Below are 461,373 nucleotides of genomic sequence, written 5' to 3'. Positions count from 1 at the left end.
GAATCCGGAGATGAAGGCGAACACCAGGAAGAAGAACTCGTTCTTGGTGTCACCCGCCCACAGCACACCGAACTGGGAGAGCCCGAGCACGAGGATCACGAAGATCAGCGCGTTCTTGCGGCCCCAGATGTCGGAGAGCCAGCCGACCACTCCGCGCCCGATGCCGTTGACGACGGACAGCACACCGGCCGACGAGGCGGCGACGAGCGGTCCGAAGCCCACTTCCTTGGCGAACGGCACCTGGAAGGAGATACCGAAGATGGAGACTCCGGCGGTGATCACCAGCAGCACCCAGATGAGCGGGAGCATGCCGGTCCTGAGGGCTTCCACCGGCCGGTACTGCTTCGTGGCCGGCGGGTTCTTGAGCAGACTCTGAGCGGTCTTGCTGCCCGCGGCGATCTTCAGCGGATCGATCTCGGCCGGCCACCAGTTCTGCGGCGGGTCCTTGAAGAACCAGGCGCAGGCGGCCACCACGATCAGGACGTAGATCCCGATCAGGTCGAGCACCGTGTGAAAGTTGCTCGTGTCGAAGGCGAAGTTGAAGATGAAGATGAACGGGACCGCGCCGTAGGCGAATCCGCCGTTGACGAAGCCCGTCTTCCCGCCGCGTCGTTCCGGATACCACTTGCCCACCATGTTGATGCAGGTGGAGTACACGAGGCCGGAGCCGACACCTCCGAGCACACCGAATCCCAGGATGGCGCCGAGGACGCTGTCGAAGTGGGAGATGGACAGGAAGCCCAGCAGCGCGAGCCCGGAGCCGATGAACATGGCCTGGCGCGCCTTGAGGATTCCCTTCTCCCTCATCCACCCGGTCGGGAAGGAGACTCCGGCCTGGAAGAACGTCCAGACACTGAGAATCCAGAAGGTGTTGCTCTGACTCCATCCGTGGGCCGACGAGAGAGTGTCCTCCGCCGAGCCGTAGGCGTACTCAAAGACGCTGATGGCCATCATCGCCGCCCATGGCAGGTACACCATGAACTTGCGGGAGTGACCGAGAATCTCGCGGTCCGTCTCACCGATGCGGTAGACGCGGCCCTTGGCGTCAGTGACGTTGCGGTATCCCGGACCGCCCGCGCCGGCCTTGGTGGCCGACGCGGACGTTCCAGAGAGTGGTTCCTCTGTCATTTCAGGCTATCTCCCGGCCAATGGGGGGTGTCTTGTCGAGTGGTGCGGTGTCCGACCGTCCCGGCGCCTTGAGGAAGGTGGCGAGTACGGCCGAGGCCAGGCCAATGCTTCCGGCGATGATGAAGGCGCCCTCGTAGTCCCAGGCGGCCACCACCACTGCTCCCATGCCCGAGCCGACGAGGCCCGAGATGAGCTTGGAGCTGTAGACCATGCCGTAGTTGGAAGCGTTGTTGTTCTCCCCGAAGTAGTCCGCCGTCATCGCCGCGAAGAGCGGGAAGATCGCGCCGCCTCCGAAGCCGGAGACCATCGAGCAGAACAGGAAGAAGGGCATGCTGCCCATGGTTCCGGAGACCAGCACGCCGAACTGGGCGCTGCCGAGAACCAGACACACGATGATCAGGGTGTTACGGCGTCCGTACTTGTCGGAGATCCAGCCGATCACACCGCGACCCGTGCCGTTGACTATCGCCTTGAGCGACATCGCGGTGGCCACGATCCCGCCCGCGAACCCCATGTCCTTCCCGAAGGGCACCTGGAACGCGATTCCGAAGATGTTGATCCCAGCGGTGCAGAGCAGGCAGAACCACATCATCCACAGCACAGGAACGCGTGCGGCTTCACGCGGTGTGTACTGCTTGACGGCCGGCGGGTTCTTCTCCATGGCGCGGCGGACCCGGGGGTCCTCCGACGTCTTGAGCGGGTCCGCGCCCTTCGGCCACCAGAACTTGGGCGGGTCCTTGAAGAACCAGCCGGCGATGGCGACGACGGAGCAGCAGATCAGACCGACGATGACGAGGACCGTCTTGTAGTTCGTCAGGTCCATGTACGAGGTGAAGAGGAAGACGAACGGCACGGAGCCGTACGCGAAACCGCCGTTGACGAGGCCGGTCTTGCCGCCCTTCCGCTCCGGGTACCACTTGCCGACCATGTTCACGCAGGTCGCGTACACAAGACCGGCACCGATACCGCTGAACATCCCGAAGCCGATGTACGCCACGATCACGTGCGGCGCGTAGGCCAGGGAGAGGTAGCCCAGCAGGGTACCGAGGGCGCCGAGCATCATCGCGTACCTGGCGGGCAGCTTGCCGCTCTCACGGAGCTGTCCGGCCGGGAAGGCCACGGCCGCCTGGAAGAAGATCCAGACACCCATGAGCCAGAAGATGTGCCCGCTGTTCCAGAGGTGTGCCTCGTGGAGGGTGTCCTCCGCCGAGGTGAACGCGTACTCCGACGAACTGATGCCGAGCATGCCCATCCAGGGGAAGAGCACCATCGTCCATCGTGGACGGCCCATGATGTCGCGGTCGGTCTCACCGATCCGGTACACCCGGCCGTTGTGATCCGTCACCTCCTTGAAGGGTACGGCTGTTGTGATCTGAGTGGTTGTCATGTGTCTTGCTTCCCCTTGCGTCGAAAGAGCTGGCCAGCGCCCCCTGTCCAAAAACTTTCGTTGCTCGCTCGGGCTGATCAGGTCATGAATCGGCCTCCCCACGTTTCCGGTCGCCGGCGCATCAGAGCAGTCCCGCCGCTCGCGCCCACTTGTATTTCGCCCCGAGTGCCTCGACCGGCTTCTCGGTGGTATAGGGGTAGGCGACAACGCCGTGCTCGAAGAGGTACCGACTCGCCTCTTCGACTTCGACATCGCCTGCCAGAGAAGCCACGACGGGCTTCTCGACGCCCTTCGCCCGGAACTCCGCGACCACGCGCGCGGTGAGTTCGGCGAAGACCATCGGTGGAGTGACGATCGTGTGCCAGTAGCCGAGGACCAGCGCGTGGATCCGCGGGTCCTCCAGGCCGAGCCGGATCGTCGACTCGTACGTGGACGGCGGCTCGCCCCCGGTGATGTCCACCGGGTTGCCCGCCGAGCCGAAGGGCGGGATGAACGCGCGGAACGCGGCGTCCAGGTCCTCCGGGATCGTCATGAGCGACAGACCGTTGTCCTCCACGGCGTCGGAGAGCAGCACACCGGAGCCGCCCGCGCCCGTGATGATGACGACGTTGTCGCCCCGGGGAGTGGGGAGCACCGGCAGCGCCCGCGCGAACTCCAGCATCTCGTTCAGGCCGCGCGCCCGGATGACACCGGCCTGCTTCAGGATGTCGTCGTAGACCGCGTCGTCACCGGCGAGAGCGCCGGTGTGCGAGCCGGCCGCGGCCGCGCCCGACGCCGTACGCCCCGCCTTGAGGACCACGACCGGCTTCCTCGGCACGGTCGCGCGGGCCGCCTCGACGAAGGCCCGCCCGTCCTTGAGGTCCTCCAGGTGCATCGCGACGCAGTCGGTGCGGTGGTCCTCGCCGAACCAGGTCAGCAGGTCGTCCTCGTCGAGGTCCGCCTTGTTGCCCAGGCCGACGATGGCCGACACACCGGTCCCGGTGCTCCTGGCGAAGCCGAGGATCGCCATGCCGATGCCGCCGGACTGCGAGGTCAGTGCCACGCCGCCCTTGACGTCGTACGGAGTGCAGAACGTGGCGCACAGGTCCTGCCAGGTGGAGTAGTAGCCGTAGATGTTCGGGCCGAGGACCCGCACCCCGTACCGCTCTCCTAGGGACACGACTTCGGCCTGGAGGCCGTGCTCACCGGACTCGGCGAAGCCGGACGGGATCAGCACCGCGTTCGGTATCCCCGTGCGGCCGACTTCTTCCAGCGCGGCGGCGACGGATTTCGCGGGGATCGCGAAGATCGCCACATCCGGCTCACCCGGAACATCCATGACGCTCTTGTACGCCTTGTGGCCGAGAATGTCATCGGTCCTGGGATTCACCGGATGGATCTCGCCGGGGAATCCGCCGTCGACGAGATTCCGCATGACCGAGTTGCCGATCTTGCCGGATTCGCCGGACGCCCCGATCACCACCACGGAGGACGGCCGCATGAGACGCCGCATCGAGGTGAGGATCGCCTCGCGGCCGTACGTCCTGCGGGGGACGGGGACCTCTCCGTCGAGGAGGACGCGTACGTCGGCCGCCACCACGCCGTTCGCCGAGGCGAAGACGGGGTTGAGGTCGATCTCCCGGATCTCCGGGAAGTCGGCCGCGAGCCGTGACACCTTCACCACGAGCCCCGCGAGGGCCTCCCGGTCGACGCCGGCGGCGCCGCGTACCCCGCGCAGGATCTCCGCGGCGCGGATGCCGTCGAGCATCGACAGCGCCTCGTCGTGGGTGACCGGCGCCAGCCGGAAGGTGACGTCCTTGAGGACCTCCACCAGCACCCCGCCGAGACCGAAGGCGACGATCTTGCCGAAGGCCGGGTCGGTGACGGTGCCGATGAGCACCTCGGTGCCGGCCGGCACCATCTGCTGCACCTGCACCCCGAGGATCCGGGCCGCCGGGTCGTACGCCCTGGCGTTGGAGACGATCGAGGTGAACGCCTCCCGTACCCCGGCCGCCGATGTCACCCCGATCCGCACCCCCCCTGCGTCCGTCTTGTGCGGGATCTCGGGGGAGACGATCTTCATGGCGACGGGGAAACCGAGCCGGTCGGCGATCCTGACCGCGTCCGAGGCGTCCTCGGCGAGTGCCTCGCCGGGGGTGGGGATGCCATAGGCGTCCGTGAGGGCTTTGCCCTCCGGTGCGGTCAGTGCCGTACGTCCCTCGGCGAGGGCGGCGTCCAGGAGGGCACGTACGACCCCCTGGTTCGGTTCTGTCGTACCCATCGCTATATGACCCCGTTCGACTTGAGCAGGCGCAGTTCCTCGGCGTCCAGGCCCAGCTCGCCGGCGTACACCTCTTCGTTGTGCTCGCCGAGCAGCGGGGAGGTGACCATGTCGACGGGGGAGTCCGACAGCTTCAGCGGGCTCCCGACCGTGGTGAACGAGCCGCGCTCGGGGTGCGGGACCTCGACGACCATGTCGTTGGCCGCCAGGGAGGCGTCCTCGATGATCTCCTTGGTGGAGAGGATCGGGCCGCACGGGATGTTGTGGGCGTTGAGCTTCTCCAGCACCTCCCACTTGGGGATGGTGGAGGTCCACTCCTCGATGAGCTGGAACATCTTGCTCAGCTTGGGCAGCCGGGACTCGGGGGTCGCCCACTCGGGGTCGTCCGCCAGCTCGGGCCTGCCGATCATCGCGGTGAGGGGCTTCCAGCCGACCGGCTGCACGATGACGTACACCCAGTCGTTCGGACCGCCGGGCGCGGTCCTGACGGCCCAGCCGGGCTGTCCGCCACCGCTCGCGTTGCCGCTGCGGGGGACGTCGTCGGCGAAGTCCTCGTTCGGGTATTCGGCCAGCGGGCCGCTCGCGAGCCGCTGCTGGTCGCGGAGCTTCACCCGGCACAGGTTGAGCACGGCGTGCTGCATCGCGACGTTGACCCGCTGGCCGCGGCCGGTGGCCTCACGCTGGTAGAGCGCGGCCAGGATGCCGGCGACAGCGTGGATGCCGGTGCCCGAGTCGCCGATCTGCGCCCCGGTCGCCAGCGGCGGGCCGTCCTCGAACCCGGTGGTCGACATGGAGCCGCCCATGGCCTGGGCGACCACTTCGTACGCCTTGAAGTTGGTGTACGGGCCTTCGCCGAAGCCCTTGATGGAGGCGTAGATGATCCGCGGGTTGATCTCCTGGATCTTCTCCCAGGTGAAGCCCATGCGGTCGATCGCGCCGGGGCCGAAGTTCTCGACCATGATGTCGGAGCGGCGGATGAGTTCCGTAAGGATCTCCTTGCCGCGCGGTGTCTTGGTGTTGAGGGTGACGCTGCGCTTGTTGCAGTTGAGCATGGTGAAGTACAGCGAGTCGACGTCCGGGATGTCGCGCAGCTGCTTGCGGGTGATGTCGCCCGTGGGCGCCTCCACCTTCACCACGTCCGCGCCGAGCCAGCCGAGCAGCTGGGTGGCGGAGGGGCCGGACTGGACGTGGGTCATGTCCAGAACTCGGATGCCTGACAGGGCTTTCGTTCCTGGCGGTGTCTCAAGAGCCTGGGTCATCGGGGGGCTCCTCTGCTTGCCATCGTCTGGGTCGTGGTCCGGGGGGTGTTCGCCCTCGCCCCGGTCACGGGCGATTCGTAGAGCCGTACGGGAGGAGCGGTGTCCGGCGCGCACTCGTAGCACTGCCGGAATGCCGTCGACACGGTGGCGGCGCGGGCCGCGTCCTGCCTGGTCGCGGCGGAACGGCTGCCGGGTCCCGCGAAGACCACCGTGCCGGTGGGCAGCGGGGCCTCGGTCGGCAAAGGACCACCGGAGTTGCGTGCCTGGCGTGTGTCGGCCACGGGCAGTCCAGTCCCTTCATAGGGGGGAGCCACTGCGCTCCCGGTACATTGCATACAGTCTACGAATACTGTATGAAGCTTGTTATCTCGCATTCGGTGGGTCATGTCCAGAGGGCGAACAGCACTTTCGCCAAAAATGGGAGCCGACATGGATCTGTATGAGCACGAGGCAAGAGAGTTGTTCGCGGACCACGGGATCGCCGTGCCGGAGGCCGAGGTGGTCGCGGCGGCGAAGGAGGCGGGCCCCGCCGCCGAACGCCTCGGGGGCCGCGTCGTCGTCAAGGCGCAAGTGAAGACCGGGGGCCGGGGCAAGGCGGGCGGCGTGAAGTTCGCGGCGGACCCCGCGGCGGCGCAGTTGACCGCCCGTCAGATCCTCGGCATGGACATCAAGGGCCATACGGTTCGCAAGGTCATGCTGGCCCGGCCGGTCGACATCGAGGCCGAGTACTACGTGTCGTTCGTCCTCGACCGGGCGGCCGGAGCCTTCCTCGCGATCGCCTCGGCGGAGGGCGGGATGGAGATCGAAGAGATCGCCGCGACCCGCCCCGAGGCGGTCGCCCGGATCCATGTCGACCCCGCCGAAGGGGTCACGCCGGCCAAGGCCGCAGAGATCGCGGAGGCCGCCCGGCTGCCCGCCGAGACCGCCCCGGTGATCCAGGCTCTTTACCAGGTTTTGGTGCGCGAGGACGCTGTTCTGGTCGAAGTAAACCCATTGGTACGTACATCAGATGGGCTGATTATCGCCCTCGACGGCAAGATCACTCTTGACGACAACGCGCGCTTCAGGCAGGTGCGGTGGGGCGACACCGAGAGCGACCCGGGCGACGACCCGCTGGAGGTGGCCGCCGCCGCCAAGGGCCTCAACTACGTCAAGCTCGACGGCGGGGTCGGTGTCATCGGCAACGGGGCGGGCCTGGTCATGTCCACCCTGGACGTGGTCGCGGGCTGCGGCGCCGAGCCCGCGAACTTCCTCGACATCGGGGGAGGGGCGTCCGCCCAGGTGATGGCGGACGGCCTGTCCGTCATCCTCTCCGACCCGGACGTGAAATCCGTGTTCGTCAACGTCTTCGGCGGCATCACCGCGTGCGACGCCGTCGCCGAGGGCATCGTCCAGGCCCTGGAGTCCGTACAGCTGACCAAGCCGCTCGTCGTCCGGCTCGACGGGAACAGCGCCGCGAAGGGGCGCGAGATCCTGGAGGACCGCGCGCATCCGCTCGTACAGCAGGTCACCACCATGGACGGGGCGGCCCGACAGGCCGCCGTACTGGCGAACGCCGGATAAGGAGAGACACCATGGCGATCTTCCTGACCAAGGAGAGCAAGGTCCTCGTCCAGGGCATGACCGGCGGTGAGGGCATGAAGCACACCCGCCGCATGCTCGCCGCCGGTACCGGCATCGTCGGGGGCGTCAACCCGCGCAAGGCCGGCCGGACGGTCGACTTCGAGGTCCCGCGGGATGGCGAAGGCGTGGGCGGTACGGGCCTGGGCAGCGCCCCCTTCTCCGTCCCCGTCTTCGGATCCGTCCGCGAGGGCATCGAGGCCACGGGCGCGAACGTCACCGTCGTCTTCGTCCCGCCGCCCTTCGCCAAGACCGCCGTCGTCGAGGCGGTCGACGCCGGCATCGAGCTGGCGGTGGTCATCACCGAAGGCATCCCCGTGCACGACGCGGTCGCCTTCCACGCGTACGCCAAGCGGCACGGCACCCGGGTCATCGGCCCCAACTGCCCCGGCCTGATCAGCCCCGGGCAGTCCAACGCCGGCATCATCCCCGCGGACATCGCGGCCAAGCCCGGCCGCATCGGGCTCGTCTCCAAGTCCGGCACCCTGACCTACCAGTTGATGTACGAACTGCGCGAGATCGGCTTCTCCTCGGCCGTCGGCATCGGCGGCGACCCCGTCGTCGGCACCACCCACATCGACTGTCTCGCCGCCTTCGAGGCCGATCCCGACACCGAGATCATCGTGCTCATCGGTGAGATCGGCGGCGACGCCGAGGAACGGGCGGCGGCGTACATCGCCGACCACGTCACCAAGCCGGTCATCGGCTACATCGCCGGCTTCACCGCGCCCGAAGGCAAGACCATGGGTCACGCCGGGGCGATCGTCTCCGGTTCCGCGGGCACCGCGGAAGCGAAGAAGAAGGCGCTGGAAGCGGTGGGGGTACGGGTCGGCTCGACCCCGTCGGAGACGGCGAGGCTGGTCCTGGACCGGCTGGCCGTGCTCCACTGACGGAACGTGTGCGCGCCGTCACCGGCGTACCACCGCACACCACCAACGCACCACAGGAGCATCACCGCGCCACCGCGCCATCACCGCACCACAGGACCATCACCGCACCACCGCGCCATCACCGCACCACCCCAGGCCCGGCGGCCCACCACATCCCACCGGTCCGGTACCACCGCCCGACACCGTCGGGCCACCCGATGACCCCGCGGTACCCATACCCGTACACGTCACTCGTGCCCGTACCCGTATACCCGCGGCATTCGTGCCGAGCCATGCACATCCCGCCTCCCTCGAGCGGAGACTCACAATGGCACCTACCCCTACCCCTACCTCCAACCTCCAACTCAAGCCCGGAACGGCCTGGTCGGACGCGTGGCGGCGCAGTCTCGCCGTCGCCCCCGAGGCCTTCCGCGACGACCGCGTGCTCAACCTGTGGGCGTCGGCCTGGCAGACCGAAGGACGGGCCCTGCCCGCCACCAGTCCCGTCGACGGCAGCCCCATCGCGGGCCCGCCGCGCCTGGACGCCGCCACCGCCCAGCAGGCCGTGCGGGCCTCGCTGGACGAACACCGCGCCTGGCGGCACGTGCCGCTGCCGGAGCGCAAGGCGCGCGTCACCGCCACACTCGACGCGCTCACCGAACACCGTGAACTGCTCGCCCTTCTCCTGGTGTGGGAGATAGGCAAGCCCTGGCGGCTCGCCCAGGCCGACGTCGACCGTGCGATCGACGGAGTGCGCTGGTACGTCGAGAACGTCGACCGGATGCTGGAGGGCAGGACCCCGCTGTCGGGCCCCGTCTCCAACATCGCGAGCTGGAACTACCCGATGTCGGTCCTCGTGCACGCCATGCTCACGCAGGCGCTGGCCGGCAACGCGGTGATCGCCAAGGCGCCGACCGACGGCGGGGTCGCCTGCCTGACCCTGGCCAGTGCGCTGGCCGTACGGGAGGGCATCCCCGTCACCCTGGTCAGCGGCGGCGGCCGCGACCTCTCCGAGGCGCTCGTCCGCTCGCCGGAGATCGGTTGTGTCTCCTTCGTCGGGGGCCGGGACACCGGCGCCGACATCGCGACGCACGTCGCCGACCTGGGCAAGCGGCACGTCCTCGAACAGGAGGGTCTCAACACCTGGGGCGTCTGGAACTACAGCGACTGGGACGCGCTCGGCGCCGTCATCCCCAAGCTGTTCGACTACGGGAAGCAGCGCTGCACGGCCTACCCCCGGTTTGTCGTCCAGCGCTCGCAGTTCGCGGACTTCCTCGGGGCGTACCTCCCCGCCGTCCGCTCGATCAAGGTGGGCCACCCGCTGGCCGTCGAGCACCCGGACGACCCGCTGCCCGAGCTGGACTTCGGCCCGCTCATCAACGCGGCCAAGGCCAAGGAGCTGGGCGACCTGGTCTCCGTGGCGATCGACCGCGGGGCCGTCCCGCTGCACCAGGGCTCCCTCGACGGAGGGCGCTTCCTGCCCGGCCAGGACACCAGCGCGTACCTCGCGCCCGTCACCCTGCTGGGGCCGCCCCCGTCGTCCCCGCTGCACCACGCGGAACCGTTCGGCCCGGTCGACACCATCGTCCTGGTCGACACGGAGGCGGAGCTGCTGGCCGCGATGAACGCCTCGAACGGCGCGCTCGTCGCCACGCTCTCCACCGACGACCCGGCGACGTACGCCCGGCTCTCCCCGCAGATCCGCGCCTTCAAGGTCGGCCACGGGAAGCCCCGCTCACGCGGCGACCGGGACGAACTGTTCGGCGGCTTCGGCCACTCCTGGCGCGGAGCGTTCGTCGGCGGAGAACTGCTGGTCAAGTCGGTCACGAACGGCCCCGAGGGCGAACGCTCACCGGGCAACTTCCCCGACTATCACCTGATGCCCTGACCCCTCCCCGCCCATGATCCCCTGCCGTACGGGCCGGAAACAGACGCCCGCCCGGCAGGCCCCGGCGCCGGGTGCTCCACGGCCACCCCGAGGAGCACCCGGCGCCGCTCCCACACGCCCGCGCGCCGTCTCACGAGCCGACGCGCCCTTTTACGATCCCCCGCGCCGTCTCCCGGAGCACCGCACGCCGTCTCCCGGAGCACCGCACGCTCTCTCCCGAAGCACCGGGCGCCGGATCCCTGACCACCGGATATACGGGTGAGGACCACCCTGATCCCCTGGTATCGTTGACCCCGTCGCCGCGAGCACAACCCGCGGTTCGACCACTCGTCCGGGTGGCGGAATGGCAGACGCGCTAGCTTGAGGTGCTAGTGCCCTTTATCGGGCGTGGGGGTTCAAGTCCCCCCTCGGACACACAGCGTGATCAAGGAACTCCCAGTACGGATTCGTCCGGGCTGGGAGTTTTCCGTACGTTCCCGATCCTGCTCTCAGCGGATACCGTTCTTGGCCAGCTGGCCCAGCAGAGCCTCCACCAGCGGGGGGTTCAGGCCCAGAGCCAGGAACGCCAGGGGCTTGAGGCCGTGCCGTGTGATCTCGACCCGGTGGAAGGTCATGAAGACCGACGCGCCGCTGAGCCGGTTCAGCCCGGTCACCTCGCTCCATGCCACCGCGTCCCACTCGCCGCCGAACAGATCGGTGACGACCAGGCCGTCCGTGTAGAGATGGCACTGCCTGAGGCCGAACCTGGCGGACGTACGACGCCAGGCCAGTACGAGACCGGACAGGACGAGCACCACCGCTGTCATGACGGCGCCCTTGGCGAACGCCGCCGGGGGCGCGATGGCCACCAGGCAGACGACGAGGACGACATACAACGCCACGCCGACCCGCCGCGCCATCTGCGCCACGCCGCCTGCCACCCCCGCGACCGGATAACTACCGAGCTTCCGGCCGAGGCCGGGCCCGTCCACGCCTCGTCGCACGATGAATCATCTCCCCTGGAACAATGTCGTGATCTCCCCATCGATCCCCGCCGGCCGTCAGCCGTCGAGGTCAGGCTGACGGGGCGCCAGGTGCCGCGTCCGCATGAGGAGTTGGGCGAGCAGACGGGTGCGGGGGACCATCCGCCCGACCTCGACGTACTCGGTGTCCGCGTGAGCGCCACCGCCCACGCCGCCCAGGCCGTCCAGCGTCGGACAGCCCGCCGCCGCGGTGTAGTTGCCGTCCGAGGCGCCGCCGACGGCGATCCCCCGCAGCGGCTCCTGGCCCAGTTCCGCGGCGAGTCGGGAGGCGAGGGCGAAGAGTTCGGCGGAGGACTCCGGTTCCATGGGCGGCCGCCGGCCGCCGCCCCGCACCTCCAGCCGGGCCCCGGGCGTCCATGGCGTGAGCCCCCGCAGGAGCGCGTCGATCCGGTCCTGCGCCGCCGGGGTCGGCACGCGTACGTCCACCGACACCCGCGCCAGCGCGGGCACCGTGTTGCGCGCACTGCCGGCCGACAGCAGGGTGGGCGTGACGGTCGCGGGGCCCAGGACGGAGTCGGCGCCGACGGCGCCCATCGCGGCCCCGAGACCGGCGATGGACAGCACCTGGTGAGCGGCCTCGATCGCGGCGTTGACTCCCTTGTGCGGTTCCTGACCCGCGTGCGCGGCCCTGCCGTGCACGACGATGTCGTACCGCGCGGTGCCCTTGCGGGCGATCTTGAGCGCGCCCTCGTCATCCGCGGACGCCTCCAGGACAAAAGCGGCCGCGCACCCTCGCGCGGATTCCTCGATCAGCTGCCGGGAGGTCGCCGAGCCGACCTCCTCGTCCCCGTTGACCAGGACGCACACCCCGTCCGGGGACGGCAGCGAGGCCAGGGCGTGGAACATCTGCACCAGGCCCGCCTTCATGTCCAGGACCCCGGGCCCACGGGCGATCCCGTCGGCCACCGACCAGGGGTGGCTCCTGATCGAGCCCATGGGCCACACCGTGTCGTGGTGTCCCACCAGCAGGACCCGCGGTGTGCCGAACGTCCACCGCAGATGGGTCACACCGTCGATCACCATCGTCTCCGGCCCGGCCCCCAGCAGTCTCCTCCCGAGAGCGCCCACCACCTCGGCGCTTCGCGCCACCGCCGCGTGGTCGGCCGAGAAGGACTCGCAGCGCACGAGTTCCTCCAGATCGGCCAGCATCGCCGGCAGCACGGGAGCGGCCCCCCGGGTCATCGGTCCCACCCTCTGCCGACGCCCCGTCGTGCTCTCCGTCGTGACGACACATTTCCCCCTCGGATTTTCGTGGACCGTGGTGCGGCGGGGCCCTTCCCCCTGCGGAGCCCCGCCGCGTGAACGACGTTAGGGCGGGCGAAGGCATTCCACCAGCGACTGGATCGCATAGAATCCATGCGTACAGAGAATGGGTCGTGGGAAGTCGGGCGAGGACGGGGCCCGGAGGATCGTGAAGGGGGAGGGGAGAGTCGTGTTCGAGGTCGACGCGCTCCGGCTGCTCGTGGCCGTGGCCGAGACCGGATCGTTCACCAAGGCGGCGGTCCGGCTCAACTACACACAGTCCGCGGTGTCCCGGCGGATCGCCACGCTGGAACAGCAGGCGGGCGGACCGCTGTTCGAACGGCTCCCCCGGGGAGTACGGCTCAATCCCGCCGGCCGTACGCTGCACCGGCACGCCCTGGAGGTAATGGACCGGCTGTCGCGGGCGGCGCGGGAGCTGGCCGTGCTGAACGCGGGACACGGCGGGCTGCTGCACATCGGAGCGTTCGCCACCGCCAACATCTCGCTCGTGCCCACCGCCCTGCGGGCCCTCCAGCACACCAGGCCGGAGGTCGAGGTCATCGCGGTCGAGGGCTGGACCGACACGCTGATGGAGCGCCTCGCGGACGGGGCGCTGGACCTCGCCGTCGTCAGCGACTACCCGTCCGGTCTGCCGTCGGCCGACGGTGTCACGACGACCGTGCTGTGCGAGGACGAACTGTTCGTGGCTCTCCCGCGTACGCACCGACTGGCCGGAGCCCGGACGGTCGACCTGCGGGAACTGCGCGACGAGGCATGGCTCCACAGCGCGTACGGCGACCGCCCCACGATGCTCGCCGACGCCTGCGCACGGGCGGGCTTCACCCCCAGGAAGATCATCCGGATCGCGGAATGGACCGCGAAGTTCGGCTACGCCGCCGCCGGACTGGGCGTGGCGCTGGTCCCCTCGCTGGCCGCCCGGGCGGTCCCCGGCGAACTCGTGCTGTGCCGCCTCACCGACCCGGAGCTGCGCCGGACCGTCCAGGTGGCACTGCCCACGACCCCACTGCCGGCGGCACTGACCCTGCGGGACCTGCTGCACGACGCCGTTGACCGGACCGGTTGACCGAACCAACGGCTCACGTCCGCGCGCGGCGGTCCGTCACCTGTTCCCGGGCGCGACGGTGTTACGCCAAGAGGGACACGAGTCTGTCGTGGATGCCTTCCTTGCCGTCCGCCGGAGGGCCGGGCACCAACTTGGCCTGGTCCGAGGGGTCCTGGGAGAGCGCGTGCAGGCGGCCCTTGTGGCGGGCGAGGACCAGGCTCGTGCTGTCGCCCGCGATCTCCGCCGAGCCCTGCGCGGTGTAGTGGGTGACCGTGAGCAGCGCGGAACGCTCGGAATCGGCCAGTACGGCGTCGGTGTCCAACGCCGGATCGGGGTCCGCCGACGGACCCCTGGGCAGCCAATCGGTGAGGGTACGGAGCGCCTCGTCGAGCTTGTAGAGGCCGATCTGGTGGACGCCGAGCGCGTCGATGCGGACCATCAGGCAGATCGGCTCGGGCTGGGGGAGCAGCAGGATCCGCCACGGTTCGCCGGGCGTTGTCCCCGTCGTACGGGCGTCGAGCACCTTGCGGGCCCTCTGCTGGAACGCCACGGCGATGCCCAGGTCGCCGCGTACCTGCACCTGTTCGCCGCCGGAGCCCGCCAGAAGCAGTTGGCGGGCGGCCAACGAGCGGACGGCCTCGGTGAGTTCGTCGTCCGACGGCCGGGCTTCGAGGAAGTCCACGATGGCGTCCACGGCCGTGAGTTCGGCGATGGTGTACGCGCCGAGCAGGACGGGGCCGGTGTACACCAGGTCCACCACGGCCGTGACCAGCCCCGGGGGGACGGACGCCTCGCCCGGACTCGGCGCCGACGGGTCCGGAGCGATGTCGTGCCGGTCGTCGTCACTCATGACGTACCTCCTGCCTTCCAGCTGCTCGCCGCGGGCGGCTCACGCCCCTCGCGCAGCACGTCGGCGGCGACCGGCGACGGTGTCTGGGTCACCCACACCTCGGAGTTGCCGAACAGCCCCCGCCCCGCCGTGCCGGACAGTGCCTGGCCCAGCTCACCGGCCAGGTCGGGCCGGTCCGGGGGCGGGAACCGGGCCGCCAGCTGCGGGGCGGCGGCGGTGACGTCGTCGTTCGCCTCGATCCTGCGCAGCGCCTCGGTCAGGGACCGTGCGACCGGAGGAGTGAGGGAGGTGGGCATGGCCAGGACCGGTGACAGGTACATCGGATGCCGCTCGGTCATCCGTGACAGCCCCCAGGGACCGACGTTGCTGCCGGTGAACCGGTACACCACGTAGTCCATGAGGTGCCGGAGGTCGTCCAGGCTGGGCAGCTTGCTCCCGCCGAACGCGGCCGGGGTCTTCTCCAGCTGCACCCAGGTGCCCTGCGCCGTACGCCCGTGCAGCTTCTCCCGCACCACGTGGCCGCGCATGCCGATGTCGGGGTAGAGCTTCTTGTCGATGTCACGGTGGTGGCTGGAGATCCGGGGATGACTGCCCTTGCCGGCCCGCCAGGCCTCGTACAGCCGCGGATCGTCCACCAGCACATGGCCGCCGCGGAGAACGTCACGCAGTTGCGGCACCTGGAGTCCGTGCCGCTCCAGGTCGGAGAGGATCGCCGCTTCCTCCGGGCTGAGGCGCTCGGCCGCCCGTAGCAGACCTCTGCGGTATTCCCCCGCCCGCGCGGTGATCCCGATCATGAGACGGACCCTGTCGCGCACGGTCGCGGTCCGCTGGGCGCTGACGGGGCTCGCAGCCGCCCCGCCGGTCCGCCCGGCGTGTTTCACGAGCGCTGGTATGGGCTTGCGCTTCATCTGGCCAGTACAGCACGAGAGGGGGGAACCCGCAGAGGAAGAAGTCGTGGGGCCAGAGGACAGGGCCTCCCGCCGCCCAGGCCGGCTGACGCCGCCCGGCCGGCAAGAGGCCCTGTTCTCGTACGGTGGTCCGGGGCGCCCTCAGGCGCCCGCGATCACTTGACCTCGACGGCGGCGCCCGCGGCCTTGAGGGACTCGGCGGCCTTGTCGGCGACCTCCTTGGCGACCTTCTCCAGGACGGGCTTGGGGGCACCGTCCACGAGGTCCTTGGCTTCCTTGAGGCCCAGCGAGGTCAGCTCCCGCACCACCTTGATGACCTGGATCTTCTTCTCGCCCGCGCCCGTGAGGACAACGTCGAACTCGTCCTGCTCGTCGGCCGCCTCGACCGGGGCACCCGGGCCCGCGGGGCCGGCGGCGGCGACCGCCGCGGCGGCGGTGACGTCGAACTTCTCCTCGAACGCCTTGACGAACCCGGACAGTTCGAGCAGGGTCATGTCCTCGAACTGCGCGAGCAGGTCGTCCTGCGACAGCTTCGCCATGATGGCGGTCCTTCCACTATTCCGGCCGATGCCGGGTGTACGTGTCGGCGGGCGCGCGGCCCGCGGCGGCCCTCACCGGACGGTGACGGCCGTGACGCCGGGTTACGCGGCGGCGTCCCGCTCTTCCTTCTTGACGCGAAGCGCTTCCGCGGTGCGGACGAACTTCGAGGGAAGCGCCTGGAAGAGGGAGGCAGCCTGGGACTGCTTGCCCTTCATGGCACCCGCCAGCTTGGAGAGCAGAACCTCGCGGGACTCGAGGTCCGCAAGCTTCTTGAACTCATCGGCGGACAGCGCCTTACCGTCAAGGACACCGCCCTTGATGATGAGATTCGGGTTGTCCTTGGCGAAGTCACGAAGACCCTTCGCCGACTCCACCGGGTCACCGGTGACGAAGGCAACCGCCGTCGGACCCGCGAACAGGTCGTCCAGCGTGTTGATCCCGGCCTCGTTGGCCGCGATCTTGGTCAGCGTGTTCTTCACCACGGAGTACTGGGCGTTCGCACCGAGGGAACGGCGCAGCTCCTTGAGCTGCGCCACGGTGAGACCCCGGTACTCGGTCAGCACAGCGGCGTTCGAACTGCGGAACTTGTCCGTCAGCTCGGCCACCGCGGCAGCCTTGTCGGGCCTTGCCATGAGCATCGGCCTCCTTCCGGGTGATGAGGACCGCTCTCGGAAGGGGCTGAACGAACGAAACGCCCCGGCACAGGCGCACGGGGCGCGGCCCGGCCGCACGGCAAACCCTGCCGTCGTGCCGAAGCTCTCCCACATGACCTGCGCAGGCCGTCCGCAGCTAGCGGATCCTTCGGCCGCCGGGCTCTGTGACGAGCGCACGACGACAACCAGCGGTCTTTGGCTTCGGCACGACAGTAGGCAAACGGGTTGTAACCGGCAAATCCGCTTCGGTGGGGAGTTTCGGCAGCCTTCGTATGCCACAACAGGCCCTCGTGCGGCCTGGGTTGGTGGACGCCACCGCGTCGGCGAGCGGCCCCGTTCGCAAGCCCGGCACCCGTCACGATCACCCGATCGAGACTCCTGTTCGACAGGCGACCGACGAACCGGGCTGTTGGCCATGAGACGGTTGAATCCCGTGGAATCCCGTCCGGCGGCGGAGGTTCGCGGCTACCCTCGACACCTGACCAGCGCACTGTTCGAAGAGGGGAGCGTGGATGGTGCCCGGGGCCGAGCGGCCGGTCGTTCTTCCTTTGCTCGAACGTGAATCGGAGCTGGCTTCGGCGACGCGGGCCGTGGACGCGTTGTGCGGGACCGCTCCCGCCGGTGGGCTGCTCGTCTACCGGGGCGCCGCCGGGCTCGGCAAGACCGCGTTGCTCAACGAGGTACGGCGGTTCGCGGCGGGGCGCTGTGCCGTGTGGTCCGCGCGGGGCGGCGAGACGGTCACGTCCGTTCCCTTCCACGGTGTACGGCAGCTCCTGCAACCCGCCCTCATGGCCGGTGAGTCCGGGGGCGCGACGGCGGGGGAGGCCCTCGACGCGCGTGAACTGCTCGGTGACCGGTACGAGATCGTCGGCCCCGCCCTCGGGATAACCCCGCCCGGCACCCAGCACGCCGACCCGCAGGGTGTCAGGGACGGACTCGACGTCCTGGTCGACCGGCTCGCCGAGGTGTACGGACCGCTCCTGCTCGTCATCGACGACGCGCACTGGGCCGACCTGGAGACCCTCACCTGGCTCGCGTCCTTCGCCGGGCGGCCGCCCGGCGGACCGCCCGTCCTCGTCGTGGTCGCGTACCGCACCGAAGAGGCCGTCGGCGAGACCGCGCGGCACCTCCAGACGCTCGGGACCGCCGCCAGACTGCGCGTCTCCCTGCGCGCGCTCACCCCTGAAGCCACCGCCGAGCTGACCCGCGCCACCCTGGGCGAGGACGCGGACGACCCGTTCTGCCGTGAGGTGTGGGCCGTCACCGGCGGCAACGCGTACGAAACGGTCGAACTGCTCGCCAAGGTCCAGGACAGCGGACTGCCCGCAGTCGAGGACTCGGCGAGCGCCCTGCGCGCCCTCGGCGCCTCCGCCCGCGGCAAGGGCCTTGTCGCCCGGCTGGAGGAACTGGGCACGAACATCACCAAGTTCGCCTGGGCGGCGGCCGTCCTCGGCACGGACATCTCCCTCGACCTGGCCATCTCCCTGTCGGGTCTCGGGTGGGACGATGCCGCCGAATGCGCCGAACGGCTGCGCGCGGCCCGGATCCTGGAGGGCACCGACCCGCTGGAGTTCGTCCACCCGCTCATCGCCGGGGCCGTGTACCGCGCCATCCCGCCGGCCATGAGGACCGCGTTGCACGGCCGCGCCGCCTGGGCCGTCTCCCGCAGCGGACGGGGAGCCGCCGCCGCGGCGCCGCACCTCCTCGAAGTCCACCCGGACAACGACGCGGAACTAGTGGGCCAGTTACGCGAAGCAGCCGCCGAGAACCTCGCCGTCGGCGCACCCGACGCCGCGCGGCGCTGCCTCGAACGCGCCCTGGACGAACCGCCGTTGCCCGCCGTCCGGGCGCGGGTGCTGTACGAACTGGGCTGCGCCACCCTGCTCACCTCACCGGCCACCACCGTCGGCCACCTGCGCGCCGCGCTCGACAGCCCCGACCTCGACCCCGCACTCCGGGTCGACGTGGTGTTCCGGCTGGCGCAGGCCCTCACGCACAACAACCAGACCGGCGAGGCCGCGCAGGTCGTCGCCGAGGAGGTGGCCCGCGCCGAACCGGGCCGGGACCGGCTGCGGTTGCAGGCCGCGCACTTCCTCTGGGAGGGCGTACGGGCCGTGGAGGACAACGGCCCGGCCCGCTCCGGGCGGCTGCGCGAGGTGGCCCGTACGCTCACCGGCCGCGACAACACCGAACGTGTCCTGCTGATGCTGCGCGCCTTCGACGGTACGGTTCGGGGCGAGAGCGCCGAAGAGATCGTCCAGATCGGTGAACGGGCCCTGCTGGACGGGCGGTTGGCGCCCGGTGTCGGCTGGGCCGACGCCGCGTGGGGCTTCGAGGCCCCGGCCCTGCTCGGCCTGTCGTACGCGTTCGCCGACCGGCTCGACCGGGCCGAGAGCCTGTTCACCGAAGCGCTGCGGGCCTTCGAGATCTCCGGCTGGAGCGGCGGCCATCTCGCCTTCGCCCACGCGCTCGTCGGGTACACGCACCGCAGGCGCGGCCGGCTCGACGAGGCCGAGATGTACCTGCGCGAGAGCCTGCGGCTCGCCGACCGCGTCGGCGACGGCCTGCCGATGCACTGGGACGCGGCCTGCATGCTCATCGACACCCTGCTCGCCCGGGGCCACGTCGAAGCGGCCCGGGAAGCGGCCGAGCGCCACGCCTTCGCACCCCCGTACTCGTCCTCGATCGTCATCCCCGACGCCCAGTCCGTCCGGGGCCGGCTGCTCCTCGCCCAGGGGCGGCACGACGAGGCGGTCGCCGAACTCGAAGCGGCGGGGCGGGCGTTGACGGCCCGGGGCCGGCACAACATCGTCATGGCGCCGTGGGCGTGCGACCTCGCGCGGGCGCTCGCGCACACGGACCCGGTCCGCGCGGCGGAGCTGGCCCGGTACGCCCGCGACCGCGCGGAACGCTTCGGTACGGACACCGCCATCGGTGTCGCCCTGAGCTGCGAGGCCTCGTTGAAGGAGGGACCGGCGGCGGTCGGCCTCCTCGCGCACGCCGTCGACCATCTCGACGCCTCACCCTGCGCGTACGAACGTGCCGTCGCCCGCGTCGAGTACGGCATCGCCGCCCACCTCCCCGTCGAACTCACCCGTGGTCTGGAACTCGCGAGGCGCTGCGGCGCCGACGGACTGGTGGCACGGGCGGAACAGGCCATGGCGGGCATCCGCTGATCCCACGGGCCGACCTCACGGGCCGACGTCACGGGCCGACCTCACGGGCTGACCTCACGTGGGCCGATCCAGGCCGGGGCGGGCGCGCCCCGGGAGGTAGGCTCGGTGCCGACCGTGGAAGTACAGAGCAGGAGATCAGCGACGTTGTCCGAGAAGCCGGGCCCCACCGAACCCGCCCCCCTGCGGGCCGACTGCGGCAACTGCTTCGGGCTGTGCTGCGTCGCCCTGACCTTCTCGGTCTCCGCGGACTTCCCCGTCGAGAAGAAGGCCGGGGACCCCTGCCACCACCTCCGTGACGACTCCCGCTGCGGTATCCACGACCGCCTGCGGACCCAGGGCTACCAGGGCTGCACGGTGTACGACTGTTTCGGCGCCGGACAGCGGGTCTCCCAGGTCACCTTCGCGGGCCGCGACTGGCGGGAGGCACCCGGGACCGCCGGGCAGATGTTCGCCGCGCTGCCCGTGATGCGCCAGCTCCACGAACTCCTCTGGTACTTGACCGAAGCCCTCACGCTCGCACCCGCCAGGACCGTGCACGCCGAGATCCGCCCCGTCCTGGCCGCGACCGAGCGCCTGGCCCGGAGCGACCCCGACGCCCTGCTGGAGATCGACGTCGCGGCGCACCGGGCGCGGGTCAATCCCTTGCTGCTGCGGACGAGTGAGCTGGTACGGGCCCAGGTCCGCGGCAAGAGGAAGAACCGCAGGGGAGCCGACCTGTTCGGGGCGAAACTCAAGGGCGCCGACCTGCGCGGCGCGGACCTGCGGGGCGCGTATCTGATCGCCGCCGACCTGCGCCGCGCCGACCTGCGGCTGGCGGATCTGATCGGCGCGGACCTGCGGGACACCGATCTGCGCGGCGCCGATCTGACCGGCAGCATCTTCCTCACCCAGAGCCAGGTGAACGCCGCGAAGGGCGACTCCGGCACCGCGATCCCGCCGACGCTGGTGCGCCCCGCGCACTGGTAGCGCGCCGGCGACGCTCGCCGGCAGCGCGCTTCAGCGGCGGCGCGGCCGGCGCCGTACCGCGCGGACGGTGAAGAGGGCGAGCGCCGCGAGAACCGCCGCGCCGATGACCACCGTCGGCATGAGGTACGAGGACCCGCCGGACCCGCCCGACCCCGCGGCGGTGTCGGACTCCCGGCCTCCGGGGCCCGACGCCCCCGCGCCGGCCCGCACTTCGGGCCCGTGCGCCCCGCCGACCGCTCCGGTCATCGGCTCGCCCACCACTCCGGGCGCGGTCTCGCCTCCTCCGGCCTGCCCGGTGCGCTTCATCTGCTCGGTCCGCTCCGTCCGCTCCCTCCGCAGGATGCGCTCGGTCTCCTCCGAGTCACTCCGCGCCCCGCCCCGTACCGCCTTCCCGGCCTGGCGGCTGGGCGGAGTCACCGGATCGGCCGGCGCGGGACGCAGCGAGCCCACCGGGGTGACCTGGCCCTCGGCGGCGAAGCCCCAGTCCAGCAGCGACCTGGCCTCCTCGTACACCGCCTGCGACGCGCCCGACTGCGGGTTCATCACCGTCACCAGCAGCGTCCGGTCGCCGCGCCGGGCGGCGGCGACGAGCGTGTTGCCCGCCCGCGAGGTGTAGCCGTTCTTGACGCCGATCAGCCCCGGGTAGCGCTCCACCCCGCCCGCCCCGCTGAGCAGCCGGTTGGTGTTCTGGATGCCGTACGTGCCCTTGTCGCCGGGGAACTGCGCCTCGGCGGTCGAGCTGTACCGTACGAACTCCGGTGAGGCCAGGCCCGTACGGCCGAACACGGCCAGGTCGTACGCCGAGGACACCTGGCCCGGCTCGTCGTAGCCGTCCGGGGACACGACATGGGTGTCGAGCGCGCCCAGCATCCGCGCCTTCTCCCGCATCTGGGTCACCGTCGAGTCCCAGCCGCCGTTCATCGCGGCGAGGACCCGCACCGCGTCGTTGCCGGAGCTGAGGAACACACCGCGCCACAGGTCGGCCACCTTGTAGGACTGCCCGGGGATCACCCCGACCAGGCTGCTCCCCTCGCCGATCCCCGCCAGGTCGTCCTCGGTGACCGTGTGCCGGGCGTGTTCGGACAGGTGCGGCAGGGCGGTGACGGCGAAGAGGGTCTTGAGGGTGCTCGCGGGCGGCAGCCGGCGGTGGGCGTTGTGGGCGGCGAGGACATCACCCGTCGCGGCGTCGGCGACCAGCCAGGACAGGGCGGAGACCTCGCTCGGGGGCGAGGGCGCGCCCGGGGCGGGGCGTACCCGCGTCCCCGGTTCGTACAGCAGCGCGCGATCGGCGGTGCCGGAGGAACCGGCGGCCGGCGGGAGGGGTTCGGTCCTTGTGTGGGCGGCGGCCGGTGAGGGCGCGGGCAGGAGGACCAGCAGGCCGGTGGCTAGGGCCACCGTCCCGGAGAGCGCGGAGCGCGTCGCGGATCTGATGATCATTCAGCCACGGTAGGAACGGTGGGCGCTCCCCGCACCGCCACCTGCGCCGTCCGGACGTACGGGCGTCCGCCGCCCGTACATCCGTACACCCTGAGTGAGGGAGGCGACCGCGCACCCGATCGGGTGACGACCGCGGGTCAGCGGTCGGGTCCGGCGGTCAGTGGTCGGCGGGATCGGGGGTCGAGGCGGTGGCCGGTGCGGGGGAGGTCACCGGCGCCGACAGGGTCGGATCCGGGACCAGGGACGGGTCGGCCTCCGCCATCCGCTCGGGCCCGATGACGTCCAGCAGCTTGAGCCGGTCGGCCTCCGGCGTACCGGGCGCGGCCGAGCAGGTGACGATCCGCAGGTCGTTGCCGGGCGCGACGAGCGTGTCGCAGTCGACGTCCACCGGTCCGACATCCGGGTGATGGACGGTCCTGGTGTCGCTCTCGTGGAACCCGTTGATACGGGAGTTCCACAGCTGCCCGAACCGGCCGCTGACGCGGCGCAGGTCGCCGATGAGGAACCGCAGCTTCTCGTCGGTGGGGTAGCGGACGGTCGCGGCCCGCAGGTCGGCGACGACGGCGGCCTCGAAGCGCGCCTCCTGCTCCAGCGTGTGGCTGATCCGGCTGGGCAGTCCGGCGAAGTGCTGCCAGGCGGCGTTGCGGCCGCGGCCCTGCTGCGTCGACGGGTCCCCGAGGAGGGCGGCCCACAGCGGGTTCCAGGTGATCAGGTTCCAGGCGGCGTCGTACACCCCGCACGGCGTGCCGGTCAGCTGGTCGAGCAGGCGCCGCACGCTCGGCGGGACGTGGTCCGAGACATGTCCGGTGGCGGGCGGGGACTGCCCGGCGAGGAGGAACAGGTGCCGGTGCTCACCGTCGGACAGCCGCAGAGCGCGGGCCAGGGTGGTGAGGACCTGGACGGACGGCGAGGTCGCCCGGCCCTGTTCCAGCCGGACGATGTACTCCACGGACAGCCCGGTCAGGTCGGCCAGCTCCTCCCGGCGCAGGCCGGGCGGTCGGCGGGACTGGTCGGCGGGCAGCCCGGCCTCGGCCGGGGTGATCCGGTCACGCCAGCGGTGCAGGGCCGTGCCCAGCTCTCCGTGTCGGCTCATGCGTCCAGTATCGGGTGGTATGGGCAACCCTGCCCGGCGCCGGGGGCCGGGCGCGCCGGGGCACGCACGGACCTGGAGCGGTAATCGCTCACCTGTTCGATGATCGTATCGTCGTGGTCACTCTTCGTGCTGTCGCGGACGCGCAGCGTGCGAAGGCGCGAGTCTATGCCCGCCGGACCGGGTCGTGCAGGAGGTTGAACGATTATGCCGATGCGGTGATTCGGCCGGGCTAGGCTCTCGCGGAGCGCGCCGAGTTGAGATGAAATCAGGCATTTGTTCGCACCTGTCTGAATCATTCGAATGATCCGACTGTTGATCCGACTGAATCGACCGCCAGAGGGCTTACATGGTTCGTGTTGAAGCACCCCCGACTGATCAAGCGCCCCCCGTCGCCCGCACCCTGGCGCTCCCCGCCGCCCTGATGGTCGCGGCGACGACAGCCACCGTGGCCGTCGTCGCCGACGCCGCCCGGATACCGATCGTGCTGTACGGCGCCGTCGCGACCGTCGTGGTCACCTGGTACGCGGCCGAACTGGCCCGGCGCGGCAGGGCGGTCCGTACGCTCCACGAGCGGTACGCCCACCGCGTCGCGCTGTTGGAGCGGTATCTCGCCGAGCACGACGAGGAGACCGTACGGCTCGGCAAGGAGCTGATGCCCGCCGCGATCCACCGGCTGCGCCAGGGCGAATCACCCCTGGAGGTGATCCGCGTGGTGGTGGACGGCGACGAGAACTACCGCGAACTCCCCCCGGCACAGCGCGCCTTGCTGCGCTCGGTGCTGGACATCGTCGACAACGAAGAGGCCATGCGTGAGTCCGCGCAGCGCTCCTTCGTGAACATCGCCCGCCGCGTGCAGGCCATCGTGCACCAACAGGCCAGCGAACTGCGGGAGATGGAGGAGCACCACGGCCGCAACCCCGAGGTCTTCGACGACCTGCTGCGGATCGACCACGGCACCGCGCTGATCGGCCGGCTCGCCGACAGCATCGCGGTGCTCGGCAAGGCCCGCCCCGGCCGCCAATGGCCCAAGCCCGTACCGCTGTTCAGCGTGTTGCGCGGCGCGATGTCCCGGATCCTGGAGTACCAGCGGGTCGACCTGCACTCGATCGCCAAGGTCGCGATCATCGGCACCGCCGTCGAACCGCTCATCCACGCCTGCGCCGAACTCCTCGACAACGCCACCCGCTACTCGCCGCCGCAGACCCGCGTCCACGTCACGGCGGTCGAGGTGCAGACCGGCATCGCGATCGAGATCGAGGACGGCGGCGTCAGCCTCAGCGAGGAGGCCAGGACCAGGGCCGAGCGCATGCTCGCGCAGGCCCAGGCCGGTATCGACCTCAACGACCTCGGCGAGACACCCCGCCTCGGCATGGCCGTCGTCGGCCGGCTCTGTCAGATGTACAACCTCCAGGTGTCGCTGCGGCAGTCCGCGTACGGCGGGGTCCGCGCCGTCCTCGTCGTACCGCGCGATGTCATCACCACCGGTCCCGCGCCCGGTATCGCGCACGGCATCGGCGCCTCGGCGCTGCCCCGGGGCAGCGGTGCGGAGCTGCCGACGGCCGACGCGCTGCGGCCCGGTAACCGGGTGCGCCCCGGGGAGCACGTACGTCCCGGGGAGCAGGCGCGTCCCGGGGCGCAGGTGCCCCGGCCGGTCACAGGACCGCAGCGGCCCGCCCCGGTCGCCGCCGCCCTGGAGGACGACGCGCCCGTCGTCACGGAGTGGACCGAGAACGGGCTGCCGCAACGGCGCAGCCGGGGCCGTGCCCCCCTCGGCTCGCACAACCTCGGCCGCCGCGCCACGGTGGGGGCGCAGGCACCCGAGCACCGGGGCGGCCCTGGCGGCGCGCCGGGCAACGGCGGCCGGAGCAATGGCATCGGTCATGGCAACGGCAACGGCAACGGCAACGGCAACGGCAACGGCAATGGCAACGGTCACAGCACCGCAGCCGGCTCAGGCTCCAGCTCCGGCACCGCGGCCGACAGCGGCCCCGGCGGCGCGCCCGCGCAGAAGCCGGGGCCCGGCATCTGGCTCGAAGCGTTCACCAAGGCGGTCAACGGCACCGCGCAGGAGCCGCCCGCCGACGCGGGGGAGGCGCCGGGCCGGCCCGGCGACCGGGACGAATCAGACGACGCGTGGGGCAAGGGAGACGTGAAGTGATCCAGCAGAGGGCGAACATGGACTGGATGCTCAAGGAACTGGCCGACGGCGTACCGCAGATCCAGCAGATCGTGGTCCTCTCCGCGGACGGTCTCCGCATCGCCCGGCACGGCGGCGACCCCGACGTCGCCGACCGCCTCGCGGCGGCCTGCGCCGGACTCCAGAGCCTGGCCGCCGCCGTCGCGTCGGAGATCCCCCTCAGCGACGGCCGGATGAGACTTGTCGTCATCGAGGTCGGGGGCGGCTTCTTCTACCTGATGGAGGCCGGGACCGGCGCGTACCTCGCCGTCCTCGCCGACGAGACGGTCGACGCCGGCCTGGTCGGCGCCCGGATGCGGGACATGGTCGTCCGTATCGGCGCCCACCTCACCAGCCCGCCGCGCCACGACGGGCTGGCCGGATGACCCCTCCCCAACGAGAACGCCGTCGTCCCGAGGCGGACGTGGGGGATCCGGAACGGCTGTACGTGATCACCGGCGGGCCCGACGGCGCCGAGCGCGCCGAACTCGACCTGGTGACCATGATCGTGGCACGTGACGAACCGTCACCGACGGTTCAGCCGGAGCAGGCGGCCATCCTCCGGCTGTGCCGGGCGCCCCTGTCCGTCGCGGAGTTGTCCGCCTACCTGACTCTCCCGTTCAGCGTGGTGACCGCCCTGCTGACCGAACTCCTCGCGACCCACATGGTCGAGTCGCGGGCGCCCGTCGTCCGCGCGGCACTTCCCGACCGGTCCCTCCTCGAAGCGGTGATGCATGGACTCCAGAAGCTCTGACGCGGTCGCGGGCACGCGCGCGGGCGGCGTCGCGGGGCCGCGTACCGAAGACGTTCTGCCCACCACGGCCACCTCCGCGGTGAAGGTCGTGATCGTGGGCGGATTCGGCGTCGGCAAGACGACGATGGTGGGTTCGGTCAGCGAGATCAGACCCCTCACCACCGAAGAGACCATGACCCAGGCCGGGGTGGGCGTCGACGACAACAAGGGGGTGGAGAGCAAGACCGCCACCACCGTCGCCATGGACTTCGGCCGCATCAGCATCACGGAACACCTGGTGCTGTACCTCTTCGGCACGCCAGGTCAGGAGCGTTTCTGGTTCCTGTGGAACGGCCTCTTCGAAGGGGCCCTCGGGGCGGTCGTCCTCGTCGACACCCGGCGCCTCGAAGTCAGCTTCGACGTGATCGGACGGCTGGAGGAGCGCGGCGTGCCGTTCGTCGTCGCGGTCAACACCTTCCCCGACGCGCCGCACCACCCCGTCGAGGTGCTGCGGACCGCCCTCGACCTGCCCGACGAGGTGCCCATGGTCGACTGCGACGCGCGGCTGCGGGCGTCGAGCCGCGACGTGCTGCTGACGCTGATGCGCTATCTGCACGCGCTGGCGCTCCCGCCCGGCTGACCGGCGCCTTCCTCTTCCCCGTTTCCCCGTTTCCCCGTTTCCCCGTTTCCACATCGCCCCGCACCCCCTTGACCTTCCGGACCTTCCGGCCCGATTCCTGGAGTGACCGTGACCACCCCCTTTTCCGACCGACCCGGGACGGACGACCACGGGGCGCCGCCCCCCGGCTGCCCCGCCCACGGCCTGACCTTCACCCCGGACAGCCTCACCCCCAACGGACTGCGCCGGCTGTACGGCCCCGAGGCCGAGAACGACCCCATGGGCCTGTACGAGAAGCTGCGCGCCGAACACGGCACCGTGGCACCCGTGTTGCTCCAGGGCGACGTGCCCGCCTGGCTGGTCCTCGGCCACAGCGAGAACCTCCACATGACCCGTACCCCCTCGCAGTTCTCCCGGGACGCCCGCCGCTGGCGCGCCCTGCACGACGGTTCCGTGGCCCCCGACCACCCGCTCGCCCCGGTCTTCACCTGGCAGCCCATCTGCGTCTTCGCCGACGGCGCCGACCACGAACGGCTGCGCGGCGCGGTCACCGACTCCCTCGCCCGGATCGACCACCGGGGGGTCAGGCGCTACATCAACCGGTACAGCAACCGCCTGGTGAACGACTTCTGCCAGGAGGGCAGGGCCGACCTCGTCAGCCGGTTCGCCGAGCACCTGCCGATGATGGTGATGGCACAGATCATCGGCATGCCGGAGGAGTACAACGACCGGCTGGTCGAGGCCGCCCGCGACATGATCAAGGGCACCGAGACCGCGATCGAGTCCAACGCGTACGTCATGGCCGCCCTGAACAGGCTGGTGGCACGCCGCCGGATCGCGCCCGAGGAGGACTTCGCGACCTGGCTCACCGAGCACCCGGCGGGCCTCACCGACGACGAGGTCGGCCAGCACCTGCGGCTGGTGCTGATCGCGGCGTACGAGACCACCGCGAACCTCATCGCCAACGTCCTGCGCATGGTGCTCACCGACCCCCGGTTCCGAGCCCAGTTGAGCGGTGGGCACATGACACTGCCCGAGGCGGTCGAGCAGACGCTGTGGGACGAACCGCCGTTCACCACGATCTTCGGCCGCTGGGCCGTCGGTGACACCGAGCTGGGCGGCCAGCGCATCAAGGCGGGCGACGCGCTGGTGGTCGGGATCGCCGCGGCCAACGTCGATCCGGTGGTACGGCCCGACCTCAACGCGTCCATGCAGGGCAACCGTTCGCATCTCGCGTTCAGTGGCGGCCCCCACGAGTGCCCGGGACAGGACATCGGCCGGGCCATCGCCGACACGGGCATCGACGCGCTGCTGCTGCGGCTCCCGGACATTCAACTGGCCGTGGAGGAGCACGAGTTGCGATGGACAGGTGCACTGATGTCCCGTCAGTTGCAGGAGCTGCCGGTGACGTTCGCGCCCCGGCCGCCGCAGGACGTCACCGGGCCGCCGAGCGCGTCGCCGCACGTGACACGCCCGCAGTGGCAGGTGGAGTCGCCGAGGCCGGCCGCCGTACCACGCCAGGTGTCGCCGCCCTTCCCGGCCGGGCGTCCAGAGGCGCCGGTGGGGGCCGCGGCGGCGGCCCCGGCGCACGAGCCGGTCCCGGACGTGGGCGCGGGCGCCGGACCCGCACCGCTGGCGGGGATGATCCCCGCGCAGCGCGAGGGGTCGGCGCCACGGCGGGCATGGCGGGCGGTGGCCCGGTGGTGGCGCGGTTACTGAGCGCTGAGCGCTGACCGTTGAGCACTGAGCACTGAGACCTGAGTACGGCCCGGGCCCGGCGGCCTGTGCCGGTGTCGGTGGGGCGCGTCCGGGCACGGCGCCGGTGTCGGTGGGACCGGGCCCGGGCGTCGCGCCGGTGTGTCAGTGGGACGGCTCCAACTGGTCCCACCACCAGGCGATGGTGGGGAGGGGGAGCGGCTCCGGGCTGTCGTCGGCGGGATGCTGCTTCCACCACCCGCCGGGGGTCGCCCCGGGCCCCGACGGCACCCGGTAGCGCGGGCACGCGGACGCCCAGTCGAGGTGACCGCGCACGAACTGGGCGAGCCCTTCCACGTACCGGCGCAGCGCGGTGTGCGCCTCCTTGGCCACCTGCTCCGACAGCCGTTCGAAGAGCACCATGACGCGGTCCCGCATCGCCACGGCCCGCACCAGCGCACGAGAGGGATCGCAGTCGTGTTCCCGGCACAGGACGTCGATCAGGTTGAGGTTGTCGTCGGCCCGCTGGAGTTCCTTGTTGCGGGAGTACAGGTCGTTGTCCCAGCTCACGAGCGTCCAGGTGATCTCCGTCAGGGCGCGGACGCGCGGATCCTCCATGTCCCGGTCCGGTACGGAGAAGCCGCCGACGATCTCGATCATCGCGGTGGACGGCGCCATGCCGATGGACCGCATCCAGAGCGTGATGTAGTCGTCCAGCGTGGGCAGTCCGGGGCTCCTGCGCCAGGAGGCCTCCCACACCACGCCCGAGGTGTACACCCGCATCGCGTCCGTCCAGCGCCGTAACTGCTTGGGCGACGCGAGGAGTTCCAGATCCGTGCGCAGCGCGCGCAGGGCGGAGGTGTGCGGCGAGTCGCCGGGAGAGTGGGCGGCGGGGGCCTCAAGGGCGCGCATGATGCGCGAGGTCTCCTGGGCGAGCAGATCGGCGGTGGCACCGGACTCGTCGCACACACTGTCGTCGAGTGAGAACAGCACCGCGTGGAACTTGGACATGAGCGTCAGTGGTTCCAGCTGCCCGTACGGCATCGTCGACGCGGTGAGGCCGCCGAAGTCGCAGACGGCCAGCCGTTCGATCTGGTGCTCGTCGGTGTCGAGCCGCTGCTGGAGCATCCACTCCACGGTCACCTGGTTGAAGGTGTCGACAGCCGGGTGCCTGACGGGCGGGAAGGGACAGTAGAACGGCACAGCGGGCAGCTGTTGGGCCGAGGTCTGTTCCGAGACACGGGTCATGATCGGCCTCCTGTATACGACGAGAGGAGCGGTATGTGCCGGTTGTGTGCCGAGGGCGTGCCGGTGGTGCGCCGGAGCGCTGCTCTGCTGTGGGGGTGACTGATGGAGCGTATATGCCCGGGTCGGATCGTCAACTACATATCAATTGGCCACTGCCTGGCTGAAATTGACTGATCGTGAGCCCGTGGGGATCGCTGCGGAAGGCGTGTCGGCCCGGCTTCGGCGGCTTCTCCCGTCCGCCGACCGCCACGTGTGCGAGGGAAGGCGATCGCTTCCGGAGTGTTCATGGCTGACCTGTATCGGTCGGGACAACGTCCGGATCACTATGGAATACGTCTTTGACCGGTCGCGCGGAGAGACGGACGCACGCGGTCCGCCTACCTCTCCGGACGGGCGCGCCGGTAAGTGTCGATGGGGAAGAACCGCAGGCCAACCCGCCTGGCATATGCCACGCTGCCGTCCTTCGTGAGGCCGTTCAAGGGGGTACTCGTGGGCCGTCGTGGGGCCCCTGGTGCGCGTGCTGGTGTGTTCGCGGTGTGTGTTCGGTGTGCGCTCGTGCTCGCCGTGTGTTCGGCCCCGCACGCCGGTGGCCCCTCCCGGGGGAGGGGCCACCGGCCCGAGGCGCGCCGCCCCCGTCCCCACGGTGCGGCGCGGGTGGACCGTTGTCATCCGCTCTTGGACGACGGTCCACCGGTCATGAGGGCCGGGTGACTCCGGCGAGAACGCCCGCGCGGGCAAGTGTCGTGGCGCCGTCGCGGGCGTTTGTCGTCGCGCTCTCGCGGACGGGCGGTGTGACGCTCTCCCGGGCGGCCTTCACGGCGCAGGGCCCCGCCCTCAGTCCGAGCGCCGGGAAGATCGCGGCCTCCAGGAAGCGCGTGAGGTACGTCTCGTCCGCGTGCCGACCCTCCAGCATCGGCCGGGCCCGTACGACACCGATGAGCTGGGCCGCCACGAACTCCGCCGCCGGATTGTCGGCGGCGATCTCGCCGCGCGCCACGGCGCGTCGGATCATCGCGTCGATCGCCGCGATCTCCGGCTCGATCAGCGCCTCACGCAACGCCCGCAGCAGCTCGGGGTTCTGGAGGGCGGCGTGGCTGAGCGCGTGCATCAGCGTCGTGTCACGCCCCGAACCCGCCCCCGCCGTACAGGCCGCCGCGAGCAGGTCGCCCTTCAGGGTGCCGGTGTCGACACTCGCCAGCGCGAGACAGCGGGTGCCGCGCAGCGCGGCTGCCACGAGCTGCGGCTTCGTACGCCACTGGCGGTAGAGCGTGGACTTCCCGCAGCGCGTGCGCGCGGCGACGCCCTCCATGGTCAGCGCGTCGTACCCGCCTTCTCTGAGCAGGTCGAGAGCGGCCTCGTAGAACTCCAGCTCCCGTTCCGGCGTGATCTTGGAGCGGCGCTGCTGCGGCGTCATCGTCTCTCCTTCTGGATGCCGGATCAGGTATCGATCCGGGCGTCGATACGGCAGTGTACCGATACGCCACTGTACCGATACGGATCCGTATCGGTACAGTGGCGTATCGATAGGGCGTGGCACGACCGCGTCACCGCTTCAACGCGCCGTGAGCACCACGCCGTGTCGTCCACGCAAAGGGGTCGGGTGAATGAACGCCCGAATTGGGCCCGCCGAACGGAAGCAGGTACCTTCCGCCCGACCGCCCCTCGTCCGCGAGCTGTTGCTCGTCGTCGGACTCTTCCTCGTCTACAAGCTCGGCAGGCAGGTCGCCGACGGCCGTACGGGGGAAGCGTTCAGCAACGCCCACGATGTCTGGAACTTCGAGCGGGCCGTCCATCTGCCGAGTGAGAGCGCCGTGCAGGGCGCCCTGCTGCACAGCGACACGCTCGTCCATGTCGTGAACACGTACTACGCGACGGTGCACTTCCCGGCCACGGTGCTCTTTCTGGCCTGGCTGTACTGGCGTCGGCCCGTCCACTACGTCTGGTCCCGGCGGGTTCTCACCGCGCTGACGGGAGCCGCGCTCGTCCTGCACCTGCTGGTGCCGCTGGCACCGCCGCGGATGCTGGCCTCGACGGGCCTCATCGACACCGGGCAGGTGTTCGGCCCGACGGTGTACGGGGCGAGCCCGGCGAGCGACCAGCTGTCGAACCAGTTCGCCGCGATGCCGTCGCTGCACGTCGGGTGGGCGCTGATGGTGGCGGTCGGCCTCATCGCGGCGACGCGTTCGCGGTGGCGCTGGCTGTGGCTGCTGCATCCGCTGATGACGCTGTTCGTGGTCGTGTCCACGGCCAACCACTACTGGCTCGACGCGATCGTGGCGGTGGCGCTGCTGGGGGTGGCGCTGGCGTTCATCCGGCTGCCGAGGCGGGGTTCGCTGATCGTGCGGTCGTCCAAGGACGGGGCCGCCGAGCCGGCGGGAACGTCGGCCTCGCCCCCGGAGGGGCAGCGAGCCTCCGATGTACCTGGCACATCCGCCGTACCCGACACCGTTCCACTCGTCTCATCAGGGGGCTCACGATGAATGGCGGAACGCTCGTCGCCGTGGCGCTGTCACTTGTCTCCGCCGTCGCGTACGCCTCCGCGGCCGTGGCCCAGGAGCGGTTGGCCGCGCGTACGGACCCGGGCACCGGACTGCTGACCCTGCTGCGGCGCAGCACGTGGTGGTCGTCGGTCGGACTGAACGCCACCGGCGCGCTGTTGCACGTCGCGGCCCTGACGTACGGGTCGCTCACCGTGGTCCAGCCGCTGGGCGCGCTCACCCTGGTCGCGGCGGTGCCGCTCGGCGCGCGACGCGCGGGCCGGCAGGTCAGCAGGGGCGAGTGGCGCGGTACGGCGTTCACGCTGGTCGGCCTCGCGATCATCCTGACGACGGCGGCGGGGACCACGCCGGACGAGACGCTGACCCTGCCGCAGGCGCTGGCCGTCGCGGCGGTCGCGATGGCGCTGGTGGCGCTGCTGACCAGGCCGGCGGGCGCGCAGCCCGGCCTGCGGAACGCGGCGGCGTCGGGGATCACGTCGGGCGTCGCCTCGGCCCTGACCCAGACGGTGACGGTGGCCGCGGCGGCCCGCAGCTCGGACGCGCTGCCGTTGTGGCAGGTGGCGGGGGTGGCCTTGCTGGTCGCGGCGTTCGCCTCCGGCGGTCTGCTCCTGTCCCAGAAGGCCTACCGGGGCGGCCTGGGCGCCCCCCTCGCGGTCCTCACCCTGGCGAACCCGGTAGCGGCGGCCGCCATAGGCCTGACCCTCCTGGGCGAACGCCTCCAGGGCGGCGCGCTGGGCGTGGTGGCGGCAGCGGTGGGCGCGGTGGTGGCGGCGAGGGGCGTTGTCCTGCTGACCCGCACGGCACCGGGGGCGCCGGTGCCGGCGATTTCCGGTGGGCCGGGCGCGCGGCCGGTCCCGGGCGGGAGTGTCGTCCCGGAGGAGCCGGAGCTTTTGGCCACCCCGGACGCCGTGAGGGGCACCGTGGGCCGCGAGGCCGGGGTGCCCGGTACGCGGGTGGCCCCGGTCGCCGGGGTGCTCCGGGAGACTACGGGCGTTGTGGATGCCTCGGACGGGGTCGGGGTTCCGTTGGTGGGCGGGATGTCCCGCGTGCCGGATGAGCCGGTGGCGCCGGGGGCGCCGGTGGGGCGCGAGGTTCGTGTGCCGGACGCGCGGGTGGCGGCGGATGCGGGTACGGGCGCGGGAGCCCGTGCGATCTTGGAGCCCGCGCGCGCTGCGGATGCCCCGGAAGGGGTCGGGGTGCCGTCGGCGATGGGGATGTCCTACGTGCCGGATGTGCCGGTGGCGCCGGGCCCGCGCGTCGGCTCGGAGATGCTGGAGCCTGGGGGCACCCCGGAGGCCGCGGGGGCGCCGGTGGGGCGCGAGGTTCGTGTGCCGGACGCGCGGGCGGCGGCGGAGACGCGTGCGGTTCGGGAGACTGCGGGCGTTGTGGACACCGGCCCGGACGTGCGGGCGGCCTACGTGCCGGACGCGCGGGCAGGCTCGGAGGACCATGCGGGCTCGGCGACTTCGGGTGTCGCGAATGCCCCGGAGAGGGTCGGAATGTCCCGCGTGCCGGTGGCGCCGGGTGCACCTGGCGTCCCGGAGGCGCCGGAGTCTGTGCGTACCCCGGACTCCCTGGAGGCGCCTGCCGGTCAGGAGAGCCGAGTACCGGATCTGTTCCTGCCCGGCGTACCCGCGCCTGCCGCGCGGAGGGACAGTACGCCGTCCGCCGCGCGAACCACCGGGACGGCGTCGTCGCCGGCGCCCCGGCTCCCGGTCCGAACCACCGTGCGTCGGCCGTCCGCCCCGACGGCCGACGCACGGATGGCCGTACGGCCCGAGACGGCTTCCGAGCCGCCCGGTTCCGCGCCCGCGCCTTCGTCCACGGGGCGGATGTCGGTGGTGCCGTTGAGGCTCCTGCACGCGGGGATCCGGGACGTACCGGCGGCGGCCGGGCGGCGCGCGACGGCGGACACCGGAAGCCGGTCCGCTCCGTCCCCTTCGCCCGTCGCCGCCCCTGCGGGACGGACGTTGTCCGGGCCGTCGCGGAACGCCTCCGACGCGTCGGACCGTACGACCGCCGCGCGGTCCACGGCCACGTCGGGCCAAGCCGGTACGACCCCGCCCGCCAGGTCCGCGCGGATGTCGGTGGTGCCGCTGCGGCGACTCCACGTGGTCGCTCCGGACGGCCCACAGGCGCAGCCTGCGGGGCGGGCATCGCTCGTACCTCTGCGGAGCGTGCGGCCCGCCGACCGCGCAAAGGCGGTGGCGTCGGCTTCCGGCGACCGTGTGTCGGACGCACCGCCGGCTGGGCGGCCGCGCCCTGGGGTATCGGATCCCGCCGCGTCGGGTGTCGTTCCGGTCCGGGCGGGCGAGGCAGTGCCGGCTCCCGCCGACCCGGTGTCCGATGCACCCGGCCCGCAGCCTCGCCCGGTGATTCCGGGGACGGAGGGAGTGTCGGCTCCCGTCGGCGGGGCGTCCGACGCACCGGTCCGGTGCTCGGGCCCTGTGGCGTCGGAGTCCGCCGCGTCGGGCGTCGTTGCGATCCCGGAGACCGAGGGCGTATCGGATCTCGCCGATCGGGCCTCCGACGCAGCGGCCGGACGGCCCCACGCAGGGGCTCCGGACTCCCGTGCGTCGGGGGCCGCGGTTGTCCCGGGGACCGGGGCAGGTTCGGCTCCGGCCGGCGGGGTGTCGGACGTACCGGCCGGATGGTCGCACCCCGTGGCGGCGGATTCCGACGCGTCGGGTGATGTTGCTGCCCGGGAGGCTGAGGCAGCGTCCGCCCCCGGCGGTGGCGCGTCGGGCGCGTCCGGCCGGGAGTCTCGGCCCCTGGTGGTGGATTCCGGCCTCGACGGCGTGCAGAACAGTCCGGTTGTCGAACCGGGCGTGGGCGACCGTCCGCAGGACGGGGCGGCGGCTCGTACCCAAGGCGCCGAGGCGGTCGATCGGGCGGGCGTGGGTGGTCGGCCCCGGGGGCGGAAAGGGGCCTCGGCTCGGCGGAGTGCGGGGAGGCGCGTTGCCCGGTTCGCCGTTGCCGGGCTTGCCGTGTGGGCCGTGCCCATGCCCGTCCCGCTGATGCCCGGTGAGTTCGGTTCCGTCGAGTGGCCCGCGCAGGGGCACACCACCGCCCCAGGCGAAGGCGCGCCAGGGCGGAAGCGGTGTCGCGCCGGGGCGTGAAGGTGCGCTGTTGGGCCGGTTAAGAAATCCTCGATGGACTGGACGACCCGCGCTCGGCAGATTGGGGGCGTGAACGCCGACCAGCGATCACGGATCACCGATCAGCTCAGCACCACCCTCACCCCGGGAGCCACCCCCATGAAGGCACTTGTGAAACAGAAGGCCGAGCCGGGGCTGTGGCTCATGGATGTGCCGGAGCCGGTCACCGGCCCCGGAGACGTACTGATCAAGGTGCTCCGTACCGGCATCTGCGGTACCGACCTGCACATCCGCTCCTGGGACGGCTGGGCCCAGCACGCCGTCACCACCCCCCGCGTCCTCGGCCACGAGTTCGTCGGCGAGGTGGCCGCCGTCGGGGCCGACGTCCAGGACGTCGCGGTCGGCGACCTCGTCAGCGGCGAGGGCCACCTCGTCTGCGGCCGGTGCCGCAACTGTCTCGCCGGCCGCCGCCACCTCTGCCGCAGCACCGTCGGCCTGGGCGTCGGCCGCGACGGCGCGTTCGCCGAGTACGTCGCCCTGCCCGCCTCCAACGTCTGGGTGCACCGCGCCCCCGTGGACCTCGACGTCGCCGCGATCTTCGACCCCTTCGGCAACGCCGTCCACACCGCGCTCTCCTTCCCGCTCGTCGGCGAGGACGTCCTGATCACCGGCGCCGGCCCCATCGGGATCATGGCCGCCGCCGTCGCCCGGCACGCCGGCGCGCGCAACGTCGTGATCACCGACGTCAGCCCGGCCCGCCTCGAACTCGCCCGCAAGGTCGGCGCCACCCTCGCCCTGGACGTCACGCACCACGGCATCGCCGAGGCACAGCGCCAACTCGGCCTCAAGGAGGGCTTCGACATCGGCCTGGAGATGTCGGGCCGCCCCGAGGCCGTGCGGGACATGGTCGACAACATGACCCACGGCGGCCGGATCGCGATGCTCGGCCTGCCCGCCGACGAGTTCGCCGTCGACTGGTCGAAGATCGTCACGTCCATGATCACGATCAAGGGCATCTACGGCCGTGAGATGTACGAGACGTGGTACGCGATGACCGTCCTCCTCGAAGGCGGCCTGGACCTGAGCCCCGTCATCACCGGCAGCTACGGCTACCAGGACTTCGACGCGGCCTTCGACGAGGCCGCGACCGCCCGCAGCGGCAAGATCATTCTCGACTGGACCGTCTGAGACGTCCCCCTTCCGCCGGTCCGCCCCGCCTCCTTGGAGTCAGTTATGTTCACGTCCGTACGGGACGACCTCCGCACCACCCTCGACGAGATCCGCGACGCGGGTCTCTTCAAGCCCGAGCGGGTGATCTCCACCCCGCAGAACGCCTCCGTCGCCGTCACGGCCGGCGGCGCCCCCGCCGGCGGGGACGTCCTCAACTTCTGCGCCAACAACTACCTCGGCCTCGCCGACCACCCCGAGGTCGTCGCCGCCGCCAAGGACGCGCTCGACCGGTGGGGCTACGGGATGGCGTCCGTACGCTTCATCTGCGGCACCCAGGAGATCCACAAGGAGCTGGAACAGCGCCTCTCCGCCTTCCTGGGCCAGGAGGACACGATCCTCTACTCCTCCTGCTTCGACGCCAACGGCGGAGTCTTCGAGACCCTCCTCGGCGCCGAGGACGCGGTCATCTCCGACGCGCTCAACCACGCCAGCATCATCGACGGCATCCGGCTCTCCAAGGCGCGCCGCCTGCGCTACGCCAACCGCGACCTCGCCGAGCTGGAGACCCGGCTCAAGGAGTCGCAGGACGCGCGGCGGCGGCTGATCGTCACGGACGGCGTGTTCTCCATGGACGGGTACGTCGCCCCGCTCGCCGAGATCTGCGACCTGGCCGACCGCTACGACGCGATGGTCATGGTGGACGACTCGCACGCGGTCGGCTTCGTCGGCCCCAACGGGCGCGGCACCCCCGAACTGCACGGCGTGATGGACCGCGTCGACATCCTGACCGGCACGCTGGGCAAGGCGCTCGGCGGTGCGTCCGGCGGGTACGTGGCGGCGCGCGCGGAGATCGTCGCGCTGCTGCGCCAGCGGTCCCGCCCGTACCTCTTCTCCAACTCGCTCGCGCCGGTCATCGCGGCGGCGTCCATCAAGGTCCTCGACCTGCTGGAGAGCGCGGGTGAGCTGCGGGACCGGCTCAACGCGAACACCGCGCTCTTCCGTTCCCGGATGACCGAGGAGGGCTTCGACGTGCTGCCCGGCGACCACGCGATCGCGCCGGTCATGATCGGGGACGCGGCGGAGGCGGGGCGGATGGCGGAGCTGCTGCTGGAGCGGGGGGTGTACGTGATCGGGTTCTCGTACCCGGTGGTGCCGATGGGGGCGGCGCGGATTCGGGTGCAGTTGTCCGCGGCGCATTCGGAGGGAGACGTGCTGGAGGCGGTCTCGGCGTTCGTCGCGGCGAGGGCGTCGCTTTAGCCCGCGACGGGGTCGCGCTTCTTGTCCTCAATCGCCGGACGGGCTTGGTTGTGCCCGCTGCGGGCCGGTTGCGTATGCGCGGGTTGTTGCCGGGGGCCGGGCAGGGGTCGTGTCCTGCACTGCATGTTTTACGTCGCGTTCGGGGACTTGTTCAGTTCACCGGTAGCCACGCGACACAAAACACGCTCTACGTTCCGGACACGACCCCTGCCCGTCCCCCTTCCACGCCCGCGTCCAAGACAACCCCCGGCCCGTCCGGCCTTGGAGACCACCGGGGCCACTTCCAGCCCGTCCGGCGTTTGAGGACATCGGTAAGCCGCGCTTGCGTACCGGGCAGGGGCATACTCCAGCCCGTCCGGCGTTTGAGGACGTTGGTAAGCGGCACTGTCCACCGGGCGGAGGCGGGGCTCCCCGGGCGGGCGGGGTCGTTGAGCTCACCCTCGGCGTGAGGGGGGTGGGGTCGGAGGAGGTGCGTGTGTCCGGACGTAAAGCGTGTTTTGTGGCGCATGGCGAACGTGAATGTTCGGGGTTCCTGAGGCGCCGTAAAACATGCAGTCCGGACATACGTACCTCCGCAGGCCCCGCCCCCCGTCACCACGGCAAACCCAGCCCGTCCGGCGATTGAGGACAATCAGTGACCCGCGCCCACCACCACGCGGCCGTAACCTAGGACCCGTGATCGACCCCCGGCGCCTACGGATACTGCGGGCCGTGGCGGACCACCGCACGGTGACCGCCGCGGGCGCCGCGCTGTACCTCACCCCCTCCGCCGTCTCGCAGCAGCTCGCCGCCCTGGAGCAGGAGACCGGGCACACGCTCCTGACCCGCAGCGGTCGGGGCGTGCGGCTGACCGCTGCCGGGGAGATCCTGCTCGCGCACGCGCACGCCGTCCTCGCCCAGCTGGAGCGCGCCGAGGCCGAGCTCGCGGCGTACGCGGGTGGGGCCGCCGGGGAGGTGACCGTCGCCGCGTTCGCGACCGGGATCGCCGAGGTGCTGGCGCCGGCGCTCCGGGAGCTGGCCGGGCTGCACCCGGACATACGGGTACGGGTACGGGACGCCGAGGGCGACGAGAGCCTGCCGATGGTGCTGGACGGCCAGGCGGATCTCGCGGTCGCCGTCGAGTACCGGGGCGCCCCCCGCGAGGACGACCTGCGGCTGTTCCGCGTGCCGCTGTACGCGGAGCCGTTCGACGCGGTCCTGCCCGCCGCGCATCCGCTCGGCCTGAGCGCGCGCGTGGTCCTCGCCGAGCTGGCCGACAGCGACTGGATCGGCCCGTACCCGGGCAATCCCTGTCACGACGTGATGCAGCTGGCCTGCGAGCTGGCCGGGTTCCAGCCGCGCCTCGTGCACTCCTCGGACGACTTCCACGCCGTCGTCGCGCTGGCGGGCGCGGGCGCCGGGGTCGCGCTGGTGCCGCGGTCCGCGCTGCGCGGCATGGACCTGAAGGGCACGGTCGTCCGCCCGGTGGCGGGTCCCGCCGCCACGCGCCGGGTCTTCGCCGCGGTCCGGCGCGGGGCCGAGGACCATCCCCTGATCCGTCCCGTACTGGATTCCCTGGTCCGGGCGGCCTCCGGTCTCACCACCGGTTGATATGCTTGTGGTGTGAATGTGACTTATGTCACTCGTTAAATGTGACCTATCGGGCGTGTACTCCACGTTTACCTCTATATGGCCAAACCAGTCGTGAGCGACGAGATCCACGGACCGGCGATCTTCGGCCTGCGACCCGCCGATGAGCTGGTACGGAAGTACCGGGCGGACGGCGTCTGGCGTGACGTCGGCCCGCTGGACGACCTGCGCCGCTGGCGGGAGCTGATTCCCGACGCGCCCGCGATGATCGCCTACCGCTCGGGCGTGGGGATGCGCAGGCTCACGTACAGCGAGTACGCGCGGTACGTGGAGCGCTTCGCCGGCGCCCTGCACGAGCTGGGGGTGCGGCCGGGCCACGTGGTCGCGATCCAGCTGCCCAACTGGTGGCAGCTGAGCGCGCTGATGCTGGCCTGCGTCCGGGTGGGCGCGGTGGTGGCGCCGGTCATGCCGACCATCGGCGCGCGCGAGCTGGAGCGGACCCTCGCCCGGGTGGGCGCGAGCGTCTGTGTGACGGCCGACCGCTGGGCGGGGACCGAGCACGCGGAGGCGCTGTCGAAGATGGCCGCCCGCCTGCCGGGCCTGCGGCACCGCGTGGTGCTGGGCGACAGCGCCCCGGGGAGCGAGGTGGACTTCGTCCGCCATTTCGAGGAGACACCGTGGGAGCGCCGCCACCCGATGGTGGTGAGCGAGTCGAACGAGGACCCCGACCGGGGCGCCGTCGTCCTCTTCACCTCTGGCAACTCAGGTGAGCCCAAAGGGGTGCTGCACAGCTTCAACACCCTCCACGCGGGCGCGTTCCCCGTGGTCGAGGCGGAGGGGCTCGACACACACGACCGGATCTTCACCCCACAGGCGCAGCCGCACGTCTTCGGGATGATGTACGGAGTGCTCATCCCGCTGTTGGCGGGCGGCACCGCTGTCGTGTCCGACGTATGGAGGCCGCACGACATCCCGGAGATGCTCGTCGACAGCGAGGCCACGGTCTTCGCCGGTGCGCCCTCCTATCTGGCGGCCCTGGTCACCGCGACCGGGAACGCGCGCGAGAAGGCGCCGCTGCGGCTCGTGTTCAGCGGCGCGACCAGCGTTCCGGGCCAGCTGGTGTCGGCGGTGCCGCGGATCTGGGGCGTGCCGCTGCGGACGCTGTGGGGGATGACGGAAGTACCGGGCCACACCTGGACACGCGGGGACGACCCGCCGCTCTGGGGCGCGCACAGCGACGGCAGCCCGGGGCCGGGCCTCGAAATGGACTTCAGACGGAACGATCCCGAGGAGGGGTCCGGGGCGTCCGGGGGCGCGCATGCGTCGGACGGACCGTGGAGTGCCGAGCAGCCCGCTCGGCTGTTCGTACGGGGCGGTGGGGTCGCGCTCGCCACGCTGGGCCGGGACAGCGGACGGCTCCGGGTCGTGGCCGAGCACGACGACGGCTGGTACGACACCGGGGACCTGGCCATCCCCGACGGGCGGGGCGGGCTGCGCGTCATCAGCCGTGAGGTGGACCGTATCGGCGGTACGTTCATGATTCCGGTGAACGACGTCGAGACCGAGCTGCTGGACCACCCCGAGGTCGCCGAAGTGGCCCTGATCGGCTACCCGGACGGCGAGGGCGGCGAGCTGGCCTGCGCGGTGGTGGTCCCGAAGTCACCGACGCTGACCCTGGGGGAGCTGCGGGAATTCCTCACGGACCGGGGCATGACCGAGTGGTACCAGCCGAGCCGCCTGGAACTCATCAAGGCCCTGCCGCGCAACTCCATCGGCAAGGTGCTCAAGGCCCCGCTGCGCGGCTGGCTGCACAGCGAAGGGCGCGGCGGAGGCCGGCACCCGGAGGCTCCCGGCGCTCAAGAGTGACCGGAGGCCCGCTCAATCCGGCCGTCACCCGCGAAACTGATCTAACCATTCCGCAACGAAGCTCTGCGTGACTGATGCTCCGTCAAGTCGGTGCGCGGGAAGGCTCGTAGGCATTCCGGGAACCGTCGGCAGCCACGCCCCAAAGCGCCGCTGTACTGGGCGGGCATGATCTCGGGCGGGCGGCTCCAGTCATTCCGATTAGCCCCCGGGACCGCCGCCATCCGGGTCTCGGCGACCGGTTTTCGCCGTGCGCGCCACGGGTAGGACACACGTTTTTCGGTCGCGCACGCGTTCGTTGCCACGGGCTACGGCCTAGGATCATGCCGCGCCGCTGGCCCCCTCCGCCTCATCCGTAACGATGGGCCAGCGTCCTCACCGACCCCCCCGCCACCATCCGTTAAACAGGTATCTGCATGTTATTGATACTCAGCACCGGTTCCGGCGACGGAGCCGTCCAGTGAAAATCAACCGTCGTCTCGCCCTGCTCGTCACCGCGCCTCTCACCGTGGCCGTCGCCTTCTCGGGACTGGCCCTCGCGCCCGCCGCCAACCAGGCGCTCCAGGCCGACCGGTTGACCGAGATGGTCGAAGTCGCGGCCGACGCGGGGGACTTGACCCACCAGTTGCAGCGTGAGCGGGCGGCAGCCACCGCTCTGGTCTCCGCACAGGGAGACGCGGAAGCGTTCCAGAAGAGTTCCCAGGCGACCGACAGAAGTGTCGCCGCGTTCCGCGAGCAGACCGACCGCCTGTCCGAGGTGCCGGGCAGCGCACAGGCCGCGCTGGACCGGATCACGCGCTTCGTCGACGACCTTCCCTCGCTGCGCGCCCAGGTGCGCTCCGGCGGCAGCACCATCTCCGCCCTCGCCTTCGGGTACCGGACCGTGATCGCCGACCTCAACAGCTACCGCGACGGCATCGCGCAGGCGGACGGGGTCGACGCCGACATCGCGGACCGGATCCGCGCCGCCGCCGCCCTCTCCGAGGCGGCCGAGTACTCGGCCCAGCGGCAGGTCACGGTGATGAGGGCGCAGGCGGCGGGCGGCTTCACCACCGCCTCGCAGCGGACCTTCGAGGCCGGCGGGCTCGGCTACACCGAGTCGATCGGCGTGCTCTTCGACCTCGGCCCCGGCCAGTGGCGGACCTGGCTGGAGCGCACCCTCTCCGGCGCCAAGGCGTTCGAAGCCCGGCGTCTTGAGGACGAGATCGGCCGTACGGGAACCAGCAAGGCCATCACGGTCACTCCGGCCGAGTGGCAGAAGGCCTCCAACGACCGTCTGACACTGCTGCGTTCGGTGGAGAAGCGGATCGACGGGTCCGTCCTCGCCACGGTCTCCGACGCGCGCACCACGCTCGTCAGGACCGCCGGGGCCGAGATCGCCCTGGTGCTGCTGACCCTGGTCGGAGCCGTCTTCCTGGCCGTCCGCCTGGGCCGCGTCATGATCCGGCGGCTGAGCGATCTGCGGAACGCCGCGCACGAGGTCGCCCACACCGGGCTGCCCGCCGTCATGGCCGAACTGTCCCGGCCCGGCGCGCTGAGCGGCGCGACCCCCGAGGAGGTCGCCCTGCGGAGCGGCAACCCGGTGCGGACCACGGGCGCGGACGAGATCGGCGAGGTCGGTGAGGCGTTCAACGCCGTGCACCACGAAGCCGTCCGGCTGGCGGCCCAACAGGCTCACATCCACGAGCAGTTCGCCGAGACGCTGGTCGGTGTCGCGCGGAGGGGCGCGCAGTTGACCACCGTCATGGTGTCCGAGCTGGACACGGTGCAGCGCGACGAGGCCGATCCCGAGCGGATGAAGGTCCTCTTCGCCCTCGACCACCTCGCCATCCGCATGGAACGCAACACCAACAGCCTTCTGGTGCTGGGTGGTTACGGACATGCCCGGGTGCGCTCGCAGGACATCGACTGCTCCAGTGTCATCATGGCCGCGGCCCAGCAGATCGAGCGCTTCGACCGGGTGTCGCTCGGAGTGGTGGACGCGGAGATCGGCATCGCCGCCCGCGCCGTGCACGACGTGGCGCACATCCTGGCCGAACTCCTCGACAACGCGACCCGGTTCTCGCCGCCCGACAAGCCGGTCGGGGTCGCCGTATGGCGGCTGTGGGACCGGGCCGTCGTCCAGATCGTGGACGAGGGCGTGGGTATCACCGCGGAGCGCCGCGCGCGCTACAACGCCGCGCTGCGCGAGCCGCGGACGGGCATCGGAGACGTACGGTCCATGGGTCTGCACGTGGTGGCACGGCTCGCCGCGCGCCACGGCATCGTCGTGGAGCTGTGCGACTCGTCCGGTCCCGGCACCATCGCCGAGGTCGCCCTCCCCGTCACCGTACTGGCCCCGGCCCCTCGGAAGACCGTCCCGCAGCCGGGGAGCACGCCCGGCGGGGACCGTACCGACGGCAGCCGTACCGACAGCCGTACCAACGGTGTGCGGCACGAGGCGCCCCCGCCGGTCGCCCGGCCCGCGGCCGGAGGCAACGGGGGCCGCGGTGGCCCACCAGGTGTCGGCGTCCGCGAGCCCGTCACCGCACCGCCCCGGTTCTCGGTACGCGACGAGCCGGTGTCGCGCATCGCCGGGGTCAGCCCCTCGGGGCTGCCCCTGCGGCAGCGCAACACCCCGCAGCAGTGGCCCACTCTGGGCAAACGGGACGGCACGGAACAGCGTCCCGGTGCCACGACTTCCCGGCCCGCGCCCCGCCGCCGCGACTCCCGGCAGGTCTCCGACGTGCTGGCGGCCTACGCCCAGGGGATCAACAGGAGCACCAACCAGCGCGGGCGTTCCACCGCCGACGACACCACCGAACGGAGCAAGAAATGACCTCACCGGCCGATCTGAGCTGGATCCTCAGCAGTTTCGCCGGACGGATCCCGGAGGTCACCCAGGTGATAGCCGTGTCCGTGGACGGACTGGCACTGGCCTACACCGGTGTGGACCGGGACGACGCCGACCGGCTGGCCGCCATCGCCTCCGGAGTGGTCAACCTGCTGTCCGCGGCGGCCGAGTTGACGAACACCTATCCCGTCGAGCACAGCCTGACGGCGATGGAGGGCGGCTACATGTTCTCGATGGCCGTCTCCAGCGGCGCCTCGCTGCTGGTCACCACGACCAGGGACGCGGACATCGGCGAGGTCAGCTACATGATGTCCGAGCTGATCAACCAGGTCGGTGACTCGCTGTCCCCCCAGGTCCGCGACGCGAACCCGGAGCTTTCGCGCTGACCGCCGGGCCGTTCCGTCCTTACCGATCCTCCTGACCGTCCTGATCCTCCCAACCCTCCAGATCCTCCTGACCGTCCTGCCCGTTCTAATGAGTGAGAGTCCTTATGTTCTTCGACCTGTCCCCCTCGCGCCGCCGCAGACTCCGGCCGGCGGGTGCCGCCGCCCTCGCCCTCGGCCTGGCGGCCGTCACCGGGTGCAGCAGCGACAGCGGCGCCGGTGACACCACCGTGAAGGTCGGCCTGGTGGCCTCGCTGTCCGGTACGTACAAGGCGGTCGGCACCGACCTGCGGGCCGGCTTCGAGCTGTACCTGAACACCCACGACGGCAAGCTGGGGGGACGGAAGGTCGAGCTCATCGTGGCGGACGAGGGCGACGGCCCGCCGACCGCTGTTCCCGCGGCCACCAAGCTGGTCAAGAAGGACAAGGTCGACGCGCTCACGGGCCTCGTCAGCGGTGGCTCGGTCAACGCGGTGCTGCCGCTGATCGACCAGGCCAAGATCCCGTTCCTCGGGTCGAACGGCCGGCCGCCCGTCAAGGACCTCGAGTACGTGTGGACGACGAGCTTCCTCTCCGACGAGCCGGGCAAGGCCATCGCGCCGTACGTCAAGGAGAAGGTCGACGGCCCGGTCTACGCGATCGGCCCCGACTACCAGGGCGGTTACGACGAACTCCGCGGCTTCACCGAGGAGTTCAAGCGCGTCAAGGGCGTACTCGCCAACCCCGACGGCAAGACGGCCTGGACGCCGTTCCCGAAGACCACCAACTTCATGCCGTACTTCGCGGAGATCGCCAAGACGGACGCCAAGGCGGTCTACTGCTTCTACGCCGGCAAGGCCGCGATCGACTTCGCCAAGCAGTACGCGCAGTCCGACATCGCCGACCTCCCGCTGTACACGGCCTTCGTCACCGAGGGCAGTGTGCTCCAGGCCCAGGGCGACGCGGCGAAGGACATCTACTCCGTCCTGAACTACGCGCCCGACCTCGACAACGCGGCCAACCGGAAGTTCGCCGCCGACTGGACGGCCGAGCACGACACGCAGCCCACCACGTACGCGATGGCGTCCTACGACGCGGCCGCCGTGCTGGACAAGGCGATCGCCGACGCCGCGAAGGCCGGTGACGTGACGCCGGGGACCATCAACAAGGCCATCGCGGACCTGGGCCAGATCGACAGCCCGCGCGGGGCCTGGGAGTTCAGCGACAAGGCGCACGCGCCGGTGCAGACCTGGTACCTGCGCCAGGTACGGCCGGACGGCAACCAGCTGGCGAACGTCATGGTCCAGGACCTGGCCACGCTCGGCGGCTGACATGGAACTGCTCGATGCCCACCTCATACCGGCGGTGGACGGCGTGGCCTACGGGCTGCTGCTGTTCGTGGTCGCCGCCGGCCTGAGCCTCGCCTTCGGCACCGCGGGCGTGCTGAACCTGTCCCACGGCACGCTGTACGCGATCGGCGCCTACACGGGGGCCGAGTTGAGCGACGGGACCTGGAGCGGTCTCGCCCTCGGTCTCGCGGCCGGCACCGCGGCGGCGTCCGCCGCCGGGGCCGGGCTGTCGGCCGCGACGGCCCCGCTCGCCCGGCGTGGGCATCTCGCACAGGCACTGCTGACGTTCGGGCTCGCCCTGATCGGCGGTGATCTGCTCATCCAGCTCTTCGGGGCGGACGAACTCCCGGTACGGGTCCCCGAGGCGCTCGACTCCTCGGTGACCCTGCTGGGCCACCGGTACCCCGCGTACCGGCTCTGCTTCATCGCGATGGCAGTCCTCCTCGCCGCTCTCGGTACGTGGGTGCTGACCCGGACCCGGGTGGGCGCGGCGGTACGGGCCGCCGCCGACGATCCGCAGATGCTCGCGGCCACCGGCCACAACCCCCGGGCGGTGCACACCGGCGTCCTCGCGGCGGCGGGTGCGCTGGCCGGGGCGGCGGGTGTGCTCGGGGCGCCGATCATCGGCCCGGGGCCCGGCACGTCCGAGAACGTGCTGATGCTGTCCCTGGTGGTGGTCGTGCTCGGGGGGCTGCGCTCGCTGTGGGCGACGTTCTTCGCCGCGATCGCGGTGGGGGAGGTGCAGACGCTGGGTGTCTCGGTGGCGCCGGACCTGGCGCCGTACCTGCTCTTCGCCGCGATGGCGGCGGTCCTGGTGCTCCGCTCCCGCTCCCGCTTCACGGAGCCTGCGACCGCGCACGGCCCGCAGGGCCCGTCGGCGGACCCGGTGGCCCGGCTCCGCCGTCACCTCGCCGCGCGGCTGCGCCCGCGCGGGGGGTCGCCGACGGGGGCGGTCGCGGCCCCTGTGGCGGCCGCTCCGGTGGCCCCGCCCGACAGCGGCGGCGGTACGTTCACGGCGATCGGACGGCTCACGCGCGGGCCCGCGTGGCGGCGGGCCGTCCCGCCGCTCGTCCTGCTCGGGGTGCTGTTCGCGCTGCCGGGGATCCTGGACCCGTACAGCATCTCGCTGGCCGGTTCCGCGCTGGCGCTGGGTCTGCTCGCCGTCAGTGTCACCGTCCTCACCGGCTACGCCGGTCTGCCCACCCTTGGGCAGACCGCGCCCTTCGCGGTGGGCGCGTACACCACCGCCAACCTCGCGCTCGCCGGATGGACCGTGGGGCCGGTGCAGATCGTCCTCTCGGCGCTCGCGGCGGCGGTCTTCTCCGCGCTGACGGGGCCCGCCGTGATCCGGGCCCGTGGCACCACCGTGCTGATGATCACGCTGGCCATCGGCGAACTGACCGGCGCGGTCATCAACCAGTTCAAGTCCGTCACCGGCGGCGCCGACGGGCTGGTCGGCTTCCCGGCCACCCAGGCGCTCTGGGGCGGCGAGGGGATGACCGGCGAGAGCGACGTCTACCGCTACGCGCTGGTCGTCGCCGCCGTCGCGGTCGCCGTCACCCTGCTCGTGCTGCGCTCCCCGGCCGGGAAGCTGCTGACCGGCACCCGGGGCGCCGAGGCACGGGTGCGCGCCTCCGGGCACCCGGTGGGGCGCTACCTGCTGGTGGCGTACATCTGCGCCGGGGCACTGGCCGGTGTCGGCGGCTCGCTGATGGTCACCGTGCAGCAGTACCTCTCGCCCGCCGACGCGGGCTTCGAGATCGCCGCGTTCGCCCTGCTGGCGGCCGTCATCGGCGGTGGTACGTCGGTGATCGGCGCTCTGGCGGGCGCCGGGCTCATCGTCCTCACCCGTGACCTGGTGGCCGGTTCGTGGCCCGGGCACGGGCCGCTGCTGCTCGGTGTCCTGTTCGTCGCCGCCGTGTACCTGCTGCCGCGCGGTCTGGCCGGCCTGTTCGGCGGACCCGGTGGCACCTGGCGGAGGCCCGCCGGGCCGGGACCCGACGAGGGGTCGCCTTCCACCGCCACGCCCGCCCCACCCCTCGCCGGGAAGGCCGCCCCATGACGCCCACACCGACCGCCGCACCGGCATCCCCGGTGCTGGACCTCACCGGTCTCACCCGCAGGTACGGCAGCCTCACCGCCGTCGACGACGTCAGCCTGCGGCTGCCCGCCGGCGCCCGGCACGCCGTCATCGGCCCCAACGGCGCGGGCAAGACCACCCTGCTCAACCTCATCGCGGGGACGGACCGGCCGGACCGGGGCACCATCGTCCTGGAAGGGGCGGACATCACCCGTACCGCAACTGCCAGGCGCAGCCGTCTCGGTGTCGCCCGCAGCTTTCAACAGCCCTCGGTGATGGCCGAGTTGACGGTCCTGGACAACGTCGTACTGGCGGGCTGGCCCCACCACCCCGCGCGACGGGGCGCCTGGCGCAGCCCGTCCCGGTACCGGCGGCACACCGAGTCGGCGGGCCGCCATCTGGAGGCCGTGGGGCTCGCGGACCTCGCCCACCGGCCGGCCTCCGTCCTCTCCCACGGACAGCGCCGCATGCTCGACCTCGCGGCCGCGCTGGCGGGTGACCCGCGCCTGCTGCTCCTGGACGAGCCGGCGGCCGGGCTGACGGACGGTGACATCGGGCGGCTGCTCGGCGTCCTCGGGGGACTGCCGGAGAGCGTCGCGATCATCCTGGTCGAGCACCATGTCGAGGTCGTCGCCCAACTCGCCACGACCGTCACCGTCCTGGCGGCCGGGCGGGTGCTCGTCACCGGTCCGGTCCAGGAGGCGCTCGCCCACCCCGAGGTCCGCGAGGCGTACCACAGCACCGGCGCGAAAGGATGACCGACCTCCGATGCTCGAACTCACCGGCCTGACGGCCGGCTACCACGGCGGCACCGTCCTGCACGGTCTCGACCTGTCGGTGCCCGCCGGCACGGTCCACGCCGTCGTCGGCCACAACGGAGCGGGCAAGACGACCCTCGTGCACACCGTCGCCGGACTGATGCGGCCCAGTGCCGGAACCGTACGGCTCGGCGGCCGGGACATGACGGGGCAGCCCGCGCACCGCATGGCCCGCGCCGGGATCGGTCTCGTACCGCAGGGCCGCAGGGTGTTCGCCGGGCTCACCGTCGCCGAGCACCTGCGGCTCTCCTACCGGCCGCCGCGCCGCGGCGACACCACCCGCCCCAGTGTGTGGACGCCCGCGCGTGTCCTGGAACTCCTGCCCCGGCTCGGCGAGCGCCGGGGCAACCGGGGGGCGGACCTGTCCGGCGGCGAGCAGCAGATGCTGGCCCTGGCCCGCGCCCTGCTCGGCTCGCCCGGCGTGCTGCTGCTCGACGAGCCGACGGAGGGGCTCGCGCCCCAACTCGTCGGGCAGGTGCACTCGTTGATCGCCACACTCGCGGACGAGGGCCTCGCCGTCCTGCTGGTGTCCCCCAGCCCGGCGCAGGCGGCCGAGTGCGCCCGTACGCTCACGGTCCTCACCTCGGGACGGACGACGCTGCGGCTGGACGGCGCGGATGCCCGCGCCGACGCCACCGCGCTGCACGCGGCACTCGAACTCGCGCCGACAGCGCGCTGAGCCGCCGGGGGCGGGGGCACCCGCCCCCGGCGCGCTCCGGGCCTGCCCGGCCCCTGCCCTACCGGGGCTTGATGCTGTGGCCGCCGAAGCCACTGCGCCGGTCGGATCCCCTGTTCTGGTCCTGCCACCACGCGTCGAACTCAGTCTGTCCCATGGCGGACCAGTCCGGTGTGTTCTCGACCTGCGCGCCGCCCATCCCGCGGGCGAGGGCGACCATGGCCGACCCGACCGGGCCGCGCTCGGCGTCGTACCTCTCCAGGACCTCTTTCCAACTGCTCCCGGCCGCCCAGGCGGCCTCCAGCGCGTTGGCGTCCTGGAGCGCCTTCACACTGCCGGCGCCGATGTGCGGCCGGGTGACGCTGGCGGCGTCCCCGACGAGCGCCATCCGCCCGGAGGTGTAGTGCGGCACCTCCACGTCGTAGATGGGCTGGATGAAGGTGGACTCGGCGGGGGTACGGAGCAGCTTGTCCGCCCAGTACGGCGGGAAGTGCTCGGTCACCAGGGCGCGCAGGTGCGCGGTGAGTTCCGGGCTCAGGCCGCCCGGCGGTACGGAGCCGGGGGCGTCGCGGTCCGCGGTGCGCGGGTCCGGGGTGAGGCCGTCGGCCGGCGGCGGCGTCGTGTAGAGGATCCAGTTGAGCCGGTGGCCGCCCGCGCCGTCCGGGATGCGGTAGGCCATGCAGTGGCCGCCGGGAAAGACGATGTTGTGCGCGCTGCGCCCGTCCGAGGGGAGACCGGCCACGTCCGGAGACGTACCGCGCCAGCCGATGTAGCCGGCGTACGCCGCGCCGACGCCGGGGAACATGGCCTCGCGGATCACCGAGCGGTACCCGTCGGCCCCGATCACCACGTCGAAGTGCTCCTCGTACCCGTCCGCGAGCCGTAACGTCACCCCGTCCGCGTCCGGCTCGACTCCGGTGACCGTCGCGCCGGTCCGGTAGGACACCTCGGCGGGGACCCGGCGGCGCAACTCGCTCCACAGGGAACCCCAGTTGTACGCGCGGAAGGGGAACGGCTGCTCCCCGACCACCCGGCCGTGGTCCGCCGCGCCGTCGCGTGTGCTCCACACCCGCTTGGTCAGTGGTGCCCAGGGAATCTCGGGGGACAGATAACCGGCGCTGCGCAGTTCCTCGTACCGGTCGTCGTGCAGCCCGATTCCCACGCCCCTGTCGCGGAGCCGGTCGTCGGCCCGCTCGAAGACGGTGATCCTCCCGGCCCCGCCGCGCGACGCGGCCAAGGCCGCGGCACACCCCGCTATGCTGCCGCCGACCACGGCGACGCTGCCTCCACGCATGACTGGCCTTTCCTCACTCGCTCACTCGATCACTCGATGTTCCGGTCACCGTTCCGCGCGCTGCCGCGCCGGTGTGACCGTACGCAACTCCGCCCAGGACAAGGCATGTTGACCGGCCGAACCGCGGCCAGGTCCCGGGCGGAATCCTATCGAGGAGCGACGGAGCGGGGGCGGCGTGATCGACAAGACACCCCCTGGGACAGCAACCCTGGGCTAGGACAGCAGCCCCGGTGCCGCCCGGTCCAGGACCGAGCCCACGCGCTCCCACGTCTCCACGTCCCGCTCCACCGCCTCCAGCTCCGGCCCCGCGCCCGTGCCCCACGACGAGGCGATCGCCACCGGGTCCTGGCCGGTCGCGGCGCTCGCCGCCAGGGCCGCCGCCCCCAGGGCGACCAGTTCGCCGGTCTCGGGGACGATCAGGGCGCGGCCCGACAGGCGCCGTACGGTCTCCACCCAGGTCCGCCCCTGCGCGCCGCCCCCGATCAGCCGCAGCGGGCGCGCGGCCACCTCGGGATCGGCCGGGTCCAGGCCGCCCGCCCGCAGCACCTCGTCCAGCGCCCGCAGCACCGTGACCGCCGCGCCCTCGTAGGCGGCGCCCAGCAGCTGCTGCGGTGTGGTGTCGTGGCGCAGGCCGGTCAGCAGGCCCGAGGCGGCGGGCAGGTCCGGGGTCCGCTCCCCGTCGAGGTACGGCAGGAGGACGGCCTCGCCGCCCGGCGCCGCGTCCTCGCGGTCGAGCCGGAGCAGGTCCGCCACCTTGTCCACGGCGAGCGTGCAGTTGAGCGTGCAGGCGAGCGGGAGGTACGTACCGTCGGCCGCCGCGAACCCGGCGAGCGCGGCGGAGGCCGGACGGGTGCGGGTCGCGGCGAAGACCGTGCCCGAAGTGCCGAGGCTGAGCACCGGGTGGTCGAGGAGCCCGGCGCCGCCGAAGCCCAGGCCCACGGCCGCGCTCATGTTGTCGCCGGTGCCCGCCGCGACGGCGATGCCGGCCGGCAGGCCCAGTTCCGCCGCCGACCCGGCGGTGAGCGAGCCGATCCGGGTGGCCCCGGTCTCGGCGACGGGCGGCAGCAGCGACTCGTCCAGGCCGAGGAGCGCGAGCAGCTCGGGGTCGTACGCGCCGGTGGCGGTCGAGTACCAGCACGTGCCCGACGCGTCCCCCGGATCCGTGGCCGCCGTGCCCGCGAGGCGCTCGGTGAGGAAGTCGTGGGGGAGCCTGATCGCGGCCGTGGCGTCCGCCAGGGCGGGGTCGTTCTCGCGCAGCCACCGCCACTTCGTCGCGGTCATCGACGCCACCGGCACGGACCCGGTGCGCGCGGTCCACGCGGCGGGGCCGCCCAGCTCCTCGGTCAGCGCGACGGCCTGCGGCGCGGACCGCGTGTCGTTCCACAGCAGCGCCGGGCGCAGCGGCCGGCCTCTGCTGTCCAGGACCACCAGCCCGTGCTGCTGGCCCGCGACCGCGATGCCGACGACCGCGGAGGGCTCGACGCCGGACTCCTTGAGGCCCGCGGCGACGGCGTCCCGCAGCGCGTTCCACCACACCTCGGGGTCGCTCTCGCGGGCGCCGCCCTCACCGGTCACCCGGTGCGGGGCGCGGCCCACGGCGAGCAGCCGTCCGGTGGTGGCGTCCGTGAAAGCCGCCTTCGTGGACTGGGTGGAGCTGTCCACGCCGATGACGACCGGGCTCTGCGGCATGCGCGTACCTCTTCCCTGGACCGGTCGGTGCGGCCGTCCGGCGCGGTTTTGAACGTCGGAGGAACAAATTACGCGATCGCGCGGCCCACGGGAACGGCCGGTGGGATCATCCTCTTCGGCACCGCGCGCTCGTGCGTCTTCGAAGCCACGGAAGAAGGCCGACACGGATGAGCGGAGCCAGGGGCTTTTGCGCACCGGCAGCGGCGTGCTTTATTAGTCATGTCAGGAAACAAAAAGGTCGGCACGTGCCGGACCTGAGGTATCGAAGGCGGCCAGAGAATGACGGAACGCTACACGCCCACCCCCGAGGACAAGTTCAGCTTCGGTCTGTGGACGGTGGGCTGGCAGGGCAGGGATCCGTTCGGTGACGCGACCCGCCGGGCCCTGGACCCCGCCGAGTCCGTACAGCGCCTCGCGGAACTGGGCGCGTACGCCGTGACGTTCCACGACGACGACCTCATCCCCTTCGGCTCGTCCGACGCGGAGCGCGAGTCGCACATCAAGCGGTTCCGGCAGGCGCTGGACACCACCGGGCTCGTGGTCGAGATGGCCACCACCAACCTCTTCACCCACCCCGTCTTCAAGGACGGCGGCTTCACCGCGAACGACCGCGACATCCGCCGTTACGCGCTCCGCAAGACGATCCGCAACATCGACCTCGCGGCCGAGCTGGGCGCCAAGGTCTACGTGGCGTGGGGCGGCCGAGAGGGCGCCGAGTCGGGCGCGGCGAAGGACGTGCGGCTCGCGCTGGACCGGATGAAGGAAGCCTTCGACCTGCTCGGCGACTACGTCACCGAGAAGGGCTACGACCTCAAGTTCGCCATCGAGCCCAAGCCGAACGAGCCGCGCGGCGACATCCTGCTGCCCACCGTCGGCCACGCCCTCGCGTTCATCGAGCGCCTGGACCGGCCCGAGCTGTTCGGTGTCAACCCGGAGGTCGGCCACGAGCAGATGGCCGGGCTGAACTTCCCGCACGCCATCGCCCAGGCCCTCTGGTCAGGCAAGCTGTTCCACATCGACCTCAACGGCCAGAACGGCATCAAGTACGACCAGGACCTGCGCTTCGGCGCCGGCGACCTGCGCGCCGCCTTCTGGCTCGTCGACCTGCTGGAGACCGCGGGCTGGGACGGCGCGCGGCACTTCGACTTCAAGCCGCCGCGCACCGAGGACTTCCACGGGGTGTGGGCCTCCGCCGCCGGCTGCATGCGCAACTACCTGATCCTCAAGGAGCGCGCCGCCGCGTTCCGCGCGGACCCGCAGGTCCAGGAGGCGCTGCGGGCCGCGCGCCTGGACGAGCTGGCTCTCCCGACGGCCGCCGACGGCCTGGCCGGGCTGCTCGGTGACGCCGGTGCGTACGAGGAGTTCGACGTCGAGGCGGCCGCCGCGCGCGGCATGGCGTTCGAGCACCTCGACCAGCTGGCCATGGACCACCTCCTCGGCGCCCGCTGACAGCGGGACGCCGAGCCGACCACCCGGGAACCCCGTACGGAGGGACGCCGTACGGAACGCGCGCGGGGCGGGCTGTTGTCAGCCCGCCCCGCGCTGTACGTCCGCCACCTGTCAGTGCGTCGTGTCCATGCGTTGTGTCCTGTACGTATGCCACCCGTCAGTGCGTTGTGCCCTGTACGTATGCCACCCGTCAGTGCCTCGTCCGCTGTACGTACGCCACCGGGTCGGCCAGCACCGCCCGTACCACCAGGGCCGCCGCGCCGCGCGCCGCGTCCCCCGCCGACGAGGACCCCCGCAGCCGTCCGCTGTCCCTCGGCCACAGGCCCGATACGACCCGGGCGGTCAGCTCGCGGTCGGCGGACGGGGACAGCCAGGGCATCAGCTCCCGGTAGATCCCGCCCAGCACCACCGCGTCCGGGTCGAAGAGGTTCACCGCGCCCGACAGCACCCGGCCCAGCATCACCCCGGCCTGCTCGACGGCGGCCACCGCCCGCGCGTCACCGCCGCGCGCCCGGCGCTCCAGCTCCGCGACCCCCGGCACGCCCGCGTTCTCGTCGATCCCGGCCGACCGCAGCAGCGCGGACTGCCCCGCGTACTGCTCCAGGCAGCCCCGGGATCCGCACCGGCACAGCGGACCCTCCGCGTCGACCACCACATGGCCGATCTCGCCGGCGAACCCGTGTGCCCCGCGCAGCAGTTCGCCGTCCAGCACCAGCGCGCCGCCCACCCCGATCTCACCGGTCAGGTAGAGGAACGTACGCAGCGGGCCCAGGCCGCCGAACCACAGCTCGGCCAGCGCCGCGAGGTTGGCCTCGTTCTCCGAACTCACCGGCAGCGCGGGCAGATCGGGTTGCAGCTCGGCCAGGGCCTTGGCGAACAGGTCCTCGGCGGGGACCCGGTTCCAGCCCAGGTTCGGTGCCTGGCGGACCGTACCGCCCGACACCAGTCCCGGCAGGGCGAGTTGCACGCCGACCGGCAGCAGATCCTGCTCGGCCGCCGACTCCAGGGTGCGGGCGGCGATCCGGGCGCCCCGCGCCAGCACCTCGGCGGGCAGCGCGCCCCGGTTGTCGATGTGTTCGGTGAGCCGGACGCGGTCGGTGCCCGACAGGTCCACGACGCACACCGACACGTAGTCGATGTTGATCTCGACACCGATGCCGGCGGGACCCGAACGGGTCACCTTGAGGACCGTGCCGGGGCGTCCGGCCTGTCCGCTGAAGGTCTTGCCGGACTCGGAGAGGAAGCCGCTGTCCAGCAACTGTTCGACCAGCGAGGACACGGCCGCCCGGGTCAGGCCGACCCGCGCCGCCACTCCGGCCCTGGTCGCTTCCCCCTCGTCCCGCACCGCGCGCAGCACCAGGCTCAGGTTGTGCCGGCGCACCGTCTCCTTGTCGGCCTTGGGGCCGAGGGAAGTGTGATTGCTGTTCATCTCGCGGACGAGCCTATGTGATCGGCGGCCTCCCGCCGCTCGCCGACTTGTTTAAGTTAATTAGTAATAAACGTTGACAGCGTTCGGGCGCGCGGCCACAGTCTTCGTCGTGGCGCCGCCGCCGCGATCCCGGGGGAACTCTCCGGTGGGCGGGGCGCCGACGATTCCCCAACTCTCGGGAGACACAGTGACTTCGCATCGTGCAGGGATGGTGCGTGCCCGGCGGGCCGCGGCGGCCCTGGGGGCCGCCACGCTGGTAGGGGTGTCCGTGCCGGGGGCGCGGGCCGCCGACCCGGCCGCGCCCGGCACCACCGACCAGGGCGCGCCGCGCTACTACAACAGCGGTCTGGCCCCGACGCCCTACATGGGCTGGAACACGTACTACGGCCTGGGCGCCCCGACGGAGAGCGCGGTCAAGTCCGTCGCCGACCACCTGGTCAGCAGCGGCCTCAGGGACAGCGGCTACAACATCGTCTGGCTGGACGGCGGCTGGCAGGCCGACAATCCGCGCGACAGCCAGGGACGGCTGACCGCCAACGCCACCCGCTTCCCGTCCGGGCTGCCGTCGCTGGTGACGTACCTCCACCAGCGCGGGCTCAAGGCCGGGATCTACACCGACGCGGGCACCTACGACGGCGGCAAGAGCTGTGGGCTCGGCAGCCGTGGGTACTACGAGCAGGACGCCAAGCAGTTCGCACGGTGGAAGTTCGACGCGGTGAAGATCGACTTCCTCTGCGGGATCTCCGCGAAGCTCGATCCGGGCCCCGCCTTCAAGGAGTTCAGCGACGCCCTCGCCAAGGCGGGGCGGCCCATGCTGCTGAACCTCTGCAACCCGCTCACCGACGACTGGGGCCTGCCGCACACCCCGGCCCAGGACGCCCACAACGCGTACACGTACGGTCCGACGACCGGCGACTCCTGGCGTACGGGCACGGACCTCGCGTTCGGGACGCCGTACCCGGGGAACTGGCCCAACATCCTGCGCAGCGCGGACGCCAACGCGGCGCACCCCGAGGCCCAGGGCCCGGGCCACTACAACGACCCGGACTACCTGCTGCCCATGCGGAAGACCGCGGACGGCTCGTACGAGCTGAACGAGGAGGAGTCGACCTCGCAGCTGGTCCTCTGGTCGGTCATGGGCGCCCCGCTGGTCATCGGCTCCGACCCGCGCACCCTGCCCCAGTCGATGATCGACACCCTGCGCAACCCCGAGATCCTCGCCGTGGACCAGGACCCGCTGGCCATCCAAGGGGTACGGGTCGCCTCCGACGCCACCGGTGATGTCTACAGCAAGGTGCTCCAGGGCACGGGCAAGCGCGCGGTCGCGCTGCTCAACCGCTCGGACCAGCCGGCGCAGCGCACGGTGACCTTCGCCGACGCGGGGCTGACCGGGAACGTCACGGTCCGCGACCTGCGGGCGCGCCAGGACCGGGGGACACACACCGGTTCGTACACCGTCACCGTTCCCGCGCACGGCACGGCCTTCTTCAAGCTGTCGGGCACGGACGCCGCTCCGGGCGCCTCTCTCGGTACGAAGTCCTCGGCCGGCCCCGCGCTGGTGGCGGACGGCGACAAACTGACAGCTTTCACGCGCGCCACCGACGGCGCGCTGGTCCAGCAGACCGGCCGTGACGGGGCGTGGACCGGGCACTCCGTCCGCCTGGGCGGTCCCACCCACGGCCGGATCCTCGGCCAGCCGGCCGCGTACGGCTCGGCGGGGGGCAGGATCGACGTGTTCGTACGGGGCACGGACGACGCCACGTACCGCAGGACCTTCAGCGGCGGCGCCCACGGCACGTGGGGCGCCTGGCGGAGTCTCGGCGGCCGGATCACGGACGCGCCGGGAGTCGCCTTCCGGGGGCCGGACGACTGGACGCTCTTCGCGCGCGGCGCCGACGGCCTCCTCACCTCGCGCGGCCCGTCCGGCGGATGGACCTCGGTGGGCGCGCCGGGTGACGCGCCGACGTACGGGCGGCCCTCGGCCGTCACCGACTCGGCGGGCCGTACCCACGTCGCCGTACGGACGGCCGACGACTCGGTCTGGGAGCGCGTGCGCGCGGCCTCCGGGGCCTGGTCGGAGTGGACCTCACTCGGCGGTACGGTCAGCGGCAGCCCGACGCTGGTGGCCGCGGGCAGCAGTGTCTACCTCTTCGCACGCGCCAGTGACTACACACTCTGGCAGCGGAATTACTCCGCCGGCGGGGAGGGCGGGGACGGCGCCTGGGGCGGCTGGTTCCCCCGGCCGCCGTTCGTGAGCGGCGTCTTCGACGGGTCGCTCGGCGGGGTCGCGGCAGCCGACAACACCGTGCTGATCGCCTATCGCGGGGTGGCCGGAGCCGTTCACCAGAGCCGGCTCTGACCTTGCGGGGCGCGGGCCGGCCGGTCCCTCAGGGGCCTCCTGGGGGATCTGCCGGCCCATCAGGAATAAATTAGTAATTAATCTTGACGCCGGCATCCGCGCCACGTCAATCTGTACCCGCCGAACGAGGGCCCGGCCGTCAGGGGGCCCGGCCCCGTTCCGCGGGCTTAGCCAGGGAGTTCCTCCATGATCAACTCAGTACCCAGCCGCAGGCGGTTCCTCGCGGGCACCGGCGCCGTCGGCGCCGCCGCGCTGATGAGCGGATGCGTCACCTCGGGCCCGAGCACCAAGACCTCCTCCGGCGGCGGGCCCGTCACCCTCCAGTCGAACCTCTCCTCGCCGCAGGCGAAGAAGGCGATGGAAGACCTCGTCGCCGGCTTCAACAAGCGGGGCGGCGCCAAGGCCACGCTCAACACCGTCGCCTCCGAGACGTTCCGCACCCAGCTGCCGACGTACCTGACCTCCGCCCAGCCGCCGGACCTGCTCACCTGGTATCCGGGCTCGGTCGCCGACTCGTACGCGAAGAAGGGCCTCCTGCTCGACGTCAGCGACATCTGGACGAAGCCCGAACTCTCCGGCTACAGCGAGGCGTTGAAGAAGCTCTGCACCTCGTCCGACGGCAAGAAGGTGTTCGTCCCCGCCACCTACTACTGGTGGGGCTGCTTCTACCGGAAGTCGAACTTCGCCAAGTGGGGCGTCCAGGAGCCCACGACCTGGGACGAGTTCCTCGACCTGTGCGACAAGCTCAAGAAGAAGGGAGTCGCCCCCATCGGGATAGGCGCCGGCGGCAACACCGCCTGGGTGGCGTCCTCCTGGTTCGACTACCTCAACATCCGGATCAACGGCGCCCAGTACCACCGCGACCTCCTCGCCGGGAAGCACCGCTTCGACGACCCCGAGGTCCACAAGGTCTTCGACCGGTGGAGCGAGGCCCTGCCGTACTTCGACCCCAACGGCACCGCCCTGGCCTTCCAGGACGCCACCACCTCCCTGCTCCAGGGCCGTACGGGAATGATGCTGATCGGCACCTTCTTCGCCGACTCCGCCCCCAAGGACATGCTCGACGACATCGACTTCTTCCGCTTCCCGGTCATCGACCCGAAGGTCCCGCTCGCCGAAGAGGGCCCCACGGACGGCTACTTCGCCAGCGCCCACACCGGCCGCAAGGACGAGGTCAAGGAACTGATGACCTACATGGCCACCGTCGAGGCCCAGGAGATCTACCTCAAGGGCTCCTCCGGCACCGCGCTGCCCACCAACCCCAAGGCCAAGGACACCGGGACCCCGCTGGTGAAGAAGGGCCGCGCGCTGATCGAAGGCGCGGCGGACGTCACCCAGTTCTTCAACCGCGACTCCAGCGACGCCCTCCAGCCGTCGGCGGACACCGCGCTCACCCGCTTCCTCGCCAAGCCCAAGGAGATCAACTCCATCCTCACCACCTGGCAGCGGGACGCCCAGAAGATCTGGGGCCAGTGACATGGCGGTCCTGACCGCGGCGCGGCGGCGAAGGCGGGGAGCGACGCGGGTCCCGCCCGTGGTCCTCGCCTTCGTCCTCGTCCCACTCCTGGCCGAGGCCTTCTGGGTGTTCTGGCCCGCCGTCCAGGGTTTCTACCTCTCCCTCACGAACTGGGACGGCGTCTCGGCGCCGAAGTTCGTCGGACTGGGCAACTACCGCGAGATGTTCGGCGACAGCGTCTTCCGCACCGCGCTGCTCGACACCGTCCTGTGGCTGCTGCTCTTCGGGGGGCTCTCCGCGCTCCTCGGCCTCGGCGCCGCCCTGCTTCTCCAGCAGGAGCGCCGCGGCGTCGGCTTCTACCGGGCCGCGCTCTTCCTGCCCGTGGTCTTCTCGCTGACCGCCACCGCCCTGGTGTGGCAGGCGATGTACCAGCCCGACGGCCTCATCAACAACACACTGGAGTTCTTCGGGCTCGGCCGCCTCCAGCACGCCTGGCTCGCCGACCAGGACACCGCCCTGTACGCCGTGATCGTGCCCGCGCTGTGGCGCCAGATCGGCTACGTGATGGTGCTCTACCTCGCCGGGCTCAAGGGCATCGACCCGGTGCTGTACGAAGCCGCGAAGGTCGACGGCGCCACCAAGTGGCAGCAGTTCCGGCACATCACGATCCCCCAGCTGCGCAGTGTGAACGCGGTGGTCCTGTCGGTCATCGTCATCGACTCCCTGCGCTCGTTCGACGTCGTCTGGGCGCTCACCCGCGGCGGCCCGTACCACTCCTCCGAACTGCTCTCCACGTACATGTACTCCACCGCCTTCCAGTCCCTGCGGCTGGGATACGGCTCCGCCCTCGCGGTCGTGATCTTCGTGCTGGCCTTCGGGGTCATCGTGTCCTATCTCGTCCGCGCCTTCCGGGAGGCCGACTGATGACCGCCATGAACCGGCAGGCCAGGCGCCGCGCGTGGGCCACCGCCAGCTTCCACGCGGGAGCCGGCGCGCTGTCCCTCCTGTGGCTGGTGCCGATCGCGCTCGTCCTGGTCACCAGCGTCCGCTCCTTCGACGACATCGCCGCCAACGGCCTGGGCAGCCTCCCGCACTCCTTCACCCTCAGTGGTTTCCGCCAGGCCTGGGTGGACGGCGGACAGGGCCGCGCCCTCCTCAACAGCCTGCTGGTGTCGATCCCGACCGTGCTGCTGTCCCTCGCGCTGGCCTCCCTGGCCGCCTTCGGACTGGCCCGCTACGACCTGCCGTTCCGGCGCACCCTGCTCCTGCTGATGCTCGGCGGCAACCTCCTGCCACCGCAGATCCTGCTCATCCCCGTCTCCAAGATCAGCGAGGCGCTGGGCCTGTACGACTCGCTGTACGCGCTCATCGGCGTCCAGGTCGGCTTCGGTGTCGGCTTCTACGTCTTCGTGCTGCACGGCTTCATGCGGTCCATCCCGCCCGAGATCCAGCAGGCCGCCGTCATCGACGGCGCGGGGCCCTGGCAGATCTACCGGCGCATCATCATGCCGCTGACCACCCCCGCCCTCGCCGCGCTCGGCGCGCTCTCCTTCACCTGGATCTTCAACGACCTGCTGTGGGCGATCACCGTGCTGCGGACCGACACCAAGATGCCCATCACCGCGTCCCTCATCGGCCTCCAGGGCCAGTTCGTGTCCATGTGGAACGTCATCGCGGCCGGCTCGGTCATCGCCGCCGCCCCGACCGTCGTCGTATTCCTGCGGTTCCAGCGCCACTTCGTGGCCGGACTCAATCTGGGAGCAGTCAAGTGACCCCGCACGACACAACTCCGGTGGGTACGGGGCTGCCGGACGACCGGTGGCTGCTGCGCACCGAGAACACCACCTACGCGGTCGCCCTCGCCGGTGACGGCCGGTGGGCCGAGCTGACCGCGTGGGGACCGCACGGCGTGGAGACAGGACCCTCGGCGCTGGACTGGTCGCGCCGTACCCACTTCATCACCCCCGCCGACGCGTCCCCCGCCGAGTACATCCCGTACGGGCTGCGGCCGTTCACCGGCGCGGACCTGGTCGCCCAGCGGCCCGGCGAGGAACGCGGGGTGTGGTGGCGGTTCACCGAGGCCGCCCAGGACGGCGACCGTACGCTGCGGCTGGTCTTCGCCGACGACACCCTCGGCCTGACGGCGGCCCTCCACTACGAGGCCGTCCCCGGCACCGATGTGATCCTCCGCTGGGCCGAACTGACCTGCACCGGTGACACCGAACTGCGCCTGGAGCGCTTCGACTCCGCCGCCGTGAACATCCCCGTCGCGGGCGGCGCCCGGCTCACGTACCTCACCGGCCAGTGGTCGCAGGAGTTCCAGCGCACCCAACTCGACCTCACGCGGGGCCGCTTCGAGCTGGCCTCCACCCAAGGGGTGCCCGGGCACGCGTACGCGCCGTGGCTCGCCGTCCAGGACCTCGCGTCGCCCGCGGAAGGAGCCACCCCCACCTACGGGGTGGCCCTGGAGTGGTCCGGCAACTGGCACCTCACCACCGACGCCGAGCCGGGCGGCGCCGTCCGCGTCCGCGCCGGACGTGTGCCCCACGAGGGCGCCGTACGGCTCGCGCCCGGCGCCACCCTCACCACCCCCCGGCTCGCCTGCGCGTTCAGCCCCGAAGGGCTCGACGGCCTCGCCCGGGTCTGGCACCGCTACGAACGGCACCTGACGGGTGCCCGGATGGACCGCCCCCGCCAGGTCCTCTACAACTCCTGGGAGGCGACCGGCTTCGACGTGGACGCCGACACCCAGCTCGAACTGGCCCGGGTCGCGGCCGAGATGGGCGCCGAACTGTTCGTCGTCGACGACGGATGGTTCCCCGGCCGGGACGACGACACCGGCGGCCTCGGCGACTGGACCCCGGAACCGGCCTCGTTCCCCGACGGGTTCGACCACTTCGTCGGCGAAGTCCGCGCCCTGGGGATGGACTTCGGGCTCTGGGCCGAACCGGAGGCCATCAGCCCCAGGTCCGCGCTGTACGCGGCCCACCCCGAGTGGGTCTACCGGATCGACGGCCGCCCCGCCACCCTCGTACGCAACCAACTCCTCCTCGACCTCGGCCGCGAGGACGTCCAGGACTTCGTCCTCGCCACCTTCGACCGGCTCCTCGGCGACCACGACATCAGCTACCTCAAGTGGGACATGAACCGCCCGCCGACCGAACGCGGCAGGCCGGGCGGCGGCCCCGTCGAGGAACAGGACCTCGACGCCGCGCACGTCGCCGGCTACCTCCGGGTCCTCGACCACCTCCGTGACCGCCACCCGCACGTCACCGTCGAAGGCTGCGCGGGCGGCGGCGCCCGGATCGAGCACGCCACGCTCGCCCGTACCGACGTCGTGTGGCCCAGCGACAACACCGCGCCGCTCGACCGGCTCTCCATCCAGTACGGCTACCTCCACGCCCACGCGCCGCACACCATGAGCTCCTGGGTCACCGACTCACCCGGCGTCTTCGACCCGCGCCCGCGCTCGCTCGGCTTCCGCTTCGTCAACTCCATGGCGGGCGTCCTCGGCATCGGCGCCGACATCCGCACGTGGTCGGCGGAGCGGCGCGCCGAGGCGGCGGGGTGGATCGCCCGTTACAAAGAGGTGCGTGACGTCGTCCATCACGGAGAGGTCCGTCTGCTGAACACCCCGGCCGACGCGACCTGCGGAATCCAGTACGAGGAGCCGGGCGGCGGACGGGTTGTGGTCACCGCGTGGAACACCGGCCGCCTCGACGGCGCGCCGCTGGTCCCGGGGCGCCCGGCCCGGCTGCGGCTGCGCGGCCTCGAACCGACGGCCCGCTACGTCGACACGGCGTCAGGTATCACGTACAGCGGCGCCCATCTGGTCCATTCCGGCGTGCCGTTCGCGTGGACGGAGCGGTACGACGCGGAGCTGGTCGTTCTCACCCGGGAGTGACCGAGTTCGAGTGACCGGTTCCGGGCCCGGCCGGTCACTAAAGTCTTCACATCGCCCCCAGGCCCCCGTAGCTCCGTACAGCCGTACAGCCGTCCCACCGCAGAAGCGCCCCCCCGCACCCCAAGGAGTCGACCCGCCCCATGAACGGAACCGCCCGCTTCACCGACCGCGTCGCCGTGGTCACCGGAGCCGCCTCAGGCATCGGCGCCGCCACCGCGGAACGGCTCGCCGCCGAAGGCGCGGCCGTCGTCCTCGCCGACGTCGCCACCGAGCGCGGCGAGGCCGTCGCGGCCGGCGTCCGTACGGCCGGCGGACGCGCCGCGTTCGTGACGGCCGACGTCTCCGACCAGGGCGACTGGGACCGGATCGTGGCCGCCGCGCACACCTTCGGCCCGGTCGGCGTGCTCGTGAGCAACGCCTACACCGTCGATGTCGCACCCGCCCACACGATGACCCTCGCCTCCTGGGAACGACAGCTCGCCGTCAACCTCACCGGCGGGTTCCTCGGCTTCCGGGCCGTCCTGCCCGACCTGCGCGAGCGGCGCGGCGCGGTGGTCCTGACGTCGTCCGTCCACGCCCACAAGGGCATCCCGGGCCACCCCGCGTACGCCGCCTCCAAGGGCGCGCTGCTCTCGCTGTGCGGACAGCTCGCCGTGGAGTACGGCCCCGAGGTGCGGGTCAACGCGGTCCTCCCGGGACCGATCCTCACCGCCGCCTGGGACCGGGTGCCGGCGGAGGACCGGGAGCGCAGCGTCGCCGAGACCGCCGCCCGCCGCTTCGGCAGACCGGAGGAGGTCGCCGCCGCGATCGCCTTCCTGGCCGCCGACGAAGCCTCGTACATCACCGGATCGAGCCTGCTCGTGGACGGCGGCTGGAGTGTGGTGAAGGCGTCGGCCTGACCGCCGGCGCCCGCCAGCACCACCCCACCGCCGGACCCGACCGACCAGCAGAAAGGCATAACGACATGACGCCATACGCGCGCCGCGGAGTGCACGGCCAGACCGTGGAGACTCTTGCGCGCCGGGTGCTCAGCGGGGAGATTCCCGAGGGGGCGACACTCGATCTCGTGGCGTTGCAGAGCGAGTTGGACGTCAGTCTGACCGCGCTGCGCGAATCGCTGAAGGTGCTCGCCGCCAAGGGGATGGTCGACGCGCGCCAGAAACGGGGGACGTTCGTCCGGGCACGCGCCGACTGGAACCTGCTCGACGCGGACGTGCTGCGCTGGCAGTTCGCGGGCGGCACCAGCTCGGACGCCGACCTCGGCCTGCTGCGCAACCTCGGCGAGGTGCGCGGGATCGTCGAGCCGGCCGCCGTACGGCTGGCGGCCCGGCGCCGTACCGACGCCGACCTCGCGGAGCTGGAGGCGGCGCTGGCCGCGATGGGCGACGGCGGGGGCGAGGCCGCCCACGCGGTCGAGGCCGACCTCGCCTTCCACCGCGCACTGCTCGCCGCCACCCACAACGAGCTGCTCGAACGCATGGAGATGGTCATCGAGTCCGGGCTGGCCCACCGCGACCAGATCGTGCACAGCTCCCCGCACGGCGAGGACCCCGTGCCCAGCCACCGCGCCGTTCTCGACGCCGTACGGGCGGGGGACCAGGACGCGGCGGAGGCAGCCATGCGGGCCCTGCTCGACCAGGCGGTACGCGACCTGGACAAGGTCCATGGGACGCCGGGGGACAGCGGCGCGGGGGACACCGGGGCCCGGGGCGACGACGCGCGGGGCACCACCACCGACACGAAAGGCGCCGAGGCGAAGTGAAGATCGTTCGCGTCGAGACGTTCCTCGTCCCGCCCCGCTGGCTGTTCTGCCGCATCGAGACCGACGAGGGTGTGGTCGGCTGGGGCGAGCCGGTGGTCGAGGGCCGCGCCGAGGTCGTACGGGCCGCCGTCGACGTCCTCGCCGAATACCTGGTCGGCCAGGACCCGTTGCGGATCGAGGACCACTGGCAGGTGCTGAGCAAGGCCGGCTTCTACCGGGGCGGCCCGGTGCTCTCCAGCGCGGTCGCCGGCATCGACCAGGCGCTGTGGGACATCGCGGGCAAGACCTACGGCGCCCCCGTGCACGCCCTGCTCGGCGGTCCGGTACGGGACTCCGTCCGGGTGTACGCGTGGGTCGGCGGCGACGAACCCGCCCGGCTCACCGAGGAGATAACCGCGCAGGTCGAGGCCGGCTTCACCGCCGTGAAGATGAACGCGTCCGGCCGCACCTCCCCTCTCACCACCCCGGCCGAGACCGCGGCGGTGGTGGACCGGGTGGCCGCCGCCCGCGCCGTCCTCGGCCCGCACCGCGATGTGGCCGTGGACTTCCACGGCCGGTTCAGCCCGGCGAGCGCCCGGCGTGTCCTGCGTGAAATAGGCCCGCTGCACCCGCTGTTCGCCGAGGAGCCGCTGCTGCCCGAGCACGGTCATCTGCTGCCCGCGCTGGTGGCCGCGAGCGACGTGCCGATCGCCACCGGTGAACGGCTCTACGGGCGGGCGGAGTTCCTGCCCGCGCTCGCCGCCGGTATCGCCGTGGCCCAGCCGGATCTCTCGCACGCGGGCGGCATCTCGGAGGTGCACCGGATCGCCTCCCTCGCGGACGCGTACGGGGCGCAGCTCGCCCCGCACTGCCCGCTGGGGCCGATCGCGCTCGCCGCCAGCCTCCAAATAGCCTTCTGCACACCGAACTTCCTCATCCAGGAGCAGAGCAGGGGCATCCACTACAACAAGGACGCCGACCTGCTGTCGTACGTGGTCGACCCGGAGCCTTTCCGTTTTGTCGGCGGCCAGGCGCGGCGCACGGAGCTGCCCGGGCTCGGCATCACGGTGGACGAGGCGGCGGTACGGGCCGCCGACCGGACGGGACACGCCTGGCGCAACCCGGTGTGGCGGCACGCGGACGGCTCGTTCGCGGAATGGTGAGCGCCGTGCCTGTGCCCGTACCCGAACCTGGCGATCTGCTCGCGCCCGGTATCGTCACCGACCTTGCCCACGGCGGCCGTTGGACGTCGCTCGCCGCCGGTGGCCGGGAGTGGCTCTGGCATCGCGACGAGCCCCGCAGGGCCGGTGTCGGGCCGGGGGACGCCTTCGCCGACGCCGGGGGCCTGGAGGAGTGTGTCCCCACGGTCCGCGGGACCCCCGACCACGGGGACGCCTGGTCGCGGCCCTGGCGGCGCGACAGGTACGACGAGTCCGAGTCCGTCGACTGCCCCGACTTCCGCTTCACCCGGCGCGTCTCCGCCGGGACGGGCAGGACCGTTGTCGACTACCGGCTGGCCGCCGCGCCCGGCTACCGCTTCCTCTGGGCCGCGCACGCGCTGCTGGAGGTCTCCGGGCAGGCGCGCGCCGTGATGACCGGCGGCGCGGCGGTCCGGCTCTACCCCGACGGGGGCGCCGGGTGGATCCCGGGCAGTTGGCCGGAGACGGCAGGAGTACGGCTCGACCGCCTCGGCCCGGACGACGGCACGGCGCTCGGCGCGGTGGTCGACACGCGCGAGGTGTCCGTACGGGACGGCGACGACGCGCTGCACTTCGCCTTGGAGGCCGGGGACCAACCCGTCTCTGTAGCCCTCTGGCGCAACCTGGGCGGCTTCCCCGAGGACACGCCGTACCGCTCCATCGGTGTCGAGCCGATGCTCGGCCGGGTCTTCGACCTGGCGGAGGCCGGTGAGGCGGACGCGGCCCGGGTCGGGCCGTCCGGCGAGGTCCATTGGCGGCTGACCGTGACGGCGACCCGCCACCGCTGACGGGCACGCGGTCACGGTGATCGCCCACCCACTCCCCACCCGAACGAGAAGAGGAACCACCCCGTGGATCTGCTGAGCGCGCTGCGCGCCCACCGCCTGGTCGCCATCGTGCGCGGCCAGGACCCCGAGGCCGCGCTGCGGACCGTACTGACCCTGGTCGCGGAGGGCGTGCAGCTGGTCGAGGTCTCCCTCTCCGGCCGGGACGCCCTCCACGTCATCGCGGGCGCCCGGGCGGCGCTGGGCCCCGACGCGCCGCTCGGCGCGGGCACGGTTCTCACCCCCGAGGACGCGTGGGCCGCGCACGAGGCGGGAGCGGACTTCGTCGTCACGCCGGCGCTCGGCGACGGCGTCACCGCCGCCAAGGAACTGGGCCTGCCGGTCCTCGCCGGGGTGATGACCCCGACGGACGTCGTGGCCGCCCTGCGCCTCGGCGCGGACGCGCTCAAGATCTTCCCGGCCGCGCAGGCGGGCGGCCCCGACTACGTGAAGGCCCTGCGCGGTCCCTTCCCCCACCTCCCTTTCGTGCCGGTCGGGGGCGTGGACGCGGCGGCGGCCCGCGCCTACCTGGCGCACGGCGCGACGGCGGTGGGTGTCGGCTCACCGCTGATCGGGGACGCGGCGGACGGCGGGAGCCAGGACGCGCTGCGCGAGCGGGCGCGCGGGTTCCTCGCGGTGGTACGGGACGCGGGGGAGGGCCCCCGATGAGCGCGGGCGCGAGCAGCACTCCGGCGTACGCCCCCGTCCCCTGCTGGTCCGACCGCCTCGAACTGGGCGAGGGGATCCGCTGGGTCGACGGGCGGATCGTCCTGACCGACATCCTGACCGGCCGGCTGCTGGCCGCCCCGCCCGGCGACCCCGACCGCACGGGCCCGCTGGACGTCCTGGCCCACCTGCCGGTACCGCTCGGCGCGGTCGCCCCCGTCGAGGGCCGCCCCGGCGGCTGGATCGCGGCGGCCGGCACCGGCGTGTGCCTGCTCGAAGCGGACGGGACGACCCGGTGGCAAGGCAGGCCGGAGGACGGCGTGTCCCCGGCGGCCCGGATGAACGACGGGGTCGCCGATCCGCACGGCCGGTTCTGGGCGGGCAGCATGGCGTACGACGCCGTGGACGGCGCGGGCTCGCTGTACCGCCTCGACCGCGACGGCACGCTCACCCGGGTCCTGACGGGCATCACCGTCCCGAACGGCCCCGCGTTCTCCGCCGACGGGACGCTCCTCTTCCTCGCGGACAGCGCGCGCGGCGTCATCAGCACGTACCCCGTCGACCCGGCCACCGGCGACCTGGGCGAGCCGTCCGTCTTCACGACACTGGACGCGGGCAGCCCCGACGGCCTGGCGGTCGACCGGGAGGGCGGCCTGTGGACCGCGGTCTGGGGCCGGGGCGCGATCCACCACTACCTCCCCGACGGCAGGCTCGACCACGTGGTCCCCGTGCCCGCCGCCCAACCCGCCGGGGTCTGCCTGGGCGGCAACGACGGCCGCACGCTGTACATCACCAGCGCCCGAACGGGCCTCGCCCACCCGGGCCCCCTGGACGGCGCGGTGTTCGCCGCACGGGTCGAAGTCCCGGGACTGCCGACGGCGTACTACCGCCCGGCGAGCGCCTGATGAGCGCGTACCCGGTCAACCCGAGCACTCCCGCCGCCACCCGCCTACCGACTCCCCGCCACCGCACGCCCGTTCCCGGGCCAAGCGGCCCCGTCGCCGACCACGCGCCCGCTTCCGGCGACCCCACGTCGGCTCTCGACCCGAGCGCTTCCGCCCGGGACCACCCGCCCGCTCCCCACGACCACACACCGGCTCCCCGCGACCGCACCCCCGTCCCCCGCGAACGCGCGTCGGCTCCCAGCGGCCGTACGCCGACTCTTGACCCGAGCGTTTCAGTCGCCGACCACGCGCCTGCTTCCGCCGACGCACCGTCAGCTCTCGCCCGGAGCGCTCCGGTCGGCGACGACACACCGGCTTCCGCCGGCCGAACGCCGGCTTGTGGCGGCGGTACGCCCGGCCTCGGGCCGAGCGCTCCCGCCCGTGACCGCGCGCCCGCTTCGGCCAACCCCACACAAGCTTCCCGCGACCGGACATCGACCCTCGCCCCGAGCGCTTCCGGCGGCCACGCGCCCGCCCCCGGCGACCGCACGCCGACTCGCAGCGGCCGTACGTCCGCTCTCGACCCGAGCGCTCCCGCCCGGGACCGCCCACCAGCTCCCCGCGACCGCACCCCCGTCCCCCGCGAACACACGCCCCCTCCCCGCCCGTTCGGGCCGGGCCCGGTCGTGTGTGTCGGGGAGACCATGGCCGCCCTGGCGCCCGAGCCGGTCGCTCGGCTCGACGGTGCCGACCTTCTGCGTCTCGACATCGCGGGTGCCGAGTCGAACGTGGCCATCTACCTGGCCGACCACGGCGTGCCCGCCCGCTGGGTGTCGGCCGTCGGTGACGATCCCTTCGGGCGGCGCGTACGGCGGCGGGTCGCGGCCTTCGGGGTGGACGTCTCCGGGGTGCGGACCGACCCGGTGCGTCCGACGGGTCTTCTGGTCAAGGACCCCGGAGCGGACGGGACCCGCGTCCACTACTACCGGCGCGGCTCCGCCGCCTCCGCGCTCGGCCCCGAGGTGCTGCGTTCAACGGCCCTCCGAGGAGCGGGACTTGTCCATCTCAGCGGCATCACCCCCGCCCTGTCCGCCAGTTGCCTCGCCCTGGTGGACGCGGCGCTCGCGCCGGACCGGCCGTACCCCGTCAGCTTCGACGTCAACCACCGCCCCGCGCTCTGGAACGACCGGTCCGCGCCGGAGACCCTGCTCGCGCTCGCCGACCGCGCCGACCTCGTCCTCGTCGGTCTGGACGAGGCGCAGGCACTGTGGGGTCCCGGCATCACGGACGCGGCGGCCGTACGCGCGCTGCTGCCGGGCCCGTACACCCTGGTGGTCAAGGACGGTTCCCGCGAGGCCACGGCCTTCCTCGGCCCCGTGCCGTACACCGTGCCGGCCCTGAAGGTCGAGGTCGTCGAACCGGTCGGCGCCGGAGACGCCTTCGCGGCGGGCTTCCTGGCGGGGCTGCGGCACTCGGGCGATCCGGTACGGGCCCTGCGCCTGGGCCACCTCACCGCGGCGTCCGCGCTCCAGGTCTCCTCGGACCACGGGCCCCTGCCGTCCGCGGCCCGGACGCGCCACCTGCTGGGGGCGGACGACGGGGTGTGGGCGACGGCGACGCCGTAGACGGGACAGGGCCGCGCGTTCCTACTGCGCCGCCACCGTCCCCGTGTCCTGCGCCCGCGCCTCGCGCCCCCACGCGGGAGTCGTGCCCGCCAGCTGGCACACCATCAGATAGAACGGGATCGGCGGGGTGTACGGCGACGGGGAGTCCGGCCAGTGGATCAGCCGGGGATGCTCCGCCGGTACGTTCGTCCCCACCACGTACCGCGCCGGAGCGGGCCACTTCAGATCGAGGTCGGAGCCGGACGGCACGATCCACCACCACCAGTCGGTGTCGGCGAAGACGCAGCCCGTCCTGGGCAGCCGGGCCAGCAGCCGGAAGCCGTGGCGCGCCGGGACGCCCACCGCGTCACAGCCCAGCGAGGCGGGCAGGGCGGCGGGCAGGGCCAGTTCCACCCGGCCGCCGGTGTGGTCGGGAAGGTCGCCGCGCAGCCCACGGGAGAGCCGGTGCAGCGCCGTCCTCAGCACATCGGCTCCGACGCGCGGCCGGGCCAGGCCGGCCGTACCCGCCGTACAGCTCCGTGCGGGACATCGGAGCGCGACTGGTCGGAGTGCGACAGCTCGGCGGGACGCAGCTCGGCGGAACGCAGGTCCGAAGGCCGCAGCTCCGAAGACCGCAGCTCCGCGGGTCGCAGGTCGGCAGGCGCGGCCCGCACGTCGGTACGTGGCAACGCGTGCGGCGGCGGCGACGCCGAATGCGGCAGCTCCGCCCAGACCACGCGCCCAGGACCGTATCCCGACGTGTCGTGGGCCCCCCAGCCCGTACACAGGGAATCGATCAGGAAGAGTCCGCGGCCGCCCTCGTCGTCCGAGTGCGGGTGCATCTGGGGCCCGGTCGGGCCGTACCCCTGGTCCTCCACCGCTATCCGCAGGTGACCCTCGCCCTCCCGTATCTCACAGACGACGTGGTCCCCGGCCGCGTGCACGACCGCGTTGGTCACCAGCTCGGACACGACGAGGATCGCGGTCTGGCAGGTGTCGTCGTCCATCCCCCAACGGTCGAGCCGCTCCGCGGTCAGTTTCCTGGCCCGGCCGACCGACTCCGCGCGGGCCGGCAATTCGAATCCGTAACGCCGGACAACGTTGCCAGGCCGCTGGGTGATGAGCTGGGGGGTGGGCGCGTTACCAGGTGCCACGACCGATTCCTAACGGTGGGGAGCCGGCAGACGCGCTCAAGACCTCTCCCGTGGCAAGGCGCGGCGACCGTGTGAACTGGTTCACCCCACCACTGTCCACCCGTCGGAGACACTTGGCAAGTAGCACTCTGAATTTTCCAGAGTGCCGTGTTCTTCGTGCTCCGGGCATGGCACACTGCTGGCATCCGTGCATGGGGAGGTCCCAAAAGTGAGTGAACCGCGGTCAGCCCCGACCGTGGGTCAGGTCGTCCTCGGCAGACGTCTCCAGGACCTGCGCGAGCGTTCCGGGCTCAAACGCGAGGAAGCCGCCAAGCTTCTGCGCGTCGCCCCGGCGACGATTCGCAGGATGGAGACCGCCGAGGTCACTCTCAAGATTCCCTACGTACAGGTACTGCTCAAGGCTTACGGAATCAACGACGCGGAGGCCGAGGCCTTCGTCGAGCTCACGGAGGAGGCGAACAAGCCCGGCTGGTGGCAGCGGTTCCACGACATCCTGCCGGACTGGTTCAGCATGTACGTCAGCCTGGAGGGCGCCGCTGCCCTCCTGAGGACGTACGAGCCGCATTTTGTCCCCGGACTGCTCCAGACCGAGGACTACGCACGATCCGTCATGCGGGCCGGCGCCGTGGGGCAGGCCAGGCCCGAGGACATCGAGCGCCACGTCGCGCTCCGTATGGAACGCCAGTCGCTGCTCACCCGTCCCGACGCGCCCAGATTCTGGGTCATCATGGACGAGACGGTGCTGCGGCGCCCGGTGGGCGACAGTCCGGAGATCATGCGGGAGCAGATCGACCGGCTGCTCGACACGTCCGCCCTGCCCAACGTGACCCTCCAGATCGCGGAGTTCTCGAGCGGACACCATCCCGGTACGTACGGGCCGTTCGTGATCTTCCGCTTCGCCGTACCGGAGCTGCCCGACATGGTCTACAGCGAGTACCTGACCGGCGCCGTCTACCTCGACGCGCGACCCGAGGTGGCCACTCACCTGGAGGTCATGGACCGGATGGCGGCCCAGGCCGCCACTGCACCACGCACGAAGGAGATCCTCCGGGATGTCCGCAAGGAGCTGTGAATGGATCCCATATACAACGGCATGCCGGCCGCCGACCTCGGCGCCGAAGGCTGGCACAAGCCGTGGAGCGGCGGCAACGGCGGCAACTGCATCGAGGCCATGAAGCTGGCCGACGGCAGGGTCGCGGTGCGCCAGTCCGCCGACCCTGACGGCCCCGCACTGATCTACACCACCGGAGAGATCGCCGCTTTCATCCAGGGCGCCAAGTCGGGCCAGGCGGACTTCCTGCTCACCTGAACCGCGTCCGTTCACCGTTCCCGCCCGGCCCGCACGTCCCGACCGAAGTCCAGACTCACCGTCCGAAGTCCCCGCTCACAGACCGCAGTTCCCGCTCACAGACCCTGAGACTCATGGAGCGCACATGACCGGGCACGACGCCATCGACACCACCAGGCCCCACCCGGCCCGGGTGTACGACTGGCTTCTCGGCGGCAAGGACAACTATCCGGTCGACGAGCAGATGGCGCAGCAACTGCTCGCCCTGGACGCCAGAGCGCCGGAGATGGCCCGCGTCAACCGGGCCTTCATGCACCGCGCCACACGCTGGCTCGGCATGACGGGCGGGGTGCGGCAGTATCTCGACATCGGTACGGGCATCCCGACCGCGCCCAATCTCCACCAGATCGCCCAGGAGGTCGCCCCCGACTCCCGGATCGTCTACACGGACAACGACCCGATCGTCCTCCGGCACGCGGAAGCCCTGCTCCGCAGCACCCCGGAGGGCGTGACGGAGTATGTCCAGGCCGACGCGCGGGAGCCCAGTGCCATCATCGAGGCGGCCGGCAAGAGCCTTGACCTGAGCAGGCCGGTGGCGCTCTCGCTGATCGCACTGCTCCACTTCATCTCGGACGAGGACGGGGCGCACGATCTGGTGCGCGCCCTCCTCGCCCCTCTCGCACCCGGCAGTTACCTGGTCCTGTCCCATGTCACCGGCGACTTCGCGCCGGAGACGTCGGACCGGGCGCGCGAGCTGTACAAGGAGCGGGGCCTCACGCTGGTCCCGCGCACGCGTGACGAGTTCGCGGCCTTCTTCGACGGGCTCGAACTGGTCGGGCCGGGTGTTTCCCTTGCCACGGACTGGCGTCCCGAGCTGGGTGAGGTCGTCCCTCTCTCCGGCGACGGGCCCATCCCCGGATACGCGGGCGTGGCACGCAAACCGTAAGTGGGTGGGGTACGGGCGGGTGGCGCCGCAGCACTTTTCAGGTGCGCTGCGGCGCCTCGCGCGTCTCCTCCCGTCCGCAGGGGACTGGCGCCGGTCTTGGGGGACCGGCGCCAGTCCCGTCAGTTCTTCTTCCGGTCCCGTTCTCCCGGCCCCGTCAGCCCCGCAGGTACGCCAGCCCGGGATGGACGTCCGTGTAGGCGTCGAGCAGCCGCCGGGCCACGGCGACCGAGTCGACCAGCGGATGCAGCGCGAACGCGCGTACCGCGTCCTCGCGTGATCCGCTCTCCGCCGCCGCCAGCACCGCCCGTTCCACCGCCTTGACCGACGTCACCAGACCCACCGCGTGGTACGGCAGCGGATCGACCGACACCGGATGCGCGCCGTTCGCGTCGACCAGGCAGGGCACTTCGATGACGGCGTCCGCGTCCAGCACCGACAGAGTGGTGCGGTTGCGGACGTTGAGGATCAGGGTCGCGCTCTCGTTCCGCGCCACGGCCCGCATCAGGGCGAGCGCGACCTGTTCGTACCCGCCCGACCCCAGGTCCTCGTCGTCCCGTTCACCGACCCCGGCGGCGTCACGGTTGGCCGCCATGTACGTCGCCTCACGGTCGGCGAGGGTACGGTGCCACGCGCCGAGTGCCGACCCGTCACCGCCGACAGCGCCGCCGGTGCCGCCGTGGTCCGCCAACTCCGCGTAGAACCCGGCCTGCTGGTCCCGCAGATACGCGCCGCGTGTCCGCTCGGCGCCCTGATAGGCGCGTACGGCCTCGCGGTTGAAGTAGTAGTAGTGCAGATACTCGTTCGGGATCGCACCGATCGACCGCAGCCAGTCGGGACCGAAGAGCTTGCCCTCCTCGAAGGAGCCCAGCAGCTCCGGATCGGCGAGCAGCCGGGGCAGGTGGTCGCGGCCCCCCGCCCACAGCCCGCGCAGCCAGCCCAGATGGTTCAGCCCCACGTAGTCGAACCACGCCCGGTCCGGGTCCACCCCGAGCACCCGGGCGACCCGCCGGCCCAGGCCGACGGGGGAGTCGCAGATACCGATGACCCGGTCACCGAGCACCCGGGACATCGCCTCCGTCACCAGCCCGGCCGGATTGGTGAAGTTGATGACCCAGGCGTCCGGGGCCAGCGCCGCCACCCGCCGCGCGATGTCCACCGCGACCGGAACGGTCCGCAGCCCGTACGCGATCCCGCCCGCCCCGACCGTCTCCTGCCCGAGCACCCCCTCCGCCAGCGCCACCCGCTCGTCGGCCGCGCGCCCCTCCAGACCGCCCACCCGGATCGCGGAGAACACGAAGTCCGTGCCGCGCAGGGCGTCGTCCAGGTCGGTGGTGACGGTGACCTCCGGCGCGTCCGCCACCCCGTCGGCCTGCTCGGCCAGCACCCGCGCGACGGCCCCGAGCCGGGCCGCGTCCACGTCGTACAGCGTGACGCGGTCGACCCGGCCCTCCGCGCGGTCGCGGAGCAGCGCCCCGTACACCAGCGGCACCCGGAAACCGCCCCCGCCCAGAATCGTCAGCCTCATACCCGGTCCGCCTCCACCTCGGTCGCCTGCATGGACCGATCATCCACGAAACGGCCCACGCGGTACGCGACCCTCACCCCGCGTAGGGCTCCGGCACCGCCCCCTCCCGGGACAGGAAGTCGAAGTCGCAGCCCGTGTCGGCCTGCGTGATGTGCTCGGTGTAGAGCGCCCCGTACCCCCGGCCGTATCGCGGCGGTGGTGCGACCCACTCCGCGCGCCGCCGCGCCAGCTCCTCGTCGGACACCTCCAGCCGCAGTGAGCGGGCCGCCACGTCGAGTGTGATCAGGTCGCCGGTACGGACGAGGGCGAGCGGGCCCCCGACGTACGACTCGGGCGCGATGTGCAGCACACACGCGCCGTAACTCGTGCCGCTCATGCGGGCGTCGGAGATCCATACCATGTCCCGCACCCCCTGCTTGAGGAGATGGTCCGGGATCGGCAGCATGCCGTACTCGGGCATCCCGGGGCCGCCCTTGGGGCCCGCGCCGCGCAGCACGAGCACATGCCCGGCCGTGATGCCGAGCGCGGGATCGTCGATGGTGCGCTGCATCGTGCGGTAGTCGTCGAAGACCACGGCCGGACCGGTGTGGCGGAGCAGCGCCGGATCGGCGGCGATGTGCTTGATCACCGCACCGTCGGGGCAGAGGTTGCCGCGCAGGACCGCCACCCCGCCCTCGTCCGCGAGGGGACGGTCGCGCGGGCGGATCACCTCCGGGTTGTGGACCACCGCGCCCGCCAACTGGGCCCGCAGGGTGGGGTGTGCCACCGTCGGCCGGTCCAGATGCAGCAGATCCGTCACCTGCCCCAGGAAGGCGGGGAGTCCGCCCGCGAAGTGGAAGTCCTCCATCAAGTACCGCCCGCCGGGCCGCAGATCGGCCAGCACGGGGACCGTACGGGCGATCCGGTCGAAGTCGTCCAGCGTGAGCCGTACCCCGCTGCGCCCCGCCATGGCGATCAGATGGATGACGGCGTTGGTCGAACCACCCAGCGCCAGCACGGTGGTGACGGCATCCTCGTACGCCTCCCGCGTCAGCACCCGCGACAGCGTGAGGTCCCGCCCCACGAGGTCCACGATCAGCCGGCCCGACGCGGCGGCCATCCGCTCGTGGCCGGAGTCCACGGCCGGTACGGACGACGCGCCGGGCACGGTCACGCCCAGCGCCTCGGCCGCCGCCGTCAGGGTGGAGGCGGTGCCCATCGTCATGCAGTGGCCGGGGGAGCGCGCCAAGCCGCTTTCCAGCTCGTCCAGTTCACGGTCCCCGATCAGACCGGCCCGCCGGTCGTCCCAGTACTTCCACATGTCCGTCCCGGAGCCCAGCACCTGGTCGCGCCAGTGGCCCGGCAGCATCGGCCCGGCGGGCACGAACACGGCCGGCAGATCCACACTGGCCGCGCCCATCAGCAGGGCGGGTGTGGTCTTGTCGCAGCCGCCCATCAGGACCGCGCCGTCCACGGGGTACGAGCGCAGCAACTCCTCGGTCTCCAGGGCGAGAAGGTTGCGATAGAGCATGGGGGTCGGCTTCTGGAACGTCTCCGACAGGGTGGAGACGGGGAACTCCAGCGGGAAGCCACCCGCCTGCCACACCCCCCGCTTCACCGCCTGCGCGCGCTCGCGAAGGTGGACATGGCAGGGGTTGATGTCGCTCCAGGTGTTGAGGATCGCGACGACCGGCTTGCCGAGGTGCTCCTCGGGAAGGTAGCCGAGCTGGCGGGTGCGGGCGCGGTGGCTGAACGACCGCAGCCCGTCCGTCCCGTACCACTGATGGCTGCGCAGTTCGTGCGGGGCCTTCACACGCCCCACGCCCTCACGAGCGCCGCGACCTCCGCGCGGGTCCCGGCGGGCAGGGAACTGCTCGGTGGCCGTACGTCACGGCGGCAGAGACCGAGCACGGCGAGGGCCTCCTTGACGACGGACACGTTGTCGGCGGAGTGCCGGGCGGCGCGCAGCTCCTCGAACGGGCGGATCCGCTCGCAGACCTCCCGCGCGGCCCCGGCGTCACCGGCGCGCAGGGCGGCGAGCAGGGCGAGGGACAGGTCCGGCGCCACGTTGACCAGACCGGAGGTGAAGCCGGTGGCGCCGCCGGCCCAGTAGGCGGGGGCGTACAGCTCGGCGAGCCCGGCGACCCATACGAAGCGGTCGGGGCCGGTGCCGCCGGTCCCGCCGGTGGCGTCCCGGCCGGCGTCCTGGGCGAAGGAGGAGAAGCGGGTCGCGTCGGGGACCGCGTACTTCACCCCCACGACGTTGGGACACAGCGCCCCGAGCCGGGCCAGCGCCCCGGCCGTGATCCGCGGATCGCGGATGTACGGGACAACCCCGAGCCCGGGGACGGCATCGGCGACGGTCCGCTGGTACGCGACCCATCCGTCCTGCGAGACGTACGGATGAACGGGCTGATGGACCATGACCATCGACGCCCCGGCGTCCCCGGCGTGCCGGGCGGCGGCCACCGCCGAGGCCAGGTCGAGGCCCACCCCGACGACCACCTCGGCACGGTCACCGACCTCCGCCACGGTCAACTCCACCACCAGCAGGCGCTCTTCGGGGGAGAGGGCGTAGAACTCGCCGGTGTTCCCGTTCGGCGTGACGGTCCGTACCCCCGCGTCCAGCAGCCGGCGCAGCAGCGCGTGGTACGCGCCGGTGTCGAGGCGTCCGTCGGCGGCGAAGGGGGTCACGGGGATGGCCACGACGTCGGCGAGCGCGGCCCGGACGCGGGAGAAGTCCACGGTGGTCACGCTTCCCCCTCCGACCACGAGGCCACATCCCCCGCCCCGGCCGGGAAGGCTCCCCGGACGAAGCGGTCGATGTGGCCGTGGAGCGCCCGCGCCGCGCCGTCCGCGTCGCCCGCGCGCGCCAGGCGCAGGATGTCGCGGTGCTCGGCCGCCTCGCGCTCCCACGTGGCGTCGGCGGACCAGGCGACCGTGGCCACCAGCGCGGCCTGGTCGCTGACCTCGTCCAGCATCCGTACCAGCAGCGGATTGCCGCACGAGACGTGCAGCGCGCGGTGGAAGTCCCGGTTGGCGAGGGACCGTTCGGCCGCGTCGGCGGCGGCCCCCGCCCGTACCAGCGCGTCCGCCGCCGCGTCGAACGGAGCCGCCGCGACGACGGAGCGCCGCAGCGCCTCCGGCTCCAGCAGCAGCCGTACGTCGTACACCTCACGCGCCATCGCCGCGTCGACCGTACGGACAGTGACGCCCTTGTACTGGCTCATCACCACCAGGCCGCTGCCCGCGAGCGTCTTCAGCGCCTCGCGGACGGGGGTCTTGGAGACGCCGAACCGCGCGGCCAGGTCCGCCTCCACGAGCGGCTGCCCCGGTGGCAGCCCGCCGGTCAGGATGTGGTGTCTGACGGCCTCCAGCACAAACTGCGTACGGGAGGGGATCGGGACCGGCGTGAAGACCATGGGCGCTCCTCGCTCAACTCACGGATCGTGACTCATATATGACGTATGAAGTACGACGGAGAGGGAGGCTAGGCCGAGGACGCGACGCCGTCAATGGCGCGCGGGTCGCACGGGTCGCACGGGTCGCACAGGGCGCACGGGGCGTCAGAGGGCGTGCCCCACCGTCACGTCCACCTGGTCCGGGACCTCCTCGTGCTGATCGCCCACCGACAGCGTGCCGGTCGGCTCGAACAGCAGGATCGACGCGCCCCGCTCCGAGGACGGCTTGTGCCAGGTGCCGCGCGGGACGACGAACACCGATCCACGGGCGAGGGCGACGGTCCGCTCGGCGCCGTCCTCGCGCAGGGCGATGAGCAGCTCACCGTCGAGGACCTGGAAGAACTCGTCGGTGTTCTCGTGGACGTGCCACACGTGCTCGCCCGCGACCTTCGCGACACGCACGTCGTAGTCGTTGACGCGCGTGACGATGCGGGGGCTCCAGAGGGCGTCGAAGGAGTCGAGGGCGGTGCTCAGTGCGAGCGGTTCGGTAGTCATGCGTCCATCGTCGTTCTGGTGCCGGAGGAGCGAAAGTGCTAGGAATCGCACATGGCGCAAGATTTCTCGCATCGGGTGGTCATGATCGTCGCGGAGGGCTCGAACCCCTTCGAGATGGGCGTGGCGACGGAGCTGTTCGGCCTGGCCCGGCCGGAGCTGGACACGTCCTGGTACGACTTCGAGCTGTGCGCGGAGAGCCCGTCGGTCACGATGCACTCGGGGTTCTTCCAGCTGTCCGGGGTGTCCGGGCTCGAAGCGGTCGACCGGGCGGACACCGTGATCGTCCCGAACCGCCCGGATCCCGGGAACGACCCCTCGCCTGCGGTCCTGGACGCGGTACGCCGGGCCGCGGCGCGCGGCGCCCGCCTGGCGAGCTTCTGCACGGGCTCTTTCGTCCTGGCGGCGGCGGGGGTGCTGGACGGGCGGCGGGCGACGACCCACTGGCGCTGGGCGGACCTGTTCGCGGAGCGGTTCCCCGCCGTACGGCTCGATCCGGACGTCCTCTTCGTCGACGAGGGGGACGTCGTCACGGCGGCGGGCAGCGCGGCCGCGCTCGACGCGTGCCTCCAGTTGATCAGGAACGACCACGGGGCGCGGACGGCCGTCGCGGTGAGCCGCCGGCTGGTCTTCGCGCTGCACCGCGACGGGGGCCAGCAGCAGTTCGTGGAACAGCCACTCCCCGAGGTCCCCGACACCTCCCTCTCCCCCCTGCTGACCTGGGCGGCGACCCGCCTGGCGGCCCCGCTCACCACGGCGGACCTGGCAGCCCGCGCGACGATCAGCCAGGCCACCCTGCACCGCCGCTTCCGCACCCAGCTGGGCACGACCCCGCTCGCCTGGCTCACCACCCAGCGGGTGGCGCTGGCCTGCCGCCTGATGGAGGAGGGAGAGGTGCGCCTGGACCGGGTGGCCCGCCTGAGCGGCCTGGGCACGGCGGCGAACCTGAGATCCCAACTGAAGCGCCGTACGGGCCTGCCCCCTACGGCGTACCGCCACCGCTTCGCGCCCACGTGAGACGGGACCCGGCGCGCGCGTCCTGGGCGTGCACGTCCTGGGCGTGCACGTCCGCGAGGCAGAATGGGGACATGGCCCGACGCCCCCACCGCCAGGCGCGCCCCGCGCGCACCACGCCCGCCCCCTCCCCGGTCTCGCCCTCGACCGCCTCGCCCTGTCCCTGCGGCCGGCCCGCGTCGTACGGAGAGTGCTGTGGCCGCTACCACGTCGGTCCCGCCACCGCACCAACGGCCGAGGCGCTGATGCGGTCCCGCTACAGCGCGTTTGTCGTGCTGGACGCGTCGTACCTGCTCAGGACCTGGGATCCGGCCACCCGCCCCGACGGCCTCGAACTGGACCCCACCACCCGCTGGACCGGACTGGACATCCTGGAGACCACGGACGGCACCCCGTTCCACACCACGGGCACGGTCACCTTCCGCGCCTCGTACACCCAGCAGGGCCATCCGGGCGCCCTGCACGAACGCAGCCGCTTCACCCGCCACGACGGCGCCTGGGTGTACGCGGACGGCGCGTACCTGGACTAGAGGTCGTTTCCCCCCGGATACTGGCGTATGGAATTCCTTGTCTTCATGACCTTGCCCGGCCTGGTCATCCTGCTGACGGTGACGGCCTTCGCCGACCAACTGCTGCTTCGCGTAGGGCGAGCCGGTCTGCTGCCGTGGCGGAACAGCGTCAGGCAGGGGCAGATATCAGCGACCGGTTTCGAGCAGCTTCACGCGAGCTTCTCGCCGGGTAAGCAGAGCGAGTTGAAGGAGCGTCGGTCGGCGCTCATCCTGCGGGACGACGAGGAGGACGGGGCGCCGCCGAACCGGACCACGGTGGATCTGGACGGACGGACAGCGGTCATCCGCATGCCTCGGACCGGGCGGTAGGTTCTCCGTACGGCCTTGTCCCTGAGACTTCTTGACGCAGCGCCACAAACCGCCGCCCCTCCGCAGTCCACTGCTCGGCCGGGACCCAGCCGGTGGTACGGGCCCGGCGCACCAAGGCCCGCGCCCCGAGCCGGGACCAGTAGAACGCCTCTCCTGGCGCGCCGCTGCCGTTGTCCACCCGCACCCGCACCCGCTCGTCGAGATCCGGGTCGACCCCGGTGGGCGCGGTCTCCACGATCAGCGAGCCGCCCGGTTTCACGATCCCCGCGAGCCGCCGCAGCAGCGCCGACGGATCGCCGTCGATGCCGATGTTGCCGTCGATCAGCAGCGCCGTGTCCCAACCGCCCTCGCGGGGCAGCGGATCGAAGACCGACCTGAGCAGCGCGCTGCCGCCCCCGCGCACGGTGTGCGCCACGGCCGCCGGGCTGATGTCGATGCCGAGCGCGGTACGGCCCCGCGCGGCGAGCGCCGCGACCAGCCGGCCGGGGCCGCAGCCGATGTCGAGGACGGTGCCCCGGCAGCGCTCCAGCACGGTCAGATCGGCGCTGTCGGGTCCGCCGCACCACCGTTCCACCTCCAGCGGCAGCAGCCAGCCGTCGGAGCGGCGCAGGAAGAGCGGACCGCGCCCGGCGCGCAGCGCGTCCGTGTACGGGTCGGCGTGCCAGGGCGTGTCGGGGGTACGGCGCGGGCGGAGCGGAACGGCCGAACGGGGGACCGCGGCGGCGGACGGCGTACGGATCTCGGCAAGGCCCATGGTCAGCGCACCCCGGCCCGGGATGCCGGGGTGCCCGCCCCGGCGTCGGTGGCGGTTCGGGCATCGCCGCGCGCCCCCGTGACCCGCCCCAGCGCCGCCGCGAACCGGCTGGTCGGCGCCTCGGCCGCGACCAGCTCCGCGTCCTGCGCGGTGTCGACGTCCCGCAGGACCGGCAGGTTCCGTACCGCGAGCCCCGCCCCGGTCAGGCGGGCCCGCTGCACCGCCCCCGTCTCCGGTACGGACATCGGTACGCCCAGCAGCAGCGACGGATCCGGTACGGCGAGCCCGAGCGCCCAGAACCCCCCGTCGACCGCCGGTCCGAACCACGCGTCGCACCCCAGCCAGGCGTCCGGAGTGAGTGCCGGTTCCAACAGCTCGGGGGTGACCTGGGGGGTGTCCATCCCGATGAGCACGGCGGGCCCGCTACACCCGGCGAACGCGGCGGCGAGCCGCTCGTCCAGCCCGCCGGCCACCTGCGCGACCACGTCGACCCCGTCCGGCAGCCACGCGCCCGGCGCCCCGTCGAGGACCAGCACCCGGCGCCGCACGGGCGCGGCCAGGACGGCGGCCAGCGTGTCGCACAGCGCGGCCTCGGCCAGCGCGGCGGCCTCCTCGGCCAGGAAGGGCGGAGTGAGCCGCGTCTTGACACGCCCGGGTACGGGGGCCTTGGCCATCACCAGGATCGTGGTCACCGCGCACCCGCCCGCTCGTCACGCACGTCCTCCGAGACAACGGCCACCGCCGCTCCCGCAGCGGCCACCGCCCCCGGCTCCTGCGCCAGCACCGCGCGCATGTCGTGCACCGCCTGCCACGTCCCGCGCCACGTGCCCGTCACCTTCGACCTGCCCGTACGCGGCAGATACGGCACGTCCCGCTCCGTCACCCGCCAGCCCGCGTCCGCCGCGCGGACGACCATCTGGAGCGGATAGCCACTGCGCCGGTCCGTCAGCGACAGGTCCAGCAGCGCCTCCCGGCGCGCCGCCCGCATCGGGCCCAGGTCACGCAGCCGCAGGCCTGTTCTGCGGCGCAGCATCCCGGACAGCGCCATGTTCCCCGCCCTGGCGTGCGCCGGCCACGCCCCGCGGGTCTGCGGCCTGCGGCGCCCCAGCACCAGATCCGCCCGGCCGGCCGCCACCTCCGCCACAAACGCGGGCAGCAGGCCGGGATCGAGCGACGCGTCGCAGTCGCAGAAGCACACGAACTCCGCCTCGGCGGCGAGCAGTCCGGCGTGGCACGCGGCACCGAAGCCGCGCCGGGGTTCGTGCACGACGGTCGCGCCGAGCCCGGCGGCGATCTCCGCCGAGCCGTCGGCCGAGCCGTTGTCCACGACGATCGCCCGCCAGCCCGCGGGCAGCCGGTCCAGCACCCAGGGCAGGGCCCGGGCCTCGTCGAGACAGGGGAGTACGACGTCAACCGTCGTGGGGATCGAGTACGTCACGTCCATCACCGTATGAATTCAGAAACCGACAACTGGGACACGCGGTCTTACGAAACACGGACAGCGCCGAGGGTGCGAGCCGCTCCGCCCGTTCGGCCCAAAAACGGGAAGAAGTGCCACGGAGCGGACTCCTGAGCGAACTCCGGAGCGGACCCCGTCGAAGCGGTGCGAGCCCCCGCTCAAGGCACCGCCACCCCCTCCGCTCAAAGCACCGCCACCCCCCGCTGCCCCGACCGCGCGAACTCCGCCATGCCCGCCGCGAACCCGACCTCCGGCCGCCACCCCAGCTCCGCCCGCAGCCGCTCCGACGACGCGGTGATGTGCCGTACGTCGCCCAGCCGGTACTCCCCGGTGACCACCGGATCAGGACCCCCGTGCGCCGCCGCCAGCGCCCCCGCCATCTCGCCCACGGTGTGCGGTTCGCCGCTGCCGGTGTTGTACGCGCCCAGCGTGCCGGGCTCCCTCGTCCGTACGAACGCCAGCGCCAGGGCGTTCGCCGTCGCCACGTCCCGTACGTGCACGAAGTCCCGCCGCTGCCCGCCGTCCTCGAAGACCTGTGGCGCCTCGCCCCTGGTCAGCGAGGAGCGGAAGAACGACGCGACCCCCGCGTACGGGGTGTCGCGGGGCATCCCAGGGCCGTACACGTTGTGGTAGCGCAACGAGAGCGCCCGGCCGCCCGTGGCCCGCGCCCAGGACGCCGCGAGATGTTCCTGGGCCAGCTTGGTCACCGCGTACACGTTGCGCGGGTCGGTGCGCGCGTCCTCGCCGATCAGACCCGGCGTCAACTCCGCCCCGCACACCGGGCATCCGGGTTCGAAGCGGCCCGCCACCAGATCCGCCTCCGCGCGGGGTCCCGGCGCGACGCGGCCGTGCGCGGGGCAGTCGTACCGGCCCTCCCCGTACACGACCATCGACCCGGCCAGCGTCAGGTCCCGTACCCCCGCACCCGCCATGGCGGCCAGCAGCGTGGCGGTCCCCAGGTCGTTGCAGCTCACGTAGTCCGGCGCGTCCGCGAAGTCCTTGCCGAGGCCGACCATCGCCGCCTGGTGGCAGACCGCCTCCACCCCGCGCAGCGCACGGTCGACCGCCGCCCGGTCCCGTACGTCGGCGTGGATCCACTCCACCTCCGGCGGGCGCGCGGGCGGCACGGGGTGGGCCGACGGCAGCAGGGCGTCCAGGACGACGGCCTCGTGGCCCAGCGCCGTGAGGGCCGTGACGATGTGTGAGCCGATGAAGCCGGCTCCTCCGGTGACAAGTACACGCATGTTGGTGACGCTATGCGCCGGACGGCCCCACCGGGCCGACGCACGCCGGTGCGTCACCGGTCCGTAAGATCGCGGCCCGCGGCATCGGGGGCGTACCGGGCCGGCGCTCGGCACCGGCTACGCGAGCCCGCTCAGCACCGCCGCCAGGTCGTACCCCACCGGCTCCTCCAGCTGCGCGTACGTACAGCTCTCCGGCGTCCTGTCCGGACGCCACCTCCGGAACTGCGCCGTGTGGCGGAAGCGGTCGCCCTCCATGTGGTCGTACGCCACCTCACACACCAGCTCGGGCCGCAGCGCGATCCACGACAGGTCTTTCGTCCCCGACCAGCGGCTCGGACCGCCCGGCAGCCGCGCCCCCTCGTGCGCCGCCTCCTCGGCCCACGCGCCCCACGGATGGCCCTCCGCCGTCTCCATCCGCAGCGGCGCCAGCTCCTCGACCAGCTCCGCCCTGCGCCGCATCGAGAACGCCGCGCACACCCCCACGTGCTGGAGCACGCCCCGCGCGTCGTGCAGGCCGAGCAGCAGCGAGCCCACCACGGGACCGCTCTTGTGCAGGCGGTACCCGGCGACCACCGCGTCCGCCGTCCGCTCGTGCTTGATCTTGTACATCGCCCGGAAGTCCGGCCTGTACGGCAGGTCCAGCGGCTTGGCGATCACCCCGTCGAGCCCGGCGCCCTCGTACTGCTCGAACCACTCGTGCGCCCGCTCGATGTCCGTGGTGGCGGGCGCGAGGTACACCGGCGGCTCTACGCCGATCAGGGCCGCCTCCAGCGCCTCCCTGCGCTGCGCCTGCTCGATGTCGATCAGCGTGCCGTCCCCGAGGGCCAGCAGGTCGAAGGCGACAAAACTCGCCGGGGTGCGCCCGGCCAGCATGTCCACGCGCGACTTCGCGGGGTGGATGCGCTCCGTGAGCTTGTCGAAGTCCAGCCGGCCCTCGTGGACGATCACGATCTCCCCGTCGAACACGCACCGCTCCGGGAGCCGGTCCCGTACCGCCGTCACCAGCTCGGGAAAGTAGCGGGTCAGCGGCTTGCCGGTCCTGCTGCCGATCACCACCTCGTCGCCGTCGCGATGGATGATCGCCCGGAAGCCGTCCCACTTGGCCTCGTACTGCATCCCGGGCGGGATCGCGGCCACGGACTTGGCGAGCATGGGTTTCACGGGAGGCATCACCGGCAGATCCATGTCCCCGATTGTGCGCGGGAACGGTCCGCTCCGCCCGATATGCGCTCCCGGCCCGCCCGGCCTACGGTGGCGCTCATGGGTGCAGCGGGTGCGGCGGTGGAGCTGGAGGCGGGCGGCCGGGCGGTACGGCTGTCCAGCCCGGCCAAGATCTATTTTCCGGAGCGCGGCTTCACGAAGCTCGACGTCGCGCGCTACTACCTGGCCGTGGGCCCGGGAATCCTCCGGGCCCTGCGGGACCGGCCGACGACGCTGGAGCGGTACCCGGAGGGCGTCGAGGGGGAATTCTTCTACCAGAAGCGGGCCCCGAAGAACCTGCCCGACTGGATCCCCACCGCCCGGATCGAGTTCCCCAGCGGGCGTTCGGCCGACGAGATCTGCCCGACCGAGGTGGCGGCGGTCCTCTGGGCGGCGAACCTCGGCGCCCTCACCTTCCACCCGTGGCCGGTACGGCGCGGGCGCACCGATCACCCCGACGAGCTGCGGATCGACCTCGATCCCCAGCCCGGCACGGACTTCAAGGACGCCGTCAGGACCGCGCACGAGCTGCGCAGCTTCCTCGACGAGCTGGGGATGCGCGGCTGGCCCAAGACGTCGGGGGGACGCGGCCTCCACGTGTTCGTCCCGATCGAGCCGCGCTGGACGTTCACCGAGGTACGGCGGGCCGCCATCACCATCGGCCGCCATCTGGAGCGCCGGAACCCGGGCCGGGTGACCACCGCGTGGTGGAAGGAGGAGCGCGGTGAGAAGATCTTCGTCGACTACAACCAGACCGCCCGGGACCGCACGATCGCCTGCGCCTACTCCGTACGGCCCCGTCCGCACGCCCCGGTCTCGGCGCCGCTGCGCTGGGAGGAGCTGGACGACGTGGCCCCGCGGGACTTCGACATCGCGACCATGCCGGTGCGCTACGCCGAACTGGGCGATGTGCACGCGGACATGGAGGAGCACGCGTACAGCCTGGAGGGGCTGCTGGAGCTGGCGGACCGGCACGAGCGGGACCAGGGCCTCGGCGACCTCCCGTACCCGCCGGACTACCCGAAGATGCCGGGGGAGCCGAAGCGGGTCCAGCCGAGCCGGGCGCGGCCGGAGGACGAGGCCGGCTGACCGGGATGCCGGGATGCCGGGACGGCGGCGCGGCGGCGCGGCGAAGGCCCTCACCGCCGGGTGCGGTGAGGGCCTCGGTGTGACACGCCGTGCGGTGTGTCCCGTCGTACAGTGTGTTCGGAGCCGTCGTGTGTCTACAGCTCCTTGATACGGATGTTGCGGTACGAGATCACGTCCGTCGTGCTGTGCACCTGGAGGCCGACGTAACCGGTGGCGTACCGCCGGCCGTCCGTCCCCGGGTCCCCGGCGCGCGGCGGTGTGAAGGCCTGTCCGCCGACGTTGTCGAACTCGTTGATCACCACACCGTTGCGCAGGATCGTGAAGTGCTGGCCCTCCGCGCGGATCTCGTAGTCGTTCCAGCTGCCCTTCGGGGTGACCCCCGCGCCGCCCAGGCCCACCCGGTCGAAGCCGTACACCGAGCCGGTCTTGTACATGTCGCCGACGGGGTTGTCGAGGATCTGCATCTCGTGCCCGTAGTTGATGGCGACCCACTCGGGCCGGGACTCCTCGGGGTGGTTGTGGACGTTCGGGAACCGCACGAACACACCGCCGTTGGCGTTGCCCGTGCCCGGGGCGTCGTCGCGGAACTGGAGCTTGAGCGAGAAGTCGCCGTACTTGCGCTCCGGGAACCACAGCATGCCCATGCCGTTCACCGTCGTGCTGCTGGTGATGGCACCTTCGCCGGACAGCGCGAACTTACCGCCGCCGACCTGCTCCCACTGCGCCAGGGACTCCGCCGTACCGTCGAAGAGGTCGCGGTAGCCCTCGGTCTGGCCGGGCTTGCCGATCTTCGACTGCTTGGCCGCCTTGGTGATCTTGTTGAACTCGCGCTGGTCGATGACGTTGTCGGCCAGCAGCTTGTCGAGCACGCCGTCCACGTGCTTGAGGAACAGCGCCGCCGAGGACCAGTCCTTCTCGTCCTCGATCAGCTCGTTGATCGTGCACCGGCTCCGGGTGAGCCGGTTCGGCACACCGGTGTCGACCGCGCCCACGATGACCGTCAACCGCTCATCGAACTCAGGGCAGTTGGGCGCCGGGACGCCACCGCCCTGCGCGATGGTGAAGGACACCTGCTTGGCCGCCGACGTGTTGCCGGCCTTGTCCGTCGCCCGGTGCGCGAGCGTGTGGTAACCGAGCGCGTCGACGATGACGGGGGTGGTGTACGCGAGGTACGGACCGCCGTCCAGCGAGTACTCGGTCCTGTCCACCCCGGACCCGCCGGCGTCGGTCGCCGACAGGGTGACCTTGGCGCTGGTGACGTAGGCACCGCCGGAGTTCAGGGTGCCGCTGACGGCCGCCGTGGTCACCGGCGCCGTCGTGTCCTGCGCGGGCGGCGCCACGACGGTGAAGGCGACGGACTTCTCGGCCGTCACGTTCCCCGCCTTGTCGGTCGCCCTGTAGCGGACGGTGTGCGCGCCGACCTGATGGACCATCACCGGCCCGGTGTACGGCTGCCACGCCGCGCCCGCCCCGAGGGCGTACTCGATGGTGTTGACGCCCGAACCGGTGTCCGAGGCGGTGACGGTGACCGTGGCCATCGTCAGGTAGTTGCCCGCCGGGTCCTTGTCGCCGCTCACCGTCGCCGAGGTCTCCGGCGCGGTGGAGTCACCGCCGGGCCGCGCCACCACCCAGAAGGACACGCCCGCCTCCGGCGACACGTTTCCCGCCTGGTCGGTGGCGCGGTAGGCGACATCGTGCTGGCCGACCTGGTCGAACACCAGCGGAACGGTGTACGGCTGCCAGGTGCCGCCGACTCCGGTCCGGTACTCGATCGACGCCACGCCGGATCCCTCGTCGGTGGCCGACAGACCCACCACGGCCGAACCCACGTACTCGCCCTGGTCGTTGCCCTCCCCGTCCACGGTGGCCTTGACGACGGGCGGAGTGGTGTCGTCGCCGCCGCCCGCCTCGGTCACGGTCAGGATGCCCTGCATCTGGCCGTGGCCCGGGATGGTGCAGAAGAAGCGGTAGCGGCCCGGGGTGAGATTGACCTCGACGGAGTACTTGCCGCCGTTGTCGTCACTCGGATTGGCCAGGATGTTGAGCGGTACGTCGTTGTTGTACTCGGGGTCCGACACGTCGAAGGTCAGCGTGTGCGGCATCCCGATGTCGTTGCCGGTGGCCACACTGTTCTCGAAGACGATGGTCGTCGCCCCCGCCACCGCGGTGGTCGGGAAGGTGACGTACCGGTCGGTGCGGCCGCTCGTCGTCCAGTTGAGAACCTGGGCGGCCGCCGTGCTGTCGGCCGTACGGTCGCCGGTCCGCCCGTAGGCGGCCGTCGACGTCAGCCCCAGCACCATCAGCAACGCGCCCAGGAGGGCCGTCCACAGGCGTAGAGGTCGGTGTCTCACTGATCGGGGTCTCACTGAGTCGCCTTCCTGGCCAGATCCGCGGCGGCGGGCGTCGCCTCGCCGCCCTTGTACGTCACACGCCACAGCGCGGACTGGGAGTCGGAGGTGAAGAAGCCGCGCCCGTAGTCCAGGACGTAGAGCGAGCCGTCCGGCGCGAACTTCCAGTCCATGAGGTTGCGGATGCCGCCGTTGCCGACCGGGATGATCTTCTTCAACGACTCGGCGGTGACGGGCAGTCCGCCCTTGCCGACCGTCTTGGGATCGGTCAGCACCGCGTGGCGCGGGTTGTCGGCGTCGTAGAAGTCACCGACGAACCACTTGCCGTCCCAGTACTCCGGCCACGCGTCGGCCGTCGCGGTCGCCGCGTTGTAGCGGTACACCGGGCCGTCCATGGTGGCCTGGCCGCCGCCCTTGAGCCACGGCAGCAGGAAGGTGCCTTCCTCGGCCTTGTAGCTGGGTACGCCGTTGGCGTCCCGGGGGAAGTCGGGGCCGCCGCCCTGCGGGGAGTACCAGATGGTGTTGCCCGTGACGGGAGGCAGGTTCACCAGGCCGTCGTTGTTGGGGGACTCGTTCTTCGGGGCGTCGCAGTTGTACCAGCCCAGCGGCTTCGTCGGGTCGGGGAGGTTGCGGTCCCGGTACGGCTGCTTGTTGCCCATGCAGAACGGCCAGCCGTGGTTGCCCGCCTTGGTGATCGCCGCGAACGTGTCGTACTTCGCCGGACCCCAGGTCGTGCTCGGGGCGCCCGCGTCGGGGCCGACCCAGCCCGCGTACAGGATGTCGGTCTTCTGGTCGACCGAGATGCGCGCCGGGTTGCGCACGCCCATCACATAGATCTCGCCGCGGGTCTTGTCGCCGCCCTCGTCCTGCTCCTCACCCGTGAAGAGGTTCCCGGCCGGCAGGGTGTACGTGCCGTCGGGCCGCGGGTGGATGCGCAGGATCTTGCCGTTGAGGTTGTTCGTGTTGCCCGCGGTCCTGCGGGCGTCCGCGAAGGACAGGCCCTTGTAGTTGGGCTGCGGGTTGTTGCCCGAGTAACCGTCGCTGAAACCGGACGAGTTGTTGTCGCCGGTCGCGATGTAGAGGTTGCCCTTCGAGTCCCAGGCCATCCCGCCACCGGCGTGGCAGCAGCTGTTGACCTGTACGGGCCACTTGAGCAGGACCTTCTCGGATGCCAGGTCCAGCTTGTTCGTCACCGGGTCCAGCGTGAAGCGCGAGACGCGCCGTTCGGCGATCCGCTTGTCACGGTCGAGCCCGGAGTGCGGGGTGTAGTGCAGGTACACCCAGCCGTTGGCCGCGAAGGCGGGGTCCAGCTCGATGCCGAGCAACCCCTCCTCGACCTTGGTGAGTTCGTCGCCGCCGCCCTTGTTGCCGAAGACGGTCAGGGCGCCCGCGAGCGTGACCTTCTTGGTCACGGGGTCGTAGATGTGGACCTGGCCGAGGCCCTTGCCCATCTCCGGGTTGTTCCAGTCGGTGACGACGGGAGCACCGTTCGCCCCGCCGCCGCGGCCGATGTACAGCACCCGTCCGTCGGGTGCCACGACCAGGCCGTGCGGCTCGCCGATCTGGTCCTGCTGGCCCGCCTGGTTGGGCTGGGTCACCTTCGCCGCCGTGTAGTTGGCGTCGATGGTCGCCTTGCAGTCGGCGCGCGAGAGGCGCGTGGTCCACTGGAGGGCGCCCCGCAGGTGCTCGCGGAAGTCGGTCTCGGCGTACGACTCCGCCGTACCGCCCATCCCGGTGTAGAAGGACCGGCCGCCGTCGTAGTCACGGCACCAGGAGACCGGGTGGTCGACGCCGTTGGCGCCCGCCCCCGGCCGGTAGCTGCTCTCCCTGACCTTGGCGACGGTGTGCACCTTGCCGGTCGGGTTGGCCGCCCAGTTGATCCACTTGTCGGGCCGCTTCCACTCCACGGGGAGGTTCTTCGTGGCCGGATTCACCCGGTCGGCGACCTCGACGGTCGCGCGCTGGACGGTGGCCGGGCTGGTGGCCGCGGGCCGCGCGCCGATCAGACCGGTGAACCAGTCGGAGTACGGTTCCGTACGGGCCGCGTCATGGATGCCGAGGAAGCCGCCGCCGGCCTCCACGTACGACTCCAGCCCGGCCTCCTGCTCCGGATCGAGCACGTCGCCGCCGCCGGTGAGGAAGACGACGGCGTTGTACTTGCCGAGCTTCTTCTCGTTGGTGAAGACCGAACCGTCGTCCGTGGCCTCGGTCTTGAAGCGCCCGGCCGCCGGTCCCGCGAGGCCGATCGCCTCGATGGCCTCGATCCCGGCGTTGACGAGCGGTGACTCCTCGGTGGCCGAGGCGTGGAACACGAGGACCTTGACGTTCTGGCCGCCCGGCGGCGACGGAAGGGCCAAGGCGGTCGGTGGCGGCTCAGGGAACGGTCTCGCCGTGGCGGCGGTGCCGCCCAGCAGGGATGCCGCCATGGTGCCGGCGACCAGGAACGCGGCCGCCCCGCGCCTGGATCTTGACCGGTGATGTGGTGCGCGCTGCATTGTTCACCCACCCAACTTTGGTCACAGCAACAGCGCTTGAAGCTAGACGTCTTTCGGCGGTCAGCCAATAGCTATGGACGGAATCCCACCAACTTTGTCCTGAGTGTGGATAAACGAAGATCACTGCTCTACCGTGTGGCCGTCCCCGGGGACTCCTGCGCCCCGTCCATCTCCTTACGGCACAGGGGAGTTCGATATGGCCATGGACAGAAGGAGCTTCAGCCGGCGCCTGTTGGCGGGCGGTGCGGTCGCCGCCACCGGAGCGGCCTCGTTGTCGGTGGCGTCCGCGCCCGCCGCGAGTTCGGCGGAGGCTCCACCCCCCACCGCGCCCGCCGGGGGCCAGGTGCGCCATCTCAAGCTGTACGCCGAGAAGCTGGCGGACGGTCAGCTGGGCTACGGTTTCGAGAAGGGCGCGGCGACCGTCCCGGGTCCGCTGATCGAGCTGACCGAGGGCGACACCCTTCACATCGAGTTCGAGAACACGACGGACGTGGCGGCCAGCCTCCATGTGCACGGCGTGGACTACGACATCGCCAGCGACGGCACCCGGATGAACCGGAGCCACGTGGAGCCCGGCGCGACCCGCACGTACACCTGGCGCACCCACGCACCGGGCAAGCGCGCCGACGGCACCTGGCGGCCGGGCAGCGCGGGCTACTGGCACTACCACGACCACGTGGTGGGCACGGACCACGGCACCGGCGGGATCCGCAAGGGGCTCTACGGCCCCGTCGTCGTGCGCCGGAAGGGTGACATCCTGCCCGACAAGCAGTTCACCATCGTCTTCAACGACATGACGATCAACAACAAGACCGGCGCCGCCACGCCCGACTTCGAGGCCACGGTGGGGGACCGGGTCGAGGTCATCATGATCACGCACGGCGAGTACTACCACACGTTCCACATCCACGGTCACCGCTGGGCGGACAACAGGACGGGCCTGCTCACCGGCCCCGACGACCCCAGCCGTGTGATCGACAACAAGATCACAGGGCCGGCGGACTCGTTCGGCTTCCAGATCATCGCGGGCGAACACGTCGGCGCGGGCGCGTGGATGTACCACTGCCACGTCCAGAGCCACTCGGACATGGGCATGGCCGGACTGTTCCTGGTGGCGAAACCGGACGGCACCGTCCCGGGCTACGAGCCCCACCACCCCGGAACCCCGGCGGACGGGGATCACACGGGCCACTGAGGGGCGGGAACCACGGGGGGCCGGCGCGGACCGCGCCGGCCCGGCAGGCCGGCGCGTGTCAGCGGATCCCGGGTTCGGGGCGGGCCCTCTCCGGCGGACGTCCTTCCCCGGCCTCCCCGTCCTCCCCGGCGGTCCCGGCCGCGGGGGCCCGGACGGTCCCAGCCGCCCGGCCGGGCACGGTCGGGTCGGTCGTGACGACCACCACGTGGTCCCCGGTACTCCACTCACGCCGTTCCCCCTTGGGCGGGTTCAGCCGGACCCCGTAGTCGGGCGCCGACATCCGCCGGTCGTGACGGCGGTAGCCGATGGCGCATTCGCCGCGGTCGCGGGCGGCGGCCACGACCGTGGCGAAGGTCGCCTCGCACCCCGCGCGGACGTACGTCCCGGCCGCACGCAGACAGAGCCGGCTGCCCTCCGCGGAGAACAACTCGTCGAACACCGGGGCCAGATGATGGTTCTGCGCGATCTGCGCCATGAGCAGTCCGGTCAGTTCGCCGCTGACGATGACGTCGGAGCCGGGGTTGACGGGTGCGAGGGGGCGGTTGCGGTCGTCGGTGAGCTCGCTGACGACCCGTAACTCCCGGCCTCCGGCGCGTTCCTCCAGCAGCCGCAGCGCCAGCAGGGCGACCAGCGTCCAGTCGTCGGGCCGGTCCGGCCCGTCGCCGGGATCGGGGCCGAGGACCACCAGACCGTCGTACGGGGCGAGGTCGAGCCCGAGCAGGGTCTCGGGCCGCGACAGGGTGGCGGTCCGGGACCGAACGGCCAGCCGGTCCACGTCCTGCGCTGCCTCCGCCTCCGCAGCCGTCGCCGCGACCGCCTCCGGCTCCCGTGGCCCAGGCAGGGACCGGTCCGTCACGATGTCCAGGACGGAACCGGGCCGGGCCGTGCGCCGGAGCTGTTCCACGACCAGGGGAGCCCGGCGGTTCCAGCCGAGCATCAGCAGGTGCGCGGGATGCTCCGGTGGTGGCCGGTCCCCGGCGATCACCGACGTGTCGACGAGGTGCCGGCAGTCCTCCGGGCGTGTGCCGGCCTCGTCGCGGGCCAGGACGATCAGCCGGGTCCCCGGTGTGACCGTGGTGTCGGCGGGCGGGTTCAGCAGGGTCCGGCCCTGCGGGGTCAACAGCCCGATCACGCAGGAGTCGGCATGGCCCAGCAGGGCCGTACCGAAAGGAGCGCCGGAGAACGCGGTGGCGTCGGTGAGGTGGAACTCGTCACCGGCGAAGTCGAGGAGGTCGCGCAGGACGAGGGAGAGGCCGGGGCGGCCGACACACTGCGCGACGAGCCGGGCCGTGACCGCGTCCGTCTCCAGGATCGTGGCACGTGGCCCGGCGGCCAGCCGGGCCGACGCGCGGTAGCGGTCGTCCCGTACCGCCGCCAGCACCGGTGGGCCGCCCGGCCCCTCGCCGGCGACCGCACGCAGCGCGAGCAGGACCCGCAGCACCTCGGGGTCGGACGCCGGCCCGCCCGGGGGCAGCACCAGCACGGTGCTCGCCGTCCGCGGGCTGACCAGCGCCAGTACGGCGGGGTCGCTCGGCGGACCGCTGCGGCAGATGAGCCGGGCGCCGCCGGCCCGGGCGGCCAGTGCCTGCTCCATCCCGGTCTTGTCCCGGTCGGCGAGCAGGACGATGGCCCGGGACCGGCGCGGGGCCTGCGCCGAGACCAACTCCCCTACCACCGTGGTCACCTGGTCGGACCAGCCGAGCACCAGCACATGGCCGTGCTCCAGAACCGTCGACCGCCCGCGGCTCAACTCCGCCATCCGTTCGGCCAGGCTGTTGGTGATCACTCCGATCAGGGTCGACACGCACAGCAGGGCGACCAGTCCGAGCAGCGCCGACAGGACCATGCGCAGCGGCGTTCCGGAGATCGCGCCCAGCCGCAGCGTCTCCGCGCTGGTCCGCCACGCCGCCGTCAGGCGGCCCGACAACGAGTGCGGCGAATCGGGGTCCGTCCACACCAGCAGGACGCTCACCGGCACGACGACGGCCAGGCAGGTGAGTATCAGCCAGCCCATCAGTGTGCCGGTGCTGCGGGCCAGCGTGCGGTCGAACCGGTAGCGCGCCCGGTCCCGCAGCGAGACCGGGAGCCGCCCCTTGGTGTGTGCCACTCCCACCCCTTCCCCTGTGCCGGTGCGGCGGGTGCGGAGCTGGTCGCCCGCCCCTGCACAGTGCTGCCTCCGGCAGCCGAACATGGGGTGTCCGGGGAACGATTCACTCTTTCGTGCGGGGGCGCCGCCCACGTACCGGTCTCGGCACCGGCCGGGTCACGCCGTCTCCGGCACCCTGATCTCGCCGGGCCCCTCCGGCAGTGCCCCGGGGTCGGTCGCCACCGCGCGCAGCCGGTCCAGGATGCCCTTGCCCGCGCGCTCGTATGCGATCGCCTCGCGGAGCAGCACTGACCGCGCGTTGGACGCCTCCATCAACGCCCTGATCTCGAAGCCGAGTTGGGGCACGTCGGTGCCCGCCGCGAGACCGCCCGCCCGCCGCGCGCCGTCCAGGGTGCGTTCGACGTAACTCACCCAGTCCGCACTGGCCTTGGCGATCGCGTCGTGCACCGCGCCGTCGCGCGCGTCGAACTCCGCCGAGACGCCGTAGAAGAAGCAGCCGCCGCGGAAGACGCGGTTCGCGGAGTACATCAGCCAGTTCCGGCACAGTGCCCAGACCCGCTCCGCCCCCGGCGCCACCTCACGCGTGGGCCGTACGACGTGCGCGATGTAGACGTCCACGGCCGCCCGTACCGTCGCCAGCTGGAGCTCCTCCTTGGAGCCGAAGAGGGCGAAGACCCCGCTCTTGCTCAGCGTCAGCTCGCTCGCGATACGGCCCAGGGAGAGGCCTTCGAGACCTTCCACCGACGCCACGTCCATCGTGCGGTCGAGCACCAGCCGCCGTGTCTGGTTCCCGCGCTTGACGCGCCGGTCCGTGGGCCCGGCCCGACCGGGGCGGCTCCCGGCCGCCGCGCTGCCCGTACGTGTGCCGCTCATCCGCCCAGTCTACTGAACGCACGGTCGTGCATTCATCGGGCGCGGTGCGATTGCCCGGCATCGGGAGGAGACTCGGAAGACAGGCCCAGGGGCCGGAGAACAGACCCCAGGAGCCCGAGGGACCCCACGAAGGAGCGCACACCATGCTCACCACCCCGTTTGTCACAGGCTCTCCCAACTGGACCGATCTCGCCACACCCGATCGGGAGGGGGCGGTCGACTTCTACCGGGGCGTTTTCGGCTGGGAGTACGTGTCGGCGGGCCCCGACACCGGCGGCTACGGCATGTTCCAGCTGGGCGGCGGGACCGTCGCCGGGGTGATGCCGATTCCGGAGGGGCAGGCGCCGCCGGCCTGGTCGCTGTACTTCCAGACACCCGACGCCGAGGCCACGGCGAGGGCCGTCGAGGCGGGCGGCGGGTCCGTCGTGTACGGGCCGATGGATGTCATGGACCTCGGCAGGATGGCGGTCTTCGCCGACCGGGCGGGCGCGGGCTTCGCGGTCTGGCAGCCCGGCGGTAACAAGGGCCTCGACCTCGTCAACGTGCCGGGCGCCCTCACGTGGGGCGAGCTGTACACCCCGGACGAGGACGCCGCGTTCAGCTTCTACAGCGCGGTCTTCGGCTGGGAGGCGATCAGCACGCCGATCCCGGGCGGCAACGGGACGTACCGGATGGTCAATCCCGCGGGCCAGGGCTCGGACGCCATGTTCGGGGGCTTCGTACCGCTCGGCTCCGACCCGACCGAGGCGGACAGTGATCCGCACTGGCTGCTTTACTTCGCGGTCACGGACTGCGACGCTACAGTCACGAGGGCTCGGACCCTCGGCGGTACGGTCCGGACGCCACCGGTCGATCTGGAGGGAGTGGGCCGGTTCGCGAAGCTCACGGACCCGTACGGGGCGTCCTTCGCGATCATGCAGGGCGTCACGCCGGCGATCTGACCGAAGCGGCGAAGGCGGCCGTCCCGGTCGTCCTGCCTGCTCGGCGATCTTTCGTCCATCAGATGTTTATCGCCGTACGGCAGCCTGTGGCCCATGTCGATCAACACCACGGGGACCAGTACCACCACGAGCGGCGTCATCAGCCTGGAACGTGAACTCTCCTGGCAGGAGAGCGCGTTGTGCGCCCAGACCGGAGCGGACTTCTTCTTTCCCGCCCCCGGCTCCTCCACCCGGGAGGCCAAACAGCTCTGCGGCGCGTGCGAGGGCCGCGAGGCGTGCCTGTCGTACGCGCTCGACAACGACGAGCGGTTCGGGGTGTGGGGCGGACTCTCCGAGAAGGAGCGCCAGCGCCTGCGCAGGAACCGCGCATGACACCGGACCCGGCCCCCGCCGCCTCACACGGCGCCTTACCCCGCGACCACCCCGTCGGCCGGGCGTGACAGCACGCCCGGCCGGCAGTGGTGACAGGTGAACGGCCCGGATCAGCCGGCGGCGCGCGCCGCCATCCGCGCCTTGCGGGCGGCCAGCTTCTCGTCGAACTTGCGCGCCTCGCTGTCCAGCCCGCCCATGTACAGCCCCAGCTCCTCCTGCGCCTTGAGACCCTCGGCGCCGAGCCCGTCGATGTCCAGGACCTTGAGGTAGCGGAGCACCGGCTGGAGCACGTCGTCGTGGTGGATCCGCATGTTGTAGATCTCACCTATGGCCATCTGCGCGGCCGCGCGCTCGAAACCGGGCATGCCGTGTCCCGGCATGCGGAAGTCCACGACCACGTCACGCACGGCCTGCATGGTCATGTCGGGGGCGATCTCGAAGGCCGCGCCCAGCAGGTTCCGGTAGAACACCATGTGCAGGTTCTCGTCCGTGGCGATGCGGGCCAGCATCCGGTCGCAGACCGGATCGCCCGACTGGTGGCCGGTGTTGCGGTGCGAGACGCGGGTCGCCAGCTCCTGGAACGCCACGTACGCCACCGAGTGCAGCATCGAGTGGCGGTTGTCGGACGTGAAGCCCTCCGACATGTGTGTCATCCGGAACTGCTCCAGCTTGTCCGGGTCGACGGCCCGGGACGTGAGCAGGTAGTCGCGCATCACGATGCCGTGCCGGCCCTCCTCCGCGGTCCAGCGGTGCACCCAGGTGCCCCACGCTCCGTCGCGGCCGAAGAGGGAGGCGATCTCGTGGTGGTAACTGGGGAGGTTGTCCTCGGTGAGGAGGTTCACCACGAGAGCGATCTTGCCGATGTCGGTGACCTTGGACTGAGCGGGGTCCCAGGCCTCACCGTCCTCGAAGATCCCGGTGAAGTTGCGGCCGTCCGAGAAGGGGACGTACTCGTGCGGCATCCAGTCTTTTGCCACCTTGAGATGACGGTTGAGTTCCTTCTCCACGACCTCTTCCAGCGCGTACAGCAGTCGCGCGTCGGTCCACGCGTCCGAACTGCCGAGGTGGGGAGAGGTGATCGTCACGGGTGCTCCTGGGGACGGGAGATATTACCTACGGATTCGTAGGTTACGAGACCGTAGGTTAAAGCCACGGTAAGCCGCAGGCCAAGCCTCGGGAACCACGGACCGTCCCGGAGGTGCTGACCTGCGGGGATGAACTGGCGAACAAATACGGATCTACCGGGTGAAGGTGCCCCTGTTCCGCCGTTCCGGGCCTGTCCGCCGCTCTCAGGGAGTGACCGACGCCGCTTGGGGTGCGGACGCCGATTCAGGTGTCTTCAGGTGTTATCAGGCGCAGAGGTCCCCCAGCTGTCTTCAGGTGTAGAGGTCCCGCAGCCGCACCGAGAGACAGGTCACGCACCCTTCCAGCTTCTCGAACTCGCTGATGTCCACCGGCACCGGCTCGTACCCGAGATCGGTGAACAGCTCCGCCGTCTTGGGCGCGCTCGCCGCCAGCAGCAGCCTCCCGCCGCCGAGCAGCACCACGTGCGCGCCGGCCTCCTCGGGGACGGGCAGGAAGCGCGGATAGACGGAGTGCACGTCCACCAGCGGCTCGTACCCGATGACCGTGGAGTCGGGCAGCGCCGTCACCGCGGACTTGAGGTGCAGCACCTTGCTCACCGGTACGGCCACCACGCGCGCGCCCAGCGGCTCGAACACCGCCCGCAGCTGCTGCACACCGGCCGCGTTCGTCCGGCCGCCCTGCCCCACGTAGATCGTGTCGCCGATCTTGAGGACGTCGCCGCCCTCCAGCGTGCCCGGCTCCCACACCCAGTTCACCGAGCAGCCGAGCCGCCCCAGCTCCTCCTCCACCGCGCTGGTCTCGGGCCTGCGGGAGGCGGCGCCCGGCCGGGTTATCAGCGCCACGTTCCGGAACATCACCACGGTGTCCTCGACGAACACCGCGTCCGGGCAGTCGTCGGCCGGTGCCACCTCGACCGTCTCCCAGTCGTGCTCGCGCAGTGTCCCGACGTACCGTTCCCACTGCCGCAGGGCCAGTTCGGTGTCGACGGGGACGCGTTCGAGATGCGTGACCAGGCCCTCGGTGAGGCGCGGTCCTGGACGGCGGATCAAGGCTTTCCTGCTGGGCACGGGCGATTCTCCAGGTCCGTGAAGGGTCCGGTTCGTGAAGGGCCCGATGCGTGACGGGGCCGGTCGCGCCCATCATGACCCGCCGTACCACCGCGATGGAATGCCCCACGGTGCTACGGATGTGCCAGATCCTGCCGGAGGTGTGCGGCGGTGAACGAGGTGGGATGGCCGAGCAGCCCCTCCGGCGTGCCCGTGAAGACGACCTCGCCGCCGTGTTTGCCGCCGTCCGGGCCCAGGTCGACCACCCAGTCCGCGCGCTTGAGGACCTCCATGTTGTGCTCGACGCAGATCACCGTGTTCCCCGCGTCGACCATCCGCTCCAGCAGTGCCACCAGCGTCTCCACATCGGCCAGGTGCAGTCCCGTGGTGGGTTCGTCCAGGACGTACACACCGCCTGTACGGTGCAGATGGGTGGCGAGCTTGATGCGCTGGCGCTCACCGCCGGAGAGCGTGCTGAGCGCCCGGCCCAGCGGCAGATAGCTCAGGCCCACGTCGTTGAGCGCCCGCAGCGGCCGCCGCAGCCGCTTCTCCTCGAAGAACTCCAGCGCCTCCGCCGCCGTCATCCCCAGCACGTCGACGACAGACCGCCCCCGCAGGCGGTGTTTCCGTACGCCGTCGTGGAAGCGCCGGCCCTCGCAGGCCGGGCAGAGCGTGGTGACCGGATCCATGAAGGCCAGATCGGTGGTGAGGGTCCCGCGCCCCGCGCACTCCGGGCACGCGCCGGTGGAGTTGAAGCTGAACAGCCCAGGGTCCACCCCGTTCTCCTGGGCGAAGAGCGCGCGGATGGTGTCCATGACGCCGAGGTACGAGGCCGGCGTCGACCGGGACGAGGCGGTGATCGGGCCCTGGTCGATGACGATCGCCTCCGGATACGCCGCCGTGAACACCTCGGAGACGAGCGTCGACTTCCCGGACCCCGCGACGCCGGTGACCACCGTGAGCACGCCGGCCGGGAACCGTACGTCGATCCCCTTCAGGTTGTGCAGAGCGGCCCCGGTCACCGGACACCAGCCGGCGGGGGAGCGGAACGACTCCTTCACGGTCGTACGGCGGCGCAGGAAGCGGCCGGTGAGCGTATCGGCCTCCCGCAGCAGCTCCACGGGCCCCTCGAACACCACCCGGCCGCCGTCCGCGCCCGCGCCCGGGCCCATGTCCACGACATGGTCGGCGATGGCCAGCACGTCCGGGTCGTGCTCCACCACCAGCACGGTGTTGCCCTTGTCGCGCAGCCTCACCAGCAGATCGTTGAGCCGGCCGACATCGCGGGGATGCAGGCCCACGCTCGGCTCGTCGAAGATGTACGTGAGTCCTGTCAGCGAACTCCCCAGGTGCCGCACCAGCTTGAGGCGCTGCCCCTCACCGCCGGACAGAGTGGTCGTCCCGCGGTCCAGGCTGAGGTGGCCGAGCCCGATGCCGGTCAGCCGTTCCAGCCGCTCCCGCGCGGCCGCCGCGACCGGGGCCGCCACCGGATCGTCCAGCGCCGCCAGCACCCCGGCCAGATCGGCGACCTCCATCCGTGTGTGGTCGGTGATCGTGAGTCCGCCGATCCGGGTGGCACGCGCGGCCTCGTTGAGCCGGGACCCGTCGCACTCCTCGCACCGCCGCTCGACGGTGAAACGCGCCGCCGCCTCCTTGCGCCTCTCGGAAAGAGTGGCGGTGTCCCGGTTGAGGAAGAGCCGCGTGAAACGGGTGACGAGCCCCTCGAACCGGGTGTCCGCCGAACCGCTCGACAGGTCGACCCGGACCTTGAAGCCGCCCCCGTACAGCAGCAGTTCCCGCTCGGCCTCGCTGAACCCGCCCAGGGGTTTCGCCGGGTCGAGGCGGCCCGAGCGCGCGTACAGCTGCCACTCCCAGCCGCCCACGGAGAGCCCCGGTAGCAGCAGCGCCCCCTCGTCGAGGGACTTGGACCAGTCGATCGCCCGGTCGAGGTCGAGCCGCACCACCCGGCCCACGCCGTCGCAGGCCGTGCACATCCCCGACGGATCGTTGAAGGAGTACGCGCTCGCCGCGCCGGCGCTCGGGGTGCCGTGGCGGGAGAACAGCACCCGGAGGATCGCGTAGATGTCCGTCATCGTGCCGACGGTCGAGCGGACATTGCCGCCCACCGGCTTCTGGTCGACCACGATCGCCACCGAGAGATGGTCGACGGCGTCGGCCCGGGGCCGCTCGTACCGGGGCAGCCGGTTCCTGATGAACGAGGGGAAGGTCTCGTTCAACTGACGCTGCGACTCCACGGCGACGGTACCGAAGACGAGCGACGACTTACCGGATCCCGAGACGCCGGTGAAGACCGTGATCCGGTTCTTGGGGAGGGCGAGGGAGACGTCACGGAGATTGTTCTCACGGGCACCCGTGATGACGATGTGCTGAGGCATGCGGCCGACGCTAGCCAGGCATCCGGACACCTTCTGTCGGGATTCACCGGACTATGACCGGTAGGCGGTCTCACGATGCCGCCGCGCGCTACGGCGCCTCAGCAGGCGTCGCGCAGCAGCACCTTGAGGTCGTGGTCCAGGTCCAGATAGAGGTGTTCGCGGCCGACGGGCACCAGCCCCTGCGTGCGTTCGAGGAAGCGGCGCAGCTCCGACGTCCGCAGGTGGACCATCGCGGTCCCCTCCGGGGCGTGGAACTCCACCACCGTCCTCCCGTACCCGAAGGGGCGTACGCGGACGTCCCCCACCCCGCACGGTTCTGTCATCCCGAGCGCCAGCAGCTCACGGGAGAACTCCCAGGTGACGTCGGTGCCCTCCAGCGTCGCCGGGGGTGGGAACGCCATCCGCACCGCGAAGGGGTCCCCCTGGTCGTAGTGCAGCGTCGCGGGGACGGTCTCCATGCGGGGCACGGACGCGACCAGCCGGGCCTGCACGGCCTGTTCGATGACGGGTGACACGGCGTGCTCCCCTTCGACGGATCTGACATCGACCGCGAACGGTCGCCTGCTACTTGGAAGACGGCCGGGAGACCCGATCCGTGCTCGAAATCGAGAGTGACCTGCGTCACCTCTTCGGCGGCGCGGCTCCCCGGGGCGGGGCCGGCCCGCTCTGGACGGCGCCCGGCGGGTGGGCTAGCTTCCAGCGCCATGAGACCCATGGGGAAGTTGCGGCGAACGGTGCTGGCGGGACTGGCAGTCGGGGTGAGCGGTACGGCACTCGCGGCGGCGCTCGCCGTACCGGCCCAGGCGGACGGGGCGGCACGGCCGGACGGTGCGTCACGCGCGGACCGCGCCGACCGCGCGGGCGGGGTGCCGGAGGGCACGGACCGGACCGGCGGCGGGGCGCTCGACTGGCGGCTGACCGACACCGGCACCGACGCGCGGTTCCGCGGCCTGGCGGCCGTCAGCCGTACGAGCGCCTGGGTCGCCGGCTCGAAGGGCACCGTGCTGCGCACCTCCGACGGAGGCCGTACCTGGCGTGACGTGTCGCCCGCGGGCGCGGCGGAGGCGGAGCTGGAGTTCCGGGACATCGAGGCGTTCGACGGGCGGCGCGCGGTGGCGCTGGCGATCGGGGAGGGCGAGGCGTCCCGCATCTTCCGTACGGAGGACGGCGGCACGAGCTGGACCGAGTCCTTCCGGAACACCGACGCCCGCGCCTTCTACGACTGCGTCACGTTCTTCGACAGCCGGCACGGGCTCGCCATGAGCGACCCGGTCGACGGCAAGTTCCGCATCCTGTCCACCCGGGACGGCGGCGCGTCCTGGAAGGTCCTGCCGGACGCGGGCATGCCGGCCGCCCTGCCGGGCGAGGCCGGGTTCGCGGCGAGCGGGCAGTGCCTGGTCGCGTCGGGGCCGAAGGACGTCTGGCTGGCCACCGGCGGCGCCGCGACGGCGCGTGTGCTGCACTCCGCCGACCGGGGTCTGCACTGGACCGTCACCGACTCCACGATCCCGGCCGGCGATCCGGCGCGGGGTGTGTTCGGCCTCGCCTTCCGTGACCGGAAGCACGGTCTGGCGGTCGGCGGCGACTACCGCGCCGACCAGGCGTCACCGCGCGCCGCGTCGGTCACCGGGGACGGCGGCCGCACCTGGCGGCAGGCCACGACCCCGCCGCCCGCCTACCGTTCGGGCGTGGCGTGGCTCCCGTACAGCCGTTCCGCGGCCCTGGCCGTCGGCCCGACGGGGACGGACCTGACGACGGACGGCGGCCGCACCTGGCGCACGGTCGACACCGGTTCGTACGACACCGTCGACTGCACGGCGGACCTGGGCTGCTGGGCGGCGGGGGAGAAGGGCCGGGTGGCCCGGCTCACGTCCGCGAAGCGCTGAGGGGCCACGCCCGGAAAAGAACCGGGGCCGGTCCGGCGGGGGCGATACGGCCCCCGCCGCACTACCCGGGCAGCTCCTCGCGGTACGGGGCGAGCGCGGGGGCGGTCTTCGTCGCGGCGAACTCCGTGATCCGGTAGGCGCACACCCCGCCGGTCACGAACGGGTCCGTCGCGGCGAGCCGTTCGATCTCCTCGCGGTCGCCGCCCACCGCGAGGATCACGCCGCCGTCGCGGGGGTTCTTGCGGCCGGAGGCGAGGAAGACCCCGGAGTCGTACAACGCGTCGAGCCACGACACATGGGCGGTCAGCAGCGCGTCCACCCGCTCGACGGGCGCCGTGTAGGTCAATTCCAGTACGAACATGATCACCAGACTAACCAACCGCCTCCAGTCCACGCCCTGAAAGGACAATTCCCTAAACTGACGGATCATGACACCGTTCGAGACGCCCGCCGACGAGACGGCGGCCCGCGCCGTCCAGGACGAACTGCGCGGGCTGGTCGTCCTGGACGAGCCGGGACCGGAGCCCGGCACCGGCCTGGTGACCGGCGTCGACGTGGCGTACGACGACGAACGGGACGTCGTCGCGGCGGCGGCCGTGGTGCTGGACGCCGCGACCCTGGCGGTGGTGGACGAGGCCACCGCGGTGGGCCGCGTCACCTTCCCCTACGTGCCAGGGCTGTTGGCGTTCCGCGAGATCCCGACCGTCCTGGCCGCCCTCGCGGCGCTCTCCTCGCCCCCCGGCCTGATCGTCTGCGACGGCTACGGCCGCGCCCACCCCCGCCGCTTCGGCCTCGCCAGTCACCTCGGCGTGGTCACCGGCCTGCCGGTGATCGGCGTAGCGAAGAACCCATTCCTGTTCACGTACGAGGACCCGGGCCCGGAGCGAGGCGACTCCACCCCACTCCTGGCGGACGACGCCGAGGAGGTAGGCCGAGCGCTACGCACCCAGCGGAACGTCAAACCGGTCTTCGTCTCCGTGGGCCACCGAGTCACTCTCTCCACGGCTTGCGCCCACACCCTCCGGCTGTCCCCTGACTACCGCCTCCCGGAAACCACCCGCCGAGCCGACACCCTCTGCCGCCGAGCGCTCCGCGAGGCAACAGCCTGAACACCCGCGCGACGCACGCCGGTTCCGCGTACCTGAGTATCTGTACGGATATCGCACCGCGCCGCCGCTCGGCAGCCTGGGGACATGACTGACGAGCAGATCTGCGCCGGATCGGTGGAACCCAGCAAGGCAGAGCGCGCTCTCACCGTCGTGACGGTCGTCGCGGGCGTCCTGATGCTGGTGGGCACCATTGCGGCGATATCCGTCGTGGCCCTCCTGTCGTACGGCCTGGACTAGCACGGGTCCGGCGGCTCCGCCGACCAGGCTCGATCGAGCAGACGTGTCACGACCCCCGAACCGGCGGCTCGTCCGAGGTGCCGGAAAGCGAAGGACTGGCCGTCCTCCAGGGCAACGGGCCGTTCGAGTCTGATCGTCACGTCGGCCGCGTGGAGCGGACGCAGGACGTCCAGGTCCCGGGCGAGCGTCACCTCACCCGTCACCGCGGCGGTCCGGATGTGGAAGTGGAGTCGCTCGCCAGTACGTACTCCGGCACCGCCGTGCTCCTCGGAGAGCAGGCTGACGGCCGCCGCGAAGCTGGTGTGTGCGCTCATGGACCCCGGTGCCGCGAGCACCTGCCCCCGCTCGACCGCGCCGCCCGCCATCCCACGTATCGACACGCCCACGTTCATGCCTGCCCTCGCCTCGCCGACGTACCGACGGCACGCCTCGATGTCCCCGACGGTGGCGACCGCGTTGCCCCCGACGGTGGCGACCGCGTTGCCGCCGAGGCCGACGATCTCCACCTCGTCGCCCCTGCGAACCCGCCCACGCTCGATCCGGCCGGTCAGGACGACCACCCCGCCCTGGTTCCGGCGGAAGACATCCTCGACATGCATCAGGAACGGCTCGCCCGGTGCGTCCATGAGGGCTCCTCTCTCTTCCCCCCGACCAGCCATCATCGGACGGCCGAGGCGAACAACGATCAGCGGCCGCGGGAGGCCGGACCTCCAGGACGACCGCTGTTCCGGCCACGGTCGGGTTCTTGTGCATCGTGATCACCTGGCCAGGTCGAAGGTGCCGCCGCTGTGGGGGATGGAGAGGCGCGAGCCGGACCGTCCTCCAGCAGGCCGAGGGCCACGTCCCCTTGGTCCTGGGTGAGGTGGTCCCGGACGTCGTCCACCGTCATGTCATTCGCGGTGGCGGTCTTCCCAGGGACCAACAGGGAAGCGGCTTCCCGCAGTTCGGGGACGCCCATCCCCTGATTCTGGCCCACGCCGTCCTGCCGGAGCAGCCGGCGGGCCGGCTGTCGAGCCGCAGGACGACGGTTCCGCACACCCCCGGCCGGCCGGACCGGGTGCGGCTGCCCGAATCCACCGAGCGGCCGGATCTGTGGCGGCACGCGGGGGACATCATCCGAAACCAGCCGCGCCCCGGCGATCCGAGGCGGCTTCCGAGCCGCGGACCACCGCCGAATCCAGGCCGACCCGGGAGCCGGGGACCGGATCGGCGGCGTATCCCTCGTACTATCGGGAATCAGGGCTGAGCGCTTGCTCTGGCCGGAAGGCTGGTGCGGCGTGGTGTCCGTTCCTGCCCTCACGGCTGTTCCACCGGCTGTGCCCCAGTGTTGAGGAGAGCCCCATGGCCCACGCGGCAGCGACGGGAACCGGTCCGCTGGCGGGTGTACGGGTGGTCGAGCTGGCCGGCATCGGGCCCGGACCCTTCGCCGCCATGACGCTCGCCGACCTCGGCGCCGATGTCGTACGGGTGGACCGCCCCGGCGGCACCGGCCTCGGGATCGACCCCGCGGCCGACCTCACCAACCGCAACAAGCGGTCCGTACTGATCGACCTCAAGTCGCCCGACGGCGCCGCCCGCGTCCTCGACCTGGTCGAGCGGGCGGACCTGCTGATCGAGGGGAACAGGCCCGGTGTCGCCGAACGGCTCGGCATCGGACCCGAGGAGTGTCTCGCCCGCAACCCCCGCCTGGTGTACGGCCGCATGACCGGCTGGGGCCAGGACGGCCCGCTCGCCCAGAGTGCCGGGCACGACATCGGCTACATCGCCCTCTCCGGCGCTCTCTCCATGATCGGCAAGGCCGACGAGCCGCCGGCCCTGCCCGCCAACGTCCTCGGCGACTACGCGGGCGGCGCGCTCTACCTCGTCATCGGACTGCTCGCCGCCCTCCAGCACGCCAGGACCCCGGACGGCACGGGACAGGTGGTCGACGCGGCCGTCGTGGACGGCACCGCCCACCTCACCACCATGATCCACGCCATGATGTCCGCCGGCGGCTGGCAGGACCGGCGCGGCGGCAACCTGCTGGACGGCGGCGCCCCCTTCTACGGCTCGTACGAGACCGCCGACGGCGCGTACATGGCGGTCGGCGCGCTGGAGACCCGGTTCTACGACCAGTTCATCGAGCTGCTCGGCATCAAGGACGACGTCCCGGCCCGCAAGGACTTCGGGCGCTGGGACGAGCTGCGCGCCGCCGTCGCCGCCCGCTTCAAGGAAAGGACCCGCGCCGAGTGGACGGCGGTCTTCGAGGGGACGGACGCCTGTGTCACCCCCGTACTGACCCTGCGTGAGGCCCCCGCGCACCCGCATCTCGCCACCCGCGCCACCTTCACCGAGCACGGGGGCGTCACCCAGCCCGCGCCCGCGCCGCGCTTCTCCGCCACGCCGGGATCCGTACGCAGAGCGCCCGCGCTGCCCGGCGCCGACACCGCCGAGGTGGCACGGGACTGGGACCTGCCCGCCCGCTGAAACGCCCGCTGAACCACCCGCCGGACCGTCTGCCGGACCGTCTGCCCCCGCCCCTGTGACCGTCTCCGGAAAGGCAGTTGCCGTGAGTACCGAAGCGTATGTGTACGACGCGATCCGCACCCCGCGCGGCCGCGGCAAGGCCAACGGCGCCCTGCACGGGACCAAACCGATCGACCTCGTCGTGGGCCTCATCCACGAGATGCGCGCCCGCTTCCCCGGCCTCGACCCGGCCGCCATCGACGACATCGTGCTCGGCGTCGTGAGCCCGCTCGGCGACCAGGGCTCCGACATCGCCCGGATCGCCGCCGTCGCCGCCGGGCTCCCCGACACCGTGGCGGGGGTGCAGGAGAACCGCTTCTGTGCCTCCGGGCTCGAAGCCGTCAACCTCGCCGCCGCGAAGGTCCGTTCGGGCTGGGAGGACCTGATCCTCGCCGGTGGCGTCGAGTCGATGTCCCGCGTCCCGATGGGCTCCGACGGCGGCGCGTGGGCGATGGACCCGATGACCAACCTCGCCACCGGCTTCGCCCCCCAGGGCATCGGCGCCGACCTGATCGCCACTCTCGGCGGCTTCACGCGCCGCGACGTGGACGAGTTCGCCGCGCTGTCCCAGGAACGGGCCGCCACCGCCTGGAAGGAGGGGCGCTTCCAGCGCTCCGTCGTACCGGTCCTCGACCGCAACGGACTCACCGTCCTCGACCACGACGAGCACCTCCGCCCCGGCACCACCGCCGACACCCTGGCCGCGCTCAAGCCGTCGTTCGCCGGGATCGGCGAGGCGGGCGGGTTCGATGCCGTCGTCCTCCAGAAGTACCACTGGGTCGAGGCGATCGACCACGTCCACCACGCGGGCAACTCCTCCGGCATCGTGGACGGCGCCGCCCTGGTCGCCGTCGGCTCCCGGGAGATCGGTGAGCGGTACGGGCTCACGCCCCGCGCCCGGATCGTCTCCGCCGCCGTCTCCGGGTCCGAGCCCACCATCATGCTCACCGGCCCCGCACCCGCCAGCCGCAAGGCCCTCGCCAAGGCCGGGCTGACCATCGACGACATCGACCTGGTGGAGATCAACGAGGCCTTCGCGGCAGTGGTCCTGCGCTTCGTCGGCGAGATGGGGATCTCCCTCGACAAGGTCAACGTCAACGGCGGCGCCATCGCCCTCGGCCACCCCCTCGGCGCGACCGGCGCGATGCTCGTCGGCACGCTCGTGGACGAACTGGAACGCCAGGACAAGCGGTACGGCCTCGCCACCCTCTGCGTCGGCGGCGGCATGGGAGTGGCCACCGTGGTGGAACGCCTCTGACCGGCGGGTCCGCGTGCCACATCCCCGTACGTATGTACCCCGCCCCCACCCCCTACTTTCCGTCCGGCCCGTCCAGACCCCTACGGAGCAACGGAGCAGCAGCATGAACGAGTCCGCGTCCCCCACCATCCGCTGGGAGCAGGACAACACCGGTGTGGTGACCCTCGTCCTGGACGACCCGAGCCAGTCCACCAACACGATGAACGAGGCGTTCCGCCGCTCCCTTCTCGCGACCGCCGACCGCGCCGAGGCCGAGAAGGACAGCATCCGCGGCTTCGTCGTCACCTCCGCCAAGAAGACCTTCTTCGCCGGCGGCGACCTCAAGGACATGATCAAGGCGGGCCCCGGGGACGCCCGGCGGATCTTCGAGGGCGGCCTGGCCATGAAGGGCGCCCTGCGGCGCCTGGAGACCCTCGGCAAGCCCGTCGTCGCCGCCCTCAACGGCGCGGCCCTGGGTGGCGGTTACGAGATCGCCCTCGCCTGCCACCACCGCATCGCCCTCGACGCGCCGGGCTCCCGGATCGGCCTGCCCGAGGTCACGCTCGGGCTGCTGCCGGGAGGCGGTGGGGTCACCCGTACGGTACGGCTCCTGGGCATCGCGGACGCCCTGCTCAAGGTGCTCCTCCAGGGCACGCAGTACTCCCCGCGCCGCGCCCTCGACAACGGTCTCGTCCACGAGGTCGCCGCCACCCGCGAGGAGATGCTCGACCGGGCCCGCGCGTTCATCGACGCCCACCCCGAGTCCCGGCAGCCGTGGGACGAGAAGAGCTACCGCATCCCGGGCGGCACCCCGTCCAGCCCGCGCTTCGCCGCCAACCTCCCCGCGTTCCCCGCCAGTCTGAGCAAGCAGCTCGCCGGGGCCCCCTTCCCGGCCCCGCGCAACATCCTCGCGGCGGCCGTCGAGGGCTCGCAGGTCGACTTCGAGACGGCGCAGACCGTGGAGTCCCGCTACTTCACCGAGCTGGTCACGGGACAGACCGCGAAAAACATGATCCAGGCGTTCTTCTTCGACCTGCGGGCCGTCAACTCCGGCGGCAGCCGCCCGCTCGGGGTCCCGCCGCGCGAGGTCCGCAAGGTCGCGGTCCTGGGCGCCGGGACGATGGGCGCGGGCATCGCGTACGCGTGCGCCCGCGCAGGGCTCGACGTCCTGCTGAAGGACGTCACCCGGGACGCGGCGGAGCGGGGCAAGGCGCACGCGGCGAAGGTCCTCGCGAAGGCGGTCTCGCGGGGCCGTACGACCGAGGCCGAGCGGGACCGGGTGCTCGCCCGCATCACCCCGACCGCCGACCCCGCCGACCTGGCGGACTGCGACACGGTGATCGAGGCGGTCTTTGAGGACCCGGCGCTCAAGCACAAGGTGTTCCAGGAGGTCCAGGAGATCGTCGCGCCCGACGCGCTGCTCTGTTCCAACACCTCCACGCTGCCGATCACGGCGCTCGCCGAAGGGGTGGCGCGCCCGGCCGACTTCATCGGTCTGCACTTCTTCTCGCCCGTCGACAAGATGCCCCTGGTCGAGATCATCAGGGGCGAACGGACCGGCGACGAGGCCCTGGCGCGCGCGTTCGACCTGGTCCGCCGGATCAAGAAGACCCCGATCGTCGTCAACGACGCGCGGGGCTTCTTCACTTCGCGGGTGATCGGGCAGTTCATCAACGAGGGTGTCGCGATGGTCGGTGAGGGCATCGCGCCCGCGTCGGTCGAACAGGCCGCCGCGCAGGCGGGCTACCCGGCCAAGGTGCTCGCCCTGATGGACGAACTGACCCTGACCCTGGCGCGCAAGATCCGCGGGGAGTCGCGGCGAGCGGTCGAGGAGGCCGGCGGTACGTGGACCGGGCACCCCGCGGACGCCGTGATCGACCGGATGGCCGACGAGTTCGGCCGCCCGGGGCGCGGTGGCGGGGCGGGCTTCTACGAGTACGCGGAGGACGGCACCCGTACCCGCCTCTGGCCGGGCCTGCGCGAGCACTTCGCCCCGGCGGCGCCCGCCGACGTGCCCTTCCGGGACCTCCAGGAGCGGATGCTGTTCTCCGAGGCCCTGGACGCCGTCCGCTGCCTGGAGGAGAACGTCCTGACGTCCGTGGCCGACGCCAACATCGGCTCGATCATGGGCATCGGCTTCCCGGCGTGGACGGGCGGGGTGCTCCAGTACATCAACGGTTACGAGGGCGGCCCGGCCGGATTCGCTACCCGGGCCCGGCAGTTGGCGGAGCGCTACGGCGAACGCTTCGCCCCGCCCGCCCTGCTGGTCGACAAGGCGACAAAGGGCGAGAGGTTCACGGACGCGTAGGGGTGCCGGAGGGAGGCCGTCGGGGACGGGATCGGGAGTGGATCGGTCATGACCCACAACTTCCTTGTGTGTCAGCTGTATTGACACTTCCATTTCAAGAGTTTTACGTTCCTTGTACCTGAGAGAGCGCTCTCCGACGACCCTTCCCCCCATGTCTCCGAGGTGCCGTCCATGTCCTTCTCCCGTGCCCGGCCCCTGTCCGCGGCGGTTCTTGTCACCGCGCTCGCCGCCGTCGGCCTGGTCCCCACCGCCACGCCCGCCGCGGCGGCCACCGTGCCGGTGGGCTCCGGCAGTTACACCGACACGCGTCCGGCGGGGACCTCCGGGCCCACCACCGGGACCGGGACCCCGGTCACCCCCAAGGTGACCCCGGCCGCGCGGGCCAAGCCGCTGCCCACCAACGACTGGTGGTCCTCGCTGGCCTTCCAGCGGTACGCCGACAACCCCTGGTCCACCCCGATGTACGGTCATCCGCTCACGTACCAGGCGGTGGCCGGCGGTCTGGAGGTCGGGTATCCGACGGCGCCGACCGTCAGCGGGGACGGCCGGCAGTACGAGTACGCGCACAAGCGCGACCTCACCCTCGGGCTGACCGGGCTCAACTCCGCCGACACCAAGGCCGACGCGTGGTCCGACTGGACCGTCACGCCCTACTGGTCCGACGGCGCCCGCACCCTGCGCGCCACCATCGGCCACGGCCTGCCTTTTGTATACGCCAAGGGCACCGGCGGCGACGCCCGGATCACCACCGCCGCCGCTCCCGCCGTCTTCGCCGACCAGGGCAACGTCCTCGGCATCACCGTCGCGGGCCACCACTACGCGCTGTTCGCGCCGACCGGTGCCGACTGGACGGTCTCCGGCTCCACCGTCACGGCCGGGCTCGGGGCCAAGGACTACTTCTCGGTCGCCGTCCTGCCCTCCACGGACGCCCTGGCCACGTACCGGAAGTACGCGTACAGCTTCGTGACCGGTTCCAAGGTGACCTGGAGCAACACGGGCGGCACGGTCAGGGCCACCTACAGCCTCACCACCGCGCCCCAGGAGGGCACCGAGACGGGCACGCTCCAGGCCCTCTACCGCCACCAATGGCTGTACACCACCGACGCGTTGACGCCGTACACCTACGTCTCGCCGCGCGGCACGATGAAGGTCAGGGAAGCCGCCTCGTTCACCACGAGCCAGCAGGGCTCCGGGGTGCTGCCCACGCTGCCCGCCTCGACCGGCGTCGACCGGGCCCGCCTCAGGGGCTACCTGAACGAGGTGGCGAACGCGGCCGACCCGTTCTCCGGCGCGCGGGACACGTACTGGACGGGCAAGGCCCTCGGCAAGCTCGCCCAACTCGTGCCCATGGCCGACCAGATCGGCGAGACCGCCACCCGCGACAAGCTCCTCGGGCTGCTCAAGGGCAGGCTCCAGGAGTGGTTCACGGCGGGCGGCGCGAGTGAGTTCTCGTACGACCGGACGTGGAAGACGCTGATCGGCTACCCGGCCTCGTACGGCAGCGACACCGAGCTGAACGACCATCACTTCCACTACAGCTACTACGTGTACGCGGCGGCGATCGTCGCGCAGTACGACCAGGCGTGGGCCGCCGACCCGGCCTGGGGCGGCATGGTCAAGACGCTGATACGGGACGCGGCCAACCCGAGCCGTACCGACGCCGACTTCCCGTTCCTGCGCGGCTTCGACGTCTACGCGGGCCACAGCTGGGCCTCCGGGCACCAGGGCTTCGCCGCGGGCAACAACCAGGAGTCGTCGTCGGAGTCCACCAACCTCAGCGCCGCGCTGGTGCTGTGGGGCTCGGCCACCGGCAACAACGAGCTGCGGGACCTGGGCAGTTATCTGCTGACGACGGAGTCCGAGGCGATCGCCCAGTACTGGTTCGACGCCGACCAGCAGGTCTTCCCGGCCTCCTTCGGGCATGACACGGTCGGCATGGTGTGGGGCAGCGGTGGCGCGTACTCCACCTGGTGGACCGCCAACCCGGAGGAGATCCACGGCATCAACGTCCTCCCGGTGACGGGCGGTTCGCTCCACCTCGCCCGCAGGAAGGACGCGATCAACCGCAACCTGGCCGAACTGCAACGGGAGAACGGCGGACCGGCCGTCGAATGGCGGGACATCCTCTGGGAGTTCGAGGCGCTCTCCACCCCCGCCACCGCGAAGACCAAGTGGGACGCGGGCAACGCCGGTTACGGCCCCGAGGCCGGCGAGTCCAAGGCGCACACGTACCACTGGATCAGCACCCTGGCCGCGGTGGGCGCCCCGGACGCCACGGTCACCGGATCGATCCCGACGTCCGCCGTCTTCTCGAAGGGCGGGGTACGGACCTACGCGGCGCACAACTTCGAGTCGGTGGCGAGGACCGTCACTTTCTCGGACGGGGCGACGCTGACGGTCCCGGCCCGCTCGACGGCGAGCAGGTAGCGAGCGGGTAGCGCACCCAGCGGCGGGTCCCGGCCGGGCACAACGCCCAAGGGCGTGTCCGCGAAGTGGCGTCTGGCCCGCGACGCCTTGCACGCGCGCTCGCCGCGTTGTCGGACCCACCCCGTACATCCAGTACGGGGTGGGTCCTCCGCCTTGCGATCGCACGCACCGGACGCCGCGAGTCACGCCCTCCGGGCGAACGACCCCACTTCGCGGACACGCCCTAGGCCGAGGCCCGCCGTACCAGCGTCGTCGGAGTGATCACCGGATCCGGGGCCGGGGCGCCCGCCCGCTCCTGGTCCAGGCCCCGCAGCAGCAGCCGGGCCATCAGCCGGCCCTGGCCCTCGATGTCCTGCTGGACGGTCGTCAGGGGCGGGTCCGTGCCCTCCGCGATCGAGTCCATGTCGTCGAAGCCCACCAGCGCCACCTCCCCGGGCACCGCCCGCCCGCGCTCCTTGAGCACCCGCAGGGCGCCCGACGCCATCAGGTCGTTGGCCGCGAACACCGCGTCCAGGTCGGGGCACCGCTCCAGCAGCTCCGCCATCGCCCGCTCCCCGCTCGCCGCCGTGAACTCCCCCTCGGCGATCAGCGCCGGGTCCCCGGCCGGCAGCACGTCCCGGTAGCCGTCGAGGCGGTCGGTGGCCGACGTCTGGTCCAGCGGCCCCCCGATGTGCGCGATCCGCCGCCGCCCCAGGTCCCACAGATACCGTACGGCGGCCCGCGCGCCCCCGCGGTTGTCCGCGTCGACGTACGGCACGGTCTGGTGCTCGGAGGGCACGCTCCACGCGGGCCGGCCCCCGTACACCGTCGGGATCCCGGCGCGCCGGGTGATCGCGGGGATCGGGTCGTCGGTGTGCAGCGAGAAGGCGAGCGCGCCGTCCACGTGGCCGCCCGCCAGATAGCGCGCGATCCGGTCGTAGTCGCCGGGCCCTTCGAGCAGCAGCAGCACCAACTGCGTGTCGTGCGCGGTCAGTTCCTTGCTGATGCCGCGGATCTGCTGGGAGAAGAACGGGTCGGAGAAGATCCGGATCTCCGGCTCGGCGATGATCACCGCGACCGCGCCGGTCCGCCGGGTGACCAGCGTGCGCGCCGCGTGGTTCGGTACGTACCCCAGCTCCTCGACGGCCCTGGTCACCTTCTCGACCAGCGGTTGCCGCACCCCCGCGCCCCCGTTGACCACCCGCGAGGCCGTGGCTCGCGAGACACCGGCCCGGGCGGCGACGGCTTCCAGGGTGGGCCGGGCCCCTGCGAGCGGCTCGGGCAAGGCGTGCTCCTCGTCGGCGGACATGGCGGATACGACCCACCACAGTACGACGACAGGGTATCCGGCATGCCCGTTCGGGAGAGCGCTTTCTCCCCGCCCCTCCCCCCACTCCCGCAGGTCGCGGGAGCGGGGGCAGGGGGCAGGGGGAAGGGGCAGGGCGGGGGCGGGGAGGAACGCAGGCGTCAGCTGCCGTGGACCGAGTGGGTCGCGGCGATCTGCTTCCAGGACTTGGGCGGGACCGGGACCGCGGCGGTCCCGGCACCCCGCGCGGAGGCGGAGGCCGCAGCGGAAATCGACGACGCCGACCCCGACGCCGGCTTCGACGGCTGGAACAGCCACGTGTCGAACAGGGCGTCGAGCTGCTCGCCGGAGACCCGCTCCGCGTACGCCACGAAGTCGCCCACCGACGCGTTCCCGTACGCGCGCTCCGCCGGCCACCCCTTGAGGATCGCGAAGAAGTCCTCGTCACCGATCCTGTTGCGCAGCGCCTGGAGCGCCAGCGCGCCCCGGTCGTACACCGCGCCCGCGAACTGGTTCTCCGGCCCCGGGTCGGCCGGCTTGACCGTCCAGAACGGGTCGCCGGCCGGGTACAACGCGTAGACGTAGTCGGCCAGTTCCTGAGCCGTGCCCTCGCCCTCCTTCTCCGACCAGAGCCACTGGCTGTAGCTGGCGAAGCCCTCGTTGAGCCAGATGTCCTTCCAGCCCTTCACCGACACGCTGTCGCCGTACCACTGGTGCGCCAGCTCGTGCACGACGACCGAGACGTTCGAGCCGCGCGCGAACTGCCGGGGGCTGTAGAAGACCCGGGTCTGCGTCTCCAGCGCGAACCCGCTCGGCACGTTGGGCACGTACCCGCCCACCGCGTTGAAGGGGTACGGGCCGAAGACACCGCTCAGCCAGTCCACGACCTCGCCGGTGCGCTCCACACTCGCCCGCGCCGCGCCCGCGTTGTCGCCCAGGTCCTTGCTGTACGCGTTGACGATCGGCAGCCCGTTCGCCGTCGTGTCCGTCGTGATGTCGAACCTGCCGACCGCGAGGGTGGTCAGATACGTCGCCTGCGGCTTGTTGGAGCGCCAGCTGTAGCGGGTCCAGCCCAGCTTCGACGTCTGCGACTGGAGCACCCCGTTGCTGATCGCCTGGGTGCCGTCGGGCACCGAGACCGACACGTCGTACGTCGCCTTGTCCAGCGGGTGGTCGTTGGACGGGAACCACCACGCGGCGGAGTCCGGCTCCTGGGCCGCGACCCCGCCGTCCGGGGTGCGCTGCCACGCCGTGTAGCCGTCGACCGAGAACGTGGAGGGCTTGCCCGCGTACCGTACGACCACCGTGGCCGACTGACCCTGCTTCAGCGGGGCCGCCGGGGTGATCTCCAGCTCCTGCTTCCCGCTCTTCGCGAAGGCCGCCTTCTTCCCGTTCACCAGCACCTCGTCGACCGTGAGGCCGAAGTCGAGGTTGAACCGCGAGAGGTTCTGCGTCGCGGTGGTGAGCAGGGTCGCCGTGCCCTGGAGCAGGTCCGTGGTGGGCTGGTAGGTGAGCCGGAGGTCGTAGTGGGACACGTCGTACCCGCCGTTGCCGCTGGCCGGGTAGTAGGGGTCGCCGATGCCCGGTGCGCCCGGCGTGAAGCCCGCGGCCGACGCCGGAACCGCCAGCAGGAGGGAGGCCGAGCCAGGACGCCAGGGACGATGAGTCTGCGGTGCACGAAGAACTCCAAGGTGTGGGGGTCGAAGATCCCTTCGACTGTATGCAGCGCCCCGTGTGTGGTCATGCTCATGGCTCCCTCCGTCACATGATTGCCATCCGGTCGACACGGCCCCTCAATTCACCAGGACGCGACCCCCCGCTTCACGGCGGCCCCGGACGGGAAGATCACTCCGTGCGCCCCCGACTGCCCCCTGTTGCACGGGAGTTGACCGGGGTACCTTTCCGCCCCATGGAGATCCGTACGCGGGGAGCCCGCCGGCCGTACAGAACACTGATCGCGGCTGCCTGCGCCGCGCTGCTGGGGGTCCTGCTCACCCCGGCGGGAGCACAGGGCGCATCACAGGCGCCTCACGGCGCGGTGAAGGTCAGTCAGCCCGTCCACTCGTACACCGACGCCGTCCGCGAGTCCGTCTGGGTCGACACCGGGCTCGACGGTGACGCCGACGGCGTGTCCGACCGTGTGGCGGTCGACATCGTACGGCCGGCCGAACCGGCGCGGCAGGGCCGGAAGATCCCCGTGATCATGGACGCCAGCCCGTACTACTCCTGCTGCGGGCGCGGCAACGAGAGCCAGCGGAAGACGTACGACGCCGACGGCAACCCCCTCTCCTTCCCGCTCCACTACGACAACTACTTCGTCCCGCGCGGGTACGCCTTCGTCGCCGTCGACCTCGCCGGCACCAACCGCTCCGACGGCTGCGCCGACGTCGGCGGGCGCTCCGACGTGCGGTCGGCCAAGGCGGTGGTGGACTGGCTGAACGGCCGCGCCCGCGCGTACGCCACCCCCACCGGCACCACCCGCGTCCGGGCCGGCTGGACCAACGGCAGGACCGGCATGATCGGGAAGAGTTACGACGGCACGATCGCCAACGGGGTCGCCGCCACCGGCGTCCGCGGCCTGGAGACCATCGTCCCGATCAGCGCCATCAGCTCGTGGTACGACTACTACTTCCAGCAGGGCGCGCCCCTCCAGGGCTCAGGACCCGACTGGCTCTCCAACTACGTGGAGAGCCCGGCCGCCCGCGCCCGCTGCCAGGCCGTCCAGCAGCGCCTGGTCGACGAGGCTCCCCGTACGGGCGACGTCACCGCGCTGTGGGACGCGCGCGACTACGTCAAGAACGCCGGCCGCGTCACCGCCAGCGTCTTCGCCGTCCACGGTACCCAGGACCTCAACGTCCGTACGAAACACCTCGGCCAGTGGTGGGACGCGCTCGCCGACGCGGGCGTCGAGCGCAAGATCTGGCTCTCGCAGACCGGCCACGTCGACCCGTTCGACTTCCGCCGCGCCGAGTGGGTCGACACGCTCCACCGGTGGTTCGACCACTACCTGCTCGGCTACGACAACGGCATCGAGCGCGCGCCCATGGCGGACATCGAGCGCGCCCCCGGCCAGTGGAGCACCGACCGGGTGTGGCCGCCGCGCGGCACGGACACCACCACCCTGCGCCCCGCCCAGGGACCGGTCGCCGGGGTCGGCACCCTCGGCCGCACCGCCGCGAGGCCCGGCACGACCGCGACGTTCACCGACAACCCCCGCTTGGACGAGGACGACTGGGCCGAGGCCGCCGACCTGGACACCCCCGACAAGTCCGGCTTCGTGACCCGCGCCCTCAGCCACGACCTGCGGCTCTCCGGCTCGTCCACCGTCACGGTCACCGCCACACCGTCCACCGCGACCGCCCACCTCTCGGCGGTCCTCGTGGACCTCGGCCCCGACACGATCCGCGACTACAACGCGCCGGGCGAAGGCATCACCACGCTCACCGAACGCACCTGCTGGGGCCCGAGCACCGCCACCGACAGCTCCTGCTACCGCGAGACCGCGCCCCGCACCGCCGACGTCACCCACACCGTCCTCAGCCGTGGCTGGGCCGACCTCGGCACCTACGCGTCCGCGTCCCACGGCCGGCCCCTCACCCCCGGCAAGCGCTACACGCTCACCATCGATCTCGCCGCGACCGACCACGTCGTCCCGGCCGGCCACCGGCTCGCCCTGATCGTCGCCGGTACGGACCGGGGCCTCATCGAACCCCCGTCCACCACGCCCACCCTCACCCTCGACCTGGCCCGCACCTCCGCGCACCTCCCGCTCGTCGGCGGCGCGCGGGCCTTCACCCGGGCCACGACCGGCGCCGCCCCCACGGACCCCGCCCCCGGCCGGTCCCGACCCGACGGCGTGGCCGAGCTGCGCCGTACACCCCCGATCCCCGGAAAGAGCGGCTGATGGTCCCCGGCTTCCGCACCCTCGTCCTCGCGGCCACCGCCGCGGCCCTGGTCATGCCCCTGACCGTGACCATCCCGGCCCAGGCCGCCCACACCCCGCCGCGCACCGCGTTCGAGACCGGCGGCGGGGCCCACTGGACCGGCCAGGCCCAGGAGCAGGAGTTCCTCACCGCCGTCGACCGGGGGAGCGCCCGCACCACGCTCACCACGATCGGCACCACCGCACAGGGCCGCCCGCTCCAGCTCGTCCGGGTGGGCGCAGAACGCGCGCCCACCACCGTGCTGTTGGTGTGCAGCCAGCACGGCGACGAACCGTCGGGCCGCGAGGCGTGCCTCACCGAGATCCGCGACCTCGCCTACGCCGAGGACCGGGACACCCGGCGCTTCCTCGACCGTACGACCGTGCTCGTCGTCCCCACCGCCAACCCCGACGGCCGGGCCGCCGACACCCGGGGCAACTCCGCCGGGACCGACATCAACCGCGACCACATCGCGCTCAGGACCGCCGAGGCCCGCGCGCTGGCCGCCGTCGTCCGCGACCGCCGCCCCGACGTGATCTACGACCTGCACGAGTACGGCGCCACCCCGCCGTACTACGACAAGGACCTCTTCGACCTCTGGCCGCGCAACCTCAACACCGACCCCCGCGTCCACGACGAGTCGAAGACCCTCTCGGAGACGTACGTCCGCCCCGCCGCGCGCGCCGGGGGCTTCTCCATCGGTACGTACGGCATCTGGACCGACCCCGTCACCGACGAGCCGATCCGGCAGACGGCGGGCGACGGCCAGGAGCGCATCCTGCGCAACGCGGCCGGCATCAAGCACGCCGTCGGACTGCTCATCGAGAGCCGCACCGACCCGGTCACCGACGCCGAGAAGGCGGACCCCGCGCTGAACAACCGGCGCCGGGTGCGGAGCCAACTCGACGCCCTGACCGGCCTGTTCGAGTTCACCGACCGGCGGCGGGCCCGCGTCGTGGCCGCCACGGCGACGGCCAGGGCCGCCGGCCTCGCCGACCGGGGGCCCGTGTACCTCGGCGGCGCGGACAACGAGCCCGCCGCCCCCGAGGCGATCCTCCAGGACCCGCCCTGCGGCTACCGGCTGGACGCGGCGCAGTACGGCGACGTCAAGGACGAACTGGCCCTGCACGGCGTCCGGGTGGTGCCGGACCGCACGGGGGCGTTCGTCCCGCTGCGCCAGTCCCAGCGCGACTTGGTCCCGCTGCTGCTGGACGGCAGGGCGACGTACCACCTCACGGCGGCGCGACCGGTGGAGGACTGCTGACGGACAGGCCCTGACCGACCGCGAGCCGCGCCGCGTCCTCCGCGCACCCCCACGCCACCGTGACGCCCGCGCCCCCGTGCCCGTAGTTGTGCACCAGCCGTCCGCCGCCCGGCAGCGGGACCGCCTCCAGGCGGACCCGCGGCCGGGCCGGGCGCAGTCCCACCCGGTGCTCCAGCACCCGCGCCCCCGCCAGGGCGGGCCTGATCCGCGCGCAGCGCGCGACGACGGCCGCCGCGTCGGCCGGATCGGGGGCCAGGTCCCAGTCGTTCTCCGTCGACGTACCGCCGAGGAGCACCCCGTACGGCTGCGGCATGATGTACGTCATGTCCGGGGAGCCGGCCACGGCCGACACGAACCACTCGTCGACGCCCGGGTTCTCCACCACCACCAACTGGCCGCGCACCGGCCGCACGGACGCGTCCGCCGCCAGCTCCCGCGCGCCGAGACCGGAGCAGTTGACCACCACCGGTGCCTCGGCGGCCGGTTCGCCGAGCCCCGCCGTCGTCCGCAGTTCGACCACGCCGCCCGCCGCCCTCAACCGCCCCTTCAGATACCGCAGATGGGCCGGCATGTCGATCAGCGGGACAGCGGCCCGCAACCCCTGCCGGAAGCCCTGGGGCAGCTCGTCAGGACGGGCCTCGCGCAGCTCCCCCAGCCGTGCCGTCCAGGCGCCGAGGCCGTCCGGCGAGGTGTCCGTCATCAGCCCCGCGACCACCCGGACCCCCGTCTCGTCCGGCCGCCGCGCCATCTCCTCGTACCGGGTCAGCGAGCGCTCCAGCCACCCGTCCACCAGCTCGGCGGGCTCTATCCGGTACGGCCAGAACAGCGCGCCCGCCACCGCCGACGTGGTCCGCGCGACCGGATCACGGGTCCACAGCCTGACCCGGTGGCCGCTCTCCGCGAGCACCAGCGCGGTGGTCAGTCCGATGACCCCGCCCCCGACCACGATCACATCGCCGCTCATGCCCGGACCGTAGCCGAATTCCGGCCGGGGGTCGCACTCGGCGGCCGTTGTGGACGCCCTCCCGTACCGCCCCGTTAGGATCGACGGTCTGATGACTGCCACGCTCGTAGCCAAGGAACTCGCCGCCGGACACGGCGACCGCTCGCTCTTCTCCGGACTCGACCTCGTGGTCGCCCCCGGAGACGTGATCGGGCTCGTCGGTGCCAACGGCGCCGGGAAGTCGACCCTGCTCCGGCTGCTCGCCGGACTCGACACCCCCGAGGAGGGAGAGCTGCGGCTCTCCCCGCCGACCGCCGCCGTCGGCCACCTCCCGCAGGAGCCGGAACGGCGCGCGGGGGAGACGGTACGGGCCTTCCTGGGCCGCCGCACCGGTGTCGCCGCCGCGCAGACCGCGCTGGACGAAGCCACTCAGGCACTGGTGGACGGCGCCCCCGGCGCGGACGACGCGTACGCCGACGGACTGGACCGCTGGCTCGGCCTGGGCGGCGCCGACCTGGACGAACGCGCGGAGGAAATCGCCGCCTCCCTCGGTCTCACCGTCGATCTCGACCAGCCCATGGCCACCCTGTCCGGCGGCCAGGCGGCCCGGGCCGGCCTCGCGTCCCTGCTGCTCTCCCGCTACGACGTCTTCCTCCTGGACGAGCCCACCAACGACCTAGACCTCGACGGGCTCGAACGCCTCGAATCCTTCGTCTCCGGGCTGCGCGCCGGTGTCGTGGTGGTCAGCCACGACCGAGAGTTCCTCGTCCGTACGGTCACCAAGGTGCTCGAACTCGACCTCGTCCAGCAGAAGATCACCCTCTTCGGCGGCGGGTACGAGGCGTATCTGGAGGAGCGGGAGACCGCGCGGCGCCACGCCCGCGAGGAGTTCGAGGAGTACGCGGACAAGAAGTCGTCCCTGGAGTCGCGCGCCCACACCCAGCGGTCCTGGATGGAGAAGGGCGTCAAGAACGCCCGGCGCAAGGCCACGGACAACGACAAGATCGGCCGTAACCTCCGGACCGAGTCCACCGAGAAGCAGGCCGCGAAAGCCCGCCAGACCCAGCGCATGATCGAGCGTCTCGACGTGGTCGAGGAGCCCCGCAAGGAGTGGGAACTCCGGATGGAGATCGCCTCGGCGGACCGCTCGGGCGCGGTCGTGGCGACCCTCAACGCGGCGGAGGTCGCGCGCGGCGACTTCCGCTTCGGCCCCGTCACGCTCCAGGTCGACCGGGGCGACCGGGTCGCCATCACCGGCGTCAACGGCTCCGGCAAGTCCACGCTCCTGGCCGCGCTGCTGGGCCGGCTGCCCCTGGACGCCGGTCATGCGACGCTCGGCTCCGGGGTGGTGGTCGGCGAGGTCGACCAGGCCCGCGCGCTGTTCCACGGCCCGGACACCCTGCTGGACGCGTTCCGGGCGGCCGTCCCCGACACGGAACCGGCCGAGATCCGCACCCTCCTCGCGAAGTTCGGTCTCAAGTCGCACCACCTGACGCGGCCGGCGACGACGCTCTCGCCGGGTGAGCGGACCCGCTCGGCGCTCGCCCTGCTCCAGGGCAGGGGAGTGAACCTCCTCGTCCTGGACGAACCGACGAACCACCTCGATCTGCCGGCGATCGAACAGCTGGAGTCCGCGATGGACTCCTACGACGGCACGCTCCTCCTCGTCACCCACGACCGCCGCATGCTGAACGCGGTCCGCACGACGCGCCGCCTGAACGTGGCGGCGGGCCGGGTAACAGAATCCTGACCCCCTAACGGAAACAGCCCGAATACGGGCCGAAATGCGGTCCTGACACCCAGCGGATAAGATCATCGGAATGGCATGACACCCGCCACAGCCCTGCCCGGTCGCCGGTTTCCCCCGGCGGCCGGATCGCTGAGGGAGGTCCGATGCTCAGAGCGAGTGTGGTCGTTCCGGTGTACAACGCGGGAGAACACCTTGACCGGTGTGCCGCGTCCCTGACCACCCAGAGCCTGTCCCCCGACACCTACGAAATCCTTTTCGTGAATGACGGGTCGACCGACGATTCGGCGGACCGGCTGCACAGGATCGCCTCGATGCACGCGCATGTACGGGTGCACCACCAGGAGAATTCCGGCTGGCCCGGCAAGCCCCGCAACGTGGGCGTGGAGCTGGCCAGGGGTACGTACGTGCAGTTTGTCGACCAGGACGACGAACTCGCCCCGGAATCCCTCGAACGCCTTCTCGCGCTCGCCGAGCGCAATGAGTCGGACATCGTGCTGGGCAAGGTGTTCGGCACCATGGCGGGACCGAGCAATGTGTTCAAGCGGACAGTGGAACGCTGCACCGTCAAGGACGCCCCGCTGATGGAAAGCCTCACCCCGCACAAAATGTTCCGGCGATCCTTTCTGCTGGAACACGGCATCAAATTCCCCGAAGGCCGTGTGCGGCTGGAGGACCAGTTGTTCATGGCGCGTGCTTATGTACGGGCCAGGACGGTGTCCATTCTCGGGGATTACCCGGCCTACCAATGGGTGCGCCGGGAGGACGGCGGGAACAACAGCGGCGGCGCCACGACCGCCACGGACTACTACGGCCACCTGCGCGGTGTCGTGGAGGCGATCCACGAGGGCACGGAGCCGGGTGAGCTGCGCGATCACCTGCTGCGGCGCTCGTACCGGGTGGAGCTGCTGCGGCCGGTGACCGAGCCGCGCGTCCTCCAGCGCAAGGGCAAGCAGCTGGCGGAGTACTTCGACGTCGTCCGCCGCATGGCCCTGGAGTGCTACCCCCCGGGCGTCAGGAACGGCCTGCCGGCCGTCACCGGCCTGCGCGCGGCGCTGCTGGAGGAGGGCCGCCTCGACTCACTGGTCGAGCTGGCCACCAGGACGCGCCGGATCAAGCCCCGGGTCGCGGTCGACCCGCCGGTCTGGCGGGACGGCAAGCTGGCGGTACGGGTCGTCGTCCACCATGTGCGCGGCGACGGCGAACCCCTGTGCCTCGTGCGCCGCGACGGCGACTGGTACCTGGACCCGGAGCTGCTGCGCGGGATCGCGGGCGCGGAGGACTGGAAGGTCGAGGACCCCTTCGCGTACGCGGCCGGTGAACTGCTCCTCCAGGACACCGGGACCGGCCACTGGTGGTTCCCGGACGCCGAACTCACCCCGGAGCTGCGGGGGTTGGGCGACGGGCGGTACCAGGTGGTGATGGCGGGGGAGACGCTGATCGACCCGGCGGTGGTGTCGGGCGGCGAGGCGCTTACGCGTGGCGTGCATGAGGTGTGGCTGAACTCCCAGATGCTCGGCGTGGGCCGCCGGGCCCGGGTGGCGTCTCCCTCGCGCCCCCACGTTTCTCCGGGGGCGGTGGGCCGGCAGGTGATCGCGCCCAGGTGGGCGGGCCCGCACGCGCAACTCCGCCTGGTGGCCGGAGGCCACGGGGGCCGTCCGGTGGCGCGGCTGCGGCGCGTGCTGGTGGCGGCGACGTCGCATCCGGGGGGGCGTCGGTGGGCGCGGCGCTTGCCGCGGGGGGTGCGCCGGAGGGCCCGTTCTGTGGCCGCGCGTACGCATCGCTGGGGCCTGTCGTGACCTTGCGGTCACTGCTTTGTCCTCAATCGCCGGACGGGCTTGGTTGTGCCCGCTGCGGGCCGGGGCTTTGTCCGCGGGTTGTTGCCGGGGGCCGGGCAGGGGTCGTGTCCTGCACTGCATGTTTTACGTCGCGTTCGGCGGGTCGTTTGGTTCACCGGGGCCTTGCGACACAAAACACGCTTTACGTTCCGGACACGACCCCTGCCCGTCCCCCTTCCACGCCCGCGCCAAGGCAAATCAAGCCCGTCCGGCGTTTGAGGACGCGGTAACCGCACCCGTCACCGGGCAGAGGCCAAAATCAAGCCTGTCCGGCGTTTGAGGACATCGGTAAGCCGCACCCGCGCACCGCGGAGGGGCACACTCCAGCCCGTCCGGCGATTGAGGACATCAGTAAGCCGCGCTCGCCCACCGGGCGCCAGGCGCTCCCCGCGGCGGGGGGTCGTTCGGCTCACCCTCGGCGTGAGGGGGGTGGGGTCGGAGGAGGTGCGTGTGTCCGGACGTAAAGCGTGTTTTGTGGCGCATGACTACCGGTGAACTATGCGAGCCCCTGAGGCGCCGTAAAACATGCAGTCCGGACATACGTACCTCCGCAGGCCCCACCCCCCGCCACCACGACAAACCCAGCCCGTCCGGCGATTGAGGACAAGCAGTAAGCGCAACGGACACCGGGCAGACGCTACCCCTCGCCAAGCCCCGCCCTCCGAAGCGCATCGGCCATCGCGCTGTTCGCCGGCCCCGCCGACCGCGCCGGCCCCGCCACCCGCGCCGCAGGCGGAGGCGGAGGCGTGCTGGACCGGCCACCCCGCTGCCGAGGCGCAGACGTCCGCTCCGGCTTCGTCGCCGTAGACGCATCGTCAAGCCGCAACGTCAGAGAGATCCGCTTACGCGGCAGGTCCACCTCCTGGACCTTCACCCGCACCACGTCCCCCGGCTTCACCACGTCCCGCGGGTCCTTCACGAAGGTCCGGGACATCGCGGACACATGCACCAGGCCGTCCTGATGCACCCCCACATCCACAAACGCCCCGAACGCCGCGACGTTCGTCACGACACCCTCCAGGATCATGCCCGGCTCCAGGTCGGCGAGCTTCTCGACGCCGTCCTTGAACGTCGCCGTCTTGAAGGCCGGACGCGGGTCCCGCCCCGGCTTCTCCAGCTCGCGCAGGATGTCCGTCACGGTCGGCAGCCCGAAGGAGTCGTTCACGAAGTCCGCCGGTTTCAGCGACCGCAGCACCGGCGTGTTGCCGATGAGGGACGCGACCTCGCTGCCCGCCGACTTCACCATCGCGCGGACGACCGGGTACGCCTCCGGGTGGACCGACGACGCGTCGAGCGGATCGTCGCCGTCGCGGATCCGCAGGAAGCCCGCGCACTGCTCGTACGCCTTGGGGCCGAGCCTGGCCACGTCCTTGAGGGCCCGCCGGGACCGGAAGGGCCCGTGCGCGTCGCGGTGGGCCACGATGTTCTCCGCGAGGCCCGCGCTGATGCCGGAGACCCGGGCGAGCAGCGGCGTGGACGCGGTGTTGACGTCGACGCCCACCCCGTTCACGCAGTCCTCGACCACGGTGTCCAGCGAGCGGGACAGCTTCACCTCGGACAGGTCGTGCTGGTACTGGCCGACGCCGATGGACTTGGGGTCGATCTTCACCAGCTCGGCGAGCGGGTCCTGGAGCCGCCGCGCGATCGAGACGGCGCCCCGGATCGACACGTCCAGGTCGGGCAGCTCCTGCGAGGCGAACGCCGACGCGGAGTACACGGAGGCGCCCGCCTCCGAGACCATCACCTTCGTGAGCTTCAGCTCCGGATGCGCCGCGCACAGCTCGGCCGCGAGCTTGTCGGTCTCGCGGGACGCCGTGCCGTTGCCGATGGCGATCAGGTCGACCGCGTGGTCCTTCGCGAGCCGCGCGAGCTTCGCCAGGGACTCGTCCCACTTGTTCGCCGGCACGTGCGGGTAGATCGTGTCGATGGCGACGACCTTGCCCGTCGCGTCCACGACGGCGACCTTCACACCCGTACGGAACCCGGGGTCCAGGCCGAGCGTCGCGCGTGTCCCCGCCGGCGCCGCGAGGAGCAGGTCGCGCAGGTTCGACGCAAAGACCCGGACCGCCTCGTCCTCGGCGGCCGTCCGCAGCCGGAGCCGCAGGTCGATCCCGAGGTGCACGAGGATCCGGGTGCGCCAGGCCCACCGCACGGTGTCCGCCAGCCACTTGTCACCGGGGCGGCCCCGGTCGGCGACACCGAAGCGGCGCGCGATCATGTTCTCGTACGTCGTCGGGCCCGGCAGGTCCGAGGGCTCCTCGGGCTCCAGGGACAGGTCGAGGACGTCCTCCTTCTCGCCCCGGAGCATCGCCAGCACGCGGTGCGAGGGCAGCGCGGTGAACGGCTCGGCGAAGTCGAAGTAGTCGGCGAACTTCGCGCCGGCCTCCTCCTTGCCCGCCCGCACCTTCGCGGTCAGCCGCCCCTTGGCCCACATCCGCTCGCGCGCCTCGCCGATCAGGTCGGCGTCCTCGGAGAACCGCTCGGTGAGGATCGAGCGCGCGCCCTCCAGCGCGGCGGCCGGGTCGGCGACGCCCTTGTCCGCGTCCACGAACGCCGCTGCCGCCGCCAGGGGGTCGACCGAAGGGTCCGTCAGCAGCCCCTCGGCGAGCGGTCCGAGACCGGCCTCCCGGGCGATCTGCGCCTTCGTGCGCCGCTTGGGCTTGAACGGCAGGTAGATGTCCTCCAGGCGCGCCTTGGTGTCGGCGCCCCGGATCTGCGCCTCCAGGGCCGCGTCGAGCTTCCCCTGGTCCCGTACGGACTCCAGGATCGCCGTCCGCCGCTCCTCCAGCTCGCGCAGATAGCGCAGCCGCTCCTCCAGGGTGCGCAGCTGCGTGTCGTCGAGCATCTCGGTCGCTTCCTTGCGGTAGCGAGCGATGAACGGCACGGTCGACCCGCCGTCGAGCAGCTCGACGGCCGCCCTCACCTGTCGCTCCCGTACGCCGATTTCCTCGGCGATCCTGCCTTCGATGGACGTCGTCACGATCACGCTCCGCTGTTCTGTGGTCCGCCGTCTGCATTGTGGCAGGTGGCTGTGACAGCGAGGGGCGCGACCGGCGGTCCTGACAGCCGCCGGCCCGGTCCCGAGAGCGGATCGGGACCGGGCCGGCGAGTCCGGGGGCGGGTCAGGCGTGCCCGCGGGAGGCGCCGCCGAAGAGCCGCGCGAGCGCGCGGAAGGGCAGGGTCACCACGGAGGCGATCGTCGATCCGATCGCGCGGAGCACGTCGGCGATGGCACGGAACACGGGGGCCTCCTGCTGTCGGTCGTCGGGCCGCCGACCACGGGGTCTGAGCTGGACGCGGTCGGTCACTGTCTACTCCAGTGTCCTCCTTCGCGCCTCGTAAACGGCCGCTCAGCCGGTCAGTGCTTGCCGATGAGGTCCGCCGGGAACGCGCCGGCCGCGAGGGCGGTGCCGCTGAAGCCGCCGGCCAGCTCGGTCAGGCGGGCCACCCCCGCCGCGCCCAGCCGTTCGTAGGGCGCCACGTCCAAGCGGTTCGTCTCGTCCTCCAGGGCCTTGCGCAGGTCCGCGCCGGCCTCCGTCAGTTCCCCGTCGGCCGCCAGCAGACCGCGCTCGCGCAGCCGCCCCCGGGCCGCCTCCCACTCCCCGGCGGTCCAGCCCCGGCTGGAGATGGCCCACTTCGGCGACATGCCCCGGCCGCTCGCGGTGTGGCTGGCCAGCGCCTCCACGGGGTCCAGGCCCGAGGACAGCAGCGCCGCCAGGTGGCCGTCGCCGCGGTACTCCCGCAGCAGGGTGGTGGCGTGCCAGTACGCCAGGTGCGGTGCTTCCGGTACGGGCAGGTCGGCGTTGGCCGCGTACAGCGGGCGGGCGTGGCGGGTGCACCCCTCGGCGGCCCGCAGTGCCAGTTCCGCCGCCTCGGCCATCTCCTTGGACGCGACGGTCTCCTCGCCGAGGAGCCGGCGCAGCAGCGAGTCGACGGCCCGCAGCCGGGCGTCGAGGGCGGCCCGCGGGGAGAGGGTGTCCCAGACGGCGGGCACATGCCGGGCGATCAGCTCGTGGTTGAAGTTGTAAAAGGTCGCGGCGACCACACCCGCGCCGACCCGGCCGAGGGGCGCCGCGCGGGCGGCGAAGTAGACGGCGTCGGCGTCCCGGACGCCCTCCTGGGTGAACTCGCGCCCGAGGTCGGGAGAGAAGTACAGGGTCGAGTGGATCGGGTTCATGGCGGCGTAACAGCGTCGGGCGGCCCGCTCGGGCAGAGTGGTCATGTCCATATATTACTGACCGGTCGGTACGGAGTGGCGCGTACGGCCAGGATGGCAGGAAAGGAGGGGCGCTCGTCATTGCGGCCATCCTCCGCCCGGCGGAAGGATGACAGCCATGACAGAGCGATCCGTGCTGGTCGTCCTCTTCGACGAGGTGCAGAGCCTCGATGTGACGGGTCCGGTGGAGGTGTTCGCCGGCGCCGCGCGCTTCACCGGTGACCCGGACGCGTACCGCATCCGTACGGCCTCGCTCGACGGCGGTCCGGTCCGCACGTCCAGCGGGCTGACGATGGTCCCCGACACCGCGCTCGACGCGGCCGCCGCGCCGCACACCCTGCTCGTGCCGGGCGGCTCCGGCACCCGCGCGCCCGATCCGCGACTGATCGCGTGGTTACGGGAGAACGCGCCGCACGCCCGGCGGCTGGTGTCCGTCTGCACCGGCGCCCTGCTCCTCGCGGAGGCGGGGCTGCTCGACGGGCGCCGGGCGACCACCCACTGGGTGGCGACCGACCTGCTCTCCCGGAAGTATCCGGCCGTGGACGTGGACCCGGACCCGATCTTCGTACGGGACGGGCGGGTCTCCACCTCCGCAGGAGTGACGTCCGGCATCGATCTGGCCCTGGCCCTGGTCGAGGAGGATCTCGGCCGCGACGCCGCGCTGACCGTCGCCCGTCATCTGGTGGTGTTCCTGCGACGGCCGGGCAATCAGGCCCAGTTCAGCGCCCGGCTCGCGGCCCAGACGGCCCAGCGCGGCCCGCTGCGTGACGTGCAGGCGTGGATCGGGGAGCACCCCGGCGGCGATCTGTCCGTCGAGTCGCTGGCCGGGCGCGCGCGGCTCTCGCCCCGCCACTTCGCCCGCGCCTTCCGCGCGGAGACGGGCACCACGCCGGGCCGGTACGTGGACCGCGTCCGGCTCGAACACGCGCGGATGCTGCTGGAGGACAGCACCGACGGAATCGAGGAGATCTCCCGGGCGAGCGGCTACGGCACCCCGGAGGCGATGCGCCGGGCCTTCGTGAAGTCCCTGGGTACGTCCCCGGCGGAGTACCGCCGCCGCTTCCGGCCGCACCCGGCCCCGGCGCCCGCTGAACCCGGCGCCGACCTGACCCCGCCCCGCACCTGACATCCCTCACCGACGCCCACCACGGCCCACCACCGAAAGGCCCCCATGCAGATCGCGATCCTGCTCTTCGACCGGTTCACCGCCCTCGACGCCGTCGGACCCTACGAGATCCTCGGCCGGACCCCCGGCGCCAGGACCGTGTTCGTCGCCGAGCGCACCGGACCGGTGGCCAACGACCAGGGCAGCCTTTCGCTCGTCGCCGGGCGGACACTCGCCGAGGTGCCCCGCCCCGACGTCGTCGTGGTGCCCGGCGGACCCGGCCAGGGCGCGCAGATGGAGAACGAGGCCGTCCTCGGCTGGCTGCGGGCCGTGGACGCCACGACCACCTGGACCACCTCCGTCTGCACCGGCTCCCTCCTGCTCGCCGCCGCAGGGCTGCTCGCGGGACGGCGCGCCACCACGCACTGGCTCTCGCTCGACCGGCTCGCGGGCCTGGGGGCCGTACCGACCGGTGAGCGCGTTGTCTTCGACGGCAAGTACGTCACCGCCGCCGGCGTCTCGTCCGGCATCGACATGGGCCTCGGCCTGCTCGGGCGGATCGCGGGCGACCGCGTCGCCCAGTCCGTACAACTGATGACGGAGTACGACCCACAGCCGCCGTATGACGCGGGATCGCCCGAGAAGGCGCCCGCCGACCTCGTCGCGGAGTTCCGGGCGAAGTGGCGGCCTCCCGTCACGACGCCGTCCAGCTGAACCGCGGCTCACGGCGCTCCAGGAAGGCGGCGACCCCCTCCGCGGTGTCGCCGCTGCCGCGCGCCTGCTCCGTCCAGTACGTGTCACGTTCCTCCCCGTACGTCTCACGCTCGTCCGGGCCGGCGGCGAACTCCTTCGCCGCCGCCTGGGTCAGCTGCGAGCGCGAGACCAGCACCCGGGCGAACCGCGCCACCCGCGCGTCCAGTTCGCCCGCCGGCAGCACCTCGTCCACGAGGCCGGTGCGCAGCGCCCGTTCCGTGTCGATCAACTCGGCCGAGAACAGCAGGTACTTGGCCGTCGCCGGACCCACCAGGGACGCCAACCGCCGCGTGGAGGAGGCCGCGTACACGATCCCGAGCCGCGCCGGCGTCACCCCGAACCGTGCCCCCTCCTCCGCGAACCGCAGATCGCACGCGGCGGCCAGCTGGCAGCCCCCGCCCACGCACGACCCGCGTACGGCGGCCAGGGTCGGCTTGGGGAAGGCCGCCAGCGCGTCCTCCGCCGCCACCGCGAGCGACCGCGTGTCCTCACCGGGCTCCCCGAGCGTGGAGATGTCCGCGCCCGCGCAGAAGTGCGCGCCCTCGCCGGTCAGCACCAGCGCCCGTACGGCGGGGTCCGGGGCGAGCCTCCCGAGCAGCGGCGGCAGGTCCCGCCACATCCGGGCCGTCATCGCGTTGCGCTTGGCCGGATGGTGGATGACGACGGTCGCGATGCCGTCCGCGACGCCGTGCAGCAGCTGGGGCTCCATGCGCCGGATCGTATCCGGGGCGCGGGACCGGCCTCACGGACAGGTCTCACCGGCTCCGGAGACAGGCTCCACCGACAGCCCTCACCGAACGGACGAAAGACGGCACCGGACGATCGGAGCCGGTCGCATGTCCGACGTGTGCGTAACAAGGTGATCGGACACCATCAATACCGGCTGACTTCTGTTCAGTAGCCCGGGCGGGACCTGCCCGTTCCCAAGACTCGGTGTCCGATGGACGTCGCCGGTGGAAACAGCCGGTCAAGCCGAGGGTGGGTGCCACAGGATGGTGGAGAGCCGCGGGAGCGTTCCGGCCCGGCCGCTGTCGTACGAAGGAGTGTGGCGGTTCACCGCTCCCACCGTCGACGTCTCCGTACCGCAGGCCCGGCATGCCGTACGCGATCTGCTGAAGCGCCAGGGGGTGCCGGTCAGGGACGACGTCGTCCAGGGGGTGCTGCTGATCGTCTCCGAGCTGGTCACCAACGCCGTACGGCACGCGGCCCTGCTCTCGCCCGAGCTGGCCGTCGAGGTGGCGATCGAGGCCGAGTGGATCCGGGTGTCGGTGGAGGACAACCACCCGTACCGCCCCAAGGCGCTGGAGACCGACTACGCGCAGACCGGCGGGCGCGGGCTGCTCCTCGTACGGGAGATCGTCCGGGAGGCGGGCGGCGGCTTCGACATGGAACAGACCGCCGGTGGCGGGAAGATCATCTGGGCGGCGCTTCCCCTCAGGTCACCGCTCGACGATCCCCCGCTCCGGGAAGGTGTCACCAGCCCCCGGCCGGCCCTGTGAGCTCTCTGATCGCCGGGCGGGCCGCGTCCAGCACGCTCATGAACCACGCGGAGAAGCGCGCCTCGTCGTGACGTTTCGTCAGCTCCGCGGGGGTGACGAACACCGTCTCGCCGACCTCTTCCGGGTCGGGCAGCGGCGGCGCCTGCGCCATGCCGACGAAGAGGTGGTTGAACTCCTGCTCCACCAGCCCGGAGTCCGGGTCGGGGTGGTTGTAGCGGACCGTGCCGGCCTCGGCGAGCAGCGACGGCGAGATGCCCAGCTCCTCGTACGTCCGCCGGGCGGCGGCGGCGAACGGCGCCTCGCCCGGGTACGGATGCCCGCAGCAGGTGTTCGACCAGACGCCGGGGGAGTGGTACTTGCCGAGCGCGCGGCGCTGGATGAGCAGCCGGCCCTGCTCGTCGAAGAGGAAGACGGAGAACGCCCGGTGCAGCTTCCCGGGCGGCTGGTGGGCGGAGAGCTTCTCGGCGGTGCCGATGGTGTGGCCGAGTTCGTCGACCAGTTCCAGCAGGATTGGTTCTGGTACCCCGTTCGACGAGTCCGGTACCCCGTTCGGCGAGCTGCTCGCCTCAGTGACTGGTGTGGTCGGCATAACCATCCTTCGCTTCGGGCCTCGAGCCCCAAGTCTGCCGTACAAAAGCCCCGTGTCCGCACTTCGAACGTGTGGGCATGTCTGTTCGGCCGGCCGGTCGGCCGAGCGCCTCAGTGGCAGAGTTTGGCCTCGTGCTCGGCGTGTCCCCGGGGCTCCAGCTGGAACGTGCAGTGCTCCACGTCGAAGTGGGTCCCGAGGCATCCCTGGAGGTCGTGCAGCATCTTCTCGTGCCCCACCGAGTCCAGCGCGTCCTGGTTCACCACCACGTGGGCGGAGAGCACCGGCATGCCCGAGGTGATCGTCCAGACGTGCAGGTCGTGGACGTCGGCCACCCCGGGCAGCGCGAGCATGTGGGCCCGTACCTCCGCCATGTCGACATCCTTGGGCGCCGCCTCCAGCAGCACGTTGAGCGTCTCTCTGAGGAGCTTCACCGTACGCGGGACGATCATCAGACCGATCAGCAGGCCCGCGATCGGGTCGGCCGTCTGCCACCCCGTGGTCAGGATGATCACGGACGACACGAGCACGGTGAACGAGCCGAGCGTGTCGGCGAGCACCTCCAGATAGGCCCCGCGCACGTTGAGGCTCTCCTTCTGCCCGCGCATCAGCAGGAAGAGGGACACCATGTTGGCGGCCATGCCGATCAGCGCGAAGACGATGGCCAGCCCGCCCCGCGTGTCCGGCGGCACGATGAACCGCTCGATCGCCTCGTACAGCAGATAGCCGCCGACCCCCAGCAGCAGGAGGCAGTTGGCCAGCGCGGCGAGGATCTCGGCCCGCGCGTAGCCGAAGGTACGGCTGGTGTCGGCGGGCCGGGCCGCGAAGTGGATCGCCAGCAGCGCCAGGCCGAGGCCGACCGCGTCCGTCGCCATGTGCGCGGCGTCGGCGACCAGGGCGAGCGAGTCGGCCGCGATGCCACCGATGATCTCCACGACCATCACGGACAGCGTGATGCCGAGGGCGATCCGCAGCCTTCCCTGGTACGCGGCCGCGGCCGTCCCGGTCGGCGGTGGCCCTCCGTGTGTGTGGCCGTGGTCGTGCCCTGCCCCCATGGGGACGCCTCCCGGTCGTCTCGGTGAAGTGCCGACCACGTCAGTGAACTACGGACGGGGGGTATCCGACAACACGGGACTGAACACCGTTGTCATATGCTCTGACCTGCGAAAACGGCCTAAGGGGCGGTCCGCCGGGGTGATCCCCTGGAAGGACGGGAAGCCCGCAGGTCAGAGCGCTGGCAACATCATCCGACCGGCGCGGGGCGGCGCTGCGCCTGCCAGCCCTCCCACGCCGACGCGACCATGTCCCGTACGTCACGGGTGGCCGTCCAGCCCAGCTCGCGCGCGATCAGCTCCACCGAGGCCACGGCCTTCGCCGCGTCCCCCGGGCGCCGGGCCTCGACCACCGGCGGCGTCCGGTGACCGGTGACCTCCGCGACCAGGTCGGCGAGTTCCCGGACCGAGACGCCCACCCCGCGTCCGATGTTCAGGGTCAGATCACCCGCGCCCGGCCGCTCCGCCAGGCGCCGGGCCGCCGCGAGATGCGCGTCGGCGAGATCCGCCACATGGATGTAGTCCCGGACGCCGGTGCCGTCCGGCGTCGGGTAGTCGTCGCCGAAGATACGGGGCGCCTCCCCCCGGCTGACCCGGTCGAAGAACATCGGGATGATGTTGAACACCCCGGTGTCCGCCAGCTCGGGCCGCGCGGCGCCCGCCACGTTGAAGTAGCGCAGACAGCCGGTGGCGATCGCGTGCGCCTTCCCGGTCGCCCGCACCAGCCACTCGCCCGCGAGCTTCGTCTCGCCGTACGGATTGATCGGGACGGCCGGCGTCCCCTCCGTGATCAACTCCACATCCGGTACGCCGTACACGGCGGCGGACGAGGAGAAGAGGAAGCGCCCCACCCCGGCCGCGACCACCGCGTCCAGCAGGACGGTCAGCCCGTGCAGGTTCTCCCGGTAGTAGCGCAGCGGCTGCTCGACGGACTCACCGACCTGCTTCTTCGCCGCCAGATGCACCACACCGGTGACCTCGTGCTCCGCCAGGACCCGGTCCACCGCGTCCCGGTCCAGCAGCGAGCCCCGTACCAGCGGGATCTCCGCGGGCAGCCGCCCGGCGACGCCCGTCGACAGATCGTCGAGCACCACCACCCGCTCGCCCGCCCCGCTCATGGCCCGTGCCACGTGCGCCCCGATATAGCCCGCCCCACCTGTGATCAGCCACGTCATGCCGCCACCCTAAGGGCTGCCGCCCGGCCGCCGGGGTCCGTACGGCGGAGGCGGCCGGGGTCCGCACGGCGGCGGTCCCGGCCCGGCGGCGGTTTGTGGGCGGCGCGGTGATCGACAATGATGATCTCCGCCCGGGACCCCGTTCAGACCATGGCGTCCTGTGCGTAAACGCCCGGTGAACTCAGGCTTCCGTTCATCCGATAGCCTCTGCCGACGTGTCGCCGCCCGGAATCCCGGGGCACGGGCCTGTCGCAGGACAGGCCCTGGTCGCCGCGCACCCAACCCTGATCAGTGCCAAGGAGTGAGTTCGTCTGTCGACCGCCATCCTCACCGGTCTCCCGGTACCCGGATCGTCGCTCGCGCACGATCTGCGGTCACTGGGATTCGACGTACGCACCGCCACCAGCACGGCGGAGACGGTCAGCCTGATCGCCGAGGTCCCGCCGGCCGAGCGTGTCGCCCTCGTCGACCCCCGCTTCGTCGGCCATCTCCACGCCTTGCGCCTCGCGCTGACCGACCCCCGCTTCCCGCTCGCCGCCGTGACCGGCGCGCTCACCGCCCAGCCCGAGGCCCGTACCGCGCTGGTACGCGCCGCGGGCGCCGTCGAGCGGAGCGCCGCGCTGTCCCCGGCAGCCGCCGACCACACGGCCGGGACCGCCGGGACCGCCCAGCTCTCCTCCGCCGTCCTGGCGGACGGCGCCTCCCTCGCCGACCGGGTCGCGGAGGCGCTCGACGCCGAGGGCACCCCCGTGCAGCGCCCCGAACTGGGCTCGCTGGTCGCCGCCGTCCCGCTCGACACCGCCTCCCACCGGGAGGCCGCCGCAGCCACCGCGGCCGTCGACGACGAAGCCGTACGCCTGCGCTCCGCCGTGAAGGCCCGCGACGGCTTCTTCACGACGTACTGCGTCAGCCCCTACTCCCGCTACCTCGCCCGCTGGTGCGCCCGCCGGGGCCTGACGCCCAACCAGGTCACCACCGCGTCGCTGGTCACCGCGCTGATCGCGGCGGCCTGCGCGGCCACCGGCACCCGGGGCGGCTACGTCGCCGCCGGAGTGCTGCTGCTCTTCTCCTTCGTGCTGGACTGCACCGACGGGCAGCTCGCCCGCTACTCGCTCCAGTACTCCACGATGGGCGCCTGGCTGGACGCCACCTTCGACCGCGCCAAGGAGTACGCCTACTACGCGGGCCTCGCCCTCGGCGCCGCCAGGAACGGCGACGACGTATGGGCCCTCGCGCTCGGCGCGATGATCCTCCAGACCTGCCGCCACGTGGTGGACTTCTCCTTCAACGAGGCGAATGTCGACGCGACGGCCGCCACCTCCACCGGCAAGGCCGTCGTCGGGACCCCCACCGCCGCGCTCTCCAGCAAGCTCGACAGCGTCGGCTGGACCGTCTGGGTCCGCCGGATGATCGTGCTCCCGATCGGCGAGCGCTGGGCGATGATCGCCGTCCTGACCGCCCTGACCACCCCGCGTGTCGTCTTCTACGCGCTCCTCATCGGCTGCGGATTCGCCGCCTGCTACACCAGCGCCGGCCGCGTACTGCGCTCGGTGACCCGCAAGGCCGTCCGCACCGAACGCGCCGCGCGGGCCCTCGCCGACCTCGCCGACTCCGGCCCGGTGGCCGAGACCGTCTCCCGGCTGCTGGCCCGCCTCAAGGCCTACCCGCCGTTCGGCCTGCGCCCGTTCGTGGCCTTCGCCGGCGGCGCCCTGCTGGTGGCCGCCGCCTGCTTCGAACCGTTCGGCAGCTCCTGGGTGGTCCTGGCCGCCGCGCTGTACGCCGTACTCGCCGGCGCCGCCGTCACCCAGCCCCTCACCGGCGCGCTCGACTGGCTCGTCCCGCCGGTGCTCCGGGCCGCCGAGTACTCCACCGTCCTCGTCCTCGCCGCGCGTTCCGAGGTGAACGGAGCGTTGCCCGCGGCTTTCGGGCTGGTGGCGGCCGTCGCCTACCATCACTACGACACGGTGTACCGCATCCGCGGCGGCACCGGCGCCCCGCCCCGCTGGCTGGTCAGGACCATAGGCGGACACGAGGGCCGCACGCTGGTGGTCACCGCCCTCGCCGCCGTCCTCGGGACGCGCGGCACGGACTTCCCCGTGGCCCTGACGGTGCTCGCGACCGTTGTGGCGCTGGTCGTGCTCCTGGAGTCCATCCGCTTCTGGGTGTCCGCGGGAGCCCCCGCCGTACATGACGAAGGAGAACCCGCATGATCGGCCTCGTACTGGCCGCCGGTGCCGGACGGCGTCTGCGCCCCTACACCGACACGCTCCCGAAGGCCCTCGTGCCCGTGGACCCGGAAGGGGAGGGGACCCTCACGGTCCTCGACCTGACCCTCGCCAACTTCGCCGAGGTCGGCCTGACCGAGGCGGCCGTCGTCGTCGGCTACCGCAAGGAGGCCGTGTACGCCCGCAAGGCCGCCCTGGAGGAGACGTACGGCATCCGGCTCACCCTCATCGACAACGACAAGGCCGAGGAGTGGAACAACGCCTACTCGCTCTGGTGCGCCCGTGACGTCCTGGGGAAGGGCGTGATCCTCGCCAACGGCGACACCGTCCACCCCGTCTCCGTCGAGAAGACCCTGCTCGCCGCGCGCGGCGAGGGCCGGCGGATCATCCTCGCCCTCGACACGGTCAAGCACCTCGCCGACGAGGAGATGAAGGTCATCACGGAGGGCACCAAGGGGGTGCGCCGCATCACCAAGCTGATGGACCCGGCCACCGCCACCGGTGAGTACATCGGCGTCACGCTGATCGAGGCCGACGCCGCGGCCGACCTCGCGGACGCCCTGCGGACCACCTTCGAGCGCGACCCCGACCTCTACTACGAGGACGGCTACCAGGAACTGGTCGACCGCGGCTTCACGCTCGACGTGGCCCCCATCGGCGACGTCCCCTGGGTCGAGATCGACAATCACGCCGACCTCGCGAAGGGCCGTGAGATCGCGTGCCAGTACTGACCCGGCTGATCCCCTCCCCGGTCTCCGTCGACATCCGCCGCGGCGCGATGGACGACCTGGCCGGGCTCCTCGCCGACCAGCGCATCTCCAGCTCGGGACGGCTCGCGTTCGCCATCAGCGGCGGGTCGGGGGCGGCGCTGCGCGACAAGCTGGCGCCGGTCCTGCCCGACGCCGACTGGTTCGCCGTCGCCGACGGCACCATCGACTCCGCCGTCCGGCTCGCCGACGGGATCAAGGGCAAGCGGTACGACGCCGTCGTCGGCCTCGGCGGCGGCAAGATCATCGACGTGACGAAGTACGCGGCGGCCCGCCTCGGCCTGCCGATGGTGGCGGTCGCCACCAACCTGGCGCACGACGGCATCTGTTCACCCGTCGCCACCCTCGACAACGACAACGGCCGCGGCTCCTACGGCGTGCCGACCCCGATCGCCGTGGTCATCGACCTCGACGTCATCCGGGACGCGCCCGTACGCTTCGTCCGCTCCGGCATCGGCGACGCCGTCTCCAACATCTCGGCCATCGCCGACTGGGAGCTGTCGCACCGGACCAACGGCGAACCCGTCGACGGCCTGGCCGCCGCCATGGCGCGCACGGCGGGCGAGGCGGTGCTGCGCCATCCCGGCGGCGTCGGCGACGACGAGTTCCTGACGGTCCTCGCCGAGGCGCTGGTCCTCACCGGCATCGCCATGTCGATCAGCGGGGACACCCGCCCCTCGTCCGGCGCCTGCCACGAGATCAGCCACGCCTTCGACCTGCTCCACCCCAAGCGCTCCGCGCTCCACGGCGAACAGGTCGGCCTCGGCGCCGCGTTCGCCATGCACCTGCGCGGTGCCCACGAGGAGTCGCGGCTGCTCGTCGAGGTCCTGCACCGGCACGGACTGCCCGTCCTGCCCGAGCAGATCGGCTTCACCGTCGACGAGTTCGTACGGGCCGTGGCCTACGCGCCGCAGACCCGCCCCGGCCGCTTCACGATCCTCGAACACCTCGACCTGTCCACCGATCAGATCAGGGACGCGTACGCCGACTATGCCAAGACCATCAGTAGCTGAACTCCGTCCCGTCGTCCACCCCGACGGAGTGAAGGACCGGCGCAGCGGGGAACACTGGGCCGGGCGCATGTACATGCGGGAGATCTCGCTGCACATCGACCCGTACCTGGTGAACACCCGTGTGTCGCCCAACCAGCTCACGTACCTCATGGTGGTCGTGGGTGTCATAGGCGGCGCCACACTGCTCGTGCCCGGGCTCACCGGCGCGATCCTCGCGGTGGTCCTCTTCCAGGTCTACCTGCTCCTCGACTGCGTCGACGGAGAGGTGGCCCGCTGGCGCAAGCAGACCTCGATCACCGGCGTCTACCTCGACCGGGTGGGCCACTACCTGTGCGAGGCGGCCCTGCTGGTCGGCTTCGGGGTGCGCGGCGCGGACGTCTTCCACGACAACGGCGCGTCCACCAACTGGCTGTGGGCCTTCCTCGGCACCCTCGCCGCGCTCGGCGCGATCCTCGTCAAGGCCGAGACGGACCTGGTGGACGTGGCCCGCCAGCGCAGCGGCCTGCCGGCGGTCAAGGACGAGGCGTCCGTGCCCCGTTCGTCCGGTCTGGCGGTGGCGCGCCGCGCGGCGGCCATGCTCAAGTTCCACCGGCTCGTCGGCGGGATCGAGGCGAGCCTCTTCATCCTGGTCGTCGCGATCATCGACCAGGCGCGGGGCGATCTCTTCTTCACCCGCCTCGGCATCGCGGTCCTCGCCGGCATCGCCCTCGTCCAGACCCTGCTCCACCTGGTCTCCATCCTGGCGTCCAGCAGGCTGAAGTGAGCGACATGCGGCTCGGCGCGGTGATCATCACGATGGGTGAGCGCCCCGGCGAACTGCGTGCGCTCCTCGACTCGGTCGCCCGTCAGGAGGGCGATCCGGTCGATGTCGTCGTGGTCGGGAACGGCGCCCCGGTGGGGCCCGTTCCCGACGGGGTACGGACGGTCGAGCTGCCCGAGAACCTGGGCATCCCGGGCGGCCGCAACGTCGGCATCGAGGCCTTCGGCGCGGCCGGCTCGGAGGTCGACGCGCTGCTCTTCCTGGACGACGACGGTTCGCTGCCCCTCACGGACACGGCCCAGCTGGTACGGGAGGCCTTCGCGGCCGATCCCGTCCTCGGCATCGTCAGCTTCCGGATCGCCGACCCGGAGACCGGACTGACGCAGCGTCGGCACGTCCCGCGCCTGCGCGCGTCCGACCCGCTGCGGTCGTCCCGGGTGACGACCTTCCTCGGCGGCGCCAACGCCGTACGGACGAAGGTCCTCGCGGAGGTCGGCCCGCTGCCGGACGACTTCTTCTACGCGCACGAGGAGACCGATCTCGCCTGGCGTGCCCTGGACGCCGGCTGGATGATCGACTACCGCGCGGACCTGGTGCTGCACCATCCGACGATGCCGCCGTCCCGGCACGCGGTCTACCACCGCATGGTGGCCCGCAACCGGGTCTGGCTGGCCCGCCGCAACCTCCCCGCCCCGGTCGTACCGGTCTATCTGGGGGTCTGGCTGCTGCTGACCCTGCTCAGGCGGCCGTCGAAACCGGCTCTCAAGGCGTGGTGGGGCGGCTTCAGGGAAGGCTGGTCCACCCCGTGCGGACCACGGAGGCCGATGAAATGGCGTACGGTCTGGCGACTCACCAGGCTGGGCCGTCCACCGGTCGTCTGAGATGCTCGGACTCTGAGAGCATCTGGGGTCTGAGAACATCTCATGTCCTGTCCCCGCGGCCTGGCCGTCCGTGCCGGTGCCCGATCGTCTGCGCATCTTGAACACGAAAGTTTCAACTTGTGAGTGAGACAACCCATGACGGTGCGATCGCGATGAGCGCCCCGCCGTCTCCCGACGACCGTCTCTCCCCGGCGGAGGTCGCCGCCAAGTACGGTCTGGCGGTGAGCGGGGCGCGCCCCGGACTGGCCGACTACGTACGGCAGTTGTGGGGTCGCCGGCACTTCGTCCTGGCCTTCTCCAGCGCGAAGCTCACGGCCCAGTACAGCCAGGCCAAGCTCGGCCAGCTCTGGCAGGTGGCGACGCCGCTGCTCAACGCGGCCGTCTACTACCTGATCTTCGGCCTGATCCTCCAGAGCAGCCGGGGCATCCCGTCGGAGGTCTTCATCCCGTTCCTGGTGACCGGGGTGTTCGTCTTCACCTTCACCCAGAGTTCGGTGATGGCCGGGGTCCGTGCCATCTCGGGCAATCTGGGGCTGGTCAGGGCCCTGCACTTCCCCCGGGCCGCGCTGCCGGTCTCCTTCGCGCTCCAGCAGCTCCAGCAGCTGATGTACTCCATGATCGTGCTGGTGGTCGTGGCGGTGGCGTTCGGCAGCTATCCGTCGCTGAGCTGGCTGCTGATCCTGCCCGCGCTGGCGCTCCAGTTCGTGTTCAACACCGGCCTCGCGCTGATCATGGCGAGGCTGGGCAGCAAGACCCCGGACCTCGCCCAGCTGATGCCGTTCGTGATGCGTACGTGGATGTACGCGTCGGGTGTGATGTTCTCCATTCCCGTGATGCTCAGGGACAAGCCCGCCTGGATCGGGGACGTCCTCCAGTACAACCCGGCCGCGATCTACATGGATCTGGTCAGGTTCGCGCTGATCGACGGCTACGGCTCGGAGAATCTGCCCGCGCACGTCTGGATGGTCGGTCTGCTCTGGGCCGTGGTCCTGGGCGCCGGGGGCTTCGTGTACTTCTGGAAAGCTGAGGAGCGGTACGGCCGTGGCTGACATCGAAAAGGGGCGCACCCCCACCGTCATCGCCGACGACGTGCACATCGTCTACCGGGTCAACGCCGGTGGCGGCGGCCGGGGCAGTGCCACGGCGGCGCTGAGCCGGATCGTCCGCCGGGAGAAGGAGAAGGGGGAGTCCCGCGGGGTCCGCAAGGTCCACGCCGTCCGGGGCGTCACCTTCACCGCCTACCGCGGCGAGGCGATCGGCCTGATCGGCACCAACGGCTCCGGCAAGTCGACCCTGCTGCGGGCCATCGCCGGGCTGCTGCCGACCGAGCGGGGGAAGGTCTACACCGACGGCCAGCCCTCGCTGCTCGGTGTGAACGCGGCGCTGATGAACGACCTGACCGGCGAACGCAACGTGATCCTCGGCGGTCTGGCCATGGGCATGTCGCGCGAGGAGGTCCGTGAGCGCTACCAGCAGATCGTCGACTTCTCCGGCATCAACGAGAAGGGCGACTTCATCACCCTTCCCATGCGGACGTACTCCTCCGGCATGGCGGCCCGGCTGCGGTTCTCCATCGCCGCCGCCAAGAACCACGACGTCCTGATGATCGACGAGGCGCTGGCCACCGGCGACCGCAAGTTCCAGATCCGCTCCGAGCAGCGGATCCGCGAGCTGCGCAAGGAGGCGGGCACGGTCTTCCTGGTGAGCCACAGCAACAAGTCGATCAGGGACACCTGTGACCGGGTGCTGTGGCTGGAGAAGGGCGAGCTGCTCATGGACGGCCCGACCGACGAGGTCATCAAGGCGTACGAGAAGGAGACGGGCAAGTAGTCCGGTCCGTCCCCACCGTGCCCCATCAGCCCGACGCGGCCCCCGCCGGAACACCACGGCGGGGGCCGCGCCATGACGGAGGCCCGGCGCGCCCCCGGAGATCCCCGGCCGGCCGGGAGCATCATGGCGTACGGGGTTTCACCGGGGCGGGACCGGGCAGGCCGGGTGCGGCCACCGGCCGTTTTCGTCAAACGTCGGTCAAGTCGGCCGGGTCGGGGGAAGGTTGACCGGCATTGCGATGTTCTTGTTATGCGCTCAACACCCCCGCGTGTTCCTCTTCGTTGTACAACGTAAGCTGTGCGGGTGCTGATTCGTGGCATGTGGGGCGATTCCCCCGGGGGCGTCCTGTCCGCCGGTGGCCTCCGGACGCGGGAGCGCCCAGGTGCGCGGGAGTGCGGAGGGACTGGGCCGAGCGGGCGGCGTGTCCGAAATGGGATGTATTGGGTCGGCAGTGTAGAACGGGAGATGTGACGGCAGTGACGGAAAATCTCCAGATTCGCGAGGGTTTCGCCGTCCTTGCACCGGGAAGCTCGCAGTGACGGGCACCCCACAGGTGCGCCCCGACGCCACCTCGCGGACGACGCTGGACAAGGCCGCGGACGAGAACTTCCCCGTGGCGCCGTTCTTCCTGCCCCGCGCCTGGCGCGACGACCTGATGGCGGTCTACGGCTTCGCCCGGCTCGTCGACGACATCGGCGACGGGGACCTCGCCCCCGGCGGCGGCGACGCCCGCCACCTCGGTGTCGATCCCGGGCAGGCCGACGACCGGCTCGTCATGCTCGACGCCTTCGAGGCCGACACGCGGCGCGTCTTCGACCCGGCTGGCCCCGCTCCCGGCCATCCGCTGCTGACGGCGCTCGTCCCGACCGTACGGAACGCCGCGCTCACACCCGAGCCGTTCCTCGGCCTGATCGGCGCCAACCGCCAGGACCAGCTGGTACGGCGCTACGAGACGTACGACGACCTCCTCGCGTACTGCGAACTGTCCGCGAACCCGGTCGGCCGGCTCGTCCTGGCGATCAGCGGCACCGCGACCCCGGAGCGTGTCCGCCTCTCCGACGCCGTCTGCACCGCACTCCAGATCATCGAACATCTCCAGGACGTGACCGAGGACCTCGGGCGCGACCGGATCTACCTGCCCGCGGAAGACATGAAACGATTCCGCGTCACCGAGGCGGACCTCGCCGTCCCGAGCGCGGGCGCCGCCGTGCGCCAGCTGGTGGCCTACGAGGCCGAACGGGCGGGCCGGCTCTTGAATGAAGGCACCCTGTTGGTGGGTAGCGTCCACGGCAGACTCCGTCTGCTGCTCGCGGGATTTGTGGCCGGAGGGCGCGCCGCCCTCGCTTCGATCGCGGCCGCCGGGCACGATGTGCTCCCCGGACCGCCCAAACCCACCAAGCCGCGTCTGCTGCGCGAAGTGGGAGCTGTCTTGCGACGAGCGCACAGAGAGGGGTGAACCGGAACGTGGAGGGACAGACGCCGATGTCCGCGCCGGTATTGGCGGCCTACAGCTACTGCGAGGCCGTCACAGGCCAGCAGGCCCGTAATTTCGCCTACGGCATCAGGCTGCTGCCGACCGACAAGCGGCAGGCCATGTCCGCGCTGTACGCCCTCTCCCGGCGGGTGGACGACATCGGCGACGGCACACTGGAACCGGCGGCCAAGCAGGCCAGGCTGGAGGACACCCGTGTGCTCCTGGACCGGATCAGGGAAGGCGCCGTCGACGAGGACGACACCGACCCCGTCGCCGTCGCGCTCGCCGACGCGGCCCGCCGTTTCCCCATCCCCGTCGACGGGCTCGACGAGCTGATCGACGGCGTCCTGATGGACGTCCGCGGCGAGACGTACGAGACCTGGGACCAGCTCAAGGTGTACTGCCGGTGTGTCGCGGGCGCCATCGGCCGGCTCTCGCTCGGCGTCTTCGGTACGTCCCCCGGCGCCCCGGGCGCCGAGCGCGCGTCCGAGTACGCCGACACGCTGGGCCTCGCCCTCCAGCTGACGAACATCCTCAGGGACGTACGCGAGGACGCGGGCAACGGCCGTACGTACCTGCCGTCCGACGACCTCGCCAAGTTCGGCTGCTCCGCGGGATTCCACAGCAACACCCCCGCCCCCGGGGCCGACTTCGCCGGACTGGTGCACTTCGAGGTCCGCCGCGCGCGGGCCCTGTTCGCCGAGGGCTACCGGCTGCTGCCGCTGCTCGACCGGCGCAGCGGCGCCTGTGTCGCCGCCATGGCCGGCATCTACCGCAGGCTCCTCGACCGCATCGAGCGCGACCCCGAGGCCGTGCTGCGCGGGCGTGTCTCCCTGCCGGGACACGAGAAGGCGTACGTGGCGGTCCGCGGCCTCTCGGGTCTCGACGCCAGGAACGTCACCCGGCAGACGGTCAGGAGGCGCGCATGACGTGCGACAACGCCCCGGAGGGCTCCCGGGCCGGTACGAGCGGCGCGCCGGCGCCGTCGGCCGGTCCTGCCGTGTCAACCATCCGCCGGTCTGACGCGTCCCTGACTGCGACACTCCGAGGGGGGCAGGCATGACCACAGCCGACGGCACGCGGTCCCGGCACGCGGTCGTGGTCGGCGCGGGACTCGCCGGGACCACCGCCGCGCTCCAGCTCGCCGACGCCGGACTGGACGTGACCCTGGTGGAAGGCCGGCCCCGGCTCGGCGGCCTCGCCTTCTCCTTCCGCCGCGGCGGACTCGACATCGACAACGGACAGCACGTGTACCTGCGCTGCTGCACCGCGTACCGCTGGTTCCTCGACCGGGTCGACGGCGCCGCGCTCGCCCCCCTCCAGGACCGCCTGGACGTACCCGTCCTGGACGTCGGCACGCCCGGCAGGCCGCGCCTCGGCCGGATCCGCCGCAACGGCCTGCCCGTACCGCTGCACCTCGCCGCCGGACTCGCCGCCTACCCGCACCTCTCCCTCGCCGAGCGCGCCTCCGTAGGACGCGCCGCGCTCGCCCTCAAGCGGCTCGATCCCGCCGACCCGGCGCTGGACGGGGTCGACTTCGGCACCTGGCTCGGCCGCCACGGCCAGTCGGCCCGGACGATCGAGGCGCTCTGGGACCTGGTGGGCGTCGCCACCCTCAACGCCACCGCGCCCAACGCCTCCCTCGGGCTCGCCGCGATGGTCTTCAAGACCGGACTGCTCTCCGAGCCCGGCGCCGCCGACATCGGCTGGGCGCACGTCCCCCTCGGCGAGCTGCACGACACGCTGGCCCGCAAGGCCCTGGACTCCGCCGGCGTACGGACACAGCTGCGCACCCGCGTCCACTCCGTCACCCGGGCGGAGAACGGCGGCTGGCACGTCGAGGTGGACGGCGAGCGGCTCGACGCGGACGCCGTCGTCCTCGCCGTACCCCAGCGCGAGGCCCACGCGCTGCTGCCCGAGGGCGCCCTCGACGACCCCGACCGGCTGCTCGACATCGGCACCGCGCCGATCCTGAACATCCACGTCGTCTACGACCGTAAGGTCCTGCGCCGGCCGTTCTTCGCCGCCCTCGGCAGCCCGGTCCAGTGGGTCTTCGACCGTACGGCCGCCTCCGGACTCCAGGAGGGCCAGTACCTGGCCCTCTCCCAGTCCGCGGCCGAGGACGAGATCGACACCCCCGTCTCCGCCCTGCGCACGCGCTATCTGCCCGAGCTGGAACGACTGCTTCCGGCGACCAGGGGCGCGGAGGTACGGGACTTCTTCGTCACCCGCGAGCGGACCGCCACCTTCGCCCCCACCCCGGGCGTGGGCCGGCTGCGGCCGGGGGCCCGTACCCACGCACCCGGCCTGTACCTGGCCGGCGCGTGGACCGCCACCGGCTGGCCCGCGACCATGGAGAGCGCGGTCAGGAGCGGCTTCAGCGCCGCCGGCGCGGCCCTGGCCGAGCTGGGCGCCCGCCACGCACACCCGCTGGAGGAGGCGGCATGAGCCCGAGCACCGCCCCCACGAGTACTGGAACAAGAGGAGAGACCGTGCCGACCGTGCCCCCGGCGAACCCGGCTGTCGACACCGCCGACGTCTACGCACTGCTGGAGCGCGGACGGAGCATGTCGACCCCCGTGCTGCGCGCCGCGGTCGACCGGCTCGCCCCGCCCATGGACACCGTCGCCGCCTACCACTTCGGCTGGATCGACGCCGAGGGCAGGCCCGCCGACGGCGACGGCGGCAAGGCCGTGCGCCCGGCGCTCGCGCTGCTCTCCGCCGAGGCCGCCGGCGCCCACCCCCGCACGGGCATCCCCGGCGCGGTCGCCGTGGAACTGGTCCACAACTTCTCGCTCCTTCACGACGACCTGATGGACGGCGACGAGCAGCGCCGCCACCGCGACACCGTCTGGAAGATGCACGGCCCCGCCCAGGCGATCCTCGTCGGCGACGCGCTCTTCGCGCTCGCCAACGAGGTGTTGCTGGAGCTGGGCACGGTGGAGGCGGGCCGCGCGACCCGCCGGCTGACCACCGCCAGCCGCAAACTGATCGACGGCCAGGCCCAGGACATCTCCTTCGAGCACCGCGAACGGGTCACCGTCGAGGAGTGCCTGGAGATGGAGGGCAACAAGACCGGCGCCCTGCTCGCCTGCGCCGCCTCCATCGGCGCGGTCCTCGGCGGCGCCGACGACCGGACGGCCGACACGCTGGAGGCGTACGGCCATCACCTCGGGCTCGCCTTCCAGGCCGTGGACGACCTGCTGGGCATCTGGGGCGACCCGGGGGCCACCGGCAAGCAGACCTGGAGCGACCTGCGCCAGCGCAAGAAGTCCCTGCCGGTCGTCGCCGCGCTCGCGGCGGGCGGTCCGGCGTCGGAACGGCTCGGCGAACTGCTCGCCGCCGACGCCAAGAGCAACGACTTCGAGCGTTTCTCGGAGGAGGAGTTCGCCACCAGGGCGGCACTGATCGAGGAGGCGGGCGGCCGGGAGTGGACCTCGCAGGAGGCCCGCAGGCAGCACACCGTCGCCATCGAGGCCCTGGACGGCGTGGACATGCCGCAACAGGTCAGGGCGCAGCTCACCGCACTCGCCGACTTCGTCGTCGTACGAAAGAGATGATCATTATTCCCATATGCCTCGCAGTCGCCGTCCACGGCCCCTAGGGCGCAGCCCTCGCGGCAGCCCGACCGGGCATGGACGACGGAGACCCCAGCACAGCAGAAGCACACTGCACGAAGGGGAAGCCATGACAGCGACGACCGACGGAAGCACCGGGGCCGTGGGACCCCGCGCAGCCGCGGCCAGTGAACCGACCGACACGACTACCGCCGCGGCGGGCGACCTCCTGGTGGCCGCCCGGCGGGCCACCGCACGATCCGTCGAGCACCTGCTCGGCCAACAGGACGCCCAGGGGTGGTGGAAGGGCGACCTGGAGACGAACGTCACCATGGACGCCGAGGATCTGCTGCTCCGTCAATTCCTCGGGGTCCAGGACCCGCGCACCACCGAGGCCGCGGGCCTGTTCATCCGAGGCCAGCAACGCGCGGACGGCACGTGGGCCACCTTCTACGGCGGCCCTCCCGAACTCTCCGCCACCATCGAGGCGTACGTGGCCCTGCGGCTCGCCGGGGACAGCCCGGACGACCCGCACATGAAACGCGCCGCCACCTGGGTACGGGAACAGGGCGGCATCGCCGCCGCCCGCGTCTTCACCCGGATCTGGCTGGCCCTCTTCGGCTGGTGGAAGTGGGACGACCTCCCCCAACTGCCCCCCGAACTGATCTTCTTCCCCAAGTGGTTCCCGCTCAACATCTACGACTTCGGCTGCTGGGCCCGGCAGACCATCGTGCCGCTCACCATCGTCTCGGCGAAGCGGCCCGTGCGGCCCGCTCCCTTCCCGCTCGACGAACTGCACACCGACGCCGGCGCCCCCAACCCCGTCAAACCGCTGGCATCGGTCGCCAGTTGGGACGGCATGTTCCAGCGGCTCGACAAGCTCCTGCACGCCTACCACAAGGTGGCGCCACGCCGCGTACGCAGGACCGCGATGAACGCGGCCGCCCGCTGGATCATCGAGCGGCAGGAGAACGACGGTGCCTGGGGCGGGATCCAGCCGCCCGCCGTCTACTCCGTGATCGCCCTGCACCTCCTCGGCTACGACCTGGACCACCCGATCATGCGCGCGGGCCTGGAATCGCTCGACCGGTTCGCCGTGTGGCGCGAGGACGGCGCGCGGATGATCGAGGCCTGTCAGTCCCCGGTCTGGGACACCTGCCTGGCCACCATCGCCCTCGCCGACGCGGGCCTGAGCCCCGACCACCCGGCGCTGGTCAAGGCCGCCGACTGGATGATCGCCGAGGAGATCTCCCGGCCGGGGGACTGGGCCGTACGCAGACCCGAACTCGCCCCCGGCGGCTGGGCCTTCGAGTTCCACAACGACAACTACCCGGACATCGACGACACCGCCGAGGTGATCCTGGCGCTGCGCCGGGTCAGACACCCGGCGCCCGCGCGGCTCGACGCGGCCGTCGAGCGCGGTACCCGGTGGACGCTCGGCATGCAGTCCAGGAACGGGGCGTGGGCGGCGTTCGACGCCGACAACACCAGCCCGTTCCCCAACCGGATGCCGTTCTGCGACTTCGGTGAGGTCATCGACCCGCCGTCCGCCGACGTCACCGCGCACGTCGTGGAGATGCTGGCGTACGAGGGCATGGCCCAACACCCCGACACCCGCAGGGGCATCGAGTGGCTCCTCGCGGAACAGGAAGCCTCCGGCGCCTGGTTCGGCCGCTGGGGCGTCAACTACGTCTACGGCACCGGCTCGGTGGTGCCCGCCCTGACCGCCGCCGGGCTGCCGGTCACCCACCCCGCGATCCGCCGGGCCGTCCGCTGGCTCGAATCCGTGCAGAACGACGACGGAGGCTGGGGCGAGGACCTGCGCTCGTACCGCGAGGAGAAGTGGATCGGGCACGGTGCCTCCACCGCCTCCCAGACCGCGTGGGCGCTGCTGGCGCTCCTCGCGGCCGGCGGGCGGGAGAGCGCGGCCGTCGAGCGGGGTGTCGCCTGGCTCGCCGAGACCCAGCGCGAGGACGGTTCGTGGGACGAGCCGTACTTCACCGGTACCGGCTTCCCGTGGGACTTCTCCATCAACTACCACCTCTACCGGCAGGTCTTCCCGCTCACGGCTCTCGGCCGGTACGTCAACGGGGAGCCCCTGGCCAGCGGCGCGATCAGCCGCAAGGGGAGCTGATGGAAGAGCCCTTCGGTCTGCTGATCGCCTGCGCCCTGGGCATCGAGCGGTTCGCGCTGCGCAGCGCGGGACGCGCCGACGCGGCCGGTCCTGTGACCGTCCTGCGGACGGGCATGGGACCCAAGAACGCCGAGCACGCGGTGGCGCGCGCGCTCGGCGAGGCCAGGCACAGGGACGCGGCCGTCATCGCGTCCGGCTTCTGTGCCGGCCTCGCCCCGGGGATGAACCCCGGGGACCTGATCGTCGCCGACGAGACCCGGGGAGCCGGTGGCTCCACGCCCTGTACGGCCACCGAGCTGCTCGTCGAGGCGCTGACACGCGCAGTACCGGGACACGCGGTCCACACCGGACCGCTGACCGGCTCCGATCATGTGGTGCGCGGCGAGGAGCGGGTCGCGCTGCGCGCCACCGGGGCGGTCGCGGTGGACATGGAGTCCGCCACGACACTCCGTACCGCTCTGCGTGCCGGGCCCCGGCCGGTTGCGGCCGTCCGGGTGGTCGTGGACGCCCCGGAGCACGAGCTCGTCCGTATCGGCACGGTGCGCGGTGGAATATCAGCTTTCCGTGTTCTTCGTGCCGTCCTTCCAGCTTTTTATGAATGGCACCGTTCTTTGCTGCTCCCCAGGAGGTGAGCTAGATGGCCATGCCGCTTCGCCAGACCATCAGGGTCGGGACTTATCTGGCTGAACAGAAGCTCAGAAAGCGGGAGAAGTTCCCGCTCATCGTCGAGCTCGAACCACTGTTCGCCTGCAATCTGGCCTGTGAGGGCTGCGGCAAGATCCAGCACCCGGCCGGCGTGCTGAAGCAGCGGATGCCCGTTGCCCAGGCGGTCGGCGCGGTGCTGGAGTCAGGGGCGCCGATGGTCTCCATCGCCGGCGGCGAGCCGCTGATGCACCCACAGATCGACGAGATCGTCCGGCAGCTGGTGGCCAAGAAGAAGTACGTCTTCCTGTGCACCAACGCGATGCTGATGCGCAAGAAGCTCGACAAGTTCACCCCGTCGCCGTACTTCGCGTTCGCCGTGCACATCGACGGGCTGCGGGAGCGGCACGACGAGTCCGTCGCGAAGGAGGGGGTGTTCGACGAGGCGGTGGCGGCCATCAAGGCGGCCAAGGCGGCCGGTTTCCGGGTGACCACCAACTCGACCTTCTTCAACACCGACACCCCGCAGACCATCATCGAGGTGCTCAACTACCTCAATGACGACCTGAAGGTGGACGAGATGATGATCTCGCCCGCCTACGCCTACGAGAAGGCCCCCGACCAGGAGCACTTCCTGGGTGTCGAACAGACGCGGGAGCTGTTCAAGAAGGCGTTCTCCGGCGGCAACCGCAGGCGCTGGCGCCTCAACCACTCGCCGCTCTTCCTGGACTTCCTCGAAGGCAAGGCCGACTTCCCCTGCACGGCCTGGGCCATCCCGAACTACTCGCTCTTCGGCTGGCAGCGCCCCTGCTACCTGATGAGCGACGGGTACGTGCCGACGTACCGGCAGCTGATCGAGGAGACCGACTGGGACAAGTACGGGCGCGGCAAGGACCCCCGGTGCGCCAACTGCATGGCGCACTGCGGCTACGAGCCGACGGCCGTCCTCGCCACCATGGGATCCCTCAAGGAATCCCTGCGGGCGGTCCGCGAGACGGTCGGCGGCACCCGCTGACGGTCACGGGAGCGCACTGACGGAACGCCCCGCCCACCGCCGCCGGCCCGTCCGGCGGCGGTGGGCGGGGCACCGCGCCGTGGTGGGCCGAGAAGCAGGGGAGAGGGGGCTCGATCGTGTCGATCTTGGAAGGGATCCGGGGGCCGCACGACCTCAAGGCACTGACAGCGGGACAGCTCGGCGAAAAACTCCTGACCGGCCGGCAGGACTTCTCCGAACTGCGCGGCAAGGGCGGGCTGTCCGGCTACCCCTCCCGCGCGGAGTCCGACCACGACGTCATCGAGAACTCGCACGCCTCCACCGTGCTCGGCTGGGCGGACGGCCCGGCCCAGGCACGGGACGTCCTGCGGCACGACCACCATGTCGTGGGGATGGACGTCCTGCCCCGCGCGCACGACGCCGAGGTGCTGGTCGTCTCCGTCGGGGCGCTCGCCCCGTGCCTCGCGGCGGCCGACCTCCTCGCGGAACGCGGTATCCCCTGCACCGTGGTCGACCCCCGGTGGGTCAAGCCCGTCGACGTACCCCTGCGGGGGATCGGCATCCCGGAACAGTTCCTCCCCCACGCCAAGCGCAGTGAGGTGCTGGCCGACCTCGGCCGCACACCGGTGGAGATCGCAGGACGGATCAGCGCCGCCCTGGCACACAAGGAGAACAGCGAATGACCAAGGGCTTCGACCTGACACGGCTGCTCGCGGAGCGCGGCGCCGAGCGGTACGACCTGCACACGAAGCACCTCAACCACCAACTCCCGCGCATGCTCCACACCATCGGCTTCGACCGCGTCTACGAACGGGCCGAGGGCGCCTATTTCTGGGACGCGGACGGCAACGACTACCTGGACATGCTCGCCGGGTTCGGTGTGATGGGGCTCGGGCGCCACCACCCCGTCGTACGGAAGGCGCTGCACGACGTCCTCGACGCCTCGCTCGCCGACCTCACCCGCTTCGACTGCCAGCCGCTGCCCGGCCTGCTCGCCGAGAAGCTGCTGGCCCACAGCCCGCACCTGGACCGGGTGTTCTTCGGCAACAGCGGTACGGAAGCGGTCGAGACGGCGCTCAAGTTCGCGCGGTACGCCACCGGCCGCCCCAGGATCCTGTACTGCTCCCACGCCTTCCACGGGCTGACCACCGGCTCGCTGTCCGTCAACGGCGAGGACGGCTTCCGGGACGGCTTCGCGCCGCTGCTGCCCGACACGGCGATCGAGATGGGCGACCTCGACGCGCTGGAGCGCGAGCTGAAGCGCGGCGACGTCGCCGGGTTCGTGATCGAACCGATCCAGGGCAAGGGGGTGTACGCGGCGCCGCCCGGCTTCCTGCGCGGCGCGCAGGAGCTGCTGCGCCGCCACAAGAGCCTGCTCATCGTGGACGAGGTGCAGACCGGCCTCGGCAGGACCGGTGACTTCTACGCGTACCAGCACGAGGACGGGGTCGAGCCCGACCTCATCTGTGTGGCCAAGGCCCTGTCCGGCGGCTATGTGCCCGTCGGCGCGACCCTCGGCCGGGACTGGATCTTCAAGAAGGTCTACTCGTCGATGGACCGGGTGCTGGTCCACTCGGCGAGCTTCGGCTCCAACGCGCAGGCGATGGCGGCGGGCCTGGCCGTCCTGTCGGTGATCGAGGACGAGCAGATCGTCGCCAACGCGCGGGTCACCGGCGATCTCCTCAGGACGCGGCTGGCGGCGCTCGTGGACCGCTACGAACTGCTGCACGACGTGCGCGGGCGCGGGCTGATGATCGGGATCGAGTTCGGCCGGCCGAACTCGATCAAGCTGCGGGGGCGCTGGACCATGCTCCAGGCCGCCCGCAAGGGGCTCTTCGCCCAGATGGTGGTCGTACCGCTGCTCCAGAAGCACCGGATCCTCACGCAGGTCTCCGGTGACCACCTGGAAGTGATCAAGCTGATTCCGCCGCTGACGATCGGCGAGCGGGAGGTCGAGCGCTTCGTGGACGCCTTCACGGCCGTGATGGACGACGCGCACGGTGGCGGCGGGCTCATGTGGGACTTCGGCAGGACGCTCGTGAAGCAGGCCGTCGCGAACCGGTAGTCATCGGCGGTGGCTGTGCTTTTGCCTCGGAGGCAAAAAAGTTGCCTCCGAGGCACGTCCCTGGCGCAATAGAGGCATGAACACGCCTGAGGACGCGGTTCCGGGCCGGTCCGGCGCGCTGCCGGACATCATGCCGGACACCCTGCCGGAAACGCTCCCCGATGTCGCGCCGCGCCTGCGCGAGCTGCGCCGCGACCGCCGGCTCACGCTGGAGACCGTCGCCGCGCGGGCGGGTCTGTCACCCGCCCACCTCTCCCGGCTGGAGACCGGCCGGCGCCAGCCCTCGCTGCCGATGCTGCTGGCCCTGGCCCGCATCTACGGCACGACGGTCGCCGACCTGCTCGGCGAGGCGCCCGCCGAACGTGATCCCGTCATCCGCGCGGGGCGCCAGGAGCCGGTCGAGGCCGACGGCTGGACGTACCACCGCGCGGGCGGCTCCGGCCGGGCCATGCAGCCGCTGCGGGTCGTGGTGCCGTACGGGGCGCAGGGCGATCTCGTACGCGTGCACCCCGGGGAGGAGTGGCTCTACGTCCTCGGCGGGCGGCTGCGGCTGGGCCTCGGGGACGCGGTGCACCTCCTCGGGCCCGGGGACAGCGCGCACTTCGACTCGCTCACCCCGCACCGGCTCGCCGCCGCGGACGCCGGCGGGACCGAGCTGCTGTTCGTCCACACCCTGCTCCAGAGCCCCGCCGCCGATCTCCACTGACAGCCTCGCCGATCTCCACCGACAGCCTTCGAGAAAGGTTCGACGCCATGCCGGAGAACAAGAAGAACCGCACCCTGCCCCGGGGGCTGGTCATCCGCCTCTTCGCCTACCTGATCGCGGGACACCTCTTCGCAGGCTTCCTCTACCTGCTGTTCAGCGTCGGCTCCTAGGGCGCGTCCAGCAGGCCCTCGCGCAGCCTTTCGCGGGTCTCCGGGGAGAGCCCGAGGCCCTCGGAGAGGTAGCGGTCGGTGGAGCCCCAGGTGGTCGTGATCGTGTCGAAGGCCGCTTCGAGGTACGCGGCGCGCGCGTCGAAGAGCGGACCGAGCAGCTCCATCACCTCCGCGGACATCCCGGCGGGCGAGGTGTCGCTGCGGCGGACCTTGTAGCGGCGGCTCGGCTCGTTCGACTTGAGGTAGTCCTCCTCGATCGCGTCCCGCTCCACACCGACCGCGAGCAGCGACACCGCGACGGACAGGCCGGCGCGGTCCTTGCCGGCCGCGCAGTGCATCAGCGCGGGGACGTTGTTGTCGGCGAGCGCGTGCAGGACCCTGCTGTGCTCGGCGGTACGGTCCCTGATGATCGTGCGGTACGAATCGATCATGCGGGCCACCGCCTTCCCGTCCGCGAGAAGCGAGCGCAGCTGGCCGAGGTCGCCGTCGCGGACCATCCGCCAGAACTCGGCGCCGTCCGCCGGGTCCGTGAGCGGGATGTTCACGTTCCGTACGCCGGGCAGCTCGATGTCCTCCCCGTCCAGGCGTACGTCGGCCGCGTTGCGGAAGTCGAAGACCGTGTGCAGGCCCAGCGACGCGAGGTGGGCGGCGTCCGCCGGGGTGGCCCCCGCGAGGTGCCCGCTGCGGTAGAGCCGCCCGTACCGGACCTTCCTGCCGTCCGTGGTCGGCAGCCCGCCCACGTCGCGGAAGTTGCGTACCCCGGTCAGCTCCGGCTCGACCGGTGGCACGTGCGGCAGATTCTGGGTCACGGGCTGCTCCTCCGTGTCTGCCGTCGGCGCGGCTCGCCGACGATGTCGACTGCGACCCTACGACATGGGCCCTTGGGCAATTGGTGAGATCTGTCCGTATTGAGGCATTGCGCCTAACCTGCCCCGATCGAGGGGGAGATGGTCCTCGGCTCGTGAGCAGGATCATATCCGTGACGGTGCGTGGCGGTGACGGAAAACGGAATTGCGTTGTCAGAAGGAAAGCGAAGATCGCATATCCACGCAGGGTGACCGGAAAGGCCGGAAGATATCGGAGCGTGCACGAATGCGAGGTACCGGTGGCTTGTACCGGCCGTCCGCGTCGGCTTACGTTCACCCTCAATCCGAGCGGAACGCCTAATCCTGCCGCCGCCCGGAATTCGTACCCACCCACCATCCACGCGTGGCAGGAGCGGGGGACCCAGGTAGTACGCCGTTCCGTTTCCGCGGACGGCTCGGGGTGAAGTCGCGCGGCAACCGCGACCGGGCATCTCCAGCCCGAACCCGACAGCTCACCTCGTAGGCGCCGGAGAGGAATTCGCCATGCCCGCCAAGGGTAAGCACCGCCGTCCCAAGAGCAACCCGATCACCCGCGGATTTGTCCTGGCCGGAACGGGCGGAGCCGCAGTCGTGCTTCCGCTCATCGGCGCCACCGGGGCGCACGCCGCACCGGCCGCCGCCGCCGGATCCGTCACCGCGTCCGCCACGTCCGCCGTCCACGCCGCTCCCGCGTCCGTGACGCGGGCCGCCGCCGCCAGGACCGCCGCGACCTACCGCGTGGTCTCCGGCGACTCCCTGTCGAAGATCGCCAAGAAGAAGAAGGTCGCGGGCGGCTGGAAGAAGCTTTACGCGGACAACAAGCGCGTCATCGGCTCCGACCCGTCGCTGATCCACCCCGGCCAGACGCTGACCCTCGGCGCCAAGGCCCCCGCGGCCGACCGCGCCAAGGCCCCCACCACGGCATCCCGCTCCGCCGAGCGCACCGCGCCCAAGAAGGCCGCGCCGGTGAAGAAGGCCGCGCCCGTGAAGAAGGCGGCCCCGGCCGTGAAGGCGTCCGCCTTCACGCTGCCGGTCTCCGGCATCGCCATCGGCACGCCGTACCACGCCTCGGGCAGCAACTGGTCGAGCGGCTACCACACCGGCGTGGACTTCCTGGCGCCCTCGGGCACCGTGGTGAAGGCCGTCGGCGCGGGCACCGTCGTGAGCGCCGGTGACGGCGGCTCGTACGGCAACCAGGTCGTCATCCGGCACGCGGACGGGATGTACTCGCAGTACGCGCACCTGTCCTCGATCGCCGTCTCCGCCGGACAGACCGTCAGCGAGGGCCAGCAGCTGGGCCTCTCCGGCGCCACCGGCAACGTGACAGGCCCGCACCTGCACTTCGAGATCCGTACCGGTCCCGACTACGGCTCGGACGTCGACCCGCTGGCCTTCCTGCGCCAGCAGGGCGTCGTCATCTGATCCCTTCCGGGCTCTCTTCGGCCCCGCTCCGGTGATTCCTTTTCGCCGGGCGGGGCTATTCCCGTTTGGGCCAAACTTGACCGATGGCATATCTCACCCTGCGTCAATCTCTCCTTACGGTCGCGTAGGTCACATCCCCGGGTGAATGATGTGCTGCTGTGGCTGACGATTCGAGAACGAGAAGACGTGGCACATTCGGGTCGTACGCAGCGCTCGGTGACAGTTTCACGGAGGGCGTGGGGGATCCGGGGCCTGACGGGACGTATGTGGGCTGGGCGGACCGGCTCGCCGTTCTGCTCGCGGACCAACTCCCGGTGCCCGGCGAGGGGGAAAAGAACGAGCAGGGAAAGGCCGCCGACACCGTTCACGGCGATTTCCGGTACGCGAATCTCGCGATACGGGGCCGGCTGCTCGACCACATCGTCGAGGAACAGATTCCGCGGGCCCGTGAACTCGCCCCGGACCTGGTGACCTTCTGCGCGGGCGGCAACGACATCATCCGGCCCGGCTCCGACACGGCAGCCGTAGTTCCGGCGTCTGGGCTGGTCAGCGCGCTGAGGGGCTGGGTGCGGGCATGGGTGCGGCCACCGCGATCATGAACGTTTGTGACGACGTATCAAGAGACGGTGGCCGCGGAGGCCACGATAGCCGAGCAGGCGTGGGCCGAGACGTTCGGGAGGGCGATGGCTGCGGTCGCGGGCTGTTTCGCGCGGCGCGAGACGCGAGCGACTATGGCGGAGCTGGTCGCGGGGCTGCTGATGGAGGTGGACACGCGCAACTGCTGGACGCTCGGGCAGGCGCTGGGGCACCCGGGTCCGCACCGGCTGCAGCACCTGCTCTCCCGGGCCCGGTTCGACCACGAACGGGCACGGGAGGAGATCGCCCGCCTGGTGGCCGGTGAACTCGCGGGCCAGGAAGTGGTGTTGGTGGCCGACGAGACAGGGGATGCGAAGTCCTCCACAGACTGCGTGGGGGCCGGCCCGCAGTACTCCGGTGCGCTCGGCGGCGTCGGCCTGTGCCAGGTGGCGGTGCATCTGGCGGCGGTCACCGCAACCATGAAGGTGATCGTGGACCGGGCCCTGTACCTCCCGGCGGACTGGGCCGCGGACGAGGAGCGCCGCGAGGTGGCCGGGGTCCCGGAGGAGGTCGTGTTCGCGACGAAACCACAGCAGGCGCTGTCCATGGTGACCGGCGTGCTCGCGTCCGGTCTCGATGCCCGATGGTTCGCAGGCGACGAGGTGTACTGCGGTCGTGAACTGCGCCGGGGAATAAGGGCGTTGGGCCTGGGCTACACAGTCGGTATCGCCGCGACCTACCAGGTCACCGACGGGGCCGGCCACCGGTGGGAGGCCCGCAAGCTGATCAACAAGGTGCGGCCCGAGCAATGGCTGCGCCGGCGGACAGGGCACGGCGCGAAGGGCACCCGCGAGTACGACTGGGCCTGGCTCGAGGTCCGCCCCGACGACACTCCCGGCGGGAACGGGAACGGGAACGGAAACGGGAACGCGGCTGGGGCTGGGGCTGGGGCTGGCACGAGTGTGCTGGTCGCACGGCGGCACCGCTACACCGGCGAGGTGTCCTACTTCCGCTGCTGGGCACCCGGCGACGTCCCGCTCGGCACGCTGGTGGAAGTGATCTGCCGGAGGTGGCGGATCGAGGAGACCTTCCAACTCGCCAAGGGCTTCACCGGACTCGACCAGGGCCAGGTGACCTGCTGGAACTCCTGGATGCGCTGGTCACTGTTCTCCCTGATCGCCGCCGCCGTCCTCGCCCTCACGGCCGCAGCTGTCCATGATGGCTCCGAGCGGCAGCCCAGACTCGTCCCGCTGACCTGTCCCGAGCTCATCCGTCTCCTGCGGGCCATCGTGCTGTCACCACCCGCCCGCGACCGTGACCACGTCCTGCACTGGACCGCCTGGAGACGCCATCACCAAGCCGTCGCAACCGCCTGCCACCAGCAACGACACCGCCGCCACGACCAGCCGTGATCAAGAACTACAGCTGCCGTGTCCGACCCCGACGACGTCGCCGAGCGCTTCGAGCGGGCCGTCGCCGACCTGTCCTGCGCGGTCGGCACGGTCATGGTGACCACCGGCTTCGACCCCAGGAACGTCCCGGTGCTGCGGCATCTGCGCGGAAAGATCGCCACGTACACCGCGCATGTCCGGTCCATCGCCGACCGGTACGACTGCCCGGTCCTCGACCTGTGGTCGCTCAGGTCCGTCCAGGACCGGCGGGCCTGGGACAGCGACCGCCTCCATCTGTCACCCGAGGGTCACACCCGGGTCGCGCTGCGCGCGGGGCAGGTGCTCGGCCTCGACGTGCCCGCCGACCCGGACCAGCCGTGGCCGCCGCAGGCGCCGCGCGGCACGTTCGAGGTGCGGCGCGACGACATCCACTGGGCCAGGGAGCATCTGGTGCCCTGGATCGGGCGGCGGCTGCGCGGCGAGTCCTCCGGTGATCACGTGGCGGCCAAGCGTCCTGATCTGCTGCCGCTCAAGTGCTGATTCACCTTGAGGGGGAGGGGGAGGGGGAGGGGGACGGGGATATGGACAGGGACACCGGTACGGGGGCGGCCTGTGCGGTGCGGTCGGCCGGGACGCGCTCCAGGACCCCGCCCGCGAACACGTCGTACAACGGCAGTGTCTCCAGGTGCACATAGCCGATGTGGCAGTCGCACACGGCGAGCGGACAGCCCCGGGGGCCGAGGGCCGCCCGGTACGAACCGTCGTACAGGTTGCCCAGCTCGGCGCGGACGAAGTGGCAGCGCCGTACCGTACCGTCGCCGTCCACGGAGATCACCGACTCGCCCGTGCGGCAGGGCAGTCCGGCCGAGCGGTGCGGATGGCGGCTGTACGGGAACAGCGGGTCGAGGTCCGTCCATAGGGCGGCCTCCTCGTCGCCGTACGTGTGCCCCTCGGCCGCGTTGATCCAGAGATAGACGTGCTCCGGCAGCTCCGCGCGGAGCCGGCGCGCGTGCTCCAGGTGTTCGGGCAGGCCGACCACGCCGACGCTGAACCGCACGCCACGGGCGGCCAGATCACGGCACTTGGCGAGGAAACGGTCGTACGGCGTCTGTCCCGGGTGGTAGGTGCACCAGAGGGCGAGCGTCTCCGGATCGGCGTCCGCCAGCCAGTCGGTGCGGCAGCTCAGGTTCGTCTGGACGGCCACCCGGCGGATGTGCGGCAGATGGGACAGCTCGGTGAGCGTGCGCCGGTACCAGGACCGGACCAGGCTCTCGCCCCAGGGGGTGAAGAGCACCGACAGCCGGTCGTCCGTGGGCTCCGAGGCCCAGGCGGCGAACCGGGCGAGGGCGGTCCGGTCGGCGCGCAGTTGCTCCCGGCTGTCCCGCCGCTTGGCGAACGGGCAGTAGGGGCAGTCGTAGTCGCAGGACGCGAGGGGGCCGCGGTAGAGGATCGTCAGGTCCATCGCGGGCCTCATTTCACCGCGTACGCGGCCATGGCGGCCCGTACGGCGGGGGAGAAGAGCGCGGGGCCCAGGGCGTCGGAGTGCGCGAGCCCTTCGGGGGAGAGCCGCAGCAGGCCGGGGCCCGTACGGGCGTCGAGCCAGCCGTACGCCTCGAACCGGGCCAGTTCTGCGGGGAAGTCGTCGGCGGGGCAGCTGCCGAACCGCGCGCGGTAGTCGGCCGTCTCCATGCCCTGGGCCTGGAGGAGCGACTGGAGCAGGTGGCGGCGGCGGGCCTCGTCGCCGTCGCCGTCCATGCGGTGGCCCACCAGGGCGCGGGAGAAGTCCTGGGTCTCCGTGTAGGTGTCGATGATGGTCCGGATCTCGCGCATCTCGACCGCGTAGTCGAAGGAGTAGTGCAGCCGCGAGGTGTACGAACGGGCGCCGCAGCCCAGGCCGATCATGCCGTCCGTCTGGCAGGCGTGGTCGTCCGGCCCCTGCGCGGGGGACCCCGGCCGGCGGAACATCCGCATCGACACCTGCTCGTACCCCTCGGCGAGGAGATGGTCACGGCCCTGCCGGTAGAGGCGCAGCCGCCGCTCGTCCCATGCGCTGTCGGTCTCCCGGTGGCCACCGTCCCCGCCCGTCCTGCCGAGGCCGGTGAGCGGGCGCACGTACAGCGGATAGAGATACAGCTCCTCGGGGAGCCAGGCGAGCGCGGCGTCCAGGGAATGGCGCCAGGACCGCTCGGTCTGGCCGTCGATGCCGTAGATCAGGTCGATGTTGAGGACCGGGATCCGGGCGTCCCTGATCCGGCCGAGCGCCGCCTCGACCTCGGCGCGGCGCTGCGGTCGCACCGCCGCTCGCGCCTCCGCGTCGACGAAGCTCTGCACGCCGATGCTCAGCCGGGTGGCGCCCCGGTCGGCGAGGACGGCCAGCCGGTCGGCGGTGGCCGTCGACGGGGACGTCTCGACCGAGAGCGGAACAGCCCGCAGATCGGCGCCCGTCCGCTTCTCCGCGATGTCGCACAGCCGCTCCAGCTCACCCGCGTCGAGGAAGGTGGGGGTGCCGCCGCCGAACGCGGCGGCGGCGAACCGCAGCGGCTCGCTGTCGCCCAGCGCGTCCCGTACGGCGACCGCCTGCCGGTCCAGCGCGTCGAGGTAACGGGTGGTCAGTTCGCCGGGTGCGCCGATCCGCGTGAAGAGATTGCAGAAGCCGCACCGCACCTCGCAGAACGGGATGTGGAGATAGAGGGAGAGCGCGTCCTTGCGCTCGCCCGCCCATTCGTCGGCCAGTGCGGGGCGGTCGGGAAGCTCGCGGTACGCCGTCTTGTGCGGGTAGGCGTAGACGTAACTCTCGTACGGACGAGGGCGGTGCCGGTCGGTCGGTGGGTACTGGTCGGGTAGTCGGTGCTGATCGGTCATGAGAGGGCCCCCGGTTCCAGGAAGAAATGGGCGTACGGCACGGTCCAGACGCTGTCGTGGCCCAGCCGGTGTCCGGTCCAGCCGTCGTCGCCGTACGCCGTGCCGTGGTCGGAACAGACGATCGTGAAGCACCGGCGGCGGCTGCTCGCGGCGGCGAAGAGCCGCCCGATGTGCCGGTCGACGTATTCGAGGGCAGCCGCGTGGGTGGCGCGCGAGTCGCCCGCCTCGCGGGTGGCGCCGGGCAGATGGAACCAGTTGGGCTGGTGCAGCGCCGCGACGTTCACGAACAGGAACAGCCGCCGCTCGGCCGGCAGGGCCGCGACCACCTCCTCCGCCCGGGCGGCCTGCGCCTCGAACGAGGTGGGGGAGGGCACGCCGAACTCCGGCTCCCAGTGACTCTCCTGGAACAGGCCGGGGAGGACCGAACCGAGCGCGCCCCGCCGGTTGAAGAACCCGACCCCGCCCACGCACACCGTGCGGTAGCCGGCGGCGGCCAGGCCCGAGACCAGGTCCGGGGTGTCGAAGACGAAGGTCCGGCCCGCGGTGGACTCACTGCCCGCGAAGCGCGCGGCGAACAGCCGTGGGTGCGGGCCGGGGGACGCGGGGGTGGGCAGGAACCCGGCGAACATCGCCTGGTGCGAGGCATAGGTGAAACTGCCCGGCGCGTGCCTCTTCTCCCAGCGCCCGGCGGGGAGGTGGCGCGCGAGATGCGGGATCCGGCCCGCCGCGGCCAGCTCTTGCGCCACGTCGAAGCGCAGGGTGTCGAGGGTGACGAGGAGCAGGTCGTCCCGGCCCACGACGTCGTTCATGTCGGGATTCACGTCGGGGTCGAGGTGGGGATTCATGTCGGGGCTCAGGTCACTGTTCCCATCGAGGTGCATGTCAGGCGCCGACACGGTCCCGCCCTCCCCGTACCCCGGGGGCGTCCGCCAGGGCGGCGACCTGCGCCCCGTACGTGTCCAGGCCCTCGGCGCCGCTCCCCGGCAGCCCGGTCAGGCGGGGCAGGAGATCGCCGAAGGCGTTCACCTCGCCGACCGCGAAGCGCCGCCAGCCGGCGAAGGGCAGCAGGTCGACCCCGACGCAGTGGGTGCCGGGGAAGCAGGCGGCGGCCTGCTCGCAGATCGAGAGCGCTTCGCCGAAACCGCTGCCCGCCGCGGACATCGCGGCGCGGGCGGCGTCAAGATCGCCCCTGGTGCCGCCGAGGTGCAGATTGGTCATGGGCGAGCGGCTGGTCCGTACCACCGCGTGGGTGGCGCGGCCCGCGACCACGACGACCCGCAGGTCGGCCGCCCGGCCGTACTGCCCGGCCTTGGGGAGCCACCGCTCGATGTGCAGACCGTCGGGTGCGAGGGTGTCGACAATCGCCGCCACCTCGCGTTCGGTGGTGTAGGACCGCACCCGGAGCGAGTTGAACAGCCGTCCCCCGGCATCGCGTTCGACCGAGGTGGTGGCACGGACCCGGCCAGGGCCGGCCGTCTCGACGGCCAGGACGCCGGACGCCGACGAGCCGTGGGCCAGTTTGACGAAGGCGCGCCGCAGCCCGGCCTCCGCCATCCGGGCCCGCACGTCGGCCCAGCCGGACACGGCGGGCGCGGTGGGTCCTGAGGTGGGGGAGAGCGGGACGGGCACCCCGGCGCGGTCCAGCACACCGTGACAGAGCCGCTTGTCGAAGAGGACCGCCAGCTCACCGGGATCGTCCAGGACGGCGGCTCCGGCCGCGACCGCCTCGCGCGCCAGCGTGTGGGCGGCGGCCGTGAAGCGTCCGTACCAACGGGCCGTGCCCTCCACCCTGGTGGGGTCACCCGCCCCGCGCAGCAGCAGCTCGACCTCCCGGTCCTCGCCCGGCGAATCGATCCGTACGGTCTCTCCCGCCGCGAACCCGGCCGTCGCAGCGCCGTCCGGACCCAGCACGTCGCGCCAGGCCACCACCCGGGCGGGCGGCAGACCGGCGGCCCGTACGGCGTCCTGGAACAGCGTGACGCGGCGGTTGGCCGGATTGCCGACCACCACAAGGCGACGGGGCGGGATCATCGTCACTCCGCGACCGCGGTGTAGCGGTCCTCGCGGTCCTCCTCGTCCTGATGGTCCGACAGGTCGACCTCCACGCCCGCCGCGCCGAGGGTGGCGCGCAGCCGCTCGCGCATCGCCTCGCCCACGAAGTGGTGGTGCAGGTCGAGCTTCTTGAGGTGGGTGAGCGGCTGTCCGGCGAGCAGCGCCGCCACGCCGTCGTCGCCCAGCGTGCCCATCGACAGGTCGAGCGTCTCCAGGCCCGCGACGACCGGTGCGCCCGCGAGGGCGGCGGCTATCTCGTCCTGGATCTGGCTGTTGCGCAGCCCCAGGTACCGCAGCCTGGGCAGCCGGGACCCGGCGAGGACCGGCGCGAGGTCGGCGATCTCCGCGTTCGCGCCGTACCACGACGTGCCGAGCCACAGGTCCAGGCGCTCCAGGGCGGGGAAGTCGCTCGCCGCCACACTCCGTACCACTTCGGCGTCCAGGCCACCGGTCTCGATGGTGAGGGAGCGCAACCGCTCGTGCCGCACGGCGGGGAACCGCAGACCCTGCCCGCCGCGGACCCCGAACTCGTGGAGTGCGGGGAAGGCGTCGAGCAGCGGTGTCACCAGACCCTGGTTGATCCAGGAGATCTCGCACTCGTCGAAAGTGATGTCACCGAGGAAGAGCGCGCGCAGCCGGGGAAGTTGGCGACTGATCGCCACCAGGGCGTTGACCACGTCCTCGGGGTCCGAGTCGTAGGGGTCGCTCCAGGAGCCGACGACCAGGGCCCTGACCTCGCCGAGGTCCACGGCCTTGGCGAAGCGGCCGAACGCCTCCTCCCACGCCTCGTCCGCGTCGTACGAGTCGACCGAGATACGCCAGGCCACGGACGCGGCGGCCGGGAGCCCGCCGGCCGGCTCCCCGCTCGTGTCCCCGGCGGGGAAGTCGAGGACGGGCAGGCCGTACAGCTCCTGCATGTGGTGGGAAATGGCCATGATGAAGGCTCCAGACACCGTGCGGCGTTGGTCGGTGGGTGTGTGCGAGAAGTTGTACCAACTCCCACTGACAACGCCCTTCGCGGGGGCGGGTGGAGCGCGTGCCTCCACCGTCGCCGGGGGCCCGTTGTCAGACCCTGCCTCTAGCGTCGTTCACAGGTCGGCGCACTCGGCGCCGCCGACGAGGGGATAGCCATGTTCCGGCAGGGAGACGTGCTCATCATGCCCGTGGCGGAGGAGTCGGTGCCGTCGGGTGCCGCGGACGCGGTGGGTGAACCGCGCGACGGGCGGGGCCGGTTGGTCCTGGCGCTCGGCGAGGTCACCGGCCACGCCCACGCCGTGACCGGCCGCGGCCGGCTCATCCGTGAACCGGGCTCGGCGGAGGGGCCGATGCTGCTCCATCTCCCGGAGGGCGGGCGGGTGGTGCACGAGGAACACGCGGCGATACCACTGCCGCGCGGATGGTTCCGGGTGGTGCGCCAGCGGGAGTACCTGCCGGGATCGGTGCGGGTCGTCGCGGACTGAGCACGGCGGGCAGGGCCGCGCGGGGGCGGCGGGACAGCACGGACACGGGACAGCACGGGCATACGAGGCACACGGGCGCACGGGCGCGTGGAGACCTGGTCGGACAGGGGAGACGGGGCAGCGGACATGAATGACGTGGACACATGGCGGGGCGTCGCGGCGGCGACGGGCGCGGCGGACCGGGCGGCGGCCGAGCGGGGCGTACGGCTGGCGTACCGCACGGCGGGCCTGGCGGAGCCGGAGCGGATCATCTGGGTGGAGTCGCCCCTGGCCGGGGTGACGGCGGTCCGGTCGCTCGACGGCCGGGGACGGTCCGTGCGTGACGCGGTGCGCACGGGCCCCTGGGCGGCCGAACGGCGGCGGATGCACGACGCGTTGGGCCCCGCCGGCTGGGCCGCGCACTGGAACACCACCGGCGCCCGGCTCTGGGACACCACACGGGCGCTCGCCGAGCGGATACGGAGCGGCGTGGTGGACACACTCGCCGGGAAGCCGGAGGAGGCGGAGGAGATCCGCCCGGTGCTGCTCGACGCCGTCCTCGGACAGCACGACGCCGCCTGGCTCGTCGCCTTCGACGGGTGCGGCGAGCGGCTCGAAGGGCTCGCCGAGGTGGCCAGGCACGCGGGCTGGTGGTGGCCGTACGAGAACGCCGTGGTGATCTGCGAACGCCCCGTCGACCTGCACCGGGACGAGGCGGGCCGGCTCGACCGCTCCGACGGCCCCGCCCTCGCCTACCCGGACGGCTTCGCCCTGTACGCCTGGCGTGGCATGCCGGTTCCGGCGGAATTCCTCGACGAGCTGGCGTCCCTGACGCCGGAGCGGATACGCGGCGAGAGCAACGCCGAGCTGCGCCGCGTCATGTTGGAGCACTACGGCTACGACCGGTTCCTCGCGGACTCGGGCGCACAGCCGGTGCACCGCGACGAGACGGGCATCCTGTGGCGGATAGCCCTCTCCGACGACGAGGACGTCGTGACGGTCGAGGTGGTCAACTCCACCCCCGAGCCGGACGGGACGAGCCGTACGTACTGGCTGCGTGTCCCACCCACCACCAGGACCGCCAAGGAGGGCGTCGCATGGACCTTCGGACTGTCGTCCGAGGCGTACGAACCGGTGCGGCAGACCTGAGCCGCCGCACCGGCGCGGCGCTGTCAGATCTTCGCCGCCCGCAGCTGGTCCAGTCCGATCAGGCCCGCGTCGCCCTGCCCCGTACAGGCGTAGGCACCCGCCACCGCGCCGAGCGCGGCGCAGGCTTCGAGGTCCCGCCCGGCCAGCCGGCCGTAGAGGAAACCGGAGAGGTACGCGTCCCCCGCACCGTTGGAGTCCACCACCGGCGCGGGCGGGGCGGTGGCCCGCACCGGGCGCGGGGTCCGGCTGCCCTCGCGGGTCATCAGGTACGAACCACCCGCACCGGCCGTCGCGACGACGGCCTCGGCCCGGCCCTCGCGCAGGATCTCCCGCATCACGGACGCTATGCGTTCGCGGGCCCCGGCGGCGCTGAGGAACACCAGGTCGGCGCGGAAGGCGAACTCCCGGTGGTAGTCGTCGAGACCGTTCCAGTCCTGGAGGTCGGTCGACACCGGCACCCCGAGCGCCTCGATGTCGTCGAAGAGGAACCGGGTGAAGTGGGTGAGGGACAGGTGGACATGGCGGGCGCGCCGCAGGTGCGGCAGGTAGAAGTCACGCGGCATCCGGAGGTCATCCGGGTCCCTGGCGTCGAAGAACGACATCCGGCGGCCCGTCTTGTCGACCAGATTGACCGCGCGCCGGGTCCCCGCGGGCGACGGCAGGGTCTCGAAGTCCACGTTCCCGTCGGTGAGCCGGGTGCGGACCTGTTCGCCGGGCCAGTCGTCGCCGAGGAAGTCGAGGAATTTCACCCCCAGCCCGAGGGTCCGGCAGCCGAGCGCCACATTGCCACCGGTGTGCCCCGGCCATTCGTGGATCGGACCCACGCCGACGGAATCGGCGAGCGGGACGGGCAGCGAGTTCACGCGGACGACGGTGTCCACCCCGCCGCCTCCGATGACCAGCACGTCGAGCGGGGGCGGGCCGGACCCGTCCTCCTGCTGGTCCGCTTCTGCGGGTACGGGCTGTGGGGGTTGATCGGACTGATCGGTCTGCTCGGTCTGCTGCTGGGCCACCGTCTGCCTTTCCGGTTCCGGACGTCCGTTCGCCGTCACAGTACGGCTGTGAGGCCTGCGGCCACGCCCCGGGGCGGCCTGGGTTCCGGGGCGGTCCGGCAGGGGGTGGGCGGGCTTGTCAAAGAGTCGATTTTGATTCCGGATCCGAGGCGTGCCCGGGAATCCCGGGGGCAGCGTGGACGTTGCATACGCGTGTTCGGGAGCGCGGGACGTCCTGTCCCGCTCGACCCGCACGCACGTACGTCCCCGGCCATAATGGGGGCGACACCGAACCTCCAGGAGGTGCTGTGACAGGCGCTGTTTCTCCCCCTTCGTTGCGCTCCCGACTGCGCTCGCTGCGACCCGCGGCCTTCGGGGCCGATTCGGCGGGGAAGCGGCTGGAGCGGATTCTCGGCTCGCCCAATTTCGCCGACGGTGTCTTCCAGAACCCGGTGGGTGCCCGGATCAGGCCGTCCGGCGTCGGCAAGGATCTGGCGAAGACGTATCTGGAGAAGGAGGCGCGGGCCCTGCGGGCCCCCGCCGGCACCATCCCCGTATACCCGACGACCCTCGCCGAGCTGGCGACCCCCCCGGCCTCCGGCCTGCGGGTCACCTGGATGGGCCATTCGAGCGTGCTCGCCGAGATCGACGGGCGGCGCGTGCTCTTCGACCCGGTCTGGGGCGACCGCTGCTCGCCGTTCGCGTTCGCGGGACCCAAGCGGCTGCACCCCGTGCCCGTACCGCTCGCGTCGCTCGGTCCCGTCGACGTCGTCGTGATATCGCACGACCACTACGACCATCTTGACCTGCCCACGATCAAGGCGCTCGTCTCCACCGACACCGTCTTCGCCGTCCCGCTCGGCGTCGGCGCGCACCTGGAGAAGTGGGGTGTGCCCGCGTCGCGCCTGCGCGAGCTGGACTGGAACGAGACCACCGAGGTCGCCGGGATCAACCTGACCGCCACCCCCGCGCGGCACTTCTGCGGGCGGGGCCTGCGGAACCAGCAGGTCACCCTCTGGGCGTCCTGGGTCGCGGCCGGGCCCGAGCACCGGGTCTACCACAGCGGCGACACGGGCTACTTCCCCGGCTTCAAGGACATCGGGACGGAACACGGCCCGTTCGACGCGACGATGATCCAGATCGGCGCGTACAGCGAGTACTGGCCGGACATCCACATGACCCCGGCCGAGGGCATCCAGGCCCACCTGGACCTTCAGGGCGGCCGCCCGTCGGGCGTGATGCTGCCCATCCACTGGGGCACCTTCAACCTCGCCCCGCACCCGTGGTCCGAGCCCGGCGAGGGCACGATCACGGCGGCGGCGGAGGCGGGTGCCGACATCGCGCTGCCGCGGCCGGGTGAGCCGTTCGAACCGGGCGGCGACGCCGTCCCGGCCACGCCGTGGTGGCGTCCGGTGGCGGTGACACCGTCCGGGGGGTGGCCTGCGCTTCCTGAGGTGGGGGGCGACGTCGAAGCGGAAGCTGGTGCTGGTGCGACGGGGGCGGCTGGGACCGCCGAGACTGCGTCGTCGGCCAAGGGGTGACCGCTGGGCTTTGTGCTTGGCCGGGGTCGTGACGACAGAGATTTCTTGGCTGGTGCCGGTGCGGGGCTGAGCGAGGCACACGTGGCGGGTGATCGGTCGGCACCCGTCGTCTTGGCCGGCTTTTTGTGGTTGCTGCCAGAACCTCATGGTCGGTGGGTGGCGTGCGCGGGACTGTCTTTTCTGGGGTGGTTCGGCTGGGGAAGTCAGGCGTGGATCACCCTTGTTCCGTGTTCCTGGAACGGTTGGGTCAGGGGTTTTGCCTCTGTGCCGGTGATCAGGGTGTTTATCGCTTCTGGGGGGCAGATTCGGGCGAATGCCCGGGTGGTCAGTTTTGAGTGGTCCGCCACTACTGCGACGTGTTGTGCTCTTTCTGCCAGCAGGGCGTTGACTTGTGCCTCGCGTTCGTCGTGGGCTGTGGCTCCGGTTTGGGCGTCCAGGGCGTCCACGCCCAGGAAGACCATGTCCAGGCTGACCTCTTGCAGGAGGTGGCGGGCCAGCGGGCCTACCAGTTCGTACGACTGGGGCATTGCTACGCCGCCGGTTGTCACGATCTTGATGTGGGGGCGGACCGCCAGTTCGTGCGCGATGTTCAGCGCGTTGGTGACGATCGTGAGTGCCGGGTCGGCGGCGCTGCCTGTCAGGTCGCCGCGGGTTGCCAGTGTCCTTGCCACTTCCGACGTTGTTGTTCCGCCGTTGAGGCCCACCACCATGCCCCGGCGGACCAGTGCCGCGGCTGCTCGGGCGATGCGTTCCTTCTCGGAGGCGTGGCGTACCGCCCGGTAGCGCAGGGGTAGTTCGTACGACACCGAGTGCGCCACGGCTCCGCCGCGCGTCCGTGTCAGCAACTGCTGCTCGCCCAGGTGGTCCAGGTCGCGCCGGACCGTTGCCACGGACACGCCCAGCTCGGCGGCCACCGCCTCCACCTCCAGCTGATGCCGCTCGGCCAGGAGGTCGAGCAGGGTGGTGTGCCGTTCGTGCCGGTTCACTGCGTCTCCTTCGGTGCTTGGTGTTGATTGGAAACCTCAACTAGCATGCAGAAACAATCATAGTGGGGAGACATGATGAGCTTTGTCGAGACGGAACTGGCAGACCAGCCTGAATCCTGGGTCCGGGCGGCCGCGTTGGCCGGCGGTCTCAAGGAGGAGCTGCCCGCTCCTGGCGAGCGCACGGCCGTCGTCGGCTGTGGCACCTCGTTCTTCATGGCGCGTGCGTACGCCGCGCTCCGGGAGGGTGCCGGGCTGGGGGAGACCGATGCCTTCGCCGCGTCCGAGTTCCCCGCCGGTCGCCGGTACGACCGGGTCGTCGCTTTGACCCGGTCCGGCACCACCACCGAGGTGTTGCGCCTGCTCGCGGGCGTGCGCGGTTCCGCCCGTACCACCGCGATCACCGCGGATCCGCGGACTCCGGTCCGTACCGCCGCGGACGATCTCATTGTCCTCGACTTCGCCGATGAACGGTCTGTTGTCCAGACGCGGTTCGCCACCACCGCCCTGACCCTGCTCCGTGCCCATCTCGGGCTGCATGGCGACGCCGTTGTCGCGGACGCGAGGACGGCTCTTGCCGAGCCCCTTCCCGCGGATCTTGTGGACTGCGCCCAGTTCACCTTCCTCGGGCGGGGCTGGACCGTCGGTCTCGCGGAGGAGGGGGCGCTCAAGATGCGGGAGGCGGCCCTCGCGTGGACCGAGGCGTACCCGGCCATGGAGTACCGCCACGGGCCCATCAGCATCACCACCGGCGGCACGGCGACGTGGATCCTCGGGCCGGCCCCCGAAGGCCTCGCCGAGCAGGTCACGGCGACCGGCGGACTGTGGGTGGCGGGCCGGCTCGACCCCCTGGCCGAGCTGGTACGGATCCAGCGCCTCGCACTCGCCCTGGCGGATCTGCGCGGACTCGACCCGGACCGGCCGCGTCACCTGACCCGTTCGGTGATCCTGCCCTCCGGGCAGCGGACACCCCCCGGGTGGCCGACCCCGGGCGCGTAGAGCGGGGCCGTTCGTGGGGTCCGTGGCATTCGTGCTGGTGTGCGATGCCTCATACCGGAGCGGGATGCTCTGTGGGCAACTTCGTCAACTGTCCACCGCGCCCGAACTCTTGGCGACTACTGTGAGTGCGCGGTGATCAACGGAGGGCTCCAGCGGCATGCGCCGGACCCGACGTCGGCGCCGCAGCCGACCACCAGCAACGCCGATTCCTGGGGCCCCACGTACCGAGGACACTGATGTCTCAACTTCGCGCACCCGCCGCGCGGCCGGACCGCCGCGAAGGCGGGCGGCACGGCCGGCCGGGCGACCGTTCGCTTTCCTCCCCGGGCCGGCGGAACAGGCCCGCACCACCGGACGCCCGTATACGTCCCCAACTCCTGCGCACCGCCGTTCTGCCCGCGATAGTCGCGGCGTTGAGCGGCGCGGCCGCCGTGGTCCTGATCTTCCGCTCCACCGCGGCCGAGCCCACCCTCGTGGTCTGGGCGGCCCTGTTCGGCATGGCGCTGGTCGCCTTCGCCGCCGTCGCGGCGGCCGCCCTCGGCGCGGAACGCACCGCGCGGTCGCTCATCGACCGCTGCAACGCCCTGCGCCGGTCCAGCGCGCGCGGACAGGCCGACCTGCGCGCCGTCGTGGAGCAGCTCAGGCGTGGCGAGCGCGTGCCCCCGCGCCGTACGCCACCGCCCGCAGTCGTCGGCGGGGACGAATTCGACCTGCTCGCGGAGGAATTGAGGCGGTCCCAGGAGACGGCTGTCACCACCGTCGTGCAGGCCTCCCGGCTCTCCAGCAGCGTCGGCAACGAGCAGAAGGTCGAGGTGTTCGTCAACCTCGCCCGCCGCCTCCAGTCCCTGGTCCACCGGGAGATCCAGCTGCTGGACGACCTGGAGAACGAGGTCGAGGACCCGGAGCTGTTGAAGGGGCTCTTCCACGTCGACCATCTGGCGACCCGCATCCGCCGGCACGCGGAGAACCTCGCCGTCCTCGGCGGCGCGATCTCCCGCAGGCAGTGGAGCAAGCCGGTCACGATGACCGAGGTGCTGCGGTCCGCGATCGCCGAGGTCGAGCAGTACCCCCGGATCAAACTGGTGCCGCCGATCGACGGCACGCTGCGCGGCCACGCCGTCGCCGACGTCATCCACCTGCTCGCCGAACTGGTCGAGAACGCCACCCTGTTCTCCGCCCCGCACACCCAAGTCCTGCTGCGCGTGCAGTATGTGACGGCCGGTCTGGCCATTGAGGTGGAGGACCGCGGGCTCGGGATGGCGTCCGACGAGCGGAAGAAGATGAACGGGCTGCTCGCCGACCCCGACCAGGTCAACGTCGCGCACCTGCTCCAGGACGGCCGCATCGGACTGTTCGTCGTCTCCGCGCTGGCGCGCCGGCACGGCATCGCGGTGCGGTTGCAGTCCAACATCTACGGCGGGATCCAGGCGGTGCTCGTCCTGCCGCAGGCGCTGCTGGGCGGGGATCCGTCGGCTCCCGACGGGCGGGACGTGGCTGCGGCCGGCCCGATGGGAGCGGGTGCCGGTTCGGGTCCGGGTCCGGGTCCGGGTTCGGATGTGGGAGTGACGGGTCCGGTCAGGGGTACGGTCCCGGCCGCGCCCGCCGCTGCCGTACCCCCGCCCCCGGCGGTGGCGCCCTCACCCGTACCCCAGGCTCGGCAGCGGACGTACGAGACACCGCCGCGCCCCTCGCACCGCGCGCCCGGCTCCGGCGTCCCCGCCCCGCTGCCCGTCCGGGGTGAGCGGCCCGACCGCCCCACGCCGGCCGCAGCGCGCCCCGGCGTCACGCACCCGAGGCAGCAGTCGGCCGACGCCGCGGGCTCCTCCGCCGCCCCCTCCGAGGTCAGGATCGCGGCGCGCGTGCCGACCTACCCGTCGTCCGAGCCCGGCGCCGACGGCACCCTCCACTCCACCGCGAGCAGACCCCAACTGCCCAGGCGCCGGGGGCAGGAGCACCTGGTCCCGCAGTTGCGGGACCGGCCCGCCCCGGCACCCGCCGCCGAACCGGTCCTGCACGACCCCGGTCTCATGGCGGCCTTCCAGCGCGGCATCGACCTCGCCGAATCCCAGCCCACCGTCTCCGGCCCCCGGGCGGAGGCGCCGCCGGACCCGCTGCGGGATTTCGGGCCGGATCCGTTGTCCGATCCGTTGTCGGCGCCCCTGCCGGACCCCCTGTCGGACCCGCTCCCGGAACAGCCGGAACCGCAGCGCCACGACACCACCTCCAAGGAGTAGATGCACCATGGCGAGCGATGTCCCGACCGGCCAAGTCTCCGACCTCGACTGGCTGCTCAGCGGTCTGGTCCAACGTGTCCCGTACACCCGCAGCGCGGTGCTGCTCTCCTCCGACGGCCTGGTGAGGTCCATGCACGGCATGGACGCCGACAGCGCGGACCACATGGCCGCCCTCGCCTCCGGCCTCTACTCACTCGGCCGGAGCGCCGGCATCCGGTTCGGCGACGGCGGTGAGGTCCGCCAGGTCGTGGTCGAGCTCGACTCCACCCTGCTCTTCGTCTCGACGGCCGGCTCGGGCACCTGTCTCGCCGTGCTGGCCGGCCGGGAGGCCGACGCCGCCGTCCTCGGTTACGAGATGGCGATGCTGGTCAAGAGCGTACGGCCGTACCTGATCACCCCCCTGAGACAGGTGGCGGGTACGACCCCGAGTGGCACGGGGGGGCTGTGAGCGTGTCGGCCACGACGGACGGGCCGTGGCTGGACGAGGCAGCCGGCCGGCTCATCCGTCCTTACACCGTGAGCGGGGGCAGGACGCGGCCGACGACGGCCCTGGACCTGCTGACGCTGGTGATGTCCACGGGCTCGGTGCCGGACGCGCACCTGGGTCCCGAGCACGCCCAGGCCGTCGGTCTCTGTCAGAGACCGACCTCCGTGGCGGAGATCGCGGCGCATCTGCGGCTGCCCGCGACCGTCACCAAGGTACTGCTCTCCGACCTGGTGGACTGTGGAGCGATCACCGCTCGGCCACCGGACAGTTTCGACCATCCCACCGACGTTTCCCTGCTGGAGGCAGTGCTCGATGGCCTACGACGACAGCTCTGAATCCTTCAGCTCCGAATCCTTTCCCACCGCCCTCAAGATTCTGGTCGCGGGCGGGTTCGGGGTCGGCAAGACGACCTTCGTGGGGGCGGTGAGCGAGATCGCGCCGCTGAGCACGGAGGAGTTACTGACACAAGTCAGCGCGGCTACGGACGACTTGACGGGGGTCGAGGCCAAGACGTCCACGACGGTCGCCATGGACTTCGGGCGGCTGACCCTGGACGACCGGCACGTGCTCTATCTCTTCGGGACGCCGGGCCAGGAGCGTTTCTGGTTCATGTGGGACGAGTTGTCGAGAGGCGCGCTCGGCGCGATCGTCATCGCGGACACGCGGCGGCTCGAATACTCGTTCTCCGCAGTCGACTTCTTCGAGCAGCGTGGCATCGGCTTCGTGGTCGCCGTCAACGAGTTCGACGGTTCGTACCGCTACGAACCGGAAGAGGTACGGGCGGCGATGGACCTCAGACCGGACGTGCCGATCGTGCTGTGCGACGCGCGCATCGCCAGCTCCGGGATCCAGACGCTGGTCACGCTCGTCCAGCATCTGCTCACGGCGACGGCCGCCGTGAGTCCCGCGCCCGGTGCGGGTGTGGGGCCGGGTGCGAGTTCTTCCCCCCATCCCGGTGCCGCCGCGAGCCTGAGCCTCACCCCGATCCCGAAGCCGATCCCGATGTCGGCTCCGGACCCCGCGCCCGAGCACGCCGAATGACGCCGCAGCCCCCGATGTTCCCGAGCGACGGAGCACCCGCATGAGGTACGACCCGATCGCCCGCCTGCTGCTCACGCCCGTCGACCAGGAGGCGCCCGACCGCGTGCAGCGACTACGGCGGCTCGGGCTGGGTGAGCGGTCGGAGCCCGCCTTCGACGCCTTCGCCCAGCAGTTGGCGCAGATGACGGGCGCTCCGTACGCGATGGTCAACTTCATCGACGAGAACCGGCAGTTCTTCGCGGGGCTGCATACGACCCGGGGGACGGAGGGCGAGCGGGGGACGGGCGGCGAGCGGTTCATGGCCCGTGATCACGGCTACTGCCCGTACGTCGTCGTCCGGCGCAAGGCGCTCGTCCTCGAAGACGTCCGCGACTTCCCCCGCTTCGCGGGCAACCCCCTGGTCGACGAGATCGGGATCCGCTCCTACCTCGGCGCCCCGCTCATCGACCGTACGGGCCTGGCCCTCGGCACGGTCTGTGTGGTCGACACCGAGCCCCGGCGCTGGGGGCGCACGGGTCTCGACACCATCAAGTCGTTCGCGGCGGAGCTGATGTCACAGATCAGGCGCCGGGAGGACGGCCTGCTCCCGGGCTTCCCGGACCTCCGCGAGGTCCCTCGCGTACCGGAGTAGGGCCTTGACGGGCATCACTGGCGGAGGCCGGTCGGGCGGGGTGGCGCGGTGCTGCCCCGCAGGACCACGTCACCGCCCACCCGCAGCACCCGGGCCCGTGTTCCGCGCGGCTCGCGCAGGGCGAGCGAGATGACGTGCCGGCCCATCTCCGTGAGCGGCAGGGCGACGGTGGTGAGCGGGGGTGTCAACTCCCGTACGAGCGGGATGTCGTCGAAGCCCGCGAGCGAGAGGTCGTACGGCACCCGTATGCCCGCCTCGCGGAACGCGGCGAGCGCGCCCACGGCCATCACATCGGTCACCGCGAAGACACAGGTGGGGAGGGTGTTTCCGGCCAACAGCTCCTGGGCGGCGGCGTATCCGCCGTCCCGGGTGAACGCGCCGTGCACGACGGCGCCCGGGCGCAGGGTGACCCCGGCCTCCGCGAGTCCCTCGCGGAACCCGGCCAGCCGGTCCGCGACCGTCGTGAGCGCGGGCGGCCCGCTCAGCACGCCGAACTCCCGGTGTCCCAGGGCCAGTAGGGCGCGGGCCAGCGCGGCCGCCCCGCCTCTGTTCTCCGGCAGTACGGCGTCGGCGCGCAGGCTCCGGTGCCGGCTGACGATCGCGACCCGGCCGCCCGCGCGGACGTACGGGGCGAGTTCGGCGTCCAGGGTGCGTTCCCAGGCGCGGTCCTCGAAGCCCGAACCGATCAGCAGGATGGCGCGGGCCCGTTGGGCGCGCAGCATGGAGACGTACGCGATCTCCCTGGCCGGTTCCCGGAAGGTGCTGGCGAGCATCACCAGCACGTCCTGCTCGGCGGCGGCCCGCATCACCCCGCCGGCGATCGCGGCGAAGTAAGGATCGCCGACATCGTGGCAGATCACGCCGACCGTGTTGCCTGCCGCGCCGGCCAGCGCCTGGGCATGGGCGTTGGGGATGTAGCCGAGGAGATCGGCGGCGGCCCGTACCCGCAGGCGCAGTTCCTCGCGGACGCGGGTGGTGCCGTTCAGGGCCCGGGAGGCGGTCGCCAGGGAGACCCCGGCGCGGCGGGCGACGGCGTCGAGGGTGACATGGGCGTGCGCGGCGAGCGGTTCCGGTCTGCGTGCTTCCCGTTCACTCAACTCGACCCCCGGAATTTAGGGACGACCTATTGACCGTATGGACGGAGAGTCATTAGCGTGGCGATCACCGTACCAGAAAGCGCTTTCTGAAAGCGCTTAGCTCTTGTAACTGCCCGGATCACCCGAGGAGTTCACTGTGAGCCAGAGCCAGTCTCCCAGCGCGAGTCCGAGTCAGGTGCAGAGCGACGGCCCGGGTCGGTCGAAGAGCGCTTCCGGTGCGTCCGGCGTGTCCGGTGTGTCGGCGCGCGACCGGCCGGGGGCGGGTGAGCGGCTGGCCCGGGTGGTGGACGCGGGCTGGCGGCCCGCCGTCCTGCTGGTCGCTTGTTTCGCCGCCTGGTGGGTCATCGCGGCGGCCGAGCTGGTGGAGCCGTACCTCGTCCCGTCGCCGGGCGCCACCCTGGACGTCCTGACCGGCAAGACGAGTTACCTCTGGCAGCACACGTGGGTCACGACCTACGAGACCCTGCTCGGCTTTGTCATCGCCGTCGCGGTGGGCGTGCTCGCGGCGGTGGTGATGGTCTACTCCTCGACCGTCGAGAGGACGCTGTACCCGATCCTGCTCTTCGCCCAGGTCGTGCCGAAGATCGCCGTCGCCCCGCTGTTCGTGGTGTGGCTCGGCTTCGGCATCACACCGAAAATCCTGATCGCCGTGCTCATCGCGTTTTTCCCCGTGGTGATCTCGATGGTCACCGGGCTCAAGGCAGTTGACCCGGAGATGCTCCAACTCTCCGCGACCATGGGGGCGAAGCCGTGGCAGACCTTCGTCAAGATACGGTTCCCGGCGTCGCTGCCGCACCTGTTCTCCGGGCTCAAGGTCGCCGTGACCCTGGCCGTGACGGGGGCGGTCGTCGGTGAGTTCGTCGGGGCCGACGAGGGGCTCGGCTATGTGATCCTCCAGGCGAACGGGAACCTCGACACGCCGATGCTCTTCGCGGGGTTGCTGGTCATGTCACTGATCGGCGTGGTGCTCTTCGTCCTGGTCGAGATCGCCGAAAAGCTGTTGCTGCCCTGGCATGCCAGCCGCCGGGACGTGGGCGCGACCACGGCCTTCTGACCCGTACGGCGTACTGATCCACACGCGTACCCGCACCCCCACCGCTGCTTCCCCCACCGCGTACCGATCCGCCCGACTCCGTCCAGTGAAGGGCCTCGCCATGCACGCGCGCAGACTCATGACCGGCCTCGTACCGCTGCTCCTCGTGGCGACCGTCACCGCCTGCGGCGACGACGGGCCGGCGACCACGACCAGCGACTCCGGCAAGAAGCTCGACAAGGTGACGCTGACGCTCAACTGGTACCCGTACGGCGAACACGCGCCGTTCTACTACGGGAAGCAGCAGAAGATCTTCGAGAAGCACGGCATCGACCTCACCATCAGGGCCGGCCAGGGCTCGCAGAAGACGGTCCAGGCGACCGGCGCGGGCCAGACGGACTTCGGCTGGGCGGACACCCCGGCGCTGCTCAGCGGGGTCGACCAGGGCGTCAGGGTGAAGAGCCTGGGAGTGTTCCTCCAGACCACACCGTCGTCGGTGCAGTACTTCGCGGACCAGAAGGTGAGCACGCCGGCCGACCTCAAGGGCAAGACGATCGCGGGCACGGCGGGTGACGCGCTCAGCAAGACCTTCCCGATCTTCCTGGAGAAGAACGGCCTGGACGAGTCGGACGTCAAGATCCAGAACACCGATCCGGCGGGCAAGATCGCCGCGGTGATCTCGGGAAAGACGGACGCCCTGCTCGGGTACGCGAGCGACCAGGGGCCGACCATGCAGGACAAGGCGAAGAAGCCGGTGTCGTACCTCCGTTTCTCCGAACACGGCCTGAACTTCTACTCCAACGGCCTCATCGCGGGCCAGAAGATCCTCTCGGGGAGGAGCGAACTCGCCGGGCGGATGGCCCAGGCGGTGAGTGAGGCGTGGGCGGCGGCGGAGAAGGCGCCCGGCCCCGCGATCGCCGCGATGCACGGCGCGTCGGAGCAACTGCCGCCGCACACCGTCCTGTCGGAGCAGTTCAAGACGACTCTGACCCTGCTCCACACCGACGCGACCGACGGCAAGGCGCCCGGGGTGAACACCGACGCCGACTGGCAGCAGACGATCGACGTCTTCGCCGAGGCCGGGCTGGTGAAGAGTCCGAAAGCGGTTTCGGAGTACTGGGACAGCGGCACGGCGCTGAAGGGATGACGATGGCCTCGGATGCGACGCTGCGGAAGGCGGGCGAGACGGGCGCGACGGACAAGAATCGGCCGGGGGCGGGCGCGGCCGGTACGGCGCCGGCGGTGGGCCTGTCCGGCGTCTCCGTCCGCTTCCGTACGAAGAACCGCGACGTCACCGCCTTGCGCGACGTCTCGCTCGACGTGGCGGCGGGGGAGTTCGTCGCCCTGGTCGGCCCCTCGGGTTGCGGCAAGTCGACGCTGCTCAAGCTGGTCGCGGGCCTCCTCGACGCGTCGGCCGGGTCCGTACGGCTGCACGGCGAAGAGGTCCACGGCCCGCGCCCCGACATCGGGTACGTCTTCCAGCGGGCGGCGCTGCTGGAGTGGCGCAGCGCCCGGCGGAACATCCTGCTCCAGGCGGAGATGCGCCGGATGCCGGCCGCGGCGGCGCGCCGACGGGCGGACGAACTCATCGAGATGACCGGGCTGACCGGCTTCGAGGACGCGTATCCGCACGAGTTGTCGGGCGGGATGCAACAACGTGTGGCGCTGTGCCGGGCGTTGCTGCACAAGCCGCCGGTCCTGCTGATGGACGAGCCGTTCGGCGCGCTCGACGCGCTCACCCGCGAGCAGATGAACCGCGAACTGCACCGGATCTGGCACGAGACGGGCACCACCGTGCTGCTGGTGACCCACTCCATCTCCGAGGCGGTCTATCTCGCGGACCGGGTGGTGGTGATGAGCCCCCGGCCCGGGACGGTCACCGAGATCATCGACGTGGGACTGCCGGCGGAACGCGACTACACCGAGACGCTGGGCCGCGCCGAGTTCCGCGAAGCGGCTTCCAGGATCAGGGAGTTGCTGGGCGCGGCCTCCGCGGCGGACTGAGCACGGGGCCCCTGCGGAAGGGAATCCCGGATCTGGGATATTCTCCCGGATGTGAGAGAAGAGGATGCCGGACCCGGGGCCGACCGGGTTGATGTGTTGCTTGCCGCGCGGCTGGCCGAGCTGCGGAGTGAACAGGGCTGGTCGCTGGAGGAGTTGGCGCGGCGCAGTGGTGTCAGTCGCTCCACCCTGTCGCGGGCCGAGCGGCGGGAGATCAGTCCCACCGCCTCGCTGCTCGGGCGGCTCTGCGCGGTGTACGGGCGTACTCTCTCGCAGCTCCTCAGCGAGGTGGAGACGGAGCCCGCCCACCTGGTGAGGGCCGGCGCCCAGACCGTGTGGACCGACGCGGCCTCCGGCTTCGTACGCCGGTCGGTGTCGCCGCCGCAGGCGGGGCTGCGGGCCGAGATGGTCGAGGGCACACTGTCGCCGGGCGCGGACCTGTCGTACGACCGGCCGCCCGTGCCCGGCATGGAGCAGCACATCTGGGTGCTCGACGGCTCCGTCGAGATGACGGTGGACGGTACGGCGCACACCCTGCGCGCGGGCGACTGCCTGCGGATGCGGCTGTGGGGGCCGACACGCTTCCGGTGCCTCGGGCCGGAACCGGTCCGGTATGCCGTGGTGGTGGTTCTGCCGTGAGCGTCCGCCCTGATCTCATCAGCGAAACCCTCGGCGCCGACGAGCTGCTCGACCGGCTCGAAACTCTCGCCGATCTCCTCGTCGACACCGTCGCGGGCGGCGCCTCCGTCGGCTTCCTGCACCCGCTGGACCGTACCGCCGCCCTCGCCTGGTGGCGGGCGCAGGCCGGCGCCGTCCGGGCGGGGGAGCTGTCCGTACGGATCTGCCGGGACGGCGAGCGTGTCCTCGGTACGGTCGCCGTGGCGTACGCCGACAAGCCCAACGCCCGCCACCGCGCCGAGATCCGCAAGCTCATGGTCCACCGCGACGCGCGCGGCCGTGGTCTCGGCCGGGCCCTGCTGGCCGACGCCGAAACGGCGGCGGCCGAGGCCGGGATCACCCTGCTGCTGCTCGACACGGAGACGGACAGCCCCGCCGAGACGCTGTACCGCTCGGCGGGGTGGACCGTGCTCGGTGTGGTCCCCGGCCACGCCGAGGACCCGGGCGGGACGCTCCGCCCGACCACCTTCTTCTACAAGGGACTTGGCGCGGGCTCAGTACCGCAGCCGGGACAGGTAGCGGTAGCTGTTCTGCGCGCTGACAAACGGGTCCGGCGGGGAATCGTGCTCCACGAGCCACTGCTTCACACCCCCGCCGCGCGCCGTGTCGAACATGGCGGGGAAGTCGAGGACACCCGAACCGACGTCCTCGAAACCGCCGTTGGGCGCCATGTCCTTCACGTGGAGCGCCGGGAAGCGGTTCCGGTGTTCCACGAACAGCCGGCCCGGATCGTCCCCGCCCTTCGCCGCCCAGTACAGGTCCAGCTCGAACCCGACCAGGTCGGGATCGGTCTCCCTGAGCAGGATGCCGTACAGGTTCTCCCCGTCGACCACCACGTGGTCGGCGTCGTGGTTGTGGAAGAGCACCTTGAGCCCGGACTCCCTGGCGAGGAGCCCCGCCTTGTTCAACTGCCTTGCCGCTTCCCGGTATCCGGCCGGGGAGTGCAGCTCGGCGGGCAGGCTGGGCACTACCACCCAGCGCCCGCCGAGCGTCCTGACGTCCTCGATCGCCTGCGGCAGACCGCTGCCGGCGACCGTGCCGTACCCGACGTGTTCGAGGACCGCCTTGAGGCGGGTCTCGTCCAGCATCCGCCGGATGTCGGCCGCGCTGTACCCGTGCCTGCCGCTGACGCCGACCGTCGCGTAACCGATCCGCGCCAGCCGCTCCAGCGTGCCCTTGAAGTCCGTCGCGAGAGGCGTGCGCATCGTGTAGAGGTGCATGCCGATCCCGGAGGGCGGGATGCGGCGTGCGCACCGGCGGGAGGCCGCCGGGGCGGAGGACGTCGGGGCCGCCGAGGCCGTCCCCGCACCCGCCGCCGTGCCTGCCCCCAGGGTGGCCAGACCCACCGCCGTACCCACCGCTCTGCCCAGGAAGGAACGCCGTGTGCCGGTCATCTCAACTGTCCTCTCCGCCTGCGTCGATCCGGACCGCGCCTGTGGTGGTGTCGCCCTTGTCGTCGGTCACGGTCAGGTGCGCTGTGTACGGACCCGGCCGCGCGTACGTGTGGCGTGCGGTCGGGCCTTCCGTACCCGTCGCCTTCGTGTTGTCGCCGAAGTCCCAGTGGTAGGAGGCGATCGTGCGTCCCGCCGCCGGCGTGACCGTGCTGCCGAGTTGGAGAGTGAGCGGATCGGTGGCGCTCACGGGCGCCGCCGTCACGGTGACCTTCGTCGCCGGTCTGGCCTCCACCCCGGGGCCGTTGAAGTGCAGCCAGTCCACGGCGAACAGGTCCGCCTTCTCCGCCGACCACTCGGGGTTGACGAACACCGCGTACATCTTCACGGTGGTGCCCACCGGCCGGAGATTGACGCTGGGCGACACGACGTTGCCCCAGCCGCCGGTGTTCGGGACGGTCACCGTGCCCATCAGCGGCCCGGTCGGTGAGCCGTTACGGAACTCGATCTTCCCGCCGATCCCGCCCGAGGCCGCGCCCACGGTGACGGACGTGATGCCCTTGAGGTTGACGGGGGAGAACGCGATCCAGTCGCCGTCCTCGATCTCGGTCAGCCGCTTGCCGCCCGACGCGTCCGCCCGATCGCCCGTCACCGCACCGCCGTTGGCGCCGCCGGTCTCGGTACGGTGCTCCGCCTCGCGGAACGTCGTGCGCAGCGTCAGCGCGGACGAACCGGTCAGCGCGGGCACGTCACCGGCCCCGCTGTCCGTGTACGTGGCGGTGATGCCGTAGTAGAGATTCTGGCCGGGACCGTGGCTGTCCCCGGCGTCCGTCACGATCTCGCCCGCGCAGCCGGTGTAGTTGTCCAGCGGATGCAGATGGCTGTCGTGCCCGAGCTGCGACTGGACGACCACGCGGGAGCAGTCGATGGCTCCGTCCTCGCCGGTCTTCCCGTCCTCGCGGTCCTTCACCTTCACCTTGAACGGGATGGTGTCGCCGAAGCTGAACATCCCGCCGTCCGGTGGCTGTTGGATGGTCACCACCGGCCGGGTGTTGCCGACGGTGATGTCCTGGACGGAGTTCGCGGTCAGCCCGCCGGGCCCGGTGACCGTCAGCCGCGCGGTGAACTGGCCGTCGGTCCGGTAGACATGGGAGGGATTCGCCTGCGTGGAGTCGGTGGTGCCGTTCCCGTCGAAGTCCCAGGCGTAGGTGGCCGGCAGATCGCCGGGGACACCGGAACCCGCGCTGGAGAAGGTCACCTTCAGAGGGGCGACTCCGCTGTCGGGGGTCGCGGTGGCCTTGGCCGTGGGCAGCCGGTTGTCGCCGACGTGGTCGATACGGTAGATGCCCGAGCCCTCGTTGGTGCCACCCCGCCCCGTACCGCTGCCGAGCCCGAAGTCGATGACGTACAGCGAGCCGTCGGGGCCGAAGTCGGCGTCGAAAGGCTGGTTCCACTTCATGTCGGCGAACACGCCGTTGATGGACTGGAGATCGCCCGCCTTCACCGGCGCGAAGCGCGGATCCTGGAACGTCTGGTCCTTCTCCTGGAACGAGAAGGTCTTGAACCAGGTCCTGGTCAGCTCGTAGTTGAACCACTTCCCCTCGAAGTACTCGGGGAACTTGGCCGGGTTGGGGTTCGCGGGGTCGTAGTCGTAGACGGGACCGCTCATCGGCCCCGCGCCCCCCGTGCCCAGTTCGGGGAACTGCGCCGACGCGGAGTAGGCGTACCAGACGGTCGCGGGCTTGGCCGGCGGCAGGTCGCGCAGGCCGGTGTTGTACGGCGAGTCGTTGACGAGCTTGCCGCAGTCGAACGTCGCGCCCGAGGTCCTGGTGGCGAAGTCGTAGTCGTTGAACGGGGTGTTGTTGCCCGTGCAGTACGGCCAGCCGTAGTTCCCCGGCTCGGTGATCCTGCTGTACTCCACGGTCCCCTCCGGGCCGCGGTCGGCGACGGCCGCGCGCGCGTCGGGACCGTAGTCGGCCACCATCAGGGCCCCGCTGCGCGGGTCGGTGGTGATCCGGAACGGGTTGCGCATGCCCATCGCGTACACCTCGGGGCGCGTCTGCTCCGTACCGGGAGCGAAGAGATTGCCCTCCGGGACCGTGTACGTACCGTCGTCCTCGGGCGTGATCCGCAGGATCTTGCCGCGCAGGTCGTTCGTGTTGCCCGAGGTGCGCTGGGCGTCCCAGGCGCGGCGGCCCTCGCGCTCGTCGATCGGCGTGAAGCCGTCGGAGGCGAACGGATCGGTGTTGTCGCCGGTCGCGATGTACAGGTCACCGTTCTTGTCGAAGGCGATCGAGCCTGCCATGTGGGAGTTGGCCCGGCCCTCGTCGCGCTGGGTCGGGACGGTCAACAGCCGCTTCTCGGAGCCCGGTTCGACGGTGTTCCCCGTCACGGTGAAGCGCGACAGGTTGAGCTGTTTCTCGGTCTTGTCGGAATTCAGCAGATAGAGCCAGTTGTTCGTCGCGAAGTCCGGGTCGAGCGCGAGGCCGAGGAGACCGTCGGACTGGCTCGTCATCTCCGGCGTGTACGCGAAGTCCAGGGCGGTCGAGACCTTCAGGGTCTTCTGGTCGATCACCTTGAGCTTGCCGGTGCGCTGGATGAAGAACACCCGGCCGTCCGGCGCGACCGCCAGCTCGAAGGGGTCGGCCAGATCCTCCGTGGCCAGCGCGGTCCGCTGGAAGGAACTGGTCTTCGTGGCCGTGCAGTCACCCGGCTTGTTGCCCGCCGCCCACTGGATGCCGCCGAGGAGGTGCTTGCGGAAGGCGTCCTCCTGGAAGGCGGACGCGTCATGGCCGCCCGCGGTGAACCAGGACCGCCCGCCGTCGTAGTTCTGGCACCAGGACCAGGGGTGGTCGACGCCCTCGTCCAGACCGGTGATGCCGTCGTTCACCTTGATCTGGGCGAGTGTGTGGACCTTGCCGGTGGGATTGGTGCGCCAGTTGTACCACTCCTCCGTGCGCTCCCACAGCTCGGGAAGCCCCTTGGTGGAGGGGTGGGCCTGGTCGAGCACCTTGACGCGGCCGGTCTGGACGGCCGGGTGCTTGTCGAAGATCGCGCCGACCAGTCCCTCGTACCACCCCCAGTCGCGCTCGCTCGCGGAGGCGGCGTGCAGACCGACCCAGCCACCACCCGCGCGGACGAACTCCTGGAGCGCGGCGCGCTGCGGGGCGTCGAGCAGATCCCCGCTCTCCGGGGTGGAGTTGGTGTTGTTGAAGACGATCGCCTGGAACCGGGCGAGGTTGGCCGTCGTGAAGGCGGTGGCGTCGGTGGTGGCCTCGACCTCGAAGCCGTTCTCGGTGCCCAGCTGCCTGACGGCCTCGACCCCGGCGGGGATCGAGTCGTGCGAGAAGTTGGTGACCTTGGAGAAGACCAGGACGCGGAACGGCGCCGCGTCGGCCTCGGGCGGCGAGGCCATCCCGAGCCCGAGGACGAGAGCCAGTAACGCGGTGATCACAAGAAAGGGCGGCGAGGTTCTCATGGGCGCTCCCGGGTGCTGGTGGGGCCGGCGGGTTAGAAAGCGCTTTCTGGAGTACGTCGCACAGCGTAGGTGGCGGTATTACAGGGGGTCAATGGGTCGGACGGGACGGGGTGTTGTTCGGGTCGCACGTCGTGTCCTGCATCGCCGGACGGGCTTGACGAGCCCCGTCCGGCGATGGAAAGCGGCGCTCACCTCACCGCGCCGCACGGCACTACGCCGCGTCGAGCTCCGCCAACTCCGCGGCCGTCAGGGTCAGATCGGCCGCCTCGACCGAGTCGCGGACCGTCGCCGGGCGGCTGGAGCCCGGAATCGGGATCACCGTGGGGGACTTGGCCAGGAGCCAGGCCAGACAGACCTGGTGCGCGCTCACCCCGTGCGCCTCGGCCACGCGGGCGAACGGGGCGAACGTGGACCCCAGTTCACCGGCCCGCGTGATGCCGCCGAACGGGCTCCACGGCAGGAACGCGATGCCCAGCTCCGCGCACAGCTCCAACTCCCGCTCGCTGGAACGGAAGGCGGGCGAGAACTGGTTCTGTACGGAGACCAGCCGGCCGCCGAGGATCTCGTTCGCCTGCCGGATCATCTCCGGATCCGCGTTGGAGATGCCGGCCTGCTGGATCTTGCCCGCGTCCAGCAGATCGCGGATCGCGCCGACCGACTCCGCGTACGGCACCTTCGGGTCGGGGCGGTGGAACTGGTACAGCCCGATCGCCTCCACCCCCAGCCGGCGCAGCGACGCGTCGCACGCCGCCTTGAGGTGTTCGGGCGAGCCGTCCAGCGTCCATGAACCGTCCCCTGGACGCAGATGGCCGCCCTTGGTGGCGACGAGCACCTCGCCGCCCCGGTCGTGGGACGCGAGCGCCTTGGCGATCAGCGACTCGTTGTGCCCGACCTCGTCGGCGTACAGGTGGTAGGCGTCAGCGGTGTCGATCAGCGTCACACCGGCGTCCAGCGCCGCGTGGACCGTGGCCACCGAACGGGTCTCGTCCGGCCGGCCCTCGATGGACAGGGGCATACCGCCCAGACCGATCGCGCTGACGTCGACGGTCCCGATGCGGCGAGTCTTCATGGTGGGGGAGCCCTTCTGCTGCGGGTCCCGCCGGTTCCGGCGGGACGTACACACCTTGGCAACCGTTCCACCGGCGCGTCCAACAGAAGAAAGCGAACACATTCAGCACGTACGCTTCTGAATCGTGGAACTCAGGCATCTCGAATACTTCGTCGCCGTCGCGGAGGAACGTCACTTCACGCGAGCGGCCCACCGGCTCATGGTCTCCCAGTCGGGACTCTCCGCCTCCGTCAGAGCCCTGGAGCGCGAGCTGGGCGCCCCGCTGTTCGTACGCAGCACCCGCCGCGTCGAGCTGACCGGCGAGGGGCGCGCGCTCCTGGTGGAGGCGCACCGCGCGCTCGCCAGCGTACGCGCGGGCAAGGAGGCGGTCGCGGCGGTCCAGGGCCTCCTGCGCGGCACGCTGGTGGTCGGCACCGAGCAGTGCATCACCGGCGTGCACGTGCCGGGACTGCTCGCCCGGTTCAGGTCCGAGCACCCCGATGTGGAGGTACGGCTCCGGCAGGCGGGCTCGGCCGCGCTGGTCGAGGACGTGGCGGAGGGGCGGCTCGACCTGGCGTTCGTCGCCCTGTCGGGACCCGCGCCCGACGGGGTGAGGCTCGTACCGCTGGCCCGTGAACCGATGGTGCTGCTCTGCCATCCCGACCATCCCCTGGCGGGGGCGGACGGTGTCGGCTGGGCGGACCTCGGCGGCGAGGTCTTTGTCGACTTCCACGAGGACTGGGGAGCCCGGGGCCTCAACGACCGCGCCTTCGCCGCCGCCCGTACGGCCCGGCGGGTCGCCCTGGAGGTCAACGACGTGCACAGTCTGATCGAGCTGGTCGGTCACGGCCTCGGCATCGCGGTGGTTCCCCGGCCGGTCGCCCGCAAGAAGGAGGCAGCCGTGTTGCGGACCGTCCCGCTGACGGGCGCGGAGGACCATTCCTGGGAGGTCTCGGTGGCGCTCCCGGAGGACCGGCGGACGGGCCCGGCGGCGCGGGAGCTGCTCTCGTACCTGCCGGACACGCCGTTGGGCGGGGCGTGCGAGGGCGCTCCGACGGCTCCCGACGTGGCTGTCGTCCCGGCCGCCCGTACGGCTCCGTCGCTCCCCGCCTCCCGTACGCCTTCTACCGTCGTCGCCCCAGCACACCCCGGATGAAGGCCGCCTGTCCGGCGTGCTGGAGGTCGTCGGAGATGACGCTGACCAGCCGGACCCCCAGGGTGACGTGCGGGATCCACGCGTCGTCCACGACCCGGTCGAGGTCGGAGACCTTGAGGGTGCCGAGATACTCGACGGTGCGGTCGTGGACGTCGTCGTGATAGCCGGTGAGCAGGTCAGCCGTGACGCCGGCGACCTTGGCGACGTCCTTGGGGGAGTGGCCGTACCCGGTCGACCCATGGGAGAACGGCAGCTCGAACCGCCCGGCCCAGCCGCCCGACGTCCACACCTGCTCGGTCCCCGCGGCGTCCGAGACGTGGTCGTCCTGGATCCGGGTGAGGTGCCAGACGAGCCAGGCGACCGAGTTCGACCCGTCGTCCAGTCGGGTGGCCAGCTCCTCCGGCGTGAGGTCCGCGACGACGTCGTGCACCACCTCGCGGATACGACCGAAGGCGTCGATGAGCAGGTCACCGCTGGCGTTCATGGCTGACTCCCTACCTGTGCCCGTACCTGTGCGAGTACCCGTGCCCGTACGCGTGCTCCCGTCGGAGACGGCGGCACGGCTCCCGTACAGGTTCCCCCGGCGGACCGGAAGACGCTCCCCGACGTTCCCGGCGACGGGCCACCCCGGCGCACCCTCTCAGTGCCCGAGGCTCAGTGCCCGAGGCTCAGTGCCCCAGGAACGCCGAGATCCGCTCGCGCAGTGACGCCGGGTCGAGGCCCTGGGCGGCCACATGCTCGTGGAGCTGCCCGTACCGCCGCAGCTCACGCCGCGCCACCCCCAGCCCGAGCACCCGGTGCGGGGTGTCGGCGAGGGCGTCGTTGGCGGCGGCGGTGGACGTCCCGGCGAGGTACGGCTCCACGATCACCACGTCCGCCGCGTTTCCGGCCGCCACGGCGCGGCGTACGGCCGAACCGTCGAAGGGCCGCACGGTGGTCGCGTACAGCACCGTCGTGTCCAGCCCCTCCGTCGCTGCCCGTACGTTGTCCAGCATCGGTCCCACGGCGATCACCACCCCGCCGCGCCCTTCGCGCACGGTCCGGAATCCCGGCCCGGTGAGCGGCGTCGGGCGGGCGTTGCTCTGCTCGGACAGCCGCACGTAGTCGCGGCCGTCCCCGGCGGCGGCGCGCCGGATCAGGGTCTCGGCCTCGTCGGGATGGCCGGGGACGTGGATGTGCCAGCCGTCCAGGGTGTCCATGAGCGCCACGTCGCCCGGCGACATGTGGGTGAGACCACCGGCCGGCCAGTCGTACGAGCCACCCGCGCTCACCAGCACACCGCCCACGCCCTGGTGCCCGAAGTCCAGCTTCACCTGCTCGAAGGGCCGCTCGACCAGAAAGCTCGCGAAGGTGTGCACGACCGGCCGCAGCCCGGTGAGGGCGAGCCCGGCGCCCACCCCGATCAGCAGCTGCTCACGGATGCCGACGTTGATCACCCGGTCCGGATGGCGGCGCGCGGCCCGGGTGAAGCCGTCCCTGCTGATCTCGGCGAGCACGACCGCGAGGCGCGGGTCCTCGTCGAGCAGCCGGGAGGTGGTGGCGATGAACCGTTCCCGCATGGTGTCCATGGAAACAACTCCGGAAGTTCGTGGTGATTCGTGACGGACCGGGGTGCCCGACGAGTCCGTGATTTCTGTACGTATGGACGCGCCGAGGCTCATGACTTGGGCTCGACCTGGGCCACGACCGCCAGGGGAACGCCCTCGTGCGATGCGGTGAAGGCTTCGTGCAACGCCTCGTGATCCCGGCCGTCGACGGTCCGTACCGACCAGCCGGCCGCCTCGAACCGCGCGGCGATCCCGCCGGGCCTGCCGTGGCTGGCGGAGCCGTTGTCGATCACCACGGTGTGGAGCTGCCCGAGCCCGGCGGGCCCGGCGAAGGCGACGGCCTCGTGGTTGCTGCCCTCGTCCAGCTCGGCGTCACCGATCAGCACCCACACCCGGGGGCGGGAGAGGCCCTGGGCCCGCAGCCCGAGCGCGGTCCCCACGGCGAGCGGCAGCCCGTGCCCGAGCGAGCCGCTGCCGATCTCGACCTCGGGCAGCAGCGTCCCGTCGGGGTGGTGGCCGAGGGGCGAGTCGTACGAACCGAACCCGGGGAGCAGCTCCTCGGCCAGGAACCCCTTGGCGGCGAGCACGGCGTAGTACGCCATCGGCCCGGTGCCCCTTCGAGAGCAGGAAGCGGTCGCGGTCACGTGCGCCGACGGTCCCGGGCGTCACCCGCAGGACCCGGTCGTAGAGCACCCAGAGCGTGTCGAGGGTGGAGGTCGCGGCGGGCCCGTGCTTCTCGTCGCCGGTCATCAGGGCCAGCAGCCGGTTCAGATCCTGGTACTCGGACGTCCCGCTCGATCTGCTCGATGTCTTGGTCATGCGCCCACGCTGCAACATGAAGCAAGCTTGAGGTCAAGCCCGCCGCGCGCGGAAAGCGGTTCGTGACCACCGCTTCAAGTGCGGTATTGTTCTCATGCGCGTTCGGCCAGGGGAAACCCCAGGTCAGCGCGGATCGGGACGTGGCGCAGCTTGGTAGCGCACTTGACTGGGGGTCAAGGGGTCGCAGGTTCAAATCCTGTCGTCCCGACCAGCGTTTTCGCAGGTCGCAGGCGGTATCGGAGAAATCCGGTACCGCCTTTCCGTCGTTCGTGGGGACCGGGTGGGGACCGGTTGGTCTGGCGGTGGTGTCCGGGGGCGGTTTGGCTTGTTCCATGACGCGTACGAGGGCCGGAAGGCTGTTCTTGACGGTGGAGCGGCTGTGTTCGTCGGCGATCCAGCCGTGGACGGTGCGGTCGGCGGCGCCGTTGGTGATGATTCGGACGGGGAAGTGTCCGAGGGCGGGCGAAGAACCTGGCGCCCATGCCGTTGGGCTCGTAGATCCCGGTGAGCGGGCCGGTGAGGGGTTCGAGCTGGATGCCTCCGGCCTGGAGCCCGGCGGACAGCGTCATCAGCCCGGCGGCGTCGGGCGCGAGGCGCTTGCGCTCGTGCACGGTGAGCATGACGGGCGTCTCGGGCGCGGCCTCCTTGAACTGGTGGGCCCGGGCGAGCGGCGGCGGTGTCCGGATCCCCCTCTGCCACGGGTGGCGTCAGCGTGGCTGGAGTGCGCCGAGCAGGCGCGGACGCGTCGTTCGATCTCATCCCGGATCGGGCGGACCGCCTCCACGCCCTGCCTGGCCGGGTCGTCGAGCCTCCGATCGAGGAACCGCTTGCGAGGGAGGACGGGGCAGGCGCCGCCGCAGCCCATGGTGATCACCACGTCGGACGCTCGGACGGCCTCGACGGCCTCGACGGCCTCGACGGCCTCGACGGCCTCGACGGCCTCGACGGCCTCGACGGCCTCGACGGCCTCGACGGCCTCGACGGCCTCGACGGCCTCGACGGCCTCGACGGCCTCGACGGCCTCGACGGCCTCGACGGCCTCGACGGCCTCGACGGCCTCGACGGCCTCGACGGCCTCGACGGCCTCGACGGCCTCGACGGCCTCGACGGCCTCGACGGCCTCGACGGCCTCGACGGCCTCGACGGCCTCGACGGCCTCGACGGCCTCGACGGCCTCGACGGCCTCGACGGCCTCGACGGTCAGGACCGTCGGGGTCTGGGCGGACATGCCGATGCCCGCTTCCGCTGTCCCGGCGACCGCGACGCCCTCCCGGCCGAGGCCGTCGCCGCGTCGCTGGGCTGCGGGAACCCGACCACCGTCGCCGACCTGAACGAAGGCGGGCGGGTCCTGGACCTCGGCTCCGGGGGCGGCACTGACGTCCAACTCTCCCCTCGCCGCGTCGGCCCGACCGGGAAGGCGTACGGGCTGGACATGGCCAAGAAGATGCTCGGCCTCGCGCCGGCCGACCGGAACAGGGCCGACGCGACCGACGTCGAGCTGCTCAAGGGCGGCATCGAGGCGATTCCCCTTCTTGCCGCGCCGGTCGACGTGGTCATCTCCAACTGCGTCACCAACCTGTCCACCGACAAGCAGGCCGTCTTCACCGAGATCTATCGGGTCCTGATGCCCGGCGGCCGGATCGGTCCCTCCTACGTCGTCGCCGACGACACCCTCACCCCCGCCCAGCGGGCCGAACGCGGCGACCACGTCGACCGCATCGCGGGCGCCGGGTTGCCGGCCGGCGGTGGTGGCCACCAGCGGGGGCTTGTCGAGAGTGCTGATGCGGGGAGCCGCGATTTTCGCTCCACGCACAAGCCTGGTGGGGGCCATGACTTGGAGAATCGTGGCATGACACGTCAGCGGGTTCTTGTCGTGGGTGGGGGTATGGCCGGTGTGTCGTTGGGCTGTGAACTCGCGCGCGAGCACGATGTGGTGCTCATCGAGGCTGAGCGGTCGCTGGCTGTGCACAGTACGGGGCGGTCGGCTGCGTTGTTTCTGGCCGGGTACGGTCCCGCCGTTGTGAGGGAGCTGACCCAGCGCAGTGAAGCGGAGTTCGTCCGGCTGTCGATGCTGCCCGGGGTCCCCGCGCCGCTGACCCCCCGGGGCGGATTGTTCACCGCGTGGGACGAGTCGAGTGCCGCCGCTCTGGCGGCTCTCGTAGCCGCCCGGCCGACGATGACCACGTTGAGCGCGGATCAGGCGCGGGTGCTGTGTCCCATGCTGCGGGCGGACGGCATGATCGCGTGCGCGTTCGACGCAGACGCGCGGGATATCGATGTCAGTGCTCTGCACTCCTACTATGCGGGGGTACTTCGGCAACGCGGCGGCCAGATCGCCACGGGAGCCCGGCTGGTCGGCGCCGACCGGATCAAGTCACAGTGGCAGGCACGGACTTCGGACGGCCGGAGGTGGGTCGCCGACGTGGTGGTCAACGCCGCGGGGGCGTGGGGGGACGAGGTGGCCGAGTTGTGTGCCGGTGCCGGGTATGGACTGTCCCCGCGGCGGCGCACGGTGGTGATCGCGCGCTCTCCGCGCCCGATTCCGGCTGATTGGCCAGTCGTGGCTGACGCCGCGGAGAGCTGGTATTTCAAGCCCGAGGGCGGGGCACTCCTGCTGTCGCCGTGCGATGAGACGGAGGTGCCGCCCGGCGACGTCAAGCCCGATCCACTCGACGTCGCCTCGGTGCTGGAGCGGGTGAACGCCGTGACCAGGCTGGGATTGCGCAGTGTGCGCACCAGTTGGGCGGGACTGCGGACGTTTGCCCCGGACCGGGCCCCGGTCGTCGGCCCGCATCCGAACGAGCCGGCCTTGTTCAGCTTCGTCGGCCAGGGAGGTTACGGCATTCAGATGGCGCCGGCGTTGGCCCAAGTCGGCGCCGAACTGTTCCGGACGGGCAGCTTGACCGATGCGGTGCTGGCCGCGGCCATCGACCCGCGCAGGACTCAAACCGCCCTTGAGCACTGACGCTCATCAACCCATCGCCGGCAACCTGCCACTGAGGAGTCCGACATGACAGCCCCACCGTTGTCGCCGCGCCGCCGCGCCGGGGACTTGTTGTGCGTCCCCGGTCGGCTCGGTCTCGCCGACTGCGCTCTGGTCCCGGGTGGCGCGCGATGAGCCTGTCGCGGGTGATCCGTCACGGGGTGGTCCACGACGGGCTCGGCGGGGTGCCGCGACTGGCCGACGTCGGAATAGCCGGGGACCGGATCGTGGTGGTCGGCGACATTCCTGTCACCGGCTGTCCGGAGATCGACGCGACCGGGCTCGTCGTCGCGCCCGGGTTGATCAACGTGCTCAGCCACGCGTGGGAGGCGATTCAGCTCGACGGGAGCTGCCGGTCGGATCTGGTGCAGGGGGTGACGACCGAGGTCTTCGGCGAGGGAGTGTCGTTGGGTCCGGCAGGTTCGGAACTCCTCGACATGGTGCCCATGCGGTCCGGTGCGCGGCTGACGTTCCCCCGACTGGGCGACGGCCTGGACCATGTCGAGGCCCAGGGCACGAGCGTGAACGTCGCCTCGTTCATCGGCGGGCAGAATCTGCGGGTGCTGGCCGCGGGGGGCGACGATCGGCCGCTGACGGAGGACGAGTTGAGCATGTTGAGCAAGCTCGTCGAGGACGAGATGGCCGATGGCGCGCTCGGTATCGCGACGTCGCTGATCTACGCGCCGGAGAATTACGCGACCACGGCGGAGCTGACCCGACTGGCCGCGGTGGTAGGGCGGCACGACGGCCTCTACATCTCTCACCTGCGCTCCGAAGGCGACCGCTTCCTCGAAAGCCTGGATGAGTTGATCGAGATCGGTACGGCGGCCCGGTGTCGGGTGGAGGCCTACCACCTGAAGGCCGGCGGTACGCACAATCACCACAAGATGGCCCTGGCGATCGAGCGGATCGACGCGGCTCGGGCCGGCGGCCTCCAGGTCAGCGCCGACATGTATCCCTACGTCGCCGCCTGCACCGACCTGGCGGCGGCGATCCCGCCGCGCTATCACGCGGGCGGGTCGGCGGCACTGCTGGCCCGGCTGGCCGATCCGGCCGTCAGAGACCGGATCATCACGGAGTTGGAGGCGGACTCCGGTGACTTCGAGAATCTGTTCGTCGGGGCTGAGCGGGGGTGCGGCATCGTCTTCCTGCGTGATCTGGCTGACGGCACGCCGGCGGCCGGGCAGACGCTGGCCGAGGTGGCCGCAGCCCGCGGGGCCGCCGGGGCGGCCGCCGCGCTGCTGGATATCGTGCGCGTGGATCCGGCTCAGCAGGTGTGCTACTTCGTGATGTCCGAGCGCAACGTCCAGCTCGGGCTGGTCCAGCCGTGGGTGTCGATATGCTCGGATGCCGAAGCCGTCGGTCCAGGATCGGCGACCGACGAGCTGACGCATCCGCGGGCCTACGGCACTTTCGCCAGGGTCCTTGGCCACTACAGCCGCGATCTGGGCCTGTTTTCGCTCGCCGAGGCGATCCGCAAGATGACCTCGCTGCCGGCGGACACGTTGCGGCTTGCCGATCGCGGTCGCCTGGTCCCGGGCGGATTTGCCGATCTGATCATCTTCGATCCGGCCACGGTGCGTGACCTTGCCCGCTACGACGCCCCGCGCCGGTATGCGACCGGGATGCGACACGTCCTGGTCAACGGTGAGCCGGTGTTGGCCGACGGGCGGGTGCTGTCCGCCCGACCGGGCCGGCGGTTGCGCCGCGCGCGCTGACCCGCCTGTCCGGGTGGTTCCGTCCATCCGGGTCACTCCGCGGGCCGGCGTAGGCCCGGCCCCTCCTGTACGTGGCCCCGGCCAGATGCGCGGGGTGGCTCGTCGGCGGCGGTGGGCTGGTGGGTCTTGAGCCGGATGTCCACCATCAGCGCGAATCGGGTGTCGGCGTCGGCGAGGTCCAGACCGAAGATTTCGTGCAGTCGGCGTAGTCGGTAGCGCAGTGTGTTCGTGTGGATGTGGAGGGCCTTGGAAGCGACGCTCGGGTCACCGAAGGACGCCAGGTACACCCGCAGGGTGGGGCCGTAGGTCACTGCATGAGCCCTGTCGTAGTCATCGATGTCGTCGATGATGCTGCGTCGGCCCGCGCGTCGGCCGGACTCAAGGTCGACCAGGCGGAGCACGCTCACCGCGAGCCCGACCTCACCGACCTCGGCGCAACCGTCGCGGGTGCGGGCAGTGGCCAGGACCTGTAGAACACGGCCCGCCTCCTCCCGGGCCTCGGCCAGTTCGGACAGGCTGAACACCGGGGCGCTGATTCCGATCGCGATCTGTTCCGGGTGGTCCGGTCGCGCCGCCGTTCGGGCCGCCAGCAGCAGGCTGCGTATGGACCGCAGGCTCTCGGCGGGATCCGCGGGTCCTGGGATCACCGCGTAGACCACGTCGTGGATGCGCGCGGTCGCGCTGACGGTGGGGGTGAGTGCGAGCTGCCGAACGAGCGCGCTCGCGCAACGGTCCAGCAGCGCCTCGCTGCTGGACCCGTCGAGCCGGGTGACAGCGACGGCGGCCAACCGGTAGGCGGCGCTGCGCATGCCGATCCGGCGCCCGGCCTCGACCGCCGCTGTATCCCCGCGCAGCAGCAGCGTCATCGTCGCGGCCTGCTGCTGACGTTGGAGATCGGTGACGAGCCGGTGGTGGGCCAACCGGACGGCGATGGAGCGGGCCGCCTCGGCCAGAGTCGCGGTGCGGCGGGCATCGAGGGGGGTGTCGGTGACGGCCCAGATCGAGCCGAGTACTTCGTCGTGCGCGCGCAGCGGGACCACGGTGCGGGAGTTGATCTCCGGAAGGGACGAAGCCAAGAAGAAGGGCTCGGTTTCGGTCAGCATGCGCTTGCCGACACCGAGTCGGCGTACGTGGTCGCGGAACGTGTCCGGAACCTGGTGACCGAGGATCGTCGCGGCCCGGGCTACGTCCACCTCACCCTGCAGGGCGGAGTAGGCGAGCAGCCGCGATTGATTGTCCTCGACGGTGATCGGCGCGCCGAGAGCGTCGGCGAGCGCACCGGCCGCTGAGAACAGGTCGCTGATCACCTCGGAGCCGGTCACGGAGCCGGAGGCCGGTCCTGTCATGGATCCGCTCCGGCCGGTCGGGACCTGTGCGGGCAGCGACGTCGCGATGGCGTGCACGCTCGACCAGCTGCACCGGCTCGGCACCACGAGAAGTGCCACGTCCGCGCTGAGCGCCTCGGCCAGCAGGGCCTGTCCCAGCGGGCCGTCATGACGGAGGAGCAGCGCGGTGGGCCGGGCCGCCGTCAGCTTGAGGGCCAGTGCGGAGGCCGGGCTCACGCCGACGGCGAGCACGAGTTCACCGGCATGGAAGGCCGGCTCCTCCAGAGGGTCGTAGATCACCACTGAGGTGAACTCGACGGCGAGACCGGCGGGGGCAACAGGCGCGCTGATCAGGTCGGAGCCGAGGCGAGTCACAAGATCATGCACCAACGGCACAACGCCACCTCCTTTCCTCCCGGCACACTCTCGCGACCGGCACGGCCTGGCGTGGTGCCTCGCCACCAAACTTCAGTACTGAGTTTGCGCTTCGGCACTAAGACGGCGGTGTGAAGGTGGCTCTAGCGTGTCCGCATGACCGACTACGTTACCCGCTGCCACCTCGGCTGCCGGCGCCCCGGTACGGCACGCTGATGGGCGATATCGACACGATTCGTGCGCTCATCGTCGCCGAGCAGGACCGATTCGCCGTCCCGGGCGTGGCCGTCGCGGTGGTCCAGGACAACACCGTGACGTTGTGCGAAGGATTCGGCCACGCCGACCTCGACACCGGTGAACCGGTCACCGCCGACACACACTTCCCGCTGGCCTCCGACACCAAGGCGTTCACCGCGGCCACCGTCTGCCTGCTCGCCGACGAGGGGCTGCTCGACCTCGACGGCCCGGTCCGCGAGGTGCTGCCCTGGTTCGAGATGCACCATCGGCACGCTACGGAACTGGTCACGCCGCGGGACCTGCTGAGCCACCGTACCGGTCTGCCCCGCCACGACCTGGTCTGGTTCGGCGACAATCCGATGTCGCTGGAGGAGATCACTCGCCGGCTACGGCATTTGCCGTTGTCGCGGCCGTTGCGGACCGAATGGGACTACAACAACCTGGGCTACATAGCCGCTGGGCATCTCGTCGAAGCTGTGACCGGCACCTCGTGGCGGGACACAGTCACCGCTCGCTTGTTGGCACCGTTGGAGATGAGCAGCACGGTCTTCTCGGTGCAGGATCCGGGCATCAGGCAGCTCGCCCACCCCTACAAGGCCGCCGAAGAAGGCTTCGTCCGACAGGCGCTACCCGCGCAGGCGACCGCGGAGAAGGCCGGCCCGGCGGGCGGTCTGGTGTCCACCGTCGCCGACCTGGCCCAGTGGCTCCTGGCCCGCCTGGGCCAGCGCCCCGATGTGCTGACCGCCGCGGCCGTGGACCAATTGCATCGACCGGCCATGCTCGGCGGCATCAGTATCGAGATGTTCGACGAGATCACCTCCGTCGGATATGGCCTGGGCTGTCAGGTGGAGAGCTACCGCGGTCGCCGGATCGTCCATCACGGCGGCAACATCGTCGGCTTTTCCTCCGATGTCTGTCTCGTTCCCGGGTCCGGGATCGGCATCGCTGTCCTGACCAATATGGACAGCAGTTACCTCCGGCTGCCGCTGATGTACGCGATCATCGATCAGCTCCACGGCGACACCGACGTGGGCTGGGGCGAACGAATCCATCAGCTTCAGACCGCGCTCAGCGCCGGTCACGACGATGCCCGCGCCCATCGCGAGGCGCGCGCGTCCGGCGCGCCCGTCACCCGTGCCCTTGCCGAGTTCGCCGGCACCTACCTCCACCCGGCCTACGGTGAGCTGACTGTGCGCGTCGAGGGCGACCGGCTCGTTCCCGACTTCCATGACGTGCCCGCAGATCGGATCCGGCTCATCCATCGAGGCCACGACGCGTGGGACCTGGAGTTCGTCGCGGACGAGAGCCTCTGCCCGCTGGTCTTCACCCAGGACACGAACGGCGAGATCACCGGCCTGGCCGCCACGCTCGAACCGGCGGTCGCCCCGGCCGTCTTCGTCCGCCGCCCCGGGCCGGTAGCGGTGACACTGCTGGAGGCGATGGCGGGCACGTACGAGATGGGCCCCACCACACTGGTCATCCATCGCCGCGGCGACGAGCTTGCCGCCACCTCCAGCATCCTCGGAGATCTGGTCCTGACCCCCAGCGGCGGCACCTCCTTCCGCTGTCCGACCCTGCCGGGCATCGATATCACCGCCGAGCTGGGCCCGGACGAGGCCGTGGCCCGCATCGTCGTCGACCAGGTCGGCATCTTCGTCCCGGCGTCATGATGGATGCCGCCGCGCTGCACAAGCGCCTTACCGTCCTGACCGACCGCCACCACGTCGTCGGAGCCAGCCTCGCCCTTGCCGTCGGCGAAGACACGACGCTGACCGCGACCGGCGTGCTGAACCTGCGCACCGGCGCACCTGTCACCAGCGACAGTGTGTTCCAGATCGGCAGCATCACCAAAGTCTGGACCGCCACCCTGGCCATGCAACTCGTCGACGAAGGCCGCCTGGACCTCGACGCTCCGGTCAGCACCTACCTGCCCGACTTTCGTGTACGCGACGAGCAGATCACCACGGGGGTGACCACCCGTCATCTGCTCAACCACACCAGCGGCATCGCTGGAGACTTCTTCGCCGACACCGGCCGCGGCGACGATGCTGTCGCCCGCTACGTCACCCAGATGGCCGACCTGCCCGCAAGCCACCCCCTGGGCGAGACCCAGAGCTACAGCAACTCCGGATTCGTGGTGCTGGGGCGCCTGGTGGAAGTCCTGCGCGGCGACACCTGGGACGCGGTGCTCCGCGAACGCCTGCTCGACCCGCTCGGCCTCAGCAGGGCAGGAACCCTCCCTGAGCAGGCATTGCTGTGGGGCAGCGCGGTCGGGCACTTCGGCGCCGAGGTCACCGACCAGTGGGGGCTGCCGCGTGCGATCGGACCAGCCGGCCTGATCCACGCACGTGCGACAGACCTGATCACCTTCGCCCGCATGCACCTCGCCGACGGCGTCGGCCCGTCCGGGGCACGCGTCTTGTCGGCCGAGGCCGCACGGGCTATGCGAGAGCCCCAGGCATCGCTGCTCGAACCCTGGACGACCGGATCGCACGTGGGCCTGGGCTGGATGTTGAACGACTGGGGCCGACCGGTGTTCGGCCACGACGGGCAGACGCTGGGCCAGACCGCGTACCTGTGCGTCGTGCCCGGCGCGGTGCCGGTGGCTGTCGCGCTCCTCACCAACGGCAACGACTCCCACCAGCTCTACGAGGACCTATTCGGCGAACTGCTCGCCGAACACGCGGGTGTCACCATGCCGGCGCCGCTGCAACCGCCGACGCAGCCGATACCTCAAGGATCTGCCGACATCGTCGGCACCTACGATCGCGCGCTGATGAGCTTTGACGTACACGATCGTGGCGGCGAGCTGGTTCTGATCGCACGGCCGAGCGGTGTCCTGGCCACGTCACTGGGCACCGACCGGCTCGAGGCCCCCCTCGTCCCGTTCGCCCCGGAGTCGTACCTCACCCGGGTCCCGGGCCGACCGGGATGGCTGCCGGTCGTGTACTACCGGCTGGCCGACGGAACCGACTACCTGCGGGTCGGCGACCAGGCTGCCCGACGCGCGGCAGGCCCGCCGTCATGACCGGTCACGAGCCACCTTCCCCCGCGGCGGCGCCCGCCGCGCAGCCCCGCCGCCCTTCCCGGTCAACGCGTAGCGGCTCAGCCGACCAGCGCTCCCTCGCGGACCGGTACCTCGCCGAATCGGGCACCGTCCACCTCAGCGGTGTGCAGGCCCTGACTCGGCTGGCGCTGGACGTACGCCGCGCCGACACGCGCGCGGATCACCGCGGCGCGCTCTACATCTCCGGCTACGAGGGTTCCCCGCTCGGCGGCTACGACCTCGAACTCGGCAAACACGCCGGACTGCTCGACGAGCACGACATCGTCTTCCGCCCGGCTGTCAACGAAGAGCTGGCCGCGACCGCCGTCGAGGGCACCCAGCTCGCCTCGACCCGCGGCGACAAGCGAGTCGAGGGCGTGACCGGGTTCTGGTACGGCAAGTCACCCGGCGCGGACCGTGCCGCCGATGCGCTGCGGCACGCCAACCTGTGCGGCACCCACCGCGCCGGCGGCGCGGTGGCCCTCGTCGGCGACGACCCGACCGCCAAGTCCTCGACCGTGCCCGGGGCGTCCGAGATGCTGCTCGCAGACCTGGGCATCCCCACCCTGTACCCGACCGGCCCGCAGGAGGTCCTCGACTTCGGCCTGCACGCCGTCGCGCTGTCCCGCGCCAGCGGCCTGTGGGCGGCGTTGAAGATTGTCACCAACGTCGCCGACGGCGCCGGCGCCGTTCAGGTCGACCCGGACCGGCTGACCCGCACAGCCCCGGGTTTCGAGATCGACGGCGTGCCCTTCACCCACACCGTCACCGCGAAACTGGCCGGACCCGCCCTGCTGGAACTCGAACGCAGCCGCAACGGGCCCCGCCTCGAACTCGCCTGCCGCTACGCCCGGCTCAATGCCCTCAACACCGTCACCGGTGCTACCGGCGACGCCCGGATCGGGATCATCGCGGCCGGCAAGTCCTACGCCGACCTCCGCCAAAGCCTGCGCATGCTCGGCCTGGACGCCGACGAGCTTTCCCGGCGCGGTATCCGCCTTCTGCACCTGGGCATGATCTGGCCGCTCGAACCCGACATCGTCGCGCGGTTCGCCTCCGGGCTGACCGAGATCATTGTCGTTGAGGAGAAGCGGCCCTTCCTTGAGACCGCGGTCAAAGAGCTGCTCTACAACCAGCCCGACCCCCCGCGGGTAACCGGTAAACAGGCGCCCGACGGCAGTGCGCTGCTGCCGGCCCACGGCGAACTCGGCCCCGAGTCGATCGCTGCCGCGCTCGCCGACCGCATCCTCGCCCACCTCGACGCGCCCAGCGTCGCCGCGTGGCGCGACGGCAACCGTCCGCGCACGCCCCGGACCTTGCTGCCGTTGGCCGTCCGTACCCCCTATTTCTGCTCAGGATGCCCGCACAACAGCTCCACCAAGACGCCGGCCGGGTCCCTGGTCGGCGCCGGCATCGGCTGCCACGGGCTGGCACTGCTCATGGACCCCGGCCTCGTCGGGGAGATTACCGGCCTGACCCAGATGGGCGGCGAAGGCGCCCAATGGCTGGGCATGGCACCGTTCCTCGACCGCACCCACCTGCTGCAGAACATCGGCGACGGCACCTTCCACCACTCCGGCAGCCTCGCCGTACGCGCCGCCGTCGCCGCCGGCGCGCACATCACCTACAAGCTGCTGTACAACTCCGCCGTCGCCATGACCGGCGGTCAGCAAGCCCAAGGACAGATGAGCGTCGCCGAGATCGCGCACTCCATGACCGCCGAGGGCGTCAAGAAGATCATCATCACCACCGACAACCCCCGTTCCTACCGTCGCCTGAGCCGGCAGCGCCGGGCGCTGCCGCGCGGCGTCGAGGTGTGGCACCGCGACCGGCTGGTGCAGGCGCAGGAGACGCTTGCCGCGATCGGCGGCGTCACCATGCTCATCCACGACCAGGAGTGCGCGACCGAGCTCCGCCGCAAACGCAAGCGGGGCCTCGCCCCGGACCCGGCGCAACGGGTCTTGATCAACGAACGGATCTGCGAGGGCTGCGGCGACTGTGGGGTCCAGTCCAACTGCCTGTCGGTCCAGCCGGTGGACACCCAGTTCGGCCGCAAGACCCGGATCGACCAGTCCTCCTGCAACAAGGACTTCTCCTGTCTCAAGGGCGACTGTCCGTCGTTCATGACCATCACCCCACGCCCGGCCCGATCGGCCCGACGCGCCACCACTACGACCACCACGCCGTCCGCCCGGCGAGATACCCGGGCGGAGTCCGGGGTGGATCAGGCGTCGCTGCCGGCCCCGCCGGGATCACCACTGCCCGCGAAGGGGCAGCACACCACCCGGATTCTGGGCATCGGAGGCTCCGGCGTGGTCACCGCCTCCCAGATCCTGAGCGCCGCAGCCACGGCAGCCGGCCTGCACGTCCAGTCACTCGACCAGACCGGGCTGGCCCAGAAAGGCGGCGCGGTCGTGTCCGACATCAAGGTCAGCCGCGCCGAGCCGCAAGGTGCGAACAAGGCCGCCGTCGGCGAGGTCGACCTTTATCTGGGCGCCGACCTGCTCGTCGCCGCAGACCCCGCGCATCTGAGTGCGACCGACCCCGACCGGACCGTCGCCGTCGTGGCCACCGCGAAGGTTCCGACCGGCACGATGGTCGCCGACGTCACCGCGACCTTCCCCGAGGTCCCCGGGCTCACCGACCTCATCAGCGCGCGCACCGACGCCACGAGGAACGTCTTCTTCGACGCCCGTGCCGTCTCCGTTGCCCTGTTCGGGCACGACCAGTTCGCCAATCTGCTGCTGGTGGGCGCGGCCTACCAGTCCGGGCTCCTCCCGATCCCGGCCGAGGCGATCGAGCAGGCCATCGAACTCAACGACGCCCAGGTCGAGACAAACATCCAGGCGTTCCGGCGCGGGCGCCAGCTCATCAGCGACCCCCGCGCCTTCGGGGTCGCAGCCGGACTGCTCCCCACCGACACCCTCGCCGCGCCGCCGCTCACGCCCTCGGCACAAACGCTGGTGCGGCTCGTCGCCGCGCCGCCGGCAAGCGAGCTGTCGCGGCTGATCACTGTCCGAGTTCCGGATCTGGTCGCGTACCAGAGCCCCGGCTACGCCCGGACCTACGCGGAGTTCGTCGAGCGGGTCCGACGAGCCGAGGCCGAGCACACACCGGGATCCACCCTTGTCGCCGAGGCAGTCGCCCGACATCTGCACAAGCTGATGGCCTACAAGGACGAATACGAGATCGCCCGGCTCAGTCTCGCGCCGGATGTCCGTGAGGCACTCGCGGCCCAGTTCGGCCCGGACATCGCCGTCGCCTACCGGCTGCACCCGCCGCTGCTGCGGGCGCTCGGTCTGCGTCACAAGCTCAGCCTCGGCGCCTGGTTCACCCCCGCTTTCCGCGCCCTCGTCACCTTGCGCCGGCTGCGCGGAAAGTGGCTGGACCCCTTCGGCCACACCGAGGTCAGACGGGTCGAGCGCGGACTCGTCACCGAGTACCGCGACGTCATCGAGGCGGCCCTGACCCATCTTGGACCGGGCAACGCTGACCTCGTCGTCCAGCTCGCGAACCTGCCCGACGGCATCCGCGGCTACGAATCGATCAAGCTGCGCAGCATCGACACGTACCACCAGCAACTGGCGGCGACACGCCTCCACCTCACGCAATCAACGAACGGGAGAGCGGCATGAAACTGATTGCAGCGGTCGCCGGCGTGTGTATCGGCGCACTCGTCCTGACGGGATGCAGCAGCAGCACCAAGAACCGTTCCTCCTCAAGCGCGAAGCCGGTCGACGGCGCAACATTCACCGCGGCGTTGGCAGCCGATCCCGGCAACCTCGACCCGCAGGGATCACTCACCGGCAACGTGACTGAGATCAGCCCGTTCGCCTACGACCCTCTGGTCAACGAGACCACCACCGGTACGATCGTCTCCGGCCTCGCGCGCAGCTGGAAAGTGACCGGGAACCAGGCAGTGCTGACCCTGCACAAGGCGATCACCTGCTCCGACGGCTCCGCCTTCACCGCCGCCGACGCCGCGTCGAACATCAACTACGTCGCCGACCCGAAGTCCAAGAGCCCGTTCCTCGGGCTCTACTTGCCCACCGGTTCGCACGCCACGGCCGACGCCGGCGCGGCAACGGTCACCTTGACCACGCCCACCGCTTCGCCGTTCCTGCTCAACGGACTGGCCAACCTCCCGATGGTCTGCGCGGCGGGCATGAAAGACCGCGCCACGCTCGCTCACCGAACCGAGGGCACAGGGCCGTACCAGCTCAGCCAAGCCTCGCCCGGCGATCAGTACGCCTACACCAAACGCAGCGGCTACACCTGGGGTCCCGGCGGCGCCGGCACCGCGACCCGGGGGCTACCGGCCAAGGTCGTCTTCAAGATCATCCCGAACGTGACCACCGCCGCGAACCTGCTGCTGTCCGGAGGGCTGAACGCGGCGACGATCTACGGCGCGGACGCCCAACGACTGAGCGCGGCCCATCTGTTCTCCAGCGACCGGACGAACCTCATCGGCGAAATGTGGTTCAACCAGTCCAAGGGCCACGAAGCCGCCGACCGGTCGGTCCGGCTCGCGTTGACCCAGGCGCTGGATCTGGCCCAACTCCAGAAGGTCCTCACCGCGGGAACCGGCGCACCGGCGACGACGCTCGCGGCGAGCCCGCCGGTCGCCTGTCCCGGGCACTCGGTCCGGGACGCACTCCCGGCCCATGACCTTGCCAAGGCCGGGCAGTTGCTGGATCAAGCCGGATGGACGAAGGGTTCCGGCGGCGTCCGGTCGAAGGACGGAAAAAGCCTGTCACTCACCTTCGTCTACGACACCGCAGCGGGCTCCGCCGGGTCGGCCGCCGCCGAACTCGCGGTCTCCGTGTGGAAGCGGCTCGGGGTGAAGGTCACCGCGAAACCGCAGGACTCGACCGCGATCGGCACCACCCTGTTCAGCACCGGCGACTGGGACATCGCCTGGGAGCCGGTGGGGGTCAGCAGCCCTGATCAGCTCGTGCCTTTCCTCTCCGGCCCCACTCCACCGAACGGCAACAACTTCGCCGGCATCACCAACGCCGCCTACAGCTCGGCCGTCACGAAGGCGTCGGCTGTCTCCGGTACCGCGGGCTGCGCCAACTGGCTCAAGGCGGAGGCGAACGTGGTCAGCGCCGCCGATGTCATCCCCTTCGCCAACCAGATCGTCAAAACCTTCGGCAGCGGGGCCAGGTTCGGCCAGAGCCTGTCGCTGATCCCCACCAGTATCCGCATGCTCGCCCGCTGACACCGCAAGCGCGCACCGCCCGCCGGACAGCGAAGACCGAGGAGTCGGAGAGGAACACGTGGCAGTCAACGTCACCGCGGTATCACCGCGAGCGGTCTCGGGCGTCATAAACAACCCGTGGGTCAGGTTCGCGGCGCGCCGCGCCGGCCGGCTGGTCGCCTCGCTGTGGCTGCTGATCACCGCGTCGTTCCTGATCATTCATCTGATCCCGGGCGATCCGGTGCGGGCGGCGCTCGGCCCGACAGCCCCGGCCGCCCTCGTGAGTGCGCGGCGCCAGGCGCTGGGTTTGAACGATTCGTTGTGGCTGCAGTACACGCACTACCTGCGCGGTGTGTTCACCGGCGACCTCGGCACGTCGATCACCTTGCAGATGCCCGTCTCCGAGGTGATCAATACGCGGATACCGGCCACGCTGGAGCTTGCGGTGCTGGCTTTTCTGGTCGCTGTCGCAGTGGCTGTGCCGCTCGGAGTGGTGATAGGCGTACTGACTCGCGGCGTCCGTTCTCGCCGCACCGAGCTGGCGTTCACCTCGACCAGCGTCGTGCTGGGAGCCATCCCGGATTTCCTGCTCGGCGTCCTGCTCGTCTACGTTTTCGGTGTCCGGCTGGGCTGGCTGCCCGTCGCCGGCAAGTCCGGCGTCGACTCGTTCATCTTGCCGGTGCTCTCGCTCGCGATCGGTCCCGCGGCGATCCTGTCGCGGATCCTCCGGGTGGAGATGGTCCGGGTGCTGCAGGCCGACTTCGTACGCACGGCGCGGGCCAAGCGTCTGCCCGCGTTCACCATCTACCTCCGACACGCCCTCCCGAACGCGCTCACCGCCGTGCTCACCCTGGCCGGACTGCTGCTCGGCGCCCTCGTCGCCGGCACGGTGCTGGTCGAGAACGTCTTCGCCTGGCCCGGGCTGGGCAGCGAGATCGTTCACTCCATCCTGGCCAAGGACTACCCGGTCGTACAAGCGATCGTGCTTGCGTACGGCATCGGCGTCCTCGCCGTGAACCTGGCCGTCGATGTGGCGCTGGCGCTGCTCGACCCGCGCTCGACAATCCGGGAGAGCTGACCGATGGCTGCGACCCCCACGATCAGTGCCCCCGCCGGCCGGCTCCGCCGCCCGCGCAGCGATGCCTCCTCGCGCTGGCTGACCGTGCTGCGCACGCCCGTCGCCGCCGGTGCGGGCCTGTTGTTGGCCGCAGTGCTCGTTCTCGCGATCATCGCCCCGATCGTGTGGTCGCACCGGGCGAACGCGATCGACACCAACAACATCCTGCAAGGCCCGTCCTCCGCACACTGGGTGGGCACCGACAACCTGGGGCGCGACCTGTTCTTCCGGGTGCTGGTCGCCACCCGGCTCTCCGTCGAGCTGGCCGTCCTGGCGACGGCGATAGCGGTCCTGGTCGGCCTGGCCCTCGGCGCGGCACCGAGCCTGGCCGGGCGCCGCACGGCGGGCCTGTTCGCAGCCGTGGTGAACCTTGCCGTCGCGTTCCCGGCGCTGCTGCTGGCGCTGTTCTTCGCCGTGATCTTCGGCGTCGGCATGAAAGGGGCGGTCCTGGCGATCGGCTTCGCCGGGGCACCGTGGTTCGCCCGGCTGGTCCAGACGCTGGTGGCCGGCGTCAGCGAACAGGACTTCGTGGCCGCCGCCCGCGTGGCCGGTGTGGGCCGGCTACGCGTGTTGTATCGGCACGTCCTGCCCAACATCGCCGAACCGTTGATCGTGAACGCGACCATCGGGGCCGGCAGCGCGCTGCTGTCCTTCGCCAGCCTGTCGTTCCTCGGCCTCGGCGTGCAGGACCCGCACTACGACTGGGGCAAGCTGCTCAACGACGGGCTCACCGGCATCTACTCACAACCCGTCGCGGCGCTGGCCCCCGGCATCGCGGTCATCGTCGCCGGGCTCGCGTTCAACCTGTTCGGCGAGGCAGTGGCCAAGGGGATGGGGCTGAACACGACGATCAGCCGCATTCCGTCGGTCCGACAGAAGCCCGGGCGGCCCCACCCGGCGACACAGCCGGTACCGGTCACTCCCGACGTCGTGCTCGACGTCCACGACCTGTCGGTGACCTTCGGCGGCAGTCAGGGGCCGGTACGCCCGGTCCGGGGGGTGAGCTTCACCGTGCACCGCGGGGAGGCTGTCGGAGTGGTCGGGGAATCAGGCTCCGGCAAGTCTCTGACCGCACTTGCCGTCACCCGGCTCATCGAAGAACCCGGCCGGGTCGACGCTGAACGGCTGCGGTTCCTGGGTGCAGACCTGCTCACCGGCACGGTCCGCGCGCACCGCCACCTGCTGGGCACCTCCCTGGGCATGGTGTTCCAGGACCCGACGAGTTCCTTCAACCCGACCCAGCGGATCGGGCCGCAGTTGGCCGAGGCCGCCCGCCACCACCACGGCATGACCAGACGCCAAGCGAGTGCCCGAGCTGTGGACATGTTGCGGGCGGTGCGGGTGCCCGCCGCCGAACGACGCGCGCGGCAATACCCCCACGAGTTCTCCGGCGGCATGCGCCAGCGCGCGATGATCGGCATGGGGTTGACCGGTCGGCCGGCTCTGATCGTCGCCGACGAACCGACGACCGCACTCGACGTCACGGTGCAACGCCAGGTACTGGAGTTGCTGCAATCCGTACGCGCAGCGCAGGACACCGCCATCGTGTTCATCAGCCACGACATCACTGTCGTCAGCCAGCTGTGCGACCGAATCATGGTCATGTACGCCGGCCGGATCGTGGAGGACCTGCCCGCCGCCGAACTGACCACCGCCGCCCGCCACCCCTATACGCGTGCCCTTGTCGCGGCCGTTCCGGACATGCACACCGACCTGAACCGGCCGCTCATGGTGATTCCCGGCCGCCCCGTACTACCGACCGATGTGCCGCAGGGGTGCGCGTTCGCGCCGCGCTGCCCGCTGGCCGACGCACACTGCACCGAGGCCGACCCGCCCCTGGATACCGACGAGGCGGGCCGGCGGGTGGCCTGCTGGCACGCCGGGGAACCGATCCCGAGCGGGAACGGCGACGAGCGACCCGACCGTCGGCGCGCCGCCAACACGGCAGGAGACCGGGCATGAGCGAACTCCGCTTCGAGGACGTCACCATCCGCTACGGCCAGGCCCGGCGTGGGGTGACCGCGGTGGACCGGGTGAGCCTGACCATCCCGGACAGCCAGGTCGTCGGCCTGGTCGGGGAGTCCGGCTCGGGCAAGTCCACCCTGGCCAGAGGCGCGGTCGGCCTGACCCCGTTGCACAGCGGCCGGATACTGCTCGACGGCCGACCGGTGCACCACCGCGGCGGCGGCCGTCGGCCCGTGCAGATGATCTTCCAGGATCCCTACTCGTCGCTCGACCCGCGCATGACCGTCGGGGCGACCATCGCCGAGACCGTCCCCCGGCGCCGACCCGGCGGCCAGCCGGTGGACCGGTGCCGCGAGACAGCCCGACTACTTGACATGGTCGGGTTGGAAGCCGCTCGCGCCCACGACTATCCCGCACAACTGTCCGGGGGGCAGCGTCAGCGAGTGGCCCTGGCTCGCGCGCTGGGCGCTGCCCCCGAGGTCGTGATCGCCGACGAGATCACCTCCGCGCTCGACGTCTCGGTGCAGGGCGCCGTGCTCAACCTCGTACGCGACCTGCAGCGCGAGACGGGGACCTCGATGCTGTTCATCTCGCACAACCTGGCTGTGGTGCGCTATGTCGCGACGAGCATCGCCGTCATGTACCTGGGCCGGATAGTCGAGCACGGCCCGACCGCCGACGTCCTGAACGAGCCCCAGCACCCCTACACCCGCGACCTGTTGGCCGCGCTGCCCGACCCCGGCCACACCGGCCTGTCGGTGCTCGGCCCACTGCCCGGTGACCACCAGGACCCCGCAGTGGTCGAGGCCGCCCAGGCCGAACCGGCCGACCCGCACCACCCGCCCGCAGGCTGCCGCTACCACCCACGGTGCCCGATCGGGCCGCTCACCCGTCCCGACCGCGACATCTGCCGCACCGTCGAACCCACCAGCCGGCACAGCAACCGGGCGGCCTGCCATTTCGCCGCCGACCTGGCAGGAGCGACCGCGAGGACGTCTCCCTCCCAGGCCCGTCCTGACCGCACCCCTACTGAAGGACACCACCCATGACGGCACCTTGGACGAGGAGGAGCGGGCCGTGGCCGCAGGCGTAAGCCGGGGGCAGCTCGGCATCGCCGATCTCACCGGCATCGAGGTTCCCGAACAGCCGGCGCTGTCGCCGGACGGCACGCAGACCGCCTACGTGGTGCGGTCGGCCGACGTCGACAACGACCGGACGATTCGCCGGCTCTGGCTCGTCGGGGCGGTCGACGGTGCGGCGCGGCAACTCACCCGCGGCCCCGACGACACCTCGCCCCAGTGGTCCCCGGACGGAACCCGGTTGGTTTTCGTACGCGCACAAGCCGACGACCCGGGGCAGTTGTGGCTGCTGCCCACCGACGGCGGCGAACCCGAGCAGCTCACGAAGCTCCCACTCGGGGCCGGCGCGCCGCAGTGGAGTCCGACCGGCACACAACTCGCCTTCACCGCCCCCGTCGACATCACCGGCCCCGTCGGAACGACCCACCCGGTCCAGGCCGCCGGAACAGGTGAGGACGATGCAACAGCGGCCGGACAAGGCACAGCTCCGGTGGTCGCCGACCGGTTGGACTACCAATCCGACGGCACCGGCCTGGTGCGCTCGATCCGCCGACACGTCCACGTGCTCGATCTCGGTACGCGACAATGCCGTCAGGTGACCGATGGGGACTGGAACGCGGGCGAGCCGGCCTGGTCACCGGACGGGACAAGGCTGGCCTTCGCCGCCGGCATGGCCCCGGACCGCGACGTGACGCTGCGCACCCCCGCCCACGTACTGGACCTGGGCGTGGCGAACGCCACGCCGGTCGCGGTCGGGCCGGCCGACTCGGTGGCCGGCCCGCTCATCTGGACGGCGGATGGCAAGGCGCTGCTGGTCGTCGGCCATCGCGGCGCGCCGGTAGGTCATGCCGGGCTGCTGCGCGTCCCACTCCGCGCAGGTGAACCTGCCGACGACATCGACGAAGTGATCGACCTGGCCGCGCCGCTGGACCGTAACGTCATGCCGGGCGCCCCGGCCTACCCGGGGGCGCTGCCGGTTTTGACCGACGCCGGGCGCACGGTGCTGTTCTGTGTCCGGGATCGCGGCTGCTCCCACCTGTATGCCGTGGGCGTCGGCGGCGGCAAGCCCCGACTGATCCTGGGCGGGGAGGGCCGCAACGTGTCGGGCCTGTCAGCGCGCGGGTCGAGGGCGGCGCTCGTGGTGAACAGTCCGGGTTCCTTCGGCGAGATCGTCACCGTTGACATCCGTTCGACGGCCGAGGCGGTCCGTTCTTCCCACGGCGCGCGTCAGGCCGGTTCGAGGATGTATCGGCGGGTGGAGCGGGAGTTCACGATCTCCGACGGCGCCGTGGTCCAGGGCTGGCTGATGCGCAGGCCGGACGCCTCGGGCGGGCGGCAGCCGCTGCTGCTGGACATCCACGGCGGCCCGCACAACGCCTGGAACGCCGCCGCCGACGACGTCCACCTCTACCACCAGGATCTCGTCGCCCGCGGTTGGTCGGTCCTGCTGCTCAACCCCCGCGGCAGCGACGGCTACGGCGAGCGGTTCTACAACGCGACGATCGGCGCCTGGGGGCTGGCCGACGAGAAAGACTTCCTCGAACCGCTTGACGCGCTCGTGGCCGAGGGCATTGCCGACCCGAAGCGACTCGCCGTGACCGGCTACAGCTACGGCGGGTTCATGACCTGCTACCTGACCGGCCGCGACACCCGCTTCGCCGCGGCAGTCGCCGGCGGACTGGTCAGCGACCTGGCCAGCATGGTCGGCACGTCGGACGAGGGGCACTTCATCAGCGCCTACGAACTCGACGCGCCGGCGTGGGCCGACCCGGCCCGCTATGCCGCGATGTCGCCGCTGACACGGGTCGATCAGGTACGCACGCCGACGCTGATCGTCCATGGCGCGGCGGACCTTCGCTGCCCGGTGGGCCAAGCCCAGCAGTGGCACACCGCGCTGCGCGAGCAGGGCGTGCCGACCCGGCTGGTGCTCTACCCGGGCGGTTCGCATCTGTTCACGTTCGACGGCCCGCCCTCGCACCGCCTCGACGTCAACCGGCGCATCGTCGACTGGCTCGAACGATATGCCGGCGACGCCGAGGCCGGCTGACGTGAGCAGTGCTGCCCTGGTCGCCCGGACGGGGTCGGCTCCGGTGATCATCCGTGATCTTCGGCTTCGGTGTGCCGAGCGGCGACGCCGTGAGCGCCGACTACCTGGGATGCTCTCGCCCGGCCGGCACGACCGCTGCGGCCTGCGCCCACATCGCCGGTGTCATACCCCGTGGCCAGGACGTGCTCAGACGGCCGGCAGCAGGCACAACACGGCGGACACCGCCGCGCGCATGCTCCGCACCACCAGGGACCGGGTCACGGCACCGGATGCCGCCGTGCGGCAGGGCACCCCGCGAACTCGAAGACCCTGGCGTCTCGCGCATCCCCTCCACTAGGGCGTGTCCGCAAAGTGGCGTCTGGCTCGCGGCGTCTGGCACGCGCGCTCGCGGCGTTGTCGGACCGAGCGAGTACATCCAGTACACGCTCGGTCCTCCGCCTTGCGATCGCACGCACCAGACGCCGCGAGCCCCGCCCTTCGGGCGAACGACCCCACTTTGCGGACACGCCCTAGCGGCACGTTGGGGACGACTCCGTCTCGTACACCGTGTCAGGCATGCCGGGAGGCGAGCCATAGGGCGACGCCGACGAGAAGCACCAGCCCTTCGGAGGCCGGCAGTGCCGAGATGAGCCCGTCCAGTCCCCACCATTGGTTGCTGAGGATCGCGATCGGGACGAAGGCGATTCCCCGGGCCGCCGACGTCACGGTGGCGGCCACCGCCCGGCCTGCCGCTTGGAACAGCGAGGTGAACAGGTTCGCGAACCCGGTCGCGATCATGCCCAGGAGTTGGGCGGCGAGGATTTTGGTGCCGACGGCGAGAGCCGACGGGTCTGCGGAGAACGCGGAGAACACCTGCTCGCGAAAGACGAACAGGCCCACCGCGAAGACCGGAGCGACGCCGCCGACCGTGAGGAAGGAGCCGCGCAACGCCGCCGAGAGGCGCCGCCGGTCTCCCTTGCCGTAGGCGTAGGCAAGCAGCGGCAGCACACCGGCCGTGACACCCATCAGCAGCATCCCCGGCACCTGGGTGATGCGGACGTGTCCGAGCTCGGTTGTGGGGACCGCCGCACACGCGTCCGGGGGGTAGCACCACCCAGGACCGACCCGTAGACCTCATGGTGGGCCGCGATCACTTGCTCCTAATGTGATCAGCACCCCGCAACAGCGGTTCCAGAACCCGAATACCCCCACCGCTTAAGGAATTCGCTCCCCATGATGCGCAGCACCAGGACCATCTCCCGCATCGCCGCCGCGACACTGGTGGCCTCACTGACCGGCGTAGGGCTTGCGACGCAGGCCGCCGGTACCACGCAGCAGGCACGTGCGGACGCCTCGAACCGAATCGTGGTCGCCTCGAAGACGAGTCACAACACACTGCAGGACAACGTGAACACGATCCTGCGGACCGGGTCGGTCGGAGTGCTGGCCCAGTCGACGGGGCCGCACGGAACCCGCTACGCCACCGCCGGCACAGCCAACAAAGCCACCGGAACCGCCGTGAATCCCAACGACCGTTTCCGGATCGGCAGCGCCACCAAGACCTACGTCGCCACCGTGATACTGCAACTCGTCGGCGAGGGGCGCCTGTCGCTGGACGACACCGTCGACCACTGGCTGCCCGCAGTGGTCTCCGGAAACGGTAACGACGGCACGAAAATCACCGTACGACAGCTGCTGCAGCACACCAGCGGACTCTTCGACTACCTGGGCGACTTCCCCGAGGTCAGCAGCGTGGACGGATACCAGGCCGACCGCCACACCACCTGGACACCCGGGCAACTCGTCGCGATAGCGATGCGCCACAAGCCGGACTTCGCACCAGGCGCCGGCTGGGAGTACTCCAACACCAACTACGTTCTCGCGGGCATGATCATCGAGAAGGCCACCGGACACACCTGGCAGCAAGAAGTAACCCGGCGCATCCTCCAGCCCCTCCACCTGAGCCACACCGTCGTCCCGACGACCGACCCCCGCATCCCCGGCGCCCACTTGCACGGCTACTCTAACTTCTACAAAACCGGCCCCACCATCGACGTCACCAGCCTCAACCCCTCCGCGGCCGACGCCGCCGGAAACATGATCAGCACGACCGCCGATCTGACCAGGTTCTACAGCGCGCTCCTGGGAGGCAAGGTGCTGCGCCCTGCGGAGCTGGCCGAGATGAAGAAGACCGTACGGGCCCCTGACCTGGACGTCCTGGGGCCTGACGCGAGCTACGGACTGGGCCTGATGAGGATCTCGTTGTCCTGCGGCGGCGCCTACTACGGTCACGGAGGCGACCTCCCCGGCTACACCACCCGCGACGGCATCAGTGCCGACGGCCGACGCGTCGTCGTACTGGAGACAACCGGCGACGGCGCGGCCGACCTCTCGACCGAACATGCACAACGCACCCTGATGGACCAGGAACTCTGCGCCGCCGACCGGAAGTAGCGATCGGACCCGGGGCGAACGCATCCTGACCCCGTCCGGCCAGGCGAACGCGGCCACCGCGACGCCGACGGCGACGCACAGCCATCCGGTGGTCAGCTCCCAGCGGTGGCGTACGGTCGGACGGGCCGGCAGGGCGCGCAACTGTGTGGCGGCGAGGATCAGGGCGAACCAGTGGACGATCCCGATCAGCACGTCGAGGATGCCGAGGAAGAAGATCTGCCGCGCTCTTGCGTGCCGTCTCGGCTGTTCTCCGGAGCCGGGCGGAGCGCCGGGCGGCGAGGATCGCCCGGACGCCGGGACAGACGAGACAGGCGGCCCCGCAGAACTTGATCGCGTCGTGGACCAGGGGGAGCGGGCGGCGATTACGCACGGCCCAGCGCGGCGGACAGCATGTGCACGCACAGACCGCTCCGCGCCCCGAGAGCCGCCGCCCGCCCTTTCGCGGGGTTCTCGGCGGACGACCTCACGGCCACGAGAAAACCGGGCCGGGAACCCACGTACGCCACTCAGCACCACGCCACGGAACCCCGCGAGACCGACCGACATCGCGTCCTCCGTTCTTTCGTAGGTCCGTCGTCTGTCCGGCCGTCGCCTCAACTGGTCACAGAAGTCGGGTTGCTCCGGGAAGGCTCCTGCCGCGTAGTTCGGTCACCCGCTGGGGCCGGCCGGGGAGGCGGCTGGGGGGATATCCCCACCCCGCCTTCTGCTGGTGCTCCCATGGTCCGTCGGCCCGGCCCGGAGCAAGATCTACAGCACTGTCCGGCTCAAGATCAGCAGACCGCCGGTCGCGCCGCGAACAAGTGAGAGACGGTCAAAACATCATGGCTGAAGGTCGTATCGCCCGTATGGGGCACTGGTGCTTCCGGCACCGTTGGCAGGTACTGCTGATCTGGGCGGCTGCGGTCGCCGTGGGCGTCCTGAGTGCGGGTCCCGTGTTCAGCGCAATCGCGGGTGGCGGTGGATCGTCGTCCATGGAGGCGGTCCAGGCCGGCGCCGTACTCGACAAGAGCAGCGATCAGGGCGGCGTCGTCATCGGTGTCGTCGCCGGCGCCGATACGGCGGCGCCGGCGGTACGGCAGGACGTACGGTCGCTCGCGGTCGCGCTGAAGCGGGTGGACGGGGTGGCCGCGGTGGTCACCCCGTACGACACGGGGCTGCCCGTGGCCGAGAGGACGATGCTGACGGCCAAGGACGGGGCAGGTCTGCTCGTCCAGATCACCTTGTCCAAGCTGGACGACGACGCGGAGGCCACCGCGGTCGACGCGCTCACCGACACCCTGCACGGTTTCGCCGCGACCCTCGTGGACAGCGGCCAGGACAGCGCCCGGGTCACCGTCGGTGGCGAACCGGTGATGGAGAAGCAGTTCACCGAGCAGGCGTCCAAGGACCTGAACGGTGCGGAGTCGCTGTCGCTGCCGGTCACGCTGGTGGTGCTGGTCTTCATCTTCGGCGGTGTGATCGCGGCGGGACTGCCGGTGCTCGGGGCGGTCGTGTCGATCGCGTCCTCGATGACGATTCTGCTGCTCATCACCCGGTTCACGTCGATCACTTCGGACGCGGTAACAGTGGTGACGCTCCTCGGGATGGGCCTGTCCATCGACTACGGGCTGCTGCTCGTCGCCCGCTACCGCGAGGAGCTGGGGGCCGGTTTCCCGCCGGAAGCGGCGTTGAGCCGCGCGTGGGCGACGGCGGGGCGCACCATCGCCTTCAGTGCCCTGACGGTGGCCGCGGCATTGACCGGGCTTCTCATGTTCGACATCCCCGAGTTGGCCGCGCTCGGTGCGGCCGGTGTCGCGATCGCGCTGGCGTCGATGCTGGTGGCGCTGACGCTGACGGCGGCGCTGGTCGGCTTCGCGCGTAACCGGATCAAGCCGGCGAAGGTGCGGACGCGGCGTGGTGGGGCTGGGCGCCGTATGCCGTCGGCGGTGGCTGAAGCGCCGGGGCCGGACAAGCGTGCGGCCTCCGCCGAGACAGGCGTCTTCGCGGGGCTCGCTCGCCGCGTGCAGCGCCGTCCGCTGACCACCATGCTGGTCACGGCCGCGGCCCTGGGCGCCGCAAGCCTTCCCGCGCTCTCGATGTCGATGCACCTCAACGACACCGGAGCGCTCCCCAGGACTCTGGAGTCCGTACGGGTCTCCGATCAGCTCGCCGAGCGGTTCGACCTCCCGACGGTTCCGACCGTCACGGTCGTCGCCAAGACCGATGCCGCCGCCCTGGACGCGTGGGCGCGACGCTGGACGGACACGCCCGGTGTCAGCCGCGTCTACCCGGCGCAGAAGGCCGGCCCGGGGCTGGCGACCGTCGGCATCGACAGCACGGGCGACCCCGAGGGCGCCACGGCCCGGGGCCTGGTCCACACGATCCGCGCCGACCGCCCCGACGGTGGCCGGTCGTGGGTCACCGGCGACGCGGCCGGCCTCGACGACGTACTCCAGCAGATCGAGGACCGGCTTCCGCCGGCGATCGCGGTCACGCTCTTGGCCATGGTCGTCCTGCTCTTCGCGATGACCGGCTCCGTCGTCGTACCCCTCACCGCCGTCGCCATGAACACCCTGTCCCTCGGGGCGGCGTTCGGCCTGATGAGCCTGGTCTTCCAACACGGCTTCCTCGCCGATCCGCTCGGCCTGCTGACCGTCGACGGTTTCAGTCCCTTCACCGTCGTGTGCGTCCTCGCCTTCGCGTTCGGCCTCTCGATGGACTACGAGGTGTTCCTGCTCGGCCGCATCAAGGAGTACGTGGCCGAGGGCCTCGACACCGACGTCGCGGTACGGCGCGGCCTCCAGCACTCGGGCCGGATCATCACCTCTGCCGGGCTTCTGATGGTCATCGTCTTCGGCTGTTTCATCACCGGCCGCATGGGCTCGGTCCAGCAACTGGGGTTCGGCCTGGCGACGGCTGTGGCCATCGACGCCACCGTCGTACGTTGCGTCCTCGTCCCCGCCGTCATGACGCTGCTGGGCCGCGCCAACTGGTGGGCCCCGGCCCGGCTCAAGCGGCTCCACCGCCACATCGGCCTGAACGAAACGGTACTCCCGGAGCCCGCGCCGGTAGCGGCACCGGCGCAGCCTCGGACGCAGCCGTGGGCGGCACCTGAGGTGCGGATGCCGACGCCACGACAGGTGCAGGGAGTGGAAGGGGCGGAGCGGCTTCCGGCTCGACGCGGTGAGCAGGCCGAACCGCCGCGATTCACAGCCACCACCGTCTTGGCCGCACCTCGGGCGGTGACGGAGGTGCGGGCGCAGACGCCCGCAGTGGCACCTGCGGACACGCCGATACGCCACCGCCGGGCATCGCTCGGGATCGCCTACCTCTGGTGGCTCTTGCTGGGCCTGTTCGGCGCGCACTACTTCTACCTGGGAAGGACCGGCCGCGGAGTGCTCTACCTGTGCACGGTCGGTCTCCTGGGAGTGGGCTGGCTGGTCGACCCCTTCATCCTGCCCGGCCAGGTCCGGAAGGCCAATCACGAGCAGCGAGGGAACTGACGCGACCTGGCCTCGTGGTGGCGGCTGACACGTGCGCAGCAGACCTCAGACGGTCAACCAGCTCCGGCTCCGAACCCTCTGCGGGCCCATCAGGCAGGCGAGTCGGAGCAGTGCAACCCAGCGGGTCTTCCCCGGCCGGGAGCCGTGCGCGGTGCCCTTCCGGGCGAAGGTCCGGCGTGAGCCCCCTCGGAGCGCCCGGACGTGCGAGACGTCGGTCGCGGCGTCGTCCATGTCCAGCGGACCCACGGCCCGCAGCTCCGCCGGCAGCACCTCATGCGGGTGCGGCCAACCGCCCGGATCAGGGGTCGCTGCGCATTCCCGCCCGGGAGCCCCCTTATCGGACCGGCTGTGCGCGCCACTCCTCGATGAGGGAGCGCGCCGTCTCCTGGGTCGCGTCCTTGTCGAAGTGCTCCGTCTGCCAGGTCGCCGAGCGCAGGTCGCCGCGGTTCCGGTAGGTGTTCATGATCCGTACGTGGTCGTGTCGTGCCACGAAGTCCCTCAGGTGCCGCTCGTCGCGCCATACGGAGACCGATCCCGACCGGGAGCGCAACAGGCCGGGGACGCTCCACAGCCAGAGGCCGACCGCGCCCTCGACGTCGCCCCAGGTGTGCCGCAGGGCGGCGCCGGCGATGTTGATGCCGACCGAGGTCCACGGACGGTGCGGCGCGAAGTCCGTGACGCTCACGACGGCCGCACCGCCCGGCTCGCCGGTGTGCTCCGCAGGGCCGGACTTCCACGGGGCGAACCAGATGGTGGCCGGCATGGAATCTCCTCGTCGATAGGAATCGTCACAAAAGTGCACGGTCGATCGTGCTAATATAGCGGATCCCGATGCCTTACCGAGGAGCCCGAGAGATGAAACCAGTTGAGGCAGTCGCGAGCGCCGTCCTCAACGCCGCCGCCCTGATCTCGGGGCGTCTGGCGGGCAAGGGGACTTTCGCCCTGTTCCACATGCCGCTCGTGCGGAGCGAGCTGCGGTCCTCCGAGCGTGAGCTGTTCGAGAAGGCCGAGGTCTCCCACGTGGACGTGGGGGACGGCAAGCGCGCGGTGACCTACCGCTGGGGTGACGGCAGCCGTCCCGTGCTGCTGGTGCACGGCTGGCAGTCACGGGCCTCCCGGTTGTCCGCTTTCATTCCGGGGCTGCTCGACAGCGGCCGCAGTGTCGTCGCCTTCGACGCGCCGGGTCACGGTGGCGCGGGCGGTCGCAGCACCACCATCCTGGACTACCGGGACATCGTTTCCGCGCTGCACGACCAGTACGGCACGTTCGAGTGTCTGATCGCCCATTCCATGGGGGTGCTGGGGTCGTCCTACGGGCTGAAGCACGGGGTGAAGGCGCAGAAGATCGTCACCATCAGCGGGGTCTGCGACTTCGACTACCTGGTGGAGGAGTTCTGTGCCGAGCTCAAGCTGCGCGACCGGCTCAAGGCGCGGCTGCACGACGAGATCCGTACGAACCTCTTCCCCGACATGCCTCTCGAAGAGGTGCCCTACTCGATCACGGACATCACCGGGAGCCTGCGCGCACCGCTGCTGGTGATCCACGACGAGGACGACACCCGGATCAAGGTGACACAGGGCCGTCGCCTCGCGGCGGCCTTCGGTGAGCAGGCGCGGCTGGTCGTCACGAACGGTCTCGGGCACCGTCGTATCCTCGGCGACGCGGAGGTCGTGCGCACCGTGCTGGACTTCGTCGCCGAGGGCCCCGGTCCTGCCGGGGGGAGGGATGCGCACGACCGTGAAGGACTGGGCGGTTCCGCTTCCCTGGCCGATTAGGGCACGACCGTCCGCTCATTTGCTATATTTCTGCCACCTCAGTGGAGTCGAGAAAGCCGGGCTTCCGGAGAGTAGGTGCACATGGGTGTAGCAGGGACACAATCCGACGGCCGGGTCGCGCGCGGCAACCAGACCCGTCAACTGATCCTCGGCCGTGCGGTGGAGATCGCGTCGGTGGAGGGCCTCGCGGCGCTGTCCATGGGGCAACTCGCGAGTGAGCTGAACCTGAGCAAGAGTGGTGTGTTCGCGCTGTTCGGGTCCAAGGAGGATCTCCAGCTCGCCACGATCCGCGCGGCGATCACGGTGTATCTGGAGCACGTGGTCCAGCCCGCTCGCGATCTGCCTCCGGGCATCGGCCGGCTGTGGCGGCTGTGCACGGGGTGGCTCACGTACTCCCGTGAACGCGTCTTCCCCGGCGGCTGCTTCTTCTACTCGGTCACCGCCGAGTACGACGCCCGCGAGGGAAAGGTGCACGACACGGTCGCCGCCGCCCGCACCAACTGGCTCTCCTACATGGAGCAGGTCGCGCGGGAAGCCCAGCGGGTGGGCGAGCTCGCGGAGGACGCCGACATCCCCCAGCTCGTCTTCGAACTCGTGGCGTTCCTGGAGATGGCGAACGCCGAGTCCGTCCTGCACAACGACTTCACGTGCTACGACAAGGCTGACAAGGCCGTGCTGTCCCGCCTGCGCGCGGTGGCCACCGATACGTCGGTGTTGCCTGCCGCCGCCTGACGCCCCACCACGGGCCACGGCCGGAGCGGCGGCCCGGTCATCCGGACGGGCCGCCGCCCGCGTCGTTCCGTCACGCACCGATCGCGTGCACACCACCGTCGACATGCACGATCTCGCCCGTGGTCCGGGGGAACCAGTCGGACAACAGGGTCACGACGCCGCGCGCCGCCGGTTCGGGGTCGGAGAGGTCCCAGCCCAGGGGGGCACGGGTCTCCCACACCTCGCGGAAGGTCTCGAACCCCGGTATGTTCCGGGCCGCCATGGTCTTGATCGGTCCCGCGGCCACCAGGTTGCAGCGGATGCCGAGCGGCCCGAGATCACGGGCGACATAGCGCGAGGTGGCCTCGAGCGCCGCTTTCGCCACCCCCATCCAGTCGTACCCGGGCCAGGCCGTGCTCGCGTCGAAGTCGAGACCCACGATCGCCCCGCCGTCCTCCTTCATGAGCGGCAGGCACGCCATGGCGAGCGACTTGAGGGAGTAGGCGGACACCTCGACGGCGGTCGCCACCGACTCCCAGCCGGTGGCCAGGAAGTTGCCTCCCAGCGCGTCCTGCGGGGCGAAGGCTATGGAGTGCACGACGCCGTCGAGGCGCGCGTCCTTGCCCGCCAGCTCACGGACGCGGTCGGCGAGGCTCTCCAGGTGTTCCTCGTTCTGGACGTCGAGCTCGATGACAGGAGCCGGCTCCGGCAGTCGCTTGGCGATGCGCTCGACGAGGCTGATCCGGCCGTAACCGGTGAGGATCACCTCGGCGCCCTGCTCCTGGGCGAGCCGGGCGGTGTGGAAGGCGATCGAGGATTCCATCAGGACGCCCGTCACCAGGACACGCTTGCCCGCGAGAAGACCGCTCATCGTGTTGTCACCTCTGTCTGCCGGCGGGCGGCGGTGGATTCCTCGCCGGTGACGAACCGGACGATCTCGTCGACGACATGGGGGGACCCGAGGATCCGCTGGTGTCCGAACCTGTGGGTGGTGACCAGGCGCGCGCGGTCACCGAAGACCCCGGCGATGCGCTCCGCCTGCTCCACGCCGACGGCCTCGTCGTTCTCGTCATGGATCAGGAGGAGCGGGACGTTCACGAGGGGGGCGTGGTGCACGACCGAGAATCGTGTCCACATGTCCTCACCGGGGTAGAGCTCACGCTCCAGACGGTGGCGGACCTCGTCCTCCATCCGCGGCCCCACTCCCGCCTTGCTGCAGAACGATTCGACCAGGTAGTCGAAGTCGGGTACGGCGCTGATGGCTACGAGCCGCTCCGTGCGCAGCCCCTGCGGCAGTGACAGAAAGGTGGCCAGGGCGCCGAAGGAGTGGCCCACGACGGCCGCGAAGTCTCCGTGCGAGCGGTGCAGTTCCATGATGACGGCGCAGTATTCGAGGAGGGTCGTGCCGTCACCGCCGGACTCCCCGTGACCCGCCGCGTCGAAGGACACCGGGCTGTAACCGACCTTGACCAGCCGGGCGACGAGTTTGGCGTAACGCGACGCGCGCGACTCCCAGCCGTGCACCAGCAGCACCGGACGCTCACCGTCGCCCCAGGCGTAGGTGACGACCGTCGTGCCGCCGACGGTCAGCTCGTCGGTCCGCGCGCTCTCGATGGCGGCCCGTTCCACGGGCCGTGGCCGAGAGCGTCCTTGGGGTCGGCGGAAGAGGTCGAACAGCTTCTGCCCTTCGGGGCTCGGGGCCGGGTCGACGGCCGACGTCACGAGATCCATGGCAAGCGTCTCCAGGTCGTTTTGAGGAAGTAAAATACTAGCACGACCGTTCGCTCATATTTATGGAAGATCGCAGCGTCGGACCAAGAAAGTAAACGCACGGTCGTGCTACTGTGTTGATGTCAGCACTCCCTTCTGGAGGACGTCATGACGCTCGCGTATCACGTACTTCTCCGTCCCGAGACGGCGGAGGATCGGCCCGCCGGTCCCAACCAGCGGTTCAAGGACTTTCTGAACGCGGAGATAGACGCCAAGCTCCTCAGGGGTCGGCCCACGGAGAGCGCCGGCACGGCGCATCCCGAGAAGGGAGCCAGGTCGTGACCGACACGGGAACCACGAGCGGGAGCGCGCCATGGGCGCGCCTCGGCATCGCGGTCGCCTCCGGCATGCTCAAGGGGGTCTACGGGCACGGCGTGCTCTCCGCCTTCGAGGAGCGCGGACTGCGCGCCGACGTGTACGGCACGGCCTCGTCGTCGGGGCTGTCCGGTGGCCTGGCCGCGATCGGCCGGGCACGTGCGGTCGGTGTGGACTACTGGCTGGGCGCCGCCGCGGGCGCCGTCGACAAGGGCATGAGCACCGTGGCCCTCGACAGCATCATGGAGTACGGTCCCACTCTGCGCGAGGGGCTCTTCCGGCCCGGCGCCCCGGAGTTCCTGCTGGCCACCAGCAAGGTCACCGACGAGGCCGCCGCCGAGGTCACCCAGGGTCCCGGTGCCAAGGCCCTCGGCAGGCAACTGCTGCGCAACATCTTCACCGGGGACCGGAGTTGGGTCGAGCAGAACCTGGCCCCCGCCGTGTTCTCCACACAGGGCGAGCCCGGCACCGGCCGGCCGCGCCTGACGCCGGAGAACCACGACGCGGTCGCCTACGCCTCGACACGCATGCTGCACGCCTGGGCGATCCCCGCCGAGGTCGACGGGGAGGCCTACATCGACGCCTCGTACACCTGCTCCTGTCCGGCGCGTGAGGTCGCCGCCCGGGACGTGGGCGTGCTGATCGCGATCGGCTCCGACCCGTTCCCGCTCTTCCGTGACCTCTACGCCTCCGAGGAGATCGTCGACGGATCCGAGCTCGACGGGGCGCGCGTCCTCGTTGTCAAGCCGGACCACGACCTCAAGGACCTGGGCGTGGACTACGCCGTCGCCAGCGCCGAAGGACTCACCAAGGCGTACGGCATCGGACTTGCCGACGGCCACCGATTCGTCGACGCACACCCGGAGTTGGCAGCGGTACCGACCGCGTATCAGGAGGGCGTCGCGTGACTCACGTCGTCACCGAACAGTGCGTGCACTGCAAGTTCGCCGAGTGCATCACCTACTGCCCGGTCGCTTGCTTCCGCGAGGCGGGCACGTTCCTCGTGATCGATCCCGAGGAGTGCATCGACTGCGGCAACTGCGTCGAGGCGTGCCCGGCCGACGCCATCTACCCGGAGGGCGAACTGCCGCCCGAGCTCGAACCGGCCCTTGAGTGGAACGCCCGGCTCGCACTCCAGTTGCCGCTGGCCACCACCGATGTCGCGCCGCTCGCCGACGCCGAGGACTGGGTCGGACGACCGGACAAGTGGCAGATGCTCAAGGGAGAAGAGGCCCTCCGTGTCGACTCTCCCTGACCTGCGACCGGCCGGCCCGGGATGTGCCGGGCGAAGCCGCGCGCACCCCGTGCGGACCTGCGCCGCTCTCGCGGAGCCGGCCCGGGCTGTGCCGCGGGTCTCCTGACGGGCCTGTCCCCCGGGCGCCGAGCCGTACGCCGGTGGAACTTCGAGTCAATTCCAGATCAGCATCTTCCGTATGCGTTTGGAGCATTGATGAATCACGCAGCGCGGGTCGAGGAGGGAATCTTAGTCAGGGCTTCCGCCGAGTCCGTCTACCGTGCGGTGAGCGACGTCCGGCGCATGGGTGAGTGGAGCCCGGAGTGCGTGGGTGCCTGGTCCCGCAGCCGACGGTTCGAGCCGGGAACACGGTTCATCGGGTGGAACCGCAAGCGCCTGTGGTTCTGGTTCACCTCGTGCACCGTCGTGCGCGCCGAATGCCCACGCGACTTCGCCTTCACAGTTCATACGTTCGGGATGCCGGTCGCACTGTGGGGCTACCGCTTCGAGGACCGGGACTCCGGCTGCCTGGTGACGGAGTACTGGGAAGACCTGCGAACCGGTCGCAGCGCCCCGGTCGCCAAACTCCTCGGTCTGGTCTTCACGGGCACCGCGGCGAAGCGCCGCACAGAGGTCAACCGGGAAGGCATGCGCGCCACGCTGAGCAGGCTCAGGGCGGTGGCGGAGAGAGCTTGAAGCCTTGTCCGCGCGCCGTTGTCAACTGCCGCTGTGAACAATGCACCACCTCTCTGGAGACGAACACCGGAATGAACACATCCGAACGGTCCGGCGGTATATCGGCCGATGACGCGATCGCCCTTCACCGTGCGCACCTGAGCCGAGGCCGCAGCCAACTCGCGGCGATGTTCGGCAACCTCGTCGAGCAGTCCGCGTCCGGCGCCCGCGTCACCACCACCGATGGCCAGGAATTCCTCAACTGCGGCGGCTACGGCGTCTTCTTCACCGGAGCCGGGCACCCGCACATCGTCGCGGCCGTACAACAGCAGGCGCAGACGCAGGCCCTCTCCACTCGTCTCTTCCTCGACCCCGTCGTCGGACTCGCCGCCCAGGCGCTGACCTCCGTCGCACCGGCCGGGCTCGACCGGGTCCACTTCTCCGGATCCGGTACCGAGGCCACGGAGACGGCCATCAAACTGGCACGGGCCCACGGAAAGCGCCGGCTGATCTCGATGGAGAACGGCTATCACGGCAAGACCGTCGGAGCCCTGTCCCTGACGGCGAACTCCTTCTACCAGGATCCGTTCCGGCCGCTGCTGCCGTACGTGCAGCACGTCCCTTTCGGTGACACGAAGGCGTTGGCCACAGCCCTCGTGGCGGGCGGCGGCGACGCCTGCGTCGTGGTCGAACCGGTACAGAGCGAGGCCGGCGTGATCATGCCGCCCCCCGGTTACCTCAAGGAAGTGGCTGCCCTGTGCCGCGAGCACAACGCCTTCCTGGTGGTCGACGAGGTGATGACCGGACTGGGACGGCTGGGCGCTTGGTGGGGCTGCGATCTCGCGGAGGTACGGCCGGACATCCTGCTGATCGGCAAGGCCCTGTCCGGGGGAGTGGTTCCGGTAGCGGCGGCGCTGGCCACCCCGGAGGTGTTCGCTCCCTTCGACGCCGATCCCTTCCTGCACACATCCACCTACTCCGGGGCGCCCATCGCGATGGCCGCGGCACGCGCCACCATCGAGGTGATCCGCGACGAGGAACTGGTCGACCGGGCCGACAGGGCGGGCGCCCGGCTGCTGGCCGGCCTGCGCGCCATAGCCGCCGACCGGGCCCCCCACCTGGTCCTGGAGGTGCGCGGTGCCGGCCTGCTCATCGGCCTCGAACTCGTCGACGCGAGCCAGGCCGGGGAACTGCTGCTGGAGCTGGTCGACCGCCACGTGGTGGTCAATCACTCGCTCAACGCGCACCCCGTCGTACGCATCACCCCGCCCGCCGTCATCACCCCCGACGAGGAGATCCAGCTGCTGGAAGCGGTGGACGGGGCGCTGGCCGCCATGGCGAAGAAGTTCTGAGACCTCCACCCAGTCCATCCGACGCCTGCGAGAGATCACGACATGGCAACGCCGAACAAGACCGTTCTGCTCACCGGCGGCTCCGGAGTGCTCGGCACCGCACTCATACCGCGGCTGCGGCACCACCGCGTGATCGCCCTGGCCCATCGAAACAAGCCCTCCGGCTGCCACCGGGTGGTGCCCGCGGACGTCTCCCGGCCCTTGCTGGGTCTCGACGCCGCCACCTACCACGAGCTCTGCGCCGAGGTGGACGTCGTGATCCACGCCGCGGGCATGGTGAAGTTCAGCAGCACCGCGGAGGAGATGGACACCCTCAACGTGCAGGGCGCCCGCGGCATGTCGCAGTTCGCCGTCGACGCCGGCGCACCCCTCATCCACGTCAGCACGGCGTACGTAGCGCGCGCGGAGGAGATCCGGGCAGCGGGTGGAGACCAGGCCGGCCGGGCCGGCAGCAGTCCCTCGCTGTACGTGACCTCCAAACTCGCCGGCGAGAAGGCCGTCCGGGACAGCGGCGCCCAGGCCGTGATCGTACGTCCGTCGATCATCATCGGTGACTCCGTCACCGGTGAGATCTCCGAGGCGCAAGGGCTGCACACCTTCGCCCACAACGTCATGCGCAACCGGCTGCCCTTCGTACCCAGCGATCCCGCGGGCTACGTCGACTTCGTCCCCCAGGATGTGGTGGCACGGGCCGTCGTGACGCTGCTGGACAGGGACGTGCGGGACGGGGAGTACTGGCTCAGCAGCGGGGTCCACGCCCTGACCACGTACCGGCTGACCGAAGTGATCATCGAAGAGGCGGCCGCCCGGGGTATCACGGTCAACCCCCTGCGGGTCCTCTCCCCGGACATCGTGGAACGCCTGGTGCGCCCCGCGTTCTTCGACGTGGTACCCGACGCGGCGAAGACACGGCTCGACCGGCTGCTGGACATGAGCGCCGTGCTCTTCCACAAGCACCCGATCCCCAGTTCGCTGACCGAGATCCCCGGCTGCGAGTCCGCGGCGGACGGCAAGGCCAGCGAGAACGCATGGCGGGCATCCATCCGCCACATGATCCAGAGCCGGTACAAGGTCTACGCCACGGCTTGACCGCCCAGACGGGGGAAGGAAACCATGAGCGCGGAGCAAGCCTTCGGGCACCCGCAGAACTACCGCACCACGCGGGCGGAGTACCTCGGCGTCCTCGCCGTGGCCGCCGTCGCCTTCCTGTGGCACGTCGACGAGGTGCGCTGGGGCCCGGCGATCCTGCTGTTCGCCTACATCGACATCATCGGCTACATCCCGGGCCTGATCGCCTACACCCTGTCCGAGGACGGGCGGATCCACCCGGTGTTCCACATCCTCTACAACGTCATGCACACCTGGCTGTCCGCCGGCGCGGTGATCCTGCTGTGGGTCTGGCTGGTGGGCCCGGAGTGGGCTCTGCTGGTCGTCCCCCTGCACCTGTTCGGCGACCGCGGCCTGCTGGGCAACTACGCCAAGCCGATCGCCGAGCCGTTCGAGCACTTCGAGACCGGCCGTCAGAAAGCCTTCCACGCCGCGCAGCGGGCGCAGGTGCGATCCCTATGACGGCCGCACAGCCGGACGCCCTGGAGAACATCAGCACGTACGCCGATCACCCCAGCGGATTCCTCGCCTACAACGACGGCGTGGAGCACTTCACCTCCGCGTCGGTACCAGGTGTCATCTCCTACCGGCGGCGCGGCGCGACCGTGTTCGTCTTCGGCGGACCGTTCGCGCCCGCCGAGCACCGCGGCGCGCTCCTCGCCGAGTTCCAGGAGCGGGTGGTCGGCGGTCGGCAGCAGCTGGTGGCCGTCCAGGTCCGGGCCGCGGACCTGGACGTGTTGGCGGGCCCCGACTGGACGGTCAACCAGCTGGGCAGTTCGTACAGCATCGACCTGACACGCTTCTCGCTCAAGGGCAAGGCGCTGGCCAAGATCCGTCAGAACACGGCCCGGGCGAGGCGCGAGAACGTGTCGGTCCGTGAGGTGCCGGCCGCCGACCCGCCGCCCGAACTGGACGAGATCGACCGCAGCTGGTTGCGCGACAAGGGCCGGCACGTCAAGCGGATGACCTTCCTGGTCGGCGAACGCACCGGCCGGGGCACCCCGTACCGGCGGCTGTTCGTGGCCGAGCGGGGCGGGAGCGTGATCGGTTATGTCTCCTACTCGCCGGTGTACGGCAGCCGTCCCGGCTGGCTGTACGACCTGACTCGGCGCACGCCGCAGGCATCGGTCGGCACGGTCGAACTGATCAACCATGCCGCCCTGCGGACGTTCACCGAGGAGGGAAGCGAGTGGCTCCATCTGGGACTCACCCCGTTCGCCGGGCTGGGCGACGAGCCCGCCAACGCCAGCCCGGTGCTCAGCCGCATGGTCCGGCAGATCGCCGAGCGGGGCACGTTCGTCTACCCGGCCAGGTCCCAGCAGGCGTTCAAACTGAAATGGGCGCCGCAGGTGATCGAACCCGAGTACGTGGCCTTCAGGGGCGGACCCCGGCCCTCCTCCCTCTGGCAGCTCTTCCGCATCACCAACGCCATCTGACCGACAACCCCGAGGACCCCGAGATGACGAAGAACATCGCGCCCGAGACGGACTGGGACCTGGCTCCGGACGTGCTGGCCGGAGCCAGGGAACTCACCCTCAGCCCCGAGCAGTGCGACCTGGACTACTGGCTGGCCAACGTCGCCCAGGGCACGCTCGTCGGGCTGGTCAACGGTCACCGCCCGGAGGCCGTGACGCCCGACCACATGCTCAAGCCCGGCCCGCTGCGTGACGCGCTCCTCCTCGAGTTCTCCTTCCGCTCCATCGCCGAGGACAAGGCCGCACGCGCCATCACCTCGTTGGTGCAGAACGCTCCGGACGTGAAGTCCATGGAGTTCTTCGCCACCCAGCTCCTCGACGAGGCGAGGCATGCCCAGGCATTCCGGGCGCACATGGTGGAGGTCGGTGTCCCGCAGGTGGAACTCGACCAGGTCATCGAGGAGTACGCGGGCGAGCACCGGCGCAATGTCCTGGACCCGCTGGAGGAGTTCGGCCTGTCGGTGATGAACGGGCCGCACGCCTTCGTCTCCGGCGTCGCGGTTCTCACCATCCTCGTCGAGGGAGTGCTGGCGCCCACCGGTGAACTCAGCGAGCACAAGTGGAAGTTCGTCGACCCGGCGGCGGCGAGCGTGGAGCGCGGAGCGGGCATCGACGAGATCCGGCACCTGACCGTCGGCAGCGAGATCGTCAAGCGGCACCTGGAGCGTGACCCGTCACTCAAGGGGCACTTGGCGGACGTGGTCCGGCGCGGCAACGAGCTGTGGGCCGAGCTACCGGTGCTCGCGGTGCTGCAACGCCGGGAGGAACTGTTCCAGGAGGGCATCCGGCAGCTCGCCGACGTCATCGGCGACCGCGAGATCTGGGCGGGCCGCCGGCTGCTCGACACCACTCCGGACGAACGGATCGGCACCGCTCTGCGGTGGTCCGTCGAGACCCAGACCGCCCGTCTGGCGTACATGGGGATGAGCGAGTGAGTGATCGGTACGGGCGTCCGGCAGCGGACACCGGGGCCGACCGGCTGACGGTGCCGCTGCCGGACGGAGCCGAACTGGCGGTGCTCCACTGGCCGGGGCAGGTGGGCGCCCCGCTGGTGACCGTGTGGCCCGCACTCGGTGTACGGGCTCGGTTCTACCGGCGTTTCGCCGCCGCACTGGCGGCGCACGGCCTGGGCGTGGCGGTCGTCGATCTGCGCGGGCAGGGCGACAGCCGGCCCCGGCCGGACTCCTCGGCCCGGTACGGCTACCACGAACTCGCCACGGTGGACTACCCCGCCGTGGTCGGCGCCCTCCGCGAACGGGCGCCGGGCAGCCCGGTGTTCCTGCTGGGACACAGCATCGGCGGGCAGATCGGCCTGATGTACGCGGCCAGGAATCCGTCCGCGGTGGACGGCGTACTGCTGGTAGCGGCGGGCACGCCGTACTTCCGCAGCTATCCGGGACTGACCGGGCTGATTCCGCTCCTCGGCACCCACACCGTCGCGGCGATCGCCCGGCTCCGCGGCTACTGGCCGGGCGACATGCTGCGCTTCGCGGGCCGTCAGTCCCGGGTGCTGGTCGGCGACTGGGCTCGGACGGCCCGTACAGGCCGCTACCGACCGGTCGGCGCCGACGTCGACTACGAGCAGCTGATGGCGGGCCTGCGCCTGCCGGTGCTGGCGGTGTCGGTCGGAGGCGACCTGCTGGCCCCGGCCGGCGCGGTGGACGCGCTCTGCCGGCTGCTGCCGGGCGCCGAGGTGTCCCGCTGGCACCACGCCGGACGACTCAGCCACACCGCATGGGCCAACCGGCCCGAGCCGATCGCCAGGGAGATCGGCAGATGGATGGACAGCACGCTCGCGGGCGAACCCTGGCCCGGACCCGTAGGAGACGACAATGCGGTTTCTTGAGCCGGAGCGCGAGACTCTGGAAATGTTCCTGCCCGGACTGGACGACCGGCTGGCCTCCCTCCCGCTGAAGGAACGGGAACGGCCGCAGGGTCCCGCACTGACCCTGTTCAAGGAGGCGGGTGGCCCCGGCCTCCTGGTGCCCTCGGAACACGGTGGCCTGGGGGCGAGCGCCGTGCAGGCCGTACGCCTGCAGCGTGCCGTGGCCTCGCGCAGTCCGTCCCTGGCGGTGGCCACCACCATGCACCACTTCTCGGTCGCGGGGCTGATCCAGGCGTACGAGGCCACCAAGGGCCTGGAGTGGATGCTGCTCCAGGCGGTCGCCGACCAGAAGCTGCTGATGGCCTCCGGGTTCGCCGAGGGCAGGTCGGGACAGTCGATCCTCGCGTCCTCCATCACGGCCAGGCAGGACGGCGACGACATCGTTCTCAACGGGGCCAAGAAGCCCTGCAGCCTGTCCGCGTCGATGGATCTGCTGACCGCGTCGGTGACGCTGGAAACCGGCAACGGCCCGCAGCTCGCCGTGGCGCTGGTCCCGGCCTCGACCCCCGGCATCTCGGTACACCCGTTCTGGGGCACCAGCGTGCTGGCGGGTGCCGAGAGCGACGAGGTGCGGCTGGAGGACGTCCGGGTGCCGGCGGACATGGTGGTCCGCACCGAGTTGAGCGAGGACGGCAGTCTGGACACGGTCCAGAGCGTCGGCTTCATCTGGTTCGAGTTGATGATGGCGGCCTCGTACCTGGGCATGGCCGGCGCGCTGGCGGAACGGGTGCTCGCCCGGGAGCGTACGGACGTCGTCGAGCGGGCCCGGATCCTGGTGGAGCTGGAGGCCGCGATGGGTGCCGTCGTGGGAGCCGCGTCGGTGTTGGACGGCGACGGTCCCGTGGGGCAGCCGGAGTTGCTGCAGTCGCTGGTGGTCCGGTTCTCGGTGCAGGACACGATCGACCGGGTGGTGCCGCGCTGTCTGGAGTCGCTCGGCGGCATGTCGTACGTCTCCAGTGACGAGACGTCATATCTGGCCGCGTGCGCGGCTGCCTTGAAGTTCCACCCGCCGTCGCGTGCCTGGTCCAGCCAGGCGCTGTGCACGGCCTTCGCCGGCGGACCGTTGGTCCTCGGCTGACCCGGCCGGCATCGGCCGGGCCCATGATGTTCCACTCAGGAAGGAACCTGCCTTGCCCTGCTTCATTGATGTCGAGGGACTGCTCAGCGATCGGGACGCGGACGAGGTCTTCGACCGCGTGCGCGACTTCGAGCGATACGCCGACCACACCGACACCGTGCGCGGGGTCACGGTGACCGCCGACGACGTCGGCACCGTCGATTCCGCCTGGGCGGTGAACTTCCGCGGCGGCGTCCTGCGCTGGACCGAACGGGACGTCATCGACGCCCCCGCCCGGACCATCACCTTCGAACAGCTCACCGGGGACTTCGCCCGGTTCGTCGGGACCTGGGACGTCCGGCAGACCGGCGACGACGCGGTGGTGCTGTTCTCCTGCGAGTTCGACATGGGCATCCCCAGTCTGGAGCCGATCATCAACCCGGTCGCCATGCGTGCCCTCATCGACAGCATCGGGCTCATCCTGCGTGGTCTGCTGGGAGAGGACATCGAGCTCACGAGCGCCTACCGGGACACCGCGGTCGTCGGCCCGTGAGGGCCCTGCGGACGACGTAGGTGTGCGGGCCCGCCCCCGATCCGCCGTCAGGTCGGGGGCGTCCGCGGCGACAGGCGGTACGACGGCCGGACCCGCGGCGGACGCCGCCGTGGCGGCCGGTCCGCGTCTGCCCGACGGTTCACACGACGGGAGGGCCGTCTCAGGCGGGGGCGGCCGTCGCCGCCTGAGGGAGCAGTCCCTCTTCTTCGAGTCGTGCCGTCATCAACGCGCGCGCGGGCTTGCCGCTCGCCGTGCGGACGACGGCGCTGTGCGTCACCTGGAGGACCGCTTCCGGAGCGACGGCGAAGTCCGCGGTGATACGGGCCGCGACCCGGTCGGTGTCCACGTGCTGTCCGCGCTCCGCCACGACCACCACGGCGTACGAGGCTCCGTGGGGGAGGACGACGCACTCGGCGACCCCCGGCTCCGTCGCCGCGACCTGTTCGACGTCCATGGCGAAGATGTTCGCTCCGTTCACGGAGACCCGGTCGGAACGCCGGCCGCTGAGATACAGCAGGCCCCCGTCCAGGTAGCCCAGGTCTCCCGTGTCGAACCAGGTCGTGCTGTGGTCGGTGGTGCCGTCGTAACCGTCGAACAGGGTGTCCCCGCGCAGCTGTACGCGGCCCGTGCCCGTCTCCGGGCACTCGTGTCCCGCGTCGTCCACGATCCGCAGACCGAGGCCGGGGATCGGGGTGCCCAGACACGCGGTGGAGACCGGGCCCCGGGTGCGGAACGCGGTGGCCGGGTCCGTGAGGCGGTGCGAGGTGGCCATCAGGACCGCTTCGGCCAGGCCGTAGCAGAAGACCAGCGCCGACGGGTCGAACCCCCAGGGCCCGGCGGCGTCGAGGAAGGTGCGCACCGATTCCCTGCGGATGGGTTCCGCCCCGCAGAAGACGGTGCTCCAGGCCCGGAACAGCCCCGGATCGAGTTCCTTCCGCTCCGCCGCCTCCGAGATCCGTTTCGCCAGGTAGCGCAGCATGAAGTCGGGGAAGGCGCTGTGGACGCGCTCGGCGTCCCGCACGAGACGCAGGGCCGCCAGAGGCCTGCGCAGAAAGGTGCCCGGTTCCTCCAGGACCACGTCGGCGCCCTGGACGAGTCCGGTCAGTACGCCGATCAGGCCCATGTCGTGGTGGAGCGGCAGGGCGATGATGCCGGCGTGGCCGGGCTTCATGCCTGAGACGTCGCGGAGGGCCTCGATGTTGCCGAGTACCGCGCGGTGGCTGAGCCGGATGGGGCGGGGCATGCCGGTGGAACCGCTCGTGTACTGGACGAACGCGAGGTCCTCCGGTTGTCCCGGTGCCGGTTCGGGGGACACGCTCGGGAACAGTTCCAGCCCGAGTTCGCTCAGGCCGGGTCCGGAGATCCGGAAGGCGTACCTCGTGCCCATCTGCCGCGCCACGGTGGCGAGGTACTCCTCGACGACCGTCCCGGGCACGCGTGGCTTCACGGAGACCGGGACCGCGCCCAGATGTATCAGTCCGAGCAGCGCCAGGAGGCTCTCGCGGGAGCTGCCGAGGCGGAGCAGCACCCGGTCCCCGGGACGTACGCCCTGGTCGGCGAATCCGCCGGCCGCCGCCGCGGCCTGCGCGGCGAACTCCGAGTGCGTCAGCCGCTCCCGCCGGGCCGAGGTGCCGAAGGTGACGGTCGCGCCCGCGCGGTCGGCCCGGGGGACGAGGACCCGGGAAAGGGTGTCTCCGGCGGTTTCCGCGGTGTTGTCGGTCATGCCGTGTCCCCGGCACCGGCGAGCATGGCACTCAGGTCGACCCGGTGGACGCGCTTGGTGTCCCGGTCCATGAGGCCGAGACGGACCCGGCCCCTGGCCACCTTGGTGCCGTCGGGCAGTTCAACGTCCTGGGCGAGGGTGAAGCTGTAGGCGGTCCGGTCCACGAGGGACGTGCGGACGACGAGGCGGCCCACCGGATCCCAGTCGACCGCCTGCAGGTAGTCCAGGTGGAGCTGGAGGACCACGGCGACCTGCGTGCCCCCGCGCGCGTCGGCACCGTGGGCGAGCCCCCACTCCCAGCGGCCGGTCTCCAGAAGCTGCGGGTAGACGCTGTTGTTCAGGTGCCCCGCCCAGTCGAAGTCGTTGGCGCGCAGGCCGACTTCACAGGTGTGTTCCAGCACCGGTGGTGTGACGGTTGTCATGAGGGGTGCTCTCCGCTCGTCGTCCCGCTCGTCGTCCCGCTCGTCGTCCCGCTCGTCGTCGGCCCGGCCAGGAGGACGACCACGGCGCCGGCCATGCCGCCGGTGTGGCTGATCGACAACTCCGCCGCGATATTCCACTCCTGGCACCAGCGGGCGATCTGTCCGTGCAGTCGCAGCCGGGGCTGCCCGGCGGGGCCGTGGCCGACCTCGATCTCCGGGAAGGTGCACGCCGGCGCACCGCCCATCGAGCTGAGGGCCTTGATGAAGGCCTCCTTGGCCGACAACAGCCCCGTCAGTGAGGCGTCCGGGTCGGGGCGGGAGCGGCAGTGTGCCCGCTCCCGCTCCGTGAACACGGCCCCGCTATCCCGCAAGTGCGGCTTCTGAGCGAGTTCCGCGACTGACTGCAGATCGAATCCGGTCGACATCGTTCGTACGTAGGCTGGCGAAGTAGGCACGCTTCAGGTCCTCGTAGGATCGGGTCTCGATACCGGTGACTTCCCGCACCAGAGCGAACACGCTGCTCAGCTTGCGTGCGTGCACCGAGCCCTCGTGCAGCGCGTCGTCCGCGAGGCGGAACTCGTCCTCCTCGTCGGTGCGGACCCGCTCCCACCAGTTGACGAAGCCCTTGCGGTCGGTCTGGGCCTCGCGGGTCGACCCGAAGGTCTCGCCGCCGTCGGGGCGGATCCAGGTGTACGCCATCGACAGGACGTCCTTGACGGGGTAGACGCCGGAATCCAGCAGGGCCTTGGCGAAGGCGGCGAAGTACTGCCGGTGCTGCACCTCGTCCTTCATGACCGTGTGGAAGACGTCGTGCACGAGTTCGTCCTTGCTCGTGCGTGCCGCGTGCTGGTAGGAAACACAGGCCTCGATCTCCACGCAGGCCTGGAGGATGCAGACCCGGGCGTAGTTGTCGACGGGGAGGGGACCGCGGCATTCGACGACCTCCTCCTGTTCGATCGCCTCGATGCCCGTCATCTCCATCAGCCGCCCGAAGGAGATCTCGTGGTGAGCCTCCTCCTCCAGCCAGTAGCGGGCCGACCAGGCGGCGGCGATGTGCAGGACGTCACTGCCCAGGGGGTTGGACTCGCGGATCTCGTTGGCGAGCTTGACGCCGTCCACGGCGAGCCGGATGCCGGCCGGCTGGGTGGTGAGCTCGGCGCGGGCGGCGTGCCACAGCGCGGCCTTGTCGGTCTGGCCCGCGTTCGTGAGGCGGCGCCTGCCGAAGATCTCGTCGGACGACCAGCGGCGCTGCTCGTGGTAGCTGTGCTGGGCGCGCAACACGTCGGTGAGGGTCGCCCCTGCGCGAAGTTCCTTGACGATGTCGGTCATGATCAGCATGTGTCTCGCCTTCCGTTCGGGAGGGACTGCCGTTCAGGAGGAGCTGGGTGCGAGTTGCTTGCCGAGGGCCTGGACGATGTCCTCCGCGGAGTGCTGGAGGGTCATCGTCGGGAGTTCGACGTCCTCGTCGAAGCCGGTGTCCGCGAGCGCGCCCGCGAACGCGTCGAGCAGATCGATGGAGTTGACCGCGTTCGGTGAGGCGACGAGGACCTCCGACAACGGCTGTCCGGCGAACACCTCCTCCTCCGTCAGATCGAGGCGCCGTGCGACATGTTGCTTGAGTTCGGCTATCAAGGTGTCTCCCCGTGCGTGTCGGACTCGGTACATGAAGAGCGGACGGACCGGAGGCCGCCGTGACTACCGGAGCGTCGCGGCGGACCAGTCGGGCGACCTGCCGAGCGCTGCCAGGGCGAGGTCGAGAGAGCTCGCGCCGGGCGCCGCGGGTACGGCAGGACGGAAAAGGGGTTCGGGTACGAGCCTGCGCGCGTCGTCCGGTACACGCAGGGCGAACGTGAGGGCGGCGTCGGCGACCTCGTCGTCGAGGTCCAGCGGAACGCCGAGTGTGCGGGCCAGGTCCCAGCCGTGGACCACGTGGTCGAGGAAATGGAACCCGATCGCGATCGTGGCGGGGAAGCGTCTGGTGGTGCTGATCTCGGGAAGGATGAACTCCCGGGTGAACGAGCCCTGTTGGGCGAAGGCGTCGATGGCGGTCCGGGCCGCGGCACGGTACGTCGCCGCCGGGTCGTCACCGAGCACACCCGGCTGCCACACGGCGAGGTCGTCGCCGCCCCCGGAAGCGGCGGCCGCGAATCCGTGGTGCTGGCCCGTCATGTGGGCCACGAGATCGCGGAGTGTCCAGCCCTCACAGGGCGTCGGCAGGTCCCAGTCGCGCGGGGCGGCCTGTTCCACCAGACGCACGGTCTCCGACACAGCTGTCCGGTCGAGCTTCCGGATTTCCATGCGAGCCCCTTCACGAATGACGATCCGAACCGAGACATTAGCACGACCGTGCGTTCATTTTTAGAGTCATGGAACGAGAAAGAGGGCCCGGCTGGTGTCGCCGGGCCCTCTTTCTCGTTCCGCTCGGTCAGAGGCCTTCCGCCGTCCCGGCATCGGCTGCCCGGGACTCGACGAACCGGGCCAGCCTCCGCACGCCCTCGACGATCTGGTCGACGGTCAGGGCGCTGCAGGAGAGCCGGAGGCGTCGCTCCCCGCCGCCCTCCGTGTAGAAGTCGCTCATCGGTGTCCACAGCACACCGAAGGCCCGCGCGGAGTGCTCCAGGGCCTTGACGTCGGCGACGAACGGGACATCGACGACGAGGAAGAAGCCACCCGTGGGCTCGTTCCAGCTCAGGCCCAGCGCGCGACGGCGCTTCTCGGGAAAGTGCCGCTCCAGCTCACCGAGGAGTGTGGTCAGGTTGGCGGTGTAGTGGGCGATGGCTCCCGCGTTGGCCTCGCGCAGCCGGCAGTCGCACTCCACGAGCAGTCCACCCACGACGGCCTGGCTGATGGCCGAGGTGTTGACCGTCGTCATGCTCTTGATCTTCGACAGCTCGTCGGCGAGCAGGGAACGCCGGCCGTCGGGGCCGATGACCTCCTGGTCGGCGACGACATAGCCGACGCGCGCGCCGGGCATCGCGGTCTTGGCGAACGATCCCAGGTGGAGGACCCGCCGTTCGCGGTCCATCGACTTCAGCGTGGGGCGGGCGGATCCGGCCCGGACGAAGAACCCGTAGGGATTGTCCTCCAGGATCAGCAGGTCCTCCTCCGCGGCGACCTGGAGCAGCCGTTCGCGGGCGGCCACGGTCATGCTGGTGCCCGAGGGGTTGGCGAAGTCAGGGACCACGTATATCGCTCGCGGCCGTTTGCCGGCCCGGCGCAACCGTCGCGCGGCGGCCAGGAACGCCTCGGGGTCGGGGCCGTCGGAGTTCTCCGGCACCGGGTGGGTCGCGATGTCGAGCAGCCGGGCGGCGCCGGTGATGCCGACGTAACAGGGCGAGCTGACCAGGAGCGTGTCCTGGGGCCCGGCGAACAGCGCGCGCAGGGTGAGCAGCATGGCCTCCTGGCAGCCGGTCGTCACGACGATCGACTCCGGCGGTACGTGGATCTGCTCGTCGTTGGCCAGGGTGCGGGCGATGAGGTCGTGAATGACGCCTTTGGTGCGTCCGTACTGGAAGAGGTGGGTGCGCACCTGGTCCCTGGACCAGCCGAGGCCCTGCTCCAAGTGGTCGGTGTAGGAACGCAGGTGGCGTGCGATGTCGTCCGTCTCGAACGTCCCCTCCGCCGGCCTGCCGGGGGCGAAGGACAGGGCTTCGGGGAAACGGGCGACGACCTCGTTGAGGAAGTTCATCGCGTCGAGCACCGGGTCGGTGAGGGAGGAGTGCAGGTCCTGAAGAGCGAGCGCCGGAGAGGCGGCGGTGTCCGTCACGGATCAGTCCTTCGTGGTCGCGTCGGCGAAAGCGCTGCGCAGGTAGGCCGCGAACTGCTCCACGGCCCGGCCGGCCGCGTCGAGCGTGCCGGACATGGTGAAGAAGCCGTGGGCCGTCCCGGGGTAGCGGGTCGACTCGACGGGCACCCCGCTCTCCCTGAGCCGCTGGGCATAGCTCTCGCCCTCGTCGCGCAGCGGATCGTACTCGGCGGTGATCACCAGTGCGGGCGGCAGACCGGAGTGGTCGGGGGCGCGCAGCGGGGAGGCCAGGGGGTCGATCCCGTCCTCGGGGGTGGCGAGGTAGTTGTCCCAGTACCACCGCACCGACTTGTCGTTGAAGAGCAGCGGGTCGGTGTTCTCCCGGCGTGACGGGGTGTCCGCCAGGTAGTCGGTGTTCGGGTAGACGAGCAGCTGGGCCAGGATGTCCGGACCGCCCGCGTCACGGGCCATGAGGGTCACGGCGGCGGCGAGGTTGCCGCCGGCACTGTCACCCGCGACCGCCAGACGGCTCGCGTCCCCGCCGAACGCCCCGGCGTGCTCGGCGGCCCACCGTACACCGGCGAAACAGTCCTGAGGGGCTGCCGGGAACGTGTGCTCGGGGGCCAGGCGGTAGCCGACGGCGACGGTGAGGCAGCCGACGGAGTTGGCCAGGCTCCGGCAGAGCGCGTCACCGGTGTCCAGGGAGCCCAGGGTCCAGCCCCCGCCGAAGAAGTAGACGAGCACGGGCAGCGGGCCCCGGCCCGCCGGCCGGTACACACGCACGGGGAGGGGGCCGCCGGGTCCGGGGAACGTGAGATCGACCACTTGGTCCACCTGCTCGGGTGTGCCGGCCCCGGCCTGGATGGAGGCGAGGTCCGCGGCCCTCGCCTCCTCCAGCGTCATCGTGTACAGCGGTTGGACGTCTTGCGCCGCCCGGCGGTCGTACATGCTCTGGAACTGCGGATCGAATGGCATGGTGTCTCCGGATTCAGGCCCGCGGATCCGCGGGCACGGGTGGTTCGAGTTCGAGGGTGTCGGGCAGCGCGGACGGGTCCGTCGCGACGCTGCGCAGCCGGCTGATGATGCCGTCGGCGGCTCTGGCGTAGCAGCTGAAGTTCCCGTGCAGTACGGATTCGGCGTTGGCCATCTCCAGGAGTGCGACGAGCTCGAAGGCGAGTTGGGGGGAGTCCGTGGCGGTGCGGACCTCACCCGTCTCTTTGGCCTGGTCAACCATCTGTTCGACCAGGGAGAACCAGTTGCCGTGCGCGCTCGCCACGGCGTCGTGCACCTTGCCCTGGCGGGCGTCGTACTCCGCCGTGACCGAGTAGAAGAAGCACCCGCCGGGGAAGACGCGCTGCGCCGAGTAGACGAGCCAGTTGTGGCACAGGCGCTCCAGCCGGCCGAGGCCGGCGGGAGCGTCCCGGGCGGGCTGCACCACATGCTCGATGAAGACCTTGACGGCTGCGCGCACGGTGGCGAGCTGCAGCTCCTCCTTCGACCCGAACAGGTCGAACACGCCGCTCTTGCTGAGGTTGAGCTCGCTCGCCAGGCGGCCGAGCGACAGGCCCTCGAGGCCTTCGACGGAGGCGATCCCGACGGCTCGATGGAGGATCGTGCGACGAGTCTGATTGCCTCGTTCGATCCGTGCGTCCGTACCTGACCTTGCCAAGGAGTGCCTCCTCGATGTCTTCCCTGGGGGGGCGTGCGCCGTCGCGGCACGCCGGTGACAACATTATGTGGACGACCGTGCGGACATGTGGGAGAGTTCAATTAGCGTACGCCCGTGCGGTTAGCTGAGAAGACGGTTGGACACATAGCAACGAGTGATGAACACGGGGGCTCCACAGTGGCGTTGTTGACGCTTCATGAGTACGAGACGGCTGCCCGAAAGCAGCTGTCGGGACCGGTTTGGGACTTCCTGTCGGGTGGGAGCGGGACCGAGTCGATGGTGTCGGCCGGCCGGGAGGCCCTCGACCGGATCCGGCTGCGGCCACGCTGTCTGGTCGACGTGTCGGACTGCGATCCCGGCACCTCGGTGCTGGGTGCGAACCTCGCGGCACCGTTGGGGATCGCTCCGATGGCCTACCATCGGCTCGTCCACCCCGAAGGGGAACTCGCCACCGCTCGCGCCGCCGGGGAGGCGGGTGTGCTCTTCACGGTCAGCATGTTCGCGAGCCATACGCTCGAGGACATCGCCGCGGAGGCCACGGGACCGCTGTGGCTTCAGCTCTACTGGCTGAAGCGACGCGAACTCCTGGTCGATCTTGTGCGACGGGCGGAGGCCGCCGGGTACGGTGCGCTGGTACTGACCGTCGACGCGCCGAGAGTCGCCCGCCGTCCGCGGGACGCGCGCAACGGCTTCAGCGTGCCGGAGGATGTCCGCGCGGTGAACGTCGACCCCTCGGTCATGTCCGCGTCCCATGTCAACACACCGGGCGAGTCCGCCCTCGCGCGGCATTCCCGGGAACGGTTCGACGCCTCCATCACCTGGGAGGATCTGGCCTGGCTGCGGGAGCTCACAAGCCTGCCTCTGGTACTGAAAGGCTTACTCACCGGAGAGGATGCCGAACTCGCCCTCAAATGCGAGGTCGACGGAATCATCGTATCCAATCACGGGGGTAGGCAGCTCGATTTCGCGCAACCTGCGGCGGAGGCACTCGTGGAGATTGCCGAAGTTGTCTCCGGCCGTTGTCCGGTTATCCTGGACGGGGCGATCAGACATGGCGCCGACATTGCCAAAGCCCTCTGTTTGGGTGCGGATTCCGTTTTTGTCGGACGGCCCGTCCTCTGGGGGTTGGCACACTCCGGAAGCGCCGGCGCGTCCGCCGTACTCCGGTTGCTGACCGAGGAGTTCGAGGAAGTCATGGCCCTGATGGGGGCACCCCGTGTTCCGCATTTCGGACCTGCGGGCATCACTCGGAAGTGACTCCCTTTTACTCCTGAAAATTGCCCTTCTTGGTCAGCGATTCATCTGCATTTAACATGCCCCAGCCGGGGCGAATGCAGTTCTCGGCGTGCCCGGAAACGGAATCGGCATCACCAAGAATTTACTTGCCAACTCGCAGGTAGTGGGCAACGATAAAGTTAATCACCGCCGAGGGGAGCTATCGGCGGCAGGACTATCCCATATTCTTCGATTGGTGGGGATTACCATGGGGGGAACGGCGCTGAAAAGGTCCGTTCGCGGCGAGGGTGCCTGGATCGACGACATATTACTCAAGGGGGACAGTCGCAGAACTGCTCTCCATCTGGGTCGGCCCGTGAGCCTCATGGAACTACGTCGGCTGGTCGTCGATCAGCAGGATCGCCTTGAAGCCGCCGGCCTCAGAGCCGGGGGAACTCTCGCCCTGCGCATGCCTCCGTCCCTCGCGTGCATCGTCGGCATGCTGGCCGGGTGGCGTGCGGGAGCCCAGGTCGCTCTGCTGGACCACCGGTTCACGACCCATGAAGTCGGTAAGGCGATCGCCCGGCTCTCGCCGCAGCTGGTCGTCGAGCCTGTCGAGGAAGGCACTGGCAGGCTCCGCGGATATTTCGAGGTCACTACCCGTATCACCCCGCTGCGTGGCGGGCGGCCGGCCGCCACGGAGCACGCGCTGCTCCAGTTGAGTTCCGGCTCGACCGGTCCCTCCAAGGTGATCGGCCGCACCGTCGGCAGTCTCCTGGAGGAACTCGACCGGTACTCCCGGCTCGACAACTTTCCCGGCCACGGCGAACGCACCGTTGTTCTCGCCTCGATCGTGCACGTCCTCGGCCTCGTCGGCGGCCTGCTCCAGGGACTCGCCGCCGGCTCGGAGGTCGTCCTGGCCAGTACGCAGACGGTCGAGGGAGTTCTCAAGGCCATCGCCGCGGGAGACGCGCCGACCACCGTGCTCGGTGTCCCGTCTCAGGCCGCACTCCTGACCGCGTCCCAGAATCCACCGCGCCTTTCCCAGCTGCGCCGGATGATTGTCGGCGGCGAAATGGTCAGAACCGACGTATGGGAGCGGTTCACGCGCAACTATCACGCTGATTTGGGTGTCATGTACGGTATGACCGAAGTCGGCGTCATCGCCACCGATCTCACCGGATCCACCCGCCCCGGCCTCGCACCGGCACCCGGCATGCGGGTGCGCGTCGAGGACGGCCAGATCCTGCTCGGCCTGACGGCCAACCCGTACGTGGGGAAGGCCGATCCGGCCCGCTTCGTGGACGGATGGCTGCGCACCAAGGACGCGGGCACCATCGACGAGAGCACCGGCCTGCTGACGGTCCAGGGAAGACTGGACTCCCAGGTCTCCATCGGCGGACTGAAGGTCGATCTCTCCGAGGTCGAGGAAACCCTCACTTCCCTGCCGGGGGTCACCGAAGCCGTCGTCGTGCACGGCACCGGTATCGAGGCCTTCGTGAGCGTGACGGACCGCGAGGTCTTCGACGGCCTCGGCGCCCAGCTCGCGGCACGCCTCGCACCGTACAAACGGCCCCGCACGCTGCACGACCTGTCGGAGATCCCACGTACCGTCACCGGAAAGCCGGTTCGCAACGCGGAGATTCTGCGTGACGCCATCGCGCTGAACAGATCAGTCCGGCGTGCCGGAAATCCGGCGCACCTGGACACCGACACCGCCATCGTCTGAACCACCCGCGGCGTCACCGTGCAGTGCGACGCCGATGACATGGCGGCCGTCATTCACCAGGGCCGCACAGGACACCAGACCGTCGAAGCCGGGCAGCGGGCGCGGAGCCGGAAGCGAGTGCGGGCCGGGAGGCCAATGCTCCTCGATCGGCATACGACGACTCATACCACCACCGCGCAGTCCCTGGCCCAGTGCCTTGCCCACCGCCTCCTTCTGAGTCCACAACCACAGGAACGCCATTGAGCGTTCCCGCTCCGGCAGTCCGCTGATCCAAGCCGTCTCCACGGGATGGAGCCACGCTCGGGCCATCGACTCGGCGCGCAGCCTCCGTACCCCTTCCACATCCACCCCGATCTGAGCTCCGCCGGTCAGAGCGATGGCCAGAGCTCCGCGCGTGTGGGCAACGCTCACGCGCACACCCGCACCGGCCCCGCCGAGAAACGGACGGCCGCCGGGTTCGTGTTCCACCCATATCTCGGACTCCGGGACGCCGAGCCTGTCGGCCGCGTTCCGCAGCAACAGGGTGCGCGCCTTCCGGCGCTCTCCCCCGTCCGTGGTGCACCACAGCACCGTCACAGTGTCCGGGTCCATTCCCGGGCGCCTATCCATGAAGCAGGAGTTAACCAAATGACCAGTGAAGTCGAGAAGTTCGTCATCGAGGCGTTGGCAAACATGAACTACGACGTGTCCGAGGTAACCGGCGACACCCCGCTCGGCCCCGCCGGCCTGGACCTGGAGTCGCTCTCGGTCGCCGAGATCGCGATCCAGGTCGAGGACACGTACGGAGTGAAGTTCGAGGAGGACGAGATGGAGTCCGTCGCGCTCTTCACCGTCGCCGGCCTCGTCAAGGAGATAGTCAACCGGGCCTCCGCCGCTGCGGCGACCCGGTGAATGCGTGGCCGAAGACGGCCTGACACGCATGCGCCTCTCTCCGATCCGGCGCCAAGGCGCCGGATCGGAGGAGCCGCAGCGAACCGTATGTGACGACCGAAACACACAGCCCGACAAGTAGGGACTCCGGGAATGAACCCGAAGAACGAGCGCGCGGAACTCGCCGCCGATCAGCGGCTCGGCGTGGGCAACGTGCTGACCACACTGATCGAACGGGGCGCCGGCCTCGACACCTTGACCCTGACCTTCGACACCGAGGTGCACGGCTACCCGGCCTGGCAGGCCCTCACCCTGGCCCAGCTCGGGGAGGTCGTCACCGCCCGTGCCTCCACACTGCACGCCCTCGGCGTCAAGCCCCGGGACGTCGTCGCCGTCTGGGTGACGGACGGCGCCGACCAGGTCCTCAGCTACCTGGCGCTGGCCCGTCTGGGTGCGATCCCCGCGCTCATCAACGGCAGAGTGCCGGCCGAACAGGTGGCCGAGTACATCAAGCGGCTGCGTGCCGTCGGGGTCATCGCCGATACCCCGCACTGGGACGGGCTGTCCTCGGCGGGCAACACCACACCGCTGCTCGCGGACCCGGCCGACCTGGACAAGGGCGACCCCGGCACGGCTCCGAAACCGTACCGGCACCACGGCAACGAGCCCGTCGTCATCACCCACTCCTCCGGGACGACCGGCCTGCCCAAGGCGGTCATCCACTCCCACCACAGCCTGTTCGCGGCCATCCGCCACCGGCTGTCGCTGCCCAAGGGCCAGGGACTGGACCGGATGCTGGGCGCGCTGCCGTCGGCGCACGCGGCCACCGTCATCGCCGTGAACCTCGCTCTCACCAACCGGGCCCAACTGGCCGTGATGTCCCAGCAGACCGGTTCCGTCGTGCTCGACACCATCGAGGCGTGGAAGCCGGCCAGTGTCCTCGGCTTCGCCGCCACCTGGTCGGAGCTCGCGAGCGAGGACCTGTCGAAGCGCGACATGGAGTCCGTGCGCACCTGGTGGAACACCGGTGACTGCGCGCACGAGGCGCACATCCGCAAGCTCATCGCCACCGGCACGCGTGAGTCCGTCACCGCGCAGGGGCGGGTGCGGACCCCCGGTTCGCACTTCGTGGACGGTCTGGGCTCCTCGGAGATGGGGCACTCCCAGTTCCACATCACCCACACCCTCGACACCAACCGCTACGGCCGGTGCATCGGCAAGCCGCACGCCTTCTCCGACGTGGCGGTCGTCGACGACAACGGCGAGAAGCTGGGTGCCGACGAGGTCGGCCAGCTCGCCGTCAGCGCGCCCACGCTGTCGCTGGGTTACTGGAACGACTCGGTGACCACCTATCAGACCCGCCGGGACGGCTACTTCCTCACCGGCGACCTCGTCTACCGGGACACGGACGGCTACTACTACCACGTCGACCGCGCCGTGGACGCGGTGAACCTCGACGACGGTCACCGCCTCTACACCATGCTGTGCGAGGAACGGGTGCTGGCGGACTGCGCCGACGTGCTGGAGTGCACGGTCGTGGCCGTACCGACCCACGGCAAGGTCGTCACCTCCGTCCTGCTCATGCTGGACGCGGAGGCGGACCACGAGGCCGACCGGACCGCGGAGGTGCTTGCCGCGCTGGATCCGCGTGTGGCCCGCACCGTCGAGCGCGTGGTCGTGGTCAACCCGGACCGCATCCCGCTCGGCGCGACCGGCAAGGTCCGCAAGTTCCTGCTCCGCCAGCGGTTCCTCGACGGCGAGCTGCTCGCCCACGAGTCCCCCGCGAAGCAGGTGACCGTATGACCGCCACACAGTCCAATGCCGTCGTCACGGGCCTCGGAACCTTCACCCCGCTCGGCCGCGGCGCCGCCGACGTCTTCGACGCCCTGTGCCACAGCAAGTCCGGCCTGCGCCGGCCGCCGGTGGGGCATCTCCTCGATGGCACCGTGGGTGTCGCCGGCATCGCCCCGGACATCGAGGCACGGGAGGTACTGCCGCCCAGTGAGGGACGGCTCGTCGACCGCTTCGCCCTGATGGCCCTCGCCGCGGCCGACGACGCCCTCGCCGACTCCGGGATCGTGGTCGGCGAGAACGCCGACCCGGACCGGGTCGCGGTGGTCGTCTCCAGCGGTGCCGGCGGCCTGACCACGTACGAGGCGCAGGCCCACGAGCGGGTCCAGCGCGGCCCCACGTCGGTCAGCCCTTACCTGCTGCCGGGCATGCTGCCGAACATGGCGGCCGCCCGGATCGCCATCAAGTACGGCATCCGCGGCTGGAGTTCGGCCATCGCCACGGCCTGTGCCGCCGGTGCCCACGCGGTGGCGGAGGCCGCCCGGCTGATCCGGTACGGCGAGGCCGACGTAGTGGTCTGCGGCGGCGCCGAGGCTCCGCTCAACGCGACCTCCGCGCTGGCGTTCGCCCACGCGCGGGCGCTGGCGAACGGCTGGGACGACGACCCCGAGGCGGCCAGCCGCCCCTTCGACCGCCGCCGCAACGGGTTCGTCCTCGCGGAGGGTGCCGGAGTACTGGTGATCGAGCGCGCCGAGCACGCGGACGCCCGCGGCGCCGGGGGCTACGCCGACCTCCTCGGGTGGGGTGCCACGACCGACGCCTTCAAGCCCACCGCGCCGCGCCCGGACGGTGCGGGAGCCGCGCAGGCCATGCGCGGGGCGCTCAGGACAGGCGGTCTGACACCTGACGACGTCGGCTACATCAACGCGCACGGCACCGCCACCAGGCTGGGCGACGTCGCCGAGACCAAGGCCGTCCGGGCCGTCTTCGGGGACCGCTCCCCGGCCGTGAGCAGCACCAAGTCGATGACCGGGCATCTGCTCGGTGGCTCCGGTGCCGTGGAGGCGGCCGTCTGCGCCCTCGCGATCTCACGCGGAACGCTGCCACCCACGCACAACCTCGACGAGGTGGACCCGGCCTGCGACCTGGACCACGTCCGGGGCTCGGCTCGGCGCGGGCCGGTCCAGGCCGCCCTCTCCAACTCGTTCGCCTTCGGCGGTCACAACGTCAGTCTTCTCTTCGGCACCGCCAGCACCCGCATCAAGCGACAGAAAGAGGACGAACGCGCATGAACATCGGAGCCGTGGATCACGTCGAGTTCTACGTGGGCGATGCCCAGCAGTCGGCGTTCTACCTGTGCACCGCGTTCGGCTTCCGGCTGCGCGGTCACGCCGGTCCTGAGACGGGCCGGAAGGACAGCCGGTCCCTGCTGCTGAGGCAGGGTGGTATCGACATCGTGCTGACCTCGGCGCTGACCCCGGACCACCCGGCGGCGCAGTACGTCTCCCGGCACGGCGACGGGGTGGCCAACATCGCGTTCGAGGTCACTGACGCCGCCAAGGCGTTCGAGACGGCGGTCGAGCGGGGAGCGACCCCGGTCGAGGAGCCCGTCGTGCACAGCGGGCGCGGCACCGAGGTCGTCACCGCGGCCGTGCTCGGCTTCGGAGACGTCGCGCACCGGTTCACGCAGCGGACCGGTGACCCGGACGACTTCCTGCCCGGCACGATGGAGATCTTCGCCGTCGACCCCGACGTGAACGAGAGCGAGCAGCCGCTGCGCACCGTGGACCACGCGGCGATCTGTGTGCCGGCGGGCGAGCTGGGGTCGACGGTCGCCTTCTACGAGAAGGTCTTCGGGTTCAGCCAGATCTTCGAGGAGTTCATCGAGGTCGGCGAGCAGGCCATGGACTCCAAGGTGGTGCAGAGCCCGTCCGGCAAGGTCACCTTCACGATCATCGAGCCTGTGACCGACCGTCAGCCCGGCCAGATCGACACCTTCCTGGCCAGCCACGGCGGCGCGGGGGTGCAGCACCTCGCCCTGCTCACCGACGACATCATCACCACCGTCCCGGCCCTGCAGGACCGCGGCGTCGCCTTCCTGCAGACGCCCGGCGCCTACTACGACGAACTGTCGGAGCGCCTGGGCAAGCCCGACCTGCGCATGGAGGACCTGCAACGCACCAGCGTCCTGGTCGACCAGGACCACTGGGGCCAGGTCTTCCAGATCTTCACGCAGTCGATGCACGTGCGGAAGACCTTCTTCTGGGAGGTCATCGACCGGCACGGCGCACGCACCTTCGGCAGCGGCAACATCAAGGCCCTCTACGAGGCCGTGGCCCGTGAGAAGGCGACGGCCTGACGCTGCCGCCGGCACCGGACGCCTTCGCACCCCCCCTATCTCGTCTGCCCGCATCGCACCACTCGAGGAAGACCGTGACTGTTCAGAACGCCACACCGTTCGTACTGACCGACGAGGAGCGCACGCTCCTGCCCACCGACGAGGACGTCGACTTCTACATCGAGCACGGCTGGTACCTGTCCAAGAAGCTCTTCACCGACGAGGAGATCGACCTCCTGGAGTCGGCGAGCGAACGCTTCTACGGCGGTCACCGCGACCGGACCCTGCCGGTGCACCCGGCCAAGCTCGCCTACTGGAAGCCCGAGCACGGCCCCGTTCAGCGGCACAACGACTACATCCACTACGAGGACGACACCATCGGTGGCATCCTGCGCAAGCCGCTGCTCGGCGCGGTGGCCGCGAGGCTCGCCGAGGCCGAGGAGATACGGGCCTTCCAGTCCACCCTGATCTACAAGCCGCCGGCGGCCGGCGAGCAATCGAACATCGTTCCCTGGCACTTTGACCGGCACTACTGGGCCACCTCCCTCTCCGAGCGGATGCTGACCGCGTTCATCCCCTTTCACCACTGCGGTGAGGAGATGGGCACGATCACCATGGTGGACGGCAGCCACAAGTGGAAGGAGACGGCCGCCCAGGACACGACCTCCCTGCACTTCGCCGAGCGCGACCGCAGCGAACTCGACCGGATGCTGGAGGAGAACGCCGCGTACAACGGTGCCGAGGTGCGCAAGGTCGCGATGGTGATCCCGAAGGGGCACGTCAGCTTCCACCACTGCCGCACCTACCACGGCAGCGGGGCCAACGTGAGCGACCGCCCGCGCCGTGCCATCTCCTTCCACCTCCAGGACGGTGAGAACCGCTACCGCGACTTCCGCCGTTCCGACGGCACCCAGGTCGCGTACAACCACGACGTCCTGGTGCGCAAGACGGCTCAGGGGACGCCGGACTACAGCGACCCCGAGTTCCTCCCCGTGCTGTGGCGCAGCAGCTGATACGCAGCGCCGCGGTGGTCGGAACCGGCCTGATCGGTACGTCGATCGCCCTGGCGCTGCAGGACCAAGGCATCACCCCCTATCTCATCGACGCGAACCCGGAGGCCGCCCGTACCGCGGCCGGCCTCGGCGCGGGAGTGGTCGGGCGGCCTCGTGTCCCCGTGGACCTGGCCGTCATCGCCGTACCTCCGCAACGCGTCGCCGCCTCCCTGCGCAAGCACCAGTCGGGGAGACTGGCCCACGACTTCACCGACGTCTCGAGCGTCAAGGTCCGGCCGCAGGAGGAGGCGGCGGAGCTGGGCTGCGACCTGGTCCGGTTCGTGGGCGGTCATCCGATGGCGGGCCGGGAGAGGTCCGGCCCGCTGGCGGCACAGGTCGACCTCTTCCGGGGCAGACCCTGGGTGCTGACCCCGACCGAGACCACCGGTGACCGGGCGGTTGGCCGGACCCGGGCACTCGCCGAACTCTGCGGAGCGCGCCCGGTGGTGATGGACGCCGCCCAGCACGATCGGGCGGTGGCCCTCGTCTCGCACACCCCGCACCTGATCGCGAGCATCCTCTCGGGGCGGCTGCTGCGCGGCGAGGACTCCCATCTGCAGCTCGCCGGGCAGGGACTGCGGGACGCCACCCGGATCGCGGGAGGTGACGCCGACCTGTGGACCGACATCCTCAGCTCGAACGCGGCCGCGGTCGCCGAGGTGCTGACGGATCTGGTCCTGGACCTGGACGCGGCCGTGGACGCCCTGCGGGAACTGGCGAAAAACCCGTCGGAACCCGGCCTGGCCGGCCTGTCCCACCTCAAGGACGTGCTGGTCCGCGGTGCGCGAGGACGCGGACTGATCCAGGAGGGGGCCCCCGGTGGCCCGAGCGGTATGGCAGTGGGGGCATGAGACATCGGCGGGGGCACCGGAGCCCCCGCCGACACCTTTCCGGCGGCAAACCGTGCTCACGACAAATTGCGACCCTGTGGAGAGAGCGACTATGACCAGCCGACGGCTCGACGTCTGCGTGATCGGTGCCGGGCCCCGCGGGCTATCGGTCCTCGAACGGCTGTGTGCGAACGCTGCGTCGGACGCGGACGGCGTATCGATCACCGTCCACGTCGTCGATCCCTATCCGCCGGGCGCCGGGCAGGTCTGGCGCCCCGACCAGTCCGCGCACCTGCTGATGAACACGGTGGCCTCACAGGTCACGATGTTCACCGACGAGAGCGTGCTCATCGACGGCGCGCTCGTCCCCGGACCGAGCCTGTACGAATGGGCGCGCTTCCTCACCCTCATCGGTCCTGTGGACGGGCGGGAGTACGAAGAACGGGTTCTGAGCGAGGCACGCGCGCTCGGGCCCGACTCCTACCCCACCCGCTCCTTCTACGGGAACTACCTGGAGTGGGTGTTCCAGCGGGTCACGGAGACGGCGCCGGCCGGCCTGACCACGGTCGTGCACCGCGCCCGCGCGGTCGAGCTCGACGACGAGGAGGACGGCACCCAGCGCGTGCGGCTCGACGACGCCACGGTTCTGGAGGGCCTCGACGTCGTCGTCCTCGCCCAGGGCCATCTGCCGGTGCGGAGCTCCCGGCGCCAGGACGAGTTCGGCGACTTCGCCGCGGCCCACGGGCTCGGTTACGTCCTGCCCGCCAACCCGGCCGACGTGGACCTGACGAAGGTGGCGCCCGACGAGACGGTCGCGCTGATCGGGCTCGGCCTCAACTTCTTCGACTACATGGCCCTCCTCACCCTGGGTCGCGGCGGCCGGTTCGAACGGCAGGACGGACGGCTCGTGTACCTGCCGTCCGGCCTCGAACCCCGGATGGTCGCGGGTTCCCGCCGGGGTCTGCCCTTCCACGCCCGGGGTGAGAACCAGAAGGGGGCGCACGGGCGGCACGAACCGGCCGTGCTGACCGTCGAAGTGATCGCGGAGCTGCGCGAGCAGGCCCGGCGACGGGGCGGGATCGACTTCCGCGAGACCGTGTGGCCGCTGGTCTCCAAGGAGGTCAGGACCGTCTACTACACCGCGCTCCTCACCGCCGCCGACCGCCCGGGCGACGCGCGCCGGCTGCGAGACGCCTACCTCGCCGTGCCGCCGGGCAGCCCCCGGGAACAGGAGCTCCTGGACGAGTTCGGCGTCGCCCCGGCCGAGCGCTGGGACTGGAGCCGGATCGCCCGGCCGTACAAGGGACGCGACTTCGCCTCGCCGGAGGACTTCCGTGACTGGCTGACCGCCCATCTGCGCGCGGACCTGGAGGCGGCGCGCAACGGGAACGTGGACGGTCCCGTCAAGGCGGCGCTCGACGTCCTGCGCGACCTGCGCAACGAACTGCGGATGATCGTCGACCACGGCGGCCTCACCGGCAGCTCGCACCGGCAGCACCTCGACGCCTGGTACACGCCCCTGAACGCGTTCCTGTCCATCGGCCCGCCCGCCAGCCGGATCGAGGAGGCGATCGCGCTGATCGCCGCGGGAGTGCTGCACGTGATCGGCCCCGACACTCGGGCCACGGCGGACGAGGCGGCAGGCGTCTTCGCGGTCGAGTCCTCCGCGGTGCCGGGCTCCCGGCTCACGGCCACCGCGCTGATCGAGGCCAGGCTGCCGGAGATCGACCTGCGCACCACCGCCGACCCCCTGCTGCGCCACCTCCTGATGTCCGGCCAGTGCCGCCCGCACCGCATAGCCGACCCCGAGGGAACCCCGTACGAGTCGGGCGGCCTCGCCGTCACCGACGAGCCGTTCCGGCTGATCGACGCCGAGGGCCGGACGCACCCGCGTCGCTTCGCCTTCGGCGTGCCCACGGAGGCCGTGCACTGGGCGACGGCGGCCGGGATACGTCCCGGGGTCAACTCCGTGACGCTGCAGGACTCGGACGCCATAGCGCGTGCGGTGCTCTCGACGGGCGCGAGGGACCGGCGGCCGGACGACAAGATGATCGGAGAGCTGACGGGATGAACGGTATGACGCTCGACGCCGGGCTGCTGAGTCCGGTACGGGCCGGTACCCCGGCCGAGACGGCCACGTCCGACCTGGCCTGGCTCCAGGCGATGCTCGACGCCGAGGCGGCGCTGGTGCGCGCCCAGGCGGGGCTGGGCAACGTGCCCGAGGACGCGGCCCGGACGATCACCGGGCTGGCCCGTGCCGAGGATCTGGACCTGCGGGCGCTGGCCGTGCTCAGCAGGGGAGCGGCCAACCCGGTGGTGGCGGTGGTGCAGGCGTTCACCTCACTGGTGGCGGCCAAGGACCCGGACGCGGCGGACTACGTGCACAGGGGTTCCACGAGCCAGGACATCTTCGACACCGCTCTGATGCTCGTGGCGGCCCACACCCTCGATCTCCTGCTGGGCGACCTGGACGACTTGGCGGGCTCGCTGCACACGTTGGCCGGCGAGCACACCGGGACGCTCATGGCGGGGCGGACTCTCGCACTGCACGCCGTACCGACGACGTTCGGTCTCAAGGCCGCCGGCTGGCTGGTGGCGGTGAACGGGGCGGCGGACCGGCTGCGGCGGCTGCGTGCCGAGGGACTCGTCGTCCAACTCGGCGGCGCGGCGGGCACGCTGGCGGGGTACTTCGAGTACGAGCGGCTGCACCGGGAGGAGCGGGGGGAACCGCCGACCGACGCGTACGCCCGCCGGCTGACGGAGCGGTTCGCCGAGGAGACGGGCCTGTGCGCCCCGCTCCTCCCCTGGCACAGCCACCGGGCACCGATCGCCGTACTGGCGGCCGAACTCGCCCTGGCCACCGGGGTGCTGGGGAAGATCGCCGTGGACGTGCAGTCGCTGGCCCGCACGGAGACCGGCGAAGTGGCCGAGCCGGCCGCGGCCGGGAGGGGTGTCTCCTCGGCGATGCCGCAGAAGCGCAACCCGGCGCTGGCCACGCTGATCCGTTCGGCCGCCCTCCAGGTTCCCGCGTACGCGAGTGTGCTGAGCCACACGATGCTCTCCGAGGACGAGCGCTCGGCGGGTGCCTGGCACGCCGAGTGGCAGCCGCTGCGCGAATGCCTGCGGCTGGCCGGCGGGGCCGCGCACACCGCGTGCGAGCTGGTGTCCGGTCTGGTGGTGTCTCCCGAGCGCATGCGGGCCAACCTGGAACTCACCGGCGGCCTGATCGTCTCCGAGCGGCTCGCGGCCGTCCTCTCCTCGGCCCTCGGCAAGGCCGCGGCCAAGGACGTGGTGAGCCGTGCCTCCGCCGAGAGCGCGACCACCGCCTGCCCGCTCTCCACGGTCCTGGCGGCCCAGCCCGAACTCGCCGGACGTTTCGGTGCCGGGGACCTGGAGGCCCTGCTCGACCCGGCCGCGTACACGGGCGCGGCGGAGGAACTGACAGGACGGGTGCTGGGCGCCGGGCGGCAGGCCGGCTCGAGCCTGGTGGGGCCAGGCTGACGGGGGAGGTGATTTCGGCCATTCTCCGGCGGGCCCGACCCGAACCGGGGCCGGGGGGCCGGGCCGCGGTGTGACTTCCGGCACCGCGGGACACCGCCCGTTCGAGCCGATCCGGGCCCTTCGGACGTGCGATGCCGCGAACGCCGGCGCACCGGTACGGACGCTTCATTACAGAAGCGATGAAAGGTCCTGGTCCGGGAACGTGTACGGGCTCGGCGGCCGTCGCTGGCGGGAAGGTTCCCGTCCCGCTGGAATCGGCGGGTTCCTCTTCTAAATGCACGTACGGTCGTTTAGTTTGTGGAGTGGGTACTGCCGCTGCGGACCGGGCGACGGCGGCGCCTCAGATGAAGGGACCACCTCACATGACGACCGCCTCAGCCCACCCGACGGGCCCCGTCCCGGCCGGGACGGAACAGCAGAAGGAGACCGGGCGGGAGCAGCCGTCCGCCGCGGCCAAGCTCGCCCTCCTCGTCGCGTCGGGCGCGACGTTCCTGGCCGTGCTCGACACCACGGTCGTGAACATCGCCTTCTCCGACCTCCGCGCCGACTTCCCCGATGCCTCGCTGTCCCAGCTGACCTGGGTCGTCACGTCGTACACCGTCGTCTTCGCGGCGCTGCTCGCCGTGGCCGGCCGGGTCGCCGACGTCATCGGCCGCAAGAAGCTGTTCCTGTGGTCCACGGGCGTGTTCATCGTCGCCTCGCTGCTGAGCGGGGTCGCCACGGGTGTGCCCATGCTGATCGCCTCCCGCGCGCTGCAGGGCGTGGGAGCCGCGGGGCTCATTCCGTCGGCGCTCGGACTGGTTCTCCAGCACACGCCCGCGGCCCGCCGCCAGGTGGCCATCGGCATCTGGGGAGCCGTCGGCAGCATGGCCGCCGCCGTGGGCCCCAGCCTCGGCGGCCTGCTGGTGGACGTCTGGAGCTGGCGCAGCGTCTTCCTGATCAACCTGCCGATCGGGCTCGCCATCGTGGCCGGTGCGGCCAAGCTCACCGCTGACGCGCCGAGCGGGCGCAAGCTGCCCGACCCCGTCGGCACCCTCATCCTGGCGCTCGGCGTCGGCGGTGTCGTCTTCGGAGTGACCCAGGGGACGGAGTGGGGCTGGGGCAGTGGACGCGTGCTCGGCCTGCTGATCGGCGGTGCCGTGCTCTTCGCGGTGGCCCTGCTGCTCTCCAAGCGGCACTCCGCGCCCGCCCTCGAACTGGACCTGTGGCGCAGCCGGGCCTTCGCGGCCACCAACGTCACCTCGCTGCTCTTCGGCGCCGCCATGTACTCCTACCTCCTCAGCTCCCTGCTGTTCCTCAACGCGGTATGGGGCTACTCCGAACTGAAGGCGGGCCTCGCGGTGACGCCGGGTGCCTTCGCCGCCGCCGTCGGGGCCACGATCGTGGGGCGCCGGGTCGGTCCGGCCTCCCAGTGGGCCGCGGTCGCCGTCGGCTCCGCGCTCTTCGGTGCCTCCTGCGCCGCCATGTACCTGCTGCTCGACACCGAGAAGCAGTACGCGGCTGTCTGGCTGCCCATCGGCATCCTCGCCGGCATCGGCATCGGCGCGGCGCTGACCGCGATCTCCAACGCGGCCACGGCCTCGCTGCCGCCGGAGCGCTTCGCCTCCGGCACCGGCCTGCTCATGACTACCCGTCAGATCGGTGGTGCCCTCGGCATCGCCGCCCTCGCGGCCATTCTCGAACGCCACAGCGTCCTCGACGACGAGGGCTATCTGCAGGTGTTCCTGGCCTGTGCCATCGGGGCCGCAGCAGCCGCCGTCGCGGCGCCCGCGATCCGGTCCCGGTCGGTACAGAACACGTAACCGTCAGATCTGCGGTGGTAGCCCACGGCTCCCGCCACGATGTGAAGAGAGAGCACGATGCCCCCCATCGATCGATCCGATCGCTCGGTCGCGAGCGCAGAACACTCCTTGCTGGCGGAACTGCAACCGGTGGTGGAGACCAACCTCCACCGTCACCTGGGAGTCGCCAAGGAGTGGTTCCCCCACGAGTACATCCCGTGGAGCGAGGGCCGTACCTTCGACGGTCCACTCGGCGGGGAGGCGTGGACCGAGGACGAGGCCACGCTGCCCGAGGTCGCGCGGACGTCCCTTGTCGTCAACCTGCTGACGGAGGACAACCTGCCCGGCTATCACAGGGCGGTGGCCGAGTTCGGCAGGGACGGCGCGTGGGGAACCTGGGTCGACCGCTGGACCGCTGAGGAGGCCAGACACGGAATCGCGCTGCGCGACTACCTTTTGGCCACTCGCGCCGTCGACCCCAGGGCCCTGGAAAGAGCCCGGATGGAGCACATGTCGGGCGGCTACGACCGCCCCGACGGCTACAGCGCGCTGCACGCGATCGCGTACGCCTCGTTCCAGGAGCTCGCCACCCGTATCTCGCACCGCAACACGGGGACGGCTACCAACGACCCTCGCTGTGAGGCGCTGCTCGCGCGGATCGCCGCGGACGAGAACCTCCACATGGTCTTCTACCGCAACCTGGTCGAGGCCGCGTTCGAGCTGGCGCCCGACACCGCCATGCAGGTGGTCCGAGATGTGGTCGTCGGCTTCGAGATGCCCGGCTCGACCATCAAGGACTTCGGCCGCAAGTCCGCGGAGATCGCCATCGCCGGCATCTACGACCTGCGTCTGCACCACGACAGCGTCATCATGCCCATCCTGCGCAAGCTGCGGGTCTTCGAGCGGGATGGCTTCGGTGCGCGGGGGGAGGCGGCGCGGGAGGAACTCGCGTCGTTCGTCGCCCTGCTGGACAAGAAGGCGAGCTCGTTCACCGACCGCCGGGAGGGCATCAGGGCGGCCCGTACGAAGAGAATGACCTCGGCCGCCTGAGGCGTCCGGTGGACACACCAGGAGGGGGCGGCAGCAGTTTCGGCCGCCCCCTCCGGTGCGTCCACCCGGTATGGCGGGCCTGACCGGTCGTGACTTCACCGCGGCCGCCATGAACACGCAGTACGTCGGTGGCATCATCTGTCCGCCGGTCAGCGGCGCGAAGTGTCCTGGACCATCGCAGGCGGTATCGGAGAAATCCGGTACCGCCTTCCGTCGTTCTTGGGGTTTTGAGTTCCAGGCCGCGCAGGGCGGGGTTCATTGTGTTTCCTGGACGCTTTAGAACTCCTAGCGAAATGATCTTCGAGGTGGTTGGATCACTCCGGGAGTGATGATCCGGGGGTGTGGGGTGGCTCGGCCGAAGCCGTGGGATGTCGATAACGAGCTGTGGGCGGTGGTCGAGCCGCTGCTGCCGAAGGTGGAGCGGCGGGTCCGACATCCGGGGCGGAAGCGGCATCCGGACCGGCTGGTCTTCCAGGGCATCCTGTTCGTGCTACACACCGGGATCGCTTGGGAACACCTGCCGCAGGAACTCGGCTTCGGCTCTGGCATGACCTGCTGGCGCCGTCTGGCTGCGTGGACCGAAGCCGGGGTGTGGCCCCGACTGCACCAGGTGCTCCTGGCCAGACTCCGCGGCGCGGACGCGCTGGACCTCTCCCGGACGGCCGTCGACGGCTCCCACATCCGGGCGCTAAAGGGGGTCACAAAACGGGACGAAGCCCTGTTGACAGGGGCAGAACCGGCAGCAAGCATCATCTGATCACTGATGCCACTGGCATCCCGCTCGCCGCCACGCTGACCGGCGGCAACCGCAACGACGTCACCCAGCTCATCCCACTCCTCCAAGCGGTGCCGCCCGTGCGGGGCAAGCGGGGCCGGCCTCGGCGCCGCCCGGACATCGTGCTGGGCGACCGCGGCTACGACCATGACAAGTACCGCCGCCTCGTCTGGGCCCTCGGCGTGAAGCCAGTCATCGCTCGCCGGGGCACCGAGCACGGCTCAGGGCTGGGCGCTCAACGCTGGGTCGTGGAGCGTGCTTTCGCGCATCTGCACTGGTTCCGTCGCCTACGAATCCGCTGGGAGATCCGCGACGACATCCACGAAGCCTTCCTCACCCTCGGATGCGCACTGATCTGCTGGCGACGCCTGACGAAGCTCTAGTCTCAATCGCGGCTGTCCAAGGTGGCGCTGAAGCCGTGGTCCTGAAGCACCGGGAACGTCTGCACTGCGCCGGACAGCCATGCGTCGATCTCTTCGTGGGACGACCTGATGGCGCTGACCAGTTCCATGACGACGTCCAGCTTCTGCTGGCCGACGTTCAGGCGCAGTTCCGCAACCGATACCTCCCGATACGGCATGCTCAGCTGCCACCAGAAGCGCATGAGATACCGGCACTCCTGCGGCTCGCGATCATCCGCCAGGCGACTGGCGATCATCGCCTGAACACACTGCCGCTGCTCAGCGTCGCGAAATCCGTCTCGAAGGTCCGTCAGAGTCACGGCCGGACAGTGCCAACCGCGCTCACCGGCAAACCTAGCGAGGTCATTCCGTTAGGAGTTCTGAGCCAGGTGTAAAGCCGGCTCAACGAGCGATCGGTGATCACGGGACCGCGGCCTTTGCCTCCAGAGGCAAAGGTTGGATTACAGAGAGCCGAGATCAATAGGGTCAGCCGCACTCGCGCTCCTCCGTTGCGAGGTAGGACCCTTGCCGGCTCAAGAGCCGAACCTCCCCCTGTAACACCTTCAGGAGAAATGATGTGCAAACGCCTTGCTGTGTCGGCAGTCGCTGTGGCAGCTGCCGCATCGTGCCGCGCGGTTCGTAGGTGTCTGGCACACCGAAGGAGGCGACAATGATCGAATCCGTGTTCAGCACCGAAACTCTGCCCAAAGCCGACCGCTGGGCAGCCTGGTACGACATGGCCTCGCGTGAATTCATGACCAGTGAGCTGTCCTCCCAAAGTCGCGACGACTTTCACGGGAACGTGCGTCTGGTCGATCTCGGCGCCGCCCAGGTGTCCACTGTGACCTACAACCCGTTGAGACTGACCAGGACTCCGAAAATGATTCGGCAGTCCGATCCGGAGCTGTATCAGCTGTCACTGGCCCTGCGCGGAACGTTCGCGCTGGAGCAAGCGGGTCGCGAGACGGTCACCGAGCCTCGGGACCTGATGCTCTGCGACTCCTCCCGGCCCTTCCGCGGCCAGGCAACCGCGGAGCAATCCACCGTTTCTCATCTCGTTCTCCAGTTCCCGAGAACGCTGTTCCCGGTCTCCACGGACGCTCTGGACCAGATCACCGCCGTGCGATTACCCGGGCAGCGGGGAATGGGTGCCCTGCTCGCCCGCCACCTCATCGAGATACAGGAAAACGCCTGTGACTACACGCCGGCCGACGCCGCACGCCTCACCAGCATCACGCTGGACCTCCTCGCCGCGCTGTGCGCCCACCATCTTGAAGCCGTACGGTCACTCCCTCCGGAAACACGCAGAACGGCGTTGCAGGTGCAGTTGTACGACTTCATTCAGCGAAGGCTCGGTGATCCGATGCTTTCTCCCGACACCATCGCGGCTGCCCACCACATATCCGCCCGGCACCTGCAAAGTCTCTTCCAGGAGCAGGGCCTCGCCGTTGCCAGCTGGATCCGCGGACGCCGCCTCGAACGCTGCCACCGCGACCTGGCAGACCCCCACCTCCGGTCCATACCCATCCACGCCCTCGCAGCCCGGTGGGGTTTCACCGACGCCCCCCACTTCAGCCGCACCTTCCGCAGGACCTACGGCATGTCGCCCAGGGAGTACCGAGCGCTGACGCTGCCCGACGTGCGGGGACAGACAACTACGGTACGCGGCTGGACAAGGACATCGTGACCGCCTCTGGACATGCTTGAGGCCCCCCGCAGCAAGCAGCGGGTCCTCTTCCAAGTGCAAGAAGGAGAAACACATGCGTGTACGTCAGTTGCTCACCGGCATAGCTCTGGGAGCCACCGTCCTTGTGGGTGGCGCCGCCACCGCACAGGCAGCCCCCGCGGCGCCTGCCAAGACGGCACCGGTCGCGGCCGCGACCTGGCAGTGGACCGGCGAGTACTACTCCGCGAAGTCCTCCTGCGACGCCCGGAGGTCGTACTTCATGGCCGCCTCGAACGTCTACAACTACAGGTGTGTCTCGAGCGGCGGTCTCTGGGGCGGACAGGTCTACGCCGACTAGTGCTGCTCCGCTGCCCGGGGCGGTGACCACCGGGCAGGGGTGGCAGGGGCGGCCCCGACCAGGGCCGCCGCCTGCTACTCCGTACGTTCTCCGTTCACACTGCCCCCGTTCACACCGGCTCCGTCCCCTGCCGCGCCCGTCCACACCGGGTCCAGCCGCAGGTAGGTGAGAGTGCGCCGGTGGTGCGTGAAGGCGATGTGCAGGGCGCCGTCCCCGGTCCGTACGACCGACGGATAGGACAGTTCGCGGTTGAGGCCGTCACGGGAGTTGTTGGTCAGGCAGTACCCGTCACCGGTCGCCAGGTCGTGGCGGACCGGCCAGCTCCGGCCGCCGTCCGACGAGACCGACAGGGTGAGCGGAGCGCGGGGCGCGCCCCAGAAGGCCGCACCGGTCGGTGGGTCACTTTCGGTCGCCTCAGCGTCCGTTTCGGTCGCCTCAGCGTCCGCCGCGTCGCCGGTCCCCTCATCCTTGCCCTGGTCCTCGTCGCTCAGGCCCTCGTCGTCGATCTCGTCGTACAGCGATACCCGGCGTGCGGTGGCGTCGGCGGCGCTGCTGTGGTTGTGGACCAGGGCGAGCCGTCCGTCGTCCCACGGCACGTACTGGAGGGACGAGTTGTTGTTGGGGACGGTGAGTGGTTCGGGCACCGTCCATGTCCATCCGCCGTCGTCCGACGTGGAGCGGTGTACGGCATCGGCCCGGCGGCTACGGAACAGCGCGAGCAGGGAACCGTCCGGCAGCGGATGCGCGTTCATGTGCACGAGCCCGGTGGAGCCGGGCACCGGCCGCTCCTCCCAGCTCCGTCCCGCGTCGTCGCTGACCATGACCGAGCTGGTGTCGTCACCACCCGACCAGGGCCGCCCCGCCGCGGTGACACAGCGGAAAACCGGCAGCAGCCACCGCCCCGACGGGAGGACGGCGACCGGCTGGCGCACATAGATCCCGCCGCGCGAGTCCGCCGGGAACAGCACCCGGGCCGGGCCCCAGGACTTCCCCCCGTCCTCGCTGATCCGGAGCCGTACCCCGGAGGTGTCCTGGTGCCCGGCGCGCTGGGCCGTGTGCAGCAGCCAGAGCGCGCCCTCCGGGGTGGGGAAGAGGACCGGGTTCTGCTCCGAGCGCGCGGAGTCGTCGGAGAGCCGGACCGGCGTGCTCCACCGCTCCCCGTCCGGCGCCAGCCGGGAGAACCACACGGAGATGTCCGCGACGCCCTCCTGCGTACCGGCGAACCAGACGCACCCCAGGTCCCCGCCGGGGAGGACCGCCAGATTCGCGGCGTGGTTCTGGACGGCCGGCGCGGTCAGCCGGGCCTCGGCGCGGCCCGGCTCGGTGGGGTGCGGGCGCACCACGCCGTCCGCGGGGGCGCCGGCGGGGGAGTCTGCCGAGGTCACCGTGCGTCCCCGGCGCCCCGGGCGGCGGCGAGATGGCTGCCCGCGGCCTGTTCGAGGTGGACCAGATCGCTGGAGACGGTCGCGAAGGTGAACCCCTCGGCCAGCCGGCGGGCGGCGCTCGCCCCGTCGGCGGTGTGGATGCCCGCGGCGATCCCGGCCGCCGCCGCGGCCTCGCGGATCGTGGCCAGCGCCGCTTCGAAGCGGTCCTCGACCTCCGGATCGCGGGTGGTGGCACCCCCGATGCCGAGCCGCAGGTCGGAGGGGCCCACATAGATCCCGTCCAGGCCCTCGGTGGCACAGATCCCGGCGACGCGCGCCAGCCCCTCCGCCGTCTCGATCATCGCGAGAACGACGGTCTGCGCGTGCGCGTCGACCGGGTCGGGTCCGATCCGCAGGGCCGAGCGCATCGGGCCGTACGAGCGCCGGCCGAGCGGCGGGTAGCGTACGGCGGCCACCGCGTCGGCCGCGTCCCCCGGGGTGTCCACGAGCGGCACGATGACCCCCGCCGCCCCCGCGTCGAGCGCCCGGCCGATCGGCCCCGGGTCGTTGGCCTCGACCCGCACCAGCCCGACGGCGGTGCTCCCCCTGGTGTCGATGGCCGTGAGGGACGCGAGCACACCGGAGTACGCGATCAGACCGTGCTGCGCGTCGAGCGCCACATAGTCGTATCCGAGCCGCGCGATGCGCTCGGTGGAGACCGGGGAGTCGAGGACGGACCAGTAGCCGATGAGCTGTTCGCGGGCGCGCAGCGCGGAGGCGAAGGCGCCGGGCGTGCCGGACCGGTCTCGGGTCATGAGGGGCTCCTTGAGAGAGGAGAGCGATGGGTGCGGTGGGGCGGGAGAGCGCGGGTGCGGTTCCGGCGGGCGGGGGCCTCAGCGGTTGTACGCGGGCATCGGACCGCGCAGCCGGGCGCCGACCGCGTCACACGCCGCCGTCACGTCGGCGGGCAGCGGACCGGCCTGGGCGGCGGCGATGTTGGCCCTGAGCTGCTCGGTCCGTGAGCCGCCGAGGAGGAGCGCGTCGGTCGACGGCCGGTCGAGCAGCCACCGCAGCGCGAGATCCGTGAGGGCGATGCCCGCCTCACCGGCGATACGGGTCAGCTCCTCGACGGCGTCGAACATACGCTCGTCCCAGTAGCGTTCCCGGTACATCGCGGCGAGCTTCGAGTCCCCGAACCGGCCGGATTCCGGGGTCTGTCCGAAGTGGTGGCGACCGGTGAGGAGCCCACCCCCGAGCGGGTTGTAGACGAGGGTGCGCAGGCCGGTGACCCGCGCGTACTCGACGTACTCCTCCTCCAGCCGGCGCGCGAGGAGGTTGTGGAGCTGCTGGGCGACGACCGGACCGGGCACGCCCACCTCCCCGGCGGTGCGGACGAGTTCGGCGATCTGCCAGGCCGCGTGGTTGGAGACCCCCAGGGCGAGGATCTTCCCCTGGGCCATCAGCTGGGCGACGGCCGTGAGAGTCTCGGCGAGCGGTGTGGCCCGGTCCGGCTGGTGCAGATAGAACAGCTCGACCCTGTCGGTCCCGAGCCGGGTCAGGCTGCCTTCCAGCGCGGCCCGCAGGCCGGCCGCCGAGAGCGGGGCGTGCCCGCCCTGGTCGGGGTGCGGGATACCGGCCTTGGTCGCCAGGACGATCCGGTCGCGGCGGCCGGGGAGCAGGTCCGCGAGGATGCGCTCGCTCTCCCCGCCCGCGTAGCCGTTCGCCGTGTCGATTCCGGTGATGCCCGCGTCGAGTGCCGTGTCCACCATGGTGGCGGCGCCCGCCCGGTCGACGGTGTCGCCGAAGGTCATGGTGCCGAGGACGAGACGCGACAGCGGGACGGGCAGATGCGGCAGGTCGATGCCGGTGATCACAGGCGGGTGCCTTCCGGTGCGGTGGTGGTGAGCAGGTGCCGCGGCTTGACGCCCCGGATCCTGGTGGGGTCGAGCGCCGCGCGGCGCAGCGCGCGGGTGTACGGCTCGGCCGGTGAGGCGAGTACGGCCGCGGTCGGTCCGGTCTCGACGACACGGCCGGCGTTCATCACCACGACCTCGGTGCTGATCTCACGGACCACGGCGAGATTGTGGGCGATGAAGAGATACGCGATGCCGGTCTCCGCCTGGAGTTGGCGCAGCAGATCCAGCACCTGCGCCTGGACCGAGACGTCGAGGGCCGAGGTCGCCTCGTCGCACACCAGGACGTCGGGACGTGACGCGAGCGCGCGGGCGATGCCGATCCGCTGGCGCTGGCCGCCGGAGAACTCCGGCGGACGCCGGTGCAGGGCGGAGGACGGCAGTCCGACGCGGTCGATCAGCCCGGCCGCCTGCCGGGCCCGCTCCGCCGGGTCGCGGACGCCCGCGAGGCGCAGCGGCTCGGCCACGATCTGCTGGGCGGTCAGGTGCGTGTCGAGCGAACCGTACGGGTCCTGGAAGACCATCTGGATCCGCCGGCGCAGCGGGCGCAGCCGCCGCTCCGGCAGCGCCGCGATGTCCGTGCCGTCGAGATGGATATGACCCGAGGTGGGCTTCAGCAGCCGGACCAGGGCGCGCGCCAGTGTCGACTTGCCGCATCCCGACTCGCCGACGACGGCGAGCGAACCGCCACGCGGGAGGTCGAGGCTGACTCCGTCGACGGCCCGGAACGGGCCCCGTGCGGTGGGGTACTCGACCACGAGGTCCTCGACCCGCAGCAGCGGTGGCCCTGTCACCTGATCCCTCGTCCGGTCGGCCGCCGGGCCGCCGGCGGGCCCCGTCTCAGGACCGCCCGCCCCGGTGTCGTACCACGGAGTGTTCTCCGCGCCGGCGCTCATCCGGTCACGCCCCGGGGCGCGGTTCCGGTCAGGGCGTCCTCGTCCCAGCCGCCGAGGCGTGGGACGGCGGCGAGCAGGGAGCGGGTGTACGGCTCGGCCGGGCGCTCGACGATCCGCTCGGCGGGACCCGACTCCACGAACCGGCCCTCCTTCATCACATGGATACGGTCGGACACGACGCGTGCCACCCCCAGATCATGGGTGATCATCAGCATTCCGATCCCCTCGACTTCCTGTAGCTCCATCAGCAGATCGAGGACGCCCGCCTGCACGGTGGCGTCCAGCGCCGAGGTCGGCTCGTCGGCGACCAGCAGCCGGGGCCCGGCGGCGAGCGCCACGGCGATGAGGATCCGTTGCAGCATGCCGCCGGAGAACTGGTGCGGATACGCCTTCCAGCGGGTCTCCGGCTTCGGGATACGGACCTGGGCGAGCAGGTCGGTCCCCTTCTCCCTGGCCTCGGCCCGGGAGAGGCCCGGATGGCGCAGCCGCAGCGCGTCACCGAGCTGGCGGCCGACGGTGTGGACGGGGCTGAGCGCCGTCATCGGATCCTGCGGGATCAGCGACACGGTCCGGCCGCGCAGGGCGCGGGCGGCCTCCGGGTCGGCGATGATGTCCTGGCCGGCGATCCGTACGGACCCCGAGAGCACGGCGAGCCCTTCGGGGAGCAGCCGCAGCACCCCCATCGCGGTGGTCGACTTCCCCGAGCCCGACTCGCCGATGAGGGTCACGGTCTCCCCCTCACCGACCGTGAAGCTCACGCCGTCCACGGCGCGGACCACTCCGCGCGCCGTCATCAGCTCGACCTGAAGGTTCGAGACGTCCAGCAGCGGGACGCCCGCGTCCTGCGGGGAAACGTGTGCGGTCATGGCTCAGACTCCCTTCTTGCCGCGGGGCACCCGGGCGCCGCGCGGTGCTCGGACCGTACGCGTACGGTCGCGCAGCCCGTCGCCGATCAGGTTGACACCGACCACCAGCAGGGCGATGACGAGGCCCGGCAGCGTGACCAGCCACCACGAGGTGGTGATGTAGTTCTGGCCGTCGGAGATGATCCGGCCCCAGGTGGCGAACGGCCGCTGCGGACCGGCGCCGAGGAAGCTCAGCGCGCTCTCCAGCAGCACCGCCTGCGCGAGCAGCAGCAGGACGACCAGGCTCGCCGGGCGGACCACGTTGGGGATGACATGGCGGCCGAGGACGGACCAGCCGCGCAGCCCGAGGACCCGGGCCGCCGCGACATACGGTTTCTCGCGTTCCACGAGGACGAGGGAGCGGGTCAGCCGCGCCACCTCCGGCCACTGCGCGACCGCGATCACACAGGTGATGACGGTCACCGAGGGCCCGAACAGGGCCACCACGAGCAGCAGCATCATGAGCAGCGGAAGGGCGAGCTGCGCCTCCAGCAGCCGGGAGACGACCGTGTCGACCCACCCGCCGAAGAATCCGGCCGCCGCGCCCGCCGCGATACCGATGACCCCGGAGACGAGGACCGCCAGGAGACCGACGGTCAGGGAGACCTGGCCGCCGTGGAGGATACGGGAGAGCAGATCGCGGCCGAGCTGGTCGGTGCCGAAGAGATGACCGTCGCTCAGCGGCGGCAGCCGGCGCTTCGACAGGTCCTGGGCGTCGGCGCCGGGCAGCGGCAGGAGCGCGGCGAGGGCGACCGGCAGGACGACGAGCGCGGTGCAGACCGTCCCGGCCCAGAGCTTGAACCGGGCGCCGCGCCGCTGCCGGGCGGCGGTGGAGCGGGCGAGGTCGCGGGCCGTGACGGCGCTCGGGCCGCCGCCGGAGGACGGGGCGCCGGAGGTGTCGGCGGTACGCAGGGCGGTGGTCATGGTCAGGCCGCCTTTCCGAGGCGCACCCGCGGGTCGAGCAGCGGGTAGGCGAGGTCGACGAGGAGTTGGACGAGGATCGCGAGGGTCGCGGTGACCAGGACGGTGGCCTGGATGAGCGGGTAGTCGCGGGTCTCCAGGGCGCGGACGACGAGCGAGCCGACCCCCGGCCAGCCGAAGACGACCTCGACCACGACCACTCCGTTGAGCAGGGCGGCGAACCGGGTCCCGATGGCGGTGATCAGCGGCACCCCGGAGTTGCCGAGGGCGTACCGCCAGGTCAGGGCGCGTTCGGAGAAGCCCCGGGAGCGGGCGACGGTGATGTAGGGGGAGGCGAGTGCGGTGGTCATCTCCCGCCGTACCAGCCTTGATATGAGCGCCAGTTGGAGGATGGCGACGGTGACCGTGGGCAGGACCAGACCGCTCCAGGACGTGAATCCGGAGGCGGGCAGCACCGGCAGCAGCACGGCGAAGACGGTCAGCAGCATCACCCCGGTCCAGAAGTCCGGCATGGACTGCCCGCCGATGGTGAGGACGTTGGCGCCGAGTTCGCGCTTGGAGTCGGCGCGCCGGGCCATCCACACCCCCAGCGGCACCGCGACGACGGCGGTGACGGCGATCGCGGAGACGGCCAGGGTGATGGTGTACGGCATCCGGTCCAGGACCACGTCGAGGGCCGGGGCGCGGAACGAGTAGCTGGTGCCGAGGTCTCCCGTGAACAGGTCACGCAGGAAGATCCCGTACTGCTCGACCAGTGACCGGTCCAGTCCGAACTGGCTCCGGATCCTGGCGAGATCGGCGGTCGTGGCGGTGGGACCCGCGTAGGCGGCCGCCGGGTCGCCGGGAGCGAGCCGTACCAGCAGGAAGACGGTGGTGAGGGTGAGGAAGACGGTGAGCAGGCTCTGACCGAGCCGGCGGGCGAGGTACGTCGGCACGGCTCAGCCCTCCAGCCGCACGGCGGACAGGTCGTAGGAGTTGATGGGGAGCAGGGTCATTCCCCGCACCCGGGTCCTGCGGGCGAGGAGCGTCTTCGGGGCGAAGGCCCACAGGCTCGGCCAGGTCTCCCAGATCGCCTGCTGCACCACGGCGAGTTTGCTGGTCCGCGTGGCGTCGTCCACCTCGGTGGCGGCGGCCGAGAGCTGCCGTTCGACCTGGGGCACGACGTATCCCATGAAAGCGTCGCGGGTCCGTTCCTTCGCGGCCGTCCCGCCGTACATGCCCTGGAGTGTGGTGAGGGCCTGGCCGGTGGGGCTGCCGTAGCCGTTGCCGATGACGTCCCAGTCGCCGGCCCGCCCCTGGCGCCAGGTGAGGATGTCCCCGCCGGGCTCGAACTGCTGGAGCGAGGCGCGGACGCCGACGGACTTCAGCATGTCGAGGACGGCCTCCATCACGGAGGTGTCGGCCGCGAACTCGCCGGACTCCCAGATCACCTTGATCCGCAGATCAGTGGCGCCCAGGGAGGTGAGGAGTGCGCGGGCCTTGGTGGGGTCGTAGCTGTACGAGCCGGTCCGCGCGGCGCCTTCGAGCGCGAGGGGCACCACGCCGCCCGCCTCCTCCGCCGCGCCGTTCAGCACGTCCTGGACGAGGGCGTCGCCGTCGATCGCGTAGGTCAGCGCGCGCCGTACCCGGGGATCGGCGAGGGGGTGGCCCTCCGGTTTGCGGAAGTTGTAGAAGAGCTGGCACATCCGGACGCCCGAGGTCTCCTCGACCTCGACCCCGGGCAGGCCCGTGAGCTGGTCCGCGGAGTCCGGGGTCAGGGTGTCGACCACGTGGATCTCGCCGCTGCGCAGCGCGACGACCCGGCTGGACTCCTCCGGTACGAACCGTACCCGCACCGTTTCGATCGACGGCTTCGGTCCCCAGTACCGCGGATTGCGGCCGAGGGTGTACTCGCCGGCGCCGGAGTTCGCCCGCAGCACCTGGTACGGGCCCGAGCCGAGTCCGTTCTGCAACTCCTCGGGCCGGTTGGCGGCGGCCGGCGTGATGTGGATGTTGGCCATCAGCCGGTCGAGCACCGGCACCGGCTTCTGTGTGTGCAGCAGGAAGGTGCGGGGGCCCGTCTTCTCGACGGTGGGCAGCTCGGGGAAGAGACCGAGGAGGAAGGAACCGTTGACCTTGCCGTACATGCGGAGCGCCGTGGCCACGTCCTCGACGGTGACCGGGCTGCCGTCGGAGTAGCGCACGCCCTCCCGCAGCCGCACCGTCCACGCGGTGGGTTCCGCCATCTCGAACCGGTCGGCGAGGACCAGTGACGGTTTCATGCCGGGGCCGATCCGGGTCAGCGCCTGCCGTACCGCGCGCTGCACGGTCACCGCCGCGTCGAACTGGTTCAGCTTGTTGTCCAGGCTCACCAGGGAGCGGTTCAGCCCCAGGGTGAGCGTGCCGGGGCCGGGAGCGCCCGTGGGGCCCGCGCAGGCGGTCAGGGGGGCGAGAGCCACGCCCGCGCCGCCGAGTGCGCCCCAGCGCAGCAGGGTACGGCGGCTGAGTGGCTCCCGCGTGAGCGGTTCACGCGGTGGAGCGTCCGGGGGAGCGCTCTGAGGAGTAAGGGTCATCGTCGACCTTCTCGGGTTCTGGGAGGCGACCGGCTCAAGCAGACGGCGTCCGGTTCGTCCGGCGCTGTACTCCGGCTCTCCGGCACCAACAGGTGTCGCGCCGCACAAGGTGGCATGGCTTGCGTGTTTCGCGCAAGAGGTCTCGCGCAGTTCGCGCAACATGTGTCATCATCGGGCACCGAGGCAGCCCGCCCCGGGCCGCCCGGAGGAGGTATCCGTGTCCCCCACGCCCGCCGGCGAAGGCGCGCCCCGCCCGGTGCTCGCCCTTGCGGACGACCTGTCCGGCGCGGCCGAGACGGCCGCGGCACTGGGGCTGCCCGCCACGATCGTGCTGGGCCCCGCGGCGGTGGCACCACCCGCCCCCGGCCGGGCCCTGGTCCTCGACCTCGACACCCGGCACGCCGAGCCCGGGCGGGCCGCGCGGGCCGTCCGGGAGGCCGTCCTGGAAGCCGGGGACGACACCGTACTGATCAAGAAGATCGACTCCCTCCTCCGCGGGAACCTCGCCGCCGAGACCGCCGCCTACGCGGAGGGCGCGACCGGCCTGATCATCGCCCCCGCGCTGCCGGTTGCCGGGCGAACGGTCCGCGAGGGCGTCGTCCACCTGCACGGAAGCCCCCTCCACCACACGGACGCCTGGCGCGCGGAGACCCTTCCCGTACCGCGCTCGGTGGCGGCGGCGCTCGACGGCATCCGTACGACCGTGGTGCCGCTCGCCGCCGTCCGCTCGCCCCTCGGGGAGCTCACCGGGCTGCTGCGCGCCCTCGTGGAGGACGGAGTGACACCGGTGTGCGACACCGGGACGGACGCCGACCTCGACGCGATAGCCGTCGCAGCGCTCCGGCTCGGACCGGGCGTACGGCTCATGGGGTCCGGCGCGCTCGCCGCCGCCCTCGGCCGCGTGCTCGCGGGAACGCTCGCGGGAACAGGGCTGCCGCTGCCGGGAAGTGACGGGGCGTCGGAGGATCTCGGTCGCGGACCGGCGGCCGTACCGCGTCCGCTCCCGGGCAGGACGCTTCCGCTGCTCGTCGTCGTGGGTACCGCCGAACCCACCGCCGTTGCGCAGATCGCGCAACTCACCGCTGTCGGAGCCCGGCACACCGCGCTTCCCGCGCACCTCCTCGCCCGCTCCGGTCCGCCCCCGCCGCTCACGGTCAGGCCCGACGACGCCGTGAGCGTCGTCAGCGTCGACAACACCCGCGGGGTGGAGCCCGGTTCGGCCCGCCGCGTGGTGGCCGGACTCGCCGCGGCCGTCGCCGCCGTACCGCACTCCACCGATCTCGTCCTCACCGGAGGCGAGACCGCGCGGCGCGTCCTCGACGCGCTCGGCGTCACCCGGCTCCGCCCCGTGGGACAGGTCCACCACGGAGCCGTGCACAGCCTCACCCCCGACGGCCGGTCCGTCGTCACCCGGCCCGGCAGCCACGGCGACACCGGCTCCCTGCTGCGGATCGTCCGCGCCCTCCGACCGCACCACCCGGACCCGCCGGCCGGGGAGCCGGCCGGACTCCGCCCACCGGGCGCGCGGTTCGCCGCGTCCCACACCCCCTCTTCCGTACCTTCCGTACCTTCCGTACCTTCCGTACCGCAAGGAGAAGTCCTGTGAACGCAGCCCCGACGACCGCCCCCGCGGAGCAGACCGACACGGCCGGCCGGCCGCTGCCGATCATCGCCGTCACCATGGGCGACGGCGCCGGCATCGGCCCCGAGGTGATCGTCCCCGCGCTGCTCCACCCCGACACGCTGGGCCGCTGCCGCCCCGTGGTCGTCGGCGACGCGGAACGGCTCCGCCAGGCGGCGGCCATCCTCGGCGCGGACTGCGAGATCGTGACGGTACGGAGCCCGGCCGAGGCCGAGTCCGGCCCGGGCCGCATCTTCGTCATCGACCTCGGGCTGCTCCCCGCCGACCTCCCCTGGGGCCGGCTCTCCGCCCTCGCGGGCGACGCCGCCTACCAGTACGTACGGGTCGCCGCCGAACTCGCCGTGAGCGGTGAGGTACAGGGCATCTGCACCGCCCCCCTCAACAAGGAGGCGCTGCACGCCGGCGGCCATCTCTACCCCGGCCACACCGAACTCCTCGCCCATCTCACCGGTGTCGAGGAGGTGTCGATGATGCTCTCCACCCCGAAGGTGAAGGTCATCCATGTCACCACGCACATCGGTCTGATCGACGCGGTCAACCGCATCGAACCCGGACTCGTCGAGCGCACGGTGCGCCGCGGCCACGAGGCCATGGTGCGGGCCGGTGTCCCGAACCCGGTCATCGGGGTCTGCGGGATCAACCCGCACGCGGGCGAGAACGGCCTGTTCGGCTACGGCGAGGAGGAGGAGAAGATCGTCCCGGCGATCGCGGTCCTGCGCGCCGACGGCATCGACGCCGTGGGACCGCTCCCCGCCGACACCGCCTTCTTCCTCGCCTCGCGCGGCGACTACGACCTGATCGTCGCCATGTACCACGACCAGGGCCACGGCCCCGTCAAGGTCATGGGGATCGAGGCCGGGGTCAACCTCACCGTCGGACTCCCGGTCATCCGCACCTCCGTCGACCACGGCACCGCCTTCGACATCGCGGGTACGGGCCGTGCCGAGGCCGGTAGCATGGTCGAGGCACTGCGCCAGGCCGCTGAGATGTCCACCGTTCCGGCCCGTTGATCCCGGTCCGCCCGCACCAGAGGACAGAAGACTGATGTCAGCGATCGGATCCAACGCCCGGCGCGACCGCATCGTCCATCTCGCCACGACCAGCGGGCTCGCCAGCGTCGAGGAACTCTCCCAGCTCTTCGGGGTCACGGCGTCCACCATCCGCCGCGACCTCGCGAAGCTGACCAGCGACGGGCGTCTCGCCCGGACGTACGGTGGCGCGATGGCGCTGGCCGCCCACCCCGAGGCGTCGCTCAGACAGCGCACGGGCGAGGCGTTCGAGGCCAAGCGGGCCATCGGCCAGTGGGCGGCGGCCGAGGTACGCCCGGGGGAGTCGCTGCTGCTGGACGCGGGCTCCACCGTCGGAGCGCTCGCCCACGAGCTGCGCACGGCGAAGGACGTGACCGTGGCGACCACGGGCCTGACGGCCCTTCAGGAGCTGGCGGACGTCGAGACGGTCCACGTCGAGTGCCTCGGCGGTACGCTGCGCCCGCTCAGCCAGGGCTTCGTGGGGCCGCTGACCGAAGCGGCCCTGGAGCGGCTGACGTTCGACCGGCTCTTCCTCGGTACGGACGGGGTCTCCCCCGAACACGGCATCTGCGAGGCCGACCTGCGGCAGACACGGCTCAAGGAGCTGATGGCGCGGCGTGCCGAGCGGGTGTACGTCCTCGCGCACGCGGCGAAACTGGGGAGGCGGCCCTTCCACACCTGGACCCCGCTCCGCACGGAGTGGACGCTGGTGACCGACGACGGCGCGGACCCGCGGATCGTCGAGGCGCTGCGCGCGGGTGGCATCACGGTCGTCCTGGCGAAGGCGGATCACGCCACGGCGCACTGACGCCGGCCGGGCCACTGCGTGGCCCCCGCCGACGCAGTCCCGGGTCCCCCGGCCGGACCCTACCCCGGAGGTCCCGTGGAGCGAATGCTCCGCGGGACCTCTTTTCCGGTCACGGGCCATGAGTTCGGTCAACCCCGGGCAGAGCGGTGCGAGCGGCACACCCCGTCACGGGCCGGCCCATTCACGTGCAATCAAGTCTCTATCCGGTAATTGAGTATGGCCGAATAATGCCGTTCCCTGAAGGGTCGACTTTCCCTGGGCGAGTTACTAGGATGCCCAAGAAGTTGAGGGCGCCGATATTGTTGAAAACCGAATTGGGTCTCGCGCGCTGCTCTTCATCTGCTGGCAAAGTGTCGTTAAAAGGCTGGTCGCCACCTTCCGTGCCCGGGTAGTTCATCTGCCCATGAAGCGCAGGTGGTGCGGCGTGCCATGCCGTTACGGGGGATGGGACATCAGTGAGGCCTGACAGAGGTCTATACCGCAGAAAAGTGCTGCCCGTTTCCGTCCGCGGATGTTTCGGCGTTGTTATGTGCCCAGCAAAAGGCACTTTCACGCGCCGTACGCCCGAGTGCTGATCACAGGGGCGGGAGTCGCGTGCGTTTCCAGCTTTTGGGCCCTTTGAGCATTGCCGAGGGCCACGATGCCGTTGTCCTAAAACCATCCAAGCCGTCCAGTCTGCTGGCGGCCCTTCTCCTGCACCCCGGATCCGTCGTGTCGACCGGGTATCTGCTGCGGGCTCTCTGGGACGAGGACCAGCCGGCCACCGCCAGGGCCGCGCTCCAGAGCTGTGTTCTGCGACTGCGCAGGCTGTTCACCAAGTACGGCGTCATGGGCGATGTCATCGAGGCGGTGCCCGGTGGCTACCGGATGAACGCCGACGCCGACACCCTCGACCTCGTGCGGTTCCGCACCCTGGTACGGGCGGCCGACGGCGCCGGGGACGCCGAGGGGGAGCTGTACCGGCTCAAGGAGGCGCTCACCCTCTGGCAGGGCCCGCTGCTCGCGAACGTGCCCTCCCCGATGCTCCACCGCGACGAGGTTCCCGGGCTGACCGAGGAGCGGCTCCGCACGCTCGAACGGGCCTGTGACATCGAACTCGCCCTGGGGCGATGTCACCAGGTACTGGTCGACGTCTGGGAGGCGGCCCGCCGCCATCCGGGACGTGAGCGATTCTCCGAACAACTCATCGAAGCGCTTTACCGCACCGGCCGTCAGTCGGAGGCCCTCACCGAATACCGTGCGGTCAAAGGCCGGTTGAAGGAAGAGCTGGGCATCGACCCCGGCGCGGCGCTCCAACGGCTCGAACTCTCCATACTCCGGGGCGACGACCTCGGCCCCGCGGCCGTCGACCGGACGGTGCCCCTTCCCGGCGGACCCGCCCCGGCCCTCACCTCCGGCCCCGCGCCGCTCGCGCTCACCACCTCCCCCGCCCCGGCCGCCGCCGCGTCCCACCCCTCGCTTCCGGTGGGCGCCCCGCCGCGCGTACCGCCCGTGCCGTGCTTCACCGGCAGGTCCGCCGAGCGGACGGCGATCGCCGCGAGCCTCGCCTCCGGTTCCCCCGGCGCCTCCACCGTCGTGGTGCTCTCCGGAGCCCCCGGCATCGGGAAGACGGCGCTGGCCCTCCAGGCCGCCCACGACGCCCAGGACCGTTTCCCCGGCGGGGTGTTCATCCTCCCGATGACCCGCCCCGACGGGTCGTCCGTCACCCCGGCCGAGGCCGCGGCGGAACTGCCCGCGCCCGGCGCCGGCCGGGGCCGGACCCTGCTGATCCTCGACGACGTCACCACCGCCGACCAGGTGCGCCCGCTGCTCGCGGCCGCCGCCGCCGGCGGGGCCGCGGTCGTGACCAGCAGACGCGGTCTCGCGGGACTCGTCGCCACCCACGGCGGCACCGTCCACCGGCTCTCCACACTGGATCCGGTGGAGTCCGAGCAGCTTCTGACCGCGGCCCTCGGCCGCGCCCGGGTGGACGCCGAACCCGCCGCCGCCCAGGAACTGGCCCGCGTCTGCGGCCACTTCCCGCTCGGTCTGCGGATCGCCGCCGCCCGGCTGCTCACCCGTCCGGGGCTGCGCGTCGCGGACTGTGTGGCCTGGCTGGCCGAGGACCTCCCGGCCCGGCTCTCCCTCGCCGACGACCCGCGGATGTCCGTACCGCAGGTTTTCGCCAGGGCGCTCCACCGGCTCGAACCCCGGTGGCGCGAGGCGTTCCGTCAGATCGGCCACCACGAGGGGCTGTTGCTCCCGTCCGGCGCGCTCGGCGATTCCGCGGAGGCCGAAGAGGCGCTGGAGCGCCTCGCCGACGCGGGGCTCCTCGAAGAAGGGCCCCCCGGCCCCTACCGCATCCATCAACTGCTCAAAATCTACGCGCGTCGTCAGGCGCGCGAGGAGACCCGGAACCCGGCGGCCCAAGCGCCCCACTGACGGGCGATGCCCGACCTCGAACGATCCCGCCACCTTGTCCACGTTATCCAGGGGTGTGTCACTCACATGGGCTCAACGTACGATGCCGTCGCCGCGACCCGTCCGCGCATTCGCCGGGACGTCCTCTTCACCGAGACGGCGGACGGCGTGCTGTTCCACAACGCCGACGGCGGATTCCAGCTCACCGCCAGGTCCGCCTACCGCTTCGCCACACTGATCGTCCCGCATCTCACCGGCGACCACGCCGTCGCCGACATCTGCCAGGGCCTCGGCGAGCAGCAGCGCGCCATGGTCGGGGAGCTGGTGAAGAGCCTGTACGAACGGGACTTCGCCCGCGCGGTGCCGGCCGGCGAGGGCGAGCCGGCGGACACGCCGCCCGACGTGGCCCGCCGCTTCGCCCCCCAGATCGCCTATGTCGACCACTACGCCGACGACGCCGAGGCGCGCTTCCGCCGCTTCACCACCGCACGCGTCGCCGTGCTCGGCGACGACCTCGTCGCCCGCTGGTGTGTGCTCAGCCTGATCCGCAACGGCTGCGCCACCATCGGGACACAGCCGGGGCTCGACGCCGAGGCCAGGGACCTCATCGAGGCCGAGGCGCGGGAAGCCGCGTCCGACGGCTGCCCGGTCGACCTCCGTACCCTCCCCGAGGGCGACGCCCGGCAGCCGCTCGGCTGGGCCGATCTCGACGGATACGACCTCGTGGTGGTGACCGGCGGCCCCGCCGCACCCCAGCGGCTGTTCCCGCTGCTGCGCGCCGGTGTCCCCGAGGGCCGCACCCTGCTCCCCGCCTGGTCCTACGGCGGGCGCTCGGTGGTGGGACCGCTGATGACGGCCGCCACCACGAGCTGCTGGGCGTGCGCCGCGCTGCGTATCGGCTCCCACGACGAGTCCGCCGCCGCGGCCGACCTCTGGAACACCCTGGCGCTGCCCGGCGCCACGCCGGTCGGTGACCTGCCGAGCCGTCCGCTCGCCGCCATGATCGGCAACCTTCTCGGTTACGAGATCTTCCGGGTCACCACCGGAGCGCTGCCGTCCGAGACGACGGGCCAACTCGTCATCCAGGACATGAAATCCCTCGACGTCACCGCCGAACCCCTCCTGCCGCACCCCCGTTGCCCGTTCTGCGCCGGGGCCGAGGGCGCCGAGGCAGAGACGGACCCGGTCGACCTGACCACCGCCGGCGCCGACACGCTGCCGATGCCGACGCTCGCCACCGCCCGCGAAGCCGACGCCCTGGTCGAGGAGTTGAACCGCAGGACGGTCCTGGTCCGCCCGCGCGCCGGGGTCTTCACCCGGTTCGCGGACGAAGCCCTCACGCAGATTCCCCTCAAGGCCACCGTCGTCGAACTCGGCACCGGACACGGCGCCGCGCGCCGCGTCGCCGCCTTCGACGTCCACCATGTGGCCGGGGCCCGGCTGCGCGCGCTGGACGCGGCGGCCCAGGTCTACGCCGAGCACGTCGTCCCCACCGCGGACGTCCTGGCGGGCACGCAGTTCGAGACCGTACGGGCGCGGAGCCGCGCCCTGGAGCCCGCCGCGCTGACGACCGCGTGCGTCGCCCCCGGCGCGGAGCGGGTGACCGCGTGGACCCGGGCCACCTCGCTCCTGACCAAGGAACAGGTCCTGGTGCCCGCCGCGGCCGTACGGACCTTCGGTCCTCACAACACCGAGCGGCTCTTCGAGCCGACCCGCGCGGGCACCGGCGCCGGGGCGACGCCCGCCGACGCCGCCGCCGACGGCCTGCTCTCCGCCCTCGCCCATGACGCGCTGACGCGCACCCTGCGCGGCGAGCCGGCGAGCCGCGTGGCGCTGAAGACGCTCACCGAAGGCCCGGACGCCGACGCCGAACTCACCTTCCTCATCCGCTCCGCGGCCGTCCTCGGCATCGAGGCGGACCTGCTCGACCTGGGCGAGAGCGACCGCACCGGCGTTCATGTCCTGTTCGCCCGGGGCGCGGGCGGCTGGGCCGTCGGCAGCGCGACCTCCTGGCAGAGCGCGGCGGTCGCGGCCGTCCGTGATCTGCTCGGTGCGGTCCAGCTCGGCCGCGAGTCCACGGCCGTGCCGTTCGACACCGGCGACCCGCTCCTGCGCGACCTCGACCCGGTCACCCTCGACGCCACGGACGGCGCGGGACTGCCCGCCGCGTCCGCCCTGCCGGACACGCCTTGGTCCGACGTCCTCGACCGGCTCCGGGCCGCCGGACGCGACGCGCTGGTCGTCCCGACCGGCTCCGCCGACCTGGCGGCCGCCGGCATCAGGACCGCCCGGGTGCTCCTCACCACGGAGGCGCTCCGTGGTGCCTAGCACCCTCGCCGCGCCGGAGCCGGGTCTCGCGCGCACCCGGCTGGAGGAGTTGCTCGGCCGCGCCCTGGAGCGCCTCGGCGGCCCGGGGACGGTCGTCACCACCCTCGGCTCGCACGACGCGTTCACCGCCGCGCGGCCGGACGCCGCTCCCGCCGCCGGGACGATCGCCGACGGGGGCACAGGCACGGGCACAGGCACCGGCACCGTGCCCGCGCCCGGGTCCGGCTCCGGTGCGGAACCGCCCATCCCGGTTCAGCTCTACGCCGGACACGCCGTCGTCGGTCCCGTCGCGCCCGGCGACGGAACCCCCGCCACGCCCTGCGCGCACTGTCTGGCCCGCCGCTGGCAGGCCGTACGGTCCGTGGCGCTCCGCGACGCCCTGGAGCTGGGCGGCGAGACCCGCGCCGCGGGCGACTGGCCGTACGCCACCCCCTTCACGGCGGACGCCGTCGCCGCGCTCGTGACCGCCCTGCGCGACAGCCCGCCGCCCCAGGACGGGCCGTTCCCCGAGATCCGGCTCGTCGACCTGCGCACCCTCACCGTCCGGCTCTACCCGCTGGTGCCCGACCCGGAATGCCCGCGCTGCGCCACCCCCCGGACCGACACCGCCGAGGACGCGCGGATCACCCTGCGTCCCGCGCCCAAGCACCGTCCGGGCGCCTTCCGGCTCCGTCCGATCGAGGCGTACGCCATCGATGTCGCGGCGTTCGCCAACCCGGTGTGCGGCGCGCTCGGCCCCTCGGTGGTCCACGACGTCTCCTCCACCTCCACCTCCGCGACCATCGGCTGCTTCTCGATGCGCTCGGGGGAGTATCTGCGGGAGACGTTCTGGGGCGGCCACGCGGACTCCTTCGGCCACAGCAACCGGATCGGCGTGCTCGAAGGCATGGAGCGGTACGCCGGGATGCGGGCGCGCTCCCGGATCACCAGCGTGACGGGAACGCTCGACGAGTTCGGGGCCGACGCCGTCGACCCGCGTGAAGTCGGCCTGTACGCACCCGAGTTCTACCGCGACAACCCCCGCGTCCGGCCGTTCGCGCCCGACCGCGAGATGCCCTGGGTCTGGGGCCACTCCCTGCGCGACGACACACCGCGCCTGGTGCCGGAAGTGCTGACGTACTATCACGCACCCGGTCTGGAGAACCGGTTCGTGCAGGAGAGCTCCAACGGCTGTGCCTCCGGGGGCTGTCTGGAGGAGGCCATCTACTTCGGCCTCATGGAGGTCATCGAGCGCGACGCCTTCCTCCTGGCCTGGTACGGACAGCAGCACCTGCCGGAGATCGACCCCGCCACCAGTACCCGGGCCTCCACCCGCCACATGGTCGACCGGCTCGCCATGTACGGCTACCGGGCGCGGTTCTTCGACACCCGGATCACCTTCCCCGTCCCCGTGGTCACCGCCGTGGCGGAACGCTTCGACGGCGGACCCGGCCGGATGTGCTTCGGCGCGGGCGCCGGACTCGACCCCGAGTCGGCGCTCGACTCGGCGCTCTGCGAGATCGCCACCGACGCCGTCAACCTCCAGGGCCGCACCGAGCGCGACGAGGTCCGGCTGCGGGCCATGGCCGAGGACTTCGACCGGGTGACGGCGCTGCACGACCATCCCCTGGTGTACGGGATACCGGAGATGGGCGCACACGCCGCCTTCCTCCTGGACGAGCGCCCGGGGGCGGAGCCGCCGCGCGCGGTCGCTGACCTCCGCTGGCCGGACGCGTCCGGGGCCCCGGCCTCCACGGACCTCCGCGAGGATCTGCGCCGCTGTGTCGACGCGGTCACCGCGGCCGGCTTCGACGTGGTCGTCGTGGACCAGACCATGCCGGAACAGCGCGCGCTGGGGCTGCACACCGTCAGTGTGCTCGTCCCCGGCCTGCTGCCCATCGACTTCGGCTGGTCCCGGCAGCGGGCGCGCACCATGCCCCGGCTGCGCACCGCGCTGCGTGCGGCGGGACTGCGCGACCGCGACCTCACGCCGGAGGACCTCAACCCGGCGCCCCACCCCTTCCCGTGACCACGCCCAGCCCCCCCTTTTCGTGCACATGTCCAGCAGAGAGGAGCGTTCCATGGGCTACGCCCATGAGTACGCGGCAGCGATCATGCAGCGCGGCCGGATCCCGATGGAGCCCGCAGATTTTGTCCCCGACTGGGTGGACCGGCCCCGCAAGGCGAAGTTCTACCCGGGCGTCGGCGGGTTCCCGCTGCCCGAGACGGACTTCCCCGCCGGTGCGACCGTCGCGGCCGGCTGTCTGCCCGGCGCGGCCGGGGGGCCCGGGGCCGAAGGCGCCTTCGCGGAGCGGCCGTTCACCCTGGACGCGCTCTCCGGGATGCTGCGTGACTCCTACGGGCTGACCGGACGCCGGCTCGGCGTGCAGAGCAACACCGATCTCGCCGCTCTCCCGCACTACGCCCAGGCCAACTGGTCGCGGGGCACGGCGTCCGGCGGCGGCCTCTACCCCGTCAGCGTCTACTGGATCTCCGGGCCCAGCGGTCCTGGGACACCCGGCGTCCACTACTACGCGGCCCCGCACCACGCGATGCAGCGGCTGGTGGCCGGTGACGTCACCGGCGAGGTGCGCGCGGCGCTCGGCGCCGACGGGACGGGCGCGGACCACGACCACTTCCTCGTCCTCGGGATCAAGTACTGGCAGAACGCGTTCAAATACAACAGCTTCTCCTTCCACGCGGTGAGCATGGATCTGGGCGCCGTCCTCCAGACCTGGCGCATGTGGGCCCGCGCCAGGGGGCTGACGATCGAGCCGGCGCTCTGGTTCGACGAGCCGAGGCTCAGCCGTCTCCTCGGAGTGGAGAACGAGGAAGAGGGCGTCTTCGCCGTCGTGCCGCTGAGCTGGGAGGGAGCGCGGCCCACCGCCCCCGCGCTCCCCGTGCCCCCGGCCGTCCGGCATGCCGACTCCGAGCGCTCCCGTACGGTCCTGACCTTCGAGACGCTCCAGCGGATCCACGCTGCCACCGTGGAAGCCGCCACCGACCGCCCCGCGCCGGGCGCCCTGGAGCCGGCCACCGCCGCCGTACCGGCCGGGACCGGTGCCACCGTGGCGCTGCCGGCGCCCGAGCTGCCGCCGGTCAGCGTCCGTACCGCGCTGCGCGAGCGCCGGAGCAGCTTCGGCCGCTTCGACGCGAGCCGTCCCGTCACCTCCGGGCAGCTCGCCGCGACGCTGGCCGCCTGCGCCGCCACCTCGCTCGGCAGCGACGCCGAGCGTCCCGCTGCGCCGGCCGACGGCCCGGGCGCCGGGCGGACGGCGCTCCCCGGCCTGGTCACGCTGTACGCGTTCGTCAACCACGTCGAGGGTATCGAACCGGGCGCGTACGCCTACGACCCGGCCGCACACGAGCTGCGGCTGGTGGTGCCCGGAGCGCCAGGACCGTTCCTCCAGCGCACCTACTTCCTCTCCAACTACAACCTGGAGCAGACGGGCGCGGTGCTGGTGCCGACGGTCCGTACCACCGCCGTCCTGGACGCCGTGGGAGACCGCGGCTACCGGCTGGTCAACGGCACGATCGGCGCGGTCGCCCAGACCTTCTACACCGCGGCGTCCGCCCTCGGGCTCGGCGCGGGTGTCGCGCTCGGCTTCGACAACATCTCGTACATCGAGGAACTGGGCCTCGACGGTACGGGCGAGAAACCGCTGCTGATCATGCTGCTCGGCAACGAGCGGGCGCGGCCCGCCGACTTCCGCTACGAGATCGCCTGACCGGGAATGGGGGAATCTGCCATGGCACCGGCCACGGACACGAACGCGGACACAGCTGAGGACGCGCGCACGAGCGCGGACCGGGGGAGGAGTACGGCCACGGGCGCGGCCACCGCTCAGGACACCACGCGGACCCGGTGGCGTCCCGGCCGCCGCTTCATGCTCCGCGTCGCCGGACTCCCGGTCGAATCCGTCCACGCGCTGCGGTGCGCGGACAGCGGACGCTGGTCCGACGACGTCCTCGCCGCCGAGGAGCGGCTGCGCACGCGCGGAGCCGCACTCAGCGACCTGCTGCACGACGTGGTGCGGACCACCGACGTCTCCCCGGACGGCGAGGGCGCGGGCCAGCGCAGGGAACTCCTCGCCCTGCGCCGCCGGATCTTCAACAACCGCCTCCCCGCCGCCCCCGAGGACGCCGTACGCCTGGTCGCGGCGCTCGACCCGCGCGCCGGGGACCTCACCGCCGAGTGGGTCCGGGACCGCCTGCTGCTGGAGAGGCTGCGGAGCGAAGGGGCGCCGCTGCTCGCCGCCGACCTCGAACGGACCCGCGCCGCGCTGCGCGCCCTGCTCGCGGAGGACCGGCTGCGATGCGGGCTCCTGCTCGCCTCGCCGACCCTGGAGGGACAGCTCGACGCGTTCGTGACGAAGGCCGGATCCGGTGTGCCGTACGACAAGCGGATGCGGAAGATCGAACGGTCCGTGCTCGCGTATCTCTACCGGACGGCCTGCAAGACCAGCCCGTTCAGCACCTTCACCGGTGTCGCGACCGGCCTCTTCGACGGGGTCCGCGAGGACGCCACCACCGGCACCGCCACGGGGAACGGGACCGGGAGCGCCCCCGCCGGTCGTGACGGGAGCGGGGATGCCGGAGCCCTCCGCGTCGACGGCGCGTGGTCCAGCCATGTGCGGCTCAACGTCGTCGTGCTGGGGCGGTTCGCGGAACTGATCCTGGCCGACCCTGGCCGCCGCGGTGATCTGCCCGTACGGCTCGCCTCCGGCTGGGAGCGCGACGACGACCGGATCCGGTACGTACGCCAGTGGATCACGACGGGCGACGACTCGGCCGCCGTCACCTTCGACGCCGTCAAGGACCGTCTCTTCTTCCTGCGCCGCAGTGGCACCCTGGACCGGCTGCTCGGTCTCTTCGACAGCGGCGGGGAACTGCGCTACCGCGATCTGGTGGAGTGGCTCCGTACCGAACACGACGCCGAGCCCGAGCAGTGCGAGACCTATGTGGCCGCGCTGCTCCAGCTCGGCATGGTGCGCGTGCCGTGCCTGGACACCGACGTCCACAGTCCCGATCCGCCGCGCGCCTTCCGGAACGCCCTGACCGGCCTCGGCCGGCCCTGGGCCGACGGCCTCGCCGCCGCGCTCGACGGACCGCTCGCCGCCGTCGACCGCTACCCCGCGGCCGGCCGGGCCGAACGGGCCGAGCTGCTCACGCGGTTGCGCGCCGGACTCCACGCGGCGCAGGCCCTGCTGAACGGCGGCGCGGCGGCCACACTGCCGCAGACCCTGCTGTACGAGGACGTCAGCGCCGGCTCCGAGCTGAGCTGCGGACCGGACGCGTGGACCGGGCCGGCCGGCGGGGCGCTGCGCTCCGTCGAAAGGATCCTCCCCGCCTTCGACCTGACGCTCCCTCAGCGCATCACGTTCAAGGGGTTCTTCGTGGCGCGGTACGGCCGCGGCGGCCGGTGCGCGGACCTTCTCGGCCTGGTCCACGACTTCCACGAGGACTTCTTCGACCAGTACCTCTCCTTCGCGGGGAAGCGGCGCCCGTTCGACGAGCGGGGCGCGTACGTACCGGAGGAGAACTGGCTCGGCCTCTCCGGGATCCGCGCCCTCGACGCGGCCCGGCGGACCTTCATCGACCGGATGCGCCAGGCGTGGGCGGCGCGCGGCGACACGGCCGAGATCCGGCTCGGCGAGGACGACCTCGCCCCGGTGGCCGCCGAACTCGCCCCGCTCGCGGGCGACTTCGTCCCTCAGTCGCACCATCTCCAGCTCGCCCAGGAGGACGGCGTCCCGCTGGTCGTCCTCAACCGCTCCTACGGCGGACTCTCCTTCCCCTTCAGCCGCTTCACCCATGTCTACGACGCGCCGGGCCCCTCCGGCGAGGCGGGCGGCTTCTCCCGGGCCCTGCGCGACACGGCCGCCGCCGTCACCCCCGAGGGAGCGGTGCTGGCCGAGATCACCGGCGGAGCGGTCACCAGCAACCTCAATCTGCACAGTCCGCTCACCGACTACGAGATCGTCTGCCCCGGCGAGTCCAGCACCGTTCCCGAGGAGCGCCGGATCCATCTGGACGACCTCTCCGTCGAGCACGACGAGGCCACCGACCGTCTCGTGCTGCGCTCGGCGCGGCTCGGCCGCGAGGTCATCCCCGTCTACCTGGGCTATCTGGTGCCGCTCGCCCTGCCCGAGATCCCGCGCACCCTGCTGCTGATGTCCCCGACGTCGATGGCGCCCCTCGACGTGTGGGGCGGCGTCCCGGAGGGCGAGGCGGCGGACGGCGTCACCTCGCGCCCCCGCGTCCTGCACGGCGAAGTCGTCCTCAGCCGCCGGAGTTGGACCACGACGGCCGGCGCGCTGCCCGCGCGCCGCCCCGGCACCGGCGACCAGGACTGGTTCCTCGACTGGCAGCGGTGGCGGCGCGCGCACGGGCTGCCCGACCAGGTCTTCGCCACCGTCTCCAGCGGCCCCCGGGGCGGCGCGGGCGCCAAGCCCCAGTATGTGGACTTCCTCAGCGCCCTCTCGCTCACCGCCCTGGAGGCGCTGCCCACCCATCCCGGCGACCGAGTCGTCCTGCGCGAGATGCTCCCCACCGAGGGCGGGCTGCACGTCCGCTCCGAGCGCGGCAGCCATGTCGCCGAACTCGCCGTGGAGACCTTCACCTCGACCCGACCCACAGAGGGCGTACCCCCATGTCAGAGCTGACCCCCACACCCGGCGTCCCGGGCGACTGGCAGGCTGTCCACATCTTCTACGCGGCCAACCCCCAGCCCCTGCTGGTCAACTGCGTCCGGCCGCTGGTGGCCGGACTGACCGCCGACGGGCTGCTCGCCGGCCACTTCTTCATCAACTACTGGCTGGAGGGCCCGCATGTGCGGCTCCGGCTCCGGCCGGTGGACGCGGCCGCCACCGACGAGGTCCGCCGCCGCGCCGAGGAGGCCATCAGCCGCTTCCTGCGGGCACGGCCGGCGCTCTACGAGGTCGACTCCGGTTTCCTCAACGAGTTCTACAACACCCTCTTCGAGATCGAGTTCCCGAAGGGCGACCGAGGCGCGTTCATGGACGCGGACGGCAGGATGAACCTGCGGCCCAACAACTCCTTCTCGTACGAGCCGTACGAACCCGAGTACGGCAAGTACGGCGGCCCCGCCGGGATCGCGCTCGCCGAATGGCACTTCGCCCGCTCCAGCGAACTGGTCATGGACGCCTTCCGCACCATGAACCTCCATCTGCGGACCGTGCTGCTCGGCACCTCCGCCCAGCTCATGATGGTCATGGCCGGCTGCTTCCTGCCCGGGCGGGAGGAGCTGGGGAGCTACCTCGACGACTACTACACCTTCTGGCACAAGGCGTTCCCGGGCACCGGCTTCATCGGCTCCGAGGAGTACGACAAGAACTACGCGGAGATGGCTCCCGGCCTCGGCCGCCGCTTCGAGGGGATCCGCGCGGCCGTCCGCACCGGGGACCTGAGCCGGCTCCCCGCCTTCCTGCGCGGCTGGGCCGAACACTGCGCCGAACTCCGCTCCCGGGCGCGGGACCTGGCCGTCGGCGGCGAGCTGGTGTTCCGCTCCTGGGACGGCACACGCGACGAGACGGTCACCGACCCCGCCGTGGCGCTGCCGCTGCTCCTCTCCCCGTACATGCACATGACCAACAACCGGCTGCATGTGACGATCCGCGACGAGGCCTACCTGGCGCACGTCCTCGGCCGGGTCCTGCGCGAGGGCGCGGCGGCCCCGGCTCCGGCGGCGATCCCATGAGCGGCCCGCCCGCCACAGCCGCCGCTCCCGGCGGAAGCCCCACTCCCGGCGGAAGCCCCGCGCACGGCGAACTCCTCTCCCACCGCCCGGCGCTGCGCCCCGGCATCCTGCTGAGCCCCGCCCTGCTGCACGGCCCCGCGACCGTACATCTCCTCAAGGACCCGGACGGGGGCGCGGCCTTCGAGGTCGGGGTGAAGGAGCACTTCCTCATCTCCCGGCTCGACGGCGTCCGCACCCTCGGGGAGATCGGGGACGCGTACGCCGAGTCCTTCGGCAAGCGCCTCGCGGAAGCGCACTGGGGCCGGCTCCTCGGGCTGCTCTCCGCCCGGGGGCTGCTGGCCGGAGCGCCGCCGCGGCGCGCCGCGCCGGACGCCGGAAGCACCGCGCCCACCGGTCCGTTCGACGGGAACCCGCTCCGCGGCACCCTGCGGCTGGTCGCCGACGCGAACGCCACGACGGGCCGGCTTCACCGGCTGCTGGGTCCCGCGCTACGGGCCCCGGTCCTCCTCCCCGTGAGCGGGCTCCTCGTGGCGATGGAGGTCCTGCTCGCGACCGCTCTCCCCGGGTTGGTCCGCGACACCTGGTGGCTCTTCCACCAGCCCGTCGCGCTCGTCGCCGTCTTCACCCTGCTCTGGCTGAGCACGGCACTGCACGAACTCGCCCACGGGATCGCCGCCCGGAAGTACGGCGGCACCGTCAGCGAGATCGGGCTGCGCTGGCGGCTGCCCATGATCGTGATGTACTGCACGGTCGACAACTACCGCTATCTGCGCACCCGTTGGCACCAGTGCGCGGTCGCGGGCGCCGGTGCCTTCGCCAATCTGCTCTACCTGCTGCCGTTCCTGGCCTGGTGGGCCGCGCTGCCCTCCGGCGACCCGACCCGCCGTGTCCTGTCCGGACTGCTGCTGCTCGGCAGCGTCCAGGCCCTGGTCAATCTGGTGCCGCTGCCCCCGCTCGACGGCTACGCCCTGCTCGGCCACGTGCTGCGCGTCACCCGTCTCGCGCCGGAGAGCGGGCGGTATCTGCGGCTGCGCCTGCGCGACCGCAAGGCCGCCGCCCTCTATCCCCGCCGGGCCCGTGCCCTCTACCTCGGGTACGGGGTGGGGTCGGCCGTGCTCGTCGCGGCGATCGTGGCGGCGCTCGCCACACTCATCCACGTCAACCCGCTCGACTGACCCACCCGGTTCACCGACCCACAACCCCGAGGGGCGCACAAGCACATGAGCGAGGCCAGGACCATGGCATCCGTGCCGGACGAGACCGCCACCGACGCGGCGATCGTCGTCGACGGCATACGCAAGCGATACGGCGACCGCCAGGCCGTCGACGGGGTGTCACTCCAGGTGCACCGGGGGGAGTTCTTCGGACTCCTCGGACCCAACGGCGCGGGGAAGACCACCCTCGTCGAGATCATGGAGGGGCTGCGCCAGGCGGACTCCGGCACCGTCACGGTGCTCGGCGCCGCGCCCTGGCCGAGGAACGTGGCGCTGCTGCCCCGGCTGGGGGTGCAGACCCAGTCCTCCGCCTTCTTCGTACGCCAGACCGCGCGCGAACACCTCCGTACCGTCGCCGCCCTGTACGGAGCCGGGCGCGAGGACGCCGACCGCACCCTCGCCTCGGTCGGGCTGACCGAGCAGCGGGACGTCATGGTCGAGAACCTCTCGGGCGGCCAGCGACAGCGCCTGGCCATCGCCTCCGCGCTGGTCCACGGCCCGGAACTGATCTTCCTCGACGAGCCCACCGCGGCACTCGACCCGCAGGCCCGCCGCGATCTGTGGAAGGTCCTGCGCGACCTCAAGAGCGAGGGTCGCACCATCGTCTACACGACCCACCACCTGGATGAGGCCGAGGCGCTCTGCGACCGCGTGGCGATCCTCGTCGGCGGCTCGGTCGTCGCCCTGGACTCGCCGCACCATCTGGTGAGCGGCGCCGCGGTGCCCACCCGGCTGATGGTGCCCGTCGAACGGATGACGGAGGCGGACGCGACGGCCATCCCCGGTGTCGACCGGGTCACCGTCCAGGGCGGCTCGCTCGTCCTGGAGACCGCGGTGGCCGGCAAGGTCCTCCAGGCGGTCGACGCGCTCACCGGACTCGACGGCGTGCAGACCCGGACCGCGACGCTGGAGGACGTCTACCTCGAACTCACCGGCACCCCCACCGCAGCCGCGCCCCCCACCGACGGCGCCGGCAGCACCGACCTCAGCACCGACCTCGGCAACGACACGGAGCGGCACGGATGAGCGCGTACGCGGCACTGACGGGGGCCGGCTTCCGGGCACAGGTCCGGGACAAGGCCACCCTCTTCTTCACCTTCGCCTTCCCGCTCCTCTTCCTGGTGGTCTTCGGGCTGATCTTCCGGGGCCAGGAGGTCGAGGAGACCGGCCGCCCCTACATCTCGTACATCGCCCCGGGCGTGATGTCCTGGGGCGTGGCCAACGCCGCCGTCTTCGGAGTGGCCTTCACCTTGATGCAGTGGCGTCGCGACGATCTCCTGCGGTTGATCCGGATGACGCCCACCCGGCTGCCGGCCGTTCTCGGCTCCCGGTACGTCCTCGCCCTCGGCGTGGGAGTCGTCCAGGCGGTGGTCTTCGTCGCCGTGGCGATGCTGCCGGTCTTCGGCCTGGAACTGGACGCCCGCTGGCCGCTGGCGCTGCCTGTGCTCGTTCTCGGCATCACCGCGTTCCTCACCATCGGCGTGGTCATCGGCTCCTACGCCGACACCCCCGAAGCCGTCGCCGCCATCGCCAACTTCCTGATGGTGCCGATGGCCTTCGTCTCCGGCTCGTTCCTCCCGCTCGACATGATGCCCTCCTGGCTCCAGGCCATCTCCCGTGTCCTGCCCCTGCGTTACCTCAACGACGCGGTGTCGGCGGCCCTCTCCGGCCGCGGCGGCCTGGACGACATCGCCGTGGGGTGCGTCGGTCTGGTCGTGTTCACCGTTGTCTTCGGCGCGCTCGCGCTGAAGACGTTCCGCTGGAGCAACAGGACATGACGGACCGCATCCCCCTGGAGCGGGCGCGCGAGGACCTCCACCGCGGGCTCGCGGCGGCGCTGGCCCCGGCCGCCGCGCCCGCGGTGGTCACCCTCGGCGCCGCCGATGTCCTCGGGCACCGGGGAGACGACCCCTTCGCGCGCGAGCGCCCCGCGGCCACCGTCCATCTCACCGCGCGGACCGTGCTGGTGGGTCCCTGGGGCGGCGACGCCGACGCCCGCGCCTGCGGCCAGTGCCTCGCCATGCGCTGGCAGCGGCTGCGCACCCGCACCCAGCGCGACGCGCTGGAGACCGGCACGGGCACCCGCGCCGGCGGCGACTGGCCCTCCCTCACCCCGTTCGCCCTCGACGCGGTGCACGCCCTCTACCGCGCCGCCGTCCTCGCCGGCTCCGTCCTCCCACCGGAGGGGGAACCGGCGGACCGGTCGCTGCCGCAGGTCTCCCAACTCGACCTCGCCACCCTGGAGGTGCGGACCTTCCCGCTGCTCGCCGACCCGCTCTGCCCGCACTGCGGACCGCGCTCCGCCGACGCCCCGGCCGGGGACGAGCCGTTCCTCGTCAGCCGGCCCAAGCCCGCCCCCGACGTCTACCGGCTGCGCTCCGCGGCCTCGTACCCGATGCCGGTCACGGCGCTCGCCAACCCCGTCTCCGGGGCGCTCGGTTCGGGGACCTGGATCAATGTCACCTCACCCACCACCGCGCCGGTGGCGGGCAGTGTCTTCATGCGCGGCTACGCGGGTCTGACCGACGTCACCTGGAGCGGCCAGGCCAACGGCTTCGACGCCAGCCGTGACCTCGCCTACCTGGAGGGGCTGGAGCGGTACGCGGGCACCCACCGGCGCACCGGCACCACCCTGCTCACCGCCGCCTACAGCGCCCTCGGGAGCGACGCCCTCGACCCCGCCGCGTGCGGTTTCTACGCCCCCGAGACCTACCGGGACGACCCGATGGTCAGCCCCTTCGACCCCGACCGGCCCATCCCCTGGGTATGGGGCCACTCGCTGCGGGACGACCGCCCCGTGCTCGTACCCGCGCGGCTGGTCCACTACAGCGCGGGCCTCGCCTCCGACAACTTCGTCTTCGAGTGCTCCAACGGCTGCGCCATCGGCGGCTGTCTGGAGGAAGCCGTCCTCGGCGGTCTCCTCGAACTCATCGAGCGGGACGCCTTCCTGGTCGCCTGGTACGGCGACACCCCGCTCGCCGAGATCGATCTGGACTCCGTCGCGGACCCCGCGGTCCGCGCCATGATCGACCGGGCCGCCCTCCAGGGGTACGACGTGCACGCCTTCGACAACCGGATCGACCTCGCCGTACCGGTCGTCACCGGCCTCGCCGTACGGCGCGACGGCGGCCCCGGCACCTTCTCCTTCGGCGCCGGCGCGAGCCTCGACCCGGCGGCGGCCCTGGAGGGCGCCCTGTCCGAGGTCCTCACGTACATCCCGCACCTGCCCCGTCAGGTGGAGGAGCGCCGTCCCGAACTCGAAGCGATGGCAGAGGACTTCGGGAAGGTCCTCCATCTCAAGGACCACGCGCAGCTCTACGGACTGCCCCGGATGGCGGAGCATGTGCGCAGCTACCTGGAACCCACGTCCGTCGCACCGATGAGCGAGATCTACGGGACGTGGGAGGAGCGGAACCGGCCGCGCACCGGCGATCTGCGCGACGATGTGACGTACTGCCGCGACGAGTTGGTACGGGCGGGACACGATGTCGTCGTCATCGACCAGACCACCCCGGAGCAGCGGCGGATCGGACTGCGCGCCGTGGCCACGCTGGTCCCCGGGCTACTGCCGATCGACTTCGGCTGGTCGCGCCAGCGCGCGCCCCTGATGCCCCGGCTGCGCACCGCCGCACACCGGGCGGGGCTGCGGTCGGCGGAACTGACGGAGCGTGAGATCCGTATGGTGCCGCACCCTTTCCCGTAGCGGGTGGGGCACGCGTTCCCGTAGCGCGACCCGTGAGGCCGTGCGAACCGGCACACGAAAACGGGCGGTACCGGCGAGGAAGGTCACCGGTACCGCCCGTTTCCGTGCGGCGCGCGTGAAATCAGGCGCTGCAGGAGGTGGTGCTGGTGGTGGAGGAGCAGGTCGACGTCGAGCTGCAGCTCGTGGAGCCCGCGAGCACGACCTCGCTGGCGTCCGAGTAGTCCGAGATCTCGAAGGTCTCCGACTCCAGCTCCATGATCTCGTCGGCGAGGGAGGCGAGGATGCTCTTGTCAGCCATGGTGACTCCTTTGGGGACGCCCAGCCGCCGGGGGATTCCCGGAGGTCCTTTCTTGTGCCACCCGTATTCCAGCGGACGCCACTTGCCGAACGGCACGTCTTCCACTGACCGCGCGCGTCAGTGGTCTGTACGCCGGAGACCGGCCGCGTGCCGCACCATGGTCCGGTGAGCCGTGTCGCGTACCCCGGAGAGAACGTCCCCGTACTGAACGGGCTGGCGGAGCTGGTCCGTCCGGCGCTCGCCCTCTATCTGGACCTGCACCGCCACCCCGAACTCTCCGGTGAGGAACGGCGGACGGCCGCCGCCCTCGCGCACTGGCTCAGGGACGCCGGGTACGAGGTGACGGAAGGCGTCGGCGGCCACGGCGTCGTCGGGGTCCTGCGCAACGGCGAGGGACCGCGCGTCCTGATCCGCGCCGAACTCGACGCGCTCCCGGTCGAGGAGCGCACCGGGCTGCCGTACACGAGCCAGGGCCCCGTGATGCACGCCTGCGGCCACGATCTGCACATCGCCGCGGCCGCGGGCGCCGCGTCCCTGCTCGCTCGTGCCCGGGAGAGCTGGCGCGGCACGGTCGTGGTCGTCGGCCAGCCCGCCGAGGAGACCCTCGCGGGCGCGCGGGCGGTGCTGCGGGACGGGCTGTACGAGCGGTTCGGGCGCCCCGACGCCGTACTCGCGCAGCACACGGCGCCGCTGCTCGGCGGCATGGTCGCCCACGGGTACGGCCCGATGCTGGCCGGGAGCGTTACCTTCGAGGCGGTCGTCCACGGTCGCGGCGGGCACGCGGGCACCCCGCATCTCGCCGTGGACCCCCTGCTCACCGCGGCGGCGGCCGTTCTCCGGCTCCAGGGCACGGTGTCCCGCGAATCGGCGCCGACCGAACAGGTCACCCTGAACGTCGGCTCCTTCCACTCCGGTACGGGCAGCAACCTCGTTCCGGACCGCGCGACGCTCGGCATCACCGTGCGCGCCCTCTCCGAGCGGGCGCTCGACCGGATGACGGCGGCCGTGGAGCGCGTCGTACGGGCGGAGTGCGCCGCGTCCGGCTGCCCCCGGGACCCGGAGATCACCGTTGTCTCGCGGTCCCCGGTCACCCACCCCGATCCGGCGGCCACCGGAGCGGTACGCCGGGCCCACGAGGAGCTGTACGGTCCCCGGCGCGTGGGCTTGTGGCCTCCGGCCATGGCGACCGAGGACTTCCCGCTCTACGGGGACGCGGGACTCCCGCTGCACGGGATGGCGGGCATCCCGCTCTCGTACTGGATGCTGGGCGTGGTCGGCCCGAAGACCTGGGCCGGCACACCGGGGTCGCCCGAGGAGAGGCTCGCGGCCCAGCCCCCGAACCACTCGCCGGAGTTCGCCCCGGACGCCAGGACCGCCCTGCCCACCGGCATCACCGCGATGGCGTCGGCGGCCCTCAACTGGCTGGGGACCGCCCCCCGGGCCGCAGCCGGTGCCTCCCTTCCCGGGGATCAGGGGATCAGTCGGCGCACAGTGTCAGATTGACACGGTCATCCATGGACACCGTCTTCGGAGTGTGCGGGTCGACCGAGAAGACCGTGCCCGGCTCGCCGTTCTTGCCGCAGTCCGTCTCGCTGACCGTGCCGAGCGTGAGCCGGGACTTCACGAGGCGCATCTTGGCGATGTCCAGGTCGGTGCCCGCGAAGTCGATCGTGTACGTGCTGCCCGCCGGGGGGATGAAGATGACTTCGAGGCGGTTCGCGGTGGTGGGTGCGGGTGCAGGCGTAGAGGAGTCCGGACCGGTGGCGCAGAGTGTGACGTCCAGGGTGTCGCCCGTGGCCACCACGGCCGGGCTGTGTGGAGAGATGGCGATGACGGAGCCCGGCTTTCCGTCACACGGCTTCCTGGTGACCTCGCCGAGTTCGACCTGGGTCTTCGCGAGCACGTCCTTGACCAGGCCGAGGTTCATGCCGCCCAGTTCGAAGCGCCGGACGTCGCCGGGGGCGCCGTACAGCAGCGTTGTCCCGCCGGCCGTCGTCGTCGCGTCGGTGGCCACCGCCGGCTTCGAGGTGTCAGAACCGTGTGAACCGGCGGTGGCCAGGGCCGTTCCGCCGCCCGCCACGATCAGCGCGGCGGCGAGGCCGGTGAGGGCCGTGTTCCGCCTGCGACGTGTCGCGCGCACCATGCCGGCCGCGTCAAAGCCGGGGGCGTCCGCCGAGTTTGCGAAGTCGTTGATCGCGTGCACCAGTTTCTCTTCGAAGGGGGTGTGACCGGTCCGGCCCGGAGGCCGCGAACTGTTCGGAGTCATCGGGTTCCTTCCGGGGGCTGCTCCGGTGAGGGGCCGGAGAATGCGGGGAACCGGCTCCTGAGGTGTTCGATCCCCCGGGCGAGTTGGGAACGTACGGTGCCGGGCCGGATGCCCAGGTCGGCCGCGATCTGCGCGTCGGACAGATCGTGGAAGTACCGCAGCACCACGACCGTCCGCGTCCGCATCGGCAACAGCTGGAGGGCGCGCACGAGTTGGTCTCTGCTGTCCACCCGCCCGTACTCGTCCCCGGGAGCCGCCGGGTCACCGAGGTCGCCGTACGGAACCGTACGGCGGAATCGTCGCCATCTGTCGTTCGCGAGGTTCACCATGATCCGCCGCACATAGGCGTCCGGGGCGTCCTTCGCGGCGATCGTGCGCCACTTGCGGCACGCACGCTCCAGTGTTTCCTGCACCAGGTCCTCCGCCGCCTCCCTGTTCCCCGTCAGGACAAAAGCGCCCCGGAACAGCGCGGCCGACCGGGCGGCGACAAAATCGTGGAAGTCGCTCCGCGCCGCCCCGGTGGCTTCACCCGGGCCGGCCTGGAGTCTCCACTCCGTTGCCAGATCCATCCGCTCCTCCCTTCCTGTCACCCCTCCTCGACGTGGGAGCCCCCTCATCTGCTGCACGGGGCGGACGTGATCCGGGTCACAGGGCGATCTCTTCGGGCGGCACCGCGGTGGGTTGGCCGACGGAAGGCTGCTGGGAGAGACCTGCACCCCGGGCGAGTTCACCGGTGGTGCGGCCGTCATCGACCAGACGCGGGGTGGCGGCTCTGCTGGTCCCCAGCAGGCGGGCGAGCGGGTCCTCCGTACCCGATGCGCGGCCGGCGAGCGCGGCGGGGTCGGAAACCGAGCGACCTTCGTCGCCCTCCTGGGGCCCGGGCTACTTCTTCTTGCCGCTCTTCGCCGGGGTCTGCGCCAGGGTGCTCGCCGCTGCCGCCTTCTCCGTCTTGGTGGCCTTCTTGCTGTTCAAGGTCTTGCCCGCGGCGGAGGCGGCCTTCTTGCCGGTCTGTCCCTTGCTCTCCGGCGCCTGGGACACCGCGCTGGCCGCCGCCGTCTTCTCGGTCTTGGTGGTCTTCTTGTTCGTCAGTGACTTGCCGGCCGCCGTCGCGGCCTTTTCCCCGGTCTGACGGGTGTTCTTCGTGTTCTTCGACATGTGGATCGATCCTTTCGGAAGCGGATGCGCCCGTGGTCCGCGTGATCCGCGTGGTCCGCGGCGGGCTGTTCAGTGTCGTAGAGCGCTTCTACCCCCCAACGTCCCAGGCACGCTTGCCCAGTTGACGCCAGGATGCCGATGACACGTGCTGGCGTCCGCCGAAACCACCGCATCGCCCGGGTCCGGGACGGGACCGATGACTGCGGCACTGTGGGCCGCGCCCGGGAGGACGCGGCCCACAGTGACACACCGGGCGGTCTCAGTATCCGAAGATCAACTTGTACGCGACTTCGGGGAGGAACTGACCCGCCGCGGACCCCCCGCCGACGCCGCAGTTGCCGTCGGAGTCACCGGGGGTCTTCAGCCACAGCAGCATCTCGGCTCCGCCGCCGGTCTGGGCGGCGGCCCCGATCCTCCGCCCCGCGGGGTTGCACCACTCGCCGTTCGAATCGTTCCCGTTGCGGCTGGTGTCGATGACAAAGGGCTTCGTGTAGCCGTAGGACGCCGACAGCGCCGAGTTGACGGCGTTGCCGTAGCTGATGTTCCGTCCGTTGCCGTAGTAGTTGGAGATGTTCGACGCGAAGCCGTGGGCCTGTCGCGCCCCGGCGCCGTCGAGAGCGCGGGCCATGGTGCCCGCGTCGATCCAGCCGGGGTTTCCGGCGTCCAGGTACGTCCACGTGTTCGGCGCGTGCGCGGAGAACTGCCCCAGGGCGTCCCTGAGCATGCCGTTGCGCTCGTTGATCTGCTGCTGGGACATGCAGCTGAAGTCACCGAGGGAGTCGGGCTCGATCACCACCAGCGCCGGCCGCCCGCCGATGGCCGAGGCGAAGGCGGATATCCAGGTCCGGTACGCCGCCGGGGAACCCGCCCCGCCGCCGGAGTGGCCGCCGCACGCGTCGCGGCCGGGGATGTTGTAGGCGATCAGGACGGGAAGCTTGTCGGCGGCGTCGGCGGCTCCGACGTAGGAGCCCACCGCGGCCCCGATGTCACCGCTCCAGGCACCGAACCACCGGGCCATGGGGCGCGAGGCGATGTTGTCCCGGATCGCGGGCGCCCGTCCGTCGCCGGGGTTCGCCGCGACCCACGCGGCCGGATTCGAGTGCGGGTCCACGTAGAACCCGCTGGTCATGCCGATCGGATCGGCCAGGGCGCGGGCGTCGGCCTGCCCGGTGCCGAAGGGCAGGAGCAGGCACGCGAATGCCGACACGGCGAGCGTACGCATCATTTTTCTCATGAGTGCGGCCCTCTCTGGGAGCGCTCCCACAACAGCGGTGATTCAGCTGTGGGGGAGACGCGGGTGGGGGGAGGATCGAGCGGCGGTCTCCTGGGGGCTCTCTCCGGGAACTGCCGCTGTCAGACGAGACAGTGACAGGGGGGCGGTCGGCTGTCAATGAGTTCGGCAAGGGGTGCGGGACGAGGGGCAGGTCGCAGGCGGTATCGGAGAGATCCGATACCGCCTTCCGCGTTTTCGGGACCTGGAAGAGAGGGCCGCCGCCACGCCCCGGCGGTGGCGTGGCCGTGGTGTCATCGCAGATCGCGACGCAGCTCGTGGGGGAGGGCGAAGGTGATGGACTCGTCGGCGGTCGTCACCGTGGTGACGTCGTCGTAACCGCGCTCGGCGAGCCAGTCCAGTACGCCGTCGACCAGGACGTCGGGGGCGGAGGCGCCGGAGGTCAGCCCCACCGTGGTGACGCCTTCCAGCCAGGCTTCGTCGATCTCGTGGGCGAAGTCGACCAGATGGGCGGCGGGCGCGCCGGCGTCGAGGGCGACCTCGACCATGCGGACGGAGTTGGAGGAGTTCTTGGATCCGACGACGATGACGAGTTCGGCGTCCTCGGCGAGTTTTTTCACCGCGATCTGGCGGTTCTGCGTGGCGTAGCAGATGTCGTCGCTGGGCGGGGAGGTCAGGTGCGGGAAGCGTGTCTTGAGGGCGTCGACGGTTTCCATGGTCTCGTCGACGGAGAGGGTGGTCTGGGAGAGCCAGACGACTTTGGACTCGTCGCGTACGGAGAGGTTCCCGACGTCGTCCGGGCCGTCGACCACGGTGATGTGGTCGGGGGCCTCGCCGCTGGTGCCGATGACCTCTTCGTGTCCTTCGTGGCCGATCAGGAGGATGTCGTAGTCCTCCCGCGCGTACCGGACGGCTTCCCGGTGGACCTTGGTGACCAGCGGGCAGGTCGCGTCGATGGTCGCGAGGTTGCGCGCGGCGGCTTCGGCGTGGACGGTCGGGGCGACGCCGTGGGCGGAGAGCAGGACGACGGCTCCCTCGGGGACCTCGTCCGTACGTTCCACGAAGACGGCGCCCTTGTCCCGCAAGGTCCGCACGACGTGTTTGTTGTGCACGATCTCGTGGCGGACGCGGCGGGGTTCGCGACCAACACCAGTGTCGGCGTCCGCGCCCTGTCCGCGATCGACGGCACCGGACTTCCCTCTGATCACCCCGTCCTGAACCGCCTCCAGAACACATACCGGTCGATCCCCGGCGAAATCCTCTGAGCCCTCCGGACACGGAACAGGACGGGGGTGGTCACCTCTCCGGGATGACGGGGAGCAGCAGGTACGAGGCGTGTGCGCCGCCCGTGTGGACGGTGGTGTGTCCGTCGTACGTCCCCGCCACCCGGTCGCGGTTGTCGTTGTGCAGGAACGGCCCGCAGCCGGTGAGGTCGTTCTTGAGGTTGGACAGCCGGGCGCTGGGGCCCGGGTGGACGTAGTCCTTGCCCCGTACCTGGAGCGCGATCCGGTAGCCGGCCGGAACGACCAGGCAGGTCGGCAGGATCTCGATGTCGAGTTCGTACACCGTCCCCGGCTCCAGGGGCTCGGCGGCCTCGTGCGGGTGGTACGGGCGGTAGGCGGTGGACAGTCCGGGGTCGAGGCGTCGGTGTGACGCGCGCAGCCAGCCCTGGGCGACGGGAGTGTGCGGGTCGAGCGCGCCCTGGAAGACGACCTCCTCGTCGTCCGGTGAGAAGACCCGCACGACAAGGAACAGGTCGGCGTCGGTGGTGCTGGAGGAGACGAACAGTTTCGCCGCCAACGGGCCGGTGATCTCGGTCTGTTCGGTGAGCGGCGGGGTGCTGAACTCCACTCCGTCACCGAGTGCGGCGAAGTCCGCCGTGCCGCCGGACGCGGCGGCCTCCGTGCGGAGGGACGGTCCCGCGGTGTCCAGATAGAGCTTCGTCCACCGGGTGGACGGCAGCGGCCAGGCGTCCTCGCCGCGCGGTGTGAAGGTCGCGTCGACGTGCCGGATCTGCAACTGCACCGCCGGGCGGTCCTCCCAGCCGTTGGCCTCGTCCTTGAGATAGCGGTCGAAGAAACGCCTCTGGAGATCGACGCCGTAGTCGGTGTAGAACAGCGGCCAGTGTGCGTGGCCGTGCATCTCCAGCCACTTCGCGCCGGACGCCGCCCGTACGAAGCCCTCCACGTTGCCGCGCAGATGCAGGCCCTGGCCGCCCCAGTTGCCACAGCTGAGGACCGGGACCTCGATGGCGTCCCAGTCGGCCGACCGTTCCCGGTGGTACGCGTCGTAGAAGGGGTGCGCGGCGATGTCCGCGCCGAGGTCGGTGCGGTTCGCGGCCAGTTCGGCCGGGGTGAGCGCTTCGTCGCCGCAGATGAGCTGGCCGGTGTTCGGGTTGCGGCCGCCGGTCTCGCCGACACCGTACTGGACGGTCTTCACCTGCATGTCGTACCAGTGCTCCCAGAAGGTGGAGCGGATGCCTCCCTGGTACGAGCCGTCGCGGTAGAAGTCGGACGCGCCCTCCCACGGGCAGATCGCCGCCAGGTGGGGAGGCCGCCGCGACGCGACCTGCCACTGGTTGATCGCGTAGTAGGAGATGCCGTTGAGGCCGACGCGCCCGTTGCTCCAGTCGCGGGTGCCCGCCCACTCGACGCAGTCGTGGAAGTCCTGGGTCTCGCGCGGCGAGAAGGGATCGACGCGGCCGGGGGAGCGGCCGGTGCCGCGCGAGTCGATGCGCACGCAGGCGTAGCCGTGCGGCACCCACTTCTCCGGGTCGACCACTTCCCAGTTCTGATACGTGTTGGAGGTGCCGGCCACGGTGTCGGGGTGGTCCCGCGCCATGGCCTCCCACGCGCTGGGGTAGCCGCGCTCGAAGGGCAGTCCCTTCGCGTACGGCCCGTACGTCATGATCACCGGCACCGGTTCACCGGTCACCGGACGGAACACGTCCGCGCGCAGCACGACTCCGTCGTCCATCGTGACGGGCACGTCCCACTCGACGCGCATGCCTGCGGTGATCTCGGTCCGGAACGGCTGGGTGCCGCCGTCGTCGGGCATTTCTTGCTCCTTGGTTCTGTACGGGGGAGGACGCCGGGGGAGGGCGAGGGCGTCGGACGGGCGGCGTGACGACCAGCGGCCGGTGGTCAGCGGTTGACGTGCAGATGCCAGGGCGCGAACCGGCGGAGCGCGCCCTCCGTCCCGGTGCGTGCGGCGATCCCGAGCAGCGCGAGCACGAGCACCGCGACAAACGCGGCGTCCTGGTCGAACGACCGGGCGTTGGTGAGGATGAAGGTCCCGAGCCCCGGGAGGCTGGCGAGGAACTCCACCGCCACCGCGCCGACCAGGGCCCGGCCCACCGCGACCTGGACACCCGCGATGACAAACGGCAGGGTCGCGGGCAGCAGGACGTCGATCACCACGCGCGTACGGGACAGCCGTAGCATCTGGGCGAGTTCGGACAGCTGGAGCGGTACGTTACGGGCGCCGTCGCCGGTGCTGACCACACACGGCAGGAACGCCGAGAGCGCGATGACGGCCAGCCGGGTCTCGCCGGAGTAGCCGAGCCAGATCGTCGCCATCGGGACGATCGCGAGCATGGGCATGGCGTACAGGCCGCTGACGTACGGGGAGATCAGATACCGCAGCCACGGCACGCGCCCGACACCGAGGCCGAGGGCGGTGCCCGCGACGCAGCCGAGGAGCAGGCCGAGGACCACACCGCCGAGGGTCTCGCCCAGTGCGGTACGGAACTCCGGCGAGCTGAGGGTCGGCCAGGCCGAGCCGGCGACGCCGGTGGGCGTGGGCAGATAGTCGGGCAGCCACAGCCGTACGGAGCCCTCCCACACGACCAGGACCAGGGCGGCGACGGCCAGCTTCCCGAGCACGTCGGCGCGGCGGCCGACCGGCCGGTCCGCGCGTCCGGGGCGGCGGCCTCTCCCCTTGGAGACGGGCGGCTCGGACGTTTCTTTCGCGTCCGGGCCCTCCGTGATGCCGGTGGTGGTCATGGGCGTACCTCCCGCCACCGCGCGAAGTAGCCCTCGACGGCCCGGCCGCAGCCCATCAGGGCGACGGCGAGCACCGACACGAGCAGGGTCAGCCCGAGCACGGTCGCCGAGTCGAAGCGGGTGCTCGCGGCGAGCAGCAGCCCGCCCACACCGCTGGCGTTGAGGAAGAACTCCGCCGCGAGGGTGCCGACGAAGGCCATGGCGATGCCCTGGCGCACACCGGTCATCGCGTACGGCACGGTGTGCGGCAGGAGGACGTCCTTCCAGATCCGCCACTCGCTGCTGCGGAACGTGCGGGCGACTTCGAGGAGTGTGGTCGGCACCCGGTGGGCTCCTTCCGCGGTGTTGACGAGAATGGGGAACACGGCCGTCAGGAACACGACCAGGGTCTTCGCCGGCAGGCCGAAGCCGAAGGCGGAGAGGATCAGCGGGGCCAGCGCGACGATCGGGACGGACTGGAGCGCGAACAGCAGCCAGTCGGTGCTGCCGCGCAGCAGCCGGGCCCGGGAGAGCAGCAGACCGGCTCCGACACCGGCGACGATCGCCAGCGCGAGGCCGACGACGAGCAGCCGCCCCGACGAGAGCAGCGCGCTCGGGAGCGAGCCGTCCTCGGTCAGGGTGGCCAGCGCCGAGAGCGAGCGGCCGGGGGTGGCGAACAGCACCGGGTCACGGACGCCGGCCCACTGCCAGAGCCCGAGGCCGACGACGAGGCCGGCCGCGGAGACGGCGAGAGGGATCAGACGGCGGGCGGCGCGTGCCCCGGGTCGTACCCCCGAAGTCTTCGTGCCGGTGCCCGTTGTGGTGTCCGGCGGCGGGGGAGTGCCCATCACCCGATCACTTGCCCGTCGCGTCGGCGAACACCGACGGGTCCGCCAGCTCGTCGTACGTGGGCGCTTTCTGCTGGGGTACGTTGCCCGCGGCGACCGCGCCCTCGATCGTGTGCTCGATGGCCTTGCGGTCCAGGCCGTCACCCGACTTCGGCCAGACACCGAGCGAGAGGAACGTCGGCAGTGCCGCTTCCGTGACGCTCTCGGGGGCCTTGGTGACCCCGGAGGCCACGGCCGCGACCTGCTTGATGTGGGCCGGGTCGTTCATGTAGGCGATGGACTCCCGTACCGCGGCGACCACGTTGACCCACTGCTCACGGGCCGGCCCGTCCAGTGCCTTCTTGGAGGTGACGAGCACGGTGTAGTGCTCCAAGGGGTCGACGCCGGCCAGCGTCATGATCTCGTCGACCTTGGTGCCGGGCTTGATCTTCTCCCGTACGGTGGCGAGTTCGTCCGGGTGCAGTACGGCGACCTTGACCTGGCCGGCCACCAGCGCGTCGACCGTGGGCGGCCCGCCCACGTTGATCGTGCTGACGTCCTTCGGGCCGAGTCCGCAGCTGTCGAGCATGCTGGCCAGGGCGAGAGCCTTCGGCGCGCCGACCGCGTCCACCGCGACCGTCTTGCCCTTGACCGCCTCGCAGGTGGTGACCCCCGGGTCGGTGCTGGCCAGGAGGTAGGTCGGCTTGGGGAAGCCCATCACGGAGACGATCGAACCGCCGGAGGCGCGCAGGGCGACGGCGCCGGGCGTACCGATGATGCCGCCCTGGATCTCACCGCTCTGGACCGCGCGGCCGACGTCCGCGCCCGTGGTCAGCGGGCGCAGGGTCACGTCGAGGCCCCGGTCCTTGAAGAAGCCCTGCTTCTCGCCCACGTACATCACGGTGTTGAGGAAGATGGGCGGGATGCCCGGCACCCCGATGGTTATCTTGCCGCCGCCGCCCTTACCGCCCGACGCGGAACCGGCGGCCGTGTCCGAGCCGTTGTCGCCACAACCGGAGAGGACACCGACGAGGGCGAGGACGGTGGCCGCCCCGACCAGGGCGGACCTGCGCCGCGGAATCTTCATGAGAACTGCTCCTTCTGCTTCCGCGCCCAGGTGCACGGCGGGCATGGCATGACTGAGGGTGGGTGTGACCGATGAGGTGATGTCACTGATGAAGTGGTGTGACTGGTAGGTCGGTGTGACTGAGAGAGCGATGTGACTGAGGGGTTGGTGTGACGGGGAGGCCGTGTGCTGTCAGCGGCCCGGATCGGCGTTCATGATCAGGGACCAGACCCGCTCGCGGATCGCCAGGAACTCCGGTGTCGCCAGTACGGACCGGTCCCGGTGCGCGGGAAGCCGTACGTCGATCAGCTCGGCGACCCCGCTGGGCCGGCCGTTGAGTACGGCGATCCGGTTCCCGAAGAGAACGGCCTCGTCGATCGAGTGGGTGACGAACAGCATCGTCACGGGGTGGTCCTGCCAGATGCGCAGGAGTTCGAACTGGAGCACTTCGCGCGTCTGGGCGTCCAGCGCGCCGAAGGGCTCGTCCATGAGCAGCAGCCGGGGCCGTACGGCGAGCGCCCGGGCCAGGCCGGTGCGCTGCTGCATGCCGCCGGACAGCTGATGCGGGTACGACTTCTCGAAGCCGGAGAGCCCGACGAGGGTGATCAGCTCCCTGGCCCGCTCCAGCGCCTCCTTCTTCCCGGTCCCGCGTACGCGCAGCGCGTACGCGACATTGGACTCGACCGTCTTCCAGGGGAAGAGGCCGAAGTGCTGGAAGACCATCGCCACACCGTCGGGGGTGCCGTCCACCGCCCGGCCGTCGATGCGGACCACACCGTCGGCCGGCCGGATCAGGCCGGCCACCGCCCGGAGGAGTGTGGTCTTGCCGCAACCCGACGGCCCGACGATGGACAGCACCTCGCCGGCGCCGATCGTCAGATTGATGTCCTTGGATACCGTGCGCTCACCGAAACGCATGGTCAGCCCGTCGAGCCGTACGGTGGCTCCGGCGTCGCCGCCGAGCGGTACGGCCTCTCCCGCCGACCCCTGCGCACTGTCCTCGGGGCCGCCGCGCTTGTCGCCCTCGCTGTGGCGCACCGATTTGATCGTGGTCATACCGGGGATTCTGGGGCTACGATGCCTGACATGCAATAGCTATACTTAAGAAACCAGAGAATGCATCATCTTGGTATGAGGTGCCTATGACTTCGAGGGTGAGCCCTCTCCTTCTCCTCCACACCTGGGGCGGCGACGCCGGCACCTGGGGGCCGGCGGTGCGCCATCTCGGCGCCCAGGTGCCCCGCTTGGAGGCGGTCGACCTGCCCGGACACGGGGCCCGCGCCGCGGAGCCGTTCACCGTGGACGGGGCCGTGGCGGCGGGATCGGCGGCGCTGGACCGGTTGGCCGGTGCCGGTGCCGGTGCCGGAGCCGTGATCGGCGCGGGTACGGGGACGGGTGACCTGGCCGCCGGACCGGCGCACGTCGTCGGCTCGGGGCTCGGGGCGCTGATCGCTCTTGTCCTCGCCCAGCGGCGTCCGGACCGCGTCCGGTCACTGACCCTCGTCGGATTCCCCCCTGCCGACGGCCCGGAGGCCGCCCGCCGGCCCGCCGAGACCGAGGCTCTGCTGGCGCGCGACGGCACCGAACGGTTCGCGAAGGCGTATGTGGACAGCACCGTACTGAGCGGCGATCCCGCCCACGGCGACCTGCTGTACCGCTCGATGGCGGCGACGCGCCCCGAGGTCCTGCTCGACTCGCTGCGCGCGACGCTCGGTTGGGCCGGACACGTCCGCCCGGGGCCGCTCGGCCCGCCGTGCCAGGTGGTACGCGGCGCGCGGGACCACCGGGTCGGCGCCGCCTCCGCCGCCGCCCTCGCCCGGCGCCTCGGCGGCTCGACGGCCGTCGTACCGGGCGCGGGCCACGTCGCGTATCTGGACGAACCGGAAGCCTTCGCCGCCACCCTCGCCGCGTTCCACCACGGACCCGCCCTGGAGCCCGGCAGGTGAGAGCCGCCAACTGTGCATCCCCGCAGGTCCGTTGATCCGCCGGACCGATGCGACACTCGTAGATCCCGAAACCCTCCACCGGTCACCGTCCGGCGCTCACCCCGCGCCGCGCGCCGAACGACAAGGACAACGACATGCCGCCGCAGTCCCGCCGCCTCAAGAGCACCGCCACCGACGGCGGCGTGCCGAAGCCCGCGAAGCCGGCCAAGACGGTCAAGGCGCCCACCAAGCGCGACCACATCGCCACCGAACTGCGCCGGATGATCAGCGAGGGCGAGCTGCCCCGGGGCAGCCGTATCCAACAGGACGTCCTCGCCTCGATGTTCGACACCAGCATCACCCCGGTGCGCGAGGCGCTCCGGCTGCTGGAGGCCGAGGGCGTGCTCGTCGGGGAACCGCACAAGGGCGTCAGGGTCGCGGACGCCGAGTACGAACAGGTCAAGACGGTCTACCTCCTCCGCCGTCTGATCGAGCCGTACGCGATGCAACGGGCCGCCCGGCGGCTCTCCCCGCTCGACATCGACCTCGCCGAACGGCTGGTCGCGGACATGGAGCAGGCGGCCGAGGAAGGGGACCGGGCGCGGTTGAACGCGTCCAACTACCAGTTCCACTTCCTCTTCTACGCCAAGTGCGGCAACGAGGGGCTGGCGGCGGAGATCGACCAGCTCTGGCAGAAGTTCCCCTGGGACGTGCTCCAGGTGCTGCACGACCGCGCCGACGAGACCTCCAACGAACACCGGTCCATGCTGGCCGCCGCGCGGCTCGGTGACGGCGCCGCGCTCGCGAAGGCGACGGAGTGGCACCTCTCGCGCAGCTTCCAGGCGCTGGGGCGGCACTTGACGGGCCGGGAGGTCGCGGACCCGTTCGACGTCGACAACGACTGACCCGGCGAAGCGCCGTCGACCACGACTGCCCGGAGGCAACGTCGGCGACGACCGACCCGGAAGCCGTCCGGCCGCCCTTCCTCGGTGAGGGGGACGACCGGACGTCTGCTGTGGCGGTCGGGAGGCTCCCTATTCGGCGACCGCCGCGGGAGTCGGCGCCTCGGGAAGCCCCAGTTCGCGCAGCACTTCGCCGGTGTGCTCGCCCAGCGCGGGCACCCGCCGGCCGCCCGGCGGCTCCGGCACCCGGTGCAGCGGCGAGGTGACCACCCGTACCGCCCGCCCGTCCGGCAGCGTGGCCTCCGACCAGCGTCCGGTCGCCTCCGCCTGCGGATGGGCCAGGACGTCGGCGATCTGGTTCAGCCGCGCGTACGGTACGTCCGCCGCCTCCAGCCGGGCCGTGACCTCGGCCGTGGACAGGGTGATCAGCCGCGCCTGGACGGCCCGTTCGGTGCGTTCCCGGTGCCGTACCCGCGCGCTGTTCGAGCCGAAGGCCGGGTCGTCCAGCAGCTCCGTGTGGTCGAGCACCGTACGGCAGAGCCGCTGCCACTGGCCCTCGTTCTGCACCGCGATCAGCACGTCCTGGCCGTCGGCCGTGGTGTACGGCCCGTACGGCGCGATGCTGGCGTGCCGCATCCCGGCCGGCGGCGGCGCGGAGCCCGAGTGCAGTTCGGCGAGCAGGAGCGGACTCATCCACTCCAGCAGTACGTCGAAGAGCGCGATGTCGATCCGCCGGCCCACGCCGGTCCTCTCCCGCGCGTACAGGGCCGCCGTGACGGCGCTGAGCGCGTACGTCCCGCCCGCCAGGTCGGCCAGCGAGACACCGGGTTTCGCCGGGGTCTCGGGCGTGCCGGTGGCGGAGATCGTACCGGCCTCGCCCTGCACCAGCGCGTCGTACGCCTTGCGGTCGGCGTACGGCCCGCTCGGCCCGTAACCCGACAGATAGCAGCGCACCAGGCGCGGGTTGAGCTCCGCGAGCGCCTCGTCGGTGATGATCCGGTTCAGGGCGCCGGGCGCCAGATTGCACACCAGCACGTCGGCCCCGGCGAGCAGGCGCCGCAGCGCGTCGCGCCCCGGCTCCGACTTCAGGTCGAGCACGACGCTGCGCTTGCCCCGGTTGAGCCACACGAAGTGGGTGGCCTGGCCGTACACGCTCTCGTCGTAGCCGCGGGCGAAGTCACCGCCTCCCGGCCGCTCGATCTTGATGACCTCGGCGCCCAGGTCCGCCAGATGGCGGGTGCACAGAGGGGCGGCGACGGCCTGCTCGACCGCGATCACCCGGATGCCCCGCAGATCGCCGGTCATCAGCGGCCGAAGCGCAGCACGGTACCGACCGCGGGCTGCACGTAGTGGGCGGACATGTCGGTGGACAGCCGCGTGTGGGTGCGCAGTCCGCTGCAATGCATCGGCATCACGGTGGCGACCTCCAGCTCGGCGAAGGCGGCGGCGGTCAGGTCGACGTTCTCCGCCGGGGTGGTGGGGAAGCCGAGATGGAAGCCGCCCATCACGGCGCGGACGGGCTTGGGCCCGCAGACGGCGCGCGCCTGGTGGATCGTGTTGATGACGCCCGCGTGCGCGCAGCCGGTGAGGACCACGAGGCCGGCGCCGCGGACGTCGATGACTAGGCCCATCTCGTCCATCACCTCGTCGCGGCGCAGCCTGCCGTCCGCCGAGACCTGGTAGAGACCGGGGTCGCCGGGCCGGAAGGCGGGCGCGGCGCCCGCCTCGAAGGCGACCTTCCGGGGGATCACCCCGGTGGTGTGCACGCCGCAGCCGAGGTCGAGCGAGTCCTGGGTCAGGACGGGCACGCCGCCCGACCGCTCGACCTCGCCGAAGCGGAACGCGGCGTTGTAGACGGAGGAGGTGCGGCCGTCGCCCATCACGGCGTAGCGCGGGAGTTCCGCGTCGGCGTGGGTGGCGACGGGGATACGGCGTCCCGCGAGGTCGAGGAAGCGGTGGATCCCGCCGAAATGGTCGGGATGTCCGTGGCTGATGACCACATGGTCGATGGAGGCGGGGTCGACGCCGAGCACGCCCATGTTGTGTTCCAGCACGGTGCCGGTCAGGCCGACGTCGAACAGGACGCGGGTGGTGTGGCGGCCGCGTACCGCCTCGACCAGGAAGCTGATGCCGTTCTCCGCCTGGGGCGGCAGGCGCTTCGGGTCGAAGTGCTCGATCAGTCCGTAGCGGGAGACGCAGTGGTCGTCCGGGCCCCCTGTCCCGCTTTCGCTCTCGCCTGTGGGGCTGGCCTGGTCGGGCAGCAGCATGTCCACCTGGTTCTCGACCAGCACGGTAATCGTCACGCTGTCGGCTTCGAACACGCCGCGGTCCTCCCGTTGTTACGAGTCCGGCTCACGAGCCCGGAGGCCACGACCACTTTCGTACGTGGGGTCCAGGCCTGAAGTATGGTGAGTCGTAAGCTACATCATCGACCTAGAAAATGCATCATCTGATTCATGATGTGCAAGGAGTGTCCATGCCTGGTCAGCCACCCCGCTCCCACCTGTACGTTCCCGCCGACCGGCCCCGTTTTCTGCGGGCCGCGAACCGCTCCGGGGCCGACGCGCTCATCCTCGATCTGGAGGACGCGGTCGCGCCGTCGAAGAAGGACGAGGCGCGGGCGGCGGCCGTCGCGTTCGCCGAGGAACGCGGCGGAGACGAAAGCCCGGAACTATGGGTGCGGATCAACGAAGGAGCCCGCGGGCTGGCCGACGCCCGCGCGCTGCTCGCCACGGGCCGCGTCGACGGGCTGTGGGTCCCGAAGGCGGCGGCGGGGGCGGACCTGGACACACTGATCGCGCTGGTCGCGGCTGGCGGGACAGCCGATGCGGGGTCCGGAGTTCCGACGGTCGCCCTCGGACTGCTCATCGAGAGTGCCGTCGGACTGCTCTCCCTCGGCGGTATCGCGGGCCGCCCCGGGGTACGTCACCTCCAACTCGGCGAGGTCGATCTGCGCGCGGATCTGCGCATGGCCCCGGACTCCGTCCCCGGAGACCACCTGCTCGACTGGGCGCGCGGACTCACGGTCGCCCACACGGCCGCACACGGTCTCGCCTCCGCCGTCGCCCCCGTCTCCGTACACACGTCGGACATCGAGGGATTCCGCGCGTCGAGCGCGCACCTGCGCGGGCTCGGGTTCCAGGGCCGTGCCTGCATCCACCCCGACCAGGTTGCGGTCGCCAACGAGGTCTTCGGAGTCGACCCCGCCGAACTCGCCGACGCACACGCCCTGCTCGACCTCTTCGAGGACCGCGTGACCGCGGGCAGCGGCGCGTTCCGTGACACCCACGGCGCGATGGTCGACGCGGCGACGGTCCGCCGCGCCCGCGAACTCACGGGCCGGCCTGACACGAGCTGACGGCGACGAGCCGGGGCGGCGAGGCGGAGTGTCGCGGCCCGGGCGCGCTTCGCCGATCTGCGCCCCCGCGCTGGGTCGTGTGGAACGGCAGCCTGATCCGTAAACCCGGTGCGTCGACTCGTACACCTCTGCGATCATCCACCAATGGCGCACCGTCTCGAATCGCTGGTCATCCGGCACACCCACCGCCTCTCCCTTCCGAAGGGTCCAGCCGGGGAAGGGGCCGCCGCCGCGCGGCGGTTCGATGTGGCGCTGGCCTCCGTGGGGTTCAAGCTCTCGGGGGACTTGCTGGGGCGGCTGTCGGGGCTGTCCGAGGCCGTGGTCGTGGACACCGCCGAGCGGGTGCTGGGGACCGTGGGTGTGATGGTGGGTGACCATGTCCGTCACAACGCGTACTTCATCGACTTTCCGGCCAACGTGCCCGACACCGAGGACTTCTGGATGCGGTGCGTGGCGAAGGCGCTCGCCGACGAGGAGTCGCGCGAGAACGTGCTGATCCAGCTGGCACACGGGGTGGTGGACCTGCTCGGGCTGCCCACGTACGGCCGGTACCAGCACACCTACGAGGAGATGCTCGCGGCGCAGGACGAGCTCATCGCCTCGGCCGGCGACCGGGTGACCGTGCTGCACCTCGGGCGGGACCTGGACGACGAACTCGCCGATCTCTACCTGGCCTTGGCGGGCGGTACGACTCCGCTGGGCGAGGAGCACCTGCGCGACCTCGCGACTCTCGCCGGGTGGTGTGCGCTCGGTCCCCAGCCGGAGTCGATCCCGGTGCGGGAGAACCGGGCGGTCGTCAACGCCGCCCGTCTCGCCGTCGGCGCGGACCTCCTCCTGGACACCGTCACCGATGTGCTGCGGCTGGCCTGCGCGCTGTCGGGCGGCGACGTCACCCTGCGGGAGCCGACCCGGTTCCGCGCGTTGTCGCGCCCGGCTCGCCGCGCGCTGCTCGCGGGCCTCGACGCCCTGGTCGCGGCGAACCCCGCCAAGCTCGCCGACGTACACGCGCACCGCGAGCCGTTCAAGCGGCTCGGCGAGCGCCTCCACCCGCACGAGTACCCCCGTTGGCCGCACGCCGCCGACGCGTTCGCCGTGGCGCGGGGCGAGAAGGAGGCGCGGTCCTTCGACAGCCGCGCCGAGGAGCTGCTCGGCGAGTTCGACGTCGTCGGCGCGGTGCGGCTGCTGTCCTCCGCTCCCGGCAAGCTCTTCCGTACGCTCGACCTCCTCCTGCGGATCAGCGCCGACCAGGACGAACGGGACGCGGTCGTGGCCGCCGCGGTGCGCGTCGCTCCCGAGGTGTCCGGCCGGGTCGTGCTCTCGGTCCGCGAGCACTTCCAGAACCGGGAGCGGGAGACCGGCGCGCCCCGGATCTTCGTCAACAGCCGGGGCCGCGGCTGGGCCGCCCCCGACGTCCGGCCGCCCGTCCCCGCCGCGGACCGCGATCGTCTGATCGCCGCCCTCGACGCCGAGATACGCCGCAGGCTCCCGGCGCCGGGCCGGCTCCTGCTCGACCCCGACGTCCTCGACGTGGCGCTCCCGCTCAGCGGCCGGGCGACCGCGGCGGGGCTCGGCGTACTGCCACGAGGGTCGGTCTCGGAGGTCGACGGCGAGCAGCTCCGCTTCTTCGTGTACTGGAAGGAGACCGAGGAGCGTACCGACTACGATCTCTCGGCGCTGCTGCTCCACTCCGACTACAGCACCGACTCCTGGCTCTCGTACACCTCTCTCACCGCGGTCGGGGGCGAGCACTCGGGCGACCTCACGGAGGCGCCCGACGGCGCCTCCGAATTCATCGACCTGTCCCTGGACCGGGTGCGCGGCACCTTCATCGTTCCGCAGGTCCACATCTACGCGGGCGAGAGCTTCGAGGACGCCAAGGAGTCGTTCTTCGGGTTCATGCTGCGTGACAGTGAGCGGAAGGGCCGGCCGTTCGAGCCGCGTACGGTACGGATGAAGTCGGAGCTTCGCGGGGCCGGCCGGGTGGCGCTGCCGCTGGTGTTCCGGCGCGAGGACGACGGCCGGTGGCGCGCCAAGTGGCTGCACCTGTACCTGACGGGCCTCTCGTCGGAGAACCGGGTCGAGGAGCACCAGGTGTCGGTGTCCAAGGTGGTGCGCGCCGTCGTGGAGCGCGAGCACCTGACGGTGGGGTACCTGGTCGGCCTGATGTCCGACGACGCCACGGTGGTGGAGCTGTGGGACGGCGGGCCGGTCCCGGACGAGCCCGTGACGTACATCGGCATCGAACGTCCCGAGGGGCTGCACCCGGACTCCCGGGTCATCGCCCTCGAAAACCTGCGCGACGTGATCCCGGGCTGAGTGCTAGCGTTGCCGACGGCGAGGCCATGAAGGGGCTTCCTTCTCAACTCCTCCAAAGAAACAAGCTCTTTCGCTTTCCTCGCCCTTACTCTTGCTCCCGCTCTCACGCGCGACCGGGAGGCGCCTACGCGGCGCCTTCCGGTACGACACGGATGATCGTCCTACCGGATCCGCGTCGGTTGGATGGGCCCGGTGCGAACGCCGCGGGTGCTTCGGCCAGTGGACGTACCTCCCCGACCGCCGGCTTGAGCCGTCCGTCCCTCACCCGCTGTACGAGGCCGGTGAGCGTGGCCCGGTCCGGTTCGACCACGAAGAAGACGGCCCGCCCGTTCTCCGGCCTGACCGTGGGCGGCGCGGCGATGGTGACGAGGGTGCCGCCGGCGCGTACCAGGGCGGCCGAGCGGTCGAGGATCTCGCCACCGATGACGTCGAACACGACGTCGACCTCTCCGGTGTCCTCCAGCCGGTCCGCCCGGAGGTCCACAAAAACGTCGGCCCCCAGGCCGAGCGCGGTGTCCCGGTCGCCGGACCGGCCGGTGGCGATCACCCGCGCCCCCGCCTCGCGGGCGAGCTGGACCGCGACCGACCCGACACCCCCGGCGGCGCCGTGGACGAGGACCGTCTGCCCCGCCGTGAGCCGCCCGTGGTCGAACAGACCCTGCCACGCGGTCAGCCCCGAGATGGGCAGCGCGGCGGCCACGGTGTGGTCGACGTCGGCGGGGAGCGGCGCCAGGTTGCGGGCCTCCACGGCCGCGTACTCGGCCAGCGATCCGTTACGGGTCCAGTCGGCCAGGCCGAAGACCCGCTGGCCGACCGTGAGGCCGGTGGTGCCGTACCCCAGCTCGGCGACCACCCCCGACAGCTCGTGGCCGGGCACACTCGGCGTACGGTCGCGGCCGGCGCGGTCGGTCCACGTCGCGGGCCAGGAGAGCTCCCCGCGCGTGAAGCCGGCGGCGTGCACGCGCACGATGACGTCGTTCTCGGCGGCGTGCGGGTAGGGGAGTTCCGTCAGGGCGAGTCCGCCCGTACCGGCGTCTCGATCGTGGACGGTGACGGCCTGCATGAGAACTCCTCTTGACGGGTGAAGTGGGGTCAGGTCACGTGCGGTTGCGCGCTAGCGGGTGCGCCGTGCGACGACGTGCTCCAGTAGGTCGATGTGGTCGGGCAGCGTGTCCAGCCCCGCTTTCCGCTTGCCGAGGCGGACGGCGGTGTCGTATGCGGCGATGGCGTGAGCGCCGTAGGCGTCGACCAGCGCGACGTGCACCATATAAGTCCTTCCCGGCGAGGAATTCAGCCCCGCGGGCAGATCGTCGCATTTCCATGTCGTGAATGCCGTGACCGTGCACGGGTCAGCCGGAATGAAATACGTATCGTTCGCCGGGTCCTGTACGACGGCCCACAGGGCGTGCGAACCCGGTAATCCGTTGACAGTACCCGACAGCCTCAGGGCCGCCCCCAGCCGGAAACCGTCCGGCTGGTCGATGTCCACGCTGGGCTGCGGGCCCGCTCCGAAGGGGGGCGGGCCGGGCGGCGGACCCGGCGGCCTCCCGTCGTCGCGGCCCATGTCCCTGGCCCCGTTGCGGCCCGTGCCGTCCGTCAATTCGGAGACAAGAATCGTCCCCATGACCCCGATGATCGCAACAACGACGGCCACCACACCATTGGCGGCGATGGGGTTCCGCTCCCACCAGGAAGGCCGGGCGGCCGGCCGCGTACCCCTGCCGCCCGCGCTCGCGCCGCCGCCCTCCTCTTCGCCGTGCATTTCCGTTCCCTCCGCCGCGCGGACCGTTCCTGGAGTACGAGAACGGAATCCGTTCGGGAAGAGACACGAACCCGCGCGAGAATCATCCATTCACGGGAGCGGGGAGGGGTGCGGGGCGATGCCGGAGGAGTACGCCCGCGCGTGAAGTCCGGTGTCTCACTACGGGGGTGGCGGTGAGGGGGAGGGTGCTACTGGAGGCGGGGTCAGATTCCCGGTCCGTAGCCCGGATCCGGGTGCTGTCGCGGTGTCCACCACTCCAGGAGGCCCCACATCCCGAGCGCGAGCGCGGCCACGGCGGTGAGGACCGCGATCCAGGGGCGCCCCGTCCAGCGGCTGGTCAGCGCCCAGGCCAGGAGCGGAAGGAGAGCGCCGCCGAGCGTGATGAGGGGGAGGTCGACGTAGATCACGCTCAGATCCCGGGCATGGCCCTCGAATCCACCGTCGATGCTGAACGCGGCCCGTGGTGCCCAGACGAACGGCGCGATCGCCGCGCCGAGGCCGGCCAGAAGGCATCCGGCGCCGCCGGTGGTGTTCGAAGGGGTGCTCGTGGTCTCGTCCAGTGGATCTCCGCCCATACCAGTGACGGACGTCGATGGCGGGGCGCGTGGTTCCGTCCGAACGGTCAACTGTCCGGTACGGTCCGATGATCGGACCAGGGATCGGGCCGATCATCGGACCGGGCAGGATCAGCCAGTGATCTTGAACGTGGACGGCGAGTCGTTCTGCTGGGCGACCTGGCCCGCGAAGAGGTTCTTGATCGTGTTACCCGTGAACTTCCCGGTGCCGGTCACCCCCTTCGCCACCCAGATGCCCTGCTTGGCCGGGCGGTCGATGGTGTTGTTCGTCAGCGTCAGGTTGACGCGAGGTCCGGTGACGCTGAATCCCGCGGTGAGCGACCCTCGAATGATGTTGTCGGTCATGGTGACGTTCGAGTAGGCGTTCGGGAACAGCGAGGTGCTCGACGGGGACCCCACGTTCGCACCGTACCGAAGGCCGTTCCAGCCGCCACCACCGTTCAGGACGTTCCCGGTGATCGTGGCGGACTCCAGAGGGTGCCCCGTCTCGCCGAACACGCTGACTTCCAGGGCGTTGTTCGAGGACACACTGTTCACGAGGTTGTTGCGCACCTCGACGTTCCTGCCGCCGGCGACCCGGATGCCGTTGGCCCACCAGGGAGCGATCGCCGTGTTGTTGAGGATCTTCGCGCCGGTCACCTGGCCGTTCGTGCCGCCGGCGCCCGCGTCGGAGTACGTCGCGAAGGAGTCGTCGCCGGTGTTGCGGGCGAAGTTGTTCCTGACCGTGATGTTCTGGCCGAGCTTGTTCGCGTTCGGCGTGTTGCCGTTGTTGATGTTGAAACCGTCACCGTAGCTGTCCGCGGTCCGGCTGTTCTGCACAACGCCGTTGGTGCCCGACAGCCAGTTGGCGTCGATGTGCCGCGTCCAGATCCGGTCGACCAGCCAGCCGGTGCCCTGGGCGTTGACTCCGTAGTCCGAACCGCCGTCACCGCCGATGCCCCGCCAGACCGCGTTGGCGTCGATCTGGAGGTCCGTCAGCGTGGTGCCCGTGCCGATCGAGATCTGCGAGCGCCACGAGCCGGCCGGAAGCGGAACCTTGCGGTAGAGGGTCGTGTACCACATACCGGCGCCCTGCACCTTGACGCCGGTGAAGTCCAGCGGCTTGGACGCCAGGCTGTTCGTCAGGTACTTGCCCGCCGGGATCCACACCGACTTCTTCTGCGTCCGGGCGGCGTCGACCGTGGTCTGGACGGCGACCGTCGAATCCTTCGCGAAGTTGGGATCGGCGCCGTTGCTCACGACCGAGATCGAGTTGGCCGGCTGGGCCAGGGCGGCCCCGACGTTCTCCAGATCGACGGAATCGACGTCATAGACGGCGGCCGTGTTTCCGGAGTCCTTCTGGAGTTTGATGGTGCTGCCCGCGGCGATGGGAGCACCCGTGACCCAGACCGGGAACTCGTTGTAGAAGCGGTAGGCCACTCCGCCCGCGCGGGGGTCGTCCGGGTTCGTGGTCGCGCCGCGGTAGTTCCACGCCTGGCGGGAACTCAGGGTGATCGCCTGGCGGAACGTGCCGTTCACGTACAGGTTCAGCGAGGCGTCGATGCCGCCGCCCGCCGCCGAGTCCGGAATGGAGGCGCGTACCACAAGAGTATTGGCGTTTTTGCCGGTGTTGTTGGGCAGCGTCACCGAATCGCCGTTGGCCTTCAATTCGACCAGCGAATAGCCGGAAGCCTCGCCTTCCAAGGTGGCCTTGGTCGGTGCCGCCGCGCCGGGGGCGATGGAACGGACGCGCGCGCCGCCGCCGAGTGTTCCGGTTTCGGCCTCGACCGTCACGAAGGGGGTGGTGGCGCCGGCCGCGGCGACGATCTGCGGCTCGGACAGGGCCTGAGCTGCGACAGCGGTCCGGGTGGATGCCGTGGCGACGGATTCGGTGCGAACGGTGCCGCTTTGTACGGACAACGCGCCTGCGGCAAGCAGCGCGACGCCGCATATGCCAGGCACTATTTTGCGGTACATGTTTACCCTCTGATGGGATGGGCGACTGTGGGGGGATCGCCGGACCGCGAGCGGGTACTGCCCGAAGGGTCCTCGGGAGTCAGGGCGGTGAAGACACGCCGCCCTCTGTGCCGACAGTTCGACTCGACGGTTCGACTGTACGTCCGAGATTGAACTGCTGATCTTCCGGCCCGTCAACTCTCCTCGCTCCGTGAACATATCGCTCACGCTGAGCGCAATACCGCGTACGAGGTGTAGCCCATTACCCGGCGTATCGAAGTGAATATCGACCCCATTCGCACCCATGCGCGGAAACGGCCGGTCGTCGCTCCCTAGGGCAGGTCCTGGGTCTCCAGGCTCATCAACTCCGCCTGGGTCGGCGCGCCGAGTTCCGCGACCCGTTGTGCCTGGCGTTCCGTCATCTCCTGGAAGGTCTGGCGCGCGGTACGGCCGTTGCCGAAGCCCTCGTCGCGGGGGAGCCGCTCGAAGAGCCCCGTCAGGGCCTCCCTGGCTGCCGGCGTCAGCTCGTACCGGTGCTCCCTCGCCTGGTGTTCGAAGATCGAGACGAGTTCGGGCGCCGCGTAGTCCTCGAACACCAGCGTCCGGCCGAAGCGGGAGGACAGACCCGGATTGGAGTTGACAAAACGGGTCATCTCTTCGGGATAGCCGGCGGCGATCACCACGATGTCGTCGCGATGGTCCTCCATCAGTTTGACCAGGGTCGTCACGGCCTCCAGGCCGAAGTCGTTGCCGCCGCCGGGCGGCGCCAGCGCGTACGCCTCGTCGATGAAGAGCACCCCGCCCAGCGCCCGGGTGAACGCGGCGGTCGTCTTGGGACCCGTATGACCCACGTACTCCCCGACCAGGGCCGTACGGTCCACCTCGACCAGGTGCCCGCGCCGCAGCAGCCCGAGCGCCTTGAGGAGCCTGCCGTACAGCCGCGCGACCGTCGTCTTGCCGGTGCCCGCGTTGCCCGCGAAGACCAGATGGCGGCTGAGCGGCGGGGCGGGCAGGCCCGCCTCCTCGCGGCGGCGGACGGTCCGCATCAGCTGGACCAGCGAGCCCACGTCGTGTTTGACCCGGTCCAGGCCGACCAGCTCCTCCAACTCGGCCAGCAGGTCGTCGAGATGCTCCTCGCCGGCTTCGGGGTCCTCCGAGGAGGCGGAAGCGGGGGAGGAGGGCCCCGGCGGGGAGGGTGCGGGAAGAGCCGTCGGCGTGGCGTCCGCCCCCGGTCGTACGAGCGGCGCCCCGTCCGCCGTGCAGTCCTCCAGTACGGGCGTGACCCCCGCGCCCTCGCCCAGCGCCTCGGCGCAGTCGCGGATCCGGCACTGCCGGAAGACCGGCTCCGCCGACGCCCCGACGTGGAGGGCCGGGAAACCGGCGCCCGTCACGTCCAGCGAGGTGAAGGTGCCGCCGGCGCCCTCGGCGAGGAAGACGCCGTTCTTGGCGGGGCGGTGGATCCGTACATCGGTGAACGACGGTTCCGCCCCCGTCCATACGACGATCCCCGACCCCGCGCAGTCCTCCACCGACCCGCCGGTCACCGTCACGTCCGCCCCGGCGTCGACCACCACACCGGCCGCCCCCGCGCCCGTGATCCGGACGCCGGTCAGCGTGGCGGCGCCGCCCTCGGCGATCTGCACGCCGGTCTCGGCCGTGGTGCTCACCGTGGTGTGCTCCACGCGCGTCCCGGCGGCCGAACCCACCACGAGGCCGGAGGCCGCGCCGTCGATCCGGCAGCCCGTGACCGTCGCGGCGGCCCGGTCGAGGACCGCGACCCCGGTCATGGCGAGGCCGCCCAGCGCGCAGTCCGTCAGCTCCGCACGCGCCTCGTCCGTGACGTGGACCCCGTGTTCGGCGCCCTCGCGCACCAGGCAGTCGGTCAGCCGCCCGGTGGCCGTACCGGACAGGTGTACGGCGCTGAACGCGCTGCGGTCGATCCGGCAGTCGGTCAGCAGCGCCTCCGCCCCGTCGGTGACGAGCAGCCCGTTGGCCCCCGCGCCGCTGACCACACACCCGTGCGCGGTCAGCGCGGCCCGGCCCGCCACCACCAGTCCGCTGGCCACCGGCTGCCGGATGCGGACGTCGGTGAGTTCGGCCCGCGCCGCGCCCGTGAGGTGCACGCCCGCCGAGCCCGGCGCGTCGATCCGTACCTCTTCCGCCGTCGCCTCGGAGCCGTCCTCCAGCAGCAGCCCCGACCGCCCGGCCCGGTGCAGTACGGAATCGGTGAGGCGCAGCCGCGCCCGCCCGCGCAGCCGTACACCGGACCCTGTGGTGCCGTCGAGCCGCAGCCGTACGGCGGCCAGGCGCGCCGCGCCGGACAGCACCACGCCCGTGCCCTCGACGGCGCCGATCGCGGTGTCGTCCAGCTGTGCCCGTACGGCCCCGGCCAGGCGCAGCCCGGCCAGCCTCGCCCCCTCCAGGCGGCAGCGCCGCAGCAGCAGCGCGGTGACGCCCGCGTCGTCCTCCGCCGACTCCGTGCCCTCGGTGAAGTCCCCCTCGGTAGCCGGGGGTTCGTCCTCCGCCCCCTGCACCTCGACCCGGCCGTCGAGGACCACGCAGTCCTCCAGGACCAGGCCTCCGCCCGGCGTCACGCTCACCGCCGGGTCGGCCGCGTCGGCCCCGCGCACCGTCAGCCCCCGTACGGCGCAGTCCCGCCCCGTCACGGTCAGCGCGGGCCCGTCCCCGGGTGGCGCGGCCAGCGTGACGGAGCCGGGCGCGCCGTCCGCCGCCAGGGTGACGGACCGGTCGAGCACGACCGCCTCCGGGTACGAGCCGGGCGCGACCACCACCAGATCGCCGGGGCGCGCGGCCCGGACGGCGTCACCGATCCGGCGGAAGGCGCCCCGGCCGCCCTGGCCCTTGGGCGCCACCGTGTGACGGGTCATGTGCGGTTCCTCACGGATTCTGCGAAGCGGGCGGCGGCACCTGGTACCACGCCGGGTTGATGCTCGCCCGGTAGGGCGAGGTCAGATACAGCGACGAGATGCTCTTCTCGAAGATCTTGAAAGGCAGTTGGAGCCAGAAGTCCGCGAAGCCCTGGCGGTGGAAGAGGCGGCCGCCGGTGGTGAGCAGAGCGATGTTCTTCGCGAGGCCGGTGGACACCGAAGTGGTCAGGGAGGCAAGGGCGTTGATGCCGCCGTCGCCGACCGCGTCCCAGCCGGTCAGCTTCACGGTGTTGCCCTCGGCGTCGCTGATGCCCCACACCGCCGCGTTCATCGAGCCGTTGACCCAGCCGGCCAGCACACTGGTGCCCACCCCGAACCCGAAGTCGTACGCGCCGCCGCGCCAGCGGGTCGCCGTCTCGTTGCCGCCCCACTCGTTGGCCCACGTTTTGTCGTGGTTCATGGGCGCCCGCCCCCAGTGCTTGCCGCCGTCGACGTTGGCCAGGCCCGCGCGGCCCGAGCCGAGATCGCGGAAGAGCGGCAGGCTGTTCTCGTGGATCATCGTGCCGACCCCGGTCTTGATGCCCGCCGAGACGGCCGCGTTGGCGAACGCCTTGAGCGCGTCCTTCCCGGTGAAGGGCTTGTTCTGCACGGCCGCCACGATCCCGTTCACCGCCAGGTTCGCGCCGAACTCCAGCACGAACTCCTGGCCGAACTCCAACGCGGCCTTGCCCGCGACCGTTTGCCAGTACGGCTGGTAGAGCGACTCGCCGATGTCCAGCGGCGTGCCGCTCCACGGCATGCGCTGTGCCTCGCGGACCCGGCGGCCCCAGCCGCGCAGTTCGGTCAGCGGACCCCGGAAGTCGTACTCGTTACCGGTGAGTTGGAGATGGCCGCCGCGCGTCTCGAAGACCAGGCCGCTGTCGGTGCGCTGGGCGAGGAGGCTGCCGTGGGCGTCGTAGCGGCGCCACTGACCGCGCCACGCGTCGGTCTCCAGGAACGTCCCGTCGCCGAGCGCCTTGCGCTCACGGACGACCGAGCCGTGGTCGAACTCCTTCCAGACGCCGTCCGCCGCCGCCACCTGGCCGTCCGCGCGGTACTCGCGCACCCGCAGCGGGCCGTTGGTGTGCACCGGCACGGACCGCAGGGTGGTGTCCGCCCCGCCCTGCGGGCGCAGCACGTCCTGCCAATGCCGGGCGCCGCGCGCCCAGTTGTCCTGCCAGGCGCCGCCGTGCCACCACTGGCGGACCTGCGCGCCCCCGCCGAAGTCCACGGCCTGGCCACCGCGCCGGTACTTGGCGCTCAGCCACCGGTCGCCGTCCGCCCACGCGTCCACGTACCCGCCGCCGTCGAGCATGCGGCGCTCGCGCACCAGATTCCCGGCCGCGTCGAAGTCACGGAACGAGTCGTCCCACGCCAGCGCCGGGTCGGTGGAACCACGGAAGAACTCCCGCCGCCCGCCGACAGGACCGCCGGCCCCGGCCACGTCGTCTCCCGCCGCGTCCACCAGCTTCCAGGTCCACGCCGACGCGTCCGGATCACCGGTGCCCCGTACGAACAGATTGCCCTGGCCCGCCACTTGGGGCGTCCGCGAGGGATGCTGAATGCCCGTCAGGTTGCCGTGCGCGTCCCGCGTCACCCATGACCCCGCCTCCCGGGGCTGATGGGCGGCCGGGGGATCCGCGTACTCCCGGACCAGTCCGCCGGGCAGTCCTTCCCGCGCGACAGGCCACTGCCCCTGCGGTACGTCGGCTACGGCGATCCGGTCCTCCCAGAGTGTCCGGCCGCCCGCCGGGCTCTCGAAGCGGTATCCGCCGCGCGGCGCTGCCCCGCCCTCGTGCCACGCCAGGGTCCCCGGCGTCGGGTCGTGCGCGGGCCGGGGCGCGTGGTCGCCGACCTTGAGCGTATTGCCGTTGTGCAGCTTGTTCGTGGACCGTACGAAGTCCCCGCCCGCGCTCACGTCGACGCTCCCGCCGTCCATCCCGACGTACCGCGCGCCGCCCGTCGCGTCCACGCCTGGCGCCTCCTTGCTCCACAGGAACATCTGGAAGCGGTTGTCGCCGCCGAGATGGGCGTGGGTGCGCGGGGCGTGCCCGATGTCGGCCATGAAGTGGTCACGGAACCACGCGGGCGGGCGCTGCTCGCCCAGCCGCTCGGTCCGCAGATAGGTGTCGGCTCCCATCCGCTCGTACTTCCCGCTCTCCTTGCCGTGCGGGGACTGGCGCTCCCAGAGGTCGGTGCGGTTCCAGACACCGTCCTGCGAGGCCAGCCGGTTCTCCTGGAAGTGCCGTGCGTCCTGCGGGAGATGACCGCTGCCCCACTGCCGCTGGACCACCGCACCCGTGGCGTCGCGGTCCGTCCAGCCGCCGCCGAGGTCGTGGGTGCGGGGGCCTTCGGCGAGATGGCCGCCTCCGCCGTCGTAGCGGTGCCAGGTCCAGGCCCCCGCGTCGTCCCGGAGGGCCAGGACATGCCCGGCGCCGTTGTCGTACGCCTGGAGGCCGTCGCGGTACTCCCGCACGGCGGTGAGACCGGCGCGGCGGTCGCCGAGGCTGGTGTGCGGGAGGTCCCGCCAGCCCGTACCGGCCGTGTCGTAGTGCCGGGTGCCCCAGTCGCGCAGGGCCCCGTCCTCGCCCCAACGCACCCAGACCGTGCGGCGGTTGAAGTTCCCGAAGCCGACGGTGTCCGTACGGCGGAAGGCGTCCAGCACGTCACCGCCCGGCAGGACGCGCCGCTGGAAGACCTCGACGCCCTTGCCGGTGGAGCTGTCCAGCCGCAGCCAACTGCCGTCGGGGCCGTACGACTTCACCGTGCCCTGGTGGAAGGTGCCGTCCACGGCCCGCTCGGCCGCGCCGTCGGCTCCCGCGCGGGTACGGTGCCAGGTGGCCCGGCCGCCGCCCTCCGGGAAGTCCACGACGTACTGGAAGTCGGTCCTGCGGCCGTCCTGGACGACGTTCACGCCCTGGCGCAGCGGGCTGCCGTCGGCCCGTACCTCCATGAACTCGCCCTGGCGGACGCTGCGATGACCCGCCCACTCGGTGCGGGTTCCCGCGCCGCCCGGCAGCGGGGTGACCTCCCGGAGCAGCGCCCCGGAGACCGGGTCGAACACCTGGTGGCCACCGCCGGGCAGCGCGACCTGGATCTGTCCGCCGGGTCCGCGCTCGGCGGCGCGGCCCGCCGTGGGGGCGAACGGGTCGTCGACCCAGCGCAGGGTGCCGTCCGTCCGCAGGTCCAGATGGCCGGCCCCGAGGCCGTCCCGTCCGGTGAGGGGCATGCCGCGCCCGGTGTGCGCGCCGTCGGGCCCGTACAACTGGTGCCCGGGGCCCTGTCCGTCCGCGACACGGAAGCCGCCGCCGTCGGGATCGGCGGCGATCCGGCCGGGCAGGCGGCCGCCGTCGAGGTCCGTCAGCCGGTACCCGCCGTCGGCGTTCGCGACCGCGTGGACGGGAGGGCCGTCGGCGCGCGCGAGTGCCGTGCCGCGCTCGACCTCGATGCCCTGGGGCGTGAAGCGGGCGGACACGCCTGTCGCGGGGTCGGTGACCCGCAGGCCGCCTCCGTCGAGGGCGTGCACCTGCCGTCCGGGCAGCGGGGTGCCGTTGAGGTCGGTGACCGTACGTCCTCCGGCGCCCGCCGTGACGATCTCGTCGCCCGGGGCGAAGTGGCCGGCAGGGCCGCGCAGTCGTGTGCCGTCGGCCAGATGGGCGCCGCGCGCGTCGAAGGCGGCCGTCGCGCCGGTCGCCGGGTCGCTGACCTGGAACCCGCCGCCGCCCAGGACGTCGAGTTGGCGCCCGCCGCCCTGGTGCAGGGCGTACGTGCCTGCGGGGCCCACGTCGACGGCCGCGCGGTGGAAGGGGCGTCCGTCGGGCCCGTACAACGGCAGCCGCTCCTGGAGCAGTTGACCGCCGGTCGCGTCGAAGTCCCGGTACCCGCCGTCGGGCCCGGCGACCCGGACCCGGCCGTCCCGCAGCTCGACGGCCGCCCCGCCGGGACCTTCGAGCCGGGGGCCGCCGCCCGCCGGGTCGAGATGGAGGACCTGACCGGTGGGCTGCCCGTCGAAGCCCCGGAGGGGGACGGGCGGTGCGGGCGGGTGGTGCGGGGCCGGGCCGGCGAGCAGATTCGCGATCGCGTTGGGCTGGGGCTGGGGCTGGGCCTGCGGGGTGCGGTCGAGGTGGAGCATGCCACCGTCCAGGCGGGGGTGGTCCGCGAGGCTCCGGGTGTGGATCGCGTGCATGCCCCGGTCGATGCCGCCGGGGTCCACCCCGAGGTCGCTGAGCCGTTGCCGGGCGTCGGTGTAGTGCCGCCCGGCGGTGTCCAACCGCTCGCGCAGCGCCAGGTCGTGAACGCTCGGGCCGGTCGAGGTGCTTGCCGGGCCCTCCCGCAACAGGGCCTGGTTCCGGCCCAGATCGTGCCGGGCCTGGGCGAAGTCCCGCCAGGCGTCCCGTCGTACCTCACGCAGCGGATCGTCCGCCGCACCGAAGAGCGCGTCGACCCGGTCCGCGTCCCTGGCCCAGAGCCGGGCGATCTGGTCGGGGGTGAGGCGGTGGGACGTGCCGGTCAGGGGTACGGCTGCTCCGGCCAGGACGCCGTCGGGCATGCCCGGCTCCTGGGAGAGGCGAACCACCGGCGCCTCGGGCGTGACAGCCGGTCCCGGACCGGCGGCCGGGGCACCCGCGTGGGCCTTGCCCTTGCCCTTGTCGACGGCGGAGAAGCCGGTCGTCCCGGCCGGGTCGCCGAGTCCGGACAGCCCGGGGCCGCCGTCCGCCGGGACACCGGTGGCGGGGTGCGGACCCTGCGCCCCGTGCGGACCCTGCGCCCCGTGCGGACCGGGGGCACCGGCCGAGGCGTGATCGCCGCTCCTGGCCGGCGGCCGGGCATCGAGCCCGGGCCCGGCCACGTCGAAGCCGGGACCGTGCGGTACGGCTCCGGGTCCGGAGCCGGGGGGAACCGTCCCGGCCGTGACGGAGCCTGTGCCTGGTCCGGTGGTGACCGGGTTCGTGGTGCCCGGGCTTGTGCTGACCGGTCCCGCTGTCACCGGGCCGGCCACGTCGCGGCCCGGGCCGTGCGGTACGGCTCCGGGTCCGGAGCCGGGGGGAACCGTCCCGGCCGTGACGGAGCCCGCGCCCGGGCCGGTGGGGACGGCGGTCGCGCCGACCGGCCCCGTGGTCACCGCCTCGGAGACCGTCGAACCCGTACGGGACACGTCCCCGCCCGGCATCTGGACGAACTCGTCCAGGTGCAGTCGTACCTGATGGGCCGTCAGGGCGCTGGTCGTACGTTCCGCCAAACCGCTGCCCGCCCCGCTCACCCCCGTCACCGTCAGGTCAGGACCGGCCCGGCCGCCCGCCACCAGGTCGAGCGCCGACACACTCCCCGACGCCGCCGGACGGAAGTGCGGCCCGGTCCCGACGACCGTGTGCGCGCCGCCCGGTGCGCCGGTGTGCGGGGCCGGGGCGGGCGTCAGCAGATCACCGGTGACCACCGCCCCCGGCGGCGGCGCCTGGACGGCGCCCAGCGCGGTGTGGCCGAGGCCGGGTGTCGTACCAGGTACCACTGACGTCAGCGCGTGCGGTGTGACCGCGACACCGGGCGGTGTGACGCCGCCGGAGGCGAGCGCGGTGTGGACCGGTGCCGGGGTCGCCCCCGGCCGCGCCGACGACGTGAGCAGATCCACCGTCGCCGCGCCCGGCGCAGGCGCCTGCACCCCCGCGAGTCCCGCGTGCGCGGCGCCCGGCACCGGCGTGCCCGTGGTGAGCGCGCCGAGTCCGGTCGCACCCGGCACCCCGGCCGAGGCCGGCAGATACAGGCCCGACTGATGTACGACCTGCGGTGCGCCGATCACACTCACCCCCGGCCCCGCGTCCACCCGCCCCGGTCCGACCGCCCAGTCCCCGGCCCGTATCGCCCCCAGCTGGCCGGCCGGCAGATCCACCAGGGCGTCCAGCTGCCGTGACGCGTGGAAGCCGAGCCCGGTGCGCTCGCCCACCCCCGCGCCGAGGCTCCCCACCGGACCGAGGCTCAGCTCCGGCGGGCGCAGACCGGTGTGGAGCGCCCCGTTCGTCATCTCGAACGGCCGCAGCCCCGCCCCGGGCCCCGCCCACTCCCCGAGCCGTACGTTCGCCAGGTCGAAGCGCGGCAGATCGACCAGGCCGTCCACCAGACCGTGCGCCGGCGAGGTCGGGATCGGCGCCCCGCTGATGCCCCGGCCGACCGCGCCCACCGCCGCGCCGTACCGCGCCTGCCCGAGCACCCCGCGCTCGAAGAACCCGATCCGCAGCGCCTTCGCCAGCCCGAACTGCCCGATCTCCCGCGCGTCCACGGGCAGCAGCAGCCGCAGCCACTTCCCGCCGCCCAGCTCCGCCCTGGCGAAGGACCAGGTCGCGCCGAGCCCGGCCCGCGCGCCCTGCCACGCGAACGCGCCGCCCCGGCCGAGCGCCGCCGGGAGACCCCGTACGAGCGCGGGAAGGCCCTTCACGTTCTGGAAGACGATCAGTCCGCCCCGCTGCACCACGTTCGCGATCCGTGGCAGGTCGGTGATGCCCCGCATCACCCACAGCCCGCCGGTGCGGACCCAACTCGTCGACAGCCGGACCAGATCGCGCAGACCCGGGAAGATGGTCGCGAAGCGGAACCCGCCCCCGGTGAACAGGTTGCGGAGCAGGACCAGTGTCGCCTTGCCGAAGTTCGCCAGCCCCTGCGTGAACGCCTTCGTGCCCGCCTTGATGATCTGGAAGATCGGCAGGCCCTTGGTGGTGGGCGCGATGAGCCCGAGCCCGGCCAGGAACAGGTCCAGGAACGTGGCGTCACCGCGCGCGAAGTCCACCACCGTCTTGATGAACAGCGTCAGATTGACACCCAGCGCCAGCAGCGCGATCGGGCCGCCGAAGATCAGCGCCGGGATGATCAGGATGATCGCCAGCCACTGGAACGCCTCCCAGAAGACCTTGCACGCGGAGATCGGCAGCGAGATGTGCGAGACGGCGGAGATCCGTCCCGCCACGTTCCTGCCCTGCTCCGCCTGCGCCTCCCCGGCCTCCCGTGCGGTGGTGGCCAGTTGCTCCCGTACGGGATCGTCCTCCGCGAGCCCGCGCCCGGCGCCCAGCGCGGAGTCGGCCGCCCGCTGCTGTTCGGTGACCGTCCCGGCCCACTCGCGCAACGCGCCGGCCGAGGTCTCGAACGCCCAGGCCACGTCCTCGACATGGCCGCGCAGCCGGCCGTCCACCTTGCCCCGCAGCGCGTCGGCCGCCTCGCCCACGAACACGCTGTCGTTGGCGTTGCTCATCACGGCCTCGACGGCGATCCAGATGCGCCGCGCGGTACCGCCGAGTTCGGTGAACAGGTCGGCCAGTTCGGTGATCCGGTCGGGTTCGCCGGGTGTGGGGTCTCCCGACAGCCCGATCGCGTTCCAGTCCGTCGGACGTGGCATGGCGGCTTTTCCCTCCGTACCCGGAAGCACCCCGGATTCCCAACGGACCACGTGCGGGCGGCGATTCCGGTTCACGGCGACGCTCCGGGCCGTAACCCGCCGCCGTGAACCGGTCCCGCCCCCCGCACGTGGTCCTGCCGAACGGGATCAGTCCCGGAGCGGCGACGGCGCCAGGGAGGCACACCTTGCCGGACAGGCTCAGGATCGATTACGACGTCCTCAACGACGCCAAGCGCGACATGGAACGACTGGCCGGGGACATCGGCCCCATCCTCGACAGCAGCCTCTTCACCGAACTGGCCACGGGCGGCGACGCGGCGTCGATCCTCGGTAGCGTGGACGTCGCCGACGCGGTCTCCGGGCTGCGCGCCGAGGCCAAGAACACCCTGAGCAGGGCGTACGACGGTCTCAAGGAACTCGCCAACGCCTTCGGGTCGGTGGGCGAGGCGTTCCTCTCCTTCGACTCCGAGCTGGCCCAGGGCATGGGCATCACCGGCAGCAACCTCGGCCTCGGGAACTATTTTCGGCAGAAGGAGCAGTGGGACTACCGCCAGGCCCACCTCGACCAGTGTGTGCCGGGCCCCGACGGCTCGATGCCGGACTTCTGCTCGGCGACCGACCCGGGACCCAACCCGCCGGTCGACCAGACGATCACCACGGAACGCGGCAGCGTCCAGACCCATCTGACGCTCGACGGCGACAACCACGTGATCAAGGAGGAGTCGACCGTCACATACGACGGCAAGACGTACACCTCCACCACGACCTACAGCGACAACGGCAACACCTACGTCACCGACACCGCCTACCCCGACGGCAGTACGGTCCGCTCCGAGACCCATCTGAACTCCGACGGCAGCGGCACGATGACGGTCACCAACAGCGACGGCGAACGCACCGACTACACCCGGGGCCCGCGCCCCGCCGAAGGACAGAACCCACCGGCCTGGGACCAGGTGGGCGACGACGACTCGGACTCCGCCTGACCGCTGACCCGCAGATCTCCCGCCGATCCGTCACGCCCCACAACCGAAGCGACCGAAACGAAGGACGACATGGCCTACAACGGGATCAATCTCCAGTACGACAAGATCGAGGACGTCGCCGGCCTGCTGCTGGCGGCCCACGAGCAGATCGTGCCGATGCTCGTCAACCTCCACAACAGGGTCAACCTCCTGGTCGACGACGGCATGGTCTTCCAGCAGTCCAGCGAGGTCATCCGCACGACGTACAACAACTTCGACACCAGCCTCACGGCGGCGGTGAAGGGCATCAACGACTTCTCCGAGATGTTCAACGGCATCATGAAGAACGCCATCGACTTCGACGAGGGCATCAAGAACAGCCTCAACCAGGGCTGATCGCCCGGGAGTCGGCCGGCCCGGGCCGAATGCGGGAGGGGCGGGACCGGTGGTACGACACCGGTCCCGCCCCTCTCCCGTACGACCGCCACGGACGACCGCCCTGGCTACTCCGCCGGACGCAGCACCGTCAGCGGCACCTGCACCGCCATCGGCGTGCCGTCGGGGCCGGCCGTCCACGCGCGCCCCGGCCGGCCCGCCGACCGTACGACGCTGGTCGGCAGCCGGAGCCCCGCCAGATCGCCCTCCGCCATGCTCTTGGGCGCCAGCAACAAGCCCCGCCGCGCCCGCCGCGCCGCCGTCGTCCAGCCGCTCAGCCCCGACTGGAGACCGTCCGCCGACGCCGCGAACACCAGCCCGAGCCCCTGGTCACGGCCCGACAGGGCGATCTCCCGCAGCACCTTGTCCGCCGCCGGTGTCATCAGCAGGTCGGCGTCGTCGATCACCACCACCCGGGGTCCCGGGAGCGCGTCGAGCGCGGCCCGAAGGGTCTCCGCCGACGGGTCCGGCTCGCTGAGCACCCGCGCCCGCGCATGCCGGTCCAGTGCCCTGAGCGGCGATTCGCGCGGAGTCAGTACGACCACCGAGGTGTCACCGGCCAGCAGCGAAACGGCCAGCGAGGCAAGGGCGTTGCTGCGCCCCGAGCCGGCCGGGCCGAGGACCGCGAAGACCGACGAGGAGCCCGCGAGATCGACGCCGACCGTCCCCGCGTCGTCACCGCCCAGCCCCAGCAGCCCCCACATCGGCCGCCGCGCGGACTCCGGCACCTTGCCGTACGCGTCGGCGAACTCCACCGACCGGGGCAGCGGCTCCACCCCGAACGGCCTCCGCTCCTGCGGGACGTGGCTGTCCCGCCGCGACGCCTCGCGGCCGATCGCCCGCAGCGCCTCGACCTGCTCCGTCCCCCCACCGGGCGCGAGCAGCGCGATCTGGGTCTCGGTGCCGGTGAGGACGTGCCAGCCCCGCCCCGGCCCGATGACCGCCGGCACCCGGCCCAGCTTGAGCCCGGCCGCCTGGTAGTCGCTGCGGTCGCCCTGCCGGAGCAGCAGCTTGTGGTCGTTGTGCGCGGCCAGCCGGCCGCCCAGAAGGGCCCGTTCGGAGGTCGCGACCACATGGATACCGGCCGCCGCGCCCTCCCGGATGAGCCGGGTCACGTCCTGCACCAGCTGACCGTGGTCGTGCTCGTCCAGCACCGCCGACAGGGCGTCCCACCCGTCGATCAACAGCATGATGTGCGGAGGCCGTCGCGCCTTGGGAAGCACCCGGCGCAACTCGGTGATGCCCGTGGCGCTGTGCTCCCCGGCCAGATCCTGACGTTGTGTCAATTCCTGGTTGAGGCGGCGCAGCAGGCGGCCGAGGCGTTCCACGTCGTGCCGGGAGACGACCGCGCCGCAGTGCGGCAGGGCGGTCAGCGCGGCCAGGCCGCCGCCGCCCGCGTCGATCCCGTAGAGGTGCACATCGGCGCAGCTCGCGGTCCTGGCGGCGGATCCGGCCAGGGTGCGCAGGAGTTGGGTACGGCCCGACCGGGGCGCGCCGATCACGTACAGATGGCCGAAGGACGAGAGGTCCGCGACCGCGAGCCTGCGCTGCTGCAACTCCGGTACGTCTTCGAGGGCGTACGGGATGAGGAGTTGGCGGTTCGCGCCGTGCGCCGACGGCGGCTCCAGGTCGTCGAGCAGCACCCGCTCGCCGAGCGCGGGCAGCCATGGACTGGCCTGCGGTACGAAGTCGTCCAGCCCGGCGGCCGCTTCGCGGATCGTGGCGACCAGCGTCTGGAGGTCGGTGGGCGCGGGCCCGCGCGGTGCTTCGACGGTGACGACGGTCTCCGGCGGGAGCACCGGCCCGCGCCCGAGGGTCTCCCAGGCGAGCGGCACGGCGGCGACCCCGCCTCCCGGAGCGGCTTCCGGCGCCCGCTCCCGTACCGCCTCCGACTCCGGCTCGGACTGCGGACGTTCGGCTCCCACCCACGCCGTCTGGAAGGGCTCGGCGGAGCGCGGACCGCGCTTCACCACGGCCCGCCCCGGAGTGCGCGGCGAGATGTCCACGGCCTCCTTGGTGTCCACGACGTCATGGCTCTCGGTCTGGTCCGTGACCCGCAGGGCGATCCGCAGGTTGGCGTTGGCGCGGATGTCCCCCGTCACCACACCGGCCGGACGCTGGGTGGCCAGGATCAGATGGATGCCGAGCGAACGCCCGCGCTGCGCCAGGCTGATGAGCCCGGGGACGAAGTCCGGCACCTCCCGTACCAGCGTCGCGAACTCGTCGATCACCAGCACCAGCCGGGGCAGGGGCGCGAGCGCCGGATCGGCCGCCCGCTTCGTGCGGTACTCCACATGGTCCTTGGCGTCCGCCGCCGCGAGCACCCGTTCACGCCGCCGCAGTTCGGCGCCCAGCGAGGCCAGGGCCCGCTCCACCAGATGGGCGTCCAGGTCGGTCACCATGCCCAGGGTGTGCGGGAGTTCGGCGCACTCCTTGAAGGCACTGCCGCCCTTGTAGTCGATCAGCACGAACGTCAGCTCGTCCGGCCGGTTCACCGCCGCCAGCGAGATGACGAACGTCTGGAGCAGCTCGGACTTGCCCGAGCCGGTCGTCCCCGCCACCAGCCCGTGCGGGCCGTCCTGGACCAGATCCAAGGACACGGGACCGTCGAATCCCGTGCCGAGGACGAAGGACGTGGACGCGGGGCGTTCCCGCCAGTCCCCCAACAGGGCCGCCGCGCTGGGCGGTTCCTGCCCGAGCAGGTCCACGAGCCGCACCCGCTGGGGGAGTCCGGCGTCGTGCTCGGGGCTCACGTCCCGTACCGGCGCCAGGGCGCGTGCCACCTGCTCGCACCAGTCCGGCCGCACCTCGTCGGCCCGGACGGCGGGAAGGTCCGGCATCCCGGGGCGTTTCACGGTGAGCAGAGGGCCGTCGGCCAGCACCACCCCCGTGCACTCCTCCGGCAGCAGCCGCTCGCTCTCGTCCAGGCAGACGCTGAAGATACGGACCCCCGGCCCGTCCGTGAGGATCTGGACCATCCCCGGCACGTCCCGCAGCCGCCGCGCGCCGTCGGCGATCACCAGCAGATCGGGTCCCGGCACCTCGGCGCGACCACCGTCGCCCCGCGCCCGGCGGCGCGACTGCACCTGGGACACCAGCTCGGAGATCCGGGCGGTGGTCGACGCCTCGTCGTTGCCGATCAGGACGGTCGCCGGTCCGGTGGGGACAGCGGCCGCTTCGTACGACATCGGCCGCAGGTGCGGCAGCCACCGTACCCAGTCCCAGCCCGCCGCCCGGTCCGCCTCCGTGAGGAGGACGATCCGCAGGTCACGCGGGCTGTGCAGGACGGCGGACTGGATCACCAGCCAGCGCGCGAGGGATCCCACGGCCGGGGCGGCGCCGGCCACCCCGACCACACCGTGGGCGGGCAGGTCCACACCGACGGGCACGTCGGGGATGTTCCACCGGACCGTACGGTGGTTCTCCTCCCTGGCCGGATCCTCCAGCTCCTTCAGCGACGGCTGGTCGGCCGTACCCAGGCGCAGGACGAGGTGGTCGGGATCGTGCCGCCGCCGCTCCCACAGCCGGCCCCCGGGACCGGTGGCGGTCAGCGCCGCGGCGGCCGGGTCGGGGCCGGTGACGTCCCTGATCCGGCGCTCGCGCGCGACCGCCGTCCTGATCTCCTCCTCCAGCGCCGCGCGCCGCCGCGCGTAACGCCGCTCGGCCTCCTCGTGCAGTTTGCGCCCGGAGCGGCGGCCCGTGACCCAGTTGGACACCAGCATCAGCGGGCTGAAGAGGATGAAGACCAGGAAGTAGTACGAGTGGAACACCCACACCATGACCAGGCCGAGAGCGATCGGCAGCATCATCATCAGCGCGGGGAACGGCCGTTTGGCGGACGGCGACGGCGGCTGCGGCATCCGTACGCGGTCACCGTCCAGGTGCGGCGCGATGCGGGGCGGACGGTTGTAGTCGAGGCCGAATCCGTCGGCGGACCCGGTGACGGCCGCGTCCGGCTCGACCAGGGAGGTCAGCCGCAGCAGGGCGGGACCGACGGTCAGATCCTCGCCGAGGGGCCAGGGAGCCGGCCCACCGGGTCGGGGAGCGGGCTCGCCGCCGGCCGCCGGTGCGCCCCGGCGGGGCCGTGGCCTGCGGGAGACGGCGGCGGTGACGGCGTCCTCGGGGGGCGGCTCCACGGTCCTGCCGCGCACGGTGTCGCGGGGAGCCGCGTCGGTGCGGTGCCAGTAGGCGGAGCCGTCCGCGCGAACGGTCAACCAGAGGCCGTGGGTGGGGACACCGGGCGTGTCGGCGGGGGCGTCCGCGCCGTCGCCGAGCGGTCCGACCGCGCACAGCACGTCCGTGCCGATCTCGTGACTGCCCTGGCCCAGCCGCCAGGTGCGGCCCGCTCCCGGTCCCGACACCGCGTGCAGCTCGACCAGCGCGGGCCGCGTGTCGTCGGCCGGCAGCCGTACGAGATCCGGCCCTTCGGCCGGGCCGCCGACGCCCAGGAGCGCACCGTCGCGCAGCCCCGCCCTGGCCGCCGCGAGGGCCGGGTCGAGCCGGTCGGCACCGGAGTACAGCGGCCGGGGCGGCTCGGACACCGCCGCCGCGACCTCGCCGACGGTGGCGTGCGGCGACAGTCGCAGCAGATGGTCGCGGCGGACACCGTCCGCGCTGTCGACGGTGGTGAGAGTGAGGTGCACGTCAGCTCTTTCCACGGGCCGCGGGCGCCGCGCCCGCGGCGGACGCCCCTGCGGCGGAGACGCCGGCGGTGCCGGACTCGGAGGGCTCGGCGAGATCGTCGTCGCCGGGCCGGGGGAGGGATGCGGGGGCGGGTGGCTCGGTTCGCTGTACGGCGGGTGGTGTACGCGTACCGGTGTGTTCCGGTCCCCGCGGTACGGCGCTGGCCCCGACGGTCGCCTCGGGTTCCTCGAACTCGTCGGGAGTGACAGCGACGGCCACGGGGCACGCGGTGCCCGGACCGGCGAGGGCGCGCGCGGCGCCCGAACCGGCCCCGGGGCGTGCGGAGTTCACCGGATCCGCGTCGTCGTAGGGAGGCAGGACCGGGAGGGACCGTACGACCGCCCGTGCCAGCGGCAGCGTGTCGACCCGCAGCGACGGCGCGGCGCCGTGTACCTCCAACAGTCCGTCCTGGGAGGCTTCGAGCAGCAGCGCGCGCCCCCGGCCCACTCCCAGGCACAGCAGCCTGACCCCGTCGGGCAACGCCGTCCGTGGCGGCTCGGCGCACACCACGTACGTGCCGACCGGCGCGGCCAGCACCTCCGCACCGGTACGGCCCGCGTACCGTGGGTGCACTTCCGACGCGACCTCCACGGACCCGGCGGGAAGCCGCGCGTCGAGCTGCGCGGCGAGCGACTGCACGACCGCGCGGGCGGTACGGGGAACGCCCAGGACCGCGACGGTGGGGGGAGAAGCGTGCAGATCGAGCAGGACGGCACGTCGGCCGTCGGTCCCGACGCAGGCGAGCAGGGGCGGGGAGGCGGGGGAAGCCAGGGCCAACACGCCCTCCGCACCTGCCGGTTCACCCGCCCTGGCGTCCGGTTTCTCCGCCGGCGCCACGTCCGACCGGGCGATCCACCACAGCCGGGGCTCCGCGTCGTCCGCGACCCAGGGCTCGGGCAGTTCGGGCACCCCGCCCGAACCCCCTGTACCCACCGTCGTGTTGTCCGTCCGACCCGTCACCAGCACGCCGACCAGGTCGGGTCCGAGCAGCGCCCCGTACGGGGTGAACCCCGGGTGGAGCCGTGCCGCCAGCAGTACCGCCCGCTCCGCGTCGGCCCATCCGGCCCGGTCGCGCAGCAGCCGGCCGAGCAGTCGCACCCGGCGCTGGTAGCGCAGCTGGGCGCGCACCGGTTCGCTGAACGCCCGCCTTGTGAGGCGTACTTGACGCGCCGTCCGACGCCATACCGCCCGGGGGCCGCCCGCGCGCCGTACCAGCCAGAGAGTGAGCGTGATGACCAGGACCAGGATCCCGGCGAGTCCGAGCCACTGGGCCGTCCCGCCCGACGCGCTCACGCGGCGTTCCCGCTCAGCTCCGCGCGCAGCGCCCGGATCCCGTGGTGCGTACGGGACTTGACCGTCCCTCTCGGGACGCCCAGCAGCCGGGCGACGTCCTCGCCCGGCTGACCCAGGAGGTGGACGCGGGCGACCGCCTCCCTGCGCGGCGGGTCCAGCGTGCGCATCGCCTCCACCAACACACAGCGTTCGCTGATTTCTTCGGCGTGGTCGGGGACCGGCGCGGGCGCGGTGGCCCCGAAGTCGGCCGTGGAGAGACCGACCGGGACGGCCCGGTCCTTGCGCTTCGCGTCGATGACAAGATTGCGCGCCACCCGGAACAGCCACATCCTGATCGGCCTGTCCTGCCAGTCCAGCCGCCCGGCGAACTGCCACGCCCGCAACAGGGTCTCCTGGACGATGTCCTCGGCGCCCTGGCTGTCGCGGCCCATCAGTCCCGCGACGTAGTGGCGCAGGCTGTCGCGCTCCGCGAGCAGCAGGGGGAGTGTGCGGTCACCCGGGGGCGGGGCGTGGGCCGCCGACGGCTCCTCGCCGGTGTGCTCGATGCCGGTGTGTCCGATGTCGATGCGTGGCATGGCCTCAGCCCCCTGGTTCCCTCGGGAACGGCGTACGGAATGAGTGGCGGACGAGAGGAGGATAGGCGGTGTGCGGTTCGCCCGGTGTCGGCCTCGCACGGCTCTGAACTGGGCATCTGTGCGCCGATCATGACGAACCGCCGGGTTGTGCGGGTCGTGTTAACCAAGCGTTTTCCCAATGTGCGTGGAGCGGTGTCGGTGGGGACCGAGATCCTCGGAGTACAGCCTTCCGCTCGTCCGATTCCCTCCGACCGTACGGAGCCCATGTGCCGTCCATCCGCAACACGCCCCCTTCCGGACGGCCCCAGGACCCCACTCCCGGCCCCGGTACGAGCCGGGGAAGCGGCTCCGGTACGAGCCAGGGCAGCGGCTCCGGTACGGGCGAGGCCGGTGGGTCCGGCACGGCCCAGGGGGGTGGTTTCGCCGAGGCGTTCGCCCGCCGCCCGTCCCTGCCCCGCCGGGGTCTGCTGCCGGGATCGCGGGTCTGGGCGACGACGGCCGTCGCCGCCGCCCTCACGGGTGCGGGCATCCTCACCGTGCCGCTGCTCGCGTCGATCGATCTGACCCCCGGCTCCGGGGAGTCCAGCACGAGCGTGGCCGAGGCGGCGGCCGGGCGGGAGCCGGGCACGGCCATCCCGTCCCCGTCCCCCTCCCCTTCCTCCACCTCGTCGGAGGAGCGCACGGACCGGCCGCCCGCCCCGCGAGGGGGCAGCGGCGGTGGCGGTGTGTTCGTCCCGCCGAATCCCGGCGTGGGCGCGGGAGTTGTACCGCCCGCCGGTGGTGGGGCGCCGGCCGGCTCGGACCGGCCGAAGGACCAGCCGAAGGGCGGCGGATCGAAGTCGGCGCCTGCGGGGGAAGACGACGGTGCGAAGGATACGGAGCAGGGCGGCGGGTCCACCGGCGGCTCCGGAGCCGGGAGCGGTACCGGCGGTACGGGCGGTACCGGCTCGGGGAGCAAGACGCCGGTGAACCAGGCCCAGGGCTCGGATACGCCCAAGGCGCTGGGTGTCCGGCTGGTGGGCGTGGCCTCGGGGCGCTGCATCGACGTCACCGACGCCCTTGACGGGGTGGGCAGATCGGGCACCCGGCTCCAGCTGTGGGACTGCAACTACCCGAAGCAGGCCAATCAGGGGTTCTCGTTCCGCCCGGACGGCACCATCCGCTCACTCGGCCTGTGCATGAGCGTGGCGGGGAACTCCACCAGCAGCGGGGCCGCCATCCAGCTGGCGACCTGCGACGGCGGCCGTGGGCAGCAGTTCTACCTCGCGGATGCGGGCGATCTGGTCAACGCCCAGGCCGACAAGTGCGTCGACGTCCTGGACAAGGGCACGGCCTCGGGCACCAAGTTGCAGCTGTGGACCTGCAAGGGCACGTCCAACCAGAAGTGGTACAAGGGGGGCTGACCGCCGTCCGCCGGACCGCCGTCCGCCGGGTCAGGCGATCACGACAACGACCTTTCCCGGGACGCCCCCGGCGGCCAGTGCGCGCTGGGCGTCGGCCGCCTGTTCCAGAGGGAAGGTGGCACCGACCCGCACACCGAGTGCGCCGGACTCGGCGAGACGGGCCAGCGCGGTGAGATCGGCGTGGTCCATCCGGCAGAAGACCGGGGTGACACCCGGGGTGCCGATCTCGGCGATCGACGCCACCCGCGCGCCGGGGCGGGCCGCACGCGCCGTCGCGGCGAGCACACCGCCCACGGTGTCGAGGACCACGTCGGCGCCGTCCGGGGCGAGTTCGCGGACGCGGTCGGCGGACCCTTCCCCGTAGGTGACCGGTTCGGCGCCCAGTGTGCGTACGTAACCGTGATCGCGCGCCGAGACCGTGCCGATGACACGGGCTCCGCGGGACCGTCCGATCTGGACGGCGAGGGACCCCACCCCGCCGGCGGCTCCGTGCACGAGCAGGATCTCGCCGGGCCGCACCTCCAGCGCGTGGACGATGGCCTGGTACGCGGTCAGCCCGGCCAGGGGGAGCGCCGACGCCTCGGCGAAACTCAGCGCGGAGGGCTTGCGGACGAGCGTGCGTACATCGGCGGAGACCAGTTCGGCCAGACCACCGTGGGCGCGCTGCACGTCGCCGCGTACGTACCCGATGACCTCGTCCCCCGGGGCGAACTCCGGGGCAGCGGGGCCGGATCGCTCCACCACCCCCGCGAGGTCCCAGCCGGGGACGACCGGGAAGTACGTCTCCACGGCGCCGCGGAGCGCCCCGGCCTGGAGCGCCAGGTCGGCGGGGTTGAGCGCCGCGGCCCGTACCCGTACCAGCACCGAGTCGACATGGGTCTTGGGCTCGGGCAGCTCCGCCGGCTCCAGGACCTCGGGGCCGCCGTAGCGGCGGTAGACCATGGCTCTCATCACGCGCCCGGGAACGCGATCGGCATGTCCATCAGCACGCTGTGCTTGACGATCTTCCACTCGCCGCCGACCCGGCGCAGATCCGTGTCGTAGTACCCGGACTCGATCGGCCCGACCGTGCCCTGCGCGCCGGAGACCCCGGCCGGCCAGCCGCCGGCGGGGCGCGCGGAGGCCTGGACCCGGAAGACGACGAACTGGGCGTTGAGGTGGGCGCGGTCGCCGTCGACCTCGATGAGGTGGTCCTGGGTGGTGTGGTGGCTCGTGCCTCCCTCCGGATGCGGGGCCATGAGGTGGGTGACCGCGTACTCCACGCCCGCCCCGCCGATCAGGGGCTCACCGACCGGCTCGTAGGCGTCGGGGCCGGTCCTGGTGAAGATCCGCACGACCGCGTCGTCGGTGAACAGACCTCCCTGGGTCTTGCCGTCGCGCCGGTCCGTCGCACGGACATAGCGGGCCAGGACTTCCTGGACCTTGCGCTCGTCGCTCATGAGGGGGGTGTCCTTTCGTCGTCGCATCCGGGACCTTCCGAGGCGTCCCGGCACCGGGCGCCACTCCCGCGGGAACAAGCTCCGCGGCGGCCCGCGTCTCCATCAGACCAGGACGCCGCCCGGGGAGCCATGACCGTTCCCGTACGCGGCGATACCCTGGAGGTATGGATCATCTGGAGACCCGAGAGCTGGTCTACTTCGTCGCCGTGGCCGAGGAACTGCACTTCAGCCGGGCGGCGGAGCGGTTGGGCATCGCCCAGCCGCCGCTGTCCCGGGCGGTGGCCCGGCTGGAGCGCCGCATGGGAGTACGTCTCCTGGAGCGCACCAGCCGCCGGGTGGAACTGACGGCGGCGGGCGGTGTCTTCCTCGACGAGTCCCGCCGCCTGCTCCGGGACCTGGACGCCGCGGTGCGCCGTACCCAACGAGCGGCCCACCCCGGGCGGCTGATCCTCGCGGTCCGCCCCGGCACCGGCTCCGGGCTGCTCGCCCAGGTCCTGCGCTCCCACGACGGTACGGACCCCGAACTCGTCTTCACCCACTCCGGGGCGGGGGCCCTGCGCGACGGTACGGCCGACGTCGCCCTGCTCTGCACGGACAGCGACGACTTCGCGGGCCTGCACACCACCGAGGTGGCGGAGGAGTGGCCCGTCGCCCTCGTACCGCGCGACCACCGTCTCGCGGGCCGCGCCGGGGTGACCACCGCCGAGCTCCGCCAGGAGCCGGCCTTCCGGGAGAAGTGCCCGCCGACGGGCCTGGACGAGATCCTCGACCGGGTCGCCCTGGGCCGGCTCGTCACCGTCGTCGGCTCGGCCGCCGTCGCCCGCCTGACGAGGGAGGTGGTCGCCGTCCCCGTGGCGGATCTGCCCATGACCACGCTGGCCCTGGGGTGGCTCCCGCAGACCTCGGGCCCTGAGATGGCCGCCTTCGCCCGTACGGTCCGGCGCGTGGCAGCCGAGCGTGTCGGCACCGAGCCGCGCGCCGCACGGGCAGAGGTCTACGACGTCTGATTCCGCGATCGGGGTCTCACTCGGTGTGCGTGTCCAGGGCGTCGATGATCTCGGGCCAGAGTTCACGGGGCCGGTCGTGCCCCATGTCGGGGAGCAGCAGGAGTTTCGCTCCGGGCACGAGGTCGGCGGTGCGCCGGCCGCCGCCGGGGTCGATCAGTGTGTCGTCCAGACCGTGGATCACCAGGGTCGGTACGCGCAGTTCGCGCAGCGCGTCGGCGCGTGAGCCGGCGAGGATCATCGCTCCGAGCTGGCGTCCGGCTCCGGCCGGGTAGTAGGCACGGTCGTAGCTCCGGGCGGCCAGTTCACGAAGGGGCGCGGCGTTGCCGTAACGCTTCGAGGCCCACACCAGCTCCGCCTCCGACGCCGCGACGTATCCCTCGCGATCGGCCGGCTTCGGGGCGGAGACCACTGCTTGGGCCTCGGCGCTCGGGCGGCCGTACTCGGGTTCGCCGGTCGAGGACATCATCGACGTCAGGGTCAGTACGCGCTCCGGCCGGCTGATGGCCATCGTCTGCGCGATCATGCCGCCCATCGAGGACCCGACCACGTGAGCGCGTTCGATGCCGAGCGCGGTGAGCAGGCCCAGGCCGTCGTCTGCCATGTCCCGCAGCGTGTACGGCGCCATCGCGACGGCGGAGGCGAGGTCGCCGGTGCTCACGGCGTGGATGAAGCGGCCCATGTCGACGGGGTGCTCGTCGAACCTGGTGGACAGCCCGCAGTCGCGGTTGTCGTACCGGATCACATAGCGTCCGCGTGCCGCCAGGGCACGGCAGAAGTCCTCGTGCCAGGCGATCATCTGAGCGCTGAAGCCCATCACGAGCAGGACGGCCGGATCGGACGGATCACCGAAGGTCTCGTAGGCGAGGGACACTCCTGGCGAGGCTTCGATGATCGGCATACCGGAAGTGTCTCAGCGCCGTGGGTCCGCGCGCACTCGGATATCGCCCTCATGTGCGGCCCCACGTACGGAAGGAGGGTCCGGCCGCACGGGGTGTGGCAGGGGATGCTGAGCCAGTCGCCCGGCATCGTGGCGAGAAACCGGCGGGCGAGCGTACGTATCTCGTCCCAAGCCGGGTCTGTGGCCAGTGCGTCGCCCCAGAGGACCGGGCGGCCGGCGACATCGATCTCGCCGAGGCGACGGCGGACGGCCTGAAGAGCGGGCGGATTCCTGGGTTCAAGGACTCCGCGCTCGGCGATTTCCGCGCGGACGCGCCAGAGCAGCTCCGCCTCTTGGACGAGGGACTCCATGGCCACCTCACGCTCGCCCAGCCAGGCGAGCTGATCCTGGGTGCCGGCTGCGAGGAGGGCCATCATCCGCAGTGTCCACGTACGCAGGTGCGCGTCGCCGAGATCGTTCATCCACGCAGGCATCCACGCAGGATCGCACCTGACGAGGGTTCCGGCGGTGGCCGGGGCCGCGCGGGAGGTTCTTCCCGCGCGGCCCCGACTCCCGGCCCGGCCGGGTCAGTGGGTGGTGTGGTGTGCCGCGTCCTCGATGACGTCCGTGACCTGATTCGGGTGGGAGATCATCGACAGGTGGGAGGCGTTCAGCCGGGTGACGGTCGCTCCGGCGCGCTCGGCCATGAACTGCTGGGCGGCGGCGGGCAGCGCGTGGTCGGCGGTTCCGATCACGTCCCAGCTGGGAATGGTGCTCCAAGCCGGTGCGCCGGACGGTTCGTTGAGCGCGGACGCCGCGAGCGGGCGCTGGGTGGCGGCGAGTTCGGCGGCCCGCCGGGCCGACAGGTCGTTGGCCAGGATGCCGCGGAAGAGTGCGGGCTTGATGGAGGCGTCGACGACACCGCCGGCCGACGGGACGAAGTTGAGCGCGTCCGGGCCGACTTGGCTGCCCGGGAACTGGGCGGTCAGTGCGTTCAGGGTCTCGCCCTTCGCCGGGACGTAGGCGTCGACGTAGACGAGCGCCTTGACGTTGGCGTTGCCGGTGGCGGCGTTGGAGATGACGAAGCCGCCGTACGAGTGTCCGACCAGGACGATCGGTCCTGGGACGGTGGCCAGGTAACTCGCGAGATAGGCGGAGTCGCCGGCCACACCGCGCAGCGGGTTCGGCGGCACGTCGACGGTGTACCCGTCGTGCTGGAGGTCGCGGACGACACCGTTCCAGCTGGAGCCGTCCGCCCACGCGCCATGGACGAGCACCACGGTCGGCTTGACTCCCGGGTGGCCGGACTTCCCGCTCGCACCGGAGGCCGCGGCGGCGGGGACGATCGCCGTCGCGAGGGCCAGGGCGGTGCCGAGGACGGCGAACCGTATTCCGCGCTTGCGTGGTTTCCCTGCGGACATTCCTGCGGACATTCCTGCGGACTTCCCGGCTGGCTTCAACGCTGACTTCATGGGGTTCTCTCTTCTCAGGGGAGCGGGCCGCTCGGGCGGCGCGCGGTACGGAGGGGCGGACGGAGCCTGGTCAGATGCCCTGCCGCTTCAGCCAGGCGAGGGTGAAGTCGGCGATCTCCTGCCAGCCGTGGTCGAGGACCAGGGAGTGGCCGCGATCGGGGAACGCCCGGTAGTCGGTGGTGGCCCGCGATCCGGCGTACAGCTTGTGCGCGGCCCTGGCGACGACCTCGGGGACGGTGTGGTCCCGGCCCCCGCCGATGACGAGCAGCGGCCCGCGGTCGTGCTTCCCGGTGTCCACCGCCGCCGGGGAGCGCCTGCTGAAGTTGGCGGTGCTCGCCTCGAAGAGCGGCCGGCCGGGGCCGGGGATGGTCCAGCGGTCGAACAGTTCGTCCGACTCGGCCTGCGGGACGGCGTTGCCGAAGGCGTACCGGAACTGCTTCCGGGTCAGTGAGACCGCCTTCTTCTTGTTGCCAGGACGCGAGAGCACCGGCAGGCCCGCGCGGATCTGTGCGAGCGGTACGGGCCTGACGCCCTTGATCTGGCCCGGGTCGATGGCGACGGCGGCCGACGCGTGTCCGCCGGCCAGCAGCTTCTGCGCGATCAGGCCGCCGAAGGAGTGGCCGACGACGACGGGCTGGGCGCCGAACCCGTTGATCACGCGCAGATAGCTCGCGGTGATGTCGTCGATGCCGTGGTTGCCGACGGCGGCCGGGTTCTGCCGGGTCTCGGCCACGGTGGCGGCGTCACCCGGCCATCCCGGGGCGATCGGGTCGTAGCCGGCCCGCCGGTAGAGATCCGCCCAGTTCCGCCAGGAATCCGAGTGGATCCAGAGCCCATGGACGAAGACGACCGGGGTGGGGACCGGGGTTGATGGGGACATGCCTAGATTCCTCCGTGCCTGCACCGGGTAGACTAACTAGTAACTCCACATCAACGTAGCACGGCCTCGCGAGGCGGCACCCGCCCGCGCCGAGTCGGAAAGGGAGCCGGAACGGGAGTCGGGAGTGGGGCAGGAACGGGGGAGGATGGAAGCGTGGATCACATGACGCAGCACCCCGAACCGGCGGCGGAGACGACAGCGGCGGATGCGGTGGCGGACGCGCCCGGCGCTCCGGCGCCCGCTCAGGGGCGTACCGGCAAGCCCTCGATGCGGGAACGGATCATCGAGGCCGCGACGGAACTGTTCTACGCGCAGGGCATCCGGGCGGTGAGCGCCGAGAAGATCATCGCCAAGGTCGGGATCACCAAGGTCACCTTCTACCGGCACTTCCCCACGAAGGACGACCTGATCGTGGCGTACCTCGAACGTCGAGCCCGATGGGAGCGCGACGCCGTCGCGGGGGCCCGGCTGGCCGCCGCCGGGGACGTCTGTGAGGTGTTCCGTATGGTCGCCGAGGGGATCGGGGCCGAGAGCTGCTCCCCGGGTTTTCGGGGCTGCCCGTTCATCAACGCCGCAGCCGAGTACGCGGACGCCGAGCACCCGGTGCGCCAGGTCGTGGACGCCCACCGGCGTTGGTTCAAGGAAGCCATCGGGGAGATGCTCGAACAGATCGGGGTCACCGACGTCTCCGGCACCGCCGACCAGCTGGTCATGCTGCGGGACGGCGCGATGGTGGGCGGCTACCTCGGCGACTCGCGGACCCTCGCCAGGTCGCTGTACCGCGCCAGCCGTGCGGTCGTCGCGTTCCAGGGCGGTACGGGCGCCGAGTAGTCCAGGCCGCCGAGGAGTGGCGGATCGGCGGGTGGCTACCCGCTGGACCCGATGCTCTACCGCAACCTTCCCGCCCCGGAGGCGGAGGAGTTGCTGTGCGGATCTGCCGGCCGTGTTCGTGCCCGCCGGGCCGATGCTGCCGGGCCACTGGCGCGACCAGGTGCTGGGCTCCGGGACGGACATGTGGAAGTACTGGGACGACCGGCGGGCCGGTCTGATTTGGGACCGTGAACTGGCCGAGCTGGAAAGCTGACGGCGGCAGCCGAGCGGCGGAGCGCGGTGGCAGGCGTCAGATTGGGTTTGACAGACCAAAATCGCGCATCCATAGTGGGTTGGAGAAACCAATATGGAGGTGCGCATGGCCGCGACCCCGCACGAACCCGGCCGCCGGGCGGCAGATCCAGTCCTGGCGGTGAGGACGTGAGCGACGCCGGTCGGCGGAACGGCCGCGCCCGTCGGTGGAACGTCCACGAGCTGCCACCCCAGGACGGCAGAACGTTCCTGGTGACCGGAGGCGCGTCCGGCATCGGCTACTTCATCGCCGAACAGCTCGCGGGGACAGGCGCCACCGTGATCCTCGCCGGGCGCGACAGCGCCAGGGCCGAACTGGCCCGGCAGGCGATCCGGACCCGCGTCCCCGGGACCCGGCTACGGACCTTCGTCCTCGATCTGGCCGACCTGGAATCCGTCCGCAAGGCGGCGGACGGTCTGAGCGCGTCCCTCGGGCGGCTCGACGGGCTCATCCTGAACGCCGGGTTGACGGCGCAGCCGGAACGCCGCGAGACGGTCGACGGCAACGAGCTGGTGTTCGGTACGAACCATCTCGGCCACTTCGTCCTGGCGGCCTCCCTCTACCCGCTGCTCGCGCGCACGACCGGCAGCCGGATCGTCACGATGGGCAGCGTCGCCGCACGCCTGGCCGACCTGGACTTCGACGATCTCCAGGCCGTTCGACCCCCGTACAAGGGTTTTCGTACGTACGGCAGGAGCAAGCTCGCGCAGATGGTCCTGGCCTCCGAGCTGGACCGGCGCCTGCGTGACACCGGCAGCCCGGTGGCGAGCGTCCTGGCCCATCCCGGCGGGGCGCTCGACGGCCTCACCCCCTCGCGTCCGCCGCTTCATGTCCGTACGGCCACCGGCTTTCTCGGGGCCTTGCCCAAGGCCCCCGTCGCGCAGAGCAAGGAGCATGCTGCCTGGCCGGCGGTGCGTGCCGCCCTCGATCCGCTCGCCGAGGGCGGGCAGCTGTGGGGGCCCCGCTTCCTGCGCGGCCGGGGGCGGCCCGTGAGGGAGAAGCCCTTCGCGAAGATGACCGACCCGCAGGTCGGCGAACGGCTCTGGTCGGCGACGGAGCGCGTGGCGGGGATGGGGTGGCCGCTGGGCGACGGCGGGTGAGGTCGCAAGTCTGGGTTTGACAACCCATTCCCTCGCCCAACATTATGGGCTCACCAACCCATAATGGAGGCGCGCGATGGCTGGAACCGGCCGCATGCAGGGACGCAACGCACTGGTCACCGGAGCGACCGGAGGGATCGGGCGGGCCGTCGCCATAGCCCTCGCCCGCGAGGGGGCCACCGTGGTGGTCTCGGGCCGGGACGCGGAGCGCGGGGAGGACATCGTGCGCCGCATCGGGGACGAGGGCGGCAAGGCCGTCTTCGTCCGCGCGGACCTCGGCGCCGGCGAGCAGGCGGTACGGGACCTCGCGCGCGACGCGACCGCGGCGGTGGGGGTGATCGACGTGCTCGTCAACAACGCGGCCGTCCTCATTCCGGCGCAGTCCATGCTGGAGGCCACCGAGGAGGAGGTCGACCGGGCCCTGGCCGTCAACATCAAGGCCCCCTTCCTGCTGACCGCCGCCCTCGTGCCCGCGATGGTGGAGCGCGGTGGCGGCGCGGTCGTCAACATGGGCTCGATCAACGGGGAGATCGGTATGGACGTCGCCGCCCTGTACGGGGCGAGCAAGGCGGGACTGCACTCCCTGACCAAGTCATGGGCGGCCGAACTGGCGGCCAAGAACGTACGTGTCAACACCGTCGCTCCCGGCCCGACCGTCACGGAACACAACGCGGCGTCCAAGGACATGCTGGAAAGCCTCACGACCGCCCATCCGCGGCGGCGACCGGGCACCGCCGAGGAGGTGGCCGCCGCCGTGGTCTTCCTGGCCGGTGACGACGCGGCGCACATTCACGGGGTGACGCTGCCGGTCGACGGCGGATTCCTGGCGGTGTGATCGGAGCCCTGTTCAAACAAGGGCCGCACACCGGCCGCACAAAGGCCCCACAACGGCCCGACTACAGGCCTCAGTTGACGCGCAGTCTGGCGAAGCAGGTGTCCAGGGCGGACCTGAGATAATCCGGCGAACCCGTCGCGAGCAGCATCACCACACCGCCCTGGACACTCGCCAGCAAGGCACGCGCGGACTCGTGCGGATCCGCCCCCGGGTCCATCTCCCCGGCACGCTGCATCGCCAGGATCCCCTGCTCCAGAGCCTTGCCCCAGCCGTCGAACAGCTCCAGCAGAACCTGGCGGACACCCAGGTCACCCGGGTCCAGCTGACTGAGCAGAGTGCTCAGACCACAGTGCTCACGCTGCCGCTCGTGCCGCTCCACCAAACCGTCCGCCCACGCCAGCCACGCCCCCCACGAGGTGAGGTCGTCCAGCAGAGGGCGCTGCTCCTGAAGGATCTGCTCCGCTTCATGGCGCGCGACGGCCAGCAGCAGCTCCGTCTTGCCGCCGGGGAAGTAGTGGGTCATCTGACCGCCGCTGGTCCCGGTCGCCTCGCGGATGTCCTCCAGCCCCGTGGCCGCCACACCGCGCGTACGAACCACCTCCGCCGCGCCTTCTACGATGCGCTGCCTCGTCGCGAGGCCTTTGGCAGTGATTCCCCGAGGCATGCACCGAGTATATCGGCCTCGCTTCGCCTCACATCCGTACGGCCTGGCCAGGCGTCTGCCCAGGTGTCCGCGCTGAGCGCTCTCCGTCACAGTGGAGTTAGCGTGGGAGAGGGGGAAACGGGTGCCCCAGAGGGAGCGTGCGCGATGACCGTGCAGAACGAGGTTCTTTCCGATCTCTTCCTTTCCTCCTCCACGGAAACGGCGACCGTCAACGCCCCGATGGACGCCGTCGACATCGGCAATTGGCTCCTGAACCTGCCCGACAAGGAGTACCAGCGCTGCGCCCCGCCGGACCACAAGGCGGCCGGCTACACCACCACCGACGACGGCAGGCCGATGTCCATCAACGTCGAGATGATCGGTACCGGTCTGGCGATTCAGCACTACGTCGGGGAGACCCTGGAGAGGCACCACTGCCACATGGTCTCCACCTCGGACGTCCTCACCCCGCACGGCTGGACGACGGTCCAGGTGATCTGGGACCTGTCCGTCACGGACAACGGTGACGGGACCCTCACGTACACCAACCAGGTGTCGAGCCACCCGACTTCGGAGTTCATGGCCTTCAACGAGGAGCACGGCATCAGCTTCGAGGAGGCCTCGGCGAGTCGGCAGGCCGCGTCCGGCGACCACAACCGCCGGGAGACCCCGCTGTTCGCCGCCAGCATCGAACGGCGTGCGCTCGCCCGGTCGGCGGCCTGATCAGACACTCGGGGTAGCTCCCCCCAGGGACGCGTCCGCACCTCGTCGCGCGGGGCATGGACACGCCTGCCGACGCTACGGATCCCACCGGGCTAACCGCTCGTGGTGCCGACACTGTCCAGCCAGTGCGCGAGCACCGCGGCCTCGCTGTGATCGAGGTCCTTCGTGGCGGTGAGGAGAGTGACCTTGTCGCGGGCCGCGAGGCTCCGCAGATGTTCCACGGCCGGCCGGTGCCCGGCGTCCTCCAGCTCGGCGATGTAGCGGTCACGGAAGTCGGCGAACAGCTGGGGATCGTGGTGGTACCAGCGGCGCAGGTCGTCCGACGGCGCCACATCGCGGAGCCATTCGTCCAGGTGAGCGCGTTCCTTGCTCATTCCACGGGGCCACAACCGGTCCACGAGCACCCGTCTGCCGTCCTGTGACGGCGGCGTGTCCTCGTAGATCCTCCGGTAGCTGAACCGTCCGCCCATGGCCTGGCCACCCTTCCCGCCGAGGGGCTGGTGACCCTCATTTTATCGACGGCCGGGCGCGGCGGCTTGTTGATCAACCGCCCGGGCGTCGCGAAGGTGCGACGTACCGCGAAAGGAGCGACCGTAGGAGCGGTACGCGACCGTCGGGGCATGAGGGTGGCCCGTCGAAACCTGTGAAGACACACACGACAGTGGAGGCACCATGGGCACCGCGACAACTGTCTCTGTCGGCCACCGTGACCCCGCCCTGCTCGGGCAGACCGTGGTGATCATCGGCGGGAGCGCCGGCATCGGGCTCGCCACGGCCAGGCACGCGCGGACCGAGGGCGCCGACGTGATCCTGACCGGCCGGGATCCGGAGCGGCTGCGGAGCGCGGCGGCGGATGTCGAAGCGCTCAGCAGTACCGCCTTCGACGCGAACGACCCGGCGAAGCTGGCGCGGTTCTTCGAGGAGCTGCCGAAACAGGTCGACCATGTGCTGGTCACGGCGGGCCGGCCCTCCTACGGGCCGCTCCTCGACATGGACGCGGACCAGGCGCGCCGGGCGATGACCGACCACATGGTGCTGCCGCTGGAGGTCGCGCGCCACGCCGTGGACACGGTGCGCCCCGGCGGCACGCTCCTGTTCATGGGCGGCACCGGCGGCCGGCGGATCAAGCGTGACCTGGGGATCCTGCCGACGGTCACCATCGCGATGCCGGTGCTCACGGCCAGTCTCGCGCTCGAACTCGCCCCGGTCCGCGTCAACTTGATCGCGGCCGGCTTCGTCGACACACCGTTGTCCGCGCAGCTCCTCGGCGACGGACTGGACGCCCGGCGCGAGGAGCTGCGGACCACACTGCCGATCGGGCGTGTGGTGGGGGCGGACGACGTAGCGGCGCTCGCCGTGCACCTCATGGCGAACACGGCGCTGACCGGCGGGACGTACGACATCGACGGCGGTCAGCAACTCGTCGGCTGAGGACGGCGGGAGAGGCCGGGAGGGCCGGGGGCCGGGAGGCCGGGAGCGGCCGGGGAAGTGACTTCGGCCGGCCGGCCCCTCCCGTCCCTCAGCGGCCCCGTCCCTCAGCGGCGGGGGGCCGCCGGGACGACCTGGATCGTGTCGCCCACCGCGCGCTCGCCGGTCGCGTCCGAGGTGATGTTGACGACCTTGCCGCCGACCACCATCGCGCTCGAACCGCCGCCGTCCAGGTTGAGGGCCTGCTCCGCCCCGAGGGAGCGCATGAACTCCGCCGCCTCCGCCAGGGTGAACCCCTCGCTGACGCCCGGCTGGCGTCCGTCGACGGTGACCAGGAGCAGCCGCCCGTGCGCGTCGACACCGGCCAGGGTGCGGGGCTGCCGTACGTTCGACCACGCGAATCCGAAGGAGAGGTCCAGCGGGTCGAGCGTGCCCTCGGTGGCGGCGTCGACGGCGATCCGGCCGTTCCTCACCAGGGTCGGCGCGGCGCTGACGACGCTGTCGTGCGCGCCGAGTTCGATCCGCCGCCCGGATGTGTCGCGGATGTCCTCCCGTACGGAGATCTGCTCGCCCGCGCGGCTGTGGGCGCTCAGCCAGTCGGCCGCGCCCCCGATCCCCTGGAGTACGGAGCCGCCCGCCGGGACCGTACCGCCGCGCGGACCGGCCGAGACCACGCGGTCCCCGGCGTCGAGCACGACCTGGGTACCGGCGCCCTCGGGCAGGGCCGCGCGGAACCCCGGGGTGAACTTCACCAGGTCGTCGGGCAGTGAACAGGTGGTGTCGTGCCGGGGGAGTGCGGTGGGAACGGCGCCGGGGCGGCCGCAGTTGCGCACCTTTCCGGGGAGCCGGTTGATGCCCTGCACGGCGTACGCGGACGACCCCGCCCGGGCGGTGACCGTCGTGGACAGGTCGGCGATCCGGGGGCGGCGGCCTCCGTCCGCGAGGATGAGCGCGGCGCGGGAACCCACCGCCATGGACTCCAACTCGCCGTCGTAGGCGGCGATCCCGGCCACCGTGCCCTGCACGCCGTCCGCGTCGGCGGTGATGAAGAAGCCGCCGTTGACGGCGAGCAGGGAACCGTTCCGTACGGCGACGGACGACGTCGTCTCGCGGTCCGCGACATTGCCGTCGTGGGTCCCCGCGACCGTGCCGCGGAACCGGTCCGGGTCGATGACCGCGACGTGGATGCTCTCCCGGTCGGCGAGCTGCCGACCGTCGTACCCGGTCCACTCCACCGCCGTACGCAGGCCGGTCGCCGTGACCGCCTGGCCGGCGGTCTGGGCCGCGGCCTGGGTGCCGTACGAGCCCACCCGTACCTGCCACCCCATGGTGCCGCGCGGTGTGTCCGCGTACCTGTCCCAGACGACCTTCTCCACGCGCGGCTCGAACCCGGCCGCGCTCAGTTGCCTCTGGGTGGCGCCGGCCCACGCGCGGTCGCCCAGCGGGGCCCAAGTCGCCGCGCCTGTCAGCCGGTTGACGGCCGGGGCCTGGACGGTGACCGTCCAGACCGGCGTGACGCCGGCGTTCCGCAGGACGCCCGTACGCACCTGTACTCCGGGCGCGACGGTCTCGGTGGTCCACCGCACCTGCGAGGACGCGGAGATGGGACCGACCGCCCCCGTGAACGCCACCGGGGCGTCGGCCTGTGCCACTCCCGGGACGGCGAGGGTGACGGCGGCCGCGAGCCCGAAGGCGACGGCCAGGGTGAGGCGTCCGCGCAGGGTGCGCCGGGGCGCGTGTGGCCCGTGCGGGTCTTGTCCGTCGTACTCGTACATGGTGTGGTTCCCTCAGGTTGGTGCTCGACACGGCCCGGCCCCAGGGCGTGTCCGCGCACGCCGGCCGGGAGGGGGCGACGTCATTCCAGCCGTGTACGGAGGCCGGGGCGACAACAGCCGGGGGCCCGGTGCGGAAGCCGGGGTGAAGGCGCCACGCCGGGCCGTCCCGGAGCTTTGGTTTCACCACCATCGCGTGGCTACGCTCCACGAGCGTCGGAGGACGGACCCGATCCGTCTTGGCAACCGGGCCCAGGGAAAGAGTCGTTGATGACCGAATCGCCCATATCCGTGTTCGAGCGACTGGTCGACGCGGGGCCTTCCACGGCCACGCGTCCGACCCTCGACACGGCCTGTGTGCTCGGCGGCAGCATCGCGGGGCTGCTGGCGGCCCGGGTGCTCGCCGATCACGCGCGCCGGGTTGTCATCGTCGAACGGGACGAGGTCGGCACGGAGGGCCGGTCGCGTGCGGGGGTGCCCCAGGACCAGCAGGTGCACTCGCTGCTGCCGGCCGGGCGGCTGTGGATCGAGCGGTGGCTCCCCGGATTCACCCAGGAGGCACAGGACCTGGGCGCGGTCCTCGCCTCCCCGGAACAGGCCCTCACCTGCTTCGACGGTCATCCGCAGGCCCCGGGCGGGGCGCACGCGCTGCTCGGGGCGAGCCGTCCCTTCCTCGAATCCCGCTTGCGCGCCAGGGTCCTGGCGCTTTCCAACGTCTCGACCGTACGGAGCCGGGCGACCGGCCTGTTGTACCGGAACGACGCCGTCAGCGCCGTCCGCCACACCACGGGCCACGGGGAAGAGGTACTGGAGACGGACTTCGTCGTGGACGCGATGGGCCGTTCCAGCAGGTTGTCGGAGTGGGTCCACAGCGACGGTTACGACAAGCCGCGCCTGGAGCGGCTGCCCTCCGGGATCAACTACGCCTCCGCGCTCTTCGAGCGCTCCACGCAGGCCGAAGACCTGCCGGTGGCCTGCTCGTTGGTGGTGTACTCACCGCCGTACCCGGCCGGCGGGACAGGCGTGGCCGCCGTGAACGCCATCGAGGACGACAAGTGGCTGGCCCTGCTGGTCGGCTTCGGGGAGGACCGGCCGGGCGCTTCGGTCGAGGACTTCCGCGCGGTGTGCGAGGAACTGCCCCCGATCTACCGGGAGGCCGCGCGCGGTGCTTCGGCGCGCGAGGTGGTGACGTACCGTCAGGCCGACAGCCGGCGGCGCGGTTTCACGGGTCTGGGCCGCTTCCCGGCCCGCTTGGTGAGCGTGGGCGACGCTGTCGCGTCCTTCAACCCCGTCTACGGGCAGGGCATGTCCTCCGCCGCCCTTCACGCCTCCTGCCTGTCCGAATTCCTCCAGGGCGACCCTCAACTCGACCGGCAGGCAGGGGAGTTCTTCCAATTGCAGGAAGTGGTCGTGGACGCCGCGTGGGCCGTGTCCGCCGGAGGTGACGCGGTACGTCTTGACACGGAGAACGGCGTCGAGGTCCCGGAGGAGGTACGGCAACAGCGCTGGGCCCTCCAGCAGGTGATCGGCGCCACGGTGGTCGACGGCAGCATCGCCAAGGCGTTCAACAACGTCTCCTTCATGCTCCGCCACCCCCTCACCCTGGCGGACCCCCTGCTGCTGGAACGCGCGGTGGCGGCCAACCAGACCGCGCTCACCGGCGGAGCCACCCCCTAGCCAGGCAGCGGCCGGGCCTCGGCCTCCGTCACCGCCTCGCCGGCCTGTACTCCGTGCAGGACATGGGCCAGGACTTCCGCACCCCGTACCACTCGCGGACCGGGCCGGTTGAAGTACGCGGGTCCGTCCAGGACCCACACCCGGTCCGCCCGCACGGCGGGCAGGTCCGCCCAGCCGGGCAGCGCGGTCAGCAACTCCGCCTCGCGCAGGGCGCGTTCGGGCGGAAACCCGCACGGCAGGACCAGGACGACGTCGGGGCGCGCCGCGCGTACGGCGTCCCACGTCATCGGTTCCGTGTGCTCGCCCGGCGCGGCGAGAAGTGCCTCACCTCCGGCGACGGCGATCTGTTCGGGGACCCAGTGCCCGGCGGGCCACAGCGGGCCGAGCCACTCGGTCGCCACCACCCGGGGACGGGCGCGGCCGGCCGTCAGCCGGGACACGCGCTCCGGACGGCGGCGCAGTTCCTCCTCAACCTCTCCTTCTGGCCCTTCTCCCTCGACCCGGACAGCTCTCTCGCGTACCTGCCCGGCCTGCCCTTCACCGAGCAGTGGCACCGCTACCTCGCCTTCGACCTCGCCACGTCCCTGGGCTGGGACACGGGGCGCGCGGTGACCAACTTCCTGTGCGTCACCCTGGCGGGCCTGGCGGTCCTGACCACGTTCCGCCGCGCCGCCCGCCGCGCCCGCTTCCAGGCCCCGGTCCGCTTCCCGCGGCCGCCGGCCACGGACGACAACAGCGGCGCGGATCCGGCCGGGTGAGCATCGACGCGCGTGTCGCCGTGACGTGGTCGTCTTCCGATCTTGGCATGGACGCAACAAAGTTGCGATAGTTCGACGCCGCCCCTTGACCCTCCCAAACCTCCGATGTTCACTCGTGAGGCCACGTACTCGTACCTCCGCCGGCGCCCCAGGGCGCACCGAGAGAGGACTGAACTGTGCGCCTTCTGTCCCGCGTCGTGACCGTGCTTCTTCCGCTTGTCCTGGCCGTCGCCGTCCTACCCCAGGCGGCCCAGGCGTCCCTGGCGACCCGGACCACCCCGTCCTCCGCCGCCCTCCCCGCGTCGGTCTCCCGTGGCGCCCCTGTCACTTCCGCCGCGCCCGCCGCCCCGCTGACCAGCGTCCTTGTCTTCTCCAAGACCGCCGGCTTCCGGCACTCTGCCATCGCGGCTGGCATCGCCGCCGTACGGCAGCTCGGTACGGCCAACGGGTTCTCCGTCACCGCCACCGAGGACGCCGCCGCGTTCACCACCGCCAACCTGGCCCGCTACCAGGCCGTTGTGTGGCTGTCGACCACCGGAGACGTACTGAACGCCGCCCAGCAGACGGCGTTCGAGTCGTACATCGCCTCCGGCGGCGGCTATGTCGGCGTGCACGCCGCCGCCGACACCGAATACGACTGGCCCTGGTACGGCGGCCTGGTGGGCGCCTACTTCGCCTCCCACCCGGCGACCCAGCAGGCGGCGGTCAAGGTCGAGGACCGCTCCTCGCCCTCCACCGCCCACCTGCCGCAGCGCTGGACGCGGACCGACGAGTGGTACAACTACCGCGCGAATCCCCGCTCCGCCGTGAAGGTGCTCGCGAGCCTGGACGAGACCTCGTACACGGGCGGCAGCATGGGAGATCATCCGATCACTTGGTGCCAGAACTACCGGGGCGGCCGGTCCTGGTACACGGGTCTCGGCCATACCGAGGAGTCGTACGGCGACCCCGCCTTCACCACCATGCTGCTCGGCGGCATCCGGACCGCCGCCGGCGCGACCCCCGCCGACTGCCGCCCGGAGAACGGGTACACGCGGCTCTTCGACGGGACGCAGAGCAGCCTGGACCGGTGGCGCCAGGCAGGCCCCGGTGGATTCTCGCTCGCCGACGGCACCCTCACCTCCGTCGGCGGCATGGGGCTGCTCTGGTACCCCGTCACCCCGTTCAGCGACTACTCGGTCAAGGTCGACTGGATGATGCCGGGTGACGACAACGGCGGCGTGTTCATCGGCTTCCCCGACCCGCAGGGCGATCCGTGGCGGCCGGTCGACCTCGGCCACGAGATCCAGATCGACGCGACCGACGCGGACCCCTCCCGTACCACCGGCAGTGTCTACAGCCTCAAGGCCCCGGACACGGCGGCCCGCGCCGCCGCGCTCAACCCGCCCGGGACGTGGAACAGTTACGAGATCGCCGTGCACGACCGGCGGGTCGAGATCTACCTCAACGGCGTGAAGATCAACGACTACACCAGCACCCGGGACATCGCGACCGGGTACATCGGCGTGCAGAACGACGGCGCCGGGATGGACATCAACTACCGCGACATCAGGATCAGGCAGGACGGCGCCCAGAGCACCGACCTGGCGCGCGGCCGGCCGGTCACGGTCACCAGCGTCGAGCCGGGCAGCGCACATGTGGGGGCCAACGCCGTGGACGGCGACCCCGCCACCCGCTGGGGCAGCGCCTACACGGACCCGCAGTCGATCACGGTGGACCTCGGGTCCGTCCGTACCGTCGACCAGGTCCGGCTCACCTGGGAGACCGCCTACGCCAGGGCGTACACGGTCCAGATCTCGGCGGACAACACGACATGGCGCACCGTCTCCACCACCACGGCGGGCGACGGCGGGCTCGACACGATTCCTGTAGGCGCCACCGCCCGGTACGTACGGGTCCAGGGCACCGCCCGGGCGACCCAATGGGGCTACTCCCTCTGGGAGTTGGCCGTGCTCGGACGCTGACCGGAGCGCGTTCGCCGCCCGGAACCGCACCATCCCACCCGCGATCGGCCCATGGAGGTGCCGTGTTATCGCGCACTCGTTCCTTGCTCGCCGCGCTCCTGACCGTGTCCGCCCTGCTGCTCGCGCCCCAGGCGACAGCCGTACCCCAGGCGACAGCCGTACCCCAAGTGACCGCCGCACCCCAGGCGACCCCCGCACTCCAGTCAGCTGCCGTACTCAAGGCGGCCGTTGAACCCAAGGCCGCCGCCGCGCCCCCGCCGGCCAGTGGGTTCGAGAAGGTGAAGCTCGACGGCGGACTCCCGATGGGGGAGCCGATCGAGCTGGCCGTCCTGCCGGACGGCAAGGTCCTCTACATCAACCGCGGCACCACCGACGGCGGTGGCCAGGTCCGCGTCTACAACCCGGTCACCAAGGCGACCACGGTCGCGCTGACCCTCCCGCTCGACGCCCGGTTCGAGGACGGGCTCATCGGCATCACCCTGCACCCGAGATTCGCCACCACCGGCTGGGTCATGCTGTTCTACTCCCCGAAGGTCACCCCGCTGGTCAACCGCATCTCCCGCTTCACCTTCAACAGCACCACCAACACGATCGCCCCGGCCAGCGAGGACATGATCATCGAATGGCGGACCGAGCGCGAGCTGTGCTGCCACTCCGCGGGATCCATGTCCTGGGACACCGCGGGGAACCTGTACTTCGCGGTCGGTGACAACACCAACTCCGGCGGCGACGCGGCGGGCATGGCCCCCATCGACGAACGCACCTCGCGCAACCCCCAGTACGACGCGCAGCGCACCTCGGGCAACACCAACGACCTGCGCGGGAAGATCAACCGGATCCATCCGGAGGACAACGGGACGTACACCGTCCCCGACGGCAACCTCTTCGCGAAGGGAGCCGCCGGTACGCGTCCCGAGGTCTACGTCATGGGCGTGCGCAACCCGTACCGCGTCTGGGTCGACAAGAAGGCCAACAACACCCTGTACTGGGGCGAGGTCGGCCCCGACGCCGGGGCGACGATCCCCAACCGGGGCCCCGCCGCGTACGACGAGTTCAACCGCGCGACCGGCCCCGGCAACTACGGCTGGCCGTACTGCGGCGGCCCCAACGTCAGTTACAACGACTGGGACTTCGCCGCCAACGCCCCGCGCGGCTGGTTCCCCTGCGGCGGTTCGGCGGGACCCGTCAACAACTCCCCCCGGAACACGGGCCTTCAGCAGCTTCCGGCGACCAAGCCCTCGCTCGTGTGGGAGCAGCACGGCGGCAGCAAGGAATGGCCCCAGCTCGACACCCCGGGAGGCTGCGGCTCGCCCAACCACACCGAGGTCTACCACTACGACCCGAACCTGAACTCCGACGTCAAGTGGCCCCAGTACTACGACAACAAGCTGCTGATCTCCGAGTACTGCCGGAACTGGATCAAGGAAGTGCAGTTCAACAACGGCAACCCCTCCACCGGCACCCCCACCGCCATCGAACCGGTCCTCGACGGCATGCGGTTCGTCCACCCCATCGACTCCGAGTTCGGCCCCGACGGCTCGCTCTACCTGCTCGAATACGGCAGCGGCTACTTCTCGGGCGCGGAGGACGCGGGGCTCTACAAGATCAATTACGTGCAGGGCGGCCGGTCACCCCTGGCCAAGGCGTCCGTGAACAGGGACAACGGCCTCGCCCCGCTGGCCGTGACGTTCTCCAGCGCGGGCAGCAGCGATCCGGACGGCAATCCGCTCACCTACGCCTGGGACTTCACCAACAACGGCAGCACCGACTCCACGGCGGCCAACCCGTCGTTCACGTACACCGCCAACGGCAGTTTCCAGGCCAGGCTGACCGTCAGCGACGGCACCGGGCGCAGCGGCACCACGACCATTCCGGTGGTGGTCGGCAACAACCGTCCCACCCTCACCATCGGCGCCCCACCGGACGGCGCCACCTTCGAGTGGAACGAGAACGTCACCGTGACGGCCTCCGCGACGGACCCGCAGGACGGGACCGTCGACTGCTCGAAGGTGATCGTCCGGGTCGCGCTCGGCCACCAGGAGCACGCCCACGAGGTCGCGGAGGGCACGGGCTGCTCGATGACGTTCAACACGGGCCCGATCCACTCCGGGCTCGACGCCACCCAGTTCTACGTGGTGCGCGCGACCTACACCGACCAGGGCGCCCCGGGTACGGTCGCGCTGACCGGGGAACGCCAGCAGACCCTGTGGCCCAAGCGGTGGCAGGCCGAGCACTTCGCCCAGCTGTCAGGACCGCAGATCATCACCGCCGCCGGGGCGGAGGGCGGCCAGCGCCTCGGAGACGTACAGAACAACGAATGGGTCCGCTACCACCCGGTGAGCCTCAGGGGCATCACCGGAGTCCGGGCGCGCGTCTCGTCGGACAAGGCGGGCAACGTCGCCACCTTCCGGTACGACTCCGTCACCGGCCCGGTGCTCGCGCGGGTGACCGTGCCGAACACGGGGGGCTGGGAGACGTACACCGAGGTCAGCGCACCGATCACCGGAGCTGTGGACGCCCCTCGGGACATCTATGTGGTCTTCACCGGAGGCTCGGGGGCCATCCTGGACCTGGACAGCTACACGTTCACGGGCCCGGGGGTGAGCCGCCCGCCGACGGCACGCTCGGACTGACGGCTCGCTTCGCGCTGGGCCGCTTCCACGTGGGGGGCGGCCCAGCGCCGGGGGATCCACGGCCGGCGGTCAGCGCGCCTTGCGCACCTGCGCGGCCCGCCGCGCCTCCGCGGTCTTCCGGGCGTCGGCGGCCTTGCGGGATTCCTTCGGAGGACGGCCCGTACGGTTGCCCATGCCCCGGAAGGGAATGCTGCCGGTCTTGCCCTTGTCGCCCACCGGAGGCCGCTTGGCCCCGGTGATGCTGGTCAACTGCTCCTCGCCGGACCGGACCTGAGTGGTCGTCGGCCGGATCCCGGCGTCCGACATCATCTTGTTCACGTCGCGCCGCTGGCCGGGGGTGACCAGGGTGACCACCCGGCCCGACTCGCCCGCACGCGCCGTGCGCCCGCCCCGGTGCAGGTAGTCCTTGGAGTCGGCGGGCGGGTCGACGTTGACGACCAGGTCGAGGTGATCGATGTGGATGCCACGGGCGGCGACGTTGGTGGCCACCAGCACCGTGACCTCCCCGTCCTTGAACTGGGCCAGCGTGTGCGTGCGTTGCGGCTGCGACTTGCCGCTGTGCAGGGCGGCGGCCCGGATGCCGCTGTCCCGCAGGTGCCGGGTGAACTGGTCCACACCGACCTTGGTGTCCAGGAACATCAGCACCCGCCCGTCGCGGGCCGCGATCTCGGTGGCGGTGGCGTACTTGTCAGCCGGATGAACGTTCAGTACGTGGTGTTCCATCGTGGTGACCGAGGCCGCCGCGCGGTCGACCGAGGCGAACACCGGGTCGTGCAGGTACTGCCGTACCAAGTGGTCGACATTGCGGTCGAGCGTCGCCGAGAACAGCATCCGCTGTCCCCCGGGCCGCACCTGGTCCAGGACCTCCGACACCTGCGGCAGGAAGCCGAGGTCGCACATCTGGTCCGCCTCGTCCAGGACCGTGATCCGTACCCGGTCCAGGTGGCAGTCCCGCCGTCCGACCAGGTCGGCGAGGCGTCCGGGGGTCGCGACCACGATCTCGGCGCCGGCCTTGATCTCCGCCGCCTGCCGCGAGATCGACAGACCGCCGACCACGGTCGTGAGCCGGAGTCCGAGCACCTTCGCGTACGGCGCCAGCGCGTCGCTCACCTGCTGGGCGAGTTCCCGGGTCGGTACGAGGACCAGCCCGAGGGGCCGCTTCGGTTCGGCGCGCCGCCCGCCCGTACGGGCGAGTAGCGCGAGCCCGAAGGCGAGCGTCTTGCCCGAGCCGGTCCGCGCGCGGCCGAGGACGTCACGGCCGGCCAGGGCGTCGGGCAGCGTGGCCGCCTGGATGGGGAACGGCTCCCGCACCTGGAGCCCGGCCATCGTCGCCAGCAGCTCGGCAGGCAGATCCAGCTCGGCGAAGGACCGGGCCGGCGGCAGGCCGGGGACCACGGTCTCCGGTACGGACAGCTCGCCCCGCGGCGCGGCGGCACGCTCGGTCCTGCCGGCACCGGAGCGCCCGGAGGCTGACGGCTTCGCGTTCATGGGGAACCTTCCTCGGTCTGACGCCCGGAACGCCCCGGGGCCCGTACCGCGTGAGGTACGGGCCCCGGCGACGTCGAAGCGTGCCGCCATTTTACCAGCGCACGCCCCCGTTCCGGCCGGGCTGCAGGCTGCCCCTCCTCCCCGCCTACTCGCAGGCGACTCCATCACCGTCGCGGTCCAGGTGGGACCCGTAGCCGGGGTCGCCACGACGGATGGGGGCGGCCCCGGCGGCGCGGACCGCGGTGCAGTTCGCGTAGTACGTCGAGGAGCTGTCGTCCCCGCCGGAATCGTCACCGCCACCACCGCCCGCGGCCGGCGCCACCGTGACCCGTACCGTCTTCGTTTTGGTGACGGTCGGAGCCGGCTTCGCCTTCGCGGTCACCGTGGTGGTCACGGCGGGCTCGGGCGTGGCGGTGGGCGCCACCGATTCCGTCCGTGTGGCCGTCACGGTCGCGGTCGCCGTGGGCCCGGGCTCCGACGCGGCCACCCCCTCGGTCTTCTCCGCACCGCCACCGGCCCCACCGATGCCGATACCGAGACAGAAGAGCAGAAAAGCGGCCGGGAGGAGCACCCGCTTCCGCGCCCACCCCGGCCGACCACCCGGCACGGGCGGAGGTGTGTAGGGGTTCGGGCCGGCGGGCGGCTGCCCCCATTGCGGCGGTTGCGGTGGTTGGTTGTACGACATGTGTCCCCCAGGGGTACTTCGTGGAGGCATGACCGTAGCGGCGAGGATTGAGCCGATGTGAGCAATGCGTCTTATTGGTGGCCGAGTTGTGATGAAAAAGTGCGGGGCGGCCGCTCGGGGCCGCTTCTAGCCGATGAAGGGGTCCTCCAGGGCCGGGACGCACGGAGACAGCAGTGCCTCCGTGTGATGCGTGACCCTGCCCCGGGCGAGCCTGAGCACCCGTACCTCGTTCCCGTGGTCCGGGTCCTCGTCGTCGCGGATGTGGAGGAGCCCGTAGGAGCCGGGAGACACCGCCGCCACATGCGCGAACAGCCCGGCGACATCGGGCGGCGAGCGGTGATTGGAATGGCCTCCCAGGTGGACGAACGGCTCGCCGTTCATCCACCTGAGGTCAAGGAGGTAGGGGCCGGCCATCCGGGCGATGCGAAGCCGAAGCTCATCGACGATCTGCCGCAGCCGGATTTCGTCGTCCTCACCTGCGGACTCCCTGACCGTGATCCAGCCGTGGCACTCGAACATGCCGCGATCCTAGTGAGATCGCATGCGTCGCCGCGCCGGCGCTTCGGTAGTCTCGGCCGCCGCGCACCACGCCCCCTCCGCCCGGGAGGGCCGCCCGGACGAAGGAAGAGCCATGGACGACGTCAACGGATTCCGGAGCATCCCGCCGACCACTCTCGCCGACGTACTGGGGCGTGAGCAGGTCATGGACATCGGTATCCGCCCGCTGTGGCCCTCGTCGCCCCGCGTGGCCGGGCCGGCGTTCACCGTGCGGTGTCCTCCGGGCGACAACCTCATGCTCCACGCCGCCATCTACCGCGCGGAGCCCGGCTCCGTCATCGTCGTCCAGGCCGGTGACGTGGACTACGCGGTCGCCGGGGGAAACGTCTGTGCCGTCGCCCAACGGCGGGGCATCGCGGCGTTTGTGGTGGACGGGGTCGTCCGTGACCTCGCCGAGGTGCGGGAGATGGGCTTTCCCGTCTTCGCCCGGGGCGTCATCCCCATTCCCGGAGTCAAGGCGGCGATCGGGTCGCTCGACCAGCCGGTGCGCTGCGGCGGCGTGGACGTACGGTCCGGCGATGTCGTCGTGGCCGACGAAGAGGGCATCGTGGTGGTTCCCCACGCCCGCCAGGAGCCCGTACTGCTCGACGCCCGCGCGAAGTTGGCCAAGGAGGCCGGCGAATCCCCCGACGAGTGGGAGGCGGCGCACCGCGCCCGGATCGACCAAATCCTGGCGGACAACGGCTTCGAGGGCTGACCGGGGCGGAAAGCCCGTGGCGCCCCGAAGTCAGCCGGCCCGCGGCAGCAGTTGGCGCCGTACGAGCGCGAGCACCGTCCTCGCGGCGATACCGCCCACGAACGCCGTGATCGCGGCCAGCAGCAGGTACGTGTAGACGGTGTGCCCGTCCGGCCGCCCCAACTCGTTCCAGTGCAGCGTGGTGGTGACCACGGCGGCCCAGGAGAAGGCGAACGACCAGGTGCTGGGGGCGAAGCTGAGGCGCAGATAAGCGGGCAGCAGCCTGAGCTGCGCCCCCACCATCACCAGCCCGTACCCCGCCAGGCCCGCCGCGACGATGTCCAGGCGGTTCCCGTCGAGGGCGAAGTAGGCGACGCTCCCCACCGTCGGGGGCGCCATCTCGATCGCCAGGGTCGGCATGAGCAGGGGTGGCAGCGACGGGCGGACGAACAGCCTCCCCATGATCATCGACCCGAGGATGAACCAGCAGGCGATGCCGAGACCGAACATCGCCTGGGCCAGCCGCTCCTGACCGACCTGCGCGGCACTGGTCGCCGCGACGAATCCGCCGGCGACGGTGGGCAGGAAGTACCCGGGGTGCAGTCGGTCGAGCGCGAGCGGACCGTAGATCCACTGGCCGGTGTACCAGCCACCGGCCAGCACGGTGAGGACGAGGAAGACGTCCACCAGGACCTTCCCGGCGGTCGGGGCGTGCGGGGCGATGCCCTCGGACGCGAGCAGCATCGGGGTGATGAGCGCGAGGGAGGCGAACGGGCTCCCCACCTCGTCCAGCAGGTCCGCCACGAAGGCGCCGCGTGTGGTCAGGACGTACCGCAGGTAGAACACCACGGTGGCCAGCCAGACCACGGCGGTCAGCGCCAGCAGGGCGTCCCCGACCGAGTCGGACACGTGGCCCTGCGCGCCTGCGGTCACCCAGCAGCCGGCCAGGCCCACCAGGCCGAAGGGTGTGCCGAAGAGGTTGAGCGGGATCCGTTGGGCGGCCATGGCGTGCTCCTCCGCAGATGACAGTCGCGTCGGTGTCGTTCCACCGGGGTGGTCGTGATAAATGAACAGACGGTCAGTACGGGTACGGGTACGGCCGGTCAGTCCTCCGAGTCGGGAAACGCGACCCCCGTCAGCGCCTCCGAGGCCGTCCACAGTCCCGCGGCCGTCCGCGTGTCCCGGGCCCGGGCGGGGACCTTCGCCCGGCCGGGCGGCCCGGCGAGTTCCGCGAAGCCCGCGGGCCCGTAGTAGGCGCCGCCCTCCGCCCGCCCCGCCGTCGCGGCGAAGAACGGGAGCAGGGACGCCCGCGCCACGTCGTTCCCCAGCCCGGGCAGCCGGTAGATCCGGGTGGAGAGCCGGGCCACGGGCCCCGCGCGGTGGCCGCCGAGGGTCGGTCCCGTCACCTGGAGGTTGGTGACCACCCCACCGGGGTGGGCGGCGTTGCTGCTGATGCCCCACCCGTGCAGCCGGCCGCGCCGGTCCAGTTCGAGGGCGAAGACGAGCTGGGCGAGCTTGGACGTGCCATGGGCGGCGTACGGGCGGTACCTCCCGCCCCGGAGGTCCCCGGGGGAGAGGCGAGCGGTACGGGCCGTGAGGCTGGCCACGCTCACCACCCGTCCGCCGGCCTGCCGCAGCAGGGGCAGGAGCAGTCCCGTCAGGGCGAAATGGCCCAGGTGGTTGGTGGCGAGCTGGAGCTCGAAGCCGTCGGGGGAGAGTGAGCGCTGCGGCGGGGCGAGGATCCCGGCGTTGTTCACCAGGTAGTGCAGCGGCCGGCCTTCGGCGTTCAGTCTGGCGCACAGATCCCTGACCGAGGCGAGAGAGGCCAGGTCCACCTGCTCCACGCGCACCGGGCCGCCGCCGGGCGGCGGGTCGCCGAAGCGCTGAGCGGCCTCCCGCCCTTTGGCGGCGTTCCGTACGGCCAGGACGACCTCGGCGCCCGCCTGCGCGAAGCGGCGGGCGACACCGGACCCGATGCCGCTGTTGGCCCCGGTGACCAGGGCCAGGCGGCCTCGCAGATCGGGGGCCGGTTCGAGAGGGAGGGCCTTGCTCATCGGGGACTCCTGGTGGGACGGTGCGGGCGTGGAGGGACGAGTCCCCAGAGTGCCCTGGGCGGGCGGGTCGGGCGGCCCACCGACACGACGACGGCGTGGCGTCCGATCCATTCGTCATGGCTACGCTGCCCCTGCCCAACCGGACGGTTGAGCCGGCGTGAGGACTCGCACGGGTCCGCGCCGCGTCACACGAGGGCGGTCGAACGTGAAGGTCATCATCTTCGGGGCTTCCGGCATGGTCGGGCAGGGTGTCCTGCGCGCATGTGTGCTGGACGAGCGGGTCGAGAGCGTGGTCCTGGTGGGCCGTACGAGAACCGGCGGCCACCCTCCCAAGGTCCGCGAGATCGTCCACGAGGACTTCACCGACTTCACCGCGATCGAGGACGAGCTCTCGGGCCTCGACGCGTGCTTCTACTGCCTCGGCGTCTCCTCGTCCGGCCGGAGCGAGGACGAGTACCGCCGTATCACCTACGACTACACACTCGCCGCCGCCCGGGCACTGGCGCGCCGCAGCCCCGGTCTGACCTTCACGTACGTCTCCGGCGAGGGCACCGACAGCACCGAGCGCGGCCGGAGGGCGTGGGCGCGGGTCAAGGGCCGTACCGAGAACGAACTGCTGGCCATGGACTTCCCGGCCTACATGTTCCGGCCCGGCTACATCCGGCCCCGCGACGGGGCGAGGTCCAGGACGGCCGTCTACCGGCTGATGTACGACCTGACCTCCTGGCTCTATCCGCTGCTGCGCCGCCTGATGCCCGCGCACGTGACCACGACGGAACACCTGGGCCGGGCCATGCTCGCCGTGGTCGCCCTGCGGGGAGCCGAGCCGCACGTGCTGTACAGCCCGGAGATCAACCGGCTGGGCGCCTGACCCCGGGAGGCACGGGGACACGCTGCCGGACGGCCGGGAGCGTCGCGGCCGCCGACATCGTCTACAGTGCAGTAGACGTACAGGCGGGCGGACCCGCAGGCAGGCGGACCCGCGGGCGGTCGGCGCCCGTGTCTTTGCCGCCGTCCCCCTCGAACCCTCCGGAAAGAGATCCGATGAGCGTGATCAGCGTCGGCCAGGCCGTCATCCTCGGCGCCGTCGAAGGGGTGACCGAGTTCCTCCCGGTCTCCTCCACCGGCCACCTGAAGATCGCCGAGGGCCTGATGGGCATCCCGGTCGACCACCACGCCGTCATCGGCTTCTCCGCCGTCATCCAGGTCGGCGCCATCGCCGCCGTGCTCGTCTACTTCTACAAGGACATCGTCAGGATCCTCACCGCCTGGGTCACCGGCCTCCGGGAGCCCGAGGAGCGCTACCACCACGACTACAAGTTCGCCTGGTGGGTCATCTACGCCACGATCCCGATCGTGCTGGTCGGACTGGCCGCCAAACCACTGATCCAGGGCCCGCTGGCGTCGCTGTGGGTGGTGGCCGCCTCCCTGATCGTCGGCAGCGGTGTGATGTGGGTGGCCGACCAGATGAGCCGGCACAAGCGCGGCGAGGACGACACCTCGTTCAAGGACGCGATGCTGGTGGGCAGTTCACAGATCCTGGCCCTGCTCTTCCCCGGCTTCTCGCGGTCCGGCGCCACGATGTCCACCGCGCTCCTCCTCGACCTCGACCGCGTCGCCGCCACCCGCCTGTCGTTCTTCCTCGGCATCCCGGCCCTCACCGGCGCCGGCCTCTACGAGCTGAAGGACGCGCTCGGCGCGGGGGTCGGCGCCGCCCCCCTGGTAGCCGGGACCCTCGTCTCCTTCGTCGTCGCGTACGCCTCCATCTCCTGGCTCCTCAAGTTTGTCGCCAAGCACTCCTTCAACGCCTTCGTGATCTACCGGATCATCATCGGTGTGCTGCTCCTCGGCCTGCTGGGCACCGGCGTCCTGAGCTGAGGACACGACGGCGGCTGAGGACACGACGGCCCGGCGGGACGGCCGAAGCGCCACGGTCCCTTCCCGCGCGCCCCCCCCGGTGCTCCCTTCCCGCGCCCCCTACTGCTGAGGAAACAGCAACACACGTGACGCGACGGGTATGTCCCGCCTACCGTGGGCAGTCGCGGGACGTCCGACCGTCACGGGGGCGCACGGCGGGCCGCGGAGGGGGGATCCGTCATGGAGTCCGGGAGCGGTCTGGGCCTGCGCGGCCGCAGCGGCATCGTGTCGCTCGTCGACGAGTGCCTGAAACAGCCGCCCACCGCCGACCGCCCGGTCACGATGCTGCTCGGCCCGCGCGGCAGCGGCGCCAGCGAGGCCCACAGCGCCCTGATGGAGCACTTCGGCCCCGACCACCCCTTCGCGTACGTCAACTTCGGCGGTACGCAGTCGCTGCTGCCGCGCTACGCCCTCGCCCTGCTCGCCCGCCAGCTGGAGCGCAAGCTGCCCCGGTACGGCCGCTCCCGCTTCCCCCTCCTCAGCCTCGGGCTGCTCGCCTCGGACGAGGAGCTGAACATCCGCGGCATGGCCCAGGGCCACAGCATGGCGCAGGGCCGCCGGGCGGTGCAGCGCCAGCTCGACCACTTCCAGCAGGCCAACGAAGCCAGGCACGGCGACTACCTCGCGGCGTTCTTCGAGGTCGGCATGGGCGCCATCGGCGTCCCGGAAGGCGCCTCGTCCGTCGCTCTCGCGGTGTTCCAGGACGCCCTGCGGCGTGGCCGGCGGCTGCCCGTCCGCGGCCTCATGGGACGGCTCACCGCCGGGGCGCACTGGTTCGGCGCGCATCCCCTGATCCGCAGCGGCGACCGCTGGGAGGCGCTCGTCGAGCTCAACCTGTGGCGCCACGACGGTGACGAACAGCAGCAGGAACGGCTGGACCGGGTGCTGTTCTCCGCGTTCCTCGAAGACCTGCGCCGCAACACCGCGCGCAACTTCATGCCCCGCTCGCACCTGCTCCTGCTGGACAACACCCACGCCCCGTACGGCAGGCGCTTCCTCGACCTGCTGGTACGGGCCCGTCACGACGACACCGTCGTGACGGGCGGGGACTGCGACCCGCTCACGGTCGTCGCCAGCTCCAACCGCTGGCTGCCCCGCTGGGGGCCGGCCACCGGCGACGCCTGGCCGTGGCAGCTGCGCGGCCCCGACCGCGCCTCCCTCGCCGACTGGCACACCTACCGGCCCACCCGGGACGGCGAGGACACCTGGTGGTATCCGCTGCGGCTGCGCGACCTCAACCTGGACGAGGTGCGCATCCGGATCGAACTCCAGCTCGGCGGGCACCCGGAGCTGGCGCAGTACACCCGCCTCACCCCGTTCGTGCACCGGCTCACCGGTGGTCTGCCGCGCGCGGTGCAGCAGATCCTCGACGTCTTACGCCAGTCGGGCGCCCCGGCCGAGTCCGGACCCGACCAGGACCGCTGGCTGCGCAAGCTCCCCGACCGCCAACTCCGTACCGGTGAGGTCAGTTCGACCCTCGCCGACACCGCGCTCGGCCATCTGCTGCGCGGCATCGACCCGGTGGAGCGCGCCATGCTCGCCGAGTGCGCCGCCGCCCGCGACCTCTCGGTGGGTACGCAAGTCCTCGGCCACGGCGAGGAGTTGTTCGGCGAGATGCGCGCACGCTGGCTGCTGGCGGGCCCCGGCACGTTTGTCCCCACCCTCCATCCCTGGCTGCGGCGCCTGCTGTTGTGGGAGCTCGCCCGCCGCCCGGACGACTGGGACATGGCCCACGAGCTGCTCGCCGAGCACTACAGGTCGGAGGGCCGGCCCGTCCAGGAGATGTACCACCAACTCGCCGTGCAGCGCGTCGACGACGTGGCGGACCAGCTGCTGCGGCGCTTCACGGCGGTGCCCGCCGCTCAGTGGATCAGTGAGTACGACACGGTCACCTCGGCCCCCAACCGCCTGCCGGACGAGGGCGGCCCGCTGGAGCTGCTCGCCGCCCTGGGCTCCCGGCGCGGGCCGGCCCGGGCCGTGGACGCGGCCTCCCTGATCCAGGGCCTGGTCGTCGCCCGGTGGGTGTGGAGCGATCCGCTCGCCGACCCCGGGATGCGGCTGGCCCATCTGATCGCCGAGGGGTTCACCCAGCTGTCCCAACTCCGGAGGAACGACATCGTGCCCCTCTTCAACGAGGCCGAACGCTACCGGCATTGGCGCCATCCGCAGACGACGGGGGAGGTCTGATCCGATGGTCAGAATCGAATGGCCGCTGCACATCGTGCGCCGGGTCGTGCTCGCCGGCGTCGCCGCCGCCGTCCTGGCGGTGGGCGGCTGGTTCGCCGTGTCCTGGCTGGAGGACAGCAGGGCGCGGTGCGGTGACGGGGTGGTGAAACGGGGGGAGGACAAGGAGTGTGTCGGGGTGACGGACGGCTCGTACGTCTTCCGCGGCCACCTCACCCAGGTCGAGAGGGCGATCGAGAAGGAGAACAACCGCGTCGAGAACGGCGGCGAACCGTACGTCAGCGTCGCCTACATGACGTCCCTCACCCTCGACGGTACGGACAGCAACTCGGACGAATCGGTACGGCACGAACTCCAGGGCGCCTATCTCGCGCAGTACCGGCACAACCGGGGCGACCTGGCCGCGTCCCCGAAGATCCGGCTCCTCATCGCCAACACCGGTGGGGGCTCCGACCATTGGCGCTTCACCGTCGGCGAGCTGGTCAAGCGCAAGAGCACCGACGACAGGCTGGTCGCGGTCACCGGCCTCGGCCCGAGCACCGACGAGAACCGCGCGGCCGTCGACCTGCTGTCGACGCGGGGCATCGCCATGGTCGCGTCCACGATGACGGCGACGAGCATAAAGGACATACACAACTTCGTCCGGGTGTCGCCCACCAACGTCGACGAGGCGTACGCCGCCGCCGCGTACCTCAAGCGGAAGAAGTTCCGGACGGCCGTGGTCGTCCAGGACGCGGCGAAGGGCAATCTCTACGCCACCACCCTGGGCTCGGAGTTCACCCGCGCCTTCCATGACCCCGCCACCGGTCACCGGCTGGTCGCGGAGACCATGACGTACGACTCGTCGGTGGCCAACGCCTGGGAGAGCGAGATGAACTTCATGTCGTCGCAGCTCTGCGACGAGGAGCCCCAGGTCATCTACTTCGCCGGGCGCGGCACGCACCTCATGCGGTTCCTCGACGCGCTGTCCAACCGCGCCTGCCAGGACGTCGAGTTCACCGTGATGGCCGGTGACGACACCACCAACCTGACCAGGGAGCAGCTCGCCGCCGCCGCGAAGACCCAGGTCGAGGTGCTCTACACGGGCCTGGCCCACCCGGACATGTACCGCACGGACCCGAAGGCGGTCTCGGCGCCGTCCGCGCGGTACTTCACCGAGGGCGGCTTCCTCGACACCACCTTCCCCAACAACTCACGGGAGGACGGCCAGGCGATCATGGCGCACGACGCCGTCCTGACCGCGGCGAGAGGCATCCAGATGGCCGCCGGCCAGGGGAAGGTCACCGTCACGGGAGACGCGGTGGCCCGGATGTTCCACCAGATGAACGGAGGGCAGCAAGTGGCCGGGGCCAGCGGCTTCCTCTCCTTCCAGAACAACGGGAACCCACGTGACAAGGCCGTCCCGGTGCTGCGGCTGACCGCGACGGGACGGGCGGAGTTCGTGGAGGTCTCGGCCGCGAGCGGAAGGCCCCGGGAAGCCGGTGACCCCGGGACCTGACGCGCGCGGCCACCCGGTCGGCCAGGAGCGACCGCTCAGTTCGCCAGGAAGTCGAGCAGCGCCGGATTGACGATCTCCGGGTGCGTCCAGGACACGTTGTGCGGCCCGCCGTCGACCGTGACGAGCGTCAGGTCCTTGATGAGCGGCGGAAGCCGCTTCGCCGTGTTGTCGTACGGCAGGATCCGGTCGGCGGTGCCGTGCACGAGCAGTGTCGGCACGTCGATCTTCGGCAGATCCTCGCGGAAGTCCGTCAGCCACGTGTCCACACACGCGTACGCGGAGTGCGCCGAGGCCGCCACGGCCATGTTGAAGCTGTTGTTCCACGCCTGGTCGCTGATCCGGGTCCCGGCGAACTGGTCGACGTTGTAGAAGTTGTCCAGGAACGTCTTGAAGTACGCGGGCCGGTCCGCGACCACCGCCTTCTTGATGTCCTCGAAGACCGACCGGTCCACCCCCTCGGGGTTGTCGTCGGTCTTGAGGAGGAACGGCGGGATGGCGCCCATCAGCACGGCCTTGTCGACCCGGCCGGAGCCGTACGTGCCGAGGTACCGCGTCACCTCGCCGGTCCCCATCGAGAAGCCGACCAGGGTCACTTCGGGGAACGCGAGATGGTCGAGGAGCGTGTTGAGGTCGGCGGCGAACGTGTCGTAGTCGTGGCCGGTCACGGGCTGGCTGGAGTTGCCGAAGCCCCGCCGGTCGTACGTGATCACGCGGTACCCGGCCTCCAGCAGGACGCGCTCCTGCTTCTCCCACGAGTGACAGTTCAACGGATAGCCGTGGATCAGGACGACCGGCCGGCCGCTGCCGTGGTCCTCGTAGTAGAGATCGATGGGGCCACTGTTCTCCTGGCCGACGTTCACGAACGGCATAGGGGTGCCTGCTCTCTGCTCTCGCCGCCGGGACGGCGCCCCGTGGCACCGTGCAGGCCGCGGAGCACGCATGCCCTGCTGCTGGACGTCATGAGCTGCTTACGGCGGAGCCGCTTCCCCATGCGCACGGGGCCGGCCCCGGACTTTCAGTGAACGCTCCCCGGCGGAGCCTCGCCACTGGGAGGCCCCGGGCCGCGAGAGACGATCTGCTCGCAAGAGACGGGCCGGCCGCGAGAGACGGCCTACACACCCGGGTGACGCATCGACGCCCGTACGATCTTCCCGGCGTCCCCCAGGGACACCACGGTCACCTCGGCCAGCCGGTTGACCAGCGGCCAGCCGTACCCCCCGGGCAGCCACTGCCCCCGGTGCTCCTTGGTGACCGGCGGCACCGGGCTCGCGTCCTGCACCACGATCTCCACCGCACCGGGCCGGGCGGCGACCCGGAACGCCGTCACCCCGCCGGCGTGCCGCACGGCGTTCGTCACCAGCTCCGAGACGACCAGCAGCACATCGGCGAGCGTGTGCTCCGGCGCCGCGTGCCCGTCCAGGAAGGAGCGCGCGAGCGCGCGGGCCTCCGCCGCGTCCGCCGGGCGCGCGTCGCACCACAGCGGCGCTCCCGTGACGGCGTTGTCCGCTCCGTCGTCGACCGTAGTCATCCCCGCACCCCCGTACGCGGCCGTCGTGCGAGCCGATGAGTACCTGTTTCTTCTCTGTGTCTTCTGTGTGCCCCACGAGTCACCGGGTGACCCTCATCACCGGACCGCCGGCACGGGTGTCCGCCGAAGAGCATCGCATGATTCACGTCATTCTCGCCGTCGGATTCCTCACAGTGCCACAGCTCCCACCGGGCGCCGTCACCCCCTCCGCCGCGTGTCGCCACCGCCTTCGCCAAGGGGCACCGCCCCCTCCTCGATCCCGCAACGTCCCCCGGAAGTGGTGTGCTCGCGACACGCCCGGAATGATGCTCCGGTTGTCGCATATGCTTCCGCCCGGAAACGACGCCGTGAACCCGCGTCGTACGCATGAGGGGGTGGAGTGTGGTCGAGTTGCCCGTTGACCTGTCGTCGCGTCCCGTGCGGGACCGCCGGACCCGGGGAACGGTCCCCGCGCAGGACACCACCGCGCTCGACGGCGATGCCCCGCACGCCGCCGACACGGAGATCCTGCTCGTCGAGGACGACTCCGGCGACGCCCTGCTGGTCGAGGAGATGCTCGCCGACAGCGACCTGGACTCGTCGCTGACGTGGTGCAAATCGCTCGCCGAGGCGCAGCGGTTCCTCGACGGCTGTACCACCCCCGTGTGCGTCCTGCTCGACCTCCACCTGCCCGACGTCCACGGCCTCGACGCCGTCACCCGTATCGTCCGCACCGCCCCCGACGCGGCCATCGTGGTCCTCACCGGCACGGCCGAGGGCGAGGCCGGGCTCACGGCCGTGGCGACCGGCGCCCAGGACTACCTCGTCAAGGGCCGCCTCGACCCGGAGACCCTGAGCCGCGCGGTCCGCTACGCCCTCCAGCGCAAGCAGGTCGAACGGACCACCGCGGCCCTCCGCGTCAACGCGCTGATGGCCCAGGAGAACGCCCGCCTGGAGCGCGGCCTGCTGCCCGTACCGCTGCTCCGGGACGACAACTTCCAGGCGGTCGCCCGCTACGAGCCGGGCCGTGCCCACGGCCTGCTGAGCGGTGACTTCTACGACGTCGTGCAGACCGCCGACGGGACCGTGCACGCGGTGATAGGCGACGTGTCCGGGCACGGGGCCGCGGAGGCCGCCCTCGGCGTCTGCCTGCGGGTCGCCTGGCGCACCGCCGTGCTGTGCGGCACCGAACAGCTGGAGCAGGTGCGCCTGCTGGAGGAGATCCTCGTCGCGGAACGCGCCGACCCGCATGTGTTCGCCACGGTCACCTCGCTCGACTTCGCGCCCGGCGGCCGGACCGTACAGGTGGTCAGAGCCGGCCACCCGGGCCTGCTCGTACGCGACCACTCCCGCGACCTCTCGGCGGTGACGTGGGAGGAACCCGAGGTGGGCATGGCCCTGGGGCTGCTGCCCGGTCTCGGCCGATGGAGCAGGACCGAGCTGGCGCTGCCGCCCGGCGGACAGGTCGTGGTCTTCACCGACGGTCTCTTCGAGGGCCGTACGGGACCGTCGTCCCGCCTCGGCGAGGACGGGCTGCTCGCCCTGGCCAGGAAGCACGGCACGCTGCCGGCGCACGCCTTCGTGGACGCGCTGGTGGACGAGGCGGCCGAGGGAGCGGCGCCGTACGGCGGCCTCGCGGACGATGTGGCCGTACTTCATCTCGGTTGGGGCACACGGTGAGATGTGCCGGCGCGTGGGACCGCAGCGGAGCGGTCCCATGAGGACGGGGACCCGTACGGGGACCGGGGCCGACACGAGCACGCGGACCGGGACGAGCACGGAGGATGTGACGCATACGGACAAGGAACGGATTCCCGGGCGGAGTGGTACGCCCCCGGCCCCACCCCCGCCCCCCTCGGCCTGGCGCGCCGCGCTCACCCGGCTCTCCGTCCAGGGCTGGGTCCGGCTGATCCTCGCCGCCGTGGTGCTGGTCGTCTGCGTCTGCGCGGTCGTCGGCGGGGTACTGCTGTCCACGACGAACGCCCGCACCGACGAGCTCGTCGACCGCATCCAGCCCGCCCGCGCCGGTGCCCTCCAGCTCCAGAAGTCGCTGCTCGACCAGGAGACCGGCGTACGGGGCTTCGCGCTGACCGCGGAGTCCTCCTTCCTCGCCCCGTACGACCAGGGCCGCCAGGACGAGCGCCGGTACACCCGGTCCCTCGCCGCCGGGGTGGCCTCCGACCGTCAGTTCACCCAGGACCTCGACCGGATCACCCGCGCCGCCGAGCGGTGGCGGACCGGGCAGGCGGAGCCGCTGATCGCCTCCGTACGGACGCGGGGCGCGGAAGCCGCCTCCGCGGACCGGCTCACCGGGAGCAAGACCGCCTTCGACGAGCTGCGCCGCCTCTTCGCCGTACAGCAGAAGCACCTGGACACCGCCCGCGACCGGGCGCGGGACCAGCTGAACCACGCCCGGACGCTGCGCGACGTCGTGTTCTTCACCCTCCTCGTCCTCTTCCTCTTCGCGGTCGGCGGCCTCGCGATCGTCCTCCACCGCATGGTGGGCCGGCCGCTCAACAAGCTGCGCGCCGCGTCGGACGGCGTGCGCGCCGGCGCGTTCGACCAGCGCATCGAGGTCGGCGGCCCCTCCGACCTGCGGGCCGTCGGCGCGGCCGTCGAGGACATGCGCCGCCGCCTGGCCGACGAACTCGCCTCGACCCGCTTCCGCGAGGACCGCCTCGCCGAACAGTCCGAGGAGCTGCGGCGTTCCAACTCGGAGCTGGAACAGTTCGCCTACGTGGCCTCCCACGACCTCCAGGAGCCCCTGCGCAAGGTCGCCTCGTTCTGCCAGCTGCTGGAGAAGCGGTACGGAACCGAGCTGGACGACCGCGGCAAGCAGTACATCGACTTCGCGGTCGACGGCGCCAAGCGCATGCAGATCCTCATCAACGACCTGCTCACCTTCTCCCGGGTGGGCCGGGTCCACGACGCGTGGAAGACCGTCGACCTGGACCGCGCGCTGGACCGGGCGCTCGCCAATCTCGCCCTCGTCGTGGAGGAGTCGGGCACCACCGTCGTACGGCGGGACGCGCTGCCCGAGATGAACGGTGATCCGACCACACTCGCCATGCTCTGGCAGAACCTCATCGGCAACGCCGTCAAGTTCCGCAGGGCCGGCGAGCCGTCCCGTATCGAGGTCGGATGTGTCCGCGAGGGCCGGGAGTGGCACCTGACCGTCTCGGACAACGGCATCGGGATCGCCCCCGAGTTCGCCGAGAAGGTCTTTGTCATCTTCCAGCGGCTGCACGCCCGCGACAGCTACGAAGGCACCGGTATCGGCCTCGCCCTCTGCCGCAAGATCGTGGAGTTCCACGGCGGCCGGATCTGGCTGGAGCCCGTGGAGACCGGGGGCACCCGTGTCCACTTCACCGTGCCCGCGCTCGACGTATCCTCTCCGGAAGGCGCGCCCGCGGGGGAACCGCCCCAGGACGCCCTTCTCACCACTCCGCCGGGAGCCGCCCAGTGAACACACCCATCGTGCCGGTGCAGCCCATCGCCGTCCTTCTCGTGGAGGACGACCCGGGCGACGAGCTGATGACCCGCGAGGCGTTCGAGGACAACAAGATCCGCAACGACCTCTACGTCGTGCGTGACGGGGAGGAAGCGCTCGACTTCCTCTACCGGCGCGGCCCGTACGCGGACGCGCCGCGGCCGGACCTGGTGCTGCTCGACCTGAACCTGCCCAAGTACGACGGCCGCCAGGTGCTGGAACAGATCAAGACCGACCCCGAGCTGGCGCTCATCCCCGTGGTCGTCCTGACCACGTCGTCGGCGGAGGAGGACATCCTCCGCAGCTACAAACTGCACGCCAACGCCTATGTCACCAAGCCCGTCGACATCGATCAGTTCATCGCCGCCGTACGGCAGATCGACGAGTTCTTCGTCTCCGTGGTCCGTCTTCCCGGACGGACGTGACCCCCCTCACAAAAATCGCCGGGCATACCTCCGGCATCGGGGGGCATAAGCCGTCCCGAGATAGGGGGTGCCCGACGCCCTCGGGGAGCGCGGGCAGGAGTTCGGTGAACGATCAGATGACGAGTGGGATGAATGATTCGGCTTTCGCGTCCGGCGCGGGAGCGTACGTGCAGCCGCTGGTCCGGGCAGGCCAGTTCACCGGCGAGCCCGGCTGCATCGCGGAGGCCAGGCTGCTGGCGGACAAGTTCCTCCAGCAGCTGGAGGCCGAGTGGCTGGCCGAGGTGGGGGAGCGCCGGCGCGGTGACCTGCTCCTGGTCGTCAGCGAGCTGGTCACCAACGCCGAGCGGCACAGCCACGGACCGTACCTGCTGGAGCTGGAGGGCACCGACCGGCAGGTGACCGTGACGGTGTACGACAGCAGCGTGACGCTGCCGCGCCGCTTCGAGCGCGACCCCAGCAGGCTCGGCGGGCACGGCCTGGAGATCGTCCACGCCCTGTGCGACCGCCTCACCTCGGAGCTGGTCCCGGTCGGCAAGCGGATCAGGGCGGTCTTCGACCTCTGAGGCGCCCTGTGCGGTGCCGGTCGGTGTTCCGTCGGTGTCGACCGACGTCAGGCGGTGTTACTCGTGTTGCCGGCCGAACCAGTCCAGGCACAGGACCAGCGCGTCGTCGGTCGACTCGGCGTCGCGGTGCGTGGCCAGCTCCTGCAGTACGGCGCGGGGCACCGTCGCCGCCGGCAGCAGGCTCGTCGCGTTGATCGCGCGGGCCAGCGCCCGCTCCCCGTAGATCTCACCCTGCGGCGACACCGCCGCGTACACCCCGTCGCTGACGAAGAAGAACCGGTCACCGGGGAGCGCCTGGAACCTCTGCACCCGGTAGTCCGACTCCTCGAACATGCCCAGCGGCAGCTGCGCGTCGAACGGGATCCGCTCCACCGTCCTGTCCCGCCGGCGCCAGAGCTGCGGCGACCCCGCGTCCACCGCCTCGACCGAGCCGGTCGCCAGCTCGAAGCGGAGCAGCAGCGTCGACACGTAGGACGCGCCCCGGTGCTGCTCGTACAGCGCCTGGTCCGCCAGCGCCGCCTGGTCGGCGATCCCGATCCCCGCCCGGCGGGCGTTGCGCAGCGCGTTGACCGCCAGATTGGTCAGCAGGGAGGCCTGGATGCCCTCGCCCATGCCATTGGTCACCGCGAGGGTGAGCTGGTCGCCGTCCGAGGACCAGTCGAAGTTGTCGCCGTGGATGGCGTACGCGGGCTCCAGCTGGGCGCCGATCGCGTACTCCAGCGCGGTGCAGGCCCGCGCCGGGAGCAGCTCCCACTGCATCTCCGCCGCCAGGGTGAGCCGGTTCACCCGGCGCGCCCGCCGGTACAGGTCGGTGTCGCGCTCCGCCACCAGGATCTCGTGCCCCAGCAACTCGGCGACCTGCGTCAGCTCCTCGACGGTCCGGGGGGTGGAACGGTCGCCCGGCAGACGTACGGTCAGGACCCCGAGCCGCTCGCCCCGCACGGTGACCGGCAGGTGGTGGTCCACCGCGTCCTTGTGCCTGACCTGCTCGCCGTGCGGCTCCTGGCTGCCGAACGCCCGGCCCTCCGGCGTGTTGTGCAGCGACAGGGCCTCGTCGGGGTGCGGGGCGCCCGAGACGCCCGTGACGGGCTGGAGCACCGTGAGCCCGTAGTCGGCGAGGTACAGCCGTACGGAGGTCGCGCCGTGCGGGGCCAGCGCGCCGGTGAGCGAGTCCACCAGAGCATGCGGCGCCGCTGTGCGAACCGCTCTTTCGACGTCCGCGAGTAGAGTCACTGTTGTTCAGGCCTTCTTCTGCCAGGGTCGGGTCCGTCTGGGCTGACAAAGGCCCGTGCCGGATGAAAGAGTGAATCGATGTCCCGCTTCACCGGTCAGCCGCACCAGCCCGAGCAGGTTGCCGAGGCCGCGTCCGATGCCTCGGAACTGCTCGAGGTGCTGTGGGGGCGAGGTCAGGAGGCCGCGCCTTCGGGGCCGGTCTCGCCCTCCCAACTACGTGCCCTTCTCGTCATGGAGAAGTACGAGGGCGCGAATCTGCGGACACTCGGTGAGGCCCTCGGCTCCCGCCCGTCCTCGGTGAGCAGGCTCTGCGACCGGATGGAGGCCATGGGGCTGGTGGTCCGCTCGCCGAGCCCGACGAGCCGCCGCGAGGTGGAGCTGCGGCTGAGCCGGCGCGGCCACCAGGTGCTGGACGAGTACCGCGCCTTCCGGACGCGCGAGGTGGCCATGGTGCTGGAGCAGATGGATCCCTCGGACATCCTGATGCTGGCGAAGGGCCTCACCGCGTTCCGTGCCGCCGCTGCCGAGCGCCTCGGCGCCGGGGACAGCGCAGCCGCAGGGCCTGCGCGGGACCACGTGGCGGACAGCGCGTAGCTTCATTCAGCCCTACTTCCTGGGATGGGCACGTTACTCTCCGCGCGACATCACTTCGCGCACGACATCGCCGCTCCGGAGGCGCGCGGGGCGGCTCCGGAGCAGTGAACAGATTGTTGCTCACCAGAGAATGTTGTCAAATGGCAACTATCGCTTCTATCGTGGGTGCCACCGTGTTGTGAACGCCCTTTCCGCTGCCCCGAAGGACCTACCGTGCTACCTCCTCACAACGCAGGCCGGACCGTGGGAGTGACGGCGCGACAGAACGGCGAGTCCGTCGTTCTCACGGTTTCCGGTGAGCTCGACCTCGACAGCGTCGGGCCCTTCGCCACGGCGCTGGCCCACTCGGGCGAATCCGTCACGGGTCCCGTGGTCGTGGATCTGTCCGCTGTCGGCTTCGCCGACTCCACGACGGTGAACGTGCTTCTCCAGGCCCGCGCCACGCTCGGGCCCCGGCTGCGCCTGGCCCGGCCCTCCGCCTTCGTACGGCGCCTGTTCGCCGTGATCGGCCTGGAGACGGCACTGCCTCTGTACGAGACGGTCGAGGCGGCTCTCACCGCGGACGCGGGCGAGAGGGAGATCCGGTGACCCCGGGGAAATCGTCCCGCCGGCCGGATCGCCGCCGCTGACGGTCTTCGCTCGCGGTTGAGGGGGTAGACGTCGGGACGTCCGACGCCGCAAGACGTGACCGATCTTCGGGGTGAGCCGCATGTACCACCCGCACCATCCCTCCCATTCGAACCACTCGACCCACGCGCAGCGCCCACAGCCGCACGACAAGCCGTTCCCTCCTCCCGCGGAGTGCGATTCCCGGCCACAGCTGGCGGCCGACGCCCGTGACGCCGCGTACGGCTTCCTCGCGGGCCTCAGTCCCGCGCCGTCGCCGCGCAGGACCCAGGACGTCATCCTGGTCGTGTCCGAGCTGGTGGCCAACGCGCTGCGGCACGCGGGGGACGTCACGTCCCTGCGGCTGCGCGCGGACTGCCGGAGCCTCCAGGTCGCCGTGGACGACCCCAGCCCCGCGCAGCCGCAGGACCGGACCCCCGATCTCACCGGCAGGACGGGCGGGTTCGGCTGGCCGATGATCCAGCGCCTGGCCGAGAGGGTCACCGTCCTGCCACGCCCGGACGGCGGGAAGACCATCCGGGCGGTGCTCGCCCGCTGAGCCTCCGGGCCGGTGCCCCGGGACCGGCGTTCCGGGGCCGCGCTGCCCCGGCGAATCCACGCCACGCGCGTTTTCCCGCCGCCACGGGCGCGCATCCTTCCGGGAGACGGAAGGAGTCCCATGGAAGAGCTGCGAGAGCTTCCGGAGCGGCGAGAGCTGGGAGAGCGGGGAGAGCACCGCACGCGCGAGGCGGCGGCCGGTTTCGCCGGACTGCCCGGAGCGGTCGCGGTCTCGCACCTGGCCGTGTACGACTGGGAGGCCGCCGACGGGCTCCGGGGCGGCACCCCGCACCTCCACCTCACCTGCGCGGAGGGGTACGTCGTGACGGCGGGCCACGGGGCCGTCCAGACCCTGACGGAGACCGGTGGTTTCGCCAGCACGCCCCTGGAGCCGGGCGGTCTGGTGTGGTTCACCCCCGGGACCGTCCACCGTCTCGTCAACGAGGACGGGCTGCGCCTCGTCGTCCTGATGCAGAACAACGGACTGCCCGAGGCCGGGGACGCCGTGCTGACGCTGCCACCGCCGTACCTCACCGACCCGGAGACGTACGCGCGAGCCGTCCTCATACCTGAGGGCACCGAGGCCGAGCAGGCCGCCGCCGCCCGCCGCCGGCGCGATCTGGCCGTCGAGGGCTTCGTGGCGCTGCGTACGGCGGGGGAGCGCGGCGACCCGGGGCCCCTGCGGGCGTTCCACCGGGCCGCCGCCGCGCTGGTACGGCCCCGGCTGGCGGACTGGCGGGCCCGCTGGGAGGCGGGGGCGGCCGAGGCGGCACGGCGGACCGGGGAGCAGCTCGACCGGCTCGCGGCGGGCGACTCCTCGTACCTGACCGAGGCCCGTCTGCGCGCCCGGCTCCCGGACGTCCGGGGCCGCTTCGGCATGTGCGGGCGTCTGGACACGTACCACCTCGGCGACGCGTGAGGCATGAGCGGTGAGCAGTGCGGGCCCGACCTCTTCGGACGGGCCCGCACGCGTGTTCCGGGCGGAGGATCACCAGCTGATCAGCTGGTGTAGGCCTCCAGCTCGGAGAGCTGCCCGGCCGGCCACCCGGTGTTGCCGGTGATGTTCACCCGCAGGTAGCGGGTGGACGTGCCGTCCAGGGTGATCGTCACGGAGTTGCTGTTGACCGACGGGTTGAAGGTGTAACCCGCCGAGGCCTTGAGGGTGCTGAACGAGGAGTTGTTGGTGCTCCCCAGCACACTCAGGGTCTGGGTACGGGTCGCCCACGCCGCCGCCGGGGGCAGCTTGAGGACGACGCGCTTGATCGCCTTCGCCGCTCCGAGGTCGACGGTGACGGACTGGGGGAAGGCGTTGTTCGTGCTCTCCCAGTACGTGTTGGCGTTGCCGTCCACCGCGTTGCCCGCGCCGTACACGTCGGCGTGACCGGTCTCGGCGATCGGGCGGCCCTGGGCCTGGTTGCCCGTGTCCGCCGGCGGGGTCGTCGGGGGAGTGGTGGGCGGGGTCGTGGGCGGTGTGGTCGGGGGTGTGGTCGGCGGGTCGGTGGGCGGGTTCGTACCGCCCTGCGGGACACCGCCGTTGGTCCACACCGGGGCCGGCCACTGGCCCGTGCAGGCCGGCGGGTTCGCGTACCAGCCGGAGTTGCCCGTGCCCTGGGTGATCTGGAAGCCGGTCCCGACGCAGTTGTGGATCGGGTTGGACTGGGCGATGTTCGTGGCCTTGACGTTGGTGAACGTGGCCTTGCCCGGCGACTGGATCTGGAGCGCGTACGTCCCCGCGCCGTCGATCCGGATGTTGTTGAAGTTCAACGCGTTCGTCGCGCCCTCGATCAGGTGGATCGCGGCGTACGAACTGTCCAGGATCTCGCTGTCGGTGATGTTGATGGTGCCGTTGACCGGTTCGTTGAGACCGCTGAACCAGACGGCGCCGACGCCGAACTGCCAGTTGTAGTCGTTGTTCCCGGCCCGGATCAGGGTGTTGCGCGCGGCGGTCGTGGTGCCCGAGACGGCCGTGCCCTGACCGGAGTTGACCCCGGGATAGCGGTTGGCGATGTGCAGCCCGCCGCCGTTGGTGATGGTGTCCGACATGACGTTGTCGGAGATGGTGATGTCCTTGCCGCCGTACGTGACGATGTTGTTCGCCAGGATCGGCAGGATCACCGTGTTGAACGTGAACTTGTTGTTCACGTTCGGCACGTTCTCGGCCCACATGGCCAGGCCGTCGTCACCGGAGTTGCGTACGAAGGTGTTGGTGACGGTGGAGTTGGTGACGCCCATGTGGAAATTGACGCCGTCCGCGGTCTGGTCGAGGATGCGGCTGTTCTTGATGGTGAAGTTGTTCATCGGGCCGTCCATCCAGGCGCCGCACTTGGTGTGCTGCATCCAGATGTTGTCGACCGTGGAGTCGGACATGGCCCCGCCGATGGCGTTGACCTGGTCGTTGTCCTCGCGCTCGCGGATGTCCCCGATGATGGCGAAGTTCTTCAGGGTGACGTTCCGGCTGCCGCCCTGGTTGGCGTACTTGCCGTACACACCGACGGCCTTGGCGCGGTTCGACGGATCGCGTCCGGTCAGCACGCTGTACCAGGGGCCCGCGCCCGCGAGGGTCACCTGGTCGACGATGATGTGGTCGCGGACCTGGAACGTGCCCTCGGGGAGGTAGACCTGCTTGCCCTGCGTCCGGCCCGCGTCGACCGCGGCCTGGATCTTGGCCGTGGAGTCGGTGGCCCCGGACGGGTCGGCGCCGAAGTCGGTCACCACGTCCAGCGCGCCGGCCGGCTTGCCGATCGGCGCGGCCACCTGCTCGAAGTCGGCCAGGTCGATGGTGAAGGTCGGCGACGCGGCCGTGGAGGAGACCTGGAGCCGGATCTTCGTACCGGTGGGCAGGGTCGACCCGAACATCGTGCGGGTCTCGTCGTAGAAGTGGTGCGGGTTGGTGTCGCCGGGGTTGTTGTTGAAGGGGTAACCGCCGTAGTACCAGCCGTACTTGGAGGTCACCGGCACGCTCTTGAGGGAGGTGCCGTTGACGCGCAGGTCGACAGCGGCGTCCCGGCCGGTGCCCGCGGAGTTGTCGGGCAGTGAATAGCGGAACGTCATCGCGTTCGCCGGTGCGGAGAGGGTGAACTCGACGTACTCACCGACCGCGTCCAGCGTCACGGCCTGACGGCCGGACGCTTCCGAAGGCAGCGAACCGTAGAGGCGGTTGGGGCCGATCAGGGTCCCGTTGGTGGCGGCGTACTCGGCCTCCTGCTCCTTGAACGGCACTGTCGCGCCGCGGCCGGGAACGTTGAGGGGGGAGGGGGCGGGGACCGCCGCGGCTTGCGCGGCGGGTGCGGTCGACAGCACCACAGCGGTGGCCGTCCCGGCCACGGCGAGGGCCAGCGAGACCGATGCGTATATGCCGCGCCGAAGCAGACGGCGTCTCGGAGGGAGTGTCACAGACATACGTCCTTGCGGCTCGTGGGGACTCTGCGGACGCGAAAAGGCTAGGAGTGGGACCGCAGGAAGTCTATGAATCTGCGCAAATTTTGAAGCCTGACGTAAAAATCATCGACCCGGCGGAGCATGTGGAAGGGTGTATACCGGTCGTATGTGCCCAACTTCCCCAGAGGTGCGCGGACTTGAGGAGGGGGATGCCGGGAAATCCCTTGGGGCGACCGGCCTGAGGGTGGGTGCAAAAAACATGTCAAATGAGGCAAGCGGACGGGATCATGCCGACCGCGCCCGGCAAGCGCCCTTTGCGTCTGTGCGCAAAGGCTGTCGGACGGCGGCGGAAGGTGGTTATGGTCGCTGCATCGTCCGCGCGAGCGGGGGGCGGGTGCGGGGGCCCGGCGGGGACGGGAACGGGGGAACCGTCGGCTGCTGTCACCGTGTCGTACGCCGTGGCTCAGGTCCGGAGGACGCCGAACGGCGCTCTCCGGGCGCGCGGTACGTACGACTCGGTGACAGCAGCCGATGACCGCCGTGCTTCCTGAGGCGCTGAGGGGTCGGACCCGCTGCCGCCGCTCAGTCCCGTCGCAGCAGATACGTGTCCATGATCCAGCCCTTTCGCGCCCGCGCCTCGGCCCGCAGCTCCTCGATCCGCCCGGCGACCTCCGAGAGCCGCCCGGAGACCAGGATCTCGTCCTCGGTCCCCACATAGGCGCCCCAGTAGATGACCGGGTCGTCCGCCAAGTGGTGACGGAACGACTGGTGCGCGTCCAGCATCACCACGACGTCGTCCGCGTCCTGCGGCCATCCCTCGGCCAGCCGCCGGCCCGTGGTGATCTGGACGGGCCTGGCGACGCGGTTCAGCCCGATCCGGTGCTTCGCGGCCAGCGCGGAGACACTGCTGATGCCCGGGATCACCTCGTACTCGAAGCGGACCGTGCCCCGCTCCAGGATCTCCTCCAGGATGGCGAGCGTGGAGTCGTAGAGGGAGGGGTCGCCCCAGACGAGAAAGGCCCCGACACTCCGGTCGCCGGTGGCGGTGCCGGGCCCGCCGTCCCCGTCCTCGGTGGTGCCGTCGTCCAGCTCGTCCGTGATCAGGCGCGCGTAGATCTCGGCGCGCCTGCTGCGCCAGTCGTCGACGGCGCCCGCGTACGCGACTCCGTCGGCCGCGCGGTCCCGGTCCCTGTCCGGGTCCCGGGCCTCGACCAGCCGGTGGGGGCGGCCGGTCGCGTGCCGCTCCAGGATCTCGTGCCGGAGGCGGATCAGGTCCGACTTCTCCGTACCCTTGTCGAGCAGGAAGAAGACGTCGACCTCGTTGAGCGCTTTGACCGCCTGAAGCGTCAGATGGTCCGGGTCGCCCGCCCCGATGCCGATGACATAGATCTTTCTCACCGCACCGAGTCTGCCCCATGCCGCCCGGCCGCCCGACGGGGGTGCGGACACCACAGAACCCCACAGAAGCAGACCTGATCACCCCTCGGATGTCTGACGCCCCATCAGTCGCCGGAAAGACTTTCGTATGCCCCCGCGCGCGGCATATGCTCCGCCCATGCGCGCCGCCCTCTTCGTGACCTGCGTCAATGACGCCGTATACCCGTCCACCGGGATCGCGACCGTACGACTCCTGGAACGCCTGGGTGTGGAAGTCGACTTTCCCGAGGCGCAGAGCTGCTGCGGACAACCCCAGTTCAACACCGGCTACCGCCGCGAGACGGAGCCGCTGGTCCGCCGCACGACGCGGGCCTTCGAGGGGTACGAGTACGTCGTGACGCCCTCCGGGTCCTGCGCCGCGATGGTCCGCCGGCACTACCCCGAGATCGGCGACGCGGCCGCCGCGTCCCTCGCCTCCCGCACCTACGAACTGACCGAGTTCCTGGTCGACGTGGTGGGCGTGACGGACGTCGGGGCGTACTTCCCGCACGTCGTCACCTACCACCCCTCCTGCCACGGCCTGCGGATGCTCGGCCTGGGGGAGCGGCCGCGCAAGCTGCTGGAGGCGGTGAAGGGCCTGGAGCTGAGAGAGCTGCCCGGCGCCGAGGAGTGCTGCGGCTTCGGCGGCACCTTCGCGGTCAAGAACTCCGATGTTTCCGCCGCGATGGGCCAGGACAAGGTCCGCAGTGCCGTCTCCACCGGAGCCGGCGTGCTCTGCGGAGCCGACAATTCCTGTCTGATGCACCTCGGCGGCATCCTGAGCCGCGAGGACGCCCCGATGCGGGCACTGCACCTGGCGGAGATCCTTGCGTCCACCGAAGAGGAGCCCTGGTCATGAGCGGTACGTATCTGGGGATGCCGGCCTTCCCGGTGGCGGCGAAGGCCGCGCTCGGCAACGAGACGCTGCGCGGGAACCTGCGCCACGCCACGCACACCATCCGCGACAAGCGGGAGAAGGCGGTGGCGGAGCTGGACGACTGGGCCCTGCTGCGGGAGGCGGGCAAGCAGATCAAGGACCACACGCTGCGCCACCTGGACCGGTATCTGGTGCAGTTGGAGGAGTCGGTGACGGCGGCCGGCGGCGTCGTGCACTGGGCGAGGGACGCGGCCGAGGCCAACCGGATCGTGGCCGAACTGGTCAAGGCGACCGGCGAGTCGGAGGTCGTCAAGGTCAAGTCGATGGCCACGCAGGAGATCGGCCTCAACGAGGCCCTCGAAGCCGAGGGCATCAGCGCGTACGAGACGGACCTCGCCGAACTCATCGTGCAGCTCGGCGACGACCTGCCCTCCCACATCCTGGTCCCGGCGATCCACCGCAACCGCGGCGAGATCCGTGACATCTTCCGCGAGCAGATGGGCGCGTGGGGCCGGGCGGCCCCCGAGGGACTGTCCGACACCCCGGCGGACCTGGCGGAGGCGGCCCGGCTGCATCTGCGCGAGAAGTTCCTGCGCGCCAAGGTCGGTGTCTCGGGCGCCAACTTCATGGTCGCCGAGACGGGCACGCTGGTCGTGGTCGAGTCCGAGGGCAACGGCCGGATGTGCCTGACCCTCCCGGAGACGCTCATCTCCGTCGTCGGGATCGAGAAGATCGTGCCGAGCTGGCAGGACCTGGAGGTGTTCCTCCAGACGTTGCCGCGCTCCTCGACGGCGGAGCGGATGAACCCGTACACGAGCATGTGGACGGGCACCACGGACGGCGACGGGCCGCGCGCCTTCCACCTCGTCCTGCTCGACAACGGCCGCACGGACACGCTGGCCGACGAGGTGGGGCGGCAGGCTCTGCGGTGCATCCGGTGCTCCGCCTGCCTGAACGTGTGCCCCGTGTACGAACGGGCGGGCGGGCACGCCTACGGCTCGGTCTACCCCGGCCCGATCGGCGCGATCCTCAGCCCCCAGCTCCGGGGCATCGGCAGTGAGGTCGACGCCTCCCTGCCGTACGCCTCCTCGCTGTGCGGCGCGTGCTACGACGTCTGCCCGGTCGCCATCGACATCCCCGAGGTGCTCGTACACCTGCGGGAGAGGATCGCCGACCGGGGCGGGAAGGGGCACCGGCTGGAGAAGGCGGCGATCAAGGCGTCCGGGTGGGTCTTCGACCATCCCAAGGTGCTCGCGGCGGGGGAGCGGGTGGCGTCGAGGACGCGCAAGCTGCATCCGTCGCGCGTGCCGGGCGCGGGCGCCTGGACGGACAGCCGGGACCTGCCGGAACTGCCGCCCGAGCCGTTCCGTGACTGGTGGAAGAAGAACAGGGCCGAGAAGAACAGCGCCGGGAACAACAGCGCCGAGAGCAACAGCGCCGAGAGCAACAGCTCAGCGAAGAACCGCGGCGAAGGGAGCGCCACATGAGCGCCAGGGGCATGACCGCCAGGGGCATGACCGCCAGGGAAGAGATCCTCGCGCGGGTACGCGCCGCGGTGGCGGACGCCCCCGACGCACCACCGGCCACCCGGGACTACCGCACCACGCACACCGGGCCGGAGCGTGTCGTCGAGCTGCTGGCGGAGAACCTCGCCGACTACCGCGCGCTGGTCCACCGTACGGACGAGGAGGGCCTGCCCGCCCTCATCGCGACCCTCCTGACCACGAGGGGATCGACCAGCGTCCTCGCACCACCGGGCGTCCCAGCCGCCTGGCTGGCCGCACTGGCCCCCGAGATCGCCCGGGTCGAGGACATCCCCGGTTCCACCGCCCGCGAACTCGACCAGGTGGACAGCGTGATCACCGGCTGCGCGCTGGCGGTCGCGGAGACCGGCACCCTTGTGCTCGACGGCTCCCCGGACCAGGGCCGGCGGCGGGTGACGCTCGTACCGGACCACCACATCTGTGTCGTACGGGTGGCGGACCAGGTCGTCGGCTCCGTACCGCAGGCGATGCCGCGGCTCGACCCGACCCGCCCCCTGACCTGGATCTCGGGCCCGTCGGCGACGAGCGACATCGAACTGGACCGCGTGGAGGGCGTACACGGCCCGCGCACGCTGGAGGTGGTGCTGGTGGAGAACTGATCGGCCCCATCACCCCAACAGCCGGGGAGCTTCGCGGCCGGCGTCGACGACCGCGACCGCACGACCCTCCACCGGGTCGACCCGGGCGGCCAACTCCCGTGCCCACGCGACAAGTCCACTCACGTCAAGGCCGTGCGGGTCGCGGTACGGGGCGATACCCCCGGCACCACGCAGCAACAGGCGCGCCCCGCCGGCCGTATTGCCCCGGGCGGCGTGGGTGAGCCCCACTGCCAGCTGCGCCATCCCCCGCCACAGCGCCCGCTCCTCGTCAGGACCGGACTTCCACGCGTCCTCGAACACCTCGTGGGCGTGGAACGGCTTCCCGGCGTCGAGCAGCAGCTGCGCCTCCCGTACGGTCTCCGCGGGCGAGCGCACCACGCCCTCCGGCTGGCGCTCCACACCCGCCGCCCCGTAGGGCAGCGGCCGCCCCAACCCGTCCCGCGGCCGCGCGTTACGCGCCCGCCCCTCACCGTCACGGTCCCGCGGGTTCTCCGTCATCCCCCCATTGTCCGCCGCTCCCGCCCCGCCACCCGGACAACCCACGTCTCGACGCCCCACGGAGTGCGGTAATGTTCTCCTACGTGGTCACGCGGGGTTCTCCCCAAGTGACCCGGGATCCATCGGGACGTGGCGCAGCTTGGTAGCGCACTTGACTGGGGGTCAAGGGGTCGCAGGTTCAAATCCTGTCGTCCCGACCAGCGTTTTCGCAGGTCGCAGGCGGTATCGGAGAAATCCGGTACCGCCTTTCCGTCGTTCTTGGGGACCAGTTGGTCTGGCGGCGGGGTCCGGGGCGAGGGAAAGGGGGGTGCGGATGGGGTTGAGGTGGCGTAGATGTTCGTGGCCGGGTGAGGTGACGTCGTCTTTCCGGTGGGTGGGGTCACGGAGGACTGGGGTGGAGATGCGTCCGTCGCGGGGGCCGGTGAGGAGGCGGGTGTGGGGGTCAGGAGCCGCCGGCTCCGGGACCGTACGATGCCCCCGGATCATCACTCCCGGAGTGATCCAACCACCTCGAAGATCATTTCGTTAGGAGTTCTAAAAGCCGCCGTCGTACGCAGATACCGCACGGCCGTCTCAGCGAAGACAGAGCCGGAAACACCACGGAGGGCACGATGCTCTGTCCAGCGTGGAGGCAGGAGGGCAAGCGTGATCTTTCTTCACACCGCTACCGTTATCGGAAAGCCCTTGACCCATTCCCGATGACCCATCACGTGGAGTGCGTGGCGATCCTTGAACCTGTCGCAAAGGGCCGCTGACCTGTGGCTTTGGCGGATGCGCGTGATGTTCCCTATGTGCGTTGAGGGCGATATCCTGACGCTCTTTATGATGGAGCGTCAGGTGCTCTGGAGTGCTGGTCAGGGTACGTGGAGATAGCATCCGATCGAGCAGGATCGTGCGAACTTTGCAGTGCCATGCGGTGGTTCAAAGCCGTACGGGAGTGGGTGCCGCGCGCTGGTGCTGTCTCGTTGTCGAGGACCTTTTCCCTCGCTCTCCGCGAGTCCGGCGAGTGGCCCTCCCCCGCGTCGGCAGGGAGTAGCGTTCGGTCGGTCTGGGGCGTTGTCCGAGGGCTTTGCGCAGTACCCCCGGCGTCGGCGGGGAAGACCCCTCTTGGGAATCGGGCCGGGCATGGCCACACGGAACACCCCTGCACCGGCGGGGAGGACCGAGGAGGTCGTGCAGCCGCTCCTCAACCTCGCTTCGTGGTGGGTCGTCGAGAGCGGGGCAGGTGCAAGTCGTAGGCGTCTGCTGCAGTCACAGGCTGACCAACGCGACAGGGATGGTCGGGTTACCCCCAGACGCGACGCAGCGGCCCCGCCCGGACCGAAGTCCGCGGCGGGGCACTCGCCCTTCAGAGAACAGTCGATGCACGCCCGGCGCCGGCGCCTTCCGCTGTTGTCACCAAGGCAGCTTGAAACTCGTCGTCCGGCAGTTGACCGGTGTGCCAGCCGCGCCGTTCTGGCGGCACGTCTGGATACTCATGGAGTCCCCGGCATGGCCGCTGTAGTCGTAGTCGGACGCGCCGGGGCCGTTGTTGCCCCCGTTGGCGTCCTCCGCGTAGCCCACCAGAGTGCCCTGCGTGTTGTTGTACACCCGCGTCACGATGCGGTATCCGTCGGCGGATGTGTCGTCGGCGTAGATGATGGCGGGATCGCCGTCCGTGTAGCCCACGTATGCGCCGTAGCCGTAGCTGGAAGAACCGGCGTAGCCAATGAACGTTTCGTAGGGATACGCCTGGGCGCTGGACGCCGCACCGAGGGTGATCAGCAAGCCGCTCGCTGCGGCAACGGCGGACTTTACGGCTCTGCTCACGTCAGACCCTTCATTGGGGATGAGGGGGCTGGCCCTTCATCCGGGTGGGTTGGTGGCAAGAGCCTCCCAGCGAAGACTTGGGGAATCCTTGGAGGACCCTTGCTTCTGGGCCAGGTATTGCGTACCAGCCCGTCAGTCGCGCAAGCGCACGCAGGTAAGGTGCGGCTGCTCCGGTGAGAACGGCATCTGCCGGTCACCGGCCCAGCGGGCCCCGGGGTTCGAACCGGGGCCCGGAACGTCGAGGGCCCCCGGGGCCTACCCCCAAGTAGAAGATCCGCAACTCCAGATGCCCCTCAAGATCCCAGGTGGGGTCTTCGTCGGGACTGCCTGCACCGGTCGACAGAGCTGCCAGGATGTTGCGCTCCACAGGAGTCGGATCTCCACGTTTCGCAGGTCTGCCGCCGCGGCGGTCCCACTGTTTCTCGAACGCGACCACCTGCTCGCGGACGAACACCGGACCGGACTTCAGGTGAGCGACAGCCGGCGGGAAGTCTGAACGCTGGGCAAGCTGCGTCACTCTCTGCCGGACAACCGACAGCATCTCTGCGATCTCCGAGACGCCAACCGGGTCAGGGATGGACGGTTCGGCCAGCCTGCGGTCCAGTTCCGCTTCGGCGACCAGTTCCACGCCGGTGATGGCTGCCGGGTGCCTGGTGGCCCGTGGGAGGGAGGCCGAAGCGTATCCAGGATCGGAGGGCAGCGGCGGTGTGGATCCGGCCGTTGTCGTCTCCGCTCCGCAGCCTGAACCTGCCGACGACGAGCAGGAGTTGGTCCTCGACGAGCTCGCCCGGGAGTAGGTCCTGGACTGGCGCAACTGTGCTGTCGCTGACCGCCAGTTGGTGTTCTGGCCCTCATCGATCGGTACGGCGGGCTGCCGGCTTACGCGCCGCCCACGCGCCTCCCGGCGTTCGGGGCCGGTCAGGCGCGGAGGTCCAGTCGCTTGGTGTGGACGAGATGGAAGGCGAGCAGGCCGGCCAGCACCACGTACCACTGGCCCTGGGTGACCACCTCGATCAGATCGATCGGCAGCAGGTAGGTCAGTACCATCGTCAGGACGGTGTCCAGGAACAGCGCCGTCCCCCAGACCGCGGTCAGCACCTGGATGCCGGTACGGAAGCGGGGCTCGTCGTCCCACCGCCGCGTCCAGGCCCGCGCCCCGGCCTCGCCGGTCTTGGTGACGGCGATCGTCCGGCCGATCACCATCAGCGCGGGGCGGCCGGTGAAGACGGTGATGATCATCCACAGTCCGAAGAGCCCGAGCAGCGCGTGCACCCACCCCTCGCGTACTGCCAGCGCCCGCGGGCTGCCGGTCAGGGTCCCGATGGCCAGGCTGAAGACGATGACGCTGACGCTGAACAGCGCCACCAGATCGGTCTTCCGTTGCCGTATCAGTTGGTATCCGGCTCGCGGCAAGGTGGCCGCGGTGCTGGCCATCAGGGCCCACCACTGGCCGGTCCCGGCGCCGCGCAGCCCGTAGTAGAGGGCCATCGGCAGCAGGAGGTCGACGACGACGGACAGGATGTTCGCCCGGACCAGCCGTCGTACGCCCGCACGCCGATCCGCCGCGGCGTCCTGAGCGTGTTTGTCGGTGAGGTTCCTTGTCACTTCGTCATCCCCCGTCTGTCGCATTTTCGGTCACGTGTCCTTCGGATCGTCGGGGTTCTCGGAGCAGGGCCGGGTGGCGCGGGCGAAGGTGTCCGCCAGTTCGCGCCCGCAGGCCGCCGGGTCGAGCCCGGGCGGACGGCTGGTGATGACGGCGTCGATCGCCCCCGAGACGGCGGTGGCCATGAGGCCGGGGTCGAAGAAGCCGGCGAACTCCCCGGCCCTTTGCCCGTCCCGCAGATGCGCGGTCAACAACCCGATCCGGGAGATCGTGGTGGCGTCGACCACGGGTTCGCCGGCCGCGTTCCGCGCGTTGTTGAGAATCTCCAGCAGCGCCCGCAGGTGCACCGGATGATGCGCCAGCAGCTCGACATTGGCCTCGATGTAGGCCCGCAGCATCCCCGTGTACCCCTGCGCCGCGCGGATCCTGGGCTGCATGAACTCGGTGGCGACCCGCATGACTTCTTCGGTCACCGCGCCGACCAGGTCCTCCTTGCCCGCGAAGTGGTACGAGATCATCCCGGTGCTGCTCAGCCGCGCCCGTTTGGCGATCTTGGCGAACGACGTCTTCGTATAGCCGACTTCGGCGATGGTCTCGATCGCGGCGGTCACGATCTGGGCCCGCCGCGCCGACTCGATGAATGTTCGTTCCGGTCTCTGCCGCTCTGGTTTTGCACTCACAAGCAAAAAGTAGCACGGCTGAGCAGTTTTTGACCCGGCGGTTCGTGCCGGCGGGTCGGCGGACGGGGTGGAGCGAATGCTGGGAGCGAGCGCCCCCCCCGGGGCGGTGCGAGCATGGTTCGAAGCCCCGACACGGGGGAGCCCCGCCGAACCCGGGTGGTCAGGGGGCCCTTCGGCGGTAATCGCGCCGTCCTTCGACTGGGCTGAGGGGGCCACTGCCGCGCTTGTGAAACCGGGACCGGGCCCTGCCGGCTTTCTGAGTGTCGAACGGGGCGCGTGCGAGCGAGCTGCTGACAAGCCGGCAGCGTGATCCGCTGCCCGGTGAGCAGTTACTCGGGGTGATCCGGAAGGGGGCCAGGGCCTTCCAGCGGTTGATCGCGATGGCGTCCACCACGCCGTGCTCGGCATCGCCCAAGCGTCCGCCGACATCGGCTGTCTGGCGTTGCCACCTGGCTGAGCGGGATGGCCGCTGAATGGCGGAACGCGTGACACCGACCGGGTCGGTCGATAGGAGACCTGCTCGTCGCTCCCTACCCTGTGAGCGAATCGGCGAGGCAAGAATCGGGCGGGCCGCCCTTTCTGACTCGCGGCAGGGACGTCCACGCAGTCGACATCACCATCGGAGAGCACGCATGTATGACGACAAGACCTCGAACGAGCTGCCTCGGCGTCGGTTCGTGGCGTTCTCCGGCGGCCTCGGTGCGGCGACGTTCCTGACCGGCGTGGAGGCGGCGGCCGGACGCACCGCTTCGGCAGCCGCCCCGGTGCACGCGGACCCTGTCCCCGACACGTGCCCCACTCCGCCTCCCGGGGGAACCCCGACCTGCCCCCCTGCTCAGCTCCAGCCCCTCTGCGGCAGCCCTTCCGACAACGATCCGCTGTGGCGGGACGTCCAGTACTGCACGCAGGGAAAACCCCTGCCCCCTGGGCAGAACCCTCCCGCCTGCTTGAAGGTGACCCCGGACTACGTCGTCCTGAACGGCAGGCCGTCGAGCCGGCACAACTTTCTCCTGACCCCCAGCTGTCGCATCACCGGTATCGAATGCCCGTTCATCGAGACCTCCGGCGCGCCGAATTACTGGAACGACGCATGGGAGAACGCCCGGAGCGGGGGGAGCGTCCCCGTGCAATATCCCAATATCGGTCTGGGGATCAACTCGCAGAGCGCCCGGTTTCTGAACCAGTTGCACATTCACATGGCCGGCGTCCGGGCGAGCACGCAACGACGGCTACAGGAACTGGAGATGATGGGACGCATGGCCACCAACCCCGCGCAATGGGACGCCGTGCAGTACCGGGTACCGGTCACGGGCTCGGACGGGACGGGGGACCGTACGTACCGGGCCCTCAGGCTGCCCAGCCTCGGAATGAATCTCTTCGCGCAGTTGCAACAGTACGTGGTGAAGCCGAACGGACTGAACATGGCGAACCAGACGCTGATCGTGGTGCCGAAGATGACGGCCACGGGATTCGCCGGGGCTTTCTACATCCTGAACAGCGACCCTTCGCTCCACGACGGCACGAATACGTGTGACCACCTTCTCGTGTACAGCTGAGCCCTCCGATGACGCCGAGAAACGATCAGTCGGTGTTCGAGCGCTGCTCCTGACTCCGTGGCCGTGCTCGTCGCCGGCGGTACGCTGTCCTGCGGCGCGGGGTTGCTCCGGTGCGCCGGGGAGTCCTCGGCCGTTTCCCCGTCCAGACGCGTCAGCACGTCGTTCGTCAGCACCCGGGCAGCCGCCGACAACTCCCTCGCCCGCGCCCCCCAACTGGCGGCGGTTCTGTGTGCACTCCTATGGCGGGATGTGGTTCGAGTACTACGACTGTGAGGTCGGCAGCCACTCGCCGTGGTCGACCCGGTCGACGCTTAGCGCCGCTTGACGGGGGATCAGGCAGCCGGGCCGAATCGCCCGGGGTGCCACTCGTCCGGGCGAATGTGGCCTGGAGTCCGCACAGGTCAGTGCCGTTTCGGGCGTGATCGTGTGTCGGGGCGGTGGTGAATCGTGGCCATACTGGGCTGCCGTAGAGCCAGTAGGCGCCGGTGAGCCGGTGTAGGGGGAACGATGCCCGAGATGGAACTGGTGGCCCAGGCCTTGGTCGCGGGGGCGACGGCCGGGTTGACGCAGACGGTCCAGGGGGTCGCGCGGGACGCGTGGGACGGAGCGATCTCCTTGGTGCGCCGTGAGCGGGGCGCTGCTGCCGACGAGCAGTCGTCCGCCACGGACCCGGGCGAGGCGGGCGGGCCCGTGGACGAGCCCGGCCGCGACGAGCGGGCCGGCAAGTACGTCCTTGTCGCGCATGAGGTCAAGGGCGTAGTGGTGGGCGACAACGCCCGCCAGGACAACCACTTCCACTGACCGGTGAGGAAGATGCGTTCCGGCGAAGGCCGCGGCAGCCGGTACACGGTTCACCTCAACGACGCCAAGGGTGTCGTCTTCGGGGACCATGCCGTCCAGCACAACAGCCTCTCGCGGAAGGTGACGGGCGTCGTACTGGCGGCGTTGGCGGCCGTTGTCTTCAGTGGCAACAACTCTTCGGTGGAGACGGCTCGGCCCGTCCGGCCCGTCCAGCCCGTTCCGTCCGCGCTCCCGGGACCGTCGTCTGACCCGTCGGCCACCACGAGTGCCGCACCGAGCCCTTTACCGACCCTCTTGCCGAGCATCTCACCGGCGCCGTCGGTCCGTCCGCCCACACCGCTGCCGCCGGTCCGACTCCCGGCTCCAACTGCCCCGCGCACCCCGTCCGCAGACCCGACGCCGAAGCCGTCACCGACGCGGACCTGCCGGTCGCGCCAGCAGTACCGGGTGACGAACAAGGGCCAGATCTGGGACGCCGAGGGGGAGCGCATCGGCGATGTCGCGTCGGGGACCCTGTTCTTCCGGCAGGAGTCCGCGAGCTATCCGCCGCCCGTCGATGACCGTTACTACGGGACCGTCGACGAGGTCATCTCGGGAAGCGCGACCGGTTATGTCCTGAGAAAGAAACTCGACTACGTCGGCGTCGTCGAGATCTGCGACTAGATACCCTCCGGCGCCAAGGACCCCGCTGTGATTCCTTCCGCAGGGCCGGGTCGTCGGTGACGCGATCGCCGCCGCTCTCGCGCGGGCGTCCGTCACCACCTTGCTCGGGATGAGCCGCGGGAAGACGTACCACCAAACGATCGCGTCAGCCCCACTTGGCCAGTAGGCCGGCGAGCAGTGTTTCGAGGAGCTGGTGGAGCGGATCCGTGAAGTCCAGGCGCATCGCGGCCAGCGCCGGTTCGGCTTCGTAGGCGGCGAGCATGGCGGCCGAAGGATGCGCGTGAGCCCAGATCGTGCCGGTCATCATCACGGCCGCGGCGGCGAAGCGCAGGGCGTCGGCCGCCCCCATTTCGGGCAGCCGCCCGCCGATCAGGCCCGCGAGGGTCTCGACGTCGCCGATGGCGGCACGTTTGTACGCGGCGGCCACACGCGCCGACACGTTGCGTTCCAGCACCGCCGCCTGGGCGCTCAGCAGATCGCACAGTACGGGGCGGGCCGCCAGGGTCGCCGCCAGCGTGGCGGCCACCGCTCGGCCGCGCCCGACGACATCCGCGTGTGAGTCCACCGCGCGGCCGAGCGCGTCGTCCAGGTGCTCCAGCCATTCCTGCGAGGCGGTGTGGAGCAGTTCCAGCAGCACGGCCTCGCGAGACTCGAAGTAGCGCAGCACGTTGGACTTCGCGAGGCCCACGCGGCGGCTCAGTTCGTTGAGGCTCACCTCCGCCACCGGCATCTCCGCCAGCATCGCCGCCGCGGTCTCCAGGATGAGCCGACGGCGCTGGGCGCGCTGCTCCTCGTTGCGTGCGCGCTGGAAGCCCTGAAGCGGTGCCGGGGGTGGGTTCGAGGCCATGCCCACAGCTTACAGACCCTTGGTCCGTTGTTATCGGACCTCCAGTCTGTTAGCCTCTTCATAAGAGACCGCTGGTCCGTTATGGCGCGGTTGAGCGTGACCATCCAGGAGCCCCCATGTACACCGTTCCCGACCAGACCGGAAAGACCGTCGTTGTCACGGGCGCCAACAGCGGCACCGGCGAAGAGGCCGCCCGCCGGCTCGCCGCCGCCGGAGCGCACGTCGTCATGGCCGTACGCACCCTCGCGAAAGGCGAGCGCGCCCGCGACGGGATCCTGGCGCGGGACCCGCGAGCCAGTCTTGAGGTGCGCCGGATCGACCTCGCGGACCTGGCGTCGGTGAAGGAGTTCGCCGACGGCATCCTCGCCGACGGCCGGCTGGACCTGCTGGTCAACAACGCCGGCGTGATGGCGCCCCCGTCGCGCATGGCCACGGCCGACGGCTTCGAGCTCCAGTTCGGCAGCAACTTCCTCGGCCCGTTCGCCCTCACCGTGCGCCTGCTTCCCCTTCTGCTGGCCGCCCCCGCGCCGCGAGTGGTGACCATGAGCAGCGGTACCGCGTCGTACGGCAGCATCGCCTTCGACGACCTCCAGTGGGAGCGGCGGCGCTACAGCGCCAACCGTTCCTACGCGCAGTCCAAGCTCGCCGACCTCATGTTCGCCCGCCACCTGGCCGTCCTCGCCCGGGAGCGCGGCTGGAACCTGCTGAGCGCGGCCGCGCATCCCGGCTTCACCCGTACCAACCTCCAGAGCGCGGGGGCGAGTCTGGGCCGGGACAGGCCCAAGCGCTCGCTGCTCAACAGCCTGCCCTTCCTGCCTTCGCAGGGGGTCGAACAGGGCGCTGAACCACTGCTGTTCGCCGCGACCGACCCCGACGCGGCCGCAGGTGCCTACTACGGTCCTGGCGGCCGGTTCGACCTGGTGGGGCCGACCGCCCCCGCCCGTATCCCGCGCCAGGCTCTCGATGACGCGAGCGCCGCGCGCTTGTGGATGGAGGCGGAACGCCTGACGGGTGTCTCTCTCCCGGCCCTGGCGGATCCTCGCGGCGCCGCCCGGCCGCCGCACACCGCCGACGGGCTTCCGTCCGGCATTGCCGACCCGTCCGGCATTGCCAACCCAGGGGTGCAAGCCTAGGCCTGCACTAGGCGGCGGACGAAGGCGTACGAGGTCGCGGCGGCGATGCTGATGAGCGTCAGCCTGCCGAAGCGGCGGATCCGGGACGGCGTGGACGACGCGGCCCTCACCAGCCCGGAGTTGCGGCTCCTCTCCCGGCTCGACCGGGCCGGCCCGGCGACGACGGCCGACCGGCGCGGCAGGAGCAGATCAACCCGCAAGCGATGGGCGCCACCGTGGCGCTGCTGGCGAAGCGAGGCTTCGTCGCCCGCTCACCCGATCCGCGATACGGGCGTCGCATGTTCCTGGCACCGACGACGGAGGGCGAGCAGGCGCTGCGCTCGGGCAACAGTGCGATCGCCGACCGGTTCACCGACGCCCTGCTCGCCGCCTTCGACGACGACGAGATCGAGGTGCTGCGGGCCGCCGCGCCTCTGATCGAGCGGTGGGCCGAGCGGATGTGAGGCGCGTACCGCGCCGGATCGGCCGGGATCGCCCCCCTTCCGACACCGAGCGCAAGTCGCTCCTGGGTGACGTGGGCACGGACGACCTGAGGTTCCGGTTCGTACGGAACCGGGAGAGCCTCGACGGTGACGACGGCTTCACTCTGGTCGACGTCGGGTGGGCCAAGGCCCCCGGCGTTCTGCTCGCCGCTGTGGGCGAACTGGGCCGCGAGCCCGGCGACATCAAGCACATCGTGCTGAGCCACGCCCACCCCGACCACGTCAAGGGTGCGGCGGAACTGCGCCGCCGCACCGGCGCCCGGATCCTGATCCATGAGGCCGACGCCGGCCGGCTGGAGGCGGGTCGTGTTCCCCAGTCGTGTTCCCCAAGGGGGACGCTCCGGCGCGTGGGGGCCCTTCCTCGACGGGATCCCGGCGCTTCGGTGGCCGCCGACCCCTCCACCCGGGCCGGCAGCCTGAGCCGTATCCCGCACAACGTGACGGCTGTCGGGTTGGCGCACGGCGCGCCGCTGACGGGGGCCGGGGTCGAGGGCTTCCATCAGTGCGTACGGCGGTTGTCCCCGAGGTGTGACCTCGGACAGTCCTGCGCCCGCGCCGGTCAGGCTCGCTCGCTCGCCGCGGCCTGCCGGATGCCCCCGAGGATGAGTGCGAGGCCTCGGTCGAACTCCTCGTCCGCGTGGCCGGCGCTGACGGCGGCGAGTCGGGAGAGGGCCGGGAGGGTGCCCTCGGCGAGGGCGCCGACGCGCCGTGCCTCGGCGGTCGCGGCGCCCTCCGGGGCCAGGGGGCCCGCGAGTTCGGCCTGGGCGAGGCCCATCACGAAGGCCATGACGGCGCGGAAGGCGGCGAGCAGATCCGCGCCGCCCAGGCCCGAGCGGGTGAGGGCGGACGCCAGGACCTCCGCCGGGGCCAGAGCCGCCGGGCCGGACGTGCGGCGTGTGAGGACGAGCGGTACGGCGGCCGGGTGCGCCCGGACCGCGTGCCACAGGGCGGTCGCGGCGGCCCGCGTGTCGGCGGCCCAGTCGTCGGTGGGTTCCCGCAGGTCCACCTGGGCGGCGAAGGCGTCGACCACGAGTTCCTCCAGTGCCTCGCGGTCCTTGACGTAGTTGTAGAGCGTCATCGGTCCCGTCCGGAGTGCCCCCGCGAGCGAGCGCATCGACAGCCCGGCCAGGCCGTCGCGATCGACGATGGCCAGCGCCTGCTACTGGATCTCCGCAATCGTGAACCGGGCTCTCATCGTGGCCCTCTCCTTGACACGTACAGCGTACGTATCCGAAGGCACTACACGTACACCGTACGTATCAGATCAGAGGGAGGACGCCCACCCATGCCCCCGACCCCCACCGCCCCGCCGGAGACCCGCGCGTCGATCCGGCCACGAACTCACCGGGCACCCACGGCCGACGGTGCTCGGCGGGGTGGGCCGTGACCGACCACGCCGCGCTCCTCGCCCGCCAGGACGACCACTTCGCCTCGTTCGCCCGCACCCTCACCGATGACGAGTGGCACCGCCCCAGCCTGTGCGCCGGGTGGACCAACCGGGACGTCCTCGCCCATCTCGTCCTCGGACTGCGGCTTCCGCTGTCACGGCTGCTCGTCGCCCTGGGCAGCCACCGCGCGTCCTTCGACAGCGCCAACGCGGACCTCTCCCGCCGCCACGGCCACCGTCACACCCCGGCCGAACTCCTCGACGCCTTCGACCGGGCCCGCGTGCGGCCCCGGGGCATCGGACGACTCCTGCCCGCCCCGCTCATGCTCGGCGACCACACCGTCCACCACCTCGACATCGCCCTTGCCCTCGGCCGCCCGGCCCGTACCGCTCCCGAAGTCGCCAACGCCGTCCTGAAGATCGAGACGACCGTTCCCAACCCGTTCATTCCGGCCCGCGCACGGGCCCGCGGCCTCACCCTCCGTACCACCGACACCGACTGGCACCACCCCGGCGATCGGAACCTCGACGTCGCCGGCACGGCCGAGCACCTCATCTCCGTCCTCGCCGGCCGGCGTCACGCCCTGCCCCGGCTCACCGGTGGTGGCACCACCACCCTGCGGACCCGTTTGTGAGCGCGATCCGTTGGTGCCCTGGCGGCTTTCCTGTTCACATGCCGGTGACGGCCCGGGCGGTGAGGCCGATCCCGACAAGGAGCACGAGGGCCGAGGTGGCGGCGGGGCCGATGCGCGCGAGCGCCTTCAGCCGGGCGGAGGCCCTCTGCGCGGTACGGGTGCCGATGCGGTCGCGCAGGTGTACGAGGAGGAGTCCGGCCAGGGTGAGGGTGGCGGCCATGCCGAGGCCGTAGCCGATGACGAGGAGGACGCCGAAGGCCGTCCGGCCGAGTGCCACGGCGCCGAGGAGAACGACCAGGGCCGACGGGCTGGGTACGAGACCGCCCGCGATGCCGACCCCGACCAGGGACCAGCGCCTTCCCCGGGACGGAGTGGGGGAGTGGTGATGATGGTCGTGGTCGTGATCGTGCTGGAGCGCGGTGGCCGGTTTGGTCAGGACGACGGTGGTGCCGCTGGTGGGTGTGTGGCGTGAGGGCGGCAGGACAGGCAGCGGGTGGTGGCTGTGCCCGTGCTCTCCATGGGGGTGGTGATGCCCGTGCCCGTGTCCATGCCCCTGCCCATGCCCGTGGTGGTGCTCGCGCTGGTCGCCTCGGACGGCTGAGCGCAGGAGTTGGCAGCCGATGGCGGTGACGAGAAGGCCGCTGACCACGCCGAGCCACGCGAGGACGGCCTCCCCGGCGAGGTGGGTGGCGAGCGGGAGGGCGAGGCCGAGGGCGAGGACGCCGGCCGTGTGGGTGAGGGTGACGGTGGCGCCGACGGTGACGGCGTCGCGAGGGGTGCCCCGGCGGCCGGCCAGATAAGCGGCCATGATCGTCTTTCCGTGGCCGGGCATCGCCGCGTGGGAGGCGCCGAGGACCACGGCGAGGAGCAGGGCGAGCAGGCCGACGGGAAGGGTCAGTTCGCGGCTGCCGATGAGAGCGTCGAAGCGGTCGGAGACCTTGTCGAGCAGGGCCGTGACGACGCCCGCTCCGGGCACGCCGGACGGCACGATCCGGGCCCCGGGCCCGGCCGTCGGCCCCTGCCCCGGGGCTGTCCGCAGTTCGGCACCGCGCTGGTCGAGCGGCGCGGCGAGCGGGTTTCGGGGGTAGTGACGGAGCCGGTCGGTGGCTGAGACCGCCGGGACGGAGGAGGCGGTGAGGGTGACGCCCTCGCCGTCGGCGGTGATCTCGCGCCAACCGATACGCCGGGTGTCGTAGTGGGTGACGACACGGATGTCGGCCGGCGAGCTGAGGGGCGCGTCGGCGTCGAGCCGGCAGGTCAGTCGGCTGGTCCTGAGCCCCGCCTCGCCCGTACGGAAGGTCAGGCCGCCCGCGCCCCGGTTCCACCGGATGCGCACACCGCCCACGTCGGCGGCCAGTTGCCCGGCGAGCGTGGCACATGCCTTGTCCGCGTACGCCCCCCGCTCATCGGCGCCGAGGGAACCGTCGTGGTCCCGGTCGATGAGCGGGCGCTCCTGCGCCGCCGCGATCTCTGCGCGGTCCACCACGATCTCCGCCTCGACCGCGTGCGGGCGGAGGGTGAAGTGGGTGGCGTAGTTGACTGTGAAGTTGCCCAGGGGGTGCGCGGCCGCCGGTGGTGCGGCGGCCAGCAGGGCGAACGGGGTGAGCAGAGCGGCGGTGAGCGGGACGGCGACCAGGCGCCGGCGGGTGCTGAGGTTCATGGGGTGTCGTCGATTCGCCGGACCGCCGCGCGCGCCGCGGGGGCGTGCAGCGGATGGAAGGAGGGGTCGATGGCCAGCGCCCGCCGGAGATCGCGCCGGGCGGCGGCGGTGTCACCGAGTGCCTGGTGGATGGCGCCGCGGTGGTACAGGAAAAGCGCGCTGTGGGTGCCGAGCGCGAGAGACCGGTCCGCCGGTACGAGGGCCTGCTCGTCGCGTCCGGCGCGGTGCAGCGCCCAGGCGTACGCGTCCTGTACGGCGATGAACGGCCGCTCCCGTACGGCGGCTTCGGCCATGGTCACGGCCCGCCGGGGGTCACCGTGGTCGGCTTCGAACAGGATCGCGTCGACGTCCGCCGGGGCGCGGCCCGCCCGGCTGAGTGTTTCCTGGGCGCGCAGGACCGCGTACTGGCCCTCGGCCTCGTCGCGGTGGCCGAGGGACTGCTGGAGTTCGCCGAGTTCCAGGAGGTACTGCGGCAGCGGGGCCGCCGCGACCGCCGTGGTGTAGTCGGCGACCGCCTGCCGGAACTCCCCCCGGGCCGCGTGGGCCTTGGCGCGGGCCGCCAGCAGACCGGGGTCCCGGGGCGCGAGGGCCAGACCGGCGTCCGCCAGGCGCAGCGCGGTCGCGGGGTCGCCGCTCTCCTGGGCGAGGGAGGCCAGGTGGGTGTGGGCGAAGGCGCGCTCGCCCGGGGTGCCCCCCGCCCGCAGCGCGCGTTCCATGAGGGACGTGGCCCGGCCGGTGTCGCCGCGCAGCTCGAACGTGTAGGAGGCGCGGGCCAGGGAGGAGCTGTCCGGGCGCAGGTCGGCCATCTTCTGTACGGCGTCCTCCGCGTCCTTGTACCGGCCGAGTTGGGTGTGGGCGTCGGCCAGGACTCCGTAGGAGGCGGGGGTCGCGGGGCTGGTCGCGATGGCCCTGCGGGCCCAGGTCAGGGCGTCACGGAAGCTGTGGCGGGCCGCGGCGAGGGCGCCCATGCCGATCTCGGCGTGGAGGTTCTCGGCCGGCAGGAGTGCGAGCGAGCGGCGCAGGGCCGTCTCGGCCTGGGCGTACGTGGACTGGTCGGCGGTGGTCCTGGCCTGCTGCACCAGCGCCATCCCGAGGTCCGCCCAGCTGACCGGATCCTTCGGTAGGCGCCGTACCCGCTCGCGCATCGCCTCGATGCCGCGCGCCTGGCCGGAGGCGGGCGAAGCGGTGACCGAGGTGTCGGGTTCGGGTGTGCCGGAGCCGGCGGGGGAGAGGCCGATGGCGCCGACGGTGAACATGACCGCTCCCAGGGCGAGAGTGATCGCGGTGTTGCGCAGGTGTCTGCGCCGGCGGATCGCGGGGGCGGGTGGGTCTTCGGGCCGGTGCACAGGATTCTCCCCGGTGAAAGGCGATGGATGGGGCCCCGGGCGGGACCGGAGGACCGACCTCCGTGCCCCGCCCGGAGCGTGGTGGGTCAGCCGGACCTGCGGCTGAGGCCGAGGCCGCGGCTACGGCGAAGGCGGAGGCCGCCCGCACCGAGCAGCAGCGCGCCGAGGCCGCCGAAGGCCGCGGCGCCCTTCATCGAGGTCCTCTCGGGCGCGTCCGGACCGCTGTTCACGGACTTGGTGTGCGGAAGTGCCAGGTACGGGAACGACGTCCCGAAGGGCACCTCGTTGGTGTCGACCTTGTCGCCGTCCGCGAGGGCCGGAACGAGCTGGCCGGTCTGGGCGGCGCCCTCGACCGCCTGGAGGGAGATGTCGATGGCGTCGTCGGTGAGGCGGCGGCCGTTGGGGAAGCCCGCCAGGTCACCGGCGAGCACGCCGTACCGCTGGGGGTCGGCGGTCGGCGGCACGGCCATGTTCAGGCGCAGCTCCTCCGCCGGGACGATCTGCTTCAGCGACGCGTCCTTGTTCAGGCGGTGGGAGTTGAGGTCGGCCTGGATCGGCCCGCACGCCTTGCAGATGCCCGTCAGGTAGATCTCGAACAGGTCCTTGCGCGGGGTGGCCGGGGCCGGGATGCCGTACACCTGCTGGATCAGCTTGGGCAGGATCGGGTCGAGGACCTTGTCGACGACCGGCTGGACCGTACGGTCCTGGTCCGGGTTGAGCGTGTTGAAGGCGTCCTTGTACTTCAGCGGTACGACCACCTCGTTGACCAGCGGGTTGCCCAGGCGCGAGACCTGCTTCCACGGGGCGGGGCGCGGCGCGCGCGAGTCGGAGACCTGCACGCCCTGGCGGTCGGTCGTCGACCACACGCCGATGACCGGGTTACGGCCCGGGTTCCCCTTCAGCGCGAGCTGTGCCTTGGGGATCTGAAGGGCGACGGAGTTGACGTTGTAGCCCGCGAGGGTGTCCTGGCCGGTCTCGCTCAGGTTCCCGCCGTACAGGAGGTCGAAGACCCGGAGGTCGGCGAAGAACGAGTCGTCCGCCTGGCCGGCGAAGGTCTTGCCGCCGCCGGGTACGTTGCGGATCGCCTGGTTGCGCAGGGCGGCGTAGTTCGGCATGGAGGCGGGCCCCACGCGGGAGGGGGCGGCCGGTACGTCGGAGAGCAGGACCTTGCTCTTGCTCCCGTGGGAGACCACCAGGTCGTAGACCTGACGGAAGTTGAGGTCCGGGTCGTTCAGCGAGGTGACCGGGCCGGTGTTGTACAGGAACTGGTTGGCCGCGTCGCGGACCTTGTTGTGGAAGCGCCAGGTGTACGTGATGTCGGAGACGCCGTCACCGGTGTTGTCGATCTTGATGTTGTAGCGGAGATCCTCGCCGAAGGCGTAGAAGTTCGGCCCGCCGTTGGGCTCCTCGAACGGGATCCAGTTCGCCAGGAGCGTGACCGAGTCGGGGCGGTCCAGGCTGGTGTACGCGTACACGTCGGTGTTGTCCGCACGCGGGTCGCCCGCGATCAGCGGCGCCTCGCGGTGGCTGGAGGCGGCGCTGACGCCCGGCGCCAGGGTGAGGGCGCCGAGGCCGGTCGCGAGCGCGCCGGCGCCCAGGACGAGGAGGGACTGGTCGAGCACGCGCCGCGAGCGTGGTCGTGCCGATGATGTAGGTCTGGACTTCAAGACGGTTCCTCTCGAATGCGAACTCCCGGCCCCTCGCACACACCGCGCGAGGGGGCAGGGGGAGGTTCAGGTGGGGTGGGGCACGGAGCCGGACCGCGCGCCCGGAGCCACCAGCGGTGGCCCCGGCCGTGGGGTCGGCCCACGCTTCCTCTTCGTCAGGACCCCATGGGGTGGGTTGGTCCCCACCGGCCTGTTCCCTCGAAGGAGTGGGCGTCTGTGCTGCATTCGGGCGAGTGTTCCGCGCGATGCGAGGATTCCGTGTGACACAGCCGCGCGGCCCGCACCGGGAGCTGAGTCCGGTGCGGGCCGCGCGGATCGGTTCGGTCGGGAGTGCCTGGGCGCCGGCTCCGTGTCGGCCAGTCCCGCGCGAAATTCTCGTAGGTACGGCGGCCGAAGAGGAACGCGTCCGCCCTACCGAGCCGGGTGCCGGCCTGCCGTTCGAACTCCTCGTCCATGTGCGGTACGAACCATCCGCCCCGGGAGGGAGCCGGACGGCTACCCGAAGGTGAACGAGAACGCCTCGACACCGGGTGTGGGGCGGATCTCGACGCGCGCCCGGCGGGGTTCGGGGTCGTCGACCAGGCTGTAGAGCGTGGGAGTTCCGTGGGCCTGAAGGGTCTTGGTCACCTTGCCGTTGACGAGCTCCTGGACCGGCCCGTCGCCCGCCAGGACGACGTTCACGTTCTTGCCGCGGTAGTTGAGCGCGACCTTGGCGCCAGGTCCGGCGGTGAAGTGTTCGTATCCGTGTCCAGGTGCCGTCCAGGGCGATGCCGTCGGCGGGGAGGGCGGCCGGGAAGCGGTAGACCGCCGCCTTGTCCTCCTGGAGGGGCCGGCCGGCGTACCTGCGGATGCGGAGGTTGCTGAGATACGTCTCCGGCGTGCGGCCCTGCGTGAGGTGGTCGCCGGTCCGCGCGGACTCCGTGCGCCCCGGCAGCCGGACGGTGGGGTCCGCCTGCTTGAGCAGGTTCCTGATCAGATCCTCGGTCCGGTTGCGGTAGTTGTTCCAGGTGTCCAGGTTGTTGTCCAGAGCCACCGGATAGGTGACCCCGAGCTTCTTCGCCCGGTCGGCGACGTTGCCCGCGTCCTTCTCGAAGGCGAACTCCGGGGAAGGGACACCGATCACGTCGAGCCCCGCCGCGCGGTAGGCTGCGCTGGCAGTTGATGCACGAGTACGTCCAGAAGTCGATCAGAACGACTTTCCCGCGCAGCGACTTCAGATCGATCGGGCGGCCGCCCGGTGTAGTCGGGCAGCGCGCGCTGGATGGCGGGCTGTTGTACGTGCCGTGCGCGGGACCGGTCCTCGCGGCCATCACCGTGGCGGGGGCGCGCGGCGAGATCAGTCTCGACATCGTCGCCCTGACCCTGTCCTTCGCCGTGGGCACGGCCGTTCCTCTTCTTGTCTTCGCCCTGGCCGGGCGCCGCGTCGCCGAACGCGTTACGGCTTCCGTACCCGCGCAAACTGCGCGTCGTCGCCGCCAGCCTGATGATCGTGAGCCCCACGTACCGCAGGATGTCCTGCGGCAGGCCGAGGGCGGAGATCAGTGTCAGGCCCAGCAGCGTGAAGAAGCTGAAGCTGACGACGAGCCCGGCGACCACCGCGTAGGGGCGGCGGTTGCGGGCGACGCGCGCCCGGGGCGGGGCGGGGCGGGAGCGACGAGGACGTCGGTCCCGCCCGCCGGATCCGGTGCGGCCGACCCCGTCGCCCGGAGCGCGGGCGCCTTCGGCGTGTCCGCCGAGGGTTCCTGCTTGCCCGGTCCTCCGGCGAGGAAGACCACGGGCAGCACCGGCAGGATGCACGGCGACACATAGGTGAGGGAGTCAGCGGGTGAGGAACTCCAGGGTGTCGATCACGCGGTTCGAGAAGCCCCACTCGTTGTCGTACCAGGCGACGACCTTGATGTGGCGGCCCTCGACGCGCGTCAGTGCCGAGTCGAAGATCGCGGAGGCCGGATTGCCCGTGATGTCGGACGACACCAGCGCGTCCTCCGAGTACTCCAGAAGACCCGCGAGCGGTCCTCGCGCGGCGGCGCGGTACGCCTCCAGCACCTCGTCGCGCGTCACGTCGCGGGCGACGGTCGTGTTGAGTTCGACGATCGACCCGACCGGAACCGGTACGCGGATCGAGTCGCCCGACAGCTTGCCGTCCAGGTTGGGCAGGACATGGCCGATCGCCTTCGCGGCGCCCGTGGTGGTCGGCACGATGTTGACGGCGGCGGCGCGGGCGCGGCGGGGGTCGCGGTGCGGGCCGTCCTGGAGGTTCTGCTCCTGGGTGTACGCGTGCACGGTGGTCATGAAGCCGTGCTCGATGCCGGCGAGATCGTCCAGTACGGCGGCCAGCGGCGCGAGCGCGTTGGTCGTGCACGAGGCGTTCGAGATGATCGTGTGCGACGCCGGGTCGTACGCGGCGTTGTTGACCCCGTATGCGAGCGTCACGTCGGCGCCGTCCGACGGGGCGCTGACCAGCACCTTCTTCGCGCCCGCTTCGAGGTGCGCGCGGGCGGCCTTCGCGGACGTGAAGCGGCCGGTCGATTCGAGGACGATCTCGACGCCCAGCTTGGCCCAGGGCAGCTGGGACGGGTCGCGCTCGGCGAGCACGGCGATGCGGTGGCCGCCGACCACCAAAGTGTTCCCGTCGACGGTCACCGGGCGGCCGAGGCGGCCCGCCGTCGAGTCGAAGGCGAGCAACCGGGCCAGGGCGGCGGGCTCCGTGAGGTCGTTGACGGCGACGACCTCCAGGTCGGTGTCACGTTCGAGCAGCGCGCGCAGCGCGTTGCGTCCGATACGGCCGAATCCGTTGATGGCGATACGAGTCATGAGTGGTGTCCCTTCGGTTCACCTGAAGTCTCGCGCGCGGGGTCGGCCGACGGCAGCGGCGCGAGTGCCATGGTTCAAAAGGATCACGCCACTGGGTCAGTGGCAGTGTGCTATTCGCCTTTGGTGAAGGTGCGACGGTATTCGCTCGGCGTGGTGTCGAGGATGCGCTGGAAGTGCAGCCGCAGATTGGCACCCGTACCGAGGCCGACGTCGGCGGCGATCTGCTCGACGCCGCGCTCGGAGCGTTCGAGCAGCTCACGGGCCAGGTCGACGCGGGCGCGCATGACCCACTGCATCGGCGTGTACCCCGTGTCCTCGGCGAAGCGCCGCGAGAACGTGCGCGGCGACACCGCCGCGTGCCGGGCGAGCACGTCGAGCGTGAGCGGCTCGTCGAGCCGGTGCAGCGCCCACTCCCGGGTGGCGGCGAACCGCTCGCCGAGCGATTCGGGCACGGTGCGCCGTACGTACTGCGCCTGACCGCCGCTGCGGTACGGGGCGGCCACCAGGCGCCGGGCGGCGTGGTTCGACGCGGACACTCCGAGATCGCGGCGCAGGATGTGCAGGCAGAGGTCGATGCCCGAGGCGGCGCCCGCCGACGTCAGCACACTGCCCTCGTCGACGAAGAGGACGTTCTCGTCGACCCGGACCGAGGGGTGCCTCGCCGCGAGCGCCCGTGTGTAGTGCCAGTGCGTGGTGGCGCGTTTGCCGTCGAGCAGGCCCGTCGCGGCGAGAGCGAAGGCGCCCGTGGAGATCGCGGCGAGGCGCGCGCCGCGATCGTGGGCGGTGATCAGCGCGTCGAGAACGGCCCGCGGAGGGTCGTCGCGGCCAGGGAACCGGTAGCCGGGGATGAAGACGATGTCCGCCCAGGCCAGCGCCTCGGGCCCATGATCGACCCAGTACGACAGCCCGTCACCGCCGGCCACGAGCCCGGGCGCCGCCCCGCACACCCGTACCTCGTACGGCATGCTCGCGCGGGTCGTGAACACCTGCGCGGGAATGCCGACATCGAGCGGCTTCGCGCCTTCGAGTACGAGGACGGCGACGCGTTGCGGGGAGGGAGCGGTCACGGGGGCAAGCGTACGACGGGGCTGTGCGTACGGCCCGACGTCTCCGCCGCTCACGCCGATGGTGGCGTTGGTCTCGGATTTTTGGCTCGTGCAGGGGCCTTGCCGCGTAACAGCCTTGCTCTGAGCGGGAGTTGGGGGTTCTTGATCCTTGCCTTGTTGGTGTGCCGCGTGCATATTCCAGGGGAAGCGTCGGTCCGGCGGGGATCGGTGCGCGGTGGGCGAGGGGCTGTGGCTGTGGCGGATCTGTTTGCCATGGACCTTTCGTGCCGGGTGTCGACGGAGGGCCAGCGCCCGATCGGGCAGTTGGCCTGGACGAGTGGGTAGGCGGCGACCACCGACGTCGAGTGACGGCGTCGGGGGCACCTGTCCGTCGCTGATGACAATGGTCGCGTCGGCGGACCCGCGCACGGCGGGACTGCTGGAGATGGATGGTGCGGCGGTCGACGGCTGGCTCACACGTCCGAGCCCTCAAGGGGGGTTCACACAGGACCTTCGCCGGTCGACCGCGCCCGTCCAGGAAACAAAGATCGCCCGCAGAGGTATCGTCCATGGCTCTGCCCTGAGGAAACCCCGTTGGGTGGTGGAGCGGACCTTCGTCTGGCTCCATCAGTTCGAACAGCTGCGGACCCGCTACGAAATACGCGCCGGCCTCCACCTCGGCCTGCTCCAACTGGCCTGCGGCATCATCTGCTTGCGACGACTCCGAACGTCATTCTGAAACGATCAGTCAGGACGTGAGGTCGGCTCTGATCCGTTCCGCCACGTGTGCGGCGTCCGTGCCCATGCCGTACAGGATGCCGGAGGCCCGGTGTGTCATCCACGGGAACCCCACGACGTGGACACCTGGAAGGGGTGTGTCTCCCCGCCGGTGCTTCGGGACGCCGGTGGGGGTGAGGAGTTCGTCGGGCAGCCAGGCCGTTTCGGGGCGCATTCCCGTGCACCACAGGACGGTTGAGATGCCTTCGCCCAAGGCGTCGATCTCCGTGGGGGCGGCCGGAACGGTGTCGAGGGGCAGCTCGGCGGGGTCGGTGTCCGCCGGTCCTGCCTCTGCCGGTCCCGTCTCCGGCGGGCGGCCTTGGAGGTACTGGTCGACCTGGGTGCGAAAGCGTTCCGCGAAGGCGTCCGCGCCCCGCATGTGGTCCGCGAGGTCGTCGGCGAAGTGGAGACGTCCGCCGTGGATGCCGGTGAGGCGACCGAGGAGGACGACGCCGTCCCGGGCCAGCTGCTGGAGCGCCAGCGTGCGGCCGCCGTGCGTGCCGCTCAGGGCCGGCTGAGGTGCGCGCCGCGCCTCCGGCGGCGCCTGCTCGGTGGTCTGGTCGAGCATGCCGAGGTGCCGCAGCCAGGCGAAGACGTCCTGGTCACGGTAGCGCCGGGGGACGCGTCCGACGGCGCTGGTGGCGAGGAAGACGCGCCGGCCCGCGCGGCGCAGCTCGTCGGCGATCTGGGTGCCGGTCTGCCCGCTGCCGACCACCACCACCGCGCCGGGGGGCAGCTGCTCCGGGCGCCGGTAGTCGTTGGCGTGCAGCGCCGTGATGCCGGGGGGTACGTCGACGCCTGCCGGGACCTTCGGCAGACGGAGCGCGCCGCTCGCGATCACCACCGCACGCGTGGACCGATCGCCCTCCGACGTGTTCAGGACGTACCCGCCCATTTCCCTGCGAAGCCCGTGGACCTCGACTCCCGTACGTACGGGCGGGCCGGTGTCGCGCACGTACCGGTCGAGGAGTTCCACGAACGTGTCGCGGGGCAGGAAGGCGTCGTCCGGGGTGTCGTCCGTCATCCGCAGGCCGGGCAGTCTCACGGACCACGCCGGGGTGACCAGGGCGAAGCTGTCCCACCGAGCCGAGCGCCAGGTGGCGCCGACGCTGTCGCGCTCCAGCACGACGTGCCCGACGCCGAGCCGGGCCAGGTGCCAGCTGGTCGCCAGCCCGGCCGGCCCGGCACCGACGACGACGGCGGGGACGCGGGACGCGGGGGAGCGGGATGCGGAGGTGGTGGACATGGGGGGCTCACCTGCGGGTTCTCGAAGCGGTGGTGATCTGGCCTCTCCAGCCTGCCATCTCGGGCGGATCGCCGCGCTCTGTGGAACGGGAAGGTGTCATGGCTGGATGCGCCGTGCCGCAACAACCGCTGAACTCAGTGGTGTTGTCAGCACCCCGGTGGCGTCCAGGGCGGGATGCGTGAGGTAGAAGAGGCGTAGCTCATCCACTTCGCCGTCGAAACGAGGCGGCCAGTCGGGCGACGGGGTGAAGTCGTCGAAGATGAGAAGGCCGCCGGGAGCGAGCAGTTCGACCACCCTCTGCGGATCGTCACGCTTTCCCCCGCCGTCGCAGAAGAAGACGTCGAACGGGGCGTGCTCCTCAAGCAGCCGCCAGTCCCCGGTGAGGACGCTGACGCGCCGGTCGTCCGCGAAGAGACCGGCCGCTCGGCGGGCCAGTTCCTCGTCGCGCTCCACGGTGATCAGACGCGCGCCGGTCCCCAGGCCGCTGTGCAGCCAGGCGGTGCCCACTCCGGAGCCGGTGCCGCTCTCCGCGACGGTCCCGTGAGGCTTCGCGGCGGCGGCCACGCTGAGCAATCTGCCCACCTCGGGGAGGCAACTCTTCCTGAATCCCGCCTCGGAGGCGACCCGCTCCGCGGCCACCACCCGAGGCGGAACCGTACGTTCTGCCATGGCCGCGCTCCCTCGCCGTCGTCCCCACCATGCTATCCATCACGTTTCGCATGGGAGGAGTGAGCGAGGGCAGGCGAACGCCATGACGAATGTGGACGAACTTTCCGACCGGTACGCGCCCGACGCAGCTACTTCGCTCATCCATTCCTTCATCGAGGCGCTCAACGCCGGCGATGTCGACCGGCTGACTGGCTGTTTCGCCGAAGGCGCCATCGTCAACGACGCGGGGCGCGAGATACGGGGCAGGGAAGCGATCGGGTCCTGGGCGGAGCGGGAGTTCCTGGCCCAGGGTGGCCGTATCACTCCGACGCGGATGCACCCCGTGAGCGCACTCGGCGGTGACGTCGTCGTCGAGGCGGAACTGACCGGCCCCCGTCGCCACGGCCCTACGACACTTGTCGTCACCCTCACGGAAGGCGCGATCGCTCTTCTGCGGCTGAGGGCCTGAGGGATTGAGGGCCTGCGGTGCGGGGTGGGTCGTCCGCAGGTGTCAGTTCCGGGAAACCGGGCACTCGGTCCCCCTCACCCGTCGCTGCCGAGACCCGCAGGAGCGTACCCATGGCCGTTCGGCACCAGCTCATCGCCCGTAGGCCCGACGCCGTCTGGGCCGTCCTGTCGGACGCGTCGCGTTACGCCGACTGGGTCGTCGGGACCTCCGAGACCGAACCGGCCGAGGGCCAGTGGCCGGAGGTCGGCGCCTCGCTCGCCTACACCGTGCGGCTGGGCCCCCGATCGTTCGAGGGACACACGGTCGTCCGGCGCTTCGAACCGCCGCGGATCCTCGAACTCGAAGCGCACAGCGGCCCCCTCGGGACCGCGCGGATCGCGTTGGACATACGGCCCTGGGGCGAGCAGACCCTGGTGATCGTCGACGAACACCCGCTGCGGGGCTGGGGCGCCCTGGCCCACAACGTGGTCCTCGACACGCTGATCCAGCTTCGTCACCGCAGCATGCTCGGACGGCTCGCGAAGGTGGTCGAGGAGACGTACGAGGCGTCCGAGCGGCCGGCATCTGCCCGGAAGGGCTGACGACGACGGACGCGGTGGTGGTCGCCGGGCCCAGCGGGCTCGTTGCTCGGCGGCGGCCGGCGGGTGCGGGCGGGTGCGGGGGCACGGCCTTCGGCCGTAGTGTCCTCAATCGCCGGACGGGCTGGAAGTGGCCGGAGGCCCTGGATATGTGCGGATCGGTCCGCGTCGCCTGACGTGGTGATCTGCCGGTCGGGTCCGGCACCGCGCACTGGTCCGCCGGCGGCACAGGGACCGGCTGCCGGCTTACGTTTCGGCAGCACTCTGACGCCGCCGGGGCCGTCGACTGGTCTGCTTCGGCCCGCGCAAACAGAGCTGGTCCCCGCCGAGGTCACCTGCTCACCGGCGGGCAGGGAGTGGGCATGGGCCCGCACCCACGCTGCCCGGGGCCGGCCGCCCTCGCGGCGCGTGGACGTGACGGCACCCGGCACCCCTGATCCGTACGCCGATCAGGTTCAGTGCTCCTGATCTGTACGGAAGGGGCCCGGGTGCTTCGTCCCGCCGGATCCGTATACCGACACCGACGCCGGCCGTCAGCGCCGGATCACGCGACGGGGCACCGTCACTTGCTCCGCCCGCCGTTGCGGATCAGCAGGTACGCGGCGAGCACCAGGCCGGCGGCGATCAGCGGTGCGCGGTTGTTCCGGGCCGTCGTTGCGAACTGGCCCGCCCTGTCGCTGAGGGGCTGGGGCGTCTGGTCCGCCGCGAAGCGCCCGACCCGCGAGGCGGTGTCGCGTACCCGCGCCGCGGCCCCCGCCGCCGTGTCGAGAACCGGCGCCGGTGTCTTGTCCATGAACAGCCGCGCGGCCTGATCCGTCTTGTCGTGGATCTGACCGCCGACCTGTGTCGCCTTGTCCGCCACCTGGTCCTTCACGACCGCGGCCTTGTCGGTCACCTGGTCCTTGACCACCGCGGCCTTGTCGGTCACCTGGTCCTTCACGACCGCCGCCTTGTCCGCCACCTCGTCCTTGGCCACCGTCGCCTTGTCGGCGACCTGGTCCTTGACGGCCGCCGCCTGCTCCTTCATCGCGGCGGCCTGGTCCTGGACGCGGGCCTGGACGTCGGCCTTCGCCGCCAGCGCGTCGATCGTCCGGCCGACCTCGTCCCGCGTGTGCTCCACCTGCGCGCGCAACTCTTCGGGAGTGGGGCCGGAATGGTTGCTGTCTCGCTGAGTCATCGGTGTGCCTTCTCCTTGATCTCGGCCACATCGGCCTTGACGCTGTCGATGGTCTGTTCCGGTGTGGGCGGGACGGCCTTCGTGACCTGCCTCTTCCCCGCCACCGCCAGGAGCGCGGCGACCGCGGCCAGTCCGGCGGTCACGACCAGGGCCGAGGCCCACACGGGAAGCACCAGCGCCAGGGCGGCGATCACCGCCACCACCAGGGCCTGCGCGGCCAGGACGCCGACCAGGCCGGCGCCGCCGAAGAGGCCGCCACCCGCTCCGAGGCGCTTCCCCTTCTCGGTCATCTCCGCCCGGGCCAGCTGCATCTCCTCGCGTACCAGCTGCGAGAGCTGCCGTGTCGCGCGCGTCACCAGGACGGATGTCGTGTCCTCCGCGCCACCGGAGGGTGCGTGCCGTTCCGCTGTGGTCATGTACCTCTCCTTGCCTCGCACGGTCGTGTCCTCGCGGCTACCCCGCAACCCGCCTCACAACCGGGTGGGCGTGTTCGCCGTCACTTCATGCGGCGGCGCTCCTCGTCGGTCCACGAGCGGGTGTCGCGCGGTGCCACGTAAGGCTCCTCGTCGGGAGGACTGCCTCCGGCGATCGCGCGCTGGCGGGCAAGTTCGGAGTCGAACTCCAACCCGAGAAGCACCGCCAGATTGGTGATCCACAACCACACCAGGAAGATGATCACCCCGGCGAGGGTCCCGTACGTCTTGTTGTACGAGGCGAAGTCGGCGACGTAGAACGCGAAGCCGGCCGACGCGATCATCCAGATCAGCAGCGCGAGGAAGCTCCCCGGGGTCACCCACCGGAACCCGCCGCCCTTGGCGTTGGGAGCGGCCCAGTAGAGCAGCCCGATCATGATCGCGACCAGCAGGAGCAGGACCGGCCACTTGGCGATCGACCACGCCGTCAACGCGCCGTCGCCGATCCCCAGAGCGGTGCCCGCCTGGCGGGCGAGACCGCCGGTGAAGACCACGATCAGGGCGCTGGCACACGCCAGGACCATCAGGACGACGGTCAGGATCAGGCGCAGCGGCAGCACCTTCCACACCGGCCGGCCCTCGGGCATGTCGTAGACGGCGTTGGAGGCCCGGATGAAAGCGGCGATGTAACCGGACGCCGACCACACCGCCAGCGCCAGACCCACCACCGCGAGGAGCGAGCCCACCCCGCTGCCGTTGCTCCGTACCTGCTCCACCGCGTCGGTGATCACGTCCCGGGCCGAGCCCGGAGCGAGCTGCCGCAGGTTGTCCAGGATCTCCCGGGTCGCCGACTCACCCGCGATGCCCAGCAGGGACACCAGGACCAGCAGGGCGGGAAAGAGCGCGAGGACCCCGTAGTAGGTCAGCGCGGCCGCCCGGTCGGCCAGGTCGTCCTCCTTGAATTCCCGTACCGTGCCGCGCAGCGCCGCCCACCACGACCGTGCGGGCAACTCGGTCGGCCGGTCGGGCGCCTCCTCCTCCACCTGCGCGCCCGGACCCACGCCCGCGTCCCGGCCCGCGTCGACGCGCTCGTGCGGTCGCTCCCGCTCCCGCTCGCGTTCCTGTCCGTGATCCGGCTTGAGTGATTCGGGACCCGGCTTCGGTGAAAGGGCTGCCATACCCTGCGGCTTTCCGCCCTGGCCCCACTCATGCCTCGCGGAGCGCGCCTGGGTCGCGGCGAGCACCGCCATCACGGAGGTGGCCGCGGCGGCTACCGTGAAGCCGCCGTGTGCGCCGTAGGCGTCCACCATCCGCCCGGACATCGCCGCCGCACCGGCCGCGCCCGCGGCGCTCGCCGAGCCGAGCCAGGTGAACGCCTGGGTCAGAGCGGCCCGGTCCACCGACGCGGTGGTGAGCACCGAGGAGAGCACCAGGATCGGGGGGACGGCCAGTCCGGTGACGGCGAGCGCGAGCCCCAGCCCCGGAACCGAGTCGGCGGCGAGCAGGGGCAGACAGCTCAGGGCCGACCAGGCCGTCACACAAGCCAGTTGTACGCGCGGTGTGCCGCGCCACCGGCGCAGCCCGTAGAGCCAGCCGGCCAGCAGGCTCGCGCAGTTCGACACCGCGTAGAGCGGCGCCGCCGCGTCCGCCGTACCGTGCTCCACCGCGAAGGCCGTCACTGAGACCTGCATGGCGCCGAAGTACAGGCCCAGCGTGAGGTTGACCCCGACCTGCGCCGCGAATTCCGGCCGCAGCAGCGAGCGGCCCGCGCGCCCGCGCTCGGCGGCGCCGGCCGTCGCGGGTGCGGTACGGCGCTGCGCGGCGAAGGCCAGCCCGCCGCCCACCACCAAGGTCGTGGCCAGCGCCATGCCGAGGGCCGGGCCGAAGCTCGCTCCGACGGTGGTGACCAGGGCGGGACCTGCCAGGTAGCACAGCCCGTTGCCGAGCGATTCCAGGGCGAAGGCGGTGGGCAGCGCCACGGCCCGCCCGCCGTGCAGCAGTGCCGTCCAGCGGGCCGCCGACAGTGCGCCGAGCTGCGGGATCGTGGCGCCCACGAGCGCTCCGCCCGCCGTCATCAGCCACGGTGGGCCGTGGTTCCCGACCACGGCCAGGAGGGCGCCCACGGCGGTGGTGTGGGTGAGGAGGACGGGCGGCAGGACGCGGGTCTGGCCGAAGTGGTCGATCAGCCGGGCGAGTTGCGGCCCGACCAGGGCCTCGGCGACGGCGAAGGCGCCGGTCACCAGGCCGGCCACGGCGTAGGAGGCGGTCCTGCCGTGCACCAGCCAGATGATGCCGAGGCTGGTCATGGCGATGCCGACCCGGCCGGCGGTGGCGCTGAGGAAGAAGGCCGCCGCACCGGGGGTGCGGAGGAGGCTGCGATAGGTCGCCGACAACACGGCGCGTCTCTTTCGCTGCCCGGCGGGGCGGACCACACGGGGTCGTCGGCGTCCTGAGGTGCCGACCCGTGGTCATCGCCTGGAACCGTCCAGTGCTGGCGTGGAGAGGGGACGCGCGCCCCACGCCGGCTCCGTCACCGGGCAGAGGTCTCTCACGTGGTCTTGAGCGGTCTCGGGTGATCTCGGCTGTACGAGTGGCTCGACCCTAGGCTCCGCGCAGGTGTCTCGTCCAGACGCGTTCAGACGCGTCCAGAGGCGTTCCAGACTCGTCCGGACGGTCCAACGGGACGAGGGGCACGGCGTGAAACGAGTCAGGACCGGGCAGTCGCAGAGAAGTCCGGAACGCGGAGGAGAGTGTCATGCCGGCAGGATCGAGCCGTAAGCGGGAACGCCAGTACGAGCACATCAAGGAAGGCGCCGAGAAGCGCGGCACCCCGGAGAAGCGGGCCGAGGAAATCGCGGCGCGGACCGTCAACAAGGAGCGGGCTCGCTCGGGCGAGGCGAAAACCGCCAGTAAGACCTCTCTCCGCGACCCCAAGTCCGCTTCCCAGCGCGGTGGCGAACGTTCCCACAGCGGAGCCCAGGGCCCGACGAGGGATCAGCTGTACGAAGAGGCCAGGAAGAAGAACATCGACGGGCGCTCGTCGATGAACAAGCAGCAGCTGCGCAAAGCCCTCGGCTACTGAACCCGGCTGACCCGGCGACTCGGCTGACCCGGCCAGCGATACGAGAGCGGCTACCCCTCCTGGGGGCGGCCCTCCACCCGGGCCCGTACGGTCCGTTCGACGGCGGCCCGGTCCAGCGTTTCGCGCTTCGCGTACCGCGTGATCGCGTCCTTGATGTCGCGATCGAGGTCACGCCACGCCCGCCAGGCCGTCTCGTAGGTGGATCTCTGTCCCTCGGTCCACGGTTCGACCGCCGGTGGCCCGAACGCCGCGCGTAACTCTCCCGCGCGGTCGTGTGCCTTGTCGGCGGCGCGCTGCAATTCGACCAGTTCGTCCAGGGTGTCTGCCACGTACGTAGCTTAGGGACTGTTCGCGGGTTCAGAGGGTGACATACGCCTCTCAGTTCGGGCCCGTGTGCCGTCCGGGGTCTGTGCTTCTGGGACCTGGTACCCGGCAATGCCGGGGCATAACGCCCAGCTGAGTCCGACGCGCCCCGGCGCGCCCCGGCACGGGGAGGCGGGTGATCCGGGGCGGCCAGGGCAGGCCGTGCCCCGACCCTATCGGCGGTTGGCATGTTCCGGAGGAAAATGCCAGAACTCCCCACGGGACGCGGCACGTTACGTAATCTCACGGTCACTGCCGTACGCACGTGCGGCTGCACGCAAGGCTGGGGAGGGACTCCGCGTGCCCGGAATCGACGCATGCCTCCAGGAGGCCATGAACCTGCCGGGAGCGCGCGGGGCGGCCGTGGTCGACTGGACGAGCGGACTCGCGCTCGGTACGGCGGGGGAGTCACCGAACGGCGACCACGAGGCCACGGCGGCGGAGACGGCCGAGTTGGCCAGGGCGGCGGCCGAGTATCCGGCCTTCGCGCCCGACGCGCCCGGCGGAGGCGTCGCGGGCCGGGCGGACGACGGGCCCCCGGCGCCCAAGAGGTCTCCGGCGGACAACGGGGCCGGCCCGGCGCCGGGTGACACCCCCGACGGGCCGCCCGTCGAGGACCTCATCCTCACCACCCGTACCGGGTACCACATCCTGTGTTTTGTCGAGACGACCTTCGACAGCAGTGTGTTCCTGCATCTGTGGCTCGACCGCGACACCGGCAACCTCGCGCTCGCCCGATTACGGCTGCGGCAGCTCGCCGCCCGGCTGGTGCTGGCATGACCGCCGCCGTGTCGCCCATGCTCGTCCGGCTCGCGGGGGAGCGGGCCACCGGCGCCCTCTTACGAGACCAGGGCACGCTCTACCTCGCCGACGGCCGCATCGTGCACGCCGAGAGCCCCGCCGCCCCTGGTGTCGAGGTCATGCTCACGGCCGGCGGCCGGCTGCCGTACGAGGCGTGGGAGAAGGCCATCGAACACGCCGGAAGCCGGGGCGCCGTAGGCCGGTTCCTCGTGGAGAGCGGGTATCTGGGCGACGGTGAGCTGGAGATCTGCCACCTCGGGGCGCTTTTCGACGCGGCGTTCTTCGCCCTGGCTCCCGGCAGCGGTCCGACCCGCTTCCGCTACGGCGTGGCGCACTGGTTCGGTCCCGTACGGCCGGTCTCCGCCGACGCCGTCCAGCGGGAGACCCTCCGCCGTCGGCGGCTGCTGGACCACGTCTGGCCGTACGCGGCCGTCGACACCGCGCCGGTCGTCGCGCGCGCCCCGGCGGCCGGGCAGGCCGTCACCCGGCGGCAGGGCGCGCTGCTGGAGCTGGCCGACGGGGCGCGTACACCGGTGAGCATCGCCTGGAGCCTCGGCCGCCCGGCGTTCCACACCCTGCTCGACATCCGCAGGCTGGCCGCCGCCGGACTGGTCGAGACCCCGCCGGACGGGACGGAGATCGCCCCAGCGCCCGTCCCCTCCTGGGTCGCCACCGTCTCCGCGGTCAACTCCGACCCCGACATCGCTCTGCTGCGCCGGCTCCGCGACGCCCTGGAGGCCTATCTGTGACGCCCCGCTCCGGCCCGCCGCCGCCCCGTGCCACCGCGCCCGGCGCCCTGCCGCCCCGTACCACCACGTCCGGCGCCGCGCCGCCCCGTACCACCGCGCCCGGCATCCCGTCGGACCGTTCTTCCGACCTTCCGTCATGAGACGCGCACTGCGCCAACGCGCCGAGAGGAGACAACTGATGACGGCGGAAGCCGAGGTGCTCGGCGAACTCAGACGGCTGCGCGCCGTCCTGCCCCAACTCACCGGCGCGCTCGCCGCCACCACCGACGGCCTGGTGCTCGCCGAGGACGCCCCGGGCGTCGAGGCGGAGTCCATGGCCGCGCTCACGGCGGCCGCGCTGGGCGTCGCGCTCCGGCTGACCGAGTCCACCGAACAGGGGCCGTTCCGGGAGCAGTTGGTCCGTGGGGAGCGGGGGTACGTCGCGACGTACGCGGCCGGCTCCTCGGCGGTCCTGACCCTCCTGGCCGAGCCCAGGACCAACGTCGGCCGGCTCCATCTCGAAGCGCGCCGCTCCAGCGCCCGTATCGGCGAGCTGGTCGACGACGCGCTCGACCGGCGATCGAGGAGCTGAGGCGTCACCCATGACACCCCCCACCCCCGCCAAAGAACCGGCCACCCCGGCCGAACGCCCACGAAGACGACGAAAGGGAAGTGCCCTCACCATGGTCACCACGGAAGCCGCTCTCAAAGAAGCCACCACCTCCATAGAAGGCGCTCTGGGCGCCGCCCTGGTCGACTACTCCAGCGGCATGGCCCTCGGCATGCTCGGCGGGGGCAAGGACCTCGATCTGACGGTCGCCGCCGCGGGCAACACCGATGTGGTCCGCGCCAAGGTCCGCACGATGGAGATGCTGGGCATCAAGGACGAGATCGAGGACATCCTCATCACGCTCGGCACCCAGTACCACCTGATCCGGCTCCTCAAGGGACGCGGCAAGACCGGCCTCTTCCTCTACCTGGCGCTGGACAAGGGCCGGGCGAATCTGGCGATGGCACGCCACCAGCTGATGAGGATCGAGGCCGATCTGGAGGTCTGAACGTTGCACGGACGGTCCGGCGATCAGTCCGGCAGCAGGTGCGAGACGAGGCCGCGCGCCCGGTCGAGAGTGAGGGGGCCTCGGTGAAGACGGCCCGGTACTAGAAGGGCGCGAGCACGGCGTCCGTGGCGTGTTCCAGGGCCGGGGGCTGATGCCCCCGGCCCTGTTCGCGTTCCGGGGCGTCGGCTCCGGCGCCTCGGTGCCGGCGGCACCGTCTCGCACGTGGTCGCACTCGACGGGCCGCACTACCTGTCCCTGTTCCCGGCGCGGAGCGAGGAGCGGGCCGGCGCCCTGCTGGGCCTGTTGCGCGACGACTTCCCCGTGGCGGTGCGCGGCCTGGTCGAAGGAGGCTCCCCGGCCGGGACCGACCCGGCGCGCGAGGACGCCTGCTTCCGGAAGATGGTCAGGGTGCGCCGGCCCGGGGGGCCGCGTGCCATCGAGGGCCTGGTGCGCCGGGACATGGACGCGGCGCCGCGCGAGACGAAGCAGCCGGTCACCGTGTTCGCCGTACGTGATCTGGTGGCGCGGGAGGCGTTCGACCGCTACGCCGACCGCCTCGACATCGTGCTGGTCGACCTGGGCAGCCATCACTTCCACGTGGAAGCCCCCGAGGCCATGGCGAGGCTGCCGGCCGCCGTCGTGGGCTGACGGGACGAACGCGCGCGGACAAGCCCGGGCGGCGGTGGGCGCCTACGCTGCACAGGGAACAGGTCGGACGAACAGTCGGCCGAAGTAAGGGGAGCATCTGTGGGAAGCGACCGCTCCGGTACGCGGGACAGCGCGTGCGGCGCGCCCCATCGCATTCCCCCAGGGCAGCGCCATGTGCACGGCTGGCCCGTCTCGCACTACGGCCCCGTCCCCCGGTTCCGGCCCGAGCGATGGAACCTGCGCGTCTTCGGAGCGACCGCCGGCGGGGACGAGCGCACCTGGACCCTCGACGAGGTCACCGTCCTCCCGCGCGTCACGGTGGTGGCCGACCTGCACTGCGCGACCGGCCCCACCTCGACGGACCACGAGTGGTTCGGGGTCGCGGGCACCACGGTCCTGGACCTGGCGCCGCCCGCGCCCGAGGTCACGCACGTCATGGCCTGGGCGGAGTACGGCTACACGGCCAACCTCCGGCTCAGCGACTTCACGGCCCCCGAGACCCTCCTGGCCACCCACCACAACGGTGAACTCCTCACCGCCGAGCACGGTTTCCCCCTGCGCCTCGTCGTCCCGCACCTCTACGGCTACAAGGGCCCGAAATGGCTGCGCGCCATCGAGTACCTGACCGAGGACCGGCGCGGCTTCTGGGAGGAACGCGGTTACCACAACATCGGCGACCCCTGGACGGAGCAGCGCTACGCCCACACGGAGCAGGAGACCGACGAACAAGTGACGGACAGGGGACAGGGCGGACACGCCCCCGGCGACAGGGCGGACGCGCCCTAGGAGCGGGCCGCTTCCACCGCCGTGAACGCGCCCAGCGTGACCAGCGCCCCGCCCGCCGTGCCCTCCAGGACCCGGGTCACGCGGGGGCGCCACAGCCAGGCCATGAGGCGGTCCGCGCCGAAGGCGACGAGCAGCAGCCAGGAAGCGGCGATCACCGCGTCGACCACCCCGAACAGCAGCGTCGTCGCCAGGACCGAATGCCCCTCGGGCAGGAACTGCGGGGCCACCGCCACGAAGAAGATGCCGACCTTCGGGTTGAGGAGGCAGCTCACGATTCCCTGCCGCAGGGCCCGCGCGGCAGGGATCGCCGGTCCGGGCGGGGAGGGCAGGCCGTCGGCCCCCTCGGCATCAGCCGCGCCCGCACCCGCGCGCAGCGTCCGCAGCGCCTGTACGCCCAGCGCCATCAGGTACGCGGCGCCCGCCAGACGTACGGCCACGAACGCCGCGTCCCACCGCTGGAGCGCGGCGGCCGGCCCCACGGCCACCGCCACCGCCCACACCAGCGATCCCGCCGCCGCGCCGACGGCGGTCGCCGCCCCGGCCCGGCGCCCGCCCCGCAGGCAGTTGCGCAGCACCAGCAGCGGATCGGGCCCCGGTACGACGGTCACCACCAGCGCGAACAGCGCGAACCCCAGCAGGGCACCGGTCACGCCAGGTCCAGCAACTGCTCGTAGAAGCCGCCGAATCCGTGCCGCTCGTCCACGAGGTGGAGTTCCAGGATCCAGTGGCAGACGCGCCCCGCACGGTCCGTACGGCGCAGCGGGTTGTGGTTCTCCGGGGTGATGTACGACTCGGCTCGCGCGCCGTCGTTCGTCTCGTGCGGGAACTCGCCGACGAGGTGACCCGCGTGCCAGATGCCGACGCTCCAGCCCGCCTCGGCGGCCAGGCGCTCGACCTCGGCGTGCAGCTGGGCGCCGGTGATGTCCGGATCGGCCGCGAACGCGGCGCGCCCGTCGTCGAAGATCCTCGGCAGGTCGTGCAGGAGCCGGTGCTTGACCGGGTCGCCGCCGAACACGTACGTGCGCCCGAAGTCCGCCTCGTACTCCTCGAAGATCGGGCCGAAGTCGGCGAAGGCGATGTCGTCCTCACCGATGACCCGGTCCGGCGGGGTCTCCCGGTACGGGAGCAGGGTGTTGGGCCCGGAGCGGACGATTCGCTTGTGCCAGTGCTTGGTCGTACCGAACATCTCGTTGGCCAGGTCCCTGATGTGGTCGCTCGCCTCCCGCTCCCCGACCCCGGGGGCGACCAGGCCCCGCGCCTCCACCTCCTTGAACAGCGCGATCGCCTTCTCCTGCGCCCCCACCAGACCCGCCACCCGCCGGGCCTCCTCCGGCCCCGCCGTGTCGACCGTCATACCGAACCCCCTACCGATCAGCTCACATCCGCACACCAATGATCGCTTCCCGGGGGGCAGATGAGAAGGCCGGGCCGTTGATCGGCGGCGTCGATGACGTGATCGACAAGAGGTCTTGGACGGACGGCTCTTCCGGAGGGCACCATTCCGGGGCGTTCTCCTACGTCGCGGGCGACGAGCCGCCGTGGGCCGCGAGGGGAGGCGCTTCCGAGGAGCACTGTGCTGAATTTTCGCGCCCTGAAGGCGTATGTCCCGGTCGACGGCCGCCCGGCGGAGGAGACCGAGGCCCGCGAGGACCTCAAGGCCCGGTGGTGGAGAGTTGCCGAGTCACGGCCGTCCCGGCGTACGGCCGCGTCGGCGGCGGTCACGACCTCGGTCGCGCTCGCCGTCCTGGTCGCCGTCGGGACGGCCCTGCACCAGACGGTGCTGATACCGCCGCTCGCGGCCACGACGGCGATCGTCACCGCGACGCCCGCCTCACCCCTCGCGCAACCCCGTCACGTCCTAGGCGCGCACATGCTGGCGTGTCTGGTCTGTTTCACGGTCCTCGCCCTCGGCTGGCACGGTCCCTGGGCCGCCGCCGTGGTGTGCGGAGTGGCCTGTGGTGTGGCGCTCCTGCTCAAGGCGGCCCACCCGCCGGCCATGGCCACCGCGGTCATGATCATGCTCACCGAACCGCGCGCCGACCACTTTGTGCCCCTGCTGGCGGCGGGCGCGTCGCTGCTCGTGCTGGTGCAGCTCGTCTCCTCCCGCGTCCAGCACGAGGAGTATCCGACGTCCTGGTGGTGACCCCGTACGACGGGACACGTGGCCGGGACTCCGTACAAGGGGATCATCCGTACACCGGACCATCCGTACACGAGCATCCATACGCCGGACCATCCGTACCCGACCGTTCAGCCGCCCCGCCCGGCGTTGAGACGGGCGGCCTGGCGGGTCAGGTGGTCGCGTTCGGCCAGGTTGGGGGCCTTCCGGGCCGCCTCGGCGTACAGCCGTGCCGCCGTCGCCAGGTCGCCGTCCCGCTCGTGGAGGTACGCGGCCACCGCGTCGCGGCGGGGGAGCGCGGCGTCCAGCTCCGCGAGCGCCGCCAGCCCGGCGCGCGGGCCGTCGGCCTCGCCGACCGCGACCGCGCGGTTGAGCCGGACGACCGGGTTGCCGGTCAGGCGCGCCAGCTCGTCGTACCACTCCACGATCTGCACCCAGTCCGTTTCCCCGGCGGCGGGCGCGTCGGCGTGGAGCGCCGCGACGGCCGCCTGCGCCTGGAACTCGCCGAGCCGGTCGCGGGCGAGCGCCGCCTGGAGGATCGCGACGCCCTCGGCGATCGCCACGGTGTCCCACCGGCCCCGGTCCTGCTCGGCGAGCGGCACCAGGCTGCCGTCCGGCGCGGTCCTGGCGGCGCGCCGGGCGTGGTGGAGCAGCATCAGGGCGAGCAGCCCCGCCACCTCCGGGTGGTCGATCGCGGCCGCGAGCTGCCGGGTGAGCCGGATGGCCTCGGCGGCGAGATCGACGTCACCGGAGTAGCCCTCGTTGAAGACCAGGTAGAGGACGCGCAGCACGGTGGCGACGTCGCCGGGCCGGTCGAACCGTATCCCTGAGACGGTCCGCTTGGCCCGGCTGATGCGCTGCGCCATGGTCGCCTCGGGGACCAGGTAGGCCTGGGCGATCTGCCGGGTGGTCAGCCCGCCGACGGCGCGCAGTGTGAGCGCGACCGCCGACGACGGGGTCAAAGACGGGTGCGCGCACAGGAAGTAGAGCTTGAGTGTGTCGTCGGCCGCGGGCGCCGGCCCGGGTACGGGCTCCTCGTCCACCAGGTCCTCACGCCGGCGGCGGGCCGCGTCCGACCGGGTCGCGTCGAGGAACCGGCGCCAGGCCGCGGTGACCAGCCAGCCCTTCGGGTCGCGCGGGGGGTCGGCCGGCCAGACGCGGACCGCGTCGACCAGCGCGTCCTGTACGGCGTCCTCGGCCGCCGCGAAGTCGGCTCCGCGGCGGACGAGGACCCCGATCACGCTCGGGGTGAGGCTCCGGAGCAGTGCCTCGTCCACTGCGGTGGTCACTCCGTGACGGTGGGGTGCGCGCCCAGGAACGGACGCAGCTCCAGCCACTCGTGGATGGGCTTGCCACCCGCTCCGGGGGCGGCCGACAGCTCACCGGCCAGCTCGACGGCGCGCGCGTAACTGTCGACGTCGATCACCATCCAGCCGGCGATGACATCCTTGGTCTCGGCGAACGGGCCGTCGGTGACGGGCGGGCGCCCCTCGCCGTCGTAGCGGACGAACGTCCCCTCGGGAGAGAGCGCCTGGCCGTCGACGAACTCGCCGGTCGTCTCCAGCCGGGCCGCGAAGTCGTTCATGTACTGGAGGTGGGCGGAGATCTCCTCCGGAGTCCACCGCTCCATCGGTACGTCGTTGACCGGTGCGGGGGCGCCTCGGTAGTGCTTGAGCAGCAGGTACTTGGCCATGGTGGTTCTCCTTGGTGCCGGTGCGACTCCATTGTCGTCGCGTTCACCCCGGGGACGGAGCGGGCCACGGGTTCTCGACACGGGGCGCCGAGGTTTTTTGACGGGGTACGAGGTGGGGTCGCCGCGCAGGATCGTTTCTGGGGTCCTGTCAAGCGAGGGCCGCGTGTCGCGAGGAGTGTTCTGTCGTTGATGCGAGAGACAGGCGGTTATGTCCGGCTTGAGTTCGATCGGACGCCAGCGGGGACGTTGTCCCGGGTGAAGGAGAAGCACGATGGGCGTCGAGACACGTCATTCCGGTAGTGCGGTCGCGCGGGCCGCGGTGTTGGGTGCGGTCGCCGGGGTGGCGTTGCTTCCGGCCGGTGCCGCGCAGGCGAACGTGGTCGGGATCGGGAACGCGGTGTTCGGCAACACCTGCGCCAACCAGGGCGACGCGCGTGCGGTGGGTGCGACGGTGGGCGGGGCCGGCCTGGGCAGCGGCAACCATGTCGGTCTGCCGCTGGATCTCGCGCGCAATCACTGTGGCAACAGCGGCATCATCTGCACCGCCGTTTTCATGTCCTCGGTGTGATGGGGGCGGCGAGCGGCCGGGTGTCGGCCGCGCGGTGGGGAGGGTGACGGCGATGGGTCCGGCGACCACGGGGACGACCACGGGGACGACCACGGGGACGACCACGGCGTCGACGGTCGGGGACCGGGCGGCCGTGGCGCTGCTGGCCCTGAGCGGGCGGGCACTGCCCCTCCTGCGGGAGTGGGTGGGCGGGGATCCGGGCTGTGGGGTGGCGCGGGGGTTGCTGACCCTGGCGACGGGCGACCGCATGGACGACTCCGTACTCAAGGAACAGCTGGCCCTCGCCCACCGGGACGCGCGGATGGCCGGGGAACGGGAGGCCAGCCTCGTGTACGGGGTGTTCCTCCACACGCACCGGCAGTACCGGCTGACGGCCGATCACCTGGTGACCCACTTCGAGCGCTGGCCGGCCGACGACCTGGCCGGGCTCATGGTGGGCGCCTTCTCCGCCTGCGAGGACGCCGCCTACCGGGCCCTGGGGGACACGCTGGTGGAGCGGCAGGCCGCGCTGGCCGGTCCTGACAACTGGCCCTGGACCGGCCTGATGGCCTCGACCAGGGCGGAGCAGGGCCGGGTGCGCGAGGCGCACGACCTGGCCGAGCGGGCCCTGGCCCTGTATCCGCGCTCGGGCGTGGCCGTGCACGCCCTCGCGCACGCCGAGCACGAGTTGGGTACGGGCCCCGCGTCGACCGCGTTCCTGGACCGGTGGCTGGCGGCGGACCCGGGGGCGGTGCAGGTACGGCATCTGAGCTGGCACGCCGCCTTGCAGTCGATCGCGTGCGGCGACTTCGAGGACGCCCGCCGCCGCGCGGACGCGGCGCTGCCGCGCCAGGACGTCGGCATGCGGGCCGCGACGAACTGGCGCCTCCTGCTGGTGGGGCAGGCGCCGGCCGGCCGCAGCGATCCGGAGCACGTACGGGAGCTGCTCACCGCGCCGGGCGGGACTGCGGAGGTCTTCCACACGTTCAACCTGGCCCTGGCCCTCGCGGTGGAGGCCGCGACCGACGACCTGGAGCACCTGGCCCGCAGGGCCGCCGCCGACCCGCGCCCCGACTACCGCGACGTCCTGGCCCCCGTGGTCCGGGCGCTGGCCGACCTCACGGCGGGGCGTCCCCGGGCGGCGGCCGACAAGCTCGAAGCGCTGGGCGGGAAGGCCGAGCGGATCGGCGGGGTACGGGTGGAGCGGGAGATCGTCCAGGACACGCTCGCCCGGGCCCTCGTGGACGCCGGGGAGCACGTCCGGGCGGCGGACCTCCTGCGCCACCGCACCAGCACCCGCCACCACCACGCCTACGAGGACCTTCTCCTCACGGCACGTACTCCGGCACCGGCGGTCGGGCCCGGCTGATCCCGCCCGTACCGGCGCTCGTACGGTCGGCGGTACCGACGCCCGTACCGTCGGCGCCTGTACCGCCGTCACCCGCGTGCACCGCCGTCACTCACGCGGGTGACAACCAGCGTGGTGACCCGCCCGACCCGGGCGGGGGACAGGCCGGGTGCGGCACGATGCCCGAAACCGACGGGGCTCCCGTGCCGTGTCGGCCGAGCCGCTCATGTGCCGGAGGTAATGGCGTGTCCTTGATGAGTCCGCCCGAGTACGGGCCACCCGATCTGCCCGGTCTCGACTTCGACCCGTTCCTGGCCCACGCGTTGGAGCAGGGACCGGCGATGAAGATCCTGCTGCCCCAGGGCGGGGAACTGACGGAGTGCTGGCTCGTCACCCGGTACGACGAGGTCCGGTTCGTGACGTCCGACACCCGCTTCAGCCGGCGCATCACCGGCCGGCCCTTCCCCACGATGAACCGCCACCTCATCCCGATGGGCGCCAGCGTCAGCTTCATCGATCCGCCCGACCATACGCGAATCCGCTCCGTGGTCACCCCGGCCTTCACCGAGGCCCGCATGAAGGCGCTGCGCCCCCGGGTGGAGACGCTGGTGGCCGAGCTGCTGGACGGCCTGGAAGCCGCCGGGCCGCCCACGGATCTGATCGAGGCCGTCGTCGCCCCGCTGCCGCTGACCCTGGTCGGGGAGATCTTCGGCTTCGCCCCGGCCGACCTGCCGCGGATCCGGAGCTGGGCGCAGGGCATTCTCGTACGCCCCCGCGACGAGGCGGACGTGGCGCGGGTGCGGGCGCTGCGCGACGAGGCGGCCGAATTCTTCAGCGCCGTGATCGAGGAACGCCGCGCCGCGCCGCGCGAGGACCTGATGACGGACGTGGCCCGCGCCGTGGACGAGGAACGGGTCAGCGCCGAGGAGGCGCTCGCGATGGCCTCCCTCACCGCGCTGAACGGCTGGCACCCGGTGCGCAACAACCTCTCCAACATGGTCTTCGCGCTGCTGCGCCGGCCCCACCTGGCCGAGGCGCTGCGCGCCGGTGACCTCTCCGTACCCCTGCTGGTCGAGGAACTGCTGCGCTGGATCCCCCACAAGAACGGCATCGGGCAGCCCCGGGTGGCGGTGGAGGACGTGACGGTGGGCGAGGTCACCATCCGTGCGGGGGACTTCGTCTACGTCCAGTACTGGGCCGCCAACCGCGATCCCGACGTGTTCGCGTGCCCGGCCGAGATCGACGCCGACCGCCCCGGCCCGAACCACCTCGCCTTCGGCCACGGCCCCCACTACTGCGTGGCACCGCACCTGGCCCGCGTCCAGGCCCACGTCCTGCTGCCTGCCCTCTTCGCGCGTTTCCCAGGCCTGCGCCTGGCGGTACCGGCCGAGGAGGTCGCCTTCCAGCAGGACGCCCTGATCAGAGGCCCGGTCACGCTCCCCGTCGCCTGGTAGGAGCACCCCGGGGCCCGCACGCCACCACCGGCGTGCGGGCCCCTGCCTTTCCCGGTGCGCCGGTCAGCCGGACGTGACCAGGTTCTTCTCGAACGCGGCCAGGTAGTTCGGCAGATGGTGGTCCTTGACGGCGTCGGTCCCGGGGGCGAAGAGGTCGGCGCTCAGGCCCTTGGCGCGGTCCAGCAGCCGGGCCTTGAGCGGCATCGTGTCGCGGAGCCTGCCGTCGGCGTCGAAGTAGCGGAGTGTGTCGACGTGGGTGTACGCCGGTTCCGGCGGGAGGTGGGGGACGATGTCGTTGTTGTTGACGAAGCGGTAACACCGGTTCGTGAACGCCTTGTTGTGCACGCCGGCGAGGAGTCGTTCGCAGGTACGGGGCTGGCCGAAGGTGTACACACCGTCGGGCAGGAGCCGCGGCTCCTCCAGGTACCACCGGGTGCCCGCGAGCATCGCGAGAGCCCCGCCGAGGCTGTGGCCGGTGAACCAGACACTCTGCCCGTTCGTGCGCAACTCCTCGATGGCGTCCCGGATCCGGGGGTAGACGGACTGGAGCGCCTGGTGGAAGCCGTAGTGGACGAAGCCCCTGTTCGCCGGGCCGGGAACCGGTGGGGTGGTGACGTCGGTCAGCCAGTCGTAGATCTTGAGGACCTCGGTGCCACGGAAACCGGCGACGATCATGCGGTCGCCCGCCATGACGTACGCCTGGGTGTCCTCGATCGGGAACGGCATCCGGTGTGTCGACTCGAAGTGCCGTACCTCGTCGAAGCCCCACGCGGTCGCCTGGGCCTCGACGGCGGCCGGGTCCAGCGTGGCCAGCCCGGCCGCCCGTGCCATCCAGTAGGCGTGTGCGAGGGAGTAGCGGGTGGTCGAGTGGTCCAGGGCGGGGATCGCCATCGGTGTCCTCCGGGAAGTGGCAGCTGGTCGCCCAGCAACGTAGTTCCGGTGGAGCCGAGGGGAGGGCGATCGCGCCCACGACCACCCGTACGGACGCAGTCGGATACGCCCCGACGGCACTACGGAGCGTCGTTGAACGTCCACACCGCCGTGCTGCCCGGGCCGACGGCCAGGGTCGACCCGCCGATCCGCTCCACGTGGCGGTTCCTCACCGGCCGGTTGTGGAGATCCCCATTCCGCCGGCGCCGAGGACACCGTCCTGGCCGGGCAGGTCGCCGACCCCGAAGAGTTCGGTGGCCCGTGCCGTGCCCGTACCCCCCCTCGACCACCCCGGTGAGGGAGAGCGTGAGGGCCGCGGCGAGGACCATGGTCATCCGTCGTGTCCGGCGAAGCAGCATGCCCGGAAGCCTGGGCGGGGCGGTCGCTGTCCGCCGTTGATTTCCGGCAACCTCCCGCAGGCTGTACGTACGTGACGGGATGACACTGAAGTGACCCGTGTGTCGGACGGGGCTGGTAGAACCTTGGCAACAGCCGCCGCGTCCGGAGTGTCGGGAGCCACGTTTTGTCGTATGTGCACCACGTCGAGCAGTTCTACGGACTGCCCACCTACACCTTCTCGCCGTTTGTGAACCCCGTGGACCTGCCCGACGCGGCGTCCGTGGCCTGGCGTTTCCAATGCGGGGAACTGCCCCGCGAGGCCGACCACCGGGGGCGCGCCGAGGTCTATTGGGAGCGCTTCACCGAGTCCGTCGACCTGGAGAAGGTACGGGCGATGGTCTTCGGCGAGCCCTGGTACGGCGACTCCGGGTTCGCGGACGACAACTGGCTGACCGGCCTCGCACCCCGCCTGACCGGACTTGAAGCGCTCTTCCTCGCCGACCTGGAGGACGACGAGTCGATGATCTCCTCCCTCTATCTGGAGGACGTCGCGCCCGTCCTGGCGGCGTTCCCCGGTCTGCGGGAGCTGGCCGTACGCGGCGGGGAGGGCCTGGAGTTCCCCGTGACCGGCCATGCATCACTGCGGGTGCTGCGCGTCCAGTCCGGTGGGCTGCCCCCGGACGCGGCGGCGCAGATCGCCGCCGCCGACCTGCCCTCCCTGGAGCGCCTGGAGTTGTGGCTGGGCCACGACAACTACGGCGGCGGGACGACGGTCGAGCACCTCGCGCCGCTCCTCGCCGGGCGGGGGAAACCGGCCCTGCGCCACCTGGGGTTGCAGAACAGCCCGATCCAGGACGAGTTGGCCGCCGCGCTGGCCTCGGCGCCGGTCGTGGCCCGGCTGACGTCGCTGAGCCTGTCGATGGGCACGCTCGGCGACGAGGGCGCGGAGGCGCTGCTGACGGGCCAACCGCTCACCCACCTGCGGGAGTTGGACCTCTCGCACCACTTTCTCAGCCACGCCATGATGCTGCGCCTCTGGACGGAACTGGAGCCGCACGGAGTCCGGGTGAATCTGACAGCCAGTCAGGAACGGGAGGAGGTCGATCCCGAATGGGACGAAGGGGACGGCCGCTATGTCGCGGTGGACGAATGACCGTTGCCGCCGCGTCCTGACCCCCGGTACCTCCTCGCCCCGCCGTCGAAAGGCCCCACCATGTACGACACCGCCCCCGAGTCCCAGGACCCGGACGACCTCAGGACCGCCAGTGGTGAACTCAACGGCCGCCGGCCCTGGTTGGACCCCGCCGAACAGGTCCCGTACGGGCACGTGCTGCACGCCGCCGCCGTGCTGGGACACGCCCCCGCCGACGTCGTCGCACGGCTGACCGCCCTGGGCTACGCCGACATCCAGCTCACCGGAGGGCCCCTGCCCGACCGCGTCGAGCCCGGTGACCTCACCCTGCTCCGGGACATCACCGCGGAGTACCGCCGCACCTGGCTCGATGTCGCCAAGCCCGTGCCCCTGCGCCAGATACTCGAAAGGGGCAGCCTGACCGACCGGAGTCCCGCCGACGTCGCACGGCGGCTGACCGCGCTCGGCTACCGGCTCGGTGGCAGTGGCAGTCCGCTGCCCGAGACCCCGGATCGCGGCGACGCCCTGCTGATCACCAGGAACAGCGGCCGCTACCGCGAGTGGGCCGACTGGGGCGACGAGGTGCCCGCGTACCGCGTGAGGGAGGCCGCCTCGGAGACGCGGCGCAGCCCGTACGCGGCCGCCACGCGGCTGCTCGCGCTCGGCCTCCGGCTGCCGTACACCCCCGACCCCTCGGACGAACCGCTCCTCACCTCTTCGGAGGCCGGCTGGCACTACTCGACGCCGCCCGTCGGGCACATCCTGGAGGTCGCGCGGCAGACGGGGCGCACCCCGGCGGACATCGCCGCCCGGTTGACGGAGCTGGGCTACTCCGCACCGCCCGTGCCCGACACCCCGGAGGACGACGACTACGTCATCCTCAGCGAGCGACTCGACGGCCGTAGCCCCTGGTTGGCGCAGAACACCGTCGTCGGGCTGGCGATGCGGCACATCCTGCGCGGGGCTCTCGCCACGGGACGCGGCCCCGCCGACATCGCCGGGCGGCTGGCCACGATGGGGCACTGGCTGCACGGGAACGCGATCCTGCCCGAGGTCGCCGACGAGGCGGACGTCCGGCTGCTCGCGACCGTCGACCGCTCGTACCTGGACAACGTCCACCTGGAGCACGTCCTGCGCAGCGCGAGCCTGACGGGGAGGAGCCCGGCGGACGTCGCGGAGCGGCTGACCGCCCTCGGTCACCAGCTGCCGGACAAGGTCGACTACCCGGAGGTACGGGGTTTCCCGGCCACCGCGTGAGCGTCGCGGACCCGGTGCGCGGGACGGCAAGTCGCCCGTACCGCACCGGCGTTGCTCCCCGCGCGCGACGGAAGCATCCGGGGCGGGGGATCACCCGTGACCGCAGCCCATAGGGTGACCCCCATGTCTGCCACGTTGAGTTCCACAAAAACCGCCGCGGCGCTCCGGAGATCGGCGCGCGTCTCCGTCGAGCTGCTGGCGGTCCTTGTCATGGTCGCGGTGGCGCTGTGGCTCCTGGGCAAGATGTGGCCGGTCGTCTGGCCGCTGGTGGTGGGCCTGTTCCTCACCACGATGACCTGGCCCCTGACCAGTTTCCTGCGCCGGCGGGGGTGGGCCCCCGCGCTCGCCGCGTCGGCGGTGACTGTCCTCTTCCTCCTGGTCTCGCTGGGCATCGTGGCACTGATCGCGGTGCCGGTGGCGTCCCAGTCCGGCGAGTTGACCGACGGGGTGGCCGACGGCATCCAGAAGTTGCGCGAGTGGGCGTCCGGGCCCCCGCTGAACATCGGCGACGACCAGATCGCGGGGGCCTTCGACGCCGCGGTCGCCCGGATCCAGGGCAGCGTCGGCAGCATGGTGGGCGCCGTCGTCACGGGCGTGGGCACGGTCTTCAACGGGGTGGTCACCGCCGTCCTGGCGCTCTTCCTGATGTTCTTCTTCCTCAAGGACGGCCCCCGGTTCCTGCCGTGGCTCGCCCGTCAGCTCCCCGGCCGGCTCGCCACCGACGTCCCGATCGTGGCCGCGCGCGGATGGGACACCCTGGGGGCGTTCGTACGGTCCCAGGCCCTCATCGGCCTCCTCGACGCCGTGTTCATCGGGCTCGGCCTGTGGGTTCTCGACGTGCCCCTGGTGCTCCCGCTGGCGGTGCTGACCTTCGTCTCCGCGTTCGTGCCGATCGTGGGCGCCCTGTTCGCCGGGCTGGTCGCCGTGCTCATCGCGCTGGTGTCGAACGGCCTGATGGACGCGCTGATCGTGCTGGCGATCATCATCGTGGTCCAGCAGTTGGAGGGCAACGTGCTCCAGCCCATGATCCAGAGTCGCGGGCTCGGCCTGCACGCGGCGGTGGTCCTGCTGGCGGTCACCCTGGGCGGCAGCCTCGCCGGTGTGGTGGGCAGCCTCCTCGCGGTGCCGGCCGCCGCGCTGGTGGCGGTGGTCTGGAACTACCTGCGCGAGCAACTCGCCGACCCGCCCGAGGAGCCGGAGACCGACGACGCGGACGACGGCGCCGTTGTGATGACTTAGGCATTCCGGTGGCCGCCCGGACAGCAGACAATCGTACGCATGACGATCACGGAGACCGTACGGCCCACCCACCACCGTCCGGTGGCCCTCGCGAGGGGGTTTCTGACCGGGGGAGTGACCGGAGCGTCACTGGCCGCGCTGGTCGTCGGCGGTGTCATCGAGAACGTACCGCTGTTCGCCGGGGGTCTGGGCCTGCCCGTCGTGTACGCCCTGCTGCTCTTCGTCGCCGGGCTGCCGCGGCGCCTCCGCGAGGCGGCCGGGGGGTCCCGTACGGCTCTCGCGAAGATCGAGAGCGCGCACGCGGTCGGAGGCGAAACGGGCGACATACCCGTCCAGTTCGTCCTGTCGGTCGCACCGGACGACGCGCCCGCGTACCGCGTCGAGACGACCGCGAACATCAACCTGGTCGACCTTCCCGACCACCGGACGGGCGCCGTCGTGGTGGTGGCGTACCGGCCGGAGCGGCCCTGGAAGGTACGGCTGGTCGAGCGGCCCGCCCCGGAGTGGAAGGAGCGCGCCGCCGAGGCCCGTATCGACTCCGCGCCCGTGTCCGCCCTGGTGAAAGAGCCCCCGGAGGGCTGCGCGTTCGGCTTTCTCCTCCTCGTCGGCGTGCTGCTCGGCGCCGCCGCCGTGGTCCTGTCGTTCCGCGCGGACCTCTTCGGCGACGAGACCTCCGCGCGGCCGCCGTCCTCCTCGGAGCCCTCCGTCTCCACGACGTCGTCGTCGACCACGGTCACGTCGTCGGCGGGGCTGGGCACGGTCTCCGTCGGCCCCGGCCAGTCGCTGCTCGACCGGGGCGAACTGTGCCGGGCCGTCGACGTGTTGACCAAGGACAAGGAGAAGGACGCGCGCCAGGCGCTCACCGTCAGCATCCAGGAACAGTTGCTGTCGGTGGTGTTCGCGCCCATGGACACTCCTGTCGTCCAGTTCGACGTTCGTTCCCTGCCGTGTGCGCGCATCCCCGCCCTGGTCGAGGAGGCCAGGACCACCCTCGGTGTCCGCGCCCCGCGCGGCTGGCAGGTCACCGTCGACCACCTCACGGGCGCCCTGGCCGTACGGATCACCGTGACCGGGCCCAACGGCACGGCCTCGCTCGACGCGGACGCGAAGGGGAAGGTGACACGGCGCAGCCCGGCGCGGTGACCCTCACGATGGCCGGCCGTCGCGCCGCCCGGCCATCGTGGCGCCTGCCATCGTGCCGCCTGGCCAGGGGGTCGCCGGTGAAGCTAAGGTGATCCGCGCCTGTTCACCGTACACATCACCATGGGAGCCTCACTGTATGAACGACTCGCCTGAGGTCTCCGGTGCCGCGCTGCCCGGATATCCCGAGCCGTTGTGGATCCAGGCGGTCCAGGTGATCCAGGGCGAGATCGACCGGGGTGTGCTCCAGCCGGGCGGGCGGCTGCCTCCCGAACGCCAGCTGTGCCTCCAACTGGGCATCAGCCGGGTGACGTTGCGCAAGGCGCTGAACAGTCTGGTCGAGGCGGGTGTGCTGAATCCGTCGCACGGGCGCGGCTGGTACGTCGCCCGGAGCGCGCGGAAGAAGGAGTGGCCCAACACACTGGAGTCGTTCAGCGAGACGGCGGCGCGGATGGGGCTCACCCCCCACTCGAAGGTGCTGCGGGCGGAGACCAGTCCGGCCACCATCGACGAGGCCGAGCAGTTGGCCATCGCCCCCGGGACGCCGCTCTTCCGCCTGGAGCGGGTGCGGTTGCTGGAGGGCGTCGCGATAGCGCTGGACCTGACGCGCCTGCGGCAGGCACTCGTCCCGGACATCGAGCGGCTCGACTTCCAGGAGCGCTCGCTGTACGCGACCCTCGCGGCGGCCGGGGTCGAACCGGTACGGGCCGACAGCACCATCGAGGCGACGAAGGCCGGCGAACGGGCGGCCGAGCACCTCGATCTGGCGCCCGGCGACCCGGTGCTCGTCATGCGGCAAGTCGCCCTGGGCGCACAGCAGGAGCCGCTGTTCGTGTCGACCATCCAGTACGCGGGCGACCGCTACCGGCTGCGTACGTCGTTCGCGCGGTCGTAGGCCGGCCTGTCCGGGGCCGTTCCGCCCCGAGGGTCAGAACAGCACCACACCCTTGACGAAGTCCGGGCCCGCCTCCTCCAGCGTACGGAACGCCTCGTCGACGTCGTCCAGCCCGAACCGGTGGGTGATCAGCGGCTCGTAACTGAACCGCCGCTCGGCGATCAGGCCGAGGCTCTCCCGCATCGCGGCGACCAGCCGGGTGCGGTCGGGACAGAAGCCGTTGACGACGGTGACGGCCTTGTACCAGAGGTCCATGTCCATCATCGCGTCGCCGGTGTGGTGGTAGCCCACCACACACAGGGTGCCGAACGGCCGGACCATGCCGCCCGCCGTTTTCAGCCCGCCGGTGGCCCCGGTCGCCTCCAGCACGATCGCGGGGCGGGCGTCCGTGGCCCGGCCGGTGTCCGTGCGGTACTCCTCCGGCAGTGTGTCGGGGGCGAACACCAGGTCGGCGCCGAGCGCGAGGGCCCGCCGGCGCCGGGCGGGATCGGGGTCGACGCCGATGAGCAGACCGGGCGCGTACCTCTTGGCGAGCTGGACGAGTCCGAGCCCCATGAAGCCGAGCCCCACCACGGCCACCCGGTCACCGGCTCCGATGCCGGTACGGGACAGCGCCTCCTCCAGGTCGGCGACGGGTTCGCCGAGGGCGTGCGCCGGTTCGATGCCCGCCGGTACCGGCAGCACCGCGTCCGCGTCCATGACCGCCAGCGTCGCGAACCCGTCGCCGCCCAGACCGGTCACCACGTCGCCCGGACGCCACCGCTTCGCGTCGCGCCCGGCGGCGGCGACCCGGCCGACCACCTCATGACCGAGCCGCACCGGGGTGCCGGCCGCGTCGTGGGTGAGCCACGGCCCGATGTCCGACGTGCACACTCCGCAGGCCAGCACCTCCACCAGCACCTGGTGGTCGGCGGGGACGGGGTCGTCCGCGGTGACGACCTCGGAGGTGCGCCGGCCGACAAGTTGACTGATCTTCATACGGGTCTCCTGTCTGAGTGGTTCGGATCAGTGTAGCGATGTGGTTCTAAGTGGTAAGCGCTGATTCGACCATCCATGGCTGATCCATGGCCGAATTCATCCACCCTGTATGTCCATGTTTGTGGCTAAAGTTGCTAACTAGGCGGCGAATTTACGCCGCGTTCTCTGCTGTTCCACCTCTAGACAGGATCGCCGTTCGTATTAAGATGTCGGCAAGTGGTATGCATTTGGCACACCACTAAATCGGCCGAAAGAGAGCGAGTCGGCGATGGAAGATGCCGCGCAAGCCGCCGGAGAGGTGCTCTCGGCCGTGGTGGTCGGGGCGGGTTCGCAGGGCAGGGTGCACGGACGCGGCTATCTCGCCGCCCCCGGTGTGACCCTGGCCGGCCTCGCGGACGTGGATCCGGGGACCGCGCGGGCGCTGGCCGCCGAACTGGACGTGCCCGCCGTACACACCGACTTCCACGACCTGTTCGCCGCGGTACGGCCGGACATCGTCAGCGTCTGCACCCCGCCGGCCTCCCACCCCGAGGTGGTGCGGGCGGCCGTCGCGGCGGGCGCCCGGGCGATCCACTGCGAGAAGCCGGTGGCGCTCAGCTACGGCGAAGCCCTGGAGACGGCCGCCATCGCGGCAGGCGCCGGGGTCCAGCTGACCTTCAACCTCCAGCGCCGCTTCGACCCCGTACAACGGCAGGTCAGGGAGTGGATCGCGCAGGGCGAGATCGGCGAGGTGGTGACGGTCGAGGGGTACTGCCCCAACCTCTTCGACTGGGGCACCCACATCCTCGACCTGATCCTGTTCCACCGTCAGGACGCCGCTCCCGAATGGGTGTTGGGGCAGGTGGATGTCTCCGTCGACCGTTACGTGTACGGCGTGTTCACCGAGACCGCCTCGCTGACCCAGTTCGGCTGGGCGGACGGGGTACGCGCGGTCGTCTCCACCGGGCGCGAACCGCACACCCCCGTACTCCATGTGGAGAACGACCTCGGACTGATCGTCCAGGGCACCCGGGGACGGGCCGACATCCGGGGCGCCCGTGGTGTGCTGCGGCGCTTCGGCCGGGACGACCTGGTGCGGGAGTCGCCGTTCGACACCGATCCCCGGAACTGGGAGTACGCGGTGGACCCGGCGATCGTCGCCGGCACCGCCGACGCGATCCGCGATCTGGTGGCGTCACTGCGGACCGGCCGGCGACCGGAGCTGCACGCGGAGCACGGACTGCGCGGCGCCGAACTGATCTTCGCCACCTACGAGAGCAGCAGATCCCGGCGGCGGGTGCCCCTGCCGCTGGACCGCATGGACAACGCCCTGATCAGCGGGCGGGCGGAGGGCTTCTGGAGCCCTACCGGTGAATTGCGCTCCACCTACTGAATCGAGCCTCCGCATGCAGACAACACAGCCCCGCCCTGCCTCCGCGCCCCGCGCCGGTGTCACCGCGCCCACCGCCCTCGCCGTGTTCAGCGGCGACGACGTGTACGAGGACCTGTTCACCGCGGCCTCCGCGGTGCGGAGCGCGCTGACCGAGGAGGGGTTCGCCACCCGCACCGCGCTGGGCACCGCCCGGCTGGACGACGCGTCCGAGGCGGATGTGGTGGTCCTCTACACCGCGCTGGGCCGGTTCACCGGAGCACAGCGCCGGAGGCTGGCGCGAGCGGTGCGCGGCGGCTGCGGTCTGGTCGCACTGCACTCCACCACGGTCCTCGCCCCGCCGCGGGACCAGCCGGATCAGCGGGACCAGCCGGACGAGGCGGACCGGCTGCTCGCCGGCCTGATCGGCAGCCGCTACCTCTCCCACGGACCGTCGCCCCACGAGAGCCGGTTCGAGGTGCACCTGGACCCCCGGCACGAACTGACCGCGGGCATCGCGCCGTTCGAGGTCACCCACGAGCACTACCGGCTGGCGACAGCCCCCGGCGTACGGGTGGTCGCCTGGCGCGAGACCCCCACCGGCCCCGAACCGCTGGTCCACGTACGCCCGTACGGGAACGGCCGGGTCTGCTACCTCCAGCTGGGCCACGACATGCGGATCTGGGGCGAGCCCGCGCTGCGCCACCTCCTGCGGCGCGCCGCCCGCTGGGCCTGCCGACCCGCCCGTGAAGGGGACTGATCCGTGCGCACACTCCTCAGGAAGATCGCCTTCTACCTGCTCACCGCCTGGGCGGCGATCAGCCTCAACTTCCTCATCCCGCGCATCATGCCGGGCAATCCGGCGGACAACCTGATCAACCAGTTCCACGGCAAGCTCAGCCCCTCCGCGGTGCACGCCCTGCGGGTCCTCTTCGGGCAGCCGAACCAGAACCTCTGGGAGCAGTACCTCAGTTACTGGCACAGCGTGTTCACCGGCAACTTCGGCATCTCGTACGCCTACTACCCGTCCAAGGTCAGCACGGTCCTCGGCCAGAGCATGTACTGGACGCTCATCCTCGTCACCCTCTGCACCGTGCTCGGCTTCGTCCTCGGCACCTCGCTGGGCATGCTGGCCGGCTGGAAACGCGGCAGCTGGCTCGACTCGCTGGTGCCCCTGACGACGTTCCTGTCGTCCATCCCGTACTTCTGGTTCGCGATCATCATGGTCTACGTCTTCGCGATCACCCTCAACTGGTTCCCGCTGTCCGGCGGTTACGCGCTCGACCAGAGCGTCGGGCTGAACAGCGGCTTCCTCGGCAGCGCCCTCAACTACGCGGTCCTGCCCGCCGCCACCATCACCGTCGCCTCGGTCGGCGGCTGGCTGATCAGCATGCGCAACATGATGCTCACCACGCTCGGCGAGGACTACGTCCGGCTGGCCGAGGCCAAGGGCCTCTCCAAGCGCCGCGTGATGTACACCTACGCGGCCCGCAACGCGATGCTCCCGTCGTTCTCCGGCTTCGCGATGTCGCTCGGCTTTGTCATCGGCGGCTCCATCGTCACCGAGGTCGTCTTCAACTACCCCGGCATCGGGTCGGTGCTCTTCAAGGCCGCACAGGCGGCCGACTACCCCCTGATGTCCGCGATTTTCCTGCTCATCACCGTGCTGGTACTCGTCGCGAACCTGCTCGCCGACATCGCGTACGTGTTCCTCGACCCGCGGACAAGGGAGAGCTGACCCATGGCCCTGCAACCCGCCGCCCTGGCCGAGGCCGACACGGGCGTGGAGTCCTCCGGGAGCGTGGCCCGGCTCTGGGTCCGCCTGCTGCGGTCGCCGCTGACCCTCACCGGCCTGGCGATCCTGCTGGTCTTCGTGATCCTGGCCGTGATCGCGCCGTGGATCTCGCCGTACGACCCCTCCGCCGTCAGCGACGCCGCCCTCGCCGGCCCGTCCGGGTCCCACTGGCTGGGCACCACGCAGAACGGCCAGGACGTCCTGTCCCAGATGCTGTACGGCGCCCGCGCCTCGATGGTCGTCGGCCTCGGCGCCGCCGTGATCACCACCGCCCTGTCGGTGGGGGTCGGCATCACCGCCGGGTACGTCGGCGGGGTCGGCGACGAAGTGCTGTCGCTGCTCGCGAACGTGTTCCTCGTCCTGCCGGGACTGCCGCTGACCATCATCCTCGCCGCGTACCTGCCGCACAGCGGCTCCCTCGGGATCATCCTGGTCATCACTGTCACCGGCTGGGCCTGGGGCGCCCGGGTGCTGCGCGCCCAGACCCTCTCCCTGCGCAAACGGGACTTCGTGGAGGCCGCCCGCGCCACCGGCGAGAACACCTGGCGGATCATCCTCAAGGACATCCTGCCCAACCAGATGGCGGTGATCGCCGCCTCGTTCCTCGGCACCGTCATCTTCGCCATCCTCACCCAGGCCAGCCTGGCGTTCCTCGGCCTCGCCGACGTCACCCAGTGGTCCTGGGGAACGATCCTCTACTGGGCGCAGACCGGCAGCGCCCTGCTGACCGGCGCCTGGTGGTGGTTCGTCCCCGCCGGGCTGGCCATCGCGGTGCTCGGCACCGCGCTGTCCCTGGTCAACTTCGGCATCGACGAGTTCATCAACCCCCGGCTGCGGCAGGTCGGCCTCGGCACCAAGAAGGCCCAGCGCGGCCAGGTGTCGGCGAAGCGCCCGCGCCGCGTCAAACACCAGGGCCCGGTGGTACGGAGGCCCGCCGCGACGCCCTTCACCCAGGACAGCACCGACCTCGTGCTCGACGTCCGCGACCTGCGGGTGGAGTACGTCGGCGAGGGCGGCCGCACCCCGGCGGTCAGCGACGTGTCGTTCACCCTGCGGCGCGGTGAGGTCCTGGGCATCGCGGGCGAGTCCGGCTCCGGCAAGTCCACCCTCGCCTACGCCATCACCCGGCTGCACAAGCCGCCGGCCGAGATATCCCGGGGCGAGATCCACTACACCAAGCCCGACGGCACCACCGTCGACGTGCTGGCCATGGACGACACCGAACTGCGCGGCTTCCGCTGGGAGGAACTGTCCATCGTCTTCCAGTCGGCGATGAACGCGCTCAACCCGATCCTGCGCGTCGGCGCCCAGATCGAGGACGTCATCGTCGCCCACCGGCCGGGGATGGACGCGCGGGAACGCGCCGCGCGGGTGGTGGAACTGCTCGGCATCGTCGGCATCCCCGCGGACCGCGCGAACTCCTACCCGCACGAACTCTCCGGCGGGATGCGGCAGCGCGCGATGATCGCCGTCGGGCTCGCCCTCGACCCCGAGATCATCGTGATGGACGAACCGACCACCGCGCTCGACGTGGTGATCCAGCGTCAGATCATCGAGAAGATCATGGAGTTGAAGGACCGGCTCGGCTTCTCGGTCGTCTTCATCACCCACGACCTGTCGCTGCTCATCGAACTCTCCGACACCATCGCGGTGATGTACGGCGGCAAGGTCGTCGAGATGGCCCCGGCCGACACCTTCTACCGGCGCCCCCAACACCCGTACAGCCGAGGGCTGCTGGCCTCCTTCCCCACCCTCGGCGGTCCCAAGCGGGAGCTGACCGGCATCGTCGGCTCCCCGCCCGACCTGCGGAAACTGCCCAGCGGCTGCGCGTTCCGACCCCGCTGCCCGCACGCCTTCGACGCCTGCGCCACGCAGGTGCCGCAGCTCTACCAGGTCGGCGGCCCCGGAGGCGGCACCTCGCTCGCGGCCTGCCTGCTGCACACGGACGCCGCCCAGGAGAAGGAGACCGCGCACACCGGCGGCCCGCACCCCGAGACCACCCCGAACGAACTGGCGACAGGTGATACACGATGAGCGCTGACACGCAGGCCGGGACGGTGACCACGGCCGGCGCCACGGCCGGGGAGCGGCCCGTACTCGAAGCCGTCCACGTGACCAAGCACTTCCCCGTACGGAGCGGACTTCCCCGGCGCGGCGCCACCCGCAGGGTCGTGCACGCCGTGGACGACGTCTCGCTGAGCCTGTACGCGGGACGGATCACCGCACTCGTCGGCGAGTCCGGCTCCGGCAAGTCGACCCTGGCCCGGCTGCTCGCGCAGCTCCACCCGCTCACCGGCGGCGAGATACGGCTGCACGGCGAACCCGTGCGGGCGATGCGCGGCAAGGCCTTCCGCGACCACGTCCGCACGGTCCAGCTGATCCTCCAGGACCCGTTCGGGTCCTTCAACCCGGTCGCCACGATCGCCGGCACCCTCAAGCGGGCCGTCGCGCTGCACCACCCCGGCAAGCGCGGCAAGGAACAGGCCGCCGTCATCGACGATCTGCTGACGCAGATCAACCTGGTGCCGCCCCGGCAGTTCACCGCGAAATACCCGCACGAACTCTCCGGCGGACAGCTCCAGCGCATTTCCATCGCCCGCGCGCTGGCCGCCGACCCCGAGGTGTTCCTCGCCGACGAACCGGTCTCCAGCCTCGACGTCTCCATCCGTCTCGGCATCCTCAACCTGCTGCGCCGCCTGACCGAGGAACGCAACGCGGCGATGCTCTACGTCACCCACGACATCGCCTCCGCCCGCTACTTCGCCGCCGACACCGCGGTGATGTACGCCGGGCAGCTGGTCGAGAGCGGCCCCTCGGAAGAGGTGACGCAGCAGGCGGCGCATCCGTACACCCAACTGCTGATCGCCTCCGCGCCCGACCCGTCGAGGTCCGGCGCCGACCGCGTCCGGGACATCGGGCAGCCGCCCAGCCTCATCGACCCGCCGGCCGGCTGCCGCTTCCACCCGCGCTGCCCGTACGCGATGGAACGCTGCGCCACCACCGCACCGGAGCCGTTCGACCTCACCGCCGGACACACCGTCCGGTGCTGGCTCTACGCCGACGACCCGGAGGCCCGTAGCCAGCGGGCCGAGAACACCCGGGCCGTCGCGCGCCCGGCCGCCCCCACCGACTGATCCACGACCGGACCTCCCGTACACCCCCACGTATCTCTCCCGCCGTCCCACCTCTCAAGGAGCAGACGCACGTGACTACTTCGAAGTCGCTCATCGCGACAGGCGTGTCAAGACGAGGCGTTCTCGCCGGCGCCCTGGCCGTCGCCGGTTCGCTCGCCCTCGCCAGTTGCCAATCGTCCTCGGGCGGCGGCTCGGGCGGCGGCAGCGGCACCCTCACCGTGGCCGGCCAGTCCGACAACCTCACCAAGGTCTTCAACCCGTTCCTGGCCAACACCGCGCAGGCGCTGACCTACACCTCGCAGGGTTCCGGCGGCTTCATCTACGAGCCGCTGGTGCAGATCAACACCGTCGACATCGGCCACGACCTGCCCTGGCTGGCCAAGGCCTGGCGCTGGTCGGACAGCAACAAGACACTCACCCTGGACATCCAGTCCGGGGTGAAGTGGACCGACGGCACCCCGTTCTCCGCCGACGACGTGGTGTTCACGTACACCATGCTGAAGGAGAACCCCGGGCTGAACCTGCTCGGCGTCGAGATCACCTCGGTCACCGCGCCGGGCCCGACCCAGGTCGTCTTCACCTTCCCGGTGCCGTCCGAGCAGTTCTTCACCAACGTCGTGTCGGCGCCCATCGTCTCCCGGCACATCTGGTCCAAGGTCAAGGACCCGAGCAAGTACACCGACGAGAACCCGGTCGGCACCGGCCCGTTCAAGCTCGGCCAGTTCTCGGCGCAGAGTTTCACACTCGTACGCAACGAGGAGTACTGGCAGGCGAAGGCGCAGATCAAGGCGCTGCGGTTCGTCGCGTACAAGGACAACGTGAGCATGACCAACGCGCTGGTCCAGGGTCAGGCGGACTGGGGCGGCACGTACATCGCCAACGCCGACAAGACGTACCTGAGCCGCAGCGAGCACAACAACTACTGGGCACCGCTGGCCGGGACCGACGGTCTGATCCCCAACCTGGAGCGCTGGCCGCTCAGCGACCTCGCGGTGCGGCGGGCCATCAGCCTCGGTGTGGACCGCAAGCAGGTCGGCGCGGCCAGCGGCGCGCCGCCGGCCACCAGCGTCACCGGACTGCCGATGCCCGCCTACACCTCGTCCGTGTCCCCCGAGTTGAAGGGGGTCGACTTCACCCAGGACGTCGCGAAGGCCCATCGGACGCTGACCGACGCGGGCTACAGCAAGGGCGGTGACGGCTACTACCAGAAGGGCGGCAAGCGGGTCGAGTTCTCGGTCAGCTTCCCGTCGTCGTACACCGACATCGCCTCCCGGGTGCAGGTGCTGGTGTCCCAGCTCAAGGACATCGGGATCAAGCTCACCATCGACACCACCACGGTGAACGAGATCAACACCCTCACCGGCAAGGGCGACTTCGACTCCACGATGGGCTACCCGGTCAACTCCGCGCCGCGCGCCTTCTCGTACTACAACGACACGATCAACCCCAACCTCTACTACCCGGTGGGGAAGGCGACGCCGACCTTCCAGAACATCGAGCGGTTCCGGAACGACGAGGCCGCGGCGTTGTTCAAGGAGTATCCCAAGGCCACCACGGACGCCCAGCGGCAGCAGATCCTCAACGGGATAGAGAAGATCTTCGTCGAGAACCTGCCGTGGATCCCGATGTTCTACTGGGGCAGCTACGGCAACTGGAGCACCGCGAAGGCGACCGGGTTCCCCACACCGCAGGACCCCTACTTCAGCCCCGTGCCCAACCCGGTCGTCGCGCTGCGGCTGAAGCCGGTCTGAGCCGGCGCGCGCCGCGCGCCCCCGCACCACCATCCCCCTGCCGCACCCCCGCGAGGAGAGCCATGCCACACCTCCCGACTCCCAGAGCCATGGTCGTCGTCAACGGCGACGACATCCACCACGACCTGCTCAGCGCCGCCGGAGTGTTCCAGCAGCTGGGCGTGGAGGCCGGGTTCGCCACCCGCAAGGCCATGGGCACCAGCCGCTTCGTCGATCCACGGCCCGAGACGGCCGAGGCGGACGTCTACCTCCTCTACACCGCGGGCGGGCAGTTCACGACGGACCAGCAGCGCGCGCTGGCCGACGCGGTACGGGGCGGCAAGGGGCTGGTGGGGGTGCACGGCGCCAACATCATGGGGGTACGGGGGGACGGCGTCGACCCGGCGGACAGGCCGCTCTTCGAGCTGCTCGGCAACCGCTACCTCTCCCACGGACCCGGCCACCACGAGGGCCGGCACACCGTCGAGATCGTCGCCGACCACCCGGTCACCGAAGGGCTCACCGACTTCGAACTCTTCGACGAGTACTACGAGTTCGAGACGGCGGACCAGGACATCACCGTGCTCGCGCAACGGCACCGGGCCGACGGGGCCGTCATCCCGGTGCTCTACGCCCGCCGGTTCGGGGCCGGCCGGGTGGTCTATCTGGCGCTCGGCCATGACATGCGCTCCTGGGGCGAACCCCCGGTCCGCACTCTGGTCAGGCAGGCCCTGCGGTGGGCGGCCGGCCGTGACTGAGTCCACGCGTACCGGTCCCGAGGGGCCGGCCGGAGGAGGAGACGTGACAGCCGGTATCGGCGTCATGATGTACACCGTGCTCGACCAGGCACGGTCCGACCTGGAGGGCACCCTGGCCCGGCTGGCCGGCCTCGGCTACCTGGGCATCGAGACCTACGGCCTCGTGGAGCACTTCGGGCCCGCCCGGGTCAGGGACGCCATCGCCGCCGCCGGCCTCACCCTGACCAGCGCGCACACCCCGTTCCCCGCCGGGCCCGGCGCCGAGGCGCTGCTCGACACGAACGAGGAGCTGGGGGCCGACGTCCTCGTATGGAGCATGGAGCGCGAGGAGTTCGACTCGCCGGACGCGATCCGGCGCGGTGTCGAGCGGGTCAACGAGGCCGCCGAACGCGCGGCCGGCCGGGGGATGCGGATCGCCTACCACAACCATTTCGCCGAGTTCTCCCAGCAGTTCGGGGGCCGTCCCGCGTACGACCTGCTGCTGGAGCTGCTGGACGACCGCGTCCTGGTCGAACTCGACGCGTACTGGGCACGGATGGGCGGCGCGGACCCGGCCGACGTGCTGGCCGGGCTCGGTGACCGGGTGCGCTTCGTGCACGTCAAGGACGGCCCGGCGGTCAGCTACGAGCACGACGTGATGGTGCCCATCGGGGAGGGCGGGACCGACTGGGCCCGCACCCTGACCACACCGTCCGGTCCGCGGTGGCACCTCGTCGAGCTGGAGCGCCTGCACATCGACACGTTCGAGGCGCTGCGGCGCTCGTACGACCACCTGGTGGGCCGCGGGCTGTCCCGTGGCGCACGTGTCCCGGAACCGACCGAGGAGCGGGCATGAACGTACTGTTTCTGGGCGGCGCGGGGATGATCGGTTCGGCGGTGGCGGCCCGGGCGGTCGCCGCCGGGATCGACGTGACCGTCGTGACCCGCTCCGAGCCCGTCCGGCCCGTCGCCGACGGGGTACGGCAGCTGCGCGCGGACGTCCGCGACCCCGCCGCCCTCAAGGCGGCGCTGGGCGACGACGAGTTCGACGCGGTGGTCAACTGGGTCGGCTTCACCCCAGACGACATACGCGCCCACCCCGGCCTGTTCACCGGCCGGACCGGGCAGTACGTCTTCATCAGCACGTGCTCGGTCTTCGGCCGGCCGGTGCCGAACCTGCCGATCACCGAGTCCAGCCCGCGCCGCCAGCCGGTCTTCGGCTACGCCCGCGACAAGATCGCCTGCGAACTGCTGCTGGAGGACGCCCACCGCACGTCCGGCTTCCCGCTGACGATCGTGCGGCCCTTCCACTCGTACGACCGCACGGTGATCCCGGTCCTCGCCGGCTGGACGGCGATCGAGCGGATGCGCGCGGGCCGGCCCGTGGTGGTGCACGGGGACGGCACGTCGTTGTGGTCCCTCACCCACACGCGGGACGTCGCCCGTGCCGTCGTCCCGCTGCTGGGCCTGGACCACGCGGTGGGTGAAAGCGTCAACGTGGTCAGCGGCGACATCCTCACCTGGGACCAGATCCATCTGACCCTGGCCGCCGCGGCCGGGGTGCGCGACCCCGTCCTGCGTCACCGCGCCAGCGAGTCCATCGCCGCACACGTACCCGGCTGGGGCGAGGTGCTGGAGCACGACTTCCGCCACTCGATGCTCTTCGACACGTCCAAACTCCGGTCGCTGGTACCGGGGTTCGCACCCCGTGTCTCCTTCGCGGAGGGCGCCAGGGAGGCACTGGCCCACCACGACGCCCATCCGGAGCTGAAGTCGGCCGACCAGGAGCTGTCCCAGGCCTTCGACGCGCTCTTGGAGACCAGCACCGGACGGAGGAACACGTGATCGGCGTCGGACTCATCGGCTCGGGATTCATCGGCGACACCTACGCGGACGCCCTCCAGGACGCACGGAACGCCGCCCTGGTCGCCACCTGCTCCCGCGACCTGGCACGCGCCACCGCACTGGCCGCCACCTGGGCACCGGACGCCCGTGCCTACGACGACATGGCCGCCCTGTGCGCCGACCCCGCCGTCGACCTGGTGGTCGTGGCCGTCCCCAACGAGGCACACCTCGAAGCGGTACGGACCGTCGCCGCGGCCGGCAAGGGTGTCGTGTGCACCAAACCACTGGCCCGTACCGGCGCCGAGGCGCAGCAGATCCTCGACGTCGTCCGCGAGGCCGGTGTCTGGCACGGCTACGCCGAGAGTTCGGTCTTCTCGCCGAACATCGCCAAGGCGTACGAGATGGTCACCGCCGGCGCGATCGGCGACCTGCTCACCCTGCGGGCCCGTGAAGCGCACTCCGGGCCGCACGCCCCGCACTTCTGGGACGCGGAGACGGCGGGCGGCGGCGCGCTGCTCGACATGGGCTGCCACACCGTCGAGTCCGCCCGCCACTTCTTCGGCAAGGACAACCCCGTCACCGAGGTCTTCGCCTGGGGCGCCACCCTCGCCCACGGCGACCGGACCACCGGCGAGGACACGGCGATCGCCCTGCTGAAGTTCGCCGGCGGCCAGCTCGCCACCGTGGAGTCGTCCTGGATCGAGAAGGGCGGGATGCAGCTGCGGCACGAACTCGTCGGCAGCGCGGGCCGCCTGGTCACCGACACCTCCGCGACCCCGGTGTGGGGCTTCATCGAGAACCCCGTCGGCTATTTGGTCGAGAAGGCCGACGCCGACACCGGCTGGGTCCACCCGGTCCCCGAGGAGGCCCGCGCCTACGGCTTCAGCCAGCAGATGCGGCACTTCGCCGACTGCTTCGCCCGGGGGGTCACCCCGCGCGAGACCTTCGAGGACGGCGTGGTCGTCAATCACGTACTCGACGCCTGCTACGCCTCGATGCGCTCCGGCACATGGGAAAGGGTCCAGGTCCCGGCATGATCACGGATCAGAGCAGCCCGCAGCGGCCGGGCCCGGCGGCGGCGGCGCCCGAACTGACCGGCGCGTACCCGGAGCCGTTGTGGATCCAGGCGAAGTCCGCGCTGGAGAACCGCATCGCCCTCGGCGAGGTCGCGCCCGGTTCCCGGCTGCCGCCCGAACGCGAACTGTGCCGGATGCTCGGCATCTCCCGGGTCACCCTGCGCAAGGCGCTGACCGCCCTGGTCGAGGAGGGCGCGCTGCGCGCCGCCCAGGGCCGTGGCTGGTACGTCGCCGCCCCGGAGCGCAAGGAGTGGCCCAACACCCTGGAGTCCTTCTCCGAGACCGCCCGCCGGATGGGGCTCGTACCGACGTCGCGGGTGCTGCGGTGCGAGCCGGGACCGGCCACCTTCGACGAGGCGGAGGCCTTCCAGATCGTCCCCGGCACCGCGCTGTACCGGCTGGAGCGCGTCCGCCTGCTCGACCGGGTGCCGATCGCCGTCGACCACTCGCTCGTCCCCGCCGACCTCGCCACCGGTTTCGACGAGGTCGACTTCACCACCCGTTCGCTGTACGACACCATGGCCCGCCTGGGCTTCGAGCTCGCGCAGGCCGACACCACCATCGAGGCGCGCCCCGCCGACGCGGCGCTCGCCGGGCACCTCGCCATCGCCCCGGGCACCCCCGTTCTGGACATGCGCCAGATCGTCCGTGACCGGAGCGGGCGTCCGCTGCTCTCCTCCTCGATCCGCTACGCGGGCGACCGCTACCGCCTGCGCACCTCCTTCACACGGAACGCGGGCGCATGAACCGCCGTACCCCTCACCCTCTTCGCAGAAGCGGACCCCCTGTGACCACAACAACGCGACCTCCTTCCCCCGACGGCGGCACCGACAGCACACCGGCGCCGGCCCGTGCCCTCGCCTCGCCCCGCCCCGAAGAGATCACGGCGTGCCAGAGCCTGCTCCGGCGGGAGGGCCTGCTCGGCCCCGACACGCACGTCTCGTACTTCGGCCTGGCCGAGCAGGACAAGCGGGAACTCCTCGCCGGTACGATCGCCCCCCGCCGCTTCCGCGTCATGCTGGTCGACCTGCGTACCGGCCTCTCGCACGACGTCGTCGCCTGCCCCGGCGAGGACCGCCTCGTCTCCACCCGGGTGCTGGACGTCGCCACCGACGGCCATGTCCCCGTGGTACTGGCCGAGTTCGGGCTGGTCGAGGAGATCGTGCACGCCGACGAGCGCTGGTTGGCGGCGATGCGCAGGCGCGGTCTGACGGACCTCACCCAACTGCGCGTCAACCCGCTGTCGGCCGGTGCGGCGGGGGAGGGCGAGGACGGGCGCCGCCTCCAGCGCTGCTTCACCTTCGTACAGAAGACACCGGACGACCTCGGCTGGGCCCATCCGGTGGACGGCGTCACCGTCGTCGTGGACGTGATCAGCCGTGAGGTCCTCGACGTGATGGACCACGTGGACCTGCCGGTGCCCCAGGAGGACGGCAACTTCCACGACCCCCGCTGGGTGGACCGGCCGCCCCGGGCCGGGCTGAAGCCGATCGAGATCACCCAGCCCGAGGGCCCCAGCTTCACCGTGGACGAGAACGGTGTCGTCGACTGGCTCGGCTGGTCGCTCCAGGTCGGCTTCGACCAGCGGGAGGGGCTGGTGCTGCACAACGTGAGCATCAACGACGCCGGCCGGCAGCGCCCGGTGCTCTACCGCGCCTCGGTCGCCGAGATGATGGTCCCGTACGGCGACCCCGGCCCGCAGCGCTGGTTCCAGAACTTCTTCGACTGCGGCGAGTACCTGCTCGGCGGCTTCGCCAACTCCCTGGAGCTGGGCTGCGACTGCGTCGGCGACATCACGTACCTCGACGCGGTCCTCGCCGACAGCGCGGGCGGGGTACGGATCGTCCCGCAGGCCATCTGCGTCCACGAGGAGGACACGGGGATCCTCTGGAAGCACACCGACCACTGGAACGGCTCCTCGGAGTCCCGCCGCAACCGGCGCCTGGTGATCTCCTTCTTCGTCACGGTCGGCAACTACGACTACGGCTTCTCCTGGTACTTCTCGCTCGACGGGGCCATCGAGCTGGAGGTCAAGGCGACCGGTGTCGTCTTCACCTCCGCCTACCCCGGCCCGGGGTACGAGTTCGCCTCCGAACTCGCGCCCGGTCTCGGAGCCCCGTACCACCAACACCTGTTCAGCGCCCGGCTGGACATGGCTGTGGACGGTACGGACAACGCGGTCGACGAGGTGGAGGCCGTGCGCGTGCCCCGGGGACCGCGCAATCCCACCGGCACCGGCTTCACCCAGACCGTCACCCGGCTGCGTACGGAGTCGGGGGCCCAGCGGGCCGCCGACAACACCCGCAACCGGGCCTGGCTGGTCACCAACCCCTCGGTCACCAACCGGCTGGGCGCCCCGGTGGGTTACCTGCTGCACCCCGAGGGCAAGCCGCTGCTGCTGGCCGACGAGTCCTCCGACATCCACCGCCGGGCCACCTTCGCCACCCGGCACCTGTGGGTGACGCCCTACGCGCCGGACGAGAACTACCCGGCGGGCGACCTGGTCAACATGCACCGGGGCGGCGCGGGGCTGCCCGAGTGGACCGCCGCCGACCGGGACGTCGACAACACCGACATCGTGCTGTGGCACACCTTCGGGCTGACCCACTTCCCCCGGCCGGAGGACTGGCCGGTCATGCCGGTCGACTCCACCGGCTTCGTACTGAAGCCGTACGGCTTCTTCGACCGCAACCCGACGCTGGACATACCGGCGTCCACCGCCGACCACTGCCACCCCGGCGGACACCACGAGCACGGCGACCACGAGCACGGCGACCACGACCACGGAAAGGCCGGCGCATGACGACCGGACAGCCGCTGGGCATCCAGCTCTACAGCGTGCGGGACGACCTCGGCCCCGCCGACCTCGGCGCCACCCTGTCCCGGCTGGCGGGCCTCGGCTTCACCCACGCGGAGCCGTACGACATCCTCACGGACCCCGACCGGCTCGGTACGGCCCTGCGGGACGCCGGACTGCGCGCCACCACCGCCCACGCGTCGGTGGTACGGCACGACGTGACACACGTCCTCGACGCGGCGGAGGCCCTCGGCATCGGCACCGTCGTCACCCCCTACGTCGACCCGGACAGCATCGCCGACCGGGCCGGGGTGGAACAGCTCGCCGCGACCCTCAACGACGCCGCCGGCCGCGCCGCCGCCCGGGGCATCCGCATCGGCTACCACAACCACGACTTCGAGTTCGCGCAGACGGTGGAAGGCGTCCCGGCCTACGACCTGCTCACCGGCCTGCTCGACCCGGCCGTCGTGCTGGAGGTCGACGTCTACTGGGCCGGGGTCGGCGGCGCCGACGTGTTCGAGCTGCTGCCACGCCTCGGCGAGCGCGTACGGCTCCTGCACGTGGTGCACGAGCGCGAGCCCGGCAACGACCGCCCCGTCCTCGGCGTCGACACGGCCGGCCGGATGGACGAGGTGCTCGCCCTGACCGCCGGCACGGTGGAACTGCTCGTGGTCGAAGTGGTCGCCCACCACAGCGACGTATGGCCGCTCGTCGCCCGCAACGCCACGCACTTCCTCGCCGGAGCGCACGCGTGAGCGCGCCCGTCCGCGTCGCCGTCATCGGCGCCGGGGACATCTCCGCCCCGTACCTGACGGCCCTCACCAGCTATCCGGACCTCGCGGTCACCGCCGTGGCCGACCTCGTGCCCGCCCGCGCCAGGGCCCGCGCCGAGGCCCACGGCGTGCCGGCCTGGGGCACCACCGCCGAGGTGCTGGGACGCGACGACGTCGACCTGGTGGTGAACCTGACCGTCCCGGCCGCCCACGCCGAGGTCGCGCTGGCCGCCGTCGCCGCCGGAAAACACGTCTGGGGCGAGAAGCCACTGGCCCTGGACCGGGCCTCCGCCCGCGCCGTCCTCGACGCCGCCGACGCCGCGGGTGTCGTGGTCGGCAACGCGCCGGACACCGTCCTCGGCCCGGGGATACAGACCGCGCACCGGCTGCTGGCCGAAGGGGCGATCGGCGAGCCCAGGACCGTACTCACCCTCATGCAGGGGCCGGGCCCCGACCTGTGGCATCCGCGACCGCAGTTCCTCTTCGCCAAGGGGGCGGGGCCGCTCTTCGACATCGGCCCCTACTACCTGACCGCCCTGGTCCAACTCCTGGGCCCGGTCGTCTCCGTGAGCGCGAGCGGGCAGAGCCCGCGCGCCGAGCGGGTCGTCGGCTCGGGGCCCGACGCCGGCACGGCCTTCCCCGTCGAGGTGCCGACCCACCTCAGCGTGGTGACCACCTTCGCCTCCGGGACGGTCGGCACCTCCGTCTACAGCTTCGACTCCCCGTTGCGCCGCCAGCTGTTCGAGATCACCGGCACCGACGGGGTCATGGAGGTCCCGGTCAGCGGGTTCGACGGGCCGACCCGGCTGCTGACCGGGACCGCGCCCGGCGCGGCCTGGACCACCGTGCCCGCCGACGGCGTCCCGAGCGACCGGGGTGTCGGCGTCCTCGAACTGGCCCGCGCCCTGCGGGCCGGACAACGGCCCCGCGCCAGCGGTGAGTTGGCGTACCACGTGCTCGACATCATGCTCGCGGTCGAGGAGTCCGCCGGCCTCGGATCGCCGGTCCGGGTGGCGAGCGGCGCACCCGAGGTGCCCCGGATCCCACCCGGATGGGATCCGGCCGCACCGACCTTCGACGGACACGACAGAACGGAACAGACATGACCGACGGCTACCTCGCCTACCCGGCGGCCCGCGCGACCCAGGCCGAAGAACTGGAGGCCGCGATCGCCCGGCTGACCGGATCCGTGACGTCGCTCGCCGCCGGAGGCCGACTCACCGGCCCGGGACCGGTGTTCGTCGGCATCGGCGCCAGCCTGGCGGCGGCCTGCGCCCCGGTGTGGGCGCTGCGCGGCCGGGGTGTGCACTCCTGGCGGCTCGGCGCGGGCGACCACCCGCTGCCGTTCCCCGCCAGCAGGCACCCTGTCTTCGGCGTCTCCCAGAGCGGCCGGAGCGCGGAGACACTGGCCGTACTGGAATCCGTCGACCCCGCCCTGCGGCACGCCGTGGTCAACATGACACCGTCCCCGATCGCGGACCTCGCTTCCGGCCTGATCGGCATCGGCAGTGTCCCGGACAGTTACGCGTCCACGATCGGCTACACCGCGACCGTCGCCGCGCTCGGCCTGGTCGCCGACGTGTGGGACGGCGGCGCGCCCGACGAGGGCTGGGCCGGGCTCGGTGCCCTCTTCGCCGCGACGGAGAAGGAACTGACCGGTCCGGTACGGGCGTTGGCGCCGCTCTTCGCGAGCGCCACCTCCGCCGACTTCGTGGGGGCCGGGCCCGCCGTCGGCTCGGCGGAGGCCGGGGCCCTGCTCTTCCGGGAGGTCGCCCGGATCCCGTCGACCGGCATGAGCACCCGCCAGTACCTCCACGGGGCCATGGAATCGGCGGGCGGCGGGGTCCACGTCATCTTCGGCGACGCACGCGAGCACGCCGCGGCCCGCACCCTGGCGGACGCGAGGCACCCGGTGGTGCTCGTCACGGCCGAACCGCCTCCGGAGCAAGCCCTGTTGCACGTGGTACGGGTGCCCCGGCTGCCCGCCGCCCAGCGTGCGGTCCTCGAAATCCTGGTCGTACAGATCCTTGTCGAGGCGGTGGCCGAGGTCCGCGGCGTGGACATCGAGGAGTTCGTGTTCCACAACGCCGACATCAAGGTGGCCGAGGGGCGGCCCGCCGTATGAAAGTCCTCGTCGGGGCCGACATCGGCGGCACCAAACTCGCGCTCCGCGTGGAGACACCGGACGGAGCGGTACGGGTCGACACGGCGGTCCCGGCCACGGGCTGGGAGGCCACTCCGGTCGACCGGGCCGCGCGCTGGCTCCTCGGCCGCGTGGCACCCGTCCTGTCCGCCGGGGACGAGATCGCCGCCCTCGGCGTGGGCGCCCAGGGCTGTGACACGCAGGAGCACTGCGCCCGCCTCGCCGCCGCCTTCGGGCGGCTCGGAGTGGCGGCGACGGTGGTCAACGACGCCGCCCTGCTGGTCCCGGCCGCCGGGCTGGACCGGGGGATCGGTGTGATCGCGGGCACCGGCTCCATCGCCGTGGGCGCCGACACCGGGGGCACGGTGCTCTTCGCCGGGGGCTGGGGCTGGGTGCTCGGTGACGAGGGCAGCGCGCCCGCGATCGTACGGGACGCGGCCAGGGCCGCCCTGGCCGCGTACGACACGGACCGCCACGACGACGGGCTGCTGTCCGCGCTGCTCGCCCACTACCGCGTCACCGATGCCCCGGGTCTCGCCCGCGCGGTCAACGATCAGCCCACCACGGGGAATTGGGGACCGGCCGCCCCCGCCGTCTTCCGGGCCGCCACCGCGGGCTCGCCGCTGGCCCTGGCCGTCGTGGACGAGGCCGCGACCCAGCTGTGCGCCCTCGTCACCCGGCTGCGGGCACGCGGCGCCGTCGGCCGCACGGTCGTGGCGGCGGGCGGGGTGGTACTCGGCCAGCCTCTGCTCGCCGACCGGCTGCGGGCCCGTCTCGCCTCCGTACAGCCCGATCTGACCCTGCGTCTGCTGGACGTGCCACCGGTGGCCGGCGCGGTGGCGCTGGCAAGGATCCGGCACCGGGCGGCCGGGGCCGCCGGGGCCTGACCCGTACGACACGACCCACGGGCGACCGCGCGGGACGGACGATCCTGCCCGGACCCCGACCCTCTCTTCCGCCCGGACCCGCTTCTCTCGCCCGGACCCGCTTCTCTCTCCCTGGGCAGGGACCCACACTCAAGGAGCTGACCATGGCAGAGCAGAATCCCCCCTGGTCGGGGGCCCTCTACGTCGACGGCCGGTTCCGGCCGCCCGCCGCCGGGGGAACCCTCCCCGTCCGTGACAAGTCCTCGGGCGAGGTGTTCGGCGCCGCGGGCCGCGCGGACGCCTCCGACGTCGACGCGGCCGTGGCCTCCGCCCTCGCCGCCCAGCGCGACTGGGCCGCCCGCCTCTACACGGAGCGGGCCGCCGTGCTGCGCGAGGTCGCGACCGCCCTCCGGCACACCGGCGGCTTCCGCGAGTTGATCATGCGGGAGACCGGCAGCATCGCGGGCAAGGCCGACTACGAGATCGCGTCGGCGGTCGGTGAACTCACCGAAGCGGCGGCGCTGGCCTCCCGGCCGGTCGGAGAGGTGCTGCGGACCGGCCACGAAGGCCGCTTCTCGGTGTCCGAGCGGGTGCCGGTCGGTCTGGTCGCGGCGATCACACCGTGGAACTTCCCCCTCGTCCTGGGTATGCGGGTGATCGCCCCCGCCCTCGCGCTCGGGAACGCCGTCCTGCTCAAGCCCTCCCCGGAGACTCCCGTCTCCGGCGGCCTGGCGATCGCCGAACTCTTCGAGCGGGCGGGAGCGCCGCACGGCATACTCCAGGTCCTGCCCGGCGGCGAGGAGGCCGGACGCCGGCTGGTCGAGCACCCGGACGTGGCGATGATCCACTTCACCGGCTCGACCACTGTCGGACGCGACATCGCCCGTACCGCCGGATCCCTGCTCAAGAAGACCTCCCTGGAACTCGGCGGCAACAACGCCCTGGTCGTCCTGGACGACGCGGAGACCGGGCAGGCCGCCATGATCGGGGCCTGGTCGAGCTTCCACTACCAGGGGCAGACCTGCATCAGCGCGGGACGGCACATCGTGGACCGCGCGGTCGCCGACGCCTACCTCCGCGACCTGACAGCCCGGGCGGCGGCCGTCACCGTCGGCGATCCGCTGCGGGACGGGACCGGCCTGGGCCCGATCATCAACGACACCCAACTGGCCAGGGCCAGGCACCTGTTGGACGAAGCGGTCGCGGGCGGCGCCCGGATCCTGACCGGAGGGACGAACGACGGCCGGTTCTTCCGCCCCACGGTTGTCGTGGACGTCGACCCCGCCGCCGCGCTGTGGACCGAGGAGATCTTCGCCCCCGTCGCGCCCGTCGCGGTGGTCGACGGTGTCGAGGAGGCCGTCGCGCTGGCCAACGACACCCCGTACGGGCTGGTCTCCTCGGTCGTCGGCGCCGACGTGCACCGCGCCACCGAGGTGGCCCGCCGTCTGAACAGCGCCATGGTGCACGTCAACGACGCGACGCCGCAGGACGAGCCGCTCGCCCCGTTCGGCGGGGTCGGCCACTCCGGTCTGGGCGGGCGGGCCGGCGGTGACGCGAACCTGGAGGAGTTCACCGAACGGCGGTGGCGCACCGTCGCGAGCGCCCCCGCGCACTACCCGTACTAGCCACCACGATGCACGAACTGATCGCGCCGGCCGGGCTGTTGGGGGCCGCTCTGTGCCTGGCGGAGCGGCTCGCCGGAGCCGGCCGCTGCTGGGGCCCGTCCGCCGTCGTCCTGGGGGTCATGGCGCTGATGGCGTACGGAGCAGGCGGTACGGTCCTGACGGCGGGGGCGGTCGCCGTCGCCGGGGCCTGCCTCTGGGCCGGGCGCGCCGGACCGGCCCACCGCCGGGCCCCGGCCGTCGTGGACCTCGCCACGATGGCGCTGCTGACCGCCGGAGCCGCCAGGACCGGCCCCGCCGGGGACCCCGCCCACCCGGCCGGGATGCGCATGGCCGGCGGTTCAGGGACGTACGACCTGCGGTTCTTCCTCTTCCTCGTCGCCTGCTGGGTGCTGGCCCGCGCCTGCGTTCCCCTCGCCCGGCTCCTGAGGCCCCCCTCGGCGCCCGCCCCGGGACGGCCGTGGCGGCGGGCGGTGGTGGCGGAGCTGGGCGGCGCCGCGATGATCATGGGGATGGCGGCGATGCTCGCCTGACGCGGATCCTGTGGGACGTCGTCCGCCCTTTCCGTCCGCCCCTTCTGTCCGCCCCTTCTGTGCGCTGAAATCCGGCTATGGCAGGATTGGCGCGCTCGTGGGTCCAGGAGCGGGGGACAGGGAAAGGTGCGGCATGAGGGTGAATCAGCTCGGGCGGAGCGCGGTACGGGTCACGGAACTGGGGTTCGGCGGCGGGCCGTTGGGCGGACTCTTCGCACCGGTGGACGACGCGACCGCGGCGGGAGCGCTGGCGGCGGCCTGGGAGGGCGGCATCCGCTACTTCGACACGTCTCCGCACTACGGCATCGGGCAGTCCGAGCGCCTCGTCGGTGAGGCCCTCCGGCCCAGGCCCCGGGGGGAGTTCACCCTGTCGACCAAGGTCGGCAGAGTGCTCGTGCCCCAGGACGCGGCGGGGCGTACGGACGAGTCGTTCATGGTCCCGGCGACCCACCGCAGGGTCTGGGACTTCTCCCGCGACGGCATCCTGCGCAGCGTCGAGGACTCCCTCGCCCGCCTGGGTACCGACCGCGTCGACACGCTGTTCCTGCACGACGCGGAGCGGCACTTCGACGCCGCGCTGCGCGAGGGCTGGCCCGCGCTGGCCGAACTGCGCGCCCAGGGGGTGGTGGGCGCCGTCGGCGCGGGGATGTACGACACCTCCCTGCTGACGCGGCTAGTCCAGGAGGCGGACGTGGACGCCGTGATGCTGTCGGGCCACTACACCCTGCTGGCGCACGGGGCGCTGGACGACCTGCTCCCGGCGTGCGCCGACCGGGGGGTGTCCGTCCTCGCGGCCTCCGTCTTCAACTCCGGCCTCCTGGCGACGGACCGGCCGGCCGAGGGGGCGCGCTTCGACTACGCGCCGGCCTCACCGCAGCTGCTGCGCCGCACCCATCGGATCGCCGACGTCTGCGAGGCCAACGGGGTGACGGTCCCTCAGGTCGCGATGGCGTTTCCGCTGCGGCATCCGGTGGTCGCGGGCATCGTGGTGGGGATGCGCTCCGCCGGCGAGGTACGGAGCAACCTCGCGGCGTTCGGCGCGGAGATCCCCGAACAAGTGTGGTCCGACCTGCGCGCCGAGGGGCTGCTCGACGAGCGCGCGCCGGTCATGGCCTGAACCGGACCCTGACCACCGGGCGCTGGCCAAGTCCGGACCATTGACCCTCGTCCGTCGAGCGGCCATGCTCGGTTGCGCATGCAACTGAACGCGATTCCCCCACCTGAACACGCGTTCGGTGAGAGCGGTTCCCAGCCCGACCGTTCTCTCCTGAAACCCCCACATCAGGAAAGCAGGTACGGCTCATGAGGTCCAGGAAACCCCGTAGGAAACTGAGCGCCCACGCGGCGGTCGCCGCCCTCGCGGCCACGATGCTGTTCGGCTTACCCGTCCTGTCGAGTCCGGCGGGCGCCGCCACCGTCCGCCAGGAGGCCGGGACCGGTGAACCGGCGGCTGCCGCCGACACGCCGCCCACCGCCCCCGGCACCCCGGCCGTCAGCGGCGTCACCTCCACCGGCGCGAACCTCAGGTGGACGGCGTCCACGGACGACCAGGGCGTGGTGGCGTACGAGATCCGCGGCGGCGGCACCGTACTGAAAACGCTGACGGGCACCCCGCCCGCCACCTCGACCACACTGACCGGACTCGCCTGCAACGCGCCCTTCACCCTGTCCGTCGTCGCGAAGGACGCGGCAGGCAACGCGTCGCCCGCGAGCGGATCCGTGTCCTTCTCGACCACCGCCTGCCAGGCCGACGGCGGTGTCCCCGGCACCCCCACCGCCCTGTCCAGCGGCTGGTCCGTCCCGTGGGGCACGGACTGGCTGCCGGACGGCACCTCCGCGCTCGTCACGGAGCGGGACACCTTCAAGGTCTTCAAGGTCACCCCCGCCGGCACCAGGACCGAGGTCGGCACCGTGCCCAACACGGTGACCACCGGCGGCGAAGGCGGACTGCTGGGCGTCGCCGTCGACCCGAACTGGGCCGCCAACCGGTACGTCTACTTCATGCACACCGCCTCCGAGGGCAACCGCGTCGCGCGCATGACGTACAACGGCACCACCCTCAGCGGCTACACCGTCCTGCTCCGGGGCATCCAGAAGAACCGCTACCACAACGGCGGCCGGCTGCTGTTCGGCCCCGACGGCTTCCTGTACGCGTCCACCGGCGACGCGCAGCAGCCCGCCCTCGCGCAGGACAGGAACTCCCTCAACGGCAAGATCCTGCGCCTGACCACCACCGGCGCGGCGGCTCCCGGCAACCCGTTCGGCTCGTACGTCTACAGCTACGGCCACCGCAACCCGCAGGGCATGGCCTTCGACCGCAACGGCCGCCTCTGGGCCTCCGAGTTCGGCGAGTCCACCACCGACGAACTCAACCTGATCAAGTCCGGCAGCAACTACGGGTGGCCGACCTGCGAGGGCACCTGCAACGTCGCGGGCACGACCAACCCCAAGAAGACCTGGAGCACCGCCGAGGCCTCGCCCAGCGGCATCACGATCGTCCGCAACGTCCTCTACATGGCCTCGCTGCGCGGCGAACGGCTGTGGCGGATCCCGATCACGGGTGACACGGAGAACGTCGGCACCGCCACGGCGTACTACATCGGCACCTACGGGCGGCTGCGGACCGTCCTGAAGGCCCCGGGCGTCGACCAGTTGTGGCTCGCCACCACCAACGCCGACGCGAACGGGGGGCAAGGGCCGGGCTCGGACCGGATCTTCCGCGTCACGATCGGCTGACCGGCCACTCCAGCACGAAGGCGGTACCGGAGGAATCCGGTACCGCCTTCTGGTGTGATGTTCAGCCAGGCCGGTGTGATGTTCAGCCAGTCAGCCAGTCAGCCAGTCAGCCAGTCAGCCAGGACGACGCGGTTCGCGTCAGGCGACGACCTTGCCCTCGCGCAGCTTCGCGATGGCGTCCTCGTCGTACCCGAGGCTCGCGAGCACCTCGTCCGTGTGCTCACCGAGCAGCGGCGCGCCCTCGATGTCGGGCTTGAAGCCGGAGAACTTGACCGGGCTGCCCACGGTCAGGTACTTGCCGCGGAGCTTCTGGTCGACCTCGACGATGGTGCCGCTCTTGCGCATGTCGGGGTCCTCCGACAGCTCCTTCATGCTGAGCACGGGAGCGGTGGGCACCTCCCACTTGCGCAGGATGTCTACGGCCTCGTACTTGGTCTTGTCGGACAGCCACTTCTCGATCTCCTCGAAGATCTCGAAGATGTGCGGCTGACGCGCCTTGGCCGTGCTGTACTCCGCGTCGTCCACCCACTCGGGCCGGCCGATGGCCTCGGCGGTCCGCTTCCAGTTCTGCTCCTGGATCGTGAAGTAGATGTAGGCGTTGGGGTCGGTCTCCCAGCCCTTGCACTTCAGGATCCAGCCCGGCTGGCCGCCGCCGCCCGCGTTGCCGCCGCGCGGCACCGTGTCGCCGAACTCCGTCGCCGGGTACTGGGGGTACTCCTCCAGGTAACCGACCTTCTCCAGGCGCTGCTGGTCACGGAGCTTGACACGGGTCAGGTTGAGTACGGCGTCCTGCATGGACACCGAGACCTTCTGGCCGACACCGGTCTTGTCGCGCTGGATGATCGCCGTGAGCAGACCGATCAGCAGGTGCATACCGGTGTTGCTGTCACCGAGGGCCGAACCGCTGATGGTCGGCGGGCCGTCCCAGAAACCGGTCGTGGAGGCGGCGCCACCGGCGGCCTGCGCGACGTTCTCGTACACCTTCAGGTCGGACCACGACGAGTCGTCGTTGAAGCCCTTGACCGAACCGAAGATCAGGCGGGGGTTGAGCTCGTGGATGTGGTCCCAGCCGAGACCCATGCGGTCCAGGGCGCCCGGGGCGAAGTTCTCGACGAGGATGTCCGACTCGCGGATCATCTTCTCCATGACCTCCTTGCCCTCAGGGGTCTTGGTGTTGATCGCCAGCGAACGCTTGTTGCTGTTCAGCATGGTGAAGTAGAGCGCGTCGAGTTCCGGGATGTCGCGCAGCTGACCGCGGGTCACGTCGCCGCCCTGGGGGCGCTCGACCTTGATGACGTCGGCTCCGAACCAGGCGAGCATCTGTGTACACGCGGGCCCGGCCTGGACCCCGGTGAAGTCGATCACCTTGATTCCGGCGAGCGGCTTTTCACTCATGTTTGCTTCCTTCTGTGTCATGAACTCGGTGCGGTGGGCAGTGCGGTGCGGGGGTGGTCACTTCTTCGCCGGCGTGATGTTGCCGACGGTGATGCCCTTGGGGTTGAGGTGCGCGATGTGGCCGCTCTCGGTGCCGGCCGAGGGGTCGATCTCGCAGTCGATGAGCGCCGGGCCGCCCGAGGCGATCGCCTCGGTGAGCGCGGCGGCGACCTCGGCGGGCGTGGTCGCGCGGTAGCCCTTGCCGCCGAACGCCTCGATCATCTTGTCGTGGCGCGCCCCGAGCATCAGGGTCGTCGGCGAGGGGTCGGTCTCCAGCGGGTTGACGTCGTCACCGCGGTACACACCACCGTTGTTCATGATGACGGTGACGATGGGCAGCTGGTAGCGGCAGATCGTCTCCAGCTCCATCCCGCTGAACCCGAAGGCGCTGTCGCCCTCCACGGCCACGACCGGCTGGCCGCTCTCCACCGCCGCGGCGATCGCGTACCCCATGCCGATGCCCATGACGCCCCACGTACCGCTGTCGAGGCGGTGCCGCGGTACGTGCATGTCGATCACGTTGCGCGCGATGTCCAGCGCGTTGGCGCCCTCGTTGACGAGGTACGCCTCGGGGTTGGCGTGCAGGACGTCCCGTACGGCCTTGAGGGCGCCCATGAACTGCATCGGCGACGGGTCCGCCTTGAGGCGCTCCGCCATCTTCGCGACGTTCGTCGCCGAACGCGCCGCCAGCTCCTCGCGCCAGGCGGCGGGGGCCGCGATCTGGCCCGGCTTGGTGCGCTCGGCGATCGCGTCGAGCACCGACTCGATGTCACCGACCAGCGGGGCGGCGATGGGCTGGTTGCTGTCCAGCTCCTTGGGCTCGATGTCCACCTGGATGAACTTCGCGTCCGGGTTCCACTGCGGCGCCTCGCCGTGGTTCAGCAGCCAGTTGAGGCGCGCGCCGACGAGCACCACGACGTCGGCCTTCTTCAGCGCCAGCGAACGGGCGGTGGCGGCGGACTGCGCGTGGTTGTCGGGCAGCAGGCCCTTCGCCATCGACATCGGTACGTACGGGATGCCCGTCGACTCGATGAAGGAGCGGATCTTGTCGTCCGCCTGCGCGTAGGCGGCGCCCTTGCCGAGGACCACCAGCGGCCGCTCCGCGTTCGCCAGCAGCTCGACCGCGCGGTCCACCGCCTCGGGCGCGGGCAGCTGGCGCGGCGCGGGGTCGACCAGACGGCTCAGCGTCTTGTCGCCCGCCTCCTTGTCCATGATGGACCCGAGCACCGCGGCGGGGATGTCGAGGTAAACACCGCCGGGGCGCCCGGAGATCGCGGTGCGCAGGGCGCGGGCGATACCGCGCCCGATGTCCTCCACGCGGCTCACGCGGTACGCGGCCTTGACGAACGGCTGCGCGGCGGCGAGCTGGTCCATCTCCTCGTAGTCGCCCTGCTTGAGGTCGACGAGGTGGCGCTCGCTGGAACCCGATATCTGCACCATCGGGAAACAGTTGGTGGTGGCGTTCGCCAGCGCGACGAGTCCGTTGAGGAAGCCCGGCGCGGACACCGTGAGGGCCACACCGGGCTTCTTCGTGAGGTAACCGGCCGCGGCCGCCGCGTGTCCGGCGTTGCTCTCGTGGCGGAAGCCGATGTAGCGGATGCCGCGCGCCTGCGCGAGCCGGGCCAAGTCGGTGATCGGGATGCCGACGACCCCGTAGATCGTGTCGATGTCGTTCAGCTTGAGCGCGTCGACGACCAAGTGGTACCCGTCGGTGAGCTCGTCCCGAGCGTCGGCGGTCGCCGCTGTCTCCGGTGCGGAAGGGGCGGTCATGGTCCGGGGTCCTCCTTGGGCAGGCATGCCTGTTCGGCTTCTCATCACACCTTCGGCAGCGGGGGACTTCCCGTCCAACACCTATCGGCGACCAGCCGATAAACAGCATTTATCGATGCCCCCTACAGGCGGGCCGGCCCGCCCTCCGCCTGGGTTGATAGACCTGCGCTATCGGCTGTTCGCCATCGCGTATTGGACGGGCACCCCGCGCCCGCGCAGGCTCGCTACCTGACGTCTTCAAACAGGCCTGGTGCGAGGAGGAGGTGGTCATGGCGGTTCCGACCGCAGCATCCGTGCGCGACGAGAACCGGTATCGGCCCCCAACGATCACAGGACTCACAGATCTCCTCGACCGGCAGGTACGTGACCGTCCCCGGGCCCGGGCGCTCGTCGCCGGCGCGGACCGGGTGCCCCTCTCGTACGGCGCCCTCGCGTCCCTCGCCGACGACGTCGCCGCGAGCCTGGGTGCCACCGGGCTGCGCCGGGGGGACGCGGTCGCCCTCGTCTGCGCCAACACCGCCGAGTTCGCCGTCGCGCTGCTCGGCGCCGCACGGGCCGGCCTGGTGGTCGCCCCGGTCGACCCGGCCCTGCCGGGGCCCGACATGTCCGCGCGGCTCCACGCGTTGGGCGCGCAGGCGGTCCTGGTGGGCCCGGCCGCCGCCGACGCCGTACCCCTCGCGCCGGTCGGCGTACCGGCGTGGACCCTGCGCGTGGACGTCACCCGCGCCGGGACGGCGTCCGCGGGACTCGACACCGGTGCGCCTCTGGTACGGCGGGTGCGGGGCGCGGCCGGGGAGCTGGCCGACCACGACACCCTCGTCCTGTTCACCGCGGGCACGACCGACCAGGCCAAGATGGTCCCGCTGACCCACGCCAACGTGGCCGCGTCCGTGCGGGACATCTGCGCCACCTACGAGCTGGGCCCCGGGGACGCGACCGTCGCGGTGATGCCGTTCTTCCACGGACACGGCCTCTTCGCGGCCCTCCTGGCCACCCTGGCCAGCGGCGGGTGTGTCCTGCTGCCCGAGCGCGGCGGCTTCTCGGCGCCGACCTTCTGGGACGACGTACGCGCCGTGTCCGCGTCCTGGTTCACCGCGGCGCCCACCGTCCACGAGATCCTCCTGGAGCGGTCGGCGACGGAGTACCCGGGCCCGAGCCTCGCGCCGCTCAAGTTCGTCCGCAGTTGCAGTGCGCCGCTCAACACCGCCACCCAGCGGGCGCTGGAGCGCACGCTCGGCGCACCGCTCCTGTCCGCGTACGGCATGACCGAGTCCACGCACCAGGCGACCAGCGAACCACTGCCGCAGCAGGGGTTCCTCAAACACGGCTCCGTCGGCCGGTCGACCGGGGTGGACCTGAGGGTCTTTGACCGGAACGGGCGGCCCTGCCCCGTCGGCACCCAGGGCGAGGTGTGGGTGCACGGACCGACCGTCGCGCGCGGCTACCTGGGCGACCCGGCGGAGACGGCGCGCGGCTTCGCCGACGGCTGGTTCCGCACCGGCGACCTGGGCTCACTGGACGAGGACGGGTACCTGTTCCTCACCGGGCACATCAAGAACCTGATCAGCCGCGGCGGTACGGTGATCTCGCCCGAGCACGTCGAGGACATCCTCGCGGGGTGCCCCGGCGTCACCGAGGCGGCCGTCTTCGCCCTGCCCGACGAGGGGAGCGGGCCGCGGATGGGCGCCGTCGTGGTCGTGAGCGACGGCGAGTCCACCGGGCCCGAGATCCTCCAGTACTGCCGCAACCGGCTGCCCGCCTCCGAGGTGCCCGACCGGCTCGACGTGGTCGGTTCGCTGCCGCACACGGCCAAGGGCGGCCTGGACCGGCCGGCGGTACAGAGCCTGTACGGCCACTGACAGCCGTACGGGCGCCGACCTGAGGCTCGGCCGACCCGAGGCCCAGCCGGTCGGCGGCTCACCGTATGCGGTGCTCGCCCGGCAGCGACTGGTCGAAGAACTCGTCCAGCGACAGCTCCGTGGCCGCGTTCACGAACGCCCGCGCGGCGATCGAGCCCGGCGTCGCCGCGTGGATCGCCACCGAGATCTGCGCCCGCGCGTCCGGCGCCACCAGCCGGACGGCCCGCGGCCTGCCGATCACCGGCATGGCACGCAGCCACGTGTGCGGCACGATGCTCGCCCACTCGCCGACGCCCACGTGGGCGTAGAGGGACGCGACCGAGTCCGTCTCCACCTGCGGGGTCACCACGACCCCGTTCTCCGCGAAGACCCGGTCGATCAGCTGGCGGATCCGCATGTCGGGCGTCAGCAGCGCGAGCGGCAGCTGCGCCGCGTCCGCCCACGCCATGGTGTCGCTCTGGGGCATCAACTGGTCGCCGGACGCGAGCAGGACGTACCGCTCCTGGTACAGCGGCACCACCTGGAGGCTCTCCCGGTCGTCGGGCGCGAAGTGCGCGATCGCCGCGTCCAGCTCGAACTCGCGGAGCTGGCGGTGCAGCTCCTTGGCCGACTGCCGGGACTGGACCTGCACCTTCGCCAGGGGGTGCGCCCCGCAGAACGCCGCCACGGGGAGCGCCAGGGTCGTCGACGCCGTCGGTTCCGTCCCCAGCCGCAGCGTTCCGGTGATGCCCGACTGGACGGCCGCCACCTCGGCCTTGAACGCGTCCTGCTCGGCGAGGATGCGCTTGGCCCAGACGACGAGCCGCTCGCCCTCCGGGGTGAGGCCCTCGTAGTTGTGCCCCCGGTTGATGAGCGTGACGTTCAGTTCCCGTTCCAGCTTGGCGATCGCCGCGGAGAGGGCGGGTTGCGAGACGTAGCAGGATTCCGCCGCCCGGGCGAAGTGCTTCTCCCTGGCCACCGCCACGAAATACTCCAGCTGACGGAACAGCATCAGCGACTCCTCCCTGCCTGGGCCCCGCTGGGCACCGCGGTGGAGCCGGATCCCGGACCCGGGTCGGTCCGGCGGCACCACCGGCCCGCTGACCAGCGGTCACGAACTCTACCCGGCCCCGAACGGACGTCACTCTTCCGCGTCCGCCCGGGCAGAGTCCGTGGCCGGTATCAGCGCTGCGGTACGGGGAAGGTCACCGGGCCCCGCCGGCCGGCCCGGTTCACCGCCCGGACGCCGAAGAAGACGTTGTCCTTCGACAGGTCCACGGTATGACTCGTCGCCGTACCCACCGTGATCACGGAGGTCCACTCCGGCGCGGTCGTCTCGCGCCACACCACCTCGTACCCCGCGAGATCGGGCTCCGTGCCCGGGTCCCAGACCAGCTGGGTGGCGTTGGTGAGCGCGCTGGTGACGATCTTCACCCCGCGCGGGGCCGCGGGGGCCTGGGCGAGGGTCCACAGCACCGCGCCGTTGACCCGCGCGACGCGGGCGATGTAGCCGAAGTCGCAGAACTCGGGCAGGTCGCCGTACTGCTTCCCGTCCACGACCCGCACGTCCTGGTGCTGGTGCGCGAAGTCCTCCGCCGGCTCGGTGAAGCGCGCCGCCGCGTAGCCGCGTTCCAGGAACGGGATGTGGTCACCGCCCCGCAGGTACCGGTCGCGGCGGTAGACCACCCGTACGTTCATGCCCGTCGCGTCGTTGTCCGCGACGTCGCGGACGAACCGGGCGAGCTGGCGGCTCGGCGAGTCGTTCTCGCCGCCGACCGAGCGCCGGGTGTCGGCCTGCTGCGGGGTCTCGGACGTGGGGACGCCCTCCGCGAACAGCCGCACGGTGTACGGGTCGCGGGTGCCGTCGTCCGCCCGGGAGCTGCCGACGATGTCGTTGGTGAACATGGCCTGGACGTTCGTACCGGCGGCCTTGAAGCTCTCCGCCAGGTACGCCGATCCGTACAGGCCCTGCTCCTCGCCCGCGACGGCCGCGAAGACGATCGTCGCGGCGGGACGGCGCTTCGCCATCACCCGCGCCAGCTCCAGGGCCACCGCGACCCCGGAGGCGTCGTCGTCCGCGCCCGGCGCGTCACCGGTCGCGTCCATCACGTCGGTGGCGCGGGAGTCGTAGTGCCCGGAGACGACGTGCACCCTCCCGGGGTCGACGGCGCCGCGGAGCGTCGCGACCACGTTGGTGATGCGGGTGGCCACCGGGATCCGGGAGGCGGGTTCCTGGATGTACGACTGGAGCTCCACGGTCATCCGGCCGCCGGAGGCCGCCGCGTACCGCTTCAGCTCGGCGAAGATCCAGTCCCGGGCGGCGCCGATGCCCCGCTCGGGGTCGTCCTGCGTGGACAGGGTGTGCCGGGTCCCGAAGGCGGCGAGGCGCCGTACGGTCGCCTCGATCCGGTCGCGGTCGACCTCCTTGAGCAGCTCCCGGAGCTCCCGGTCGGGGTGCTGGACGGTCGCGGCGGGTCTGCCGCCCGGCTCCCGGCCGCCGGATCCGGCCGCGCTCGCCGACGGGGCCGAGGCGACGACGGCCGCTCCGGCCGCGACGGCGGCGGCGGACGACAGTACGGTCCTGCGGGGCGTCCCTGTGGGGTGCTGGGGCATGACGGTCCCTTCCACGGATGCGGATGGGTCTGCCGGTACGCGAGAGGCGTGGGGCAGACCTGGCGCTCCATGGTCATGGACAGAACAACGGATCACAAGGCCGCACCGGAGGGGCCGGGGCGGCTCCATTCACGGACCCGCCCCGGCCCCCGCGTCGTCCTCAGGCCTTCGTCACCCCCGGGCGCCCCGATTCCACCCGCAGCCGGGCCAGCGCCACCGACGGCGACTGCGGCCGCAGGACCGTGCCGACCGTCCTCACCTGCGCGTCGATGCCCTTCGTCCCGATGTCGAAGAGGTGGTAGCCGCGGTGGCAGTCGATGAACTTCCAGTGCGGGTTGTCGGCGCGCAGCGGATCCCACTGCGCGTCGAACGCCGCCACGCTCTGGTCACCGTTGGAGCTGATGGACGTCCCCACGAACTCGGCGCCGACGACGGCCGACTTCGGGTCCGCGTAGTCCCGCTTCAGGTCGCTGATCATCGTCAGATGGCGGTCGCCGCTGAGCACCACCGGGTTCTGCACGTTCCGGAAGCGGGCCAGCAGATCGTTGCGCTCGACCTGGTAGCCGTCCCAGGCGTCGTAGTACCACTCCTTGCCGGGACCCGCGAGGATGTCGGTCTCCGCCATCATGATCTGCGAGGCGAGCACGTTCCAGCGGGCCCGGGAGGTGGTGAGACCCGACCGCAGCCACCGCTTCTGCGCCGCGCCCAGCATGGTCAGCGACGGGTCCAGGGCGCCCGCGTGCGTGACCGCCTGGTCGCTGCGGAACTGCCGGGTGTCCAGCACGTTGAGCCGTACCAGCCGGCCGAAGTCGAAACGCCGGTACATCCGGATGTGCGGACCGTTCGGCACGGCCGAGGCCCTGACCGGCATGTGCTCGTAGAACGCCTGGTAGGCGGCGGTCAGCCGGGCCACGAACGCGTCGTGCGGCTGCTTGCCCGGGTCCTGCGGGATCTCCCCGGCGAAGTCGTTGTCGACCTCGTGGTCGTCGAAGGTCACGATCCACGGGGCGGCCGCGTGCATGGCCCGCAGGTCGGGGTCCGTCTTGTACTGCGCGTAGCGGTTGCGGTACCCCACCAGGTCCACCGGCTCCCCGGTGCCCTCGTGGCGGCGTACGGCCGAGGCGGCGGGGGCGCTCTCGTAGATGTAGTCGCCGACGAAGACCACGACGTCCGGATCCTGCCGCCGCATGTCCGCGTACGGCGTGAAGTAACCGTTCTGCCAGTTCTGGCACGAGGCCAGGGCGACGCGCAGCCTGGAGGGGTTCGCGGCGGCCGTGCGGGTGTGCCCCACGGGGGAGAGCTGCGAGCCGGCGCGGAAGCGGTACCAGTAGTCCCGGCCGGCGCTCAGGCCCGTCACGTCCACGTGGACGCTGTGCCCCAGCGACGGCGAGGCGGCGGCGCTGCCCTGCCGGACGACGGTACGGAACCGCTCGTCCAGGGCCACCTGCCAGCGGACCGGCACCGTTCTGTCCGGCATGCCCCCGCCGTTGAGCGGGTCCGGGGCGAGCCGGGTCCACAGGACGACGGAGGTCGTCAGCGGGTCTCCGGAGGCGACACCGAGCGTGAACAGGCCGTCCGGCAGGGGGGCGTAGGCGGGGCGGGAGACTCCGCTCGCGCGGGCGGCGGGAGCGGTCAGCAACTGTCCGGTGGCGACGGCGCCGGCGGTGGCGGCACCGGCCATCAGCAGGCGGCGGCGGGCGAGTTCGGGCATGGGGGTTCCCTTCTCATTTGCGGCATAGCCGCGGAGAAGGTGTCAGGTCCACAGACACAGGCACCCAATTTCACCCGGCCGGACCGTGACACAAGAGTGTCCACTGACGCCGTATCAGCTCAATCCGGACGGAATGAATACCCCGGGAGTACCAACGGATTCACCTGAGTGCCACGGATCGGGCCGCCGGGCGCCTCCGGAGGGTCGTCGCGCGGCGCGCGTCCCGGCACGATCCGCACTCGGTCCGCAAGAGGTGTGCTACGACCGGATCCGGCCAACGCGCCGCCCGAGGGGTGCCGATCCGCCCTGTTCGAGCTGCTCTGAGCGAAATCACTCCCGCCGGGGGCCCCGGCTCCCTACGCTCGGAGTCAGCCGACCTCAGGGAGCCCGTGATGGAGATGCCAGGCACGCCGCCCCCGTACGCCGATGTCGCCCAACTCGCCTGGGCGGTGCTCCTGCTCGAACAAGCGCGCCATCTGTTCAAGGAGGCCGAGACCTCCTGCCGTACGCTCACCGCCCCCGGGACGGCCGTCGAACACGAGGCGGGGCTCGCCCTCCTCACCGCGGGAGCCTCGGAGGCGGCCGTCACGATGGCCTCCGCTCTCGGCTTCGCCACCGCGGGCCTCGACGCGAAGGCCGGCTGGAAGCTCCGCAGCGCCCGCGACCTCGGCAACCTCCCCGCCGGGATCAGCCGCACGGACCGCCCGCTGGAACCGGCCGTGACCGAGGCACTGCTGTTGGTACGTCAGGTGGCGGAGGTCTACAACCACGACACGGTGAGGGAGATAGACGACGCGCTCGCCGCGGGCGCCCCCACCTGGCCGCCGCCCGAGCGGGACGCGTACGGGCGGGAGCACGGGCACCGGATCTGAGGGGCGGGCGCGGCCGGGGCGAACGCCGCCCCGGCGCCGCCGGATTCACCGGGCGGCCCATCTGATTCAGACGGCCGCACCCCACGTGCCGGTTCCGCGCGGACCCTGTGAGATGCGCGCCATTATCGGCGGCCCGGGGGCGGTTGACGGTCTCTCTCCGCCCGGACGATCATGCTGGTCGGGCCGCTGTCAGGGCCGGGACCGACCGCCCGGTACCGCGCGCCCGTGGTTACGGGGGAGCGTCATGACGTGGGTCCGGGCGGGCTTCCCGCCCGGCTCCGTCCTGCGCGTTCCTATCTCGACGGAACGAACCGGAAAGAGACTCATGCGCTATCGCACCCGGGTGACGGCCCCGGCGGCCGCACTCCTCGGCACCGCCGCACTCGCCCTTTCCTCTCCCGCCGCGCAGGCGGCGCCTCTCACGGGTGGCCACGGCTCCCACGGCGGGGGCACCCCCGGCGGGGACAGCCTGGGCGACCCCGTCTACCCCGTGCTGGGGAACACCGGCTACCGCGTCTCCGCCTATCTGCTGGACTTCACCTACCTCGCCGACACCCAGCTGGTCGAGGCGCGCGTGACGATCGTCGCCCGCGCCACCCAGGACCTCTCCCGCTTCTCCCTCGACCTGCTGGGCCCGGTGGTCCACGAGGTACGGGTGGGCGGCCGGCGGGCGGTCTTCGAGCAGCGGGCCGAGAAGCTCGTGGTGACTCCGCCGTCCCGGGTGCGCGAGCACGGGGCGCTGGTCATACGGGTCGACTACACCGCCGACCCGCGCAAGATCGCACCGCCGTACAACGGCTGGGTGCCCACCCCCGACGGCTTCGCCGTCGCCGGACAGCCGGACCTGGCGCGGACCGTTTTCCCCTGCAACGACCACCCCACGGACAAGGCCCACTTCACCTTCCGTATCACCGCACCGGCCGGACTGACCGCCGTCGCGAGCGGTTCCCTCGTCTCCACCAGGACGCACGCCGACGGCACCACCACCGCCGTGTACCACTCGCGCGACCCGATCGCCACCGAGGTCGTCCAGGTCACCGTCGGGGACTACCGGATCGTGGAGCGTCCAGGACCGAGCGGGATGCGGCTGCGCGACGTCGTACCGACCGCGCGGGCCGAGGCCCTCGAACCGGCCCTCGCCCTGACGCCCGGTCAACTCACTTGGCTGGAAAGGCGGCTGGGGCGTTTCCCGTTCGAGGCGTACGGCATCCTGCCGGCCAACACGGACGCGCCCGACGCCTTCGACTTCACCGGCCTGGAGACGCAGACCCTCACGATCTACAAGCCGAACTACCTTCTCCAGAAGGAGAGCGCGATCGGCTCGCACATGATGCACGAGCTGGTCCACACCTGGTTCGGCAACCTGGTCTCCCCGGCGACCTGGGCCGACCTGTGGCTCAACGAGGGCCACGCGGACTACTACGGCCTGCTCTACCGGTACGAGCGCGGCTGGCCCGACTCGCTCGGACTGACCACCATGGAAGCCCGGATGAAGGACGTCTACTCCCGGGGCGACCAGTGGCGCAAGGACTCCGGTCCCGTCGCCTCCCCGACGGCCGCCAACCTCTTCGACAGCCAGCGCTACACCGGCGGGGTACTGGTCCTGTACGCGCTGTGGACGCTGGTCGGCGAGGACGTCTTCTCCCGTATCGAGCACACGTTCCTCGACCGGTACCGCAACTCCAGCGCCTCCACCAAGGACTACATCGCGGTGGCCACCGAGGTCGCGGGGCAGGACCTGACCGGGTTCCTCACGGAGTGGCTGTACGGCACGACCACCCCCCGCATGCCCGGTCATCCCGACTGGACCGTCACGCCTCCCACGGCGTCCGCGGCCCGGCGGGACGACCGGCCGACGCCGAAGGACCGGGCGAGCGCGACGCTGTGACGCCGTAGGGCGTCTCCGTGAGGTGGCGGGCGGTCGCGGCGGCCACCGACTCCAGCACCGGCCGCCAGTCCTCCATCACCCCCGCGTCCAGGCCGACGGCCTTGCCCTCGTCGTCGGCCTGACGCAGGGTCACGGCGTCCTCCGCCAAGGGGTCCCGGGCGAACGCCGCCGCTTCCGCCGGGGTCATCGGGCCGCCCTGGAGCAGGAGCGTGGCCGCGCTCTGCCCGGACAGCGGACGCCCGGGCTCCACGGCCGCCAGGTAGCGCTTGGCCGGCACGTGCAGCTGGACGAGCCGGGCGACCCGGACGCCCAGCAGCGGGCGTACCGCGTCCGCCGCGACATCCGCGTGGCGCGCGTCGTTGCCGGGCCGCAGCAGATGACCCAGGTCGTGGACGAGCCCGGCGATCTGGAGTTCCTTGTCGGCGGGGCGGCGCCGGCGCAGCAGCGCGGCCGTCTGCAAGGCGTGGTCGTGGAGGTCGACGGGATCGCCGGTGCGGTCCGGGGTGTCCCAGGCGCCCCGGCTCGCGTGGAGGAGATCCATCAGC

General features: G+C 71.4%; 386 protein-coding genes, 3 tRNA genes, 17 pseudogenes and 1 riboswitch (2 of these 407 only partly in view). Of the genes and pseudogenes, 241 read left to right on the top strand and 165 right to left on the bottom strand.

Translation table 11 applies throughout. The features are described 5' to 3' along the window. The 5 genes from OG349_RS05605 to OG349_RS05585 all read right to left on the bottom strand — a co-directional run. Positions 1-1,128 carry the 5' portion of an OFA family MFS transporter gene (locus OG349_RS05605; RefSeq protein ID WP_327233525.1) on the bottom strand. The gene continues 285 nt to the left of window position 1, outside the view, so the window shows 1,128 of its 1,413 coding nt (coding positions 1-1,128); its start codon is at positions 1,126-1,128; the stop codon falls past the left edge of the window. 1 nt (position 1,129) lies between these two features. Next, positions 1,130-2,515 (bottom strand): OFA family MFS transporter, encoded by a 1,386-nt coding sequence (locus tag OG349_RS05600; protein ID WP_327233524.1) that lies wholly within the window; start codon positions 2,513-2,515, stop codon positions 1,130-1,132. Positions 2,516-2,636: 121 nt separating this feature from the next. After that, a complete protein-coding gene (locus OG349_RS05595; protein WP_327233523.1) occupies positions 2,637-4,775 on the bottom strand; it encodes an acetate--CoA ligase family protein in 2,139 nt (712 codons plus the stop codon). Between the two features lie 2 nt (positions 4,776-4,777). Continuing rightward, a complete protein-coding gene (gene frc / locus OG349_RS05590) occupies positions 4,778-6,034 on the bottom strand; it encodes a formyl-CoA transferase (RefSeq protein ID WP_327233522.1) in 1,257 nt (418 codons plus the stop codon). After that, entirely contained in the window at positions 6,031-6,315 is a 285-nt protein-coding gene (locus OG349_RS05585) for a hypothetical protein (protein WP_327233521.1), read from the bottom strand. Before OG349_RS05585 ends, frc (OG349_RS05590) begins: the two co-directional genes overlap by 4 nt. A gap of 148 nt (positions 6,316-6,463) precedes the next feature. Here OG349_RS05585 and sucC point away from each other — a divergent pair, with 148 nt between their 5' ends. The 4 genes from sucC (at position 6,464) to OG349_RS05565 (ending at position 10,825) form a co-directional block, all read left to right on the top strand. After that, complete coding sequence (sucC, locus tag OG349_RS05580; RefSeq protein ID WP_327233520.1) at positions 6,464-7,597, top strand: ADP-forming succinate--CoA ligase subunit beta; 1,134 nt, start codon at positions 6,464-6,466, stop codon at positions 7,595-7,597. Between the two features lie 11 nt (positions 7,598-7,608). Further along, a complete protein-coding gene (gene sucD, locus OG349_RS05575) occupies positions 7,609-8,544 on the top strand; it encodes a succinate--CoA ligase subunit alpha (RefSeq protein WP_327233519.1) in 936 nt (311 codons plus the stop codon). Positions 8,545-8,851: 307 nt separating this feature from the next. Next, positions 8,852-10,411 carry an aldehyde dehydrogenase family protein gene (locus OG349_RS05570; protein WP_327233518.1) on the top strand — a complete coding sequence of 520 codons (1,560 nt, stop codon included), beginning with the start codon at positions 8,852-8,854 and terminating at the stop codon, positions 10,409-10,411. 329 nt (positions 10,412-10,740) lie between these two features. Next, positions 10,741-10,825: transfer RNA gene (locus OG349_RS05565), tRNA-Leu, on the top strand. 74 nt (positions 10,826-10,899) lie between these two features. Here the strand turns inward: OG349_RS05565 and OG349_RS05560 are convergent. Together OG349_RS05560 and OG349_RS05555 are read right to left on the bottom strand one after the other, a co-directional pair. After that, positions 10,900-11,394, bottom strand: coding sequence for a hypothetical protein (locus OG349_RS05560; protein ID WP_327233517.1), 495 nt, complete (start codon positions 11,392-11,394; stop codon positions 10,900-10,902). Between the two features lie 57 nt (positions 11,395-11,451). Then, the gene (locus OG349_RS05555; RefSeq protein WP_327238459.1) at positions 11,452-12,582 is read right to left on the bottom strand and encodes a M20 family metallopeptidase; all 1,131 of its coding nucleotides are present in this window, start codon (positions 12,580-12,582) and stop codon (positions 11,452-11,454) included. A gap of 283 nt (positions 12,583-12,865) precedes the next feature. Between OG349_RS05555 and OG349_RS05550 the strand changes: the two genes are divergently transcribed. After that, the gene (locus OG349_RS05550; protein ID WP_327233516.1) at positions 12,866-13,759 is read left to right on the top strand and encodes a LysR family transcriptional regulator; all 894 of its coding nucleotides are present in this window, start codon (positions 12,866-12,868) and stop codon (positions 13,757-13,759) included. A gap of 61 nt (positions 13,760-13,820) precedes the next feature. Here the strand turns inward: OG349_RS05550 and OG349_RS05545 are convergent, their stop codons facing one another. From OG349_RS05545 to rplJ, 4 genes are all read right to left on the bottom strand, one after another. Then, positions 13,821-14,588: a hypothetical protein gene (locus tag OG349_RS05545; RefSeq protein WP_327233515.1), complete on the bottom strand. Its 768-nt coding sequence runs from the start codon at positions 14,586-14,588 to the stop codon at positions 13,821-13,823. Further along, positions 14,585-15,382, bottom strand: coding sequence for a hypothetical protein (locus tag OG349_RS05540; RefSeq protein ID WP_327233514.1), 798 nt, complete (start codon positions 15,380-15,382; stop codon positions 14,585-14,587). Before OG349_RS05540 ends, OG349_RS05545 begins: the two co-directional genes overlap by 4 nt. A gap of 269 nt (positions 15,383-15,651) precedes the next feature. Beyond that, the gene (rplL, locus tag OG349_RS05535) at positions 15,652-16,035 is read right to left on the bottom strand and encodes a 50S ribosomal protein L7/L12 (protein WP_327233513.1); all 384 of its coding nucleotides are present in this window, start codon (positions 16,033-16,035) and stop codon (positions 15,652-15,654) included. Positions 16,036-16,137: 102 nt separating this feature from the next. Continuing rightward, positions 16,138-16,668: a 50S ribosomal protein L10 gene (gene rplJ, locus OG349_RS05530; RefSeq protein WP_327233512.1), complete on the bottom strand. Its 531-nt coding sequence runs from the start codon at positions 16,666-16,668 to the stop codon at positions 16,138-16,140. Between the two features lie 533 nt (positions 16,669-17,201). On the opposite strand from rplJ, the gene OG349_RS05525 reads away from it, so the two are divergent. Together OG349_RS05525 and OG349_RS05520 are read left to right on the top strand one after the other, a co-directional pair. Then, complete coding sequence (locus OG349_RS05525) at positions 17,202-19,865, top strand: ATP-binding protein (protein ID WP_327233511.1); 2,664 nt, start codon at positions 17,202-17,204, stop codon at positions 19,863-19,865. Between the two features lie 144 nt (positions 19,866-20,009). Next, entirely contained in the window at positions 20,010-20,831 is an 822-nt protein-coding gene (locus tag OG349_RS05520) for a pentapeptide repeat-containing protein (RefSeq protein WP_327233510.1), read from the top strand. Between the two features lie 30 nt (positions 20,832-20,861). Here the strand turns inward: OG349_RS05520 and OG349_RS05515 are convergent, their stop codons facing one another. Beyond that, positions 20,862-22,268 (bottom strand): D-alanyl-D-alanine carboxypeptidase family protein, encoded by a 1,407-nt coding sequence (locus OG349_RS05515; protein ID WP_327233509.1) that lies wholly within the window; start codon positions 22,266-22,268, stop codon positions 20,862-20,864. Positions 22,269-22,425: 157 nt separating this feature from the next. Then, positions 22,426-23,361 carry a helix-turn-helix domain-containing protein gene (locus tag OG349_RS05510; RefSeq protein WP_327233508.1) on the bottom strand — a complete coding sequence of 312 codons (936 nt, stop codon included), beginning with the start codon at positions 23,359-23,361 and terminating at the stop codon, positions 22,426-22,428. A gap of 346 nt (positions 23,362-23,707) precedes the next feature. Between OG349_RS05510 and OG349_RS05505 the strand changes: the two genes are divergently transcribed. The 5 genes from OG349_RS05505 to OG349_RS05485 all read left to right on the top strand — a co-directional run bounded on the left by OG349_RS05505 (position 23,708) and on the right by OG349_RS05485 (position 28,608). Next, positions 23,708-25,519 carry a sensor histidine kinase gene (locus OG349_RS05505; protein WP_327233507.1) on the top strand — a complete coding sequence of 604 codons (1,812 nt, stop codon included), beginning with the start codon at positions 23,708-23,710 and terminating at the stop codon, positions 25,517-25,519. Continuing rightward, positions 25,516-25,923 carry a roadblock/LC7 domain-containing protein gene (locus OG349_RS05500; protein WP_327233506.1) on the top strand — a complete coding sequence of 136 codons (408 nt, stop codon included), beginning with the start codon at positions 25,516-25,518 and terminating at the stop codon, positions 25,921-25,923. The genes OG349_RS05505 and OG349_RS05500 overlap by 4 nt, the downstream gene beginning before the upstream one ends. Then, the gene (locus OG349_RS05495; RefSeq protein WP_327233505.1) at positions 25,920-26,291 is read left to right on the top strand and encodes a DUF742 domain-containing protein; all 372 of its coding nucleotides are present in this window, start codon (positions 25,920-25,922) and stop codon (positions 26,289-26,291) included. The genes OG349_RS05500 and OG349_RS05495 overlap by 4 nt, the downstream gene beginning before the upstream one ends. Further along, on the top strand, positions 26,272-26,910 hold the full coding sequence (locus OG349_RS05490; protein ID WP_327233504.1) for a GTP-binding protein: 639 nt from the start codon (positions 26,272-26,274) through the stop codon (positions 26,908-26,910). The genes OG349_RS05495 and OG349_RS05490 overlap by 20 nt, the downstream gene beginning before the upstream one ends. A gap of 108 nt (positions 26,911-27,018) precedes the next feature. Beyond that, complete coding sequence (locus tag OG349_RS05485) at positions 27,019-28,608, top strand: cytochrome P450 (protein ID WP_327233503.1); 1,590 nt, start codon at positions 27,019-27,021, stop codon at positions 28,606-28,608. A 141-nt stretch (positions 28,609-28,749) separates the two neighbouring features. On the opposite strand, the gene OG349_RS05480 is transcribed toward OG349_RS05485, so the two are convergent. Both OG349_RS05480 and OG349_RS05475 read right to left on the bottom strand, forming a co-directional pair. Then, positions 28,750-29,832 (bottom strand): terpene synthase family protein, encoded by a 1,083-nt coding sequence (locus OG349_RS05480; RefSeq protein WP_327233502.1) that lies wholly within the window; start codon positions 29,830-29,832, stop codon positions 28,750-28,752. Between the two features lie 826 nt (positions 29,833-30,658). Next, positions 30,659-31,246: pseudogene (locus tag OG349_RS05475) on the bottom strand (TetR/AcrR family transcriptional regulator); the annotation flags it as partial. 190 nt (positions 31,247-31,436) lie between these two features. Here OG349_RS05475 and OG349_RS05470 point away from each other — a divergent pair. The 12 genes and pseudogenes from OG349_RS05470 (at position 31,437) to OG349_RS05415 (ending at position 49,408) form a co-directional block, all read left to right on the top strand. Further along, the gene (locus OG349_RS05470; RefSeq protein ID WP_327233501.1) at positions 31,437-32,312 is read left to right on the top strand and encodes a phosphatase PAP2 family protein; all 876 of its coding nucleotides are present in this window, start codon (positions 31,437-31,439) and stop codon (positions 32,310-32,312) included. Next, positions 32,309-33,256, top strand: a pseudogene (locus OG349_RS05465) (DMT family transporter); the annotation flags it as partial. The gene OG349_RS05470 and the pseudogene OG349_RS05465, both read left to right, overlap by 4 nt. Positions 33,257-35,587: 2,331 nt before the next feature. Then, on the top strand, positions 35,588-36,616 hold the full coding sequence (gene tdh, locus OG349_RS05460; RefSeq protein WP_327238458.1) for an L-threonine 3-dehydrogenase: 1,029 nt from the start codon (positions 35,588-35,590) through the stop codon (positions 36,614-36,616). A 45-nt stretch (positions 36,617-36,661) separates the two neighbouring features. Continuing rightward, positions 36,662-37,855 (top strand): glycine C-acetyltransferase, encoded by a 1,194-nt coding sequence (locus tag OG349_RS05455; protein ID WP_327233500.1) that lies wholly within the window; start codon positions 36,662-36,664, stop codon positions 37,853-37,855. A gap of 675 nt (positions 37,856-38,530) precedes the next feature. Further along, entirely contained in the window at positions 38,531-39,445 is a 915-nt protein-coding gene (locus OG349_RS05450; protein ID WP_327233499.1) for a LysR family transcriptional regulator, read from the top strand. Positions 39,446-39,523: 78 nt separating this feature from the next. Next, the gene (locus OG349_RS05445) at positions 39,524-41,290 is read left to right on the top strand and encodes an AMP-binding protein (RefSeq protein WP_327233498.1); all 1,767 of its coding nucleotides are present in this window, start codon (positions 39,524-39,526) and stop codon (positions 41,288-41,290) included. Between the two features lie 457 nt (positions 41,291-41,747). Continuing rightward, the gene (locus OG349_RS05440; RefSeq protein WP_327233497.1) at positions 41,748-44,105 is read left to right on the top strand and encodes a sensor histidine kinase; all 2,358 of its coding nucleotides are present in this window, start codon (positions 41,748-41,750) and stop codon (positions 44,103-44,105) included. Then, positions 44,102-44,506: a roadblock/LC7 domain-containing protein gene (locus tag OG349_RS05435; RefSeq protein ID WP_161309228.1), complete on the top strand. Its 405-nt coding sequence runs from the start codon at positions 44,102-44,104 to the stop codon at positions 44,504-44,506. The genes OG349_RS05440 and OG349_RS05435 overlap by 4 nt, the downstream gene beginning before the upstream one ends. A 104-nt stretch (positions 44,507-44,610) precedes the next feature. Then, positions 44,611-45,813, top strand: a complete 1,203-nt coding sequence (locus OG349_RS05430; protein WP_327233496.1) for an ABC transporter substrate-binding protein — start codon at positions 44,611-44,613, stop codon at positions 45,811-45,813. 1 nt (position 45,814) lies between these two features. Next, positions 45,815-47,893 carry an ABC transporter permease gene (locus OG349_RS05425; protein WP_327233495.1) on the top strand — a complete coding sequence of 693 codons (2,079 nt, stop codon included), beginning with the start codon at positions 45,815-45,817 and terminating at the stop codon, positions 47,891-47,893. After that, entirely contained in the window at positions 47,890-48,669 is a 780-nt protein-coding gene (locus tag OG349_RS05420; protein WP_327233494.1) for an ABC transporter ATP-binding protein, read from the top strand. Before OG349_RS05425 ends, OG349_RS05420 begins: the two co-directional genes overlap by 4 nt. 10 nt (positions 48,670-48,679) lie before the next feature. Further along, positions 48,680-49,408, top strand: coding sequence for an ABC transporter ATP-binding protein (locus OG349_RS05415; RefSeq protein WP_327233493.1), 729 nt, complete (start codon positions 48,680-48,682; stop codon positions 49,406-49,408). A 58-nt stretch (positions 49,409-49,466) separates the two neighbouring features. On the opposite strand, the gene OG349_RS05410 is transcribed toward OG349_RS05415, so the two are convergent. Together OG349_RS05410 and xylB are read right to left on the bottom strand one after the other, a co-directional pair. Then, a complete protein-coding gene (locus tag OG349_RS05410) occupies positions 49,467-50,699 on the bottom strand; it encodes an FAD-dependent monooxygenase (protein ID WP_327233492.1) in 1,233 nt (410 codons plus the stop codon). A 213-nt stretch (positions 50,700-50,912) separates the two neighbouring features. Then, positions 50,913-52,388 carry a xylulokinase gene (gene xylB / locus OG349_RS05405; RefSeq protein WP_327233491.1) on the bottom strand — a complete coding sequence of 492 codons (1,476 nt, stop codon included), beginning with the start codon at positions 52,386-52,388 and terminating at the stop codon, positions 50,913-50,915. Between the two features lie 279 nt (positions 52,389-52,667). Here xylB and xylA point away from each other — a divergent pair, with 279 nt between their 5' ends. Next, on the top strand, positions 52,668-53,837 hold the full coding sequence (xylA, locus tag OG349_RS05400) for a xylose isomerase (protein ID WP_161308227.1): 1,170 nt from the start codon (positions 52,668-52,670) through the stop codon (positions 53,835-53,837). A 190-nt stretch (positions 53,838-54,027) separates the two neighbouring features. On the opposite strand, the gene OG349_RS05395 is transcribed toward xylA, so the two are convergent. Next, positions 54,028-55,266, bottom strand: coding sequence for an ROK family protein (locus OG349_RS05395; RefSeq protein ID WP_327233490.1), 1,239 nt, complete (start codon positions 55,264-55,266; stop codon positions 54,028-54,030). A 208-nt stretch (positions 55,267-55,474) separates the two neighbouring features. Between OG349_RS05395 and OG349_RS05390 the strand changes: the two genes are divergently transcribed. From OG349_RS05390 to OG349_RS05335, 12 genes are all read left to right on the top strand, one after another. After that, complete coding sequence (locus tag OG349_RS05390) at positions 55,475-57,625, top strand: glycoside hydrolase family 27 protein (RefSeq protein WP_327233489.1); 2,151 nt, start codon at positions 55,475-55,477, stop codon at positions 57,623-57,625. A 186-nt stretch (positions 57,626-57,811) separates the two neighbouring features. Further along, positions 57,812-59,101, top strand: coding sequence for an ABC transporter substrate-binding protein (locus tag OG349_RS05385; RefSeq protein ID WP_327233488.1), 1,290 nt, complete (start codon positions 57,812-57,814; stop codon positions 59,099-59,101). Position 59,102: 1 nt separating this feature from the next. Beyond that, complete coding sequence (locus tag OG349_RS05380) at positions 59,103-60,005, top strand: carbohydrate ABC transporter permease (RefSeq protein WP_327233487.1); 903 nt, start codon at positions 59,103-59,105, stop codon at positions 60,003-60,005. Further along, positions 60,005-60,853 carry a carbohydrate ABC transporter permease gene (locus OG349_RS05375; RefSeq protein WP_327233486.1) on the top strand — a complete coding sequence of 283 codons (849 nt, stop codon included), beginning with the start codon at positions 60,005-60,007 and terminating at the stop codon, positions 60,851-60,853. Before OG349_RS05380 ends, OG349_RS05375 begins: the two co-directional genes overlap by 1 nt. Further along, positions 60,850-62,985 (top strand): alpha-galactosidase, encoded by a 2,136-nt coding sequence (locus OG349_RS05370; RefSeq protein WP_327233485.1) that lies wholly within the window; start codon positions 60,850-60,852, stop codon positions 62,983-62,985. Before OG349_RS05375 ends, OG349_RS05370 begins: the two co-directional genes overlap by 4 nt. Positions 62,986-63,125: 140 nt before the next feature. Further along, complete coding sequence (locus OG349_RS05365) at positions 63,126-63,884, top strand: SDR family NAD(P)-dependent oxidoreductase (protein ID WP_327233484.1); 759 nt, start codon at positions 63,126-63,128, stop codon at positions 63,882-63,884. Between the two features lie 65 nt (positions 63,885-63,949). After that, positions 63,950-64,747 carry a FadR/GntR family transcriptional regulator gene (locus tag OG349_RS05360; protein ID WP_327233483.1) on the top strand — a complete coding sequence of 266 codons (798 nt, stop codon included), beginning with the start codon at positions 63,950-63,952 and terminating at the stop codon, positions 64,745-64,747. After that, positions 64,744-65,889: a galactonate dehydratase gene (dgoD, locus tag OG349_RS05355; RefSeq protein WP_327233482.1), complete on the top strand. Its 1,146-nt coding sequence runs from the start codon at positions 64,744-64,746 to the stop codon at positions 65,887-65,889. Before OG349_RS05360 ends, dgoD begins: the two co-directional genes overlap by 4 nt. Positions 65,890-65,894: 5 nt before the next feature. Continuing rightward, on the top strand, positions 65,895-66,713 hold the full coding sequence (locus OG349_RS05350) for a hypothetical protein (protein ID WP_327233481.1): 819 nt from the start codon (positions 65,895-65,897) through the stop codon (positions 66,711-66,713). Positions 66,714-66,776: 63 nt separating this feature from the next. Next, complete coding sequence (locus OG349_RS05345) at positions 66,777-67,418, top strand: bifunctional 4-hydroxy-2-oxoglutarate aldolase/2-dehydro-3-deoxy-phosphogluconate aldolase (RefSeq protein WP_327233480.1); 642 nt, start codon at positions 66,777-66,779, stop codon at positions 67,416-67,418. Then, positions 67,415-68,320: an SMP-30/gluconolactonase/LRE family protein gene (locus tag OG349_RS05340; RefSeq protein ID WP_327233479.1), complete on the top strand. Its 906-nt coding sequence runs from the start codon at positions 67,415-67,417 to the stop codon at positions 68,318-68,320. The genes OG349_RS05345 and OG349_RS05340 overlap by 4 nt, the downstream gene beginning before the upstream one ends. A gap of 665 nt (positions 68,321-68,985) precedes the next feature. Further along, a complete protein-coding gene (locus OG349_RS05335) occupies positions 68,986-69,924 on the top strand; it encodes a sugar kinase (RefSeq protein WP_327233478.1) in 939 nt (312 codons plus the stop codon). 21 nt (positions 69,925-69,945) lie between these two features. Here OG349_RS05335 and OG349_RS05330 read toward each other — a convergent pair whose 3' ends face one another. Continuing rightward, positions 69,946-70,389 (bottom strand): hypothetical protein, encoded by a 444-nt coding sequence (locus tag OG349_RS05330; RefSeq protein ID WP_442806203.1) that lies wholly within the window; start codon positions 70,387-70,389, stop codon positions 69,946-69,948. 212 nt (positions 70,390-70,601) lie between these two features. After that, a pseudogene (locus OG349_RS05325) lies at positions 70,602-71,057 on the bottom strand (ATP-binding protein); the annotation flags it as partial. A gap of 208 nt (positions 71,058-71,265) precedes the next feature. On the opposite strand from OG349_RS05325, the gene OG349_RS05320 reads away from it, so the two are divergent. From OG349_RS05320 to OG349_RS05310, 3 genes are all read left to right on the top strand, one after another. Then, positions 71,266-72,129: a helix-turn-helix domain-containing protein gene (locus tag OG349_RS05320; protein WP_327233477.1), complete on the top strand. Its 864-nt coding sequence runs from the start codon at positions 71,266-71,268 to the stop codon at positions 72,127-72,129. Next, the gene (locus tag OG349_RS05315; RefSeq protein ID WP_161312563.1) at positions 72,130-72,366 is read left to right on the top strand and encodes a DUF397 domain-containing protein; all 237 of its coding nucleotides are present in this window, start codon (positions 72,130-72,132) and stop codon (positions 72,364-72,366) included. Between the two features lie 124 nt (positions 72,367-72,490). Then, positions 72,491-73,291: an SAM-dependent methyltransferase gene (locus tag OG349_RS05310; protein WP_327233476.1), complete on the top strand. Its 801-nt coding sequence runs from the start codon at positions 72,491-72,493 to the stop codon at positions 73,289-73,291. Between the two features lie 154 nt (positions 73,292-73,445). Here OG349_RS05310 and OG349_RS05305 read toward each other — a convergent pair whose 3' ends face one another. From OG349_RS05305 to OG349_RS05285, 5 genes are all read right to left on the bottom strand, one after another. Then, positions 73,446-74,816 (bottom strand): 6-phospho-beta-glucosidase, encoded by a 1,371-nt coding sequence (locus OG349_RS05305; protein WP_327233475.1) that lies wholly within the window; start codon positions 74,814-74,816, stop codon positions 73,446-73,448. Positions 74,817-74,889: 73 nt separating this feature from the next. Then, complete coding sequence (gene araD / locus OG349_RS05300) at positions 74,890-76,608, bottom strand: L-arabinonate dehydratase (RefSeq protein ID WP_442806364.1); 1,719 nt, start codon at positions 76,606-76,608, stop codon at positions 74,890-74,892. Further along, positions 76,605-77,540: a dihydrodipicolinate synthase family protein gene (locus OG349_RS05295; RefSeq protein WP_327238456.1), complete on the bottom strand. Its 936-nt coding sequence runs from the start codon at positions 77,538-77,540 to the stop codon at positions 76,605-76,607. Before OG349_RS05295 ends, araD begins: the two co-directional genes overlap by 4 nt. A 5-nt stretch (positions 77,541-77,545) precedes the next feature. Further along, positions 77,546-78,217: a GntR family transcriptional regulator gene (locus OG349_RS05290; protein WP_327233473.1), complete on the bottom strand. Its 672-nt coding sequence runs from the start codon at positions 78,215-78,217 to the stop codon at positions 77,546-77,548. A gap of 144 nt (positions 78,218-78,361) precedes the next feature. Further along, complete coding sequence (locus OG349_RS05285; protein WP_327233472.1) at positions 78,362-78,751, bottom strand: cupin domain-containing protein; 390 nt, start codon at positions 78,749-78,751, stop codon at positions 78,362-78,364. A 51-nt stretch (positions 78,752-78,802) separates the two neighbouring features. On the opposite strand from OG349_RS05285, the gene OG349_RS05280 reads away from it, so the two are divergent. The 3 genes from OG349_RS05280 (at position 78,803) to OG349_RS05270 (ending at position 80,640) form a co-directional block, all read left to right on the top strand. Further along, positions 78,803-79,765, top strand: a complete 963-nt coding sequence (locus OG349_RS05280) for a helix-turn-helix domain-containing protein (RefSeq protein ID WP_327233471.1) — start codon at positions 78,803-78,805, stop codon at positions 79,763-79,765. Positions 79,766-79,836: 71 nt separating this feature from the next. Further along, positions 79,837-80,292, top strand: a complete 456-nt coding sequence (locus tag OG349_RS05275; RefSeq protein WP_327233470.1) for a YchJ family protein — start codon at positions 79,837-79,839, stop codon at positions 80,290-80,292. 27 nt (positions 80,293-80,319) lie between these two features. Further along, positions 80,320-80,640, top strand: a complete 321-nt coding sequence (locus OG349_RS05270; RefSeq protein WP_327233469.1) for a DUF6191 domain-containing protein — start codon at positions 80,320-80,322, stop codon at positions 80,638-80,640. Here the strand turns inward: OG349_RS05270 and OG349_RS05265 are convergent. The 5 genes from OG349_RS05265 to OG349_RS05245 all read right to left on the bottom strand — a co-directional run bounded on the left by OG349_RS05265 (position 80,612) and on the right by OG349_RS05245 (position 85,282). Beyond that, positions 80,612-81,394, bottom strand: coding sequence for a class I SAM-dependent methyltransferase (locus tag OG349_RS05265; protein WP_327233468.1), 783 nt, complete (start codon positions 81,392-81,394; stop codon positions 80,612-80,614). The genes OG349_RS05270 and OG349_RS05265 overlap by 29 nt on opposite strands. Before the next feature lie 2 nt (positions 81,395-81,396). Beyond that, positions 81,397-82,068 (bottom strand): TIGR04282 family arsenosugar biosynthesis glycosyltransferase, encoded by a 672-nt coding sequence (locus OG349_RS05260; RefSeq protein ID WP_327238455.1) that lies wholly within the window; start codon positions 82,066-82,068, stop codon positions 81,397-81,399. A 14-nt stretch (positions 82,069-82,082) separates the two neighbouring features. Beyond that, positions 82,083-82,838 carry a glycosyltransferase family 2 protein gene (locus OG349_RS05255; RefSeq protein WP_327233467.1) on the bottom strand — a complete coding sequence of 252 codons (756 nt, stop codon included), beginning with the start codon at positions 82,836-82,838 and terminating at the stop codon, positions 82,083-82,085. A 197-nt stretch (positions 82,839-83,035) separates the two neighbouring features. Then, positions 83,036-84,097, bottom strand: a complete 1,062-nt coding sequence (locus tag OG349_RS05250) for an NAD-dependent epimerase/dehydratase family protein (RefSeq protein ID WP_327233466.1) — start codon at positions 84,095-84,097, stop codon at positions 83,036-83,038. 117 nt (positions 84,098-84,214) lie between these two features. After that, on the bottom strand, positions 84,215-85,282 hold the full coding sequence (locus OG349_RS05245; RefSeq protein ID WP_327233465.1) for an ATP-dependent DNA ligase: 1,068 nt from the start codon (positions 85,280-85,282) through the stop codon (positions 84,215-84,217). Between the two features lie 75 nt (positions 85,283-85,357). Between OG349_RS05245 and ligD the strand changes: the two genes are divergently transcribed. Then, positions 85,358-86,386 (top strand): non-homologous end-joining DNA ligase, encoded by a 1,029-nt coding sequence (gene ligD / locus OG349_RS05240; RefSeq protein WP_327233464.1) that lies wholly within the window; start codon positions 85,358-85,360, stop codon positions 86,384-86,386. A gap of 134 nt (positions 86,387-86,520) precedes the next feature. Here ligD and OG349_RS05235 read toward each other — a convergent pair whose 3' ends face one another. Together OG349_RS05235 and OG349_RS05230 are read right to left on the bottom strand one after the other, a co-directional pair. Then, positions 86,521-88,686 carry an OmpL47-type beta-barrel domain-containing protein gene (locus tag OG349_RS05235; protein WP_327238454.1) on the bottom strand — a complete coding sequence of 722 codons (2,166 nt, stop codon included), beginning with the start codon at positions 88,684-88,686 and terminating at the stop codon, positions 86,521-86,523. 62 nt (positions 88,687-88,748) lie between these two features. Continuing rightward, on the bottom strand, positions 88,749-91,229 hold the full coding sequence (locus tag OG349_RS05230; protein WP_327233463.1) for a ThuA domain-containing protein: 2,481 nt from the start codon (positions 91,227-91,229) through the stop codon (positions 88,749-88,751). Between the two features lie 202 nt (positions 91,230-91,431). Here OG349_RS05230 and OG349_RS05225 point away from each other — a divergent pair, with 202 nt between their 5' ends. Then, positions 91,432-92,424 (top strand): multicopper oxidase domain-containing protein, encoded by a 993-nt coding sequence (locus tag OG349_RS05225; protein WP_327233462.1) that lies wholly within the window; start codon positions 91,432-91,434, stop codon positions 92,422-92,424. A 58-nt stretch (positions 92,425-92,482) separates the two neighbouring features. On the opposite strand, the gene OG349_RS05220 is transcribed toward OG349_RS05225, so the two are convergent. Continuing rightward, positions 92,483-94,531 (bottom strand): CASTOR/POLLUX-related putative ion channel, encoded by a 2,049-nt coding sequence (locus OG349_RS05220; RefSeq protein WP_327233461.1) that lies wholly within the window; start codon positions 94,529-94,531, stop codon positions 92,483-92,485. Positions 94,532-94,687: 156 nt separating this feature from the next. Then, positions 94,688-95,404, bottom strand: coding sequence for a TetR/AcrR family transcriptional regulator (locus tag OG349_RS05215; RefSeq protein ID WP_327233460.1), 717 nt, complete (start codon positions 95,402-95,404; stop codon positions 94,688-94,690). Positions 95,405-95,547: 143 nt separating this feature from the next. On the opposite strand from OG349_RS05215, the gene OG349_RS05210 reads away from it, so the two are divergent. Then, positions 95,548-96,345 carry a VOC family protein gene (locus OG349_RS05210; protein WP_327233459.1) on the top strand — a complete coding sequence of 266 codons (798 nt, stop codon included), beginning with the start codon at positions 95,548-95,550 and terminating at the stop codon, positions 96,343-96,345. A gap of 93 nt (positions 96,346-96,438) precedes the next feature. Continuing rightward, positions 96,439-96,717, top strand: a complete 279-nt coding sequence (locus OG349_RS05205; RefSeq protein ID WP_327233458.1) for a WhiB family transcriptional regulator — start codon at positions 96,439-96,441, stop codon at positions 96,715-96,717. A 110-nt stretch (positions 96,718-96,827) separates the two neighbouring features. Here the strand turns inward: OG349_RS05205 and OG349_RS05200 are convergent, their stop codons facing one another. From OG349_RS05200 to OG349_RS05185, 4 genes are all read right to left on the bottom strand, one after another. After that, a complete protein-coding gene (locus tag OG349_RS05200; protein WP_327233457.1) occupies positions 96,828-97,802 on the bottom strand; it encodes an acyl-ACP desaturase in 975 nt (324 codons plus the stop codon). A gap of 291 nt (positions 97,803-98,093) precedes the next feature. Continuing rightward, positions 98,094-98,870 carry a dimethylargininase gene (gene ddaH / locus OG349_RS05195; protein ID WP_327233456.1) on the bottom strand — a complete coding sequence of 259 codons (777 nt, stop codon included), beginning with the start codon at positions 98,868-98,870 and terminating at the stop codon, positions 98,094-98,096. A 113-nt stretch (positions 98,871-98,983) separates the two neighbouring features. After that, positions 98,984-101,245 (bottom strand): excinuclease ABC subunit UvrA, encoded by a 2,262-nt coding sequence (locus OG349_RS05190; RefSeq protein WP_327233455.1) that lies wholly within the window; start codon positions 101,243-101,245, stop codon positions 98,984-98,986. Between the two features lie 98 nt (positions 101,246-101,343). Next, a complete protein-coding gene (locus OG349_RS05185) occupies positions 101,344-101,760 on the bottom strand; it encodes an SsgA family sporulation/cell division regulator (protein WP_161312318.1) in 417 nt (138 codons plus the stop codon). A 189-nt stretch (positions 101,761-101,949) separates the two neighbouring features. Between OG349_RS05185 and OG349_RS05180 the strand changes: the two genes are divergently transcribed. Further along, on the top strand, positions 101,950-103,131 hold the full coding sequence (locus OG349_RS05180) for a WD40/YVTN/BNR-like repeat-containing protein (RefSeq protein WP_327233454.1): 1,182 nt from the start codon (positions 101,950-101,952) through the stop codon (positions 103,129-103,131). Between the two features lie 61 nt (positions 103,132-103,192). On the opposite strand, the gene OG349_RS05175 is transcribed toward OG349_RS05180, so the two are convergent. Continuing rightward, on the bottom strand, positions 103,193-103,492 hold the full coding sequence (locus tag OG349_RS05175; RefSeq protein WP_327233453.1) for a YciI family protein: 300 nt from the start codon (positions 103,490-103,492) through the stop codon (positions 103,193-103,195). Between the two features lie 67 nt (positions 103,493-103,559). On the opposite strand from OG349_RS05175, the gene OG349_RS05170 reads away from it, so the two are divergent. Both OG349_RS05170 and OG349_RS05165 read left to right on the top strand, forming a co-directional pair. Beyond that, on the top strand, positions 103,560-104,240 hold the full coding sequence (locus tag OG349_RS05170) for an endonuclease V (RefSeq protein WP_327233452.1): 681 nt from the start codon (positions 103,560-103,562) through the stop codon (positions 104,238-104,240). Positions 104,241-104,324: 84 nt separating this feature from the next. After that, positions 104,325-104,477: a hypothetical protein gene (locus tag OG349_RS05165; RefSeq protein WP_327233451.1), complete on the top strand. Its 153-nt coding sequence runs from the start codon at positions 104,325-104,327 to the stop codon at positions 104,475-104,477. Here the strand turns inward: OG349_RS05165 and OG349_RS05160 are convergent. Continuing rightward, complete coding sequence (locus tag OG349_RS05160; RefSeq protein ID WP_327233450.1) at positions 104,474-105,103, bottom strand: EF-Tu/IF-2/RF-3 family GTPase; 630 nt, start codon at positions 105,101-105,103, stop codon at positions 104,474-104,476. The genes OG349_RS05165 and OG349_RS05160 overlap by 4 nt on opposite strands. 715 nt (positions 105,104-105,818) lie before the next feature. On the opposite strand from OG349_RS05160, the gene OG349_RS05155 reads away from it, so the two are divergent. The 4 genes from OG349_RS05155 (at position 105,819) to OG349_RS05140 (ending at position 112,954) form a co-directional block, all read left to right on the top strand. Further along, positions 105,819-106,943: a CaiB/BaiF CoA transferase family protein gene (locus OG349_RS05155; RefSeq protein ID WP_327233449.1), complete on the top strand. Its 1,125-nt coding sequence runs from the start codon at positions 105,819-105,821 to the stop codon at positions 106,941-106,943. Positions 106,944-107,025: 82 nt separating this feature from the next. Beyond that, positions 107,026-108,240, top strand: a complete 1,215-nt coding sequence (locus tag OG349_RS05150) for an acetyl-CoA C-acetyltransferase (protein ID WP_327233448.1) — start codon at positions 107,026-107,028, stop codon at positions 108,238-108,240. A gap of 103 nt (positions 108,241-108,343) precedes the next feature. Next, the gene (locus OG349_RS05145) at positions 108,344-110,527 is read left to right on the top strand and encodes a 3-hydroxyacyl-CoA dehydrogenase NAD-binding domain-containing protein (protein ID WP_327233447.1); all 2,184 of its coding nucleotides are present in this window, start codon (positions 108,344-108,346) and stop codon (positions 110,525-110,527) included. A 171-nt stretch (positions 110,528-110,698) separates the two neighbouring features. Next, positions 110,699-112,954 (top strand): glycosyl hydrolase, encoded by a 2,256-nt coding sequence (locus OG349_RS05140; RefSeq protein ID WP_327233446.1) that lies wholly within the window; start codon positions 110,699-110,701, stop codon positions 112,952-112,954. A 223-nt stretch (positions 112,955-113,177) separates the two neighbouring features. Here OG349_RS05140 and OG349_RS05135 read toward each other — a convergent pair whose 3' ends face one another. Further along, entirely contained in the window at positions 113,178-114,218 is a 1,041-nt protein-coding gene (locus tag OG349_RS05135) for a LacI family DNA-binding transcriptional regulator (RefSeq protein ID WP_327233445.1), read from the bottom strand. Between the two features lie 182 nt (positions 114,219-114,400). Then, positions 114,401-115,917, bottom strand: a pseudogene (locus OG349_RS05130) (M1 family metallopeptidase). Positions 115,918-116,148: 231 nt separating this feature from the next. Between OG349_RS05130 and OG349_RS05125 the strand changes: the two are divergent. Further along, the gene (locus OG349_RS05125; protein WP_327233444.1) at positions 116,149-118,143 is read left to right on the top strand and encodes a Xaa-Pro dipeptidyl-peptidase; all 1,995 of its coding nucleotides are present in this window, start codon (positions 116,149-116,151) and stop codon (positions 118,141-118,143) included. Next, positions 118,143-119,426 carry a M14 family metallopeptidase gene (locus tag OG349_RS05120; RefSeq protein WP_327233443.1) on the top strand — a complete coding sequence of 428 codons (1,284 nt, stop codon included), beginning with the start codon at positions 118,143-118,145 and terminating at the stop codon, positions 119,424-119,426. Before OG349_RS05125 ends, OG349_RS05120 begins: the two co-directional genes overlap by 1 nt. On the opposite strand, the gene OG349_RS05115 is transcribed toward OG349_RS05120, so the two are convergent. After that, on the bottom strand, positions 119,395-120,390 hold the full coding sequence (locus tag OG349_RS05115; RefSeq protein ID WP_327233442.1) for an NAD(P)/FAD-dependent oxidoreductase: 996 nt from the start codon (positions 120,388-120,390) through the stop codon (positions 119,395-119,397). The genes OG349_RS05120 and OG349_RS05115 overlap by 32 nt on opposite strands. A gap of 91 nt (positions 120,391-120,481) precedes the next feature. On the opposite strand from OG349_RS05115, the gene OG349_RS05110 reads away from it, so the two are divergent. Together OG349_RS05110 and OG349_RS05105 are read left to right on the top strand one after the other, a co-directional pair. After that, on the top strand, positions 120,482-122,119 hold the full coding sequence (locus tag OG349_RS05110; protein WP_327233441.1) for an ABC-F family ATP-binding cassette domain-containing protein: 1,638 nt from the start codon (positions 120,482-120,484) through the stop codon (positions 122,117-122,119). A 143-nt stretch (positions 122,120-122,262) separates the two neighbouring features. Continuing rightward, positions 122,263-123,915: a glycosyltransferase gene (locus OG349_RS05105; protein WP_327233440.1), complete on the top strand. Its 1,653-nt coding sequence runs from the start codon at positions 122,263-122,265 to the stop codon at positions 123,913-123,915. A 676-nt stretch (positions 123,916-124,591) separates the two neighbouring features. On the opposite strand, the gene OG349_RS05100 is transcribed toward OG349_RS05105, so the two are convergent. The 3 genes from OG349_RS05100 to OG349_RS05090 all read right to left on the bottom strand — a co-directional run bounded on the left by OG349_RS05100 (position 124,592) and on the right by OG349_RS05090 (position 128,176). Further along, positions 124,592-126,934, bottom strand: a complete 2,343-nt coding sequence (locus tag OG349_RS05100; RefSeq protein WP_327233439.1) for a Tex family protein — start codon at positions 126,932-126,934, stop codon at positions 124,592-124,594. A gap of 142 nt (positions 126,935-127,076) precedes the next feature. Then, positions 127,077-127,196: an LPFR motif small protein gene (locus OG349_RS05095; protein WP_327233438.1), complete on the bottom strand. Its 120-nt coding sequence runs from the start codon at positions 127,194-127,196 to the stop codon at positions 127,077-127,079. 116 nt (positions 127,197-127,312) lie between these two features. Then, positions 127,313-128,176: an SCO6745 family protein gene (locus tag OG349_RS05090; protein ID WP_327233437.1), complete on the bottom strand. Its 864-nt coding sequence runs from the start codon at positions 128,174-128,176 to the stop codon at positions 127,313-127,315. 112 nt (positions 128,177-128,288) lie between these two features. Here OG349_RS05090 and OG349_RS05085 point away from each other — a divergent pair, with 112 nt between their 5' ends. Then, positions 128,289-129,296, top strand: coding sequence for a GlxA family transcriptional regulator (locus OG349_RS05085; RefSeq protein WP_327233436.1), 1,008 nt, complete (start codon positions 128,289-128,291; stop codon positions 129,294-129,296). A 45-nt stretch (positions 129,297-129,341) separates the two neighbouring features. Beyond that, positions 129,342-129,989, top strand: coding sequence for a DJ-1/PfpI family protein (locus OG349_RS05080; RefSeq protein WP_327233435.1), 648 nt, complete (start codon positions 129,342-129,344; stop codon positions 129,987-129,989). On the opposite strand, the gene OG349_RS05075 is transcribed toward OG349_RS05080, so the two are convergent. After that, positions 129,970-130,737 carry an enoyl-CoA hydratase/isomerase family protein gene (locus OG349_RS05075; protein WP_327233434.1) on the bottom strand — a complete coding sequence of 256 codons (768 nt, stop codon included), beginning with the start codon at positions 130,735-130,737 and terminating at the stop codon, positions 129,970-129,972. The genes OG349_RS05080 and OG349_RS05075 overlap by 20 nt on opposite strands. Before the next feature lie 286 nt (positions 130,738-131,023). On the opposite strand from OG349_RS05075, the gene OG349_RS05070 reads away from it, so the two are divergent. Next, complete coding sequence (locus OG349_RS05070; RefSeq protein ID WP_161312558.1) at positions 131,024-131,527, top strand: ATP-binding protein; 504 nt, start codon at positions 131,024-131,026, stop codon at positions 131,525-131,527. Here OG349_RS05070 and idi read toward each other — a convergent pair. From idi to galE, 3 genes are all read right to left on the bottom strand, one after another. Next, a complete protein-coding gene (gene idi, locus OG349_RS05065) occupies positions 131,502-132,116 on the bottom strand; it encodes an isopentenyl-diphosphate Delta-isomerase (protein ID WP_327233433.1) in 615 nt (204 codons plus the stop codon). The two genes, OG349_RS05070 and idi, sit on opposite strands and share 26 nt — an antisense overlap. 110 nt (positions 132,117-132,226) lie before the next feature. After that, positions 132,227-133,168: a cation diffusion facilitator family transporter gene (locus tag OG349_RS05060; RefSeq protein WP_327233432.1), complete on the bottom strand. Its 942-nt coding sequence runs from the start codon at positions 133,166-133,168 to the stop codon at positions 132,227-132,229. A 188-nt stretch (positions 133,169-133,356) separates the two neighbouring features. Next, on the bottom strand, positions 133,357-134,340 hold the full coding sequence (gene galE / locus OG349_RS05055) for a UDP-glucose 4-epimerase GalE (protein WP_327233431.1): 984 nt from the start codon (positions 134,338-134,340) through the stop codon (positions 133,357-133,359). 311 nt (positions 134,341-134,651) lie between these two features. Here galE and OG349_RS05050 point away from each other — a divergent pair, with 311 nt between their 5' ends. The 18 genes from OG349_RS05050 to OG349_RS04965 all read left to right on the top strand — a co-directional run bounded on the left by OG349_RS05050 (position 134,652) and on the right by OG349_RS04965 (position 153,558). Next, positions 134,652-136,550: a DUF5941 domain-containing protein gene (locus tag OG349_RS05050; RefSeq protein WP_327238453.1), complete on the top strand. Its 1,899-nt coding sequence runs from the start codon at positions 134,652-134,654 to the stop codon at positions 136,548-136,550. Continuing rightward, positions 136,547-137,296: a phosphocholine cytidylyltransferase family protein gene (locus OG349_RS05045; RefSeq protein WP_327233430.1), complete on the top strand. Its 750-nt coding sequence runs from the start codon at positions 136,547-136,549 to the stop codon at positions 137,294-137,296. Before OG349_RS05050 ends, OG349_RS05045 begins: the two co-directional genes overlap by 4 nt. After that, entirely contained in the window at positions 137,284-138,345 is a 1,062-nt protein-coding gene (locus OG349_RS05040) for an iron-containing alcohol dehydrogenase family protein (protein ID WP_327233429.1), read from the top strand. The genes OG349_RS05045 and OG349_RS05040 overlap by 13 nt, the downstream gene beginning before the upstream one ends. Next, the gene (locus OG349_RS05035) at positions 138,323-139,108 is read left to right on the top strand and encodes a CDP-alcohol phosphatidyltransferase family protein (protein ID WP_327233428.1); all 786 of its coding nucleotides are present in this window, start codon (positions 138,323-138,325) and stop codon (positions 139,106-139,108) included. Before OG349_RS05040 ends, OG349_RS05035 begins: the two co-directional genes overlap by 23 nt. 5 nt (positions 139,109-139,113) lie before the next feature. Continuing rightward, complete coding sequence (locus OG349_RS05030; RefSeq protein ID WP_327238452.1) at positions 139,114-139,986, top strand: glycosyltransferase family 2 protein; 873 nt, start codon at positions 139,114-139,116, stop codon at positions 139,984-139,986. Between the two features lie 119 nt (positions 139,987-140,105). Further along, entirely contained in the window at positions 140,106-141,035 is a 930-nt protein-coding gene (locus tag OG349_RS05025) for an ABC transporter permease (RefSeq protein ID WP_327233427.1), read from the top strand. Beyond that, a complete protein-coding gene (locus OG349_RS05020; protein WP_161307945.1) occupies positions 141,028-141,816 on the top strand; it encodes an ABC transporter ATP-binding protein in 789 nt (262 codons plus the stop codon). Before OG349_RS05025 ends, OG349_RS05020 begins: the two co-directional genes overlap by 8 nt. A 535-nt stretch (positions 141,817-142,351) precedes the next feature. After that, a complete protein-coding gene (hpnC, locus tag OG349_RS05015) occupies positions 142,352-143,272 on the top strand; it encodes a squalene synthase HpnC (RefSeq protein ID WP_327233426.1) in 921 nt (306 codons plus the stop codon). Positions 143,273-143,298: 26 nt separating this feature from the next. Next, positions 143,299-144,219, top strand: a complete 921-nt coding sequence (hpnD, locus tag OG349_RS05010; RefSeq protein ID WP_327233425.1) for a presqualene diphosphate synthase HpnD — start codon at positions 143,299-143,301, stop codon at positions 144,217-144,219. A 130-nt stretch (positions 144,220-144,349) separates the two neighbouring features. Continuing rightward, on the top strand, positions 144,350-145,738 hold the full coding sequence (gene hpnE, locus OG349_RS05005) for a hydroxysqualene dehydroxylase HpnE (RefSeq protein WP_327233424.1): 1,389 nt from the start codon (positions 144,350-144,352) through the stop codon (positions 145,736-145,738). 53 nt (positions 145,739-145,791) lie between these two features. Next, positions 145,792-146,850, top strand: a complete 1,059-nt coding sequence (locus OG349_RS05000) for a polyprenyl synthetase family protein (protein ID WP_327238451.1) — start codon at positions 145,792-145,794, stop codon at positions 146,848-146,850. Between the two features lie 127 nt (positions 146,851-146,977). Beyond that, on the top strand, positions 146,978-148,981 hold the full coding sequence (gene shc / locus OG349_RS04995; RefSeq protein WP_327233423.1) for a squalene--hopene cyclase: 2,004 nt from the start codon (positions 146,978-146,980) through the stop codon (positions 148,979-148,981). After that, on the top strand, positions 148,981-149,613 hold the full coding sequence (locus OG349_RS04990; protein WP_327233422.1) for a phosphorylase family protein: 633 nt from the start codon (positions 148,981-148,983) through the stop codon (positions 149,611-149,613). The genes shc and OG349_RS04990 overlap by 1 nt, the downstream gene beginning before the upstream one ends. A 5-nt stretch (positions 149,614-149,618) precedes the next feature. Next, positions 149,619-150,638: an adenosyl-hopene transferase HpnH gene (gene hpnH / locus OG349_RS04985; RefSeq protein ID WP_327233421.1), complete on the top strand. Its 1,020-nt coding sequence runs from the start codon at positions 149,619-149,621 to the stop codon at positions 150,636-150,638. A gap of 116 nt (positions 150,639-150,754) precedes the next feature. Further along, positions 150,755-151,300, top strand: a complete 546-nt coding sequence (locus OG349_RS04980; RefSeq protein ID WP_442806202.1) for a 1-deoxy-D-xylulose-5-phosphate synthase N-terminal domain-containing protein — start codon at positions 150,755-150,757, stop codon at positions 151,298-151,300. Next, positions 151,297-152,682, top strand: a complete 1,386-nt coding sequence (locus OG349_RS04975) for an aspartate aminotransferase family protein (protein ID WP_327233420.1) — start codon at positions 151,297-151,299, stop codon at positions 152,680-152,682. Before OG349_RS04980 ends, OG349_RS04975 begins: the two co-directional genes overlap by 4 nt. A 130-nt stretch (positions 152,683-152,812) precedes the next feature. Further along, positions 152,813-153,388: a helix-turn-helix domain-containing protein gene (locus OG349_RS04970; protein WP_327238449.1), complete on the top strand. Its 576-nt coding sequence runs from the start codon at positions 152,813-152,815 to the stop codon at positions 153,386-153,388. A gap of 47 nt (positions 153,389-153,435) precedes the next feature. Continuing rightward, positions 153,436-153,558: a DUF6126 family protein gene (locus tag OG349_RS04965; protein WP_237530559.1), complete on the top strand. Its 123-nt coding sequence runs from the start codon at positions 153,436-153,438 to the stop codon at positions 153,556-153,558. On the opposite strand, the gene OG349_RS04960 is transcribed toward OG349_RS04965, so the two are convergent. Beyond that, positions 153,555-154,367, bottom strand: coding sequence for a tyrosine-protein phosphatase (locus OG349_RS04960; protein ID WP_327233419.1), 813 nt, complete (start codon positions 154,365-154,367; stop codon positions 153,555-153,557). The genes OG349_RS04965 and OG349_RS04960 overlap by 4 nt on opposite strands. A gap of 374 nt (positions 154,368-154,741) precedes the next feature. Next, a riboswitch (cyclic di-AMP (ydaO/yuaA leader) is annotated at positions 154,742-154,905 on the top strand. A 2-nt stretch (positions 154,906-154,907) separates the two neighbouring features. On the opposite strand from OG349_RS04960, the gene OG349_RS04955 reads away from it, so the two are divergent. The 4 genes and pseudogenes from OG349_RS04955 to OG349_RS04940 all read left to right on the top strand — a co-directional run. Then, complete coding sequence (locus tag OG349_RS04955; RefSeq protein WP_327233418.1) at positions 154,908-155,825, top strand: M23 family metallopeptidase; 918 nt, start codon at positions 154,908-154,910, stop codon at positions 155,823-155,825. Positions 155,826-155,983: 158 nt separating this feature from the next. Continuing rightward, a pseudogene (locus OG349_RS04950) lies at positions 155,984-156,400 on the top strand (SGNH/GDSL hydrolase family protein); the annotation flags it as partial. A gap of 30 nt (positions 156,401-156,430) precedes the next feature. Further along, positions 156,431-157,813, top strand: coding sequence for an IS701 family transposase (locus OG349_RS04945; RefSeq protein WP_327233416.1), 1,383 nt, complete (start codon positions 156,431-156,433; stop codon positions 157,811-157,813). Between the two features lie 21 nt (positions 157,814-157,834). Then, a pseudogene (locus OG349_RS04940) lies at positions 157,835-158,332 on the top strand (GDSL-type esterase/lipase family protein); the annotation flags it as partial. Position 158,333: 1 nt separating this feature from the next. On the opposite strand, the gene OG349_RS04935 reads toward OG349_RS04940, so the two are convergent. The 5 genes from OG349_RS04935 to OG349_RS04915 all read right to left on the bottom strand — a co-directional run bounded on the left by OG349_RS04935 (position 158,334) and on the right by OG349_RS04915 (position 163,641). After that, positions 158,334-159,254 carry an STM4011 family radical SAM protein gene (locus OG349_RS04935; RefSeq protein WP_327233415.1) on the bottom strand — a complete coding sequence of 307 codons (921 nt, stop codon included), beginning with the start codon at positions 159,252-159,254 and terminating at the stop codon, positions 158,334-158,336. A gap of 8 nt (positions 159,255-159,262) precedes the next feature. After that, a complete protein-coding gene (locus tag OG349_RS04930) occupies positions 159,263-160,654 on the bottom strand; it encodes an STM4012 family radical SAM protein (protein WP_327233414.1) in 1,392 nt (463 codons plus the stop codon). Then, complete coding sequence (locus OG349_RS04925; RefSeq protein ID WP_327238448.1) at positions 160,651-161,463, bottom strand: STM4013/SEN3800 family hydrolase; 813 nt, start codon at positions 161,461-161,463, stop codon at positions 160,651-160,653. The genes OG349_RS04930 and OG349_RS04925 overlap by 4 nt, the downstream gene beginning before the upstream one ends. 73 nt (positions 161,464-161,536) lie before the next feature. Continuing rightward, complete coding sequence (locus OG349_RS04920; protein ID WP_327233413.1) at positions 161,537-162,685, bottom strand: STM4014 family protein; 1,149 nt, start codon at positions 162,683-162,685, stop codon at positions 161,537-161,539. A 2-nt stretch (positions 162,686-162,687) separates the two neighbouring features. Further along, the gene (locus tag OG349_RS04915) at positions 162,688-163,641 is read right to left on the bottom strand and encodes an STM4015 family protein (RefSeq protein ID WP_327233412.1); all 954 of its coding nucleotides are present in this window, start codon (positions 163,639-163,641) and stop codon (positions 162,688-162,690) included. Positions 163,642-163,836: 195 nt separating this feature from the next. On the opposite strand from OG349_RS04915, the gene OG349_RS04910 reads away from it, so the two are divergent. Next, positions 163,837-164,166, top strand: a complete 330-nt coding sequence (locus tag OG349_RS04910) for a hypothetical protein (RefSeq protein WP_327233411.1) — start codon at positions 163,837-163,839, stop codon at positions 164,164-164,166. A gap of 126 nt (positions 164,167-164,292) precedes the next feature. Continuing rightward, entirely contained in the window at positions 164,293-165,294 is a 1,002-nt protein-coding gene (locus tag OG349_RS04905; protein WP_327233410.1) for a DUF6745 domain-containing protein, read from the top strand. A 23-nt stretch (positions 165,295-165,317) separates the two neighbouring features. On the opposite strand, the gene OG349_RS04900 is transcribed toward OG349_RS04905, so the two are convergent. Next, positions 165,318-166,196, bottom strand: a complete 879-nt coding sequence (locus tag OG349_RS04900) for a carbohydrate kinase family protein (protein WP_327238447.1) — start codon at positions 166,194-166,196, stop codon at positions 165,318-165,320. A 398-nt stretch (positions 166,197-166,594) separates the two neighbouring features. Between OG349_RS04900 and OG349_RS04895 the strand changes: the two genes are divergently transcribed. Continuing rightward, positions 166,595-167,827: an MBL fold metallo-hydrolase gene (locus OG349_RS04895; RefSeq protein ID WP_327233409.1), complete on the top strand. Its 1,233-nt coding sequence runs from the start codon at positions 166,595-166,597 to the stop codon at positions 167,825-167,827. A 203-nt stretch (positions 167,828-168,030) separates the two neighbouring features. Here OG349_RS04895 and OG349_RS04890 read toward each other — a convergent pair whose 3' ends face one another. After that, complete coding sequence (locus OG349_RS04890; protein ID WP_327233408.1) at positions 168,031-168,813, bottom strand: DeoR/GlpR family DNA-binding transcription regulator; 783 nt, start codon at positions 168,811-168,813, stop codon at positions 168,031-168,033. A 75-nt stretch (positions 168,814-168,888) separates the two neighbouring features. Between OG349_RS04890 and OG349_RS04885 the strand changes: the two genes are divergently transcribed. From OG349_RS04885 to OG349_RS04860, 6 genes and pseudogenes are all read left to right on the top strand, one after another. Beyond that, on the top strand, positions 168,889-169,809 hold the full coding sequence (locus OG349_RS04885; protein ID WP_327238446.1) for an SIS domain-containing protein: 921 nt from the start codon (positions 168,889-168,891) through the stop codon (positions 169,807-169,809). A gap of 236 nt (positions 169,810-170,045) precedes the next feature. Further along, the gene (locus OG349_RS04880; protein ID WP_327233407.1) at positions 170,046-172,043 is read left to right on the top strand and encodes a sensor histidine kinase; all 1,998 of its coding nucleotides are present in this window, start codon (positions 170,046-170,048) and stop codon (positions 172,041-172,043) included. 7 nt (positions 172,044-172,050) lie between these two features. Beyond that, the gene (locus OG349_RS04875; protein WP_327233406.1) at positions 172,051-172,491 is read left to right on the top strand and encodes a roadblock/LC7 domain-containing protein; all 441 of its coding nucleotides are present in this window, start codon (positions 172,051-172,053) and stop codon (positions 172,489-172,491) included. A gap of 2 nt (positions 172,492-172,493) precedes the next feature. Beyond that, entirely contained in the window at positions 172,494-172,865 is a 372-nt protein-coding gene (locus OG349_RS04870) for a DUF742 domain-containing protein (protein ID WP_327233405.1), read from the top strand. Next, positions 172,843-173,451: pseudogene (locus OG349_RS04865) on the top strand (GTP-binding protein); the annotation flags it as partial. The gene OG349_RS04870 and the pseudogene OG349_RS04865, both read left to right, overlap by 23 nt. Positions 173,452-173,611: 160 nt before the next feature. Next, positions 173,612-174,202: a GAF domain-containing protein gene (locus OG349_RS04860; RefSeq protein WP_327233403.1), complete on the top strand. Its 591-nt coding sequence runs from the start codon at positions 173,612-173,614 to the stop codon at positions 174,200-174,202. Between the two features lie 14 nt (positions 174,203-174,216). On the opposite strand, the gene OG349_RS04855 is transcribed toward OG349_RS04860, so the two are convergent. Further along, a complete protein-coding gene (locus OG349_RS04855; RefSeq protein ID WP_327233402.1) occupies positions 174,217-175,299 on the bottom strand; it encodes a LacI family DNA-binding transcriptional regulator in 1,083 nt (360 codons plus the stop codon). A 226-nt stretch (positions 175,300-175,525) separates the two neighbouring features. Between OG349_RS04855 and OG349_RS04850 the strand changes: the two genes are divergently transcribed. The 5 genes and pseudogenes from OG349_RS04850 to OG349_RS04830 form a co-directional block, all read left to right on the top strand. Continuing rightward, positions 175,526-176,353 (top strand): ABC transporter permease, encoded by an 828-nt coding sequence (locus tag OG349_RS04850; protein ID WP_442806363.1) that lies wholly within the window; start codon positions 175,526-175,528, stop codon positions 176,351-176,353. Between the two features lie 100 nt (positions 176,354-176,453). Beyond that, positions 176,454-177,479 (top strand): ABC transporter substrate-binding protein, encoded by a 1,026-nt coding sequence (locus OG349_RS04845; protein WP_327233401.1) that lies wholly within the window; start codon positions 176,454-176,456, stop codon positions 177,477-177,479. Between the two features lie 2 nt (positions 177,480-177,481). Further along, positions 177,482-178,336 carry an ABC transporter ATP-binding protein gene (locus OG349_RS04840; protein WP_442806201.1) on the top strand — a complete coding sequence of 285 codons (855 nt, stop codon included), beginning with the start codon at positions 177,482-177,484 and terminating at the stop codon, positions 178,334-178,336. 51 nt (positions 178,337-178,387) lie between these two features. Next, complete coding sequence (locus OG349_RS04835) at positions 178,388-178,972, top strand: helix-turn-helix domain-containing protein (protein ID WP_327233399.1); 585 nt, start codon at positions 178,388-178,390, stop codon at positions 178,970-178,972. Between the two features lie 17 nt (positions 178,973-178,989). Continuing rightward, positions 178,990-179,505: pseudogene (locus OG349_RS04830) on the top strand (GNAT family N-acetyltransferase); the annotation flags it as partial. Here the strand turns inward: OG349_RS04830 and OG349_RS04825 are convergent. The 3 genes from OG349_RS04825 to OG349_RS04815 all read right to left on the bottom strand — a co-directional run bounded on the left by OG349_RS04825 (position 179,506) and on the right by OG349_RS04815 (position 184,949). Next, positions 179,506-180,231, bottom strand: a complete 726-nt coding sequence (locus OG349_RS04825; RefSeq protein ID WP_327238444.1) for a sugar phosphate isomerase/epimerase family protein — start codon at positions 180,229-180,231, stop codon at positions 179,506-179,508. A gap of 175 nt (positions 180,232-180,406) precedes the next feature. Beyond that, positions 180,407-183,880: a ThuA domain-containing protein gene (locus tag OG349_RS04820; protein WP_327233398.1), complete on the bottom strand. Its 3,474-nt coding sequence runs from the start codon at positions 183,878-183,880 to the stop codon at positions 180,407-180,409. Positions 183,881-184,091: 211 nt separating this feature from the next. Beyond that, positions 184,092-184,949, bottom strand: coding sequence for an aldo/keto reductase (locus OG349_RS04815; protein ID WP_327233397.1), 858 nt, complete (start codon positions 184,947-184,949; stop codon positions 184,092-184,094). Positions 184,950-185,073: 124 nt separating this feature from the next. Here OG349_RS04815 and OG349_RS04810 point away from each other — a divergent pair, with 124 nt between their 5' ends. Next, a complete protein-coding gene (locus tag OG349_RS04810; protein WP_327233396.1) occupies positions 185,074-186,084 on the top strand; it encodes a LysR family transcriptional regulator in 1,011 nt (336 codons plus the stop codon). Here the strand turns inward: OG349_RS04810 and OG349_RS04805 are convergent. From OG349_RS04805 to OG349_RS04795, 3 genes and pseudogenes are all read right to left on the bottom strand, one after another. After that, positions 186,053-186,568 carry a mycothiol transferase gene (locus OG349_RS04805; protein ID WP_327233395.1) on the bottom strand — a complete coding sequence of 172 codons (516 nt, stop codon included), beginning with the start codon at positions 186,566-186,568 and terminating at the stop codon, positions 186,053-186,055. The two genes, OG349_RS04810 and OG349_RS04805, sit on opposite strands and share 32 nt — an antisense overlap. A 184-nt stretch (positions 186,569-186,752) precedes the next feature. After that, positions 186,753-187,652: a transketolase family protein gene (locus OG349_RS04800; protein ID WP_327233394.1), complete on the bottom strand. Its 900-nt coding sequence runs from the start codon at positions 187,650-187,652 to the stop codon at positions 186,753-186,755. Between the two features lie 89 nt (positions 187,653-187,741). Further along, positions 187,742-188,450 (bottom strand): annotated as a pseudogene (locus tag OG349_RS04795) (transketolase). A gap of 134 nt (positions 188,451-188,584) precedes the next feature. Between OG349_RS04795 and OG349_RS04790 the strand changes: the two are divergent. Next, positions 188,585-188,661, top strand: a tRNA-Pro gene (locus OG349_RS04790). A gap of 525 nt (positions 188,662-189,186) precedes the next feature. On the opposite strand, the pseudogene OG349_RS34785 reads toward OG349_RS04790, so the two are convergent. After that, positions 189,187-189,360 (bottom strand): annotated as a pseudogene (locus OG349_RS34785) (phosphotyrosine protein phosphatase); the annotation flags it as partial. A 345-nt stretch (positions 189,361-189,705) separates the two neighbouring features. Here OG349_RS34785 and OG349_RS04780 point away from each other — a divergent pair. The 3 genes and pseudogenes from OG349_RS04780 to OG349_RS04770 all read left to right on the top strand — a co-directional run. Continuing rightward, a pseudogene (locus tag OG349_RS04780) lies at positions 189,706-190,179 on the top strand (methyltransferase domain-containing protein); the annotation flags it as partial. A 120-nt stretch (positions 190,180-190,299) separates the two neighbouring features. After that, complete coding sequence (locus OG349_RS04775; protein ID WP_327238443.1) at positions 190,300-191,415, top strand: NAD(P)/FAD-dependent oxidoreductase; 1,116 nt, start codon at positions 190,300-190,302, stop codon at positions 191,413-191,415. Between the two features lie 149 nt (positions 191,416-191,564). After that, a complete protein-coding gene (locus OG349_RS04770; protein ID WP_327233393.1) occupies positions 191,565-193,151 on the top strand; it encodes an N-acyl-D-amino-acid deacylase family protein in 1,587 nt (528 codons plus the stop codon). 32 nt (positions 193,152-193,183) lie between these two features. On the opposite strand, the gene OG349_RS04765 is transcribed toward OG349_RS04770, so the two are convergent. Further along, positions 193,184-194,872 (bottom strand): PucR family transcriptional regulator, encoded by a 1,689-nt coding sequence (locus OG349_RS04765; RefSeq protein ID WP_327233392.1) that lies wholly within the window; start codon positions 194,870-194,872, stop codon positions 193,184-193,186. Between the two features lie 194 nt (positions 194,873-195,066). Here OG349_RS04765 and OG349_RS04760 point away from each other — a divergent pair, with 194 nt between their 5' ends. Genes OG349_RS04760 through OG349_RS04725 form a run of 8 tightly spaced genes read left to right on the top strand, consistent with a single transcriptional unit; the run spans position 195,067 to position 209,542 of the window. Continuing rightward, entirely contained in the window at positions 195,067-196,758 is a 1,692-nt protein-coding gene (locus OG349_RS04760) for a serine hydrolase (protein ID WP_327233391.1), read from the top strand. Next, entirely contained in the window at positions 196,755-198,116 is a 1,362-nt protein-coding gene (locus tag OG349_RS04755; protein ID WP_327233390.1) for a serine hydrolase domain-containing protein, read from the top strand. Before OG349_RS04760 ends, OG349_RS04755 begins: the two co-directional genes overlap by 4 nt. Next, complete coding sequence (locus OG349_RS04750; protein ID WP_327233389.1) at positions 198,020-201,769, top strand: indolepyruvate ferredoxin oxidoreductase family protein; 3,750 nt, start codon at positions 198,020-198,022, stop codon at positions 201,767-201,769. Before OG349_RS04755 ends, OG349_RS04750 begins: the two co-directional genes overlap by 97 nt. Further along, positions 201,766-203,355, top strand: coding sequence for an ABC transporter substrate-binding protein (locus tag OG349_RS04745; protein WP_327233388.1), 1,590 nt, complete (start codon positions 201,766-201,768; stop codon positions 203,353-203,355). Before OG349_RS04750 ends, OG349_RS04745 begins: the two co-directional genes overlap by 4 nt. Before the next feature lie 58 nt (positions 203,356-203,413). After that, positions 203,414-204,412, top strand: a complete 999-nt coding sequence (locus OG349_RS04740) for an ABC transporter permease (RefSeq protein WP_327233387.1) — start codon at positions 203,414-203,416, stop codon at positions 204,410-204,412. A gap of 3 nt (positions 204,413-204,415) precedes the next feature. Beyond that, the gene (locus OG349_RS04735; protein WP_327233386.1) at positions 204,416-206,413 is read left to right on the top strand and encodes a dipeptide/oligopeptide/nickel ABC transporter permease/ATP-binding protein; all 1,998 of its coding nucleotides are present in this window, start codon (positions 204,416-204,418) and stop codon (positions 206,411-206,413) included. After that, a complete protein-coding gene (locus tag OG349_RS04730; protein WP_327233385.1) occupies positions 206,410-207,465 on the top strand; it encodes an ABC transporter ATP-binding protein in 1,056 nt (351 codons plus the stop codon). The genes OG349_RS04735 and OG349_RS04730 overlap by 4 nt, the downstream gene beginning before the upstream one ends. Positions 207,466-207,472: 7 nt before the next feature. Then, positions 207,473-209,542, top strand: a complete 2,070-nt coding sequence (locus OG349_RS04725) for a S9 family peptidase (RefSeq protein WP_327233384.1) — start codon at positions 207,473-207,475, stop codon at positions 209,540-209,542. Positions 209,543-210,091: 549 nt separating this feature from the next. Here the strand turns inward: OG349_RS04725 and OG349_RS04720 are convergent. After that, entirely contained in the window at positions 210,092-210,565 is a 474-nt protein-coding gene (locus OG349_RS04720; protein WP_327233383.1) for an MATE family efflux transporter, read from the bottom strand. 189 nt (positions 210,566-210,754) lie between these two features. Between OG349_RS04720 and OG349_RS04715 the strand changes: the two genes are divergently transcribed. Continuing rightward, positions 210,755-211,975 carry a serine hydrolase domain-containing protein gene (locus tag OG349_RS04715; protein WP_327233382.1) on the top strand — a complete coding sequence of 407 codons (1,221 nt, stop codon included), beginning with the start codon at positions 210,755-210,757 and terminating at the stop codon, positions 211,973-211,975. 821 nt (positions 211,976-212,796) lie between these two features. Beyond that, positions 212,797-215,457: an MMPL family transporter gene (locus tag OG349_RS04710; protein WP_327233381.1), complete on the top strand. Its 2,661-nt coding sequence runs from the start codon at positions 212,797-212,799 to the stop codon at positions 215,455-215,457. Positions 215,458-215,791: 334 nt separating this feature from the next. Here the strand turns inward: OG349_RS04710 and OG349_RS04705 are convergent, their stop codons facing one another. Then, entirely contained in the window at positions 215,792-216,220 is a 429-nt protein-coding gene (locus OG349_RS04705) for a hypothetical protein (protein WP_327233380.1), read from the bottom strand. 92 nt (positions 216,221-216,312) lie between these two features. On the opposite strand from OG349_RS04705, the gene OG349_RS04700 reads away from it, so the two are divergent. Then, a complete protein-coding gene (locus OG349_RS04700) occupies positions 216,313-217,233 on the top strand; it encodes an alpha/beta hydrolase (protein ID WP_327233379.1) in 921 nt (306 codons plus the stop codon). A gap of 81 nt (positions 217,234-217,314) precedes the next feature. Further along, a complete protein-coding gene (locus OG349_RS04695) occupies positions 217,315-217,965 on the top strand; it encodes a TetR/AcrR family transcriptional regulator (protein WP_327233378.1) in 651 nt (216 codons plus the stop codon). 70 nt (positions 217,966-218,035) lie between these two features. Here the strand turns inward: OG349_RS04695 and fabI are convergent, their stop codons facing one another. Continuing rightward, entirely contained in the window at positions 218,036-218,815 is a 780-nt protein-coding gene (gene fabI / locus OG349_RS04690) for an enoyl-ACP reductase FabI (protein WP_327233377.1), read from the bottom strand. Continuing rightward, the gene (locus OG349_RS04685; RefSeq protein ID WP_327233376.1) at positions 218,812-219,675 is read right to left on the bottom strand and encodes an alpha/beta hydrolase family protein; all 864 of its coding nucleotides are present in this window, start codon (positions 219,673-219,675) and stop codon (positions 218,812-218,814) included. The genes fabI and OG349_RS04685 overlap by 4 nt, the downstream gene beginning before the upstream one ends. 147 nt (positions 219,676-219,822) lie before the next feature. On the opposite strand from OG349_RS04685, the gene OG349_RS04680 reads away from it, so the two are divergent. From OG349_RS04680 to OG349_RS04625, 12 genes are all read left to right on the top strand, one after another. Further along, entirely contained in the window at positions 219,823-219,996 is a 174-nt protein-coding gene (locus tag OG349_RS04680) for a hypothetical protein (protein ID WP_327233375.1), read from the top strand. Continuing rightward, positions 219,993-220,937, top strand: coding sequence for a hypothetical protein (locus OG349_RS04675; RefSeq protein ID WP_327233374.1), 945 nt, complete (start codon positions 219,993-219,995; stop codon positions 220,935-220,937). The genes OG349_RS04680 and OG349_RS04675 overlap by 4 nt, the downstream gene beginning before the upstream one ends. Continuing rightward, the gene (locus OG349_RS04670) at positions 220,934-221,284 is read left to right on the top strand and encodes a 4Fe-4S dicluster domain-containing protein (protein WP_327233373.1); all 351 of its coding nucleotides are present in this window, start codon (positions 220,934-220,936) and stop codon (positions 221,282-221,284) included. The genes OG349_RS04675 and OG349_RS04670 overlap by 4 nt, the downstream gene beginning before the upstream one ends. A 195-nt stretch (positions 221,285-221,479) precedes the next feature. Then, a complete protein-coding gene (locus OG349_RS04665) occupies positions 221,480-221,959 on the top strand; it encodes an SRPBCC family protein (RefSeq protein ID WP_327233372.1) in 480 nt (159 codons plus the stop codon). A 71-nt stretch (positions 221,960-222,030) separates the two neighbouring features. Further along, on the top strand, positions 222,031-223,290 hold the full coding sequence (locus OG349_RS04660) for an aspartate aminotransferase family protein (protein WP_327233371.1): 1,260 nt from the start codon (positions 222,031-222,033) through the stop codon (positions 223,288-223,290). A 42-nt stretch (positions 223,291-223,332) separates the two neighbouring features. Then, positions 223,333-224,379 carry an SDR family oxidoreductase gene (locus OG349_RS04655; RefSeq protein ID WP_327233370.1) on the top strand — a complete coding sequence of 349 codons (1,047 nt, stop codon included), beginning with the start codon at positions 223,333-223,335 and terminating at the stop codon, positions 224,377-224,379. A gap of 24 nt (positions 224,380-224,403) precedes the next feature. Beyond that, positions 224,404-224,859, top strand: a complete 456-nt coding sequence (locus OG349_RS04650; protein WP_327233369.1) for a hypothetical protein — start codon at positions 224,404-224,406, stop codon at positions 224,857-224,859. Continuing rightward, complete coding sequence (locus OG349_RS04645; RefSeq protein WP_327233368.1) at positions 224,856-225,833, top strand: bifunctional lysylphosphatidylglycerol flippase/synthetase MprF; 978 nt, start codon at positions 224,856-224,858, stop codon at positions 225,831-225,833. The genes OG349_RS04650 and OG349_RS04645 overlap by 4 nt, the downstream gene beginning before the upstream one ends. A 23-nt stretch (positions 225,834-225,856) precedes the next feature. After that, entirely contained in the window at positions 225,857-226,807 is a 951-nt protein-coding gene (locus OG349_RS04640) for a VlmB-like protein (protein ID WP_327233367.1), read from the top strand. Continuing rightward, positions 226,804-227,718: an alpha/beta hydrolase family protein gene (locus OG349_RS04635; RefSeq protein WP_327233366.1), complete on the top strand. Its 915-nt coding sequence runs from the start codon at positions 226,804-226,806 to the stop codon at positions 227,716-227,718. The genes OG349_RS04640 and OG349_RS04635 overlap by 4 nt, the downstream gene beginning before the upstream one ends. Then, the gene (locus OG349_RS04630; protein ID WP_327233365.1) at positions 227,705-228,835 is read left to right on the top strand and encodes an acyl-CoA dehydrogenase family protein; all 1,131 of its coding nucleotides are present in this window, start codon (positions 227,705-227,707) and stop codon (positions 228,833-228,835) included. Before OG349_RS04635 ends, OG349_RS04630 begins: the two co-directional genes overlap by 14 nt. Before the next feature lie 52 nt (positions 228,836-228,887). After that, positions 228,888-229,367, top strand: coding sequence for a type II toxin-antitoxin system RatA family toxin (locus tag OG349_RS04625; RefSeq protein ID WP_327233364.1), 480 nt, complete (start codon positions 228,888-228,890; stop codon positions 229,365-229,367). Positions 229,368-229,527: 160 nt separating this feature from the next. Here OG349_RS04625 and OG349_RS04620 read toward each other — a convergent pair whose 3' ends face one another. The 9 genes from OG349_RS04620 to OG349_RS04580 form a co-directional block, all read right to left on the bottom strand. Beyond that, a complete protein-coding gene (locus OG349_RS04620; RefSeq protein WP_327233363.1) occupies positions 229,528-231,090 on the bottom strand; it encodes an AMP-binding protein in 1,563 nt (520 codons plus the stop codon). Then, positions 231,087-231,512 carry an acyl-CoA thioesterase gene (locus OG349_RS04615; RefSeq protein ID WP_327233362.1) on the bottom strand — a complete coding sequence of 142 codons (426 nt, stop codon included), beginning with the start codon at positions 231,510-231,512 and terminating at the stop codon, positions 231,087-231,089. Before OG349_RS04615 ends, OG349_RS04620 begins: the two co-directional genes overlap by 4 nt. Next, on the bottom strand, positions 231,509-231,937 hold the full coding sequence (locus tag OG349_RS04610) for a holo-ACP synthase (RefSeq protein ID WP_327233361.1): 429 nt from the start codon (positions 231,935-231,937) through the stop codon (positions 231,509-231,511). The genes OG349_RS04615 and OG349_RS04610 overlap by 4 nt, the downstream gene beginning before the upstream one ends. Beyond that, a complete protein-coding gene (locus OG349_RS04605) occupies positions 231,873-232,850 on the bottom strand; it encodes a hypothetical protein (protein ID WP_327233360.1) in 978 nt (325 codons plus the stop codon). The genes OG349_RS04610 and OG349_RS04605 overlap by 65 nt, the downstream gene beginning before the upstream one ends. A gap of 33 nt (positions 232,851-232,883) precedes the next feature. After that, entirely contained in the window at positions 232,884-233,144 is a 261-nt protein-coding gene (locus OG349_RS04600) for a hypothetical protein (protein WP_327233359.1), read from the bottom strand. A gap of 63 nt (positions 233,145-233,207) precedes the next feature. Beyond that, positions 233,208-233,810 (bottom strand): TIGR03086 family metal-binding protein, encoded by a 603-nt coding sequence (locus OG349_RS04595; RefSeq protein ID WP_327233358.1) that lies wholly within the window; start codon positions 233,808-233,810, stop codon positions 233,208-233,210. 127 nt (positions 233,811-233,937) lie between these two features. Then, entirely contained in the window at positions 233,938-235,278 is a 1,341-nt protein-coding gene (locus OG349_RS04590; protein ID WP_327233357.1) for an aminotransferase-like domain-containing protein, read from the bottom strand. 3 nt (positions 235,279-235,281) lie between these two features. Beyond that, complete coding sequence (locus tag OG349_RS04585; RefSeq protein WP_327233356.1) at positions 235,282-236,232, bottom strand: alpha/beta hydrolase; 951 nt, start codon at positions 236,230-236,232, stop codon at positions 235,282-235,284. A 13-nt stretch (positions 236,233-236,245) separates the two neighbouring features. After that, a complete protein-coding gene (locus OG349_RS04580; protein ID WP_327233355.1) occupies positions 236,246-236,926 on the bottom strand; it encodes a TetR/AcrR family transcriptional regulator in 681 nt (226 codons plus the stop codon). Positions 236,927-237,103: 177 nt separating this feature from the next. Here OG349_RS04580 and OG349_RS04575 point away from each other — a divergent pair, with 177 nt between their 5' ends. Further along, a complete protein-coding gene (locus OG349_RS04575; protein ID WP_327233354.1) occupies positions 237,104-238,183 on the top strand; it encodes an alpha-hydroxy acid oxidase in 1,080 nt (359 codons plus the stop codon). A gap of 88 nt (positions 238,184-238,271) precedes the next feature. Continuing rightward, positions 238,272-239,870, top strand: coding sequence for a class I adenylate-forming enzyme family protein (locus OG349_RS04570; protein WP_327233353.1), 1,599 nt, complete (start codon positions 238,272-238,274; stop codon positions 239,868-239,870). Here the strand turns inward: OG349_RS04570 and OG349_RS04565 are convergent. Further along, positions 239,814-240,461 carry a 4'-phosphopantetheinyl transferase family protein gene (locus OG349_RS04565; protein WP_327233352.1) on the bottom strand — a complete coding sequence of 216 codons (648 nt, stop codon included), beginning with the start codon at positions 240,459-240,461 and terminating at the stop codon, positions 239,814-239,816. The two genes, OG349_RS04570 and OG349_RS04565, sit on opposite strands and share 57 nt — an antisense overlap. A 36-nt stretch (positions 240,462-240,497) precedes the next feature. On the opposite strand from OG349_RS04565, the gene OG349_RS04560 reads away from it, so the two are divergent. The 11 genes from OG349_RS04560 (at position 240,498) to OG349_RS04510 (ending at position 254,241) form a co-directional block, all read left to right on the top strand. After that, positions 240,498-240,761, top strand: a complete 264-nt coding sequence (locus tag OG349_RS04560) for an acyl carrier protein (protein ID WP_327233351.1) — start codon at positions 240,498-240,500, stop codon at positions 240,759-240,761. A gap of 132 nt (positions 240,762-240,893) precedes the next feature. Continuing rightward, entirely contained in the window at positions 240,894-242,543 is a 1,650-nt protein-coding gene (locus OG349_RS04555; protein WP_327233350.1) for a class I adenylate-forming enzyme family protein, read from the top strand. Then, positions 242,540-243,823, top strand: coding sequence for a beta-ketoacyl-[acyl-carrier-protein] synthase family protein (locus tag OG349_RS04550; protein ID WP_327233349.1), 1,284 nt, complete (start codon positions 242,540-242,542; stop codon positions 243,821-243,823). Before OG349_RS04555 ends, OG349_RS04550 begins: the two co-directional genes overlap by 4 nt. Continuing rightward, positions 243,820-244,890, top strand: a complete 1,071-nt coding sequence (gene hppD / locus OG349_RS04545; protein ID WP_327233348.1) for a 4-hydroxyphenylpyruvate dioxygenase — start codon at positions 243,820-243,822, stop codon at positions 244,888-244,890. Before OG349_RS04550 ends, hppD begins: the two co-directional genes overlap by 4 nt. 74 nt (positions 244,891-244,964) lie before the next feature. Beyond that, positions 244,965-245,882, top strand: coding sequence for a phytanoyl-CoA dioxygenase family protein (locus tag OG349_RS04540; protein WP_327233347.1), 918 nt, complete (start codon positions 244,965-244,967; stop codon positions 245,880-245,882). Further along, the gene (locus tag OG349_RS04535; protein ID WP_327233346.1) at positions 245,867-246,772 is read left to right on the top strand and encodes a prephenate dehydrogenase; all 906 of its coding nucleotides are present in this window, start codon (positions 245,867-245,869) and stop codon (positions 246,770-246,772) included. Before OG349_RS04540 ends, OG349_RS04535 begins: the two co-directional genes overlap by 16 nt. Before the next feature lie 91 nt (positions 246,773-246,863). After that, a complete protein-coding gene (locus OG349_RS04530; RefSeq protein WP_327233345.1) occupies positions 246,864-248,822 on the top strand; it encodes an FAD/NAD(P)-binding protein in 1,959 nt (652 codons plus the stop codon). After that, complete coding sequence (locus OG349_RS04525; RefSeq protein ID WP_327233344.1) at positions 248,819-250,252, top strand: class-II fumarase/aspartase family protein; 1,434 nt, start codon at positions 248,819-248,821, stop codon at positions 250,250-250,252. The genes OG349_RS04530 and OG349_RS04525 overlap by 4 nt, the downstream gene beginning before the upstream one ends. A gap of 362 nt (positions 250,253-250,614) precedes the next feature. Next, positions 250,615-252,054: a DHA2 family efflux MFS transporter permease subunit gene (locus tag OG349_RS04520; RefSeq protein WP_327233343.1), complete on the top strand. Its 1,440-nt coding sequence runs from the start codon at positions 250,615-250,617 to the stop codon at positions 252,052-252,054. Between the two features lie 57 nt (positions 252,055-252,111). After that, entirely contained in the window at positions 252,112-253,083 is a 972-nt protein-coding gene (locus OG349_RS04515) for an acyl-ACP desaturase (protein WP_327233342.1), read from the top strand. A gap of 328 nt (positions 253,084-253,411) precedes the next feature. Continuing rightward, positions 253,412-254,241, top strand: a protein-coding gene (locus OG349_RS04510; RefSeq protein ID WP_442806362.1) for an IS5 family transposase whose coding sequence is annotated in 2 segments (ribosomal slippage) — positions 253,412-253,768 and positions 253,771-254,241 — 828 coding nt in all. Because the reading frame shifts where the segments join, the coding sequence is not laid out codon by codon here. Between the two features lie 2 nt (positions 254,242-254,243). On the opposite strand, the gene OG349_RS04505 is transcribed toward OG349_RS04510, so the two are convergent. Beyond that, positions 254,244-254,579, bottom strand: a complete 336-nt coding sequence (locus OG349_RS04505) for a hypothetical protein (RefSeq protein ID WP_327233341.1) — start codon at positions 254,577-254,579, stop codon at positions 254,244-254,246. 350 nt (positions 254,580-254,929) lie between these two features. Between OG349_RS04505 and OG349_RS04500 the strand changes: the two genes are divergently transcribed. Together OG349_RS04500 and OG349_RS04495 are read left to right on the top strand one after the other, a co-directional pair. Continuing rightward, complete coding sequence (locus OG349_RS04500; RefSeq protein ID WP_327233340.1) at positions 254,930-255,946, top strand: helix-turn-helix domain-containing protein; 1,017 nt, start codon at positions 254,930-254,932, stop codon at positions 255,944-255,946. Positions 255,947-256,019: 73 nt separating this feature from the next. Continuing rightward, a complete protein-coding gene (locus OG349_RS04495; RefSeq protein WP_327233339.1) occupies positions 256,020-256,283 on the top strand; it encodes a hypothetical protein in 264 nt (87 codons plus the stop codon). A gap of 74 nt (positions 256,284-256,357) precedes the next feature. On the opposite strand, the gene OG349_RS04490 is transcribed toward OG349_RS04495, so the two are convergent. From OG349_RS04490 to OG349_RS04455, 8 genes are all read right to left on the bottom strand, one after another. Then, entirely contained in the window at positions 256,358-257,668 is a 1,311-nt protein-coding gene (locus OG349_RS04490; RefSeq protein ID WP_327233338.1) for a sialidase family protein, read from the bottom strand. Continuing rightward, the gene (locus OG349_RS04485) at positions 257,665-258,462 is read right to left on the bottom strand and encodes an HpcH/HpaI aldolase family protein (RefSeq protein ID WP_327233337.1); all 798 of its coding nucleotides are present in this window, start codon (positions 258,460-258,462) and stop codon (positions 257,665-257,667) included. Before OG349_RS04485 ends, OG349_RS04490 begins: the two co-directional genes overlap by 4 nt. Positions 258,463-258,540: 78 nt before the next feature. Then, a complete protein-coding gene (locus OG349_RS04480; RefSeq protein ID WP_327233336.1) occupies positions 258,541-259,521 on the bottom strand; it encodes an aldo/keto reductase in 981 nt (326 codons plus the stop codon). Next, entirely contained in the window at positions 259,518-260,456 is a 939-nt protein-coding gene (locus tag OG349_RS04475; RefSeq protein WP_327233335.1) for an ATP-binding cassette domain-containing protein, read from the bottom strand. Before OG349_RS04475 ends, OG349_RS04480 begins: the two co-directional genes overlap by 4 nt. Continuing rightward, positions 260,453-261,322, bottom strand: a complete 870-nt coding sequence (locus OG349_RS04470) for an ABC transporter ATP-binding protein (RefSeq protein ID WP_327233334.1) — start codon at positions 261,320-261,322, stop codon at positions 260,453-260,455. The genes OG349_RS04475 and OG349_RS04470 overlap by 4 nt, the downstream gene beginning before the upstream one ends. A 3-nt stretch (positions 261,323-261,325) precedes the next feature. Beyond that, entirely contained in the window at positions 261,326-262,285 is a 960-nt protein-coding gene (locus OG349_RS04465) for an ABC transporter permease (RefSeq protein ID WP_327233333.1), read from the bottom strand. Between the two features lie 2 nt (positions 262,286-262,287). Continuing rightward, positions 262,288-263,217, bottom strand: coding sequence for an ABC transporter permease (locus OG349_RS04460; protein WP_327233332.1), 930 nt, complete (start codon positions 263,215-263,217; stop codon positions 262,288-262,290). A 3-nt stretch (positions 263,218-263,220) separates the two neighbouring features. After that, a complete protein-coding gene (locus tag OG349_RS04455; protein ID WP_327233331.1) occupies positions 263,221-264,834 on the bottom strand; it encodes an ABC transporter substrate-binding protein in 1,614 nt (537 codons plus the stop codon). Positions 264,835-265,051: 217 nt separating this feature from the next. On the opposite strand from OG349_RS04455, the gene OG349_RS04450 reads away from it, so the two are divergent. The 13 genes from OG349_RS04450 (at position 265,052) to OG349_RS04390 (ending at position 285,656) form a co-directional block, all read left to right on the top strand. Continuing rightward, the gene (locus OG349_RS04450) at positions 265,052-266,440 is read left to right on the top strand and encodes a four-carbon acid sugar kinase family protein (RefSeq protein ID WP_327233330.1); all 1,389 of its coding nucleotides are present in this window, start codon (positions 265,052-265,054) and stop codon (positions 266,438-266,440) included. Then, positions 266,437-267,486 (top strand): 4-hydroxythreonine-4-phosphate dehydrogenase PdxA, encoded by a 1,050-nt coding sequence (gene pdxA, locus OG349_RS04445; RefSeq protein ID WP_327233329.1) that lies wholly within the window; start codon positions 266,437-266,439, stop codon positions 267,484-267,486. The genes OG349_RS04450 and pdxA overlap by 4 nt, the downstream gene beginning before the upstream one ends. Positions 267,487-267,520: 34 nt before the next feature. Beyond that, positions 267,521-268,312, top strand: coding sequence for a DeoR/GlpR family DNA-binding transcription regulator (locus OG349_RS04440; protein WP_327233328.1), 792 nt, complete (start codon positions 267,521-267,523; stop codon positions 268,310-268,312). Between the two features lie 594 nt (positions 268,313-268,906). Next, a complete protein-coding gene (locus tag OG349_RS04435) occupies positions 268,907-270,733 on the top strand; it encodes a BTAD domain-containing putative transcriptional regulator (RefSeq protein WP_327233327.1) in 1,827 nt (608 codons plus the stop codon). Positions 270,734-270,799: 66 nt separating this feature from the next. Then, positions 270,800-273,040, top strand: a complete 2,241-nt coding sequence (locus OG349_RS04430) for a TOMM precursor leader peptide-binding protein (protein WP_327233326.1) — start codon at positions 270,800-270,802, stop codon at positions 273,038-273,040. Next, entirely contained in the window at positions 273,030-275,048 is a 2,019-nt protein-coding gene (locus OG349_RS04425; protein ID WP_442806200.1) for a TOMM precursor leader peptide-binding protein, read from the top strand. Before OG349_RS04430 ends, OG349_RS04425 begins: the two co-directional genes overlap by 11 nt. 52 nt (positions 275,049-275,100) lie before the next feature. After that, positions 275,101-276,747 (top strand): nitroreductase family protein, encoded by a 1,647-nt coding sequence (locus OG349_RS04420; RefSeq protein WP_327233325.1) that lies wholly within the window; start codon positions 275,101-275,103, stop codon positions 276,745-276,747. Positions 276,748-276,906: 159 nt separating this feature from the next. Beyond that, complete coding sequence (locus OG349_RS04415) at positions 276,907-279,684, top strand: lantibiotic dehydratase (protein ID WP_327238440.1); 2,778 nt, start codon at positions 276,907-276,909, stop codon at positions 279,682-279,684. After that, on the top strand, positions 279,672-280,739 hold the full coding sequence (locus OG349_RS04410; RefSeq protein ID WP_327233324.1) for a lantibiotic dehydratase C-terminal domain-containing protein: 1,068 nt from the start codon (positions 279,672-279,674) through the stop codon (positions 280,737-280,739). Before OG349_RS04415 ends, OG349_RS04410 begins: the two co-directional genes overlap by 13 nt. Next, the gene (locus tag OG349_RS04405; RefSeq protein WP_327233323.1) at positions 280,736-281,914 is read left to right on the top strand and encodes a M50 family metallopeptidase; all 1,179 of its coding nucleotides are present in this window, start codon (positions 280,736-280,738) and stop codon (positions 281,912-281,914) included. The genes OG349_RS04410 and OG349_RS04405 overlap by 4 nt, the downstream gene beginning before the upstream one ends. Before the next feature lie 45 nt (positions 281,915-281,959). Next, entirely contained in the window at positions 281,960-282,979 is a 1,020-nt protein-coding gene (locus OG349_RS04400) for an ABC transporter ATP-binding protein (protein ID WP_327233322.1), read from the top strand. Further along, positions 282,976-283,731, top strand: a complete 756-nt coding sequence (locus OG349_RS04395; protein ID WP_327233321.1) for an ABC transporter permease — start codon at positions 282,976-282,978, stop codon at positions 283,729-283,731. The genes OG349_RS04400 and OG349_RS04395 overlap by 4 nt, the downstream gene beginning before the upstream one ends. Continuing rightward, positions 283,728-285,656: a TOMM precursor leader peptide-binding protein gene (locus tag OG349_RS04390; protein ID WP_327233320.1), complete on the top strand. Its 1,929-nt coding sequence runs from the start codon at positions 283,728-283,730 to the stop codon at positions 285,654-285,656. The genes OG349_RS04395 and OG349_RS04390 overlap by 4 nt, the downstream gene beginning before the upstream one ends. A gap of 121 nt (positions 285,657-285,777) precedes the next feature. On the opposite strand, the gene OG349_RS04385 is transcribed toward OG349_RS04390, so the two are convergent. Beyond that, the gene (locus tag OG349_RS04385) at positions 285,778-285,954 is read right to left on the bottom strand and encodes a thiazolylpeptide-type bacteriocin (RefSeq protein WP_066952405.1); all 177 of its coding nucleotides are present in this window, start codon (positions 285,952-285,954) and stop codon (positions 285,778-285,780) included. Between the two features lie 165 nt (positions 285,955-286,119). Between OG349_RS04385 and OG349_RS04380 the strand changes: the two genes are divergently transcribed. Next, positions 286,120-287,457, top strand: a complete 1,338-nt coding sequence (locus OG349_RS04380) for an amidohydrolase (protein WP_327233319.1) — start codon at positions 286,120-286,122, stop codon at positions 287,455-287,457. On the opposite strand, the gene OG349_RS04375 is transcribed toward OG349_RS04380, so the two are convergent. The 5 genes from OG349_RS04375 to OG349_RS04355 all read right to left on the bottom strand — a co-directional run bounded on the left by OG349_RS04375 (position 287,432) and on the right by OG349_RS04355 (position 291,721). After that, positions 287,432-288,220: a hypothetical protein gene (locus OG349_RS04375; RefSeq protein WP_327233318.1), complete on the bottom strand. Its 789-nt coding sequence runs from the start codon at positions 288,218-288,220 to the stop codon at positions 287,432-287,434. The genes OG349_RS04380 and OG349_RS04375 overlap by 26 nt on opposite strands. Further along, a complete protein-coding gene (locus OG349_RS04370; protein WP_327233317.1) occupies positions 288,217-288,789 on the bottom strand; it encodes a SigE family RNA polymerase sigma factor in 573 nt (190 codons plus the stop codon). Before OG349_RS04370 ends, OG349_RS04375 begins: the two co-directional genes overlap by 4 nt. A gap of 313 nt (positions 288,790-289,102) precedes the next feature. Next, entirely contained in the window at positions 289,103-289,375 is a 273-nt protein-coding gene (locus OG349_RS04365; protein WP_327233316.1) for a hypothetical protein, read from the bottom strand. A gap of 259 nt (positions 289,376-289,634) precedes the next feature. Next, complete coding sequence (locus tag OG349_RS04360; protein ID WP_327233315.1) at positions 289,635-290,609, bottom strand: glycoside hydrolase family 6 protein; 975 nt, start codon at positions 290,607-290,609, stop codon at positions 289,635-289,637. A gap of 290 nt (positions 290,610-290,899) precedes the next feature. After that, positions 290,900-291,721, bottom strand: a complete 822-nt coding sequence (locus OG349_RS04355) for a 4-hydroxy-3-methylbut-2-enyl diphosphate reductase (protein ID WP_327238439.1) — start codon at positions 291,719-291,721, stop codon at positions 290,900-290,902. On the opposite strand from OG349_RS04355, the gene OG349_RS04350 reads away from it, so the two are divergent. Further along, the gene (locus OG349_RS04350) at positions 291,704-291,871 is read left to right on the top strand and encodes a hypothetical protein (RefSeq protein ID WP_327238837.1); all 168 of its coding nucleotides are present in this window, start codon (positions 291,704-291,706) and stop codon (positions 291,869-291,871) included. The genes OG349_RS04355 and OG349_RS04350 overlap by 18 nt on opposite strands. Positions 291,872-291,902: 31 nt before the next feature. Here OG349_RS04350 and OG349_RS04345 read toward each other — a convergent pair whose 3' ends face one another. From OG349_RS04345 to OG349_RS04325, 5 genes are all read right to left on the bottom strand, one after another. After that, positions 291,903-293,663, bottom strand: a complete 1,761-nt coding sequence (locus OG349_RS04345; RefSeq protein ID WP_327233314.1) for a CocE/NonD family hydrolase — start codon at positions 293,661-293,663, stop codon at positions 291,903-291,905. An 86-nt stretch (positions 293,664-293,749) separates the two neighbouring features. Beyond that, positions 293,750-294,610: an ABC transporter permease gene (locus OG349_RS04340; protein WP_327233313.1), complete on the bottom strand. Its 861-nt coding sequence runs from the start codon at positions 294,608-294,610 to the stop codon at positions 293,750-293,752. Then, positions 294,607-295,437, bottom strand: coding sequence for an ABC transporter permease (locus tag OG349_RS04335; protein WP_327233312.1), 831 nt, complete (start codon positions 295,435-295,437; stop codon positions 294,607-294,609). The genes OG349_RS04340 and OG349_RS04335 overlap by 4 nt, the downstream gene beginning before the upstream one ends. Before the next feature lie 7 nt (positions 295,438-295,444). Further along, the gene (locus OG349_RS04330; protein WP_327233311.1) at positions 295,445-296,503 is read right to left on the bottom strand and encodes an ABC transporter substrate-binding protein; all 1,059 of its coding nucleotides are present in this window, start codon (positions 296,501-296,503) and stop codon (positions 295,445-295,447) included. Between the two features lie 171 nt (positions 296,504-296,674). Further along, the gene (locus OG349_RS04325) at positions 296,675-297,538 is read right to left on the bottom strand and encodes an ABC transporter ATP-binding protein (protein ID WP_327233310.1); all 864 of its coding nucleotides are present in this window, start codon (positions 297,536-297,538) and stop codon (positions 296,675-296,677) included. A gap of 98 nt (positions 297,539-297,636) precedes the next feature. Between OG349_RS04325 and OG349_RS04320 the strand changes: the two genes are divergently transcribed. Further along, positions 297,637-298,428 (top strand): alpha/beta fold hydrolase, encoded by a 792-nt coding sequence (locus tag OG349_RS04320; RefSeq protein ID WP_327233309.1) that lies wholly within the window; start codon positions 297,637-297,639, stop codon positions 298,426-298,428. A 134-nt stretch (positions 298,429-298,562) separates the two neighbouring features. Further along, a complete protein-coding gene (locus tag OG349_RS04315) occupies positions 298,563-299,312 on the top strand; it encodes a GntR family transcriptional regulator (RefSeq protein ID WP_327233308.1) in 750 nt (249 codons plus the stop codon). A 129-nt stretch (positions 299,313-299,441) separates the two neighbouring features. On the opposite strand, the gene OG349_RS04310 is transcribed toward OG349_RS04315, so the two are convergent. Both OG349_RS04310 and OG349_RS04305 read right to left on the bottom strand, forming a co-directional pair. Then, the gene (locus OG349_RS04310) at positions 299,442-300,614 is read right to left on the bottom strand and encodes a CaiB/BaiF CoA transferase family protein (protein ID WP_327233307.1); all 1,173 of its coding nucleotides are present in this window, start codon (positions 300,612-300,614) and stop codon (positions 299,442-299,444) included. Further along, positions 300,614-301,630, bottom strand: a complete 1,017-nt coding sequence (locus OG349_RS04305) for an MBL fold metallo-hydrolase (RefSeq protein ID WP_327233306.1) — start codon at positions 301,628-301,630, stop codon at positions 300,614-300,616. The genes OG349_RS04310 and OG349_RS04305 overlap by 1 nt, the downstream gene beginning before the upstream one ends. A gap of 155 nt (positions 301,631-301,785) precedes the next feature. Here OG349_RS04305 and OG349_RS04300 point away from each other — a divergent pair, with 155 nt between their 5' ends. Both OG349_RS04300 and OG349_RS04295 read left to right on the top strand, forming a co-directional pair. After that, on the top strand, positions 301,786-302,667 hold the full coding sequence (locus OG349_RS04300) for an HpcH/HpaI aldolase/citrate lyase family protein (RefSeq protein ID WP_327233305.1): 882 nt from the start codon (positions 301,786-301,788) through the stop codon (positions 302,665-302,667). Positions 302,668-302,811: 144 nt separating this feature from the next. Further along, the gene (locus OG349_RS04295) at positions 302,812-304,983 is read left to right on the top strand and encodes a hypothetical protein (RefSeq protein ID WP_327233304.1); all 2,172 of its coding nucleotides are present in this window, start codon (positions 302,812-302,814) and stop codon (positions 304,981-304,983) included. Between the two features lie 124 nt (positions 304,984-305,107). On the opposite strand, the gene OG349_RS04290 is transcribed toward OG349_RS04295, so the two are convergent. From OG349_RS04290 to OG349_RS04265, 6 genes are all read right to left on the bottom strand, one after another. Further along, complete coding sequence (locus OG349_RS04290) at positions 305,108-306,046, bottom strand: NADP-dependent oxidoreductase (protein WP_327233303.1); 939 nt, start codon at positions 306,044-306,046, stop codon at positions 305,108-305,110. 51 nt (positions 306,047-306,097) lie between these two features. Continuing rightward, positions 306,098-306,745 (bottom strand): hypothetical protein, encoded by a 648-nt coding sequence (locus OG349_RS04285; protein ID WP_327233302.1) that lies wholly within the window; start codon positions 306,743-306,745, stop codon positions 306,098-306,100. Positions 306,746-306,948: 203 nt separating this feature from the next. After that, positions 306,949-307,320: a hypothetical protein gene (locus OG349_RS04280; RefSeq protein WP_327233301.1), complete on the bottom strand. Its 372-nt coding sequence runs from the start codon at positions 307,318-307,320 to the stop codon at positions 306,949-306,951. Positions 307,321-307,431: 111 nt separating this feature from the next. After that, on the bottom strand, positions 307,432-309,261 hold the full coding sequence (locus OG349_RS04275; protein WP_327233300.1) for a right-handed parallel beta-helix repeat-containing protein: 1,830 nt from the start codon (positions 309,259-309,261) through the stop codon (positions 307,432-307,434). Between the two features lie 326 nt (positions 309,262-309,587). Next, positions 309,588-312,143 (bottom strand): right-handed parallel beta-helix repeat-containing protein, encoded by a 2,556-nt coding sequence (locus OG349_RS04270; RefSeq protein ID WP_327233299.1) that lies wholly within the window; start codon positions 312,141-312,143, stop codon positions 309,588-309,590. Positions 312,144-312,153: 10 nt separating this feature from the next. Further along, positions 312,154-319,560: a hypothetical protein gene (locus OG349_RS04265; RefSeq protein WP_327233298.1), complete on the bottom strand. Its 7,407-nt coding sequence runs from the start codon at positions 319,558-319,560 to the stop codon at positions 312,154-312,156. Between the two features lie 185 nt (positions 319,561-319,745). Between OG349_RS04265 and OG349_RS04260 the strand changes: the two genes are divergently transcribed. Together OG349_RS04260 and OG349_RS04255 are read left to right on the top strand one after the other, a co-directional pair. Beyond that, the gene (locus OG349_RS04260; RefSeq protein ID WP_327233297.1) at positions 319,746-320,546 is read left to right on the top strand and encodes a hypothetical protein; all 801 of its coding nucleotides are present in this window, start codon (positions 319,746-319,748) and stop codon (positions 320,544-320,546) included. A 69-nt stretch (positions 320,547-320,615) separates the two neighbouring features. Next, positions 320,616-320,921, top strand: coding sequence for a hypothetical protein (locus OG349_RS04255; RefSeq protein WP_319678970.1), 306 nt, complete (start codon positions 320,616-320,618; stop codon positions 320,919-320,921). A gap of 107 nt (positions 320,922-321,028) precedes the next feature. Here the strand turns inward: OG349_RS04255 and OG349_RS04250 are convergent, their stop codons facing one another. Genes OG349_RS04250 through OG349_RS04240 form a run of 3 tightly spaced genes read right to left on the bottom strand, consistent with a single transcriptional unit; the run spans position 321,029 to position 327,511 of the window. Continuing rightward, complete coding sequence (locus tag OG349_RS04250) at positions 321,029-325,603, bottom strand: FtsK/SpoIIIE domain-containing protein (protein WP_327233296.1); 4,575 nt, start codon at positions 325,601-325,603, stop codon at positions 321,029-321,031. A gap of 1 nt (position 325,604) precedes the next feature. Beyond that, positions 325,605-326,936, bottom strand: coding sequence for a hypothetical protein (locus OG349_RS04245; RefSeq protein WP_327233295.1), 1,332 nt, complete (start codon positions 326,934-326,936; stop codon positions 325,605-325,607). Beyond that, positions 326,933-327,511, bottom strand: a complete 579-nt coding sequence (locus OG349_RS04240) for a sigma-70 family RNA polymerase sigma factor (protein WP_327233294.1) — start codon at positions 327,509-327,511, stop codon at positions 326,933-326,935. Before OG349_RS04240 ends, OG349_RS04245 begins: the two co-directional genes overlap by 4 nt. Positions 327,512-327,777: 266 nt before the next feature. On the opposite strand from OG349_RS04240, the gene OG349_RS04235 reads away from it, so the two are divergent. After that, positions 327,778-328,914: an RICIN domain-containing protein gene (locus OG349_RS04235; protein ID WP_327233293.1), complete on the top strand. Its 1,137-nt coding sequence runs from the start codon at positions 327,778-327,780 to the stop codon at positions 328,912-328,914. 30 nt (positions 328,915-328,944) lie between these two features. Here OG349_RS04235 and OG349_RS04230 read toward each other — a convergent pair whose 3' ends face one another. After that, complete coding sequence (locus OG349_RS04230) at positions 328,945-329,865, bottom strand: NADP-dependent oxidoreductase (protein WP_327233292.1); 921 nt, start codon at positions 329,863-329,865, stop codon at positions 328,945-328,947. Continuing rightward, on the bottom strand, positions 329,865-330,353 hold the full coding sequence (locus OG349_RS04225; protein ID WP_327233291.1) for a nuclear transport factor 2 family protein: 489 nt from the start codon (positions 330,351-330,353) through the stop codon (positions 329,865-329,867). Before OG349_RS04225 ends, OG349_RS04230 begins: the two co-directional genes overlap by 1 nt. 164 nt (positions 330,354-330,517) lie before the next feature. Between OG349_RS04225 and OG349_RS04220 the strand changes: the two genes are divergently transcribed. Then, positions 330,518-331,360, top strand: a complete 843-nt coding sequence (locus OG349_RS04220; RefSeq protein WP_327233290.1) for a LysR family transcriptional regulator — start codon at positions 330,518-330,520, stop codon at positions 331,358-331,360. A 16-nt stretch (positions 331,361-331,376) separates the two neighbouring features. On the opposite strand, the gene OG349_RS04215 is transcribed toward OG349_RS04220, so the two are convergent. The 3 genes from OG349_RS04215 to OG349_RS04205 form a co-directional block, all read right to left on the bottom strand. Continuing rightward, positions 331,377-332,258: an alpha/beta fold hydrolase gene (locus tag OG349_RS04215; RefSeq protein WP_327233289.1), complete on the bottom strand. Its 882-nt coding sequence runs from the start codon at positions 332,256-332,258 to the stop codon at positions 331,377-331,379. 566 nt (positions 332,259-332,824) lie between these two features. Next, on the bottom strand, positions 332,825-333,658 hold the full coding sequence (locus OG349_RS04210) for an alpha/beta fold hydrolase (RefSeq protein WP_327233288.1): 834 nt from the start codon (positions 333,656-333,658) through the stop codon (positions 332,825-332,827). A 121-nt stretch (positions 333,659-333,779) separates the two neighbouring features. Beyond that, complete coding sequence (locus OG349_RS04205) at positions 333,780-334,589, bottom strand: alpha/beta hydrolase (RefSeq protein WP_327233287.1); 810 nt, start codon at positions 334,587-334,589, stop codon at positions 333,780-333,782. Between the two features lie 162 nt (positions 334,590-334,751). Between OG349_RS04205 and OG349_RS04200 the strand changes: the two genes are divergently transcribed. The 4 genes and pseudogenes from OG349_RS04200 (at position 334,752) to OG349_RS04185 (ending at position 337,647) form a co-directional block, all read left to right on the top strand. After that, entirely contained in the window at positions 334,752-335,420 is a 669-nt protein-coding gene (locus tag OG349_RS04200) for a TetR/AcrR family transcriptional regulator (protein ID WP_327238438.1), read from the top strand. Between the two features lie 27 nt (positions 335,421-335,447). After that, a pseudogene (locus OG349_RS04195) lies at positions 335,448-335,670 on the top strand (dihydroxy-acid dehydratase); the annotation flags it as partial. Positions 335,671-335,840: 170 nt separating this feature from the next. Continuing rightward, a complete protein-coding gene (locus OG349_RS04190) occupies positions 335,841-336,812 on the top strand; it encodes an SDR family NAD(P)-dependent oxidoreductase (protein WP_327233286.1) in 972 nt (323 codons plus the stop codon). A gap of 76 nt (positions 336,813-336,888) precedes the next feature. Then, the gene (locus OG349_RS04185) at positions 336,889-337,647 is read left to right on the top strand and encodes an SDR family NAD(P)-dependent oxidoreductase (protein ID WP_327233285.1); all 759 of its coding nucleotides are present in this window, start codon (positions 336,889-336,891) and stop codon (positions 337,645-337,647) included. Positions 337,648-337,717: 70 nt separating this feature from the next. Here OG349_RS04185 and OG349_RS04180 read toward each other — a convergent pair whose 3' ends face one another. Continuing rightward, entirely contained in the window at positions 337,718-338,311 is a 594-nt protein-coding gene (locus tag OG349_RS04180; protein ID WP_327233284.1) for a TetR/AcrR family transcriptional regulator, read from the bottom strand. Between the two features lie 144 nt (positions 338,312-338,455). On the opposite strand from OG349_RS04180, the gene OG349_RS04175 reads away from it, so the two are divergent. Further along, positions 338,456-339,013: a hypothetical protein gene (locus tag OG349_RS04175; protein ID WP_327233283.1), complete on the top strand. Its 558-nt coding sequence runs from the start codon at positions 338,456-338,458 to the stop codon at positions 339,011-339,013. A 92-nt stretch (positions 339,014-339,105) separates the two neighbouring features. Here the strand turns inward: OG349_RS04175 and OG349_RS04170 are convergent, their stop codons facing one another. Continuing rightward, complete coding sequence (locus tag OG349_RS04170; protein ID WP_327233282.1) at positions 339,106-339,483, bottom strand: DUF488 domain-containing protein; 378 nt, start codon at positions 339,481-339,483, stop codon at positions 339,106-339,108. A 202-nt stretch (positions 339,484-339,685) separates the two neighbouring features. On the opposite strand from OG349_RS04170, the gene OG349_RS04165 reads away from it, so the two are divergent. Continuing rightward, positions 339,686-340,444: an SDR family oxidoreductase gene (locus tag OG349_RS04165; protein ID WP_327233281.1), complete on the top strand. Its 759-nt coding sequence runs from the start codon at positions 339,686-339,688 to the stop codon at positions 340,442-340,444. Between the two features lie 104 nt (positions 340,445-340,548). Here OG349_RS04165 and OG349_RS04160 read toward each other — a convergent pair whose 3' ends face one another. Further along, positions 340,549-342,216 carry a phosphodiester glycosidase family protein gene (locus OG349_RS04160; protein ID WP_327233280.1) on the bottom strand — a complete coding sequence of 556 codons (1,668 nt, stop codon included), beginning with the start codon at positions 342,214-342,216 and terminating at the stop codon, positions 340,549-340,551. A gap of 267 nt (positions 342,217-342,483) precedes the next feature. Between OG349_RS04160 and OG349_RS04155 the strand changes: the two genes are divergently transcribed. Beyond that, complete coding sequence (locus OG349_RS04155) at positions 342,484-343,890, top strand: FAD-dependent oxidoreductase (protein WP_327233279.1); 1,407 nt, start codon at positions 342,484-342,486, stop codon at positions 343,888-343,890. On the opposite strand, the gene OG349_RS04150 is transcribed toward OG349_RS04155, so the two are convergent. Then, positions 343,887-344,177 carry an ABC transporter substrate-binding protein gene (locus tag OG349_RS04150; protein WP_327233278.1) on the bottom strand — a complete coding sequence of 97 codons (291 nt, stop codon included), beginning with the start codon at positions 344,175-344,177 and terminating at the stop codon, positions 343,887-343,889. The two genes, OG349_RS04155 and OG349_RS04150, sit on opposite strands and share 4 nt — an antisense overlap. Before the next feature lie 174 nt (positions 344,178-344,351). On the opposite strand from OG349_RS04150, the pseudogene OG349_RS04145 reads away from it, so the two are divergent. The 3 genes and pseudogenes from OG349_RS04145 to OG349_RS04135 form a co-directional block, all read left to right on the top strand. Further along, a pseudogene (locus OG349_RS04145) lies at positions 344,352-344,648 on the top strand (ECF transporter S component); the annotation flags it as partial. A gap of 260 nt (positions 344,649-344,908) precedes the next feature. Further along, positions 344,909-346,612 carry a ThuA domain-containing protein gene (locus tag OG349_RS04140; RefSeq protein ID WP_327238437.1) on the top strand — a complete coding sequence of 568 codons (1,704 nt, stop codon included), beginning with the start codon at positions 344,909-344,911 and terminating at the stop codon, positions 346,610-346,612. A 62-nt stretch (positions 346,613-346,674) separates the two neighbouring features. Further along, the gene (locus OG349_RS04135) at positions 346,675-349,245 is read left to right on the top strand and encodes a PQQ-dependent sugar dehydrogenase (RefSeq protein ID WP_327233277.1); all 2,571 of its coding nucleotides are present in this window, start codon (positions 346,675-346,677) and stop codon (positions 349,243-349,245) included. A gap of 69 nt (positions 349,246-349,314) precedes the next feature. On the opposite strand, the gene OG349_RS04130 is transcribed toward OG349_RS04135, so the two are convergent. From OG349_RS04130 to OG349_RS04120, 3 genes are all read right to left on the bottom strand, one after another. After that, positions 349,315-350,733, bottom strand: coding sequence for a DEAD/DEAH box helicase (locus tag OG349_RS04130; protein ID WP_327233276.1), 1,419 nt, complete (start codon positions 350,731-350,733; stop codon positions 349,315-349,317). Positions 350,734-350,878: 145 nt separating this feature from the next. Continuing rightward, complete coding sequence (locus tag OG349_RS04125; RefSeq protein ID WP_327233275.1) at positions 350,879-351,418, bottom strand: excalibur calcium-binding domain-containing protein; 540 nt, start codon at positions 351,416-351,418, stop codon at positions 350,879-350,881. Positions 351,419-351,544: 126 nt separating this feature from the next. Next, positions 351,545-351,937 carry an Imm7 family immunity protein gene (locus tag OG349_RS04120; protein WP_327233274.1) on the bottom strand — a complete coding sequence of 131 codons (393 nt, stop codon included), beginning with the start codon at positions 351,935-351,937 and terminating at the stop codon, positions 351,545-351,547. 112 nt (positions 351,938-352,049) lie between these two features. On the opposite strand from OG349_RS04120, the gene OG349_RS04115 reads away from it, so the two are divergent. Beyond that, positions 352,050-352,673: an RraA family protein gene (locus OG349_RS04115; RefSeq protein ID WP_327233273.1), complete on the top strand. Its 624-nt coding sequence runs from the start codon at positions 352,050-352,052 to the stop codon at positions 352,671-352,673. A gap of 30 nt (positions 352,674-352,703) precedes the next feature. On the opposite strand, the gene OG349_RS04110 is transcribed toward OG349_RS04115, so the two are convergent. Further along, positions 352,704-353,657 (bottom strand): TDT family transporter, encoded by a 954-nt coding sequence (locus OG349_RS04110; protein ID WP_327233272.1) that lies wholly within the window; start codon positions 353,655-353,657, stop codon positions 352,704-352,706. A gap of 98 nt (positions 353,658-353,755) precedes the next feature. Then, on the bottom strand, positions 353,756-354,706 hold the full coding sequence (locus OG349_RS04105) for an SDR family oxidoreductase (RefSeq protein ID WP_327233271.1): 951 nt from the start codon (positions 354,704-354,706) through the stop codon (positions 353,756-353,758). Positions 354,707-354,911: 205 nt separating this feature from the next. Here OG349_RS04105 and OG349_RS04100 point away from each other — a divergent pair, with 205 nt between their 5' ends. The 4 genes from OG349_RS04100 (at position 354,912) to OG349_RS04085 (ending at position 360,305) form a co-directional block, all read left to right on the top strand. Beyond that, the gene (locus tag OG349_RS04100; protein ID WP_327233270.1) at positions 354,912-355,577 is read left to right on the top strand and encodes an NAD-dependent epimerase/dehydratase family protein; all 666 of its coding nucleotides are present in this window, start codon (positions 354,912-354,914) and stop codon (positions 355,575-355,577) included. 173 nt (positions 355,578-355,750) lie between these two features. Then, positions 355,751-356,584 carry an undecaprenyl-diphosphate phosphatase gene (locus OG349_RS04095; RefSeq protein WP_161309446.1) on the top strand — a complete coding sequence of 278 codons (834 nt, stop codon included), beginning with the start codon at positions 355,751-355,753 and terminating at the stop codon, positions 356,582-356,584. Between the two features lie 219 nt (positions 356,585-356,803). Beyond that, complete coding sequence (locus OG349_RS04090) at positions 356,804-358,810, top strand: hypothetical protein (RefSeq protein WP_327233269.1); 2,007 nt, start codon at positions 356,804-356,806, stop codon at positions 358,808-358,810. Positions 358,811-358,814: 4 nt separating this feature from the next. Further along, positions 358,815-360,305 (top strand): branched-chain amino acid ABC transporter substrate-binding protein, encoded by a 1,491-nt coding sequence (locus OG349_RS04085; RefSeq protein ID WP_327233268.1) that lies wholly within the window; start codon positions 358,815-358,817, stop codon positions 360,303-360,305. Positions 360,306-360,340: 35 nt separating this feature from the next. Here the strand turns inward: OG349_RS04085 and OG349_RS04080 are convergent, their stop codons facing one another. Together OG349_RS04080 and OG349_RS04075 are read right to left on the bottom strand one after the other, a co-directional pair. Beyond that, positions 360,341-361,174, bottom strand: coding sequence for an alpha/beta fold hydrolase (locus OG349_RS04080; RefSeq protein ID WP_327233267.1), 834 nt, complete (start codon positions 361,172-361,174; stop codon positions 360,341-360,343). 242 nt (positions 361,175-361,416) lie between these two features. Then, entirely contained in the window at positions 361,417-361,833 is a 417-nt protein-coding gene (locus OG349_RS04075) for an ATP-binding protein (RefSeq protein WP_327233266.1), read from the bottom strand. 381 nt (positions 361,834-362,214) lie between these two features. Between OG349_RS04075 and OG349_RS04070 the strand changes: the two genes are divergently transcribed. The 4 genes from OG349_RS04070 to OG349_RS04055 all read left to right on the top strand — a co-directional run bounded on the left by OG349_RS04070 (position 362,215) and on the right by OG349_RS04055 (position 366,290). After that, the gene (locus tag OG349_RS04070; RefSeq protein ID WP_442806197.1) at positions 362,215-363,492 is read left to right on the top strand and encodes a PP2C family protein-serine/threonine phosphatase; all 1,278 of its coding nucleotides are present in this window, start codon (positions 362,215-362,217) and stop codon (positions 363,490-363,492) included. A 37-nt stretch (positions 363,493-363,529) separates the two neighbouring features. Then, a complete protein-coding gene (locus tag OG349_RS04065; protein ID WP_327233265.1) occupies positions 363,530-365,278 on the top strand; it encodes a sensor histidine kinase in 1,749 nt (582 codons plus the stop codon). Then, entirely contained in the window at positions 365,275-365,727 is a 453-nt protein-coding gene (locus OG349_RS04060; RefSeq protein WP_327233264.1) for a response regulator, read from the top strand. The genes OG349_RS04065 and OG349_RS04060 overlap by 4 nt, the downstream gene beginning before the upstream one ends. A gap of 128 nt (positions 365,728-365,855) precedes the next feature. After that, positions 365,856-366,290 carry an ATP-binding protein gene (locus tag OG349_RS04055; RefSeq protein ID WP_327233263.1) on the top strand — a complete coding sequence of 145 codons (435 nt, stop codon included), beginning with the start codon at positions 365,856-365,858 and terminating at the stop codon, positions 366,288-366,290. 57 nt (positions 366,291-366,347) lie between these two features. Here OG349_RS04055 and OG349_RS04050 read toward each other — a convergent pair whose 3' ends face one another. Beyond that, positions 366,348-367,466 (bottom strand): PP2C family protein-serine/threonine phosphatase, encoded by a 1,119-nt coding sequence (locus OG349_RS04050; protein WP_327233262.1) that lies wholly within the window; start codon positions 367,464-367,466, stop codon positions 366,348-366,350. Between the two features lie 135 nt (positions 367,467-367,601). Here OG349_RS04050 and OG349_RS04045 point away from each other — a divergent pair, with 135 nt between their 5' ends. The 4 genes from OG349_RS04045 to OG349_RS04030 all read left to right on the top strand — a co-directional run bounded on the left by OG349_RS04045 (position 367,602) and on the right by OG349_RS04030 (position 370,200). Continuing rightward, positions 367,602-368,117 (top strand): MarR family winged helix-turn-helix transcriptional regulator, encoded by a 516-nt coding sequence (locus OG349_RS04045; RefSeq protein WP_327233261.1) that lies wholly within the window; start codon positions 367,602-367,604, stop codon positions 368,115-368,117. A gap of 243 nt (positions 368,118-368,360) precedes the next feature. After that, positions 368,361-368,705, top strand: a complete 345-nt coding sequence (locus OG349_RS04040; protein ID WP_442806361.1) for an STAS domain-containing protein — start codon at positions 368,361-368,363, stop codon at positions 368,703-368,705. Between the two features lie 121 nt (positions 368,706-368,826). Beyond that, entirely contained in the window at positions 368,827-369,282 is a 456-nt protein-coding gene (locus OG349_RS04035; protein WP_327233259.1) for an ATP-binding protein, read from the top strand. 120 nt (positions 369,283-369,402) lie between these two features. Further along, positions 369,403-370,200: a cupin domain-containing protein gene (locus OG349_RS04030; protein ID WP_327233258.1), complete on the top strand. Its 798-nt coding sequence runs from the start codon at positions 369,403-369,405 to the stop codon at positions 370,198-370,200. 80 nt (positions 370,201-370,280) lie between these two features. Here the strand turns inward: OG349_RS04030 and OG349_RS04025 are convergent, their stop codons facing one another. Both OG349_RS04025 and cobF read right to left on the bottom strand, forming a co-directional pair. Continuing rightward, a complete protein-coding gene (locus tag OG349_RS04025; RefSeq protein ID WP_327233257.1) occupies positions 370,281-372,674 on the bottom strand; it encodes a discoidin domain-containing protein in 2,394 nt (797 codons plus the stop codon). Positions 372,675-373,241: 567 nt separating this feature from the next. After that, a complete protein-coding gene (cobF, locus tag OG349_RS04020; protein ID WP_327233256.1) occupies positions 373,242-374,057 on the bottom strand; it encodes a precorrin-6A synthase (deacetylating) in 816 nt (271 codons plus the stop codon). Between the two features lie 157 nt (positions 374,058-374,214). Here cobF and OG349_RS04015 point away from each other — a divergent pair, with 157 nt between their 5' ends. Genes OG349_RS04015 through OG349_RS04005 form a run of 3 tightly spaced genes read left to right on the top strand, consistent with a single transcriptional unit; the run spans position 374,215 to position 377,095 of the window. Beyond that, positions 374,215-374,934, top strand: coding sequence for a (Fe-S)-binding protein (locus OG349_RS04015; RefSeq protein ID WP_161308791.1), 720 nt, complete (start codon positions 374,215-374,217; stop codon positions 374,932-374,934). Continuing rightward, entirely contained in the window at positions 374,931-376,439 is a 1,509-nt protein-coding gene (locus OG349_RS04010) for a LutB/LldF family L-lactate oxidation iron-sulfur protein (protein WP_327233255.1), read from the top strand. Before OG349_RS04015 ends, OG349_RS04010 begins: the two co-directional genes overlap by 4 nt. 26 nt (positions 376,440-376,465) lie before the next feature. Then, complete coding sequence (locus OG349_RS04005; protein ID WP_327238435.1) at positions 376,466-377,095, top strand: LutC/YkgG family protein; 630 nt, start codon at positions 376,466-376,468, stop codon at positions 377,093-377,095. A 9-nt stretch (positions 377,096-377,104) separates the two neighbouring features. Here the strand turns inward: OG349_RS04005 and OG349_RS04000 are convergent, their stop codons facing one another. After that, the gene (locus OG349_RS04000; RefSeq protein WP_327233254.1) at positions 377,105-377,593 is read right to left on the bottom strand and encodes a DUF309 domain-containing protein; all 489 of its coding nucleotides are present in this window, start codon (positions 377,591-377,593) and stop codon (positions 377,105-377,107) included. A 123-nt stretch (positions 377,594-377,716) separates the two neighbouring features. On the opposite strand from OG349_RS04000, the gene OG349_RS03995 reads away from it, so the two are divergent. Further along, a tRNA-Pro gene (locus tag OG349_RS03995) sits at positions 377,717-377,793 on the top strand. 1,195 nt (positions 377,794-378,988) lie between these two features. Here the strand turns inward: OG349_RS03995 and OG349_RS03990 are convergent. From OG349_RS03990 to OG349_RS03975, 4 genes are all read right to left on the bottom strand, one after another. Then, positions 378,989-379,402: a hypothetical protein gene (locus OG349_RS03990; protein ID WP_327233253.1), complete on the bottom strand. Its 414-nt coding sequence runs from the start codon at positions 379,400-379,402 to the stop codon at positions 378,989-378,991. A gap of 193 nt (positions 379,403-379,595) precedes the next feature. After that, positions 379,596-380,030, bottom strand: a complete 435-nt coding sequence (locus OG349_RS03985) for a hypothetical protein (protein WP_327233252.1) — start codon at positions 380,028-380,030, stop codon at positions 379,596-379,598. A 290-nt stretch (positions 380,031-380,320) separates the two neighbouring features. Continuing rightward, the gene (locus OG349_RS03980; RefSeq protein WP_327233251.1) at positions 380,321-381,007 is read right to left on the bottom strand and encodes a VC0807 family protein; all 687 of its coding nucleotides are present in this window, start codon (positions 381,005-381,007) and stop codon (positions 380,321-380,323) included. 30 nt (positions 381,008-381,037) lie between these two features. Next, a complete protein-coding gene (locus OG349_RS03975) occupies positions 381,038-381,685 on the bottom strand; it encodes a TetR/AcrR family transcriptional regulator (RefSeq protein ID WP_327233250.1) in 648 nt (215 codons plus the stop codon). A 632-nt stretch (positions 381,686-382,317) separates the two neighbouring features. Between OG349_RS03975 and OG349_RS03970 the strand changes: the two genes are divergently transcribed. From OG349_RS03970 to OG349_RS03960, 3 genes are all read left to right on the top strand, one after another. Next, positions 382,318-383,241 (top strand): CDP-diacylglycerol diphosphatase, encoded by a 924-nt coding sequence (locus OG349_RS03970; protein ID WP_327233249.1) that lies wholly within the window; start codon positions 382,318-382,320, stop codon positions 383,239-383,241. Positions 383,242-383,748: 507 nt separating this feature from the next. After that, on the top strand, positions 383,749-384,042 hold the full coding sequence (locus tag OG349_RS03965) for a hypothetical protein (protein WP_327233248.1): 294 nt from the start codon (positions 383,749-383,751) through the stop codon (positions 384,040-384,042). A 447-nt stretch (positions 384,043-384,489) separates the two neighbouring features. Then, positions 384,490-384,705, top strand: coding sequence for a hypothetical protein (locus tag OG349_RS03960; protein ID WP_327233247.1), 216 nt, complete (start codon positions 384,490-384,492; stop codon positions 384,703-384,705). Between the two features lie 145 nt (positions 384,706-384,850). Here the strand turns inward: OG349_RS03960 and OG349_RS03955 are convergent, their stop codons facing one another. Then, positions 384,851-385,552, bottom strand: a complete 702-nt coding sequence (locus OG349_RS03955) for a TetR/AcrR family transcriptional regulator (RefSeq protein WP_327233246.1) — start codon at positions 385,550-385,552, stop codon at positions 384,851-384,853. Between the two features lie 116 nt (positions 385,553-385,668). Here OG349_RS03955 and OG349_RS03950 point away from each other — a divergent pair, with 116 nt between their 5' ends. Further along, entirely contained in the window at positions 385,669-386,685 is a 1,017-nt protein-coding gene (locus tag OG349_RS03950) for an SDR family oxidoreductase (protein ID WP_327233245.1), read from the top strand. Here the strand turns inward: OG349_RS03950 and OG349_RS03945 are convergent. After that, entirely contained in the window at positions 386,682-386,885 is a 204-nt protein-coding gene (locus OG349_RS03945) for a hypothetical protein (RefSeq protein ID WP_327233244.1), read from the bottom strand. The two genes, OG349_RS03950 and OG349_RS03945, sit on opposite strands and share 4 nt — an antisense overlap. Positions 386,886-386,888: 3 nt before the next feature. Between OG349_RS03945 and OG349_RS03940 the strand changes: the two genes are divergently transcribed. Both OG349_RS03940 and OG349_RS34780 read left to right on the top strand, forming a co-directional pair. Next, on the top strand, positions 386,889-387,128 hold the full coding sequence (locus OG349_RS03940; protein ID WP_327233243.1) for a hypothetical protein: 240 nt from the start codon (positions 386,889-386,891) through the stop codon (positions 387,126-387,128). Continuing rightward, positions 387,110-387,460, top strand: a pseudogene (locus tag OG349_RS34780) (MBL fold metallo-hydrolase); the annotation flags it as partial. The gene OG349_RS03940 and the pseudogene OG349_RS34780, both read left to right, overlap by 19 nt. Positions 387,461-387,726: 266 nt before the next feature. Here the strand turns inward: OG349_RS34780 and OG349_RS03935 are convergent. After that, on the bottom strand, positions 387,727-388,245 hold the full coding sequence (locus OG349_RS03935; protein ID WP_327233242.1) for a TetR/AcrR family transcriptional regulator C-terminal domain-containing protein: 519 nt from the start codon (positions 388,243-388,245) through the stop codon (positions 387,727-387,729). 305 nt (positions 388,246-388,550) lie between these two features. On the opposite strand from OG349_RS03935, the gene OG349_RS03930 reads away from it, so the two are divergent. Further along, positions 388,551-389,189 carry a maleylpyruvate isomerase family mycothiol-dependent enzyme gene (locus OG349_RS03930; protein ID WP_327233241.1) on the top strand — a complete coding sequence of 213 codons (639 nt, stop codon included), beginning with the start codon at positions 388,551-388,553 and terminating at the stop codon, positions 389,187-389,189. Positions 389,190-389,223: 34 nt separating this feature from the next. Here the strand turns inward: OG349_RS03930 and OG349_RS03925 are convergent, their stop codons facing one another. The 8 genes and pseudogenes from OG349_RS03925 to OG349_RS03885 form a co-directional block, all read right to left on the bottom strand. After that, positions 389,224-390,849: a HoxN/HupN/NixA family nickel/cobalt transporter gene (locus OG349_RS03925; protein WP_327233240.1), complete on the bottom strand. Its 1,626-nt coding sequence runs from the start codon at positions 390,847-390,849 to the stop codon at positions 389,224-389,226. Further along, the gene (locus OG349_RS03920; protein WP_327233239.1) at positions 390,846-392,195 is read right to left on the bottom strand and encodes a tetratricopeptide repeat protein; all 1,350 of its coding nucleotides are present in this window, start codon (positions 392,193-392,195) and stop codon (positions 390,846-390,848) included. Before OG349_RS03920 ends, OG349_RS03925 begins: the two co-directional genes overlap by 4 nt. 86 nt (positions 392,196-392,281) lie before the next feature. Further along, positions 392,282-393,862: a DUF4331 domain-containing protein gene (locus OG349_RS03915; protein ID WP_442806193.1), complete on the bottom strand. Its 1,581-nt coding sequence runs from the start codon at positions 393,860-393,862 to the stop codon at positions 392,282-392,284. Between the two features lie 495 nt (positions 393,863-394,357). Further along, complete coding sequence (locus OG349_RS03905; RefSeq protein WP_327238433.1) at positions 394,358-394,729, bottom strand: hypothetical protein; 372 nt, start codon at positions 394,727-394,729, stop codon at positions 394,358-394,360. Next, positions 394,668-394,895 (bottom strand): annotated as a pseudogene (locus tag OG349_RS03900) (hypothetical protein); the annotation flags it as partial. The pseudogene OG349_RS03900 and the gene OG349_RS03905, both read right to left, overlap by 62 nt. 86 nt (positions 394,896-394,981) lie before the next feature. Then, positions 394,982-395,458, bottom strand: coding sequence for a hypothetical protein (locus OG349_RS03895; protein ID WP_327233238.1), 477 nt, complete (start codon positions 395,456-395,458; stop codon positions 394,982-394,984). Between the two features lie 222 nt (positions 395,459-395,680). After that, on the bottom strand, positions 395,681-396,676 hold the full coding sequence (gene gap, locus OG349_RS03890) for a type I glyceraldehyde-3-phosphate dehydrogenase (RefSeq protein ID WP_327233237.1): 996 nt from the start codon (positions 396,674-396,676) through the stop codon (positions 395,681-395,683). A gap of 110 nt (positions 396,677-396,786) precedes the next feature. After that, positions 396,787-397,743 (bottom strand): GlxA family transcriptional regulator, encoded by a 957-nt coding sequence (locus tag OG349_RS03885; RefSeq protein WP_327233236.1) that lies wholly within the window; start codon positions 397,741-397,743, stop codon positions 396,787-396,789. A 523-nt stretch (positions 397,744-398,266) separates the two neighbouring features. Here OG349_RS03885 and OG349_RS03880 point away from each other — a divergent pair. Then, positions 398,267-398,461: pseudogene (locus OG349_RS03880) on the top strand (transposase); the annotation flags it as partial. A gap of 9 nt (positions 398,462-398,470) precedes the next feature. On the opposite strand, the gene OG349_RS03875 reads toward OG349_RS03880, so the two are convergent. Both OG349_RS03875 and OG349_RS03870 read right to left on the bottom strand, forming a co-directional pair. After that, on the bottom strand, positions 398,471-399,745 hold the full coding sequence (locus OG349_RS03875) for a flavin-containing monooxygenase (protein ID WP_327233235.1): 1,275 nt from the start codon (positions 399,743-399,745) through the stop codon (positions 398,471-398,473). A 96-nt stretch (positions 399,746-399,841) separates the two neighbouring features. Then, positions 399,842-400,414, bottom strand: a complete 573-nt coding sequence (locus OG349_RS03870; RefSeq protein ID WP_327233234.1) for an O-methyltransferase — start codon at positions 400,412-400,414, stop codon at positions 399,842-399,844. 82 nt (positions 400,415-400,496) lie between these two features. On the opposite strand from OG349_RS03870, the gene OG349_RS03865 reads away from it, so the two are divergent. Both OG349_RS03865 and OG349_RS03860 read left to right on the top strand, forming a co-directional pair. Further along, the gene (locus tag OG349_RS03865; RefSeq protein WP_327233233.1) at positions 400,497-400,862 is read left to right on the top strand and encodes a nuclear transport factor 2 family protein; all 366 of its coding nucleotides are present in this window, start codon (positions 400,497-400,499) and stop codon (positions 400,860-400,862) included. 110 nt (positions 400,863-400,972) lie between these two features. Next, on the top strand, positions 400,973-401,443 hold the full coding sequence (locus OG349_RS03860) for an SRPBCC family protein (protein WP_327233232.1): 471 nt from the start codon (positions 400,973-400,975) through the stop codon (positions 401,441-401,443). A gap of 559 nt (positions 401,444-402,002) precedes the next feature. Here OG349_RS03860 and OG349_RS03855 read toward each other — a convergent pair. From OG349_RS03855 to OG349_RS03845, 3 genes are all read right to left on the bottom strand, one after another. Continuing rightward, positions 402,003-402,617, bottom strand: coding sequence for a DUF3618 domain-containing protein (locus OG349_RS03855; protein ID WP_327233231.1), 615 nt, complete (start codon positions 402,615-402,617; stop codon positions 402,003-402,005). Next, positions 402,614-403,033: a phage holin family protein gene (locus tag OG349_RS03850; RefSeq protein WP_327233230.1), complete on the bottom strand. Its 420-nt coding sequence runs from the start codon at positions 403,031-403,033 to the stop codon at positions 402,614-402,616. Before OG349_RS03850 ends, OG349_RS03855 begins: the two co-directional genes overlap by 4 nt. An 80-nt stretch (positions 403,034-403,113) precedes the next feature. Beyond that, positions 403,114-404,208, bottom strand: coding sequence for a YihY/virulence factor BrkB family protein (locus OG349_RS03845; protein ID WP_327238432.1), 1,095 nt, complete (start codon positions 404,206-404,208; stop codon positions 403,114-403,116). 1,577 nt (positions 404,209-405,785) lie between these two features. Between OG349_RS03845 and OG349_RS03840 the strand changes: the two genes are divergently transcribed. After that, complete coding sequence (locus OG349_RS03840) at positions 405,786-406,112, top strand: plasmid stabilization protein (protein ID WP_327233229.1); 327 nt, start codon at positions 405,786-405,788, stop codon at positions 406,110-406,112. A 50-nt stretch (positions 406,113-406,162) separates the two neighbouring features. Here the strand turns inward: OG349_RS03840 and OG349_RS03835 are convergent, their stop codons facing one another. Beyond that, positions 406,163-406,441: a hypothetical protein gene (locus OG349_RS03835; RefSeq protein WP_161310266.1), complete on the bottom strand. Its 279-nt coding sequence runs from the start codon at positions 406,439-406,441 to the stop codon at positions 406,163-406,165. Between the two features lie 334 nt (positions 406,442-406,775). Between OG349_RS03835 and OG349_RS03830 the strand changes: the two genes are divergently transcribed. The 6 genes from OG349_RS03830 (at position 406,776) to OG349_RS03805 (ending at position 410,496) form a co-directional block, all read left to right on the top strand. Beyond that, positions 406,776-407,255, top strand: a complete 480-nt coding sequence (locus OG349_RS03830; protein ID WP_327233228.1) for a hypothetical protein — start codon at positions 406,776-406,778, stop codon at positions 407,253-407,255. After that, positions 407,252-408,025: a transcriptional regulator gene (locus OG349_RS03825; protein WP_327233227.1), complete on the top strand. Its 774-nt coding sequence runs from the start codon at positions 407,252-407,254 to the stop codon at positions 408,023-408,025. Before OG349_RS03830 ends, OG349_RS03825 begins: the two co-directional genes overlap by 4 nt. 136 nt (positions 408,026-408,161) lie before the next feature. Then, entirely contained in the window at positions 408,162-408,596 is a 435-nt protein-coding gene (locus OG349_RS03820) for a roadblock/LC7 domain-containing protein (protein WP_327233226.1), read from the top strand. 91 nt (positions 408,597-408,687) lie between these two features. Continuing rightward, positions 408,688-409,062, top strand: coding sequence for a hypothetical protein (locus OG349_RS03815; RefSeq protein ID WP_327233225.1), 375 nt, complete (start codon positions 408,688-408,690; stop codon positions 409,060-409,062). Between the two features lie 222 nt (positions 409,063-409,284). Then, on the top strand, positions 409,285-409,710 hold the full coding sequence (locus tag OG349_RS03810; RefSeq protein WP_327233224.1) for a hypothetical protein: 426 nt from the start codon (positions 409,285-409,287) through the stop codon (positions 409,708-409,710). A gap of 99 nt (positions 409,711-409,809) precedes the next feature. Beyond that, entirely contained in the window at positions 409,810-410,496 is a 687-nt protein-coding gene (locus tag OG349_RS03805; RefSeq protein WP_327233223.1) for a molybdopterin-dependent oxidoreductase, read from the top strand. Here the strand turns inward: OG349_RS03805 and OG349_RS03800 are convergent. Further along, positions 410,493-411,146, bottom strand: a complete 654-nt coding sequence (locus OG349_RS03800; protein ID WP_327233222.1) for a LysE family translocator — start codon at positions 411,144-411,146, stop codon at positions 410,493-410,495. The two genes, OG349_RS03805 and OG349_RS03800, sit on opposite strands and share 4 nt — an antisense overlap. Next, complete coding sequence (locus tag OG349_RS03795; RefSeq protein WP_327233221.1) at positions 411,143-411,850, bottom strand: M24 family metallopeptidase; 708 nt, start codon at positions 411,848-411,850, stop codon at positions 411,143-411,145. The genes OG349_RS03800 and OG349_RS03795 overlap by 4 nt, the downstream gene beginning before the upstream one ends. Before the next feature lie 219 nt (positions 411,851-412,069). Between OG349_RS03795 and OG349_RS03790 the strand changes: the two genes are divergently transcribed. Next, the gene (locus tag OG349_RS03790; RefSeq protein WP_327233220.1) at positions 412,070-412,639 is read left to right on the top strand and encodes an HPP family protein; all 570 of its coding nucleotides are present in this window, start codon (positions 412,070-412,072) and stop codon (positions 412,637-412,639) included. 107 nt (positions 412,640-412,746) lie between these two features. On the opposite strand, the gene OG349_RS03785 is transcribed toward OG349_RS03790, so the two are convergent. Both OG349_RS03785 and OG349_RS03780 read right to left on the bottom strand, forming a co-directional pair. Continuing rightward, positions 412,747-413,892 (bottom strand): RNA polymerase sigma factor, encoded by a 1,146-nt coding sequence (locus tag OG349_RS03785; RefSeq protein ID WP_327238431.1) that lies wholly within the window; start codon positions 413,890-413,892, stop codon positions 412,747-412,749. Positions 413,893-413,900: 8 nt separating this feature from the next. Next, complete coding sequence (locus OG349_RS03780) at positions 413,901-414,308, bottom strand: YciI family protein (protein WP_327233219.1); 408 nt, start codon at positions 414,306-414,308, stop codon at positions 413,901-413,903. 271 nt (positions 414,309-414,579) lie between these two features. Between OG349_RS03780 and OG349_RS03775 the strand changes: the two genes are divergently transcribed. From OG349_RS03775 to OG349_RS03765, 3 genes are all read left to right on the top strand, one after another. Continuing rightward, the gene (locus OG349_RS03775) at positions 414,580-414,876 is read left to right on the top strand and encodes a chaplin family protein (protein WP_327233218.1); all 297 of its coding nucleotides are present in this window, start codon (positions 414,580-414,582) and stop codon (positions 414,874-414,876) included. A 52-nt stretch (positions 414,877-414,928) separates the two neighbouring features. After that, positions 414,929-416,224 carry a hypothetical protein gene (locus OG349_RS03770; RefSeq protein WP_327233217.1) on the top strand — a complete coding sequence of 432 codons (1,296 nt, stop codon included), beginning with the start codon at positions 414,929-414,931 and terminating at the stop codon, positions 416,222-416,224. Between the two features lie 233 nt (positions 416,225-416,457). Then, on the top strand, positions 416,458-417,657 hold the full coding sequence (locus tag OG349_RS03765; RefSeq protein ID WP_327233216.1) for a cytochrome P450: 1,200 nt from the start codon (positions 416,458-416,460) through the stop codon (positions 417,655-417,657). A gap of 63 nt (positions 417,658-417,720) precedes the next feature. On the opposite strand, the gene OG349_RS03760 is transcribed toward OG349_RS03765, so the two are convergent. Further along, positions 417,721-418,548, bottom strand: a complete 828-nt coding sequence (locus OG349_RS03760; RefSeq protein ID WP_327233215.1) for a lipase family protein — start codon at positions 418,546-418,548, stop codon at positions 417,721-417,723. Between the two features lie 571 nt (positions 418,549-419,119). Between OG349_RS03760 and OG349_RS03755 the strand changes: the two genes are divergently transcribed. The 5 genes from OG349_RS03755 (at position 419,120) to OG349_RS03735 (ending at position 424,589) form a co-directional block, all read left to right on the top strand. Beyond that, positions 419,120-420,079 (top strand): STM4015 family protein, encoded by a 960-nt coding sequence (locus OG349_RS03755; protein WP_327238430.1) that lies wholly within the window; start codon positions 419,120-419,122, stop codon positions 420,077-420,079. 60 nt (positions 420,080-420,139) lie between these two features. Then, entirely contained in the window at positions 420,140-421,315 is a 1,176-nt protein-coding gene (locus OG349_RS03750) for a wHTH domain-containing protein (RefSeq protein WP_327233214.1), read from the top strand. Between the two features lie 123 nt (positions 421,316-421,438). Then, positions 421,439-422,554 (top strand): AI-2E family transporter, encoded by a 1,116-nt coding sequence (locus tag OG349_RS03745; protein ID WP_327233213.1) that lies wholly within the window; start codon positions 421,439-421,441, stop codon positions 422,552-422,554. A 39-nt stretch (positions 422,555-422,593) separates the two neighbouring features. Beyond that, the gene (locus tag OG349_RS03740) at positions 422,594-423,697 is read left to right on the top strand and encodes a hypothetical protein (RefSeq protein ID WP_327233212.1); all 1,104 of its coding nucleotides are present in this window, start codon (positions 422,594-422,596) and stop codon (positions 423,695-423,697) included. A 136-nt stretch (positions 423,698-423,833) separates the two neighbouring features. Next, positions 423,834-424,589 (top strand): GntR family transcriptional regulator, encoded by a 756-nt coding sequence (locus tag OG349_RS03735; RefSeq protein ID WP_327233211.1) that lies wholly within the window; start codon positions 423,834-423,836, stop codon positions 424,587-424,589. A 33-nt stretch (positions 424,590-424,622) separates the two neighbouring features. Here the strand turns inward: OG349_RS03735 and OG349_RS03730 are convergent, their stop codons facing one another. Then, on the bottom strand, positions 424,623-425,567 hold the full coding sequence (locus tag OG349_RS03730; protein WP_327233210.1) for a zinc-dependent alcohol dehydrogenase: 945 nt from the start codon (positions 425,565-425,567) through the stop codon (positions 424,623-424,625). 268 nt (positions 425,568-425,835) lie between these two features. Between OG349_RS03730 and OG349_RS03725 the strand changes: the two genes are divergently transcribed. The 21 genes and pseudogenes from OG349_RS03725 to OG349_RS03625 all read left to right on the top strand — a co-directional run bounded on the left by OG349_RS03725 (position 425,836) and on the right by OG349_RS03625 (position 448,702). Continuing rightward, the gene (locus tag OG349_RS03725) at positions 425,836-426,939 is read left to right on the top strand and encodes a Gfo/Idh/MocA family protein (RefSeq protein ID WP_327233209.1); all 1,104 of its coding nucleotides are present in this window, start codon (positions 425,836-425,838) and stop codon (positions 426,937-426,939) included. Between the two features lie 13 nt (positions 426,940-426,952). Continuing rightward, positions 426,953-427,675: a ThuA domain-containing protein gene (locus OG349_RS03720; RefSeq protein ID WP_327233208.1), complete on the top strand. Its 723-nt coding sequence runs from the start codon at positions 426,953-426,955 to the stop codon at positions 427,673-427,675. Between the two features lie 3 nt (positions 427,676-427,678). Continuing rightward, positions 427,679-428,653: an ABC transporter permease gene (locus tag OG349_RS03715; RefSeq protein ID WP_327233207.1), complete on the top strand. Its 975-nt coding sequence runs from the start codon at positions 427,679-427,681 to the stop codon at positions 428,651-428,653. Between the two features lie 3 nt (positions 428,654-428,656). Further along, a pseudogene (locus OG349_RS03710) lies at positions 428,657-429,487 on the top strand (ABC transporter permease); the annotation flags it as partial. Positions 429,488-429,679: 192 nt separating this feature from the next. Continuing rightward, complete coding sequence (locus OG349_RS03705) at positions 429,680-430,744, top strand: ABC transporter ATP-binding protein (RefSeq protein WP_327238429.1); 1,065 nt, start codon at positions 429,680-429,682, stop codon at positions 430,742-430,744. Then, on the top strand, positions 430,741-431,844 hold the full coding sequence (locus OG349_RS03700) for an ABC transporter ATP-binding protein (RefSeq protein WP_327233206.1): 1,104 nt from the start codon (positions 430,741-430,743) through the stop codon (positions 431,842-431,844). Before OG349_RS03705 ends, OG349_RS03700 begins: the two co-directional genes overlap by 4 nt. 71 nt (positions 431,845-431,915) lie before the next feature. Beyond that, on the top strand, positions 431,916-433,595 hold the full coding sequence (locus OG349_RS03695; protein WP_327233205.1) for an ABC transporter substrate-binding protein: 1,680 nt from the start codon (positions 431,916-431,918) through the stop codon (positions 433,593-433,595). A 62-nt stretch (positions 433,596-433,657) separates the two neighbouring features. Then, positions 433,658-434,332, top strand: a complete 675-nt coding sequence (locus OG349_RS03690; RefSeq protein WP_327233204.1) for a ThuA domain-containing protein — start codon at positions 433,658-433,660, stop codon at positions 434,330-434,332. Between the two features lie 43 nt (positions 434,333-434,375). Beyond that, positions 434,376-435,167, top strand: a complete 792-nt coding sequence (locus tag OG349_RS03685) for a sugar phosphate isomerase/epimerase family protein (RefSeq protein ID WP_327233203.1) — start codon at positions 434,376-434,378, stop codon at positions 435,165-435,167. Further along, on the top strand, positions 435,164-436,156 hold the full coding sequence (locus OG349_RS03680; protein ID WP_327233202.1) for an NAD-dependent epimerase/dehydratase family protein: 993 nt from the start codon (positions 435,164-435,166) through the stop codon (positions 436,154-436,156). The genes OG349_RS03685 and OG349_RS03680 overlap by 4 nt, the downstream gene beginning before the upstream one ends. After that, positions 436,153-437,193 (top strand): Gfo/Idh/MocA family protein, encoded by a 1,041-nt coding sequence (locus OG349_RS03675; protein ID WP_327233201.1) that lies wholly within the window; start codon positions 436,153-436,155, stop codon positions 437,191-437,193. The genes OG349_RS03680 and OG349_RS03675 overlap by 4 nt, the downstream gene beginning before the upstream one ends. Next, positions 437,190-437,978, top strand: a complete 789-nt coding sequence (locus tag OG349_RS03670) for a GntR family transcriptional regulator (RefSeq protein ID WP_327233200.1) — start codon at positions 437,190-437,192, stop codon at positions 437,976-437,978. The genes OG349_RS03675 and OG349_RS03670 overlap by 4 nt, the downstream gene beginning before the upstream one ends. Before the next feature lie 41 nt (positions 437,979-438,019). Beyond that, positions 438,020-440,035 carry a primary-amine oxidase gene (locus tag OG349_RS03665; protein ID WP_327233199.1) on the top strand — a complete coding sequence of 672 codons (2,016 nt, stop codon included), beginning with the start codon at positions 438,020-438,022 and terminating at the stop codon, positions 440,033-440,035. Next, positions 440,032-440,784, top strand: coding sequence for a sugar phosphate isomerase/epimerase family protein (locus OG349_RS03660; RefSeq protein WP_327233198.1), 753 nt, complete (start codon positions 440,032-440,034; stop codon positions 440,782-440,784). The genes OG349_RS03665 and OG349_RS03660 overlap by 4 nt, the downstream gene beginning before the upstream one ends. Then, complete coding sequence (locus OG349_RS03655) at positions 440,781-441,908, top strand: Gfo/Idh/MocA family protein (protein ID WP_327233197.1); 1,128 nt, start codon at positions 440,781-440,783, stop codon at positions 441,906-441,908. The genes OG349_RS03660 and OG349_RS03655 overlap by 4 nt, the downstream gene beginning before the upstream one ends. After that, entirely contained in the window at positions 441,905-442,927 is a 1,023-nt protein-coding gene (locus OG349_RS03650) for an SIS domain-containing protein (RefSeq protein ID WP_327233196.1), read from the top strand. Before OG349_RS03655 ends, OG349_RS03650 begins: the two co-directional genes overlap by 4 nt. Beyond that, positions 442,924-443,832 carry an N-acetylglucosamine kinase gene (locus OG349_RS03645; protein WP_327233195.1) on the top strand — a complete coding sequence of 303 codons (909 nt, stop codon included), beginning with the start codon at positions 442,924-442,926 and terminating at the stop codon, positions 443,830-443,832. The genes OG349_RS03650 and OG349_RS03645 overlap by 4 nt, the downstream gene beginning before the upstream one ends. 143 nt (positions 443,833-443,975) lie before the next feature. Then, positions 443,976-445,436, top strand: coding sequence for an aldehyde dehydrogenase family protein (locus OG349_RS03640; RefSeq protein WP_327233194.1), 1,461 nt, complete (start codon positions 443,976-443,978; stop codon positions 445,434-445,436). 8 nt (positions 445,437-445,444) lie between these two features. Continuing rightward, positions 445,445-445,966: a hypothetical protein gene (locus tag OG349_RS03635; protein WP_327233193.1), complete on the top strand. Its 522-nt coding sequence runs from the start codon at positions 445,445-445,447 to the stop codon at positions 445,964-445,966. A gap of 133 nt (positions 445,967-446,099) precedes the next feature. Then, positions 446,100-447,083, top strand: a complete 984-nt coding sequence (locus OG349_RS03630; protein ID WP_327233192.1) for an aldo/keto reductase — start codon at positions 446,100-446,102, stop codon at positions 447,081-447,083. A gap of 185 nt (positions 447,084-447,268) precedes the next feature. Continuing rightward, positions 447,269-448,702: a PQQ-dependent sugar dehydrogenase gene (locus OG349_RS03625; protein WP_327233191.1), complete on the top strand. Its 1,434-nt coding sequence runs from the start codon at positions 447,269-447,271 to the stop codon at positions 448,700-448,702. Positions 448,703-448,840: 138 nt separating this feature from the next. On the opposite strand, the gene frc (OG349_RS03620) is transcribed toward OG349_RS03625, so the two are convergent. Both frc (OG349_RS03620) and oxc read right to left on the bottom strand, forming a co-directional pair. Beyond that, on the bottom strand, positions 448,841-450,097 hold the full coding sequence (gene frc, locus OG349_RS03620) for a formyl-CoA transferase (RefSeq protein WP_327233190.1): 1,257 nt from the start codon (positions 450,095-450,097) through the stop codon (positions 448,841-448,843). Between the two features lie 57 nt (positions 450,098-450,154). Next, complete coding sequence (oxc, locus tag OG349_RS03615; RefSeq protein ID WP_327233189.1) at positions 450,155-451,906, bottom strand: oxalyl-CoA decarboxylase; 1,752 nt, start codon at positions 451,904-451,906, stop codon at positions 450,155-450,157. Between the two features lie 269 nt (positions 451,907-452,175). On the opposite strand from oxc, the gene OG349_RS03610 reads away from it, so the two are divergent. Next, the gene (locus tag OG349_RS03610) at positions 452,176-453,765 is read left to right on the top strand and encodes a FadD7 family fatty acid--CoA ligase (protein WP_327233188.1); all 1,590 of its coding nucleotides are present in this window, start codon (positions 452,176-452,178) and stop codon (positions 453,763-453,765) included. Positions 453,766-453,823: 58 nt separating this feature from the next. Here the strand turns inward: OG349_RS03610 and OG349_RS03605 are convergent, their stop codons facing one another. The 3 genes from OG349_RS03605 to OG349_RS03595 all read right to left on the bottom strand — a co-directional run bounded on the left by OG349_RS03605 (position 453,824) and on the right by OG349_RS03595 (position 458,068). After that, positions 453,824-454,756 carry a LysR family transcriptional regulator gene (locus OG349_RS03605; RefSeq protein WP_327233187.1) on the bottom strand — a complete coding sequence of 311 codons (933 nt, stop codon included), beginning with the start codon at positions 454,754-454,756 and terminating at the stop codon, positions 453,824-453,826. 170 nt (positions 454,757-454,926) lie between these two features. Further along, positions 454,927-456,357 (bottom strand): M20/M25/M40 family metallo-hydrolase, encoded by a 1,431-nt coding sequence (locus tag OG349_RS03600; protein WP_327233186.1) that lies wholly within the window; start codon positions 456,355-456,357, stop codon positions 454,927-454,929. Positions 456,358-456,517: 160 nt separating this feature from the next. Then, on the bottom strand, positions 456,518-458,068 hold the full coding sequence (locus tag OG349_RS03595) for an alkaline phosphatase D family protein (RefSeq protein WP_327233185.1): 1,551 nt from the start codon (positions 458,066-458,068) through the stop codon (positions 456,518-456,520). 392 nt (positions 458,069-458,460) lie between these two features. Here OG349_RS03595 and OG349_RS03590 point away from each other — a divergent pair, with 392 nt between their 5' ends. Then, the gene (locus OG349_RS03590) at positions 458,461-458,940 is read left to right on the top strand and encodes a hypothetical protein (protein ID WP_327233184.1); all 480 of its coding nucleotides are present in this window, start codon (positions 458,461-458,463) and stop codon (positions 458,938-458,940) included. Positions 458,941-459,265: 325 nt separating this feature from the next. After that, positions 459,266-460,828, top strand: coding sequence for a M1 family metallopeptidase (locus OG349_RS03585; RefSeq protein ID WP_327233183.1), 1,563 nt, complete (start codon positions 459,266-459,268; stop codon positions 460,826-460,828). Here OG349_RS03585 and OG349_RS03580 read toward each other — a convergent pair. Further along, positions 460,752-461,373 carry the 3' portion of an HD domain-containing protein gene (locus OG349_RS03580; RefSeq protein WP_327233182.1) on the bottom strand. The gene runs 23 nt beyond the window's last position, so 622 of the gene's 645 nt are visible here — the last part of the coding sequence; the start codon falls outside the window, past its right edge; its stop codon occupies positions 460,752-460,754. The genes OG349_RS03585 and OG349_RS03580 overlap by 77 nt on opposite strands.

Source organism: Streptomyces sp. NBC_01317, from assembly GCF_035961655.1.
GTDB lineage: Bacteria > Actinomycetota > Actinomycetes > Streptomycetales > Streptomycetaceae > Streptomyces.
Note: the sequence above shows the minus strand (reverse complement) of the source record. Positions and strands in the feature narration are given on the sequence as shown.

Excerpts from the sequence above, each read along its gene's own strand:
- OG349_RS05600 (WP_327233524.1), bottom strand. The coding sequence starts at position 2,515 with ATGACAACCACTCAGATCACAACAGCCGTACCCTTCAAGGAGGTGACG.
- OG349_RS05595 (WP_327233523.1), bottom strand. The coding sequence starts at position 4,775 with ATGGGTACGACAGAACCGAACCAGGGGGTCGTACGTGCCCTCCTGGAC.
- frc (WP_327233522.1), bottom strand. The coding sequence starts at position 6,034 with ATGACCCAGGCTCTTGAGACACCGCCAGGAACGAAAGCCCTGTCAGGC.
- sucC (WP_327233520.1), top strand. The coding sequence starts at position 6,464 with ATGGATCTGTATGAGCACGAGGCAAGAGAGTTGTTCGCGGACCACGGG.
- sucD (WP_327233519.1), top strand. The coding sequence starts at position 7,609 with ATGGCGATCTTCCTGACCAAGGAGAGCAAGGTCCTCGTCCAGGGCATG.
- OG349_RS05570 (WP_327233518.1), top strand. The coding sequence starts at position 8,852 with ATGGCACCTACCCCTACCCCTACCTCCAACCTCCAACTCAAGCCCGGA.
- OG349_RS05555 (WP_327238459.1), bottom strand. The coding sequence starts at position 12,582 with ATGCTGGCCGATCTGGAGGAACTCGTGCGCTGCGAGTCCTTCTCGGCC.
- OG349_RS05545 (WP_327233515.1), bottom strand. The coding sequence starts at position 14,588 with ATGAGTGACGACGACCGGCACGACATCGCTCCGGACCCGTCGGCGCCG.
- OG349_RS05540 (WP_327233514.1), bottom strand. The coding sequence starts at position 15,382 with ATGATCGGGATCACCGCGCGGGCGGGGGAATACCGCAGAGGTCTGCTA.
- rplL (WP_327233513.1), bottom strand. The coding sequence starts at position 16,035 with ATGGCGAAGCTGTCGCAGGACGACCTGCTCGCGCAGTTCGAGGACATG.
- rplJ (WP_327233512.1), bottom strand. The coding sequence starts at position 16,668 with ATGGCAAGGCCCGACAAGGCTGCCGCGGTGGCCGAGCTGACGGACAAG.
- OG349_RS05525 (WP_327233511.1), top strand. The coding sequence starts at position 17,202 with ATGGTGCCCGGGGCCGAGCGGCCGGTCGTTCTTCCTTTGCTCGAACGT.
- OG349_RS05515 (WP_327233509.1), bottom strand. The coding sequence starts at position 22,268 with ATGATCATCAGATCCGCGACGCGCTCCGCGCTCTCCGGGACGGTGGCC.
- OG349_RS05510 (WP_327233508.1), bottom strand. The coding sequence starts at position 23,361 with ATGAGCCGACACGGAGAGCTGGGCACGGCCCTGCACCGCTGGCGTGAC.
- OG349_RS05505 (WP_327233507.1), top strand. The coding sequence starts at position 23,708 with ATGGTTCGTGTTGAAGCACCCCCGACTGATCAAGCGCCCCCCGTCGCC.
- OG349_RS05495 (WP_327233505.1), top strand. The coding sequence starts at position 25,920 with ATGACCCCTCCCCAACGAGAACGCCGTCGTCCCGAGGCGGACGTGGGG.
- OG349_RS05490 (WP_327233504.1), top strand. The coding sequence starts at position 26,272 with ATGGACTCCAGAAGCTCTGACGCGGTCGCGGGCACGCGCGCGGGCGGC.
- OG349_RS05480 (WP_327233502.1), bottom strand. The coding sequence starts at position 29,832 with ATGACCCGTGTCTCGGAACAGACCTCGGCCCAACAGCTGCCCGCTGTG.
- OG349_RS05470 (WP_327233501.1), top strand. The coding sequence starts at position 31,437 with ATGAACGCCCGAATTGGGCCCGCCGAACGGAAGCAGGTACCTTCCGCC.
- tdh (WP_327238458.1), top strand. The coding sequence starts at position 35,588 with ATGAAGGCACTTGTGAAACAGAAGGCCGAGCCGGGGCTGTGGCTCATG.
- OG349_RS05455 (WP_327233500.1), top strand. The coding sequence starts at position 36,662 with ATGTTCACGTCCGTACGGGACGACCTCCGCACCACCCTCGACGAGATC.
- OG349_RS05445 (WP_327233498.1), top strand. The coding sequence starts at position 39,524 with ATGGCCAAACCAGTCGTGAGCGACGAGATCCACGGACCGGCGATCTTC.
- OG349_RS05435 (WP_161309228.1), top strand. The coding sequence starts at position 44,102 with ATGACCTCACCGGCCGATCTGAGCTGGATCCTCAGCAGTTTCGCCGGA.
- OG349_RS05430 (WP_327233496.1), top strand. The coding sequence starts at position 44,611 with ATGTTCTTCGACCTGTCCCCCTCGCGCCGCCGCAGACTCCGGCCGGCG.
- OG349_RS05425 (WP_327233495.1), top strand. The coding sequence starts at position 45,815 with ATGGAACTGCTCGATGCCCACCTCATACCGGCGGTGGACGGCGTGGCC.
- OG349_RS05420 (WP_327233494.1), top strand. The coding sequence starts at position 47,890 with ATGACGCCCACACCGACCGCCGCACCGGCATCCCCGGTGCTGGACCTC.
- OG349_RS05415 (WP_327233493.1), top strand. The coding sequence starts at position 48,680 with ATGCTCGAACTCACCGGCCTGACGGCCGGCTACCACGGCGGCACCGTC.
- OG349_RS05410 (WP_327233492.1), bottom strand. The coding sequence starts at position 50,699 with ATGCGTGGAGGCAGCGTCGCCGTGGTCGGCGGCAGCATAGCGGGGTGT.
- xylB (WP_327233491.1), bottom strand. The coding sequence starts at position 52,388 with ATGCCGCAGAGCCCGGTCGTCATCGGCGTGGACAGCTCCACCCAGTCC.
- xylA (WP_161308227.1), top strand. The coding sequence starts at position 52,668 with ATGACGGAACGCTACACGCCCACCCCCGAGGACAAGTTCAGCTTCGGT.
- OG349_RS05395 (WP_327233490.1), bottom strand. The coding sequence starts at position 55,266 with ATGAACAGCAATCACACTTCCCTCGGCCCCAAGGCCGACAAGGAGACG.
- OG349_RS05390 (WP_327233489.1), top strand. The coding sequence starts at position 55,475 with ATGGTGCGTGCCCGGCGGGCCGCGGCGGCCCTGGGGGCCGCCACGCTG.
- OG349_RS05385 (WP_327233488.1), top strand. The coding sequence starts at position 57,812 with ATGATCAACTCAGTACCCAGCCGCAGGCGGTTCCTCGCGGGCACCGGC.
- OG349_RS05380 (WP_327233487.1), top strand. The coding sequence starts at position 59,103 with ATGGCGGTCCTGACCGCGGCGCGGCGGCGAAGGCGGGGAGCGACGCGG.
- OG349_RS05375 (WP_327233486.1), top strand. The coding sequence starts at position 60,005 with ATGACCGCCATGAACCGGCAGGCCAGGCGCCGCGCGTGGGCCACCGCC.
- OG349_RS05365 (WP_327233484.1), top strand. The coding sequence starts at position 63,126 with ATGAACGGAACCGCCCGCTTCACCGACCGCGTCGCCGTGGTCACCGGA.
- OG349_RS05360 (WP_327233483.1), top strand. The coding sequence starts at position 63,950 with ATGACGCCATACGCGCGCCGCGGAGTGCACGGCCAGACCGTGGAGACT.
- OG349_RS05340 (WP_327233479.1), top strand. The coding sequence starts at position 67,415 with ATGAGCGCGGGCGCGAGCAGCACTCCGGCGTACGCCCCCGTCCCCTGC.
- OG349_RS05315 (WP_161312563.1), top strand. The coding sequence starts at position 72,130 with ATGGATCCCATATACAACGGCATGCCGGCCGCCGACCTCGGCGCCGAA.
- OG349_RS05310 (WP_327233476.1), top strand. The coding sequence starts at position 72,491 with ATGACCGGGCACGACGCCATCGACACCACCAGGCCCCACCCGGCCCGG.
- OG349_RS05305 (WP_327233475.1), bottom strand. The coding sequence starts at position 74,816 with ATGAGGCTGACGATTCTGGGCGGGGGCGGTTTCCGGGTGCCGCTGGTG.
- OG349_RS05290 (WP_327233473.1), bottom strand. The coding sequence starts at position 78,217 with ATGGTCTTCACGCCGGTCCCGATCCCCTCCCGTACGCAGTTTGTGCTG.
- OG349_RS05285 (WP_327233472.1), bottom strand. The coding sequence starts at position 78,751 with ATGACTACCGAACCGCTCGCACTGAGCACCGCCCTCGACTCCTTCGAC.
- OG349_RS05280 (WP_327233471.1), top strand. The coding sequence starts at position 78,803 with ATGGCGCAAGATTTCTCGCATCGGGTGGTCATGATCGTCGCGGAGGGC.
- OG349_RS05275 (WP_327233470.1), top strand. The coding sequence starts at position 79,837 with ATGGCCCGACGCCCCCACCGCCAGGCGCGCCCCGCGCGCACCACGCCC.
- OG349_RS05270 (WP_327233469.1), top strand. The coding sequence starts at position 80,320 with ATGGAATTCCTTGTCTTCATGACCTTGCCCGGCCTGGTCATCCTGCTG.
- OG349_RS05265 (WP_327233468.1), bottom strand. The coding sequence starts at position 81,394 with ATGGGCCTTGCCGAGATCCGTACGCCGTCCGCCGCCGCGGTCCCCCGT.
- OG349_RS05260 (WP_327238455.1), bottom strand. The coding sequence starts at position 82,068 with ATGGCCAAGGCCCCCGTACCCGGGCGTGTCAAGACGCGGCTCACTCCG.
- OG349_RS05255 (WP_327233467.1), bottom strand. The coding sequence starts at position 82,838 with ATGGACGTGACGTACTCGATCCCCACGACGGTTGACGTCGTACTCCCC.
- OG349_RS05250 (WP_327233466.1), bottom strand. The coding sequence starts at position 84,097 with ATGCGTGTACTTGTCACCGGAGGAGCCGGCTTCATCGGCTCACACATC.
- OG349_RS05245 (WP_327233465.1), bottom strand. The coding sequence starts at position 85,282 with ATGGATCTGCCGGTGATGCCTCCCGTGAAACCCATGCTCGCCAAGTCC.
- ligD (WP_327233464.1), top strand. The coding sequence starts at position 85,358 with ATGGGTGCAGCGGGTGCGGCGGTGGAGCTGGAGGCGGGCGGCCGGGCG.
- OG349_RS05235 (WP_327238454.1), bottom strand. The coding sequence starts at position 88,686 with ATGGTGCTGGGGCTGACGTCGACGGCCGCCTACGGGCGGACCGGCGAC.
- OG349_RS05230 (WP_327233463.1), bottom strand. The coding sequence starts at position 91,229 with ATGCAGCGCGCACCACATCACCGGTCAAGATCCAGGCGCGGGGCGGCC.
- OG349_RS05225 (WP_327233462.1), top strand. The coding sequence starts at position 91,432 with ATGGACAGAAGGAGCTTCAGCCGGCGCCTGTTGGCGGGCGGTGCGGTC.
- OG349_RS05215 (WP_327233460.1), bottom strand. The coding sequence starts at position 95,404 with ATGAGCGGCACACGTACGGGCAGCGCGGCGGCCGGGAGCCGCCCCGGT.
- OG349_RS05210 (WP_327233459.1), top strand. The coding sequence starts at position 95,548 with ATGCTCACCACCCCGTTTGTCACAGGCTCTCCCAACTGGACCGATCTC.
- OG349_RS05205 (WP_327233458.1), top strand. The coding sequence starts at position 96,439 with ATGTCGATCAACACCACGGGGACCAGTACCACCACGAGCGGCGTCATC.
- OG349_RS05190 (WP_327233455.1), bottom strand. The coding sequence starts at position 101,245 with ATGCCTCAGCACATCGTCATCACGGGTGCCCGTGAGAACAATCTCCGT.
- OG349_RS05180 (WP_327233454.1), top strand. The coding sequence starts at position 101,950 with ATGAGACCCATGGGGAAGTTGCGGCGAACGGTGCTGGCGGGACTGGCA.
- OG349_RS05175 (WP_327233453.1), bottom strand. The coding sequence starts at position 103,492 with ATGTTCGTACTGGAATTGACCTACACGGCGCCCGTCGAGCGGGTGGAC.
- OG349_RS05170 (WP_327233452.1), top strand. The coding sequence starts at position 103,560 with ATGACACCGTTCGAGACGCCCGCCGACGAGACGGCGGCCCGCGCCGTC.
- OG349_RS05165 (WP_327233451.1), top strand. The coding sequence starts at position 104,325 with ATGACTGACGAGCAGATCTGCGCCGGATCGGTGGAACCCAGCAAGGCA.
- OG349_RS05160 (WP_327233450.1), bottom strand. The coding sequence starts at position 105,103 with ATGGACGCACCGGGCGAGCCGTTCCTGATGCATGTCGAGGATGTCTTC.
- OG349_RS05155 (WP_327233449.1), top strand. The coding sequence starts at position 105,819 with ATGGCCCACGCGGCAGCGACGGGAACCGGTCCGCTGGCGGGTGTACGG.
- OG349_RS05145 (WP_327233447.1), top strand. The coding sequence starts at position 108,344 with ATGAACGAGTCCGCGTCCCCCACCATCCGCTGGGAGCAGGACAACACC.
- OG349_RS05140 (WP_327233446.1), top strand. The coding sequence starts at position 110,699 with ATGTCCTTCTCCCGTGCCCGGCCCCTGTCCGCGGCGGTTCTTGTCACC.
- OG349_RS05125 (WP_327233444.1), top strand. The coding sequence starts at position 116,149 with ATGGAGATCCGTACGCGGGGAGCCCGCCGGCCGTACAGAACACTGATC.
- OG349_RS05120 (WP_327233443.1), top strand. The coding sequence starts at position 118,143 with ATGGTCCCCGGCTTCCGCACCCTCGTCCTCGCGGCCACCGCCGCGGCC.
- OG349_RS05115 (WP_327233442.1), bottom strand. The coding sequence starts at position 120,390 with ATGAGCGGCGATGTGATCGTGGTCGGGGGCGGGGTCATCGGACTGACC.
- OG349_RS05110 (WP_327233441.1), top strand. The coding sequence starts at position 120,482 with ATGACTGCCACGCTCGTAGCCAAGGAACTCGCCGCCGGACACGGCGAC.
- OG349_RS05105 (WP_327233440.1), top strand. The coding sequence starts at position 122,263 with ATGCTCAGAGCGAGTGTGGTCGTTCCGGTGTACAACGCGGGAGAACAC.
- OG349_RS05090 (WP_327233437.1), bottom strand. The coding sequence starts at position 128,176 with ATGACCACTCTGCCCGAGCGGGCCGCCCGACGCTGTTACGCCGCCATG.
- OG349_RS05085 (WP_327233436.1), top strand. The coding sequence starts at position 128,289 with ATGACAGAGCGATCCGTGCTGGTCGTCCTCTTCGACGAGGTGCAGAGC.
- OG349_RS05080 (WP_327233435.1), top strand. The coding sequence starts at position 129,342 with ATGCAGATCGCGATCCTGCTCTTCGACCGGTTCACCGCCCTCGACGCC.
- OG349_RS05075 (WP_327233434.1), bottom strand. The coding sequence starts at position 130,737 with ATGGAGCCCCAGCTGCTGCACGGCGTCGCGGACGGCATCGCGACCGTC.
- idi (WP_327233433.1), bottom strand. The coding sequence starts at position 132,116 with ATGCCGACCACACCAGTCACTGAGGCGAGCAGCTCGCCGAACGGGGTA.
- OG349_RS05060 (WP_327233432.1), bottom strand. The coding sequence starts at position 133,168 with ATGGGGGCAGGGCACGACCACGGCCACACACACGGAGGGCCACCGCCG.
- galE (WP_327233431.1), bottom strand. The coding sequence starts at position 134,340 with ATGACGTGGCTGATCACAGGTGGGGCGGGCTATATCGGGGCGCACGTG.
- OG349_RS05045 (WP_327233430.1), top strand. The coding sequence starts at position 136,547 with ATGATCGGCCTCGTACTGGCCGCCGGTGCCGGACGGCGTCTGCGCCCC.
- OG349_RS05035 (WP_327233428.1), top strand. The coding sequence starts at position 138,323 with ATGCCAAGACCATCAGTAGCTGAACTCCGTCCCGTCGTCCACCCCGAC.
- OG349_RS05030 (WP_327238452.1), top strand. The coding sequence starts at position 139,114 with ATGCGGCTCGGCGCGGTGATCATCACGATGGGTGAGCGCCCCGGCGAA.
- hpnD (WP_327233425.1), top strand. The coding sequence starts at position 143,299 with ATGTCCGCGCCGGTATTGGCGGCCTACAGCTACTGCGAGGCCGTCACA.
- hpnE (WP_327233424.1), top strand. The coding sequence starts at position 144,350 with ATGACCACAGCCGACGGCACGCGGTCCCGGCACGCGGTCGTGGTCGGC.
- shc (WP_327233423.1), top strand. The coding sequence starts at position 146,978 with ATGACAGCGACGACCGACGGAAGCACCGGGGCCGTGGGACCCCGCGCA.
- OG349_RS04990 (WP_327233422.1), top strand. The coding sequence starts at position 148,981 with ATGGAAGAGCCCTTCGGTCTGCTGATCGCCTGCGCCCTGGGCATCGAG.
- hpnH (WP_327233421.1), top strand. The coding sequence starts at position 149,619 with ATGGCCATGCCGCTTCGCCAGACCATCAGGGTCGGGACTTATCTGGCT.
- OG349_RS04975 (WP_327233420.1), top strand. The coding sequence starts at position 151,297 with ATGACCAAGGGCTTCGACCTGACACGGCTGCTCGCGGAGCGCGGCGCC.
- OG349_RS04970 (WP_327238449.1), top strand. The coding sequence starts at position 152,813 with ATGCCGGACACCCTGCCGGAAACGCTCCCCGATGTCGCGCCGCGCCTG.
- OG349_RS04965 (WP_237530559.1), top strand. The coding sequence starts at position 153,436 with ATGCCGGAGAACAAGAAGAACCGCACCCTGCCCCGGGGGCTGGTCATC.
- OG349_RS04955 (WP_327233418.1), top strand. The coding sequence starts at position 154,908 with ATGCCCGCCAAGGGTAAGCACCGCCGTCCCAAGAGCAACCCGATCACC.
- OG349_RS04935 (WP_327233415.1), bottom strand. The coding sequence starts at position 159,254 with ATGGACCTGACGATCCTCTACCGCGGCCCCCTCGCGTCCTGCGACTAC.
- OG349_RS04930 (WP_327233414.1), bottom strand. The coding sequence starts at position 160,654 with ATGACCGATCAGCACCGACTACCCGACCAGTACCCACCGACCGACCGG.
- OG349_RS04925 (WP_327238448.1), bottom strand. The coding sequence starts at position 161,463 with ATGAACGACGTCGTGGGCCGGGACGACCTGCTCCTCGTCACCCTCGAC.
- OG349_RS04920 (WP_327233413.1), bottom strand. The coding sequence starts at position 162,685 with ATGATCCCGCCCCGTCGCCTTGTGGTGGTCGGCAATCCGGCCAACCGC.
- OG349_RS04915 (WP_327233412.1), bottom strand. The coding sequence starts at position 163,641 with ATGGCCATTTCCCACCACATGCAGGAGCTGTACGGCCTGCCCGTCCTC.
- OG349_RS04910 (WP_327233411.1), top strand. The coding sequence starts at position 163,837 with ATGTTCCGGCAGGGAGACGTGCTCATCATGCCCGTGGCGGAGGAGTCG.
- OG349_RS04905 (WP_327233410.1), top strand. The coding sequence starts at position 164,293 with ATGAATGACGTGGACACATGGCGGGGCGTCGCGGCGGCGACGGGCGCG.
- OG349_RS04885 (WP_327238446.1), top strand. The coding sequence starts at position 168,889 with ATGAGCTTTGTCGAGACGGAACTGGCAGACCAGCCTGAATCCTGGGTC.
- OG349_RS04880 (WP_327233407.1), top strand. The coding sequence starts at position 170,046 with ATGTCTCAACTTCGCGCACCCGCCGCGCGGCCGGACCGCCGCGAAGGC.
- OG349_RS04875 (WP_327233406.1), top strand. The coding sequence starts at position 172,051 with ATGGCGAGCGATGTCCCGACCGGCCAAGTCTCCGACCTCGACTGGCTG.
- OG349_RS04860 (WP_327233403.1), top strand. The coding sequence starts at position 173,612 with ATGAGGTACGACCCGATCGCCCGCCTGCTGCTCACGCCCGTCGACCAG.
- OG349_RS04845 (WP_327233401.1), top strand. The coding sequence starts at position 176,454 with ATGCACGCGCGCAGACTCATGACCGGCCTCGTACCGCTGCTCCTCGTG.
- OG349_RS04840 (WP_442806201.1), top strand. The coding sequence starts at position 177,482 with ATGGCCTCGGATGCGACGCTGCGGAAGGCGGGCGAGACGGGCGCGACG.
- OG349_RS04825 (WP_327238444.1), bottom strand. The coding sequence starts at position 180,231 with ATGCACCTCTACACGATGCGCACGCCTCTCGCGACGGACTTCAAGGGC.
- OG349_RS04820 (WP_327233398.1), bottom strand. The coding sequence starts at position 183,880 with ATGAGAACCTCGCCGCCCTTTCTTGTGATCACCGCGTTACTGGCTCTC.
- OG349_RS04815 (WP_327233397.1), bottom strand. The coding sequence starts at position 184,949 with ATGAAGACTCGCCGCATCGGGACCGTCGACGTCAGCGCGATCGGTCTG.
- OG349_RS04805 (WP_327233395.1), bottom strand. The coding sequence starts at position 186,568 with ATGAACGCCAGCGGTGACCTGCTCATCGACGCCTTCGGTCGTATCCGC.
- OG349_RS04800 (WP_327233394.1), bottom strand. The coding sequence starts at position 187,652 with ATGGACACCATGCGGGAACGGTTCATCGCCACCACCTCCCGGCTGCTC.
- OG349_RS04775 (WP_327238443.1), top strand. The coding sequence starts at position 190,300 with ATGACACGTCAGCGGGTTCTTGTCGTGGGTGGGGGTATGGCCGGTGTG.
- OG349_RS04770 (WP_327233393.1), top strand. The coding sequence starts at position 191,565 with ATGAGCCTGTCGCGGGTGATCCGTCACGGGGTGGTCCACGACGGGCTC.
- OG349_RS04760 (WP_327233391.1), top strand. The coding sequence starts at position 195,067 with ATGGGCGATATCGACACGATTCGTGCGCTCATCGTCGCCGAGCAGGAC.
- OG349_RS04755 (WP_327233390.1), top strand. The coding sequence starts at position 196,755 with ATGATGGATGCCGCCGCGCTGCACAAGCGCCTTACCGTCCTGACCGAC.
- OG349_RS04750 (WP_327233389.1), top strand. The coding sequence starts at position 198,020 with ATGGCTGCCGGTCGTGTACTACCGGCTGGCCGACGGAACCGACTACCT.
- OG349_RS04745 (WP_327233388.1), top strand. The coding sequence starts at position 201,766 with ATGAAACTGATTGCAGCGGTCGCCGGCGTGTGTATCGGCGCACTCGTC.
- OG349_RS04735 (WP_327233386.1), top strand. The coding sequence starts at position 204,416 with ATGGCTGCGACCCCCACGATCAGTGCCCCCGCCGGCCGGCTCCGCCGC.
- OG349_RS04730 (WP_327233385.1), top strand. The coding sequence starts at position 206,410 with ATGAGCGAACTCCGCTTCGAGGACGTCACCATCCGCTACGGCCAGGCC.
- OG349_RS04715 (WP_327233382.1), top strand. The coding sequence starts at position 210,755 with ATGATGCGCAGCACCAGGACCATCTCCCGCATCGCCGCCGCGACACTG.
- OG349_RS04710 (WP_327233381.1), top strand. The coding sequence starts at position 212,797 with ATGGCTGAAGGTCGTATCGCCCGTATGGGGCACTGGTGCTTCCGGCAC.
- OG349_RS04705 (WP_327233380.1), bottom strand. The coding sequence starts at position 216,220 with ATGCCGGCCACCATCTGGTTCGCCCCGTGGAAGTCCGGCCCTGCGGAG.
- OG349_RS04700 (WP_327233379.1), top strand. The coding sequence starts at position 216,313 with ATGAAACCAGTTGAGGCAGTCGCGAGCGCCGTCCTCAACGCCGCCGCC.
- OG349_RS04695 (WP_327233378.1), top strand. The coding sequence starts at position 217,315 with ATGGGTGTAGCAGGGACACAATCCGACGGCCGGGTCGCGCGCGGCAAC.
- fabI (WP_327233377.1), bottom strand. The coding sequence starts at position 218,815 with ATGAGCGGTCTTCTCGCGGGCAAGCGTGTCCTGGTGACGGGCGTCCTG.
- OG349_RS04685 (WP_327233376.1), bottom strand. The coding sequence starts at position 219,675 with ATGGATCTCGTGACGTCGGCCGTCGACCCGGCCCCGAGCCCCGAAGGG.
- OG349_RS04680 (WP_327233375.1), top strand. The coding sequence starts at position 219,823 with ATGACGCTCGCGTATCACGTACTTCTCCGTCCCGAGACGGCGGAGGAT.
- OG349_RS04665 (WP_327233372.1), top strand. The coding sequence starts at position 221,480 with ATGAATCACGCAGCGCGGGTCGAGGAGGGAATCTTAGTCAGGGCTTCC.
- OG349_RS04660 (WP_327233371.1), top strand. The coding sequence starts at position 222,031 with ATGAACACATCCGAACGGTCCGGCGGTATATCGGCCGATGACGCGATC.
- OG349_RS04655 (WP_327233370.1), top strand. The coding sequence starts at position 223,333 with ATGGCAACGCCGAACAAGACCGTTCTGCTCACCGGCGGCTCCGGAGTG.
- OG349_RS04650 (WP_327233369.1), top strand. The coding sequence starts at position 224,404 with ATGAGCGCGGAGCAAGCCTTCGGGCACCCGCAGAACTACCGCACCACG.
- OG349_RS04645 (WP_327233368.1), top strand. The coding sequence starts at position 224,856 with ATGACGGCCGCACAGCCGGACGCCCTGGAGAACATCAGCACGTACGCC.
- OG349_RS04640 (WP_327233367.1), top strand. The coding sequence starts at position 225,857 with ATGACGAAGAACATCGCGCCCGAGACGGACTGGGACCTGGCTCCGGAC.
- OG349_RS04630 (WP_327233365.1), top strand. The coding sequence starts at position 227,705 with ATGCGGTTTCTTGAGCCGGAGCGCGAGACTCTGGAAATGTTCCTGCCC.
- OG349_RS04620 (WP_327233363.1), bottom strand. The coding sequence starts at position 231,090 with ATGACCGACAACACCGCGGAAACCGCCGGAGACACCCTTTCCCGGGTC.
- OG349_RS04615 (WP_327233362.1), bottom strand. The coding sequence starts at position 231,512 with ATGACAACCGTCACACCACCGGTGCTGGAACACACCTGTGAAGTCGGC.
- OG349_RS04610 (WP_327233361.1), bottom strand. The coding sequence starts at position 231,937 with ATGTCGACCGGATTCGATCTGCAGTCAGTCGCGGAACTCGCTCAGAAG.
- OG349_RS04605 (WP_327233360.1), bottom strand. The coding sequence starts at position 232,850 with ATGCTGATCATGACCGACATCGTCAAGGAACTTCGCGCAGGGGCGACC.
- OG349_RS04595 (WP_327233358.1), bottom strand. The coding sequence starts at position 233,810 with ATGGAAATCCGGAAGCTCGACCGGACAGCTGTGTCGGAGACCGTGCGT.
- OG349_RS04585 (WP_327233356.1), bottom strand. The coding sequence starts at position 236,232 with ATGCCATTCGATCCGCAGTTCCAGAGCATGTACGACCGCCGGGCGGCG.
- OG349_RS04565 (WP_327233352.1), bottom strand. The coding sequence starts at position 240,461 with ATGGACCCGGACACTGTGACGGTGCTGTGGTGCACCACGGACGGGGGA.
- OG349_RS04560 (WP_327233351.1), top strand. The coding sequence starts at position 240,498 with ATGACCAGTGAAGTCGAGAAGTTCGTCATCGAGGCGTTGGCAAACATG.
- OG349_RS04555 (WP_327233350.1), top strand. The coding sequence starts at position 240,894 with ATGAACCCGAAGAACGAGCGCGCGGAACTCGCCGCCGATCAGCGGCTC.
- OG349_RS04550 (WP_327233349.1), top strand. The coding sequence starts at position 242,540 with ATGACCGCCACACAGTCCAATGCCGTCGTCACGGGCCTCGGAACCTTC.
- hppD (WP_327233348.1), top strand. The coding sequence starts at position 243,820 with ATGAACATCGGAGCCGTGGATCACGTCGAGTTCTACGTGGGCGATGCC.
- OG349_RS04530 (WP_327233345.1), top strand. The coding sequence starts at position 246,864 with ATGACCAGCCGACGGCTCGACGTCTGCGTGATCGGTGCCGGGCCCCGC.
- OG349_RS04525 (WP_327233344.1), top strand. The coding sequence starts at position 248,819 with ATGAACGGTATGACGCTCGACGCCGGGCTGCTGAGTCCGGTACGGGCC.
- OG349_RS04520 (WP_327233343.1), top strand. The coding sequence starts at position 250,615 with ATGACGACCGCCTCAGCCCACCCGACGGGCCCCGTCCCGGCCGGGACG.
- OG349_RS04515 (WP_327233342.1), top strand. The coding sequence starts at position 252,112 with ATGCCCCCCATCGATCGATCCGATCGCTCGGTCGCGAGCGCAGAACAC.
- OG349_RS04500 (WP_327233340.1), top strand. The coding sequence starts at position 254,930 with ATGATCGAATCCGTGTTCAGCACCGAAACTCTGCCCAAAGCCGACCGC.
- OG349_RS04495 (WP_327233339.1), top strand. The coding sequence starts at position 256,020 with ATGCGTGTACGTCAGTTGCTCACCGGCATAGCTCTGGGAGCCACCGTC.
- OG349_RS04485 (WP_327233337.1), bottom strand. The coding sequence starts at position 258,462 with ATGACCCGAGACCGGTCCGGCACGCCCGGCGCCTTCGCCTCCGCGCTG.
- OG349_RS04475 (WP_327233335.1), bottom strand. The coding sequence starts at position 260,456 with ATGAGCGCCGGCGCGGAGAACACTCCGTGGTACGACACCGGGGCGGGC.
- OG349_RS04470 (WP_327233334.1), bottom strand. The coding sequence starts at position 261,322 with ATGACCGCACACGTTTCCCCGCAGGACGCGGGCGTCCCGCTGCTGGAC.
- OG349_RS04465 (WP_327233333.1), bottom strand. The coding sequence starts at position 262,285 with ATGACCACCGCCCTGCGTACCGCCGACACCTCCGGCGCCCCGTCCTCC.
- OG349_RS04455 (WP_327233331.1), bottom strand. The coding sequence starts at position 264,834 with ATGACCCTTACTCCTCAGAGCGCTCCCCCGGACGCTCCACCGCGTGAA.
- OG349_RS04440 (WP_327233328.1), top strand. The coding sequence starts at position 267,521 with ATGTCAGCGATCGGATCCAACGCCCGGCGCGACCGCATCGTCCATCTC.
- OG349_RS04430 (WP_327233326.1), top strand. The coding sequence starts at position 270,800 with ATGGGCTCAACGTACGATGCCGTCGCCGCGACCCGTCCGCGCATTCGC.
- OG349_RS04420 (WP_327233325.1), top strand. The coding sequence starts at position 275,101 with ATGGGCTACGCCCATGAGTACGCGGCAGCGATCATGCAGCGCGGCCGG.
- OG349_RS04415 (WP_327238440.1), top strand. The coding sequence starts at position 276,907 with ATGCTCCGCGTCGCCGGACTCCCGGTCGAATCCGTCCACGCGCTGCGG.
- OG349_RS04410 (WP_327233324.1), top strand. The coding sequence starts at position 279,672 with ATGTCAGAGCTGACCCCCACACCCGGCGTCCCGGGCGACTGGCAGGCT.
- OG349_RS04405 (WP_327233323.1), top strand. The coding sequence starts at position 280,736 with ATGAGCGGCCCGCCCGCCACAGCCGCCGCTCCCGGCGGAAGCCCCACT.
- OG349_RS04400 (WP_327233322.1), top strand. The coding sequence starts at position 281,960 with ATGAGCGAGGCCAGGACCATGGCATCCGTGCCGGACGAGACCGCCACC.
- OG349_RS04395 (WP_327233321.1), top strand. The coding sequence starts at position 282,976 with ATGAGCGCGTACGCGGCACTGACGGGGGCCGGCTTCCGGGCACAGGTC.
- OG349_RS04390 (WP_327233320.1), top strand. The coding sequence starts at position 283,728 with ATGACGGACCGCATCCCCCTGGAGCGGGCGCGCGAGGACCTCCACCGC.
- OG349_RS04385 (WP_066952405.1), bottom strand. The coding sequence starts at position 285,954 with ATGGCTGACAAGAGCATCCTCGCCTCCCTCGCCGACGAGATCATGGAG.
- OG349_RS04375 (WP_327233318.1), bottom strand. The coding sequence starts at position 288,220 with ATGACTCCGAACAGTTCGCGGCCTCCGGGCCGGACCGGTCACACCCCC.
- OG349_RS04370 (WP_327233317.1), bottom strand. The coding sequence starts at position 288,789 with ATGGATCTGGCAACGGAGTGGAGACTCCAGGCCGGCCCGGGTGAAGCC.
- OG349_RS04365 (WP_327233316.1), bottom strand. The coding sequence starts at position 289,375 with ATGTCGAAGAACACGAAGAACACCCGTCAGACCGGGGAAAAGGCCGCG.
- OG349_RS04360 (WP_327233315.1), bottom strand. The coding sequence starts at position 290,609 with ATGAGAAAAATGATGCGTACGCTCGCCGTGTCGGCATTCGCGTGCCTG.
- OG349_RS04345 (WP_327233314.1), bottom strand. The coding sequence starts at position 293,663 with ATGCCCGACGACGGCGGCACCCAGCCGTTCCGGACCGAGATCACCGCA.
- OG349_RS04340 (WP_327233313.1), bottom strand. The coding sequence starts at position 294,610 with ATGACCACCACCGGCATCACGGAGGGCCCGGACGCGAAAGAAACGTCC.
- OG349_RS04335 (WP_327233312.1), bottom strand. The coding sequence starts at position 295,437 with ATGGGCACTCCCCCGCCGCCGGACACCACAACGGGCACCGGCACGAAG.
- OG349_RS04330 (WP_327233311.1), bottom strand. The coding sequence starts at position 296,503 with ATGAAGATTCCGCGGCGCAGGTCCGCCCTGGTCGGGGCGGCCACCGTC.
- OG349_RS04325 (WP_327233310.1), bottom strand. The coding sequence starts at position 297,538 with ATGACCACGATCAAATCGGTGCGCCACAGCGAGGGCGACAAGCGCGGC.
- OG349_RS04315 (WP_327233308.1), top strand. The coding sequence starts at position 298,563 with ATGCCGCCGCAGTCCCGCCGCCTCAAGAGCACCGCCACCGACGGCGGC.
- OG349_RS04310 (WP_327233307.1), bottom strand. The coding sequence starts at position 300,614 with ATGACCGGCGATCTGCGGGGCATCCGGGTGATCGCGGTCGAGCAGGCC.
- OG349_RS04300 (WP_327233305.1), top strand. The coding sequence starts at position 301,786 with ATGCCTGGTCAGCCACCCCGCTCCCACCTGTACGTTCCCGCCGACCGG.
- OG349_RS04295 (WP_327233304.1), top strand. The coding sequence starts at position 302,812 with ATGGCGCACCGTCTCGAATCGCTGGTCATCCGGCACACCCACCGCCTC.
- OG349_RS04290 (WP_327233303.1), bottom strand. The coding sequence starts at position 306,046 with ATGCAGGCCGTCACCGTCCACGATCGAGACGCCGGTACGGGCGGACTC.
- OG349_RS04285 (WP_327233302.1), bottom strand. The coding sequence starts at position 306,745 with ATGCACGGCGAAGAGGAGGGCGGCGGCGCGAGCGCGGGCGGCAGGGGT.
- OG349_RS04280 (WP_327233301.1), bottom strand. The coding sequence starts at position 307,320 with ATGGGCGGAGATCCACTGGACGAGACCACGAGCACCCCTTCGAACACC.
- OG349_RS04270 (WP_327233299.1), bottom strand. The coding sequence starts at position 312,143 with ATGACCCGTCACACGGTGGCGCCCAAGGGCCAGGGCGGCCGGGGCGCC.
- OG349_RS04265 (WP_327233298.1), bottom strand. The coding sequence starts at position 319,560 with ATGCCACGTCCGACGGACTGGAACGCGATCGGGCTGTCGGGAGACCCC.
- OG349_RS04255 (WP_319678970.1), top strand. The coding sequence starts at position 320,616 with ATGGCCTACAACGGGATCAATCTCCAGTACGACAAGATCGAGGACGTC.
- OG349_RS04240 (WP_327233294.1), bottom strand. The coding sequence starts at position 327,511 with ATGCCACGCATCGACATCGGACACACCGGCATCGAGCACACCGGCGAG.
- OG349_RS04230 (WP_327233292.1), bottom strand. The coding sequence starts at position 329,865 with ATGAGAGCCATGGTCTACCGCCGCTACGGCGGCCCCGAGGTCCTGGAG.
- OG349_RS04225 (WP_327233291.1), bottom strand. The coding sequence starts at position 330,353 with ATGAGCGACGAGCGCAAGGTCCAGGAAGTCCTGGCCCGCTATGTCCGT.
- OG349_RS04220 (WP_327233290.1), top strand. The coding sequence starts at position 330,518 with ATGGATCATCTGGAGACCCGAGAGCTGGTCTACTTCGTCGCCGTGGCC.
- OG349_RS04215 (WP_327233289.1), bottom strand. The coding sequence starts at position 332,258 with ATGCCGATCATCGAAGCCTCGCCAGGAGTGTCCCTCGCCTACGAGACC.
- OG349_RS04210 (WP_327233288.1), bottom strand. The coding sequence starts at position 333,658 with ATGTCCGCAGGGAAACCACGCAAGCGCGGAATACGGTTCGCCGTCCTC.
- OG349_RS04205 (WP_327233287.1), bottom strand. The coding sequence starts at position 334,589 with ATGTCCCCATCAACCCCGGTCCCCACCCCGGTCGTCTTCGTCCATGGG.
- OG349_RS04200 (WP_327238438.1), top strand. The coding sequence starts at position 334,752 with ATGACGCAGCACCCCGAACCGGCGGCGGAGACGACAGCGGCGGATGCG.
- OG349_RS04185 (WP_327233285.1), top strand. The coding sequence starts at position 336,889 with ATGGCTGGAACCGGCCGCATGCAGGGACGCAACGCACTGGTCACCGGA.
- OG349_RS04180 (WP_327233284.1), bottom strand. The coding sequence starts at position 338,311 with ATGCCTCGGGGAATCACTGCCAAAGGCCTCGCGACGAGGCAGCGCATC.
- OG349_RS04175 (WP_327233283.1), top strand. The coding sequence starts at position 338,456 with ATGACCGTGCAGAACGAGGTTCTTTCCGATCTCTTCCTTTCCTCCTCC.
- OG349_RS04170 (WP_327233282.1), bottom strand. The coding sequence starts at position 339,483 with ATGGGCGGACGGTTCAGCTACCGGAGGATCTACGAGGACACGCCGCCG.
- OG349_RS04165 (WP_327233281.1), top strand. The coding sequence starts at position 339,686 with ATGGGCACCGCGACAACTGTCTCTGTCGGCCACCGTGACCCCGCCCTG.
- OG349_RS04160 (WP_327233280.1), bottom strand. The coding sequence starts at position 342,216 with ATGTACGAGTACGACGGACAAGACCCGCACGGGCCACACGCGCCCCGG.
- OG349_RS04155 (WP_327233279.1), top strand. The coding sequence starts at position 342,484 with ATGACCGAATCGCCCATATCCGTGTTCGAGCGACTGGTCGACGCGGGG.
- OG349_RS04150 (WP_327233278.1), bottom strand. The coding sequence starts at position 344,177 with ATGACGTGGGACGCCGTACGCGCGGCGCGCCCCGACGTCGTCCTGGTC.
- OG349_RS04130 (WP_327233276.1), bottom strand. The coding sequence starts at position 350,733 with ATGAACGCGAAGCCGTCAGCCTCCGGGCGCTCCGGTGCCGGCAGGACC.
- OG349_RS04125 (WP_327233275.1), bottom strand. The coding sequence starts at position 351,418 with ATGTCGTACAACCAACCACCGCAACCGCCGCAATGGGGGCAGCCGCCC.
- OG349_RS04120 (WP_327233274.1), bottom strand. The coding sequence starts at position 351,937 with ATGTTCGAGTGCCACGGCTGGATCACGGTCAGGGAGTCCGCAGGTGAG.
- OG349_RS04115 (WP_327233273.1), top strand. The coding sequence starts at position 352,050 with ATGGACGACGTCAACGGATTCCGGAGCATCCCGCCGACCACTCTCGCC.
- OG349_RS04110 (WP_327233272.1), bottom strand. The coding sequence starts at position 353,657 with ATGGCCGCCCAACGGATCCCGCTCAACCTCTTCGGCACACCCTTCGGC.
- OG349_RS04105 (WP_327233271.1), bottom strand. The coding sequence starts at position 354,706 with ATGAGCAAGGCCCTCCCTCTCGAACCGGCCCCCGATCTGCGAGGCCGC.
- OG349_RS04095 (WP_161309446.1), top strand. The coding sequence starts at position 355,751 with ATGAGCGTGATCAGCGTCGGCCAGGCCGTCATCCTCGGCGCCGTCGAA.
- OG349_RS04090 (WP_327233269.1), top strand. The coding sequence starts at position 356,804 with ATGGAGTCCGGGAGCGGTCTGGGCCTGCGCGGCCGCAGCGGCATCGTG.
- OG349_RS04085 (WP_327233268.1), top strand. The coding sequence starts at position 358,815 with ATGGTCAGAATCGAATGGCCGCTGCACATCGTGCGCCGGGTCGTGCTC.
- OG349_RS04080 (WP_327233267.1), bottom strand. The coding sequence starts at position 361,174 with ATGCCGTTCGTGAACGTCGGCCAGGAGAACAGTGGCCCCATCGATCTC.
- OG349_RS04075 (WP_327233266.1), bottom strand. The coding sequence starts at position 361,833 with ATGACTACGGTCGACGACGGAGCGGACAACGCCGTCACGGGAGCGCCG.
- OG349_RS04065 (WP_327233265.1), top strand. The coding sequence starts at position 363,530 with ATGAGGACGGGGACCCGTACGGGGACCGGGGCCGACACGAGCACGCGG.
- OG349_RS04055 (WP_327233263.1), top strand. The coding sequence starts at position 365,856 with ATGAATGATTCGGCTTTCGCGTCCGGCGCGGGAGCGTACGTGCAGCCG.
- OG349_RS04045 (WP_327233261.1), top strand. The coding sequence starts at position 367,602 with ATGTCCCGCTTCACCGGTCAGCCGCACCAGCCCGAGCAGGTTGCCGAG.
- OG349_RS04035 (WP_327233259.1), top strand. The coding sequence starts at position 368,827 with ATGTACCACCCGCACCATCCCTCCCATTCGAACCACTCGACCCACGCG.
- OG349_RS04030 (WP_327233258.1), top strand. The coding sequence starts at position 369,403 with ATGGAAGAGCTGCGAGAGCTTCCGGAGCGGCGAGAGCTGGGAGAGCGG.
- OG349_RS04015 (WP_161308791.1), top strand. The coding sequence starts at position 374,215 with ATGCGCGCCGCCCTCTTCGTGACCTGCGTCAATGACGCCGTATACCCG.
- OG349_RS04010 (WP_327233255.1), top strand. The coding sequence starts at position 374,931 with ATGAGCGGTACGTATCTGGGGATGCCGGCCTTCCCGGTGGCGGCGAAG.
- OG349_RS04005 (WP_327238435.1), top strand. The coding sequence starts at position 376,466 with ATGACCGCCAGGGAAGAGATCCTCGCGCGGGTACGCGCCGCGGTGGCG.
- OG349_RS04000 (WP_327233254.1), bottom strand. The coding sequence starts at position 377,593 with ATGACGGAGAACCCGCGGGACCGTGACGGTGAGGGGCGGGCGCGTAAC.
- OG349_RS03970 (WP_327233249.1), top strand. The coding sequence starts at position 382,318 with ATGTATGACGACAAGACCTCGAACGAGCTGCCTCGGCGTCGGTTCGTG.
- OG349_RS03965 (WP_327233248.1), top strand. The coding sequence starts at position 383,749 with ATGCCCGAGATGGAACTGGTGGCCCAGGCCTTGGTCGCGGGGGCGACG.
- OG349_RS03955 (WP_327233246.1), bottom strand. The coding sequence starts at position 385,552 with ATGGCCTCGAACCCACCCCCGGCACCGCTTCAGGGCTTCCAGCGCGCA.
- OG349_RS03950 (WP_327233245.1), top strand. The coding sequence starts at position 385,669 with ATGTACACCGTTCCCGACCAGACCGGAAAGACCGTCGTTGTCACGGGC.
- OG349_RS03940 (WP_327233243.1), top strand. The coding sequence starts at position 386,889 with ATGGGCGCCACCGTGGCGCTGCTGGCGAAGCGAGGCTTCGTCGCCCGC.
- OG349_RS03935 (WP_327233242.1), bottom strand. The coding sequence starts at position 388,245 with ATGACGCTCTACAACTACGTCAAGGACCGCGAGGCACTGGAGGAACTC.
- OG349_RS03925 (WP_327233240.1), bottom strand. The coding sequence starts at position 390,849 with ATGAACCTCAGCACCCGCCGGCGCCTGGTCGCCGTCCCGCTCACCGCC.
- gap (WP_327233237.1), bottom strand. The coding sequence starts at position 396,676 with ATGACTCGTATCGCCATCAACGGATTCGGCCGTATCGGACGCAACGCG.
- OG349_RS03875 (WP_327233235.1), bottom strand. The coding sequence starts at position 399,745 with ATGTCCACCACCTCCGCATCCCGCTCCCCCGCGTCCCGCGTCCCCGCC.
- OG349_RS03870 (WP_327233234.1), bottom strand. The coding sequence starts at position 400,414 with ATGGCAGAACGTACGGTTCCGCCTCGGGTGGTGGCCGCGGAGCGGGTC.
- OG349_RS03865 (WP_327233233.1), top strand. The coding sequence starts at position 400,497 with ATGACGAATGTGGACGAACTTTCCGACCGGTACGCGCCCGACGCAGCT.
- OG349_RS03860 (WP_327233232.1), top strand. The coding sequence starts at position 400,973 with ATGGCCGTTCGGCACCAGCTCATCGCCCGTAGGCCCGACGCCGTCTGG.
- OG349_RS03855 (WP_327233231.1), bottom strand. The coding sequence starts at position 402,617 with ATGACTCAGCGAGACAGCAACCATTCCGGCCCCACTCCCGAAGAGTTG.
- OG349_RS03850 (WP_327233230.1), bottom strand. The coding sequence starts at position 403,033 with ATGACCACAGCGGAACGGCACGCACCCTCCGGTGGCGCGGAGGACACG.
- OG349_RS03845 (WP_327238432.1), bottom strand. The coding sequence starts at position 404,208 with ATGGCAGCCCTTTCACCGAAGCCGGGTCCCGAATCACTCAAGCCGGAT.
- OG349_RS03840 (WP_327233229.1), top strand. The coding sequence starts at position 405,786 with ATGCCGGCAGGATCGAGCCGTAAGCGGGAACGCCAGTACGAGCACATC.
- OG349_RS03825 (WP_327233227.1), top strand. The coding sequence starts at position 407,252 with ATGACCGCCGCCGTGTCGCCCATGCTCGTCCGGCTCGCGGGGGAGCGG.
- OG349_RS03820 (WP_327233226.1), top strand. The coding sequence starts at position 408,162 with ATGAGACGCGCACTGCGCCAACGCGCCGAGAGGAGACAACTGATGACG.
- OG349_RS03815 (WP_327233225.1), top strand. The coding sequence starts at position 408,688 with ATGGTCACCACGGAAGCCGCTCTCAAAGAAGCCACCACCTCCATAGAA.
- OG349_RS03795 (WP_327233221.1), bottom strand. The coding sequence starts at position 411,850 with ATGACGGTCGACACGGCGGGGCCGGAGGAGGCCCGGCGGGTGGCGGGT.
- OG349_RS03780 (WP_327233219.1), bottom strand. The coding sequence starts at position 414,308 with ATGGCCAAGTACCTGCTGCTCAAGCACTACCGAGGCGCCCCCGCACCG.
- OG349_RS03775 (WP_327233218.1), top strand. The coding sequence starts at position 414,580 with ATGGGCGTCGAGACACGTCATTCCGGTAGTGCGGTCGCGCGGGCCGCG.
- OG349_RS03770 (WP_327233217.1), top strand. The coding sequence starts at position 414,929 with ATGGGTCCGGCGACCACGGGGACGACCACGGGGACGACCACGGGGACG.
- OG349_RS03765 (WP_327233216.1), top strand. The coding sequence starts at position 416,458 with ATGAGTCCGCCCGAGTACGGGCCACCCGATCTGCCCGGTCTCGACTTC.
- OG349_RS03760 (WP_327233215.1), bottom strand. The coding sequence starts at position 418,548 with ATGGCGATCCCCGCCCTGGACCACTCGACCACCCGCTACTCCCTCGCA.
- OG349_RS03750 (WP_327233214.1), top strand. The coding sequence starts at position 420,140 with ATGTACGACACCGCCCCCGAGTCCCAGGACCCGGACGACCTCAGGACC.
- OG349_RS03745 (WP_327233213.1), top strand. The coding sequence starts at position 421,439 with ATGTCTGCCACGTTGAGTTCCACAAAAACCGCCGCGGCGCTCCGGAGA.
- OG349_RS03740 (WP_327233212.1), top strand. The coding sequence starts at position 422,594 with ATGACGATCACGGAGACCGTACGGCCCACCCACCACCGTCCGGTGGCC.
- OG349_RS03735 (WP_327233211.1), top strand. The coding sequence starts at position 423,834 with ATGAACGACTCGCCTGAGGTCTCCGGTGCCGCGCTGCCCGGATATCCC.
- OG349_RS03730 (WP_327233210.1), bottom strand. The coding sequence starts at position 425,567 with ATGAAGATCAGTCAACTTGTCGGCCGGCGCACCTCCGAGGTCGTCACC.
- OG349_RS03725 (WP_327233209.1), top strand. The coding sequence starts at position 425,836 with ATGGAAGATGCCGCGCAAGCCGCCGGAGAGGTGCTCTCGGCCGTGGTG.
- OG349_RS03720 (WP_327233208.1), top strand. The coding sequence starts at position 426,953 with ATGCAGACAACACAGCCCCGCCCTGCCTCCGCGCCCCGCGCCGGTGTC.
- OG349_RS03700 (WP_327233206.1), top strand. The coding sequence starts at position 430,741 with ATGAGCGCTGACACGCAGGCCGGGACGGTGACCACGGCCGGCGCCACG.
- OG349_RS03690 (WP_327233204.1), top strand. The coding sequence starts at position 433,658 with ATGCCACACCTCCCGACTCCCAGAGCCATGGTCGTCGTCAACGGCGAC.
- OG349_RS03680 (WP_327233202.1), top strand. The coding sequence starts at position 435,164 with ATGAACGTACTGTTTCTGGGCGGCGCGGGGATGATCGGTTCGGCGGTG.
- OG349_RS03670 (WP_327233200.1), top strand. The coding sequence starts at position 437,190 with ATGATCACGGATCAGAGCAGCCCGCAGCGGCCGGGCCCGGCGGCGGCG.
- OG349_RS03660 (WP_327233198.1), top strand. The coding sequence starts at position 440,032 with ATGACGACCGGACAGCCGCTGGGCATCCAGCTCTACAGCGTGCGGGAC.
- OG349_RS03650 (WP_327233196.1), top strand. The coding sequence starts at position 441,905 with ATGACCGACGGCTACCTCGCCTACCCGGCGGCCCGCGCGACCCAGGCC.
- OG349_RS03645 (WP_327233195.1), top strand. The coding sequence starts at position 442,924 with ATGAAAGTCCTCGTCGGGGCCGACATCGGCGGCACCAAACTCGCGCTC.
- OG349_RS03640 (WP_327233194.1), top strand. The coding sequence starts at position 443,976 with ATGGCAGAGCAGAATCCCCCCTGGTCGGGGGCCCTCTACGTCGACGGC.
- OG349_RS03635 (WP_327233193.1), top strand. The coding sequence starts at position 445,445 with ATGCACGAACTGATCGCGCCGGCCGGGCTGTTGGGGGCCGCTCTGTGC.
- OG349_RS03630 (WP_327233192.1), top strand. The coding sequence starts at position 446,100 with ATGAGGGTGAATCAGCTCGGGCGGAGCGCGGTACGGGTCACGGAACTG.
- OG349_RS03625 (WP_327233191.1), top strand. The coding sequence starts at position 447,269 with ATGAGGTCCAGGAAACCCCGTAGGAAACTGAGCGCCCACGCGGCGGTC.
- frc (WP_327233190.1), bottom strand. The coding sequence starts at position 450,097 with ATGAGTGAAAAGCCGCTCGCCGGAATCAAGGTGATCGACTTCACCGGG.
- oxc (WP_327233189.1), bottom strand. The coding sequence starts at position 451,906 with ATGACCGCCCCTTCCGCACCGGAGACAGCGGCGACCGCCGACGCTCGG.
- OG349_RS03610 (WP_327233188.1), top strand. The coding sequence starts at position 452,176 with ATGGCGGTTCCGACCGCAGCATCCGTGCGCGACGAGAACCGGTATCGG.
- OG349_RS03605 (WP_327233187.1), bottom strand. The coding sequence starts at position 454,756 with ATGCTGTTCCGTCAGCTGGAGTATTTCGTGGCGGTGGCCAGGGAGAAG.
- OG349_RS03600 (WP_327233186.1), bottom strand. The coding sequence starts at position 456,357 with ATGCCCCAGCACCCCACAGGGACGCCCCGCAGGACCGTACTGTCGTCC.
- OG349_RS03595 (WP_327233185.1), bottom strand. The coding sequence starts at position 458,068 with ATGCCCGAACTCGCCCGCCGCCGCCTGCTGATGGCCGGTGCCGCCACC.
- OG349_RS03590 (WP_327233184.1), top strand. The coding sequence starts at position 458,461 with ATGGAGATGCCAGGCACGCCGCCCCCGTACGCCGATGTCGCCCAACTC.
- OG349_RS03585 (WP_327233183.1), top strand. The coding sequence starts at position 459,266 with ATGCGCTATCGCACCCGGGTGACGGCCCCGGCGGCCGCACTCCTCGGC.